This window comes from Microlunatus sp. GCM10028923, from assembly GCF_042666975.1.
In the GTDB taxonomy this organism is placed as follows: domain Bacteria; phylum Actinomycetota; class Actinomycetes; order Propionibacteriales; family Propionibacteriaceae; genus Microlunatus.
On record NZ_JBHTFF010000008.1, the window covers coordinates 1 to 341,715 of the forward strand.

The following is a 341,715-nucleotide window of genomic DNA, read 5'->3' on the forward strand; positions in this document are numbered from 1 at the left end:
GACCGTCAAACCAGACCGAATCCCGGACCAAAACACCCGACGCACCTCGCCCGGCACAGTCGGCCGACCAATACGAGCCATCCCACACCTCCACGAACAGGTGTTGCGATCAGCGCGTGATTGGAAGCCCCGATCCGCGGGTCTTAGCGTCCACTCGGCGTAGTCCGAACCTGCCCGGGCGGAGATCTTGCGGTCAACGGGGGCGCCGGCTCGGCGGGCCTCACTCGGAGATCGCGAATCGCCGGTCTTGGCAAGCCCGCCTCCGATCGATTCAGGGCATCACCGGCGCTGCGCATCCTCGATCTCGCGCCCATCGCGCCCACTCGCCCGCAACGCCCAACCTCGACGCGCATCATCTCTCCGCCCGGCCCGGCCACCTAGGGCTCAGCGTTGCCACCGAAGCGCCGGCCCGGCCACGTAGCGCTCGGCGTTACCGCTCACCCGTTCGGCATCGCCCAACCTTCGACCTTGCGGCCCGTGCCCGCGCCGCGGCCCCCACGTAGCGCTCGGCATCCCGCCCACCCGCAGACTTCGCCCACGTGACGGGATCCCCTGCCCCGCGGCGAGGACTGGCCTCGACCGCACCGCCGCCCCACCTGCCTGTGGCACTGGATTGCATCTCAACGACCCCATACCGCCGATTTCGGGCCCGGCACGGACGTCGCGATGCAATTCTGTGCCACTCGCGCTGACCACCGGTCTCGCCCACCGACAATCCGCTCCACGCCTGCGCCTTCAACCCCGGGCCTCGCGATGTTGCGACCCAGCTCGGCGCCGCGGCCTGAAGACACAGCCTTCGGAATTGCGGCTCACCCATGGTCGCGGCTCCGTTCGCCCGACTACGCAGATCCGACGGCATGCGCTTCTCCGCACAGGTCGCCGCCGAGCTGAACGTCAGCTCCCAGGCCGGCGACACCGTCCTCGATCACGCCTACTCCCCGAGCACCCCGTTCTGGGCGACCACCGTGCGAGCGGCACTGGATTGCATCTCAACGACCCCGCACCGCCGATATCGGGCCCCGGCACGGACGCGCGATGCAATTCTGTGCCACTCGCTCTGACCACCGGCCTCGCCCGCCGACAATCCTCTCCACGCCTGCGCCTTCAACCCCGGGCCTCGCGATCTTGCGACCCGCCTCAGCGCCGCGACCTGAAGACGTAATGTTCGGCCTTGCGCCCACCCATGGTCGCGGTTCCGCTCGCCCGTCTACACAGATCCGACGGCGTGCACTTCTCCGCACAGGTCGCCGATCGCTACCGAGCCGAACGTCGCGGAACCTCCTCGACTACAGCTGTTCCCCGAGGACTCAGCTCCGGGCGACCAACCCGCGAGTGGCACTGGATTGCATCGCAACGACCTCGCACCACCGATCTCGGGCCCGGCGCGGACGTTGCGATGCAATTCTGTGCCACTCGCACTATCCACCCGGCTCGCCCGACCCGCAGGACCCGCCGGCCCCAATGCCCTCGCCGATTCGCGACATGATCAACACGCCTGCTCAGGCGATCCCGCGGCAGCGTGCCGAGTTAGATCAGGTGCGGGAGGGGTCGGCGGGGAAGACGCCGAGCATCTTGACGTCGGTGGAGAAGAAGGCCAGCTCCTCCAGGGCTCGCTTCACGCCGATGTCGTCGGGATGCCCGTCGACCTCGGCCAGGAACTGGGTGGCGCCGCTGAAGGAGCCGTCCACCATGTAGCTCTCCAGCTTGGTCATGTTCACGCCGTTGGTCGCGAAGCCGCCGAGCGCCTTGTAGAGGGCGGCGGGCAGGTTGCGGACGTTGAAGATGAACGAGGTGACCACCGGGCCGTTGCCGGCCGGTGCCTTGATGAAGTCGCGGGAGAGTACGACGAACCGGGTGGTGTTGTGATCTTCGTCCTCGACGTCCTCGGCCAGGATCTCCAGGCCGTAGATCTCGGCGGCGAGCGGCGGAGAGATGGCGGCCTGGGTCGGGTCGGCGGCCTCGGCGACCTCGCGCGCGGCGCCGGCGGTGTCACCGGAGATGATCGGTCGCAGCCCCAGCCTGCGGATGATCTTGCGGCACTGGCCGAGGGCGTGGACGTGACTGTGCGCGGTGGTGATCGTATCCAGCGACGCTCCCGGTACCCCCATCAGGTGGAACCGGATCCGCAGGAAGTGCTCGCCGATGATGTGCAGTCCGGACTGCGGCAGGAAGTGGTGGATGTCGGCGACCCGACCGGCGATCGAATTGTCGATCGGGATCATGGCGAGGTCGATCTCGCCACTCTCGACGACCGCGAAGACGTCCTCGAAGGACGCGCAGGGCACGGCCTCCGAGTCGGGGTAGTGCTCCTTGCAGACCAGGTGCGAGTTCGCACCCGGCTCCCCCTGGTACGCGATTCGTGGGCGGGTCACCGCCGCATCTTAGTGTCCGGTCACTGCCTCCCGCTCAGGACGCGGTGCCGGTGAGATCGTCCGAGCGGCCGGCCTCGATCCGGGACCACTGGGAGGTCGGCCGTTCGCCGGTACGGAACTGCTGCCCCGCCTCCGCGAACGGCTGCGGCCAACCCGCCGGCGAGTCCTCCCAGCTCTCCTGGCGTCCGTACACCGTGAGATCGAGCAGGTGGTAGCTGTTCGCGCCGGCCTCGGTGCCGCGGCCGGTGGACCAGTAGGTCTGGAACACCCGGTCGCCGTCGCGCAGGTAGCTGGCGTAACCGCCGAAGCCCTGATCGCCGAGCAGCGCCTGCTCGGCGTCGCGGGCCGAGTACCAGGGCATGGTCCAGCCCATGAATTCCTTGTAGCGCGAGCTTTCCGGGTAGCTGCCCTGGCAGAAGGTCGCGTACGTGACGTCGCGGCTGTGCAGGTACGACAGCTCCAGGGCATGGCTGGTGAAGAAGGTGCAGCCCTCGCACTGTTCCGGGGCCGGGTGGCCGTGGTGCCACATGTGGAAGTAGACCAGCAACTGCCGGCGTCCCTCGAAGGTGTCGATCAAGGGCACCGGGCCGTTCTCGCCGATCAGTTCGATCCGCGGGTCGATCTCGATCATCGGCAGCCGGCGCCGGGCGGCGGCGATCGCGTCGCCCTCCCGGGTGTGCGCCTTCTCCCGGACCTGCAGGCGGTCCAGTTCGGCCTGCCAGGTGGCGCGGTCGACGATCTCGGGCAATGGGTGAGTGTTTTCGTCCATGAGGGATCGACTCGCCCGCCGCCCGAAACTCATCGGTCGGGATGGGTGCGAACACCGGGTCCGCGCCGACGCCCGGCCAGGAAGACCACACCCGCCGTCAGACTCAGCAGGCCGCAGCAACCGAGCGCCACGGTGGTTCCGAACCATTGCACCAGGGCGCCCGCGAGCAGGCCGGAGACCAGGGAGCCCGCAGTGGCCGCATTCGAGAACAGCGCCGTGGTGGCACCGACCGTGCCCTTGCCGAGCGACTGGAAGTACTGCAGGCCGGCGGTGCCGATCACCGCGATCGCACCGCCCCGGGCAAGCTGGGCCAACAGCAAGGCGGTGATCCCCTGGGCGACGACCGTGATCACGAAGTAGCCGGCGAACAACAGGAATCCGGACAAGATCAACATCGGTAGCGGGACCCGCGGCAGCAACCACACCAGCACCAACGCCGCGACGATCTCCACGACCGCGCAGGCGCTGAACAGCAGGCCGACTTCACCCTCGGGCCGGTGCAGATCCTCCGTGACGTAGAGCGGCAGGGCGATCGACCCGGCGAACATCGCGCAATGGACCAAGATCATGCTGGCTGTCGCGGTGCCGATCATCCGGCGGTTCGACGGCGCCGAGGAGGCCGTACGCGAGACCGCTCGGCCCGGCCTCGACTCCGACTCCGTCTCGGCGGAACGTTGGCCGACCTTCCCGGGCGACGGCACGGCGAGCAGGACAGCCGCCGTCAGCAGCAGCGCGATCGCCGATGCGCGGAACAGCCCGGTATACCCGCCGACCAGAAGCAGGGCCGCGGCGACGATCGGCCCGACCGCCCAGGCCAGAGACCAGCCCGACCGCAGGATCGGGGCGGCGCGCCGGCGTACCGAGTCGGCGAAGATCACCGCGGCCAGGGCGAACAGCTGTGGATAGCCGGCGCCGACCGCGCCGACCAGCGTCAATCCCACCAGCAACAAGGCGACGAAGTGCGGGACCTGTGGCATCAGGGCATACCCGACGGCACCGGCCACACAGGCGACGGCCAGAAACCCCCGCGTCGGCGCGCGATCGAACCGGCGGCCGAAGTAGGCACTGGCGGCGATGCCACCCAACGAGATCACCGAGGACAGCACCCCGACCTGGACCGGCATCAGCCCGGCCGGACCGGTAGCGAACAGGACCAGATAGCTGCCGGTCATCGAGTCCGCGAGACCCAGCAACGCGACCGCGGCAAGCATGGGCACCATCCCGCGCCACCCTGCTGCTCGTACCAACACTGTTCACACCGCTCAATCCGACCCGCGTGCACCCCGGGCCACTCGGGCCGCGTAGGCACGCTTCATCTTGAGGTGGTTGCCGCAGCCGGCCATGGAGCACCAACGGCGGGACTGGTTGCGCGAACTGTCGTAGTACGCCCAGCGGCAGGTGGTCCGGTCACACACCTTGAGCCTGGCCCAGGTGCGTTCTTCCTTGGCCTGCCGGATCGCCTCGAGCAGGCCGACCAGCGCGGGATCGAGGGCGCCGTCGCCGGCCGGCAGCATCCGGTAGCCGTCCGCGCCGAACTCCAGTCGGACCGGCAGCTCGGCCAGGATCTCGTTGCCGGCGGCGATCGCAGCCTCGTCCACCGCGTGCCCACCATGCCCGAGCAGGATCGACCGCAGCCCTTCCCGTACCGTCGTGGCCGCCGCGAGCTCGGCGGCACCGAGTCGTGTCCGCGCAGGCAGCAACCCGCGGCCGGCGAACCAGTCCCGCAGCGCGGCGGGCGTCGCCAACGTCTCGTCGTCGACCTGCGGCTCGTAGCTGTTGACGAAGTCGCGGATCAGCAGCACCGCGGCCGGCACCGACTCGGGAGAATCCACCACCACCTCCTGGTTCACACCACCATAACCGTTTGACTGGTGTGCCGTTCGTGAATCACACTACACCAGTAAAAGCCTTTCACTGGTGTAGGCAGGCAGGAGGACGGCATGACGACGCTCCGCGAGGTCGCCCGGCACGCCGGGGTGTCGACCAAGACCGCCTCCAACGCGATCAACGGGTACGCCCGCGTGAGCCCTCGACTGCGGCACCGCGTGCTCGCCGCGGTCGAGGAACTCGGTTACCGGCCGAACCAGATCGCCCGGGCGCTGCGCGGCGGCCGGGGCGACCTGCTGACGCTCGTCGTACCGGCGGGTGGCGACGAACGGGTGATCACCCTGGCCCGGAAGTTGATCATGGCTGCGGAGAGTGTCGGCTGCGAGATCGTCACCGATCACCGCGACGCCACGGACCGGAGCTGCCTGTTGATCTTGGCCACCGAGCCGGAACTCAGCAGGCCTTCTCCCACTCCGACTCGCAGGACTGCTTGACCGGCGCCTTGACCCGGGTCGCCGCGACCGGTGCCTGGTCGGTCCACGAGGCGAGGGTCACCCCCACCGCGTCCTCGATCGCGCGCACGCTGGAGAGCTGGTTGTTGCTGATCATGGAGAAGACCAGCTTGCGGCCGTCCTTGGTGGTCACGTAGCCGGACAGGGCCGAGACCCCGGTGAGCGTTCCGGTCTTGCCGCGCAGGTTGCCGGCGGCCGGGGTATCCAGCATCCGGGTACGCAGAGTGCCGCCGATCAGGCGTTCCGGTTTCCCCGCGATCGGCAGGCCGTCGTACCACTGCGGCCACCAGGGCTCCCGCTGCGCGGCGATCAGCACGTCGGTGATCGCGTCGGCGGTCAGGTTCGTCTTGCGGGTGAGGCCGGAGCCGTCCGAGATCCGGAGCCGGTCGACCTCCACGCCGACGACTTGGGCGTAGCTGGAGACGACGCCCAACCCGGCCGGCCAACTGCCGTCGGCCTCGGCGACCGCGCCCATCGTCTTGATCAACGTCTCGGCGTGGATGTTGTTCGAGAGCTTGAGGAACGGCGTCATCAGTTCGCCGACCGTCATCGACTTGTCCTCGGCCAGTCGCCGCGCCTTCGCCGGCGTGGTCGCGGCCGTGATCTTGCCGTCGACCTCGATCCCCTCGGCTTCGAGGGCCAGCCGGAACACGTCCGCCGCATAGAATTCCGGCTCCCAGACCGTGATCAAGGACTGATCGGTCCCGGCGTCCAGCGGCAGCGAGCCGGACACCCGGACGACGTTGCCGCCGTGCTCCCGCTCGACGTTCAGCGTGGACTCGGATCCGGCCGCACCGGTGGTCGCGGTGTTGACGATCTTGATCAGCCGGTTGGCCGGGACCAGCCCGACCCGGACCGGTGCTCCGGCCGAGGCACCGGGCCGGCTCTCGACGATCGCGGTCCCGGTGTCGTAGTCGTCGTTCGGGGCCAGGGTCAGTGCGGAGATCTGGGCGGCGTAGTAGGCCTGTTCGTCGTCCCAGGCCCAACTGTCGCCGAGCCGTACCTGATCGAAGTACGAGTCGTCGGCGACAAGATCACCGTCGACGTGGCGGACGCCGGCCGCCCGGAGCTGCTCGGCGAGCGCCTGGTAGTCGGCCTCGCGGGCCGTCGGGTCGCCGTACCCCTTGAGGTAAAGATCACCGCGCAGCGTTCCGCCGCGCAGCGGCGCGGTGGCCAGCACGTCGGTGTGGAAGCGGAAGTCCGGGCCGAGGACCTCCATCGCCGCGGTGGAGGTGAACAGCTTCGTGTTCGACGCGGGCAGCATCCGCTGTCCCCCGTTCCGGTCGTACAGGGTCTCGCCGGTCGCCGCGTCCCGGACCAGCAGCGCGACCTGCGACCCGTCGTAGACCGGATCGGCCAGCAACGCGTCCAGGCGTTCCGACAACGGCGTCCCCGGCTCGGCCGTCGACGGGCCGGCGGACTGGGTGATCACCAGTCCGACCATGATCACCGCAGCGATCGCGAGCAGGATCCCGCGCCCGGACACCCTCTGCCACACCATCACGAGCTCTCCTTCGAGTTCCGACGAACGTCTCCCGCGAGACTAGTGTCCGGCGCGGGCTCGAAGGTTCCCGACGCTCAGCGGCGACCCTGGATCGCCAGCGCCTCTTCGTACTCGTGCCGGATCGCGTCGCCGCCGGACTTGCGCCAGTCGGCGACGGCCTGGTCCCAGCTGGAGAGGTCGGCGCGGCCGAGCTGGATGTCCTTCGTGGTCGCGTCCATCCGCGAGTCCAAGATCTTTCCCTTGGTCGACTGGGTCGGCGAGTAGGTCCCGTACACCGGCTTCGTCGCGGCCGTCGGCAGGATGGCCTTGAGATGGTTGTACGCCACGTCGACCGCCTCGGGGTGGCCCGGGAAGTAGACCGGATAGCCGCCGTCAGCGAGGTACTGGATCGGGAACTCGCCCAGGCAGACCTCACTGCCGCCGGCCTCGGTCAGCACCGGATCCGTTCCGTTCAAGGTGTAGTGACGCTCGGGCAGGCCGAACTTGCGGAACAGGTATTCCTGGGTGCCGAACGGTGCCGCCATCCAGTTGAGCACCCGAAGCATCAGCTTGGTCCGCTCCGGTGAGCCGGGCTTGATCGTCGCGATCGAGTTGTTCGGCGAGCCGAGCAGGAACCGGCCGATCTTGCCGGCGCGGTCGCGGACCAGGGGCAGGGTGATCGCGAAGCCCTCGACCGTGTTGCGCCGATAGAAGCTCTGGATCGAGGAGTACGTGTCCTGGGTCATCACCGCCGAGCCCTGGCTGAACCAGACCTTCTGATTCTGCTTGGAGATCCCGTCGGGATGGATCAGCCCGTCGGCCTGCAGCTTGGCCGTGATGCCGAGCATCTCCTTGTGTTCTTCGGTTTCCCGGCTGTGCACCAGGCGGCCGTCGCGGACCTCCCAGTCGTTGGGCAGTCCGAGCATCGAGCTCAGGGCGGCGGTCGGCGGGACGGCGAAGGCCCAGCGGTTCTTCCGCTCGTCGGTGACCGCGACGGCGGCCTTGATCAACTCGTCCAGGTCGGGCGAGGTGAGGTCGACGCCGAACTGGTCCAGCAGATCCTGCCGGGCCAGCAACAGGTTGGACGACATCACCCCGCGCTGGATCGGCACGGCCCGGATGCCGCCGGAATAGACGCAGCCGCGCCAGGACTCCGTGGACAGGTTGGCCAGGAACGGATACTCGAGGATCGCGTCACCGGACAGGTGCTCGGTCAGATCCTGGGCCCGCGCCTCGAGGAACTGCGGCAGGTACGCGAACCCACCGTCGACGTTGAACATGTCGCCCAGCGTGTCGCCGGCCACCGCGGTGGCGAACTTGCTGCCCCAGTCGCTCGCCGACGTGATGCTCAACCGCAGCGGCGATCCGAGCCGTTTGTTGAGCTCCTGCCAGTACGGGTTGCGGTCGGCCGTCGGCGGGATCGGGTTGGACGTCTGCACGGTGCCGGTGATCTCGCTGCCGTCGCCCGGGACGCCCTGCGTCACCTGCACCGGGTCCGCCGGGAAGCGGTAGAAGCAGTCCGGCATCAGTTCGTGGGTGAGCGGCAGGTCCGGCTTCGGCCCGTCGAAACGCTGGAAGGTCGGCAACGCGACCGGACGGTTGAGAGCCGCGATGTCGGTCGACCTCGTCACGGTCGCGCAGCCGCTCAATCCGGCCAGACCGGCCGCCGCGGCGGCCGAGCCGCCGAGAAGAGCTCGTCTGCTGATCATGGTCATCCCTTCACCGCCCCGGTCAGCATGCCCTTGGCGAAGTGTCGCTGCAGGAACGGATAAACGATCAAGATCGGCACCAGGGAGATCACCAGGATCGCCATCTGGATCGACTCCTGGGGCGGCAGCTGGTCCGCCGCCGCTCCGCCGAGATCGCCACTGCTGAGCTCGGTGTTGTTGATCACGTACGTCCGCAGCACCAACTGCAGCGGCCACTTCGCGGTGTCACTGATGTAGAGCAGCGCGCTGAAGAAGGCGTTCCAGTAGCCGACCGCGTAGAACAGGCCGATCACCGCGAGCACCGCCCGGGACAGCGGCAGGATGATCGACCAGAAGATCCGGAAGTCACCGGCCCCGTCGATCCGGGCCGAGTCGACGACCTCGTCCGGGATGCCCATGAAGAACGAGCGCAGGATGATCACGTTGAAGCCGCTGATCGCGGTCGGCAGGATCAGCGCCCAGAGCGAGTCCAGCAGGCCGAACTGCTTCACCACCAGATAGTTCGGGATCAGCCCGGGGCTGAACAGCAGGCTGAACAGGACGATCATCAGGATCGGCCGCTGACCGAAGGAACCCGGCCGGCTGAGCGCGTACGCCAGCATGGTCGAGCCGGCCAGGCTGATCAGCGTGCCGCCGACGGTGATCAAGAAGCTGACCAGCAGCGCCTGCAGCACCACGCCGCCGTTGAAGATCGTCCGGTACGCGTCGAGGTGGACGCCGTCCGGCCACAGCACGAAGCCGCCGGAGTTGGTCACGTGCTCCTGGCTGGCGATGCTGGTGGAGATCACCCCGATGAACGGAATGATCACCAGCAGGCAGGCGAGCACCAGCACGATGCCCTTGATCACCCGGACCGGGACGCCCGGTGCGTCGAGCTGTCGGGGCCGGCGCTTCGATCGCGGCGGGGCGGGTGTGGTCTGTGTGGTCGTCATGACTTCTGGTACACCCCTGCCTCGCCGAACACGTGCGCGATCTTGTTGGCGCCGAGCACCAGCGCGACCCCGACCAGGCCCTTGACCAGGCCGACCGCGGCCGACACTCCCCACTGGCCGGCCAGGACGCCGTTGTTGTAGACGTACGTGTCCAACACCTCACTCGCCGGTCTGCCGACGAAACCCTGTTGCAGGACGATCTGCTCGAAGCCCACGGTCAGGGAGTCACCGAGCCGCAAGATCAACAGCAGGATGATCAGACCGCGGATCCCGGGCAGCGTGACGTGCCACAACTGGCGCCAGCGCGACGCCCCGTCGACCCGGGCCGCCTCGTACAGGGCGGGATCGATCTGAGTCAGCGCGGCCAGGAACAAGATCGTCCCCCACCCGGTGTCCTTCCAGATCACCTGGCTGGTGAGCAGGGCGATGAAGGTGTCCGGGTTGCCCAGGAAGTCGATCGTCTCCAGCCCCTGGGACCGGAAGATGTTGTTGATCAGGCCACTGCCGCCGAGGATCTGCTGGAAGATCGCGATCACGATCACCCAGGACAGGAAGTGCGGCAGGTAGAGCACCGACTGGACGATCCGCTTGATCCGCTCCGAGAGCAGGCTGTTCAGCAGCAGGGCCAGCGCGATCGGCGCCGGGAAGACGAACGCCACCTGGACCAGGGTGATCACGAGCGTGTTCCGCAGCGCATTGAGGAACTCGAGATCGCCGTTGAAGATCACCGAGAAGTTGTCCAGGCCCACCCACGGGCTGCGCCCGAGCGGGACGAACGGCAGGTACTCCTGGAACGCGATCAGATTGCCGAACAGCGGCAGGTAGTGGAAGGCCAGCAGCAGGCCGAGTCCCGGGATCGCCATCAACAGCAGGACCTTGTCCCGGCGGGCCCGCTCCCACCAGGAGAGCCGCCGCTCGGGCGAGCGTTTCGGTGTCGGGGAGGATCGGGCCACGGCTCCGGCGTCCCCGACCTCGATGGTGTCGGTTCCGCCGGATCCCGGGGGGATCGTCCGGTCGGTTCGGGCCACGCGCAGCTCCCCGCATCCTCGTCGACTACTTTTCCGCCGCACAGCCTGCAACACCGGTGCAACCTCTGGCAACCGTTTGCACCGAGTTTGTCAAACGTTTTGGAATTTCCTAGCCTGTTAGGGAGAACACCCCGGATACCGGTTTCACAGACTGGGTTCCCGGGGCATCGCCGCGTGGAGTCGCCGGCGTCACAGATTGAGCAGCGGACCCGCCAGCGGCAGCAGCCCGGAGCCGCGGAGCGGGGCCAACGGATCGGCCGCATCGACGGCGGTCCGGTAGCCGCCCGGCGGCAGGCCATACGCCTCCCGGAACCGGCGCGAGAAGTGGTACGGGTTCGTGTAGCCGACCAGCCGGGCGATCTCGGCGAGCCCGGCATTGCTGCGCTGCAGCGCGACGGCACCGCGGGCCAACCGGATCAGTTCGAAGGCGCGGGCCGGGCCGGTGCCGTAGCTGTCCCGGAAGACCCGGTGCAGGTGGCCGGCGGAGATCCTCACCGCCGCGGCCAGCTCCTCGATCGGCACGATCCGCATCCCGTCGGTGGCCCACACCTCCCGGACGTGATCGACGGCCGCGGCCACGGGGGCCGGCGGCGCCGGACCGGCGTCGGCCATCGGCCCGGTGACGTACAGGTCGACCAGCAGGGTGATCAACTCGTCGCTGCGCCGCTGCGCCGCCTCCGTGCCGAGCCCGGCCAGCTCGAGCAGGTAGTCGCAGATCCCGCCGAGGATCGGGGCGGCGAGCAGGTCCCGCACCATCGGCCACTGGCCGATCGGCGGCAGCGGCCCGGGGTCGGTGATCATGAAGTGGACGTACGCGTGCCGGGACATGCGATGCCGGTCCCAGTGCAGCGCGTCCCGGGTGCCGGGCGTGACGAGCACCAGCTGACCGGGCCGCAGCGGCGTACTGCCGGACTCGATCGAGCCGTCCGGCCGAGGTCGGGTCCAGATATGCCGGGCCGACCCTGCGAGCAGCCAGACGAACTCGTAGCTGATCAGGGTTCGGGGCCCGAACTGGTCTCCCGGCAGATAGTCGGCGACCAGCACGGCCGTCGCCGGCTCCAGCCCGATCGCTCCGGATGTCACGATCAGATATTAGTTCGTGGCAATCCGCCATTGGCCGGACGGGGTTGGTCCGGGCACCCTGTTGATCATGTCCACCTTGACCAACACCGCCTTGATCAGCACCCGCAGGCCGGAGCTGCGGCTGTTCGACACGGCGGATGCCGAGTTCGCCGCCCACTTCGCCGAGAACGGCTTCGCCCTGCTGGCCGACGGTCTGTCCCGCGACGAGGTCGCCGCGGTGAACGACGACACGCTGCGGCTCTGCCGGGGCGACTTCGGCGAGATCCTCGGCGGCTGGCGCGACAGCGACGACCCGAACAGCGCACCGCCCGAGTTCGCCGCGATGAGCGACGAGGACGTGCTGCGGGCGTTCCTCTGCATCCACTACCCGCACAAGGCGTCGCCGGCCGCCCTGGCCGCGCTCACCGCGCCGCGGATCGTGGACGCGCTGGTCTCGGTGATCGGGCCGAACGTCAAGGCGATGCAGTCGATGCTGTTCGTGAAGTCCGAGGGCAAGCCCGGCCAGGCCTGGCACCAGGACGAGTTCTTCATCCCGACCCGGGACCGTTCGCTGACCGCGGCCTGGATCGCCCTCGACGACGCCACGATCGAGAACGGCTGTCTCTGGGTGCTGCCCGGCTCGCACCGGCGCGGCGTGATCTACCCGTCCAAGGAGCAGAACGACCCGCGGTTCGACTGCACCGGCGAGGCCTACGCCTTCCCGTACTCCGACGAGGACGCGGTCCCGGTGGAGATCCCGGCCGGCACCGCGTTGATCTTCAACGGCTACCTGCTGCACCGGTCGCTGGAGAACTCGGGCAAGCACGGCTACCGGCGGGCGCTGGCGAACCACTACATGAGCGCCGAGTCGCTGCTGCCCTGGCGGCCGCCGGTCGCCGGCGAGAGCATGGCTACCGCCGACTTCCGCGACGTGCTGCTGGTGGCCGGCGAGGATCCGTACGCCTACAAGGGGATCACCGAGGTCAACCGGCCGCTGTCCCGCCCGGACAAGGAAGGCGGCTGCGACCGCTGGCCGTCGGCCAAGGAGTCGTCCGAGGAGTAGCCGGCCCAGCGGACCTGCCCCTGCGCCGGGCGGGAAGTTGATCTTGCCGACGTGCGCTCAGCCGAGCGCCTCGGCGAACTGGGCCACCGACGTGGCCGGCCGGCCGGTGACCCGGCTGACCGTGTCGGTGACGGGAATGATCAACCGGCCACTGCGCACCTGATCCAACGCCTCGATCAGGAAGGAGCAATAGTCGCGGGAGAAGCCGCGCTGCGCCATCAAGGCAATGAATTCCTCGTCGTCGGCGTCGGCGAACAGGACCGGGTGACCGAGCGCCGCCGTCAGTGCCTCGCACACCTCGGCGTGCGTGACCGCTGCCGGACCGGTCAGCGGCAGCCTGCCCTGCGGACCGTCCGGCGCCAGCGCAGCCAGCGCGACCTCGGCGATGTCCTGGACGGCGACGAACGGGATCCGCCCGTCGCCGGCCGGCAGCCGCAGTTCGCCATCGCGGACCATCCCGCCGAAGGACCCGACCGAGAAGTTCTCCAGGAACCAGGTCGGGCGGAGAATCGCCCAGTCGACCTCGAGCGCGGCCAGCGCCGCTTCCGCCGCGGCCAACGGGTCGTCGGCCGGCGCGCCCTCGGCGTCGAGCGACGAGAGCAGCACGATCCGCGGAACTCCGGCGGTCGCTGCGGCTCGGAGCAGGTCCGGGGTCCGTTCGGCCGCGCCGGGATGGTTGAACGGGATCAGCACGTACGCCGCGTCGCAGCCGGTGAAGCCAGGAACCCAGGTCGCCTCGTCGTCCCAGTCGAGCCGACACCAGGTGCCGAGGCCGGGCTCCCGCCGGGTCAGGCTGCGGACCTGCCAGCCGCGAGCCGCTGCTCCCTCGGCCACCCGTCGGCCGGTCTTGCCGGTGACGCCGGTGATACCAACCGTGTAGCTCACTGAGGTGCTCCTTCGTCAGTCGTTCGCAGGTCGTCGTGGCCGCGGATCCGGTCGAGGGTCCCGGACCAGTTCTGTTCCAGGGCGGCCGCGGCCACGTCGATCTCACCGGCGGCCAGCGCGGCAACGACCGAGTCGTGCTCCCGGCAGGACTTCTCGCCGGTCATCGAGCCACCGAAGTAGGCCACCTCGATCCGCCGGACCCGTACCTTCAGATCGAGCACGGTCGCGGTCAGTTCCTGATTGTCGGCCGCTTCCAGGATGACGCCGTGGAAGGTGTCGTCGGCCGCCGCGGCAGCGACCGGGTCGGCGTCGGCAAGCGCCCGCTCGAGGTCGCGGTTGGCGGCCCGAAGCCGATCCAGCCGGGCCTCGGTCCAGCTGGGCACCAGGCGGAGCGCCAGGCATTCCAGCGTCCAGATGATCGGGTAGATCCGCGTTGCCGCACCCATGTCGATCGGGGCGACCTTGGTCCACCGATTCGCCTCCGCGATCACCAGTCCCTCGTCCGCGAGCCGCCGCAACGCCTCGCGCACCGGCATCTTGCTGACCTCGAGTTGGTCGGCGATCTCGCCGTCTCGGAGCCGCTCGCCGGGCGGCAGGGTGCCGCCGATGATCGCGCCCTTCAGGACGTCGTACACCGCCTCCCGGAGCAGGTGGGCCGACCGGGACGGCGGTGTCGGTAGCTGGTCCAGAGACGGAAGTGAGGCCATTGACATACCAATATATTACTATACTGTTGTCCGGGTCGCAGCCATTCGCAGCCCGTCCCTCGGGGGAACGCCTGCCCGACTCAGCCAGGTGAACCATGCCTCATCGACGTCTCGCCACCCTCCTCGGCGCCTCGCTCCTGCTCAGCCTGTTCGCGTGCAGCGCCGGGACCACCTCCGGCCCCACGATCACCTTCATGTCCGGTGGCGGCGCCTACGGCGACGCACTCGGCGAGGCGTTCCTGGATCCGTACCAGCAGGAGTCGGGGGTCACCATCGTCGATGACCCGAACCTCAGCTACGCCAAGATCCAGACCCAGGTCGAGGCCAAGCAGGTCAGCACCGATGTCGTGCCGGCCGAGGGTTACTGGTCCGTGCAGCAGTGCGGCAAGCTGCTCCAACCACTGAACACCGAGCTGGTCGATCTCAGCGGAGTCGATCCCAAGCTGATCCAGGACGAATGCGGGGCCCCGCTGCTCACGTACTCGACGGCGATCTACTACAACACGAAGACCTACGGCGAGGACGGTCCGGACACCTGCGCCGCGTTCTTCGATACGAAGACCTATCCCGGGAAGCGTTCGGTGCGGTCTTCGGCACTACCCAACCCGCTGATCGAATGCGCACTGCTGGCGGACGGCGTCGCGCCGGACAAGCTCTATCCGATCGATCTGGACCGGGCGTTCGCCAAGATCGCGACGATCAAGGACGATCTGGTCTTCTGGGAGGCAGGTTCGGACTCGGAGACCCAGATGGCCAGCGGCGAGGTCGACCTGATCATGGCCTGGAACGGCCGCGCCTACGCGGCCGTTGCCGATCAGGATGCGCCCTTCGCCGGCGGAGGCGGGGAGTCGTTGTTGATCTACGACGCGCTGGTGGTGCCGGTCGGCGTGGCGAATCCGGACGAGGTGATGAAGTTGATCAACTTCATGATGAAGCCGGAGCACCAGGCCACCCTGACCACCCTGATCCCCTACTCGCCGTCGGTCGGGAACGCCGAGCTGTCCGACGTTCCGGAAGACCTGAAGCCGTTCCTGCCGCAGACGAATCCGGAGATGGCTGCCGGCTCGATCGTCCAAGATCAACAGTGGTGGGCCGAGAACGCGGACGCCGTCGCCGAGCGCTGGCAGTCCGAGCTGGTGGGATGACCGCGGCCGCGATCGCCGGCGGCGCGCCGACCCGCCGCCGCGGCACCGTCCTGCTGCTGCTCGCGGCGCCGGTCACCCTGCTGGTGCTGATCGTCGGATTCCCGTTGGTCGACCTGCTGCGGCAGAGTGTCGCCGGTCCGTCCGGCTGGAGCGTGTACGTCGAGCTGGCCCGGTCCGACGTCGTGCGGGCCGTCCTCGGCCGGACCCTGACCACGGCGGCCCTGGTCAGCCTGGTCTGTCTGCTCCTCGGCTATCCGTACGCCTACCTGATGACGCTTGCCGGCAAGGGACTGCGGGCCCTGCTGCTCGTGTTGATCTTGCTGCCGTTCTGGACCAGCTTCACCATCCGCACGCTGGCCTGGGTCGTCCTGCTCCAGGATCAGGGCTTGATCAACGACGCCCTGGCCGCGGTCGGACTGCCCCGGCTGCCGCTGATCCGCAACACCACGGGCGTGGTGATCGGGATGGCCCACGTCCTCCTCCCGTACGCGGTGCTGCCGCTCTACGCGGTCATGCAGCGGATCGACCGGCGGCTGGTCGACGCGGCGTCGAGCTGCGGGGCCTCCCGGCGCGCCGCCTGGTTCCAGGTCTATCTGCCGCTGTCACTGCCCGGCGTCGCCGCCGCCGCGGTGCTGGTGTTCATCCTGTCCCTCGGCTTCTTCATCACCCCGCAGCTCCTCGGCTCGTCGCGCAACGCCCTGCTGTCGCAGCTGATCTACACCAACGTCACCCGGCTGGGCGACACCACGACCGCAGCGGCGCTCGGCATGGTCCTGCTCGGCATCACTCTCGTCCTCATGATCATGTTCGGACTGCTGGCCCGGGTCCTCTCCCGCAGTGGCAGCCGGATCGGCGGTGTCCTGTGACCCGTACTCGGTGGCCGCTGCTCGTCTTCGGCCTGCTGGTCGGTCTGTGGCTCTTTCTGCCCACCCTGGTGATCGTCCCCGTCGCGTTCAATCCGCGGCGCAGCCTCGCCGTGTCCCTGTCCGACTGGTCACCGCAGTGGTTCCGGGAGTTCTTCACCGATCCGCGCTGGCTGCAGGCCTTGATCAACTCGCTGATCATCGCCGGTCAGGCGTCCGTGCTGGCGACGGTCCTCGGCACCGCGGCGGCGTTCGCCCTGCAGCGGCTGCGCGGACTGTCTCGACGCCTGGTCGACGGCCTGCTCACGGCCCCGGTGATCATTCCGGTCATCCTGCTCGGCATCGGTGTCTACTTCTCCTTCCTGCGTTGGGGTCTCGCCGGCACCACGGCCGGACTGGTGCTCGCCCACGCCGTGACCGCGATCCCGCTGGTCGCGCAGCCGGTTTCGGCCGCGCTCAGTCGGCACGACCGCAACCTGGACCGGGCCGCGGAAAGCCTCGGCGCGTCACTGCCCGCCCGGGTTGTCCAGGTGACGCTGCCGGTGATCGCCCCCGGGGTGCTCGCCGGTGCCTTGTTCGCGTTCGTCTGGTCGTTCGACGAGGTGGTGATGGCCGTCTTCCTGACCTCACCGCGACTCCAGACGCTCCCCGTACTGATGTTCAACTCCGTCACTCAGAACGTCGACCCGACGGTGGCAGCCGCGGCGGTGCTGGTCCTCACCGGCAGCACGCTCGTGGTCGCCCTGGCCCTCGCGGTGTCACGGAAAGGAGCCTCTCGTGGCTGAATCAACGACCGTCGCGCCCCCGGCCGGCGTCGAGCTCGGACTGACCGGAATCACCCGTCGCTTCGGTACGTTCACGGCGGTCGACGGCATCGACCTCCTGGTGCGTCCGGGCGAGTTCATGACCCTCCTCGGCCCCTCCGGGTCCGGCAAGACAACCACGCTGAACATGATCGCCGGCTTCCTGCAACCCGATCGCGGCACGATCGACTTCGACGGCCGCGATGTCAGCCGGATACCGGCCAACCGCCGCAACATCGGCATGGTGTTCCAGAACTACGCCCTCTTCCCGACCATGTCCGTCCGCGACAACGTCGGCTATCCGTTGCGGCAGCGCCGGATCCGCGGCGCCGCCCGCCGGACCGAGGTGGACGCCGCGTTGGCGATGGTCGAGTTGGAGCAGCTGGCCGAGCGCCGGCCCGCAGAGCTCAGCGGCGGGCAGCAGCAGCGCGTGGCGCTCGCCCGCGCCCTCGTTCACCGGCCGCCGCTGCTGCTGATGGACGAGCCGCTGGGCGCCCTCGACCGGAGGCTGCGGGACTCGCTGCAGACCGAGATCGCCCGGATCCACCGGCAGATCGGCACCACGGTGATCTACGTGACCCACGACCAGGATGAGGCGCTCTGTCTGTCCGACCGGATCGCGGTGTTCCGGAACGGACGGATCGATCAGGTCGGGACGCCGGACGACGTGTACGAGCGCCCGCGGACGTCGTTCGTCGCCGGGTTCGTTGGTGACTCCAACGTGTTCGACGGCCCGGTGACAGGCCGGAATTCGATCACTCTCGCGTGTGGCCGGGAGGTCCGGGCGACCAGCAGCCCCAGCGGGACCGGATCCGCGACCATGATCGTCCGACCAGAGCGGATGCGGGTCATCGACGCCGACGGGACGGCCCCGATCGCCGGAGCGAACGTGCTGGAGGCGACCGTCGCCGCCGAGCGTTACCTCGGTGCGACCAGGCTGGTCACCCTGGAACGCACCGGCGGCCGGCCGCTGCTGGTGCGGGAGAATGCGTGGGTCGATCCCGCCCGGCCCCGGGGCGCGCGGGTCCAGGTCTGCTGGTCGCCGGACGACGGTGTCTGGGTCGATGATCATCAGCCGGCCGACGCGGCGGCGGCGTGATGCGTACCTTGATCACCGGGGCCACCGGGGCGCCGCGACCGGACCAGGTGCCCGAGGGCGTACTGGAGTTGCATCGGGCGATCGCCGGCTATCGGAGCACCCCGCTGGTGTCACTGCCCGCGTTGGCCGACGCATGGGGCGCCGGTCAGCTGGTGGCGAAACTCGAGACCGATCGCTGGGGCCTGCCGTCGTTCAAGGTGGTCGGCACCACCTGGGCGGTCGTCGAGGCGTTGCGGAACCTGCTGCCGGCCGACTGGACTCCGGCCGCCGGGCTGGCCGGGCTGCGCGGACGGCTCCCCCGGGTGACGCTGATCGCCGCCAGCGAGGGCAACCACGGCGAGGCGCTGGCGTTCGTCGCCCGGCTGCTCGGATTGCCCTGCCGGATCTACGTCTCGGGCGAGGTCGCCGACGGTGTGGTGGCCAGGATCCGTGCCCAGCAAGCGGACATCGCACACGTCGCCGGAACCTATGACGACGCCGTTGCCGCCTCCTCGGCCGCTGCCTCAGCCGAAGCGATCCTGGTATCGGACACGTCCTGGCCGGGCTACGAGCGCATCCCGCGGGCGGTCGCCCACGGCTACTCCACGATCCTGCGCGAGGTTCAGACCCAGCTGGCTGAGACCACCCGTCCGGATCCGGACCTGGTCATCGTGCCGGTCGGAGTCGGCGCCCTCGCTTCGGCCGTCGTTGATCATTTCGCGGCCCGATCCGCCCCTCGGCCGCAGATCGTCGGCGTCGAACCCTGCGCCGCCGCATGCGTGACGGCCTCGCTCGCGGCCGACCGGCCGATCTCGGTGCCTGGTCCGCTGGCATCGTCCCTGTCCGGGCTCAATTGCGGCACCCCGTCGCTGATCGCCTGGCCGGCCCTGCGCGGCGGTCTCGCCGGCACCGTCACGCTCGACGACACCGAGGCCGGCCACGGGGCCAAGATCGCCGAACGAGAGGGCCTCCGGGTCGGGCCCTGCTCGGGCGGGGTCCTGGCCGCCGCTCACCTTCTGCTCGGCGGACCCGACGGTGCGGCCCACCGCACGCTACTCGGACTCGGCGAACGGCCGTCGGTGTTACTGATCCTCAGCGACGGCCGGCCCGATCCCGATCATCGAAAGGAGCCCGGCCGTGATTGATCATGCTGCCGGCAGTCTCGCCCCACCCGGCCTGGCCGGCGATCTCCCCGGCCGCCACGCCCGGCTGCGGGAAGGGCTCGCGGCTCGCGACCTGACCTGGCTGCTGGCCGTACGGGACGAGAGCGTCAGCTATCTCAGCGGGTACGTCAGCACGACGTTCCGGATGCACAGCCGGCCGGTGGTCGCCCTGCTCGGCCCCGACGCCCTGCACGTGATCGCCGCCGAGACCGAGGTGGACTCGGTCCGGCTGCGGGTGCCAGGGGTGGTGGCGCACTCGTACGTCGAGATGGATCCACCCGTCGACGGACTGCCGGACGGCCACCTGCAGTTCGCGCCGCACGCCGCCCGGGTGATCGCCGAGTTGATCAACGGCACGCCCGGCCGGGTCGGCGTCGACGGGCTCGACGCCGCCTGGCCGCCGGTCGGTCAGCTGACCCGGCTGATGCCGCGGCTGGCCGCCGAGACCGTCGACGCGTCGGAGCTGGTCTGGCAGTGCCGGACGTACAAGTCGGCCTGGGAGTTGGACCGGATGCAGCACTCGGCGGAGATCCTCCGGCAGGTGTTCGACGTGATGCCGGACCGGATCCGGCCCGGCATGACCGAACGGGAGATCTCCCGGGCCTTCTCGATCGCGCAACTCGAGTTCGGAGCCCACGAGGTCGGCCCGCACGGCTCGGTGGGGCGCATGCACCATGGGCTCTTCGGCGGCCCGACCGACGCGGTCTGGCAGCGGGACGACCTCCTCTACCTGGACGGGGCCCCGATCGTGGATGGCTACTGGGCCGACTTCTGCCGGACCTATGCTGCGCGGCCGGTGACGCCGACCGAGCGGGCCGGTTACGCGCGGGCCAGGGCCGGGCTGGAGGCTGCCGTACCCATGATCAAGGCGGGGGTCGCGGCATCGGGGGTCGGGGCGGCGATCCAGTCGGCCATGCGCACCGACCCGGCCGAGGTTGGGTTCGGCCGGTTCGGGCACGGAATCGGGCTGCACGTCCCGGAACCGCCGTCACTCCATCCGGACGACCCGACCGAGTTCGTCCTGGGCAGCACACTCTGCGTCGAGCCCACCGTCCAGCACGGCGGGATCAACTACGTGGTGGAGGAGACGTACCAGGTCACCGACGTCGGGCTGACCCCGATCTCCCCGGCGGCACCGCCAGGGATCATCCAGCTGTGAGCCGGGACGAGATCGCCGAACTCGTCGGCCGATTCGAGCCGAGGGTACGAGAGCTCCGGCGACAGCTGCACCGCCGGCCGGAGCTCGCCTTCGCCGAGCATGCCACCGCTGCGCTGATCGCGGCAGAGCTCAGCGACCTCGCCGTTGATCATCAGTCCGGGGTGGCCGGAACTGGCGTGGTCGCGCGGCTGGACGGGGACCGGCCGGGGCCGACACTGCTGCTCCGGGCCGACCTCGACGCGCTGCCGGTCCAGGAGGCCGACGACGGGCGGGCGGTGCGTTCCGAGGTGCCGGGGGTGATGCATGCCTGTGGCCACGACGGGCACGTCGCGGTGCTGCTCGGCGTCCTCCGGGTGCTGGCCACGACGTCCTGGCCGGGCCGCGTGATCGGGGTGTTCCAGCCCGCCGAGGAGACCGATGAGGGTGCCGCCGCGGTGATCGCGACCGGGCTCACCGCCGGTGCCGACGCAGCCCTCGGCCTACATCTCGACACCACCCTGCCGACGGGCGTGGTCGGTGTCAGCGCCGGGGTGCAATGGGCCCGCTGTGAACAGTTCCAGATTGAGGTCGGCGGCGAAGCCGGGCATGCCGGCTTCGGCACCGCGGTGGACGCGGTCGCGGTTGCCGCCGAGTGCGTACTGACCATCGAGCGGCTGGCCCGGGACTGGCCGCCCGGCGACCACGCCTCGGTCACCGTCGTCCGGGCCGCCGAGGCGCCCAATGTCACCCCGGAACGGGTGACCCTGCAGGGCACGTTGCGCACGCTGCGCCCGGATTCCTATGCGGGTCAGGCCGCTGCCGTCGAGCAGGAGTTCGCGGCGATCGGAACCCGGCGCGGGGCGACGATCGGCGTCAGCTGGGGGCCAAGTTGCCCGGCGCTGCGCTGCGACCCTGCGATCAGCGAGGAGGTCCGGGCAGCGGCGGCCGAGAGCACCCGGGTCGCCGAAGTCCGAGCGGGGATCCCGACCACCGGGTGCGACGACTTCGCGCGCTATCTCGAGGCCGCCCCTGGTTGCTACTTCCGCGTCGGCGCGGCACCGGCGACCGGTCCGGTGGCGCACCACCATCCGCGATTCGACCTCGCCGAGGAGTCACTGTCCGTGGCGGTGGAGGTACTGGCCCGGTCCGCGTTCCGGGTGCTGAACCGGCGGTCCGGATGACCGTCGTCCTGATCAGCACCGGCGGCACCATCGCCTCCCGGAGCGCTCCCGGAGGCGGGCACCGCCCCGCCGACGACGCGACCCAGTTGCTCGCCGGCCTGCAGCGCCCGGGGTTCACCGTCGAACAGGTCTCGCTCCTGCGGGCCAGTTCGTTCGCCCTCGGGCACGCCGAGCTGCGCACCGTGGTTGCCGCCGTCCGGGACGCGTTGGAGAACGCGACGGTGGCCGGTGTCGTGATCACCCACGGCACCGACACGCTCGAGGAGACCGCGGCTCTGCTCGCGGTGACCCACGACGACCCCCGTCCAGTCGTCCTGACCGGAGCCCAGCGAGCCGCCGACGACCCTGCGCCCGACGGCCCGGCCAATCTCGAGGCAGCCCTCGCTCTGGCCGCCGATCCGGGAGCCCGGGAACGCGGGGTGTTGGTGGCGATGGGCGGCCAGGTGTTGCCTGCCTGGGGGCTGGCGAAGGCCCACACGACGGCCCCGCACGCCTTCGCCTCAACGTTCACCGCGCCGCGGACGGCGTTCGCACCACCCCGGCTGCCGCCGCCGGACGAGGCCTTCGACACGGTTGACGTTCCGATGGTCTCGGCGCACGTCGGTGCTGACGGTTGGCTGATCGATGCCGCCGTCGAGCGTGGCGCGGCCGGGATCGTCCTGATCGGGACAGGACTCGGTAACGGGAACCCGGCACTCTGCGCCGCAGTCGCCCGAGCCGTCGGCCGCGATGTTCCGGTCGGCATCTCGAGCCGGGTCTGGCGTGGTCCCCTGAAGCCCGTGTACGGAAACGGCGGCGGCTTCGACCTGGTCGCCGCCGGCGGGATCCTGCTGCCCGGAGTGCCGGCGAGCCAGGCCCGGGTGGTGATCGGTCTCCTGCTGGCCGGGCAACGCCCCCAGGTCCGCCGCGACCGGCTCCGTGATCATGCTGCCCGCTGGCCCGTCGACCCCTGAGCCTCGCTGCCGGATCGAGCCGGCTCAGCCGGCCTGGGTGATCAACTCGTGCAGCAGTTCGCTGGTCTCGTCCGGGCGCTCGAGCCACGGCAGGTGACCGGCGTCGGCGATGATCCGCTTCCGGGACCGCCGGACCAGACCGGCCAGCTCGACCACGTTGGCGACCGGGCGCGGGTCCTGATCACCGTGCAGGAAGGTGACCGGGCAGCGCACGGCGCCGGCCCAGCGGACCAGGTCGGCCTCGTCGAACCGAACCTCCCGGTTGGCGGTGACGTTGATCGCGTTCTCCGACTCGGCCATCGCGCGGGCCAGGTCGTAGCCGTGATCATGGTCCGCGTAGTCGTGGGCCCAGCTGAGCCGGCGCCACTCGACCTCCTCGGCCCGGGTGCGGTCCTTGCCGGTGAGCTGGGCCAGTCGGTCGGCGTACGGTCGCCGGCGGCGCTCCCGTTCCGCCCGGTACGGGGTTCGCCAGTCCCCGGTGCCGAGCCCGGCCAGGTAGCCGACCGCCGCCGCCCGGGACGGGAACTCGGCCGCATAGGCGAGGGCGAGTGTCGCCCCGAACGAATGCCCGATCAAGATCAGCTCCGGTACGTCCCAGGCCTGCCGGAGCTGTTCCAGGTCGGCGATGTAGGTCGCCGTCGACTGATCGTCGGACGGGTCGGAGCGGCCGCAGCCGCGCTGGTCGTACCGGAAGATCGGGGCCAGCGTGTCGATCATGGACGCGACCGGCTCGAGGTAGTCCCAGAGCCCCGGACCGCCGTGCAGCAACACCACCGGCGGCCGGCCCGTCGCGGTGCCGGTCCGCCAGGTCGCCAGCTCCACTCCGTCCGACAGTCGCACCCGTTCCACGCCGGGCAGCCTACGGCACGGGATAGAGCACCGGATTGAGTTCGGTGTCGAACCGATCGCCCGGCTGCCGGCCCGGGGCGCACGTCTTCAGATCGGCCCGCTGCGCGTCGTTGGTCGGCTCGCCGATGATCATGTCGGCGTCCAGGTAGATGATCGTCATCACCCGGCGCGGCACCGTGGACGTGTTCGGCCCGGCCCGGTGGAACGTCCAGCCGAGGTGGTAGCTCACGTCGCCGAGAGCGAACGGGCTGTCGTCGACCGGGTAGCCCTGCCGCAGCATGTAGTCGGCGATCTTGGCCTCGGACTCGTCGCTGATCGGCAGGTCCCGGCCCATCCCGAACCGGTGACTGCCGACGGCGAAGGTCAGCGGCCCGAGCTCGGAAGGCGTGTCCTGCAACGGAATCCAGACCGTGATCGCCCGGTCGGTGGACAGCGGCCAGTAGTACTGGTCGGCGTGCCACGGCGTGATCCCGCCGCTCGGCTCCTTGTACAGGGCTTGATCATGATAGAGCCGTACCGACCGCACGCCCAGCAGCTCGGCGGCCAGCCGGGCCAGGTCGGGCGAACGGACGAACCGGTCGACCACCGGGCTCTGCTTCCACAGGTGTCCGACCTGGAGGAACGCCTTGCTGTACGTGTCACGCTCCTCCATCGGCAGGTGCTGCGTGTTCAGCTCGATCACCTTCTCGGTGATCACCTCGCCGAACGGAGCCAGCTGATCGGGATCGAGCACGCCACGCAGCTTGATGCAGCCCTGCCGTTCGAAGGCCAGCCGCTCGGCATCGGTGAGCCGGTAGGAACTCGTGACGGTTTCCGTCGTCGTGGTCATGCCCCTCAGCGTGCCTCCGGCGGGTGCGGCTGACCAGTACCCGGATTGCCCGATCCTGATACCCCGTTACCCGATTGCGTACGATCTCGGCATGCGCCAGCCGCTGTACGAGCGGACCGTGCCGGAGCCCGGTCAGTCCTGGCGGTGGTTCGAGGCCACCGGCCTGTACACGTACCTCTGGCACAACCACGCCGAACTCGAGCTGATCTTGATCACCGACGGCACCGGATCGATCTTCGTCGGCGACCGGGTGCTGCCCTACGCGCCCGGCGACCTGTTCCTGCTCGGCCCGCAACTCCCGCACGCCTATGTCTCGGAGACGCCGAGCCGGTCGCTGGTCTGTCAGTTCCCGGAGACCCTGATCGGGCCGGAGCTGCGGCACCGGCCCGAGTTCACCTGCCTGCGCCGCCTGCTCGGCGCCTCGGTCACCGGGCTGCACTATCCGCGCTGCGCGGAGCAGGACTGGCTCGGGCTGGCCGCGCCGAGCGCCGGCCGACGGACGATCAACCTGCTCGGGCTCCTGGTCGATCTGGCCGACCGGCCCGATCACCAGCGGATCGCCAGCTCCCGCTACCTGCCGGACCGCTCGGCCCGGTCCCGCGACCGGCTGGACCGGATCGTCGGCCACCTGACCGATCACCTGGCCGAGCCGATCACCCTGGCCGAGATCGCGGCGGTGGCCGCCCTGACGCCGACGGCGACCAGCCGGTTCTTCCGGAGGCAGACCGGGATGACGATCACCGCGTACCTCAACCGGGCCCGGATCGCCGACGCCTGTCACGCCCTCGCGGAGTCCGACGCCCCGATCGCGACCGTGGCCCGGCTGAGCGGCTTCGCCAACCTGGCCCACTTCAACCGCGAGTTCCGGCGCGGGCTCGGCCAGACCCCGAGCAGCTTCCGTACCGCGGCGCGCCGGATCGCCTAGCGTAAGGACTTTGGGGAAACCCTGGTCGGGTCAATACCACTTCACCTCGAGCAGCAGGTTGCCCTGCACGTAGAACTTGCTGCCACCGGGCGACGTGTCGGCGAAGCCGCAGCGGTAGTTCGGACCATGATCATCCAGCGTGTCCGGGTCGATCCGGCGGGTGGTGCCGCTGGTGGTGTAGATCGCGCCGTCGCCGGGATCCCAGGACATGTTGACCGCCCTCGGCTGGAAGCCCGTGATGGTGGGCCAGGGATAGTCGAAGTACTTCTTGGAGCGGAGCAAGCTGCCGTTCGCCGGATCGATCTCGAAGACGGTTCCGTACGACTGGCCGAACAGGCGACCCTGGCCGTCGAAGGTCAGCCCGGCCACGCCGTCCTCGTCGGCCAGCGGCGTCGACCGCCACTTCACCGCGCCGGTGGCCGCGTCCATGGCGAACACCTGGCCGCGGTGCTTCGACCCGTCGGCCGGGTTGCAGCAGCCGAGCGAGCCGCCGTAGAGGATCCCGTCCCGATAGGTCAGGGCCGAGATCTGGTTGGCGCCGCTGACCAGGCCGGAGTTCCAGGTCCGCCGCTCCCCCGTCTCCGGGTCGTAGAGCGTCACGGCTCCGTTGAGTTGGGTGTTCTTGGGCGAGGTGCCGACGGCGACGTACTTGCCGGCGCTGACCACGGTCCACGGCCGCTCCTGGCCCTCGGCCTTGAGATCGAACAGCTTCTTCGGGTTGGTGCCGTCGGCGAACGGCTTCGCGGGGTCGTACTCCCAGAGTTCGGCGTTGGCGTAGATGCCGAGATAGAGCTTGCCGTTGTGGGTGCCCATGCCCTCGATCTGGTGCGGGAACTTGTACTCCGTCCACTTGGTCGTCGCCGGGTCGTACGCGACGAAGCCGCCCTGGAAGTAGCCGCCGCCGTAGATCCGGCCGTCCGGCCCCTTGGCCAGCGAGCGCGGCGGCGTCGGCGTGCCGACCAGCCCGTCGATCGGGGACAGGACGCCGGTCTTGGCCACCGTGTCGTAGCGCCAGAGGTCGCCGGTGGCGCCGCCGCCGACGATGGTCTCGTGCCCGGTGACGGGATCAGGGAACCGGCCCAGGCCCTTGCCCGCGCCCAGGCCGCCCTTGTCCGCCTGCTCGTCGCCGCCCTTGTAGCCGGTGCCGGTCAGCGTGCCGGTCCGCGGGTCGAACAGCTTCAGCTCGCCGGAATCGATCAGGTAGACCCGGCCGCGGGCGTCGGCGGAGGTGATCGTCTGGCCGGCGTAGCCCGGGATCTCGTACGCCCAGGTCAGGGTGCGCAGGTTCAGCACCCAGCCGGTCGAGGCGGTGGTGCCGCCGGCGAACATCACGTACAGGAAGCCGGCCTCGTCCTCCATCTGGTACGCGTACTTGTCGGTCGGCATGCCCTTCGGCAGCGGGATCTCGACCCGCTTGCCGGACACCGGATCGACCTGCCAAAGCCCGGCGCTCTGGCCTAGGCCCGCGTAGATCTTGTCCTCCGCGTATTCGACGGACCGGACGTAGCCGAACTTCCCGCCGAAGTCGCCGTAGTCGCGATAGGTCCGGGTCTCGGCGTTCCAGGAGATCAACCGGCCGCCCGGCAGCGGCGGCGGCGCGAAGCCCTCGGTGGTGCCGATGTAGAAGTTGCCCTTGGCGTCGACGTCGCCCTCCCAGGTGAAGCTGGCGTGTTGCGTCGGCCGGCCAAGGTCCTCGATCTCGGTCGCGCCCCAGGGCAGCCGGTAGACGTGGCCATAGCCGTACGTCGAGGCGAAGACGTTCCCGTGCCGATCGACGGAGACGCCCCAGGCACCCTGGGCACCCTTGTCGGCCGGCACCTCGGTCGAGTCAGGATTCGGTACGTGCAGCGTGATCATCCGCAGCACCTTCGCGGAGAACGTGTCGATCTCCGCCAGGTAGGCCGGCGCCCCGCTGAACACCCGGTACGTCCGCACCGACCCGTCCGGCATCCGGGCGGTCTCGCCGCTCGCCGAGCTCGTCGAATAGAGCGGGATCTGCCCGCGGTTCCACCACTGTGGCGTGCTCGGCGGGATCTCCGCCGCCGCGACCGGCGGCCGGGCCAGGCCCGCCGCGACCATGATCAACAACACCGCACCGACGACCCAGCGACCCATTGCGTCCGCCCCCTCTATTGCGGCATCAATTTCGGACACCCGAACGAGGCTTTAACGCCCTGCCGCTAATTCTGTGCAATCTAGGGACCGGGCCATTCCACGTCAAGGGTTCGGGGTCTGGCCGACCGAGAGTGAATTCTCGCCGTGACTGACCGGCGGAATTTCACTGCGAATCGGTCAACGCCCGGGAAGGTGGACGAGCGGGGTCGAACCGAGCCCGGTGATCTCGCCGGTCTCCGCAACCCGCGCCATGGCACCGTCGGGAATGCCGATCATGGACCGGCCCGGGTATGCCCGCAGCCAGGCGCGGTGATCGAACTGGCCGAAGTGCGGCGCCACCAGTGTTCCGGGCAGCCAACCCCAGGTCCGCAACGGCCGCCCGAAGTCGATCATGCCCGCGCCGAGGACGGCCGCGCCGGCGCTGCAACCGGCGACGACGGGGCCAGCACGATGGACCCGGTGCAGGGCGGCGAGCGCCGGGGTCCCGCCGAGCATCGTGACCAGCCGAGTCGGCGACCCTCCGCCGACCAAGATCAACTCCGCCGTCGCCAACCGGCCCACCACGGCCGGGTCGAAGGCGTCCCGACGCGACCTCAGGCCCGAGTCCACCAGCACGACCGGAAACCCCGGCTGGGTGGCGAAATGGGCGACCAGGGTTTCAAGATCATGATGACTCGGATCCTCCTGGGCGGTGCGCAGCGCGACGGCGCGGATCGGGTCGTGGGCGCTGCCGGCCCGCGGCACCGCAGCGAGGATCGCGGCCTCGTGCGGAGCCGGAGACGTGCTGTAAAGGAAGAGCCTGCCGGAGCTGGTCATTCCTTCCACACCTCCGTCGGACCGACCCCGGCCGCGGTCGCTTCGATCAGGATCCGCAACAGGGGGCGCCGGTCGCCGCGGCGCCAAGCGAGGACGAGCTCCGACGGCGGCACGCCGGTGACCGGCCGGACCGCAATGGCCTCGTCGCCGCGGAACAGGGGCACGTTGCCGGCCGCGACCAGGCAGACGCCCAGTCCCGCGGCCAAGGCCTCGCGGGTCTCGTCGGTCGAGGCGATCTCGGCGCCGATCACCGGCGGCCGGCCGCCCCGGCTCTCCGCCGCGAGCCAGAAGTCGCGGTTCACGCCGGCCGCCGCGGGCAGCGCAAGGAAGGGCTCGTCGAGCAGGCTCTCGAAGGGAATCGGGTCCGTGCCCGCCAGCCGGTGGCCGGCCGGGAGCAGCACCAGGCGTTCCTCGGCCGCCACCGTGATCCAGTCATAGCGCTCCGGATCAGCCAGCGGCAGCCAGATGAACGCCGCGTCGCAGCGGTCCTCGGGCGGCCCGGTCAGCCCGCCCGCCGCGTCGGCCCAGCCGATCTGGCGCAGCTGCAACCGGGCCGCCGGCGCGGCATCGGCGAACCGGGCCCGGATCGCCGGCAGCAGGCCGCGGCCCAGGCCGGTGCTGATCCCGACCACCAGGGTGGCCGCAGTCTCGGTGGCGGAGGCGGCCAGTTCAGCCTCGGTTGCCGCCCAGGCCGCCAGCAGTTCCCGCGCCCTCGGCAGCAGCGCCGCGCCGGGTGCCGTCAGCCTGACCGTACGGCGGTCCCGCTCGAACAGTCGGACCCGCAGCTGGCCCTCCAGCGCGCGGATCTGCTTGGACAGCGCGGGCTGACTGACGAACAGGGCCTCGGCCGCCCGACCGAAGTGCAGGTGATCGGCAACCGCGACGAAGTAGCGCAGGTCACGCAGGTGCACGTCCATGCCCGATGGTTATCACAGCAGGTCTTGGACGCCGGCTTCGCGGTACGGAACGGTGGTGACCGACGCAGCAGAATGCGAAGGAGAACCATGACCACCACGACGCAGCGGGTCTGGCTGATCACCGGCGCCACCAGTGGCTTCGGCCGCGCGCTGACCGAGGCGGCGATCGCCGCCGGCGACATCGTGATCGGCGCAGCCCGCAGCCCGGAACGGCTCGACGACCTGGTCGCGGCCCACCAAGATCAACTCGAGGCGATCAAGCTCGACGTGACCGATCCCGCCGCGACCTCCCGGCTGGTCGACGACCTGGTCCGGCGCTACGGCCGGATCGACGTCCTGGTCAACAACGCCGGCCGGACCCAGATCGGCGCGGTCGAGGAGACGACCGACGCCGAACTGCGCTCCCTGTTCGAGCTGCACTTCTTCGGTCCGGCGGCACTGACCCGGGCCGTCCTGCCCCACTTCCGGGAGCGGCGGAGCGGGGCGATCGTCATGCTCAGCAGCATGGGCGGCCAGCTCTCGTTCGCCGGCTTCTCCGCCTACAGCGCGACGAAGTTCGCCATCGAGGGATTCGCCGAGGCGCTGGCCGACGAGGTGTCGCCGTACGGGATCAAGGTTCTGGTCGTCGAGCCGGGCGCCTTCCGTACCGGACTGTTCGGCAAGGGCGCGGCCCTGTTCAGCCGGCCGCTGGAGGCGTACCAGGCGTCGGTCGGTGAGACCCGGCGGATGGTGGAGGCCGGCGACGGAACCCAGGCCGGCGACCCGGCGAAGGCCGCCGCCGCGATCTTGACCGCCCTCGCCGCCGAACGGACCCCGCTCCGGTTGCCGCTCGGCGGGGACGCGGTCGACGCCATCCGCGGCCACCTGAACCAGGTCGGCGCCGAGCTGGACCAGTGGGAACCGTTGGCCCGGGACACCTCGTTCGAGGCCGAACAGGCCCGTTGAGAAACAGAAACGGCGCCCCTCCCCAGGTGGGGACGGGCGCCGTTTCGGTGCTGGCTGGAAGGTCAGCCGGCCTTGGTGAAGCCGGCAGCCTTGGCCGCCTCTTCGGTGTCGAACCAGACCTCAGCCTCGGTCTGGTCGTACCACTGCGAGGCCTCGGTGTGGTACTTCATCGAGTCCTCGTTGCCCTTGATCGTGAAGCCCGCCGGCGGCTCGGTGCCCCGGTACGTGCCCTCCGACGTGGACCCCTCGGCCGCGAGCTCGGCGTTCGTCGGCTCCGCGGTGTCCTCCGCGGTGTCGGCGGTCAGCTCGGCGTTGGTCGGCTCGGCGGTGTCCTCGGCCTCGGTCTCGACGACCTCCGGCTCCTCGGCCTTGGCCGGCTTGGCCGCAGCCTTCTTCGCGGTGGCCTTGCCGTTCGCGGCCTTCGACTCCTCGACCGACTCGGTGACCAGTTCGATCACGGCCATCGGGGCGTTGTCGCCCTTGCGCGGACCGACCTTGGTGATCCGGGTGTAGCCGCCGTCGCGCTCGGCGAACGTCGGCGCGATGTCGGCGAACAGGGTGTGCACGACACCCTTGTCCCGGATGGTCGAGAGCACCAGCCGGCGCGCGTGCAGGTCGCCGCGCTTGGCCTTGGTGATCAACTTCTCGGCGAGCGGCTGGACCCGCTTCGCCTTCGCCTCCGTGGTCACGATCCGGCCGTGCTCGAACAGCTGGCTGGCCAGGTTGGACAGGATCAGGCGCTCATGGGCCGGGCTGCCGCCGAGCCGGTTGCCCTTGGTGGGTGTTGGCATGGTTTCAGTTCTTCCTCGTCATGACTCTCGACTCAGTACTGCTCGGTCTCGCTGAAGTCGACCTCGTCCTCGGACTCGTCGTCGTCGTAGTTCCGGCCCACCGTCAGCGGATCGAAGCCCGGCGAGCTGTCCTTCAGGGACAGGCCCATCTCGTGCAGCTTCAGCTTGACCTCGTCGATCGACTTGGAGCCGAAGTTCCGGATGTCCAGCAGGTCCTGCTCGCTGCGGGACACCAGCTCGCTCACCGTGTGGATGCCTTCCCGCTTCAGGCAGTTGTACGAACGCACGGTGAGGTTCAGGTCCTCCACCGGCAGCGCCAGATCGGCGGCCAGCTGCTCGTCGATCGGCGACGGGCCGATCTCGATGCCCTCGGCCTCGAGGTTCAGCTCACGGGCCAGGCCGAACAACTCGACCAGGGTGCGGCCGGCCGAAGCCACCGCGTCCCGCGGGCGGATCGCCGTCTTGGTCTCGACGTCCAGGATCAGCCGGTCGAAGTCGGTCCGCTGCTCGACCCGGGTGGCCTCGACCTTGTAGGTGACCTTGAGCACCGGCGAGTAGATCGAGTCGACCGGGATCCGGCCGATCTCGGCGTCGGCGGTCTTGTTCTGCACCGCGGAGACGTAGCCGCGGCCACGCTCGACGACGAGCTCCATCTCCAGCCGGCCGTTCTCAGCCAGGGTGGCCAGGTGCAGGTCCGGGTTGTGCACCTCGACGCCGGCCGGCGGGGCGATGTCGGCCGCGGTGACCGCGCCCGGGCCCGCCTTGCGCAGGTACATGGTGACCGGCTCGTCCTCCTCGGAGGAGACGACCAGGCCCTTGAGGTTCAGGATGATCTCGGTGACGTCCTCGACGACGCCCTCGAGCGTGTCGAATTCGTGCTGGTTGCCGTCGATCTTGATGCTGGTGACGGCCGCCCCCGGGATCGAGGACAGCAGCGTGCGCCGCAGCGAGTTGCCAAGCGTGTAACCGAATCCGGGCTCCAGCGGCTCGATGACGAACCGGGAACGATAGTCGGAGACGGTCTCCTCCGACAGCGTCGGGCGCTGTGCGATCAACATGGTGTTTCGTCCTTCCCCGTACCGACCGCTATTTGACGGTACGGAAACCGCCGGCGCATCCAACGCCGGCGGGTTCCTGCTAGATCTCCAAGATCAACTACTACTTGGAGTAGAGCTCGACGATCAACTGTTCCTGAACGTCGATCACGATCTGCTCACGGGTGGGCAGCTGGTGGATCAGGATGCGCATCTTGTTCGGCAGCGCGTCCATCCAGCCGGGCACGTCCCGCTCGCCGTGGGTCTCGCGAGCGATCACCAGCGGCAACAGCTCGTGCGACTTCACCTTGACGTCGATCACGTCGTGCGGGCTGACCCGGTACGACGGGATGTCCACCTTCTGGCCGTTGACCAGGAAGTGGCCGTGCACGACCAGCTGGCGGGCCTGCCGGCGGGTCCGGGCGAAGCCGGCCCGGTACACGACGTTGTCCAGCCGCGACTCGAGGATCTGCAGCAGCGTGGTACCGGTCTTGCCGGACTGCTTGCTGGCCTCTTCGAAGTAACGGGCGAACTGCTTCTCCAGCACGCCGTACGAGAAGCGCGCCTTCTGCTTCTCGCGCAGCTGCAGCGCGTACTCGGTGTCCTTGGTGCGGCCGCGGCCGTGCACACCGGGCGGGTAGGGGCGGCGCTCGAACGCCTTGTCGCCACCGACCAGGTCAACACCCAGCCGACGCGACTTCTTGGTCATGGGACCGGTATAGCGAGCCATGATTCAGTCGTCCTTTCTGGGTCAGACCCGGCGCCGCTTGGGCGGGCGGCAGCCGTTGTGCGGAACAGGGGTGACATCAGCGATCGCGCCGACCTCGAGGCCGACGGCGCCGAGCGAACGGATCGCGGTCTCCCGGCCCGAGCCCGGGCCCTTGACGAAGACGTCGACCCGCTTCATGCCGTGCTCCATCGCGCGCCGACCGGCCGCCTCAGCGGCCATCTGCGCGGCGTACGGAGTGGACTTGCGGGAGCCCTTGAAGCCGACCGTCCCGGCCGAGGCCCACGCGATCACCGCGCCGGTCGGGTCCGTGATCGAGATGACGGTGTTGTTGAAGGTGCTCTTGATGTGGGCGTGGCCCGCGACCACGTTCTTCTTCTCTTTGCGCCGGACCTTCTTGGCGGCGCCGCGTCCTGCGATTGCCATGTGTGTGGTTCTCCTGGAGGTTTCTCACCAAGCACGCGGACGCGTTACTTGGCCTTCTTCTTACCGGCGACGGGCTTCCGGGCGCCCTTACGGCCCCGGGCGTTGGTACGGGTCCGCTGACCACGTACCGGCAGGCCGCTGCGGTGACGACGGCCCTGGTACGAGCCGATCTCCACCTTGCGCCGGATATCCGCCGAAACCTCCCGGCGAAGATCACCTTCGGTCTGGTAATTCGCTTCGATCCAGTCCCGCAGCGCGACCAGCTGGTCGTCGTTGAGTTGATGTACCCGAAGATCACCACTGATCTTCGTGGCCTCCAGGGTCTCGGCGGCGCGCGTCTTGCCGACGCCGAAGATGTAGGTCAGTGCGACCTCGAGCCGCTTGTCACGCGGCAGGTCGACACCAATCAGGCGTGCCATCAGGCGGTCTACCTCTCGGTTTCGATCCGGATCCCGTTTCCAGCGGAGATCGTCCGGACCGCGAAGGTGTCTGGCGTGACGCGTCCCCACTGGCTTCCGGAATCCCGGCTGCCGCAGGGCCTCGGCCTTCGTCCGAGGGTGGTCTCCGGAGTTTCAGGTTCCGGAGGTGCGGTCACACTTTTTCTTGAGTTGTTGCTGCGGGGACCTACGAGAGTCCCGAGCTCAGCCCTGACGCTGCTTGTGTCGGGGGTTCTCGCAAATCACCATCACGCGACCGTGCCGGCGAATCACCTTGCACTTGTCGCAGATCTTCTTAACGCTCGGCTGAACCTTCATCGAGCTGCTTTCTTGATCAGCCCATGGCAAGCCACAGGCATGTGGTGGATGGTTTGCGGTTATCCCGGGGGCGAGCCCCGGGAAGAGTTGACTACTTGTGCCGGTAGACGATGCGGCCCCGGTTCAGGTCGTACGCAGAGAGTTCGACGACGACGCGGTCGGTGGGGAGGATGCGGATGTAGTTCTGCCGCATCTTGCCGCTGATCGTGGCCAACACCTTGTGTCCATTGGACAGCTCCACGCGAAACATCGCGTTGGGCAGGGCCTCGACCACTGTGCCTTCCAGCTCGAGCGCGCCTTCCTTCTTCGCCATAAACTCTCTTACGATCGCCTGACAGGGAACAACGAACCACCGGCAAAGGTGGCCGACCCGAAACTTTACGCCAGTTCGCCCGTGGACCCAAATCACGGTACGCGGCGGGATCCGACTGCCACACTGAGTCTGTGCGTACGGTCGGCGTCGAAGAGGAGTTGCTGCTCGTCGATCCGGGATCGGGGGCACCCGTCGCGGTCGCCGGGAGCGTCCTCGCGCGCGCCGCCTCGCGGGCCGCCGGCCACCCGGACGGCGAGATCGAGGCCGAACTGCAGCAACAACAGATCGAGGTCGAGACCACCCCGACGACGTCGCTGGCCGACCTCGGCACCCAGGTCCGGGACTGGCGCCGGCGGGCCGACGAACTGGGCCGTGCCTCGGGCGCCCGGGCCGTCGCGCTGGCCACCTCGCCGCTGCCGGTCGATCCGCGGACCACCGTCAAGTCCCGCTATCAGGCGATGATCGGGCAGTTCGGCCTGACCACCCTGGAGCAGCTGACCTGCGGCTGCCACGTACACGTCGGCATCGAGTCCGACGACGAGGGCGCCGGGGTGATCAACCGGGTCCAGCCGTGGCTGCCGGTGCTGCTGGCCCTGTCGGCCAATTCGCCGTTCTGGGACGGCCGCGACAGCGGGTACGCCAGCTACCGGTCCCAGGCCGGGATGAGGTTCCCGACCACCGGGCCGACCCGCGCGTTCCGGTCCGGTGCGGACTATCGCGGCTACGTCGACGACCTGGTCGCCACCGGGGTCCCGCTCGACGGCGACATGATCTATTTCTACGCGCGGCTGTCCCGGCACTACCCGACCGTCGAGATCCGGATCGCCGACGTCTGCGCCCGTACCGTCGACACGGTGCTGATCGCCGGCCTGGTCCGGGCCCTGGTCGACACCGCGGCCGCGGCCTGGCGCGCGGGCGAGCCGGCACCCGCGACCGATCCCGAACGACTCCGGCTGGCGACCTGGCGGGCCGGCCGGTCCGGCCTCGCCGGCGACCTGATCGATCCGGTCAGCGGCCGGCCGCAGCCGGCGGCCCAGGTGATCGATCGCCTGCTTGAGCACGTCGACGCGGCGCTCGGCGCGAACGGAGACCGCGACACCGTCCACACCGAGGTGCGGCGGGTGCAGGCCGACGGCAACGGGGCGTCTCGTCAGCGCGCCGTGCTGGAACGTACCGGCGACCTCGCCGCCGTGGTCCGAGCCTCGGCCGAGCTCACCCAGACCTGAGCCGGGGCCGGGCCAACGGTCGACCGGGCCCGGTGTCGCAAACGTCCCCCGCTGTGAGCATTACGGCCCGATCTCGCCCGGTTCCGGCCAGAGCGAGGGACATCCGCGACAGCCAGGATCCGGCGCCGCCCCTCGAGCTTTTGCCTCCACCGCGACCGAGGTAGCCGAGCCCGCCCATTCGCAACCACACCCCGACCCCGCGCCACACCCCTCCAGTCACACACCGGCCCGCCCCACGACCCGACCCGTCCCGTCCGACGCCATTCCCCCGCCGACTGGGCACAACCGCAGCGACACGCCGCCAGAACGCCTGCTTTTGTGCCCGGTCGGCGGAGTTGGAGAGGGGCGGGGGCGGGTTAGAGGGAGGAGAGGCGGGACTCCAGGAAGGCGCGTTCGGGGTCGCTGGGGCCGAGGCGGAGGGCGTCGGCGTAGGCGGCGCGGGCCTCGTCGACGCGGCCCAGTTGGCGCAGCAGGTCGGCCCGGGCGGCGGGCAGGTAGTGGTAGCGGGACAGCTCGGGCTCGGCGGCCAGTTCCTCGATCAGTTCCAGGGCTACGCCGGGTCCGGCGGTGTGGGACAGCGCGACCGCGCGGTTGAGGGCGACGATGGGGCTGGGCCAGCGCCGGTACAGCCGGTCGTAGCCGGCGACCACCGCCGGCCAGTCGGTCTGCTCGGCGGTCGGCGCCGACGCGTGAACGCCGGCGATCGCAGCCTGCAACACGTACCGGCCCGGCGCCTGCGCGGCGGGCCATGCGGCGAGCCGGTCCAGCAGGGCGAGCCCTTCGGTGATCTTGGTCCGGTCCCAGCGGGTCCGGTCCTGGTCCGGCAGCAGCACGAGCCGGCCCGCCGGGTCGAGCCGCGCGTCACGGCGGGCGTCGGTGAGCAGCATCAGGGCCAGCAGGCCGGCGACCTCGGCCTCGTCCGGCAGCAGGGCGACCAGCACCCGGCCCAGGTCGATCGCGGGATCGATCAGTTCCGGCCGGACCGCCGCCGGCCCGGCCGTCGGGGCGTAGCCCTCGTTGAAGATCAGATAGAGCACGGTCAGCACGCCGGTCAGGCGTTCCGGGAGTTCGTCGTCGGCCGGCACCCGGTACGCGATCGACGCGGCCGTGATCTTCTTCTTGGCCCGGGTCAGCCGGGCCGCCATCGTCGCCTCCGGCACCAGGAACGCGTTCGCGATCTCGGTCGTGGTCAGCCCGCCGACCATCCGCAGGGTCAGCGCCACCCGGGCCGGCATCGCGAGCGCCGGGTGGCAGCAGGTGAAGATCAGCCGCAGCCGGTCGTCGTAGTCGAGCAGTCCGGCGGGCTCCCGTACCGGCTGATCATGGACGGTGGCCAGCAGCGGCAGTTTGCGGCGCAGGTTCTGATCCCGGCGGATGGTGTCGATCAGCTTGCGCCGGGCGGTCGCGACCAGCCAGCGGACCGGCTGCTCCGGCACCCCGTCCGCCGGCCAGGTCTCCAACGCGCGCAGGTACGCATCCGCGGCGGCCTGTTCGGCCAGGCCGAGGTCGCCCGCGGCCGACCGGGCGACCGCCGCGACGACGGTCGACCAGCCGGCCCGGTGCGCCTCCGCGACGGCCGCGCCGACTGCGTCGCCGTGATCAGCCGGGTCCCGATCACTCAGTCGGCATCACCGGACGTACTTCGACGTTGGGCTCCGGGCACAGCTTGGCCAGGCCCAGCGCGTGATCGAGATCGCGCGCCTCGATCAGGTAGAAGCCGCCCAGCTCCTCCTTGGTCTCCGCGAACGGGCCGTCGGTGACCAGCTGCTCGCCGCCGTCGCGGGTCCGGATCGTCGTCGCGGTGCTTCCGAGTTCCAGCGCCTCGCTGGAGATGATCTTGGCCCCGGACGCCAGGATCTGCTCGGTGAACTGGCCGTGCAGCGCCATCGCCGCGGCGATCTCCTCCTGCCCCTTGTCCTCCCAGCCGGTCGGATCTCCGTACAGCAACAACATGTAGCTCGGCATCTCGGTTCGCTCCCTTCTCTTCATCAGCAAGGGGGACGACCCCCTCGGGACCCCCCCGCTCCGCTCCGCGAACGGACAGGCGCCCCCTTGGCTCTGGACACACTCTCGCCCCTCGGACGAACGGGTGTCGACGGAATCGACACCTGGCGCGCGGCAAAATCCTGGCAACCGCTTCCCAAGTCTTTGCCAGCCCGCATAGGTTCGGATCATGGTGAAGATCGGCGTCCAAGCGATGATGCTCAAACAGCACGTAGCCGACCAGGGTGCGTACCAGATCTGGAAGCGGCTGGCCGATTCCGGTTTCTCCTCGGTCGAGGTCTCCCAGATCGCGCTGACCCCCGAGACCCGGGACGAGATCGTCCGCGCCAACGGCGAGTTCGGGATGGGCGTGGCCGCGATCTCCGGCGGAATCGGGCCGTCCGGTGGCGGCGGCAACGACTCGCTGGTCGAGTCGTTCGACAAGATCGTCGCCGACTGCAAGGCCCTGGGTACGGAGCGGGTACGGATCGGCATGATGCCGCTGACCGCGTTCGCCTCCGAGCAGACGCTGGTCGAGGCCGCCCACACCATGGACGAGTACGCCGGCCGGCTGGCCGACGAGGGAATCAAGCTCAGCTATCACAACCACCATTACGAGTTCGCCCGGATCGGCGAGCGGCACGTCCTGGACCTGATCCGGGCCGAGGCGCCGCGGCTGCTGTTCGAGATCGACGTGCACTGGGTGCACCGGGGCGGCATGGATCCGGTCCGGGTGATCAACAACTACGCCGGCGTCGCCGACCTGATCCACCTGAAGGACTACCGGATCGGGCTGCCGCCCGCCGAGGCGATCGAGGGCCTGGCCTCCGGCAACCGGGAAGCCTGGACGGAGTACGCCAACAACATCGTCCAGTTCGCCGAGGTCGGCTCCGGCAACCTCGACTTCCCCGGGATCATCGAGGCCGCCACGTCCGCCGGCGCCGCGCACCTGCTGATCGAGCAAGATCAACAGTACGGCCGCGACATCTTCGACTGCCTGGCCGACTCCCGCGCCCACCTGGTCAAGATCGGCTACGAGTCCCTGCTCTGAGTCAGCCGGCACTCTCGACCAGGGCGTCCCCGATCGGCGTCCGGCGGTACTGAACGCTGCGCCCGACCCGGGCCCGATCGACCAGCCCGGCGTCGCGCAGCACCGCGAGGTGATCACCGACCGCGCCCGTCGCCAGGCCGAGCGTGCGGGCGAGTTGGCTGGTCGACGACGGTTCGGCGAGGGCCGCCAGCAGGGCCGCCCGGCTGCGGCCGATCAGCCGGCCCAGTGAACCCGGAACCGCCTGCTCGGGCTCCGACCAGAGCACCCGGATGCCGCGCGCCGGATAGATGATCGTTCTCGGCCAGCCGGGCGCCTGATGGGCTGCGGCGCTCGGCCAGACGAACACCGACGGGATCAGCAGTACGCCCTCGCCGGGCGCATCGACGGCCTGGTCTGCGGCGGCGCCGTCGTCCACCCAGGCCAGCCCGGGATGCAGGTCCCGGGTCGCCGATCGCCAGCCGGACCGGGTGATCTGGTCCGCCCGATGGAAGACGTCGCGTTCGCAGACCGCGCGCAGCGCCGGCCAGTCCGCCGCCAGCAGCCGGCCCCAGGCCAGTTCGAGGGTTTCGGCGATCCGATGGGTGAACCCGGGGTCGGCGAGCAGCCGTTCGGTGTCCGGCGGCAGCGACCGGCCGAGCACCTGGCGCACCTCCCGCCGGACCTGATCGGGGTCCATCGCCCGGATCGCCTCAAGATCATCTCCGACCTGTTGATCAAGACCGCGCAGCGGCGCCGGCGCCAGGACCGACGGCCCGCTGCCGGCGGTCTGCAGGGAGAGGATCAGGTCGAGGTCGGTGTCCTGGCGGAGTTCCCGGAACGCGGGCACCAGCCGCTCCGCCCAACCGCGCGGCAGTCCGCTGCGCCGACCCGCGACGAGCTTGCGGAGCAGGGAGTTCAGCTCGAACAGCGGCGCGACCGCGAACCGCGCGCCGGCCAGGTCGGCGGGCCCGAGCCGCAGTCGGAGCATGACCTGACCTTACGCCCCTCCACGAAAGCATGGTGCGGCGCGACGGCCCGACCGAGGCTCATCCGGACTCGATCCGGAACGAGAGGTACGGCGATGCGCGCACGATGGAGCCTGTTGCTCAGCAACCGGGCGTTCGGCCTGACCTGGACCGGCCGAACCGTGTCCTGGTTCGGCAACGCGATCGCCCCGATCGCGCTCGCGTTCGCCGTCCTTGATCTTGGCGGATCGGCGGCGACGCTCGGCCTGGTCGTCGGCGCCCGCTCGATCACCCACGCGGTCCTGGTGCTGATCGGCGGCGCGCTGGCCGACCGGGCGGCCCGGAACCGGATCCTGGTCGGTTCGGCCTTCGTCGCCGCCGCCAGCCAGGGAGCGACCGCAGTCCTGGTGGCCGGCGAGTCCGCTCCGGTGCCGGCCCTGATGCTGCTCGGCGTGATCAACGGCGCCGCCGCGGCCCTGTCCGGCCCGGCCTCCGCCGTCCTGATCAAGCAACTCGTCGCCGACGACCAGCTCCGCGACGCGAACGCGGTCACCCAGCTGGGGATGCAGACCGCACTGCTCGTCGGCACCTCCGCCGGTGGCTTGCTGGTGGCGACCGTCAGTCCGGCCGCCGGGCTGGCGATCGACGCCGCCACCTTCCTGGTGGCGGGCCTCTGCTACCTCGGACTGCCGCGGATCATCGCGGCCCGAGCGGAGCGCCGGTCGCTGGTCGCTGATCTTCGGGACGGCTTCAGCTTCGTGGTCCGGAGCCCCTGGCTGCGCTCCTGCACGATGATCAACTTCGTGACGATGGCCGGCTTCGCCGGCGGCCTGCAGGTGCTGGCTCCGCTGGTCGCGGACCAGACCTTCGGCCGGGCCGGGTACGGACTGATCGGCACGGCGCAACTGATCGGCGGCCTGACCGGCACCGCCGCGGCAGTCCTGATCAAGGACCGGGTCCGGCTACCGATCGCGATCAGTTGGGAGGCGGGACTCGCCGCACCGCTGTTGGTCCTCGGAGCCGGTGCAGCCGGGCTGATCACCGGACCGCTGCTGCTGATCACGGCCGCGATCTCGATGTTCGGTGCCGGGGTCCTGATGAGCCTTGCCAGCACGTTCACTGGGCTGGCCGTGCAGCGCGGGGTGCCGGACGACCGGCTGGGCCGGGTGTCCTCGTACCTCACCGTCGCCGCGGTCGGCGGGATCCCGGCCGGCGAACTCGCGGTCGGCCCGTTGGCGGTCGGACTGGGCCTCGCCGGCGCCTATCCGGTGCTGGCGGCGGTCGTGCTGGGCTGCGTGGTGATCGCGGTGGTTCAGGCGGGCGCGGGGGCGGTCAGTCCGCCGCGCTCGAGGTAGAGCTCGACGCTCTCCTTGAGGGCCTTCAGGATGTACGGCGGGAACTCCATCCCCTGCCGGTGCGCCCAGAGCAGGCGCTGCTCGACCCGGCCGACCTCGCGGGCGTACCCGGCAAGATCATCGTCGAGGCCGAGGTCGACCACGACGCCGCCCATGTCGGCCTTGAAGCGGTCCATCGCGTTGGTGCCGACCAGGTTGTACGACTTCTCCCGCAGCACCCGGGTCAGGAACATCTGCCAAGGCTTCAACTCGTTGTCCTGCACCATTCGCTCGGCGGACATCCGGTAGAAGGCGAAGTGGCCCGGCTCCTGCTGCTTGATCGGCGTGATGATCGTTTCGGCGATCGCGTCCTCGCCCATCTCGCGCATCCCCGAGTTGATCTGGTTGTACGCCAGCACGGCCTGCCGCTCGGTGCTCGCACCGGTCAGGAAGTAGAGCAGCTTCGCCACTTCCTGGATCGGCTTCAGGTTGGCCAGCGCGCCGAGGATCTTGATCTTGAACGAGACGTCCAGATGCGGGTCGGCCGGCTTCCGGCCGAGGTCCTGCTGCAACCGGTCCAGGATCAGACCGTGCTGGATCTCCTGCGGTTGCCAGACATCCGCGTAGAACGTGCGGTTGGTGTCGTCGACGTCCGGCAGCAGCACCAGCAGCTCCAGGACGTTGCGATCGACCTCCAGCTCGACCCGGGCCAGGTAGTCGATCACGTGACCGTACTTGGAGGTCACGAGGTCGGGCCGCTTCACGGTCCGGTCGACCGAATCGAGGGAGATCGGTGGGTAGAGCTCGCCGAGTCGCTGAACGTGTTCAGCGATCTTCTGCTGGGTGACTTTCTGGCGAGGCACGGTTGGAGTCTAACTCTCAGAAATTAGGGCAACCAAAGCCCGGCCTGTGTCCTCGGACACAGGTCAGACGGCGATGATCAGGACCAGCAGGATCGCGATCAGGGCGACGACGCCGATCACCGCGCCGACCACGATCAGGGCGATCCGGTTGCTGGACCGCGCCTCGGTCAGTTCGCCCGGGCGACCCGACCCGGTGTCGACGATCGCCGGGCTGTCGTACGTCTGCAGCGGGGGCAGTCCCTCGACGACGGGGACCAGCTCACCGAGTTTCTGGGCCGCGAACAGCCGGTCCAGCCGGGACTGGTACTCCTCCTGGTTCAGCGCGCCGTCGGTGAACGCCGCGTTGAGCCGGCGGCTCAGTCGGTCCCGTTCGTCGTCGGAGACCGGTTCGGCCGGCTTGCTCCGGTACGGAGACGAGATGGGGAGTTCACTCACCCGGCCAGCCTACTCGCGAGCCGTCCCCCCAGGTCCAGGCTTAGACTCCGTCCATGCGGAAGGGGCCCGGGACGAACGGGCAGGGGGATGCGGGCAGCTCCCGGCCGCGTCCGACATTGCGCGACGTCGCCTTACGGGCGGGCGTCTCGGCCAAGACCGTCTCCAACGTGATCAACCGGACGGCGCCGGTCAGCGAGGAGACCCGGATCCGGGTGGACCGGGCGCTGGTGGAACTCGATTACGTACCGAATCTCTCCGCCCGCGGACTGCGGAACGGCCGCAGCGACCTGATCGCGGTCGCGCTGCCCGATATCGCGTCGGCGTACTCGGCCGAGATGGCGCACCACTTCATCACCCTGGCCGGCGAGGACGGGCTCGGCGTCCAGCTCGAGGAGACGTACGGCAAGGCGGACCGGGAGATCCAGTTGCTGTCCCGGGCCAAGGCACACCTCGTGGACGGGCTGATCCTCAACCCGGTCCGACTGGAGACCTCGGCGGTGCAACGCGGCATCGTGCTGCCGCCGGTGGTCCTGATCGGCGAGGTGCACCAGCCGATCGCCGACCACGTCTGGGTCGACAACGTCGGCGCCAGCCGCGACCTGGTGACGCTGTTGATCAACGAGGGCCACCGGCGGATCGCGGCCCTCGGCGCCACCGAGGCGGAGAGTGCCCGGCAGCGGCTGCAGGGGTTCCGGGAGGCGCACGCCGCGGCCGGGCTCTCGATCCCGCCCGAACTGGAGATTCCCTGCGTCAACTGGGACGGCACCGGCGGCCACCGGTCCGTCACCGCGTTCCTCGCCGAACACGAGCCGCCGGACGCGATCTACTGCATGACCGACTCGATGGCCATCGGCGCGATCAGCGCACTCACCGCGGCCGGGCTGCGGGTGCCGGACGACGTTTCGATCGCCGGGTACGACAACGTGTGGGAGGCCCGGTTCGCCCATCCGCCGCTGACCACCGTCGACTTCGACAAGCGCCGGCTGGCCCGGCTCGCGCTGGAGTTGTTGTCGGCGCGGATCGACGACACCGCGCGCCCGATCCAGAGCGTCACGGTGCCGTACTCGATCGTGCGCCGGGCCAGCATCCGTTCCCGGCACTGACCCGGCGCCCGGGCAATCAGGGCTCGGCGACGACCTCGGCCTCGGGTTCGACCGGAGTCCGTACCGGCCGGGTCAAGATCATCGAGACGACCGTGATCACCAGGCTCAGCCCGACGAAGATCGCGCCGGCCGTGAAGGCCCGGTCCATCCCGGTGATCAACTCCGGCACCGGTACGGCCGCGCCGGACCCGGAACTGATCCCGGAGATCGCGATCAGGCCGGCCAGCCCGAGAGCCACTCCCCCGGCCTGCTGAGCGGTCTGCATCAGCCCCGCCGCCGAACCCGAGTCGCGAGCCGGTACCCCGGCCAGGATCCGCGCCGAGAAGGGCATGAAGGACAGGCCGCCGCCGACACCGAGCAAGATCATCGGCAGCAGCACCCCGGTCCAGTAGTCGGTCTGGGCGTCCAGCCGGCTGAAGCTCAGGTGTCCGATGATCAACAGCACCGCGCCGGCGATCGAGACCGCGGCCGGGCCGAAGCGGTTGACCAGCCGCGGCGTCAGCCGGGACATCCCGAAGATGCCCAGGGTGAGCGGCAGGAAGGCCAGCCCGGACGCGAACGCCCCGTAGCCGTGCGCGACCTGCAGATACTGGACCAGGAAGAAGAAGGCCGCCATCTGCGGACCCACGATGAGCATGAAGCTGATCAAGGCCGTGATCCGCTGCGGGTCCTTCAGCAGCCGGAACGCGAACAGCGGATGGCTGGCCCGGCGTTCGATCAGGCCAAGCGAGGCCAGGCCGAGCACCGCCAGCGCGAACGCGGCGACGACCCGCAGCGACAGGCCCTCCTCGGGCAGCCAGACGAAGCCGGCCACCAGGGAGATCATGCCCACGCTGGCCGCCAGAGCGCCCGGCACGTCGAACGGCTCCCGGCGCCGCTCGGTGGTCGGCAGCAACCGCAGCCCGAGGACGAGCGCCGCGACGCCGATCGGGACGTTGATCAGGAACGACCAGCGCCAGGACGCCCAGGAGGTGAGCAGGCCGCCGAGCAGCAGACCGACCGAGCCGCCACCGGAGCTGACCGCGGTGAACAGGCCGAGCGCACGGTTGCGCGCCGGGCCCTCCGGCTGGGACCGGGTGAGCAGGGCCAGCGCGGCCGGGGCCGCGACCGCGGCACCGATCCCCTGGACGGCCCGGGAGCCGATCAGCCAGGCGCCGGACAGGGCGGCGCCGCCGAGGATCGAGCCGGCGATGAAGATCACCAGACCGATGACGAAGGTGCGGCGGTAGCCGAGCACGTCGCCGAGCCGGCCGCCGAGCAGCAGCAGACCGCCGAAGGCCAGCGTGTACGCATTCAGGACCCAGGACAGGTCGGCCGCCGTGAAGCCGAACGTGGTGTGGATGATCGGCAGCGCGACGTTGACGATGGTCGCGTCCAGCACGAGCATCAGCTGGACGGTGAGGATGACGGCGAGGGTGAGGCCGGGCCGCGACCGGCCGGACCCGGCCACCGAGCCCGCCTCGGATCCGCGTGCTGCCGGCGGTGCCGACGTGGAGACAGAAGACATGAGTTCCTTGCCCGTTGAGATGCTGGGAAGAGCGGTCTGCGGCGACCGATGGAAGAGGACTAGACTGAACTGGAGACGGACTCCGATTTCGGATCGGTCCGTAAGGGCTAGTTCCGGAGACTGCCTCCGGTTATATTACGGAGAGTGTCTCCGGTTTGCAAGAGGGATTGTTGACGTGACCCATCAGACCGCCGCCGACAAGCCGCGGAAGCTCCGCGCCGACGCGCAGCGCAACTACGACGCCCTGGTCGCGGTGGCCCGGGAGGCGTTCGGCGAGCGCGGTGCCGAGGCATCCCTGGACGACATCGCGAAGCGGGCCGGCGTCGGGCCGGGCACGCTCTACCGGCACTTCCCGACCCGGGATCACCTGTATCGCGCGGTGCTCGAGGACTGGCAGGAGGACGTCCGGGCCGACGGCGAGCGGCTGCTCCGGCTGGCCGAGGAGGATCCGGAGCGGGCCCTGCTCGAATGGGCCCACAACCACTACGAGCACAAGTCGTTCTTCCGCGGCCTGCATGCGCGCCTGGTCGCCGAACCCGACGAGGACGACCGGTCGGTGCTGTTCTCCTGCAAGACGGTGCTGGGCGAGGCAGCCGAGGGCATCCTCGACCGGGCCAAGGCGGCCGGGCTGGTCCGGCCCGAGATCACCTTCCGGATGGTGTCCCAGCTGCTCAGCGGCATCGGCATGGTCCACGAGCAGGTCCCCGGCGGCGTCGACATCGAGGCCCAACTGGACATCGTCCTGGCCGGCATCCGCCCCCGTACCTGAACCGACGCCGCCTGGCAATCCGCCATTGCCGACCACACGAGCACGATCCGGTTCTGACAAGCGCGAAGCCCCGCCTACCGGTCATTCCGGCCGGTTGCGGGGCTCACTTCCGCAGGCTACGGCCTGCAGCATCGCTGACAATTTACGCCGAGCGGCGAGACACGCGAAAAGTTCCGCCTGCGACGAGTTGGGCGGTCGTCGCAGGCGGAACGGTCAGGGTAACGGCGGGTTCCGGGGCCGGGCCGACGGCTCGGCCCCGGGACTCACCTCTTCATGATCAGCTCGACAGTGACTTCCGGCGCCGAGTGATCAACAGCGCGCCACCGATCACGGCCAGGGCGATACCGCCGCCCAGACCCCAACCGAGCAGGGCGCTCGAACCCGTCTCCGGCAGTTCACCGGAGGGGCTGTAGATGCCGGCGTCCAGGCACAGATCCTTCGGATCGTCCTTGGTGAGCTTCACCTCACCGGTCAGACCCGTGGACGGATCCGGGTTCGAATCCTCGCACCGGTCCCCGGCCGTCGGCTTGGTGATCACGTACCCGTCGGGCAGTTCGGTGAACTTCACCTGGTAGGTGCCGCACTCCACTCCCTCGAACAGGTACCGACCGTCACCGTCGGTCTCGGTGGTCTCGACCACCTCGCCGTCGGCGTTGATCAACTCCACCTTGGCGCCCGGCACCGGATCCTCGCCCTCGTCCTGCATACCGTCGGCGTCGTCGTCGTACCAGACGTAGTCGCCGATGGTGCAGGTCATCGGGGGCACCAGGCCGAGATCGACATTCGGATCGCCGTCCGGCAGCGGCCGGAGCGGCTCCGTGATCACGACCGACGGATCGTCCGAGGACGGCGTCGGATCGGAATCGGTCGAGTCGTCGTCACCGACATTCGGCTTGGTCACCCGGAACTCGTCCGGCACCTCGGTGAACTGGACCTGAATCGGCTCGTTGCACTCGACCTCGATCGAGTACTCGCCGTTCTCGTCGGTCTTGACCGGATCGACACCCTCGACCGGCTCACCGGTCTCCGGATCGATCACCGTCACCGTGACACCCTCGACGCCGGGCTCGCCCTCATCCTGAACGCCGTTGCCGTTGGTGTCCTCCCAGACCCGGTCACCCACGGTGCAGACCGGCTTGACGAGGCCGGCGTCGATGGTCGGGTTGACCACCTCGGCCTGGTACTCGTCGCCGTCGGTCGAGGCCGCGTTGTTCGGCTCTCCCTCACCCAGGGTGAAGGTCGGCGTCACGCCCTCGGCGTTCGGGTTCGAATCAGTCGCCTGACCGTCACCGGACTCCTGCGAGGTGAAGGTGTAGCCCTCCGGCAGATCGGAGAACTTGACCGTGTAGTCGCCACAGGCCTGCAGATCGAAGGCGTACAGACCTTGATCATCAGTGGTCGTGGTGGCCACGACCTTGCCGTCGGCGTTGATCAACTCGACCGTGACGCCCTTGACCGGCTTCTCGCCGTCGTCCTGGACACCGTTGTTGTTCGCGTCGATCCACACGTAGTCGCCCACGGCGCAGGTCGGCGCGATGATGCCCGCGTCGATGGTCGGGTTCTCGTTGTCGGCCGGATCCTCCGGATCCTCACCGACGGTCACCGGCTCGGTCTCACCGACGGTCGGATCGTCCGGCGTCGGCGTCGGGTTCGAATCCGTCGCCGGATCCTCGCCCTGGGTCGGTTCGGTGAACTCGCTGCCCTCCGGGATGTCGGAGAAGCGGACGACGTACTCACCGCACGGGATCGACGGGAACTCGTACTTGCCGTCCTCGTCGGTGGTCACCGGATCGATGCCCTCGACCGGCTCGCCGGTCTCCGGATCGATCAAGGTCACCGTGACACCCGGCACGCCGGGCTCACCCTCGTCCTGCACGCCGTCACCATCGGTGTCGTTCCACACGTAGTCACCGATCGAGCAGACCTCGACGATGCCGGCGTCGATGGTCGGGTTGACCACGTCGGCCTGGTACTCGTCGTCCTCGGTCGACGGCGCGTTGTTCGGCTCTCCCTCACCCAGGGTGAAGGTCGGCGTCACGCCCTCGGCGTTCGGGTTCGAATCAGTCGCCTGATCGTCACCGGTCTCCTGGGTGGTGAAGGTGTAGCCCTCCGGCAGGTCCGAGAACTTGACCGTGTAGTCGCCACAGACCTGCAGATCGAAGGCGTACAGACCTTGATCATCAGTCGTCGTGGTGGCCACGACCTCGCCCTCGGCGTTGATCAACTCGACGGTCACCTGGGCGACCGGCTCTTCGCCGTCGTCCTGCACACCGTTGTTGTTGCTGTCGTAGAAGACATAGTCACCGACCGCACAGGTCCCGTCCGGAACGATGATGCCCGCGTCGATCGTCGGGTCCTCGTTGTCGGCCGGATCCTCCGGGTCCTCGCCCACCACGACCGGCTCGGTCTCGGCGACCGTCGGGTCGTCGGGGTCCGGAGTCGGATCGGAGTCGGTGGTGTCGTCGTCCCCACCGTTCGGCGGCGTGTACGTGGTGCCCTCCGGAATGTCGGAGAAGCGGACGATGTACTCGCCACACGGGATCGACGGGAACTCGTACTGGCCCTCGTCGTTGGTGGTCACCGGATCGATGCCCTCGACCGGTTCACCGGTCTCCGGATCGATCAAGGTCACCGTGACGCCAGGGACACCCGGCTCGCCCTCGTCCTGCACCCCGTCGCCGTCCTCGTCGTTCCAGACGAAGTCACCGAGCGTGCAGAGCTCGTCGGCCGGTACGTAACCGACGTCGAAGCTGTGATCGGCACCGGCGGCCGGGGTGGTCGCCGCGATCGTCGCGAACTCGTCAGCCGGCTGGCCGTCCGAATCACGAAGATCAACATCGCCCTGATCGGCCTCGGTCAGGTCGTAACCCTCGGCCGTCGTACCGGCGGTGTCGAACGTCAGCGTGCACTCGGTCGACGACGGCAGGCCGCCCTCGACGTTGCTGTCGTTGAAGTAGTACTCGCCGTCGGCGTCGGTGTTGGTGGTGCCGGTGGCGCCACCCTCACACTCGGCATCGACCTTGACACCCTCGACCGGGTCCTCGCCCGGATCCTGGATGCCGTCCTGGTCGGTGTCGATCCAGACCCGGTTACCGATCTCCACCGGACCCTGCTCGGCCAGGGTGGTCAGGTCGCCCAGACCGTTGCCCTTGCCCATCGTGCCGACATCCTCGGAGGACGGCGTGCTGCCGTCAGCGAGACGTTCGTAGATCTTCAGGCCGGCGCTGAACGAGCCGTCGGAGATGCTGGACCGCTTCACCCCACCGGAGAAGACCGTGCTGGTCGGGTCGAAGACGGCCGAGCGGATGGACGTGAACCCTGGCACCAGAGCGCTACCGCCCATCCAGGTGTTCTGGTGGATCACCGAACTGGTCGGGTCACCAGACCCCTGCTGGTCGAAGACGCCGTCATAGAACTCGCCGCCACCCGGGCCGCGATTCGAGTTCGGCGCTGCGCCGGCCTGGCCGCCACAGGAGCCGTTGTCCTCGAGTGTCCAGCCGTCCGCTGCGTTTCCGCAGGCCTTCAGCAGGTCACCGCTGACGTGGGTGCCGAAGGTGTCGTCGCTGGCCTCATCCGGCGTTCCCGTGTTCCAGCCGACGAGATCGCCGGTCCGGTCTCGGAAGGTCATGCTGAGCGAGCCGGTTCGATCAACCGTGACGTCGGACAGGATCGGCTGCGGGTATTGAACCCGGCCGCCTCCGGTGGACCACACGTCATCGGTCCAAGGGTTCCAGGCCGCAGCCTGCGGGTGACCACCGTCGAAGATCGACGGCTGGTCGCTGTTGTTGGTGCAGCCGCCTTCGCCGGGTAGCTGACCACAGCCGCGCGAGAAGTCGAGCGAGAACTCCTGCACCGGAGCCTCGGAGAACTGCTCGGTCACCGTGTCATAGCTGTAGACATAGGAGCGCAGGGCGGCCGTGTCCGGGCCGGTGCAGGTGACACCGGCGTAAAGAGTGCCGCCGTCGATGCCCAGGCCGAAGGGCCTGGCCGCATCGGCGTCGCACGCCTGCTCGGCACCGGGCAGATCGGTCACGGAGCCGATCGATTCCGGCTCTCCAGCCACCGGCGCCGAGCCCAGCGGCGAGGTGATCGGGACCCGGTAGATCTGCCCGTCGCTCAGGTTCGTCACGTACAGAGCGGAGCCGTCGCCGGCGGCCACCAGGCCACCGAGACCAGTCGTGAAGACCTCTTCGTTGACCTCGGGGTCGTGGAACCAGTCGTAGCCGGCGTCGTCGTTGCTCGGCCGCGGATCACCGGCATTCGGGATGGAAGCGAAGATCTCTCCGTTGGCGTCACCGTCGATGTTGGTCAAGTAGATCGCCCCAGCACCGCCCGGGCCCAGCTTCGAATGCCGCTTGACCAGCGCGGACGTGAACACATAGCCGTTCACGTTGGTGGCATTGGGCAGGCTGGCGGTACCGAAGGTCGTGCCGATCTGCGCCTGGGTCGCCTCCACGGTCAGTGGCGGCTCCTCCGACTCCTGAGTGTTCTGCGGCGTCGAGACCAGCGCCGGCGAGTTCGGATCGGTCGGTTCGCCCGGAGCTGCGTCGCCATTGGTCTGGATTGCGCCGCGTTCCACCGGCGTGATGATCAACGCGTCGCCGCCGGCCGAGTAGTCGCCCGGTGCGTGGATGCCAAGATCAGCGGTGTCACCGGCGGAGACGAACTGCACCGAGGTCCCCGACGTCGAGCCGTCGACGCCGGACTGGGTCGAGGTGAACCCGGACGGTACGGCGAACTCCAGCCGTACGTCGGTGCTGTCGTCGCCGGTGTCGTAGCTCAGCGTGTACGTGCCGTCGGCGGCCGTGGTGGCCGTACCGACCTCGTCACCCGCGGCGTCATAGGCGGTCACCGCGACACCGGCGTAGCCGACATCAATGGCGGGATTCTCGGCTGAACCTTCAGTGTCGATCACACCGTTGAGGTTGTAGTCCCGGAACACGGTCCCGGACACCGAACCTTCTGCGGCGGACGCCGTTGCGGCGCCACTCATCCACATCCCGGCGCCGAGGGCGAGGCTCGTCAGACCGACCAGGAACTTGGCGGCCAGGGCCTTCCCCTGCCTGGACCGGGAGCCCGAACTCGACCGAGGTCGCGTCGGAGATCTGCCCAACATGTGGTCCCCTCTTCGTTGTGCGAATGGAAAACCCCGAGTGCACGGCGACAGCACGGCAAATGCCGAAGCCGCAGATTCACCCAAGCGCAAGGGGTTCCCGGGCAACCAGAGCTACGCGCCAGGAGTGCACTCGATGATCACGTCCTGCACTCCGGTGCAGCCGGTGCAGCGCAGTGCAGAGTTCCCGAATCCGGGCGCACGTCGGCGTGGCGAATTGCCAAGGGGTTTCATGATCGACTTCGGGACGCGGCGCTCCACGTCCAAGATCAGGAGGCGGAGCGGACCCAGCCGGGGCTGCTGACCGAGATCAGGCCGACGAGTTCGGCCCGGTTCGCCACACCGAGTCGGTGGTAGACGGACTTCAGCCGCGACGCGACGGTCCGCCGGGACAGATACATCCGCGCGGCGATCTGGTCGTAGGTGTGGCCGGACATCAGATGGCCGACCAGTTCCCGATCATCGTCGGTGATCTCCAGCAGTTGATCATGGAGACCGGCGGGCCGGCGTACCGGAGCGGTGCGGGAGATCCGCTCGATGTGGTCGACCCAGCCGTCCAGGCCGAGCGAACGCATCAGGTGGGTCGCTTGCCCGAGCACGGTCCGGCCCTCCTCGCCGCGGCCGGCGGAGAGCAGCCAACGGCCGAAGCTGATCAAGGTCCGCGCCCGGTCAAGATCACGGGGCCGCAGTCCGGTGGCGCCGAGCGCGACCCCGAACAGCCGCTCCGCGTCGCCCGGGTCGGCCAGCAGCGCGTCGATCCGGACCATGATCGGCAACGTCTGGTCCGTCCCGGCATCGAGCACCCGGTCCCGGTGTTCGTCGGCGGCCCGGGCGGCAAGGTCGGTCATCCCGGCCAGCTGGTAGGCCTCGACCAGGTCGGCCAGCGCCGCGGTCCCGCCGTGGTCGATCATCCGGCTCCGGGTGAGCGCCGACGCGAGGCTGTACGCGGCCTCGGTCCACCGCCCGGCGACCAGCAGGGCGTGGCCGAGGTCGGCCTCGACGGTGGCCCGGATCCGCTCCGGGGCGAACTGGGTCCGGGCCAGCAGCGCCTGCGGATCCTCGGTCAGGATGCCCAGCCCGGCTTCGGCCCTGATCCGGCTGCCGAGGGCAGCGACGGACCGCAGCGCCGGTTGCCGGCGGGCCACCTCGACCAGCAGCGGCAGAGCCCTCGAGTAGCGGCCGTCGGTCAGTTCCAGCCGGGCCAGCAGCAGGTCGAGAATGACCCGGGTCTGCGGCTGGGCCTGGGCCCGGTTCGCCCGCGCGGCATCGATCAGGCGGCGGCAGAGGGCCAGGTCGCCGACCGCCATCAGTTCCGTCGCCAGCCAGATCGGACCCAGTCCCGGCACGGTGCGGACGGCGTCGGCGAGCCGGTGCAGGGCCGACCGCAGAGACTCCGAGGCCGGCGCTTCGCGGTCCAACGCCCAGTCGGTCCGGACCGCGGCCAGGGCGGCCCGGTCCTCCGCCGTCCGCGCGGCCGCGGCCAGGGCGTCGATCGCCTCCGCGGCGCTGTCGGTGAGGTCGACCCGGACCAGGTGGTGGATCAGCAGCGGTGCCAGGCCGGACCGGACGCCGGCGTCGAGTTCGTTCCAGCGGGCGGTGTCCGGGGCCAGGTCGGCGCAGTCGACGTCCGCGACCTGGGCCGCGAACAACCCGATCAGCCGCAGCGCCAGGTCCTGGGCCGGCTCGGGCTGCCGGGCCAGTCCGCGGCGGACCGCGGCCAGCGCCCGCTCGACGTACCCGAGCGCCAGCTCCAGTTCCGCACGGCACAGCTCGACCACGGCCTCGGCCGGATCGGCGGCGACCGCCTGGACGATCCGGTGCGCCTCCTCGACCCGGCCTTCGGCGAGCAGTCCGCCGACCAGCCGGTCCGGCCGAGCCTCGGCGCTCCCGCCGGCCAGCCTGCGGTGATAGGCGGCCCAGGTCGGTTCGACGTCGGTGAAGGCGAAGCAGAGGTCGGCGTGCAGCCGGCGCCGCTGGCCGGCCGACAGCCTCGACCAGGCCAGCAGGGCGGTCACCGGGTGCGGCCGGACCCGATCTTCGTCGACCATGATCACGTCCCGGCGGAGCAGGGTGTCCACGGTCCCGGCACCGAAGGAGGTCTCGATCATGGTCCGCGGCAGTTGATCATGGAAGGCGAAGACGGCCAGCGCGGCCAGCTCCCGATCACCGAGCCCGGCCGACCGGTCGCCGAGGATCCGGGCGCAGCCGGCGCCGGTCGGCAATGGGAGCGGCATCGGTTCCAGCCCGGACAACGCCTCCGGCGGCACCTGGTCGGCCAGGTCGAGGACCAGGCCGGGGTTGCCCCGGGCGATCCGGTTCAGCGTCTGGACGGCCTGCCAGCAGACGTCGCCGTCGGCGTGGTCGAGCAGCAGTTCCCGGGCCTCGTCGTCGCTGAGCGCCTTGATCGACAGCGAGTCCAGCGCATCCACCGGTTCGCCCGGCCGGCCGTCGCTGGTGATCAGATAGCGCCAGTGGTCCCGCCGCAACCCTTCGCCGAGCAGCCGGGCCGACGCCTCGTCCAGCGCCTCCAGGTCGTCGATGGCGACCACGATCCCGGCCGAGCCGTGGCGGCGGGACAGTTCCTCGAGCCGGCGCAGCGCGGCCGGCACCTCGTCGGCGGTGCCGGCGGCGACCTCCTCCAGAAGTTGATCAAGTCGGTGCAGCAGCTCGCCGGAACCGTACAGCTGGCGGCCGGCCAGGGAACTGAACGGCGCTCCGTCCCGGCCCGCTCCGCGGATCATCACGGCGTCGCGTTCCGAGTCGGCCAGGGCCGAACGCAGCAGGCGGGACTTGCCCATCCCGCGGTCGCCGGTGATCAGCAGACCGCGCCTGCGGGACCCGAGGAAGTCTTCGATCGTGGCCAACTCGGGGCCCCGTACCACCAGAGCTCCCGTGATCAGTCGAGGCGCCATAGAACAGGGACATCCCTTCTCCCCCGAGCCACCAGCCACACGGACCGTCCGCACCACGGCCGGGAGAGGGAAGTCTCCGGCGCCCCAGTCACCGGCGTGCCCAACCGAGTGCCAGCCAAGCGCAGCCGGGCTGCGCGGTGCCAGATCAGGACCCGGAAAACGGCACTCCTGGCACTCTCGGCCGGCTCGTCACCCGGTCAGCCAGTCCGGCGGGTCGGAGCGGACCAGGGCCACGAGTTCGGACCGGCCGGCGACGCCGAGGTCCTGGTACAGCTCGTTCACCCGCCGGGCCGCGGTCCGCCGGGACACGAACAGCCGCTCGGCGAGTTCGCCGTAGGTGCCGCCGTCGGCGATCAGCGTGACCAGGGTGCGCTGGGTCCGGGACAGGGTCTGCGACCAGTGGCTCGGGACGGCCTGGCCGCGCAGCCGGTCCAGGTGAGCGAGCCAACCGGCGAAGGAGCCGGCCCGCAACAGCTCCGCGGCCTGGTCGTGCAGGGTCTCGGCCTCCCACGACCGGTCGGTCCGGGCCAGCCGGCTGCCGTACGCGATCATCGTCCGGGCCAGTTCGAGCTCCGGTACGTCCTCGCCGCAGGCATCGAGCGCGTCCCGGAACCGGGCGTCCGCGACCGCATCCTCGGCGACCAGGGCGTCGGCCCGGGCGAGCACCGCCCGGCCGGTGTCCGTTCCGGCGTCGTACAGCCGGGACCGGAACTGGACCAGCGACCGTCGCGCCGCGGACAGGTCGCCGGCGCCGACCTGGGCCTCGACCAGATCGGCCAGCACCGACGCCGGGCCCTGCCGGAGCAGCCGGCCGTGCCGCAGCGCCGCAGCCAGCCGGGCCGCGGCCGCCGCCGGCCGGCCCCGGATCAGCGTCGCCCGCCCGATGTCGGCGTCATAGCCGGACGACTCGGCGGCGGTGGTCCGGAGCAGCCGCGGATGCACCGGCAGTCCCGGCGAAGCCTCCAGGCCGAGGGCGGCGCCGATCACCTGGTCCAGCGCGGACACGGTGACCCACGGCCGGTCCGAGCTGATCTCGGTGCGCAGCTCGGTCAGCCGCTCGGCCGCCCGCAGGTGGGCGCCCTCGGCCAGCTCGACGCTGACCAGGGCGACCGCATGGGCGTTCCGGCTGATCGGGGACTGCCGGGCCGGATCGGCAAGGGCCAGATCGGCCAGCGTCCGCGCGGTCCGCGGATCGCCGAGCGCGAGCAGATCGGTCACCCCGGTGGCCGAGAACGACCACGGACCGGGCGCTCCCCGGTCGACCCAGCGCACCAGCAGCGCGTGCAGCCGCTCAGCCGCCCCCTCCTCGTCGGCGAGCACCGCCAGCCGGGTCCGGGTGAGCTCCAACAGCAGGCGGTACGGCTCCGGCAGCCCGGCCTGGTCCATCCCGTGCAGGATCGACCGGGCCTCGTCGGTCGCGCCGCGGTCTGCCAGCGAGTGCGCCGCCCGGATCGTCCGCAGCCGGATCCCCGGATCGTCGGGCTCACCGCCGTGGGACGGCCGCAGGTCGGCCAGCAGTCCGTCCCAGGTCCGGTCCCGGACCACCACGGCCTCGACCCCGACCGCGGCGAGCGAGCTCCGTACCGCGTGATCGGCGATGCCGTGCCGCCGCTCGATCAGCGGCGCGGCGAGGTCGGGGTAGCCGAGCTGCAGGGCCAGTTCGGCGAGCAGGACCACCAGCTCGCCGGTGTCGCCGCCGTGGCCGGACGCCCACCAGGTCGACGCCAGTCGGTAGCCGGCCTCGTACTGTCCGCGCCCGACCATGGCCTCGACCTCGTCCAGCACGGCCTTCGGGTCGGCGGCCGCCGGATCGGTCAGCTGACAGCCGTAGTAGAGCGCCTCGCCCGGGTCGAGCTCGAGCCAGCCGGCGTGGGCGACCCGGCAGAGTTCGGCGCGCTCCCCGTACCGGAGCAGTTGCCAGGCCAGAACGGCCGCGGCGGGCAGGGCAGGCGACCAGCCGGCGTCGGTCAGCGTGACCAGGCCGGCGTCGGCCAGTTCGGGCGGCTCCGGCCAGTCCGGCCGGTCGAACCGGAATTCCAGCGGCACGGCGTCGTGATGGGCGAACAGCGCCAGCGACCGGCGGTGCCGCGGGCCGAGCCCGTACAGCCCGGGGCCGAGCACCTCGGCCAGGTACGGATCCCGGCCGGCCGGGACGACCGGCGGCGGTGCGGCACCCTGCAGCGCGGCCCGGTCCAGCTCGGCGGCGAACCCGAACAGCAGGCCGGGCAGGCCACCGCTCAGCCGGTACAGCCAGTCGACCTGGCGCCGCGGCAGGTCGACCCCGGTGCGCCGGCGCAACGCCGTCCGCGCCTCGGCCGGGGTCCACGGCTCCAGCCGGACGGTCCGGGCCGGCCGCACCTCGTCCGCCGGCACCTCGTCGTCGGGCACGCCGGCGGCAGGTGCGGGCAGCAACGGATCGGCCTCGGCGGCGAGCACCCGCCACCCGGCGGCGCTGGCCCGGTCCAGGGTCCGCCGGACCAGCGACCGGGAGGCCGGGTCCAGGATCTGCAGATCGTCCATGATCAACAACGGGGTACGCCCGGTCCGTCGCTCGAACTCGTTCGGCGGCACTCCGGAGCGTCCCGGCCGGAGCGGCACGGCGGGCGCCAGAGCGGCCCGCAGCGGGTCCAGGACCGGGTCCGGGCCGAGCGCGCCGACCATCGCCCGGGCGGACTGATAGGGCTCGCGGCCGGGCCGGGCCGGCACCAGGACGGCATCGACCTCGTCGGCCAGCCGGCGGTGCACCGTTTCCAGGAAGGTGGTCCGGCCGACTCCCCGGGGGCCGGTGATCATGACGATCCCGGGCAGCGGTGACCGGAGGTGGGCCTCGACCTCCGCCGTCACCTCGTCGCGCTGGGACACCCTGGCACTCCGCTCGAACCGGAATTTCCGACTGGTCCCCCGTAGCGGGTGGCGCCGTCCCCACAGCGGCGGCCACCGAGCGGGCCACAGACTATCGCCGCCGGCCGGAGTGGCGACACCCCCTGCGGCTCAGTCGGTCAGCTGCGAGATCAGGTCGATCTTGGTCCCCGGCTCGCGGGACAGGTTGATCACCACCGGATCCGGATCGGCGGCGACCTTGGCGACCAGCCGGTGCAGCCGGCCCAGATCGTCGACCAGGTACGTCAGCCGGTCGCTGGGCCGGTGATCGCTGCCGGGCCCGGTGAAGCGGTCCACCCGGACGCCGTCGAGGTTGTCCTCACCGATCCACTGCGCGCCGTTCTGGCGCAGCAGCAGCGGGTTCTCCGGCCGGTCGTCGGCCAGGTTGAGCAACAACGCCAGGGCGACATCCAGCCCGGACCGCTCCGGGTCCATCGCCTCGACCTGCCACGGTCCGGACGGCGGCCGGGCCGGCAGCACGTCCCCGTTCACCTGCAGGGCCGCCTTCTGCCGCAACGTCCACTGCAGCAGGAAGTTCCGCGGCGGCCGGCCGTCGGTGAGGAAGTTGGCGTAGCCGAGATGATCACGGAAGTCGGCCCGGCCGGACAGGAAGAACCGCTGCCCGCGCACCGTCAGTTGCATCGTGAACGGGACGTAGTGCCGGTCGTAGTTGTTGAACCGGGCGACCGCGAACCGCTCGGCCTCGGCCATGGTCAGCATGCGCGGTTCGGCGGGCTTCGCGGCACAGCCGGCCGCGGCCAGCAGGACAGCACCGATCGAACCGGCCAGCACGGTCCGGCGCGGCAGTCGTACGCCGCGGTGGTCTCCCCCGAGACCAGCAGTGATCACCGAGGATTCGTCGTGGGGGTCAACACCGGCATCATGATGGTGCCAGACCCGCGTCGGCGCAAGCCCTGGTCAGGAGGCCGCGGCGGACTCCGGCGTCCACACTTCGGGCAGTCCGAAGGTCGCGAAGAGGTTGGTGTCGAAGTAGCAGACGACGTGACTGACGCCCGCCTCGGTGATCGACAGCTGGTGCAGCTGGAACGGGCGGTGGACGCCCTCGTCGTCGCGCATGTAGAGCCCGAACGCCGGCTGACCGTTGGCCCAGGTGGCCAGCATCCGCTGCGACTCCGGGCCGTCCGCCGGGCAGTGGTTCTTCATCAGGGCCCCGATGTCGGTGCGGCCCTGGTACCAACCGGCGAACGGCGGCATCTCCCAGACCGCGTCCTGGCTGAGCAGCGAAACGATCTTGGTCACGTCGTAGTTCTCGAACGCGGTGACGTAGTCCTTCAGCAGCGTCCGGCGCCGCTCGTCGTCGGGCAGCTCGGGCTCGGCCTCCGGATCGAGCTTGGCCATGTTGGCCCGGGCCCGCTGCAGCGTCGAGTTGACGCCGGCGGTGGTCAGCTCGAGCAGCTCGGCGACCTCGCTGGCCTGCCAGGCCAGCACGTCGCGCAAGATCAACACGGCCCGCTGCTGCGGGTTGAGGTGCTGCAGGGCGGCGACGAAGGCGAGCCGGACCGAGTCGCGGGAGACGACGTCGTCCGAGGGGTCGGCGGCGGCGCCGCGGCTCCAGACCAGGTCGTCCGGCACCGGCTCCAGCCACGGCACCTCGGTCCGCTGGTCCAGGGCCGCGTTCGGGTCCGCGCTGGGCTGGCCGAGCCCGGTCGGCAGCGGCCGGCGCTTCTTGCTCTCCAGCGCGGTCAGGCAGACATTGGTGGCGATCTGGTACATCCAGGTGCGCACCGAGGAACGGCCCTCGAAGCCCCGGAACGCCCGCCAGGCGCGGATGTAGGCCTCCTGCACCAGGTCCTCGGCGTCGTGCACCGAGCCCATCATCCGGTAGCAGTGCGCCATGATCTCCCGACGCAGCGGCTCGACCTGTTCCCGGAAGGTCTCGTCGAACGTTTCGGAGGCAATCGTGGTCATAGTCGAGAACGTACCTGCTGGCACCGACGATTTCCGGGCCGAGCCGAAGTCAGCTTAGACATGACATCCGTTGCGGAGGGCCCGCCGACCGACCGGTTGATCTTCATCAACCTTCCCGTGGCCGACCTGGCGCGTTCCCGCGCGTTCTACGCCGGCCTCGGCTTCGGCGTCGATCCACGGTTCAGCGACGACCGCAGCGCCTGCGTGGTGGTCTCACCGAGGATCTGCGTGATGCTGCTGGTCCGGGACCGGTTCGCCGAGTTCGTGGTCGGCGAGGTGGCCGACCCCGGGCGGACCACCCAGGTGCTGAACTGCCTGTCCGCGACCTGCCGCGACGAGGTGGACCGGATCGCGGTCCGGGCGGTCACCGGCGGCGGCCGTCCGTGGCGGGACAAGGTCGACCAGGACGGGGTGTACGGCCGCAGCTTCGCCGATCCGGACGGTCACGTCTGGGAGTTGCTGCACCTGTCCTGCGACTGATCCGCGACGAAGGTACGGATCGCGGCGGCCGCCCAGACCACCAGCGCCGGCCCGGCGAACCCGAGCAGCGCCTCCGTCGCCAGCTGGCTATCCTCGCCCGGACTCGAGGAAAAGGCTCCACTCCAGTGGCCGGTCCGGCGCCACCGTGGCCACTTGGCCGCGCTCGACCGCCGCGGCCAGCGAGTCGTAGTAGCCGGTGCACGGCTCCGGGGCGATCACGTCGGCCCGGGCGACGGCGTGCCGGTCGTACCAGAGCCCGAGGTACGGCAGCCGGGCCGGATCCCAGGACAGCCGCAGCCCGCGCCCGTCCGGCCGCTGCAACGCGACCGTGCCGACCGCGTCCGCCGGCGACAGATAGACCTTGCGGCCGGTGCCGGGCGGCACGGAGTCGATCATGGCCGCCGCCGCGGTCCAGCGCCGCTCCGTCCCCTGTTCCGGGTAGACGTCGATCACCCGCTCGATCCCGGCCGGCAATTCGATCATGGTCCCGGGCGGTGCCAGGAACTGCGGGTGGGCGGCCCAGAGGAACGGCAGTTCGCGATCCGCGGTCACCCGGTAGCGCAGCTCCAGCCCGGTCGCCGTCGACAGCACCGCCCGCCGGAATCCGTACGGCAGCGAGGATCCGGCCGCTTCCATGATCGTTCCGTCGCCCACCGACCAGGTCGCCGTCCAGAGGTCACCATGATCAGGAACCTCGGTGCCGTCGGCCAGCCGGCCGGCGTCGATGGTCGGCGCGCACTCGTCCCAGCCGCACATCTCGGCCGCCTCGAAGGCGTCCCCCGGCCGGGCCGGCGGCGGCAGCGGGTCGGGCGGGCCGAGCAGCCACTCCACGCCGTCGCCGTCGCGCAGGCTGACGATCTTGCCGCCCCGCCCGGGCACGATGATCATGGACAATCCGGGGCCGTTGATCATGGTCGCCGGCTCGTCGTACCACAGCGTCACGGGATCACTCCAGAGAGTCAGCTCGGGCCGACCTGCGTCGAGATGGCGTCGACGATCAGGGATTCAGGCCGGTGAAGTGGGCGGCGAAGGCGAGCAGGTCGGCGCTCTCCTCGGCGATCTTCGCGGTCGGCTTGCCCATCCCGTGGCCGGCGTTGGTCTCGATCCGGGTGAGGATCGGGGCGTCGCCGGCCTGGGCCTGCTGCAGAGTCGCGGTGAACTTGTGGCTGTGCAGCGGCACCACCCGGTCGTCATGATCACCGGTGATCACCAGTGTCGCCGGATAGCTGGTCCCGGGCCGCACGTTGTGCAGCGGCGAGTACGCCAGCGCGGTGGCGAAGTCGTCCGCATCGTCCGGGTTGCCGAAGTCGGAGACCCAGGCGGCGCCGACGGTGAACTTGTGGAACCGGAGCAGGTCCAGCACGCCGACCGCGGGCAGCGCAGCGGCGGCCAGGTCCGGCCGCTGGGTCAGCACCGCACCGACGAGCAGGCCGCCGTTGCTGCCGCCGTGCAGCGCCAGCCGGTCGCTGCTCGTCCTGCCGGTCTTGATCAGGTCCTCGCCGACGGCGATGAAGTCGTCGAACACGTTCTGCTTGGCGTCCAGGCGGCCGGCGTCGTACCAGTCGGTGCCGAACTCGCCACCGCCGCGCAGGTTCGCGATCGCCAGCGCGCCGCCGGCGGCCAGCCAGGCCGGCCAGATCGCCCGGTAGGACGCGAAGATCGGGATCTTGAAACCGCCGTAGCCGTAGAGCAGGGTCGGCCGCGGGCCGTCGGCCGCCGGCTCGGCGCCGGGCGTGATCAGGAAGTACGGCACCTCGGTGCCGTCCGCACTGACCGCACGGTGCCGGGCGACGGTGAACTCGGGCGGCGTCCAGGTCTCGCCGGTGTTGATCACCAGGCCGTCCAGCGCTTCGGTGCCGCCGGTCTCGGCGTCGATCGCGTACGCCCGGTTGGGCGAGACGACGGTGGACAGCCCGGCGAACGCCTCCCGCTCGCCGGCCTCGCCGTTGAGCGCGTTCAGGGCACCGCCGGCCAGGTCCAGCGGGCCGAGCTCGGCGCCGTCGAGGCCGAACCGGAGCACCACCGGCTGGGCGTCCTGGAGCACCTCGACCAGCAGCCCGTCGCCGGCCGCGACGACCGTGGACAGCGTCGTGTCGCGTTCCGGCACCACCTCGGTGAACGCCGGCAGCGCGTCCGGCTCCGGGGCGGTGATCGGGCACCGGACCACCCGGCCGCGCGGCGCGTCCAGGTCGGTGTGCAGCAGGATCTCGTCGCCGTCGACCCGGACGAAGGCGAACATCGCGTCCGGCCGGTCGATCAGCTTGATCGGCTCGCCGAGTCCGCTCACCCCGTCGGTGTCGGTGATCGGATAGGCCCAGAGCCGGTTCCGGTTCTCGGTGCCCTGCACCAGGTGCATGATCATCCACCGATGATCATGGGACGCCTCGACCCAGAACATCAGTTGATCATTGTCCGGGAACTCCAGGATCAGTTGATCTTGGTCCTGGGGCGCGCCGACCCGGTGCAGCTTCAGCTGGCCGCCGCCCTGGGCCGCGGTCTCGGTGCCGTCGGCCCGGCCACCGCCGGGGAAGTGCACGTACAGGTAGGAACGGTTGTCCGGCAACCATTCCGGCACACTGAACTTGGCCTGCTGCACGTCGTCCGCGAGGTCCTCGCCGGTGGCCAGGTCGCGGAGCAGGAACGTCCGCCAGTCACTGCCGCCCTCGCTGATCGAGAAGCCGATCGTGCCGCCGTCCGGGGACACCGTGTAGCCGGTCACGGCCGTGGTGCCGTCGGCGGCCAGCAGGTTCGGGTCCATGATCACCCGGCCGCCCTCGAGCAACTCGGGCAGTGAGTCGGCGACGAAGATCACGTCCTGGTTCTGGGCACCGTCGTTGCGGCCGACCAGGTAGTGGCCGCCGCGCTTCGCCGGGGTGCCGGCCCGCGGCCGTTCCAGGATCCGGCCCATCGCCCCGCGGAACCAGTCCCGGCCGGGCAGCCCGGACAGGAACGCCTCGGTGACCTCGTTCTGCCGGGACACCCAGTCGACCGTCTCGGCCGAGTCGGGATCCTCCAGCCAGCGATACGGATCGGCGATCGGCCGTCCGTGCAGGGTCTCGATCAGGTCATCGCGCCGCGTCGTCGGATAGTCCACGACGGAAGGCTAACCCGACGACTGATCGGTGCCCGGCCCGAGCCGGGCGAAGGCGGCCCGGGCCCGCTCGACGAACCGCCGGACCAGCTCCCGGTCCTTCCGGCCCGTGGCGTCCTCCAGCCCGGTGTGGGCGTCGACGGCCGCGGGCCCGACCTGGTCGATCGCGGCCGCGACGTTGTCGGGCGTCAGCCCGCCGGCCAGCATCACCGGGCGCGGCGAACTGCGGACCAGCTCGGCGCTGACCGCCCAGTCATGGACCAGCCCGGTCGCCCCCTCCGCACCGGTGGCCGGATTGAACGTGTCCGTGATGTACAGGTCGACCCACTCCGCGGTCTGCTCGACGGTCCGGGCCAGGGCGGCGTCGTTGTCGCCGCGGACGACAAGGCTCTTGAGCACGGTCAGTTCGGGATCGTTCCGCTTCAACGTACGGAGCTCGCCCGGCGCCACCTCCGCGTGCAGCTGCACGGTCCGGGTGCCGAGCTTGCGGCAGAACGCGCTGATCTCGCCGGCCTCCACCTCGTAGGTGATCAGCACGCCGCGCCCCGGTGGCCGGATCCCGGCCATCACCTCGGCCGCCTCGTCCTCCGAGAGATCCTCCTGATTCACCGGGAGGCGCAGCGGGAAACCCAGCCAGTCGACCCCGCAATCGACGAGCAACTCGGCCTCCGTGGCGTCGATCACGCCGGCGACCTGGATCAGTCCTGCCATCGCCACAGGGTACGTCTCACGGTCCGAGAAGCCGGTTTCCCCGCCGGCGACTCGCCTACTGTCGTGTCGAGCTATTCCCGTCCCGCCACTAGGAAATGCGAGCCATGACCTCGTCCCTCGAACTGCCCCGGCTGCGTACGGTGATCACGCCGGCGGCCACCTCCTGCGCCGCCCCGGTCCCCGAGCCGCAGCAGCCGGTCCGCCGGGTGCCGCTGGTGATCTTCGGCCTGCTCGCGGTCGGCGTCGCCGCGTACGTGACGGCGGTGCACGGCCTGCCGCAGGGGCTGCTGTTGATCATCGGGATCGGGCTCGGGTTCGCCCTGTTCCACTCCCGGTTCGGCTTCACGTCGGCCTGGCGGCAGCTGATCGCGGTCGGCAACGGCCAGGGCCTGCGGGCGCACGCCCTGCTGCTGGGTACGGCCGCGACGCTGGTGATGTTGATCGCCGCGAACGGCTGGACCCTGTTCGGCAGCACGCCGAGCGCCAACCCCGGCCAGATCGGGCTGCCGCTGTTCGTCGGTGCCGCGGTCTTCGCGATCGGCATGCAGCTCGGCGGGGCCTGCGCCTCGGGCACCCTGTTCGCGGTCGGCTCCGGCCAGACCTCGATCGTGATCACGCTGTTCGGCTTCATCGTCGGCTCGGTGATCTACACGGCCGGCTACCCGGCCTTCACCGGCTGGCCGCAGGTCCCCGGCGTCGCCCTCTCCGATCATGTCGGCTGGTTCGGCGCCTGGGCGATCACGATCGCGGCGCTGGTGATCATCGTCGTCGTCACCCGGCTGGTCCAGCGTCGCCGCAACCCGCCGCCCACCGATGTCGTACCGACGGCGCACGGGCTGAGCCGGATCGTCCGGGGCTCCTGGCCGATCCTGGCCGGCGCGGTGGTGCTCGGTGTGCTGGCCGGTGCGGTCTTCCTGGTCTCCGGCGGCACCTGGGGCGTCACCTACGCCTTCGGCCTGTGGGGCGCGAAGTTCCTGCAGCTGTTCGGTTTCCAGCCCGAGCTGTGGACCTTCTGGCAGCAGCCGGCCAACGCGAAGGCGCTCGCCGCGTCGGCCTGGCAGGACAAGACGACCCTGACCGACGTCGGCATCATGATCGGCGCCGGCATCGCCGCCGCCGCGGCCGGCGCCTGGAAGCTGCACACCCGGATCCCCTGGCGGACGGCCGTGGCCGCCCTGCTCGGCGGGATCCTGATGGGCATCGGCGCCCGGCTGGCCGGCGGCTGCAACATCGGCGCGTACCTCGGCGGGATCAGCCGCGGCAGCCTGCACGGCTGGCTCTGGGCCGTCTTCGCCCTCGGCGGCACCTGGGTCGGGCTCCGGCTCCGGCCGCTGTTCGGCCTGGGCAACCCGAAGCCGAACGACAGCATCTGCTGACGACGGTGCGCCGTACGCGTCCGGATGATCATCGGAGTTCCCGATACCGGTAGCTCCGGGCCCGGGCGCTGATCAGGGGCACGATCTTGTCCGCGAGGACGGCGACCCGGGCCCACGTCTCCGGGTCCGAGACCTGCAGCCGGAACCGCGAGTAGAAGAACAGCCAGTCGGCGGCGACCTCGACATCGAGATCGCTCGCATGATCGATCAGCAGCGCCATCACGTCGGGCGTGAAGACGTAGAACGCGTCGGCCCGGTGCTGCGGCCGGCAGTAGAGGGTGAAGGACTCGTCCATCACGCCGTCGAGGGTCTGGATCCGGTCCGCCGCGCCGAACTCGCCGAGATCACCGGGCTCCGTCTCGTCGATCCGCGAGTTCAGCAGCAGGTGCGGCAGCACGCCGGGCAGCGAGAACGCCAGGTACCGCCAGGTGTGCAGCTGCTGGTCCTCGCCGGCGCCGGTGAGGTAGCTGTGCGTCCCGCAGTCGAAGTACAAGCCGGAGGGCGACGCGATCCGATGCGTCGTGTCCCGGCCGAGGCCGGCCTTGAAGATGATGCCCGGGAAGTCCGCGGGCTGGCTCCGCGGCGCGTACTCGAGCTGGTTGGCGGCGGCGAACCGCTCGCACCGCAACAGTTCCCGCCAGGGCGCGAGGCCGATGGCACCGCCGTCGCGGAGCAGGACGATCCCGACGGCCACCACGAGCAGCAAGGCCGCGCCGCCGACCGCTACTGCCACTCCGAGCGGCGCTCCGAATCCCGCCGTCGCCACCTGCCCCGCCAGGATCGGGAGCAGGACGGCCGCACCGAACCAGGTGACGAACCGGCGCACGGGGACCCGGTCGGCCTCGCCCAGGGCGCCCGACTCCGCCAGCTGATGGCGAAACCGCCGAACCTCCACCGCGCCCACCGGCTCCCGCAACGGGCCCGTGTCGAAGGTCCTGGCCATGCCCACCATTTCCTTGATCAGCTTCGCGCCCGCGGATGTGGTTCTGCCAGCACCCTAGGAACCGACCGTCCGACCCGGCCACCGATCGACGGCGGCAAATGCCAATGTCCTCATTGCGTACGGCAATCCGTCGACGTAGCCGGCCTCGCCGGCCCTGACCACCGGCCGCCAGAAATTCTCGACGAATTTCGCGGATCGCCTGACGACCTTCTCCGGAGCACGTACAGTTGAAACTGCAAGGGGTGTGGAGTTGATCCGGCGTGACCCGCAGCGCGCCGCGATCCTCCACATCCCTTCTTCTTCGTCCCGGGCGTCAGGGCACCGGGAACTCGGCCGGCGGGCCCTCACCGGTGGCGCCGTCGACAGCCTCGCGCAACAGGTCGGCGTGGCCGGTGTGCCGGGCGTACTCCTCGATGGTGTCGCTGAACCTCCGCCGCAGGCTCATCCCGCCCTCGGCGGTGGTGTCCAGACCGGACGCCGCGAGGGCGCCGGCGACCGATTCGCGCGAGCGATGTACCGCCCGTACCCAGAGATCGCGGAGCGCCTCGGGGTCGTCCTGCTGCGCCGAATCCCAGGCCCAGGACTCCCAGGTGGAGTCGTGGTCGATGCCGCGGAACTCGGGCAGCAGGTCCGCGCCGGCCAGCCCGGCCTGGAACGCCCGCTCCTCGCAGAGCGCCAGGTGCTTGAGCAGGCCGCCGAGCGTGATCGCGGACGGGCCCAGCCGTAACCGCAGGCCGTCCGCGTCCACGCCCCAGCACTTCCAGGCGAACGTACGGCGGTTGCGCTCCAGGGTGATCAGCGCGGTCTGGAGTTCGTCACCGGCCAGGAAGATCGCGACGTCCCACGCCGGCGGTCGCCCGGGAACGAACCCCGGTGCGCTCGCCGGCGGTGGCGGTGAAGTCGAGTTGGTGTCCATGCCGGGCACGGTAGAACCGCACCCGGACGAACGACTTCCGGAATCTGCGCGCGATCAGCAGGCGGCCAGGGCCTCGGCCAGGCCGGGCTTCCAAGGAGCGACCGTCTCCAGCATCGCCACCACGGTCGCCGACTTCGAAGCCCAGCCGAAGTAGCGGCCCAGGGTCGCGCAGGCGGCGTCGTGCTCCTCCTGCGACCCGGCGGCCGTGGCGTCGGTGACCAGCACGCAGGAGAAGTCGCGCATGTAGCCGTCGCGCATCGTCGACTCGACGCAGACGTTCGTGTCCACCCCGGCGATGATCAGGGTCTCCCGGCCGAGCGCCCGGAGCCGCAACTCCAGGTCGGTGCCGACGAAGGCGCTGAACCGGTGCTTGGTCACCTCGAGGTCTTCCGGTCCCGGCTCCACCCCGAAGTACTCGGCGCCCCAGGTCCCGGTCACACAGAACGGGTTCCGGACGTCCCGCCGCCGGTAGGCCCAGGCCGGCGAGGTGGTGGTGTGGTCGTGCTCGGTCCGGACGAAGATCACCGGAGTCGAAGCCTGGTGGGCGGCGTCGATCAGCCGCTGTACGGCCGGCAGGATCGCCGTCCGCCGGGTGACGTCACCGCCGTTACGGACCTCGGCCCCCTGCCAGTGGCAGTAGTCGTTCTGCAGGTCCACCACGAGTAGTGCACTCTTCGACCAGTCCAGGTCGGTCGTCCAATCGGACATCATGGTCCGCCCTCCTCCCCGACGAGCCCGCTGCCGTCGTCAATGCCATCGTCAGCGGGTCCGGTGTCGTGGTGGTTAGGGCATGATTTCAGCCTGGTTAATCCGTGCGACGGACGACGCTGCAGGATGGTCGCGTGGCGTACCCCTCCGAAGTCCTCTACGAACCGATCGCCGGCGCCACCGTCGGGGTCTGGCGGGTCGACGTGCCCGGCGGTTCGATGGTGCTCAAGCGGATCCACTGCGGCTCCTCCGGCGACCAGCGCTGGCCGACCAGCGCGGACCCGGCGAGCAACTACTACTGGCGTCGCGAGGCCGACCTGCTCGCCCCCGACAGTGCGCTCCGGGCGGCGCTGGACGGGGTGCCAGGCGGGATCCGGCCGGTCCGCTGCCACGGCGTCTTCGACCGGCCGGACGACACGGTGGCGCTCTGGCTGGAACATCTCACCGGGGAGTACGGCGCTCGCTGGGCCCCGGCCCGCTACCGGACCGTCGCCGCCCAGCTCGGCCGCACCCAGGCCGCGCTCACCGAGTCCGCGCTGCTGGCGGCGCCCGAACTGTCCCGGACCTGGCTGCGGGAGCACGTCGCCCTGCACCGGGACGAGGAGGCCCTGGCCCGGCCCGAAATCTGGCAGCCGGCGCTGGCCGCCGGGCTGTTCGGACCGGACGTCCCGGACCGGATGAACGCCCTCTGGGCCGAGCTGCCGGCCTGGCTGGACCGGGTCGAGGCACTGCCCCGGACGCTGACCCACTTCGATTTCCATCCCGGCAACCTGTTCGACGCCGACGGCGAGTCGGTGGTGATCGACTGGGCGTACGCAGGCGTCGGGCCGGTCGGCCTCGACCCCGCCTGCCTGGCGCTCGAGGCGATCTACGACCACCACCTCGACCCGGACCTGCTGCCCGAGCTGTTCGACCTGGTCGTGGACGGTTACGCCACCGGCTACCGGCAGGCCGGCGGGCTGCTGGACGCGGCCGCGATCCGGCAGGCCATGATCATCACGGTCGCGGTCAAACTCGGCTGGACCGTACCCGCGCTGCTGGAGGCGGTCGCCGAGAACCGGGCCACCCTGAACGGGGCGCCGCTGGCCGAGGGCGCCCGGGCCTGGGCCGCCGCCGGAAATCTTCTGTTGAATCTCGTCGATGATGTCGACGAGCGGGGATCGGCACCGACGTCGCAGACGAAGAGGCCGCCAGCCGGCGCCGTGACCATCGAGGAGAAACCATGAAGTACCTCATCCTGATCCACTCCAACCCGCAGCCGTGGGGCCACCCGACGCCCAACTTCCTGCCCGAGTACCAGGAGCTGACCGCCGAGCAGCGGGACACCCTGAACGCCGACTTCGACCAGCTGCTGACCGAGCTGCACACCAACGGCGAACTGGTCAGCGGCCAGGCGCTCGGCGACCCGACCACCTCCCGGCTCTTCCGCTGGGCCGACGGCAAGCCGCTCGTCACCGACGGCCCGTACTCGGAGGCGAAGGAGCACCTGGCCGGGTTCTTCCTGATCGACGTCGAGACCCAGGCCCGCGCCGAGGAGATCACCAGCCGGTTCTCCGGGCCCGGCGAGACCGTCGAACTGCGGCCGCTGATGGGCCCGGGCGGCGACGACTGATCATGACCGGCGACGGCGGCATCGGTGACGTGTGGCGGCGCGAGTCGCCGCACGTCCTGGCCGCCCTGCTCCGTCGGTACGGGGACCTGGGCGACTGCGAGGACGCCGCGCAGGAGGCCGCCGAGGCCGCGGCCGCCCAGTGGCCCGTCGAGGGCGTACCGGACCGGCCGCGGGCCTGGCTGATCCGGGTCGCGTCCCGGCGCCTGATCGACCGGTTCCGGTCCGACCAGGCCCGGGCCGGCCGGGAGACCGCCGTCGGCACCGCAAGGCCGAGCGACGCCGACCTGGCTCCGGCCGCCGACGTACCGCCCGGCACCGACGCCGACGACACCCTCCGGTTGATCATGCTCTGCTGCCATCCGTGCCTGAGCCGGCCATCCCAGGTCGCGCTCACGCTGCAAGCAATGGCGGGCCTGTCCACCGAGCAGATCGCCGCCGCCTACCTGGTGCCGGCCCGCACCATGGCGCAGCGGCTGACCCGGGCCCGGGCGACCCTGCGCGAGGCCGGCGCCCGGTTCGAACTGCCCGGACCCGACGAGTGGCCGGAGCGGATCGCCGCCGTGCTCGACGTCTGCCACCTGATGTTCAACGAGGGCTACACCCGCAGCGGCGGCGACGCGTTGCTGGACATCACGCTGACCAGCGAGGCGATCCGGCTGACCCGGCAGCTCCGGGAGGCGCTTCCCGATCATGACGAGGTCGCCGGAGCACTCGCGCTGATGCTGCTCACCGAGGCCCGGGCCGGAGCGCGTACGGATGCCGCGGGCGATCTGATCCCGCTGGCCGACCAGGACCGCGGACTGTGGGACCGGGCATTGATCACCGAGGGCGTGGCGATCTTGGAGCGCGTGCTGCCGCGCGGCCCGGTCGGCCGCTACCAGCTGTCCGCCGCGATCGCCGCCGTGCACGCCGAGGCGCCGACGGCCGCCGACGTCGACTGGCTGGAGATCAGCCTGCTGTACGGGATGCTGGACCGGGTCGCACCGAGCCCGGCCGTCACGCTGAACCGGGCGGTCGCGGTCGGCGAGTCCCTCGGACCCGAACAGGGCCTGATGATCATCGACGAACTGCTGCGGGACAAGGCCATGCAGCGCCACCATCGCGCCCACGCCGTCCGCGCCCACCTGCTGGAGCGCGCCGGTGATCTTCCCGCAGCCGCCGAGGCCTACCGCCGGGCGGCTCAGCTGACCACCAGTCTCCCCGAACAGCGCTACCTCAACCAGCGCTACCTCGAGGCGACTCAAGGCACCGACTCCCCCGCGCCCTGAGCCCACCCGACAGGATCTATGCACACTCGCATGGATAGTCAGTTAGACTGATTCATTAGCAGTGCTAACTGATTTCCTGGGGAAGGATGACTTCGGTGTCGAAGATCGCCAAGTGGGAGGTGTTCGAGGCGACGCTGTCGACCTCGGCCGAGTATCAGAACCCGTTCCTCGAGGTGGACGTCCGGGCCGTGTTCGCCGGCGCGGGCGAGGAACACCGGGTGGACGGCTTCTACGACGGCGTCGAGGACGGCCGGCACGTCTGGCGGGTCCGGTTCGCGCCGACCGCGGAGGGCCGCTGGACGTACCGCACCGAAGCAGACGATCCGGAGTTGATCACCAGCGGCGAGTTCACCTGCACGCCGGCGATCTCCGGCGGTGCGCTACAGGTGAGCGGCACCTTCGGCAACTGGTTCCAGCGCCAGGACGGCAGTTTCCCGTTCATCGCCAACGACGGCTGGTATCCGCACGTCGCCAACCGCTCCCGCAAGGCCGACGTCGCGCCGACCACGACCTACCGGCCACCGCCCGGGAAGCGGGACGGCGAGCTGGCCTTCGAGGACGTCGACTTCCAACAGCCCAGCGAGACCGACTGGCTGACCTACCTGGACATCCTGGCCGAGCACAAGATCAATCTGATCATCGACATCGGCCAGCTGTACGCCCGCCAGTCGACGATCACGGACACCTCGTTCCGCTGGCCGTGGAAGGTGATCGACCCGGCCACGAACAAGATCGACAAGGACCGGTTCAACCTCGACTTCTACCAGCGCCATGATCGACAGCTCCGGTACGCGAAGGAGAAGGGGATTTTCTTCGCCCTGGAACTGCTCTACGACAACTCGGTGGTCCGGCCGCGGGAGTGGGACCACCATCCGGTCAACGTCGCCAACGGCGGCTGGCTGCAGGGCAACGAGGCCGGTGTCGGCTGGAACGCGATGTTCGACCTGGACAACGCGACCCACGTCGAGCACACCCGGCGCTACGTCCGCTACACCTGGGCCCGCTACGGCGCCTTCTGGAACGTGATCTGGTCGCTCGGCTCGGAGAACGGCAACCTGGCCAAGATCAACGACGAGCGGCTGCCGCAGGCCTTCATCGATCCGGCGATCCCCGCGGCCTGGTACTCCTACTGGGCCGACTACCTGAACCGGCGCGACCCGTACGGGCGGCTCAAGTCGTTCGGCGACGCGGGCCGGCAGGAGCTGATGGTGACGACGGCGTACAACAACTTCATCGTCACCCAGGACCCGCGCAATTACCCGAAAGATGATCAACGGGACTGGTACCGGGCCATGAACGCGTTCGGCGAACTGATGTGGAAGTTCGGCCGGCCGGTCGTGATCGGGGAGATGACCGCCGGCAACAACGGCCGCTACGACGCGGAACGACGGCTCTACTGGATCGCTCTCACCGCCGGTTACGCGATGGGACGCTGCGACCGGCACTACCCGACCGTGGTCGACGGGCAGCTGGGCGAGACGGTCAAGTTCGGCCTGGCCGGGGTGCCGCCGATCTATGCCGACATCCGGCGGCAGGCCGAGTTCGTGGAGTCACGGGGTGTCAGGTTCTGGCGGATGCGACCGAACGACCGCCTGGTCGACACCGCCGATGATCTTGTCTACTGCCTGGCCGCCGAGGACGAGGAGTACCTGCTCTACTTCCCCTGCGGCGGTACGGCCACGCTGACCACCCCGGCCGGCCGCGCCGAGTGGTTCAACCCGCGTACCGGCGATTCACACTCCACCGTCGAACTCTCCGGCGGAAGGCAGGAGTTCAGCGCCCCCGACGACGAGGACTGGGTGCTCCACGTGATCACGCAGCCGTAGCCACCGGGCCCAGGGCGCGGATCACTCGGTCGCCAACCGACCGAGGATCTCGGCCGCCTCGACCAGGACGGCGCGTTGATCGGCGGGGAGCTTGCGGATCCGCGAGGTGAGCCAGGCGTCGCGCTTGGCGATCGTCTCCCGGACCACCGCGGAGCCGGCGTCGGTGATCACGATGTTGGAGCGCCGGCGATCCTCGGCGTCGGCGTCGCGGCGCAGATAGCCCCGCTCCTGCAGGTAGTTGACGGTCCGGTTCATGGACGGCGCCGTGACCCGCTCCCGTTCGGCCAGCGCCGACAGGGTGTGCGGCCCGAACCGATTGAGGACGGCGAGCACCCCGAACTGGGTGTCGCTCAGTTCACCGTCGGACTTCTCCAGCCGGAGCCGCCTGGACAGCCGGAACACCGCCAGCCGGACCTCGGTCCCCTGCCTCGCGATCGACGCACTCATCCCGGGAGCATAGTGCCGCGCCGCCACTCCGAATCCCAACCCGCACGAGATTCCTGGGACGCGGTCGCCAGTCCCTTAGCCCAGCTAACCGCCGGTGGGCCGGAACCGTCCTTGACACAGCGAGCACCACCGCCATACCGTGAGAGGGCATGAAAATGCGTTGCCGCGTATATATTCATCCTCGCCGACGCACACCATTCAAGGAGGAACTGTGTCTTCAACGTTGATGGCGACGCGCCCGCGAAGAGTCGGACTCGCGGTCGCGACGGGGGCGGCGATCTTCTCGCTGGTCGCCTGTGGCGGCGGAGGAGGTACGGCGAGCGGCGGCGAGACGTTCGACTACCTGGCGGCCAACGAGGGCTCGCAGATCCGCGACGAGATCACCCGGCTGTCGGAGAAGGAGTGCGCCGCCCAGCAGGAGGCGATGCCGCTCAAGATCGAAACCCTGCCGCAGGGCGACGTGAACCAGCGGATCACCTTGCTGGCCAGCCAGGACGCGCTGCCGGAGATGTTCATCGGGTCCACCTCCGAGCTCAAGCCCGGCGGTGCCATCGGCGACGACGAGGTGACGCTCGACCTGGAGAAGAAGCTCACCGAGCTCGGTGTGATCGACGACGTGCTGCCGGCCGCCGCGTCCACGGTGAAGAACATCTACGGCGGCCGGTTCGCGTCGCTGCCGTACCAGTTCAACATCGAGGGAGTCTTCTACAACAAGAAGATGTTCGCCGACCTCGGCATCGAGGAGCCGAAGACCTGGGGCGATCTGATCACCGCGTCGGACAAGATCAAGGGCTCGGGCAAGCAGGCCATCGTGGTGTCCGGCGACCAGGCCTGGACGATCCTGCGCTGGGTCGGCAACTACCTGTTCCGCTCGCTCGGCCCGAACGCGATGAAGGACGTCGGCGAGGGCAAGGCGAAGCTCACCGATCCGCAGTACGTCGAGGGCATCGAGCAGGTCGCCGCACTGCAGAAGTATCTCGGCCCGGGCACCGCGACGATGGACATCCAGACCGCGACCAATCAGCTGCTCACCGGCGAGGCCGGCATGATGTACAACGGCAGCTGGATGCTGGCCAGCATCAACGATCCGGAGCTGAACAAGCTCGGCCCGGAGGCCTTCGGGTTCATGCCGTTCCCCGCGGTCGAGGGCGGCGCCGGCAGCATCGAGCAGTACCCGGCCAACACCGGCGCACCGACCGCGCTGTCGACCAAGCTCTACAACGACGAGGTCGGCGGCTGGCTCACCTGCATCGCGGAGAACTTCGGCTCCAGCGCGATGAACAACCAGGGCGTGATCTCCGGGTTCAGGACCAACCAGCCGGTCGAGGACGTACCGGCGCTGACCCAGGACGTCCAGAAGATCATCAGCAGCACCACCGAGACCCTGACCTGGTTCGAACAGCCGCTCGGCCAGCGCGCCGGCGCGGCGGCCGGCGAGAACGCGGTGCCGTTGGTCACCGGCGGCATGACGGCGGCCCAGTTCGCCGAGACCGTACAGGCTGCCGTGGACGAGGACCTGGCGAAGAAGCGCTGAAGATGAACTCTGTCCTCGCCGACAAGAAGACGGTGCTGATCCTGCTCGGACCGGCGCTGCTCTGCTACACCCTGGTCAAGCTGGTGCCGGTGGTCTGGTCGTTCGGATTGTCCTTCTTCGAGGGCAATATGCGCGGCTTCGACTTCGTCGGGCTGGGCAACTTCGCCGCCCTGTTCAGTGACGCCGAGCTCGGCGCCGCGATCTTGTTCAGCCTGAAGTACTCGGTGGTGATGACCGTCGGCCAGGTGCTGCTCGGCTACCTGCTGGCGCTGTTCTACGTCTTCATCCTCAGAAGATCATCCGCCTTCGTCCGGGCGATCATCTTCTTCCCCACCGTGTTGCCGACAGTCGCCGTCGCGCTGCTGTTCACCCGGCTGTTCGAGGTGGCGCCCCAGACCGGTCCGATCAACGCCGGCCTGAACCTGTTCGGGATGTCCTCGATCGACTGGCTCAGCCAGCCGGACACCTCGTTCCTGGTGATCGTGATCATGGAACTCTGGGGTTCGATGGGCTTCTTCGCGGTGCTGCTCTACGCCGGGCTGCTGGACATCCCGGAGGAGCTCCTCGAGTCGGCCCGGATCGACGGCGCGAACGGCCTGCAGCTGGTTCGGCGGATCATCCTGCCGCTGTCGGCGCCGGTGCTGCTGTCGGCCGTGATCTTCAGCTTCAACGGCACCCTGAAGGTGTTCGACTCGGTGTTCGCCCTGACCAACGGCGGTCCCGGGACGTCGACCCAGCCGCTGACGCTCTACATGTACAAGACGACCTTCAGCTTCCAGGACTACGGGTACGGCTCCACGCTGGCCGTGGTGCTGACCGTGATCTGCCTGGTCGTCACGCTGGTGATCTTCGGCCCGGCCCGCCGGGACCGGACGGAGGCCTGATCATGACCACCCTTGACCTCGACCGTCCGGCCGCCACGGTGGCGCCCCGCCGACCGCCGGCCCGGCGCCGCCGCCGGCTCACCGCCCGCCGACTCCGGACCGCGATCCCGGCCTGGATCGGGATCGCCGTCCTGATGATCATCGGCATCTACCCGGTGCTCTGGCTGTTCCTCAGCTCGTTCAAGACCCAGCGCGAGTTCATCCAGGAGTCGACGTTCGCGCTGCCGGAGTCGTTCAACGTCGACAACTACGTCCAGGCCTGGACCACCGGCAACATCGCCCGCAACTTCCTCAACTCGGCGATCGTCACCGCACCGTCGCTGACGCTGACCCTGCTGTTCGGCGTGGGCGCCGCGTTCGCGATCGAGATCATGCGCTGGCGCGGCCGCAACCTGACCCTGCTGCTGTTCGTGTCCGGCATCATGATCCCCGGCCAGATGATCTTGATCCCGCTCTTCATGGCGTACTTCAAACTCGGCATCAGCGGCACCTACTGGCCGATGATCATCACCTACACCGGGCTGGGCATGCCGCTCACCGTGTTCCTGATGGCCGCCTACTTCCGGGCGATCCCGCGCGAGGTCTTCGAGGCCGCGACCATCGACGGCGCCAGCATGCTCCGCTCGTTCTTCGCGATCGGGCTGCCGATGGTCCGCAACTCGCTGTTCACCATCGGCCTGGTGCAGTTCCTCCGGATCTGGAACGACCTGCTGATCGCCCTGACCTTCACCACCAACCCGGACCTCCGCCCGATCCAGGCCGGCCTGCTCAACTTCAGCGGCGAGTACGGCCAGGTCAACTACGGCCCGCTCTTCGCCGGCATCTGCATCAACGTCTTCGGCCTGCTGGTCCTGTTCGTGATCTTGAACCGCCAGATCATGAAGGGCCTGACCAGCGGAGCCCTGAAGGGCTAGCCGGCTGTCGCGGGCGCCAGGACCGACGCCGAGTGGACGCTTCGGGCAACTACCGGCGTTCGGAAGTGCCCTTTGCGTCCACTCAGCGGAACTCGGCTGACGGCCCGCGGCCGCGCGGGCTCAGCCGCGGTCGGCGAGGGCCTTGAAGATGCGCTCGGAGACCTCGTCGACGCTGCCCAGGCCGTTCACGGTGACCAGCAGGCCGCGTTCGGCGTAGCCCTCGAGGAGGGGGGCGGTCTCGTCGATGTACTTCTGCTGCCGGATCCGGATGGCTTCCGTGGAGTCGTCCGAGCGGCCCTCGATCTCGGCCCGCTTGGACAGCCGGGCGACGACCTCGTTCAGCTCGGCCTCGAGGGCCAGGACGGCGTCCAGGGCACGGCCGTGATCGGTCAGCATCTGGTCCAGCGCGGCCACCTGGGGCATCGTGCGCGGGTAGCCGTCCAGCAGGAAGCCGGGATCGACGTCGGGCTGCTCGAGCCGGTGCGCCACGATCTGGTTGGTCAACTCGTCGTCGACGTAGCCGCCGGAATCCAGGATCGGCTTCACCCTGAGGCCGAGCTCCGTCTCGGCCTGTACCTCGGCGCGGAAGGCGTCGCCGGTCGAGATCGCCGGGATCCCGTAGTGCTCGGCGATGCGTTTCGCCTGAGTCCCCTTGCCCGCGCCGGGCGGGCCCATGATCAACAGACGCATCAGCGTAGGAACCCTTCATAATTGCGTTGCTGGAGCTGGCTCTCGATCTGCTTCACCGTGTCCAGTCCAACGCCGACGATGATCAGAAGCGAGGTCCCACCGAACGGGAAGTTCTGGTTGGCCTCGAAGAGGATAAACGCCGCAGAAGGGATGAGGGCGATCAGGCCCAGATAGAGGGATCCGGGGAACATCAGCCGGGACAGGACATGCCGCAGGTAGTTCTCCGTCGGCTTGCCGGCCCGGATGCCCGGGATGAACCCGCCGTACTTCTTCATGTTGTCCGACACCTCTTCGGGATTGAAGGTGATGGACACGTAGAAGTAGGCGAAGAAGATGATCAGGAAGAAGAACGTCAGCAGATAGACCGGGTGGTCGCCACGGACGAAGTTGGCCGTGATCCACTCCGACTCCGGCGTATTGGGCCGGAACTGCGCGTACAGCGTCGGCAGGTAGAGCAGCGACGACGCGAAGATGACCGGGATGATGCCGGCCTGGTTGACCTTGATCGGGATGTACGTGGACGTACCGCCGAATACCCGGGTGCCGACCATCCGCTTCGCGTACTGCACCGGGATCCGGCGCTGCGACTGCTCGATGAAGACGACGCCCGCCATGATCACCAGGCCGATGGCGATGACGCCGAGGAACGTGGGCCAGCCCTTGGTCACCTGGAGGCCCCACAGGGCGGTCGGGATCACGGCAGCGACCTGGGTGAAGATCATCACCGACATGCCGTTGCCGACACCCCGCTCGGTGATCAGCTCGCCCATCCACATGATGATCGAGGTGCCCGCCGTCATGGTCAGGATCATCACGACGATCGGGAAGATGTAGCCGTCCGGATCGCTGGCCGGCGTCGAGTACAGAATGCCGGTACAGCCCGGGAACAGCTGGTCGTTCGCCGCCAGCGTGACGAAGGCGGTGGAGTTCAGCAGCGCCAGCACCAGGGTCAGGTACCGGGTGTACTGGGTGATCTTGGTCTGGCCGGCCTGGCCCTCCTTCTTCAGCGCCTCGAGCCGGGGAATGACCACCGTGAGCAGCTGCAGAATGATGCTGGCCGTGATGTACGGCATGATGCCGAGGGCGAAGATCGCCAGCTGGAGCAGTGCTCCACCGGAGAACAGGTTGATCAGCGAGTAGATGCCCGCCTGGTCGCCGCTCTGCGCCTGGTTGTTGCAGAACTCGACGCGGCCGACGTTGACGTTCGGCACCGGAATGATCGAACCCAACCGGAACAACGCCAGGATGCCCAGCGTGAAGAAGATCTTCTTCCGCAGATCCGGACTCCGGAATGCGTTCGCGAACGCTTTGAGCACTCCTCGCCCTCCCAATCTCTGTCCACCGCCGCCTGTTCAGCGCCGACTTCGCTGCCAACGGGCAACGGCACCGGACGACCCTATCAAGGGGTCGGCCGGCACCGAAGTCACACGTACAAGCGCCTACTACAGCTCGGTGACCGAGCCTCCGGCGGCCGCGATCTTGTCCTTCGCGGAGCCGGAGAACGCGTGCGCGCTCACCTGGATTGCGACCGAGATCTCACCGGTGCCGAGCACCTTGACCGGACGGTCCGGACGGACCGCACCGGCGGCGACGAGCTCGTCGACACCGATCGTGCCGCCCTCGGGGAACAGCGCGTTGAGCCGGTCCAGGTTGACCACCTGGTATTCGGTCCGGAACGGGTTCACGAACCCGCGCAGCTTCGGCATCTTGCGATGCAGCGGCAGGTTGCCGCCCTCGAAGCCCGGCCGGATGTTGTTGCGAGCCTTGGAGCCCTTGGTGCCGCGACCGGCGGTCTTGCCCTTCGAGCCCTCACCGCGGCCGACCCGCGTCTTGGCCGTCTTGGCGCCGGGAGCCGGACGCAGGTGGTGGATCCGCAGACCCGAACCACTCTGCACCTGGGCCTCCTCAGCTGCAGCCTTCTTGTCTGCAGTCTTTTCGGCCATGATCAGTCGACCTCCTCGACCTTGATCAGATGGGTCACCGTGGAGAGCATGCCCCGGATCTCCGGGCGGTCTTCCTTCACGGCGACATCACCGATGCGCTTCAGCCCCAGCGAACGGAGCGTGTCGCGCTGATTCTTCGCACGTCCGATGCCGGACTTCTCCTGCGTCACCTTGAGCCGCGGCATCACGCGTGCACCTCAGCCCGGGCCTTCAGGATGGCGGCCGGGGTCACGTGCTCGACCGACTTGCCGCGCCGCTTCGCCACCTGCTCCGGCTCCTCCAGCGACTGGAGGGCCTCGACGGTGGCGTGCACGACGTTGATCGCGTTGGCCGAGCCGAGCGACTTCGCCAGCACGTCGTGGACGCCGGCGCACTCCAGCACCGCGCGGGCCGAGCCACCGGCGATGACGCCGGTACCGGGCGAAGCCGGACGCAGCATGACCACGCCGGCCGCCTTCTCGCCCTGCACGGGGTGCGGGATGGTGCCCTGGATCCGCGGAACCTTGAAGAAGTGCTTCTTGGCGTTCTCGACACCCTTCGCGATCGCGGCGGGCACCTCCTTCGCCTTGCCGTAGCCGACCCCCACCGTGCCGTCGCCGTCGCCGACGACCACCAGTGCGGTGAAGCTGAACCGGCGACCGCCCTGGACGACCTTGGCGACCCGGTTGATCGCTACGACCTTCTCGATGTAATTGCTCTTGTCCTGCGCCTGGCCACGACGATCGTCCCGACCGCGACGCTCACCGCCACCGCCACCGCGGCGCTGCTGTGCACTCATCGCTCTTCCTTACTCTCGTCGTGTCCGACAGAAACCCAGACTGCCATCAGAAGCCCAGCCCGCCATCCCGGGCACCGTCGGCCAACGCCGCGATGCGCCCGTGATACTTGTGCCCGGCCCGGTCGAAGACGACCTGGGTCACGCCGGCGGCCTTGGCGCGGTCGGCGATGGCCTTGCCGACCTCCTTGGCCTTGTCGGACTTGTCGCCGTCGGCAACCCGCAGCGTCGACTCCATGGTCGAGGCCGACGCGAGCGTACGGCCTACCGTGTCGTCGATCACCTGTGCGGAGATGTGCCGGGCGGACTTCGTCACGACCAGCCGCGGCCGGGACGGGTCGCCGAAGATCTTCTTCCGCACGCGCAGCTGGCGCCGCAACCGGGAGGCGGTCTTGCTCGCCGTGTGCTTCCGGTGAGTCAGCGAAACAGCCATGTCACTTACCAGCCTTTCCAGCCTTGCGGCGGACGTGCTCGCCCGCGTACCGCACGCCCTTGCCCTTGTAGGGCTCCGGCTTGCGGATCTTACGAATGTTGGCTGCGACCTCGCCGACCCGCTGCTTGTCGATCCCCTGCACCGCGAACTTGGTCGCCGACTCGACGGTGAAGGTGATGCCCTCCGGCGCCTTCACGTGCACCGGGTGGCTGAACCCGAGCGCGAACTCGAGCTCGGCCGGGCCCTTGGAGATCACCCGGTAACCGACACCGACGATCTCGAGCTTCTTCTCATAGCCTTCGGTCACTCCGGTGACCATGTTGTTGACCAACGTCCGGGTCAGTCCGTGCAGCGACTTGCTCACTCGCTCGTCGTTCGGCCGGGACACCTCGAGCTGGCCGTCGTCGTTCCGTACGACCTTGATCGGCTCGGCGACCCGGTGCTGCAGCGAACCCTTCGGGCCCTTCACCTGCACCTGCTGGCCGTCGATGCTCACCTCGACGCCGGACGGAACAGTGATCGGCAGCTTGCCAATGCGTGACATGGCGATTCCTTCCTGATCTCGTCCGGTTACCAGACGTAGGCGAGGACTTCCCCGCCAACGCTCGCCCTGTGTGCCTGCCGGTCGGTCATCAGCCCGCCGGAGGTGGAAATGATGGCGATGCCCAGCCCGCCGAGCACCTTGGGCAGCCCGGTCGACTTGGCGTACACCCGCAGACCAGGCTTGGAGATCCGCCGCACGCCGGCGATGGACCGCTCCCGGTTCTGGCCGTACTTCAGGGTCAGGGTGAGCTTCTTGCCCACCTCGCCCTCCGCCGGGTCCTCGACCTCGTACGAGGCGATGTAGCCCTCACTGACCAGGATCTCCGCGATTCCCACCTTGATCTTGCTGTGCGGCATCGTCGCCGCGTCCAGGTAGGCCTGGTTGGCGTTGCGCAACCGGGTCAACATGTCCGCGATCGGATCTGTCATCGTCATAACGTCATCTTTTCTTTCTCAACGTGGTTTCCCGCGGCGACCGCCGGGGACCTTCGCTGTTGGTCAGTTGAGGGGTACGGCTTACCAGGACGACTTCGTGATGCCCGGCAGCTCGCCCTTGTGCGCCATCGAACGCAGGCACACCCGGCACAGCCCGAACTTGCGGAGCACGGCCTTGGGCCGGCCGCACTTCTGGCAGCGGGTGTATGCACGGACGCCGAACTTCGGCTTCCGGGCCTGCTTGACGCGCAGCGCGGTCTTCGCCATCAGGGTCTCCTTCAGTTCTGCCGGAACGGGAACCCGAGCTGCCGCAGCAGCGCCCGCCCCTCGTCGTCGGTCTTGGCCGAGGTCACGAAGGTGATGTCCATGCCGCGGACCCGGTCGATCTTGTCCTGGTCGATCTCGTGGAACATGACCTGCTCCGTGAGACCGAAGGTGTAGTTCCCGTTGCCGTCGAACTGCTTCGGCGACAGGCCGCGGAAGTCACGGATCCGGGGCAGCGCCAGGGTGAGCAGCCGGTCGGCGAACTCCCACATCCGGTCGCCACGCAGCGTCACGTGGACACCGATCGGCATGCCCTCGCGAAGCTTGAACTGGGCGATGGACTTGCGGGCCCGGGTCACCTGCGGCTTCTGGCCGGTGATGGTGGTCAGGTCGCGGGTCGCACCGTCGATCAGCTTCGAGTCACGGGCCGCCTCGCCGACGCCCATGTTCACCACGATCTTGAGCAGCCGGGGCAGCTGCATCGGGTTCGCGTAACCGAACTCCTCCTGCAGCGCCTTGGTGATCTCTTCGCGGTAGCGCAGCTTCAGCCGCGGGTTGGCGGCCTCGGTCGCGGTCGCGCTCATCAGATTTCCTCCCCGGTCTTCCGCGCGATGCGTACGCTGCGGTAGCCCTTGTATTCCTCGCCGTTCGGGCGACGCTTGGTCACCTCTTGGCGCTCGTACGCAACCCGGGTGACGACCTCGTCGCCATCGGCGTTCTTGACCAGCAGCTGCACGTTGGACGCGTGGATCGGAGCCTCCGAGGAGACGATCCCGCCCTTCGTGGTCTGCCGGCCCTGCGGCTGCGCGGACGTGTCGCGCAGGTGCCGCTTGACGATGTTCACGCCGGAGACGGTCACCCGCTGCCGGTTCGGGTCGACGGCGATGATCTCGCCGACGGCACCCTTGTCCTTGCCCGCGATGACCTTCACCCGGTCACCCTTGATGACGTGCAGCTTGGTCTGCGCGCGGGTCGTCGTCTTCTTCTCAGCCATTCTCAGATCACCTCAGGCGCGAGCGAGATGATGCGCATGAAGCGCTTCTCGCGGAGTTCGCGGCCGACCGGACCGAAGATGCGGGTGCCCCGCGGGTCTCCGTCGGCCTTCAAGATCACGGCGGCGTTCTCGTCGAACCGGATGTAGGAGCCGTCGGCCCGCCGCCGCTGCTTGACGGTACGGACGATGACCGCCTTGACGACCTCGCCCTTCTTCACGTTGCCACCCGGGATCGCGTCCTTCACCGTGGCGACGATGGTGTCCCCGATCCCGGCGTAGCGGCGACCGGATCCACCGAGAACCCGGATGCACAAGATCTCCTTGGCACCGGTGTTGTCGGCGACCTTAAGTCGCGACTCCTGCTGAATCATCCGTTCCTTCTTTCAGACATCCGCAACGCGGGACGAATCACTTGGCCTTTTCGAGGATGGCGACCAGCCGCCAGCGCTTCGTGGCGGACAGCGGGCGGGTCTCCATGATCCGCACGCGGTCGCCGACGCCGGCGCTGTTCTCCTCGTCATGAGCCTTCAGTCGGGCGGTCTGGCGGAGCACCTTGCCGTACAGCCGGTGCTTCACCCGATCCTCGACGGCGACGACGACGGTCTTGTCCATCTTGTCGCTGACGACGTACCCGTCGCGGACCTTGCGCCGGCCCCGCTCGGGAGCCTCGGCCGTGGTGTTCTCGGTGTTCACGTCACTCATCTCAGGCCTTCACCGTCTCCTCGGCCACGGCCGAATCGTCCTCGTCCACCAGGTCCGGGTCATCGACGATGCCGAGCACCCGCTCCTGCAGCACGGTGTAGACCCGTGCGATGTCCTTGCGGACCGCACGCAGCCGCCCGTGCGACTCCAGCTGTCCGGTCGCGGCCTGGAAGCGGAGCGTGAACAGCTCCTCCTTCAGCTCCTTGACCTTCTGATCGAGGTCACCGCGGCTCAGGCCGCGCAGCTCAGCTGCGGTGGTGGTCTTCGCCATCAGTTGTCACCACCCTCACGCTTGATGAAACGCGCCTTCATCGGCAGCTTGTGGATCGCCAGCCGCATGGCCTCGCGGGCCACATCCTCGGTCACGCCCGACAGCTCGAACATGACCCGGCCGGCCTTGACGTTCGCGATCCACCATTCCGGGGAACCCTTGCCGGAACCCATCCGGGTCTCGGCCGGCTTCTTGGTCAGCGGGCGGTCCGGGAAGATGTTGATCCACACCTTGCCGCCACGCTTCATGTGCCGGGTCATCGCGATACGCGCGGACTCGATCTGCCGGTTGGTGACGTAGTGGCCTTCCAGAGCCTGGATGCCGTAGTCGCCGAACGCCAGGGACGTGCCGCCCTTGGCCTGGCCGCCACGCTTCGGGTGGTGCTGCTTGCGGAACTTGGTCTTACGGGGCACCAGCATGGCTCACGCCTCCTGTCCTGCGGTGGTCGTCGCGGTCGCCGCGGCTTCGGCCGGTGCGGCGCTCGGGGCAGACTCGGTGGCGGCGTCGGACCGGCGACGGCCGCCCCGCTCGACGCGATCGGCGCGCGACGGACGGTCGCCACGACCGCGGCCCGGGCGGCGGTTGCCACCGGCTGCGGAACGAGCGGCCTTCTGCGCGGCGCGCTCGGCACGGGTGCCGGCCACGTCGCCCTTGTAGATCCAGACCTTCACGCCGATCCGGCCGAAGGTCGTCCGGGCCTCGAAGAACCCGTAGTCGATGTCGGCCCGCAGCGTGTGCAGGGGCACCTGGCCCTCGCGGTAGAACTCGGACCGGCTCATCTCGGCGCCGCCGAGACGACCCGAGCACTGGATCCGGATGCCCTTGGCGCCGGCCCGCATCGCGGACTGCTGCGCCTTGCGCATGGCCCGACGGAACGCGACCCGGGAGGCCAGCTGCTCCGCAACGCCCTGGGCGACCAGCTGCGCGTCGGTCTCGGTGTTCTTCACCTCGAGGATGTTCAGCTGCACCTGCTTGCCGGTCAGCTTCTCCAGCTGGCCACGGACCCGCTCCGCCTCGGCGCCGTTACGGCCGATGACGATGCCCGGCCGCGCGGTGTAGATGTCGACCCGGACCCGGTCCCGGGTCCGCTCGATCTCCACCGAGGAGATGCCGGCCCGCTCGAGGCCCTTGGTCAGCGCCTCGCGGATCTTGACGTCCTCGCCCACGTAGTCGGCGTACTGCTTGTCGGCGTACCACCGGCTCTTGTGGTCGGTCGAGATGCCCAGCCGGAAGCCGTGCGGATTGATCTTCTGACCCATGTCCTCAGGCCTCCTTGCTTTCCTTGGGCTCGACTACCACGGTGATGTGGCTGGACCGCTTGAGGATCCGGCTCGCGCTGCCCTTGGCGCGGGCCCGGATGCGTCGCATCGTCATGCCCTCGTCCACGAACGCCTGCGAGATGTAGAGGTCGTCACGGCGGAGGTTGTCGGTCTGCTCGGCGTTGGCGGCGGCGCTGGCCACCACCTTGTACACCGGCTCGCTCGCGGCCTGCGGGGCGAACTGCAGCGTGGCCAGGGCCTCGCTGACAGGCAGCCCGCGGACCAGGTCGACGACCCGGCGCACCTTGCTGGCCGAGATCCGGACCTGCTTCGCGATCGCGTACGAACCCGGGCGGTCACCGAGGAGGGTGGCGCGGCGGCTCGGCCGGGCCTTCTCTGCGTTGCTCATTGATTCCTTCTCCTCTTACCGCCGCCGGGACTTCCGGTCGTCCTTCTCGTGGCCCCGGAAGGTCCGGGTCGGCGCGAACTCGCCCAGCTTGTGACCCACCATCGAGTCGCTGACGAAGACCGGAACGTGCTTGCGTCCGTCATGCACAGCGATGGTGTGGCCGATCATGTCGGGCACGATCATCGAGCGCCGGGACCAGGTCCTGATCACGGTCTTGCTGCCCTTGGCGTTCTGAGCCTCGACCTTCTTGGCCAAGTGCTCGTCCACGAAGGGACCCTTCTTCAGGCTGCGTGGCATTGTTCACAAACTCCTGATCAGCGCTTCTTGCCGGTGCGACGACGGCGGACGATCTGGCGATTGCTCGCCTTGTTCTTGTTCCGGGTCCGGCCTTCCGGCTTGCCCCACGGGGAAACCGGGTGACGACCACCGGAGGTCTTGCCCTCGCCACCACCGTGCGGGTGGTCGACCGGGTTCATGGCGACACCACGGACCGACGGGCGCTTGCCCTTCCACCGGGAGCGACCCGCCTTGCTCCAGTTGATGTTGGACTGCTCGGCGTTGCCGACCTCGCCCACCGTGGCGCGGCAGCGGACATCCACCATCCGCATCTCGCCGGACGGCATCCGCAGCGTGGCGTTCTTGCCCTCGCGGGCGACCAGCTGGATGCTGGCGCCGGCGGACCGGCCCAGCTTGGCCCCGCCACCCGGCCGCAGTTCGACCGCGTGGATCGTGGTGCCGACCGGGATGTTGCGCAGCGGCAGGTTGTTGCCGGGCTTGATGTCGGCGCCTTCACCGGCCTCGACCGCAGCACCCTGGTTCAGGCCCAGCGGGGCGATGATGTAGCGCTTCTCGCCGTCGGCGTAGTGCAGCAGCGCGATCCGGGCGGTGCGGTTCGGGTCGTACTCGATGTGAGCGACCTTGGCCGGGACACCGTCCTTGTCGTACCGCCGGAAGTCGACCAGCCGGTAGGACTGCTTGTGGCCGCCGCCGATGTGCCGGGTGGTGATCCGGCCGGTGTTGTTCCGGCCTCCGGTCTTCGGGCTGGGCACGAGCAGCGACTTCTCCGGGGTGGAGCGAGTCAGCTCGACGAAGTCGGCGACGCTACCGCCACGGCGGCCGGGCGTCGTCGGCTTGTACTTGCGGATTCCCATGTCTCGTCTCGTCCTCTCGCTCAGACCGCGCTGGAGAAGATGTCGATGTGCTCACCGTCGGCGACGGTGACGATCGCGCGCTTGGTGTCCGGACGACGGCCCCAGCCGAAGCGGGTGCGGCGACGCTTTCCCTTGCGGTTGATCGTGTTCACGCCGATCACGTTGACCTTGAACACCGTCTCGACGGCGATCTTGATCTCCGTCTTGTTGGCGTCGGTCGCGACCTGGAACGTGTACTTGTTCTCGTCCAGCAGGCCGTAGCTCTTCTCGCTCACCACAGGAGCGAGCAGGATGTCGCGATGATCGCGGTACTTCACTGGGTTGCTCATTCGGACTTCTCCTTGGCTCCGGCATCGCCCTTGGTCGGAGCGAAGCCTGCGGCCTCAGCGGCCTCGACGCTGTTGAACCACACCTCGGCGATCGTGCGCTCGTAGTGCGACGACTCGGGCGTGTGGAACTTCTTGGAGTCCTCGTTGCCCTTGATGTCGTACCCGGCCGGCGGGTTCTCACCGACGTAGGACCCGTCACCGTACGGCTGGCTTTCGGCGGCCTCGGCGGCACCGGAGGTGCGGCCGACGTAGGCGGCCAGCGCGGCCGAGGTGAACACGACCGCGTCGTTGACCAGCACGTCGTAGGCGTTCAGCTGATCGACCGCGAGGGCGTGCACCGCCGGCGCGTTGCGCAGGCTCAGCCAGGACAGGTCGTCGTCGCGGTGCAGCACCACGAGGACCCGGTCGGACTCGGTGATCGCGGCCAGCGCGGCGAGGGCCGTCTTGGTGGACGGGGTCTCGCCGGTGACCAGCGAGCTGACCACGTGGACGCGGCCGCCGCGGGCCCGGTCGGAGAGCGCCCCGCGCAGGGCGGCGGCGATCATCTTCTTCGGGGTCCGCTGGGAGTAGTTACGCGGCTGCGGGCCGTGCACGACGCCGCCACCCGTGTACTGCGGAGCCCGGATCGAGCCCTGCCGGGCGCGGCCGGTGCCCTTCTGCCGGTACGGCTTCGCACCGCCACCGCGAACCTCGCCGCGACCCTTGGTCGCGTGGGTGCCCTGCCGGGCCGCCGCCAGCTGGGCGGTGACGACCTGGTGGATCAGCGGGATGTTGGCGGTGACGTCGAACAGCTCCGCGGGCAGCTCGGCCGAACCGGCCTTGGCGCCCGACGCGTCGAGCACGTCGATCGTCTTGGTCTCGTTCTGAACGGCGGTCATGCCGCACCACCTTCCTTGCCGGCCTTCTTGGCAGCGGTGCGCAGGACGACGAGGCCGCCCTTGGCGCCCGGAATCGCGCCCTCGATGAGGATCAGGCCGCGCTCGGTGTCGATCGAATGGACGGTGAGGTTCTGCACGGTGACCTGCTCGGCACCCATCCGGCCGGCCATCCGCAGGCCCTTGAACACACGACCGGGGGTCGCGCAGCCACCGATGGAGCCGGGGGCGCGGTGCTTGCGGTGCACACCGTGGCTGGCCCGGAGACCGTGGAAGCCGTGACGCTTCATGACACCGGCGGTGCCCTTGCCCTTGCTGACGCCGGTCACGTCCAGCACCTCGCCGCTGGCGAACACCTCGGCGGTCAGTTCCTGACCGAGGGTGTACTCGCCGGCGTCGGTGGTGCGGATCTCGACCAGGTGCTTGCGCGGGGTCACGCCGGCGCGGTCGAAGTGACCGGCGGACGGCTTGGTGACCTGCTTGGCCTTGACGGCGCCGAAGCCCATCTGGACGGCGGAGTAGCCGTCGGAGTCAGCGGTGCGGACCTGGGTGACGACACAGGGTCCGGCCTGGATCACGGTGACCGGTACGACACGGTTGTTCTCGTCCCAGAGCTGGGTCATGCCGAGCTTGGTGCCCAGCAGGCCCTTCACCTTGCGTTCTGCATTCATGGCGGTCATCGGTTGCAGTCCTTAGAGCTTGATCTCGATGTCGACACCGGCCGGGAGATCGAGGCGCATCAGCGAATCGACCGTCTTCGGGGTGGGATCGATGATGTCGATCAGCCGCTTGTGGGTGCGCATCTCGAAGTGCTCCCGGCTGTCCTTGTACTTGTGCGGAGAACGGATCACGCAGAACACGTTCTTCTCGGTCGGCAGCGGCACCGGGCCGGCAACCTTGGCCCCCGTACGGGTCACCGTGTCGACGATCTTGCGCGCCGAGGAGTCGATCACCTCGTGGTCATAGGCCTTGAGCCTGATGCGGATCTTCTGTCCCGCCACGTCATCGTCCTTACTGTCGTACTAACCGGCTTGGGTTCTGCCACCGTGCTCCGACCCCCGAGGTCGGGCGTGTCGTGCGCACCCGGCACAGCATGGCTAGGCCCTGCCTTGCCGGGATTGTCGACGCGCCGACCCAATCGGATCGGGCCTTGAGGTCTCGCGGTTCGGTGCTTACGCTCCCCCTGGCAGCGCAATACACCCCGGCGACCCCGTCGGAGCAACCCGACAATCTTGGCAGACACGACCATCGAGGGCAAATCCGGCCGGGAACCAGCACCGCCGACTCGAGAGTGCCGGGCCGCCGATAGTGTCAGTGGCCGTGTCCGGACTCCTGATCGCCACCCTCGCGATGACCTTGTGCGCCGTCGTCCTGCTCGTCGTGACGATCGTGCTGTTCGTCCGCACCCGGCAGTTCCTGTCGGAGGCGGTCCGAGTGCCGGGGCAGATCGTCGGGTCCGAAACCCGGACGTCCCGCAACCGCAGCTCCGGCCGCCGGACCCGACTCTACAGCCCGGTCTTCACCTTCCTCGGTCCCGACGGCCAGGAGCACCGGGTGACCTCGTCATGGAGGACCAGCACCCCGCCGACCCTCGGCGACGTGACGGTGCTGGTGCCGCCGGCCGATCCCGGCCGGGCCGTGATCGACCGGTTCGCGTCGCGCTGGACCGGACCGATCGTCGCCGGTTGCGTGACCCTGGCGTTCGTCGTCGCGGCCGTCGTCCTGATCGTGGTCTCCGCCGCCGGCTGAGCGGCGCCGACCGGGCTCAGTCGACCGCGACGGTGAGCAGGATCGCCGCGTCGGTGATCGCGCGCAGGCCGTGTCGTTGCCGCGGCACGGCGACCAGTTCGCCGGTCCGGACCGGCTGCCGCCGCTCGCCGACGCTCAACTCCACCTCCCCGCTGATCACCTGGAGGGACGCGGCCGGCGGCGCGAAGTGCTCGCCCAGTTCGGCGTCCTTGAGCAGGGCGGTCAACGTCGCTCGCTGGGCGGCGCCCGAGATCAAGGTACGAGACGCTCGTCGGGCCGTTGCCGACCCGGCCTGGGTCAGCAGTTCGGTGGCCAACCCGGTCAGGTCGGCCGGCTGGTGCTGCGCGACATGATCATTCACGGAATCCACCTCGCCGTGGTCGGAGTGGGTGCTGCCGGTTGATCTCTCCCCTCGACCATAAGTCTTCCGGGCCACCCACAGGTTTCCTAACCTTGGAAAGTATGTCGACGACGCCAGCCCGGACAGGACGAAGGACTCGATGACCACCACCCAGCTTTGGCAACCGCATGATCGCCCGGCCGGCGGGACGGACGAGGACGGTGCGGAACAGCACCGGCGGATCCCGGTCGACCTCGACGGTCCCGGCCCCGCCCTCGACCTCGAGGTCACCAGCCGGTCGGAGGTCGAGGCCGTGATCACTCCGGTCGGTCCCGGCGTGGCCGAGCTCCGGCTCACGCCGCGACGGACGACGGTGATCAGGGCCGCCTGGCAGCTGCCGGCCACCGACGTGGTCACCACCTGGACGCCGAGCGGTGGTCACCGCGGGCTGCCGGCGTTCTGGCACCGGCCGCGCACCTCGAGCCTGGAGAAGGGTGCGCCGGTCGCGTCGTTGATCGGCACCGGGGACCGCGCATTGTGCACGTTCGCGGTGGCGGAGGGCGTCCGCCCGGTACGGATCCGGACCGGCGTGGTCGAGGAGACCGGGGAGTTCGCCTGCTGGGTCGAGCAGACGGCCGCGCCGGACCGGCCGCTGCTGCTCCGGCTGGACCTGAGCGGCCGGCCGTTCGCCGACACGCTGGCCGGCGTCGCCGCCTGGTGGGCGGAGCACTATCCCGCCGAGCCCGCCCCGCTGGCGGCCCGGACGCCGGTCTACTCGACCTGGTACGCAATGCATCAGTACGTCAGCGCTGCAGACGTCGAGCGGCAGGCCGGGCCGGCGGCCGAGCTCGGCTGCACGATGATCATCGTCGACGACGGCTGGCACAGCACCGACCGCAATCGAGGGTACGGGTACGTCGGCGAATGGGACCCGTCACCGGCGGCGTTCCCGGACCTGACCGGCCACGTCGCCACCGTGCACGAGACCGGGCTCACCTACCTGCTCTGGTACGCGATCCCCTTCGTCGGCAGGAAGACGGAGCTGTGGTCCCGCGTCGAGCCGTACACCCTGGTGGTCCGCGAGGACCTGGACGCCGGCGTGCTGGACCCGCGTTATCCGGCGATCCGGACCTTGATCGTCGACCGGCTCAGCCGCGCGGTGACCGAGTGGGGCATGGACGGGCTCAAGATCGACTTCGTGGACCAGTTCGCGGTCGAGGACCCGCCGGCGGCCGGTCCGGAGGCGGACTGCGCGGACGTGACCGAGGGCGTCGACCGGTTGCTCGGCGAGCTTCATGATCGTTTCGAGGCGGCGGGGAAGCAGCCGTTGATCGAGTTGCGGCAGCCGTACGTGAGCCCGGGACTGTGGCGGCACGCGACCATGATCAGGGCCGGCGACTGCCCGCTCAGCGCCGTCCAGAACCGGCAGAGCACGGTCGACCTGCGCCTGATCGCGGGCCCGCTGGCGGTGCACGCCGACATGCTGATGTGGCATCCGGACGAGAAGCCGGAACAGGTCGCCGCGCAGTTGATCAACGTCCTGTTCTCGGTGCCGCAGATCTCGGTCGACCTGACCCGGCAGACCCCGGATCAGCTGGCCACGTTGAGATTCTGGCTGGACTTCGGCGTCGCGAACGCCGAGGTGCTGCAGCACGGCCGGCTCACCCCGGTCCGGCCGGATCTCGGCTATCCGCTGGTGATCGCCGACGGCGACCAGCTGCGGATCGTCGGCCGCTACGCGCCGTTCCCGATCACCGCTCCGGCCGACCGGACCCTGCTGGTCGCCAACGCCGACGCCTCGACCGCGGTGGCGCTGACCGCTGCCGCGCCGGTTGCCGCCACCGCCACGGTGCTGGACTGCGGCGGTCGTGAGGTCAGCCGGGCCGAGGTCCGGATCACGCCCGGCGGGACCATGATCGAGGTTCCGGTCGGCGGCCTGCTCCGGCTGGAACCGGTCAGCTGATCACGATCTTGTCGAGCTCCGGCGCCCGGGCCTGGTGGTTGTAGAACCGGATCGTGTTGATGCCGTTGATCAACGGCACCGGCACGATCGCGGTGCTCACCCGGTCCGGGGTCCCGATCATGATCAGTTCGATCGAGTCGGCTCCGTTGACACTGATCCGGTACGCCTGCGTGCCGTCGACGATCGCGTGCACGGTCAGCTGCCTGGTCGCGGTCTCGGTGGACAGGATCCCCTTCACGGTGGCGAAGTCGTAGACGTTGCCGCCGATGTTGATCAGCTTCCTGCCGCCGGAGCAGAGCCGGCAGTAGACCGGCTCGACAGCACCCTCGTAGAGGTTGCCGACCCGCTCCGCCTCGTACGCCCCGGGTGAGGTGTCGGGCGGCGGCAGCTGCACCGGAGGGGTCGCCGGTCCGTGCTGCCACGCCTTCAGGTCCTTGATCAACAGGTGGGTGTCCTGCAGTCCGGCGCTCTTGATGCTGCGGTAGATGCCCCACTTCGGCCGGTTGTACTGCTCCGCGGACCAGAAGAGGTCGACGTCGCCGACCCGCTGGTCGACCAGCGGCCGGTCGCGATCGTCGCGCAGCGTCCAGCGGACGTAGCCGTCGTCGGCGGACCGCCATTCGACCGTCGTGGTCACCCAGCGGTTCTGCAGGGGCGCCAGATCGTGGGTGGCGATCGGGTGGACCGCGTCGTCGCGGGTCCAGTAGCGCGCCTCGATCTTCGGCACCCCGTTCTTGATCGGCAGGCTGAGCTGGAGCAACGGAGTGCCGATGTCGGAGGTCTTCACCTGCCAGATGTGGCTGAACGAGCTCGTCGCGTCGAGGGTGTCCGGGATGAACATCCGCCAGCTGAGCCGCCAGAGCTCGTCCTTCCTGATCTCCAGCGGCACGCCTTCGCGGGTGCGCATTCCGCGGACCTCGTTGCGCATCCGGTCCGAGCCGTCCCGGTCGACCAGGTGCGCATCGAACCGGTACGCGTCATCGTCGACGTAGACGTGCGGGCTGCCTTCCGGGTGGGAGCCGCGCCGATCGTCCTCCAGTGCTTCGAACGCGCCGACCCCGTCGGTGTCGGGGCGCGGTTGCCAGCGCAGCTCCCAGCGGTCCGGGCCGGCGCCGTCCGGCTGGGCCGCCGCCGGAGACACCGTGACCGAGCCGGTCAGGACCAGGCCGAGCATGATCAACAGGGCGGTCGAGCATCGTGATCGTTTCATGATCGACTCCTCACCGGGTGATCCGGACGGTGCAGCCGCCGTTGGTCGCGACCGGCAGTTCGAGCGTCGCCCCAGCCTCGACCTCGGAGGTCTGCACGACGATCCGATCTCCGTCGGCGTCCAGATACGCCTCGGCGGCCCAGACGCCGTGATCAAGGAAGTCCAGCGGTACCGAGAGGGTGCGGGCCGGGCCGGAGCTGCCGGCACCGACGTACCAGTCGTCACCGTGCCGCCGGGCCAGCACCACATGATCGGCCGGATCGCCGGACAACAGCCGCGTCTCGTCCCAGACCACCGGCACCCGGCTGAGCAGGCGCATCGCCTCCGGCATCGACCGGTAGACGTCCATCGAGTCGGCGAAGTGCTGGAGGCCGGACTCGAAGATCACCGAGAGCGCCAGTTCGAAGCCCGTCGAGATGGTGCGGACGGCGCTGAAGGTGCAGGGCGTGAAGTCCATCGGACCCTGCACGTTCCTGGTGAACGCGAGGGCCAGATAGTGGGTCGGCGGGTAGAGCGGCTCCTTGCCCGGCTTCGGCTTGATCCACTCGGCGCCCTTGACCGCCTCGGCAGACAGGAACTGCGGCCAGGTGCGCTCGGTTCCGCGCGGGATGGTGCCGCCGTGGAACACCACCATCAGGCCGGTGCGGGCGGTCGCGGCCAGGATCTCGTCGAACCAGCGGATCCGTTCCTGTCCGTCGGACTCGGTGAAGTCGATCTTGACGCCGACGGCGCCCCAGTCCTTCCAGAGTTCCAGCTTCTCCCGGTGCTCCAGCTCGGTGTCCAGATGCTGCCAGTGCGACCACAGAAAGACACCGATCCCCCGCTCACGAGCGTACGCGATCACCTCCGGCGCCCAGTCCCGGTGCCAGCCCGAGTCGAGCAGTACGTACGGCCAGCCGACGGACACCGCGAAGTCGATCCAGGCCCGCTGCGCCTCGGGATCCCGGCAGGAGGGGCCGTCGGACCACCAGGACCAGGCCGCGACGCCCGGCACCACCCAGGACGGGTCGGCGATCCGGGACGCCGGTGCCAGGCTGGTCACCAGGTCACTGGCGACGATCGCGTCCAGGCCGCCGATGATCATGGTCCGCCAGGGCGTGGTCAGCGGACTGGCCGAGGTCACGTACGGTCCGGGCAGGTCCACCGCGAACCGCTCGCCGTCGTAGCTCAGCCGCGACCCGGCGTACCCGCCGTCCAGCCCCGACTCGGTGATCATGACCCAGAGTCCGTCCAGGCCGAACAGCGCCGGGTAGCCGTACCGGATCCGGTCGGCCGCGGCCACCGTGGTCTGGTGCTGGATCTCCTCGTAGTCGCACCGGCCGTTGTCGTACGGCAGCAGGACGGCTCGGGCCTCGGGCGCGATCCGGTAGCCGGACAGTTCCTCACAGACGGTCACCGGTCCGGTCCACGGCACCCGGTAGCGGTAGCCGATTCCTTGAGCGCTCACCTGGACCTGCAGCTCGAGCCGGTCGTCGCCCTTGGTGAAGGAGAGCGACCATTCGGTGGCGCGGTGGTGGTGATCACGCCGCTTGCCGATCATGGTCCGGTACGTCTCGTCGACGGCTCGCTCCGTGATCGTTTCGAACGCGAGCCCGGTCGCCAGGTCGGCGTGGGCGGTCCGCAGGCCGAGCGGCGACGGCGCGATCACCGGCTGCCCGGCGTGCCTGGCCTCGAACCGGAGTTCACCCGCCTCGGTCAGCTCGACGACGGCTTCCTGCGCGCCGTAGGTCAGTTTCCAGCTGGGCATCGGGTCTCCTCGATTGACGGAACGATCATGAACGGCTTCCGGCCACCGACTCGGTGCGGCCGGAGGCGGCGGAGGTGAGCAGGGCGTCGAGCAGGGCCACGCTGTGCCGGTTGTCGGCGGCCGGTGACGTCGGTGTGCCCCGGCCGTCCGCGGCGTCGAGGAATTCGCGCAGCACGCCGGCCCGATCTCCCGGTCCGGTCCGCTCCGGCACCGGCAGCCTGGTGATCATCCCGTCCGGAGCGGTGAGCGTCACGCACTGCGCGTCCGGCTCACCGTCGAAGGTGTCCTCGCCCCAGGTCAGCAGCGCGCCGTCGCCGCTGATCGTCCACCGACCGGGCCAGCCGGTCGTCGGCCCGGTGCCGTCGGTCGACAACCGGTAGTTGATCACCAGGCCCGACTCCAGCGTGATCAGCGCGTCCGCGCCGGTGGTCGGGTCGAGCCGGTCGGCGAGCGGCGTGTGCGGGACGCAGGTCACCGAACGCCCGTTGGCGTCGAAGAGGTGCCGGGCCAGGTCCAGATGGTGGATCGCCAGTTCGATCAGGGCGTGGCTGCGGACCCCGCCGTGATCACGGTGCCAGCGAACCGACACCGACCGGAGCCGGCCGAGCCGGCCGCTCCGGATCGACTCCCGGACCACCGGGACCGCCGCTCCCCAGCGGTAGTTCTGGTCGATCGCGAAGACCACGCCCCTGGCCTCGGCGAGCTCGGCCAGTTCGGCGGCCTGACCGGCGTCCACGGTCAGCGGCTTCTCCAGCAGCAGATGGCACCCGGCCGCCAGTGCCTCCTGCGCGACGGCGTAGTGCGCCGGCCAGGCCACCGGGGCCAGCACGATCCGGCAGTCCGGGTTGGCGGCCAGGGCTTCCGTCAGGGTGCCGTGCAGCGAGCTCTCGGCGACGCCGGTCAGATCACGGAAAGCCGTCCGTGCCTGCTCGGAGCGGTCCACCCAGCCGACCACCTCCACGTCACCGAGGGACGGGACGACCTTGGTCCCCCAGCTGACTCCCCACTGTCCCAGACCGACCTGGATGATCTTGTACGGGCCTGATACGTGCCCTGAGCCTGCCGAAGGGCCTTGGGTGATCATCGGGCCTGCCCTTCGACAGGCTCAGGGACCGATGGGGCGTCGCGCCACCAACCCTCGGGCGAATTCGGAACTCGGGCTTCGATGACTCGATGCGGTGTCGCGGGGGCGGCCCAGCGGGCGATGTTGCCGAGGGCCCGCCGGATGTCCGGATGGTCGTAGATCGGGTATTCCTCGTGTCCGGCGGCCAGGAAGAACACCCGGCCCCGGCCTCGCCGCCAGCCGCAACCGCTGCGCAACACCTCACCGCCGGAGTAACCGGTGATGAAGATCAGCTCGTCCGGAGCCGGCACGTCCAGCGGCTCGCCGTACATCTCGCCGGCCGGCAGCTCGATCGGATTCGGCAGCCCGTCGGCGATCTCGTGACCCGGTTCGACGGTCCAGATCAGTTCCCGGTCGCCGTGTCGCCAGCAGCTCATCCGGCAGCTGGTGCCGAGCAGCGCCTCGGCGATCCTGGCGTTGATCGCCGAGTGCAGCAGGACCAGGCCCATCCCGGCCAGCACGTGCCGACGGACCCGTTCGACGACCTCGTCGGCCACCCGGTCGTGCCGCAGGTGCGCCCACCAGAACAGGACGTCGGTGCCGGCCAGCACCTCCTCGGTGAGCCCGTGCTCCGGTTGATCAAGGGTCGCGGTACCGATGCCGGCATTCGCACCGAAGTACTCGGCCAGGCCGGCGGCCACGGAGGCGTGGATCCCGTCCGGATAGACGGCTGCGATCCTCGGGTCGGAGCGTTCCTGGTGGTACTCGTTCCATACGGTCAGTTGCATGCTGCTCCCAGGTCAGCGGCCACCGAGGCCGGTCAGGGTGATGCCGCGGATGAAGTACTTCTCTGCGGCCAGGAAGGTGATCAGGATCGGGATCAACGCGATCACCGATACCGCCATCATCAGGTGGTACTGGGTGTCGTACTGTCCGCGGAACATCGCGATGCCGAGCGGAATGGTGAACTTCTCGGTACTGCGCAGATAGATCAGCGGGTCCAGGTATTCCGGCCAAGTGCCGATGAACGAGAGCAGGGTGACCGTGGCGATCGCCGGCCGGGACAGCGGCAGCATGATCGACCAGAGGATCCGCACCTCGCCGGCCCCGTCCATCCGGGCCGAGTCGACCAGTTCCTCCGGGATCGTGGTGAAGAACTGGCGCAGCAGGAAGATCAACAACGCGGTGCCGAAGAAGTTGGGCAGCACCAGCGGCAGGTACGTGTCCACCCAGCCCAGCTTGGCGAACAGCAGGTACTTCGGCACCAGCGTGACCTGGGCCGGGATCATCATCGTCGCCAGCAGAGCCAGGAACATCGGCCCGCGCAGCCTGGCCCGGAGCCGGGCGAACGCGTACGCGGGCAGGATGCAGGAGACCAGGTTCCCGATCATGGACAACGCGGTGACCAGAATGCTGTTGACCAGGAACTGGTTGAACGGCATCGCGGTCCAGGCCCGCGGGTAGTTCTCCGGGTGCACCGTGTCCGGGAAGAACTCCGGCGGGGTACGGATCACGGCACTCTCCGACTTGAGCGACGTGGACACCATCCAGAGCAGCGGCAGCAGAAACGCCGCGCTGGTCAGAATCAGCACCAGGTACGCGCCTGCTCGCTCGACCCGTGCGATCCGCGCCCGGCTGCGGGCCCGCTCCCGTACCGGCGTCCAGGGCGCCTCAAGGCTGTGCGATGTCATCTCGACCCCCTTTACTTGTGCTCGTAGTGCACCCAGCGGCGGGCGAGCACGAACTGGATCGCGGTGAAGACCATGATCAGGAAGAACAGCGCCCAGGCGATCGTCGAGGCGTACCCCATCTCGAAGTACTGAAAGGCGTAGCGGAAGACGTACAGCCCGAGCACCAGGGTCGCGTTGTTGGGCCCGCCGTCGGTCATGAACAAGATCAGCGAGTACGCCTGCAGACTGCCGATGAAGCCGACAATCAGGTTGAAGAAGATGATCGGCGACATCATCGGCACCGTGACGTGGCGGAACCTGCTCCACCAGCCGGCCCCGTCCAGCTGGGCGACCTCGTACAGGTGATCCGGGATGCCCTGCAGCCCGGCCAGGAAGATCACCATCGCGTTGCCGGTGGTCCAGACGGACATGATGATCAAGCCTGGGATGGCCCAGTTCGGGTCCAACAGCCAGCCGGGACCGACCAGCCCGACGAGTCCGAGCAGCCGGTTCACCAGGCCGTAGTCGGGATGCAGCAGGTTGACCCAGAGCAGCGCGGTCGCGATCCCGGACAGCACCGACGGCAGGTAGATGATCGTCCGGAAGATCGACTGCCCGGCCACCCTGAGATTCAGCATCAGGGCCAGCACGAAGTTGAAGATCACGCCGCAGAGCGCCGAACCGGCTCCGAAGTAGGCCGTGTTGCGCACCGCGATGCCGAAGTTCGGATCGGCCAGCAGCTTGGTGTAGTTGGCCACGCCGACGAACTTCGGCGTCCCGAGCAGTTCCCAGTCGGTGAAGCTGATCACCAGCGAGGCGACGATCGGCCCGCCGCTGAAGAAGACGAATCCGATCAGCCACGGCAACGCGAACAGGTGGAACCGGCGGCTCTCGCGACGGGCCAGCCGGGACCGGCCGTGGCGCACCGAACGGCGCGGCGCCGAGCGGCGGCCAGGATCGGCGACCGCGACGGACATCAACCCTCCTGCAGGATCGGCGTCACGTCGGCGGTGATCTTGGCCAGGCCGTCGGCCAGCGGCATCGCCCCGGCCCGGACCTGGTCCCAGGTGACCTTGGCGGTGTCCTCGATCTTCTTCGTGTTGACCCCGCGGAGCACCCCGTCCGAGCCGGCGTAGCCGGTGATCGCCTCCCGGCCGGCCTTGGCCACCGCCGGCGGCAGCTTCAGGTCGGCCAGGTTCTGGTCGAACGTCGACAGCCGGGACGGCGGGGTCAGGTTGAAGTAGCGCTGCCCGGCCGTCGACATCAGGGCGTTCAGCACGATCCAGGAGGCCTCCGGGTTCTTGGCCTTGGTGCTCAGCCCGTAGGCACTGCCGACCTGCGGCGAGAACCGGCCGGCCGGGCCCTTCGGCATCTGGGTGAGACCCCAGTCGAACTTGTCCTTCCCCTCCAGGCGTTGCAGGGCGGGGATGATCCAGAGCCCGTTCACCGACATCGCTGCGTGGTTGGTCCGGAACGGGTCGGCGTCCTCCAGGGCCTGCATCTCGGCGATGCTCGGCACCGCCTGATGCTTCACCTGCAGGTCGACCCACGGCGTCAGGGCGTCCAGGGCAGCCTGTTCCTGTAGCTGGACGGTCTTCTCGTCCGGACTGAGGAACCGGGCACCGTACGGCAGCAGGTGGACCGGGGTCAGGTCGGCCTTCATCTGCGGCATCGCCGTGTAGCCGTACACCTTGTTGACGCCGCTGCCGGAGGTGAGCTCGACCGCGACCTCGAACAGCTTGTCCCAGGTCCAGCTCTCGTCCGGCTCGTCGAGCCCGGCGGCGGAGAACAGGTCCCGGTTGAAGAACAGCATCTTCGGCGCCGAGTCGGACGGGATTCCGTAGTGCTTCCCGTCGCGGACCCAGTAGCTGTAGGCGGCCTCGGTGAAGTCGTCCAGGCCGAAGTCGGGCGTCGCCGCGACGTACTCGTCGATCGGCGCCAGAACGTTGTTGCTGATCAGGTTCTGCGCCCACGAGTAATGGCAGTAGAGCAGGTCCGGCAGCGAGCCGCCGGCGGCCGCGGTCAGGTACTTGGTCAGGTAGTCGCCGAAGGACGTCACCTCGCGCTTGATCTGGATGTTCGGGTGCAGCTCGCGGAAGAAGTACGCGAACTGCTGGTGCCTGATCTCGGCGTCCTCGGAGGCGGTGATCGCCAGCGTCACGGTGGTCGGCTGGGTCGGCTCGGCGACGTCGGTCTTCGGCCAGTCCAGGCTCTTGAAGAACTTCTCGGCCTCCGCCAACGGATAGGCCGCATTCTCCGGCGGCGTCGGCAGCGGCTCGATGGTCTCGGCAGCACACGCTCCGAGCAGGGGCACGGCAGCGGTCAGACCGAGCAGGTGGCGCCGGGACAGGCCTGTGGCCAGGGGCGAGAACGGGGATTCGGGATGTCTCATCGTTGGGACCTCGGGCTTCGACAAAGGAAAGGGAGAGCGCTTACCCGTCTGGTGCTGTCCATGCTAAGAGCAATTAATGAACCTGGTCAAGTATTTGCCAGGTAGAGGCTCAGCGGTCAGCGAGCGAGTCGGGCCTGGAGGGCGATCACCGCGGCGGCTCGGGCCCAGGCGTCCAGTGGCCGGTGGACGAAGACGAGGTCGCTGTGGCCGGCGGAGCCGAAGGCCTGCTCGGCGTAGGACCGTCGTACCTCATCGTGGAAGGCCAGATAGCCGGCCAGGTCAGGATTGTCGGCGGCGACGACGATCCGCTCCGGGCCGGTCAGGTTGGCCAGCGTCGCGATCGCCCGGCCGACGGCAGCCGCGGCCCGGTCGAAGATCGGCTTCACGATCGGGTCGCCGGACTCGGCCAGCCGGACTGCGTTCGGGAAACCGAGGCTGGAACTGCCGGTCGCCCGCCGTACCTCCGCGGTCAGCACCTCCGAGGACGCCATCGCCTCGACACAGCCGCGCCCGCCGCATCGGCAGGGCGGCCCGTCGCCACCGACCGGAGTGTGGCCGAGTTCGCCCGCGACGCCGTACGCACCGCTGTGCAGCCGGTCCCCGAGCACCAGTCCACTGCCGATCCCCTGGCCGAGGGTGACGACCGCGAAGTCGGAGACTCCGGCCCCGGCCCCGTACCACTGCTCGCCGACGGTCAGCGCCTTCACGTCGTTCTCGATCGTGACCGTCATCCCGGTCGCTTCGCCGACCATGACGGCCAGGGGCACGTCGTGCCAGTCCAGGAACGGCGAATAGCCGACCAGCCCACGGCGCCGGTCGACATCGCCGGACACCGCGACGGCCAGGCTGCTGCTGCGTTCACGGAACGACGGTTCGGCCTGGCGGAGCCAGTCGACCATGGCCGCCAGTTGTTCGACCGTGCCGGCCGGGTCGCGCCGGTTCAGGTTCCAGGTCAGCCGGGCCCGCACGTCGGCCCGGAGATCGGCGAGGACGCCGATCAGGTGGTACTCGGTGAGCTTGATCCCGACGAAGAACTCGCGATCGGCCCGGATCTGCAGCGGGCTGGCCGGGCGGCCGGCGCCAGGACCGGTGCGCTCCCGGTCGGCCGTCTCGTCCAGGTAACCCGCCGCCAGCAGCGGCTTGGCCAGCTTCGTCACCGCGGCCTGGGACAGGCCGGTCCGGCGCGCGATCGCCACCCGGGAGATCGGGCCCTCGGCGAGGATCAACGAAAACACCCGTTCCGAGGCCGGGATGCTCACCGGCTCGGGGCTGCTCCCTGCACTCACCCGGCCGACTCTACGGTCCCGCGCAGCAGCAGGGCCGACAGACCGGCGAGGGCGACGCAACTGAGAACGATCACGCCGAGCGGTACGGCCGAGGTGCCGCCGGCCACTCCGGCCAGCGGCGCGGTGATCGCGGCGATCGCGTACCGGGTGAGGCCGAGCAGCGACGCCGCGGTGCCGGCGATCTCGGGATGGCCGGACAGGGCGAGCGCCGTCGCCGGCGGGCCGGTCACGCCGGCGCCGCCGGTCAGGGCCACGATGGAAACGATCATGATCGGCAGCGGCAGCCCGAGCAGCGCCGTGCCCAGGATCCCGGTGCCGCCCACGGCGGCCAGCCCCAGCCCGTACGGCAGCAGGGCCCGGGGGCCGTGCCGCGCACTCAGCCGGCCGGACAGGAAACCGCCGATCACCAGGGCGACCGAGCCGGCCGCGAAGACGTACGAGAACTGCTGCGGGGTCAGCCGGTAGCCGTCCTGCAGCACGAATGTCGCGCCGCCGAGGTACGCGAACAGGGTGCCGGTGATCAGCCCGACGATCAGCGCCGGCCCGACGAAACCGGGGTCGGTGATCAACCGGCGCAGCCCGGCCCGCAGCTCCCGGCCGCCGGCCGTCCGGCGTTCCGGCGGCAGCGACTCGGTGAAGCTGATCATGGCGGCGAGCCAGATCGCGCCGCCGAGCCCGGCCAGCACGGTGAAGATCCCGCGCCAGCCGGTGATCACGGACAGCAGGCCGCCGAGCAGCGGCCCGATGATCGCGGCCACGCCGGTCAGCACGGCCAGGTTGCCGTAGTAGCGGACCAGTCGCGGGCCCTCGAAATGATCACGCCCGGTCGCCTGCGCGATCACCATCCCGGTCGAGCCGGCCAGGCCCTGCAGCAGCCGGGCCATGATCAACACCTCGACCGTCGGGCTGATCGCGCAGAGCACCGAGGCGAGCACGTAGACGCCGACCCCGATCAACAGCGGACGGCGCCGGCCGAACCGGTCCGACAGCGGGCCGACCAGCAGCTGACCGGACGCCAGCCCGGCCACGCAGGCGGTGATCGTCACCTGGGCCAGCGAGGTCGAGGCGCCCAGTTCGCCACCGAGCGCGGGCAGCACCGGCAGGTAGAGGTCCATCGAGATCGGGCCGAACACGGTCAGCAGCCCGAGCACGATGATCAACGAGCGGCCGACCGGTGCCGCCGCAGCAGGCTCAGTAGTCGGTGCCGGCACTCAGGTCCTGCCAACGGTCGATCTCGGCCAGCTCGGCCTGCAGCACGCCGCGGATCGCGGTCAGCGCGTCGGTGCCGAGCAGCAGCAGGCCGGGCGGTTCGGGCGCCGCCACCGCGGTCATGATCGCCTGCGCTGCCTTCGCCGGATCGCCGGGCTGGTTCCCGTGCGCCGTGTCGTTCTCCTTGCGCCGGCGGCCTGCCGTGTCGGCGTAGTCGGCGATCGGTTCGTCGGACTGGGTCAGCGACCGGCCGGCGAAGTCGGTCCGGAAGCCGCCGGGTTCGACGACCATCGCGGTGATGCCGAGCGGGCCGACCTCGCCGCGCAGCGACCGGGTGATCCCCTCCAGCGCGGACTTGGCGGCCGAGTAGTAGCCGGAGCCGACCGGGGAGATCCGGGCGCCGATCGAGGACACGTTGACGATCGTGCCGCTGCGGCGGTCCCGCATCCCGGGCAGGACGGCCTTGATCAACGCGACGGGACCGTACACGTGGGTGGCGAACAGCCGCTCGACGTCGGCCTCGGCGGCCTCCTCGACGGCGGCCCGGAGTCCGTAGCCGGCGTTGTTGACCAGGACGTCGACGCCGCCGAACCGCTCCTCGGCCTGCCGTACCGCCTCGGCGACCTGGACCGGGTCGGTCACGTCGAGAGCCAGCGCCGTGTCGGGATGGGCCTCGGCCAGGTCGGCGACCGCCGCCCGGTCCCGTGCCGTGACGACGACCCGGTGGCCGGCCGCGAGCGTGGCCTCGGCGAGCGCGCGGCCGAGCCCGGTGGAGCAGCCGGTGATGAGCCAGGTGGACATGCGTGGTGTTCCCTTCGTCGGAATCCGTGACCCCAGTCAAGTCGGCTCCGCCCGGCCGGGGAAGCCCCTGCCGGTCCGGGTAACACCGGTACCCCTTTCGGAAACTCAGACGAAGACGTCGGCGACGTAGCGGCCGTGCTGCTGCTCGATCTCCGACATCCAGGCCTCCGCCTCGTCCCGGCTCGCCCGGGTCGCCTCGGCGTAGATCCGGACACAGGTGTCGTGCACCGCAGGCGCCATCCGGCGGCCGTCGCCGCAGACGAAGAAGGTCGCTCCCTGCTTGACCAGGTCGATCACGTCGGCGCGGTCGGCCCAGAGTCGATCTTGGACGAAGGTGACCCCGTCCCGCGGCTGTTCCGAGAAGGCCGGCCGGACGTCGACGACGCCCTGCTCGGCCAGCGCGGCGAGCTCGTCGCGGTAGAGATAGTCGGTGTCGGGATCGTCGCAGCCGAAGAACAGCAGGGCCGGCGCCGGGGTGACGCCACGCTCCTCCGCGGCCAGCGCGCGGTCCTGCAGGAAGCCGCGGAACGGCGCGATGCCACTACCGGCACAGGCCATGATCACCGGGACGGCGAGCGACTCCGGCGGATGGAACGCGACGTTGGACGGACGGACGACCACCGGCACCCGGGTGCCCGGCCTCGCCTGCGCCAGATAGGTGGACCCGGCACCGAGATAGGTGCCTTGGCCGGACCGGGCGGGAGCCTCCAGCACCGCGACGGTGAGGGTGACGTGATCGGCACTCCATCGCGGCGAGGAGGAGATCGAATACTGCCGCGGCGTCAGCGGCGCCAGCAGCTGCAGGAAGGACGCGAACGGCAGCTGGGTCGCCGGGTGCTCCGCGACGACGTCCAGCAGCGACAGCCGACGGCCCAGTACGGTCTCGCTGTACGCGTCGACGTCGGTGGCCAGCCGGCGGAGCCGGTCCCGCTCCGGCGGGCAGGGATTGGCGTCGGCGAGCTGGCCGAGCTGCTTGCGGGTGGCCGGGTTGGACAGCTCGACGTAGCTGGCCAGCAGCTCGCCGGCCGTGATCGGGGTGCCGGTCGGCAGGAACGTACGGCTGCCGTCGCCGAGCCGGAGCACGACCTGGGTGTCGTACCCGAGCCCGAATTGATCAAGGGCCCGATCCACCGCCGGGGCCGGGTTGAGCGGCAGCACGGCCAGGTAGTCGCCGGCCCGATACGTCATCCCCTCCGGCAGCGCGATCTCGATGTGCCGCTTCGACCGGGCGCCGGGCCGGCTCAGGTCGACCAGCTCCCGGTTGGCGACGATCGTGCCCAGCTGCAGTTGGTTCTGCCGGATCAACGGCTCCCGGACGGCCGGCCCGAACTCGACCTCGAGCGCCGGGGCCGCCGCCGGTTCCGTGCTGGCCACCTCGAACTCGCCGTCGATGGCGGGCCACAGCTCGGCGTACCAGTCCTCGAAGTCGCCGAAGAAGTCGCCGCCGGCGTTGGCCTCACCGCGGCCGGCCAGCCGGCGGGCGCCGCACCGCTCGAGCTGGCCGTCGATCAACTTGGGTACGGCCTGATAGGTCCGGGCCCAGTCGGTGTTGCCGCAGCCGAAGACCACGGTCCGGACGCCGTCCAGCGCCCCGTCCGGCAGCCCCTTGACCCAGTCGACGAAAGCGCGCGCGTTGTCCGGCGGCTGTCCCTCGTACGAGGAGCAGACGATGATCACCAGCCCCTCGGTCGGCAGATGCCCGGCCGCGGAGTCCAGCGGCTCGACCGTGGCCCGGTAGCCGCGCAGGTCGGCGTCGTTGCCGATCCGCTGCGCGAACGCCTCCGAGGTGCCGGCGTTGGAGCCGTAGAGGACGCGGATCGGGATGCCGTTCGACGCCGCGCGGGCGGCCGGCTTGGCCTCGGTCGCCGGACCGGTGCCCGCGGTGGCCGGCGCGATCACCGTGTCCCGCCGGCGGGCCGTGACGTTGAGCCCCTCCGGCTTGATCGTCAGCGTCTGTTTGATCTTCATCTCGTAGTCGGGATCGGCGGCGGTCAGGTCGAACCGCTGCAGCAGCATCGCCAGAAAGAGCGTGGCCTCCTGCATCGCGAAGGCCCGCCCGATGCAGGACCGCTGCCCGTTGCCGAACGGCTTCCAGGCATTCGACGCCCGGGCCTCGACCCGGTCGAACAGGAAGTTGTCCGGGTCGAACCGGTCCGGCTCCGGCCCCCAGACCGCCGGGTCGCGGTGCAACTGCGGCGCCACCACCAGCAGCGTGTCCTCCGGACCGACCTTGTATCGGCCGCCGATCTCGGTCTCCTGGTACGGCACCATGGCGAAGGCCGGCGCGGTCGGCCACAGCCGCAGTGACTCCTTCAGGATCCGGTCGATCAGGTCGAGCCGGGCCAGGTGCTCGTAGCGCGGCGCCTCCTGACCGAGCACCTCGTCCACCTGTTCGCGGGCCTGCCGGAGCACGTCGGGGTGGCGCAGCAGCTCGTACAGGGTGAAGGTGAGCAGGCCGCTGGTGGTCTCGTGGCCGGCGATCAGGAAGGTGACCAGCTGGTAGCGGATGTTCTCGTCCGACAGCGTCTCGCCGGTCTTCGGGTCGGTCGCGGTCAGCATCGTGTCGAGGATGTCCCGCTCCCCCGCCGGTGACTCGGGATGAGGATGCCGGCGCCGGTCGGCGATCAGCTGATCGGCGACCTCGTACATCAGCCGCTTGTCCTCGTCGTACTGATGCCGGCGGCGCAGCATCAGCCGGTTCTGCAGCGGCAACCGCTGGGCCCGGGCGCCGGCCTCGACCAGGGCCCGGACCATCGAGCCGACGAACGGGTGCTGGTTCTCGGAATAGAAGCTGTTGAAGCGGTACGAGAACGAGCACAGCGCGATCGTGTCCAGGGTCAGCCGGGTGGTGTTGTCGGCGACGTCGATCCGGTGCGCCGGGCCCTGCCGTTCCCACATCAGCAGCAGCTGCTCGGCCACGTCGACCATGCCGTCGAACATCGACCGGAGCGCCGTCGGGCCGAACGCGGGCATCAGGATCCGGTGGCCCTTCTGCCAGTTCTCCTCGTCGGTCCGGGCCGTGAAGAGGCCGTCGCCGGCGAAGTCGCGGACCTGGCGCAGCGGCGCGTGCAGCTGCTTGTCGAAGCGCTGCTCGTCGCACACCTCGTCGACCAGTTCCTGCGAGGTCAGCACCACCAGCCGGCCGCCCGGCAGGTCGAGCCGGAAGATCGGCCCGTACCGCTGGGCCAGGTCGACGAAGCCGAAGATCCCCCGCTCGGGGTCGAGGTCGGGCAGATTGCCCAGTCCGGGTCGAGGTCGCGGCTGCGGAATCGGGGTCTCGGTCATGACTGCCTCCCGGCGGGTGCTGCGCGGTGTCGTCCGTCGGGATCGAGCGTAGCGCAACTTGCACAGCAGTGTGCAAGTTAGCTAGGTTGGCCGTGACGGAGAGGACACCACTGATGGTGAGTTCGCGGACCGATGCGGCACCGCCCCGGCGGCAGGACGCCACGGACAACCGGCGCCGTATCCTCGACGTCGCCCGGAGGCTGCTGGCCCGGGATCCGCACGCCAGCATGGACGACCTGGCTGCCGCGGCGGGGCTGGCCCGGCGGACCGTGTACGGCCACTTCCGGCGCCGCGAGGACCTGGTCCAGGAGGTCGCCCGGGAAGCGGCCGCGGGGATCCACGCGATCCTGACCGAGAGCATCGCCGAGGACGCGACACCGCCCGCCGCCCTGGCCGCCTTCACGGCCCGGCTCTGGAACGCCGCCGACGAATACCGGGTCCTGCTCGCCGCCGCCCGCCTCAACCTCGGGCCGGGCGCGGTCCAGGATTCCCTCGATCCGGTCGACGCCACCGTCCGCGGGATCGTCGCCGCCGGCCAGGCCAGTGGGCACTTCGCCACCGACGTGCCGGCCGCCGCGCTCGCCCGGGTGCTGCGGGACCAGGCGATCAGCCTGCTCGACTCGATCAACGACGGGCTCTGGGACGGCGACGCCGACGCCGCCGTACGCCTCATGCTCCGCACGCTCGGCGTACCCGAGGGGAAGCTGCCCGCGGCGGACGGCTGAGCCGGCCCTACAAATTCGACGGGTACGGATCCGGACCGGCACCGACAGCAAGATCAAGACCGGCCATGATCAACACCGGGCCGGCCTCGGGAACGGCCGGCCCTTCCGGCGGGCTAGACGACGCCCTTCTTCAGCAGGTAGCAGGCGTACGAGATCGTCTCGCCGGTCTGGACGAAGAAGCGTGCCTCGGCCGCCTGGCGGTAGAACTCGAACCGCTCCACGCCCTGGACCGAGATCGCGGTCCCCTCCGCGGCGTCCGCGGCCTGCTGCAGGGCGGCGGCGGCCTCGTTGATCACGTCCGGCTGATCATCGATCTCCATCCGGCGGACCGGGTGATCGACGTAGGAGTCCAAGGGGAACACGCTGAACAGCGCCGCCGTGGCCGTCGCGGTCGTCGCGGCCCGCAGATCGATCACCGGCCGGTCGTACCGGTAGGCCGGGAAGTTGCGATCCACCAGGCCGAACACGTCGCCGTGCCCGAGCTGGTCGAGGTGCTTCAGCAGCCGCCCGGTCAGCAACGGATCGATGTTTTTCAGCATGTCCACTCCTCTACGAGATTCCGACGTTCGTTGATACGTTGACATACGTCAGACCGCCCCGGAGCCGCAGGTGGGAGTGATTCCGTGAGTCGACTGCTCGAGGTCACGTCGATCTCGAAGAGTTTCCCCGGTGTCCAGGCGCTGGCCGACGTGTCGTTCCGGCTCGACGCCGGCGAGGTGCTGGCCCTGGTCGGCGAGAACGGCGCCGGCAAGTCGACCCTGATGAAGATCCTGTCCGGCGGCTACACCGCCGACGCCGGGGCGATCATGCTCGACGGCCGGGCGGTCATGATCAACAACCCGCGGGCGGCGCAGCACCTGGGGATCAGCATCATTCATCAGGAGATGAATCTGATGCCGCATCTCACCGTGGCGCAGAACATCTACATCGGCCGGGAACCGCGGGCCGGCGGCATCTTCACCAGCGAGCGGAGACTGATCGCCGAGACCAGCCGGCTGCTGCACCGGACCGGGATCGTGCTCGATCCGCGGGCGCCGGTCGGATCGCTCACCGTCGCCCAGCAGCAGATGGTGGAGATCGCCAAGGCGATGTCGTTCCCGGCCACCCGGGTGCTGATCATGGACGAGCCGACCTCGGCCCTGTCCGACGCGGAGACCGACGTCCTGTTCGGCCTGATCCGGACCCTGGCCGACAGCGGCGTCGGGATCATCTACATCTCGCACCGGATGGAGGAACTCCGCCGGATCGCCGACCGGGTGACCATCCTCCGCGACGGCCGGCACGTCGCCGACCACCGGATGGACGAGGTCGACGATTCCATGATCATCTCGGAGATGGTCGGGCGGGAGATCACCGAGCGGGGACCGCGCGGCGCGGCTCGCGGCGGCGACGCGGGCGGGCCGGACGACGTCGGGGCGCCGCCGGCCGAGGACGAGATTGCGCTCGAGGTGATCGGGCTGTCCACCCCGCGGCTGCTCCGCGACGTGTCCTTCTCGATCCGGCGGGGCGAGATCCTCGGCTTCGCCGGGCTGGTCGGCGCGGGCCGCACCGAGACCGCGCGGGCGATCATCGGCGCCGACCGGCACAGCGGCGGCCGGATCCTGGTCCGCGGTCGGCCGGTCCGGATCAGCCACCCGGCCGACGCGGTCCGGCACGGCATCGGCTACCTGTCGGAGGACCGCAAGCAGTACGGACTGCTGCTGGAGCGGACCGTGAACTCCAACGTGCTGCTCGCCTCGCTGCGCGACTACACGAACGCCCTCGGCTTCGTCGCCGCCGGCAAGGGCCGGCGCACCTCGCGCCGCTACGTCGACCTGCTCCGGATCAAGACCCCGTCGATCGACACGGCGGCCCTCAACCTGTCCGGCGGCAACCAGCAGAAGATCGTGATCGCCAAGTGGCTGGCCCGCGACTGCGACGTGTTGATCTTCGACGAGCCGACCCGGGGCATCGACGTCGGGGCCAAGGAGGAGATCTACGGCCTGCTCAACGAGCTCGCCGGCCAGGGCAAGTCGATCATCGTCATCTCCTCCGAGCTGCCCGAGGTGCTGCGCCTGTCACACCGGATCGTGGTGATGGCCGGCGGCCGGATCACCGGTGTGCTGGACAGCGCCGAGGCCGACTCGGAGTCGATCATGGAGCTGGCCACCCGGTTCCACGGGCCGACCACGATCGAGGCCGTCGAACCCGTACCCACCGAAACCGCGCAGCCGAAGGAGGACTACCGGTGAGCACCCCTGTCGACGCCGACACCACCGCTCTCGAGGCCGGCCGGCGAACCCCCTTCCCCGGACTGCTCCGGCGCGGGCTGCAGCAGCTGCTGGCCTTCGGCACGCTGATCGTGCTGGTGATCTTCTTCTCGATCGCCAGCGGCAACTTCTTCACGGTCAGCAACGTCGTCGGCATCCTGCTGTCCACGGCGGTGATCGGGATCCTCGCCCTCGGCACCACGTTCGTGATCATCACCGGCGGGATCGACCTGTCCATCGGCACCGGAATGACGCTGTGCTCGGTGGTGACCGGGATCCTGATCGTCAACGCCGGGCTGCCGCTGCCGTTGGGCGTTCTGGGTGGCATCCTGACCGGCGCGCTGATGGGGTTCCTGAACGGGGTCAACATCACGGTGCTCCGGTTGCCGCCGTTCATCGCCACCCTGGCCATGATGCTGGTGGCCCAGGGCCTCGCGCTGGTCGTCTCGGGCGTCCGGCCGATCTACTTCAGCGGGGTGCCCGGGTTCCGCGAGATCGCGCTGGCGGTGGCCATCCCGGGCGTCGCGCTGCCGATGGCGGTGGTGATCCTGTTCGCGATGGCGGCGGTGGCCTGGGTGATCCTGAGCCAGACGATTCTCGGCCGCTACACGTACGCGATCGGGAGCAACGAGGAGGCCACCCGGCTGTCCGGCATCAACACCCGGGCCTGGAAGATCATGATCTACAGCCTGGCCGGACTGTTCACCGGCGTCGCCGGCGTGGTGATCGCGGCCCGGCTCAACTCGGCCCAGCCGCAGCTCGGTGTGGGCTACGAGCTGCAGGCGATCGCCGCCGTGATCATCGGCGGCACCTCGCTGCTCGGCGGCCGCGGGTCGATCGTCGGTACGCTGATCGGGGCGCTGATCATGTCGGTGCTGATCAACGGACTGCGGATCCTGGCCATCCAGCCGGAGTGGCAGAACGTCGTGGTCGGGCTGGTGATCCTGGTCGCCGTGTTCACCGACTCGCTCCGGCAGCGGCGCAGCAGCACGGGTTGACGAGAGTACGTACCAAACAAAGGAGTTGGCGATGAATCTGCGACGAACCATCGTGGCGGGGCTGGCCGTACTGCTGGCGTCGGTGGCCGGTTGCACCAGCGGGACGACCGTGACCGAGGGCGGCGATCCCGGCGCCGGCGGCGGCGACAAGAAGTCGATCGCCCTGATCTCGAAGGGCTTCCAGCACCAGTTCTGGCAGGCGGTGAAGCAGGGCGCGCAGGAGAAGGCGGACGAGCTCGGCTACCAGTTGACGTTCGAGGGTCCGGCGTCCGAGACCGAGGTCGACGCGCAACTGCAGATGTTCCAGGCGGCGATCGACCGCAAGCCGGGTGCGATCGGCTTCGCGGCGCTCGACCCGAAGGCGTGCATCCCGCTGATGGACCAGGCCAAGCAGGCGAACATCCCGGTGGTCGAGTTCGACGCCGGCTGCGATTCCGAGGTGCCGCTGAACATCTCCAAGACCGACAGCGAGGCCGCCGGGGCCCTGGCCGCCGACCACATGGCCGAGCTGATCGGCGGGGCGGGCAAGATCGGGATCGTCGCGCACAGCCAGGTCAACTCGACCGCGGTCGAGCGCCGGGACGGCTTCGTCAACCGGATGAAGGAGAAGTACGCCGAGATCGAGATCGTCGACACCCAGTACGGCGACGGTGATCATCTGAAGTCGTCCGACATCGCGAAGTCCATGATCGCCGCGCATCCCGACCTGAAGGGGCTGTACGGCACCAACGAGGGCTCGGCGATCGGCATCGTCAACGCCGTCGGCGAACTCAACCTGGAGCAGGGCAAACTCACCATCGTCGGCTTCGACTCCGGCAAGGCCCAGATCGACGCGATCAAGAGCGGCGTGATGGCCGGCGCGATCACCCAGGACCCGATCGGAATCGGCCGCTCCACGGTCGAGTCGGCGGTGCAGGCGATCGAGGGGAAGACCCCGGAGAAGGTGATCGACACCGGCTCCTACTGGTACGACAAGACCAACCTGGACGATCCCAAGATCGCCAAGGTGCTCTACCAGTAGTCGATCGGCGAGACGGGGTCAGGCTTCCGGCAGCGGCGGCTGGGCGCCCGGATGGGTGACGTTGCGGCTGGCCGCGGCACTCGCCGCGCGCATCGCCGTCGCCGGATCGTCGCCGAGACAGAGCCGGGCGGCCAGCGTGCCGCAGTACGCGTCGCCGGCGCCGGTCGTGTCGACCACCTCGACCCGTTCGGCCGGCGCGGTGAGCTCGCCCCAACGGGATCCCTCGGTGCCCAGGGTGATCAACAGCGAACGCGGCTCGGCGCCGGACTCGGCCAGCAGCCGAGCCTCGTGCTCGTTGGCGATCACCGGGTCGGCGAGGTCGAGCACATCGGCCGGCAACGCCGCATAGGGTGCCGTGTTGATGATCACCCGGGCCCCCTGACCGGCGGCCTTGCGGACCGCGGCGGCCACGACGTCGAGATCGAGTTCGAGCTGCACCATCAGGACGTCGCCGGGTCCGCAGTCGTCGAGCAGCGCAAGATCGTCCTCGCTGACCCGGGCGTTGGCGCCGGGCGCGACGACGATCATGTTCTCGCCCTCGTGATTGAGGTAGATGATCGCGGTCCCGGTCGGTGCGGTCGGATCGATCGCGAGCCGGCTGGTGTCGACGCCGTACCGGCCCAGCCGCTCGACGTACTCCCGGCCGTGCGGATCCTCGCCGACCCGGCCGATGAACCACGACGGAGCGCCGGCCCGGGCCGCGGCCACGGCCTGGTTCGCACCCTTGCCGCCGAAGCGGTACTCGATGTCGCCCGACATCACGGTCTCCCCCGGCCCGGGGTGACGGTCCATCGCCAGGTGCAGATCCTGGCTCAACGAACCGAAAACGATCACTCGCCCCATACCGGTCACCTCAGGAGAGGGTGAGGTCGAAGACCAGCGGCTTGGTGAACCCGAACGAGCCGCTCTTCGGCTGGATGGTCGAGACGGACGACCCGTAGTCGTCGGTCGCGAAGGTTCCCTGCGGCGCGTACGACACCTTGATCGACTTGGTCCCCTCCGGGATCTGGACCAGGACGTGCGGGGCATCGCTGTAGTTGGAATACACGGGCAGTCCTTCGATCACCTTGCCCGCCTTGCCGTCCGCCGTCACCTGGATCGTCTTCTCCACGTCGAACGTCGGGTCCTCGAAGGCGGTGGTGTGATCGCCCGCCTTCTGCGCGGTCGCGTTGTCCCAGTGCAGCTCGAGCCAGATCTGCCCCTCGGCCGCCCAACCGTTGTCGTTGTCGAACGAGGTCAGCACGGCCTTGGTGAAGGTCACCCCGTGCTGGAAGGCGAAGGACCCGTTGCTGGTCGTCTGGGTGGCGAACTGCTTGTTCACCCCGAACTCGGTCTTGGGCAGGTAGTAGGCGGGGGCCGTCTTCGAGGTGCGCTCGCCGGTCCGGACCGAGATCGTCTGGTCGACGCCCGAGACACCGACGACGAGCTCGGCGTCCTTGCCCTTCGGCACCGAGACGATGATCGTCTTGGTGTCCGCCTTCTCGGTGCCGTAGCCGCCGTCGAGCTCGAAGAAGCCCTTCAGGTCGGTCGTCTTGCCCTCGGCCCGGATCGAGAAGGCCGCCTCGGTGCCCTTCGCCAGGGTGCTGTGCTCGCGCGGTTCGATGGTGGCCGTGACAGCCAGGAACTCCTCGCCCTCGGCCGGCACGTAGAACGGGACCTCGCCCTCGGCGGGGAGCCGGTCGACCGGGCCGAACCGGGTCACCTCCAGCTGGTTCGCCGGGGCGATGATCACGCCGGCCTTGGGCGAACCGGCATTCACGATCTGGGCAGGGTCGCCGAGTGCGACGATGCCCGGCTCCGCCTTGGGCGCCTGCGGCTCCGGCACCTGATCGGCCGGGACCGGCTTCTTGCCGTCGGGCCGGTACAGCTCCACGCCTTCCGGCACCTCGACCCCGGTCGCCATCATCCCGATCGAGCCGGGATCGACGGTCACCTCCTTGTTGCCGACCGCCTGCGGCTGGAAGCCGACCTCGTCGAAGACGCCCGGCTTGCCCTGGTCCCGCAGGTGCCGGATCGGCCCGCACAGGGCCCGCGGCTGCAGCGTCCCGGAGTCCGGTTCGCGGAGCAGCCAGCAGTGCGTCTCCGACGCTTGCTGGGCGTGCTGGTCGGTGGCCGACCCGTCCCGCCACGCGGACTCGATCACGGTCAGGAACGGCACCTTGTTGTCCACCTCGGCACCGTTCACCCGAACGCTCGTGCCGCAGGCCGCCAGGGCTGAGAGCATCAGGGCCGAGACGATGAGTACGGCAGCCTTCGTCGCCGCCCGCCTGCGATTGACCACGTCAAACCCCCATCAGAAGGATGCAGCGAGAACCGAGAAACGAGAGCGTGCGGTTCGCTCGCCCCGAGGTACCTTAGCGGCACCCCCTCACTCCATCCACCCGGTCAGTCCAGCCACCCGGAGTCGGTGGCGATCCGGACCGCCTCGGCCCGGTTCCCGGCGCCGAGTTTGCCGATCGCCGCGGACAGGTGATTGCGGACGGTTCCCTCGGACAGATGGACCGCCTTGGCGATCGCGGTCGTCGAGCCGCCCTCCGCCGCAGCGGCCAGGACCTCGACCTCCCGCTCGGTCAACGGCGACGCACCGATCCGCAGGCTGTCCACGGCGAGCGTCGGATCCACCACCCGGAGCCCGCGCATCACCCGGCGGATCCCGTCCAGCAGCTGCTCGGCCGGCGCGTCCTTGATCATGAAGCCGACGGCGCCCGCCTCCATCGCCCGGCGTAGGTAACCCGGCCGGCCGAAGGTGGTCAGGATGATCACCTTGGTGTCGGGGAACGAGGCGGTGATCTTGGCCGTCGCGGCGATGCCGTCCTCGCCCCGGCCGTCCGGCCCGGGCATCTGCACGTCCATCAAGATCACGTCCGGCGGCCGGCGTTCCACGGCCTGCAGCACCTCGGCACTGTCGGCCGCCTGGCCGATCACCTCAAGATCGGACTCCAGCCCGAGCAGGGCCGTGAAGGCCTGCCGGATCAGCGCCTGGTCGTCGGCCACCAGGACTTTGATCATGAACCGACCTCGAGGTTCCCCCGTCGGGTCCGTTCGAACTCCCGGAACTCGGGCGAGCGCAGGTCCGCCACCAGCATCGTCCCACCGCCCGGCGCGGGCAGCAGATCGAGGGTCCCGCCGGCCTCCTTGAGCCGCTCGGTCAGGCCGGTCAGTCCGGAGCCGAAGCGACCTCCGCCGTGACCGACGCCGTCGTCGATCACCTGGACCCGGTCGGACTGCAGCACGATGGTGCACCGGGTGCCTTCGCTGTGCCGGACCACGTTGGTGACCGCCTCGCGGACGACGTACCCGAAGAGTTCACTGATCGGGTCCGGCAGCAGCGGTACGGCGATCGGCAGCTCGGGCCGGATCCCGGCGGCGCTGAGCACCGACCGGGAACTGGCCAGCTCGGTCGCCAGCCGTACCTCGCGGATGCCGGACACGGTGATCCGCAGGTCGGACAGCACCTGCCGGGCCAGTTGCTCCACCTCGGCGATCTGCGGTCCGGCGGCCGCCGGGTCGGCGGTCAGCAGCCGCCGGGCCAGCCCCGCCTTGATCGAGATCGCGGTCAGCGAGTGGCCGAGGATGTCGTGCAGGTCGCGGCTGATCCGTTCCCGTTCGGCGACCACCGCGAGCCCGGCCACCCGCTTCTCGGCGACCCGTAGCCGGCGGTCGATCCGCGAGTTCTCGATCCCCATCGCGATGGACAGGCCGATCACCAGCGACATCGCGGCGATGATCACCGAGACCCAGTCCCGGAACAGCGCGCCGGTGCCCAGGATCAACAGCACCAGCACCGGGATCGCGATCCGGGAGATCCGCCACGGCAGCTGGGTGGCCAGCAAGATCGCCAGATAGACGCCGAAGTAGACGAGCTGGAACTCGATGAACGGGATCATCGCCAGCAGCACGATGGTGAACACGACGAGGTAGATCACCCGGCCCCAGATCGGGGCGTCGCAGACCCACGGTGCCACCAGGTAGAGCACTCCGACCGCGGCGATCAGCAGGCCCATCCAGAACAGCGACGGGCCGCCCTGCTGCACCTGGCTGGACAGCGGCAATGCCAGGAAGGCCAGGCCCAGCAGATACATCCAGAGCCCGTTCTGCCAGGCCCTGCGCAGGGTCAGCGGCCGGGCTCGCTCGACGTCGGTTCGAGCCCCCGGGGCGGCCCGGGGATCCTCACCGATCCCGAACGGCCGCGCCCGTTTCCGCAACTTCGCCACCGAACTCCTCCAACCGTCGCCCGCCCACCCCACGAGGCTTTCAGCAGCCACAGGTCGACATCACCGTTTGCTGCTGGCGATGGCTCGACGATAGCCCAGCACGCCCATCAGGGTCAGCAGCCCTCCCCAGCCGGCGAGAACGGCGATCCCCGTCCAGGGGAACGCGGTGTCGGCGGGCAGGAACGGGAACTGGCCCAGTTGGCCGATCCAGTACGACGGCAGGGCCTGGCCGATCAGCTGGAGGGTGGGCGGCATGAACTCCATCGGCATCCACAATCCGCCGAGCAGGGCGAGCGCCATCAGCAGCAGCGTGGTCAGCCCGCCGACCGCCTCGGTCTTCACCCAGAGCCCGATCACCAGCCCGAGCACGATCATCGGGATCAGGGACAACCAGATCAGGCCGATCGAGGCCAGCCAGACGCCGAGCGGGGCCCGGACGCCGCCGATCAGGAAGCCGGCCAGGTCGACCACCAGCACCGACGGCAGCAGCAAGATCATCGTCACCGCGGCGCGGGCCCAGAGGAACGACTGCGGCGGCAAGGCGGTCAGCCCCAATTGCCGGAACCAGCCGGACTTCCGTTCCACGGCCAGGTAGGCGCCGCCGCTCATCGCCGCGCCGAGCGCGCCGTAGCTGCCCATCGACACCATGATCAGCGCCGAGTAGTTCACCCCGGCCTCCGACGGTGCCCCGCCGAACAGCTGCGAGAAGAGGATGTACATCATCAGCGGCAGGGTGAAGGTGAAGATCACGTACCCGACGTTCTTCGCCGTCAGGTACGTGCTGTGCCAGGTGTAGTGGAGCATCGGACGGAGGCCGGACCGTCGCGTCGCGGCGCCGGCCCGGGTCCTGCTCGCGGTGCTGGAGATCGTGCTCATGCCGAGACCTCCGTCCGGGTCAGGGCCAGGAACGCGTCCTCCAGGCTGGCGGCCGTGACCTCGATCTCGCGGGCCGCGGGCTCGCTGGCGAGTAGCGCCCGGAGGGCCAGGTCGGAGTCGTCGCAGGTGAGTTCCAGCCGGGCGCCGACCCGGGCCACCCGGACCACGCCGGGCAGGCCGGCGAGCACGTCCAGGTCCAGCGCGGGGTCGGCGGCGAGGCCGATGATCTTGCCGCTGACTCGCGACTTGATCACGTCGCCGGAACCGTCGGCGACCACCGAACCGGCGGCCAGCACCACGATCCGGTCGGCCGCCTGATCGGCCTCCTCCAGGTAGTGGGTGGCGAACAGGACGGTCCGGCCGTCGGCCGTGAAGTCCCGCATCGAGGTCCAGAACCGGCGCCGCAGCTCGACGTCCATCGCCACCGTCGGCTCGTCCAAGATCATCAGCTCGGGGTCGGGCAGCAGGGCGAGCGCGTACCGCACCCGCTGCGCCTGGCCGCCGGACAGCCGTTCGGTCCTGGTCTTCAGGAAGTCCGCCAGCTCGGCCCGTTCGATCACCTCGTCGAGCGGCAGCGGGTGTGCGTGCAGGCCGTGCATCAGCGCCAGCAGCTCACGTACGGTGCACTCGGTGAGCAGCGCGCCGGCCTGCAGCATGGCGCCGACCCGGCCGTCCCGGACCGCGATCAGCGGGTCACTGCCGAAGACCCGGACCCGGCCGGCGTCCGGCTGGATCAGGCCCAAGATCATTTCGTTCAGCGTCGACTTGCCGGCGCCGTTCGGCCCCAGCAGCGCGACGATCTCGCCCGGTTCGATCCGCAGGTCGACGTCGCGGACCGCGGTCACCGGGCCGTAGGACTTGCGGACCCCGGTCAGGGTCAGTGCAGGTTCGGCACGATCAGTGTTCACGGATCTCAGTGTGCTGGCGTACGGACGACTCGGCCCGGCCGCATTGTCAGCGGTTACCCATGACATCTGTCATTCCCGCCGGGCGACACGGGGTGTCCTATCGTGGGGGAGGTGAAACGTTCACCCGGCACCCGCCTCGCCCGCCTGATCGCAGCCGTCGGTCTGGCCCTCACCGGATTGCTGGCCTTCGCGCCGGCAGCCGCCGCGGAGGGGGACGGCTGGGCGATCACCAAGTACGCGATGGCGGTTCAGCTGGCCGAGGACGGCACCGCCAAGATCAGCCTCGACTTCGACTTCGACTTCGGCACCGAGGAAGGCCACGGTCCGTACCTCGTGTTGCCGTCCCGGCAGGCCATCGACGGCGACCCGGAGCACTGGCGCAGCTTCCCGATCGAGCTCGGCGCCGTCACCAGCAGCACCGGCGCCCCGACGGACACCGACACCGAGACCAAGAACGGCCTCCTCGCGGTCAAGATCGGCGACGAGAACAAGGAGGTCAAGGGTCTGCAGTCGTACCACGTCGAGTACACGATCCGCGGGCTGGTCAATCCCCGCGCCGGCGGCGGCTCCGGCCTGGACGAGCTGAACTGGAACGTGATCAGCAACTGGGAAGTGCCGCTGCGGAACGTGTCGATCATCGTCAACGGCCCGGCCGACCTCTCGGCCACCCAGTGTTTCGCCGGCGAGGCCGGCAGCCAGCAGCAGTGCCAGGCGTCCGGTTCCGGCGTCGGTGCCCAGTTCTCGGTGCCGGAGGTGCCGGAGGGCCAGGGCATGACCATCGTCGCCGGCTGGCCCGGCGGTACCTTCGTCGGCGCCGAGCCGATCCTGACCAAGCGGCTCCACCTCGGCAACACCTTCACCGCCAACCCGATCACCGTCGGCGCTGGCGCCCTGATCGCGGCCCTCGGCACCGGCGGGCTGGCCGCGATCGCCCGTCGCCGCGGCCGGGACGAGCGCTTCACCGGCCTGACCCCGGGCCTGGCGCCGACGGCCGGCGCGGACGGTGCGGCGACCACCGTCGGCGGCAGCAGCGGACCGGTCGCGGTCCGGTTCACGCCACCGGACGACGCCCGGCCGGGTGAGGTGGGCACGCTGATCGACGAGAAGGCGCAGCAGCGCGACGTCACGGCCACCGTGATCGACCTCGCCGTCCGCGGGCATCTGCGGATCGCCGAGGTGGACCCCGAGCCCGGCTCGAAGCTGCCCGGCGGCAAGGACTGGGAACTGACCCGGCTGGACGGATCCGACCAGTTCCGCGGGTACGAGTCCGCGGCGCTGAACGGGCTGTTCGACAAGGGCAACCCGATCCGGATGACCGAGGCGATGACCGGGCTGACCGCCGCCGCGGTGCCGGCCAAGCTGCTCACCGACGTGACCGACGAACGCGGCTGGTTCAAGGCCAACCCGGGCACCGTACGCGGCCTCTGGATCCTGGCCGGCTGCGCGCTCGTCGTGGTCGGCGCGATCGCCACCGCCGTGATGGCCGTGACGATGGGCTGGGGCATCATCGGCCTCGGCATCGTCCTGGCCGGCCTGGTGACCTTCGGCTTCGCCGGCCGGATGCCGGCCCGGACCGCCACCGGGACCGCGATGCTCGATCAGGCGAAGGGGTTCCGGCTCTACCTGGAGACGGCAGAGGCGGACCAGTTGAAGTTCGAGGAGGGCGAGGACCTGTTCTCCCGCTACCTCCCGTACGCGATCGTCTTCGGGGTCGCCGACCGGTGGGCCAGGATCTTCGCCGACCTGGCCGCCCGGGGTCACGACGTGCCGCAGCCGGACTGGTACGTCGGGCCGTACCTGGGGGCCGCGGCGTTCTACGGCTCCGGCGGTTTCAGCAGCAGCCTGGACGCCTTCTCCAGTGCGAGCAGTGCCGCCATGACGGCCGCGTCCGCGGGCTCCAGCGGCGGCAGCGGCTTCAGCGGTGGCAGCGTCGGCGGCGGGGTCGGTGGCGGCGGTGGCGGCGGCTGGTGAGCCGACTCGCTAGTCGGCCCGGAGCCGGTTGCGCAGGCTGATCAAGCGCTCCCGGAGCTGCGCCCGGTCGGCTGCCTCGCCGCCGAGTCGCGGATCGTAGTCCAGCAGGTTCACCTCGCGGGCCAGGTCCGCCGAGCCGCCGAGGTCGTCGATCTCGCGGATCAGTCCGTCCAGTTCTGAGCCGAAGACCGTGAACCCGTGCACCAGGATGTCGGTCAGGGGATGATCACCGGGCTTTCCGTTGGGCATCGCCACATCCTGCCTGAGCCGCGGCGCGTTCGGAATAACGGGTCGGCCCGTCGCGGTTGTCGAGCTACGTGAGCACTGTGACGCTTCCGGACGGGGTCCGCGATCTGATCACCGCCGGTCCGCTGGTCCACCTGACCACGATCAACCCGGACGGCAGTCCCCAGGTGTCCGTCGTCTGGGCCGGGCTGGACGGGGACGACCTGGTGACGGCCCATCTGGGCCGGATCCGCAAGCTGCGTAACCTGGAACGTGATCCGCGTGCCGTGCTGTCGTTCCTGGCGCCCGGCACGCCCGGTGAACTGGCCAGACCGTACGTGACGCTCAGGGCGCGGGCGACCGTCGTCGAGACCGACGACGCCTGGGACCTGCTGAACCGCTGGACCAAGGTGTACGTCGACCCGCAGCTCGAGTTCCCCGAGCCGCGGACGCGCGGGTACGTGGTCCGCTACGCCGTGGAGCGGGTCAGCGGCTACGGCCCCTGGGCGGAATGATCACCCGGGCACAGTCCGCAGTCGGCGCTCGGCGCGGCCACAAGATCTTCCCGTGGGCCGCGACCTCGGCTCGCCGAGTGGACGGAAAGGGCCGTGTCTGAGGGCTGAGCGGTCAAAGCGTCCACTCGGTGTGGGCCCGATCCGTGCGCCCGGTGCCGTACCGCAGGATCTTCGGTGCGGCGCCGCTACTCCTTCCGCTGACACCGCCGCTGCACCCGGCGGGAGGCGTTCCCGCGGGAACGTCTGGGGATCCCATGCTCACGACGGCTCCGACCGGGGCCGCGGTGGTCGCCCATCGGGGCGCGCAGGCTAGCGTCAGTGCCATGGCAGAGGGTAAGAAGCGCGAACGGGTGCTGCTCGCGATCGTCGGTGGCATCTTGGTGTGGGGCGGCTTCGGGCTGGCCGCGCTGCAGGTGATCGTCGCGATCGTGCTCACCGTGCAGCGCTCGCCGGTGGCCTGGCCGTGGCTGGCGGTCTCGGTCGCGATCACGACCCTCGTCGGGCTGCTCGGACTCTGGATCGTGCGCAGGTCCAACGTTCCGCTCGGCGACGCCATGAATCTCTGACCCGGAGCAGGGGGCCCGGTGTTGCGAGTCGAGCGCCGGGTTGTCCTCGGCGTACGCGCCACGCCGGCATCGGTCCACTCGGTCGCGGCCCCGCCCCGCCCGTCGCTGCGGGAGTGCCGGTCGACTCGTTCGGATCAACCAGCTCCGTCCTCGAGGACAGGTGCCGAGCAGGTGCCGTACGCCCTCCTCGGCGCGCGCCCGCGTCGAGGGCCGGACAGCAACCAGCCAGGGGTCTCGACCCTGCATGCCCGCGCGCGACGTTCCCGCGGGAACGTCAGACGCTGAGCGGCCCGGGGCGGCTTCGGAGCGGCGGCACCCAGGCCGGCCGTCGACCGACCGCGCCCAGCGTCGGACCGCCCCGTCGACCGAGCCCGACTCCCAGCGGTGGGCCTGGGCCGCGGCAACGCTCTGCTCGCGGATCGCGATTAGACTTACCGCCGCCAGCGGGGAGGGAATCCGGTGCAAGCCCGGAACTGCCCCGCAGCGGTGAGTGGGGACGGCGACCGCGCCGAACGCACTGGGCCGAGCCGTGAGGCCGGGCCCGGGAAGCGGCGGCCGCCGGCAGGCCGGGAACGGCCGGAACCCACGAGTCCGAAAACCTGCCGCTGGTGTCCGGGTCGCCGATCCGGACGTCCGGCGCCGCGAGGGACGGTCCGCCGGATCCCCATCCGGCCGCACCGCGGCCGAGGTCCGGAAGGCCTTGCAGAGTTGAGAATTCACGGCATCCGCGGGCGACTGCTCGCGTTGTTGATCACCGCGACGACGATCGCCCTGGCCGGCTGCGGTACGACAGCGCCCCCGGCCCAGACCTCGTCCTCGGCGCCCGCGGGCGTCGACAGCGCCGGCTGCGTTCAGAGCTTCGATCCCGGCGCCGACTACTACCCCGACAAGCAGAAGCTCGAATTCGCCGACAATTTCACGATCAGTTACCACGGGTCGTATCAGGTGGTCACGGTGAAGCAGCCGGTCTTCGGCGGCAAGCCGGAGAGCTACGTACTGGTCCGCTGCGGGGCGCCGAAGCCCGAGCTGACCGGTGAACTCACCAAGGCGCAGGTGATCACGACGCCGGTACAGAGCCTCTTCTCCGGCTCCACCACGCACCTGCCCGCGCTCGAGGCGCTCGGCCGGCTGGATGCGGTGACCGGAGTCGCCGCGAAGGCGTACATCTCCTCGGAGGCAGCCAAGAAGCGGGCGGCCGGCGCCGAGGTGACCGAGTACGCCGCCGCCGGGACGCCCGACGCCGAGGCGATCGTGGCCGCGAAGCCGGACGTGCTGATCACCGACGGCACCGACTCGCCGGCCTACGCGACGGTCCGGGACGCCGGGATCGGCGTGCTCGGCGGCGCCGAGTTCCTGGAGCACGATCCGCTCGGCCGGGCCGAGTGGATCAAGCTGTTCGCGGCGCTGACCGGCACCGAGGCCCAGGCCGGCCCGGTCTTCGACAAGATCCGCGACGACTACACCAAGACCCAGCAGCTGGTCGCCGACGCGGAGCCGGTCGAGCTGGTGCTCAGCCAGCCCTATCAGGGCGTCTGGTCGGTACCGGCCGGCGGCAGCTTCCAGGGGAAGATGATCAAGGACTCCGGCGGCAGCTGGCCCTGGCAGGACGATCCGTCGACCGGTTCGATCAACACCGACCTGGAGGCCGTCCTCGGCAAGTCGGGATCGGCCAAGACGTGGATCACCACCTCCAACTGGCGGACCAAGAAGGAGGCGACCGCCGAGGAGCCGCGGCTGGCCGAGTTCACCGCGTACAAGTCGGGCAAGCTCTGGGCGCCGAGCAAGCAGCTCAACGACGCGGGCGGCAACAACTACTTCGAGCTGGGCGCGTTGCGGCCGGACCTGACGCTGGCCGACCTCGTCGCGATCACCCACCCCGACCTGCTGCCCGACCACACCTTCACCTTCTACCAGCCCCTCTCCTGACCACCCAGCCGTGACCACCCCTCCCAACCCCGCCGACCCCGCCGACCCCGCCGACCCCGCCGACCCCGCCGACCGGGCACAAAAGCAGCCGTTTCGGCGGCGTGTCACTGCTGTTGTGCCCGGTCGGCGTGGTTGGGGGGTGCGGGGTTCGGGGATGTCGGGTTCCGGGATGTCGGGTTCCGGGATGTCGGGTTCCGGGATGTCGGGTTCCGGGATGTCGGGTTCCGCGGCGCCAGGTTCCGGGGCGCCGGGCTCCGGATCGCCAGGTCCCGGAACACCAGATTCCGAAGCACAGGGCTCCGGAGCACCAGGTCCCGGAACACCAGGTCCCGGAGCACCAGATTCCGAAGCACCAGGTCCCGGAACGCCAGGTGCCGGAACGCCAGGTCCCGAAACACCAGGTCCCGGAGCACCAGGTCCCGGATCGCCGGGTTCCGGGGTGGGGGGTCGGCCGGTACGGCTCGGGCTGGTGCTGGTCGGGTTGGCGGTGGTCGCGCTGGCGGTGGTCGCGGTCGCCTCGGCGGTCGGCACGGTGAACATCCCGGTGCCCTCGGTGCTGCGGTTCCTCTTCACGGGCGACGCCGGGGATCCTTCCTGGACGACGCTGCTGGACCGGGTCCGACTCCCCCGCGTCGGTACGGCAGCGACGGCGGGGGCCGGGCTCGCCGTCGCCGGGCTGGTCATGCAGACCCTGTTCGCGAACCCGCTCGCCGACCCGTACGTGCTCGGCATCTCGTCCGGGGCCAGCCTCGGCGTCGCCCTGATCACCCTCGGCGGCGGGACGGTCGGTGCCGGGTTCGTGGCGATCACCGGCGCCGGGCGGGGCGGCGTGGTCGTCGCGGCGGCGGCCGGCGCGCTCGCCGTACTGCTGGTGATCTTGCTGTTCGGCCGATGGATCTCCTCGGTGATCACGTTGTTGATCATCGGTGTGATGGTGTCGTCGGCGGTCGGCGCGGTCACCTCGCTGCTGCTGGCGTTCGCCGAGCCGGCCCGGCTGCAGCAGTTCATCTCCTGGGGTCTCGGCTCCTTCAGCGGCGTGCCGCGCGGCGACCTGGTGCTGCTCATGACCATCATCGGGGTCGCCGCGATCATCCTGTTCGCCGTGAGCCAGAGCCTGAACGCGATGCTGCTCGGCGAGCGGTACGCGCTGACGATGGGGGTCCGGGTCCGGCTGATCCGCTACACCGCGATCACGGCGACCGCGATCATCGCCGGCGCGGTCACCGCCTACTGCGGCCCGATCGCCTTCCTCGGCATCGCCGTGCCGCACCTGGCCCGGCTGTTGATCGGCACCTCGGACCACCGGATCCTGCTGCCGGCGACGCTGCTGCTCGGGGTGATCGTCGCGGTCGCCTGTTCCATGATCACCCAGCTGCCGCCCGGCGACCTGGTGCTGCCGGTGAACGTCGTGTCGGCGTTGGTCGGCGTGCCGGTGGTGCTGGTAGTCCTGGTCCGGTCGCGCCGGCTCGCGGCGGGAGCGGTCTGATGGACCCCCGGCTCAGCCTGACCGGCGTGGCGGTCGGCTACCGGCGGCACCGCCCCGGGACCGGCACCACGGTGATCGCCGACGGCATCGACGTCGACGCCGCCGCCGGCACCGTGACCGCGCTGCTCGGGCCGAACGGCGCCGGCAAGTCGACCCTGCTCCGCTCGATCGTCGGGCTGCAGCCACTGCTGGCCGGCCGGGCCACCCTGGACGGGCAGCCGATCGACCACCTGCCCCCTCCGGTACGGGCTCGCCGGCTCGCCGTGGTGCTGACCGACCGGGTGGACGCCGGACTGCTCACCGCCCGCGAGGTGGCACAGCTCGGCCGGCATCCGTACGCCCGGCTGACCGGCCGGCTGACCGCCCGGGAACGCGACCTGGTCGACGGCGTCCTGCACCGGCTGCACGCCCACCCGTGGGCCGACCGCCGGTTCGCCGAGCTGTCCGACGGTCAGCGACAGCGGGTGCTGCTGGCCCGCGCCCTGATCACCGAGCCGGAGTTGTTGATCTTGGACGAGCCGACCTCGTTCCTCGACGTGGGCGCCCGGGTCGAGTTGATGATCCTGCTCCGGGAACTGGCCGCCGAGCAGGGGCTGATCATCGTCGTCTCGACGCACGAGGTCGAGCTGGCTCTGCGGACCGCCGATGCGACGTGGTTGATCGACGACGGGACGGTCCGGTCCGGCACGCCGGAGGAGTTGATCACCTCCGGCGCGATCGCCGGGGTGTTCGAGACCCCGGCCGCACGGTTCGACCCGGAGACCCGGACCTTCGGGCCCGTCGCAGGGTTCAGCTCGCAGCCCGGTGCCGACCACCGGCGTCCAGAGCCCGGGAGATCGCCATGGCGGTAGACCGGACCACCGGCGCGAACTGCCGCGCCTGGGCCAGTTCGGTCGCGCCGGTGACCGAGATCGCGCCGACCACGGTCCGCCGGCGAGCGAACACCGGCGCCGCGACGCAGAACAGCCCGGGCCGCGATTCCTCGACGTCGTAGGCAATCCGGGACTCGCGGATCCGGGCCAGCTCGCGGCGCAGCTGGTCCGGCCGGGTGATCGTCCGCCCGGTCCGGGCCTCCAGCGGGCCGGACAGCACCGACTCCACCAGCGCCGGCGAGCTGAACGCGAGGATCGCCTTGCCCAGCCCGGTCGCGTGCATCGGGGCCCGGCCGCCGGGCCGGTAGTGGTTCACCCGGTGCGCCGCCGGCGAGATCTTCTCGATGTAGATGATCTCCGAACCCTTCGGTACCGCGACGTTGCAGGTCAGCCGGGTGATCTCGTTCAGCGTGTGCGCGTACGGAATCGTCAGCTCGCGCAGCTTGGCGTGGTCGGGCACCAGGTGGCCGAGCTCGAACAGCCGGACGCCGAGCCGCATCCCGCGCGGCCCCCGTTCCAGCGCACCCCAGCTCTCCAGGTCGCCGACCAGCCGATGCGTGGTCGACTTCGGGATGCCGGACCGCCGGGCCATCTCGCTGATGCTGAGCTCGACGTCGTGCTCGGAGAACAGGTCGAGCAGCGCCAGGCCGCGCAGCAGCGAGGACCGTGCCGACGGGTCGCCGGACTGATCAGCGGGACGCAACATGTCCGTTCCTCCGCCCGAGATGGTGATCCTGGTGGGGTCGAACGCCGGCGTGGCGCGCACTCAGGACCAGGTCGTAGTATCCGCCCGTTTTCCACGTTTCGCAATCGTTGCGCCACGTTTCGGAATCCGGTTACCGACAGTGCTCGCGTACGGGATTGTCGCCAAGAATGGCCAGCATGACGCTCTCCGTACTCTTCCTCGGCGGGACCGGCACGATCAGCAGCTGGTGTGCCCGGCGCGCGGTCGACGCCGGCATCGCGCTGACCGTACTCAACCGCGGCACCACCACCCGGCGTCCATTGCCCGACGGAGTCGAGGAACTCCGCGGCGACGCCCGCGACCCCGAATCGGTCCGCGCCGCGATCGGCGACCGCCGCTTCGACGTGGTGGTCGACTTCGTCGCGTTCCTGCCCGAGCACGTCGCCGCCGACATCGAGGTGTTCCGCGGCCGGACCGGCCAGTTCATCTTCATCAGCTCGGCGTCGGCGTACCAGAAGCCGGTCAGCCGGCTGCCGATCACCGAGTCGACGCCGCTGCACAACCCGTTCTGGAAGTACTCCCGGGACAAGATCGCCTGCGAGGACCTGCTGATCGAGGCCTACCGGAACGAAGGCTTCCCGGCCACCATCGTCCGCCCGTCGCACACCTACGACGACCTGCGCACGCCGCTGCTCGGCGGTCACGCGGACATCGACCGGATGCGGGCCGGCCGGCCGGTGCTGGTGCACGGCGACGGCACCTCGCTCTGGACGCTGACCCACAGCTCCGACTTCGCGGTCGCCTTCACCGGGCTGCTCGGCGACCGGCGCACCGTCGGCGACGCCTTCACGATCACCTCCGACGAGGCCCTCACCTGGGACCAGGTCTACCGCGCGATCGGCGCCGCCGCCGGGGCCGAACCGGACCTGGTGCACGTCTCGTCGGAGACGATCGCCCGCTACGCGCCCAGCCACGGGCCGGGCCTGCTCGGCGACAAGGCGCACTCGGTCGTCTTCGACAACTCCAAGATCAAGTCCGTGGTGCCGTGGTACGTCTGCCGGGTGCCCTATGCCGAAGGGGCCCGGCGGATCGTCGCCGCCTATGATGCCGATCCGTCACTGGCCACGCCGAACCAGGAGTTCGAGGACGTCTACGACACGCTGGTCGGGCTCGCCACCAGCGCGCCCTGACGTGTCCTGAGCCTGTCGAAGGGCCAGCAGAATCGGGCCTGCCCTTCGACAAGCTCAGGGAGCGTAGCGATCAGTCGAAGTGCAGCGAGTCGGTCCGCTCGCGCTTGATCTCGAAGAAGTACGGGAACGAGGCCAGCGTGACCGTCGCGTCCCAGAGCTTGCCGGCCTCCTCGCCGCGCGGGATCCGGGTGATCACCGGGCCGAAGAAGGCGACGCCGTTGACGTGGATCGTCGGCGTGCCGACGTCCTTGCCGACCTTGTCCATGCCCTCGTGGTGGCTGGTCCGGATCTCCTCGTCGTACTCGCTCGACTCGGCGGCCTCGGCCAGCTCGGGCGGCAGCCCCAGCTCATCCAGCGACTCCTTGATCACCACGGCGAAGTCCTTGTTGCCCTGGTTGTGGATCCGGGTGCCGTACGCGGTGTAGAGCGGGCTCAGGATCTCGTCGCCCTTCAGCCGCGCGGCCGCGATGGCGACCCGCTGCAGCGCCCAGCCGCGGGCCACGCCGGACCGGTAGTCGTCGGGGATGTCCTGCTTCTCGTTGAGGACGGCGAGGCTCATCACATGGAACTTGGTCTCGATGTCGCGGACCTTCTCCACCTCGAGGATCCAGCGGGACGTGATCCAGCAGAACGGGCAGAGCGGGTCGAACCAGAAGTCGGCGCGATCGCGCGCAGTGGTATCAGTCACGCATAGCGATAACCAGGTGCGGCCGCGGGCTATTCCCTCCGCCGCCTCCCGTTAGGCTCGCCGCGTGACTCCGAGCTCGACGTACCGGCTGCAGATCCGACCCGGCTTCACCCTGTCCGATGCGGCCGCGCTGACCGGCTATCTGGCCGAGCTCGGCGTCGGCGCGGTCTACCTGTCGCCGCTGCTGCGGGCGACCAGCGGCTCCGATCACGGGTACGACACCACGGACCCGACGGTGATCGACCCCGACCGCGGCGGCGACCAGGGCTGGCGGGAACTGCTCGCGGCGGCCCGTGAGCACGGGCTCGGAGTGGTGGTCGACATCGTGCCGAACCACCTCGGGATCGCCGTGCCGCACGAGAATCCGGCCTGGTGGGATGTGCTGACCCACGGCCGGGAGTCCCGCTACGCGGACTGGTTCGACGTGGACTGGTCGGCCGGGCCGATCATCCTGCCGGTGCTCGGCGACGAGGGTGCGCCGGAGCTCGTCGACGGCGAGCTGCGCTACTTCGAGCACCGGTTTCCGCTGGCGCCGGGGAGCTGGACCGACGGCGACGACGCCGCGACGGTTCATGATCGTCAGCACTACCGGCTGGTGCACTGGTCCCGCGGTGATCATGAACTGAACTACCGCCGGTTCTTCTCGATCACCACCCTGGCCGGGGTACGGGTCGAGGACGAGCAGGTCTTCGCGGCCACCCACGCCAAGATCGCCGACCTCGTCGCCGACGGCATCGACGGGCTGCGGATCGATCACCCGGACGGGCTCGCCGACCCTACCGGCTACCTGGACCGGCTGCGCCGGCTGGCGCCGGAGGCCTGGATCGTCGCCGAGAAGATCCTGGAGGCCGGCGAGGAGTTGCCGGCCGAGTGGCCGATCGCCGGCAGCACCGGGTACGACGCCCTGGCCGAGGTCGACCGGGTGCTCCGCGACCAGGCTCAGGACGGCCCGCTGACCGCGCTGTACCAGGAACTGACCGGCGACCGCGCCACCTTCCACGATCACGTCGAGCGGGGCAAGCGGATGGCCGCCGAGACCCTGTTCGAGGCCGAACGGCGGCGACTGGCCCGGCTCGCCCCGGAGGTCGAGCGGACCGGCGAGGCGCTGGCCGAGGTCGCCGTCGCCTACGAGGTCTACCGGTCCTACCTGCCGCTCGGCGCCGACCGGCTGGACCGGGCGCTGGCGGAGGCCGGCCGGCGCCGGCCGGACCTGGAGGAATCCCTGGCTGCGTTGGGACCTCGGCTCCGCGACCCGGCCGACTCCTTGGCGGTACGGCTGCAGCAGCTGGCCGGCGCCGTGATGGCGAAGGGCGTCGAGGACACCGCGTACTACCGCTACAGCCGGTTCGTCGGCGGCAACGAGGTGGGCGGCGATCCGGCCCGGGTCGGCGGCACGGTGGCGGAGTTCCACGCCGCGCAGCGACGGCGGCTGGACCGCAGCCCGGACGCGATGACCTCGCTGTCCACCCACGACACGAAGCGCGGCGAGGACGTCCGGGCCCGGCTCGCCGTCCTGCCCGAGCTCCATGATCATTGGGCCGGATTCGCGGCGGCCTTCCTGGACCGGACCGGGCTGCCCAACCGCCGGTTCGGCTATCTGCTGGCGCAGACGCTGGCCGGCACCGGCCCGATCGAACGGGACCGGCTGCTGGCGTACGCGGAGAAGGCGGCCCGGGAAGGGGCCGAGGAGACCGGCTGGACCCGGGTCGACGCCGAGTACGAGAAGGCGCTGCGGGCGGCCATCGAGCTGGCCTACGACGACCCCGACCTGCGCGCGGCCTGGGATCGCCTGGACGCGGTGATCACCGGCCCGGGCCGGTCCAACGCGCTGGCCGCGAAGCTGCTCCAGCTGACCGGGCCCGGCGTCCCGGATGTCTATCAGGGAACGGAACTGTGGACCGACTCGCTGGTCGACCCGGACAACCGTCGGCCGGTCGACTTCGACCACCGGACTCGGCTGCTGGCCGGACTTGATCAAGCTCCGCCGATCGACGACAGCGGTGCGGCGAAGCTCTGGGTGACCCGGACCGCACTCCGGTTGCGCCGGACGGCGCCGGAGCTGTTCACCGGGTACCGGCCGCTGCCGGCGACCGGCCCGGCGGCCGAGCACCTGATCGGCTTCGATCGCGGCGGTGCGATCACCCTGGCCACCCGGCTGCCCGTGGCACTCGCGGCGACCGGCTGGTCCGGCACCACCGTCGACCTGCCCGCCGGACTCAGCGACCAGCTCAGCGGCCGCGACGTCCCGGGCGGCCGGACCGAGCTGGCGACTCTGCTGGCCGACTACCCGGTCGCCCTGCTGACGCCGGCCGGCTGCTGACCCAGTCGGGTCCGGTTGATCATGATCCTTCGGCGCGGGCGGCTCGGAGCGCCTGCCACTCCTCGACCAGTGCCGGAGTCCGTTCGGCCACGAAGCTGAAGAAGTCGCGGGTCTCGGCCAGCCGCCGGCCGGCCGCCGTCTCCGCGCCGACCGCCCCGACACCGCGGTCGAACTCGGCGGCCAGCCGCGGGTAGACCGGGTTCCGGGAGATCACCGCCTCGTACCAGTGATCACTGCCGAGCGAGTACGAGTCCAGCCGGTCACCGGGATTGCGGGACTTGATCAGGAACCCGGCCTGGATCAGCGACCGCCCGGCGCCACTGATCGCGGCGGGGCTCACGGCCAAGGTCTCGGTCAGTTCCGGAACGGTCAGGCTGCCGGTCTCCGAGGACAGGACGGCACCCAGCACCCGGGCGGCCATCCGCTGCAGGCCCGATCCGGCCAGCACCAGGGCCAGCCCCTCGATGAATTCGGCCCGCGCCTCGACCATGATCCCTCCCGTCCCCGGGTCACTGTACCGGGCGTGATCAGCCGGTCCGGAGGTCCCGGTGCCGCAGCGCCTGCAGGCCGATCACGGCCAACGCCGCGGTGATCCCGGTCAGCACGATCAGCGGCAGGACCTGCAGCGCGGCGCCGGTGATGATCTTGCTCACGTACGCGAACGGGATCACCAGATTCGCCGCGGCGTAACGCAGTCCGAGGATCGGGCCGAGGCTCTCGCCGAACACGTTGACGAAGATCCAGGCCAGCCAGCCGCCGGCCACCGCGATCCGCGGGGCCAGTCCGACCAACGCGGTGATCACCCCGGCGAGCACCCAGATCGCCGGCACCTGCACCACCGCGGCCGCGAGCACCCGGCCGACCTGGGCCAGCCCGGTGCCGGAAGTGATCCCGTAGCTCAGCCCGGCGGCGAGCCCGCTGGCGACCATGATCGCCAGACTGCCGCCGAGCGCGATCAGGAGCTGCGACCCGGCCCAGGCGTGGCGGCCGATCGTGGTGGACAGGGCCACCTCGGCCAGCCCGCCGGCCTCCTCGGCGCGGAGTCGCGCCATCACCAGCACCGGGTAGAGCGCGACCGTACCCGCGATCGAGACCAAGATCATCCAGATGAACGTGTCCGCGATCGCCGCGTCGGGCCGAGCCGCGTAGCGCCCCAGGAACTCCCGGATCTGCGGCCCGCCGCGGTCGGCGATCTCCGGCATCCCGGCCGCGACTCCGGCCGTGGCCAGCGAGATCCCGGCACAGGCGGCGAGCCAGCCGAGCAGGAAGCCGCGCTGCAGCCGCCAGGCCAGACCGAGCGCGCCGGAGAGGCCCGGCGCAGCCGAGTCCGGACCCGGCCGCGGAGCGATCACCCCGGAGCCGAGATCGCGGCGGTCGGCTAGCCGGCCCGTGATCACGACCCCGACGGCGACGGCCGCGGCCGGCACCAGCAGGACCACCCAGTGTTCGCCGCCGTACGGCGCGACCAGGTGGCTCCACCCGGTGAAGGACAGCCAGCGCAGGCCGAGCAGTCCGCTGCCGTCGGCCACGAACCGGATCAGGTACGCCAGCCCGAGCGCGACCGCGGCCAGCACGGTGGCACCGCGGGCCCGTTCGGTCAGTTGGGCCGCGAGCACTCCGATCACCGCGGCCACCGCACCGGCCGCCGCCAGCGCCGCGGCGAACGCGAGGCTCCCGGCAATCCCGGTGCCGAGCACGATCAGGCCGATCCCGATCAGCCCGGCGGTGATGATCACGACGCCCAGTGCGATGATCAGCGCGGACAGCCAGGAGGCGTGTCGACCGACCTCGCTGGAACGGACCAGCTCGAGCCGGCCGGACTCCTCCTCCGCCCGGGTCTGCCGGATCACGATCATGATCGCGACCAGCGCCAGCAGGGTGTACAGGATGTCGCCGATCTTCCACACCACCAGGGCGCCGAGCGTGTCGCCGCCCAGCTGGCCGGTGAAGGCCGTCAGCGCGGTGTTGCCGCCGACCTCGCCGGCGAAGGCCTGCCGGTCCGCGGCGGTCGGGAACGTCCGGGCATACTGCAGGGCCGTACCGATGCCGAGCAAGATCAGGAACGCAACGACCCCGATCAGCGCCACCCGATTCCGGCGCAGCCCGAGCCGAACCGCGAAGCCCGTTCCCTGGAAGGGATTCCCGCCGCTCATCGGACCGCTCCGACCGGTTCCTCGACCTGGTAGTGCCGGAGGAACAGGTCCTCCAGGCTCGGCGGCCGGCTGACCAGGCTGCCCACCCCGGCCCGAGCCAGCAGGCCGAGCAGCTCGCTCAGCGCACTCGCACCGACCTGACAATTGATCATGGAACCGGTCAGCCGGACATCGTGCACGCCGGCCAGCCCGGACAGGTCGGGTACGGGCCCGGTCAGTTCGGCGGCGACCGAGGTGCGGGTCAGGTGGCGCAGGCTCGCGAGGGTGCCGGACTCCACCGTGCGGCCGGACCGGATGATCGTCACCCGGTCGCACAGCGCCTCGACCTCGGACAGGATGTGCGAGGACAGCAGCACGGTCCGGCCCGCGGCCCGTTCCTCCCGGATGCAGTCGGTGAAGACCGCCTCCATCAGCGGATCGAGCCCGGAGGTCGGCTCGTCCAGGATCAGCAGGTCCACCCGCGCCGCCAGCGCCGCGATCAGCGCCACCTTCTGCCGATTGCCCTTGGAATAGGTCCGGCACCGCTTCCGCGGGTCGAGGTCGTACCGCTCGATCAGTTCGGCGCGCCGGGCCGGCTCGAGCCCGCCCCGCAGCCGGCCGAGCAGGTCGATCACCTCACCGCCGGTGAGGTTCGGCCAGAGGGCCACGTCGCCGGGCACGTAGGCCAGCCGGCGGTGCAGTTCGGTCGCCTCCTGCCAGGGGTCGCCGCCGAACAGTCGGACCACTCCCCCGTCGGCCCGGATCAGGCCGAGCAGGATCCGGATGGCGGTGGACTTCCCGGCGCCGTTCGGGCCGAGGAAGCCGTGCACCTCGCCGGGCCCGACGCCGAGGTCGAGCCCGTCGAGGGCGAGGTTCGCGCCGTACGCCTTGCGCAGGCCGGCGATCTCGATGGTTTGAGTCACGATCTTCACTCTACGTCCGATTCACAGATTTGTGAAGATCGTGAATTGATCATGCTCTGGTGAACCAGGTCACCAACGCGCCGCTGTCGAACTCCTCCCGCCGAGTCGGCCGGAACAGGGTCGGGTCGAACTCCCCGGCGAACACCGGAATCCCGGACCCGGCGACGACCGGATAGCTCTTGATGATCAGTTCGTCGATCTCCGGCAACAGCGAGGCGGCCAGCTTCCCGCCACCACAGAGCCAGATGTCCAGGCCCGAGTCCTCGGCCTTCAGCCGGCGCACCAGCGACACCGGGTCGTCGACCACCTCGACGCTCGGGTCGTCGACCTGCAGCGTGCTGGAGACGACGTACTCCCGAAGATGGGCGTACGGGTGCGTCGACGGGATCGCCAGGGCCGGCTCGAACGTGCCCCGCCCCATCACCAGCGTGTCGAACGCCTTGTTCTCGGCGCCGTCGAAGCCGAGGGCCTGGCGGATATGGGTCGGCAGCGTCTCCGGGTAGCGCTCGTTGATCCAGTTCATCATCCGCTCCGACACCGGATAGAAGTCGACCTCCTGGCCCGGGCCTGCGATGTAGCCGTCGAGCGACACCCCGACGTAGTAGACGAGCTTTCGCATCCTGTGTCCTCTCCTTGAAGTACTTCAAGCATAGTACTACAGGCAGAGTGGTTATGACGCCGGGTGATGCGACGTGCGTCACGTCGATCGGGCCCCCGGCCGGACTGCCACACCGGTAGTGTCCGGGGTCCGGCCGTGGCCGGGATGCCACCGCTCCAGCACCCACGAGCGTGCGGCCGCCGGCCACGGTCTTTCCCCTCGGCGGTCAGGGAGAGGGAATCAGCCCCTCCGAGCGCACCGCCCAGTCCGCCGGGAAGCCCGGCGCGGAGCGCCCGGGTCCCTCGGCCCAGCCGGCCGCCATCAACGCGACCGCGGCCAGCAGGCCGCCGTTGCCCGGCAGATAGAGCGGCAGCGAATCGGTCTGCCGGTTGTGCCCGTTGGGCAGCGCCACGTTCTTGTGCCGGTCGGCCAGCAGGGCGTCGACGGCCGCCTCCGGCCGGCCGAGCCGCGCCGCGCACATCGCGATCACCGGGTAGTCCCAGCCCCAGGTGCTGGACCAGTCCCAGTCGCCGAGGACGTCGTCCAGGGTCGCCGCCATCACCGCGGAGTTGATCTTGGTCGTCTGCGGCAGCACGCCGAGGGCGCACAGCATGGACGGGTGATCGGTCCGGATCGTGTACGGATCCACGTCGATCGCCGGGTAGCGACCGTCCCGCGGCACCGGCGCAATGATCTTGTCGGAGACCTCCCGCCAGGCCGGGTCGGCAGTCCGGCCGAGCCGCTCCCGCCAGCGGCAGGCGAGGTCGAGGGCCCAGTGCCAGTAGACGAGTTCGTACGTCGGGTTCCACAGCCTGGCCCGGATCCCGCCGTAGCTCTCCTGGGCCGGGATCAGCGGCGGGCCGAGCTCGTACCCGCGACCGGTGGGCACCGCCAGGTCGGCCATCAGGTCGGCGCTGGCGAAGACGATGTCGGCGAACTCCTCGAGCACCGCGCGGGCCGCCCCCGGATCATGATCGACAACGGCCCGGTAGGCCAGCTCGGCCAGGAAGATCGGGTGCGGCTGCTGCCAGACCAGGAACGGGCCGATCGAGCTGGGCGCCTCGCGGGCGTCCGGTCCGACCTGCTTGGGCCAGCGGGCGCCGCGATAGCCCTGCTCGGCGGCCATCGCCCGGGCCGCCGGCAGGGCGCCGTGATACCAGCGCAGGCTTCGCAGCAGCAGTTCCGGCCGGCCCCAGAGCGCGAAGTGGGCGCTGTGCCACCAGTGCATCTCCAGATGGAACTTGCCGCGCCAGGAGTTGCAGATCAGCCCGGTCTCGGCCGGCGGGGTGGAGCCGGCGCTGAGCGCGGTCAGATACTGCGACAACACGGTCCGACGCTCCACCTCGGCCGCCCGCGGATCGTCGGTGCCGGACAGGTCGACGGCACCGCCGCCGGACCAGTAGCCGGACCACCAGCCGGCCGCCCGCCGCTGCACGTCCGTGAACTCCGGTAGCGGCTGCTCGGGCAGCCGATCGGGCCCGAACCACGCCCGGAGCTCGAACTCCCCCGCACCGCCCGGGGCCAGCCGGAACGCGTGCGGGCCGACCCGGCGCAGGCTCGCGCCGGGGCCGGCCGCCAGCCGGAGCTCGTAGCGGGTGCCGTCCACCTGGCGCCGGATCGTCCACCCGCCGGGGGTTGTGTCGATCTCCGTGTGGTGCCGCTCGGGTGCGGTCCAGTCGGCCGAGCGGTGCCAGTCCTCGCTGCCGTACGGGAAGTCGAGCCGGATCGCCAACAGGCCGGACTCGAGGGCCGGCGACGCGATCCGGAGCGCCACCAGATCCCGGTCCGGATCGGCCACGGTGATCACCCGGACCTGGTGACCGGCCAGGCCGAAGGCGCTGTGCAGGGCGCCGTTCCAGGCGTCCAGCCGCTGCTCGGGATGTTCCAGATCCGCCGGGCCGATCGCCTCGCCGGCCGGCCCGCGGTCGGTCCGGACGAAGCCGATCCGGCCGAGGTCCAGCCGGTGCGGGTTGGCCCGCAGCCAGAGATCACGATCATTGGTGCCCTGCTCGGTGCCGCCCTTGACGGCGCCGGTCTGGTCGACGTAGCGGACCGGGCCGCGCGGGCTCTCGTACGTGATCATGGAGTCGGTGATCGCGTACGGCTCCGCGGGCGGCAGGCTGTGCCAGCCCCACTGGCTCATCGTGCCGAGCAGGGTCCCGTCCACCGCCTCCGGATCCCGCGGCCCGACCGGATAGTGCTCGGGGAACGTCTGCAGGCCGGTCAGGTCGGCCGTGAAGCAGAACTCGCCGTTGCCGACCGTCAGCGCCGACCGCGGATCCGCCTCCCGCAACACCACCTCGTGCCGCCGCACCACCGCCTGCCGATCGATGCTGCCGTCCACCGTGCCCCCTCGGGTTTGAGAAATCGCTTTCTCGAGAGGTTATCCGGTCGCTTCACGAAGCTGGGAACCGGGCACGTTCCCGACCGAGTTCCCGCCGACTGGGCAGTCCTGCAGCGACACGCCGCCCAAAGCGCTGCTTTAGTGCCGAGTCGGCGAAATCGGGTGGGGGGTGGGGGGAATAGGAAGAGCCCCGGTCCGCTGTTGCGGACCGGGGCTCTGCCGGATGATCAGTTGATCACTTGATGATCTTCGTGACCCGGCCGGCGCCGACGGTGCGGCCACCCTCACGGATCGCGAACTTGAGCTCTTCCTCCATGGCGATCGGCTGGATCAGCTGAACCGTCATGTCGGTGTTGTCGCCCGGCATCACCATGTCGGTGCCCTCCGGGAGCTGAACGACGCCGGTGACGTCGGTCGTCCGGAAGTAGAACTGCGGGCGGTAGTTGTTGAAGAACGGCGTGTGACGGCCGCCCTCCTCCTTGCTCAGGATGTAGACGCGCGCCTCGAACTCCGTGTGCGGGGTCGTGGTGCCCGGCTTGATGATCACCATGCCGCGCTCGACGTCCTCGCGCTTGGTGCCACGGAGCAGCAGCCCGACGTTCTCGCCGGCCTGGCCCTCGTCGAGCAGCTTGCGGAACATCTCGACACCGGTGACCGTGGTGGTCTGCTTGGTGTCGCGGATGCCGATGATGTCGACGGTCTCGTTGACCTTGACGATCCCGCGCTCGATCCGGCCAGTCACCACGGTGCCACGACCGGTGATCGTGAAGACATCCTCGACGGGCATCAGGAACGGCTTGTCGACGTCACGCTCGGGCTGCGGGATGTAATCGTCCACGGCCTTCATCAGCTCGAGGATCGACCCGGCCCACTTCTCGTCGCCGTTCAGCGCCGGGAAGGCCGCGACCTTGACGATCGGAGCGTTGTCGCCGTCGAACTCCTGGGTGGACAGCAGCTCGCGAACCTCGAGCTCCACCAGCTCCAGGATCTCCTCGTCGTCGACCATGTCGCACTTGTTGAGCGCGACGACGATCGCCGGAACGCCGACCTGACGGGCGAGCAGCACGTGCTCGCGGGTCTGCGGCATCGGGCCGTCGGTCGCCGCGACCACGAGGATCGCGCCGTCCATCTGGGCCGCACCGGTGATCATGTTCTTGATGTAGTCGGCGTGACCCGGGCAGTCGACGTGTGCGTAGTGCCGCGCCTCGGTCTGGTACTCGATGTGGGTAATCGAGATGGTGATGCCCCGCTGCCGCTCTTCCGGCGCCTTGTCGATGTTCTCGAAAGCTTCGGTGTTCGGGTTGCCGACGGGATCGTGGTCGTGGAGCACCTTCGAGATCGCCGCGGTCAACGTGGTCTTGCCGTGGTCGATATGCCCGATGGTGCCGATGTTGACGTGCGGCTTAGTCCGCTCGAACTTGGCCTTTGCCACTTGGGCTCCTTCTGGGTTTGTCGCCACGCGGTAGCGGGGCGCATATTTCTATCGGTTCTGCTAGGTCGGACCCTGCTTGATCGGACACAGCCCGGCCTAAGTGTTGTGGTTGTCCTCGTTCAGGTCAAACCGTCAGGAATTCACTCGCCGCGGGACTTCTGAACGATCTCGTCGGAGATCGTCTTCGGCACCTCGGCGTAGGAGTGGAACTCCATCGTGTAGCTGGCCTGCCCGGAGGTCTTGGAGCGGAGATCGCCGACGTAGCCGAACATCTCCGAGAGCGGAACAAGAGCGTCGACGACCTTGTTCCCGTGCCGCTCCTCCATCTGCTGCACCTGGCCGCGACGGGCGTTCAGGTCGCCGATCACCGTACCGAGGTAATCCTCCGGCGTCGTCACCTCGACCGCCATCATCGGCTCCAGCAGCGCCGGATCGGCCCGGCGTGCGGCCTCCTTGAAGACCATCGAGCCGGCGATCTTGAACGCCAGTTCGGACGAGTCGACGTCGTGGTACGCACCGTCGGTCAGCGTGACCTTGATGTCCTCCACCGGGTAACCCGCCAGGACGCCGAACTGCATGGCCTCCTGAATGCCCTGATCCACCGACGGGATGTATTCCCGCGGGATCCGGCCACCGGTGATCCCGTTGACGAACTCGTAGCCCGAGCCGGCTTCCTGCGGTTCGAGGTCGACCAGCACCTTCGCGTACTGGCCCGAACCACCGGACTGCTTCTTGTGCAGGTATTCGACCTTCTCCACCTTGCGGCGCAGGGTCTCCCGGTAGGCCACCTGCGGCTTACCGATGTTGGCCTCGACCTTGAACTCGCGCTTCATCCGGTCGATCATCACCTCGAGGTGAAGCTCGCCCATGCCCGCGATGATCGTCTGGCCGGTCTCCTCGTCCGTGTGGACGCGGAAGGTCGGGTCCTCCTCGGCCAGCCGCTGGATCGCAACGCCCAGCTTCTCCTGGTCCGACTTGGTCTTCGGCTCGATGGCCTGCTCGATCACCGGCGCCGGGAAGTCCATCGACTCCAGCACCACCAGGTTGTTCGGGTCGCACAGCGTCTCGCCGGTGGTGGTGTCCTTCAGACCCATCACGGCGACGATCTGCCCGGCACCGACCGACGCGATCTCCTCACGCTTGTTCGCGTGCATCTGGTAGATCTTGCCGATCCGTTCCTTGCGCTGCTTCGTGCTGTTCGTGACCTGGGTGCCGGCCTCGAGCCGCCCGGAGTAGACCCGGACGTAGGTCAGCTTGCCGAGGTGCGGGTCGGCCGCGATCTTGAACGCCAGCGCGGCGAACGGGTCGCTGTCGCTCGGGTGACGCTCGATCTCCACCGACTCGTCGCCCGGCTTGAAGCCGATGATCGCCGGGATGTCCAGCGGCGCCGGCAGGTACGCGATGACCGCGTCCAGCAGCGGCTGCACACCCTTGTTCTTGAAGGCGGAGCCACAGAAGACGGCCGTGATCGCGCTGGACAGCACCGCGCGACGGACGGCGTGCTGCAGCTGCTCCGCGGTGGGCTCTTCGCCCTCCAGGTACTGCTCCATCAGCTCGTCGTCGTGCTCGGCGACCAGTTCGATCAGGTCGGCGTGCGCCTGATCGGCCAGTTCCTTCATGTCGGCCGGGATGTCCTCGACCTCGTAGTCCTCACCGATCGCGGTCTCGCCGCGCCAGGTGAGGGCCTTCATCTGGACCAGGTCCACGACGCCGATGAAGTCGGACTCGGCCCCGATCGGCAGCTGCATGACGGCCGGAATGGCGTTCAGCCGTTCCTTGATCGTCTTCACGCAGAAGTCGAAGCTGGCGCCGGTCCGGTCCAGCTTGTTGATGAAGCAGATCCGCGGCACGCCGTACCGGTCGGCCTGGCGCCACACCGTCTGGCTCTGCGGCTCGACACCGGCAACACCATCGAACACGGCGACCGCACCGTCGAGCACCCGGAGGTTGCGCTCCACCTCAATGGTGAAGTCGACGTGTCCCGGAGTGTCGATGATGTTGATCTGGTGGTCTTTCCAGTGACAGGTCGTCGCGGCGGACGTGATCGTGATGCCGCGCTCCTGTTCCTGCTCCATCCAGTCCATCGTGGCCGCGCCGTCGTGGACCTCACCGATCTTGTAGTTGATCCCGGTGTAGAACAAGATCCGCTCGGTGGTCGTGGTCTTGCCCGCATCGATATGGGCCATGATCCCGATGTTGCGGACCTTGCCCAGGTCAGTCTTGATCTCGACGGCCATGAGGACGCGTTCAACCTCTTCTTTGTACGAAAATTGCGGTGCCCCAGATGCCGGAACGGATCCGGCACCGGGGCGGTGGGGGTGCCGCTGTTACCAGCGGTAGTGGGCGAAGGCGCGGTTGGCCTCAGCCATCTTGTGCGTGTCCTCGCGACGCTTGACCGCAGCGCCAAGGCCGTTCGAGGCGTCCAGCAGCTCGTTCATCAGCCGCTCGGACATCGTCTTCTCACGACGCTGCCGGGAGAAGGAGATCAGCCAGCGCAGCGCCAGGGTCGTCGACCGACCCGGCTTCACGTCGACCGGCACCTGGTAGGTGGCGCCACCGACCCGGCGGCTCTTCACCTCGAGGGCGGGGCGGACGTTGTCCAGCGCGCGCTTCAGCGTCTGCACCGGATCGACACCGGTCTTGGCCCGGGTGCCCTCCAGGGCCGAGTACACGATGTTCTGCGCGATGGTCTTCTTGCCGTCGACGAGCACCTTGCTGACCAGCTGACTGACCAGCGGCGAGCCGTACACGGGGTCGACCATCACCGGGCGCCGCGGGGCGGGGCCATTGCGGGGCATTACTTCTCCTTCTTCGCGCCGTACCGGCTGCGAGCCTGCTTGCGGTTCTTGACACCCTGCGCGTCCAGTGAACCGCGGATGACCTTGTAGCGGACACCCGGCAGGTCACGCACGCGGCCGCCGCGGACGAGCACCATCGAGTGCTCCTGCAGGTTGTGGCCGACGCCGGGGATGTAGGCGGTGACCTCGACCCCCGAGGACAGCTTGACCCGGGCGACCTTGCGCAGAGCCGAGTTCGGCTTCTTCGGTGTGGTGGTGTACACACGCGTGCACACGCCGCGCCGCTGGGGCGAACCCTTGAGCGCAGGCGTCTTCGACTTGCTCACCTTGTCTGCGCGGCCCTTCCGGACCAACTGCTGAATTGTGGGCACCGCTGAATATCTCTTTCTGTCACCGGATCTGAGGGTGCGCCCTGCCAGGGAGACCCGGCCGGACAGCTGTGCGAACACGCAGGATCACGGGGATCAAAGCCGGGCACGCACCAAGATTCGGGCAAGCCCGAACACAGTGGACAAGGTTATCCGGTCAGTCCTCGCCGGTCAAAGCGCGCGATGTGGCGCCGTGACCAGGGGCTTTCCGAACTCCAGAATAGGCGCGCGGACCAACCCCGTCCGGCAGGCGCGACGGGGGTTCGGCGAGCCATCAGCCGAGGGAGAAGGTCTCGCCCCGGGAGGCCATCCCGTGCAGCTCCGAGCCCAGGTCGTCGAGCCCCGCGGCGAGCATCCCGGGCAGCAGTTCGGGCGCGTCGATCAGCGCCGCGAAGGCGTACGCGATCGTCACGTCGTGCTCCGGCCGGTGGATGACCTCGATCGGGTCGCCCGCACTCAGCTCGCCGGCCTCGAGGATCTTCAGGTACGTCCCCGGCCGCCGGGCCCGGACGAACTGCTTCAGCCAGCCGCGTTCGCCGGTCCAGCCGCGGAACGTCGAGCACGGGATCCGCGGCGAGGTCACCTGGACGACGACCCCGGTGCCGATCCGCCAGCGCTCCCCGATCCGGGCCTCGTTCACGTCGATCCCGCTGGTGGTCAGGTTCTCGCCGAAGTAGCCGTTGCCGAGTTCCCGGCCGAGCCGTTCCGACCATTCGGCCAGATCCTCCTGCTGGAACACATAGAGGGCCTGGTCGTCGCCGCCGTGGTTCTTCTGGTCGCCGATGAAGTCGCCGACCAGGCCGCTGCCCAGCCCGCCGTGCTTCGGCCCCGGTGCGCGGACCTGCACCGGCCCGTCCACCGGGCGCTTGTCGATCCCGGTCGACATCTCGTCCTTGTACGGATTCGGCGCCGCCCGCCCGACGTTGATCGACACCACGTTGCTCACCCGGCCGAGCCTACGGTCCGATCCCCCGCCGGTCCGAGGGGATTTCCCCGGGTACGGCAGCCAGTTCGACGATCACCCGGTCCAGGGCGGCGGCGGTCCGGGTCAGCTGGTCGGCCTCGGCGAGGATCCGGGCCCGCTCCGCACCGAGCCGACGGGCCAGGTACGGAGTCCGCAACGTCGGGTCGGTCAGGCACGGCAGCACGTCCAGGATCGTCCGGCTGCTCAGGCCCGCGTCCAGCAACCGGCGGATCAGGGCCACCCGGTCCACGGCGTCGGGGTCGAACACGCGCTGCCCGCTCGTGGTCCGGTCCGACTCGAGCAGCCCCTGGCTCTCGTAGTACCGGATCGATCGCACGCTCACCCCGGTCCGCATCGCCAGCTCACCGATTCGCATCGCCAACCTCCCCTTGACCCTGACATCGGCGTCAGGCTCTATCTTCCCGGCATGACCCACGATCCGATCACCGCCGGCCTGACCGAACTGCTCGACGCGACCCTGCCCGAGGCCGACCTGCTGGCGCGCACCGTACGGCTGGCCGAGGAGTACGGCGCCGCCGGCCAGCCGCCGTTCGTCGCCGCCGTGGTCCGGGACGGGCGGGTGATCGGGGTCGGCGCCAACCGGATCCTGATCGACGCCGATCCCGCGGCGCACGGCGAGGTGGAGGCGATCCGCGACGCCGGCCGGAGGGCCGGGCTGGCGGCGCTGACCGGGGCCGTCGTGATCTCCAGCTGCGAGCCGTGCGCGATCTGCCGGACCGTCGCGGCGGCGGCCGGCGTGACGGAGATCGTGTACGCGGCCGGGCGGGAGCTGGTGCCGGCCGAGATCGACGCGAACCCGGAACGGACCGGCGCGCTGATGGACGCCGTCGCCGAGCTGGTGCCCGGGATCGCCCGGGCCGGCCAGGCCGGCCTCCCGCCGGAGCAGCTGGCCGCACCGTTCGCGGCGTACCTGCGGGCGCTGGGATGACCGCGGTCAGGCTCGGGCTCAACCTGCCGAACTTCGGGCTCGAGGCCGAGCCAGCGGCGATGCTCGGCTGGGCCCGGTTCGCCGAGCAGGAGGGCTTCGACCTGGTCGTCGTCTCCGACCACGTCGCACCGACCCCCGAGGTGGCCGCGACCTATCCGGCGCCGTTCCACGATCCGTTCGTGCTGCTGGGCTGGCTGGCCGGGCAGACCTCGACCGTCCGGCTCGGCACCTCGGTCGTCGTGCTGCCGTACCGGCATCCGCTGCACACGGCGCGGATGAGCGCGATGCTGCACGACTACAGCGACGGCCGGTTCGTGCTCGGTGTCGGCACCGGCTGGGCCCGGACCGAGTTCGCCGCGCTCGGTCTCGACTCCGCGGTACGGGGACGAGCCACGGATGCGGCGCTCGACGTGATCACCCGGGCCTGGGCCGAGCCGCTGATCAGCGCCCATGCGGAGGGGCTCGACTTCACCGACGTCGCGACGGCTCCGAACCCGCCGGGCGGTGCGCTGCCGCTCTGGGTCGGCGGCCAGTCCCGGGCGGCGATCCGGCGCGCGGTTCGGTACGGCAGCGCCTGGCACCCGATCAATCCCGAGCTGGACTGGCTCCGCGACACCGGCCTGCCGGCGCTGGTCGCCGAGGCCGCCGCGACCGGGCGTGACGTGCCGTCGCTCGCCGTACGGATCAAGGCCAGGCTGCAACCGGACCCGGCGCCGGCCGATCGGCCGCTCGGCGTGGGCACGCTCGACCAGGTGGTCGGCGATGTCCGGGCGCTGGCCGAGCTGGGTGCCGCCGACGTCGTCCTGGACACCAACCCCGACCGGCCGCGGGAGCGCGACTTCGCCGCCGAGCAGCGCGACCTGAAGTTGATCTTGGACGCGCTCTGATCTTCCGGGCTCAGTCGGGCAGGGTGAGATCGACCTCGAGCCAGTCCGCGAGATCGGCCAGTTCGCGATAGACGTTGGCGGTCATCAGGCGGCCGAACCGGGCGTCCTGGTGGATCGCGTCAACCCGGAGCACGCCGAGCTTGCGGTCCGTGGTCGCGTCGATCTTGCCGACCAGCCGGTCGCCGTACAGGATCGGCATCGCCCAGTAGCCCCAGCGCCGCTTCACCGCCGGCTTGTACATCTCCAGCTGGTAGTCGAACTCGAACAGGTCGGCCATCCGCTTCCGGTCGAAGATCAACCGGTCCAGCGGTGACAGGATCGCGACCCGGCCGTGGAACTCGCCGCCGAGGTAGGCCGGGTCGACCCGCCAGTGGCCGCGTACGCCCTCGATCACGGCGGGTTCGCCGGCCTCGCCGACGTCGTCCGGTTCGATCATGGTCTGGCTGCTTCGGGCACGCGCGAGACCCAGCGCCCGCAGCCGCCGCTCGTCGCGGATCCGGCGGGCCTGCTCGGCCGGGATCGGCGGTTCGTCGGGATAGACGCGTTCCGCGAGATCCCACAGCCGGTCCCGGCCCCGGCGGCCGGCCGCGGCCACCTCGCCGCGCCGCACCAGCAGGTCGAGCATCATGGCCAGGTTGCGGTTGTCGTTCCAGCCGGACGACTGCCAGGGCACGACGCAGCTGTCCGGCAGCTCGTGCCTGGTCAGCGGGCCGTCCCGGCGCAGCTCGGCGAGCAGGACGTGCCGGAACCCGTCGTTGACCCGCAGCCATTCCACCTGCCGGGGCCAGGCCTCGGCGCCCGGCCACTCGGCCAGCTCGGCGCGGTAGAGGGCGAGGTCCTCGGGCGGCCGGAGCATCCCGTGCAGGTCGATCAGCGCCAGCTCGTCGACCGCCTCCGGCACCGCGGCCCGAGGGAAGGCCGAGCCGAGCCGGCTCCACACGACCAGCCCCGCGTTCGGCGCGACCGCCTTGGTCGGGTCGTCCTGGAGCAGGGTCAGGTGGCGTACGGTCCCGAGCAGCTCGTCCGGCCGGGTGCCGTCGGCCGCGGCGGCATCGAGCAGCTGGGCCCGGACCGCGATCCGGCGGGCGTCCTGCCGGGACAGCTCGTGCACGGTCACGGCGTCAGGCTAGCCCCGAGCGCGGAGCCCTCGTGGACATTCGCACAGGCAAGATGTTTGAATGAACAGGTGGAGAGTGCGAATCGGCAGGAGGTGATCCTGCGCAGCCTGCGGGACCGGGGGCGGGTCGCGGTGGACGACCTGGCGCAGGAACTGGACTGCTCGGCGATGACCGTACGGCGCGACCTGGACCGGCTGGCCGGGCTCGGCCTGCTCCGCCGGGTGCACGGCGGAGCCGTCACCGGGTCGACCGCCGAGGAGACGCCGTACCCGGTCCGGTCGAGCACCGCCGTCGACGCCAAGCGGCGGATCGCCGCGGCCGCGGCGGCCATGATCAGCGACGGCGAGACGGTCCTGATCGACGGCGGCACGACGGCACTCGAGGTGGCCCGGCGGCTTCATGATCATCGGCTGACCGTCACCCCGCTGAGCCTGCAGGTCGCGACCGAACTCGGCCGGGCCGGCGGGATCCGGTTGATCATGCCCGGCGGCGATGTCCGGCCGGTCGAGCAGTCCTTCGTCGGGCCGCTCACCGTGCATGCCCTGGACGTGCTGCGGTTCGACACGGCGGTGATCGGCTGCTGCGGGATCGACGCCGAGGACGGCCTGACCGGGCACGACCTGGACGAGTCGGCCGTGAAGGCGGCCGCGATCGCCGCGGCCCGGCGTACCGTCGTCGTCGCCGACGCGTCGAAGTGGGGCGCCGGTGCGTTCGCCCGGTTCCAGGACCTGTCCCGGGTCACCACCGTGATCACCGACGACGCGGCGCCGACCGACCAGACCGACCGGCTCGCCGCGCGCGGGATCGAGGTGCAGCGTGTCTAGCGCCGTCGCCGCCGTCGCGCCGCTGGTGGCGCGGAAGGCCCGCCGGGCCGACTCGATGATCTTCGCCCTGAACGCCCTGCTGTACGCGGCCTGGACCCCGCACATCCCCGCGATCAAGGACCGGCTGGGGCTGCACGAGGGCACCCTCGGGCTGGCTCTGCTCGGCGCACCGGTCGGCGCGCTGATCGCGGTGATCGTCACCGGGCCGGCCCTGGCCCGCTGGGGCAGCGTCAAGATCGTCCGGATCACCATGGTCGGTTTCGCGGCGGCCGCGCCGCTGGTCGGACTGGCCGACTCGCTGCCGGCCCTGTTCGGCGCGTTGGTGATCTTCGGCGCCTTCCAGGGGTCGATGGACGTGTCGATGAACACCCAGGCGGTGACCATCGAGCACCGGTACGGCCGGCCGATCATGTCAAGTTTCCATGCGATCTGGGCGATCGGGGCGGCCGTCGGTGCCGGCCTCGGCTCGCTGGCCTTGGCGGTCGACGCACCGCTGGCGCTGCAGCAGGCCGGCCTCGGGTTGATCATGGTGATCGGCATGATCGTGCTCGGCCGGTGGCTGTACGCCGACGATCACGTACCCGAGGCGGAGCCGGGCCGGGCCGACACCGGACGGCGGCTGAGCTGGCTCAGCCCGCGGCTGATCATGATCGCCGCGATCATGTTCGCGGCCCTGCTCTGCGAGGGCGCGGCCGCGGATTGGGCACCGCTCTATCTGCGTGATCATGTGCACGCGCCGGAGGAGCTGGCCGGGCTGGCCTACACCGCGTTCGCGCTGGCGATGTTCGTCGGCCGGGCCTTCGGCGACCGCTGGGTGGCCCGGTTCGGCGGGGCCCGGGTGGTCGCCGTGCTGGCCGCGATCGGCGGCGTCGGGCTGACGATCGGCCTGCTCTCCGGACAGTCGGCGGTGGTGCTCGGTGGGCTCGCCCTGTACGGCCTCGGGATCGCTTGCATCGTGCCGGTCTGCCTCAGCGCCGCCGCGGCCGAGGCCGGCCGGACCGGGTCCCCGGCCGGACCCGCGCTGGCGCTGGCCGACGGCACCGGCCGGACCGGCTTCCTGCTCGGGCCGACCCTGATCGGCGGCCTGGCCCACGTCACGTCGCTGCCGCTCGCCCTCGGCGTCCTGCCGGTGTTCTGCGTCGGGATCGTGATCGCGTCCCGCGTCCTCCGGCGCTGACCTGGCCCTATTCGCCGGTGGCGTCGTCGATCAGCTCGCGGACGACGTCGAGCTGGCCGGCATGGCGGGCGTACTCCTGGAGCAGGTGGAACAGGACCCAGGCCAGGGTCGGCGGCTCGTCTCCGTCCCGGCCCCGGGCCGACGGTTCCGCCAGCTCGTGCTCGGCGACCAGCCGCCGGCTCCGCTCCACCTCCTGCCAGAACGCGGTCCGGACGTCCTCGACGCTGGTCCCGTCCGGGACCGCCCAGCGGCCCGCCGCCAGGTCCCAGTCGCCGCGCGGCAGTTCGTCGCCGAGGCCGAGGAAGCCCCACTGAAGCCAGCGGCGTTCGACGAAGAGCAGATGGTGCAGCAGTTCCAGCAGGGACCAGCCGGACGGCAGCACCGCCCGGCGCAGGTCCTGCTCGGACAGCCCGTCGACCTTGGCCCAGACGGTGTCGCGGTAGTAGTCGAGATACTGCCGCACCAGGTCACCGGGGTCGGTCAGGTCGTTCGGCGGCTCGGTCCGTTCCTCGGTCATGCCGACAGCCTAGGACCCTTCGACAGGCTCAGGACGCGGCGGCGATCGAGTTCCGGCGGGCGTAGGCGTCGCGACAGGTCTCGGCGCAGAAGCCGTACGTCACTCCTTCATGATCAAGAGTGATCGCCCGCGGGCCGAGCCGGACCAGCATCCCGCAGATCGGGTCGACGACCCGGCCCTCGGGGATCTCCCGACCATGATCGAGATTGGCCCGGAACTCCTCGGTCAGGTGGTCCAGCACCTCGTCGGCGGTGCTGGGCCGGCCGCCGAGACCGATGCTGCCGTCGGCGATGCCGGTCAGGTTGATCCACAGCGATGCCGGGTCGCGCTGCCAGCCGTGCCGTCGGTCCAGTTCCCTGACCGCGCGGCGGATCCAGCCGATCACGTGCCGCGCCAGCTCCTCCCGCCAGGTATCCGGGACCGTGATCGTCAGCCAGAGGGGTGGCGCGGCGGGCGGCCGCCAGGGACCGTCGCCGGTGGTCCAGTCGTCAAGTTCGCGGAAGCCGAGATGGGTCATCGCCCGGGCCCGGCGCATCGTCTCCTCCGGTACGTCCTCGTCGCCGGTCGTCAGCAGCCCCGACACGATCGTCTCGGCCAGCGCGGCCCGGTCCGCCTCGGTCAGCCCGCCGCGCGGGCTGGTGATCTCGATCAGATTCATGATCAACTCCTCCCGGTCAGTGATGGGCGTCCGGGTCGAAGCCCTCGGGCGCCTGGTCCAGGAACGTGGTCACGGCGGCGACCCGCCCGTCCCCGGCGACGGTGATCACGTCGGTGCCGGCGGCGAACCGGTTGCCGCCGACGGTGAGCTCCCAGCGCAGCCGGGCCCGGTCGTGGTGCGTCTCCGGGTCCTCGAGGGCCCGGACGGCGACCGCGTCGAAGTGATCCCGGAACTGGTCCCGGAAGTCGATCAAGGCGGCCGGCCCGGTGAGCACGCCGACCGGGGCGGCGTACTCGACCTCGTCGGTGAGGGCCTGCTCCGCCGGAGCGGCGGCGTTCAGGAAGGCGAGATAGGTGGCGACGGATTCCCGTACTGCTTCGTTGGTGATCATGGATTCGATCCTGCGTCGCCGAGTGCGCCCGGTCGATTACCTCCGAGGTCATTGCGTACGGACTCAGGATCCGGGCACGCTGGCGCCATGACGGTGACCACAGAACCGGTCGGCACCCTGGTCCGGCGCTGGCGGGAGCGGCGGCGCCGGTCACAACTCGACGTCGCGATCGCGGCCGAACTGTCCACCCGGCACCTGAGCTACATCGAGACCGGCCGGTCCCGGCCGAGCCGGACCATGATCGAACGCCTCTGCGAGGAGCTCGAGGTGCCGCTCCGGGAACGGAACACGCTGCATCTCGCGGCCGGGTTCGCGCCGCCGCACGCCGAGCGGCCGTTCGATGATCTTGGCCAGGCCCGGTCGGCGGTCCGGGCCGTCCTCGCCGGGCACGAGCCCAATCCGGCGCTGGCGATCAACGTCCGGTGGGAGTTGCTGGACGCGAACCAGGCCATGCGGGCCTTCCTCGGTGAGCTTCCCGATCATCTGGCCGGTCCACCGCTGAACGTCCTCCGGGCGACCCTGCATCCGGACGGCCTGGCGCCGCGGATCCGGAACCTCGCCGAGTGGCACGCCCAGGTGCTGCGCCGGGTCCGGCGACAGTTGGAGCGCACCGCCGATCCCGGCCTGGCCGAGCTGTACGACGAGTTGGCCGGCTATCCGGTCCCGGACCAGCCGACGCCGGCCGAACCGGGCCCGGAAGTTGATCTTGTGCTGCCGCTGCGGATGATCACCGATCACGGCGAGCTGGCCCTGCTCTATGCCACCACGGTGTTCGGCTCGCCGCGCGACGTGACGCTGGACGAGATCGCGATCGAGACGTTCTTCCCGGCCGACCGGGCCACCGCCGACCTGCTCGCCGCCCTCTCCCGCGCGACGGGTTAGCGGAGCACCGGCAGGACGGGGGTCTCGGACCGGCCGCTGGCCGCCTCGATGAACGCCGCCGGGTCCGGAAGCTCCGCCAGCAGCCGGGCCGTCTCCGCCGCGGCCACGGCCGGTGCGTCGGGGTCCAGCCCCAGGGCGTGCTGGAGGTCGTACAGGTGAATGGTCGCCTCCATCAGCGCGATCCGCAGCGCCTCGGTGAGGGTGATTGACGCCGGGCCACCCAGCCATGGAAAGACGGTCTCGCCGGGCGTCTCGCGCATCCAGCCGAGCGCCTCCCGGGCGTCCTCGGTGAACGCCGCCACCAGCCGGTCCCGGCCGAGCGCGGTCGCCTGCTGCCGGGCTCCGTCGGCCACCGCGGCGGCGGTCGCCTCGACCTGCGGCGAGTCCGGCGCGTTGAAGCCGCGGAGCAGATCGGCCGCCGTCACCAGGTCCCCACGCGGGTCCTGGCCGGGCCGGTTCCGCAGCCCCAGCGGATAGCCGGCGTGGTGCGCGTACAGGGCGTTGACGTCCCAGCCGTCACAGCGGGTCGGCCGCCCCCAGTCCGCCTCGGTCAACCCGGCGCCGAGGTCGGCCCACCGATCCCAGCACGCCGCCAACGCCGTCACTCGTTCCGCATAGGTCACGTGATCAAGCCTAGGCTTGGCCTACGGAGGTGAGCGGAGATGCCCGGTTTGGTGCTGCCGCTGGCCGAGCTGGCCGACGACGCGTTGTCCCTGGCCGGCGGCAAGGCGATCAGTCTCGGCCGGCTGCTCCGGGCCGGCTTCCCGGTGCCGCCGGGCTGTTGTGTCAGCACCGAGGCGTACGCCCTCGCGGCCGACCATCCGTCCGTGCGGGCCGCCGTCGACCGGCTGCTCGCCGCGGACCCGGACCAGCGCCCGGCCAGGTCCGCCGAGGTGCGCGACGCCCTGACCACGGCCCCGATTCCGGACCGGGTCGCCGCCGAGGTCGCGGCCGGCTACGCCGGGCTCGGGCCGGACCGGGTCGTCGCGGTGCGGTCGTCGGCCACCGCCGAGGATCTCCCGTACGCAAGCTTCGCGGGACAGCAGGACACCTATCTCGGCATCGCCGGGACCGAGGCGGTGCTGGATGCGGTGCGGCGGTGCTGGGCCTCGCTGTGGACCGAACGCGCGGTCGCCTACCGGGACGCGGCCGGCATCGATCACCGGTCGGTCCGGCTGGCCGTGGTGGTGCAACGCCTGCTCGACGCCTCGGTGGCCGGCGTGATCTTCACGGCCGACCCGGTGACCGGCCACCGCGGTACGACGGTGATCGACGCCAGCCCCGGGCTCGGCGAGGCGGTGGTGTCCGGCGCGGTCAATCCGGACCATTTCGCCGTGGCCTCCGCGACCGGCCTGGTGCTGCAGCGAACGCCCGGGGACAAGCGGGTCCGGATCCGGCCCGCCGCAACCGGTGGCACCGAGCGGGTCGAGCTGCCCGCCGATCCGGAACCCTGCCTCGACGATGATCAACTCGCGGCGCTGACCGCGCTCGGCCGGCGGGTTCATGATCATGAGGGTGCCGCGCAGGATCTGGAGTTCGCGATCACCGCGGACGGCACGCTGTGGCTGACCCAGGCGCGGCCGATCACCACGCTCTATCCGTTGCCGGCCGACGCTCCCCCGCCGGAGTCGGCCGAGCCGCGGGTCTACTGGTCGATGAACGTGGCGCAGGGTGTCCTCGGGCCGCTGACGCCGATGGGGATCGCGGTGTTCCGGCTGATCGGGTCGGCCGCCGCCGCGTTGTTCGGCCGGCCGGTCGCCGATCCGTACGCGGGACCGACCGTGCTCAAGATCGCCGGCCAACGTCTCTATCTCGACGCGACGACGGCGATCCGGAGCCGGGTCGGCCGGTCCGTCGCGCCGCGGGTGATGGGAGCGATGGAGGCCCGGTCGGAGCCGTTGCTCCGTGGACTCTTCGACGACCCGCGGCTGTCCGTACGGCATCGGTCGCCGGCCCCGGTCCTGCACGCGGTCGGGCCGGTGCTGCGACGGCTGCACGCTCCGCTCCGGATCCTCGGCACGGTAGCCCGGCCGGCCGCCGCGCGGAAGCAGCTGGACCGGGTGGAGCGGGACAACCGGGCCGCCACCGACCTGCCGCCGGAGCTGGACGCCCGGCAGCGGCTGGCCCGGCTGGCGGACGTGATCATGGACCGGTTCGAGCCGACCCTGCCGGGCGCGATCGTCGGCGTGATGTTGCCGATGATCATGCTGCAGGGGCTGGCCCGCCGGCTGCTGCGCGGGGTGGCGTCGGTGGAGGAATGGCAGACCACGCTGCGCGGGCTGCCGGACAATCCGACCACCGAGATGGATCTGGCGCTGTGGCGGCTGGCCGAGGAGTTCGGCCGGGATCCGGAGCTGCGGCGGCTGTTCGCCGACACCTCGGCCACCGACCTCGCCCGGCGCTACGTCGAGCCCTGCGACGCGCCGCTGCCGGAGCCGGTCCGGGCCGGGCTGGCCCGCTTCCTGGAGACGTACGGGCACCGCGCGGTCGCCGAGATCGACGTCGGGGTGCCGCGCTGGGCCGAGCAGCCGGCCCACCTGATCAACGTCCTGACCGGCTACCTGCGGCTGGCCGATCGGGAGTTGGCGCCGGACGCCGTGTTCGGCCGGGCGGCCGCCGAGGCCGAGACCATGATCGACACGCTGGCCCGGCGGGCCGGACCGGTCCGCGGCGACCTGGTGCGGTTCCTGCTCCGCCGGATCCGCCGGCTGGCCGGGCTGCGGGAACGGCCCAAGTTCAACCTGGTGGTGCTGCTGGCCGGAATCCGCAGCCAATTGCGGCTGGTCGGCGAGGACCTGGTCCGGCAGCACCGGCTGGACGAGGCCGAGGACGTCTTCTTCGTCGATCTCCGGGAGGCCGGTACCGGCCTGGCCGGGCTGGACCTGCGGTCCCTGGTCCGGGACCGGCGGGCCGGGTACGAGACGGAGGCGCGGCGGCGGCACGTGCCGCGGCTGCTGCTCTCCGACGGCACCGAACCCGGCGTCGCGGCGGCCGAGACCGAGGGGACGCTGACCGGGAGTCCGGCGTCGCCGGGCACCGTGACGGCGCCGGCCCGGGTGGTGCTGGATCCGGCGACCGCCCGGCTGGAACCCGGCGAGATCCTGGTCGCGCCGTCCACCGACCCCGGCTGGACCCCGCTGTTCCTGACCGCGGGCGGGCTGGTGATGGAGATGGGCGGCGCGATGTCGCACGGCGCCGTCGTCGCGCGGGAGTACGGCATCCCGGCCGTCGTCGGGGTCGCCGACGCGACCACCCGGCTCGACACCGGCACCCGGGTCACCGTCGACGGGTCCGCCGGGACCGTGACGCCCCTAGAAGGGTGCTGAAGGCGCCCTTCTAGCGCAGCTCGGCGAGGAAGATCAACAAGCGTGACTTGGCGGCGAGGTCCTCGGGGCTGAGCCGGTCGGCGACCTCCAGCAGGGCGTCGATCCACCAGCCGAGCCGGAGCTGGTTGGAGACGATCATGGACCGCCGCAGCTGCTCCGGATCGCCCGGCCAGCCGGAGTTGATCAAGGCCTCCGTGTATGCCGTCGTGAGGACCTGCCAGGCCTCGGCCGGCTCGACCGATCCCTCCGGTTCGAAGGTGAGCGCCAGGTGCCCGGCGTCGTGCCCGACCGGCCCCGGACCGACGTACGCCCAGTCGATCACCGCGACCGCCCCGTTGCCCGCCACCCCGACGTTGCCGTTGTGGAAGTCGTGATTCGCCAGCAGGGAAGGGAATCCGGCCAGCCGGCAGGCGGCCTCGACCGGATCGGTGACGCGGGCCGCGACCAGGTCGCGCAGCTCCGGCGCGAGACCGCGCTCCAGCGCCGACGGCCAGCCCGGGTGGGCGAGGGTACGGGCGTTGTCCAGGTCCTGCCGCTCGACGTGCTTGACGATCCAGCCGCCGGAGAGCCACGGATGATCATGGTCGGCGTTCGCGACCTGCCAGGCCGCCAACCCGGCGGCGGCGCGCCGGCAGACGTCCAGCGAGCCCGGGATGCCGGTCAGCTCCTCCAGCCAGAGATCACGACGGCCGTCATGATCATCGATCTCCACCCGAGGGGTTCGGACCTGCTCGGTCCAGCCGGTCCGGGCCAGGTCGGACGCGTAGAACGCGGCTTCCTTTCCCCACCACTGCGGATCGGCCGGGTCGGCCCGGAGCCGCCAGACCGGAAACGTACCGAGATGCATCGGGCCGGTCCGCTTGACGATCACCGACGCCGGCCCCTCCCCGTGCCGGTCCGCGGCGACCCGCCACATCCCGCCGTTCGGATAGCCGAGGTCGCCGCCCAGCCGTTCCGCGGTCCAGGTCGTGCCGGCGGCCGCTCCGGTCAGCCGGGCCAGCGTGGCCGGTGGCGGCTCCGCCCGCAGCGCCCCGAACCTCGGCTGCTGTTCCGGTTCCATGATCACCGTGGACATCGACCCAGTAGACCAGATCAGCCGCGTGGATAGCTGGTGATCGCCGACGCCTTGACGCTGACCCAGACGCCGGATCCCGGCTCCAGGCCCAGCTCCGCGACGGCGCCGGGGGTGACCTCGGCGAGCAGCGCGCTGCCCGGTCCGGGTACGTCGGCGACCTCGACCCGGACCTCGTCGCCGTACGGTTCCAGGCCGGCGACGCGGCCGTACCAGAGGTTGCGCGGGGTGCCGGTCGGGCGTTCGGTGAACAGGGCGACCGCGTTCGGCGGGAAGGCCAGCTGCACCGGCCCGGCGCCCGGGTGGGCCAGGTGCACGGTGCCGGCGGGCTCGACCCGGACGGTCGTGTCGGCTGCCGTACCGGAGAGCAGGTTGAGGCCGACCAGCCGGGCCACGTAGTCGGTGGCCGGGTGCCGGGCGATCTCGGCCGGGGTGCCCGACTGCACCGACGTACCGGCCTCGATCACCACGACCCGGTCGGCCAGGACGGCGGCGTCGACCGGGTCATGGGTGACCAGGACGGTGACGCCGTCGAAGGCGGCCAGCCGGCGCCGGAGCAGGCCGCGGACCTCGAGCCGGGTCCGCGCGTCCAGCGCCGCCAGCGGCTCGTCGAGCAGCAGTAGGGCGGGCTCCCCGGCCAGCGCCCGGGCCAGCGCGACCCGCTGGGCCTGGCCGCCGGAGAGCCGCCGGGGCCGGACCGGGCCGAGGTCGGCCAGCCCGACCGACGCCAGCAGGTCAGCCGCCAGCGTCCGCGCCTCGACCGCGGACCGGCCCCGGCAGCGCGGCCCGAACGCCACGTTGTCCAGCGCCGACAGGTGCGGGAACAGCAGGTAGTCCTGGAACACCACCCCGATCGGGCGCCGATGCGCCGGCAGTTGCCGGTTCGGGTCGGCGATCCGCTGCCCGGCCAGCTCGATCCAGCCGTCGTCCATGATCAACAGTCCGGCGAGGGCGCGCAGGGCGGTGGACTTGCCGGCGCCGTTCGGCCCGAGCAGCGCCACCACCTCGCCGGGCTCGGCCCGGAGCGACAGGTCGAGCCGGAACGCCCCACGGGACACCCGCAGCTCGGCGTCCAGTCCGGCGTGGCCCGGCGGCGCGTCCACCGTGGCCGTCATGATCGCGCCACCCAGCGGCCCCGGAGCAGCACCAGGACGGCGATTGATACCGCGAGCAGCAGCACCGACAGCAGCAGGGCCGCATCCGGGTCGGTGTTCAGCGCCAGATAGACCGCGATCGGCAGCGTCTGGGTGCTGCCGGGCAGGTTGCCGGCGAACGTGATCGTCGCGCCGAACTCGCCGAGGGCACGAGCCCAGGCCAGTACGGCACCGGCCGCGACGCCGGGCCCGATCAACGGCAGCGTGATCCGCCGGAACACGGTCAGCGGGGCTGCGCCGAGGGTCGCGGCGGCCTCCTCGTAGCGGCGGTCGGAGGCTCGCAGCGAGCCCTCCACCGACAAGATCAGGTACGGCAGCGCGACGAAGACCTGGGCCAGGACGACCGCGTACGGGGTGAACGGGAAGGCGAAGCCGGTCGCCTCGTAGAGCGGCCGGCCGAGCAGCCCGGAGCGGCCGAGCACGGTGAACAGCGCGACCCCGCCGACCACCGGCGGCAACACCAGCGGCACCGTGATCAACGCCCGGACCAGGCCGGCGCCGGGCAGTCCCGGCCGGGCCAGCAGCCACGCGGCCGGAACCCCGAGCAGCACCGCGATCACCGTGGCCGCGGTCGCGGTGATCAAGGACAGCTGCAACGCCGCCAGGGCTTCCGGGCCGGTGATCAACTCCGGCAGCCGGCCCCACGGCGCCTTGATCACCAACCCGAGCAGAGGCAAGATCAACATCAGCAGAGCCAGTGCCGCCGGCACCGCCAGCAGCACCGGGACCCGGACCGTCGCGTCGCGGTCAGGACGGCGAGGCAAAGCCCGCCCTGCTCAGCACGGCCTGGCCGTCCGGGCCTCGGACGTGGGCCACGAAGGCCGCGGCCAGCTCCGGGTTCCGGGACTCGGCCAAGGCGCAGATCGGGTACGTGTTCACGGCCGACGCCGCCTCGTCGAAGGCGATCCCCTCGACGTCCGCCCCGGCCGCGATCACATCGGTGCGATAGACCAGCGCGGCGTCCACCTCGCCCAGCCGTACCTTCTGCAGGGCCGCCTTGACGTCCTCCTCCAACGTGTCCGGGGCGGGCTCCAGACCCGCCTTCCGGAACACCTGCTGCGCCGCCGCGCCACACGGCACCTCGGTCGCGCAGAGGGCGATCCGCCGGGCCGGGTCGGCGAAGTCGGCCAGCCCGGTGATCTTGGCCGGGTTGCCCGGCGGCACCGCGATCTGCAGCGTGTTGGTGACGAAGGGCTGCGGGTCGGTGGCCAGCCCGGCGTCGGCCACGGTCTGCATCGTCGACTCGTTGGCGGCCGCGAACACGTCGGCCGGCGCACCGGCGGTCACCTGCGTGGCCAGCGTGGCGCTGGAACCGAAGCTGAAGGTGATCTTGGTGCCCGGGTTGGCCGCCTCGAAGTCGTGGCCGATCGTGGTGAACGACTCGGTCAGCGACGCCGCCGCCAGCACCGTGAGCTCCCCGGCCGGCCCGGCCGCCGGCGAGGACGCCGCACCGGAGGGTGACCCGGCCGGAGCGCACCCGGCGACGGCCATGATCAACAGGACCGCGGCCGCGAGGCCGGCCTTCCTGATCATGGCTCGGGCACCTCGACGACGACGTTGGTCGCCTTGATCGACGCGGTGGCCAGCACCCCCGGCTCCAGCCCGAGCTCGGTGGCCGCCTCGGACGACATCAGCGACACCACCCGGAACGGGCCGCACTGCAGGTCGACCTGCGCCATCACCCCGTCCTTGACCACCTTGGTGACCAGTCCGGTGAAGCGGTTCCGGGCGCTCTCGGCGACCGCGGTCCCGAGCGCCGGAGCCGTCGCCAGTTGTTGGGTCAGCGCGGCCAGGTCGGCTCCGTCGATCACGGTCGGCCCGTTCCCGTTGTGGGCACCGAGCCGTCCGGTGTCGATCCAGCGACGGACTGTGTCGTCGCTGACCCCGAGCAGGGCGGCCGCTTGTGAGATCCGATACTTCGGCATGTATCGAGGATAAACTCCGCAGTTGCGGAATACCTAAGTCAGCCGGAATCCTCGTTCTCGTTCTCGTCGCGCCATTCGACCTCGCGCACGCCGGAGAGACCCGAGACCGCGTCGGAGCGGAACACGATGATGCCCGCGCCGAGGAACCCGATCCCGGAGAGCCGATCGCCATCGACAGGATCAGTGCGGCGCCGAGTTCGGGCGACAAATTGCCGGTGCGCCAGCCCTGGGGACGCCGAGAGTTCGTACGGCATTCTCGCCACGCGACTCGGCCGGAATCGCGACCCGGTTCACCTGTCGGGCGCGGTAGTGAAGAATAACGCCCGTGGGGGAGCCAGATCTGGGAACAGGCGGCCGGGTGATCGTGATCACCGGAGCGATGGCTGCAGGGAAATCGACGGTCGCAGAGTTGTTGGCCGGCCGGTTACCGTGCTCCGTCCACATCCGGGGCGACGTGTTCCGCAAGATGATGGTGAACGGCCGCGCTGACATGACGCCGCAGCCGACGTCGGCCGCGTTGGACCAGCTCCAGCTCCGGTACGAACTCGCCGCGCACACCGCCGACCGGTTCGCCGACCAGGGCTTCGACGCGATCGTCCAGGACGTCATCATCGGCCCCGACCTGGCCGGCTTCATCGACCAGATCCAGACCAAGCAGCGCTACCTGGTCGTCCTCTCGCCGACCGTCTCCGCCCTGGAGATCCGCGAGGCGCAGCGGGCCAAGGACGGCTACGGAAGCTTCTCGCCGAACCAGCTCGACGAACTGCTGCGCCGCGAGACCGCCCGGATCGGCTACTGGCTCGACTCCAGCGTGCAGACCCCGGACGAGACCGTCGACGACATCCTCACCAACCTCGACCAAGCCGCGGTCTGACGAAACCCCGCACGGAACACCGCCGACTGGGCACAAAAGCAGGCGTTTCTGCGGCGCGTCGCTGCGGAAGTGACGTGTCGGTACGGGGCACGGAGGCGGGGGATCGGGTGCGCGGACGAGCAGGGCCCGCGGGCGCGAAGGCCGGATGTGCGCGCGCAGAACCCGGCGGCACGAGTACCGCATCCCGAGCGAGCGCACCTACCGCCACGAGAACCGCATCTGCGAGCCAGTGCGCCCACCGGCACCAGAACCGCGTCACCCCAGAACCCATCCGCGAGCGAGCAGAACCACCGGGGCACGGGGATCACGCGTGCCACTTCCCGTCCGCTGCGGCCGCGGGCGATCAGCCGAGACGGACGCAAGCGGCGCTGGCGACGATGAAGCGAACCCAAGGGCGCGAGGATCGCGGGCGCGGCGAACCGAACTCACGGTGCGGCCGGGCGGCGTAGGCAACCGCGCCCTGCCGACGGGCCGCCGAGAGGTAGGAGAGTCCTGGCGAGAGGATCGGTAGCGACCGGCGAGCGGGAGCGTGTCGCAGTATCGACCAAAGCACCTGACCTGCAGGGATCACGGTCGAAAGGTCGAGACTCGTCCAAACGGAGAGCCTCGGCCAATGGGTACGCAGCCGCGGCGCCGGCGAATCAACCAATCCGCCGAGTGGACGCTATGACCGCCGATCCGCCGCCAGCACGGGTCAAAGCGTCCACTCGGCGAGGCCACGGCACTCCCGCACGATGATGATCCTGACGCTCGCACGACCCACTCTCTCTCCTTCGCCCACGGCCAACCGGAGCGCCTCGACGAGCAGGCAAGCCGCAAAGCGACCCGCCGATCGAACACTCCGGCCAAAGTGGACGACTCCACCGCGCATCCACCATCAGAAAGGGCCAAAGGATCCACCTCGCCGAGGCCACAGCATTCCCACACGAAGATGATCACGGCACTCGCACGACCCGCTCCACTCCTTCGCCCCACGGCAACCGGAGCACCCCCGACGAACAGACAAGCGACCAAAGCGATCGCCGACTGATCACTCCGCCGAGTGGACGCCTTGACCGCCGATCCGCCGTCGGGGAGGGTCAAAGGGTCCACTCGGCGAGGTCGCGGTCTCTCCGCGCGATGATCACGACGCCGCACCTTCCGCTCCCCCTCGGCCTACACGGATCCTCATAACCGGGTGGCTGTTCACACCGGCGCCTCGCTCCTCCGATCGATCACCTCCAACCCGTCAGCCGATCAGCGCCGGCGGCCGGCGTCCCGCCTGACGTCCCGAACCCGTACCGGGCCGCGCACGGGCCCGGGAGCACCAAGAAGCCGTCCCGCCCGCCGCGACCCGAGGGGATGTCCGGGGTCTCGGAGTTGCTGGTCGCGAACCTGGCCGGGCGGCCTTTCGCCGTTGAGCTTCACGAGCGCGTGGCCGTTCGACTCAGTCCGGACCTGGCAGGCGCCGCAGACCCGGAACCTCGCCCGCGCAGGTCCTGGATAATTCGCGCCCTGGTTGTCGGTGGTCTGGGACATGATGGGGCCGTGACCGTGACCTCGCCGGATTCCCCCTCGTTCTCGGAGCGTGGGCGTCCGGACGCGCGCCCGCTCGTGGGCCGGGAGCGCGAGCTGGCCCGGCTGCTGGAGCTGATCGGTCAGTCCACCGGCCGGCCCGGCGGGCTGGTGGTGCTGTCCGGCGACGCCGGGATCGGCAAGTCGCGGATCGTGGCGGCGGCGATCGGGGCGGCCGGTGAGAGTGGCTGGCGGGTCGGGCTCGGCCAGTGCATGGATCTGGGCCGCAGCCCGCTGCCGTACCTCCCGTTCGTCGAACTGTTCGGCCGGCTGGCCGGGACCGAGGAGGGTCGGCTGCTGCTGGAGCGGCATCCCGGGGTGCGGCCGCTGATCGCCCGTACGGTCGACGGCACGGCACCGGAGCCCGACCGCGGTGCCCTGTTCGAGTCGGTGCACGCGATCCTGACCGACCTGGCCGGCGCCCGGCCGCTGCTGCTGGTGATCGAGGACGTGCACTGGGCGGACTGGTCGAGCCTCGAGTTGATCAGCTTCCTGTTGACCCGGCCGTTCCCGGCGCCGGTGTCGATGATCGTCACCTACCGTTCGGACGACCTGCACCGAAGACATCCGCTGCGACCGGTCGCGACCGGCTGGATCCAGCTGCACACGGTGGAGCGGCTCGAGCTCGGTCCGCTGCCCGACGATGCGGTACGGGATCTGGCGACCAACCTCCGGTCCGGGATGTCCGACCTGGAGTTGGCCCGGGTGATCGACCGGGCCGAGGGCAACGCGTTCTTCACCGAGGAACTGGTCGCGGCGGGCACGGTTCCCGGCGGCGTACCGGACGATCTGGCCGACCTCTTGATCCTGCGCCTCGATCAGCTGGAGCCGGCGGCCCGGCAGGTGGTCCGGTCGGCGGCGGTGGCGGGCCGGCGGGTCAGTCACGAGGTGTTGCAGGCGGTCACGGAACTCGACCCGGCCGAGCTCGACCTGGCCCTGCGCAACGCGGTGGAGCGGTTCGTGCTGATCAGTGACCGCTCGGACACGTACGCGTTCCGGCACGCCCTGCTCGCCGAGGCCGTCTACCAGGACCTGCTGCCGGGCGAACGGGTCCGGCTGCACGCCCGCTACGTCGCCGCGCTGCGCGACCACCCGCGCGCGACCGCGGCCGACCTGGCCCGGCACGCCCGTTCGGCGCATGATCATCCGACGGCGATCACGGCCGGGCTGCGGGCGGCCGAGGAGTCGATGACGATGGGCGGGCCGGACGAGGCCGTCCACCACTACCTGGTTGTCCTCGAGCTGCTCGCCGATCCGCAGGTGGACCCGGCGATCGCCAATCCGGTCGACATCACGGTCCGGACGGCAACCGCCGCGGTGTCGGCCGGGATGCCGGAGCGGGCGGTCGCGCTGGTCCAGGATCAGCTGTCCCAGCTGCCCGCGGACGCCGACCCGCTGGTCCGGGCCCGGTTGCTGCAGTCGCTGGCCACCGCGGCCATGCTGACCGACCTGAACATCGACGCGCTCACCCTGACCACCGAGGCGATGACGCTGGTCCCGGCGGAGCCGGACAGCGAGCTGCGTTGCCGGGTGCTGCGGTCGCACGCGCAGGCGTTGGCGGACCGGTACCGGCACGACGAGTCGACCCGCTGGGCCGAGGAGGCGCTGGCGATGGCGGAGCGGCTCGGGCTGCCCGAGATCGCGACCGACGTGTCCGCCCTGCTGGCCAAGCTGCAGGACCGGATCGGCAACACCGAGGCGTCCCGGGCCGCGCTGCGGACGATCGTCGCCGACGCCCGGGCCCGCGGCGACGCGACCGAGCTGCGGGCGCTCTACCACCTGGCCGGGATCCATTACGAGCTGGGCGAGGTGGCCGAGGCGCTGGACCTCTACCGGGCCGGGGCGGACCGGGCCGCGGAGACCGGCCGCCGGTACGCGCCGTACGGGATCGACGCCCGGATCATCGCCGGCGTCGCCGCCTACACGCTGGGCCGCTGGGACCAGGTGCTGGAGATCGTCGACACGACCGGGGAACGGCCGCCGATGGTCGCCGACGCGGCCCTGGCCGCGATCGCGATGTACGTGGCCGCCGGCCGGGGTGAGCAGTCGGGGCTGGCGCTGCTCGGCCGGGCCGGCCGGGCCACCGGCACCGACGCCGTGGTGTCGCTGCACGCCGGCGGCGCCGCGATGGAGCTGTACGGGCAGACCGGCGACCTGGACCGGGCCTGGCACCAGTACCGGAAGCTGACCGACGAGATCGACGCCGCCTGGACCGACGTCCAGGCCAAGATCAGGTTGAGCGCGCTGATCCTCGGCATCGCCGCGGACCACGTCGACACCACCGCGGCCGACCGGCAGCGGTGGACCGACCGGGCCGACTGGCTGCTCGGACAGGTCGAGACGATCGTCCTCGACGCCGAGACGCGGCGACCGCTCGGGATCGAGAGCCGGGCCTGGGTGCACCGGTTCCGGGCCGAGCGGCTCCGGCTGGACCAGCGGTTGGGGCTGCCGGTCGATCCGGCCGCGCTGGTGCAGGCATGGCGGGCCGCGGTGACCGGGTTCGAGGACTTCCCGAGCGTTCCGGAACTGGCCCGGAGCCGGATCCGGCTGGCCGCCGCGCTGCGTCTGGCCGGCGCCGCCGAGGAGGCCGGGCAGGTGGCCGCCGAGGCCCGTGCCGTCGCGGAGCAACTCGACGCCCGGCCGATGCTCGCCGAACTGTCCGCGCTGGCCCCGGCCGACCGGCCCGGCGGCCCCGGCGTCCTCACGCCGCGCGAGCAGGAGGTGCTCGCGCTGGTCGCCGAGGGGCTGAGCAACCGGGAGGTTGGGCTCCGGCTCACGATCAGTACGAAGACGGCGAGCGTGCACGTCTCGAACATCCTGACCAAGCTCGGCGCCGGGACCCGGACCGAGGCGGCCGCACTGGCCCGCCGCCGCGGCCTGCTCGGCTGAGCCCGCGCTCCGGGGCCCCTTAGCGCGGCGAGGTCTGCTCGACGTCGTCGATCACGAAGTTGTCGTAGCTCGGCGCGGTGCCGGTGGTGGCGAACCGGTGGCCGGACAGCCCGGTGACCCCGCCGGTCGTCGGCGCGACGGTGCCGACCAGCTGGTCGGCGAGGTACACCTTCGCCTCCGTCAGCGTCGCCTCGACCCGGATCCGGTGCCACTGCTTCTGCGGCGCGGCGCCCGGGCTGGTGATCTTGGTCCAGACCCCGGTCGCCGCGTCGTAGGAGGCCAGCGCGCCGTCGGACTGGACGGCCAGTTGGTACGCGGGCACCACGGTCCCTTCGGCGGTACGGCCGAGCGTCACGAACTGCAGCGTGCGCGGATACCCCAGCGACGCGAACCGGAACGCGAGGTGCTGGGTGGCGGCCGGATCGCTGGTCCAGGTCGCCTGCGCGGTCGCGTCCTTCCAGGCGTCGGCCAGGCGCAGCGCATGCCCATCGCCGGAGGTGTCGAAGTCCACGACGGTGGCGCCGACGGCGTCGGTGTAGCCCCGCGGAACGGTGTCGACGGCCTCGTTCTCGAACGAGTTCGTCGTCGAGTACAGCTCGATCTCGTTGAGCAGCGCGCCGCCGGCGGTCGGGTCATTCACCGTGATCCGGACGTACTTCGCCGGCACCCGGTCCAGCGGGTAGTACCGCAGGGCGTAGCTGGTGACGGCTCCGGTGTCCACCACCTGGGTCCAGGCCCGGCCGTCCAGGCTGACCTCGACGGTGGCGGCCGACGCCTTCCCGCGGTGCAGGCTCAGTCCGGCCTTCGTGAGGTCGTACTCGCGGTCGAGGGTCAGGGTGTACGTGCCCTTGGCCTGGTCCCGGGCGAACGCGGACGACGCCCAGTCGGTGCTCCCGTCGAGCGGCCCGCGCGGTCCCAGCTCCGGCAGCTTGCTGTCCAGGGAGGTCATCGTCGTGTTGATCTTGATCGCGCCGGACTCGACCTTGCTGCGCAGATCGATCTTGCCGAACCCGGGCGCCAGGATGTCGATGAACGTCTTCCAGACCCGGTACTTGCCGTCGACGTGGAACCCGGAGTCGGTCGGCGGGCAGCCCCAGCTGGGCGCGCAGTTGTCGCCGACCTGCAGGATCCGGTTCGGGCCGACCACGGCGTGCGACCCGTTGCCGGACGATCCGTGCGACCGCTGGAAGGCACCGAGGTCCTGATCGGGGAAGTTCCGGTAGGTGACCTGCGCCTGCTCGAACGACCGGCCGGTGCCGTCGGGCGAGATGGCGACCCAGTTGTCCGGGCGGCCGAACGTCAGCGTCATCACGCCGTTCGGGAGCAGGTCGAGGACGGGCATCACCCCGGTGGTCGGGGCGGGCTCCCCGGACGCCGTCGTGATCATGATCGGCTCCGGAGCGCTCCAGGTCCGGCCCTCGTCGGTGGAGCGCGCCGTGTACAGCTGGCTGAGCGTCGATCCGACGTGGGACCGGGCGACGGCGACCAGGTCGCCGTTGCTCGCCCAGCTGACGCCGGTCTCGTTGAACGCCCGGTTGCCGTCGGCCGGGAAGATCGTCGACAGCCGCCGCCAGGTCTTCCCGTTGTCCTTGCTGATCGCGATCTCGGCCGAGCCGGCCGAGTCCTCGGCGTACTTCGTGTAGTACGGCAGCAGCAGCCGGCCCTGCGAGTCCTCGAGGATGTCGCGGTGGATCCGCAGGCCCCGGTTGAAGACCTTGGCATCGAAGGTCTTGTCGGTGCTGAACGCCGCGGTCTCCTCCTTCCAGGTCGCGCCAAGATCACTGGAGCGCCGCTGGATCAGCGTCGCCGTGTGGGTGTCGGCGGACTGGGGAATGAACTCGACGCCGAGGATGTCGCCGTCGCGCAGCTTGCTGTAGAAGCCCGAGATCGTGTCCGTGTAGCCGTACGGGAAGGTGTGGCCGTTGTCGGTCGACCGGGCCAGCAGCCGTTCGCTGTCGGCGGTCCCGACGTCCTCGTTGCTCTGCCAGCTCATCAGCACGGTGCGAACCTGATCACCGTCGGAGTCGACGCCGTCGAACGCGTCGGCGAGGTTGTTGCCCGCGATCACGCCGGGCGGCGGCTCGTACATCGGGACGACGGCCTGCTGGGCGATCAGATAGCCGTCCGGCGCCGCTCCGTCGCGGGGTTGCTCGCGCGGGTCGGGCGTCGAGACGGCGCTCGGGGCGCCGAGGACGAGGACCCCGACGCCGACCAGGGCGGTGAGCGCCCGGCGGAGCCGTGGCTGGGACCGCGGCGGGTTCGTTGATCGGACAGAGTGATGCTCGAGCATGGCTGACCCCCGGTATCGATGGCGACGGCTCCGGCGCAAGCAGATTCAAGACGAAATGCCGTTCCACGTCAACGCCCTGGTCCGGTGATCAGGTCCGGGGCCGCGGCAGAGCTAGGCGTCCGCGATGCGCGGGTACGGGCTTCGTTCGCGGGCCACCTCGGCCTGCACGAAGCGCTCCATCAGCCCGGCCCGGACCGAGGCGTAGCCCGGGTCGTCGAACCGGTTCCGGTGCTCCCCCGGATCGTCGACCAGGTCGAACAGCTCGCCGTACGGTTGATCACGATGGATCGTGATCTTGTACCGGTCCTCGACGTAGCTGCGCAGGTGCACCCGGGTCGGCTGGTGCCGGTTCTCCACGAAGACATGATCACGAACCGACTCGGCGGCACCGGTCCAGACCGGCCATTGATCAACTCCCTGCATCCGCAGCGGTACGTCGAGCCCGGCCGCGGCCAGGAACGTCGGCGCCAGGTCCACCAGGCTCTGCAGCCCGGCCACCCGCCGCCCGGCCGGGACGCCGGCAGCGCGGACGATCATCGGGATCCGGATCAGATCCTCGTAGTGGAAGGCGCCCTTGGCGATCAGTCCGTGCTGGCCGAGGAAGTGTCCATGATCAGTGGTGAAGACGATGATCGTGTTGTCGGCGAGACCGAGCCGGTCCAGCGCGGCGAGGATCCGGCCGACGCCGGCGTCGACGAAGCTGATCATGCCGTAGTAGATCGCGACGTTGCGACGCAACTCCTCCTCGGAGATCAGATGCGACTGGAATCCGTGGTTGGCGTACGGCGTCTCCCGCCAGGCCGAGAAGTCGGGGGACGCCTGCTGGGTCGCCCCGAACCAGGACGGCATCAGGTCGAGTTCGCCCGGCTCCAGCCGGCCGATGGTCACGTCGGCCGGATCGTGCAGCGAGGCCCACGGCTCCGGCACCAGGTACGGCGGGTGCGGATCCTGGAAGCTGGCCCAGGTGAAGAACGGCTTGCCCTCCCCTGCCGCGCGCTCGATCGCGGCGACCGATCGGTCGGCGACGAACGTCGTGTAGTGGAATTCCTCCGGCAGGTCCCAGCGATGCCGCCGGCCCTGCTGCCGCTGCTCGGACCGGAAGTAGTCCGGCCAGTTCGGCAGCCCGCGTTCCTCCATCCAGAGCCCGTAGTGCTGCCCGGCCCAGGCCTCGTCGGCATGGTTGCGGGCCAGCTCGACGTGATCGAAGCCGTAGTACGGGCCGTGGAAACCGCGCCAGAAATCAAGATCACGAAACCGTGGCGGGGCCTCCAGGGAGGTCTGCTCCGGCGTCGAGGCGAGCGGCTGGAAGTGTGCCTTGCCGATCAACGACGTCGCGTAGCCGGCGTTGCTCAGCAGGCCCGAGACGGTGGGCAGTTCCTCGTCCAGCTTGGTCCCGATGGTCCAGCAGCCGTGACTGGACGGGTACTGCCCGGTGATGATCGACGACCGGGACGGCGAGCAGAGCGGGTTCGGGCAGTAGGCCCGGTCGAACAGCGCCCCGTCGGCCGCCAACCGGTCGAGATGCGGCGTCGACAGCGCCGGCGTACGAACCCCCAGACAGGCGTGATGCTGTTGGTCGGTCGTGATCAACAAGAGGTTCGGACCAGCGGTGTCCGGGCTCATGCCTTCAGGAGCTTAGCCTGGCTCAGTAGGTCAGGTCGAGGGTGAGCAGGCCGGCGGTCCAGGCGACCCAGCCGAAGGCGAGCAGGGCGAGCATGATCATCAGGTTGCCGATCACGTTCCAGACTCCGCCCCGGTTGCGGATCGTCCCGATCACCTGCAGCAGGGCCGGAACGGCGGCCAGCGCCGGGACGACGGTCAGCACCTGCAGCGCCCGCAGCACCGGTTCCGGAGCCGGCACGAAGGACCCGATCAACGAGATCACGGCGAACCAGCCCAACACGGCCAGCGGTACGGCCAGCAGGCCGAGGTGGGTGATCGTCCGGAGCCGGCGCCGGGCGACCGACCACTCCGCCAGGCTGACGCCGTGGCGCCGGCGGATGATCGCGCCGATCGGCCAGGCCAGCAGCACCAGCAGCGCCCAGCCGATCGCGGCGACCGCGACCGGCAGCACGGCCTGCCGGTCCGGCGGCAGCGGCAACAGCACGTGCGCGGGGTCGTACCCGATCGCCGTCACCTGCCCGTCCACGACGTCCATCGCCAGCCGGAACTCGCCGCCGATCTCCTGCCACACCCAGCCGTCCTCGGTGGCCGTGACCTCCCGGAGCCGCAGTGGGTGCCCGCCGGTGGTGGCCACGATCGGCAGGCTGATCGTCCCGTCCCCGTTGTTGATCACCGGGATCGCGGAGATCACCGAGGCCGCCCGGAGGAAGCTGTTCTCGGCCCGCCGCGACAGCTGGTAGGTGCCGGCGACCCGGGCGGCGTGCTCGGCCGAGGTCGCGGTCGCCGCGGGCGTGGCGGCCGCCGGGCCCGGGTGGTAGCGCTCGACGAAGCCGGTCATCAGGGCGGTCCGCAGGGCGGCGGTCGAGTCCGCGGCTCGGCCGGTGCTGTTGATCGAGACGAAGATGCCGGTGCCCTGCTCGGGCAGCACGGCGAGCTGGCTGTGGAACGTCGCGGTGTCGCCGCCATGGGCGAGCACCCGGTGGCCCTGCAGCTCGTACAGGTAGAAGCCGATGCCCATCTGGTCGGCCAGCCCGAGGCCGCCGAGCGAGCCGGGGACGGCGGGCCGGCCCATGGTGGCCAGGCTCTCCGGACGGAGCAGCGCCGGTGAATTCCCGGCCGGGGTGCCGAGGAGGCCGAGCATGAACAGGCCCAGGTCGTGCCCGGTGGCCGACATCCCACCGGCCGGCGCCGGCCCGACCGTCTCGAAGCCGGCCGCCGGCGCGCCGACGACGGGATAGCCCTGCGACATCCGGCCGGCCAGGCCCTCCGGCAGCGGCTGTTCCAGGCTCGAACCGGTCATACCGAGCCGGTCCAGCACCCGCTCCCGGGCATAGTCGCGGTAGGTCATCCCGGTGACCCGCTGAACCACGTACGCGGCCAGCGCATTGGACCAGTTCGAATAGGCCGGCACGGTGCCCGGCCGGTAGAGCTGGTCGGGCTGGTCGACCGCCACCTCGGTCCGCAGGTCCGGCTCCGGCGTGCCGGGCGCGAGGAGCACGCCGCGGGCGCGATTCTCGTACCCGGCAGTGTGGCTGAGCAGGTGCCGCAGGGTCACCGGTTCGTCGAAGGCTCGCTCCAGTTCGAAGTCGAGGTACGTCTGCACGTCGGCGTCCAGGTCCAGCTTGCCGGCCTCGACCTGCTGCATCACGGAGACCGCGGTGATCAGCTTGGAGACGGACCCGATCCGGAACAGGGTGCCGGCCGGATCAACCGGGACCGGTGGCCGCTCGCCCTCGCCGAGGTCGGCGGCACCGTAGCCGCGCTCGGTCAGGATCCGGCCGTCGGAGACCACCGACACGGTCGCCCCGGCCAGGCCCTCGCGCTCCAGCGCGGACGGCAGCATGCCGTCCAGCCAGGCCTCGGCGTCGGCCTTGGTCAGCTCCGTGGTCACCCGTGGCGCGGTCGGCGGCGTGATCACCGGGCCGGTCGCCGTGGCGGCACAGCCGGTCAGGGTGACGGCCAGCAGCGCGAGCAGGACCGGAACCGCCGTGATCATGGAACGGCGTCGTCGAGCTGGTGCGGCGGTCACGGGTTCTCCTTGGCCGGCTTCGAGGGCGGCAGGACGAGGTCGAGGATCCGATCCCCTGCCTCGGCCAGACCGGTGGCCCGGACCCGGCTGGCGCGCAGCGTGCTGAGGCCGGCCTGGGCGACGATGTACAACTCGGCCCGGAGTCGCGACTCCTGCCGGTCGAGCTCCGGGTCGAGCCGCCGGAACGCGTCCGCGAGCAGTTCGCAGGACGTCTCGAACTGCTCCGCCAGGCGTTCCGCGACGACGGGGTTGCGGGACCCTTCGGCGGAGATCTCGACATTCAGGGCGACGTGCTCCACCGCCGCCGCTGCGGTCCGCCGCAGCGTCTGGCCGAGCAGGTCCCGCAGCTGGTCGAGGTCGGGATGCTCGCCGAGCACCTGCGCCGTGGCGCGGTCGTTGGCCCGCGTCGCCTCGGCGATGATCGCCTCTTTGTTCGGCAGGTACTGGTACAGGGACCCGACGCTCATCCCCGCCTCGGCCGCGATCTGCTGCATCGAGGTGCGATGGATCCCCTGCCGGGCGAACAGGTTCTTCGCCGCATGCACGATCCGGTCCTGCTGCCGCCGGCGGCGCGCCTGAACGGCCGGGCTGTCCTTGCCGGGTTGAGGCGCCACCAGATTCTCCCTCGATGATACGAATGAGGGTTCATTCATATCATGAGATCGAGCCTGTCGAGTACGGGAGTTGATTACGTCGGTCCGGCAATTCGGCGGCGACGATCAGTGGGGCCGGCCGTTGTTGATCATGAATAGGCCGAGGCCCTGCTCAGCGCCGGCCGGCCTCACTGACGGCGGCCAGGACGGAGTCGAGCAGGCCCGGGGCGAGCTCCTCCATCCGTTCCCGCTCCAGGCGGTTGTAGCGGTGATTACCCCGGTCGTACTGGGTGATCAGGCCACATTCCCGCAGCGTCGCGAAGTGGTACGAGGCGGTCGATCGCGGCACGCCACGGTTGAGCTCGCCGCACGGCAGATCCTCGCCGGCCTCGGCGAGTTTCATGATCATCGCCAGCCGGCCCTCGTCCGCCAGGGCGTGCAGAACCCGGCGCACCTGCTCGGCCCGAGCGTTCACCCACCACACCCCTGTTCCAGAAAACTCGAACATCGACTATCGTCGGACTGTTCCAGATTACTCGAACACCCCGGAGGTGGCACATGGCTGAGCTCGGCGTGGGAATCGTCGGCGCGAACCCCGACACCGGTTGGGCGTTCACCGCCCATGTGCCGGCCATCGCCGCCACCGAAGGGCTCCGCGTCACGGCGGTGGCGACCACCCGGGAGGCGACCGCGAAGCGCGCCGCCGCCGAACTCGGAACCGACGTCGGCTGGCACACCGACCCCGTTGCCCTGGTTCGCGATCCGAAGGTCGACATCGTCCTGATCTCGGTCAAGGTGCCGAAGCACCGCGAGTTGATCATGCCGGCGCTCGAGGCCGGCAAGCAGGTCCTGTCCGAATGGCCGCTCGGCGTCGACACGGCCGAGGCGACTGCGCTCGCCGAGGCCGCCGACCGGGCCGGTGTGCGCGGATTCATCGGCTTCCAGGGCCGCGGCGACCCCGTGATCAATCAGGCCCGGCGCCTGATCGGCGACGGGGCCCTCGGCGAGTTGCAGGCCCTGTCCGTCAGATCGTCGCGGAGCAAGGGATCCGCGATCTCGGCAGCGAACGCGTACACGCTCGACGTCAGTTCTGCCGCCGGCAACCTCGAGGTGCACGGCGGCCACCTGATCGACCTGCTCGGCCACCTGATCCCCGGGCTGGCGGTGATCAACGGCGAGACCGCGCTGCTGCGGCGGACGTACCGGATCGCCGGCACCGAGACCGAGGTGACGGCCACGTCGCCGGACGTCTTCACCGCCGCGGTACGGCTGGGCGACTCCGGCGGCGTCGGCGGCCTCACCGTCTGGGACGGCGACCCGGACGCCCGCACCGTGATCACCCTGCAGGGGCTCGACGGAAGACTGGACCTGCACACCGTCGACCCCGGCGGGGACCATCGGCTGCGACAACCTCAGATGGCGCCGTTCGCCGGCATGATCACCGTCGGCGGACGCACCACCGACCTGGCCCCGCCGCCGAACGACCTCCCGGTCGCCGCCCGCAACGTCGCCACCCTGTACGCCAACCTCGTCCGGGACCTGCGGGAGGGGACGACGACCGCGCCGACCTTCGCCGACGCCGTCGCCGTGCACCGCGAGCTCGACCTGATCCGCTGACCGCTGCGCGGGCGGGCCGACACCGTCACCGGCTCGGCGGTGAGGCGTCCACCAGCTCGCTGTCCCGTCCGGGCACCGTGCCGTCAGCTTCCTCCCGTGCCCGCCGCCAGGCCGTGCTCGGCGGGACGTCGTTGAGCAGCCAGTCGCCGACCAGCCGGGCCTTGTAGATCACGGGATTGTGGTTGGCCAGCGTGCGTGCGTTGCGCCAGTGCCGGTCCAGCCGGCGCTGCTCGCTGGTGCTCGACGCGCCGCCGACCTCGAACAGCCGGGTGGTCGCCCGCAGCACCAGATCGATCACCGCGACCTGCGCGTCGTAGGCGGCGACCTCGGCCCGGTCCACCAGTTGTTGATCATGCTCGTCGCGCCAGCCGGCGTCGGCCGCCGCGCCGGTGTGCGCCGCCGCGGCGATCACCGTGGACTCGGCCGCGAAGGCCAGCGCGGACAGCTCGCCGACCACCTGCTGCACCTGCGGATCGTCCTTCGGCAGCGTGGCCGCGGCCTGGGCGTAGGACCGGGTCCGGGGCCGGACGAAGCCGGTCGCGTCCCGCAGCACGGCCCGGCCGATGCCGGCCAGCGAGGCCAGCAGGACCAGCTGGAAGAAGGCCGTGACGTGGCTCGGTTCGCGATCGGACCACCGGTAGATCTGGGCCGGGTCGATCTCCACGTCGGTGAACCGGGTGGTGCCGCTGCCGGTCAGCCGCTGCCCGAAGCCGTCCCAGTCGTCAATCCGTTCCACCCCCGGCGCGTCGGTACGGACCACGACGGAGACCAGTTCCTCGGCCCGGACGCCACCGACGGAGGCCCAGTCGGCGAACAGGGTTCCGGTGCTGTAGTACTTGGTGCCGTTCAGCAGCCAGCGGTCGCCGTCGCGGGTCAGGGTGGTGTTCCGGTCGGCCAGCGAGGTGTTGCCGAGCTCGCTGGACGCGTTGCCGATCAACTCACCGCCGGCGATCCGCCGGGCCCACACCTCCCGCGCTTCATGATCGACATCGGACAGCCGGGACTCCGTGAAGGCGAAGTGGCCGCGGAGCAGCTGCGGCAGGTTGGAGTCCGCCTCGGCGAGCTCGATCAGCAGCCGGAACAGGTCCGTGATCGACGCGCCATGGCCACCCCACACCTTCGGCACCCGCAGCGCGCCGAAGCCGAGGTCCTTGAGCCAGCCGACCTCCTGATACGGCAGGTCGCGGCGCTGTTCCCGGTCCACGGCCCGCTCGGCGATCTTGCTGAACGTCGGCCGGAAGATCGCGGCCAGCTCCTCGTACCCGCTGTCTTCAGTGCCCTGAGCCGGTCGAACGGCTTGGGTGTCCGTACTCATCGAATGCCTTTCAGATCAGGGAGATCAGAGCACGCCGTGCCGCGGCGGCAGGGTGCCGTTGAGCGCGTACCGGCCGAGGTGCTGCAGCTTCCAGCGCTCGGGGTCGTGCAGGGTGTGCGTCCGGGCGTTGCGCCAGTGCCGGTCCAGATTGAGCGAGGCCAGGGCCGACCGGGTGCCGCCGGTCTCGAAGATCGCACTGGACAGCTCCAATGCAGCCCGGCCGGTGGCGACCTTGGCCGCCGCGACGGCCAGCGACGCCCGCCCGGTGGTCTCGTCGGTCGGGTCGGCCTTGGCGACGTCGACCGCGTGCGCGGCCGCGGCCAGCAGCGCATCGGCCGACCGCAGTTGAAGATCAAGTTCGCCGAACCGCTGGATCAGCAGCGGCTCCTCGGAAGCATGATCAACTCCGGACTCGAACCAGGGCCGGGTCTTCGTCCGTACGAATTCGGCGGCCTCGTCCAGCGCCGCCGCCGCGATGCCCGCGTCGATCGCGGCATGCAGCAGTTGGGCGACGGCGCCGTGGGTCTGCGGCCCGGTGAACGTGAGGTGGTGGGGCAGCACGCGGTCGCCCGGCACCAGGACGTCGCGGAGCCTGACGGTGCCGCTCGCGGTGGTCCGCTGGCCCAGGCCGTCCCAGTCGTCGATCACCTCGAGACCCTCCGCGTCGCGCGGCAGGAACGCGACATGGAGCTTGTCGTCCGGCTGCTTGGCCAGCACGGGGACCCAGTCGGCGAACAGGGCACCGGTGCTGTACTGCTTCTCACCGGTGAGCAGGAAGGAGCCGTCGGGCTGCGGGTCCAGCCGGGTCCGCAGGTCCTGCAGGTGCTTGGTCTTCGCCTCCGACTGCGCATTGCCCAGCCGGGCGCCGTTCAGCACCTCGGTGAAGATCAACTTCTGCAGCGCGTCGCCGCCGTGCCGGCGCAGGATGTTCAGGTAGACGAAGTGGCTCTGCGGGATCTGCGCGATATTGGGATCGCCGGCGGCGAGCGTCCGGACCACTTCGATCAGCGTCGGGGTGTCGACGTCGGCGCCGCCGTACTCCTCCGGCACGGTGATCGCCAACAGCCCGCTGGCCGACAGCTGGGCCAGCTCGACGTCCGGCAGCCGCCGCTCCCGGTCCCGCTCCGCCGCGCCCACGGCGAAGGCGCGGCGCAGTTCGTCGGCGGCCAGCAGCGCATGATCACGATCATGGACCACCCGGGCCGTCATCGGGGCACCGCCGGAGCCGGCGCGGCCGGCTGACCGGTCGTCGGCGCGAAGGGTACGGCGATCCGGCCGCCATCCGAGCCGGGCGCCGGATGGCGCCACAGGCCGCGCCGTTCCAAGATCGGCAACACGCCCTCGCCGAACCAGTAGGCCTCCTCCAGGTGCGGGTAGCCGGACAGGATGAACTCGTCCAGTCCGAGCCGGTGGTACTCCTCGATCCGGTCGGCGACCTCGGTGTGACTGCCGACCAACGCGGTGCCGGCGCCGCCGCGGACCAGACCGACCCCGGCCCACAGGTTCGGCGCGACCTCGAGCTCACGAAGGCCGGACCGCTCGCCGCCGTGCAGGTCCAGCATCCGCTGCTGACCCACGGAATCGCTGCGCCGCAGACCCTGCTGCACCCGGTCGACGGTCTCCTGATCAAGACCGTCCAGCAGCCGGCCCGCGACGGCCCAGGCCTCCTCGCTGGTGTCCCGGCTGATCACGTGCAGACGGATCCCGTACCGCAGGGCGCGCCGCTCCTGATCGGCCAGCGAGCGGATCCAGGCGATCTTCTCGGCCACCTGCGCGGGCGGTTCGCCCCAGGTCAGGTAGACGTCGGCCTGCCGGGCGGCGATCGGTCCGGCCGCAGCGGACGACCCACCGAAGTAGATCGGCGGCACCGGCTCCGGCAGCCGGGCCGCCTTGCCGCCGACGATCCGTTCATGATCACCCTCGAAGTCGACGGTCTCGCCCCGCCACAGGGAACGAACGATGTGCAGGAACTCCCCGGTCCGGGCGTAGCGCTCGTCCTTGGTCAGGAAGTCGCCGTAGGCGTGCTGCTCATGCTGCTCGCCGCCGGTGACCACGTTGAGCAGCAGCCGGCCGCCCGAATGCCACTGGTACGTGGTCGCCATCTGGGCCGCCAGTGCCGGCGCGATCAGCCCGGGCCGGAAAGCGACCAGGAACTTCAACCGCTCGGTCCGTTCGACCAGGAACGAGGTGGCCAGCCAGGCGTCCTCGCACCAGGCGCCGGTCGGCGTCAGCGCACCGACGAAGCCGAGCTGCTCGGCGGCCAGCGCGATCTGGGTCAGGTAGCCGACCGTCGCCGGCCGGGTGCCGCCCGCCGAGCCGGTGGTCAGCCCGTGCCCGCCGCCGACGATGTGCCGGGAGTCTCCGTAGGTCGGCAGGAACCAGTGGAAGGTCAACGTCATCAGCCTTGCTCCTTGATCATCTTCTGGTTGTCGATCACTGGCCGGCCAGCCAGGCGCCGGTCAGCACCGGTTGCGGATGTGAGGTGTCCACGGCGACGCCGCGCAGCTTCGTGCTGTAGGCCCACTGGGCGTTGGCCTCCCAGAGCGGCAGCGCCGGCACCAGCTCCACCAGCCGGTGCTGCGCCTGGTGGTAGAGCTTCTCGGCCGCCGGCCCGTCCGGAGTGCGCCGGGCCCGCTCCAGGAGTTGATCAAGCTTCGGGTCGGACAGGTAGGAGGCGTTCTGGCCGATCCGCTCGCCGGTGATCTCCGAGGAGTGGTAGCGGATGTAGAGCACGTCGGTGGTGTTGGTGTGCCAGTAGCCGCTGGTCAGGTCGTAGTCGCCCGAATAGCGGCGCTCGGTCACCTGGGCCTGCGGCAGCTGCTCGATCCGCAGCTCGATCCCGGCCGCCTTCACCTGGCCCTGGATCTGCACCAGTTGCGGGCTGGGCGTGGCACTCTCCGTGGTCGGCAGCGCGACGCTGAGTCGCTTGCCACCCTTGGTCCGGTAGCCGTCGGCGTCCCGTTCCGTCCAGCCGGCCTGATCCAGCAGCCGGTTGGCCAGGTCGGGGTCGTAGCGGAGGACGCCCTCCGCCGTCTTGTCGTAGTACTTCGAGTTCGAGGCCAGGTAGTTGTCCTTGACCGGAGAGAAGCCGAAGCCGACGGCCTGCGCGATCGCCGGCACATCCACCGCCGCCACGAACGCGCGCCGAACGCGAAGATCATCGAACGGGGCCCGGGACAGGTTGAACCAGACCGCGTTCGGGTGCCCGGTCCGGGTCAGGTTCTCGAACCGGAAGTCGGGGTTGCCCGCCAGCGCCTGCGCGTTCTGGGCCGGGACCAGGTCGGTCAGCTGGTACTGCCCGCTGATCAGGGCGTTGTAGCGGACCACCGGTTCGGGCACGATGTCGATCTCGATCCGGTCCAGGTAGGCCTCGCCGTCGTGCTCGAGCCAGTCCGGCGCCCAGTCGTAGCCGGTCCGCTTCGTGTAGACGATCTTGGAGTTGCGCTGGTAGCTCTCGACGACGAACGGACCGCTCGCGATCGGCTGGTCGCACAGGGTCTCCGGGCTTTCCTTGATCGCCTTCGGGGACAGCATGCCGAGCCAGGACTGAGCCAGCACATAGGTGAACGGCGTGTACGGATAGGCCAGCCGGACCTCCAGCGTCCGGTCGTCGATCACCGTCGCGTCGTCGTACGGGGCGATGTAGGCGGCGGCCAGCGGCGACTTCGTCCGCGGGTCCCGCATGTGCTCGAGGTTGATCTTGAAGGCCTCGGCGTCCCACGGCTCGCCGTCGGAGAAGGTGACGCCCTCGCGCAGGGTGAAGGTGTACGTCTTCCCGTCGTCGCTGATCTTCCAGGACTCGGCCAGGTAGGGCGCCGGGTTACCGTCGCGGTCCAGCGTCGTCACGGTGTCGTACGCGATCCGGCCGAGGAATTGGTTCAGGCCGGAGGAGATGGCGTGCCCGTCCAGGCAGAGCGGGTCGCCGGACATGGAGAACTTCAGGGTCCCGCCGGACTTCGGCGTGCCGTCCTCCGGCTGGGCGGAGGCACCGGTCCCGGTGCAGCCGGTGATCAAGGTCAGCACGACCAAGATCACCAACGCGACCAACCCGCGATACTGTGTTTTCACTGCGCGATCACCTTCTCGGTCGTGAAGCCGGCCTTCGCCTGGACGGCGGGATCCCGGTAGCGGGCGCCGGGGTGGGTCTCCGGCAGCCGGGCCCGGCCGGCGCCGAACAGCCGCTCCCGCAGGGTTTCGCCGTCCTGGTAGGACTCCCGGTAACGGCCGCGCCGCTGGAGTTCCGGGATCAGCAGGGTGGCGATGTCCTCGGCGGTGCCCGGGGTGAGGAACTGGCGCAGGTTGAAGCCGTGCACGCCGGACTTGTCGGTCCAGTCGATCAGCGCGTCGGCGACCTCCTTGGGCGTGCCGGCGACGAAGAACGCGCCGCGGCTGATCTTGCTCATCCGGTCGATCACCTCGCCGACGGTGGTCTCCGGGTCGTAGCGCCGGCTGATCCGTTCGAAGCCGGGATCCTTGCGGGCGATGATGTCGGCCAACCGCTCCGACCGGTCGTAGGCCGCCCAGTCCAGCCCGGCGCCCGCATGGGCCAGGTGGCCCTCGATGCTGCGCAGCTGCTCGTACTCGGCGACCTTGCGGGCCACCTCGTCGTCGTTGCGGCCGACGATCACCGCGGCGCCGGGGAAGAACCGGACCGCGTCCCGGCCGCGCCCGTACCCCTCAGCCTTGGCCTTGATGTCCTCGACGTTGTGCCGGAGATCTTCGACGGTACGGCCGCCGAGGAACACGGCCTCGGCATGCTTCGCGGCGAACGCCCGGCCGGCGTCCGACACGCCGGCCTGGAAGATCACCGGCGTCCGCTGTGGTGAGGGTTCGCTCAGGTGCGGGCCGGCGACCCGGTAATGATCACCGGCGTGGTTGATGTAGCGGACCTTCGCCGGGTCCGTGTAGACACGGTGGTCCCGGTCCAGCCGGACCGCGTCGTCGTCCCAGGATCCCTCCCAGAGCTTGTAGGTGACGTCGAGATACTCGTCGGCGATCCGGTAGCGGTAGTCGTGCTCGATCTCGTCGGCCAGGCCGAAGTTCCTGGCCGCGTTGGGCAGATAGGAGGTCACGACGTTCCAGCCGATCCGGCCGGCGGTCAGATGATCAACGGTGCTGAGCCGGCGGGCCCAGGCGAACGGCGGCTCGTACGAGGTCGAGAAGGTGACCGCGAAGCCGAGGTGCCTGGTCGCCGCGGCCATCGCCGGGACCACCAGCAGCGGATCGTTGTTGGGGATCTGCACGCCCTCGCGGAGCGCCGTCTCCGGCCCGCCGCGGTAGCCGTCGTAGGCGCCGATCACGTCGGCGATGAAGACCGCGTCGAACAGCCCGGCCTCCAGGATCTGGGCCAGCTCGGTCCAGAAGGAGAGCTCGTTGAACCGGTGCCGGTTGTTGTCCGGATGAGTCCACAGTCCGTGGGAGATGTGCCCGGGCGTGTTCATCTCGAACAGGTTGAGGTGGATCTGATCAGGCATGGAGCGGGGCTTCCTTCGGAGTCGTGTCGAGCCGCGGGATGGCGCTCAGGAGCAGCCGGGTGTACTCGGCCTGCGGTTCGGTGAAGATCGTTTCCACGTCGCCGTGCTCGACCACCGACCCGTCCTTGAGCACGACCACGCGGTCGGCGAGGTGGTGCACCACGCCGAGATCGTGGGAGATGAAGAGGTACGCGAGTCCGAGCTCGGACTGCAGGTCGACCAGCAGGTCGAGGACCTGGGCCTGCACCGAGACGTCGAGCGCCGACACCGGTTCGTCGCAGACGATCACGTCCGGCCGCGGGGCCAGCGCCCGGGCGATCGCCACCCGCTGCCGCTCGCCGCCGGACAGCTCGATCGGCCGGCGATCATGGAAGCCGGCGTCGAGCCCGACCTGGTCGAGCAGCTCGGCCACCCGGCGCCGCCGGTCTCGCCGGCCCGGCCCCCGGCCGATCGCCTCACCGATCACCCGGCCCACCGGATACCGCGGATCGAACGAGCTCAACGGATCCTGGTAGATCACGCCGAGCGAACGGTGGGTGCGCCGCCGGTCCAGCCGGCTCAGGTCCGACCAGCTCCGGCCCTTGATCAACACCTGACCCTGGTCCGGCCGTTCCAGGCCGAGCACGATCCGGGCCGCCGTCGTCTTGCCGGACCCGGACTCGCCGACCAGGCCGAGCGTCTCCCCCGGCGCCACGGTGAAGGAGACCCCGTCGACCGCGGTCCGGCGATCACCGTCCGGCCCGTCGAACGTCTTGATCACGTCCCGTACCTCGATCACCGGTCCGCTCTCCGCGCCCTGAGCCCGCCGCACCTCCGTTCCCTGAGCTTGTCGCACCTCCGTTCCCTGAGCTTGTCGAAGGGCCGGGCCCGATCTCGTGGTCTGCCCTTCGACAGGCTCAGGGAGCGATGCAGCCGCAAGGCGGGTGCCGCGGGTGTGGGCCGACGGGACGGCGGCCAGCAGAGCCTTCGTGTACGGATGCCGCGGATCCTGCAACACCGCCTCGACGGAACCGGTCTCGACGATCTCGCCGCTCCGCATCACGGCGACGCGGTCGGCGATCCGGGCGACGACGGCAAGATCATGACTGACCACGAGCATCGCCCGGCCGTCCTCCTTGAGCGTGCCGAACAGGTCGAGGATCTGCTTCTGGATGGTGGTGTCCAGGGCCGTGGTCGGCTCGTCGGCGATCAGGAAGTCCGGTCCGGCACCGAGCGCGGAGGCGATCAGAGCCCGCTGGCGCAGGCCACCGGACAGCTGGTGCGGGTACTGCTTCGCGCGGACCTCGGGCTCCGGCACACCGACGGAGGCGAGCAGTTCGATCACCCGGGCCTGCCGCTGGGACTTGGACAGGTCCGTGTGCAGGGCGAGTGGTTCGGCGATCTCCCGGCCGACCGGCCGCAGTCCGTCCAGCGACGCCAGCGCGTCCTGCAGGACGAAGCCGATCCGCGCGCCGCGGAGCCGGCGCCAGTCGCGACCCGAATAGCGGGTCAGGTCCTCGCCGCCGAACCGGAGCGCATCGGCGGTCACCCGCGAACCGGCCCCGGTCAACCCGACCAGGGTGCGTGCGGTGACGCTCTTGCCGGAACCGGACTCGCCGACCAGCGCCAGCGCCTCCCCGTCGGCAATCTCGAAGGACAGGTTGCGGACCACGGTCCGCAACCGGCGCCCGGCGCCGAAGGTCACCGAGAGGTTCGCCACCTGCACCGCGACGCCGGCCGCTGTTCCGGAGGTGCTCATCGCCCCGTCCTCCCCTCGGAACGGCGGCGCAGTTCGCGGCCGACCACGGTGATCGAGACGACGGTCAGGGTGAGCGTCACGGCCGGCACGACGACCAGCCAGGGCGCGTTGGAGATGAAGTTCCGGCCCACCGAGAGGGTCGCACCCCACTCCGGGCTCGGCGGCGCCGCACCGAGGCCGAGGAAGCTCAGTGACGCCCCGGCGCCGATCGCCGCGCCGACCCCGATCGTGGCCAAGATCAACACCGGCTTGATCGAGTTCGGCAGGATGTGCCGGACGATGACCCGCCACCGCGGCAGGCCCAGCGCGGTCGCCGCCTCCACATAGGTGGCCCGCCGGACCACGTGAGCCTGGGCCCGCACCATCCGTGCGTAGTACGGGATCCCGCCGATGCCGAGCGCCCAGATGGCGTTCTGGGTGCCGCCGCCGAGCAGGGTGATCACGACCAGAGCCAGCAGCAGTTCCGGCACCGCCAGCGCGACGTCGATGAACCGCATCACCGCCGCCTCGAAGATCCGGTGCGACAGTCCGGCGAGCAGCCCGAGCAGGGTGCCGCCGGCCACGGCGATCACGGTCGCCGAGATCCCGATCATGAGAGACAGCCGGGCGCCATGGATCATCCGGGACAGGACGTCCCGGCCGGACTCGTCCGTGCCGAGCAGATGATCACCGCCGGGCGCCAGGAAGCTGCGCGCCGGATCGACCGCCAGCGGGTCGTGCGGCGCCAGCAGGCCGGGTGCCAGGACCGCGGCCAGCAGCAGCGCCAGGAAGGCCACAGCGAGGGTGAGGCCGGGCCGCAGCTCCCGCCAGCGGGGCAGGTCGAAGCGACTCGCCGCTGTCACCGGCTCGGCGACGAGTTGATCATCCAGTTGCGCACTTGTGGTCATGCGGTCACCACTCTCGGATCGACGGCGGTGTAGGCGAGATCGACGATCAGGTTCACCACGACGTACACGCCGGCGGACAAGATCACGACACCGAGCACCAGCGGGATGTCCTTGGCGTACACGGCGTTCAACAGCAGGGTCCCGACACCCTGCCGGGCGAACAGGGTCTCGGTGATCACCGAGCCGCCGAGCAGGGCGGCGACCAGGAAGCCGGACATGGTGATCGTCGGGATGGCCGCGTGCCGCAGCGCATGCTTCACCCGGACCGCCGAGTCGCGCAGCCCGCGGGTGCGTGCGGTCAGGATGAACGGCTGCTCCAACACGTCCTCGAGTTCGTTGCGGAGTACCTGGGTGAGCGTCCCGATCACCGACAGGGCGAGCGTCGCGGCCGGCAGGATCAGCGCCGGCACCCCGTTGTTGCCGCCGATCGGGAACACCCGGAACGTGAACGCGAAGACGATCAACAACGCGAATCCGATGATGAAGGTCGGCGTCGAGGCGAGCACCACCTCCGTTCCCGAGGACAGCGACCGGATCCAGGGCCGCCGGTGCGCGGTGAGCAGCGCCAGCGCGACCGAGCTGATCACCGCCAGCACCCCGGCGGTGATCGCCAGCTGCGCCGTGGCACCGATCTGCTCGGTGATCGCGGCCAGCACCCCGATCCGCAGCTGATAGGACTGACCGAAGTCGCCGGTGGCGAGCCGGCCCAGGTAGCGCAGGTACTGCAAGATCACCGGATCGTTGAGGCCGTACTCGAGCCGGACCTGATCAAGGACCTCCTGGGTGGGCCGCGCGTCCGGGCCGCCCAGGATCGCCAGCGCCGGATCGCCCGCGGTCAGGTGCAGCGCGATGAAGGACAGCGTCGCCGCGCCCCAGAGCACCAGGATCGCCAGCGCGAGCCGGGTGCCGACCCGCCTGGCCACGCTGCCGATCATGGTGCGATCCAGGCGGTGGTGAAGACCGGGATCGGGTGCGAGGTGTCGATCGCGATGCCGTGCACCTTGCGGTGGTAGGCCCACTGGCTGTGGTTCTCGTACAGCGGCAGGCCGGGTACCAGCTCCAGCAGCCGGTGTTGCGCCTGCCCGTACAGTTCCGCCGCCTTCGGTCCGTCCGGCGTCTCCCGGGCCGCCAGCAGGATCCGGTCGAGTTGATCATCCTTCAGGTACGACGAGTTCTGACCGATCCGCTTCCCGGAGATCTCCGAGGAGTGGTAGCGGATGAACAGGATGTCCGGCGTGTTGGTGTGCCAGACGCCGCCGAGCAGGTCGTAGTCGCCCGAGTAGCGCCGCTCGGTGACCTGGGCCTGCGGCAGCTGGACGATCTGCAGGTCGATGCCGACCTTCTTCACCTCGCCCTGAACCTGGACCAGCTGCGGCGAAGGCGTGGACGCCTCCGCGGTCGGCGCGGCGACGGTCAGCCGACGGCCGTCCTTGGTCCGGAACCCGTCGGCGTCCCGCCCGGTCCAGCCGGCCGCGTCCAACAGGGCGTTGGCCCGATCCACGTCGTAGCCGAACGATCCCTCGCTGGTCTTGTCGTAGTACTTGGTCGGGGTGGCGAGGTAGTTGTCCTTCACCTGGAAGGTGCCGAAGCCGAGGCTCTGGGTGATCGCCGGTACGTTGACCGCGGCGACGAACGCCTGCCGGACCCGAAGATCATCGAACGGCGCCCGGGACAGGTTGAAGTGCAGGATCCACGGATTGCCGGTCCGGACCAGGTTCTCGTAGACGAGGTCGGGGTTGGCCTGGATCGCCGCGGCGTTCTGCGGCGGAGCGGCCTCGGTGAGGTCGTACTGCCCGCTGACCAGCGAGTTGAACCGCACCACCGGCTCGGCGACCACCTCGATCTCGATCCGGTCGATCAGGGCCGGGCCGTCGTGCTTCAGCCAGGACGGCGCCCAGTCGTAGTCGGGTCGCTTGACGTAGCTGATGCTCTGCTGCCGCTGATAGCTCTCCAGCACGTACGGTCCGGACGCGACCGGCTGATCACACAGCGTCTCCGGCGATTCCTTGATCGCCTTCGGTGACAGGATCGCCAGCCAGGACTGGGCCAGGTTGTCCAGGAACGGCGTGTACGCGTACGCGAGATCGACCTGGAGCGTGTACTCGTCGATCACGGTCGAGTCGACGTACGGGGCGATGTAGGCCGCGGCCAGCGGCGACTTGGTCTTCGGGTCCCGCATGTGCTCGAAGTTGATCTTGAGCGCCTCGGCGTTCCAGGCCGACCCGTCGGAGAACGTCACACCCTTGCGGAGCTTGAACGTGTACCGCTTGCCGTCGTTGCCGATCTTCCAGGACTCGGCCAGATAGGGAGCGACGTTGCCGTCCGGGTCGATCGTGGTCAGCGTGTCGTACAGGATCCGGCCGAGCAGCGCCTGCTGCGTCGCCGAGATCGCGTGCGCGTCCAGGCAGCCCGGCTCGGCCGAGATCGACATCCGCAGTGTTCCGCCGGCCACCGGGGATCCGTCGGACCTCGGACCGGCCGCTCCCGGCGCACCGGCACTCTGGGTGCACGCCGACACCAAGATCAACACCAGCCCGAGAACGACCGTCCCCCACGCTCCGCGTGCCCGTACCCCCACAACGCCTCCCCAAGATCATTCCCCGTCGGCGACGCTGCCGAGCTTCTTGCATTACCTATTATTCAGGTAGGGATTGTTCTTTTCGTTCGCGTCCCACTCCGCGAACACGGACGCGGGGCAGGCCTTGGCAGGGGCGGAAGGGAGGACGTCGCAGGCTTCGGCTGACCAGGCCGCACAGGCGTTCAAGACTGCGGGCGGGGTCGGCCCCTACCGTCCCAGGCATGGACGACAACGCACCGATCGGCTTCATCGGCCTCGGGATCATGGGACGGCCGATGGCCCTGAACCTGCTTCGCGCCGGCCACCCGCTGGTGGTCTGGAATCGATCACCGGAGCCCGCGACACAGCTGGCGGCGGAAGGAGCCACGGTCGCCTCGGACGTCGCCGAGGTGTTCTCCCGCTGCCGCATGATCATCCTGATGCTCGCCGACGAGCCGGCGGTGGACACCGTGCTGCGGCGCGGCACGACCGCGTTCGCCGCGCTGGTCCGGGACCGGATCGTGGTCCAGATGGGTACGTTCTCGCCCGGCTTCTCGAGCGCGCTGGCCGCCGAGGTGACCGCGGCCGGCGGGCAGTACGTGGAGGCGCCGGTCTCCGGCTCCCGGGGCCCCGCGACCGAGGGCACGCTGGTGGCGATGCTCGCCGGCGAACCGTCGGCGGTGGCCGGGGTGGCGCCGGTGATCGACGCGATGTGCGCCCAGCGCTTCGACTGCGGCCCGATACCGGGCGCGCTGAGCATGAAGCTGGCCGTGAACATCTTCTTGATCACGATGGTCACGGGGCTGGCCGAGTCCTTCCAGTTCGCCCTGCGCAACCAGCTCGACCCCGGCCTGCTCCGCGACATCCTGGACGCCGGCCCGATGGCCTCCGCGGTCTCCCGGGGCAAGGCGGCGCTGCTGGTCGCCGGCGACTTCCCTGCTCAGGCTGCGATCGCGGACGTCCTGAAGAACTGCGATCTCGTCCACGACGCGGCTGTCGCGTCGGGCGCGGCCGATCCCCTGCTGAGGGACTGCCGGGTGCTGTTCCGGGAGGCCGTCGCGCTCGGCCTCCCGGACCAGGACATGGCCGCGGTGATCAAGGCAATCGCGGCCCGCTCCGAGACCGGGGCGCTGTCCCGGTGATCGCCGCTAGTGGCCGGCCGTCACTCCGGTACGCCAGCGACCGGGCGTGATGCCTTGCACGGAACGGAAGGCGCGGGTCAGGTGCGCCTGGTCGCTGAACCCGGCCTGGGCGGCGGCGCCGGCCAGGCCGGCGCCGGACAAGATCAACTGCTGGGCCCGGCGAACCCGGCAGGCCAGCCGGTACCGGCTCGGGCTCACCCCGACGGCGGCCCGGAACTGGCGGGCGAGCGACCAGCGGCTCAGGCCGGAGAGCGACTCCAGCTCCGGTCCGGTGTGCGACCGTTCCGGCTCCTCCTGCAGGAGCGCCGCGACGCGGCCGACGGCGGGCTGATCGGGACGCGCCTCGGCCCGCGGCCGCCGGCCGTCGGAGAGCTCGGTCAGCAGCTGGGCCAGGTCGGCGATCAACTCGATCTCGCGCAGTTCCTCGATCGGCTCGTCGAGCCCGTCCAACAGCTCCACCGCCGACGCCGGCACCCGGTCCGGCCGGACCAGCGGATCGGCCACGAACGGCAGCCTGCCGGTCGGACCGGCCGCCAGCACCGCGGCCGGATCGAGGTAGAAGATCCGGTAGCCCAGGCCGCTGCCGTCACCGGGCATGCCGTCGTGAATCTCGTCGGGATGCAGCACGTGCCACTCGCCCGGCAGCCCGGTCCAGTGAGCACCGCGGTAGAAGAACCGCTGCACGCCGGAACGGGTCACCCCGATGGCGTAGCTCTCGTGGCGGTGCCGCGAGTAGGCCACCGAGTCCAGGGACACCGCCCACCGTTCCACGGCTCGTCCGCCCGCCCCGGCCCGGAACCGAAAGCCCGAGTCGGTCCTGCGCTCCGTACTCTCCACGCCCCCATCCCCGCCTCGCCGCCGATGATTCCGCGTCCGCCCTGGCGGGAAAGGGAAACGCCCCTCCCGGACAGGTCCGGAAGGGGCGTTCCTTGGGTTCGACGGAATCAGCGGTAGTCGCTGCCCAGGTCGTAGTCCTCGAGCGGGACCGCGGCACCGGAACCGGAGCCGAAGTCGTAGTCGAAGGGGTCGTACCCGACCATCGAGTACGCCTGAGCCTTCGCCTCCTCGGTCGGCTCGACCCGGATGTTGCGGTACCGGTCCAGGCCGGTGCCGGCCGGGATCAGCTTGCCCAGGATCACGTTCTCCTTCAGGCCGACCAGCGAGTCCGACCTGCCGTGGATCGCCGCGTCGGTGAGGACCTTGGTGGTCTCCTGGAAGGACGCCGCCGACAGCCACGAATCGGTGGCCAGCGACGCCTTGGTGATGCCCATCAGGACCGGGCGACCGGAGGCCGGGGTGCCGCCCTCGGCGACGACCTTCCGGTTCTCCGCCTCGTACATCAGGCGGTCGACCAGGTCACCGGCGAGCAGGTTCGCGTCGCCCGACTCGATCACCGTCACCCGGCGCAGCATCTGCCGGATGATGACCTCGATGTGCTTGTCGTGGATCGGCGCGCCCTGGGTCCGGTAGACCGACTGGACCTCGTCCACCAGGTGCTCCTGCACCTTGCGGACACCGAGGATCCGGAGCACGTCCTGCGGGTCGGCGGTGCCGGCGGTGAGCTGCTGCCCGACCGTGACCCGCTCCCCGTCCTCGACCAGCAACCGGGCCCGGCGGGTGACCGTGTACTCGGTCGGCTCCGAGCCGTCGTCCGGCGTGACGACGATCTTCTTGGACCGGTCCCCGTCGACGATCTCGACGCGGCCGGCGGCCTCGGCGATCGGCGCCTTGCCCTTCGGGACGCGGGCCTCGAACAGCTCCTGGACACGCGGCAGACCCTGCGTGATGTCGTCACCGGCCACACCACCGGTGTGGAAGGTACGCATCGTCAGCTGGGTGCCGGGCTCGCCGATGGACTGGGCCGCGACGATACCCACGGCCTCGCCGACGTCGACCAGCTTGCCGGCGGCCAGCGAGCGGCCGTAGCACATGGCACAGGTGCCGGTGATCGCCTCACAGGTGAGGACGCTGCGCACCTTGACCGTGCTCACCCCGGCCTCGACCAGCTTGGCGATGTTCACGTCGCCCAGGTCGGTGCCCGCGGCGAGCAGCACGTCGCCGTCCGGTCCGGTGACATCGGTCGCCAGGGTCCGGGCGTAGACAGCGGTCTCGGCGTGCTCGTCGACGACCAGCTTGCCGTCGATCTGCTCCGCGATGATCTTGTTCAGGCCGCGCTCGGTGCCGCAATCCTCCTCGCGGATGATCACGTCCTGGCTGACGTCCACCAGACGCCGGGTCAGGTAACCCGAGTCGGCGGTCCGCAGCGCGGTGTCGGCCTGGCCCTTACGACCACCGTGGGTGGAGATGAAGTACTCCAGCACGGACAGACCCTCGCGGAAGTTCGCCTTGATCGGCCGCGGGATGATCTCGCCCTTCGGGTTCACCACCAGGCCTCGCATGGCCGCGATCTGGCGCATCTGCACCATGTTTCCGCGGGCACCCGAGTCGACCATCATGAAGATCGGGTTGGTCTTGGTGAAGTTCTTCTCCATCGCCATGCCGACCTTGCTCAGAGCGTCGGTCCAGATCTCGATCAGTTCCTGGCGCCGCTCGTCCTCGGTGATCAGGCCGCGATCGTACTGCTTGTCGATCTTGGCGGCCCGCTCCTCGTACGCGGCGATGATCTCCGGCTTGTCCGGCGGGGTCTCGACGTCGCCGATGGACACGGTGACCCCGGACCGGGTGGCCCAGTGGAAGCCGAGATCCTTCAGCGCGTCCAGGCAGTTGGCCACCACGACGTTCGGGTAGCGCTCGGCGAGATCGTTGATGATCTGGCCCAGCTGCTTCTTGCCCACCTCGTAGTTGACGTACGGGTAGTCCGCCGGCAGCGCCTCGTTGAACAGGGCCCGGCCCAGCGTGGTCTCGAGCAGGATGGTGCCGTCGGCACGCAGCTCCTGACCGTCCTCCGGGGTGATCCCGGAGAGCCGGATCCGGATCGGGGCCTGCACGTGCAGGTTGCCGTGGTCGGAGGCCATCAGACCCTCGGCGATCGAGGAGATCACGCGGCCCGCGCCCACCGCCTCGTCCGCCTGCATGGTCAGGAAGTACATCCCGATGATCATGTCCTGGGTCGGCATGGTCACCGGCCGGCCGTCGGCCGGCTTCAGGATGTTGTTCGTCGACAGCATCAGGATCCGGGCCTCGGCCTGCGCCTCGGCGCCCAGCGGCAGGTGCACCGCCATCTGGTCACCGTCGAAGTCGGCGTTGAAGGCCGTACAGACCAACGGGTGGATCTGGATGGCCTTGCCCTCGATCAGCTGCGGCTCGAACGCCTGGATGCCCAGCCGGTGCAGGGTCGGTGCGCGGTTCAGCAGCACCGGGTGCTCGGCGATGACCTCTTCCAGGACGTCCCAGACGACCGGACGCTGCCGCTCCACCATCCGCTTGGCGGACTTGATGTTCTGGGCGTGGTTCAGGTCGTCCAGCCGCTTCATCACGAACGGCTTGAACAGCTCCAGCGCCATCGCCTTCGGCAGACCGCACTGGTGCAGCTTCAGCTGCGGGCCGACGACGATCACGGAACGACCCGAGTAGTCGACGCGCTTACCGAGCAGGTTCTGCCGGAACCGGCCCTGCTTGCCCTTGAGCATGTCGGAGATCGACTTCAGCGGCCGGTTGCCCGGGCCGGTGACCGGACGGCCGCGGCGGCCGTTGTCGAACAGCGAGTCGACGGCCTCCTGCAGCATCCGCTTCTCGTTGTTGACGATGATCTCCGGCGCACCAAGATCAAGAAGGCGCTTCAGCCGGTTGTTCCGGTTGATCACCCGGCGGTACAGGTCGTTCAGGTCGGAGGTGGCGAACCGGCCACCGTCGAGCTGGACCATCGGCCGCAGTTCCGGCGGGATCACCGGGACGCAGTCGAGCACCATGCCGGCCGGGCTGTTCTTCGTGGTGAGGAACGCCGAGACGACCTTGAGCCGCTTCAGGGCCCGGGTCTTGCGCTGCCCGCGGCCGTTCTGGATGGTGTCCTTCAGATTGAGCGCCTCGGCCTGCAGGTCGAAGGTCTCCAGCCGCTTCTTGATCGCCTGGGCGCCCATCGAGCCCGAGAAGTACTTGCCGAACCGGGTCTTCATCTCCCGGTAGAGCACCTCGTCGCCCTCGAGGTCCTGGACCTTGAGGTTCTTGAACCGGTCCCAGACGGCGTCCAGCCGGTCCAGCTCGCGCTGGGCGCGGTCACGCAGCTGCTTGACCTCGCGCTCGGCGCCCTCGCGGACCTTGCGCTTCGCGTCGGCCTTGGCGCCCTCGGCCTCCAGCGCGCCCATGTCCTCTTCGAGCTTGCGCATCCGGTTCTCGATGTCGGAGTCGCGGCGGCCCTCGAGCTGCTTGCGCTCGACGTCGATCTTGGCCTCGAGCGAGGACAGATCGCGGTGCCGGCCGTCGACGTCGACCTCGGTGATCATGTACGCGGCGAAGTAGATGACCTTCTCCAGGTCCTTCGGCGCGATGTCGAGCAGGTAGCCCAGCCGGGACGGGACACCCTTGAAGTACCAGATGTGGGTGACCGGAGCGGCCAGTTCGATGTGGCCCATCCGGTCCCGCCGGACGTTGGACCGGGTCACCTCGACGCCACAGCGCTCACAGATGATGCCCTTGAACCGAACCCGCTTGTACTTGCCGCAGTAGCACTCCCAGTCCCGGGTGGGACCGAAGATCTTCTCGCAGAACAGCCCGTCACGCTCCGGCTTGAGCGTGCGGTAGTTGATGGTCTCCGGCTTCTTGACCTCGCCGTGCGACCAGGTACGAATGTCGTCAGCGGTCGCCAGGCCGATCCGGATCTCATCAAAGAAGTTCACGTCGAGCACGTTGTTTATCTCTTCTCTTCTGTAGCTCGTTTACTTCGCCGTTGGTGCCGACCCGCACCGACCTGAGCCGGTACGGGTCGCGCAGGGATCAGACCTCTTCGACTCCGCTGAGGGACTCGCCCGGCCGACGCGAAAGGTCGATGCCGAACTCGTCGCTGGCCCGGTAGTTGTCCTCTTCCGAATCCCTCAGTTCGACCGTGCTGCCGTCACTGGACAGCACCTCGACGTTCAGGCAGAGCGACTTCATCTCCTTCACCAGAACCTTGAAGGACTCCGGGATACCCGGCTCGGGGATGTTCTCGCCCTTGACGATGGCCTCGTAAACCTTGACCCGGCCCGGCACGTCGTCGGACTTGATCGTCAGCAGCTCCTGCAGGGCCCACGCGGCGCCGTACGCCTCGAGCGCCCAGACCTCCATCTCGCCGAACCGCTGGCCACCGAACTGCGCCTTACCGCCGAGCGGCTGCTGGGTGATCATCGAGTACGGACCCGTGGACCGGGCGTGCAGCTTGTCGTCGACCATGTGGGTCAGCTTCAGGATGTACATGTAGCCGACACCCACCGGAGCCGGGTACGGCTCGCCGGTCCGGCCGTCGAACAGCTTCGCCTTGCCGTCGCCGTTCACGACGCGGACGCCGTCCCGGTTGGGCAGGGTGTTGCTGAGCAGACCGGTGATCTCCTCCTCGGTGGCGCCGTCGAACACCGGCGTCGCCAGCCGCGAGTTCGGCTCGACCCGCTCCAGCCCGACCTCGCGCAGCCGGTCGGCCCATTCGCCCTTGGCCTCGGAGATGTCCCAGCCGCTCTTGCCGATCCAGCCGAGATGGGTCTCCAGCACCTGGCCGATGTTCATCCGGCTCGGCACGCCGAGCGGGTTGAGCACGATGTCGACCGGGGTGCCGTCCTCCATGAACGGCATGTCCTCGACCGGGAGGATCTTGGAGATGACGCCCTTGTTGCCGTGCCGGCCACAGAGCTTGTCACCGTCGGAGATCTTCCGCTTCTGCGCCACGTACACGCGGACCAGCTGGTTCACGCCCGGCGACAGCTCGTCGTCGTTGTCCCGGTCGAAGACCCGGACGCCGATCACGGTGCCGGACTCGCCGTGCGGGACCCGCATCGAGGTGTCGCGGACCTCGCGCGCCTTCTCACCGAAGATCGCGCGGAGCAGCCGCTCCTCCGGGGTCAGCTCGGTCTCGCCCTTCGGGGTGACCTTGCCGACCAGCACGTCGCCGGCGCCGACCTCGGCACCGATCCGGATGATGCCCCGCTCGTCCAGGTCGGCCAGCTGATCTTCGCTGACATTCGGGATGTCGCGGGTGATCTCCTCGGCGCCGAGCTTGGTGTCCCGGGCGTCGACCTCGTGCTCCTCGATGTGGATCGAGGTGAGGACGTCGTCCTGGACCAGCCGCTGGCTGAGGATGATCGCGTCCTCGTAGTTGTGGCCCTCCCACGGCATGAACGCGACCAGCAGGTTCTTGCCGAGCGCCATCTCGCCCGCGTCGGTGCACGGACCGTCGGCCAGCGGCGTGCCCTTCTCGACCCGGTCGCCGGCCTTCACCAGCGGCCGCTGGTTGACGCTGCTGCCCTGGTTCGAACGGCGGAACTTCGACAGCCGGTACGTCTTGTACGTGCCGTCGTCGTACGCGATGTCGATCAGGTCGGCGGTCACCGAGGTGACGGCACCGGCCTGCCCGGCGACGGTCACGTCACCGGCGTCGACGGCGGCCCGGTACTCCATACCGGTGCCGACCAGCGGCGCCTCGGTACGGACCAGCGGAACCGCCTGCCGCTGCATGTTCGAGCCCATCAGCGCGCGGGACGCGTCGTCGTGCTCGAGGAACGGGATCAGCGCGGTCGCCACCGACACCATCTGGCGCGGCGAGACGTCCATGTAGTCCACCTCGTCGGCGTTGACCTCGTCGGTCTCGCCGTGCCGCTTGCGGACCAGCACCCGGGTCTCGGCGAAGGCACCCTCCGGCGTCAGCTTGGCGTTGGCCTGCGCGACGACGAACCGGTCCTCCTCGTCCGCGGTGAGGTAGTCGATCTGGTCGGTCACCTTGCCGCCGACGATCTTGCGGTACGGGGTCTCGACGAAGCCGAACGAGTTGACCCGGGCGAAGCTCGCCAGGGAGCCGATCAGGCCGATGTTCGGGCCTTCCGGCGTCTCGATCGGGCACATCCGGCCGTAGTGCGAGGTGTGCACGTCGCGGACGTCCATCTGGGCGCGGTCCCGGGAGATACCACCCGGGCCGAGCGCGTTCAGGCGCCGCTTGTGGGTCAGCCCGGCGATCGGGTTGATCTGGTCCATGAACTGGGACAGCTGCGAGGTGCCGAAGAACTCCTTCAGCGCCGCCGTCACCGGCCGGATGTTGATCAAGGTCTGCGGCGTGATCGCCTCGACGTCCTGAGTCGTCATCCGGTCCCGGACCACGCGCTCCATCCGGCCCAGGCCGGTGCGCAGCTGGTTCTGGATCAGCTCGCCCACGGTACGCAGCCGCCGGTTGCCGAAGTGGTCGATGTCGTCGGCCTCGACCACCAGGTCACCGCGCGGGCTGTCCAGGGTCTCCTTGCCCTCGTGCAGCGCGACGACGAAGCGGATCGCGGCGACGATGTCCTCGATCGACAGCACCTGGGCGTCGAACGGCTGCTCCAGGCCCAGCTTCTTGTTGATCTTGTAACGGCCGACCTTGGCGAGGTCGTACCGCTTCGGGTTGAAGTAGTAGTTCTCCAGCAGCGCCTGCGCGGCCTCACGGGTCGGCGGCTCGCCCGGGCGGAGCTTGCGGTAGATGTCGAGCAGGGCCTCGTCCTGGGTGGAGGTGTGGTCCTTCTCCAGGGTGAGCCGCATCGACTCGTACTCGCCGAACTCCTCGAGGATCTGGGCGTCGGTCCAGCCCAGCGCCTTGAGCAGCACCGTGACGTTCTGCTTGCGCTTGCGGTCCAGCCGGACCCCGACCATGTCGCGCTTGTCGATCTCGAACTCGAGCCAGGCGCCGCGGGACGGAATGACCTTGCAGGTGTAGATGTCCTTGTCCGACGTCTTGTCGGCGGTCGTCTCGAAGTAGACGCCCGGGGACCGGACCAGCTGCGACACCACGACCCGCTCGGTGCCGTTGATGATGAAGGTGCCCTTGTCGGTCATCAGCGGGAAGTCGCCGATGAAGACGGTCTGGCTCTTGATCTCGCCGGTCTCGTTGTTCATGAACTCCGCAGTCACGAACAGCGGAGCCGCGTACGTCACGTCGCGGTCCTTGCACTCGTCCACCGTGTTCTTCGGCGGTTCGAAGCGGTGGTCCCGGAACGACAGTGACATCGTCTGGGAGAAGTCCTCGATCGGGGAGATCTCCTCGAAGATCTCCTCCAGCCCCGATTTGGTGTTGACGTCGGTGCGTCCCTCGTCCAGCGCTTCCCCGACGCGCGACTGCCAGGCGTCGTTGCCGATCAGCCAGTCGAAGGACTCGATCTGCACGTCAAGCAGATCGGGGACCTCCATGGGCTCGGCGATCTTGGCGAAGGAAATGCGACCGGTGTTAGAGACAACGTGGTTCTTCTGGGCAGTGCGCGAGGCGGCCAAGAGATGGGTCCTTCCGAAAGACTCGCGGGTGCGGTGCTGAGTGAGTCGAGGTGCTATTCAGTTGAGGTCGTGCAGTGTCGATGGTGTTGAGGTTCAGGTCTCCGCGCACGCCGAATGGCCCGTGTCAAATTCAACGGGTCGTCGAGTATGCGGAGGGCAAGGAACCAGCATAACCACTCGGCCGCGGTTTGTAAACACCTGCGGGCAGCGCTGAGTAGCGCTGTCAAATCGAGCGCGTCCGCCAAGCATACCCCGGTTCGGTGCTCGCAGCGGAAGAACCGCCGCCCGCAAAACGAAATCATCCGACCAAGCACGGGCGCCCGGCGCGGTGCCGGAATCGGGTGCAACGAACTGACAGGCTGTCGCGTGGATACGTCATGCAGCCAATCGGCACGCAGGCATTCGGTGACGGGACCAGGACGGAGGTGCCGACGGTGGCTCGACGGCCGCGACCAGCGGAAGCCGACCCGACGCCGGACTTCTCCGAGTGGGTGGCGGCGAGCGGGCCGGCCCTGCTCGGCTTCGCCCACATGGTGACCGGCAGCGGCCACGACGCGGCGGACGCGGTCCAGGACGCGCTGGTCGCGGTCTGCCCGCGCTGGAACCGGCTCCGCGAGCCGGCTCCGGGAGGTCGGACGATCGGCGCGGACGCATACGCGCGGCGGGTCATCGTCAACCGGACGGTGTCCTGGTGGCGCAAGTTCACCCGCCGGGAGTACCTGATCGACGCGGCCGAACTGCCGCCGGTCGAGACGCCGGACCGGGCCGCGAGCGACCCGGCCGGGCCGGTCAGCGACTCCGTCGTGGCCCGGCAGCTGCTCGGCACGTTGCCGACCAAGCAGCGGGCCGCGGTGGTGCTCCGGTTCTACGACGACCTGCCGTTCGTCGAGATCGCCGAGATCCTGCACTGCACCGAGAGCACCGCGAGGTCGTACGTGCACCGCGCGCTGGCCGCCCTGCGCGGCCGCCTCGGTGAGCTGCCCGAACCGCCGCATCCCGTATCCCCCTCGGACGAGGTGACCCGATGAACGACTCCCCCCAGCACGACCCGAACTCCCCCGACGACGCGCGGGCCGCCGCAGCCTTCCGGGCTGCGATGACGGATCTGCGCACGCCCGGCGATCTCGATCCCGACGCGGCTCGCCGCCGGGCCGGCGCCCGCCGCACCGCCCGGCTCGCCCTCGGCGGGCTGGTCCTGGTCCTGATCGTCGCGGCCGGCGCCGTCGTGCTGCCGAACCTGTTCGGGACCGGCCGCGGGATCGAGCCGGCCGGGCAGCCCACCATCGCGCAGGTCCCGGAGAAGCTGCCGGGCGATCCGGCGCCGAGCGGCTGGCGGACCGAGCAGTACCGGGAGCTGGTGTTCCAGGTGCCGGCCGACTGGGGCTATGCCTATGAGCCCGGCCCGGCCTGGTGTGCCGGTTCGGACGGGAAGACGCCGCGGCCCGAGCACCGCAAGCCGTACGTGGCGCTCGGCCAGCCGGACGTGCTGCCGGCGATCGCCTGCCAGAAGATGCCCGATGCGTTGATCACCGAGCACGTGGCGGCGATCCAGCCGGCCGACAAGCGGGCCGACGGTCGGTTCGAGCTCGGCAACGGGTTCTGGGAGGTCACCAAGACCGTCGGCGCGGTGAAGCTGCGGGCGGTCAGCAAGGACGCCGAGCTGGCCCAGCGGATCGCCGACACCGCGCGGGAGGCCGGCGACGACGCGCCCTGCCGGCCGGAGCACCCGATCGCCAAGAACCTGGAAGCGCGGCCGCAGCAGGCCTCCGACGTCCGGACCTACGGGGTGGTGGACCGGATCGCCGTCTGTCAGTACGACAACGGTGAGGGCCGGACCGGGCTCCGCGCCGCGGCCGAGCTGACCGGGGACGACGCGCAGCGGCTGATCGACGGGATCGCCAAGGCCCCGGCGAACGACAGCGCCGCGTGCGACCCGCCGCCCCACCCGGAGGGCGGGCTGGACATCGCCGCCGTGCTCCGGGTGCAGAGCTCGACCGGACTGCACGAGATCGTGCTGCGCCAGCAGGGCTGCCCGTCCGGCGGCGACACGGTGCTCGGCGGGTTCGACGACGGGACCACCGTGCACGCCACGACGAAGGCGACCTGCTCGGCCGTGTTCGTACCGCCGGTGTCGATCCAGGCCGGCAGCGGCTCCGTCTTCGACCGTTGCGTCCCCGGCCGCTGATCGTCGTGGCAGGCTTCGATCATGAACGGCTCGACGAGGTGCCGTGACCGGCTGATCATGGTCGGTCGGCTGGTGATGATCATGATCATCACCGGGGTGCTGACCGGCTGCTCCGGGCTCGGTCAGCGCACCGCCGCGCCGCCGGACGACTGGCGGACCGAGCAGTACCGCGACGTCACCTTCCGGGTGCCCGCCGACTGGGCCTACGCCTACGAGCCCGGGCCGGACTGGTGCGGTCACGGCCTGCCGGATGACGGGCCCGGCCGACCGTACGTCTCGCTCGGCGAGCCGAGCGCGCGGCTCGAGATCGCCTGCCCCGCGCTGCCGGACAACCTGATCACCGAGCATGTCGCCGTACTCTCCACCTCGAGCTGGCCGACCACTCCGCCCTACGACCGCCCGGACGGCCGGACCGAGATCGGCAACGGGTTCTGGGAGGCGACCCGCACCGTCGCTTCGGTACGGCTGCGGGTGATCAGCCGGGACGCCACACTGGCCCAGCGGATCGCCGATTCGGCGGCGGCGGCCGGCGACACCGCGCCCTGCCGGCCCGATCATCCGGTGATCACCGACCACGCGTTCCGCCCGGAGCCGGCCGTGAAGCTCGGAACGGTCGACCGGATCACCCTGTGTCAGTACGACCTCGGAGGGGCAGCCAGGCCGGGCGGGGTCCGGGCCGCCGGAGTGCTGGCCGGCGCCGCCGGGCAGAAGTTGATCAAGGCCGTCGGCGACGCACCCGTCTGGGACGGCCCCCGCTGCCCGGCCGACGAGGACCGGCACTGGCCGGATCTCACGGTCGTGCTCCGGGTGCACACCGACGCCGGGCTGCGCGAGCTGATTCTGCGGCAGGGCGGCTGCTCCAACGGCGCCGGGCCGGTGATCGGCGGGTTCGACGACGGCCGGACGGTGCGGACGGCCACGGCCGAGACCTGCCGGGCGGTGCTGGTGGAGCCGCTGCGGATCGACAGCGGCAGTGGCTCCGTGTTCGCGCGCTGCGTCACGCGACGCTGAGTGCCGTGGCACGCTGTGGACATGACCGGCTCGCCGCAGCGCCGTGACCCGGGCCGCCGACGCCCGCTGATCCTGGTCGTCGCCCTGGCGTTGATCGTGGTCGTGGTCGCCCTCGGATTCGGTACGGACCGGCGGGCCGCGGCGTCACCGGACGACTGGCGGATCGAGCAGTATCGCGAGGTCACGTTCCAGGTGCCGGCCCATTGGGGCTATGGCTCTGAACCCGGCCCGGACTGGTGCGGCCGTAGGAAGGAGCAGCCCGGCCGGAAACCGCCTTACGTGATGCTCGGCAGCGCAACCCTCCGGCTCTCGATCCCCTGCCGCCCCATCCCCGACTCCTTGATCAGGGATCACGCCGCCGTGGCTTCGGCGGATCCGCGATCGTGGCCAGAACCCGACCCGCGGCCGGACGGGCTGTACCGGATCCAGGCCGGGTTCTGGGAGGCGATCCGTACCGTCGGGTCGGTGCGGCTGCGCGCGATCAGCCTCGATGTCGGGCTGGCCCAGCAGATCGTCGACTCGGCGGCCGTGGCCGACGACACCGCGCCCTGTCGGCCCGATCACCCGATCCTCACCAACCTCGAGGTCCGGCCGAGTCCGGCCGGCGACGTCACCCGGCTGGGGAGGGTCGACCGGATCACGCTGTGCCAGTACGAGTACGAAGGAGTCCGGGCCACCGGGGTCATCACCGGCGCCGAAGCGCAGCGCCTGATCGACGCCGTCGCCCGCGCCCCGGTCTGGAACGGCCCGGTCTGTCCGGCCGGTGAGGATCAGGGGGCGGAACTTGCCGTCGTGCTCAGGGTGCAGAGCGATGCCGGACAGCGGGAACTGATCCTGCGGCAGGGCAGCTGTGCCAGCCCCAGTCCCATCGTGACCGGCGGCTTCGACGACGGCCGGACGGTCCGGACCGCGACGTCCGAGACCTGCCGAGCCGTCCTGGTCCAAGGACTGATCCTCGGCAGCGGCAGCCTCGCCCTCTTCGAGCGCTGCTGGCTCTAGGAGCCTGGTGCCGAACACGCACTGAGCACCGCGCGACCGCAGGATCTCCTTCTGCCGGGAAGCAGGACTCGCCGAGTGGACGAAAACGGCGCCTCAGCGGCACTGGACCCGCCCAAATCGTCCACTCAGTGAAGGCCTGGTGGGTGCGCCCGACACGAAACCGCAAGATCTTCGGTTTGGACCTGACACGGGCGCTCAGACCATGAGCCGAAGCCCGGAGGTGAACTCTCTGGGTGTAGCCGCGCGAACGGAACCCGATCTCCGCGGACGTTCCCGCGGGAACGTGTTCGACGCCCGTCGCCTAGGAGCCGGTGAGGGCGTCCAGGCGGTCGGAGTCGAGCCGGTAGACCTCGATGGCGGTGCCGGCGAGGACGCGGGACCGGTCGGCCGGGGGCAGGGCGTCGATCAGGGGGCGGAGGCCCTGCCAGGTGCGCTGGTAGCCGCCGGCGGTGATCGAGACCGGCCAGTCGCCGCCGTACATCAGCCGGGCCGGGCCGAAGGCGGCGAGGGCCTGGTCGACGAACGGGCGGAGCGAGGTGGTGCTCCAGTCCTGCGGATCCCGTACCGGATAGAGGCCGGAGAGCTTCGCGAAGACGTTGGGGTACTCGGCGGCGCGGGTGATCAACTCCGTCCAGCGGCCATCCGCCGCAGGGCCGAACGGACCATGATCATCGATCGGCGGTTTGCTCAGATGGTCGATGATCAACCGCAGGTCGGGATGCCGCTCGGCCAGCGTGGACACGTGCTCCAGGTGCCGGGGCAGCACCGCCACGACGTCGTACGCCAGCCCGGCGCGGGCCAGCAGGCCGAGGCTCTCGATCACCTCGGGCATGATCAGAAAGTCCGGATCCTCGCGATCATGGATGAGGTTGCGGATGCCGACGATCAACGGGTCACCGGCCAGCCGCTCGATCCCGGCGGCGACCCGGTCCGGGTGCTCCAGCGGCAGGTAGCCGACCACCCCGACCACCTGATCATGATCACGTGCCGCCTCGAGCATGTAGTCGGTGTCCTCGGCGCTGTCCGCCGCCTGCACCAGGACGGTGCCGGCCACCCCGGCTTCCTCGAGCTCGGCGTTCGCGTCGGCCTGGGTGAACGTCCGGAAGATCGGACCCGCCTCGGGGCCCAGCCAGTCGTAGCGGACCCGGTCCAGATCCCAGATGTGCTGGTGCGCGTCGATGATCATGACGCGAATCCTAAGACGCCGGTTGCCGCCGCCTGCGAGCACTGCGAAACTATATAGGCGAACAGACTTCGACAATGTCGAACGGAGTGTCATGGTGGTCACGGGGGATTCGCAGGCTCGACCGTCGCGGGCGGTGCCCAGGCGCCGACTGCTGGCCGGCGGAGTCGCCGGCGCGGCCCTGGTCGCGCTGCCGGCGCTGCCGGGGACCGAGGCGGCGGCCGAGGATCGCGGCCGGGGTCGGCTCGCCGTGATTCCGCCGCTGCCGCCCGGGGCGCCGGACCGGCGGCTGTTCGCCCCGGCGGAGCAGCGGCTGGCGCCGTACCTGGTCACGCTGGCCGCCCTGGTCAACGAGATCGACGACTCCGACACCGCGCTGCGGGGCCGCTTCCAGGGCGGCTGGTGGCGGACGCCCGACGAGCCGTACAACGCGCGGGTCCAGGAGCACGTCCACACGCTGAGCTGGTTCTACGCCCGGCGGCGGCCGTGGAATCCGTACACCGGCAGCGTGCCGCTGCTGCACCGGCTGGACTGCGCGCTCGGCTACTACCTTTCGCTGCAGCACGACGACGGGTCCTGGCCGGAGCTGAGTGCCGAGGAGCGCTCCCGGGCCGCCACCGCGTTCGCGCTCGGCTATCTGAGCAAGACCGTCCGGGAGCTGCGGCCGCTCGGCGTGCTCGGTGCCCGGCTGCGGCAGGTGTCCGCCGCGCTGCGCCGGGCGATGGTCTGGTTCCTCGACCCGGGCAACGGTGGCGTCTGGCAGGACCGGTTCGTCGAGTTCGTCAATCAGCCGATGGCGGGCCTGGCCGGGGCCGGGTTGGCGCTGGAGCTCGACCCGGACCCGGATCTGCGCCGGCTCTGGCTGGATCGGATCGACTTCATCACTAGATACGGGCAGAGTCCGGCCGGTTTCTTCCACGAGCCGCGCGGGATGGACATCGGCTACAACCTCAACGTGACCCCGGCGGAGCTGGTCGAGATCCGTGCCGCCGTCCCCGCTCCCGGCCTGGTCACCGCGGCCGAGCGGTTCGCCGACTGGCTCGGCTACAACCTGGTCGCGGAGCCGGACGGCGCCGGCTTCATCGCGAACACGGCGGCGTCGGCCCGGACCACGACCTACTTCCTCGACGCCGTCACGCCGGACCGGCAGCAGCGCGACCTCGGCTCGCGGCTCTGCGCCGAGGTTCCGGGGCTGCGGCCGTACTTCCCGGCGGACGAGGAGCGGCAGCAGCAGCGGGCCGCCTGGCGTTCCGCCACCGAACCGGTGCCGGCGCTGGAGCGCGGCGACACCAACCCCCGGATCATCGTCAACGTCGACCTCGGCGAGACCTATCCGAGCCGCGCCGACCGGCAGGCCGCGATCGAACGGCTGCCGTACCTCCGATCGTCGCGCTGGACCGAGCTGCGGTACGGCGACGATGATCAACAGCAGTACCTGTTCGCCCGGCGGCCCGGCTACTACACGCTGGGGTTCTACGGCCGGCGCGCGACGACGCTGGTCCGGTCCGGGCTGGCCCTGCTCTGGCATCCGGCCGGCGGCACCTTCGTCCATTCCGGGCACAACGCCAACGACGACTGCTGGGGCACCTACCTGACCGGGCTCGGCGTCGACGCCAACGGCGACCTCGCCATCCGTTACTACGAAGGGGAGATCGCGGCCGACACCGAACTCGTCGGTGCCGCCGCCGTGGCCGGCGCCGACGAGCTCGTGCTCGCCTGGCGGACCGGCTCCGGCCGGGTCTCCGTGCAGGCCCGGCTCGGGCCGGACCGGCTGACCAAGATCATCGACGTCACCCAACCCGGTGCCGAGCAGGTCCCGCTGCTGCTCCGTGACGATGATCAACTGACCACGCCGGAGGGAGCCGTGCTCGGCGCCGACCCGGTCGACACGACGGCCTCCGGACTGCGGATCCGCCGCGGCTCGACCGAGTTGATCATCGACTGGACCGAGCCGAGGCCGATCCGGCTCGGGGCACCGAAACGCGGCTACTTCGCCGACGCCAGCCGCAGGCTGCGGGTGCTCTCCGTACTCCATGATCAACAACTGACGGTCGAGTACGACTTCGCACCGCCCGCGTGATCGAGATCTGGGAGATATCCTACAGATTCGGGCGAGGGTGATGGGCTACGCTGCGAGCCCGTCGCGCAATCGATCGACCGGAGGTGGGGATGGCTGACCCGGAGGGTGCGGGGATCTCGTTCCGCCGGCTGACGTCGCCGGCGCCGCTGCACCAGACGGTGCAGGAGGAGATCCGGAACTTCATCGTCGCCAACCGGCTCGGCCCGGGTGACCCGATCAAGCCCGAGGCGGAGCTGGCGCGGGAGTTCGGGGTCAGCCGGAACTCGGTCCGGGAGGCGGTCAAGGCGCTGGAGTCGACCGGCGTGCTGGAGACGCGGCGCGGCAGCGGGGTCTACGTCCGGGACTTCTCGTTCGCGCCGCTGCTGGACCATCTGCCGTACGGGCTGATGCACGGTGGCCGGGCGCTGCGGGAACTGGTGGCGCTGCGGAAGGCACTGGAGTCGGCCATGATCGGCGACGCGATGGCGGCGATGAAGCCGGAAACCGAGGCCGCGATGCGGGAGGTGCTGGCCGAGATGAGCCGGCTCGCCGAGGCGGGCCGGCCGTTCGCCGACCAGGACCGGGAGTTCCACCGGCTGCTGTTCCGCGACCTGGGCAACGCGATGCTGCTGCAGCTGTTCGACCTGTTCTGGATGGCGTACCACCGGGCTGCCCCGGCGATGCCCGGCCGCGAGCCGGCCGAGGTGTGCCAGAACCACGTGGCGATCCTGGACGCGGTCGTCGCGGGCGACCTGCGGCAGTCGCAGGAGGCGGTCCAGCGGCACTACACCGGCATCGAGGACCGCCTCCGCGACTGACCTCAGCCGCCGAAGGTGAGCCAGGTGTCTTCCAGCGGCTGCTGGCCGACGCCGGGCTTGGTCCAGTCGCAGACGCCGTCCGGGAAGAGCTGCGCCAGCCGGCCGCGCTCGGCGGGCGTGAACGGGACGGCATAGTCGGCCGGATCGACCGGCTTCAGCCGGCAGGTCACCACGTCGTCGGCGAACGGGGCACCGGCGACCAGCCGCGGCGTGGTGTGCACGGGATACAGTGCGCCGCACTCCCCCGCGTTGTCCGGGGTCAGCGGCTGGACGATCTTGCGCGGCTCGGCGTCGCGGCTCCAGCAGGTGTCGGTCAGCCCGGCCGGCTTGGTCCGGACGGCCTTCGTGTGCGCGGAGCCGGCCGCGGTGTCCCGGACGAGTCCGGTCAGCCAGCTGTCCATGCTGGTCAGGGCGTACTTCAGGGTCGGGCTGTTCAGGCTGAACCCGCCGTAGCGGTTGTCCTCGAGCAGGAACACCTGGTTGGCCGCATCGCCGTTGGCCGCCGTCAGCCGGGCCCGGGTGGCGCGCCCGTGGGTGGTCATGTGGATGTCGCCGTTCACGGCGTCCTCGGAGTACGCGCGGTAGTCGATGATCGGGGTGCCGGCCAGGCCCGCGCCACCGTTCAGGATCCGGCCGGTGCGGTAGCCGGCGGCCCGGGCGTTCGGGTCGGCCTTGGTGCGCCGCGGGGTCGGCTTCGCGTCCAGGTCCAGCCCGCCGATGCCCTCGTTGAGGTCGAGGAACTGGTCGACCGTGATCGTGCCGGCGTTCAGCGCCGCGAGCCCGTACTGGACGCCGACGTTGTCCAGCGGCCGGCGGGCGAAGCCGGTGTCCGGGTCGCGTCCGTACACGTTGACGGTGTGGTCGTAGACGTCGGCGCGGGCGCCGTCCGGGTTGGTCTCCGGGTGGTAGCGCAGGTCGGTGGGCAGTCCGTCCGGGAACTCGGCGACCGGGTCCAGCCGCTTCGCGCCGTCGCTGAGGTTCTTGATGCTGCCCCAGCTCAGGAAGCCGGCGACCCGGCGCTGCTGGTCCTGGCTGAAGGTGTCCGGCGCGACCTCGGTGAAGTAGCGGTGCAGCAGCCGGGAGTCGAACAGGGTGAAGTTCGTCGCGGACGTGACGTCGGGGAAGGACTGGCCGACGACGATGCCGTCCAGCAGGCCCGGATAGTTGTCGGCGATCTGATGGCTCTGGTACGAGCCGCCAGAGGATCCCCAGCCGATCGTGAACAGCGGGTCGCCGTACTGCTCGACGAAGCGTTCCTTGATCATCATCATCGTCTCGGCCGCGAGCAGGTCGTTGCAGTTGTTGCCGAAGACGTTCAGCGAGGCGGAGGCCACCGCGTAGCCGCGGCCGAGCATGGTCGGGTCCAGCACGCCGCCGGTGTTGGTGCCCTGGGTGTACCAGCCCCGTCGGCAGCCGCCGCCGAAGGTGTAGATCAGCCGGTCGTTCCAGCCCGGGCCGCGGTGGAAGGCCGACGGTGCGTCGGTGGCCGGGTCGTGCAGCATCGAGATCTGGTAGATCGCCCGGTTCAGCGTGCCGGTCTCGATCCTGATCAGGAACGGCACCTCCGCACCGGTGCTGGTCGTCGTCCAGGCAAGATCATCGGGCCGGACCGACGGGTCCGGCAGCGGCAGCGTCTTGCCCGCCGTGGACCGGTAGGCGTAGTCGACCCGGGTCCTGATCGAACAGTCGTCGTCCAGCGGGGCACCGAGGGTGCTGCCGTCGACAAGCTTGAACCGGTCCGTCGTGCAGAGGTACGGCGACTCGTGCGGGCCGCTGATCACCGGGCCGGCGGCGGGGTGGTTGGTCAAGATCAACTGCGCCCGCAGCGATCCGGCTTCCGCGACCAGCCGGTTGGTCCCGACCCGAAGTTGATCAAGCAGGCCGGTCAGCGTGTGCGCCTCCGGATCCGGCCGGAACGCGCCGGTGACGTCGGCACCGTCGAGGCTGAGCCGGACCCCGGCCAGCGGCTGCTCCTTCGGCACGGTCGCGGTGATCAACACGTCACCGGCGGTGACCAGGCCGGGCCGGGCCGAGACCGCCGTCAGCCGCAGGCCGTCGGCCGCGGCGGCGTCCGGAGCCTGCGGTACGGCGAGCAGGGCCGCGACGACGGCCAGGACGGTGACGAGCAGGGCGAGCGTGGACCGGGACGGGGTGCGGTGGCGGGACGACATCGCGGGACTCCTGACTCAACGGTGGGCGGAGTGGGCGGCGCACTCGGTGTGGTGGCCGGGTGACCTCCATGATCGACGGGACCGGCCGCCGGCGACAGTCTTGACAGTCCGTCCAGAGACACCCGGGCCGGACGTCAGCGGTCCCCGCCGCGCCGTGCCGCGGGCACGATGCTGTCCATCGGCAGCCGGGCCGTGAGGCCGCGGGGCAGGTCGGCGTCACCGGCCCGGAGCGCGCTCAGCTCGGCTGCGGTCAGGGCCCGGTCGTAGATCCGGAACTCGTCCAGGCTGCCGTGGAAGCGGTCGGCGCCGTCCAGCCGCTGGCCGAGGTAGATCGGGGTCGGATCGTCGCCGCTGACCGGGCCCTCGGCGCCGGCCGCCTCCGCGACCCGGTCCCCGTCGACGGACAGCGTGACGGTGCCGCCGCGCCGCTGCAGCACGACCTGGTGCCACCGGCCGTCCGCGTACGCGCTCGGGGAGCTGACCGTGGCCGAGCCCAAGGGAGTGGTCACGGTGCCGCGGAGCCGGTTCGCGCCGGGTTCCGCGCGCAGCCAGACCTCCGGTGCGCCGTTCAGTCCGTACGCCCAGAACAGGGCCTGGTTCCGGCTCGCGTCGTCGTACCGGAACCAGGTCGAGACGGTGAAGTCGTCGGGGCCGAGCACCGGTGTGGTCCGGTACGGCAGCTGGACCCGGCCGCGCTCGCCGTCGAAGGCGAACGCCCGCCCGAACCGGCCCTGGGTCAGGCCGACCCCGTCGAAGACCAGCGCCGACCGGCCCGGCAGCTCCGGGGTCGACGCAGGCGTCGGCAGGTCCCGCTCGTCGAGCCGGACGAACGCGATCTCCGAGCGGTAGTCGGTCGGGCCGCGCTCGTAGAGCATCCCGAGCCCGCCGTCGGGGAGCTCGACCAGGTCCGAATAGCCGCCGTAGCAGGCACACTCCTCGACGGACAGGCTGCGGTCGTTGCTGCCGTACACCTGGAGGCCCTCGTCGGTCGAGTCGCCCGGGGTGTCCACGCCCTGCCAGCTCAGGCCCTCGTCGAAGGTCGCCCGGAGGGTCGGCCGGATCCGCGGCCCCGTGTTCACCGACGGCGCCAGGGTGAGGATCCGGTTGAACGCGCCGCCGGTGTCGGTGGCGCCGTAGCGCAGCGCCGAGGACTGGATGTACGGCGCCTCGAAGCCGCGGACCAGTGTGAAGTCCCGGTGGTAGGTCGCGCCGCCGTCCTTGCTGATCGCGATCGCGCGGTGCGGCCGGACGTTCGGGTCGGCCTCCTCCTCGGGCGTCCCGCCGTGCCACTCCTGCCGGGCCCACACCATGACGTCGCCGTTGACCAGCTCGACCAGGCTGAGCTCCTGCGGAATCAGCTGCTTCTCCTTGGTGTAGTGGGCGTGGGCGCCGCGCTGCCAGGTGACCCCGGCGTCATCACTGAAGATCAACATCGCCCCGGAACCGGTGTCGTCGTTGTAGTTGATGCCCGCGATCAGCCGGCCCCGGTGATCACCACGGGTGAGCTGGACGGCGTGCACCGGACCGGTCGCGTAATGACCCCAGGCCGGGTCGTCCAGCTGCGGCTGCAGCCGCGGCGGCGTCCAGGTCGCCCCGTTGTCGTCGCTGTGCAGCACGTACGGGGTCCGCGGCGCGGTCCGCTGGTTGCCGCCCGGGATGGCCGGATCGACCGGGTTGTGCATGCCGAGCATGACGATCCGACCGTCCGGGGCGGCGTCGACCGCGGGCGCGCCGGGCAGCTTCCGGTAGACCACCGGGCCCGGGTTGCCGCGGGTCGCCGGGGCCGTCGGGTCGCCCGGCTCGCCGCGGACGACGGTCTGGATCGGCCCCCACTCCGTCGCCCCGGGCGGCAGCCGCCGGACCACGGTCTCGAGGTTCGACTTGTCGGCACAGGTGTGGAACCGGTGCTCGGCGAACGCCAGCAGGCTGCCGTCGGCGGCCCGGACGAGGGCCGGGATCCGGTAGCAGCCGGACGGCACGTTCGGGCTGGCGAACAGCACGGTGGTCCGCTCCGCGAACGGGTCGAGCAGGGGCTCCCTGGCTCTCGGTCGCTGGGGCATGATCATGGTTTCGCTCCTTCGGTCTCCGTGGTCCGGGACGGGACGAGACCGAGTCAGCGGGACGGGATGATCGAATCCAGCGCCAGCCGGACGGTCAGGCCGCGCAGCTCCACGGTCGGGGTGCGGTGCAGGCCGGCGAGCTCGGCCGGGCTCAGCGCCCGGTCGTAGATCCGGAACTCGTCCAGGCTGCCGTGGAAGCGGTCGCTGCCGTCGAGCTGCTGGCCGAGGTAGATCGGGGTCGGGTCGTCGCCGCTGACCGTGCCCGCCGCCCCGGCTGCCGTACCGACCCGGGCACCGTCGACGTACAGCTCGAGGGTGCCGCCCTGCCGGCGGAGTGCGACGTGGTGCCAGCGGTCGTCGGCGTAGCCGTCGGCGGCGGTGACCGTGGTCGTGCCGGCGGTGCTGGCCGCGGTGCCGACCAGCCGGTCGCTGCCCGGTTCCGCGGTCAGCGACACCTGGGGCTTGCCGTCGGTCCCGTACGCCCAGAAGAGCGTCTGGTTCCTGGTGCCGTCGCCGTACCGGATCCAGGTCGAGACGGTGAAGTCACCGGACGCCAGCACCGGGGTGTTCCGGTACGGCAGCTGGACCCGCCCCTGCCGGCCGTCGAAGGCCAGGGCCCGCCCGGTCACGCCGTCGGCCGTACTGACTCCGTCGAAGACGAGGGCGCGGCGGCCCGCCAGATCCGCGGTCGTGGAGGGAGTGTGCAGGTCCGCGTCGTCGAGGACGACGAAGGCGATCTCGGCCCGGTAGTCGGTGGTGCCGGCGCAGGTCCGGATGGACCAGCAGCCGGACTTCGTCCGTTCGTAGAGCAGCCCGATCCGGCCGTCGTCGAGCTCGACCAGATCGGAGTAGCCGCCGAAGCAGTGGCAGTCGGCGACGGTGACGCTGCGGTCGTTGGTGCCCCAGACCTGGACGCCCTCGTCGGTCGAGCGGGCCGGGGTGTCCACGGTCTGCCAACTGAGGCCCTCGTCGAACGACGAGCGGAGCGTCATCCGGCTGCGCGGGTCGGTGTTGACCGAGGCCGAGGAGGTGACGATCCGGTTGTACGGGTCGCCCTCGTCGGTGGCCCGCAGCCGCAGCACCGCCGACTGGACCGGCGGCGCCTCGAAGCCGCGGAGCAGGGTGAAGTCGCCGGCGTAGCTCTCCCCGGCGTCCTTGCTGATCGCGAACGCCCGGTGCGGCCGGACGTTGGGATCGGCCTCCTCCTCGTCGGTGCCGCCGCTCCAGTTCTGCCGGGCCCAGACGTACAGGTCGCCGTTGGCCTTCTCGACCAGGCTCATCTCCTGCGGGATCAGCTGGTCCGTCAGCGGATACTCGGCCCGCGCGCCCTGATGCCAGGTCACCCCGCCGTCGTCGCTGTAGACCAGCATCGCGCCGCGGACACCGGCCGGCACGTAGTTCACGCCGACCACCAGCCGCCCGGCGTGTTCGCCCCGGGTCAGCTGGATGGCGTGCACCGGTCCGGTCGCATAGTGACCCCAGGTCGGATCGTCCAGCTCGGGCAGGAAACGCGGCCGGCCCCAGGTCTCGCCGTGGTCGTCACTGAAGACGAGGTACGGGGTCCGCGGCGCGTTCGGGATCTCCGGGTCGAGCGGATTGTGAGTCCCGAGCAGCACGACCCGGCCGTCCGGGACATCGGTGCGGGGCGCGCCCGGCAGCTTCCGGTAGACCACGGGCGCCGCGTTGCCCCGGGTCGCCGGCGCCTGCGGGTCGTCGTCCTCGCCACGGACGACGGTCTGTTCCGGCAGCCACTCGGTGGCACCGGCCGGCAGTCGCCGGACCACCGTCTCGATGTCGGACTTGTCCTGGCAGCTGTCCATCCGGTGCTCGGCGAACGCCAGCAACGAACCGTCCGCGCCCTTCACGATGGCGGGGATCCGGTGGCAGCCGGTCGGCACGTTCGGGTCGTCGAACACCACGGTCGTCTGGTCCCGGAACGGATCCTCGGTGGACCCGGCGGCATCGGCCGTCGGCGGCTGGGTCGGGAGCAGGGTCGCGGCTGCGGCGAGCGCGGCGATCAGCACCGCCGCCAGTCGGCCGGTCCGTTTGATCAGCATCGTTGCTTCTCCTTGTTTTCTTGGGAAGTCGTCTTCCGTGCCCTGAGCCTGTCGAAGGGCGAGCCGGGTCATCACCCCTGCCCTTCGACAAGCTCAGGGAGCGTTCTTGCGTGGCCGGCCTTCGACGGCGGCCGCGAACTGTTCGCGGAGGTGGCGGCTCTCGGCGTCGGTGGCCGCGGTCCGGGTGGGGGCGTCGGGGTCCAGGTAGGTCGGCGGGGTCGCCTCGTGCAGGGCCCACCGCGCCCTGGCCTCCCGCAGCTCGGCGAGGGCGCCGGCGTGCGCCGGGTCGTCGGCCAGGTCGGCGAACTCGTACGGGTCGGTGGCGAGATCGAACAGGGACTCACCGGCGGCATCGGACCAGAGCAGCTTGTACCGGTCCGATCTGATCATGATCGCCGACTCCTGCCGGCGATCCTCCGCGAGGACGTAGTCGTGCCCGGCGCCGGGAATGCCGAGATCCCTTCCCAGCAACGGTTGCGCCGGCTCCGTGCCGCAGGCCGCCAGAACGGTCGGATCGAGATCGATCATGGACACCAGCCGATCGCTGACCTCGCCGGACCGCCCCGACCCGGGGTACTTGATCAACAACGGGACCTTGATCACTGGGTCGTACATCGGCCCGTCCTTGAGCAGCAGGTGGTGGAAGCCGAGATACTCGCCGTGATCGGCGGTGAAGATGATCAAGGTGTCGTCGTAGCGGCCACTGCGGTGCAGCTCGTCCAGCAGCAGCCCGACCTGATGATCAAGCTGGCTGATCGTGGCGTAGTAGTGCGCCATCACCCGGCGCAGGACCGGCTCGGTCAGCGGGCCGTAGTCGAAGTAGCGCCGCCGGTAGCGCTCGTCGCCCGGCGGGATCGCGTCGGCCCAGCCGGGCAGCACAGTCAGCGCATCAGGGTCATACGTCTCGGCCCAGCCGGCCGGCGGGTCGAACGGGTGGTGCGGCTTCACGAACGACACGTGCAGCAGCTCGCTCCGGCCCGGATCCCAGCCCGCCACGGCCCGCCGGGCCCGCTCGCCGATCCAGCTGGTCGAGTGCCACGCCTCGGGCAGGTCGGACGTCCCGCTGCCGTACGTCTCCCAGTAGGAGGCCGGCGCCCGGTCCCGGAACTCGCGCTCCTGGTCGACCAGATCGGTCACCGGCGTCAGCCCGGCCGCGGCCAGCTCCCGGTGGTAGTCGTCCTCGTAGCGACCCGGGCCGTCCTGCTCGGCCAGCTCCAGGCTGTCGTACCCGACGTCGAGGCGGGTCGGCGTGAAGTGCATCTTGCCGACCGCGGCCGTCCGGTAGCCGGCCCGGCGCAGCGCCCGCGGGAAGGTGTCGATCCCCGGCGCCAGCGTGCAGCGGTTGGTCCAGCCGCCGTGCTGGCGTACCTGCAGGCCGGACAGCAGCGAGTAGCGCGACGGCGTACAGACCGGAAACGTGCTGTACGCGTTGCGGTAGTGGACCCCGTCGGCGGCCAGCCGGTCCAGCGCCGGCGTCCGGACGTCGGGATGGCCGGCCTCGCCGAGACAGTCCGCCCGGAACTGGTCGGCCTGGATGATCAGCACGTCGGGGGTCATCAGCCGTCGACCCCGAACCCGAGCCGGGTCACCTCGGCCCGCAGCGCCGCCCGTTGCTCCGGCGTCACCGAAGCGAGCGGTGCGCGGACCGGCCCGCAGTCGACACCGAAGACCGAGCCGAGGGCCTTGAAGCCGGCCAGCTCACCGGCCGGCGCCGCGGCCGTGTCGATCACCTGCTGGGCCAGCAGCTGCAGCCTCCGCGCCTCGCCGAACTCACCGCGTCGCGCATGATCGATCAGCCGGCCGAACAGCGGCCCGGCGAAGTTGTACACCGACCCGATCGCCAGCCGGGCGCCCCACTGCCAGGCCGCCAAGATCAACTTCGCCACCCCGATGAACACCTCCTGGCCGCCCTCGCCGGCCAACTGCAGGCAGCGCTGCAGATCCACCATGTCGTTGTCGGCGAACTTCACGCCGGCGAAGGTCGGGATCCGTTCCCGGGCCATGATCAACACCTCGCTGGCCTTCAGGTTCACGCCGGTCACCGAGGGGATGTGGTAGTACGTGAACGGCAGCGACGGTGCGGCCTCGGCGATGGCCGCGCAGGCGTCCACCAGGGCGCCGACCGAGCCGGGCCGGTGGAAGTACGGGGCGACCGCGGAGATCGCCCTGGCCCCGATCCGCTCGGCGTGACCGGCCAGCCGGCGGGACTCGCTGAGGCTCGCGTGCCCGACGTGGATGATCACGTCGAGCCGGCCGTCCGCGACCTCGAGCCACCGTTCGGCCAGCGCCATCCGCTCGTCCGTCGTGAGAGCGGCCCCTTCACCTGCCGTACCGCCGATGTAGGCCGCCGGAGAACCCCAGGCCAGCAGGTCGTCGGCCTGCTTCGCGACGGTGTCGAGGTCGAGCCCGCCGTCCGCGTCGAACGGTGTGAAGACCGCGGTCAGCAGGGCCATGCCGTCGCCCTCGGTGGGATAGCGCAGGTCGATCACGGAGTTCTCCCTCGGGCTCACTTCTGCAAGATGTCCTACAGATTTACGACCGTAGGCGACGGCGTTCCCGACCGTCAAGGGCCTGTGTCAGCGCACCCAGCGGTCGGCGAAGTCGAGCCAGGCTGCCCAGTCGAACGGCAGCACGTCGTGCCGGCCGTCGCGCAGGTGATACCCGAGCGGTACGGCGTCGGGCTGCAGGATCGTTCCGGGCACCGGGAACTCGCCCGCGGTCGCCTCGGCACCACCCGGCCAGGCGGCCGAGGCCCCTTGCCAGGAAAGGAATTCCCCTTCCGGGTCGGCGCCGGGATCGTCGCTGGCGCTGGCCACGTACAGCGGTCGTGGCGCGACGAGGGCCAGCAGGTCGGCCTGGTCGGGAATGTCGCGGGGTGCTCCGTCGTGGATCCGTTGCCACGCGGCGGCGGTCTGCTGGAACAGCGGGGTGTACCAGTACGGACGGACCTCGGCCAGCAACTGCGGCGTCTCGCCCACGGCCCGCGACGAAGCCGCCCCGGTACAGCCGGAGTCATTGCTGATCACCGCGGCCCAGCGCGGGTCGCAGGCACCGGAGAACAGCGCCGTCTTGCCCAGTCTGGAGTGGCCGTGGGCGATCACCCGGGCCGGGTCGAGCTCGGGCACCATCCCGGCCTCGAGGGCGTCCAGGACCCGCGACATGGTCCAGGCCCAGATCCCGATCGCGCCCCACTCGGCCGGGCGGCGATCTTGGTACGGGGAGCCGCCGAGGGTCCGGTGCGGTCCGGTGGCGAACACATCGGGGGTGTCGGGTCCGAGTTGCCGGTAGCACCAGGTCACCGACGCGTACCCGCGTGCGGTGATCGCCGCGAAGTCGAACCGGTGGGCCTGGGCGCCGCGCTCGGCCCGCTCGGCGACGCCGTCGCGAGCGAGCGAGGTGCCGATCCCGTCACCGACGGAGGAATCGCTGCCGGCCTCCGAGAGATCGAGGACCGCCGGGTCGGTGGTGCTCGCGTGGTTACCGCTGAAGTTCATCCCGAGGAAGGCCGGTGCCGGAAGATCGGCGGAGGCGCCGCCGGGCAGGTGCACCAGCAGGGTGATCCGGGTCGGCGGCCCGGTCGGCGCCGACAGGTCGAGCCGAAGCTGGCGACGGCGGCCGCCGTCGGGGCTCGGGCCCTCCTCCAGCAACCGCCAGGCCAGCGTGATCTTGGACGCCAGCGCCGGCGGGTCGCCGTACATCCGGTCGGCGAAGAACTGGCGCACCGTGCTGGACTGGGTCACGGCTGATCACTGTAACGAGGCTTCGTGATCATGCCCCCTACTAGGAGCCGATCCGGTCGAAGGCGAGGCGGCGGCGGTAGTCCGAGGGCGAGATTCCGTAGACCTGGCGGAACCGACGGCTGGCGTAGTTCGGGTCGGGCCAGCCGACGGCGCGACCGATCACCGCGACCGTGTCGTCGCTGCCGAGCAGCAGGACGGCGAAGCGTTCGGCGCGGCTGCGGGTCAGCCAGCCGAGCGGCGTGCTGCCGACCTCGGTCCGGAACAGCCGGTGCAGCCTGGACGGCGAGACGGCCGCGGCCCGGGCCAGCTCGGCGACGGTCCAGGGGCGGGCCAGGTCGCCGGACATCGCGGTCAGCGCGAGCTGGACCGGCCGGGTGATCATGGCGGTGCCGGCCGACGCGATGCTCAGGCCGGCCAGCCGGCCGAGCACACAGCCGAGCAGGCTGCGCCGCACGATCGCCTCCTCCGGACCGGGTTCCGGGCGATCACGCCCCGGCCGGGCCAGCTGGTCCAGCCAGCCGGTCACCTCGGTCAGCCGGCCCGGCGCCAGCGCGTCCGTCGAGGCGCCGCCGTGCAGCAGCAGCCGGACCAGTGACGGATGGGCCAGGCTCCAGGCCAGGTCGGTCAGCAGCAGCCGCGGCCCGACGTAGACGTTGATCACGGTGCACCGCTCCGGCCGCAGGTACGCATGCCAGCTGCCCGGCCGGACCGCGACGACCTGACCGGGCATGATCATCCGGTCCCCGTCGGCCGTCCGGTGCACGGCCCGGCCGGCGACGACCAGGGCGAGCTCGATGAAGTCGTGGATGTGCGGATCGACCGGGTCCGGGATCGAGACCCGGTCGGCCAGGATCGGGTAGTCGGCCGCGGTGAACACGTTCGGTTCCCGCCGGAGCAGGGTCATGGCACGCCGTCCCTCCGCCGAGTGCAGGATCGTGCTAGGACGAGCCGAGTCTGTCCTGTCCTCGACCCGGCTGACAAGACCAGGATGGAGATCCACCGACTTCCCTGCAAGCAAAGGAGCTGGCCGCGATGACCACGACTGCGCCGGACACCGACCTGCTGGATACCGAGACCATCGCCGACTACCGCCGTGATGGTTTCGTCCGGATCAAGGGGGTGCTCACCCCGGAGGAGGTGGAGCGCTTCCGGGATGCGGCCCAGCAGCAGTACGAGACCGGCACCGCCCTGAACCGGGACGACCAGATCTTCAAGCAGGTGGTCAACGTCTGGACCACCGACGAGACCCTGCGCGACCTCACCCTGCATCCGAAGCTGGCCCGGCTGGCGACCGAACTGGCCGGCCTGCCGGTCCGGATCTGGCACGACCATTTGTTGATCAAGAAGCCGCACAACCAGGCACCGACCGAGTTCCATCAGGACGCGCCCTACTGGCCGCACGCGAACTGCCGGCACAGCCTCTCGGCCTGGGTCGCGCTGGTCGACGTACCGGTCGAACGGGGCTGCATGACGTTCATCCCGGAGCAGCACGAGCGGCGCGACATCCGCCCGATCGACCTGACCGACGCGCACGACCTGTTCGAGGCCGCGCCCGATCTGACCTGGCACCGGCGGGTCACCATCCCGTTGCAGGCCGGCGATGTCACGTTCCACAACGGCTACACGCCGCACACCGCGAACTCCAACGACACCGACGAGTTCCGGTACGCCCACGTCAACATCTACGCCGATCGTGAACTGACGTACGACGGCAAGCCACACGTGTGCACCGATCCGTTGAACCTCACGGTCGGGCAGAGGCTCCCCGATGATCATTTCCCGCCGGTCGGTTAGCGTGACCGGGTGACTCATGCCGAGCAACTCCGGAACCACTGGTACTGGCGGCCGGGCTGGCGGGTCGGCACCCGCGGCTACTACTGGCACCTCACCTGGGACGGGCACACCGAGCTGCACCGCCTGGTCGACGAGTACCAGGCGGTGCTGGCCCCGTTCGCCGGCCTGGATCCGATCCCGCGCCCCTGGCTGCACCTGACCCTGCAGGCGATCGGCTTCGCGGACGAGGTCCCTGATGATCAACTCGCGGAGCTGGCCGACCGCGCCCGCACCGCCCTCGCCGGGCTCGGGCCGATCCGGGTCCGGTTCGACCGGGTGCTGGTGTGGGGCGAGGCGGTGGTGCTGGCCCCGACGCCGGCGGAGCCGGTCGAAGAGCTGCGGGCGAGGCTGCGGGAGCTGACCGGCGCGGTCACCGGTGCGACGCCGGGGCGGGACGACTTCTCGCCGCACGTCAGCTTCGCCTACGTGAACGCCGACCAGCCGGCTGCCGAGGTGGTCGCCGCCGTGGAGAGCGTTCGGCCCGAACCGGCCGAGGCGATCATCGACGCCGTGACCTTGCTGGAACAGCACCGCGACAACGGAATGTACGAGTGGAAGGTGCAGAGCTCCGTTCCCCTCACCTGATCAGCCCAGGATGCAAGACGCCGTTAACCACGGCTTGACGGGTAGTTTCCTTCATGATCATCTTCTGGAGGGAATCGATTTCTCACGCTGCTCCTCAAGGAGGAGATCATGATCACCCATCAGGCCAAAGGTGTTTCCCGTCGGAGCCTGCTCGGTGTTGCAGGAACGGCCGCGCTCGGAATGGGATTGGCGGGCTGCGGCCAGACCGGTTCCGGCAGTCCGGGCGACGGGAATTCCGGCCCGGCCGTCGCGTTGCCGGTCTGGAAAGAACCGCAGGGTCTGCCGACGCCGGATTTCCCGGGGATCCCGGGCCGACTTTCCGCCGGCTATCTCTCGTATCCGAAGAATCCGCCGTCGATGGCCGAATCCGGACCGGCGTCCGGTGGCACCATCAGTGCCGCCTACCCGATCTCCGGTGGCACGCCGCCGCCGGTCGAACGCAACGTGTATTGGCAGGCGATCAACAAGGCGCTCAACACCGATTTCCGGGCCACCCTGATTCCCGCCGGCGACTACACGGCGAAGTTCTCGGTCCTGGTGGCGGGCGATGATCTTCCCGACCTGATCGCGGCGCCGAGCACGTACCCGAGACTGCCGCAGTTGCTGAATGCCAAATTCACCGACCTGACCGAATACGTCTCCGGCTCGGCCATCGAGGAGTATCCGAATCTCGCCTACGTGGCCACCGACGCCTGGCGCGGCGCGACGTTCGAGAACAGGATCTTCGCGATTCCGCAGTCGAAGGAGCCGATGCCGTCGGTGATGTTCGCGCGGAAGGATCTGCTGGCCGCGGCCGGCGCCTCGGCGGACTGCGCGTCGTTCCAGGAATTCCGGGAACTCGCGGTCGCACTGTCCCGGCCGGCGGAGAATCGCTGGGCCCTGGGCAGCGTTCCCGGCGTGGTGCAGTTCATTCTGTCGATGCTGGGCCGGCCCAATGCCTGGATCGAGGAAGGCGGAAAGTTCACCGCGCAACTCGAGACGCCGGAATATCGCCAGGCCGTGTCGGAAACCGCCTCGATGTGGGCGGACGGTCTGTTCCATCCCGATGCGATGGCGTCGGACACGGTGGGCCAGAAGCATTGGCTGGTCGCACAATCCATTGCGCTGCATTGGGACGCCATCGGCGCCTGGACCGACGACGTGTTCAAACAGGCCAAGCTGGCCGAGAATCTGACCTGCATCGTGCCGCCGGGATTCACCGGTGGTCCGGGCACGTCGGCCATCAGCAAACCCTGGTTCCGGCTGCTGCTGATGCCGAAGGCGGAACCCGACCGGGTGCGCGAACTGTTGCGCGTCCTGGATTATCTCTATGCCCCGTTCGGCTCGAAGGAATATCTGCTCAAGACCTTCGGCGTCGAGGGAGTCGATTTCACCTTCGACGGGTCGGAGCCCATTCCGACCGAGCAGGGAATCGCCGAGACGGCCCTGATGATGCGGTACGTGGGCACGCCGCCGGTGGTCACCTATCAACCGGGTCAGCCCGAGGTGACCAAGGCGCGCTACGACTACGGCAAGAGCGTCCAGGACTTGATCATCGACGACCCGACCGTCGGCCTGCTCTCCGAGACCGAGCAGAACAAGTCCCAGGAACTCACCTCCCTGGTGACCGACGCGGTGAACGCCATCGTGGCCGGCAAGAAGCCGCTGGACACCTTCGACGAGACGGTGCAGACCTGGCGCCGGACCGGCGGCGACGAGATCCGCCGCGAGTTCGAGGAATCCTTGCAGGGTTCGGATCGCTGACACTTCGCTGAAAGGGAACGGCACGGTGCCTCGCGACCGAACCGAGTTCGCATTTGGTCCCCAGCTCGACGGCCAGTACGACGTCGCCGACCAGTTGAGCCGGCACGTCCGGCGGCGCACGGCGGCGGCGCTGGCGGCCGGCCGGCAGGCCAAGGACGCGATCACCTCGGAAGATCAACTTCGGCAACGGCAGGACTGGCTGCGCGGCTTCGTCGCCGAGGCACTCGGGGACGAACCGGCATCGGACCGGCCGGTGCCGAGCGCGGTCGTACGGGGCACGCTGCCCCGCTCCGGGTACGAGATCGAGAAGCTGCTGCTGGACTGCGGCGACGACACGGTGCTGACCGCGAACCTGTACCGGCCGACCGGCCGAACCGGGCCGCTGCCGGCGGTGTTGTTCTGCTGTGGCCATGCGCCGGCCGGCAAGGCCGCGCCGGCGTACCACGGTGCCTGCGCGATCTTGGCCCGCCGCGGCTTCGTCGTCCTGGTCCACGACACGATCGGGCAGGGCGAACGCCTCGATCTGCTCGACGAGGCCGGCCGGGCGATCATCCCGGCCAACGTGCCGCAGCACAACCACCTCGGGGTCAAGGCCTGGTGGGCGGGCGAGACCCCGGCCCGCGTCTTCGTCACCGAGGCCCGGCGAGCGCTGGACTACCTGGCGGCCCGGCCCGAGGTCGACCCGGAGCGGATCGCGGCGCTCGGCAACAGCGGTGGCGGCACGATGGTCAGCTGGCTCGCCCTGACCGAGCCGAGGCTGGCCGCGGTCGGGATCAGCTGCTTCCTGACCGGGATCGAGGAGATCCAGGACTCCGGCCACGCGCAGGACCCGGAACAGGTGATCCCGGGTGGGGTGGCCGCCGGACTTGATCATGACGACGTGCTGCTGGCCATGGTGCCGCGGCCGACGCTCGTCCTGTCGAAGAACTCCGACTTCTTCCCCGTCGAGGGCACGGTCCGTACGGTCGACCGGGCCCGCCGGTGGTTCGGGCTGGCCGGAGCGGCCGACCGGTTGCGCCACGTACGCGACGACGGCACGCATGGCCTGAGCACCCGGCTGGCCGAGGCCGCCGCCGCGTTCTTCGGCGAGCACCTCGGCGCCGTGGCGACCGACGTCCCCGAACCCGAGCTCCCGGCCACGGAGAGCGACCTGCGCTGTACGGACTCCGGGCAGTCGGCCCTCGACGGCCGGCCGCTCCGCGTGCTCGACGCGATCGCCGACCGGTTCGCCCGGTCACCGGCGCCGACGCCGGAAGCGGCCGTCGCCTGGCTGGGGGCGCGGGTGTCGGCAGGCAGGCGCCCGGCCGCCGAGCTGTTCCCGCGCTGGTTCGACAGTCCGGCCGCCTGTGTCCGCAAGGCGATCTGGTGGTCCGAGGCCGACCTACTCAACGCGGCCGTGGTGTTCGCTACGACCGGGCCGGTGGAGAGCGTCGAGGTGCTGCTGCTCGATCGCGGCACCGACGACCTGCCGGATCACCTCAGCCGGTGCCGGACCCGGCAGCAGGCCGGCACCGCCGTGATCATTCCCGATCTCCGAGGCGTCGGCAGCGTCGCACCCCGACGCGACAACACGCACGGACTGGAGGCGCACTACGGGACGCTGTTCCGGATGACCAGCGACCTGATCGCGCTCGGCGACAGCCTGGCCGCGGGCCGGATCCAGGACGTGCTCCGGGTGCTGGACCTGATCACCGATCCCGCCGGCCTCGACCTGCCGCGGGCCGAGATCACCCTGGTCGGCCACGGCCACGGGGCCTTCCTGGCGGTCGCCGCCGCGGCCCTGGACGCGCGGATCGGTCACGTCACCTGCCTCACCCCGCCGTTCGATCCGAGGGCCGAGGTCGCCGAGCGCTTCCACGGCAGCGAGCGGGACGCGATGTTGATCATCCCCGGCCTGGCCCGGCACGCGCCGCCCGCCGCCCTGGCCGCAGCCCTGGGCGACCGGCTCCGGCTTCCATGATCAACTCCGGCGAGACAGAGGAGCGTCAGTGAACGTACGGGAGCATTTCGCGGACCGGGTCTACGGAAGGCCGCCGGCCGGCGCGACGGTGCGACCGTCGTGGTCCGTGCTGGAGGAAGGCGCTGCCCCGGAAGGCGCGACGCGACGCCAGCTCCGGCTCCACCTGACCGCGCCGAACGGTGATCAGGTACGCCTCACCCTGCTGGTCCACCTGCCGACCGGGGCCCGCCCCGACGCTGCCGTGCCGGCGTTCTGCGGGATGAACTTCCGCGGCAACCACGCCTGCACCGACGATCCCGCCGTGATCGATCCGACCACCGATCCCGAGGCCGGTGACCCGCTCCGGCGGGCCGACGAGGCGAGCCCACCGGACCGCGGCGAGCAGTCCCACCGGTGGCCGTTCGGGCTGGTCGCCGAGCGCGGTTGGGCGAGCGTCACCTGGTGCTATCTCCAGCTCGGGCCGGACGATCCGGAGCTGTTCGAGACCGGCCCGCACCTCCTGTTCTCGAACCACCGCCTGACCGAACGCGATCCAGGGGAATGGGGCGCGATCGGGATCTGGGCCTGGACGATGTCGCGGGTGCTCGACGCGCTGACCGCCGGCATGGTCCCGGAGATCGACGCCACCCGGGTGATCGCCCACGGCCATTCGCGCCTCGGCAAGACCGCGATCTGGGCCGGGGTCGAAGATCAACGGTTCGCCGCGGTGATCAGCAACGACTCCGGCTGCCTCGGCGCCGCCCTGACCCGGGAGGTCGGCGAGACACCGGCCGCGCTGGCCGAACGGTTCCCGCACTGGGTGGCGCCGGACTTCGCTACCGTGCTGCCGCGCTGGCGGGCCGTGTTCGATGGGGCCGATCCGGACCTGCCCGACCAGCCGGACCTGCTGGCCCTGATCGCGCCGCGGCCGCTATATGTGGCGAGTGCGTCCGAGGATGCTTGGGCGGACCCGGAGGCCGAGTTCCTGGCCTGGCAGCGGGCTTCCGCCGCCTGGCCGGGCGGAGCGGCGGCCACCGCCGGCGCCTTCCCCGGGCCGGGCGACCGGCGGGCCCCGGACGTCCCGCTCGGCTACCACCTGCGCGAGGGCGGCCACGACGTCTTCCCGTTCGAATGGCAGGCCTGGCTCGACTTCGCCGACCGCTGGGTCCGCTGATCGACCGAGGGCCGTAGGATCGGTCTCGCCCAGCGGTCCCGGAATTTCAGAAACCGGACCGTACGCCGAGCCGGAGGACGCCGCCATGATCACTGCCGCACCCCTGGCCGGCCGAGTCGTGTTGATCACCGGGGCGTCCCGCGGCATCGGTGCCGCGGTCGCAGCCGGCCTGGCGGCGCGCGGCGCGCGAGTGATCATCGGGTACGAGCCGCGCGCGGACCGGGCCACCGAGGCCGCGGCCGTCCAGACCAAGATCACCGAGGCCGGCGGGACGGCGATCACCCTGCCCGCCGACCTGTCCGATCCGGCCCAGGTCGCCGAACTGGTCCGCCGGTCCGGCGAGGCCTGGGACCGGCTCGACGTCGTGATCGCGAACGCGGCCGCGTCCGGCCGGGTCGACTGGCGCACCCTGTCGGTCGCCGACTGGGACCGGGTGCAGCAGGTGAACGTCCGCGGCACCTTCCTGCTGGCCCAGCAGAGCCACCCCTGGCTGCTCCGCGCGGCGGCACCGTCGTTCGTCGCGGTCACGTCGGTGATGGCCGAGACCGGCCAGCCGGGCGCGGTCCACTACACGGCCTCGAAGGCGGCGATCATCGGGCTGGTCCGGGCCCTGGCCCGCGAGCTGGGCCCGGACGGCATCCGGGTCAACGCGGTGATGCCGGGCGCGATCCGGACCGAGGACGAGCTCGACCAGTTCCCCGATCCGGCCACGATCGACCCCGAGATCCTTGCCGTACAGGCGGTTCCGCGGCGCGGGCTGGCCACCGACCTGGTCGGCGCGTTCGCCTTCCTGGCCGGGGACGACAGCGCGTTCGTGACCGGCCAGGTGATCAACGTCGACGGCGGCTGGGTGCTGCGGTGATCACCGGCGCCGGATGATCAGCGGGCCGTCCAGCCGCCGTCGACCGGGATGATCGCCCCGGTCACGTACGCCGACGCAGGCGAGGCCAGGAACACCAACGCGCCGCTGGCGTCGTGCCCGGCGGCCATCCGGCGCAGCGGCGTGCGCTGCGCGTAGGCCCGGGCGAAGTCGCCCTCCTCGCCGGTCGGGTTGTAGCCGCCCGGGCACAGGCAGTTGGCCCGGATCCCGTACGGTCCCAGCTCGCCGGCCAGGTAGCGGGTGAACCCGACCATGCCGCCCTTGTCGTAGCTGTAGAAGGCGTACGGGGCGACTCCGGTCCCCGGATAGAGGGTCTGGTCCGGACCGACCAGGCCGTAGATGGAGCCGATGTTGACGATCGACCCGGACCGCTGCTCGACCATGATCGCGGCCAGTTCCCGGGTGAGCAGGAACAGGCCGCGGGAGTTCACCGCCGAGGTCGCGTCCCAGTCGTCGGCGCTGGTGTCGAACAGCCCACCGCCGGCCCGCTGCACGGCGTTGTTGATCAGGACGTCGACCCGCCCGTGATCACGGCGCAGTTGTCCGGCGAAGGCGGTGATCGACTCCTCGTCGCCTTGGTCCAGCCGGGCTCCGACCACCCGGCGGCCCGGCCCGGAGAGCCGGGCCGCCGCAGCGTCGGCCGCCGCGCCGTCCCGGGAGGTCAGCACCACGGTGGCCCCGGCCGCGGCCAGTGCCTCCGCGAACCGGGAGCCGTACAGGCCGGTGCCGCCGGTGATCACGACCACCTGGCCGTCCAGCCGGAAGGCATCCATCGTGAACTCGTCCATGATCATTCCTCTCCAGGATCAGGAGTCGCAGTCGACCCAGCTGCGGTCGGCCGCGGAGGTCCGCAACGCGTCGGCCACGGACAGGGCGGCGATGCCGTCGGCCAGCGTGACCGCCGGCGCCTGTTCACCGCGGGCGACCGCGAGCAGGTGCTCGGCCTGCCGGCGCAGGGCGGCCTGGGCCGGCTCGGCGTGGTCGAGTTGATCATCGACAGCTCCGGTCCGGCGGACGGTGATCGTCCCGGCCCCGAGGTCGGCGGTGAGCGACCCGTCGGTGCCGATCACCGACAGCTGGCGCAGGCCGCGCCGGTCGACGTAGTCGACGTGCAACGCCCCGACCAGGCCGGATTCCAACTCCAGCAGGGCATCGACGAGGTTGGGCTGCTCGACGTGCGGCACCAGCCGGCTGGTCCGGGCGACCGCGAGCACCCGCGCCACCGGCCCGAAGAACCAGGCAAGGTAGTCCCACTCGTGCGAGTAGTCCCGGAACAGCCGGTCCGGCTCCGGCTGGGCGAAACGGTTGGCCGCCGCGGTGATCGTCCCGTACGCGCCGAGCAGCACCTGGAAGCCGGTCGGTTCGCCGATCGCTCCCTCGGCCAGCAGCGCGCCCACCCGGCGGACCACGGTCCGGTGCCGGAGCACGTACCCGACCAGGCTCCGCTCCCCCGCCGGGCCGAGCTCGGCGACGGCCTTCCGAGCCTCGGCAGCAGACGGGCCGAGCGGCTTCTCCACCAGCACCGCGGCACCGGTTCGGGCCGCCCGGGCCAGTTGATCAAGATGGTCACGGTCCGGTACGGCGACGATCACCGCGACCGGTTCGTGGTCGAGCAGTTCCTCGAACGTGCCGGCCAGCCGCAGCTCGCCGTCCAGCCCGGCCGCCGCGGTCCGCATCTCGGCCGACGCGTCGTACCCGACGATCGGCCCGGCCCCGGCCTCCCGGAGCGCACGCAGGTGCTGCCGGCCGATCGAACCCAGGCCGCTGATCGCGATCCACGGTTCCGCCATGATCACGTACTCACGCGGGGTTCAGGTCGGCGGCCCGCTTGAGCACGGCGGCGACGTGCCGGGTCACCTCCTCGTCGGCCTGCCGGAACGGCGCCGCCGCCGTGTTGTGCTCGATCACGCCCAGCTGCACCAGTGCTTCCTTCACCACAGCGAGGAACTGGGCGGTGAAGCTGCCGCCGGGGATCGGCCGCCAGTACAGGTCGAGCAGGGTGGCGATCTGGCCCTGCACCGCCGAGGCCCGGACCCAGTCGCCGTCCGCGGCATGATCACAGAGCGCGACGTGGTAGGCCGGGAACACGTTGGACAGCCCCGGCACACAGCCAGAACCGCCGCCGAGCAGGAACCCGTCGATGCACTCCTCCGAGCCGGTGAAGTGCGGCACCTCCCGACCAAGATCACCCAGCGCAAGATCACGGAGCGCCGCGCTGCGCAGCCGGGCGGCACCGAGGTTGCCGCTGGAGTCCTTCAGCCCGACGATGATCGACTCGCGGACCAGCCGGACCACCAGCTCGACGCCGAGCGACACCTTGACCCGGCTCGGCACCTCGTACGCGAGCACCGGAACCGCCGCCGCCGCGGCCACCGCCGTGAAGTGGCCGACCAGTTCGTCGGGCGAGTGCTCGAAGCCGAACGGCGCCGACACCAGCAGCGAATCCGCACCGAGGGCCGCGAAGTCCGCCGCGTCCCGGACCGCGTCCGAGGTGCCCAGCGCCGCCACCCCGGCCAGCACCGGGACCCGGCCGGCCGCGGCCTCGACCACCGCCCGCACCGCGTCCCGCCGCTGGTCGGCGGACAGGGCGGCGTTCTCGCCGGACGAGCCGAGCACCAGCAGGCCGGTCGCGCCCGCGTCGATCAGGAAGCGGCCGAACTCGGCGGTCGACGCGACGTCGACCTCACCGTCCGGCCGCAGCGGCGTGATCATGGGCGGGACCACGCCGCCGGTCGGTACGGCGCGCAGCGCTTCGGGGGCCAGCACGGGAGAGGTCATCGGTTTCCACCTAGGTTCGGGGTCTCGGGGGAGTGCTCGGGGCACACCGACACCAAGGGGGTGCCGGCGGTGATCTTGGCGGCACGGCGCAGGAAGACGACCCGGCCGTCGGCGGCGGCAAGCACCGGCGCCACGACCCGGTCGGCGAAGTCGATCACTCGGCCGATCCGGTCGCCGGCCCGGACCGGGTCCAGCAGGTCCACCTCGGCGAGGAAGTAGCCGTCCCGCTCGGCCGGGGTGAAGGTGTCGGTGTCGCCGGAGCCGTGCAGCCACAGTCGGAGCGGCAGCGCGGGCGGCACCGTCCCGGCCGGCAGCAGTCCCCACGCCTCGGCCACCCGCAGCACGCCCTCGCTGTACGCGGCGATCACCGGATCGGCGAGCACCCCGCCGGTCCGCGACTCGACGTACATCGCCGGGATCCCCAGCTCGGCGGCCGCGCTGAGCGTGCGGCCGGCTCCGACGGCCGGATGGGTCCAGAGCACCTCGAGCCCGAACGCCCGGGCCATCGCGGTCGAGCGCCGGGCGACCGGGCTGTCGTCACCGTACGCGCCGGCGAAGAACGGCAGATCCGCGTCCGGACTGGACGTGTGCAGGTCGATCAGCCCGTCGGCGCCCATGATCAACTCGGTCAGCACCAGGTGCGCCAGTCGCTCGGTCGGGCTGCCCGCCGGGTCGCCGGGGAAGGTCCGGGCCAGATCGCGACCGTCCGCCGGGCCGGTCCGGACGAATGCGGCGTGCGCCGCCTCGTGCAGCACCGGGACGACCTCGAGGCTGCCCGCGAGCAGCGGCCAGGGCTGCCGGGTCAGCCGGCCGGCGCCGACGATCCCGCCGATCTCGTTGCCGTGCACGCCGCCGACCACGAGCAGTCGCGGCCCGGGCCGGCCGGAGTCGAGCCGGTGCACGGTGACCCCGATCCCGGGCTCGGGCTCACCGATCCGTCGCGTCGTCCAGTCGATCATGGTCGTCCTCCGCCATCGTTGATCAAGGACGCCAACTCGTCGCCGATCCGGTCCGGCGTGATCACCGGCACCGTTGCGGCACTGGCCAGCCGGTCCAGCGCCGCGGTGTCCTTGTGACCGGCCCCGGTGGCGATCACCACGACGGGCTCGGCCCGGTCCAGCCGACCTGCCGCCAGATCGGCGATCACGCCGGCCAGCGCGGTGGCCCCGGCCGGCTCGACCAGCAGCCCGGCGTCGGCCAGGATCGCTTGTGCGGCGAGGATCTCGGCGTCGTCGGTGATCACGTCGTGGCCGCCGCTGTCCCGGACCGCGGCGACCGCGCCGGCCGCGTCGTAGAGGACCGCCATCTGCAATCCGGAGACCGCCGTCGTCACCGGATGATCAAGTCCCTCCGGATGGCCGGCCAGCGCCCGCCGCAGGGAGGCGCCGCCGCTCGGCTGCACGCCGACCAGCCGCGGCACCGCGCCGAGTTCGGCGAAGCCGCGGTGCAGCCCGGTCAGCAGGCCGCCGCCGCCCACCGGCGCGTAGACGACGGCCGGCTCGGGCAACTGCTCGGCGAGTTCGTACGCGATCGTCTGCACACCGGTCATCGCCTCCGCCGCATAGTGGAAGCCGGTCAGCAGCGGATAGCAGCCGAGCCGGTCCGAGACCTCGGCGATCCGGTCGGCGATCTGCCGAGTCGCCGCCGCGTCGTGACCGATCCCCGTCACCCGGCGGGCCACCCCACCGACCGCGACGATCTCGCGCAACTTCGGCGCGACGATGTCGGCCAGCGTGAACAGGATCGCCCGCGACCCGGCCGCGGCCGCATACGCCGCAGCCGCCGCACCGCCGTTCCCGGAGGACGTTCCGACCGCGCCGGCCAGACCACGTTCCTTGATCAACGTGTACGCCACCGAGGCGACCCGGGCCTTGAACGACCCGGTCGGGTTCCGGTCCTCCGCCTTGAGCCAGAGCCGGTCCAGCCCGATCCGGGCGGCCACGGTCCGGCTCAGGTCGACCAGCGGCGTGTCGCCCTCACCGAGAGAGACCGCCTGATCGGGCCGGCGGACCGGCAGCCGGTCGGCCCACCGCCACATCCCGCCGTTGATCATGAAGCGGTCCGTTCCGGCAGCCGGGCCGGCTCACCGGCATAGTGACAGGCCGCGGTCGTGCCGGAACTCGCGATCAGCTCCGGCAGCTCAGCGGCGCAGCGGTCCGTCGCCTGCCAGCAACGGGTCCGGAAGGCGCATCCGGACGGCAGGTCCAGCGGGTCGGGCAGGTCGCCCTGCAGCCGGATCCGGAGGTTGCGGCCGCGTTCGGCCGGGTCGGAGATCGGCACCGCCGACAACAGGGCCTGCGTGTACGGGTGCCGGGCCCGGTCGAACACCTCCGCCGTGCTGCCGTGCTCCACGATCCGGCCCAGGTACATCACCGCCACCCGGTGCGCCAGCTGCCGTACCACCGCGAGGTCGTGCGCGACGAAGAGGTACGACAGCCCGAGCTCGGACTGCAGCCGGCCGAGCAGGTTGACCACCTGGGCCTGCACCGACACGTCCAGCGCCGACACCGGCTCGTCCAAGATCAACAGGCTCGGCTCCAGGGCCAGCGCCCGGGCGATGCCGACCCGCTGCCGCTGGCCGCCGGAGAACTCGTGCGGATAGCGGGAGATCAGCTCCGGCCGCAGCCCGACCAGGCGCAGCAACTCCCTGACCCGGTCCCGCCGACTCGTCGCCGTGCCGACGCCGTGGATGATCAACGGCTCGGCGATGATCTCCCCCACGCTGAGCCGCGACGGCAGCGAGGCGTACGGATCCTGGAAGACGAACTGGAGATCACGGCGCAGCCGGCGCAGCGAACCGGCGTCCAGCGCGTGCACGTCCCGCCCGGCGAACCGCACAGTGCCGCCGGTCGGCCGCTGGAACCGCATGATCGTCTTGCCCACGGTGGACTTGCCGCACCCGGACTCGCCGACCAGGGCCAGCGTCTCGCCGCGGCCGATCGAGAACGAGACCCCGTTGACGGCGTGCACGAACCGGCGCGGCCGCCACGGCGCTTCGCGCTTCACCGGGTAGTGGACGACCAGGTCGGTGACCTCGAGCAGCGGTTCGGTCATCAGGCGCTCCGTCCCAGCTCGGCCGGCTCGGTCTCGGCCTCGAAGTGGCAGGCGGCGGCATGGCCACCGTCGATCATGATCAACTCGGGCCGGCTGAGACACGCGTCCCGTCCGGCCGAGCGGTCGCACCGCGGCCGGAACGCGCAGCCCTCCGGCAGCCGGGCCGGGTTCGGCGGCTGGCCGGGAATGGCCGGCAGCTCGGCCCCGGCGACCGCGGCCAGGGTCGGCCGCGAGCGCAGCAGACCACGGCTGTACGGGTGCCGCGGGTCGTGGAACAGCTGCGTCACCGTACCCTCCTCGACCACCCGCCCGGCATACATCACGACGGCGCGGTCGGCCACCTCCGCGATCACGCCGAGGTCGTGGGTGATCAACACGAGCGCGGTGCCGGTCTCCCGCTGCAGCTCCTGCAGCAGGTCGAGGATCTGCGCCTGCACGGTGACGTCCAGCGCGGTGGTCGGCTCGTCGGCCAGCAGTACGGCGGGCCGGTTCGCCATCGCCATCGCGATCATGGCCCGCTGCCGCATGCCGCCGGAGAACTCGTGCGGGAACTGGTCGGCCCGCCGCGCCGCCCGCGGGATCCCCACCTGGTCCAGCAGCTCGACGACCCGCGCCCGCCGGCCCCGGCGCCCCAGCCCGCGCGAGTGCCGGCGCAGGCTCTCGTCGATCTGCTGGGCGATCGTCATCACCGGGTTGAGCGCGGTCATCGGGTCCTGGAAGATCATCCCGATGCCGCCGCCGCGGACCTGCTGCAGCCGGCGTTCGGAGGCCTTGATCAACTCCAGGTCGCCGAACCGGACGGAGCCGGACACCACCCGCCCGTTGGCCGGCAACAGCCCGAGCAGGGAGAGCAGGGTGATGCTCTTGCCGGAGCCGGACTCGCCGACCACCCCGAGCGTCTCGCCCGCCGCCACCGCGAAGCCGACCCCGTTGACGGCCCGGACGGTCCCACCCGCGGTGTCGAACTCGGTGGTCAGGTCCTCGACCCGGAGCACCGGCTGTCCGGTCGTCTCGGCCGTCATCGCTGCCCCTGCCTGGGATCGACCGCGTTGCGCAGTCCCTCACCGACGAAGTTCACGGCCAGCACGGTGATCGCGATGGCGAGCCCCGGCGGCAGCCACATCCAGGGCATGCTCTCCAGGATCGCCAGCGACTGGGCCTGGTTCAGCATCGAGCCCCAGCTGGACGTCGGCGGCGGCACCCCGAGGCCGAGGAAGGACAGCGCGGCCTCGAGCATGATCACGGTGCCGACCATGCCGGTCGCGACCACGGTCGCCGGGCCGAGCACGGCCGGCACCACGTGGCGGCCGATGATCCGGCTGTTCCGGGCACCGAGGCCGGTGATCGCCAGGATCGAGTCCTGCTCCCGCAACGCCAGGGTCAGCCCGCGGACCACCCGGAACCCGCCGGTCCAGTCCATCAGCGCGATCACGATGATCATGGCCGGCAGGCTCGGCCCGATCAGCGCGGCCACGGTGATGATCACGATCAGGGTCGGGAACGCCTGCGCCACCTCGGCGATCCGGCACAGCACCGCGTCGGCCCAGCCGCGCAGGAAGCCGGCCAGCGCCCCGAGCAGGACGCCGACCACGGTCGCGGTCAGCGCGGCGGCGAGTCCGACCAGCAGCGACACCTGGCCGCCGACCAGCAGCCGGGCCAGCACGTCGCGGCCGGCCGAGTCGGTGCCGAGCCAGTGCTCGGCGGTGGGTGGCCGGCGGTACTGGGCCGGGTCGACCGCGTTCGGGTCGATCCCGTAGATCAACGGTCCGCCGAAGGAGATCACCACCATCGCCGCGAGCACCACCGCGCCGGGCAGGGCCAGCCGGTAGCGCAGGAACCGCTGCCAGGCGGCCCGGGCCGGCCGGACCGCCGGCGGCGCCAGCTCGTCGACGTCCTCGGTGCCGGATCGTACGGCTGCATCGCTCATGATCAACCCCACTCTCCTACAGCCGGATCCGCGGATCGATCAGTCCGTACGTGAGGTCGGCGACCAGGTTGCAGACCAGCACCAGCACCGCGGTCAGCAGCACGAACCCCATCAGCACCGGATAGTCCCGATTGGCGATCGCGTCGACGGCCATCCGGCCGGTGCCCGGCCAGGCGAACAGCTGCTCGATGATCACCGCGCCGCCGAACAGCCCGGGAATGCTCATCGCGACCACCGTGACCAGCGGGATCAGCGCGTTCCGCAACCCGTGCCGGAGCACCACCCGGGGCCGGGACAGGCCCTTGGACCGGGCGGTGATCAGATAGTCCTGATCAAGGACGTCGAGCATGCTGGACCGCGCCCAGCGGACGTAGCCGACCGCGCCGGCCAGCCCGAGGATCCCGGCCGGCAGCACCAGATGCCGGAACGCGTCGCCCCAGCCGCCGCCGGGGGTGTTGATCCCGGCGGTCGGCAGGACGCCGAGCCGCAGCCCGAACACGTAGATGCAGACCATGGCGACGAAGAAGCTCGGCACCGAGATCAGGATCAGGCTGAACAGCAGGATCAGGTAGTCGGTGGCCGTGTTCTTCCGCAACGCCGCGACGATACCGCCGGTGATCCCGATCAGCAGCGAGAGCGCCGTTCCGGCCAACATCAGGTAGGCGGTCGCGCCGAGCCGGCCGGCGATCAGCTCGCCGACCGAGCGACCGGAGGTGATCGAATAGCCGAGGTTGCCCTGCAGCACCTGGCCGGCCCAGGCCAGGTACTGCACCGGCAGCGGCTGATCGAGGCCGAGCTCCTGCCGCAGCGCGGCCATCGCGGCCTCCCGGTCCCCGGCGAAGTTCAGCGGATCGAAATACATGCTGACCGGGTCCCCCGGGATCGCCCGGGTCAGCGCGAACAGCGCGACGCTGATCCCGACCAGCGTGACTGCGCTGACTCCGAGCCGCCGGGCCACGAACAAGATCACGAGGCGAGGTCCCAGTGGTGCGCCGCAGCCAGCCCACCCAGCGCCGGGTCGAAGCCCTTGACCCGGCCCGTCGAACCCCACGGCTGATTGGCCACGAACAGCGGCATCGCCGGCTGGTCGGCGTTGAGGATCCGGGCTGCCGCCTGGTAGTGCTTGGCCCGTTCGTCCTGGTCCGTGGTCGCGATGCCGGCCTGCAGTTCCTTGTCCAGCTGGGGATTGCAGTACTTGGACAGGTTCAGGGCACCCTTGCAGGTGAACCGGACGTTGATCGTTCCCGGCTCGCCCGGGGCCAGCGCCAGCACGGTGATCAACAGGTCGAACTTCTCCTGCTCCACCAGCTTGGTCAGCTCGGCCGGCTGCAGCGGATGCAGCTTGGCGTTGATCCCGACCGCCTGCAGCTGGCCGGCGATGATGTTCATCACCGCGTCCCGGTCGGCCTGGCCGGGGACGATGTCGAGGTTCACCACGGTGTCGGACTTCCAGCCCGCCTCGGCCAGCAACTGCTTGGCCTTGGCCGGGTCGTAGTCGTAGTTGATCAGGTCGTCCGGCACCGCCCAGTCCGGCTGGTACAGCATCGACTGCGCGACCGTACCGTTGCCGGCCAGCACGTTGTCCACGATGGACTGCCGGTCGATCGCGTAGAGCACGGCCTGGCGGACCTTGGGATCGGCCAGCTTCCCGCTGTTCAACGCCGTGTACAGCGACATCACGGCCGTGCCCGGCGCCTTCTGGACGGTGATCTTGCCGGTCGCCTCGACCGAGGCCACGTCGGCCGACGCGAGCTGGGCGATGTCGATCTCCCCGGTCTCCAGCTGCGCGCGGGCGACGTCGCCGGCCAGGTACTGGGCGTACACATGATCAAGCGGGTGCGGCTCGTCGCTCTCCGGATTGGGGACGAACTCGAGCTGATCATCGGTCACCCAGCGCCCGAACACGTACGGCCCGATGCCGACCTTCGGCTCCCGGAATTCCTTGGCTCCCTTGAACTTCGCCCGGTCCAGCGACCCGTACACGTGCTTCGGCACCATCAGCAGCGGCACCAGGTTCGCCAGGAACGCGGCGTTCGGCTCGGCCAGTTCGATGATCACCGTGTGCTCGTCCGGTGCGGTGACGCCGGACAAACCCTTCGCCTTGCCGGCCTGGAACTCCGCGAAGCCGGCCACCGGCGCCAGCTGCCCGCTGAAGATCGACTTCGTCTTCGGGTCGGCGTAGCTCTCCAGGCTGAACAGCACGTCGGCCGACGTGAACGGAGTGCCGTCGCTCCACTTCGTGTCCTGCAAGGTCAGCGTGTACGTCTTCGCGTCCGCCGACGGCTCCCAGGATTTGGCCAGGCCGGGCACGAAGGTCGCCCGCTCGCTGCGGATCAGCGACCGGAAGTGCAGCGCCGAGATCTCACCGTCCGCGCCCTGCAAGGCATTGAACGGATCGAAGCTGGTCGGCGCCTGGTAGAGGTGATAGCGAAGATCACGACTGGCCGACGAGGAGCCGGCACCCGGTCCCGGGTCGGGCTCCGCTCCCGGCGGGGCGCAGGCGGTCAAGGCCAGCGCGGTCAGGGCCAGCGCGGTCGCCAGGCGGGCGGCGATGCCTTTGCCCCTGCGCGCGGTTCCGATCATGGAAGCTCCTTCGAGTACGGCCGCGCGGGCGAAGGCCACGGCAACCGGGTACGGCAACGAGCAGACAACGACGGCTCTCGTCGAGCCGGATCTCCGACGGTCCTGCGACGGCCGGCGGTGGCCGTCGCTTCCGTACCTAGGATTGTAGGATGTTGTACATGCTACGAGCCGGGTCAACCCCGGTCAAGAGATCGATGCGACGGAATCAGGAGTCGTAGTCGCCGCGGAGCATCGGCCCGAAGTGCTCCCGCATCGCCTCGGCCGCGGCCGCCCCATCGCCGGCCTCGAGGCCCTCGAGGATCGCCCGGTGATGCCGCGGCGCCAGGGCCAGATCGGGGCCCGGCGGCTGTTCCTGAGTGATCTCCCGGGTGCTGTCCCAGAGCGAGCGCAGGAACCCGATCAAGACCCAGTTGTCCAACGGACGATAGAGAATCTCGTGGAAGCGCCGGTCCGCGTCGTAGGCCCGTTGATCTTGCTCCGCGGCCGCCTCGATCTCCTCGATGCTCTCCCGCAGGTCGGCGAAGTCGGCCTCGGTGAGCCGGCCCGCGACCTCGGTGACCAGGCCGGCCTCGACCAGGCTGCGCACCTCGGCGATCCGGCGGATCACATGATCACCACCGTCCCGGCTGAGCAGCTTGCCCCAGAAGGCGAGCCCGTCGGCGAGCCGCGGCAGCGACACCTCGGCCAGGTACGCCCCGTACCCGTGCCGGATCTCCAGGATGCCGAGCGACTGCAGCGACCGCATCGCCTCCCGGATCGCGTTCCGGGAGACCCCGAGCGCCTCGCCGAACGCGGCCTCGGTCGGCAGTCGATCACCCGACTGGAAGCCGTGATCGATGATGTAGGCCTTGAGCAGGTCCTCGACCTTCGGCGGCGCGGGCCGTCGGTACGAACGCTCCTCTGCGGCTGCACCAGACACGGAACGACCCTAACACCATTGTCGGAGGTACCACGTCCCACAAAGTGGTCCTGATCATGGACACCGACGAAGCCGCACCCTTACCGTGTCGCAGATAAAGAAACGTTCATCCCACTAGATGAACCGTTCTCAGGAGCCTCGATGGCGACACCCACCGAACCGACGATCCTTCGTGATCATGGTTTCGCCGACCTCAGCCGGGGCACGCTCGGCAACGCCGGCCAGAATCTCTACGTCTCGCGGGCCGGTGTGCTGCAGCGGATCGCGTACGCGAGTCTGACCGGCAGCGGCTACGTCGACCTGCCGTTCGCCAACTCCCACGACGACGGGGTCAGCCTGCCGGCGTACCTCTATCTCGATCCGCTGAACTCCGGTGAGCGGCTGGAGCTGGACACCTTCGGGGCGTACGCGGGCGCGGCCGGGGATCTGACCGGCGACGGCTACGACGACCTGGTGATCGCCAACCAGTACGACGGCGCGACCAACGAGTTGTACGGGCAGGTCTACTTCGGCGGTCCGGACGGCTACCGGCGGAAGCGGATGCTGCAGCTGTGGGCGCCGTCCAGCAAGGACGTGGTGATCGGCACCTTCGCGCCCGGCGCGCGGCCATCGATCCTCTTCGTGTCCCGGGAACGGCTGCGCCGGTTCGACCAGGATGATCATGGCTTCGCCGCCCGCCGGTTCGATGATCTTGCGCTGCCGGACGGGATCGAGTCGATCACCGCGGGCGATCTGGACGGCGACGGCGTCGACGACCTCGTGGTCCGCTCCCCGGACGGCCGGGTCCGGATCCTCTGGGGCGGGCCGGGTGGCCTCGACCCGGACCGGAGCACCCTGCTGCCGGCCGACCTGACCGCCGGGCCGCCGATCGAGACCAGGATGGACACGGCCGCCATGGGCGCCGCGGCTGCCGGCGAAGGGCTCGGCGCGACCGGACTGTTCGTCGACCGGCCGCCGACCGCGAGCCGGCTCAAGATCATCTCGCTGGCCGGCCGGAACCAGCTCTTCCTGTGCCCCGACGCGACGACGTCGTTCGTCGCCTTCGATGCGGTACGGGAGCCGACGGTCACCCTGCGCCTGGACAGCGGGCCGGTGATCAGCGCGGCCGTCGGCGACGTCACCGGCGACGGCCGCCCCGATCTGGTGCTGGCGACCCGGCAGGTCGTGAACGGGAGCGAGTGGTCGCTGTTCCACGGTGGGACGGCGGACGAGGGCTTCGCGGCCGAGCCGATCATGATCGAGACCAGGTCCGCCAACGACGTCGTGATCGCCGACCTGGACGGGGACGGGCGCGGCGAGGTGATCGTCTGCCAGGACCAGCTGCCGGACTCGTACACGCACGAGTCGTTGATCTTCGCCGGCACCCCCGCCGGACCGGCGGCCGAGCCGCGCCGACTGCTCACCCACTGTGCCCTGGACGTCCTGATCATCCGCTGGCCGCCGGACGGGCGGCCGAAGCCGATCTTCGTCAACCACCTCAGCAACACCGTGCGCGGCAACGTCAACAGCGTGGTCTATCTCGGCGGTCCGGACGGCTACGCGGCGGACCGGAAGCTGGAGTTCCCCGGCTGGGCCGCCACCGAACTGAAGTTCGTCGACTTCACCGACTCCGGGGCGCCGGACGTCTACGTCGCCAACTCCAACGAGAACTGGCTGGACGTGAGCAACGGCTCGTTCGTCTACTACCGCCGCGGCGACGCGTTCCCGATCACCGACCGGGTGGAGCTGCCGACCGAGCACAACATGTCCGGCGTGGTCGCGGACCTCGACCGGAACGGCTACCTGGACCTGATCACCACCGGTTGGGGCCAGGACGAGATCGTGATCTTCCGCGGCGGCCCGGCCGGCTTCGGCGCGCCGGAGCGGATCAAGCTCACCATCGACGGCCGGACCTACGACCAGCCGCGCTATCTCAGCCTGGCCGACCTGAACCGGGACGGCTGGCTGGACCTGATCATTCCCGAGCTCGGCCGGCACGGCGGCGTGATCATCCTGTGGGGCGGGCCGGACGGCTTCAGCGCCGAACGGTCGACGGTGCTCGACTGCGGGACGGCGGTCTCGTCCCGGGTGGCGGACCTGGACGGCGACGGCTGGCTTGACCTGATCATCGGCGGCTTCAAGGGCGACGACCCGCGGGACGACTACCGCACCTTCGTGTACGTGTACTGGGGCGGGCCGGACGGCCTCGGCAACGACCGCCGGACCCAGCTGCCGGCCAACTTCCCGGTCGACGTCGGCGTCGCGGACCTGGACAACGACGGCCGGCTCGACCTGGTCGTCACCAACTACCACGGCCACCAGAACCGGGACCTGGACAGCTACATCTACTGGGGCGGCCCGGACGGCGACTTCCACCCGCACCGGATCACCCGGCTGTTCCACCACTCGGCCTGCGGCGTGCTGCTCGCGGACTTCGACGAGGACGGCTACGTCGACCTGGCGATCGCCAACCACAAGACCTACGGCAACCATCCGGGCGAGTCGTACGTGTGGCACAACGGGCCGGACGGCTTCTCGCCGGACCGCCGGACCACGCTGCCGACCGCCGGCCCGCACGGGCTGAGCCATCTCGACTTCGGCAACGTCTACGACCGCGGATCCAAGGAATACTTCGAATCCCGCGTCCTCGAGTTGGACCGACCCGGCACCTGCACCGGACTCGAGTGGACCGGCGACGTGCCGGCCAAGACCTGGGTGACCGCCTGGCTCCGCTCGGCCGGTTCGCCGGATGATCTTGCTCGGTCCCCCTGGATCCCGATTGGGCCGACGCCTTCGATCCCGGTGCAGCGCTTCGTCCAGTACCGGCTCGCGCTCGGCGCCACCAACAGCGTCGCCACCCCGCGGCTGACCGGAGTCGAGCTCATCGTCTCCGCGGCCGCGCCCTGACCCACACCCGACCCGCAGGAGTGATCATGGCCGCACCGGACAGGTGGCCGCGGGGGCGCCGGGCACGTAGATCCCGGAGCCGGGCACCAGGCAGTCGGCGATCATGGCGCTGATGGTCGGCCCGAAGACCGCGGAGATGATCATGGTCAGCACGGCCACCGGAATCCCGATGATGGCCGGCACGTTGACGTAGCCGGCGCGGTGCGACCTGATCACGGCGCCGACGCAGCAGGCCAGCCCGATCAGCGAGAAGACGAACGCCAGCACCAGGCCGACGATGCCCATCACCTGACCCGGATCCCGGTCCGGCCTGGCCGGCGGACCCGCGGCCATCCACGGTGGCGCGGGAGGCTGGGCGCCTGCCCAGGCCGGTCGTTCGGTCCAGGCCGGCGGCCCGGACTGCTGCGACCAGGAGCGTACGTTCGCCGGATCCGGCTGCTGCCACGGCTGAGTCTGGTGCCCGTACCGCGGCACGGGACCGTAGGTCACCCGTGGCGGGAGCGCAGAGGGCGCCTGCCATGGAACGTCTGGTTGGGACATCGTTGCTCCCGCGGTGACATCGTGCTGGTAGTCGAAGCGTCGCACGACGCTGTCGTCTCCGTGGCCCGTTCGGCAGAACCGTTACCGGCGGCTGGGTGGCGACAGCGGCAGGTCCAGCCAGGCCAGGCCGAGATCGCGGTGCAGATGATCTTGGCTGTCGCCACCGGGCCCGTCGTAGAGGAGGGCCAGCCGATCCCCGTACCTGATCACGGTCGGCATGCCGAGGCACCGGCTCGACCAGGAGCAGTTCGCGCCGTCCAGGACGACCGCCTTGTGCTCGGGATTCCATGATCGCGGATCACGGCTCCAGTAGACCCAGATCGCGTCGGTGAACTCGGCGCCCCGCTCGTCGATGCCGACATGGTTGGTGAACAGGAACCACGTGTCGAGGCCGGGTTCGTAGTGCAGGGTGGAATTCTCGATCTGTTCGGCCGGCGGCAGGATCGGCTCCGCGGACAGCTCCCAGCGGCCGCCGAGGTCACGGGTCCGGGCCAGTCCGAGGGTCCGGAGCGGCCGGTCACCGCCGGCCGAGGCGGAGAAGAACTGCAGGAACTCGCCGTCGAGTTCGATGATCGCGCCCGGGCTGGCGGTGTCGGCGTAGTAGGTCCCGGGCACCGGCCGGAACGGGATCAGCTCCGGCGTCTTCCGCCACGGACCGGCCAGCTGATCACTGGTCGCCGCGCAGGTCAGGTACGGGAACGCCGGGATCCGGCCCGGCGGCGGGGTGGCGTTGGGCGAACCCACGTAGAACATGTGCCAGCCGTCGTCGGCCCGGAACACCCACGGCGACGAGGCGGTGGCCGAGTCGTCGGCCCCGGGCGGGCCGAGGTCGAGCACCGGCCCGTGCTTGGTCCAGTGCACCAGATCGGTGCTGGTCGCCAGGCAGGCCAGCCAGCCGGTCGGCCCGGCGCCGTCGTAGAACAGATGGAACACTCCGTTCTCGACGGCGATCGACGCCTCCCGGGCGCCGAGGGCGTCCCAGGGATCGCCGTGTCGCAGCACCACTCCGTGATCATGGGCGGGCAGCCGCAGCCGGCAGCCCGGCCGGCCGTCCGGGTAGTTGATCATTGCGGCGCGCCGCGGCCGCCCGGTGCGGTCCAGCGCTCGCGGAGCAGGTGGGCGGCCGCCTTGGGATCGAGGGACCGGGTGAAGACGCCCTTCTTGTTGCCGTCCACGCGGTGGATGCCGGGGGCGGTCCGGAAGTCGGCGAAGTTCCAGACCTGTTCGCCGACGAAGCCGTCGATCCGGTCGAAGACGCGGTGATACATCCGGAGCAGGTCGGCCTGGTACTCCTCGGTCCACGGCACGTCCCAGACCGAGTGCAGCCCGGGCATCGCGTCCGCCCCGTACTCGGTCATCATGATCGGCTTGCCGTGCCGTTCCACCCAGCGGCGCAGATCGGCCTCCAGGTTGACCTCGGCCGACGCCAGGTCGCCGTTCGCCACATACCAACCGTGGTAGCGATTCAGGCAGATCACGTCGAACAGGTCGGCGATCTGATCTTGGTCCGGTCCGGCGAACATCACGTTGGCGTACGTGATCGGCCGGGTCGGATCGAGCTCGCGGGCGAGCGTGCTGAGCGGCTCGAAGTAGGCCCGGGCACCGTCCTCCTGGGAGGCCGGCTCGTTGGTCAGGCACCACATCACGACGCTGGGATGGTTCTTGTCCCGGGTGATCAACTCCCGGATCGCCTGCGCGTGCGCGGCCCTGGTCTCGTCGTTGATCGTCTCCGGCGAGAACGTCGGCAGCGGCGGCCGTCCGGTCAGACCGCCGCCCATGGCCAGGTTCAGGCCGACCGCGGCCGTCTCGTCGATCACGACGATCCCGTGCCGGTCGGCGAAGTCCAGCACCTCCTCCGCGTACGGGTAGTGCGAGGTGCGGAACGAGTTCGCCCCGATCCAGTCGAGCAGCTGGAAGTCGTGCACCAGGTAGGCGTCGTCGTGGCCCTTGCCGCGCACGGCCGAGTCCTCGTGCTTGCCGAATCCCGTGAAATAGAAGGGTTCCCCGTTGATCAGGAACTCGGTGCCGCGCACCTCGACGGTCCGGATCCCGACCGGCACCGGGTAGCTGTCGAGCACCTCCGTGCCGTCGACGAGGTCGACCAGCAGCGTGTACAGATAGCCGGCGCCGGGCCGCCACAGGGTCGCGTCGGGCACCCGCAGCTCGCCCCGCGCCCCGGCGCCCTCGGTGACCTGATCACCGGCCGCGTCGAGCAGCCGGACCCGGATCTCGGCCGAGCCCTCCGCCTCGACGGCGTAGCCGACGACGCCCTCGGCGCCCTCGACGGTCGTCGTGACCGTGATGTCGTCCAGGTGCACCGCCGGCACGCTGTGCAGCCAGACCGACCGCGGCAGGCCGGCGTAGTTGTAGAAATCGTGCAGGTAGGTCTGCCGGCGTCGGCCGTCGACGGTGGTGTCGACCCGGCCCGGCGGGATCGTCGTGTTGGACAGCTCGCCGCTGACCGCGATGCTGAGCCGGAACTCGGCACCCGGCCGGACCAGTTCGGTGATGTCCGCCTGGAACGGTGTGTAGCCGCCGGTGTGCTCGGCGACCAGGATGTCGTCGATGTAGACCCGGCCTGCGTGGGTCGCGGCGTCGAGCCGGACCAGCACCCGCTCGCCGGTCCAGCCGCGCGGCACCCGGACCGTCCGCTGGTACCAGACCCAGCCGACGTGATCACGGATCGCCGGATCGACGAACAGGTCGTTGTAGCTGGACGGCACCGCCGCCTCCAGTCGGCCGGCCAGCGGCCCCCGCCACGGCTCCGACCCGTCGGCGGGGTCGACGGCGAACCGCCACAGGCCGTCCAGCTTGATCGTCTCGCGGGTCGCGGTGTCCCGGGGCCTGAGCATCGTCGCGTCCTCCTCGTCGTGGGCGTCCAGGACACGGTACGTGACCGTCGATGATCACCACCATGTCCCGGCAGGAAGGACGAGACCGCCGGCGGCGGTCGTGGCCTGCCTACCATGCTGCGGAGATCCGAGACCCGGAGGCATCCGATGGCGCAGTCAGAGCAGACCACGGCCCGCGACACGACGGCATCGGCGGCGACCAAGATCACCAGGGTCGAGTTGATCATGTTCAGCTACCCGATGGTCGGCGTCGCCGGCGGCGTCGACCAGCCGGGCGTGACCAGCCACCGGAGCCGGATGGCCGTGTCGATCGAGACCGCCGACGGCGCGGTGGGCAGCTACGTCGGCGGCCAGGCGAACTCGATGGCGCAGGCGGCCGCGTGCGCCAAGGCGGTCCTCGGCCTGGACTGCTTCGCCCGGGAACTGGCGTACGAACGGATCCGGCGGCAGCTCCGCAAGGAGGACCGGATGGGTGCCGGGGTGATCGACATCGCCCTGTGGGACCTGGCCGGCCAGCGGCTCGGCGCCTCCGTCTCCGCCCTGCTCGGCGGCGGCCGGGACCGGTTGAAGGCCTACGCCAGCACCTGGTTCGGCGGCGACACCGGCGGACTGGCCAGTCCGGAGGCGTACGCCGACTTCGCCGAAGCCTGCTACGCCAAGGGCTACCGGGCCTTCAAGATCCACGGCTGGCAGGACGGCGGCATCGAACGCGACATCGCCGCCGTGCTGGAACTGGGCCGCCGGGTCGGCGACCGGATGGCGCTGATGCACGACTCCGGCTGCAGCTTCCGGACCTTCGCCGATGCGCTGGCGGTGGGCCGCGCCTGCGACGAGGCCGGCTTCTTCTGGTACGAGGATCCGTACAGCGACGGCGGGCTGGCCGCGCACTCGCACCGCCGGCTGCGTGAGTTGATCAAGACGCCGCTGCTGCTCGGCGAACACGTCCGGGGCCTGGAGTCGCTGGCCAATCTGGTGCTGGCCGACGGCACCGACTTCGTCCGCGCGGATCCGGACTTCGACATCGGGATCACCGGCACGATGAAGATCGCGCACTTCGCCGAGGCGCTCGGCCTCGATGTCGAACTGCACGCCCCGGGCCCGGCCCAGCGGCACTGCATGGCGGCGATCCGTAACTCCAACTACTACGAGCTGTCCATGGTCGGGCCGTCCGGCGCTCACTTCAGCGCCCCGGTCTACACCTGTGGTTATTCCGATCACCTGGACGACGTCGCACCGGACGGTACGTTCCCGGTGCCGACCGGGCCGGGCCTCGGCGTGAGCTACGACTGGGACTACATCCGCAGCCACGCCTCGGCCCAGCTGGTCGTCGAGTGATCACGACTGGGCGGAGCGGACCTCGCTGACGTACAGCGTGTTGCCGTCGGGATCATGGAAGTCGAACATCGGCGGCACCCCCGGCCAGGCCAGCAGCTCGTCCACCGCGACCCCCTGACCGGTCAGGTCGGCATGCAGCGCGGTCGCGTCCCCGCTGGTGAACCGGATCCCGGTGTCCACGCCGGCCGGCTTGCCCTCGCCCGCCGGGACCAGCGCCACCGTCGTCGCCGACCGCGGCAGCCCCACCTCGATCCAGCGGCCGCCGAGCTGCGGCATCGGGGTGTCGAGCAGCTTCTCGAAGCCGAGCACCTCGGTGTAGAACGCCAGCGCCCGGTCCTGGTCGGTGACCGGGATGCCCACGGTCCGTACGCTCTCCAGCCGCGCCTTCGACGATTCGTTCATGATCGTTTCCTCCTCGGTTTGGTTACCTACACCGTGATGACGACCCGACCACACCCCGATCGACAGGTTCGGGAAGATCTCCGAGAAAAGTTCTGAACTCAGTAGCCGCGACTGCCGTCGGCCAGCTCCCGGAGCAGGTCGAGGTGGCCGAGGTGGCGGGCCGTCTCCTGGGTCAGGTGGCCGAGGATCCAGCGCAGCGTGACGATCGGCAGGCCCTCCGGCGCATACCGCTCCGGGGTGTCCAGGGCATGATCGGCGGCGATCTCCCGGGACCGGGCGCACTGCGCGTCGTAGTCGTCCAGCAGCTCCGGCAGCGGACGAACCGGCCCGCCCCAGCCACCGGGCTCCGCCGGTATCGGCTCACCGAGGAACGACCGGACCAGCCAGTGCCGTTCCACCCCGGTCAGGTGGCCCACGATCCCGGCGACGGTCGTCGCGGGCGACGACGGGATCAGTGATCGACGGGCCGACGCCTCGTCGAGGCCTTCGCACTTCGCACGTACGGTGGCCCGCTGGAAGTCGAGCCACTGTTCCAGCACCTGACGGTCGTCGGGCTGCGGCACCGGAAACGTCCGGCCGGGCACGTCCATGCCGGTCAGTCAATCAGGCACGGCCTGTCAAGCGGGCACCGGCGCCCGGGGCGAGGTCAAGGTGGCCCGGACCGGGCGGCCGGGGATCAGCCGGTGCCCGTCGGTGAAGCCCTCCTCGCGCCCGGCCAGTTCGGTGATCAGCAGTGACCGCCAGCGGGCCAGCCGCTCGGCCTGATCCGCCCGGCCGGCGAGATCGAAGCACTCCTCCGGGTCGGCGATCAGGTCGAACAGCTGTTCGTGGCCGTCCCTGCTGTGCCAGACGTACTTCTCGCGGCCGTCGGTGAACCACTGGAAGGACTGGCCGAGCATCGTGTGCTCGCCGTGCAGCCGCGGCCGCCAGCCGACCTGCTCGCCGCGGGCGAGCGGCAGGAAGGAGCGGCCCTCCACCCCCTCCGGGATCGGCAGCCCGGCGCAGTCGAGCAGGGTGGGCATCACGTCGCGCAGTTCGATCAGTTGATCATCGACGACGCCGCCGGGAAGGCCGGGACCGCTGAGCAGCATCGGGATCCGCGCCGAACCCTCGTACGGGAAGCCCTTTCGGAACAACAGATGATCACCGAGCATCTCGCCGTGATCGGACACGAAGCAGACGTACGTGTCGTCGCGAACCCCGTAGTGGACGAGCTCCTCGAGGAGCCGGTTGAGCTGCTGATCGACGTGCGACATGTGGCCCCAGTAGCCGGCCCGGGCCCGGCGCAGATCGTCCGGCGCGATCCGGCCGTGGAAGGACCGCGCATCGTGCGGCATCGCCACCGGCGCGAACTGGTCGGCCCAGTCGCCGACCGGCGGGTCGGGCGCCGCGGCGTCGAGGTACTGGTCGAAGGCCCACGCCGGCGGGTCGTACGGCGGGTGCGGCGCGTTGAACGAGGCGAACAGGAAGAACGGCTTCGTAGGGTCGCGCCGGCGCAGGAAGTCGATCGACTGCTCGGCGACGAAGTTCGTCGGGTGAACCGACTCGGGCTTGTCCCACGGCCGGGCCACCCACGAGTTGCTGTCCAGTCCGTGATCATGGAACGTGGCGTCCCGGCCGAGCCGCTGCCGCAGCCACGGCAGGTAGTCGTCCACAAGATCGGGAGCGATCCCCCGCTGCCGGGCCGACCGGACGATGCCGAGCGGGCTGTGCAAGATCACGTTCTGGAAGCCCAGCTGGGAACGCTCCGGGAAGAAGTGCATCTTGCCGACCGCCTGGGTCTGATACCCGTGCCGGGTGAGTTCAGAGGCGAGCGTCACCGGGTAGGTCCACGGAACATGATCTTGGTAGCCGACCCGGCCGTGGGTCGCCGGGAGCTGCCCGGTCAGCAGCGAGGCCCGCGCCGGCGTGCAGGTCGGTGCGGCCGAGTAGGCCCGGGTGAACCGGGCGCCGGAGGCGGCCAGCGCGTCCAGGAAGGGCGTCCGGACCACCGGGTGCCCGGCCACGCCGAGCGAATCCCCGCGCCACTGGTCGACCATCACGAGCAGAACGTTCGGCCGATTCGTCGTCAGCCGGATCACCACCCCGGGAGTGATAAAGCGCATTGGTACGGTCGCGGACCATTGAAAACGGGCCGCCGGAACCTGTCAAGATCACCTGATCCGCAACCGTTAGTTGCGCATGGCCGGATCCCCGCGTACAGTCATCTGCAACCAAAGGTTGCGAGAACGAGGAGCGGTCCCATGACGTACGAAAGCATCGAGCGGGAGATCCGGATCGAGGCGTCACCCGAGGTCGTGTACCAGGTGATCAGCACGCCCGAGCATCTGCGGGAATGGTGGCCCGACGAGGCCGAGGTCTCCCCGACACCGGGCGCGGTCGGCTCGGTCACCTTCGGTGACCCGTCCGGCCCGGACGCCAAGATCGTTCCGCTCACGGTGGTCGAGGCCGATCCGCCGCGCCGGTTCGCGTTCCGATGGGTGCACGACGAGGGCGTACCGGCCGGTCCGGGCAACTCGTTCCTGGTCACCTTCGAGCTGGTCCCCGCCGACGGCGGAACCCTGCTGCGGTTCTCCGAGACCGGGTTCCAGGAGCAGGGCTGGGAACCGGACCTGGTCGAGGCGACCCACCTCGACCACGCCAACGGCTGGGACCACTTCCTGCCCCGGCTCGTCGCCTACGCTCCCCGGCTGGTCTCCCGGCCGTGAGCACCGCCATCGACGACGAGCTCTGGTCCGCCGTCGGCGACCCGACCCGGCGGCGCCTGCTGGACCTGCTGCTGGCCGACGGCGGCGGCACCGCGACCTCGCTGAGTGATCAACTTCCGGTGACCCGGCAGGCGGTCGCCAAGCACCTCGGCGTGCTGGACCGGGTCGGCCTGGTGCACGCGACCGCGGCCGGCCGGGAACGCCGCTACACCGTCGACGAGGCCCGGCTCGCCCGTGCCGTCGCCCAGCTCGCCAGCGTCGGCGACGCCTGGGACGCCCGGATGCAACGGATCAAGCGGATCGCCGAGGCGATCGAGCGCAGCAAGGACTGACCCCGAATCACCCCACGACGCCGCGGCAACCGCCGCGGCGCGGACCCCACGCGCCCGCAACCCGGGCGCACCCACCCACAGAAAGAGTGATCATCATGGTCGACATCCTGCATCGGGTCGGCGCCCTCGCCACCCCCGACAAGATCTTCGGCGCCCTCACCACGCTCGACGGCCTCGCCGGCTGGTGGACCAAGGACACCAAGGGAGATCCCGCGCCCGGCGGCGTGATCGAGTTCCGCTTCGAGGGCGCCCCGCCACCGGCCGGCTTCGACATCCGGGTCCTCGACGCCGAGCCGGGCCGCCGGGTCGGCTGGCAGGTCGTCGGCGGGCCCGACGAGTGGATCGACACCAAGATCAATTTCGACCTCGCCGAGGAGGACGGCTTCACGATCATCCTGTTCAGCCACACCGACTGGCGGGAGGCCGGTCCGTTCATGCATCACTGCAGTACGAAATGGGCGACGTTCCTGCTCAGTCTGAAACAGCTGGTGGAGACGGGCAGCGGCGAGCCCGCGCCGCACGACATCAAGATCAGCAACTGGCACTGACCGCCGCGCGCCCGCTCAGGGCCTGGCCAGCACCTCGCGACGCAAGGCCGTCAGGGCGAACGCGCGGACCGCGGTCAGCGGAGTGTCGGCGGCAGCCGTCGCGGCCCGGACCGCCGCCCGGCGAGGCTGGCCGTTCAGCCGCTCGACCACCGGCCCGAGCAGGCGTTCGTCGGTGCCCCAGGGTCCTCCCACGATGATCACCTCCGGATCGGTCAACGAGATGATCGTGACCAGGACACCGCAGACCGCCGCCACCACCGCGTCGGCCGACGCCGCCGGCTCAGCTCCAGCCCCGGCCCCGGCCAGCCGCCGGAGCAGTTCGGGGACATCGATCGCGGACGAGCCGGGCCGATGCAGGGCGAGCCGCTCGAACACCTCGGTGAAGGGCATCGCCCGGCCGTCCGGCCCGGCGGTGATCACGTGCGACACCTCGCCCGCGATGCCGGCACCGCCCCGCCGGACGGCACCGTCGCTGACGATCGCCCCACCGAGACCGGCCCCGAGGTAGAGATAGACGAAGTCGGCGGGGGCGCCGCCCTCGAGCTCGGCCCGAGCCGCCCAGTGCACGTCGTTGTCGACGGTGACCCGACCGGAGACGTACGGGGCGAGCACCGTCGGCGGATCAAGCTCGCCGACCAGGAAGGGCGAATCGGGCAGCTCGACCAGCCGGCCGGTCCCGCGATCGACGGGATCGGCCGCGCTGACGGCCGCGAGCCGGGCCGGGCCGGTGGTCCCGATCGCTCGTTCCGCGGCGCGAGCGAGGGCGGCGGCGACCGCCGCCGGCTCCGGATCGGCCGGGACCTCCTCGACGGCCCGGCCTACCGTCTCCCCGGAGACCTCGATCCGTTCGGCCACGATCGCGGCCGCGGTGACCTCGACAGCGAGCGCCGAGCCGAGACCGTCGGCGAGCGCGAAGTAGGACCCGGCCCGGCCCCGGCCGGTGGACCGCTCGCCGGTGTCCCGCAACAGGCCCTCGTCGGTCAGCCGCCGGACACTCTCGGCGATCGTCGGCTTGGAGATCCCGGTCCGGGCGGACAGCTCGGCCCGGGTCAGCCGGTCGGCCGCCACCAGCTCGTTGAGGACGTGCTCGTCGGTCAACGACCGGAGCAGGCCCAGCGACGGTTTGGCCAGGGTCACGGGCCGAGCCTAGAAGGCCCGCGCCAGTTTGGGAAGGACTCTTGCCCAAACCCTCGGCGCTGCCGTACCGTGATTTAAATAAGGAGTCCTACCTAAATCGAGGAGCGTGGGTCATGTCAGCCTCCACCCGCAACGAAGCGCCCGGCGTCCTGCCCCGGCTGCCGCACTGGGAGTCGCCACCGACCGACCTGAAGGCCGCGATCGCCGAGCTCAAGCCGGCCCTGCGAGCCCGGATCGAGGCCTCCGGCCGTACGGTCGAGGAGGTGTTCGCCGTCGTCGAGCGCCGGATCACGGAACGGGTCGAGGAGATCGAGGCGGCCGCCGGGCGCGGCGAGGAGATCTGGCCGGTGATCGACTACGCCGAGATCGAGGCCGGTACGGTGCCCGCCGAGGCGCTGGCCCGGCTGCACCGCCGCGGCTGTCTGGTGGTCCGCGGCCACTTCCCTCGCGAGCAGGCCCTGGCCTGGGATGCCGCCACCGTCGAGTACGTCGAGTCGAACCGGTTCTTCGAGAACTACCGCGGGCCCGGCGACGACTTCTTCGGCAGCGTCGGTTCCAAGCCCGAGATCTATCCGATCTACTGGTCACCGGCCCAGATGCAGGCGAGACAGAGCGACCGAATGGCGACCGTCCAGGCCTTTCTCAATGCCCAGTGGCGCAGCGAGTCCGAGGGTGTTCAGTGGTTCGACCCCGGCCGCGACTCGCTGTACCCCGACCGGATCCGGCGCCGGCCGCCGGGCACGAACTCCGGCGGGCTCGGGACCCATCTCGACCCGGGCACGCTCGACCTCTGGATGACCGAGGGCAACCAACGGGCGTTCCGGCACCTCTTCGACGGCTACGTCGAGGAGTACGACCCGTGGGACGCCGCCCACCGGACGTCCGGCCCGCAGTACCCGGGCAGCACCATGTGCTCCGCGTTCCGTACCTTCCAGGGCTGGACCGCGTTGTCCGACATGGACCATGATCAGGGCGTCCTGCACACGGTGCCGATTCCCGAGGCGATGGCGTACCTGATGTTGCGGCCGCTGCTGTCCGACGTACCGGCGGACGACCTGTGCGGCGTCACGACGGGCCAGGTCTTCCCCGCCCTGGAGCGCTGGCACGCATTGCTGCTGCGCGCGGTCAGCGGCATTCCCGATGTGCGCGCGGGTGATTCGGTGTGGTGGCACTGCGACCTCATCCACAGCGTCGCGCCGGTCACCGATCAACAGGGCTGGGGCAATGTCATGTACATCCCGGCGGCCCCGTGGTGCCCGCGCAATGAGCAGTACGCCGCCGAGGTGCGGGCCGCGTTCGACACCGGGGCGAGCCCGAGCGACTTCCCGGCGGAGCACTACGAACGGGACTGGTCCGGCCGGTTCACCCGGGACGACCTCAATCGGGTCGGCCGGCGCGGCATGGGACTCGAATAGCAGAAACAGCAACAGCGGGCGGCGAGCCCGGAGGCCCGCCGCCCGCTGTTCGCGGTTCAGCCGAAGATCACTTGTAAGAAACGGTGGCGCCGGCGGCCTCGAGGGCCTCCTTCGCCTTGTCCGCGGTCTCCTTGTTGACCTTCTCCAGGATCGGCTTCGGCGCGGCCTCGACCAGATCCTTGGCCTCCTTCAGGCCGAGGCTGGTGAGGGTCCGCACCTCCTTGATGACCTGGATCTTCTTGTCGCCGGCGGACTCGAGGATCACGTCGACCTCGTCGCTCGCGGCCTCTTCGTCACCGCCGCCACTACCGGCAGCGGCCGGGGCCGCAGCGGCAACGGCGACCGGCGCGGCGGCGGTCACGTTGAAGGTGTCCTCGAACTGCTTCACGAACTCGCTGAGCTCGATCAGGGTCAGCTCCTTGAACGCGTCCAGGAGCTCTTCGGTGCTGAGCTTCGCCATGTTGGCGGTCCTTCCTTACTTGTCTTCGGCAGCGGGCGCTGCGTCATCGGATTCAGTTGCAGCGGGTGCTGCCGCCAGTTCTTCGTTGCTGGGCTCCTGGTCGCCCTCGGCGACGGCCGGCGTGCCGGCTCCCGCAATGAGGGACGGGTCCTCGGTCGCCGCCTTCTCCAGCGCAGCGACGGCGCGCGCCGCCTGCGAGAGCGGTGCGGCGAAGAGGGACACGGCGTTCTGCAGGGCTCCCTGCATGGCACCGGCGAGCTTCGCGAGCAGGACCTCGCGAGACTCGAGGTCAGCAAGCTTCTTGACCTCGTCGACGCTGAGGAACTTGCCCTCGAGCACGCCACCCTTGATCACCAGAAGCGGGTTCGCCTTGGCGAAGTCACGCAGACCCTTGGCAACGGTGACCGGGTCACCGTTGACGAAGGCGATCGCGGTCGGGCCGGCGAGGTGTTCCTCGACGCCCTCGACACCGGCTTCCCGGGCCGCGATCTTGGTCAGCGTGTTCTTCGACACGGCGTAGGTAGCGTCATCACCGAGAGCGCGGCGCAATTGCTTCAGCTCCGCCACGGTGAGTCCGCGGTACTCGGTCAGCACGGCACCGGCGGAGTTGGTGAACTTGTCCTTCAACTCCGCGACCGCGGCTGCCTTGTCCGGCCTCGCCATCGTCTCCTCCACTTCGTCGTTCACGCCACGCGCTGTGGCGTTTCCGAAGACGACCGGCAGGTCCCGGACATGAAAAAGACCCCGGCGCGTTGGCGACACGGGGCTTGGGCCACGATTCAGGATCGGGACGTCGAGCTTCTCGTTTCACCTACGCGGGCCACCCGTCGGTACGGGTTCGTTAGCGATCCTGGGATCAACCAGCGGTCTTCGGCAGCGTTCAGATTACGCGAGCCACACGGGCCGGACCAAATCCGCCGGCCCGGGTCACCCGCGCGCCTCGCGAAACCGGGCCACCTTGGCCTGATTACCGCAGGTCTTCATGCTGCACCAGCGCCGCCGCCGCCCGCGCGAGGTGTCCAGGAAGTACCAGCCGCAGCGATCACAACTGCGGACCGGGCGCACCGGCGGGCTCAGGGCCAGGCCGACCGCTCGCAGGGCGATCGCCGCCCCGGCGCCGGTGACGGTGCGTGGGGTGACGGTCCCGTCCGCGGCCACCACCAGGTCACGGCCCGGGCCCGCCTGAGCCGACGCCAGCAGCCCGGCCAGGGCCTCGGCCGGGAGCTCGGCACCCGACCGCTGGGCCTCCAGCACCGCCCAGAGCCGGTCCCGGAGCAGCCGCGCGGCCGCGAGCTGTCCCGCGGCGCTGCGCCGCGCCGCGCCGTCGGCCGATGCGAGCAACCCGGCGTGGACGTACCAGCCGATCAGGGCCGCGCCGCTGTCGAGCAGGTCGGCACCCACCTCGGGGAGCCGCCGGAACACCGTGTTGGCGAAGTCCAGGGCAAGGTCACCCGCGATGAAATGATCATCGGTCCAGCGGACCGCCGTCTTCACCGGAGCACCCGTGCCTCGGCCCGGCCGAGGACCTCGTCGACGAACCCGGTGAGCAGCGGCGCCACCTCGGCGGCGTGCGTCTCCAGCAGGAAGTGACCGGCATCGAACAGGTGCGCGTCCAGCACCGGCAGGGCCCGGTGGTACGCCAGCACCTCGGCGATGTCGAAGTACGGATCGTGCCGGCCCCAGAGCACCAGCCCGGGCGGCTGCCAGGTCGCGTGATAGTCCGCGATCTCGGCGAAGCGGGCGACGTGCTGCCGGTAGTCGCAGAACAGCCGGAAGTGCAGGTCGACGAAGCCGGGGCGGGACAGCCGGTCCCAGTCCAGGTGCCACGACTCGGCCGGATGAAGCTCCCGCAGCTCCGGCCGCAGACCGCTGAGATAGGTGTCCCGGGTGCCCTCGAAGTTCAGCCACTCCGGCAGCGCCGCCCGGTTCGCCTCGCTGGGGTCGGCCCAGAACCGGCGGACCGAGGCCCAGGCCGCACCGAGCCCGGCCTCGTGGGCGTTGCCGTTCTGGATCACCAGGCCGAGCACGCGGTCCGGGTGCCGCAGCGCCAGCAGATAGCCGACCGGCGTGCTGAAGTCGGTCAGGTAGAGCAGGTACCGCTCGACGCCCAGGTCCTCGAGCAAGACGTCGACCATCGTGGCCAGCCGGTCGAAGGTGAATTCCTCCCGGGGCGGCGGATCCGAGAACCCGAATCCAGGCAGATCGGGCGCCACCGTGTAGGCGTACTCCCCCAGCACCCGCAGCACCTCGCGGAACGAATACGAGGAACTGGGAGATCCGTGCAGCAGCAGTACGGCCGTCGAACTCGGCCGGCCGGCCTCGCGATAGTGCAATCTCCGTCCGTCGAATTCGCGATCGAGGTGTCTCGTTTTGGCGGTACGCATCGTTGTGCCTCCTTTTCGGCTCGGATCCCACGACGTGCCGCTCCACGTAACCGTACTAGGCGCTTTTACTGGTTACCAGACTCTGCATGAGCACTTCAGCGGTTCAGTTCCCGGCGCTGATCACGGATTGATTTCTTTTATCTCGACTTGATAACGTCCCGGAAGTCGGCTGGGGAGGCCGGCGAATCGATCGCTCGGGGGCGATGTTGTCAGGCTGTTCCCGAACGCTCGATTCCGAGGCGTGAAGGGGAGCCAAGGAATGCGAAGAATCGCAAAGATTCTGGTCTCGGGGGTGGCGAGCCTCGCACTCGCCCTGACGATCGGGATCGGATCGGCCACGACGGCCGAAGCCGCCGGCAAGTGCACCACGGCCCTGAAGTCGTACGGGCACGTGCAGAAGGGCAGCAAGGGCAAGAGCGCCAAGGCCGCCGAGTGCCTGCTGAAGTCGGCCGGCTACAAGAGAATCAAGACCAACGGCAAGTTCTCCGCCGCCGAGGTCAAGGCGGTCAAGAAGTTCCAGGGCAAGGTCAAGCTGAAGAAGACCGGCCACGTGAACCGGGCCACCTGGGTCGCTCTGCTGGCGCGCGGCTCCAAGCCGACGCTGCGGTACGGCGACGAGAGCAAGTCCGTGAAGCGTCTGCAGTCCGCGCTGACCGCCTCCGGGCGCAAGGTGCCGGCGACCGGCTACTTCGGCCCGATCACCCGGGACGCCGTGAAGTCGGTGCAGCGTTCGCAGGGCTGGAAGGCCTCCGGCAAGGCGACCTCCGGTGTCTGGCGGGCGCTCCAGGCCGGCGCCGCGGTGAAGATCAAGACCAGCAAGCCGAAGAAGAAAAAGAAGTCCAGCTCGTCCAGCAGTGGCTCGAAGGGCGCGGTCGCGCTCGCGTACGCGAGGAAGCAGGTCGGCGACCGCTACTCCTACGGTGGCGACGGCCCCAGCAGCTGGGACTGCTCCGGGCTGACCCAGGCTGCCTGGCGCAAGGCCGGCATCAAGCTGCCGCACTCGGCCGGCGGCCAGTTCCGCAAGGGCAAGAAGATCAAGAAGTCGGACCTGAAGAAGGGCGACCTCGTCTTCTTCTACTCCGGCATCAGCCACGTCGGCATCTACGCCGGCAACGGCAAGGTGCTGCACGCCTCCCGGCCGGGGAAGCCGGTGGGCTACATCAAGATGAGCTACATGCCGTACCAGGGAGCTCGCCGCTACTGAGCGGACTGTTCCAGCGAACAAACGACCGGCCCGGGGAATCGACTTCCCCGGGCCGGTCCGCTATCTCTGCCGATCGATCCCAGGTAATGTCGAACAAACTGCGAGGAAGGGATCGATGATGGCCCAGACAGAGGTGCTCGTCGTCGGAGCAGGACCCACCGGACTGTTACTGGCCGGCGATCTCGCCAGTCAAGGCATCGACTGCACAGTCGTCGAAGAGCGACACGAGGAATCGAATCTGACCCGGGCCTTCGCGGTCCATGCGCGGACCCTGGAGCTGCTGGACGCCCGCGATCTCGCCGATCAACTCGTCGCCACCGGGGTCGAGGTGGATCAGTTGTCGATCTTGTTCGAGTCGCTGGTGGTCGATCTCTCGACCCTGCCGAGCCGCTTCCCGTTCCTCCTCGTCACCCCGCAGTACGAGACCGAACGGCTGCTGACCCGGCGCGCGGTACGGCTCGGCGCCACCATCCGGCGCGGGTTGCGGATGACCGGCCTGCACCAGGACGCCAACAGCGTCGAGGTGGACCTGCTGGACCGCAACGGGGTCACCACCAACCATCGGGCCCGGTGGCTGATCGGCGCCGACGGCGTCCACAGCACCGTGCGCGGCGCGCTGCGGCTGCCCTTCCCCGGCAAGAACGTCGTGTCATCGGTGATCCTGGCCGACGTCTGGCTGTCCGATCCGCCGGAGCAGGAGCTCAGCTTCGACCGCGGCTCGGCGGGCTTCTTCTTCGCGGTCCCGTTCGGCGACGGCTGGTACCGGGTGATCGCCTGGAACCGGGACCATCAGCTGCCCGAGGATGCGCCGGTCGAGCTGGAGGAGCTCCGCGACGTCCTGATCCGGGTCGGTGGCACCGACTTCGGGCTCACCGAGGCGCGTTGGCTGTCCCGCTTCCACAGCGACGAACGGCAGGTGCCGCGCTACCGGGTCGGCCGGGTCTTCCTCGCCGGCGACGCCGCCCATGTCCATTCGCCGGCCGGCGGCCTCGGCATGAATGTCGGCCTGCAGGACGCCGCCAACCTCGGCTGGCGACTGGCCGCGGCGATCAAGGGCCACGCGCCGTCGCGGCAGTTGGACGGCTATCACGCGGAACGGCATCCGGTCGGGAAGGCGGCGCTGCGGTCCAGCGGCGCGCTGCTCCGGCTCGCGATCGCCGAGACGCCGTTCTGGCAACGGGCCAACTGGGTGCTCGAGACGGCCAGCCGGATGGTCCACGTGCCGGACCGGGTCGTCCAGCAGATCTCCGGGATCGGGCTGCACTATCAACGGTCGTTCGGCGCCCACCGGCTGACCGGAGCCCGCTCCCCCGACGACTCACTGACCGTCGGCGGCGCCCCGACCCGGGTGTACGCCGCCCTCCGCAACGGCCGCTTCCTGCTGATCCTGCCACCCGAGTCCAGCCACGCCCCGATGGAGGCCTGGCGCGACCGGGTCACCCTCGGCACCGGCACCGAACGGGGCATGACCGCCAGACTGATCCGCCCGGACGGCTACATCGCCTGGGCCGGCGACCGCCCGGACGCCGGCGAGGTCCGCGCCGCCCTGGCCCGCTGGTGCGGCCCCGCCAAGCGCAAGTCCGCCGCCAAACGCAACGCCCACGTCTAACCCCCTCCCCCAACCCCGCCGACCGGGCACAAAAGCAGGCGTTTCGGCGGCGTGTCGCTGCTGTAGTGACCGGTCGGTGCGACGAGATGGGCCGGAGTTCGGCGGTACGGGGCACGGACCCGGCCGCATCACGGTTGGGCGAGACTGGAGCCATGGCAGCGATCCGGGTCCGCGTCACCGGGCGGGTCCAGGGTGTCGGCTTCCGGTACGGAACCGCCGACCGGGCCCGAGCGCTCGGCCTGACCGGCTCCGCGGTGAACCTGTCCGACGGCAGCGTGGACGTCGAGGCGTACGGCGACGAACCCGCGATCCAGCGTCTGCTCGAATGGCTCCGCGGCCCGGGAGCGCCCGGCCGGGTCCGTCAGGTCGAGGTCAGCCGACCGGTCGACGACTCCGTCGCACCGCCGACCTTCTCCATCGGCTGACCCTCCCGCGACGCTCCGCGCTCGCTAGCCGAGCTGGAGGCTGCGGGTGGCGGCCACGGCGAGCTGGTCGACGTAGTCGTTCAGCCGGTCGCCGGAGTGGCCCTTGACCCAGCGGAAGCCGATGTCGCCCCGAGTCCGTACCGCATCGATCAGGGGTTCCCAGAGATCCCGGTTGGCCACCGGCTTCTTGGCCGAGTTGACCCAGCCGCGGGCGAGCCAACCGGCCCACCACCGGTCCCGGAAGCAGTTCACGACGTACGTCGAGTCGCTGACCACGACCAACGGCCCGTCGAGCGTCGTCACCGCCTCGAGCGCGGCCTGGATCTCCATCCGCTGGTTGGTCGTCATCGGCTCCGCCCCGGACGCGCACAGCGACTCGTCGACCGCCCAGGCCCAGCCGCCCGGTCCCGGGTTCCCGGAGCACGCGCCGTCGGTGAAGACCTCGCGGGCATCGGTCGGTACGGGCATGTCGGCGGGGCGCGGTCCGCGCTGGCGAGTGGGCACGGGTCAACCCTGGCACATGTCGCGGACATTCCAGGCGCACCGGGGTCCCCGCGGGGAAGTTCGGGGGAGCGCAGCGGAGGAGAACTTGTCCGTGGGGTGGACGCGGCAACGCCCGGCGGCCGGGCACGAGGCTCGGTCCGCCGGGCGGCGTCGATGCTGGAGTCTGTCCGAGGGTTACTCGCCTTCGGGCTTGATCCGGTTCGGATCGATGGCGATGCCCGGACCCATCGTGGTGGACAGCGTGATCTTGCGGATGTAGCGACCCTTGGCGCTGCTCGGCTTGAGCCGCAGCACCTCGTCCAGAGCGGCGAAGTAGTTCTGGCTCAGCTGCTCGGGCGAGAAGGACGCCTTGCCGATGATGAAGTGGAGGTTCGAGTGCCGGTCGACCCGGAACTCGATCTTGCCACCCTTGATGTCGGTGACCGCCTTGGCGACGTCGACGGTGACCGTGCCGGTCTTCGGGTTCGGCATCAGGCCGCGCGGGCCGAGCACCCGGCCGAGCCGGCCGATCTTGCCCATCATGTCCGGCGTGGCGACGACGGCGTCGAAGTCCAGGTAGCCACCCTGCACCTTCTCGACCAGGTCGTCGGAGCCGACCTCGTCGGCGCCGGCGGCCAGTGCGGCCTCGGCCTTGTCCCCGGTGGCGAAGACGAGGACCCGTGCCGTCTTGCCCGTACCGTTGGGGAGGTTGACCGTGCCGCGGACCATCTGGTCCGCCTTGCGCGGATCGACGCCGAGCCGCATCGCGACGTCGACGGTCTCGTCGAACTTGACCGTCGTGGTCGCCTTGGCGAGCTTGATCGCGTCGTCCGGACCGTAGAGCTTGTCCTTGTCGATGGCCTTCGCCGAGCCGGCGTAGGCCTTGCTGCGCTTCATTCTGCTGGTTTCCTTCGATTCGTGATCATGATTGATCGACCAGTTCTGGTACGGACCGCGCAGGCCCTCCCAGACAATCTCTGACTGAGGGTCAGCCCTCGACCGTGACACCCATCGAACGGGCGGTGCCCTCGACGATCTTGGCCGCAGCCTCGACGTCGTTGGCGTTCAGGTCGGGCAGCTTGGTGGTGGCGATCTCGCGCACCTGAGCGGCCGTGATCTTGCCGACCTTCTCCTTGTGCGGGACGCCGGATCCCTTCTGGACGCCCGCAGCCTTCTTGATCAACTCCGCCGCCGGCGGGGTCTTCGTGATGAAGCTGAAGGTGCGGTCTTCGTAGATGGTGATCTCGGCCGGGATCACGTTGCCACGCATGGACTCCGTCGCGGCGTTGTACGCCTTGCAGAACTCCATGATGTTGATGCCGTGCGGGCCCAGCGCGGTGCCGACCGGCGGCGCCGGGGTGGCCGAACCGGCCTGCAGTGCGACCTTGACCAGCGCCGCGACTTTCTTCTTAGGAGGCATGACTTCTCGGGTCCTTCGTTGTACGTGCTTACGGTCCGGGCGGGCTTGCCCGGGGCTTCTGGGCTCAGACCTTCTGGATCTGAGCGAAGGTCAGGTCGACCGGCGTCTCCCGGCCGAGAATCTCGACCAGGGCCTTCAGCCGCTGGCTGTTGGCGTTGATCTCGGTGATCGTCGCGTGCACTCCCGCGAACGGGCCGTCGACCACCATGACCGAGTCGCCGACCTCGAAATCGGCCACCTCGACCTTCTTCTTCTTGCGGGCCGGCCCTTCCTTGGTCGCCGTGGCCGCTGCCACCACGGACGGGGCGAGCATCTTCTCCACCTCGTCCAGGCTGAGCGGAACCGGCTGGTTGGAGTGGCCGACGAAGCCGGTCACCGACGGCGTGTGCCGGACGGTCGACCAGGACTCGTCGGTCAGGTCCATCCGGACCAGGACGTAGCCGGGGAGAACGGTCCGCTTGACCTGCTTGCGCTGGCCGTTGCGGATCTCGGTCACCTCTTCGGTGGGTACGACCACCTCGAAGATGAAGTCCTCCATGTTGAGCGACGACACCCGGTTCTCGAGGTTCTGCAGCACCCGGTTCTCCATCCCGGAGTAGGTGTGCACCACGTACCAGTCGCCGATCTTGGACCGCAGTTCGGAACGGAAGGACTCCAGGGCGACGGACTCGGCGTCCGGGCCGCCTTCCTCGTCCTCGTCCTCTTCTTCTTCGGCTTCCTCTTCCTCGGTGTCACCGAAGTCGAGGTTCAGGCCGGCCTCGTCCTCGGCCGGAGCGCTGTCGTCGCCGCCGAAGTCGAGGTTGATCCCGACCTCGTCCTCCTCCTCGGAACGGCCGAAGTCCTCGCCGCCGAGGTCGATGGCGATGTCGTCGTTGTTCGGGGCCTGGTCGGTCTCCAGCGCGAGGCCGTAGTCCTCGTCGTTGTCCTGGCTGGGCTGCGCCGCATCGTCGGAGGGTCCGGACGCGTCGCTCTCCAGCGGCTCCGCGCCGGGCAGCGAGCCGGTCGGCTCGTCGTCCTCGGCGGAACGCGGCGCTGAAAAGTTCTCTGACACGTCGTTATCTCCGTTTTTGTCGTGGGGTTGTGTGCGTCGTAGGCCGGTCAGCTGAAGATCCGGAAGATCACCCAACCGAAGCCGAGGTCCAGCAGGCTGACGATGCCGATGATGATCAAGACGAACACCAACACGACGATGAAGTAGTTCAACAACTGCGGACCGGTGGGATAGACCACCTTCCGCAGCTCGGCGACCGACTCCTTGATCAGGGTGATCGGACCGGTGCGCCGCGGACGGTTGTCGCCCTTGTTCTGCTTCGGCGTCGCCTCGGTCTTCTTCTGCCGACCCTTGGACTCGCTGGACGCCGCACTCTCGGCCCGGCCGGCCTCGCTCTGCGTCTTACTGGAAGCGCCGACCGACACCAGTTCCTTCTCCTGGTCGGCATCGCCCGAGTCGTCGTCACCCGTCTCCGGATCGGAGTCGTCGGCCGAATCCTCAGCCTCAGCCGCCAACTCCTCGTCGGTGGGCTCCTCGGTCCGCTCGGACTCGGTGCCCGCCTGCGCTTCTTCCTCCGACTGACGCTCTGGGTCGCCGGCGGAAAGGTCCGGCTCGTCCGCCGGGCCCTTGTCCTTGTCGTCCGCCACGCTTTCCTCCGTCAGCTACTGATCGTTCCGCAGGGCAAGAGGGACTCGAACCCACAACCTTCGGTTTTGGAGACCGATGCTCTGCCAATTGAGCTATTGCCCTTCGGGGACCTCTCCGCTGCCTCGACACCGTCCGCCTGGCGTGACGGGCGTGCCGAACCAATGGCGATGCCACCAAGTGCAGGAGTATAGCCGCGCGATGCGACCGGAGTCGAACCGGCGGCCACCCCTCCCGGCTAGCCGGCCAACCGCTGCTCGGCGGCGGCCAGCAGGACGCAGGTCGCCAGACCGTCGATCGCCTGCTCCACGTCGTCCAGGGTCGGGAACGTCGGCGCGATCCGGATGTTGCGGTCCCGCGGATCCTTCCCGTACGGGAACGCGGAGCCGGCCCCGGTCATCACGATGCCGGCCTCCTTGGCCAGCTGCACCACCCGGGTCGCGGTGCCGTCGACCACGTCCAGGCTGATGAAGTAGCCGCCCTGCGGCTCGGTCCAGGTGGCCACGCCGTGTCCGTCCAGCCGGTCGTGCAGGATCTGCTCGGCCCGCTGGAACTTCGGCGCGATGATCGCCCGGTGCTTCGCCATCAGGTCCCGGACGCCGGCGGCGCTGCCGAGGTAGCGGGCGTGGGCCAGCTGGTTGATCTTGTTCGGGCCGATCGTGCGCTTGCCCAGCAGGCCCAGGTACCAGGCGATGTTGGCCGGCGACGACGCGAAGAAGGAGACCCCGGCGCCGGCGAAGGTGATCTTGGACGTGGAGGCGAAGATCAGCACCCGGTCCGGGTTGCCGGCCTCGGCGGCCAGGCCGAGCACGTCGAGCACCGGCACGTCGGTCTCGGTCAGGTGATGGAAGGCGTACGCGTTGTCCCAGAAGATCCGGAAGTCCGGGGCGGCCGTCTCCATCGAGACCAGCGCCCGGGTGACCTCCTCGGAGTAGATCGAACCGCTCGGGTTGGCGTAGGTCGGAACGGCCCAGATCCCCCGTACCGAAGGATCCTTGGCCAGCTCACGTACTTGATCAAGATCGGGTCCGTGCTCGCCGAGCTCGACGTTGATCATCTCGATGCCGTACTGCTCGCAGATCGAGAAGTGCCGGTCGTAGCCGGGCACCGGGCAGATGAACTTGATCTTCTCGCCGGCCCACGGCCCGGCCGACTCCGGGAAGCCCTTGAGCAGCGCGAAGGCGATCGTGTCGTGCATGATCGCCAGGCTGGCGTTGTCGCCGGCGATCAGCTGCTCGACCGGGACGCCGAGCAGTTCGGCGAAGATCGCGCGCAGCTCGGCGACGCCCTCGATCCCGCCGTAGTTGCGGCAGTCGACGCCCGCCGCGTCGCGGTAGTCCTCGCCCGGCAGCGTCAGCAACGCGTTGGACAGGTCGAGCTGCTCGGCCGACGGCTTACCGCGGGTGAGGTCGAGCTTGAGCCCGCGCGCCTTCAGTTCCGCATAGGCCGCCTGCTGTTCGGTGTGCAGCCGGGTGATGGCGTCGTGATCGAGCTCGGTAAGGGTCATGGCCGCGGTTCCATCTCATGGTTTCGTTGGGGGTGTAGATGCGTGCGCGATTCTATCGGCTCGGCACCACCCGTTTTGCGGCCCTGGCGCGGCCCGGCGCGACCCCCCGCACCAGGCCGCGCCGACCGACCGACGCGCTCCTCCCGAAGGAAGAAGTGCCACCGAAACACCGAGTCGTACTCATCACCCGGCCGGCACCCGCTCTCTACAGCGAGTAAGGGAAGGCTAACCTCGTTCACGGTTGCCGGTCAAGCCCGTCGGACGCCGGATGGATTGTCAGTGCCCTTTCGTACGGTGGCGCGATGGACTCAAGGTTGAGTGGACAGGTCGCGCTGGTCACCGGGGCCACCCGCGGAGCCGGCCGCGGCATCGCCGTCGAACTGGGCGCAGCGGGCGCCACCGTCTACTGCACCGGCAGGTCGAGCCGGGGCAAGCCGTCGCCGATGGGCCGGCCGGAGACGATCGAGGAGACCGCCGAGCTGGTCACCGCGGCCGGTGGCACCGGCATCGCGGTGCGGGTCGACCACAACCGGATCGAGGAGGTCGCGGGACTGTTCGACCGGATCGATCGGGAGCAGGACGGCCGGCTGGACGTGCTGGTGAACGACATCTGGGGCGGCGACCCGCTGCTCGGGCCGTTCGGCAGCCCGTTCTGGGAGCAGGACCTGCCGACCGGGCTGGAGATCCTGCACAACGCGGTGGACACCCACATCATCGCCAGCTGGCACGCGGCGCCGCGGATGATCACCCGTGGCGGCGGACTGATCGTCGAGATCACCGACGGACAGCCCGATCTCTACCATGATCATCTCTTCTACGACCTGCCGAAGAAGACGGCGATGCGACTGGCACTGGGGTATGCGGAGGAGCTCGGGCCGCACGGCGTCACCGGGGTCGCGATCTCGCCGGGCTGGCTGCGGTCGGAGGCGATGCTGGACCGGCACGGTGTCACCGAGGACAACTGGCAGGACTGGTACTGGGACGACCCGGAGCACCGGCCGGCGAACTGGCTCGCGTCACAGACACCCAGATACACCGGCCGTGCCGTCGCCGCCCTGGCCGCGGACCCCGACCCGTCCCGCTGGAACGGTCGCGCCGTGAAGACCGAGGACCTGGCCGGCGCGTACGGCTTCACCGACCTGAACGGAACCCAGCCCGGCCACGGACGCCTTGCCTGGGATCTCCTCAGCGACCGCCGACCGACCCGGGAGGACTATGCCCTCTGAGTCGGTGCTGGCCGGCTAGCGTCGCCGCTCGACGACCGCCGCGCTGTGCCGGCCGAGCCGTAGCGTGTCATCGCCCGGTACCGCGTCGCCGACCGTGAGCAGCGGTTCGCCGACCGGCCCGGTGGCCACGTCCGCCTCGCGATCGGAGAAGTTGATCACGATCAGCAGCCGGTCCCGTCGGAGCTGCAGGGTGCCGTGCTCGTCGTCGGCCTCGGCCAGCACCCGGTCCAGCCGCGGATCGGTGAACTCGGGACGGCTCCGGCGGAGCATGATCAACTCCCGGTAGCGGTTGAGCAGGGTGGCCTGCTCCGGCTGGTTCTGCTCCGACCAGTCGAGCTTGGACCGGTGGAAGGTCTCCGGGTCCTGCGGGTCGGGGACCAGGGCGACATCCCAGGCCATGGCGGCGAACTCGGCGATCCGGCCCTTCGCGACCGCCTCGGCGAGTTCGGGCTCGGGGTGACTGGTGAAGTACTGCCACGGAGTCCGGGCGCCCCATTCCTCGCCCATGAAGATCATCGGGGTGAAGGGCCCGAGCAGCGTGACCAGCGCCATCAGCTCCAGCTGCCGCTGGTCGAGCCGGCCGGACAGCCGGGCGCCGTCGGCCCGGTTGCCGATCTGATCATGGTTGTCCGAGCAGACCACCAGCCGCCAGGCCGGGGTCCGGTGCACGTCGAACGGCCGGCCGTGCCCGCGACCGCGGAACGACGACGGCGTCCCGTCGTGGAAGAAGCCGGCCGTGAACACCTTGGCCAGGGCGCTCGGCGAACCGAAGTCGGCGTAGTAGCCGGAGGTGTCCCCGGTCAGGTTCACGTACAGGGCGTGGTGGAAGTCGTCGCTCCACTGGCCGTCCAGGCCGAAGCCGCCGGCCTCGCGCGCGGTGATCAACCGGGGATCATTGAGATCAGACTCGGCGATCAGGCTGAGCGGCCGGCCGAGGTAGGCGCTCAGGGCATCCACCTCGATCGCCAGCTCCTGCAGCAGATGGGTCGCCCGGGTGTCCCGGAGCGCGTGCACGGCATCCAGCCGCAGCCCGTCCACGTGGTAGTCGCGCAGCCACATCAGGGCGTTGTCGATGATGTACCGGCGCACCTCGTCGGAGCCCGGCCCGTCCAGGTTGACCGACTCGCCCCAGCTGTTGGCCCGGCCCTGATCGAGGTAGGGGCCGTACCGCGGCAGGTAGTTCCCGCTCGGGCCGAGATGGTTGTACACGACGTCCTGGATCACGCCGAGGCCGCGCCGGTGGCAGGCGTCGACGAACCGTTGGTACGCCTCCGGGCCGCCGTAGTCCTCCTGCACGGTGAACCAGGCGACCCCGTCGTAGCCCCAGTTGTGGGTGCCGTTGAAGCCGTTCACCGGCATCAGCTCGACCAGGTCGATGCCGAGCTCGACCAGGTGATCGAGCCGCTCGATCGCGGCGTCCAGCGTGCCGGCCGCGGTGAAGGTGCCGACATGCAGTTCGTAGACGATGCCGCCGGCCAGCTGTCGGCCGGTCCAGGCCTGGTCCGCCCAGGGGTAGCGGCTCGGGTCGAAGCCCCGGGACGCCTGGTGCACGCCGTCTGGTTGCCGGCGCGACCGCGGGTCGGGCAGCGCGGTGTCCTCGTCGTCCAGCCGGAAGCCGTAGTCGTCGTCGTGGCCGACCGTGATCCCGGCCGGCGGCACCCACCAGCCGCCCGGGCCGGGCTCCATCGGGTGCTCGGCGTCGTTCAGGACCAGGCGGACCCGGTTCGGGTGCGGTGCCCAGACCGCTCCGGTCGGCGGAGTCGCCGACGCAGCCGTCACCGGAGCCGGGACCACTCCCGGCGCGACCGCGGGACTCACAGGGTGCATCCGACCAGCACCGGCTCGGGCACCAGCTCGATCCCGTACGTCGAGCGGACGCCGGCCCGCACCTCCCGGGCCAACTCGATCAGGTCCGCCGCGGTGGCGCCGCCGCGGTTGGTCAGCGCCAGCACATGCTTGGTGGACAGCGTGGCCGGCGGCCGGCCGTACCCCTTGCCGAAGCCGGCATGATCGATCAGCCAGGCGGCGCTGGTCTTGATCTTGTCGTCCGGCGCCGGGAACCGGGGCGCGTCGCCCGGCAGCAGGTCCGCCTGCTCGGCGGTCAGCACCGGGTTGGTGAAGAAGGACCCGGCGCTCCAGCTGTCATGATCATCGGGGTCCAGCACCATCCCCTTGCCGGCCCGGAGCCCGAGCACCGCCTCCCGGACCGCCGCCGCCGGCACCCGGTCCCCCGGCGCCACGTCCAGGGTCCGGGCCAGCTCGGCGTAGCGGATCGGGGCCGACAGGGAACCCTGCGGCAGTTGGAAGGTCACGGCCAGCACCAGGTAGCGCCCGGGCTCGGCCTTGAACCGCGAGTGCCGGTAGCCGAAGCCGCAGTCGGCGGCGGCGAACCGGGCCCGCTGTCCGGTGCTCCGGTCGATCGTCTCGACGCTGGCGATCACCTGGCTGACCTCGGCGCCGTAGGCACCGACGTTCTGGATCGGGGTGGCGCCGACCAGGCCCGGAATCCCGGCCAGGGCCTCGATGCCGGACCATTCCCGCTCGACGGCGGTGGCCACGAACGAATCCCAGTTCTCGCCGGCGGCGACCCGGACCACGGCGCCGCCGCAGCCGGCGTCGTCGACCACGACGCCGCGGGTGGCGATCTTGATCACCGTGCCGTCGAAGTCGTCATCGCCGATCAGCAGGTTGGAGCCGCCGCCGAGCACCAGGACCTCGGTGCCGGCCCGGTCCAGCCGGGTGATCGTCTCGACCAGCTCGGCCTCGCTGGTGGCCACGACGAGATCACGGGCCCGGCCGCCGACCCGGAACGTGGTGTGGTCGGCCAGGGAGGTGCTCACCGCATCGGCGGCCGTCAGATCAACGCCCAAGATCAACTTCCACCTTCGCTGCTCCGAGCACCTTGACGCCGTCGCAGACCGCGTCCAGCTGGATCGTCACCCGATCACCGTCGACGCCGGTGACCCGGCCGGAAACGATCATGGTCGCGCCGTCCGCGTCGTCCGGGACCACGATCGGGTTCGTGAACCGTACCCGGTAGTTGTCGATCTTGGCCGGGTCGCCGGCCCAGTCGGTGACCAGGCGCAGCGCGGCGCCCATCGTGAGCAGCCCGTGCGCGACCACGCCGGGCAGACCGATCGCGGTCGCGGACCGCTCGGAGAAGTGGATCGGGTTGAAGTCCGTGGACGCGCCGGCGTAGCGGACCAGGGTCTCCCGGGTGAACCGTACGGTCAGCGGTTCCAACTCGGTGCCGACCTCGACCGGAGTGATCATGCGGCCACCTTGTTGTGGACGAACACCGCGGTGCCGGTGCAGATGTGTTCACCCTCGACGGTCTCCACCCGGGCCGACGCCGTGATGAAGTCGGCCGTGTCCCGATTCCGTACCTGGTCGAGGGTCAGCGCCACGGTCACCTGGTCACCGGGCCGGAGCGGCCGCTGATAGCTGAACCGCTGCTCGGCGTGCACGATCCGGTGCAGCGCGATGCCGAGATCGGGATCGTCGAACATGGCCTGCCAGGCCGGCTGTACGACGACCGTGACGAAGGTCGGCGGTGCGATCGGGTCCGGTCCGGCATAGGCGGGATGAGCGTCTCCGAGCGCCGCGGCGAACTCGCCGATCTTGGCCGCGGACACCTCGTACGGCGCGGTCGGCGGATAGGTCCGGCCGGCGTGGTCGCTGGAGATGGGCACGCGCCACACGCTAACCGATCCTGGCTGGCGGGAGCGAAGCCGACCGCGCGATCATCGGGACTGGTGAATCGACCATAATGTGTCAGATGAGCATCGAGTCGGCGGCGGGCCCGGGCAACGCAGCGGCGGGCAGTGCGGCTGCGGAGCCGCCCAGAGCCTCCCAGACCGACGTCGTCCTGAACGGCATCAAGCAGATGATCACCACCGGCGAGCTGACGGCCGGTTCGCGGCTGCCGGTCGAGAAGGACCTCGCCGCCCACCTCGGGGTCTCCCGCGGATCGCTGCGGGAGGGCGTCCGCGCCCTGTGCATCATGGGCGTCCTGGAGACCAGGCAGGGTGACGGCACCTACGTGACCTCGCTCGACTCGTCCCTGCTGCTGGCGCCGATGAGCTTCATGGTCGACCTGCAGACGCCCGAACACCGGGCCGACGCCCATGCCGTACGGCGGATCCTGGAGACCGAGTCGGCGGGCCGGGCGGCGATCCGGATCGACGAGGCTGCGCTGGCCGAGGCCCGGTCGATCCTGGACGCGGTCGAGCCGCTGGTCGTCGGGTCCGGTGATCACCACGAGGCGTTCGTCGAGGCCGACATCCGGTTCCACAGCGTGATCGCGCGCAGTTCGGGCAATTCGACGCTGGCCGCCCTGATCGAGGCGCTGGCCAGCCGGACCGCCCGGGCGCGGGTCTGGATGGGCCTGCACAGCGAGGGGCAGATCAGCCGGGCGCACCGGGAGCACCGGGCGATCTGGCAGGCGCTCGAGCACCACGACCCGGACCGGGCCCGGCTGCAGATGGGCTATCACCTGCTCACCGTCGAGGACTTCGTCCACAGCCACCCGACCGCACCCGTCGACTGACCGCGCCCGTCGACCAACAGGGGACGTCATGATCGCCTGGCTGACCGCCTTCCTCGACGGTCCGGCCGAGACCTTCGGCGAGGTCGTCCGGTTCTGGCAGCGGGTCACCGGGTCCGGGTTGTCGGCCTACCGCGGCGATCGCGGGCAGTTCGCCACCCTGGTGCCGCCGGACGGCGACTCCTATCTGCGGGTCCAGCTGACCGAGACCACCGAGCCGGCCAACCACCTCGATCTGCACGTCGCCGACATCGGCCGGGCCGGCGACCGGGCGGTGGAACTCGGGGCGACGATCAGCTTCCGCGAGCCGGGCCTGACCGTCGCGACCTCGCCGGGCGGGTTCCCGTTCTGCCTGGTCACCCATCACGGCGAGCGGTTCCGGTCGCTGCCGTACGGGCGGCCGGGGTCGCTGGTCGACCAGCTGTGTCTCGACATCCCGGCCGAGCGGTACGACACCGAGGCCGCATTCTGGTCGGAGCTGACCGGCTGGGCCCACCGACCGGGGTCGAGGCCGGAGTTCGGCTACCTGGCCCGACCGGAGGAACTGCCGCTGCGGATCCTGCTGCAACGCACCGGCGACCCGGCCGACAGCCCGGTCCGGGCACATCTCGATCTGGCCTGTGCCGACCGCGAGGCGGAGGCGACCCGGCATCAGCAGCTCGGAGCCAGTCGGCTGGCCGACGGCCCGCACTGGATCACGCTGGCCGATCCGGCCGGCCGTCGCTACTGCGTCACGGCCCGCAATCCGCTGACCGGACGGCTGGCCCGCCGGGCCTAGGGCGTCAGCGCGCGGCCCAATAACGGGCGTGGACCACCGGCGCCAGCCGGGTGCCGAGCGGCGGCAGGATCCGGACGTCGTGGTCGGCCGCGGCGGTCTCGAGCTGGTTCAGCAACAGGCCCGGTGACACGAACAGGGGCAGCACGGTGAGCCGCTCGACCCGGCCCAGCTGCTCGTCGGCGCGCGGGTCACAGGTGGCGAAGGCGGCGAAGTCCCAGCTGGCCCGATGGCCGCCGAGCCGGGAGGCGAGGGCCATCACGGCGGCGTTGGCGTCGGGGTCCGACGAGCCGACGGCGTAGAGCAGCACGACCGATTCGGCATCGACCTCGGCATCGGTCAGGGCATCGACCAGGATGGCTTCGATGTCGCCGCCGGTGCCGAGGATGTCGGCGGTGACGAGCTCGAGCCCGGTGTCCTGCGCGGCCTTGCGTACGGTCTCGGGCAGGTCGACCCGGGCATGGAAGGCCTGGGTGAACAGCAGCGGCAGGACGACGGCGCGCCGATGACCGGCGGCCGCGAGGGCAGCAGTGACCGTACCCAGGTCGGGCTCGGTGAGATCAAGAAAGGCGGTGCTGATGTCGATCCGCTCGGGACCGGCCTCAGCGGCGACCGCGGCCGCCAGCTGATCCAACGCCGCGGACACACCGGGATGCCGGCTGCCGTGGGCAACCAGGATCAGCGGGACCGACGGAATGGGTGAACTCAGCGGGTCTCGCGGTGCGGCTGATGCGTCCGGCAGCGCGGGCAAAACTTCTTCAGCTCGAGCCGGTCCGGATCGTTCCGCTTGTTCTTCTTGGTCAGGTAGTTGCGCTCTTTGCACTCGGTGCAGGCGAGCGTGATCTTCGGCCGCACGTCGGAGCTCTTGGCCATGACATCCTCACTTTCGCCTGGTGCAGGCGCTTGCGTACTTACCAGTGGACCTTTGGGTAGCGGGGGCGGGATTCGAACCCGCGACCTCACGATTATGAGTCGTGCGCTCTCACCAACTGAGCTACCCCGCCACGGTGCTCACCCCACCACCGTACGGCAGCGAGATGACTCCCGAGCCCCCATGCGGAATCGAACCGCAGACCTTCTCCTTACCATGGAGACGCTCTGCCTACTGAGCTATAGGGGCAGGTCCTGCAACGGCGCCGATCACCCGGCGCCGACGCACAAAGATACACACCCACCGGCGTTCAGCGCGAATCCGATCCGACCGTCGCGGATTCAGGCCCGATACGCGCGCAGGAAGGCGTACACCCCGGCCTGGACCGAGGCCCGGACCACCCGATCGTCGCCGCGATCGGTGCCGAGCCGGGTGAGCTCCGGCATCTCGGCTCCGATCAGGGCGAAGAACTGTTTGGCCGCGAGCTGCGGGTCGTCGAGTTCGAGGTGCCCGGCGTTGGCCAGCATGGCCAGCCGGCCGGCCAGCGCCTCGATCATCGGCTCCGCGCCGCGGGACCGGACGATCGCGAACACCTCCGGATCCCGGTTGATCTCGGCGTACAGCTGGCGCTGCAGCGAGCTGGCACAGGTGCTGCGCTGGCATTCGACCAGCTGCTCCGCGACCTCGTGCAGGCTCTCCTCCCAGCCCGTCCCGACGTCGAGGGCGATCGCCGCCGCATAGGACTGCTCGTTGATCTGCCGCGCGCTCTCCGCCAGCGACTCCCGGAACAGCTGCTCCTTGTTGCCGAAGTGGCTGTACACGGTCGGCTTGGAGACGCCGGCCCGGGACGCGATCGCGTCGATGCTGGCCCGCGCGTAGCCCTCGTCCGCGAACAGCTCGGCGGCAGCGTCGAGGATCGCCTGTCGCTTGCCCAGGCCGCGCGTCGTCTGTGTCGGAGCCGCCGTTGCCATGACCTCACTGTACCGCATCGCGTGATTGACGTTACTACTCGGTTTAGTTTAGTTTCCTTGCCATGACAGTAGATTCCGTACGGGAGGCGCCGACCCGCCTCGACCGCACGACGACGCTGATCGTGGTCGCCCTCGCGGCCGCCGCCCTGATGGCCGTCCTCGACGGAACCGCCGTCGCCGCTTCGCTGACCACGCTCGGCACGACCTTCGACGCCGGTGTGGACACCGTCATCTGGGTCACCGTCGGCTACCTGATCAGCGCCGGCCTGGCCCAGCCGTTGGCCGGCTGGGCGGCCGACCGGTACGGCGGTCGCACGGTGTTCCTGATCGGGTTGGCCGGGTTCGTCGCCGGCTCGATCCTGGCCGGGTTCGCCTGGTCGATCGGTGCCCTGATCGCGTTCCGGGTGCTGCAGGGATTCGGTGGCGGGTTGCTGGAGCCGTCCGCACTGACGCTCACCGCCCGGAACGCACCGGCACCGCTGGTCGGCCGCGTGATGGGCACCTTGTCCATGATCATCAACGTCGCACCGATCCTCGGCCCGCTGTTCGGCTCCGCCCTGGACGCCGACCCGTGGTGGCGGATGATCTTCCTGATCAATGTGCCGCTCGGTCTGATCGTCTTCCTCGCGACCGTACGGCTGCTGCCGCGCGACCGCCCGGTCGAGAGCTCCCGCGGACCGATCGACCTGGTCGGGCTGATCTTGCTCCCGCTCGGCTTCGTCGCCCTGCTGCTCGCCCTGAACCGGGCCGGCGCCGGCACTCCGGCCTGGATCTCGGTCACGCTGGCCGCGGTCGGGGTGCTGCTGCTGGCCGGCTACGTCCGGCACTCCCGGACCACGGCCCGGACGCCAGTGCTCGACCTGCGACTGCTGCGGCACCGCGGCTTCGTCGGCAGCCTGATCGTGATGGCGACCGTCGGGTTCACCATGTTCTCCCAGGTGATCGGACTGCCCTTGTACGCGGAGCAATTGCACGGATTGCAGGGCATCGCCCGCGGGCTGTTCGTCTGCGCGCTCGGGATCGGGCTGATCGTCTCGATGTCCAACGGCGGCCGGATCAGCGACCGGACAGGGCCGCGGGTGCTGGCCCGGACCGGCGCAGCGGTGACCGTGGCCGGACTGGCCGCCTTCGCGATGATCAACGCGTTCGCTCCGGTGCCGGTGCTGCTCGGCCTCATGATCATCATCGGGCTGTCGTTCGGCTTCGTCGCGGCTCCGTCGTTCGCCAGCGTGTTCCGGGTGGTGCCGGCGGAGTCCACCGCCCAGGCGACCGCGACCCTGTTCATCGTGGTCCAGCTCGCCGCCTCGGTCGGCGTCACGGTGGTCGGCGTGATCACCGAGCTCGGCCCGATCGGCTATTCGCTGATCTACGCCCTGCTCGCCGCCGCCCAGCTGATCGCCCTGGTGGCGACCCGACTATTACCCGGGCGGCCCACCGGCTGATCATGACAGCATGACGGGTATGGACGAGTTCACCCTGACCAACCAGGCGTTCTGGGACGAGGTCGCGCCGCACCACGCCACGTCGGAGTTCTACGCGGTGGAACGCTTCGTGGCGCATCCGGACCGACTGGCCGAGCCGGAGCGCGGTGAGCTCGGCGAGGTCTCCGGACGCTCGCTCTGCCACCTGCAGTGTCACATCGGCCTGGACTCGCTGGCGCTGGCGTACCGCGGCGCCGAGGTGACCGGGGTCGACCTGTCCGAGGAGTCGCTCAAGATCGCCCGCGAACTCTCGGCCAGGACGGGGATCCCGGCCACCTTCGTCCAGTCCGACGTCCTCACCGCCGCCGAGACGCTGGGCTCCCGCTACGACATCGTGTTCACCACCCGCGGAGTCCTGATGTGGGTCAGCGATCTCGCGGCCTGGGCCCGGACCTGCGCCCGGCTGCTCCAACCGGGCGGGGTCTTCTACCTGCTCGACGTACATCCGCTGGCCATGGTGCTGGAGGAACACGATCCCGGCTTCCGCTTGACCGGAAGCTACTTCGGCGGTGCGCCGAACGTGGTCGAGGCCGACGCGTCGTACGCGGTCCGCGACGTGGGCCTGACGCACCGGAAGACCCACGAATGGGTCCATCCGGTCGGCGCCGTGGTGAGCGCGCTGGCCGAGGCCGGCATCATGATCGACTTCCTGCACGAACACCCGGCCGATGATCAGGTGCCGGGAGCGCTCGGCCTGCCGGCGCTCTATTCGATCCGCGGGCGGCTCGCCGGGTCTTGATCACGCTCGTGCCCGATCATGGTGGTGGCCATGATCCTCGGCACGGCGCCACGGTTCGGCGCGATGCAGTGGAAGGTGTCGCAGTGCACCAGGTACGCGTCGCCGGCGGCACCGGTCAGTTCGACGACGCGAAGGTCGACGTCACCGACGGTGCCGCCGTCGATCATGAACCGGCGGATCCGGTCCGGTGCCGGCTCGTCGAGGGCGGGCCGCCACAGTTCGCGCAACCAGCGGTCCCGGCCGAGCCGGTCCCGGAGCCGCCGCGGGTGCGGACCGTCCTCGGAGTCCCGGATCAGCGGACCCACCAGGCGGTGCGATCCGGTCAGCACCAACGTGCCGCCACCGCGCGGTGCCAGGTCGTCCAAGATCACGAACAGTTGCACGGCGCGCGGGTCCGGGGTTCCGGTGAGCGGCGTGAAGTCGTTGTGCCACACCTCCTGTGGCACCGTCCAGGGATCAGCCGAGGGCCCGGGGAAGGTGATCAGCAGGCGGCCCCAACGACGCGGTGGCGTCCACCGGCCGGCGCCGAGCAGGCCGTCGAAGGCGGCTCGGATCGCCGGGCTGCCGAGCTCGCGGAATTCCGGCCGACCGGTGACGGGCCGGAGTCCGGTCGGCCTGGTGACCGACCAGGTCTCCGGTCGGTCCGGTTGCATTCCGTGCTCCCGGCCGAGGTGTTCCCAGATCCGGTCCACCATCGCCCGGGTCGCCGGTCGCTCGATCGCCCCGGGCAGCCGGAGCAGGCCGGTCCGCCGGAACTCGTCACGTTGATCGCCGGTGATCATGCGGTCCCTCCTGTATGCGGTCTCCCTACCCGGAAAACACGAACGCACCCGGAGCCTGGGCCGCCGGACGGGCGTGCTGAAACCCGTCCGGGGCTCCTGGCTCCGGGTGCGTCCAAGACTGCGGCGCTGCCCGGGGCAGGTCTGTCCCCACGAGCGTAACTCCGGGCGAACCCGTTGCGCCAAAGGTTTTCGCCATGATCATCGAGGCGGGCTACCCTGACCGCGTGGAGGCACTTCCCGACCCGATGACGCTGGCCAGGTTCAGCCTGGCGCAGCAGCACCCGATCACGTCCGGCTGGGCCGACGATCAGGTACGGCTCGCCGGCCTCGCCGTCGAGCACGAGGACGATCTCATGCTCGCCACGGACCTGGAGGTCGCAACACTCCGCCGGGACCGGTTCGCCCCGGACCGCCCGATCGAGGTGATGTTGAACCGCTGGCTGCCGGCGACGCCCGACCTGATGGTGATGCTGAGCATGCGTTACGAGGGTGGCGACCCCCGGCTCCCATTCGTCGACGCCTCGGCGCTCAGCCGTGCGGTCACCGTCGATGATCTTGATCCGCTGACGAAGGCGGCGCGGCAGACCTTTGGGGATCTGAACCCGCTCTACCTCAGGATCTGGAGCGCCGAGGACCATGATCATTTCCCGGGCGCCGCGGGCGACAAGCGGTTCCTGGCGGCACCGCTTCGCCGGCTTCGCGATGCTGACGTACCGGACGGACTGCGGCTGCAGCCGGCGACCGCGCTGGACCACTACGCCGAGGCCGAGGCGGCCTATGCGGCCGTGGACGCCCGGTTCCCGCACCACCCGCGGCAGGCCAGGATCGCCGACCGGGACCGGCTGCAGGCGTTGATCAAGGCCGGACTCCTGTTCGACGTGGTCGCCGACGACGCCTGGATCGGCTACGTCGGCGTCGCAGCAGAGGGAAAGCTCGGTTTACCCGGCTACACCGTGCAGGAAATCGTCCTGAACGAAGCCGCCCGCGGCCGGCGCCGCGGCGGTGCGCTGAGCACCCTCCTGGCCCGGACGCTGCCCGGCGACGACCAGGTGCTGATCGGCACCATCCACGCCGACAACGTCGGCTCCCGGCGGGGTGCGCTGGCCGCCGGAAGAATCGACATCGGCGGCTGGTTCGACGTACCGCTCAGGTGAAGCGGGGCTGCACCACTCCGTCCATGGTCGCCGCGATCAGGCCCGGCACCGCGGACCGCTCCAGCCGGCCCGCCGAGACGTCGGCGGCGGCGCCCTTCATCAGGTAGTGCACGACGTTGGCCAGCCAGGACGCCGGAAGATCCTTCCGGAACACCCCCTCGGACTGACCGCGCTTGATCAACTCGATCAGGCGGCGTTCGGGCTCGGCGTGCATCTCGTGCACGCGGCCCGGCGGCAGCAGCGCCTGCGCCGCCACCAGCACCGAGCCGGCCTGTGCGGTGAGCAGCCAGCTCGACTCGACCAGCGCCGCGAGGACATCGCGCGGGTCGGCGGTCAACTCGATCCCGCGCAGCGCCTCCTCACCCCGCTCCAGTAGCCGGGTCAGGGCCGCTTCGACCAGCACCTCGCGAGACGGGAAGTGCCCGTAGAGGGTGACCCGTCCGACGCCCGCAGCCTTGGCGATCTCGGCCATGCTCGCCTCGGGATTCGTTCCCAGACAGGAAATCGCCGCCTCGAGGATCCGCTCCACGTTCTGCTGCGCATCCGCCCGGAGCGACCTGGTCCGCTGTGCCTGGGTACTCGCCATCGGATTCTCGCCTCACTAACTTGAACACTGGTGTTCGGGTTATGCTATCGTACGTAACCTGAACACCGATGTACGACTTAAGGAGTTCCGATGACTCAACTGGCCTCCGCCCCGGCCGGATCCGGGGCGCTTCCGCATCGCTGGCGGATCCTGTGGATGGTCGGCATCGCGCAACTGATGCTGATCCTCGACGTGACCGTGGTGGCGATCGCACTTCCCCACGTGGGTACCGATCTCGGGCTGGCCCGGGAGACCCTGACCTGGGTGGTCAGCGGCTACACCCTCGCGTTCGGCGGACTGCTGCTGCTCGGCGGCCGGGCCGCCGACCTGTTCGGCGCCAAGCGGCTCGTCCTGATCGGGCTCGGCCTGTTCGCGGCCGCGTCGCTGACCGCGGGACTCGCCGTCTCCGGTCCGATGCTGCTCGCCGGCCGGGTCGGCCAGGGCGTCGCCGCGGCGATCCTGTCACCCGCCGCGCTGTCCCTGGTCGTGACGATCTTCGACGGCGAGGAACGCAACAAGGCGCTCGGCATCTGGTCGGCCCTGGGCGGCAGCGGCGCCGCGCTCGGCGTCCTGCTCGGCGGCCTGCTCACCGCCGGACCCGGCTGGCCCTGGGTCTTCTTCATCAACGTGCCGGTCGGCGTGATCCTGCTCGTCCTGCTCCGCCAGCAGCTGCCGGCGCGGCCACGGCCGGCGACCCGTGGCCGACTCGACCTGATCGGTGCCGCCCTGGTCACCGTGGCCACCGGCGCGCTGATCTTCGCACTCATCCGGGCAGGTGATCACGGCTGGGTGACGCCGACCACGATCGGCCTGATCGTCGCGTCCGCCGTGCTCTACGTGATCTTCACGGTACGGCAGCTGCGCACCCCGAGCCCGCTGATGGACATCCGGCTGCTGGTCCGCCGGCCGGTGGCGACCGGCACCCTGCTGATCATGGTCGCGACGGCCCTGATGATCATGGTCTTCTTCCTGGGCACCTTCTACCTGCAGGACTACAGCGGCTTCAACCCCCTAATCACCGGCCTGCTCTTCCTGCCGGTCGCCCTGGCCACCATGGCCAGCGCCCAGCTCACCGGCCGGCTGCTCGGCCGGGCCGGAACCCGGACCCTCGGCCTGACCGGGCTGCTGGTCGCGGCTGCCGGCATGGCCCTGCCGGCGTTCGTACCCGGCACCGTCGCGCTGGTGATCGGAGTGGCGGTCGCCGCGGCCGGCACCGGGACCCTGTTCGTGGTCGCCTCGGCGACCGCGCTGGGCCAGGTCGAGCCGGAGCAGGCCGGCCTCGCCTCGGGCATCGTCAGCACGTTCCACGAGTTCGGAGCGTCGCTCGGCGCGGCGGTCGTGTCCAGCATGGCGGCGGCCAGCATCGCCGGCACCTCGGCCGACGGCTTCGGCCGCGGCTTCCTGACCGGGGCCATCGTGGCCGTGGTCGCGGCCGGCGCCTTCCTCCTGCTGACGCCGCGGAAGGTCGCTTGATCAAGCACCGCAGCGCGCCGGCACCTCACCCGAGGTGCCGGCGCAGCCGCGCGACAAGATCATCGAGATCGCCTTCCGGTGTGCCGGGCCACGGCGGCCACCACGGTGCGTCGTCCGGGGTGCCGCGATGCCGTACGAAGACGTGCTCGTGCAGGTGGGGCACCGCGAGCCCGGCCACGAAGGCATGGACGGCCAAGACGTCCAGCTCGGCCTCGAGCGCCCGCGCCAGGCGGCTCCGGGCGACGCCGATCGCACTGGCCTCCGCGTCGGTGAGCTCAGCCGGCGACGCCACGTGGCGACGTGGCTCGATGAAGACGTACCCCAAGGAGCCCGACGCCCGATGAGCCACATGGATCACCTCGTCCACGTAGATCACGGGACCCACCAGCTCACCCTCGCCCCGGTGCTTCCGGCAGATCGGACACTCCCTCATCCCACCCTCCTCTCCCTCGATCCTCCATGATCGCGACCCCGCGCGTCGCCCCACCGGATCCGCGACTCCTCCTCTCATCCGCGGCCACTGCAACAGTCGCGGACGCGAGGAACTGTCGCGGCTCGGATGACGCCGCCAGCGCAAGCCCGGAGCCGATCCAGGTCGAGGTGCCCGTCCGAAGTCCCGACGAATCCGCGAACGTTCCTTGCATCCGCGACCGCCGCAACGGTCGCGGATGCGAGGAATGGTCGCGGCTGATCCTGGAGATCGGAAGATCCCGCATGCGCAAGCCCGGAGGCGTTCCAGATCGACGGACCGGTGAAAGCCGTCCAGGTCCGCGAACCCTCCTAGCATCCGCATCCGCATCCGCACCCGCGACCGCTACGGCAGTCGCGGACGTGATCAACGGTTCCGGCCGAGCCTGGAGATCCGAAACTGCACCATGCGCAAGCCCGGAGACGATCCGGGCCCCGAGGCCCGCCCTAAACCCCATCCACGGGCGCGAACATTCCTCGCCTCCGCGACCGTTGCAACAGTCGCGGACGCGAGGAAGGGTCGCGGCTGAGGTCGAACCGGGGCGAGCGGAGGGACCGCCACTTCGCGGCGGGTCGCGCCCCGGAACTGGCCGGCTCAGGAAGCCCGAGGGTGGGCGGTTGCGGTCAGGTCGGCGTGCAGGTCGGCGCCGGACCAGGTCCGGCGGCCGCCGGACTCGGCGGCCCGGACCAGGTCGACCAGGCGCTGGTTGGCCGGCGCGTCCAGGCCGAGGTGACGGGCGAGGCGCACTACCTCGCCGTTCAGGTCGTCGACCTCGGTCGGCCGGCCGAGGTCAAGATCATCGAGCATCGACGAGCGCGCTGAGGGGTCGATCCTGATCATGGAACCGGCGAGGCGGCTGAACACCGGGTCCGGCGCGGCGATCAGGCGGGGCAGCCAGGACGGCGGCAGCGGGGTCAGTCGGGCGACCGGCTGACCGGCCCGGCGCAGCAGCCGGATCGCCTCCGCCATGGCCAGCGCCAGGCAGCGCCGGAACCGCCGATCGGACAGTTCGGTCCGCAAGGGCAGCCCGGACAGGGCGTTGATCGCGTTGTTGAGATTGAGCAGCAGCTTGGCCCACTGGACCGGCTTCAGGTCGGCGTGCTCGCGCAGGGCGAGGCCGGCCCGCCGGAACGCGTCGCGATGGGGCGCCAGAGCCGGGTCGGTCTGCACCTCGAGGCCGCCGGAGGTGGCGATGTGGAACCGGCCGTCGCCCCGGTGCACGACGTTGAACGGGACCATCCCGGCCAGCACGGTGCGACCGGGCAGCGCGGCCCGGAGTACGTCGGCCTGGCCCAGGCCGTTCTGGAAACTGATCACCACGGCGTCCGGGGCGAGGGTCGGGGCGAGTTCGGCGGCCGCGCCGGCCGTCGCCGCGGACTTCACCGTCACCAGCACCAGGTCCGTCCCGGAGGGTGCGCCCGGCTCTGTCGTCACCGGTACGTCAGCCGGCGCCGCCCGCCACGTTCCGCCCGCCAGATCGGTGATCACCAGCCCATGGTCCGCAACCTCGGCGGCGATCCGCGGCCGGCCGACCAGCGTCACCGGCACTCCGGCCGCGGCGAGCCGACCGCCGAGGGTGCAGCCGATGCTCCCCGCTCCGTACACGCACACGGTCATGGAGGCACCGTACGTCGATCGGGCACCATGGACGAAGACGCGGAACGCCGAAGGGAGTGGCTGATGGACCAGCCGGTCGGCTACTTCGACCTCAACATCGAGGAGGTGCTGGAGCACTGGCCGACGTCGTTCGCGATCCGGGAGCTGATCGCGAACGCCCTCGACGAGCAGGCGATCACCGGCACCGCGGATCCGGTGATCAGCAAGGACGGCGACGCCTGGCTGATCCGCGACTTCGGCCGCGGCGTCCGCTACCAGCACCTGACCCAGAACGAGAACCCCGAGAAGCGGCGCCACGACGACGTGATCGGCCAGTTCGGCATGGGCCTCAAGGACGCCCTCGCGGTCTTCCACCGGCGCGGGGTCGAGGTCATGATCAGCTCACCGTACGGCGATCTCAGCACGTCGCTCCGCGCCAAGGAAGGCTTCCCGGACATCCGGACGCTGCACGCCGGCGTCACCGCACCGGCCCGGCCCGACGAGCCGGGCACCATGATCAGCTTGCGCGGAGTGACCGATGACGAGGTTGCGGCCGCCCAGCGCTACTTCCTGCGCTACAGCGGCGACCAACTGCTGGAACAGACCCGCTACGGCCAGGTGCTGGCCCGGCCGGACGGGCAGCCGGCGAACCTCTACGTGAAGGGACTGCTGGTCGCCCAGGAGGAGAACTTCCTGTTCTCGTACAACATCACGAGCCTGACCAAGAGCCTGCGCCAGGCCCTGAACCGGGAGCGCAGCAACGTCGGCCGGGGCGCCTACACGGACCGGGTCCAGGCGATCCTCAAGCAGTGCACGTCGGCCGAGGTCGCCCGGCCGCTCGCCGGCGATCTGGAGAACTACCGCGCCGGCGGCATGCACGACGAGCTGGCCTGGACCGAGATCAAGCTGCACGCCTGCCGGGTGCTGGCGAGCCACGAGCAGGTCGTCTTCGTCACCGCCGGCCAGCTCGCCTTCGGCGGTCCGCAGATCGAGTACGCCCAGGAGGAGGGTTACCGGCTGGTGCTGGTCCCCGACGACCTGGCCGGCAAGATCAACAAGCTGCAGGACCTCGAGGGCCGGCCGATGCTCGACCTGGACGCGTACCGCGAGGTCTGGAACGACAGCTTCTCCTTCCAGTTCGTCGATCCCGCGGACCTGACGCCCGCCGAGTCCAGCGTGTACGGGCTCACGGAGTTGATCATCGACGCCGCCGGAGTCGAGCCGGCCCGGATCGGGGTCGACGAGATCCTGATCTCGGAGACGATGCGATTGTCCGACAGCGGGCGGACGATCTACGGGCTCTACGATCCGGCCGAGCGCCGCATCGTGATCCGCCGGGATCGGCTCGCCGCGCCGGCCGACTACTGCGGCGATCTGCTGCACGAACTGACCCACGCCGCCAGCGGCTACACCGACGGCACGCTCGACTTCGAGGACGCACTGACCGAACAGCTCGGACTGATCATGGCCGAGTTGATCAAGGCCGGGCGGACCGGCTAGCGGAGCTCGATCCAACTGCCGCCGGCAGCCAGCGAGCGGTCCGCGGCGGCATGTACCTCGACCAGTTCCCCGGCCTGCTGCGGCGTCTGATCGGGCGTCACCCCGGCGCAGAAGTCGAGATAGACGCCGAGGGTCCGGCGGTAGATGCCGGGGTAGTCGGTGACGGTCGCGGTCCGCCACTCGCCGCCGACCCGATACCCGGCGCTCCAGCCCAGGACGTCGCCGGCGTTCGCCCCGCTGTGGCAGTCGACCGTGATCCGGTGGCTCCCGTAGTCCAGGGTGACGTTGCGGTCCTCGGCCGTGCCGGTGTCGATCACCCGGCGGACCCCGAACCCGCCGACCCGGGTGGCTACGGCCAGCGTGTGGATCCCGTACCCCGCCCAGGCGCCGTAGCCGCGCGCGAAGCCGGACTCGATCGGCCCGCCGGACGGGGCGTCGGCCAGTTCGGCCGCGTACCGCAAGGCCGAACTGCTGAAGATCGGCGTGCCGTGCCGGTCGGCACGCTCGATGATCATCCGGGCGTCCACGACCCGGTCGGCCAGCAGCTTGTCGAACACCACCGGCTTGCCGGCCGGCAGCACCTGCTCCGCGAACCGGGCGTGAGCGTCGAGGTTGTCCGGCGCCAAGATCAGGATCGCGTCGGACCGGTCGACGACCTCGCCGACCGACTCGGCCCGCGCCACCTGGTTGCGGTCGCACCAGTCGTCTCCCGACGCCGGGTCCGACTCGTACGCGATCAGGTCGACCCCGCGGTCCGCGTACGTCGAGCGCAGCAGCTTCAGGAAGACGTCGGCGTGGTAGTTGGCCAGATGATGATCAACGAAGCCCAGCTTCATCGGGTCCCCCTCGTCCGGACGGCTCGAGCCGATCGGGTCACGACCGGAGCCTTTCGATCATGGACCCTACCGGCCCTGGCCGACCGGTGATCATCAGCCCATCGACTTCGAGCCGTCGATGGACTCGCGGATGATGTCGGCGTGGCCCGAGTGCTGGGTCGTCTCCGCGACGATGTGGACGAAGACCCGCCGGGCCGACCACTCGGTGTCGGTGAACCAGGGCGCCTTCGGCAGCTGCTGGATCGCGTCCAGCGACGGCAGCTCGCGGAGCAGCGCGTCGGTCCGCGCGGCGACCTCCTCGTAGGCGGCCAGCGCACCCGCCAGGGTCTCGGTCTCGGTCAGCCGGAAGCTGTCGGCGAACTCCGCGTAGTCCTCCTCGGTCCAGTCCGTGAAGTCCTTGTCGTTGGACTGCATCGACTCCGGGCCTTCGACGATGAAGGTCGCCCAGTTCTGCTCCACATGGGTGACGTGCTTGATCAGTCCGCCGATGGTCAGTTCGCTGGCGGTGCTGCGCGTCCGAGCCTGGTCGTCGGTCAGCTCCCGCGCGGTGAACCGGAGGAAGAACCGGGCCTTGGCCAGGGCGTCGAGGAGGTCCCGCTGCTCGCCGGACAGGATCGCGGTGGCGGTGGTGTCGATCGTTGCGGTCATGGTGTTTCCTTCCGAACTTCCCTCGGGCCGTTCCCTCCGGGCTCACCAACGACACTACGAACGATAGTTGCCACTTTCTGTCCTCAATTGCGAGAATCCTGGGGACATGGCCAACACGAGTTCGCGAACCCTCCGGCTGCTGTCGCTGCTGCAGACGCACCGCTATTGGTCCGGCGAGGAACTGGCGGACCGGCTCGACGTCTCGGTACGGACGCTGCGGCGCGACGTGGACCGGCTGCGTGATCTCGGCTACCCGGTGCAGGCCGATCGCGGCGTCGGCGGCGGCTACCAGCTCGCGCCCGGGGCGTCACTGCCGCCGCTGGTGCTGGACGACGAGGAGGCGGTCGCGCTCGCGGTCGGGCTGCATGCGGCCGCGCACGGTTCGCTGACCGGGATCGCCGAGGCGTCCGTACGCGTGCTGGCGAAGGTGATCCAGGTGATGCCGGGCCGGCTGCGCCGCCGGGTCGAGGCGGTCCGGTCGGCGACGGTCGCGCCGAGCTGGGGCGCGCCGGCCAGCACCGATCCGGAGACGCTGGTCGTGCTCGCTCAGGCCTGCCGCGACGACGAGCGGGTCACCTTCGGCTACCGCACCGCCGATGGCCGGTCGGGTGCGCGCCGGGTCGATCCGGCGCAGCTGGTCCAGATCGGCCGCAGCTGGTACCTCGTCGGGTACGACCTCGATCGCGGCGCCTGGCGCAGCTTCCGGCTGGACCGACTGCAACACCCCGAACGGACCGGCAAACGGTTCGCGCCACGGCAGGTGCCGGGCGGCGATGCAGCGGCCTTCGTCGAGGCGGGTCGACGCCGCGCCGGCCAGCACAAGATCACCGCCGAGCTGGCCGGCGACGCAGACACGATCCGCAAGATCATCGGCGAATGGGCCGACGCGACGCCGCTCGATGATCACCGTTGCCGGATCGTACTCAGCGCCGACTCCCTGGAGTGGGCCGCCTGCGCGCTCGGCCTGGCCGGGGCGGAGATTCTGAGCTGCAACTCCCCCGAGCTGCTCGCCGTACTCCGGAACTGGTCCGAGCGGTTCGCCGCGGTCCCGGCCTACCAGCCGGACGGAAACTGATCATCGATCCACGCCGTCACCGCCGACACGGTCATCGCCCGGCCCGGACCGGTGTCGCCGGGACCCGAGGTCTGATGATCAAGATCGGGAAGGTCGAGGCAGTCGCAGCCACAGCCGCGCAACACCGGCCCGAACTTGCGAAATCTGGGCCAGCCGGGGTCCGCCGTACCGACGTAGATCAACACCGGCTTGCCCAGGTCGCGCAGCTCGAGATGCCAGTCGAACCTGCGGCTGGCCCGCCAGAACTCCAGTGCAGCCTTGGGCAGCCGCGGCTCCCGTTCCAACCGGCGCATCGTGGCGTCGGTCGGGAACCCGATCAGCGAGGTGCCACCGACAATCAGCCCGCAGGCCCGGTCGTTGCCCCGCGCCGCCATCGCCGCCATGAAGGCCATCTGCGAGAAGCCCCACGCGACGAAGCGGTCCACCCCCTCGTGATCGAGGACGGCGAGCACCTGCCGGTCGATCGAGCCGAACGCGTACTCCTCCGGCCGGTCGCTGGCCCCGAACCCGACCGGCTGCACCTGCAGCACCCGGAACCGGTCGGTGAGCAACGCCACCGGGCCGAAGTCGAGCGGGCGGCGGTTGTTCTTGATCAGGACGATGGCCGGCCCGGCCCCGGCCGAGCGGTACGCGACCGTGGCGCCGTCGACCTCGAGCCGCCGCAGGCCGTCGTCCCTCGCGCTACCCACCTGAGGCAGGCTAGTTCCTGCCACTGACAAAGGAGCGGATCATCGGATGAGACTGCGCGAGGCCGTACGTGCCCTGATCGTCGACCCGGCCGACCGGGTGCTGCTGGTCCGGTTCTGGTGGGAAGGTGTCGATCCGGCGGACGGCTTCTGGGCCGTCCCGGGCGGCGGCATGGAGGGTGACGAGACCAGGCTCGCCGCGTTGCAGCGGGAGCTGCTGGAGGAGACCGGCCTGACCCTCGACGCGCTCGGGCCCGAGATCTGGACCAAGACGGCGATCTTCCCGATGAGCCGCTGGGACGGCCAGATCGATCATGTCCATCTGATCCGCACCGCGCCGTTCCAGCCGGTCCCGGGCCTGACCGCCGAGCAGCTCGCCGACGAGGGCGTCCACGAGATCCGGTGGTGGACCCCGGACGAGATCGCCGCGGCCGAGGTGACCTTCTCGCCGCGCGGTCTGCCCGGGTTGATCAAGGACCTGATCCGGACCGGGACGCCCGCGACCCCGATCCCGCTGTCGGGATTCTGACCGCGACCGGTCCGATTTCCGCTCGCCTGCGGGCGTGAGGACGCCGGCGATCGGGTAGAGGGAAACCGTGACGACGTCCGGACTTCGCTCGCGCGGGACCGAAGGCTACGAGGCCACGGGGCGGACCCTGCTGCCCGGAGTGGCCCTGATCGCGGTCACCTTCGGACTGGCCCGGTACGGCTACGGCCTGCTGTTGCCGGAGCTGCGGTCGGAGTTCGCCCTGAGTGAGGGGCTGGCCGGCCTGATCGCCTCCGCGACCTATGCCGCGTACCTGTTCGCGAACGTGGCCGTGGTCGTCCTGATGAAGCGGTACGGAGCCAGGGCCACCATCGGCCTGGCCGCGGCGCTCGCGGCCGGCGGCATGATGATCATGGCGGTCGCCGCGAATCCCGCGGTGCTGACCGTCGGCGTGCTGGTCGCGGGGGCGGCCTCCGGGCTCGCCCTGCCGCCGTACTCGGGCCTGGTCGCGACCCGGGTCGAGCCGCGCCGGCGGGACCGGGTGTGGCCGGCGATCAGTTCGGGTACCGGGTGGGGCGTCGCGCTGGCCGGCCCGGTCGCGATCGTGGCCGGCGACCGCTGGCGGCTGGTCTGGGCGACCTTCGTCGTGGTCGCGGTCGGCGTCGGAGTCGCCGCCGTCCTGCTGGCGCCACGCAAGGAGAGCGGCTCGGCCCGGATGCCGCAGTTGAGTCCGAGTTGGTTCGTCTGTCCGAAGTCTCGGCCGTTGCTGGTCTCGGCGGTCCTGCTGGGCCTGGGCAGCGCGGTCTGGTGGGCGTTCTGCGTCGACGCGCTGCGCGAAGCCGGCCATGATCCGGCCGCCGCCCGGATCGTCTATGCCGTCTGCGGCGCGGCCGGCATCCTGGCCACGGCCGGCGGCAGCGCGCTGGGCCGGTGGGGACTACGTCGCGGGTACCTGATCAGCTGCCTGCTGCTGGCCGGAGCGGTCGCCCTGCTCGGTCTCGCCCTCGGCCACCTGGCCACCGCCACGGCGGCCGCGATCCTCTTCGGCGTCTTCTACAACGGAACCCTGGCCGTCCAGGGGATCTGGAGCTCCCGGGTCTTCGCCGAGCATCCGGTCGCCGGTCTGGCGGCCGTCAACGTGGCCGTCACCCTCGGCACGCTGATCGGGCCGGCCCTGGCCGGTATCGGCGCCGACCGGTTCGGCTATGGTCCCGCACTCGTGGGCGCGGCCGTCGTCGTGGCACTGGCGGCCCCGTTCTGTCCGCCGAGTGCCCGCCGGCGGCGCAGGCTGGCCGAGCACCGCTGCCGGGCGGCGCCGGTCCGGCCATGATCATCCTTGGTCGATCATGATCAACTCGGTGGTTCAGCGAGGGCTGTGCACCAGGTAGCGCTCGTCCGTGATCGGGCCACCCCAGTAAGCCGGATCGTCCAGCCTGCGCAGCTCCAGGTCGCGGCCCTGCTCCCGTACCAACTGGGCACAGGCGTCGGCGGTCAGTCCGGCCCCGGTGGACCAGTTGCCCTCGATCAAGATCAACCGGCCCTCCGGGGCGAGCAGCCGGATCCAGTTCGCCAACGCCGTCGGCGGGTTGGGCATCGCCCACAGCACGTGCCGGGCGAGCACGACGTCGTACGCCCCGGGCGGCAGCGGCGGCTCCGACGCGTCCCCGACCAGGAATTCCGGTGCCGGGGTGAGCGATCCGATCTTGGACCGGGACCGCTTGATCATCTCCGGCGAGAAGTCGATTCCGGTGACCTGGTGTCCCGCTTCGGCCAGCAGGATCGCCAGACTGCCCGTACCGCAGCCGAGATCAGCGACGCGTTGCGGCTCCGGCCCGATCAGCGGCACCAGCAGTTCGCGCCAGGCGGCACGGACCTCGGGATCGCTCAGACCATGATCAGCAGCATCGTCGAACTTCGGAGCCTCGCGGTCCCACAGCACGCTCAGTTCATCCGTCATCCCGCCATGCTGTCGTACCGCACTGACAACCCGGCCGATCGGCGACAGATCAAGATTCCTGATGTTTGGCTCGGGATATTGGCATTGGACGTCATGCCGTCTGGGGCTCAGGATCGGAACTATCGACAGGTCATCCGAAAGGACCACTCCCATGTCCGCAGTACGCGTGCACAACTTCTCGATCTCCATCGACGGTTTCGCGACCGGCGCCGGCCAGGCCGTCGACGCACCCTTCGGCCACGCCGGCGAACGGCTGCACGAATGGATGTTCGCGACCCAGTCCTGGCAGGGCGCGGGCGGCAGCATCGGCGCCGACAACGCGTTCGCGGAACGGCACGGTCCCGGGATCGGGGCCGAGATCATGGGCGCCGGCAAGTTCGGTCCGCCCAACTGGCAGGACGATCCCGACTACCGGGGTGCCTGGGGTCCCAATCCGCCCTTCCACACGCCGACCTTCGTGCTCACCCATCGGCCGCGGCCGTCGATCGAGATGGAGGGCGGTACGACGTTCCACTTCCTCGACGCCTCACCTGCCGAGGCCCTCGAGCAGGCCCGGGCGGCGGCCGGCGGTCTGGACGTACGGATCGGCGGCGGCCCCACGGTCGTCCGTGACTTCGTCAACGCGGACCTCGTTGATCACCTGCACGTGGTCCAGGTGCCGATGCTGCTCGGCCGCGGCGTCCGGCTGTGGGACGGGCTGGAAGCCATCGAGGAGAAGTACGACATCGAAGCCGTCTCCACCCCGAGCCGGGTCACCCACCTGACCTTCACCCGGAAGCGCTGAAATCTCGATTGTGTCGAGGCGGTCGTCCTGGCAAAGTCCTTGATCATGTCCGGCATCGAGGATCTCGAGATCAGAACGTTCCGCCTCGACGACGTCGACGGCTGGGCCCGCACCGAGCTGCAACGCCGGCACCTGATCGACGCGCTGGAGAAGTCGGGCGACTACCTGGCTGCCGTACTGCCCACGGGGCGGATCGTCGGCAAGATCGGCATCCGGTACGACGAGCAGCCCGGCGCCGGCAGCCTGTTCCAGTTCGATGTCGTCGAAAGCCTGCGTGGGCAGGGAATCGGGACTCGGCTGGTCCACCGGGCCGAGCAGGTGATTCGTGATCATGGTTGCGACCGGGCCACACTCGGGGTCGAGGACACCAACGAAGCCGCCATCCGGTTGTACCGGCGTCTCGGCTATCAGGAGTTCGGCACCGAGGCCGCGGAGTGGGACCAGGAAGACGCCGACGGGACGATCTCTCGCTACCGATGCCTCTGCCTGCTGATGTGTCGCACCCTGTCCGACGACTCGACTCCGCCATGATGGTTCCATGATCTCGGCACCCGTCGACACCGTCGGCGATCAACGCGTCGTGGCCCGCTGGAGTCACGCCCTCGCGGCGGCCGTCGCGGCGGCGGGGCTGGTGATCCAGCTCGGTCTGCTGTTCTCCGGCGGCCGCGACGTGAACTCCGGCTCCGACAGCGGCAGGGTCCCGCTCGGGACCAGGCTGGTGCAGTTCTTCAGCTACTTCACCATCCAGAGCAACATCGTCGTCCTCGTCGTCGCCATTCTGGTCGCCCTGCGGCCCGCGCGGGACGGCCGGATCTGGCGGATCGTCCGGCTGGATTCCCTGCTCGGCATCGTGACGACCGGGATCGTGTACGCCGCGATCCTGGCGCCGCTGGTCCACCTCGAAGGGATCGCCTTCACCGCGACGTTCCTGTTGCACTACCTCAGCCCGTGGCTGTTCCTCGCCTGCTGGCTGGTCGCCGGGCCGCGGCCGCGGATCACCTGGGGTACGGTCGCCGGCGCCTTCGTCTGGCCGGTCGCCTGGATCGCGTACACCTTGATCCACGGGGCGATCACCAACTGGTATCCGTACCCGTTCCTCAACGTCGGCGAGCTCGGCTTCCCGACCGCACTCCGCAACATCCTCGCCATCCTGGTCGCCGCCGGCGTGCTCGCCGTGATCTTCCGCTTCCTCGACCGGCTGCCCGCGCTGAATCGCTGAGCCCACCGGGACCCGGCTCACGGTTTGCGGAACGCACCACGCCCGAGTTGATCAAGAAAAGAGCCGAGCCGACGGGACCAGGACACAAGATCGTCGAGCTCGCCGGCGAACGAGGTGATCAACTCCGCGGCCGTCCGGTACTGATCCGTAGCCGGCCCGAGGCCATGCGCGACGACCGCCTCGACGTTGCGGAGGATCCAGTCGAGCTCGGCCACCTCGATGCCGAGAGCCAGTTCGTCGGCCGGGTCGGCGGTGCCGCCGGCGGCGCGGTACGCCTCCGCGAACTCACCGAGCTGCCCTTCCGTACGTACGAAGGAGGCGGCCGCCGTCACCAGCTCGACGCCCGCGACGACCGGCCCGGCGTAGTCCCAGTCGGTGATGATCAACTGGCCGTCATGGTCCACGACCCCGTTCTTGGGATCGAAGTCGCGATGGCTGACCTGCATCGGCCGGCGTTGCTGACGAAGGACCTCGAGCTGGTCGGCCAGCCGCTGAACGAGCGGGGTGATCGCGGCCATCTCGTCGGCCCAGGGCACTCCGGCTGCCCGGCTGGCCACAACCCCGTGCTCCCAACGATCTTGGTCGGGTCCCTGAAGTTGGGACGTATCGCCACCCGGCACCTGCTTCGCATGGAGCCGACCCAGCACCCTCCCCGCCGAGGCCGCTAGTCCGTCGCTCCCGACGAGCTGCGAGGCCGGCGTTCCGGGCACCCAAGAGTGGCACCGCGCCGTCCGGACACCAGACCCGACCGGAAGGTCGGCGAGGATCTGCCCGTCGTGGCTCAGCACCGGCGCCGGCCCACCGATGCCCGACGCCAGCGCTTGTTGCTCGAAGCCGATCGCCGTGATCAGGACCTGGCGCCGGGCCGGCGACAGGTTGGGCGGAAACAACTTCACCGCGAAGTCGCCCCGCCCAGTGATCACCCGGAAGACCTCGTTCGACCAGGCCTCGGCCACCGGGACCGGCGGATCGAGCGGTTCGCCAAGGTCGAAGTGCTGCAGCGCGGACCGCAGATCAGGAGTCACCACGTGCCCATCCTGGTCCACGACGAGTCGCCACGCAGGTCAGATTTTGCTGGTGATCTTGGTTCGGAGTGGCGATGTCGACGATCCGGATGACCGACAGCGTGTCAGCGGTCAGCGGCCGTGCGCGCGGCAGTCTCCAGCCGGGCCACCCAGGCGTCCCAGTCCCAACCGTCTGAGTCGGGCAGCCCGGTCGCGTCGCGGCGGCCTCCGGCAGCGCCGTCGATCAGCTCGCGCACGATGTCGACCTGTCCCAGATGGCGCGAGGTCTCGCTGATCATCATGGCCAGGATCGCGCCCAGCGTCGTCTCTCGATCACCCTCGTTCCACCACGGAACCGATCCGGGGGAGTCCAGGTCCAGCGTCCGGATCGTCTCGTCCGCGTGCGCACTGGCGCGTCGGTAGAACCCATTGATGTACTCGGCGCTCTCATCCGGCGTCGCCCACATGTCGCCGCCCTCCCAGACCGTTCCGTCCTCGAAGCAGGCCAGCCGCTCCGGAGCCGGACGCCCGAAGACCTCCCCGAGGTAGCCGTACTCCTCGGCCGCGACGTGCTTCATCACTCCGAGCAGGTTCGTCCCGGTCCGCGTCATCGGTCTGCGCAGGTCGTACTCGCCCAGGCTCTCCAGCTTCCACAGGAACGCGTCACGGTTCCCTCGCAGCGCTGACCACAGAATCTCCTTCATGCGGCCAACCCTCGCAAGCACCACCGACAACCTGCCGACATGATCAAACGCGAAACGGCCTCCCCCAGGCGCAAGTCCTAGTGAGAGGCCGTTTCTACGGGTGTGGCAGGTGTTGGATTCGAACCAACGTAGGCGAAGCCGACGGATTTACAGTCCGCTCCCTTTGGCCACTCGGGCAACCTGCCGTGCTGACCAGGTCAGCGGTGAGAACAATAGCAACAGATTCGCCTGACGCCCAAAGCGGTTGTCCGCTGGTGGGCGGCGGGTAACCCGGGCGCCATCACTGCGTCGCTCTGAGCCCAGTGGTACGGCAGTCTGCCGCGTCCGGTTGCCGACCGGACCGCCCGACTTCGGGCTCGCGTCACGTGGACCTCACACACGGCTGACGTACTGGCGAGTGCCAGCACCGCCGCACCCGCAGGAGTGACCGTGTCAGCCACCGAATCCCCCGCTCCCCTGCCCACTTCCACCCCGCGCAGCCTCAGCCGGCGCGGACTGCTCGGCCTCGGCGGCGTCGCCGTCGTGGCCACTTCGAGTGTCGCCTGGACCAGCACCGCGGCCGCGAAGCCGCTTCCGGCCGACCCCTTCACGCTCGGCGTCGCGTCGGGCGAACCGGCGCCGGACGGCGTCGTGCTGTGGACCCGGCTGGCCGTCCAGCCGACCGCCGCGGACGGCCTGGGCGACATGCCGTCACGGCCGGTCGAGGTCGAGTGGGAGGTCGCGCTGGACCCGGACTTCCGCCGGATCGCCCAGCGTGGCCGGATCGACGCCCAGCCCGAGCGCGCGCACAGTGTGCACGTCGAGCTCCGCGGGCTCCAGCCCAGCCGCGAATACTGGTACCGCTTCCGCGCCGAGCGGTACGTGAGCATGACCGGCCGCACCAAGACGGCACCGCCGGCCGGGCATCACAACCGGGAGATGACGTTCGCCTTCGTCTCCTGCCAGAACCTGCCGGCCGGTTTCTTCAACGCCTACGAGCATCTGGCTGCCGAGCAACTTGATCTTGTGGCCCATCTCGGCGACTACATCTACGAGGGGGTCGGGGCGTCCGAGCTGCCCGGCCGGTCGCACCTGCCGGCGGCGGAGATCTTCAGCCTCGCCGACTATCGGGTACGGCACGCGCAGTACAAGACGGATCCGCAGTTGCAGGCCGCGCACGCCAGCGCGCCATGGGTCGCCGTACCCGATGATCATGAGGTCGAGAACAACTACGCCGACGCGATCAGCCAGATCGACACCGAGCCGGACCAGGACCCGGCCGTGTTCCTGGCCCGGCGGGCCGCCGCCTACCAGGCCTACTGGGAGCACCTGCCGTTCCGGCGCAGTGCGATGCCGAAGGGCCCGGACATGCAGTTGTACCGCAGGCTTCCGTACGGTTTCTTGATCGACTTCGACCTGATCGACACCCGGCAATATCGGGCCGACCAGGTGGAGCCGTGCCCCGGCGACTGCCCCGCCCGTTGGGATCCGACCCGGACGATCCTCGGTGATCGCCAGGAGGACTGGCTGATCTCCGCACTGTCCAAGACGCCGGCCACCTGGAAGATCATCGGGAACCAGTCGGTCACCTTCGACGCCGACGGCACCGAGGGCGACGGCGTCTCGTACGGGAGCGACAACTGGATGGGCTACGCCGGCGCCCGGCAGCGGCTCTACGAACGGATCGCCGATCGCGGCGTGAAGAACTTCGTGGTGATCACCGGCGACGCCCACCGCAGCGCCGCCGCCGACCTGAAGCTCGACTTCCGCGACCAGAACTCCTTCACCGTCGGCACCGAGTTCCTCGGCACGTCGATCAGCTCGGGCGGCGACGGCACCGACCTGGACAACCGGGCCCGGATCTGGATGGCCGAGAACCCGCACGTGAAGTTCGGCAACGTGCAGCGCGGCTATCAGCGGGTACGGGTGCGTCGCGACGCCCTGACCGTCGACTACCGGGTGGTGCCGCAGGTGACCACCGAAGGCGCCCCGATCTCCACCAGGGCAAGCCTTTCCGTCGAGGCGGGCCGCGGCGGGATCGCGGGCATCGAGGACGGCAAGCCGATCTCCTGATCACCGCAGAAGTCATCGTTCCCTGAGCCTGTCGAAGGGGCCACCTGGCTCGGCCCTTCGACAGGCTCAGGGCACGTCCGCGCGTGGCTCAGGGCACGCTCGGGGACCGTTGTGGGCTTCCCATCTCCCGACCCCCTCCTGTACTGTAAGCGCTTACAGTCTCACGAGGGGGTGAATCGACATGGCCGACCGCGGGCCGGAAGCGGCGACGATCTATTCCGTCGCGCAGCGCGCGGGGGTGTCGATCGCCACCGTGTCGCGGGTGCTCCGCGGCGTCGACACGGCCTCGGTGAAGACCCGGGACAAGGTGATGGCGGCGGCGGCCGAGCTGGACTACGCGCCGCAGAACTCGGCCCGCAGCCTGGCCAGCAAGCGCCATCGGGCCTATGCGGTGCTGATGAGCGACACCACCGGGCCGTACTACTCCGAGCTGCTGATGGGCTTCGAGGCCGTCGCGTCCACCGCGGACGAGAGCGTCATCGTGGTCACCTCGACCCCGGACCTCGACGCCGCCGCGATGCTGACCAACCTGCGGGGCCGGGTGGACGGCGTCATGATCGCGCCGAGCGCCGCCGACGAGGCGACCCAGGCCAAGATCATCAACGCGCTGCCGACCGTCCTGGTCGGCATGTTTCCGTTGCCCGGTTCGGATCTGGTGATCAGCGAGAGCACCACCCACGCGGCCGAACTGACCCGGCACCTGCTCGTCGATCATGGTCGCCGCGACCTGTTGTTCGTCGGGGAGCCGGACGGCGCCGCGGACGTCCGGGCCCGGTTCGACGGGTTCCAGGCCGCCCACGCCGAGCTCGGCGTACGGCCCAAGGCACCGCTGCTGACCCACGGCGCCAACGAGGCGATCGGCCTCGCGATGGTGGACAAGATCTTCCGCCGCCGGGCAGGAATCGACGCGCTGGTCTGCGCCAACGACGAACTGGCGCTGTCGATCATGTACGGACTCCGGCTCCGCGGTCTCAGCATCCCGGACGAGCTGGCCGTGGTCGGCTGGGACGACGTGCCCACCGCCCGGTACGTCGAGCCGGGACTCACCACCGTCCGGCAGCCGGTCCGCGAGATGGGCGCCCGCGCCGCGGAGGTGCTGCGCGACCGGCTCGCCGGGACCCCGGTCGGTGAGCCGCACCAGCTGCCCACCGAGTTGATCATCCGAGCCTCCTGCGGCTGTCCGCCGCGGAACTTCCTGTCCCTCGACAGCCCGCAGGAACAAGCCGGCACCGCCCGCCGGCCGCGCCAGACCCGACGCACCGCCGCGTCAGAACCGAAGAGGAAAAGATCATGAAACTGTCCCGCGTCGTCGCCGGAACCCTGACCGCCTTCGCCCTCACCCTGACCGGGTGCGCCAACATCGGCCGTGACCAACCGGCTCCCGGCGGCCCCGCCTCGCAGGGCAGCGAAGCCATGATCCCCGAGCTGATCCTGCCGACCGAGATCGCCGGCAACATCACCTCGGCGGCGCTCGCCAACTACAACCCGCTGGCGCCGAACAACATGACCGTCACCTGGATCTACCAGACGCTGATGTTCCGGAACACCTTCACCTGTGAGGCGGAGCCGCTGCTCGCCACCGGCTACGAGTGGACCGACCCGAAGACGCTGGTGATCACGCTCCGGGAGGGCGTGACGTGGAGCGACGGGACCCCGTTCACGGCCGACGACGTGGTCTGGAATCTCGAAGCCCGCAAGAAGTATCCGGCCGCCGACACCGCCGGCATCTGGAAGGACATCCTCGGCGCCCCGGCCACCGGCGTGACCGCCGACGGCAACAAGGTCACGGTGACGTTCGCCGGGCCCGCGCCGCTCAAGATCGACGAGATCATCGGCGGCAAGATGTACATCTTCCCCAAGCACATCTACGAGTCGGTCGGCGACATCACGAAGTACGTCGACAAGGAGCCGGTCGGCACCGGGCCCTTCACGGTGAACAACTTCAACGGCCGTTCGCTGGTGCTGGACCGCAACCCGAACTACTGGGGCGCCGCCGACATCAAGATCGAGAAGCTCCGGCTGGAGGGCAAGTTCGACGACACCAACGCGGCGGCGCTGAAACTCCGCGACGGCGGTCTTGATCTCTACAAGGGCGACATCCCGAACCCGGAGAAGTCGGTCAAGCTGGAGGGCAAGGTCGACTACTACTACGCCCCGGCCGGCACCACCGTCGTCGTGCCGAACGCCGAGGGCAAGGTGACCGGCGACCCGAAGTTCCGCGAGGCGCTGGCGTACGGGACCAACAAGGAGGAGGCCACCCAGAAGGCCACCTACGGCGTGATGGACCCGGCCAGCCAGACCATGCTGAAGCTGCCGATGCAGGAGGCGGACCTGCCGGAGAAGTACAAGGCCGACGGCGGCAAGATCGCGTACGACCCCGAGAAGGCCAAGCAGCTGCTCGACGCGGCCGGCTACAAGCTCGGCCCGGACGGCAAGCGGCTGGACAAGGACGGCAAGCCGCTGGCGCTGTCGTTCAGCGTGCAGGCCGGCTGGATCGACTACATCGCGCTGGTCGACACCGTGGTCCGCAACTGGAAGGCGCTCGGCATCGACATCAAGATGGTCGCCACCGACCCGCCCGCAGTCGACTCCAAGAAGAAGACCGGCGACTTCGACTTCCTGCTCGAATACATCCACGGCGGCTGCCAGCGCAATCGTGATCTTGGTTCCCGGATCGCCTCCAGCCAGATCGCCGACGGCAAGGAGGTCAAGCCGAACAACGCGCGCTACCGCAACCCCGAGGTCGACCAGCTGCTCAAGGACCTTGATCAGACCACCGACCCGGCCGTGCTGAAGTCCGGCGTGGAGAAGTTGATCGACGTCTACATGACCGACTTCCCCTACATCGCGTTGAACTACGCGCCGGGCCGGCTGGACTACCGGCTGGACAAGGCGACCGGCTGGCCGTCCGAGGAGAACCCGTACCCGACCGATCTGATCTTGGTCATCCCCAAGCTGCGGCCCAAGCAGTAATTCGGTTCCGGCCATGAAGTATTACCTGGCGAAGATCGGCTACTTCCTGCTCACCGTGTGGGCGGCAGTCACGCTGAACTTCTTCATCCCGAGGCTGCAGCCGGGCGACCCGGCCGAGCAGATGGTACGGAAGCTGCACGCGACCCAGGGCCAGGATCTCGACCCGGCCCAGGTCGAGGCGGTACGGGTGATGCTGGGGATCCCGAACACCAGCCTGGGGGAGCAGTATCTGGCCTATCTCGGCCAGCTCTCCCGCGGTGACTTCGGGATCTCGTTCACCTACTTCCCGATCCCGGTGATGACCGTGATCGGGGAGGCGCTGCCGTGGACGATCGGGTTGGTCGGCGTCACCCAGATCCTGGCGTTCGTCGTCGGGATCCTGCTGGGCGCCTTCGCCGCCTGGCGCCGGGACGGGGCGTTCGACTCGATCGTGTCGCTCGGCTCCACGTTCGTCGGCAACCTGCCCGGCTTCTGGATCGGCCTGTTGATCTTGAGCATCCTGGGCTTCCAACTCGGCTGGTTCCCGACCCAGGGCGGCTGGGGCTACACCGACCCCGGCTGGAACGGGCTGTTCATCGCCGACGTGATCGCGCACGCGTTTCTGCCGGCGCTGTCGCTGATGGTCACCGCCCCGATCGGGTTCATCCTCGGGATGCGCAACACGATGGTGCAGACGCTCGGCGAGGACTACATCCGGCTGGCCCAGGCCGCCGGACTGCCGGAACGCCGGATCGCCCTCGGCTACGGGGCCCGGAACGCACTGCTGCCCAGCGTGACCAGCTTCGCCCTGTCGCTCGGTGCGCTGATCGGCGGCACCGTGCTGATCGAGCAGATCTACGACTTCCCCGGGATGGGCCGGTTGATGGCGGACGCCGCGAACAACCGTGACTACCCGCTGATGCAGGGCGCGCTGCTGCTGATGATCTTGGCGGTGCTGGTGGCGAACCTGATCGCCGACCTGCTGTACGGAGTGCTGGATCCGCGGGCCAGGAGGGCCTCATGAGTGACACCACCGCGACCGCGGCCCGGGTGGCCAAGCCACCGGCCTGGTACCAGATCATCTGGAGCAACGGGAAGGCCCGGGTCGGGCTGATCCTGCTCGCGCTGTTCGTGATCATGGCGCTGGCGGCGCCGCTGATCTCGCCGTACGACCCGCAGGACGGATCCTTCGAGCAACTGCTGCAGCCGAGCCTGGCGCATCCGATGGGAACCACGTCGCAGGGCTACGACATCCTGTCCCAGTTTGTCCACGGCGCGAAGCTGTCGCTGCTGGTCGGGCTGCTCGGCGGCGGGTTCGCCACCGTGCTCGCCGTGGTGATCGGGCTGATCTCCGGCTACGCCGAGGGCACCGTTGTCGATCACGTGCTGTCGTTCGTGACCAACCTGGCCCTGGTCGTCCCGATCCTGCCGCTGATGATGGTGATCGTCGCCTACAGCGAGTCCCGCGGCCTGTGGCTGATGGTCTTCGTCGTCGGCGTCACCAGCTGGGCCGGGGCGGCGCGGTCGAAGCGGGCGCAGATCATCTCCTTGCGCAGCAGGGAATTCGTCACCGCCGCCAGGTTCTCCGGCGAGAAGACGCTGCCGATCGTGTTCCGGGAGATCATGCCGAACATGACGTCCTTGATCGTCTCCGGCTTCATCGGCGCGGCCACCGGCGCCATCGCCGCGGAGGCGGGACTGTCCTTCCTCGGCTTCGGCGATCCGCAGACCGTGAGCTGGGGGCAGATGCTCGCCTTCGCCCAGCAGGCCGGCGCCCTGGTCCAGGGCTTCTGGATCTGGCTGGTCGTGCCGGGCCTCGCGCTGGCCGTGTTGATCACCGCGCTGACGTTCGTCAACTTCGGTGTCGACCTGATCAGCAACCCGCACCTGAGGGAGAAGTGAGATGACGGCACTCTTGGAGGTGCAGGGCCTCACCGTCGAATACCGGCCCAAGCTCCATCCCCCGCTCACCGCGGTCGACGACGTGTCGTTCACGCTCGGCGAGGGCGAGTTCGTCGGTCTGATCGGCGAGTCCGGCTCCGGCAAGACCACGCTTGGGACGGCCGTGCTGCAGCTGTTGCAGCCGCCGGCGCACGTCCTGGGCGGGGCGATCCGGTTCGACGGCACGGACCTCACCGAGCTCACCCCGGAGGGCCTCCGCGCGGTGCGTTGGCGGGACCTGTCCACCGTGTTCCAGAGCAGCATGAACTCGCTGAACCCGGTGGTCCGGATCCAGACGATCTTCACCGACGTGATGCGGGCGCACACCGACTGGTCGTCTACCAAGATCAAGAACCGGTCGGTCGAGTTGCTGGAGATGGTGCAGATCGACCCGCGGTTCCTCGACTCGTACCCGCACGAGCTGTCCGGCGGCATGCGGCAGCGGGTCAACCTGGCGCTCGCGCTGGCCCTTGAGCCGCGGCTGGTCCTGCTGGACGAGCCGACCACCGGGCTCGACGTGCTGGTTCAGCGCCGGATCCTGGACAACATCCGTGATCTGCAACGCCAGCAGGGCTTCGCGGTGCTGTTCGTCTCGCACGACCTGGGTACGGTGCTGGAGACGTCCGACCGGATCATGATCATGTACGACGGCAAGATCGTCGAGACTGCGACCACCGTGGAGTTACTGGCCGGGCCGAAGCACCCGTACGCCAGGTCGCTGCTCGGCTCCTACCTGGAGACGTTCAACGAGACCCAGCACGATCCGCCGGCCTCGGAGCAGCGGAAGTCGATCATCGAGGTCACCGACGTGCGCCGCCAGTACGTCCGGCGGCAGGGGCTCCGGTCCACGCCCGTGGTCGCGGTCGACGACGTGTCGTTCAGCCTGGCCGCCGGCGAGGTGACGGCCCTGGTCGGCCAGAGCGGCAGCGGCAAGAGCACGCTGGCGAAGTTGATCACCGGCATCGAGAAGCCGAGCGCGGGCAGTGTCCGGTTCCACGGCGAGCACGAGGTCACCGAGGTGTCCCGGCTGCGCGGTGGTGCGCTGCGCGAGTTCCGGCGGGCCGTGCAGTACGTGTTCCAGGACCCGTACGCGGCCCTCAATCCGGCGCGCACCGTCGGCTATTACCTGACCCGGCCGATCCGGAACTTCGGCGGCGCCGATGGCACCAAACTGCGCGGCGCCGCCGTCACCGAGCGGGCCCTGGAACTGTTGCAGGCGGTCGGTCTGACGCCGCCGGAGCGCTACCTCGGCCGGTTCCCGTTCGAGCTCTCTGGCGGTCAACGACAGCGGGTGGTGATCGCCCGGGCCCTGGCCTCGAACCCGAAGCTGCTGATCGCCGACGAGCCGATCGCCAGCCTCGACGTCTCCATCCGGGCCGAGATCCTCGAACTGCTGAACAGCCTGGTCGAGACGCGCGGCGTCGGCATCCTCTACATCACCCACGATCTGCTCAGCGCCAAGATGCTGTCCGATCACGCGCTGGTGCTCAACGAGGGCAAGCTGGTCGAATCCGGCCCGGCCGCGGACGTGATCAACAACCCCAAGGACCCGTACACCAGGAAGCTGCTGGACGCGATCCCGCAGCCTTCCCACCGGAAGGACGTCAGTGCCGCATTCGAAGACCACGCCACGTTCGGAAGCTAGCCGTCTGGTCCTCGATGCCGGAGGCGGCATCACCGCCGAGGTGTACGGGCACGGCGGGCTGGGCTGGCTCAGCGCCGGCGACCTCAGGCTGAACCTCTACCCGGCCAGCGAGGTCGAGCCGGGCCAGCTGAACCTCTGGCTGCGGATCCATGCCGGTGACCGGACCGTTCCGTACCCGCTGCTCGGGCCGGGCACCGGCGCGACCGTCCGGCGCGGCGACCGTTCCATGATCATCACCGGAGCCGCCGGCGGGCTCGACTACCGGGTGACGTTCCGGCTGGTTCCGGACCGGCCGGCCTGGTCCTGGACGGTCGACCTGACCAATCCGACAGCCGAGGTGATCACCGCCGACGTGATCATGGCCCAGGACGCCGGCCTGGCCGGCCACGGCGAGGTGCGCGCCTCCGAGCTCTATGTCAGCCAGTACGTCGATCTGCAGCCGCTGCACCATCCCGAACACGGCTGGGCGTTGGCCGTGCGGCAGAACCAGCCGCGCGGCGGCCGGATCCCCTGGCTGCTGCTCGCCTGCACCGATCGCGCCACTGGCTACGCCACCGACGCCCTTCAGCTGTACGGCCTCGAGGGCCGGATCGACGGCCGGGTCCGCGGCCTGGAGCGTCGTGAGCTTCCCAGCACCCGGCTGCAGCACGAGCATGCGCTGGCCGTGCTGGGTTCGGCGCCGCACGCCATCGAGCCCGGTGCGACGCACACGGCGGGCTTCGTCGGGGTGTTCCGGGATGATCATCCGGACGCCTCGGCCGAGTCCGACCTGGAGGTTGTGGCGCCGCTGGTCACGGCCCTTCGACAGGCTCAGGGCGCAGAGGCCGGGGCGCTGGAGACGACGGCCACCGCGACGCTGTTCGCTCCGGCCCGGCCGGTCGTCGCGCGCGACCTGACCGAGGCGGAGCTCGCCGGGCGCTACGGCGACGATCGGCGACTGGCCGAGCACGATGATCAAGGCCGGCTGCTGTCCTTCTTCCTGGACGGGCCGCGGCACGTGGTTCTGGCGGCCAAGGAGCGCACCGTGCTCCGGCCGCACGGTCAGCTGCTGCGGACCGGTGACCGGCTGCTACCGGACCCGGCCGGGCTGACCGTCACCACCTGGATGAACGGCTCTCCCCTCTCCTATCTCACCCAGGCCCACGCCAGCAGCAACCGGCTGCTGTCCACCAACCGCGGCTACCTCGGCCAGCTCCGTGACCACGGGCTGCGGGTGTTCGTCGAGCTCGACGGGAGTTGGCGGTTGCTCGGCCTGCCGTCCGCGTACGAGCTGAGCCCGGACCGGTGTCGCTGGACGTACCTGGTGGCCGGGGCGGACGGCGACACGACGCTGGAGCTGATCACCGTCGCACCCGCCGATGATCATCGCGTGACCCTGACCGCGGAGCTGACCGGGCCGGCCCGCCGGTTCCTGATCACCGGCCGGCTGGCCACCGACGGCGACGACGGCCGCACCGGCACCCCGGCCGAGGTCGAACGGGCCGGGGCGATGATCACGATCCGTCCGCCGGCCGGGAGTGCGCTGGCCGAGCGCTACCCTGGCGGCGCCTTCACCGTGGCCCTCGGCGACACTCTCGCCGACGCCGAACTGGCCGACGACGGCGCCCTGCACGAGGACGGCCGGTCCCGCGGCGACCAGCACCTGACGGTGATCACGCCCGACCCGGTCGACCATTGGTCCCTGACGATCACCGCCGCGCTGCATCCGAACGCCACAACGTTCCCTGAGCCTGTCGACGGGCAGGCCGCACCGGGCCTGGTCCTTCGACAGGCTCAGGACACGGGATCGTTCTGGGCCGAGCTCGCTGGCCGCACCGCGATCGGCGGGAGCAGTGCCGACGGCGTGGATCGGCTGGACCACGCGCTGCCCTGGATGATCAAGGACGCCCTGGTGCACTACCTGTCGCCGCGCGGACTGGAGCAGTCCACCGGCGGCGCCTGGGGCACCCGCGACGTCACCCAGGGGCCGGCCGAACTGCTGCTGGCGCTCGGCGCCGACGCCGAGCTGCGCGAGCTGTTGATCATGCTGATGGCCGCCCAGAACCGGGCCGGCGACTGGCCGCAGGCCTTCGGCTTCTTCGAGGAGGACCGCGATTTCCGGCACTCGCCGCCGCACGGCGACGTGATCTTCTGGCCGGTGCTGGCGCTGGGCCGTTACCTGGAGACCACCGGCGACGCCTCCCTGCTTGACGCCGAGGTGCCCTGGTTCGATGATCAACAGCTCGGCACCGTACTCGATCATGCGCTGGCCGCCCTGGCGACCGCGGCCGGCCGGGTGTTGCCCGGCACCGTGCTCACCGCGTACGGGCACGGCGACTGGAACGACTCGCTGCAACCGGCCGATCCGGCGATGGCCGAGGAGCTGGTCAGTTCCTGGACCGTCACCCTGCATCACCAGACCCTGAGCGTCCTCGCGAACGGGCTGACCGTGGCGGGCCGGGCCGATCACGCCGAGCCGTTGCGACAGCAGGCCGAGGAGATCGCGACCGCGTTCCGGCACGAGTTGATCATCGACGAGACGCTGACCGGCTATGCCCGGTTCGTGAACGGGCGGCGGACCCAGCTGCTGGTCCATCCGCAGGACCGGGAGTCGGGCCTGACGTACAGCCTGCTGCCGATCATCCACGCCCTGATCGACGACCTGCTGGACCCGGCGCAGGCCGCCCAGCATGTCCGGTTGATCAAGGACCGGCTGCTGGCCCCGGACGGCGCCCGGCTGTTCGACGCGCCGCCCCGCTACGCCGGCGGGACCATGACCCACTTCCAGCGCGCCGAGACCGCGACGTTCGTCGGCCGCGAGATCGGGATCATGTACACCCACGCTCATCTGCGCTACGCCGAGGCGATGGCCCGCTGGGGCGACCCGGAGGCCGTCTGGGCCGCCCTGCAGCAGGTGATCAACATCGCGCCCACCGAGTGGATCCCCAACGCCCGGCCGCGGCAGGCCAACACCTACGCGTCCAGTTCGGACGCCGTGGTCGCCGACCGGGCCGAGTTCGCCGCCCGGTACGCCGACGTGATGGCCGGTCGGATCGAGGTGGAGGGCGGCTGGCGTACGTACTCCAGCGGAGCCGGGATCTTCGTCCGGCTGGTCCGCGAATCGCTGCTCGGGCTGCGCCGCCGGGCCGGCACGGTGGAGCTCGATCCCGTCCTGACCACCGAGCTGGACGGGCTGACCACCACCCTGCGGCTCGCCGATGATCACCGGCTGACCGTGATCTACCGGGTCGGCAAGATCGGCTACGGCCCGTCCGAGGTCCGGCTCGACGGCGCGCCGCTGCCGGCGACCAGGCTGACGAATCCGTACCGGACTGGAGGTCTGGCCGTCCGGAGCTCCGACCTGCCGACCGGCTCGACGATCGAGGTCATCCTCCCGTAGCGGTCCGAGTACTAAGCTCAGGCTGCGCAAGGACTCGATCGTTGGAGGTACGTCATGGCCGCGGACAGCTCGTTCGACATCGTCAGCAAGGTCGACCGGCAGGAGGTGGACAACGCCCTGAACCAGGCCGCTAAGGAGATCCGGCAGCGGTTCGACTTCAAGAACACCGACGCGAAGATCGAATGGTCGGGCGAGGTGATCGACATGGAGGCCGTCTCCGAGGAGCGGGTCAAGGCCGTACTCGACGTGTTCCAGTCGAAGCTGGTCCGGCGCGGCGTCAGCCTCAAGGCCCTGGACGCCGAGGAACCGCGATCCTCCGGCAAGCTCTACAAGATCACCGCGAGCGTCACCGAGGGGATCAGCCAGGAGAACGCCAAGAAGGTCTCCAAGATCATCCGCGACGAGGGCCCGAAGGGCATCAAGGCGCAGATCCAGGGCGACGAGCTGCGGGTCAGCGGCAAGAAGCGGGACGACCTGCAGGAAGTGCAGCGACTGCTCAAGGAGAAGGATCTCGACTTCGCGATCCAGTTCACGAACTACCGGTGACGGGTGCGCGGCAGACGATCAACGTCCGGACCTGGTCCAAGACGGTTCCGCCGTACGGCTTCCGGCCCGGCGACCTTGACCTGTACGTCCTGAAGGAACACGACGACATCCTCCGGGCGCTCGGCCGGGAGCGCAGCCCTGACCGGAGCGGCCGGCTGGGCGTGTTCCTCGGGCTGATCTGTCTGGTCGCCCTCGTCGGCGGTGTGAGCACGTTCGGCGGCACGATCCTGAGCACGGCGGGCGGCGTGACCCGTTCGGTCGGCGAGGCCGGCCCGCTCGACGACGATCTCGGGATCCCGATCACGGCCGGCTGCTTCGTGGTCGTGCTGGCCGGGGTGATCGGGATCGGCTACCGGTGGTGGAGCAGCCACCGCCACTCCACCGGCCTCGAGATCGGCTACCTGATCGCCGCCGTCGGCTGCGGCGGGATCGCGCTGTGGCAGCTCGGGACCGACCGCGGGGTCCCCGGCTTCGCTCCCGCATCGCTCCCGGTCTGGCTCACCGTGGCGGCGGCCGCCGTCCTGTTGGCCGCCGTACTGCTGTTCTCCCGGGGCCGCCGGGTGCCGGTGCCGCGGCACTTCCGGGCCATCGGCCCGCCGGACCCGGATCGGGCCGCCGGGCTGGTCGCCGGCCTCGAGCCACGGGTCCGGGAGAAGTTGCTCGACGAGCGGCGCCGCGCCATCGGGAGGCTGCGGGACCGTGACCTGCTCGACGACGCCGCGGCGGCGGACCTCGAGTCCACACCGCTGGGGACCTCGCCGCTGCGCGCGGAACCGCGATGAACCCGCCCGCGACCCCGGGCCCGCCCACCGACCTGGCCGCGCTCGACCGGGCCGTCGCCGAGTGCCGGCGCTGCCCGCGGCTGGTCGACTGGCGGGAGCAGGTTGCGAGGGAGAAGCGGGCCTCGTTCCGGGACCAGACGTACTGGGGCCGGGCGGTGCCCGGGTTCGGTCCGGCGGACGCGTCCCTGTTGATCGTCGGTCTGGCGCCCGCCGCGCACGGGGCGAACCGGACCGGCCGGATGTTCACCGGGGATCGCTCCGGTGAGGTGCTGTACGCGGCGATGCACGCGGTCGGGCTCGCTTCCCAGCCGACGGCCGTGCACGCCGACGACGGGCTGACCCTGCGCGGCACCCGGATCACGGCGCCGGTGCACTGCGCCCCGCCGGCCAACAAGCCGACCCCGGCCGAACGGGACAACTGCCGGCCGTGGCTGGTCCGCGAGCTCGAACTGCTCCGGCCGACCGTCCGGGCCGTGATGGTGCTCGGCGCGTTCGGATGGCAGGCGCTGCTCCCCGTCCTGCACCAGGCCGTCTGGCTGGTGCCGACGCCCCGGCCGCGGTTCGGGCACGGCGTCCGGGTCGACCTGGCGGCCCGGGACGGCGGGGCCCCGCTGGCTGTCTTCGGCTGCTATCACGTGTCGCAGCAGAACACGTTCACCGGCAAGCTCACCCCGGCCATGCTCGAAGAGGTGCTCCGTGCCGCAGCCACCGCCGCCGGGATCGGGGAAGTCCCCGCCGGATAGTCGCGGCGAGATCTTCCCCAGACCGTCTCCCCGGCGACGCCCGGTGCCGGTACCCTCCCACGGGTGTCGACTATTGCTGACTGGCTGACCCTGGTGGCAGCCCTGATCGCGGCGGGCGTCGTTGCCTGGCTCGCGTACGAAATCCGACGCAGCACCAAGATCGCCGAAGTCGCCGCCGCGAAGGCCGGCGAAGCGCTGAACCTCGCCCGGGTGGAACAGGCCACAAGCCGCAACCTGGTGGCGGAGGCGATCAAGACCCGCATCGACGCCCAGGCGCCGACGATCACCATCGTGCCGCACGACGAGATGCGTGTGGTCAACGACCTCGACCTGCCCGTCCGGTTCCCGCGGACCGATGAGAAGCCGCTGCACGTGGCCGTCGGTTTCTCGGTGATCAACGACGGCACCGCGACCGTCATCCTGCGTCGCCGGACCGTACCCGCCGCCGAGCACGGGACGACGGAGAGCGACGCGACCGTACTCACGCCGGGACAGCGGACGTTCGTCGCTGTCGAGGTGTCCCGCCCGCTCGACGAGTGGCGGGCCGTCGCCGATGCGAAGATCACCGGCGACGCCGACGACGAGGAGTTCCGGTCCGGCCACGGCTTCGACCGGGATGCGCGGGTGATCTTCTTCTGCGCCACCTCCGGCGACGACGGCGCGGCCGACGAGTACCCGTTCCGGCTGCTCGGCTCGCCGCTGCAGCCGATCACCGGCGACCCGGGGGCCTACCACTGCTGGGGCGCGAACCAGGTGATCAAGCGCGACCTGCGCCTGGTCGCCGATCCCCGGCGCCGGACCTACTATCTGTCCCGCCGCCGGGGCATCGAACTGCCGTCCGCGGAGTCCGTCGCCGGCTGACCACCGGCACCCGTCCCTCCCCACAAAACCGCCGACCGGGCACAAGCGCAGCGACACTCCGTCAAAACAGCTGCTTTTGTGCCCGGTCGGCGGTTCTTTTTTGGGGATTCGGGGTCAGCCCTTCAGGGCGCCGGCGGCGATGTTGGCGATGAAGTGGCGGGAGCCGATGATGAAGATTCCGATCAACGGGACGACGCTGATCAGGGCGCCGGCCATCACCATGCTGTAGTCGGTGATGTAGATCGAGTTCAGCGTCTGCAACGCCGTCTGCAGGGTCTGCTGCTTCGGATCCACCAGGATGATCAACGGCCAGACGTAGTCGTTCCAGGCGCCGATGAAGGTGAAGATGCCGAGGAAGGCCAGGCCGCCGCGGAGCATCGGCACACCGACGTGCCAATAGGTACGCCAGAAGCCGGCCCCGTCGATCCGCGAGGATTCGACGAGTTCGTCCGGAATCGAACTGGTGGCGAACTGCCGGAGCAGAAAGATGCCGAACGCGTTCGCGGCGCCGGGGATGATCAACGCCTCGAAGCGGCCGACCCAGCCGAGTTCCGACATCAGGACGAAGCTCGGCACCAGAGACAGGCTGCCCGGGATCAGGAACGTCGCGATCAAGATCACGAACAGTACGTTCTTGCCCGGGAAGTTGTACTTGGCGAAGGCGAACGCGGCCAGCGAGTCGAAGAACATCACCAGCACGGCGCAGGCGAGTGAGACGAACAGCGTGTTCGCCAGGGCGCTGAGCAGGTCGATGCTGGCCATCACCTTGCCGATGTTCTCCAGCAGGTGCGGGCCGAAGGTCAGCTTCGGCGGGTAGTCGAAGATCTCGGCCGTGGTGTTGGTCGACATCACGATCAGCCAGTAGAACGGGTACAGCGACAAGATCACGCCGATGATGATGCAGGCGTGGGTGACGATCCGGGCCACCAGGCTGCGGCGGACGGCCATCCGGTCCGCCCGCGCCTGGGTCGGATCACCCAGCTGCGGCGTCTGCAGAGTCGAGGTCATTTCGACGCCCCCTTCGTCGCACGGACGGGTTTGATCTTCATGCTGTCCCGCTCCCGGACCAGCCGCCAGTTGATGATCGCGAACACCGCGGCGATGATGAACAACGCCCAGGCGATCGCGGAGCCGTACCCGAAGTCGAACTGCACGAACGCCTGCGTGTACTGGTAGAGCACGATCGTCATGCCGGCCTCGTTCGGGCCGCCGTCGTTGCCCAGCAACACCTGCGGCTCGGTGAACAGGCTCAGGCCGCCCACGGTCGAGGTGATCACGGTGAACAGGATCACCGGCCGCAGCATCGGTACGGTGATCGAGGAGAAGATCCGCCAGGTGCTGGCGCCGTCCACCTTCGCCGCGTCGTACAGCTCGGTCGGGATGGCCTGCAGCCCGGCCAGGTAGATGATCGCGTTGTAACCGGTGAACCGCCAGATCACCATCACCGCGATCGTGATCTTGATCCCCCAGTCCGACGAAAGCCAGGGCACCTCTTCCAGGTTGAGCGCGGTCAGCGCCGAGTTCACCAGCCCGAACGAGTCGGAGAAGACGGAGCCGAAGACGATCGCCATCGCCACCATCGAGGTGACGTTCGGGATGAAGTAGGCGACCCGGTAGAAGCCCTTGAACCTGATGTTGGAATGCAGCAGGAAGGCGATCACCAGGGCCAGGAACAGCATCGGAATGGTCGAGATGAACCAGATGATGAAGGTGTTGCCGACCGCGTTCCAGAACCGCTCGTCACTGATCAGGTACTGGTATTGGGCGGCCCCGACGAACTTGATGTCCCCCATCCCGTCCCAGTCGGTGAAGGACAGGTAGATCGAGAACAAGATCGGGAACAGGCCGAAGATCAGGAACAGGATGTAGAACGGCGCGATCGCGATGTACTGCGGCAGGAACTTCTTGAGCGGGTTCGGCCGCTGTCGCGGTTCCGGCGCCGCCGCGGCCCGGGACGGTACGGCCTCCGTGGTCGTCGTCATCACAGCACCCCCCGCTTCGCCAGCACCTTGTCGGTCAGGTTGACGGCGTCGTCCCAGGCCTGCTCGGGATCCTTGCCGCCGGTCTCGATGTTGTCGATCTCCTTGCCGAAGAAGGTGACCTGGGACTCGTACGTACTGACGAAGGTGGTCGGCACCGACTTGGCCGCCTCGGCGAAGAAGGCCAGTCCGTCCTGATCACCGAAGAAGCCGGACTCGTCCTTCATCGACCCGGACGCGAACGAGGCCGGCGACGACGGGAACAGCTGGATCTCGTTGAAGGTCGCGGCCTGGTTCTCCGGGGTGGTGAGCCAGCGGATGAACGCGACGGCCGCCTCGGGATCCTTGCAGGAGGTCGGCACGGCGAGGAAGGAGCCGCCGCTGTTGCCCGGCTTGACCGGCTGGCTGGCGATCCGCCACTTGCCGGCGGTGTCCGGTGCCGTGTCCTTCAGGATCTCGCCCCACCACACGGCCTCGATGTTGCCGACGGTCTTGCCACTGACCCAGGCGGCGTTCTGATCACCGCTGGTGTTCGACGGGATCCCGGCCGAGACACCGGCCTTGATCGCCTTGACCGCGGTGTCCCACGCCTGCCGGACCACGCTGCCCTCGTTGGAGTACAGCGGCCGGTTCTGATCATCGAAATAACGCTCGGCGCTGGCGTTGATGAACTGGCTGAAGACCGACTTCCCCGCATTCACCATCGCCCGGTCGGAATTGGTGCGCAGCTTCGCGCCGACCTCGATCCATTCGTCCCAGGTGCGCATCGACGCGCTGACTTCCTCGGGTTCGCTGGGCAGCTTCGCCTCGGCGAACAGGTCGCTGCGGTAATAGAAACCGGTCGGGCCGGTGTCCATCGGCCAGAAGCAGAAGCGGCCGGTCGGCGTCGTGCCGAGCTTCCACTTCCAGGGATAGAAATCCTGCTCCACCTCCGCCGCGCCGAAGTCCCGCAGGTCGAGGAACTTCTCCTCGGCCGGGAAGTAGAGCGAGCAGTTGGAGTTGATCCCGGAGATGTCCGGGATGTAGCTGCCACCGGCGATGCTGGTGCGCAGTTTCGTGTCGAAGGTGCCGCCGATCGCGTCGGCCCGCAGCTTCTTGTCGGTGCCGGGGATCTGTTGCGCCGCCTGCTCCAGCAGGGTCGGATTGACCGAGCGCTTCCAGTACCACAACACCAATTCGCGGGGATCCGCGGAGATCGACGTCTGCCCACCGCATCCGGGTAACAACCCGGCCGCGACGGCCGCGCCACCCAGTCCGAGAAATCCTCGGCGGGACCATCGAGCCATTGCCACACTCCTCACCATTGAGAGTTCCCAGGGCAATGCCTGAGCATGATCGTGAACGATCACGATCGTCGTACGGTCGCTCGACTTCTGTCAACCCTTCGCGGTCCGGCGACGACCCGGAACGGGGACTGGAATGATGGTTGACCGGACCGGAGCAGCCGAGTTAGCGTGAAGCTGCTGTGAACGTTCACGGCCACCGGTCGTTCACCCAGACCTCACTGTTCGGAGCCGCACACTCATGGTCAATCCCATCCGCTGGGCCGTCCTCGGACCCGGAAACATCGCTCGTCGGTTCGCCACTCAACTTCCCACCAGCCAGTACGGCACGTTGGTCGCCGTGGGCAGCTCGGACGCCGAGCGGGCCCGTACCTTCGCCGAGGAGTTCGGCGCCGCCGAGTCTGGCGACTACGACTCGGTGCTGAACAACCCCGAGGTCGACGCCGTCTACGTCGCCACTGTGCACACCAGCCACGCCGAGCTCACCATCGCCGCCCTGCGGGCCGGCAAGCACGTGCTCTGCGAGAAGCCGATCGCGCCCAACCACGGGCAGGCGATGGCCATGGTCGACGCGGCCCGTGCCGCCGACCGGGTGCTGGTCGAGGCGTACATGTACCGCTTCCACCCGCAGACCCGGAAGGTGCTGGAGCTGGTCGGCGACGGCACCATCGGCGACCTGGTCCACATCGACGCCGCCTTCTCCTTCGCCACCGGGCGTTCCGAGGGCCGGCTGTTCGACCCGAACCTGGCCGGCGGCGGCATCCTCGACGTCGGCGGCTACCCGGTCTCCTACGCGCGGGCGATCGCCGGCGCCGCGGTCGGCAAGCCGTTCCTGGATCCCGCGTCGCTGACCGCGAAGGGCAGCCTCGACCTCGGCGTCGACGTCTGGAGCGTCGCCCAGCTGACCTTCCCCGGCGGCGTCACCGCGTCCGCCCGGACCGGCATCCGGGTCAGCGAGTCCTCCGTCACCGTGTACGGCTCCAAGGGCCTGATCACGATCACCGACCCGTGGACGCTGTCCGAGCAGCCCAAGATCACGATCACCGTGGCCGGCCAGGAACCGCAGGAGTTGATCTTCGAGGCGAAGCCGTACGCCCTCGAGGCGGACGGCCTGGCCGGGGCCGTCGGCACCGGCGAGACCGCCGAGATGAGCCTGGCCGACACGCTCGGCAACGCGCAGGCGCTGGACGCCTGGCGCCAGGCGATCGGTCTGCGCTACCCGTTCGAGACCGACGACGCGAACATCCCGACCGTGTCCGGCCTCCCGCTGCGTGTCGATGACAGCACCATGCGGTACGGGGAGATTGCCGGCATCGGCAAGCGGATCTCCCGGCTCGTCATGGGCTGCGACAACCAGCCGAACCTGTCCCACGCGTCGGCCCTGTTCGACAACTTCTACGAGCTCGGCGGGAACGCGTTCGACACCGCCTACATCTACGGCGGCGGCAACCACGAGAAGCTGCTCGGCCAGTGGATCCGCAACCGTGGCATCCGCGAGGACGTCGTGGTGATCACCAAGGGCGCGCACACGCCGCACTGCGATCCGGAGTCGATCACCCGGCAGCTGCTGGAATCGCTGGAGCGCCAGGGCACCGACTACACCGACCTCTACCTGATGCACCGGGACAACGAGGACATCCCGGTCGGCGAGTTCGTCGACGTGCTGGACGAGCACGTGAAGGCCGGCCGGATCAAGGTGTTCGGTGGTTCGAACTGGAGTACGGAACGGATCGACGAGGCGAACGCGTACGCCCGCCAGGCCGGCAAGCAGGGCTTCGAGGTGCTGAGCAACCACTTCGGGCTGGCCGAGGCCTACGACGTGCCGTGGAAGGGTTGCCGGCACGCCACCGATCCGGAGTCGAAGCGCTGGCTGACCGAGCGCCAGGTCCCGCTGTTCCCCTGGTCCTCCCAGGCCCGCGGCTTCTTCACCGGCCGGGCCCGGCCGGACGACCGGTCCGACGCCGAACTGGTGCGCTGCTACTACAGCGACGAGAACTTCGAACGGCTGCGCCGGGCGGAGAAGATCGGCGCCGAGTTCGGCGTGGCGGCGACCGCGATCGCGCTGGCGTTCGTGCTGCACCAGCCGTTCCCGACGTTCCCGCTGTTCGGCCCGCGGTCGATCACCGAGACCCGGTCCTCGATCGATGCGCTGAAGGTACGGCTGACGCCGGAGCAGGTCGCCTACCTCGACCTGGCGTCGGACTAATCCGGTACGCGGACGACCCGCGAATCGTTAGCCTCAGCCCATGACCGCCCGACCATCCTCGAAGGTCCCGGCTGCGCCGGCGCCGCGGGCGACGATCAACGACGTCGCCTCGGCCGCCGGCGTGTCCCGGCAGACGGTGACCCGGGCCATGAACGAGATGCCCGGGATCAACCCGGCCACCAAGGAACGGGTGCTGGCCGCCGCGAAGCGGCTCCGCTACCGGCCGTCCCGGTTCGGCCGCGGCCTGGTCAAGCCGGAGCCGCGGACCCTCGGCCTGGTCGTCGACGACCTGACGAATCCGTACTATCCCGAGCTGGCGTCGGCGGTGAACGGCGAGGCGGCCAAGCACGGCTGGAACGTCATCCTGGCCGAGAAGATCCACGCCACCGACCGGCGCGAACTCCTGATCGAGATCGCCGGCCAGGTCGACGCCGTGCTCGGCTACCTGAGCGAGTCCGAGGGTCTTGATCAACTCGGCGACCTGCCCTGCATCCAGTTCGACAGTCAGCCGGACAGCAAGGTCGGTGGGGTCGAGCTGGACTTCGCGCCGGCGATGGCCGAGCTCGTCGATCATCTGCTCGAGCGCGGAGTACGCCATCCGGTGCTGCTCGACATCTCCCCGCCGGGGCCGCTGTCCGGCCGCGGACAGTGCTTCGTCGACCTGATGCGCGAGCACGGGTTCGACCCGCCGGTCACTCAGGTGATCGACAACTCGATGGCGGCCGGTGCGGCCGGCTGTGCGGCGATTCTCCAAGATCATCCCGAGGCCGACGCGATCATGGCGTTCAACGACATCGCCGCCTGCGGCACCCTGAAGACCCTGCGCCGGGCCGGGATCGACGTACCCGGCCAGATCAAGGTGGCCGGCTTCGACGGGCTCGGCCTGGGCACCTACATCACGCCGGAACTGACCACCCTCGCCCTCGATGTGCAGGGCGTCGCCTCGGCCGCGGTCGGGCTCGCCCTCGGCATGGCGACCGGCGAAATCCCGCGCACCGGGCCGGAGGCCCGACGGCGGGTCGCCTACCGGCTGGTCATCCGCGAATCCAGTTGATCTTGGTCCGAACCATGATCAACGACGACGGCCGACAGGCCCGCCGTCGGAGGACCTGACGCGCCCGCCGGATTTGCGGTACTTTTCGGGTGAGGCTGACCGTGCGACGCGGGACACGAAAAGGAGGATGACCATGGGTTTGTTCGACGAACTGAAGGAAAAGGCCAGCGAGCTTGGCGAGAAGGTCCAGGAGGGCTTCGAAGCCGCCAAGGACAAGGCTGAGGATCTGGTCGACGACGTGAAGGACCGCTTCGACGGCGACGACGCTCCGGCGGATACCGTCGGCGACGGCGCGCAGTCTGCCGCGGACTCCGTCGGCGAGGGTGTGCAGGGCGTGGCCGACGCGGCCGATTCGCCCGCCGTGCAGGAGGCGGCCAACACCGTCGACGACGCGGCGCACAACGCTGCCGACGGTGTCGGTGACGCCGCCGACGCGGTCCAGGACAAGGCCGACGAGTTCCGCTCGGACAACGGCTGACCAAGATCACGTTGTAACCAACGGAGAGCGAAGGGCGTCACCCGGTCACGGGTGGCGCCCTTCGCCGCGTCCCGGCGTCCAGGATCCGAATATTCACCGTGCCGTCACGGCCGGGCAACGTTAGGGTCGCGAGCGTGACGGCCGTACGGGTGACGAACCTGGTCAAGGAGTTCCACCGGCCGAGCGGGGGTGGCTTCTTCCGATCGTTGTTCGGCGGCAGGGCCGCGGTCCGCGCGGTCGACGACATCTCGTTCGAGGTCGAGCCCGGCGAGGTGATCGGCTATCTGGGCCCGAACGGCGCCGGGAAGTCGACCACGATCAAGATGCTCACCGGCATCCTGGTGCCGACGTCCGGCGAGGTCCAGGTGTCCGGCGTCGTCCCGTACCGCGACCGGCGGCGGAACTCCCGCAACATCGGCGTCGTCTTCGGTCAGCGCACCCAGCTCTGGTACGACCTCCCGCTGCGGCACTCACTCGAGGCGATCCGGGACCTCTACCGGGTGCCGGCGGCGGACTACCGGCAGCGCCTGCGCACCTTCGACGACCTGCTCGGGATCGGCGAGTTCCTGCAGACCCCGGTCCGGTCGCTCTCCCTCGGGCAGCGGATGCGCGGCGACCTGGTCGCCGCGATGCTGTACCGGCCCGCGGTGCTCTATCTCGACGAACCGACGGTCGGGCTCGACGTCGTGGCCAAGGCGGCCCTGCGTACGTTCATCGCCGAGACGAATGCGGCCGACGAGACCACCATCATGCTGACCACCCACGACATGGACGACGTCGAACGGCTCTGCCGCCGGGTCATGATCATCGACAGCGGGCGGATCCTGTACGACGGCGGGCTGGCGGCGCTGAAGAAGCAGTACGTGCCGTACCGGGAACTGTTGATCACTCCCGCCGACCCGGCCGACGCGGCCCGGATCGACAGCCCGCTGGCGGTCCGCGCCGGCGAGCGGGACGGCGTGGTCACCCTTCGCTTCGATCCGGACCAGGTGGGAACTCCGGCGGTGATCGCCTCCGTCACCGCTGCGTTCGAGGTCCAGGAGCTGTCGATCGTCGACCCGGACCTCGAGGACGTGGTGCACCGTCTCTACGGTGAACGGCCCCAGCCGTGACCCGCCCGACGGCGGGCATGATCATCGCCCTGCTCCGGCTCGGCGCGGCCAACGCGCTCTTCTTCCGCGCCAATGTCATCGCCAGCGCGGTCGGCGCCGGGCTGCAGACGATCTTGCTGGTGACCGTGTGGCGGGTGGTCTATCTCGGCCGGGACCAGGTCGCCGGCGTGACCGCCGACCGGGCGGTCGCTTACGCCGTGCTGGCGCTGGCGCTGACCCACCTGGCGTTGCCGTTCCGGCTGTCCACCCTTGCGGAACGGGTCCGGCTGGGCACCATCGCCACCGACGTCATCCGGCCGGTCGGGATCGTCACGCAGAATCTGGCGACGACCCTCGGCGCGACCGCCGGAGCGCTGCCCGGGCTACTCGTGGTGATCTTGCTCGGCGCCGCCCTCGGCGGGATCCAGCCGCCGGCCGGACCGGTCCAGCTGGTGGCCTTCGTACCGAGCGCTCTGCTCGGCCTGGCGCTGGCCATGATCGCCAACCTGACCGTCTCGATGGTGAGCTTCTGGACCACGGACACCCGGGGTGCCTTCTACATCTACCGGACCGTCGCCGGCTTCAGCTCGGGCGCACTGGTCCCGCTCTGGTTCATGCCGGCGGCCCTGACCGGAGTCCTGCAGTGGTTGCCGTTCCCGCTGCTGATCTTCGCGCCGCTGCAGCTCTGGTTCGGCGACGACCGGCCGGTCGGCACCACCCTGCTCGCCCAGGTCGGCTGGCTGATCGTCCTGACCGGAATCCTGCTCCTGGTCCGGCGGCAGGCCTTGCGCAAGGTGGTGATCAACGGTGGTTGACCTGGTCCGACAGTTCCGGATCCTGATCCGGCTGGCGCTGTTGTCCGAGTTGGAGTACCGCGGCAACCTGCTTCAGTCGTTGATCGGCGGCGCCGCGTACCAGGCCGCCCAGCTGCTCTTCATCGGCGTCATCCTGAACGCCTTCGGCGCGATTGGTGGCTGGCAGCCGGCCGAGATCATCTTCCTGGTCGGCCTGCGGATGGCGGCGCACGCCGTCTACGCCTTCGGGTTCCGGCAGGTCATCGACGCCGACACCGTGGTGCACACGGGCGAGTTCGACCGGTTCCTGCTTCGGCCGGCGTCGCCGTTCCTGCAACTGCTGACGCGGCGGTTCAACCTGCAGCAGGTCGGGGACGTGATCATCGCCGCCGTCGTGCTCGGCTACGCGATCAGCCAGGCCGGGATCACGTGGACCCCGGCCACGGTCGCCTTCTGCGCGCTGTCCGTTGTCGGCGGCGGGCTGATCGAGGCCGCCCTGCAGACCCTGCGCGGTGCCCTGGCCTTCCGGCTCCGCAACACCGAGTCGCTGATCGGCATGATCGACAACCTGCTCGGCACCTACGGCAACTTCCCGCTGCACATCTTCGGGCTCGGCGGTGCCGTCTTCTTCACCATGATCGTTCCGCTCGCCTTCGTCGCCTGGGCACCGGCCGCCGTACTGCTCGGCCGGGCAGACCAGCTGTGGTTCCCGACCGCGCTCGGCTGGGCGTCGCCGCTGATCGGGCTGATCCTGTTCGGCCTGGCGATCGCAGCCTTCACGGCCGAGTCGCGGCACTATTCCAGTCCCGGAAGCTGATCCCGGTATGGCACACTCCGGCGCATGACCTGCCGCATCTCGCACACGTCGATCGACGCCCGCGACGCCTATGCCCAGTCGGTCTGGTGGGCCGACCTGCTCGGCTACACCGAGGATCCTGACGATCCCAACGCGCCCGACCACGACGAGTGCCTGATCATGTCGCCCGACCGTACGGTGCAGGTGCTGTTCATCGAGGTGCCGGAGGCGAAGTCGGTGAAGAACCGGATCCATTTCGATCTTCGGCCGACCGACCGCAGCCAGGCCGAGGAGATCAAACGGGTGCTCGCGCTCGGCGCCACCGAGGTGACCGATCTGCGCAAGCCGGACGGCACCGGTTGGATGGTGCTGGCCGACCCGGAGGGCAACGAGTTCTGCATCCTGCTCAGCGATGCCGAGCGCGAGGCCTATCTGGCCGCCCACGCGGGTTCCTGAGCGCATGCCGCTCGCCGGTCGTACGCTGGGCCGGTGAATCTGCTACCCCGCCCGACGTCGGTGAGCGTCGAATCCGGCACCTTCGTTCTTGATCACGACCTGCGGATCGCCGCACCGCCGGCCTGGGCCGCGATCGCCCGCCGGCTGCTCGGCCCCGGCACCGGGTTCGACCTGTTGCCGGCCGACGACGGGAAGCTGGCCATCGTCGAGGCCGACCTGCCGCCGGAGTCGTACCGGCTCGAGGTGCGGCCGGACAAGATCACGATCAGCGCGGCGGACGACCGCGGGGTGAACTGGGCGATCCAGACGCTGCGGCAGCTGCTGCCGGCCTCGGTGCTCCGGCCGGCGCCGACCGAGGCTGAGCTGGCGGTGGACTGCGTGACGATCGAGGACCGGCCGCGGTTCGGCTGGCGTGGCGTGATGCTCGACGTCGGCCGGCACTTCCGACCGCTGCCCGAGCTGTTCCGGTTCGTCGACCTGCTCGCGCTGCACAAGTACAACACCTTCCACCTGCACCTGACCGAGGACCAGGGCTGGCGGTTCGAGTCGACGAAGTATCCAAAGCTGCAGGAGCTCGCCAGTTGGCGGACCGAGACCCGGCGCCATCTCGATGATCATGGTGACGGTACGCCGCACGGCGGCTACTACACCCAAGATCAACTGCGCAGCCTGGTCCGGTACGCCGAGCAGCGCGGCATCACGATCGTGCCCGAGATCGAGTTCCCCGGGCACGTCCTCGCCCTGCTCGCCGCGTACCCGGAACTGGGCAACCATCCCGAGACCGGCTACCAGGCCGCGACCACCTTCGGCGTCTTCCCCGAGGTGCTCAACCTGACCGACGACGCGCTCGCGGTCGTCTTCGACCTCTACACGGAACTGCTGGAGATCTTCCCCAGCCGGTACGTCCACGTCGGCGGCGACGAATGCCCGCGGACGGAGTGGATCGGCAACCCGGCGGCGGAGCAGCTGGCCGCCGACCGCGGCCTGCCGAGTGCCGAGCACCTGCAGCGCTGGTTCACCGAGCAGCTCCGCGACTGGCTCGCCGAGCGCGGCCGGCAGCTGGTCGGCTGGGACGAGATCAACGACGAGGGTCTGCTGGACGGCGCCGTCACGATGGCCTGGCGGGACGCGAGCTACGGAGTCACCGCGGCCCGCGGCGGCGGCCAGGTGATCATGGCCCCGACCTCGCACACGTACTTCGACTACTACCCGAGCGAGGCGGAGACCGAGCAGTACGCCATCGGCGGCCTGGTCACCACCGAACGGGTGCACAGCCTCGAGCCGACCGACGGCATCCCGGCCGAACTCCATGATCGAATTCTGGGCACCCAGTGCCAGGTCTGGACCGAATACATGCCGACCCTGCAGCGCGTCGAGTACATGCTCTACCCCCGCGCCTGCGCCCACGCCGAGATCGCCTGGTCCGATCCCGAAGGCCGCAGCTGGGACGAGTTCTCCGAGCGACTGGCCGGACACCTGGAACGCCTGGACGCCCTCGGCGTGAACTACCGCCCCGAGTCCGGCCCGCTGCCCTGGCAGCAGGGCGGCACCGGCCACCTGCGCCGCCCGGACGCCCATCGCTCCTGATCGAAACTCTAGAAAGAACTCTTTCGAAAGAGTAGTCTCCACTCCGTGGAGCGATCAGCGGAGACCGAAGCGCTGCCCGAGGCCATCCAGCTGCCCTGGTGGCCGGGCAACTGGGAGTCCTGGACGCCCGGCGTGCTCGCAGCCAAGTTGCGGGACGTCGACTGTCGATGGTGCGTCGTCGGTGGCTGGGCCCTGGACCTGTTCACCGGCGTCGTCCATCGCGAGCACTCGGATCTGGAGATCATCGTGCCGCGAGGTTCCTTCGCCGTGATCAAGGACCGGCTCCCCGAGCTCACCTTCTATGTCACGGGAGCCGAGGGACAGTGGCCGCTGGCGACGGCCGGAGCTGCGTTCGACAAGTACCAGCAGACGTTCGGCCGCGATGAGACCACGGGCAAGTTCATCCTGGATGTCATGCGGGTCGCCGATTCCGGCGTCTGGGAGCTGGCCGGCCATCCGGAGATCACCCGGTCCTGGGACGAGACGATCGAGGTCACCGGCTCGGGGATCCCGTACCTGCGCCCCGAGCAGGTCCTGCTCTACAAGGCGCTCGGGATCGGGGACGACGATCCGCGGATCAAGGACGGAGCCGACTTCCTCTCCGTGCTGCCCCTGCTCGACCCGTCCGCCCGAGCTTGGCTCGAGCAGACGCTGCGGTCCCTGAACCCCGCCCACCCCTGGCTGCGCACCCTCGCCCTGCGCGCCGCTGCGGCACCCGGCTAACCCTGAAACAAGGCCACAGCGCCGCACAGCAGCAGGATGATCAACAACAAGGCCGAGGCGATGAGGGCGCCCCACAGCTTGAGCCGCTGACGACGGTCAGCGCCCGGCTTGCGGACGTCCTCGTCGATGAAACCCAACCGCAGGAGTTCTTCGTACGGATCGGCTTCGACGTTGATCCGCTGCTCGCGCTCGACCCCGTACTCGTCGTCGGTGACGTCCGACCAGCCGGCGGCATCCTCGGCGTTCAGCGGGATGATCAACAACAGACCCGGCCTCAGTGGGGTGTTCTCGTCCCGAAGCACGCCGCGATTCGCCTCGAGGATCAGCCGCCAGGCCGATCGATCACCGTAGTACCGGTCGGCCAGTGACCAGAGGTCGTCGGCCCTATCAACCCGATGCGTTGGCATGCGCGACCTCGTTCCACAGCTTGACCAGGCCGGATTCTAGTCCGGCCCGGGTTCGCGGCCGCCTCGGTGAAGGGCGAGGAGGCGGGTGTAGGCGCCGGAGGAGTCGGGGGCCTGGCCCAGGCCGTAGAGGGCGCCGGAGGCGGTGCAGGTGAGGCGATGAACGCCGTCGGCGATCAGCTCGGCAGCCGATCCGGCGGCGGGGTCGAAGGCGAACACCTGGTGCCGGCTGGAGGCGTAGAGCAGGCCGTCGGGGTGCTCGATCAGCTCGCCGTCCAGGGCGCCGGACTTCAGGGCCGGGTCGTAGAGCTCGACGGTACGGGTGATCGCCAGCGTGTCCGGGTCGAACCGGAAGGCGGTGCCGTCGGCGAGGCCCCAGTGATCACCGGAGGCGAGTTTGATCAAGGCGTTCACGCTGCGCGCGCCCGGGACCGGGACGACGTCGGTGATCACGGTCGCGGTCGCCGGATCGAACCGGAACAGGTGTGCCTCCCCGTCCCGCGGATCGGTCCCGGTGCCGCCGTCGACGCTGGAGCCGCCGAGCACCGGACGGCCCGGCTCGGCCAGCAGGGCCGAGATCGTCTGGTCCATGATCACGTTCCGGTGCACCCGGAACTCCTCGGTGCGCAGGTCGATCACCGTGATCGCGCCGCCGAACTCGGCGTAGCCGGGCGTCGTCCCCACGAACAAGCAATTGCCGTCGCTGGTCAGGGTCATCGGCCGGTTCTGATGATGATCTTCCTTGAGCCGGGCCAGCACCCGGGGCGGTTGCTCGGGTTTCGCCGGGTCCCAGACCTGCACGATCCCGTACGGATACGTACCGGAGTAGAGCAGTCCGTCCAGCCAGAGCCAACCCTCCACCTGCTCATACCGCGGCCCCTTGACCGCCACCCGGGTCGCCGGGTCGTAGCTGCCGAAGTCGCCCTGCTGGCCCGCGCTGAGGAAGATCAACTCCCGGTCCGGCGCCGCCACCAGGTGCAGCATGTGGGCCGGCACCGCCCGTACGTCGTAGTCGATCATGGACAGCCGCTCGCCGGCGAGGTCGTACCTGATCGCCTGCCCGGTGTGCTGCCCGGCCCAGGCGACCACGCCGGACCCGTCCGGCAGCAGCCCGAGCCCGATCGCCGCGCCGGGCAGTTCCGGGGCCTCCGGCTGCACCGGGACCGGCCCGTACGTCAGCGTCGCCAGGTCCAGCCACATCAAGCGCTGCCGGTCGCCCTCGGGAGCACTGAAATAGACCCGGCCGTCCAGAGCCTCGGAGACGCTGTGGCTGGACAGTCCGGCGGTCGCGACCTGCTCTCCGGTGCCGGCGTCCTGCAGCGCGAGCCGCTCCCCCGTCACCGCGTCGAGCACGACCAGCGCCGCGTAGTCAAGGGCGGCGAACACCTTGCCGTCGACGCAGCGCAGGTCGACGAACGGCCGGTCCGCCAGGTCCTCGGGCAGCATGACCTCCCGGTGCCGTCCGGTCGCGACGTCGATCGCGTGGAGCCGGGCGGCGCCCATGCCGGTCCCGACGAAGAGGGTTCCGGTCGCCGGGTCGAACGCCGTGGACCGGGCGTACTGGGTGTTCTCCGCGGCGAACCGGCCGAGGGTACGGAACGTCTCGGTCGCCGGATCGAACGCGAAGACGGACGCGGTCGGATACGTACCGCCGTAGACCGCGCCGTCCGGGCCGTGGCTCAGCCCCCACAGGTAGCCGTCGCCCTCGACCGGCTGGCCCAGGTCGGTCAGGTCGTCCCGTTCCGGCCGGTAGCGATAGAGGTGACCGTTGTAGTAGGAGCCCAGATAGACGGTGCCCGCATCGGTCACGGTGATCCCCCAGCCGCCGGTCGCGCCGGGCAGCGGGTGCACGGCCAGCCGCTCGCCGGTCGCCGCGTCCAGCACGTTGAGCCCGGCGTTGTCGCCCTGCAGCACCGCGTACGCCAGCAGCCGGCCGTCCGGCCCGGGCCCGAACCCGCCCTCGTGCACGAGCACCGTCCGCAGCGGCGAACCGAGATCCTCGACCGACCCGGCCATCGTCACTCCCCATGATCACGGACCCGAATGGCGACGACCTTAGCGGCCTCCCTCGGGCGGGTCGAGAGGTGGTTCACCGACCGCGCGGCCACCGGTGCGGCGGCGGACCAGCCACTGCACGAGCCACGCCACCGTGGCCAGCAGCAGCACCAGCAGGAAGATCACGATGCCGGCCACGACGGTGCCGGCCGAGGCCCCGACCAGCGCGTACGCGATCGCCGGCACGACGGTGCCGATCGCCCCGGCCCCGGTCACCTGCCACCAGCGGGCCGCGCCCGTCCCCGCCATCAGGGCGACGGTCTCGGCCAGGATCGGGACCGGCCGGGTGACGATCACCAGCCAGAGCCCGTAGCGGTCGAGCAGCCGGTTCGCCCGGGCCCGCTGCTCGGCGCTGGTCAGCCGTCCGACCAGCCGCCGGCTGCGCCGGCCGATCAGGTAGCCGGTCAGCGTCGCGCCGGTGCCACCGATCATGGACAGCGCGGCTCCGGCGACCGGACCGTACACGGCACCGTTCATGATCATGATCCCGCTGGACGGCACCGGCAGCAGGACGTCCGCGACCAGCAGCCCGACACCGGCCAGGCCGACGAGCCCGCGGCCCAGGCCCCGAATCGGCTGCGGATCGGTCAGCACCGGGATCCCGGACGCCTCGACGACGGCGAACAGGGCCAGGAAGATCACGATCATCCCGCCGATCATGATCAGGTACGGATGACGCATCGCCGCCCGCCGCACCACCCCCGTGATCATGATCGGCCGCCCAGCAGCGACCGGACCCGGTCCGGACCGGCCAGGTCGACGCGCAGCCGCGGCTCGGTTCCCGAACCGAAGGACACCGGCCGAAGACAGGCCACCGCCGCCGCGTACCCGGCGCCGACCTCGAGGTCGGCAATCGCGCCCGACCAACCAGGGCGGCCGGCCAGCCGGCGCAGTCGCGGTCGTTCGGTCACCGGACCGAGCACGACCTCGGCCATCGACCGGGTCAGCCCGTCGCCGGTCGCTTTCAGTACGGCCTCTTTCCGCGTCCACGCGACATAGAATTCGGGCGCGGACACATCGGAATTCTCCTCCGCCGAAAAGACCAGGTCAGCGAATTCGCCGATATCTCGAGTGATCATCTTCTCGACGTCGACCCCGACCCGGGAATTCTCGCTGATCGCCACCAGAACGCGGTTTCCCGAATGGGTCACCGAGACAGTCCCGGGGAGGCCGATCACCTTTGGCGCACCATGCGGCGCCCCGCACCGCAGGCACCGGCGATCCAGCTTGATCAACTTCGGGCCACCACCCATCAGGTCGCCGATCACGCATCTCAGCAAGGCGGTTCCGAGCACGAAGCGGTCCCGGTCCGAGGCCCGGCGCAACCCCGCGAGCCGCCCCTGTTCCACCTCGTCCAGCCAGGTCCGATGGACCGGCGACAGCCAGCCGAGTTCGGCCGCATAAACCGTGGTCTGCAGATCGTCCACAGCACTTTCTTCCGACAATGGCCCGGGCTCAGTCATCCTTGGTCGGAGAATGCCGGAAATGTAAGGGCCGAAAGTCCCCTTGACTGCGACCTGCGTGCTGAGTAGACCATGAGGGGGCGCCACGACGGATGCAAAGACGATCCGCGGGCCGTGTTTGGGGGGCACCAACGATGAGTCGGAAACGCATGATCCCACTACCGCTGACCGAGCGTTTCGCGCCGGCCGGAGCGGAAGCCGGCGAGGAGGTCGATCCGCAGGAACAGCTGTCGGTCACCGTCTACGTCCGGCCGCGTCCTGATCACCCTGATCTTCCCGAGCCGGACGATCCGGCCGGCCTGCCGACACCGGTGATGACCGACGAGGAGTTCGCGGCCGCGTACGGAGCGGATCAGGCCGACCTTGATCAGGTGATCCGGTTCGCCGAGGAGGCGGGGCTCACCGTCGTCGAGAGCAGCGCCCTGAAGCGCAGCGTGACCCTGGAGGGCGACGCCGCGACGATGCAGAGCGCGTTTGGCGTCCAGTTGCGGCGCTACCACCGCAGCGGCGAGACGTTCCGCGGCCGGGTCGGCCCGGTCAACGTGCCCGACGACGTGTTCGACGTCGTCGAGTCGGTGTTCGGTCTGGACGACCGCAAGGTCGGCGGGCCGCGGCTGCGGCGGAGCCGGCAGACCCCGGCCGGGATCGGGCTGCCGACCGCCCGGGCCGGCGGACTCCCGCCGAACACGTACCTTCCGCCCACGGTGGCGAACCTCTACCGCTTCCCGCCCGGCACCGACGGCACCGGCCAGTGCGTCGCGATCTTGAACTTCAACGAGGAGTTCAGCCACGGCGGCTATTCGGCCGCCGCGCTGAAGGTCTACTTCGAGCAGGTCCTGGGGCTGCCGGCGCCCGAGCTGACCGACATCGTCGTGCATGGTCAGGGCAACGACCCCGGCAGTGACGACGGCAGCGACCCGTTCGACACCAGCGGCGAGGTGATGCTGGACGTCCAGATGGTCGGCGGCTGCGCGCCCAAGGCCAAGATCATCATGTACTGGACCCGCTTCACCGAGCAGGGCTGGGTGGACGCGATCAACGCGATCATCACCGACACCGTGAACCGGCCGAGCGTGATCTCGATCAGCTACGGCAACCCGGAGGACGATCCGCGGAGTGCCTGGACCGCGAGCGCGATCGCCAAGGTCAACGAGGCGTTCCGGGCGGCGGCGGCCCGCGGGATCACGATCTGCTGCGCGTCCGGGGACGACGGGTCCCGGGATCAGGCCGGTGACGGTGCCGCGCACGCCGACTTCCCCGCCTCCAGCCCGTACGTGCTCGGCTGCGGCGGCACCGAGGTCACCGCACCGTACGGGACGATCCTGCGCGAGCTGGTCTGGAACAACGGACCCGGCAGCGCGACCGGCGGCGGGGTCAGCCGGTTCTTCCCGGTGCCGGCCTACCAGCGCCACGCCGGGGTCCCGCCGTCGGCGAACCCCGATCGCCGCAGCGGGCGCGGCATCCCGGACGTCGCCGGGATCGCCGACCCGGAGACCGGCGTCGTGATCATCACGCTGGACGGCCAGAGTCTCGCCGTGGTCGGCGGCACCAGCGCGACCTCGCCGATGTGGGCCTCCTTGATCACCAGACTCAACCAAGCCCTCGGCCGCAAGCTGGGGTTCGTCAATCCGCTGATCTACCGGTTCCTCCCCTACCCCGTGCTGCGCGACATCACGATCGGCAACAACGGTGCCTATCCGGCCGGTCCGGGCTGGGACGCCTGCACCGGGGTCGGCAGCCCCGACGGGGTCACCCTGCTGGCGGCACTGCAGTGGCTGTTCCGTTCCCTTCCGCAGCCGCAGGCTCAGCCCGAGGGCAACCGGCCGGAGGGACCGCCGCCGGTTGATTCGCCGACGAACCAGCCCACGCAGCCGGCGTCCGACGGGCCGTTCGGCGCCTATCGGGACAGCTACCTGAGCTGTCTGACCGAGGCGTTCGAGGCCTGGCGCCGGTTGGGGGCGACCGGACCGGAGTCCGGTTGGGAGTCCGCGCTGACCACCTACCGGCACGAGGTGAACGCCGCCTATCTCGACTACGTCGGCGCGGTCAAGGCGTTCTGGCGGGACCAGCCGGCGACGGAGTTGGACACCAACGCCTTGAACTACCTCGGTTCCAGCATGATCAACGTCGCGGCCGTCGCCGCGCCCGCGCTGTCCGCGCCTGGTCGGTCCTGATGGCCGCCGAGGACGTCACCGTGGCCTATGCCGCGTTCGTGGAGCGGGTCTCCGCCGCACTCGCCGATGATCAGGCCCGGAACCAGCTCGCCGTTGCCTTTCAGCAGTACGCGACGCTGGCCGATCAGGCCCTGGCACCGCTGGCCCGGCCCGCGTTCGAGAGCTATCGGGGGATGCTGCGCCGGCAGCTCAGCAGTGATCAGGTACGGCCTCGGGTCGACGAGGCGTTCGGGCGCTTCACCCGTGCCCTCGGCAGCGCGCTGGCCACTCCACCGACCGAGCCGGCGGAGCTGGCCGCGATCGCGGAGGCCATGCTCGGCGCCGCCTGGCTCGCGGCTGCTGCCGCCGCCGACGCCGAAGAAGCTCCGCAGGAGACGCCGGATCGACCACAGCACGATCCGCCGCCACAGCCGGAGCACCCGGGGGTGGATGCGGAGTTCATCGCCGCGGCGAGTGTCTGGGGACCGACGACGGTGCTGGAGTGATCAACTCCCGACCATGAGCGGGCTGGGTTCGAGGGGGAACATGCCGCCACAGAGGAAGCGGTTCGACGGGGGCCGGTCGGAACTGCTCGGCCAGTTGCTGGCCGCGGAAGGACTGCGCCCGGAGCTCGGCGTGCCGACGGCCCGGCACGACACCGGTCCGGCGCCGCTGTCGTTCGGGCAGCAGCGGATGTGGTTCCTTGATCAACTGCGGCCGGGGACCTCGGTCTACACGATCCAGGTCGCCCTGCGGCTCGGGTTCGCGCCGAATCCGGTGCTGCTGCAGGGTTGTGTGAACGACATCGTCGCCCGGCACGAGGTGCTGCGGACCGCGTTCCGGCTGGCCGGTGACGCGCCGGTGGCGGTGGTGCAGCCCCGGGTACGGATCCCGCTGACGATCATCGATCTGTCCGGCCTGCCGCCGGGCCGGATCGAGGCGGCGGCCACCGGAGCGGCCACCGAGCAGGCCAGGCAGCCGTTCGACCTGTCCGCCCCACCGCTGCTGCGGACGATGTTGATCAAGGTCGGGCCGGCCGACGCGGTGCTGTCGGTGTCCATCCACCACGCGATCGCCGACGGCTGGTCGATGCGGGTCTTCTTCGACGAGCTGGCCAGCCGCTACGCGGCGTCGGTGGCCGGGCGGCCGGTGGAGTTGCCCGCCCTGAGCCTGCAGTACGCCGACTACGCCCGGTGGCAGCGTGATCAACTCGCGGATGATCGGCTGGCCGCCGAGCTCGCGCACTGGACCGGGCGGCTGGCGGGCCTGCCGACGCTCGAACTCCCGCCGGACCTGCCGCGGCCGGCGGCGCAGCGCTTCACCGGCGCCACCCGGGCGTTCCAGCTCCCGCGCGAACTGACCGACCCGCTCCGAGTTCAGGCGGCCCGGGCCGGGGCGACGCCGTTCATGGCCCTGCTGACCGGCTTCGCGGCACTGCTCCAGCGCTACACCCAGCAGGACGATCTCGTCCTGGGCTCGCCGATCGCCGGCCGGACCCGGGCCGAGTTCGAGCCCATGATCGGCTTCTTCGTCAACACGCTGGTGCTGCGGCTCGACCTGAGCGGCGACCCCAGCTTCACCGACGCCCTGCTCCGGGTCCGGGACACCTGCGTCGACGCGTACGCCCACCAGGACGTGCCGTTCGAACGGCTGGTCGAGGCCTTGGCGCCGTCCCGCGACCTGGCCCGCAATCCGCTGTGCCAGGTGGCCTTCCAGCACTTCGCCAACGACGACCGCGGCGCCGGTCCGGACCAGCTCCAGATCGACCGCGGGACCTCGGTCTTCGACTGCCAGCTCAGCACCTGGGACGACCACCGCGACCCTGACCGGCCGCCGGCGATCGCCGGCCGGATCGAGTACAACACGGACCTGTACCGACCCGCGACGATCGACCGGTTCCTTGATCATTACCAGCGGCTGCTCGGCCGTGCCGTGGAGCGGCCGGAGCTGCCGCTGTCCCGGTTGGAGTTGATCACCGACGAAGGTCGGGAACGGCTTTCCGGCTGGTCCCGGCCGGAGCCCTGGCCGGCCGATCCGCCCGACCTGGTCCAGGAGATTCTCAGCCGCGCCGCCGAGCGACCCGAGGCCGTGGCCGTGCTGGCCGATGATCACCGGCCGTGGACGTACCGGGACCTGATCGAGGCGAGCACCCGGCTGGCCGGCGTGCTGTCCCGGCACGGCGTCCGGCCCGGCGGCATCGTCGCGGTCCGGGCGCACCGCACCCCGCGACTGGTCGGCGCCCTGCTGGCCCTGCTCCGGCTCGACGCGACCTACCTGCCGCTGGACCCGGACACGCCGCCGGACCGCCTCGCCGACCTGCTGGCGGAGGCGGCGCCGACACTGCTGCTGAGCACCGGCGACCTCCCGGAACCGGTGCTCCCGGCCGGCACCACGATGCTCCGGCTGGACCGGCTCGACCTTGATCAACAGGCGCCCGCCACGCTGCCGGGGACCGGCCGGCCCGGCGACCCGATCGCGTACCTGATCTTCACGTCGGGCTCCACCGGACGGCCGAAGGGCGTGCTCACCGGCCGCCGTGCACTGGCGAACCGGCTGCGCTGGATGCAGCAGGCGTACGGTCTCGGACCGGACGACCGGGTGCTGCACAAGACCTCGATCGGCTTCGACGTATCGCTGTGGGAACTGCTCTGGCCGCTCACCGCCGGCGCAACCGTGGTGCTGGCCGCCCCCGGCCGCCAGGCGGACCGGGACTACCTGGACGACCTGATCCGGCGGACCATGATCACGACCGCGCACTTCGTGCCGTCACTGCTGCAGGACTTCCTGCGTGGCCGGGACGCGCTCGACCTGCCGTCGCTGCGCCGGGTGATCTGCAGCGGCGAGGCGCTGCGACCGGACCTCGCCCGCCGGTTCCTCGAGCTCAGCGATGCCGAGTTGCACAACCTCTACGGGCCGACCGAGGCCGCCATCGACGTCACCGCGTGGACCTGCCGGCCGGGCGCCGACCGGGTTCCGATCGGCCGCCCGATCAGCGGGGCATCCTGCCAGGTGCTGGACCGGCACCTGGCCCCGACCCCGCCGGGAATACCGGGCCAGCTGGCGATCGGCGGGCTCGGGCTGGCCGCCGGCTACCTCGGCCGGCCGGACCTGACCGCCGAACGGTTCATCAGCCATCCGCTCGGCGGACCGCCGGACGGCCGGCTCTATCTCACCGGCGACCGGGCCCGCTGGGCCGACGACGGCACGCTGGACTACCTGGGCAGGCTCGATGACCAGGTCAAGGTCCGTGGGGTCCGGATCGAGCTGGGCGAGATCGACGCCGTGCTGGCCGAACTGACCGGCGCCGCAGCTGCCGCCGACGCCCGGCCGGGGCCCGACGGCCAGCCGGCCATCGTCGCCTACCTGGTCCCGGACCATGATCATCCGCTGCCCCGGCTGGCCGAGCTGCGGCGGCGGCTGGCGGCGCGGCTGCCGGACGCGTTCCTGCCGACGGCCCTGGTGCCGATCACCGAACTGCCGCTCAACCGCAGCGGCAAGCTGGACCGCCGGCTGCTGCCCGACCTGGCCCCGGCCCCGACCGGCCCGCCCGCGGAGGCGGGGCCGGAACCGGCCGTACCGCTGGGCCCGGCCGGGATCCGCATCCTCCAGCTGTGGCAGCAGATCCTGCGGTCACCGGAGCTCGGCCCGGACGACGACTTCTTCGATCACGGCGGCCATTCGCTGCTGGCCACCCAGCTGATCGCTCGGATCCGGGCCGAGCTGGGCGTCGAGATCGGCCTGCCCGACCTGTTCGCCGCACCGACCGTCACCGGCCTGGCCACGCTGGTCGAACGGTCCGCGCCGGCGGCGGCCGGCGACGAGCCCGAGCTGGTCCGGCGCACCCACTCCCGACCCAGCGAACTGCTGATCGGCCGAGCCGGAGGTGCCGGATCATGATCGATGTCTTCGACGCGCTGCCACGGACGGCGGACGACCGGACCCGGCGACGGCTGGCCGAGTTGATCGACGCCGCCGGCCGGGACGACCGGTGGGCGCCGCTGTCGTTCGCCCAGCAACGGATGTGGTTCCTTGATCAACTGCATCCCGGGACGCCGTTCTACAACATCCACGTCGCGGTCCGGCTGCCGTTCGCCGCCGACCCGGTGATCATGCAGCGCGCCGTCAACGAGATCGTCGCGCGGCACGAGGTGCTGCGGACCAGCTTCCGGCTGGCCGAGGGCAGCGCGATCCAGTTGATCAGCGACGAACTGCGGATCCCGCTCACCGTGATCGACCTGTCCGCGCTGACCGGCGACCGGCTCGAGACGGCGATCGCCGGAGCGGCGGGTGAGCAGGCCCGACAGCCGTTCGACCTGACCCGGGCACCGCTGCTGCGGACCCTGCTGCTGCGGACCGGGCCCGCCGCCTCGGTGTTCGCCCTGACGATCCACCACGCCGTCGCCGACGGATGGTCGACCCGGGTCTTCTTCGACGAGCTCGCCACCCTGTACGCCGCGTTCGCGGCCGGCCGCACGTCGCCGCTGCCACCGCTCCCGATCCAGTACGCCGACTACGCACTGTGGCAGCGGGAACACCTGTCCGGGGACCGGCTCGACCAGCAGCTGGCGTACTGGACCGAGCAGCTTGATCAACTTCCGACCCTGCAGCTGCCCACCGACCGGCCGCGACCGGACGTCCAGACCTTCACCGGCCGGACCATCGCGTTCACCCTGCCGACCGGGACGACCGATCGGCTCCGGCCGCTGGCCGCCCGCGCCGGCGCGACCCCGTTCATGGCTCTGCTGACCGGGTTTGCCGCGCTGCTGCACCGGATCACCCGGCAGACCGACCTGGTGCTCGGCAGCCCGATCGCCGGCCGGACCAGGGTCGAGCTCGAGCCCATGATCGGGTTCTTCGTGAACACCCTGGTGCTGCGGTTGGACTTCTCCGACGACCCGTCGTTCGGCGAGGCCCTGCAGCGGGTCCGGGACACCTGCCTGGCCGCGTACGCGCACCAGGACGTGCCGTTCGAGAAGCTCGTCGAGGTGCTCGCGCCGGACCGCGACCTCGGCCGCAACCCGCTCTGCCAGATCGCCTACCAGCACTTCGCCGACCCGGCCGCCGCCGAGCCCGGTGCCCCGGTCGGCGACAACGCGGCCGCCCTCCAGGTCGATCGCGGGACCGCAGTGTTCGACGCGGTGGTGACCACCTGGGACGAGCCGGCGACTGATCATGGTGCAGCTCGGGTGGCCGGCCGGGTCGAGTTCAACACCGACCTGTTCGACCGGGCGACGATCGACCGAATCGTCGACCAATTCACCGTGCTCCTGGACCGGGCCGGCGCGGACCCCGACCGGCCGTTGAGCACGCTGGAGTTGATCACGGACCGGGACCGGACGGAGCTGGCCGGCTGGTCGGCCGCGGCGGCCGGGGCGGCCGGGCCGGCCGTGGCACCGGACCTGCTCGACCTGTTCGCGGAGCAGGTCCGGCTCCGACCGGACGCCGCCGCGGTGTGCACCGACGGGGCGGCGTGCTGGACGTACCGGCGGCTGGACCAGGCCAGCGACCAGCTGGCCCGTCGGCTGCTCCGGCTCGGCGCCGGGCCGGGCGTGATCGTCGCCGTCCACACCGGCCGGACGGCCCATCAGATCTGTTCCCTGCTGGCGATCCTGAAGGCCGGGGCGACCTATCTGCCGCTGGACCCGGCCTACCCGCCCGACCGGCTGGCCGCCCTGACCGCCGATGCCGGTGTCGCGCAGCTGATCACCGACGGCCGGCTGCCGGTGCCGATCACCCCGGCCGGGACCACGATCCACGACCTTGATCAACTCGACCTGGACCGGGAACCGGACCGGCCGCTCGAGCCGGACGGCGACCCGGAGCAGCCGGCCTATCTGATCTACACCTCCGGCTCCACCGGAGCACCGAAGGGTGTCCTGGTGCCGCGGCGCGGCCTCGGCCGGGTCGTGCTGGAGCAGCGCCGACTATTCGGGATCGGGCCCGGCGACCGGGTGCTGCAGTTCGCCTCGCCGGGATTCGACGCGTCGATCTTCGAAATGATCATGGCCGTCGGCTCCGGCGCCACCCTCTGCCTCGGCCCACCGGAGACGCTCGATCCCGGCCCGCAGCTGAGCCGGTTCCTGGCCCGGCACCGGGTGACCGCGGTGACGCTGACCCCGACCGTGCTGGCCACCCTGGACCCGGACGCCGTACCGGAGCTGACCATGATCACCGTCGCGGGCGAGGCCTGCCCGGCGAGCCTGGTGGATCGCTGGGCCACCGGCGGCCGCCGGATGTTCAACCTGTACGGGCCGACGGAGACCACCATCTGGGCCACGGCCGCGGCCTGCGCGCCCGGCTCCGGGCGGCCCGCCATCGGCACGGCGATCGCCGGAACCCGTTGTCTGGTGGTGGATCCACGGGACGGCGAGGTACCGGTCGGCCACGTCGGCGAGCTGCTGGTCGGCGGCGAAGGCGTGGCGCTGGGCTATCTCGGCCGGCCGGACCTGACCGCCGAGCGGTTCGTCCCGGACCCGACCGGACGGCCCGGCCGGGTCTACCGCACCGGCGACCTGGTCCGGCGGCGGCCGGACGGCGGACTTGACTTCGTCGGCCGCGCGGACGACCAGGTGAAGGTCCGCGGGGTCCGGATCGAACCGGGTGAGATCGAGGCCGTCCTCCGTGATCATCGAGGGGTCCGGGACGCCGCCGTGACCACCGCGGCAGAGCCCGGCGGCGGCCACCGGCTCGTCGCCTATCTGGTCCCGGCTCCGGAACGGGACCAGCGGTCGGCGGCGGCCCAGATCGATCACTGGCGCACCCTGTACGACCACACCTACGGCGACGCGCCGCCCGCCGCCTCGGGCGACCTCGACGTGGTCGGCTGGAACAGCAGCTTCACCGGGGCCCCGCTGCCGGCCGCGGAGATGCGGGCCTGGGCGGACCACACCGCCGAGCGGATCCTCGCCGAGCGACCGCGGCGGGTCCTCGACGTCGGCTGTGGCACCGGGCTGCTGCTGACCAGGATCGCCCCGGCCACGGAACGCTACGTCGGCACCGACCTCTCCGAACGCGGCCTGGAGCGACTGCGGCAACAGCTGGCCGACAACCGCGACCGGTACCCGAACACGACCCTGCTGGCCTGCCCGGCGGACGATCCGGAGCCGTACCGGGCGGGCGACTTCGACGCAGTGATCATCAACTCCGTCGTGCAGTACTTCCCCGACGCGGACTATCTGATCAAGGTCCTGACGGCAGCTGCCGACGCCCTCGCCCCGGGTGGCGTGATCTTCGTCGGCGACGTCCGCAGCCTGCCGCTGCTGGAGCCGCTCAGCCTGCGGATCGAGGCCGGCCGGGCCCCGGCCGCCCTGCCGCTGACCACGCTGGCCGAACGGGCCCGGCGGCGCCGCGAGACCGAGGAGGAGCTGGTGATCGATCCGGCGCTGTTCCGGCAGTTCGCGGCCACCGCGCCCGGCATCAGCGACGTGGTGATCAGGCCCAAGCTCGGCGGGTACGACAACGAGCTGTCCCGCTATCGCTACGACGTCCTGCTCCGCTCCGGTTCCCCCGACGAGCCCGACCCGGCCTCCGCCCCTAGCGGCACCGCTGCGGACGCCGCCGAGCTCAGGTCGGTGCTGCGGCAGGCGACCGGCAGCCGGGTCGTGATCACCGGAGTGCCGAACGCCCGACTCGCCACCGACCGGTCCCTGGTCGACACGGTCCATGATCATCCGGCCGACGCCACGGTCGCCGACGCGCTGCGGACGGAGGACCGGGGCGGGATCGACCCCGACGACCTGGCCGGGATCGGCGCCGACCTCGGCTGGCGGATCGAGGCCCGGATCGACCGGACCGGCTGGCGGCTCGACCTGGTCGCCTGCCGTGGTGATGATCTTGGGCCCTTCGACAAGCTCAGGGAACGTTCGGGTGCGGCGGAGCTGGTGCCCTGGGACGAGCTGACCAACGATCCGTTGCGGGGCAGCCTGCAGCAGCGGTTGGTGCCGGAGCTGCGGCGCCGGCTCGAGGCCAGGCTGCCGGAGGTGATGCTGCCGTCCGCGTACGTCCTGTTGGACCGGCTGCCCCGCCGGCCGAGCGGCAAGCTCGACCCGGCGGCACTGCCGGCGCCGGACTCCGGCCGGCCCGAGGTCGCGACCGCCTATGCCGCGCCGCGGACCGGGGTGGAGCGGGCGTTGGCCGTGCTCTGGTGCGAGGTCCTGGCGCTGGAGACCGTCGGCGTCGACGACGACTTCTTCCAGCTCGGCGGCCACTCGTTGCTGGCCACCCAGCTGGTCGCCCGGCTCCGGGACGCGTTCGACGTCGAGCTGTCGCTGCAGCTGCTGTTCGAGCGACGCACGATCGCCGGCCTCGCCGTCGAGGTCGAGGCGGCGCTGCGGCAGCGGATCGCCGAACTCTCCGACGACGAGGTCTCGGCACTGCTGACCGACCCCGGGAGCACGCCATGACGACCTGGCCGGTGGCGTCCGGCAACGGGGTCGGCCCGCGCGGCGACCATGATCACGGAACCGGGTCCGACGCCCGGGCCCGGCTGCTGAGCCGGCTGCTCCGGGGCGAACGGCCGGGCGACCGGACCACCGACCGGACGATCCCGCACCGGCCGCCGGACGTCCCGGTGCCGCTCACGTTCCAGCAGGACCGGCTCTGGTTCCTTGATCAACTCGTGCCGGGCAGCACCGTGGCCAGCATCCAGGTGGCGGTCCGGCTCGGGATCGCGGCCGACCCGGTGATCCTGCACCGCTGCCTGAACGAACTGGTGGCCCGGCACGAGATGCTGCGCACCTGCCTGCGCCAGGTCGACGGCCGGCCGGTGCAGGTGGTCGCACCGCAGCTCCGGCTTCCGCTGACCGTGATCGACCTGACCGGGCTGCCGCCGGACCGGGCCGACGCGGCCGTCCTGACCGCCGCCGCCGAACAGGGCCGGCGGCCGTTCGACCTGACCACGGCGCCGCTGCTGCGGTGCCTGCTGCTCCGGCTCGATCCGGCGGAATCCGTGCTGGCCGTGACGATCCACCATGCGATCGCCGACGGCTGGTCGCTGCGGCTGTTCTTCGCCGAGCTGGCGACCCGCTATCCGGAGGTGGCGGCCGGTCGTCCCGACACCCGGTCCCGGCTGCCGATCCAGTACGGCGACTTCGCCGTCTGGCAACGTGATCAACTCTCCGGGCCGCGGCTCCGGGCCAGCCTCGACCACTGGACCACCGCCCTTGATCAACTTCCGGTGCTCGACCTGCCCACCGATCACCCGCGGCCGCCGGTGCAGACCTTCGCCGGGGCTGCCGTCTCGTTCACGGTGCCGGTGATGATCATGGACCGGGTACGCGAGCTGGCCGTCGCGGCCGGAGCCACGCCGTTCATGGCGCTGCTGACCTGCTTCGCGGCGTTGCTGCACCGCTACTCCGGGCAGGAGGACCTGGTGATCGGCAGCTACAGCGCCGGCCGGACCCGGGTCGAGCTGGAGTCCTTGATCGGGTTCTTCGTGAACACCCTGGTGCTGCGGGTCGACCTCTCCGGCGATCCCGGCTTCACCGAGGCGCTGGGCCGGGTCCGGGACGTCTGCCTGAGCGCCTTCACCCACGAGGACGTACCGTTCGAGAAGCTGGTCGAGGCCCTGGCCCCGGTCCGGGACCTGAGCCGCAACCCCCTCTGCCAGGTCGCGTTCCAGCTGGTCACCGGCCCGGCCGGGACCGAGGCGGCCGCCGATTCGGGGCTCGAGGTCGACCGCGGCACGGCGAACTTCGACCTGGTCTGCTCGATCCGGCAGTTCCCGGACGGCAGTGCCGGCGGTTCCCTGGAATACCTGACCGACCTGTTCGAACCGGCGACGATCGAGCAGTTCGCCACCCTGTTCACCGAGCTGATCGGCCAGGCCGTCGGCCACCCGGACCGGCCGCTGTCCCAGCTCCCGCTGCCGGGTCCCGATCCGGCCATGATCACCGGCCCCGAGGCGGACCACCCAGCGACGCCGCCGGCGGTGACCTTCGAGGAGCTGGTCGCGGCCCGGCCGGACGCACCGGCGTTGATCATGGCCGACGGAAGCCGGTGCAGCTACCGGGAGCTGCACGACCGGGTGATCATGATCGACACCGCGCTGCGGGCGCCCGGCGCCGGCCCGGGCCGGACGGTCGGCGTACTGCTGGACCGTTCACCGGACTGGTGGGCGGCGGCGATCGCGGTCGCCCGGGTCGGCGCCCGGTATCTGCCGCTGGACCCCGCCCTGCCGGACCAGCGGCTTCGGTTCATGATCGACGACTCCGCCGCCGCGATCATGATCACCGACGCAGCCGGTCGGCTCGCAACCGATCACGAGGCGCCCTGGACCACCCTCGACCTGACCGATCTCGAACCCAGTCCCGGGCCACCGGCACCGCCGGCCCCGTTCGCCGCCGACCAAGCGGCCTGGCTGCTCTACACCTCCGGCTCCACCGGGACGCCGAAGGGCGTGGCGGCGCCGCTCCGGCCGCTGCTGAACCGGCTGCACTGGTTCTGGCGCACGCTGCCCTGGGCCGACGGCGAGGTGCTCGCGGCCCGTACCCCGATCGGGTTCGTCGACTCACTCTGGGAGTTGTGGGGCGGCCTGCTCCAGGGCGTGCCGACCCTGATCGTCCCGCCGGCAATCCAGGCCGACCCGGACGAGTTGATCATGCTGCTCCGCCGGCAGCGCGCGACCCGGGTCTGGCTGGTGCCGTCGCTGCTGCGGGCGATCCTGGCCACCCATCCGGAGCTGGGCCGGGAGACCCCCGACCTGAGCTGGTACGTCAGCGGCGAACCGCTCCCGTACGAGCTCGCCCGGAGGTTCTTCGCCGGCGCCCCGGCGGCCGAGCTGTACAACCTCTACGGCACCACCGAGATCTGGGACGCCACCTGGCACCGCTGCCGGCCGGCCGACCGGAACGTCCCGATCGGCCGGCCGATCGACGGCACCACCTGCTTCGTGGTCGACCGGCACGGTGCCCAGACGCCGATCGGGATCCCGGGTGAACTGGTGGTCGCCGGCGCCGGGCTGGCCGACGGCTACCTGGACCGGCCCGAGCTGACCGGGCAACGCTTCGGGCCGCGTCCGGACGGTGCACCCGGCCTCGCGTACCGGACCGGTGACCGGGTCCGCTGGGCCGAACCGGGCCGGCTCGAGTTCTGCGCCCGGCTGGACGATCAGGTCAAGGTGCGCGGCGTCCGGGTCGAGCTGGGCGAGGTCGAGACCGCCCTGGCCGGCCTGCCCGGCGTGGTCGACGCCGCGGTCGCCGCGCACGCCGACCCGGCCGGGTTCACGGCGCTCACCGCCTATCTGGTCCCAGCCCAGGACGCCGGCCCCGAGCCGGCCACGATCGAGCAGGTCCGCCGGCTGTTGGCCGAGCAGTTGCCGGGCCCGGCGCTGCCGACCCGGCTGCTGCTCCTGGACGCGCTGCCACGCACGGCGAGCGGCAAGCTCGACCGGCGGGCCCTGCCGCCGCCCGACCCGGTGCAGGGTGGCTCCCGGACCGAGCCCGACGGCCCGGTGGAGGCGGTGGTGCAGGCGGTCTGGGCCGACATCCTGGGCGGCGGCCTCCCCGGGATCGAGGACAACTTCTTCAGTCTCGGCGGGCATTCGCTGTTGGCCACCCAGATCGTCTCCCGGCTGCGTACGGTGCTCGCCGCCGACCTGCCGCTGCGGACCTTCTTCGAGACGCCGACCATCGCCGGGCTGGCCCAGACCCTCGGCGCCGACCCAAGGGTCTACCGGGCCGCCGAGCTCGCCGTACGGCTGCTGTCGCTGACCGACGCCGAGGTCGCCGCCGAACTGGCCCGTTCCGGTGATCACGAACCCGACCCCGACCAGGAGACGCCATGACGTCGATCGAGCGCAGCGTCCCGACCGGACGGCCGCCGGACGCCCGGACCCTGTCGGTGCAGCTGGTCGCCGACGGCCTCGACTTCCCCACCGGGTTGGCCTTCCTGGCCGACGGCCGGCTCGCCGTGGCCGAGGCCGGGTTGCCGTTCGGCGGTGCCCGGCCCGGCGGCCGGATCCGGCTGATCGATCCCGGCGGCCACCCGACCACGCTGGCCGACGGGCTGCCGTGGCCGGTCACCGGGCTGACCCCGCTCGGCGACTCGTTGATCATCTCGGTGCCGGGCGCGCTGCTCCGGACCCGGCTGGACGGCACGGTCGAGCCGCTGCTGGAAGGTCTGCCGCGGGGCGGCAACTACCACACCAACCACGTCGCGGCCGGGCCCGACGGCTGGCTCTACTTCGGCCAGGGCGCGATGACGAACAGCGGAGTGGTCGGCCTGGACGGCGACGATCTCGGCTGGCTCCGCCGCCATGATCATCCGGCGGACGTACCCGGGCTGGACATCCGGTTGGCCGGCCTGACCTACCCGACGGCCGATCCCACGGATCCCCGGTCCATGATCAGCACCGCGGCCTTCAGCCGGTTCGGCGAGACCCGCCCGCCCGTCAGCCGGCTGCCCGGACGACTGCCCTGTACGGCGGCCGTACTGCGCTGTCGGCCGGACGGCACGGAGCTCGAACTGGTCGCTTGGGGCACCCGGAATCCGTACGGGCTGGCCTTCCTGCCCGACGGCCGGCTGCTGGCCGTCGACCAGGGCCCGGACGACCGGGGCAGCCGGCCGATCGGCAACGCCCCCGACCTGCTGTACGAGATCCGGCCCGGCGCCTGGTACGGCTGGCCGGACTTCGTCGGCGGCGATCCCGTCACCGCGCCCTGGCTGCGGCCGGAGCGCGGCGAGCCGCCCGGCTTCCTGCTCGACCACGCGACGCTGCCGCCACCGGAGCCCGCCCTGCTCAGGTTCCCACCACACGTCGCGGCGACCCGCCTGGCGGTCGGACCGGAACAATCCACGAGCTGGGCTGATCGCCTGCTGGTCACGCTGTTCGGCGACGAGCGCCCGCTCACCGCGCCGGCCGGACCGTCGGTCGGGCGCTGCCTGGCCGCCATCGACCTGAACCGCGGCACGATCAGCCCGTTGATCACCGATCCGCTGCTGCGGCCGATCGACGTCGGGTTCTCCCCGACCGACGGATCCCCTTATGTCGTTGACTTCGGGCGCTTCGAGATGGGGCCGGCCGGGGCAGTGGACGCGAGCCCCGGGACTGGCCGGATCTGGCGCGTCGTCGATCACACGGAAGGTGTCTCGGAATGAATGATGATCAAGGTGCGGCAGCGGAGCTGCTGCCCGGCGCGAGCGGCTGGGATCCCGGGACCACCCTCCGGGCGGAACCGGCCGACCCGGATCCCGGGCCCGATCAACTCGGCCGGGTCGGCCCGCTGATCATGATCACCGGGGCGGACCGGTTCGCACCGGTCATCCTCAAGATCACCGTCGACGCCGAGGCCCTGACCGGGATCGATCCCGGCACCGTCCGGGTGCTGCATCCGGGGGCCGGCGCCGGGCCGCCGGCGGTGATCGGCGCCTCCGGCTGCGTCGCCGATCTCGGCTACGTCTGGGCCACGGTCACCGAGCCCGGCGCCTACTTCGCCGCCGGACTGCCCTGGGATCCCGTCCTGCGGTCCGTGGCCGGCGCCGACGACGAACTCCCGGACTGGACCCGCACGGCGCTGCGGGACGCCGACCCGGAACGGATCGAGGCCTACCGGACCGCGGTGGTGGCCGACCTGGCCGCGACCTCGACCGACCCGAGGCTGCTCTCCGCGCTGACCCGGGTCCGCGGCGGCGGGTTCGGGCTCCGGCTGCCCGGCGACGGCGACCCGGCCGAGACGTTGCGCCGGGTCGCCGACGACGCCGACCGCCCCGAACCGTCGATCAGCCGGGTGCTGGCCCGGGACCGGCAGTCCGCCCGGCTGCGGATCGCCCGGGACCTGCCCGGCGTGCCGGCCACGGCGAACTGGTCGATGTTCCACCGCGATCCCGAGCACAGCGGCATCGTGCAGCACAGCCACATCGACTCGACCACGGTCGGCGCGCTGCAGCTGCGGTCCCGGCTGCCACTGGACGGCCCGATCGTCTCGGCGCCGGCGATCGTCGACAACACCGTCTACGTCGGGATCGGCAACAGCCGGCGCGCCTACGCCGGCCGCGGCGGCACCCTCTACGCCATCGACCTGATCCGCGGCGTCGTCCGGAACAGCTACACCTTCAACACGGCACCGCTGGGCGGCTCCCGGCAGGGCCTGGCCGGCATCGCCTGCACGCCGGCCGTCACCGCCGACCGGATCTACTTCTCCGGCCAGGACGGCCGGCTCTACTGCCTGGACCGGTTCACCCTGCGACCGGTCTGGATCACCGACATGCGGCACGCCGACCCGCTGCACCAGCAGCCGATCACGCACCAGGTCAACGCCGAGGGCTGGTGCTCGCCGCTGGTCGTCAACGGCCGGGTGTACGTCGGCTGGGGCGAGAGCGAGAGCGACGCGTACGGCTTCCTCTACTGCCTGGACGCGGCGTCCGGCGTGGTCGTCTGGCTGCTCTGCACCACCCTGTTCCCGGGCCTCACCGACAACCCGCCCAACGTCGTGCCGCGGTCCGCGGTCGGGATGCACCCGCTGCCGTCCCGGTTCCTGGCCGCCGACGACCCGGCCGACCGCGGCGGCTCGCCCTGGTCCAGCTGCGCGTACGACCCGGCGACGAACCGGATCGTCGTCGGCACCGGCAACGTGCTGCCGCAGGAGCCGCTGCCGCAGCCCAAGTACTCCCTCGGCGTGCTGTCGGTGGACGCCGACACCGGCGCGAATCCGCGGTTCTTCCAGCCCGTACCGGCCGACAACTACCGCCCCGACGACAGCGACGTCGACATGGCGGCCAGCCCGCTCGTGTTCAGCCGCGGGAACCGCCGGGTGGTGGCGATCGGCTCCAAGAACGGCTCCTTCTTCCTGCTCGACGCGGTGACCCTGGAGCCGCTGGCCCGCCGCCAGCTGCTGCCCCGCGCCGGCGGCAACGGCGGCTTCCCCGGCGACCGCGGCCGCCGGATCCCGGCGATCGACCCGCGGGTCCCCGAGGAGGGCGTGCTGCTCACCGAGAACTTCTACGGCACCTTCAGCTGCCCGGTCGTGCACGCCGGCCTGGGCCGGATCTACGTCGGCGTCGGCGGCTTCGCCTTCGGCGAGACCAGACCCGGGATCGACACGGCCACCACCCCGTTCATCCGGGCGATGGACTGGGAGGACCTCACCGACGCCTGGGCCACGGCCTCCGGCCCGGACCAGGTCCGGCGGTACGTGGTGCCCCGGCCACCGCTCTACCAAACCCCGGGCGAGGCCGGCTTCAGCTCGCCGGTGCTGGTCAACGACCTGGTCCTGCTGTCGACCTCCCGACCCGCCCTGTACGCGTTCGCCGCCGACACCGGGCTGCCGATCTGGCGGGCGCCCGGGCTGGGACCGGTGCTGCCGAACAGCTTCACCCTCGGCCCGGCCGTCTACGGCGACTTCATCGCCGTCGGCAGCGCGAACCTCGGCCTGCTCACGTACTCCCTGTGATCATGATCACCAACGAGACGATGATCACGGACGACACCCTGACCGAGGGTGCCGTGGACCTGCGCCAGCTGTTCGGCGCCGATCCCGCCCTGGACCACGACCTGCGGGACCGGATCGACCGGCTCGTGGTCTCCGCCCGTGCCGCGACCGCGGCCGCGTCGATCCCGCAGCACCTGCTGGCGGACCGGTTCGCCGGCCGGCTGCCCGAGACCGGCCTGCCGCCGAGGGCGTACGTCGACACCTTCCTGAACGCCGTCCTCGACCACGCCCTGCCGGTCGCCTCGCCGCGGTCGCTGGCGAACATGTCCTCGGTGCTGCCCGGAGCGATGCCGTACCTGGCGGCCCTGGTCACCGCGCTGAACCAGAACCTGGTGAAGTCCGAGGCCTCCCGCGCACTCAGCCTGTGCGAGACGCAGGTGCTGGCGATGCTGCACCGCCTGGTCTACCCGGGCGCCGGCCGGCTGCCGGCCGAGCCGGTCGGGGTGGTCACCACCGGCGGCACGCTGGCCAACCTGACCGCACTCTGGGCGGCCCGCAACACGGCCCTCGACGAAGGGGTCGAGGGCTGCAGCGTCCGCCGCTCCGGGCTCGCCGCCGCCCTGGCCGACCGCGGGCTGCGCGGGATGGCCGTGGTCGGGCCCGCCTCGATGCACTACTCCTTCGTCAAGGCCGCCGACCTGCTCGGCCTCGGCTCCGAGGGACTGATCCGGGTTCCGCTGGACGGGTCCGGCCGGATCCGGCTCGACGAGCTGGACGGTGCGCTGCGGCTCTGCCGTCGGCAGCGGCGGCTGGTGCTGGCGGTCGTCGGCGTCGCCGGCAGTACGGACTGCGGCGCGGTCGACCCGCTGCCCGAACTGGCCGACCGGGCCGCCGCAGCCGGTGCCGCGTTCCACGTCGACGCCGCCTGGGGCGGACCGGTCCTGATGTCGCAGCGGCACCGGGACCTGCTGGACGGCATCGAACGCGCGGACACGGTCACCCTGGACGGCCACAAGCAGCTCTACGCGCCGGTCGGGATCGGCCTGCTGCTGTTCCGCGATCCGACCCGGGCGGCCGCGATCCGGCACACCGCGGACTACGCGCTGCGCCAGGGCTCGGCCGATCTCGGCCGGCATTCCGTCGAGGGCTCCCGGCCCGGGTCGGCGATGCTGCTGCACGCGGCCCTGCACCTGCTCGGCCGGCAGGGCTACGAGGCGGCCGTGGACCGGACCATCGCCCTGGCCGCCATGCTGGCCGACCGGGTGCGCCGCCGGCCGGAGTTCGAGCTACTGCTGCCGCCGCGGCTCAACCTGGTGCTCTACCGCTACCTGCCGCCCGACCTGCGCGGGGTGCAGCCGGCCGACCGGACCCCGGCGGAGCAGCACCGGCTCGACCGGCTCAACGAACAGGTGCACAAGCTGCAGCGGGCCGCCGGGCACGCGCTGGTGTCGCGGACCGTCTGGCCGACGCCGCCGGAAGGACCGGGCCAGCCGGTGCTCCGGGCCGTGCTGGCGAACCCGCTGACCGGCCCGGCCGACCTCGACGCCGTCCTGGACGAGCAGGTACGGCTCGGTGACGCGCTCGGCCACCCGCGGTCCAGTTAGTGGATCGGAAGGAGGGCAATTCAGGGTCGCCTTATGATGGGTGACTGCGACCGTGGCCGCCCGCGTCCAGGACTCACCGGACACCGGCCGACGGTACGAGAAACGCCTAAGGAAGAAGGCATCCCGGGTGACAACCGTCCACACCCTCGACCGAGTGGTGATTCGTTTCGCCGGCGACTCCGGCGACGGCATGCAACTGACCGGCGACCGGTTCACCGCCGACGCTGCGGTGTTCGGCAACGACATCTCGACGCTGCCGAACTTCCCGGCCGAGATCCGCGCACCAGCCGGAACTCTGCCGGGCGTCTCCAGCTTCCAGTTGCACTTCGCGAACTACGACATCATGACGCCGGGCGACCGTCCGGACGTGCTGGTCGTGATGAACCCGGCGGCGCTGAAGGCCAACATCGCCGACCTGCCGCGCGGCGGGCTGATCATCGCCGACACCGCCGACTTCACCAAGCGCAACCTGGCCCGGGTCGGCTATGAGGCGAACCCGCTCGAGGACGGCAGCCTGGACGGCTACCAGCTGCACGCGCTGGACCTGACCCAGCTGGCCGTCGAGGCGGTCAAGGAGTTCGGGCTGAGCCGCAAGGACGCGTCGCGCGCGAAGAACATGTTCGCCCTCGGCCTGCTGTCCTGGCTCTACCACCGGCCGACCGAGGGCACGATCAAGTTCCTCACCGAGAAGTTCGCGTCCAAGCCGGACATCCGGGACGCCAACGTCACCGCCTTCAAGACCGGGTACGCGTTCGGCGAGACCACCGAGGTCTTCGCCGACACGTACAAGGTGGAACCGGCCCCGATGCCGGCCGGCCGGTACCGCCAGATCTCGGGCAACGTCGCGCTCGCGTACGGGCTGATCGCCGCGTCCAAGAAGAGCGGCCTGCCGCTGTTCCTCGGCGCCTACCCGATCACGCCCGCCTCCGACGTGCTGCACGAGCTGTCCAAGCACAAGCGGTTCGGCGTGACCACGTTCCAGGCCGAGGACGAGATCGCCGGGGTCGGTGCGGCGCTCGGCGCCAGCTTCGCCGGCCACCTCGGCGTGACCACCAGCTCCGGCCCGGGCATCGCGCTGAAGATGGAGGCGATCGGCCTCGCCGTGATGACCGAGCTGCCGCTGGTCGTCTGCGACATCCAGCGGGCCGGCCCGAGCACCGGCATGCCGACCAAGACCGAACAGGCCGACCTGCTGCAGGTGATGTTCGGCCGCAACGGCGAGGCGCCGGTCCCGGTGCTCGCCGCCCAGTCGCCGATGGACTGCTTCGACACCGCGATCGAGGCGACCCGGATCGCGATCAAGTACCGGACGCCGGTGATCTTGCTCTCGGACGGCTACATCGCCAACGGCGCCGAGCCGTGGCAGGTTCCTGATCTTGCGTCGATCCCGCCGATCGACCCCGGGTTCGCCACCGAGAAGAACGGCACGGACAAGGAAGGCGCCGAGGTCTACTACCCGTACCGTCGGGATCCGGAGACCCTGGCCCGGCCGTGGGCGATCCCCGGCACCGCCGGCCTGCAGCACCGGATCGGCGGCATCGAGAAAGCCAAGGACACCGGTGCGGTGTCCTACGACCCGGCCAACCACGACGAGATGGTACGGACCCGTCAGGCGAAGATCGACGGCATCGTCCAGGACATCCCGGACCTGGTCGTCGACGAGTCGGACGGCTCCGAGGGCGCCCGGGTGTTGATCTTGGGCTGGGGCTCGACGTACGGGCCGATCGTGGCCGCGGTGCGCCGGGTCCGCAAGACCGGCCGCAAGATCGCGTACACCCATCTGCGCCACCTCAACCCGTTCCCGGCGAACCTGGGCGAGATCCTGAAGTCGTACGACAAGGTGATCGTCCCGGAGATGAACCTCGGCCAGCTCGCCCTGCTGCTGCGGGCGAAGTACCTGGTCGACGTGCAGTCCTACTCCCGGGTCCGCGGCTTGCCGATCTCGCTCGGCGAGCTCGCTGTTGATCTTGAACAGGAAATCGACAAGTTGGAAGGAGCGAGCCGGTGACCGCGCTCGCGAACGGATCCCGCCCGTCGGAGACGCCCAAGCCCGAATACCCGGGTCTGGTCGGCGTCCCGCTGTCGCTGGAACCGCTGAAACGCAAGGATTTCACCTCCGATCAGGAGGTGCGCTGGTGCCCCGGTTGCGGCGACTATGCCGTGCTGGCGGCGTTCCAGGGCTTCATGCCGGAGCTGGGGATCGCCAAGGAGAACACGGTGATCATCTCCGGCATCGGCTGCTCGTCGCGCTTCCCGTACTACGTGGACAGCTACGGCATGCACTCGATCCACGGCCGGGCCCCGGCGATCGCGACCGGCGTCGCGACCTCGCGCCCCGACCTGGCCGTGTTCGTGATCACCGGCGACGGTGACGCGCTGTCGATCGGCGGCAACCACCTGATCCACGCCCTGCGCCGCAACGTCAACCTGACCATCCTGTTGTTCAACAACCGGATCTACGGGCTGACCAAGGGCCAGTACTCGCCGACCTCGGAGATCGGCAAGGTCACCAAGTCGACCCCGATGGGCTCGCTGGACAACCCGTTCAACCCGGTCTCGCTGGCGCTCGGCGCCGAGGCCACCTTCGTGGCCCGGACGATCGACTCCGACCGCAAGCACCTGACCGGCGTGCTCAAGGCGGCCGCCGCCCACCGCGGCACGTCGCTGGTGGAGATCTACCAGAACTGCCCGATCTTCAACGACGGCGCGTTCGACGAGCTGAACGGCCGGGACGCCTCGGCCGACGCGATCATCCCGCTGCGGCACGGCGAGCCGATCGTGTTCGGTGCCGACGACCGGCTCGGCGTGGTCCGCGACCCGGCGACCGGCGAGTTCGCGGTGGCCGACGTCGCCGAGGTCGGGCTGGACGCGATCGTCGTCCATGATCAACACCGGGCCGACGCCACGTACGCCTTCGGCCTGTCCCGGCTGACCGACTCCGGGGTGCTGCACCGGGCCCCGATCGGCGTGTTCCGCGACGTCGAGGCCCCGGTCTACGACGACCTGAGCCGCGAGCAGGTGACCCTGGCCGCCGAACGGGGCGGGTCCGAGGAGGATCTGCAGGCCATGATCGCCGGCGGCGACACCTGGAACGTGGAGTGACCTCGTTCCCTGAGCCTGTCGAAGGGTTCTTCGGCGGGCTCGGGACACGTACCCCTTGATCACGGACGAGGGCCGGGACGCCCGGCTCCGTCGCGGCACGTTCTACGGCCTCGGCGCGTACGGTCTCTGGGGCCTGTTCCCCGCGTTCTGGCCGCTGGTCGGCCGGGCCGGGTCGCTGGAACTCCTGGCCCACCGGGTGTTCTGGTCGTTCCTGGTCTCGGTCGTGCTCTGGTTGATCATGGTCCCGCGCGGCAGCCTGCGCCCGATGCTGGACCGCCGCAAGCTGCTCCTGCTGGCCGCCGCGGCGGCGGTGATCTCGGTCAACTGGGGCGTGTTCATCTGGGCGGCCACGCACGGCCACGTGGTGGAGACCGCGCTCGGCTACTACATCAACCCGATCCTCTCCATCCTGTTCGGCGTCGTCTTGCTGTCCGAGCGGCTGGCCCCGATCCAGTGGGTCTGCGTCGGGCTCGCGGCGGTCGCAGTGATCGTGCTCGGCTTCGACTACGGCCGGCCGCCCTGGGTGGCGCTGGTGCTCGCGGTCAGCTTCGCCCTGTACGGCCTGCTGAAGAAGAAGATCAACGCCGGCGCGGTGGAGACGCTCACCATCGAGTCCGCCTATCTGGTGCCGATCGCGCTCGGCTATCTGATCTTCCTCCAGGTCACCGGCGGGCTGACCTTCGGCCACCTCGGCTGGAGCCACACGCTGCTGCTGATCGCCAGCGGCCCGATCACCGCGCTGCCGCTGCTGTTGTTCGCGGCGGCGGCGACCCGGGTCCCGCTGAGCACGCTCGGCCTGCTGCAGTACCTCGCCCCGACCCTGCAGTTCCTGCTCGGCGTCACGTACTTCGGGGAGCAGATGTCGGTCGGCCGCTGGATCGGCTTCGGGCTGGTCTGGCTGGCGCTGATGCTGCTCACCACGTACGGATTGCTGCGCGCCCGCCGACGCCGCCGCGAGGTCCTGATCGGCACGCCGACCAGCCGGGATGCCACGCACCGTCGGTAAGGTTGCCCCCAGTGGGTCGCTGCAGGGGAGACCCGAAACCAACGGAGTGTCCAGACATGAGTGGTCAGTATCCGCCCGGGGGCCAGCCCGACCCCTACGGAAACTATCCCCAGGACGGGGCCGGCAGCGGTCCGGATGCCGGCGGTTACGGATCCTCGCCCGGCAGCGGCCAGCCACCCCACGGCCAGCAGCAGCCCGGCCAGGGCGGACCGCCGCCCGGCTACGGCCAGCAACAGCCCGGGTACGGCCAGCAGCCGCCGCCCGGTCAGCCGTCGCCCGGTCAACAGCAGCCCGGTCAACAGCCAGGCCAACAGCAGCCCGGTCAGCAGACCGGCTACGGGCAGCAGCAACCCGGCTACGGCCAGCAGCCGGGTTACGGCCAGCAACAGCCCGGTCAGCAGACCGGCTACGGTCAACAGCAGCCCGGCTACGGCGGCCAGACCGGCTACGGTCAGCAGCAGCCCGGCTACGGCCAGCAGCCCGGCTACGGCCAGCAGCCCGGTTACGCCGGCCAGCAGGGCGGCTACCAGCAGTCGCCCGGCGCCACGGCGGGCAGCCCCGGATCGCCGGGCGCCTACCCGGCCGGCCCGCACACGGCTTACGCAGCCCAGCAACCGCCGCCGCCACGGAAGTCGAACACCAAGATCCTGGTGATCGTCGGCGTGATCGTGCTGGCCCTGATCATCGGCGGCGTCGTCGGCGGTGTCCTCTTCTATCGCAGCGCGCAGGAAGCCGCGGCGGCCAAGCCGCCGGCCGCGGTCCGGGGCTTCCTCGAGGCCGTCGCCGCCGGCAAGGCCGAGGCGGCGCTGGCGTTCGGCGCGAATCCGCCGGCCGACAAGAGCCTGATCACCGACGCGGTGCTCAAGGAGTCCATGTCCCGGGCCCCGCTGACGGCGATCTCGGTGCCGGTGGGCAAGACCCCGCCGTCGGGCGACACGACCCTGGTCGACGCCACCTACATGCTGGGCGACGAGACGGTCACCCAGCAGTTCCCGCTGACCAAGGTCGGCGAGGACTGGAAGCTCACCAATCCGTACGCGACGGTCAGCCTGTCCGAGGTGAAGCTGGACAACCTGCCGATGTTGATCAACGGGGTGAAGTCCGCCGGGGACAACGCGATCCTGCTGCCGGGCTCGTACAAGCTGACCACCGGGCTGAAGGCGATCAGCTACGGCGAGGACGAGTTCGTGGTCAAGGGCGCCACCGGGCAGCCGACCATGCCGACCACGACCGCGACCCTGACCGAGGCCGGTACCAAGACCTTCATCTCGGCGGCGAAGGCGGAGCTGAAGAACTGCCTGGCCAAGCGCGAGGTGGCGCCGAAGGGCTGCCCGAACTTCGTCACCACCGGCCCCGGGCAGTCCATCGACCCGGACTCGGTCCGCTGGTCGTCGCCCTCCAACACCTGGGACACCTTCAAGGGTGGACTGGTGGACAGCGGCAACGGGAGCTACCTGGCCAAGGGCAAGCTCGGGCTCAAGTTCCTGTTCTCCGCGCGGGGCACCTACAGCGGCCAGCCGACCACCTTCAACAACAACTCGTGGTCGAATCAGTGGCGTTATTTCTACATCACGGCTGACCTTACGAAGGAGCCGATGAAGCTGGCCTGGGAGCGGACTTCGTGACCCTGCGGCAGCCCTCCCGGGGCCGTCGAGATGGGCACATCGCTCGGTAAGGTTGGTGCCCGAGCGGCGCATACCGCGCGCCTGACGAAGTGACGGAGTCCAGCATGAGTGGTCAGTACCCGCCTGGTGGCCAGCCCGGGCCGTACGGGGGCAATCCCCAGGGCGGTTCCGGTCAAGGCCAGGGGGCAGACGGGTTCGGGCAGGGACAGGGCGGCCAGCCGGGCTACGGTCAACAGCCGGGGTACGGACAGCAGCCGCCGCAGCAGGGTCAGCCGGGCTACGGCCAGCAGCCCGGCTACGGACAACAGCCCGGCTATGGCCAGCAACCGCCGCAGCAGGGCCAGCCCGGGTATGGGCAGCAGCCCGGCTACGGCCAGCAGCCCGGTTACGGGCAACAGCCGCCGCAGGGCCAGCCGGGCTACGGCGATCCGTCCGGCAGCAGCCCGCAGACGGCCAGCACCCAGTACCTTCCGGGACCGGGCGGCTATCAGCAGTCGCCGGGAGCGACCGCCGGCAGCCCCGGCACGCCGGGCTATCTGGCCGGTCCGGGCGGTCCTCCGCAGGGCCCGTACGGCGGGCCTCCGCAGCAGCCGCAGAAGAAGAACAACAACACCCGGATGCTGCTGATCGTCGGCGTCTGCGTGCTGGCGCTGATCGTGCTCGGCGTGGTCGGCGGCGTGGTCCTGTTCCGGTCCACCCAGGCCGGCGGCGGCACCGAGCCGACCCCGCCGGCGAAGACCCCGACCGGCACCGTGAAGGCTTACCTGGAGGCGCTGTCCGCGGGCAAGGCGGCCGACGCGATCGCGCTCAGTGCCGCGCCGCCGACCGACGCCACCTTCATCACCGACGCCGTACTGCAGGACTCCAACAGCCGCGCCCCGCTGACCGGGATCACGGTCGCCGAGGTCCCGGAGAACCCGGGTGGTTCGGCCACCGTTGACGCCAGTTTCATGATCGGCCAGGAGTCGGTGAGTCTCTCCTTCGGCGTCACCAAGCAGGGTGAGGACTGGAAGCTGGTCCGGGGCTTCGCGGAGGTCGACCTGTCCTCGGTGATGGTCGAGGGACTGCCGATGAAGATCAACGGGGTCGCGGTCAAGGCGGACAGCATCGGCCTGCTGCCGGGATCGTACGAGGTCACCACCGGGCTGAAGGCGATCGACTACGGCGAGGAGAACGTGTTCACGATCTCCGAACTGACCGACGACGTCGAGGCGCCGACCCTCTCGCCCACCCTGACCTCCGGTGGCAAGAAGGCGCTGCTCGCGGCCACCCAGAAGTCGCTGAAGGAGTGCCTGGCGAAGAAGGAACTGGCGCCGAAGAACTGCCCCAACCTGATCACGCCGAACTCCGATCAGAAGATCGCCCCGACGTCGATCAAGTGGTCGCTGCTGGAGGACACCTTCAAGACCTTCGAACCGACGCTGGACTCCACCAAGCCCACGGCGGCCAACGTCGATCTGAAGCTGCGCCTGAAGTTCTCCGGCACCGGCACCTACAAGGGCCAGTCGACCACCTTCAACAACGACAGCTGGTCCGACGAGCTGCGGGCCTACATCGTCACGGCGGATCTCACCAAGGAGCCGTACCCGATCACCTGGACGCGCAACTACTGATCACCGGTCCTGGCCTCGCGGCTCTGACATAACATGCATGGGTGACCGACACCGTACCCGTGCCCGCGATCGACTTCTCCGCCTTCGATCACGACGTACGCATCGCCGACGACCTGTTCCGCCACGTCAACGGCCGTTGGATCGCCGAGACGGAGATCGCCGACGACAAGCCGATGGCCGGTTCGTTCATCGCGTTGCGCGACGCCGCCGAGGCTGCCGTACGCGACATCATCACCGGGCTCACGGAGGGCGAGCCCGGCAGCAACGAGGCCAAGATCGCTGACCTGTACGCGAGCTTCATGGACGCCGACGCGGTCGAGGCCGCCGGCGCGACGCCGCTGGCCGGGCTGCTGGCCGAGGTCGACCAGACCGACACGGTGGAAGAGCTGGTGCACCTGATCGGCAGCTTCTACCGGCGCGGCATCTCCGGCCTGGTCGGGCTGGACGTCGAGTCCGACCCGGGCGACCCGAGCCGCTCGGTGATCTTCGTCGGCCAGTCCGGGCTCGGGCTGCCGGACGAGGAGTACTACCGGCTCGATGATCATGCCGAGATCCGGACCAAGTACCAGGCCCACATCGCGGCGTCGTTCGCGCTCGCCGAGGTGGACTACCCGGCGACCCAGGCCAAGCGGGTGCTCGACCTGGAGACCGAGATCGCGGCCGCGCACTGGGACAAGGTGAAGACCCGCGACCTGCGGCTGATGTACAACCTGATGACGCTGGCGGACTTCGAGCAGACGTACGAGGCACTGAACTGGCCCGAGTACGCGGCCGGCCTCGGCGTCGACCGGGAGACGATGGCCGAGCTGGTCGTGATGCAGCCGTCGTTCTTCTCCGAGATCGGCGCCCTGCTCACCCGCAACCGGCTCGACTCCTGGCGGGCCTGGGCCCGGTGGAAGATCATCTCCTCGCTGTCGCCGTACCTCTCCGGTGCGTTCGTCGACGAGCGGTTCTCCTTCTACGGAACGGTTCTGTCCGGCACCCCGAAGCTCAAGGAGCGGTGGAAGCGCGGCGTCGAGCTGGTCGAGGGCTCGCTCGGCGAGGCGGTCGGCCAGATCTACGTGGAGCGGCACTTCTCGCCGACCGCGAAGGAGCGGATGGACCGGCTGGTCGGGCATCTGATCGAGGCGTACCGGCAGTCGATCACCGAGCTGGACTGGATGACCAAGGACACCAAGAAGGAGGCCTTGGACAAGCTGGCGAAGTTCCGTCCGCACATCGGCTTCCCGTCGAAGTGGCGCGACTACTCGTCGCTGGAGATCGCGCGGGACGACCTGATCGGCAACGTCGGCCGCGCGGTCGACTTCGAGATCACCCGCAACCTCGCCAAGGTCGGCCAGCCGGTCGACCGCGAGGAGTGGATCATGACGCCGCAGACGGTCAACGCCTACTACCACCCGCTGCGCAACGAGATCGTCTTCCCAGCCGCGATCCTGCAGCCGCCGTTCTTCAACGAGCACGCCGACGACGCCGTCAACTACGGCGGCATCGGCGCGGTGATCGGTCACGAGATCGGGCACGGCTTCGATGATCAGGGTTCCACCTGCGACGGCGACGGCGCGCTGCGGAACTGGTGGACCGAGGACGACCGGGCCGCCTTCGAGCAGCGTACGGCCGCCCTGATCGAGCAGTACGACGGACTGGAGCCGGCCCAGACGCCGGGCCACAAGGTCAACGGCTCACTCACGATCGGCGAGAACATCGGCGACCTCGGCGGCCTGTCGATCGCGCTGAAGGCCTTCCGGCTGGCCACCCAGGATGCCGAGCCGGAGTCGGCCGACGACTACACCCCGGAGCAGCGGCTGTTCCTGAACTGGGGCGCGATCTGGCAGTCCAAGGCTCGCACCGAGACCGTCCTGCAGCGGCTCGCGGTCGACCCGCACGCCCCGAACGAGTTCCGCTGCAACCAGATCGTCCGCAACGTCGACGCCTTCTACGAGGCGTTCGACCTGCAGCCGACCGACGCCCTCTACCTCGACCCGGCCAAGCGCGTCAGCATCTGGTGACTCGTGGACGGGGCTGACCCGACCGGCTGGTCCGAGGTCGCGCGGGACTGGTCCCGACTGTGGGGTGATCATCCCCGGCCGGTCTGGACCAAGATCATCCGGGCCGCCGGCCTCGGCCCGGGCAGCACCGTCCTGGACGTCGGTTGCGGGTCCGGCGAGTGGCTCGCCCACCTCGCCGGGCTCGGCGCCGACCTCACCGGCGTCGACCCGGCCGCCGGCATGATCGAACTGGCCCGGGAACGCCTGCCGGACGCCGACCTCAGGGTCGGCAGCTTCGATGATCTTGGGGTCCCCGACGCCGCCTTCGACCTCGTCACGGCCGTGAACGCACTGCAGTTCGCGCCCGATCCCGAAGCCGGCTTGGCCGCGCTGCTCCGGGTCACCCGGCCCGGCGGCCACGTCGCGATCGCCAACTGGGCCGAGGACGCCCGGAACGACCTGTTCCGGATCGAGCAGGCGATCGCCGACGCCACCGGCGCCGCCTTCCAGCCCGGCGGCCCCCTCCGCGAACCCGGCGGCCTCGAGGCCCTGTTCGCCCGGGCCGGACTCACCCCGACCGACGCGGGCCTGGTCGCCCTCGACTGGCAGGTCACCGAGCCGGACCTGCTCCGCGGCACCCTGCTCGGCCACCCGACGGACGAGCAGGACGAGCTGACCCCCGTCGTCCTCCGAGCCGCCGCCCCGTTCCGTACCGGCGAGGGCTATCGCCTGACCAACCACTTCCGCTACGCCCTCACCACCCCAACCCCCACCCCAAAACCGCGCTGACCGGGCACAAAAGCAGGCGTTCTGACGGCGTGTCGCTGCGGAGGTGCCCACTCGATGCCGGGTGACCCGGCGAGACCGTCCGTCCGCTCCGGGCCGGCGGACCCATGGAACCGACGAGGCCGGGATCTCGGCTCAACCAAATGATCTTCCGGCGGGCCACGAACCCGAACTCGGCGAGCGGACGGAAAGACCGCCCTCGGGCGGGTGACGGACGGTCAACGCGTCCACTCGATGTGGGCCGGATCGACGCTGCGCGATTGCAGGATCGCAAGGTGGTTCGGTCCCGGGCCTGTCGGCGGCGGGAGGCGGGACCCACCCAACCTCGATCACTCGCGGTCCGGCGTCCCCGCGGGAACGTCTCCGGTCCGATCAATGCGCCGGAGGACCTGTCCCGAATCCGCGATCCGGCCCGGGTACGCCACCTCGAACCCGCCACGGTTCTGCCCGACGCGTTCCCGCGGGAACGGGTGCGGACCGGATCACGATCTTGAAAACGTCCGGCCGGCCGCGGGATCCGACGGCCAAAGCCGTGCGCGCCGCCTCGGATCGGGACCCGTCGGTAACGAACCGACCGCCCGACGCCGATTCGGCCTCCGAAACGTTCCCGCGGGACCGTCTCCGAGCGGAAACTCCTAGAACGACTCAGACTCTTCGACGTCCCGAATCCCTATCGTCCGCGGACACCTCGCGACGGCATTCCCGAGGGAGCGTCTTCCGCCTGGTCCGGTCCGGCTCCCATCCAGCCGGTCCCAGGTCCGACCCAGCAACCCGACCCACCACGACCGCCCGGCCGTAGGCGTTCCCGCGGGAGCGTCTCCCGTCCGGTCCGGTCCGGCTCCCATCGAACCGATCCCAGGTCCGACCCAGCAACCGACCCACCACGACCGTCCCGACCGTGGCGTTCCCGCGGGAACGTCCCCCGCCCGGTCCCGTCCGGCTCCCATCGAACCGATCCCAGGTCCGACCCAGCAACCGACCCACCACGACCGTCCCGACCGTGGCGTTCCCGCGGGAACGTCCCCCGCCCGGTCCCGTCCGGCTCCCATCCAGTCGATCCGAGGTCCGACCCAACAACCCGACCCACCACGACCGTCCCAACCGTGGCGTTCCGCGGGAACGTCCCCCGCCCGGTCCCGTCCGGCTCCCATCCAGCCGATCCGAG

Annotated in this window: 304 protein-coding genes, 4 tRNA genes, 2 pseudogenes and 1 riboswitch; of the genes and pseudogenes, 120 read left to right on the plus strand and 190 right to left on the minus strand. The window is 70.3% G+C overall.

All coding sequences use genetic code 11. The features are described 5' to 3' along the window. Positions 1–1,532: 1,532 nt before the first annotated feature. The 4 genes from ACFQU4_RS20050 to ACFQU4_RS20065 are packed head-to-tail and all read right to left on the minus strand — an operon-like array spanning position 1,533 to position 4,973. A complete protein-coding gene (locus ACFQU4_RS20050; RefSeq protein ID WP_377495174.1) occupies positions 1,533–2,372 on the minus strand; it encodes a prephenate dehydratase in 840 nt (279 codons plus the stop codon). Between the two features lie 34 nt (positions 2,373–2,406). After that, positions 2,407–3,120 carry a DUF899 family protein gene (locus tag ACFQU4_RS20055; protein ID WP_377495176.1) on the minus strand — a complete coding sequence of 238 codons (714 nt, stop codon included), beginning with the start codon at positions 3,118–3,120 and terminating at the stop codon, positions 2,407–2,409. Between the two features lie 50 nt (positions 3,121–3,170). Continuing rightward, positions 3,171–4,361 (minus strand): MFS transporter, encoded by a 1,191-nt coding sequence (locus ACFQU4_RS20060; RefSeq protein WP_377495179.1) that lies wholly within the window; start codon positions 4,359–4,361, stop codon positions 3,171–3,173. A gap of 42 nt (positions 4,362–4,403) precedes the next feature. Next, positions 4,404–4,973: a CGNR zinc finger domain-containing protein gene (locus ACFQU4_RS20065; protein WP_377495181.1), complete on the minus strand. Its 570-nt coding sequence runs from the start codon at positions 4,971–4,973 to the stop codon at positions 4,404–4,406. Between the two features lie 108 nt (positions 4,974–5,081). Between ACFQU4_RS20065 and ACFQU4_RS20070 the strand changes: the two genes are divergently transcribed. Continuing rightward, complete coding sequence (locus tag ACFQU4_RS20070) at positions 5,082–5,462, plus strand: LacI family DNA-binding transcriptional regulator (RefSeq protein WP_377495183.1); 381 nt, start codon at positions 5,082–5,084, stop codon at positions 5,460–5,462. Here ACFQU4_RS20070 and dacB read toward each other — a convergent pair. The 5 genes from dacB to ACFQU4_RS20095 form a co-directional block, all read right to left on the minus strand. Beyond that, positions 5,422–6,981: a D-alanyl-D-alanine carboxypeptidase/D-alanyl-D-alanine-endopeptidase gene (gene dacB / locus ACFQU4_RS20075; RefSeq protein ID WP_377495185.1), complete on the minus strand. Its 1,560-nt coding sequence runs from the start codon at positions 6,979–6,981 to the stop codon at positions 5,422–5,424. The genes ACFQU4_RS20070 and dacB overlap by 41 nt on opposite strands. 77 nt (positions 6,982–7,058) lie before the next feature. Continuing rightward, positions 7,059–8,672, minus strand: a complete 1,614-nt coding sequence (locus ACFQU4_RS20080; RefSeq protein ID WP_377495187.1) for a hypothetical protein — start codon at positions 8,670–8,672, stop codon at positions 7,059–7,061. Positions 8,673–8,674: 2 nt separating this feature from the next. Then, complete coding sequence (locus ACFQU4_RS20085) at positions 8,675–9,604, minus strand: carbohydrate ABC transporter permease (protein WP_377495189.1); 930 nt, start codon at positions 9,602–9,604, stop codon at positions 8,675–8,677. After that, positions 9,601–10,632: an ABC transporter permease gene (locus ACFQU4_RS20090; protein ID WP_377495191.1), complete on the minus strand. Its 1,032-nt coding sequence runs from the start codon at positions 10,630–10,632 to the stop codon at positions 9,601–9,603. The genes ACFQU4_RS20085 and ACFQU4_RS20090 overlap by 4 nt, the downstream gene beginning before the upstream one ends. 189 nt (positions 10,633–10,821) lie before the next feature. Beyond that, positions 10,822–11,715, minus strand: coding sequence for a helix-turn-helix transcriptional regulator (locus ACFQU4_RS20095; protein ID WP_377495193.1), 894 nt, complete (start codon positions 11,713–11,715; stop codon positions 10,822–10,824). 67 nt (positions 11,716–11,782) lie between these two features. Here ACFQU4_RS20095 and ACFQU4_RS20100 point away from each other — a divergent pair, with 67 nt between their 5' ends. Then, entirely contained in the window at positions 11,783–12,757 is a 975-nt protein-coding gene (locus ACFQU4_RS20100; protein ID WP_377495195.1) for a phytanoyl-CoA dioxygenase family protein, read from the plus strand. Positions 12,758–12,814: 57 nt separating this feature from the next. Here ACFQU4_RS20100 and ACFQU4_RS20105 read toward each other — a convergent pair whose 3' ends face one another. Both ACFQU4_RS20105 and ACFQU4_RS20110 read right to left on the minus strand, forming a co-directional pair. Continuing rightward, entirely contained in the window at positions 12,815–13,642 is an 828-nt protein-coding gene (locus ACFQU4_RS20105) for an NAD(P)H-binding protein (RefSeq protein WP_377495197.1), read from the minus strand. After that, positions 13,639–14,355, minus strand: a complete 717-nt coding sequence (locus ACFQU4_RS20110) for a GntR family transcriptional regulator (RefSeq protein ID WP_377495200.1) — start codon at positions 14,353–14,355, stop codon at positions 13,639–13,641. The genes ACFQU4_RS20105 and ACFQU4_RS20110 overlap by 4 nt, the downstream gene beginning before the upstream one ends. A gap of 89 nt (positions 14,356–14,444) precedes the next feature. Here ACFQU4_RS20110 and ACFQU4_RS20115 point away from each other — a divergent pair, with 89 nt between their 5' ends. The 8 genes from ACFQU4_RS20115 to ACFQU4_RS20150 are packed head-to-tail and all read left to right on the plus strand — an operon-like array spanning position 14,445 to position 22,673. Beyond that, positions 14,445–15,494, plus strand: a complete 1,050-nt coding sequence (locus tag ACFQU4_RS20115; protein ID WP_377495202.1) for an extracellular solute-binding protein — start codon at positions 14,445–14,447, stop codon at positions 15,492–15,494. After that, entirely contained in the window at positions 15,491–16,360 is an 870-nt protein-coding gene (locus ACFQU4_RS20120; RefSeq protein WP_377495204.1) for an ABC transporter permease, read from the plus strand. Before ACFQU4_RS20115 ends, ACFQU4_RS20120 begins: the two co-directional genes overlap by 4 nt. Then, positions 16,357–17,142 (plus strand): ABC transporter permease, encoded by a 786-nt coding sequence (locus tag ACFQU4_RS20125; RefSeq protein WP_377495206.1) that lies wholly within the window; start codon positions 16,357–16,359, stop codon positions 17,140–17,142. Before ACFQU4_RS20120 ends, ACFQU4_RS20125 begins: the two co-directional genes overlap by 4 nt. After that, complete coding sequence (locus tag ACFQU4_RS20130; protein WP_377495208.1) at positions 17,135–18,259, plus strand: ABC transporter ATP-binding protein; 1,125 nt, start codon at positions 17,135–17,137, stop codon at positions 18,257–18,259. The genes ACFQU4_RS20125 and ACFQU4_RS20130 overlap by 8 nt, the downstream gene beginning before the upstream one ends. Continuing rightward, the gene (locus ACFQU4_RS20135) at positions 18,259–19,383 is read left to right on the plus strand and encodes a pyridoxal-phosphate dependent enzyme (RefSeq protein ID WP_377495210.1); all 1,125 of its coding nucleotides are present in this window, start codon (positions 18,259–18,261) and stop codon (positions 19,381–19,383) included. The genes ACFQU4_RS20130 and ACFQU4_RS20135 overlap by 1 nt, the downstream gene beginning before the upstream one ends. Continuing rightward, positions 19,376–20,560 carry a M24 family metallopeptidase gene (locus ACFQU4_RS20140; RefSeq protein ID WP_377495212.1) on the plus strand — a complete coding sequence of 395 codons (1,185 nt, stop codon included), beginning with the start codon at positions 19,376–19,378 and terminating at the stop codon, positions 20,558–20,560. The genes ACFQU4_RS20135 and ACFQU4_RS20140 overlap by 8 nt, the downstream gene beginning before the upstream one ends. After that, positions 20,557–21,720, plus strand: a complete 1,164-nt coding sequence (locus ACFQU4_RS20145) for a M20 family metallopeptidase (protein ID WP_377495215.1) — start codon at positions 20,557–20,559, stop codon at positions 21,718–21,720. The genes ACFQU4_RS20140 and ACFQU4_RS20145 overlap by 4 nt, the downstream gene beginning before the upstream one ends. Further along, the gene (locus ACFQU4_RS20150; RefSeq protein ID WP_377495217.1) at positions 21,717–22,673 is read left to right on the plus strand and encodes an asparaginase; all 957 of its coding nucleotides are present in this window, start codon (positions 21,717–21,719) and stop codon (positions 22,671–22,673) included. Before ACFQU4_RS20145 ends, ACFQU4_RS20150 begins: the two co-directional genes overlap by 4 nt. A gap of 24 nt (positions 22,674–22,697) precedes the next feature. On the opposite strand, the gene ACFQU4_RS20155 is transcribed toward ACFQU4_RS20150, so the two are convergent. Together ACFQU4_RS20155 and ACFQU4_RS20160 are read right to left on the minus strand one after the other, a co-directional pair. Next, the gene (locus tag ACFQU4_RS20155) at positions 22,698–23,522 is read right to left on the minus strand and encodes an alpha/beta fold hydrolase (protein WP_377495219.1); all 825 of its coding nucleotides are present in this window, start codon (positions 23,520–23,522) and stop codon (positions 22,698–22,700) included. A 10-nt stretch (positions 23,523–23,532) separates the two neighbouring features. Continuing rightward, the gene (locus ACFQU4_RS20160; RefSeq protein WP_377495221.1) at positions 23,533–24,351 is read right to left on the minus strand and encodes a phytanoyl-CoA dioxygenase family protein; all 819 of its coding nucleotides are present in this window, start codon (positions 24,349–24,351) and stop codon (positions 23,533–23,535) included. Positions 24,352–24,442: 91 nt separating this feature from the next. On the opposite strand from ACFQU4_RS20160, the gene ACFQU4_RS20165 reads away from it, so the two are divergent. Further along, positions 24,443–25,276 (plus strand): helix-turn-helix domain-containing protein, encoded by an 834-nt coding sequence (locus ACFQU4_RS20165; RefSeq protein WP_377495224.1) that lies wholly within the window; start codon positions 24,443–24,445, stop codon positions 25,274–25,276. 30 nt (positions 25,277–25,306) lie between these two features. Here ACFQU4_RS20165 and ACFQU4_RS20170 read toward each other — a convergent pair whose 3' ends face one another. The 3 genes from ACFQU4_RS20170 to ACFQU4_RS20180 form a co-directional block, all read right to left on the minus strand. Continuing rightward, complete coding sequence (locus ACFQU4_RS20170) at positions 25,307–27,430, minus strand: PQQ-binding-like beta-propeller repeat protein (protein ID WP_377495226.1); 2,124 nt, start codon at positions 27,428–27,430, stop codon at positions 25,307–25,309. A gap of 138 nt (positions 27,431–27,568) precedes the next feature. Beyond that, positions 27,569–28,207 carry a Type 1 glutamine amidotransferase-like domain-containing protein gene (locus ACFQU4_RS20175; RefSeq protein ID WP_377495228.1) on the minus strand — a complete coding sequence of 213 codons (639 nt, stop codon included), beginning with the start codon at positions 28,205–28,207 and terminating at the stop codon, positions 27,569–27,571. Continuing rightward, positions 28,204–29,124 carry a LysR family transcriptional regulator gene (locus ACFQU4_RS20180; RefSeq protein WP_377495230.1) on the minus strand — a complete coding sequence of 307 codons (921 nt, stop codon included), beginning with the start codon at positions 29,122–29,124 and terminating at the stop codon, positions 28,204–28,206. Before ACFQU4_RS20180 ends, ACFQU4_RS20175 begins: the two co-directional genes overlap by 4 nt. A gap of 87 nt (positions 29,125–29,211) precedes the next feature. On the opposite strand from ACFQU4_RS20180, the gene ACFQU4_RS20185 reads away from it, so the two are divergent. Beyond that, entirely contained in the window at positions 29,212–30,069 is an 858-nt protein-coding gene (locus ACFQU4_RS20185; RefSeq protein ID WP_377495232.1) for an oxidoreductase, read from the plus strand. Positions 30,070–30,131: 62 nt separating this feature from the next. On the opposite strand, the pseudogene ACFQU4_RS20190 reads toward ACFQU4_RS20185, so the two are convergent. The 8 genes and pseudogenes from ACFQU4_RS20190 to infA form a co-directional block, all read right to left on the minus strand. Further along, positions 30,132–30,287, minus strand: a pseudogene (locus ACFQU4_RS20190) (50S ribosomal protein L17); the annotation flags it as partial. Positions 30,288–30,572: 285 nt separating this feature from the next. Continuing rightward, positions 30,573–30,860 (minus strand): annotated as a pseudogene (gene rplQ / locus ACFQU4_RS20195) (50S ribosomal protein L17); the annotation flags it as partial. A gap of 32 nt (positions 30,861–30,892) precedes the next feature. Continuing rightward, on the minus strand, positions 30,893–31,918 hold the full coding sequence (locus ACFQU4_RS20200; protein WP_377495234.1) for a DNA-directed RNA polymerase subunit alpha: 1,026 nt from the start codon (positions 31,916–31,918) through the stop codon (positions 30,893–30,895). A 100-nt stretch (positions 31,919–32,018) separates the two neighbouring features. Further along, on the minus strand, positions 32,019–32,624 hold the full coding sequence (gene rpsD, locus ACFQU4_RS20205) for a 30S ribosomal protein S4 (RefSeq protein WP_377495236.1): 606 nt from the start codon (positions 32,622–32,624) through the stop codon (positions 32,019–32,021). A 21-nt stretch (positions 32,625–32,645) separates the two neighbouring features. Next, positions 32,646–33,047 carry a 30S ribosomal protein S11 gene (gene rpsK / locus ACFQU4_RS20210; RefSeq protein WP_179751068.1) on the minus strand — a complete coding sequence of 134 codons (402 nt, stop codon included), beginning with the start codon at positions 33,045–33,047 and terminating at the stop codon, positions 32,646–32,648. A gap of 44 nt (positions 33,048–33,091) precedes the next feature. After that, positions 33,092–33,466 carry a 30S ribosomal protein S13 gene (gene rpsM / locus ACFQU4_RS20215; protein WP_179751070.1) on the minus strand — a complete coding sequence of 125 codons (375 nt, stop codon included), beginning with the start codon at positions 33,464–33,466 and terminating at the stop codon, positions 33,092–33,094. A gap of 222 nt (positions 33,467–33,688) precedes the next feature. Continuing rightward, positions 33,689–33,802, minus strand: coding sequence for a 50S ribosomal protein L36 (gene rpmJ / locus ACFQU4_RS20220; protein WP_020575560.1), 114 nt, complete (start codon positions 33,800–33,802; stop codon positions 33,689–33,691). 91 nt (positions 33,803–33,893) lie between these two features. Continuing rightward, positions 33,894–34,115 carry a translation initiation factor IF-1 gene (gene infA / locus ACFQU4_RS20225; RefSeq protein ID WP_152361856.1) on the minus strand — a complete coding sequence of 74 codons (222 nt, stop codon included), beginning with the start codon at positions 34,113–34,115 and terminating at the stop codon, positions 33,894–33,896. A gap of 131 nt (positions 34,116–34,246) precedes the next feature. On the opposite strand from infA, the gene ACFQU4_RS20230 reads away from it, so the two are divergent. Beyond that, positions 34,247–35,341, plus strand: a complete 1,095-nt coding sequence (locus tag ACFQU4_RS20230; protein ID WP_377495240.1) for a glutamate--cysteine ligase — start codon at positions 34,247–34,249, stop codon at positions 35,339–35,341. Between the two features lie 356 nt (positions 35,342–35,697). Here the strand turns inward: ACFQU4_RS20230 and ACFQU4_RS20235 are convergent, their stop codons facing one another. Together ACFQU4_RS20235 and ACFQU4_RS20240 are read right to left on the minus strand one after the other, a co-directional pair. Beyond that, complete coding sequence (locus ACFQU4_RS20235) at positions 35,698–36,801, minus strand: RNA polymerase sigma factor (RefSeq protein WP_377495242.1); 1,104 nt, start codon at positions 36,799–36,801, stop codon at positions 35,698–35,700. Positions 36,802–36,955: 154 nt separating this feature from the next. Further along, positions 36,956–37,306, minus strand: coding sequence for a YciI family protein (locus tag ACFQU4_RS20240; protein ID WP_377495244.1), 351 nt, complete (start codon positions 37,304–37,306; stop codon positions 36,956–36,958). A gap of 208 nt (positions 37,307–37,514) precedes the next feature. Between ACFQU4_RS20240 and ACFQU4_RS20245 the strand changes: the two genes are divergently transcribed. Continuing rightward, positions 37,515–38,375, plus strand: a complete 861-nt coding sequence (locus ACFQU4_RS20245; RefSeq protein WP_377495246.1) for a sugar phosphate isomerase/epimerase family protein — start codon at positions 37,515–37,517, stop codon at positions 38,373–38,375. 1 nt (position 38,376) lies between these two features. On the opposite strand, the gene ACFQU4_RS20250 is transcribed toward ACFQU4_RS20245, so the two are convergent. Continuing rightward, the gene (locus ACFQU4_RS20250) at positions 38,377–39,342 is read right to left on the minus strand and encodes a DUF5937 family protein (protein WP_377495247.1); all 966 of its coding nucleotides are present in this window, start codon (positions 39,340–39,342) and stop codon (positions 38,377–38,379) included. Positions 39,343–39,435: 93 nt separating this feature from the next. On the opposite strand from ACFQU4_RS20250, the gene ACFQU4_RS20255 reads away from it, so the two are divergent. After that, a complete protein-coding gene (locus ACFQU4_RS20255; protein WP_377495249.1) occupies positions 39,436–40,674 on the plus strand; it encodes an MFS transporter in 1,239 nt (412 codons plus the stop codon). On the opposite strand, the gene ACFQU4_RS20260 is transcribed toward ACFQU4_RS20255, so the two are convergent. Both ACFQU4_RS20260 and ACFQU4_RS20265 read right to left on the minus strand, forming a co-directional pair. Further along, the gene (locus tag ACFQU4_RS20260) at positions 40,632–41,516 is read right to left on the minus strand and encodes a GTP-binding protein LepA (protein ID WP_377495251.1); all 885 of its coding nucleotides are present in this window, start codon (positions 41,514–41,516) and stop codon (positions 40,632–40,634) included. The genes ACFQU4_RS20255 and ACFQU4_RS20260 overlap by 43 nt on opposite strands. Positions 41,517–41,579: 63 nt before the next feature. Next, positions 41,580–41,951, minus strand: a complete 372-nt coding sequence (locus ACFQU4_RS20265; RefSeq protein ID WP_377495253.1) for a DUF1707 domain-containing protein — start codon at positions 41,949–41,951, stop codon at positions 41,580–41,582. Positions 41,952–42,004: 53 nt separating this feature from the next. Here ACFQU4_RS20265 and ACFQU4_RS20270 point away from each other — a divergent pair, with 53 nt between their 5' ends. Then, the gene (locus ACFQU4_RS20270) at positions 42,005–43,054 is read left to right on the plus strand and encodes a LacI family DNA-binding transcriptional regulator (RefSeq protein ID WP_377495255.1); all 1,050 of its coding nucleotides are present in this window, start codon (positions 42,005–42,007) and stop codon (positions 43,052–43,054) included. Between the two features lie 16 nt (positions 43,055–43,070). Here the strand turns inward: ACFQU4_RS20270 and ACFQU4_RS20275 are convergent, their stop codons facing one another. Beyond that, positions 43,071–44,561 carry an MFS transporter gene (locus ACFQU4_RS20275; protein WP_377495257.1) on the minus strand — a complete coding sequence of 497 codons (1,491 nt, stop codon included), beginning with the start codon at positions 44,559–44,561 and terminating at the stop codon, positions 43,071–43,073. A 175-nt stretch (positions 44,562–44,736) separates the two neighbouring features. Between ACFQU4_RS20275 and ACFQU4_RS20280 the strand changes: the two genes are divergently transcribed. Next, the gene (locus ACFQU4_RS20280) at positions 44,737–45,330 is read left to right on the plus strand and encodes a TetR/AcrR family transcriptional regulator (protein ID WP_377495259.1); all 594 of its coding nucleotides are present in this window, start codon (positions 44,737–44,739) and stop codon (positions 45,328–45,330) included. 277 nt (positions 45,331–45,607) lie between these two features. Here the strand turns inward: ACFQU4_RS20280 and ACFQU4_RS20285 are convergent, their stop codons facing one another. The 5 genes from ACFQU4_RS20285 to ACFQU4_RS20305 form a co-directional block, all read right to left on the minus strand. Further along, positions 45,608–50,284 (minus strand): SdrD B-like domain-containing protein, encoded by a 4,677-nt coding sequence (locus tag ACFQU4_RS20285; RefSeq protein ID WP_377495261.1) that lies wholly within the window; start codon positions 50,282–50,284, stop codon positions 45,608–45,610. Between the two features lie 428 nt (positions 50,285–50,712). Next, positions 50,713–53,355, minus strand: coding sequence for an AAA family ATPase (locus ACFQU4_RS20290; protein WP_377495263.1), 2,643 nt, complete (start codon positions 53,353–53,355; stop codon positions 50,713–50,715). Positions 53,356–53,544: 189 nt separating this feature from the next. Continuing rightward, positions 53,545–56,217 (minus strand): AAA family ATPase, encoded by a 2,673-nt coding sequence (locus tag ACFQU4_RS20295; RefSeq protein ID WP_377495265.1) that lies wholly within the window; start codon positions 56,215–56,217, stop codon positions 53,545–53,547. Positions 56,218–56,346: 129 nt separating this feature from the next. After that, the gene (locus ACFQU4_RS20300; RefSeq protein ID WP_377495267.1) at positions 56,347–57,084 is read right to left on the minus strand and encodes a hypothetical protein; all 738 of its coding nucleotides are present in this window, start codon (positions 57,082–57,084) and stop codon (positions 56,347–56,349) included. Between the two features lie 69 nt (positions 57,085–57,153). Next, entirely contained in the window at positions 57,154–58,164 is a 1,011-nt protein-coding gene (locus ACFQU4_RS20305) for a sigma-70 family RNA polymerase sigma factor (RefSeq protein WP_377495269.1), read from the minus strand. Positions 58,165–58,224: 60 nt separating this feature from the next. On the opposite strand from ACFQU4_RS20305, the gene ACFQU4_RS20310 reads away from it, so the two are divergent. Then, positions 58,225–58,644: a VOC family protein gene (locus ACFQU4_RS20310; protein ID WP_377495271.1), complete on the plus strand. Its 420-nt coding sequence runs from the start codon at positions 58,225–58,227 to the stop codon at positions 58,642–58,644. Positions 58,645–58,731: 87 nt separating this feature from the next. Here ACFQU4_RS20310 and ACFQU4_RS20315 read toward each other — a convergent pair whose 3' ends face one another. From ACFQU4_RS20315 to ACFQU4_RS20325, 3 genes are read right to left on the minus strand one after another with little or no spacing between them, the layout of a single operon-like run. Then, positions 58,732–59,586 (minus strand): hypothetical protein, encoded by an 855-nt coding sequence (locus tag ACFQU4_RS20315; RefSeq protein WP_377495273.1) that lies wholly within the window; start codon positions 59,584–59,586, stop codon positions 58,732–58,734. A gap of 55 nt (positions 59,587–59,641) precedes the next feature. Further along, complete coding sequence (locus ACFQU4_RS20320; protein WP_377495275.1) at positions 59,642–61,738, minus strand: prolyl oligopeptidase family protein; 2,097 nt, start codon at positions 61,736–61,738, stop codon at positions 59,642–59,644. Between the two features lie 9 nt (positions 61,739–61,747). Continuing rightward, the gene (locus ACFQU4_RS20325) at positions 61,748–62,446 is read right to left on the minus strand and encodes a phosphoribosylanthranilate isomerase (RefSeq protein ID WP_377495277.1); all 699 of its coding nucleotides are present in this window, start codon (positions 62,444–62,446) and stop codon (positions 61,748–61,750) included. A gap of 104 nt (positions 62,447–62,550) precedes the next feature. On the opposite strand from ACFQU4_RS20325, the gene ACFQU4_RS20330 reads away from it, so the two are divergent. Continuing rightward, complete coding sequence (locus tag ACFQU4_RS20330) at positions 62,551–63,822, plus strand: YeeE/YedE family protein (RefSeq protein ID WP_377495279.1); 1,272 nt, start codon at positions 62,551–62,553, stop codon at positions 63,820–63,822. A gap of 28 nt (positions 63,823–63,850) precedes the next feature. Here ACFQU4_RS20330 and ACFQU4_RS20335 read toward each other — a convergent pair whose 3' ends face one another. The 3 genes from ACFQU4_RS20335 to ACFQU4_RS20345 form a co-directional block, all read right to left on the minus strand. Then, positions 63,851–64,765, minus strand: coding sequence for a hypothetical protein (locus tag ACFQU4_RS20335; RefSeq protein WP_377495281.1), 915 nt, complete (start codon positions 64,763–64,765; stop codon positions 63,851–63,853). 313 nt (positions 64,766–65,078) lie between these two features. Next, entirely contained in the window at positions 65,079–65,681 is a 603-nt protein-coding gene (locus ACFQU4_RS20340) for a DUF664 domain-containing protein (protein WP_377495283.1), read from the minus strand. 54 nt (positions 65,682–65,735) lie between these two features. Then, complete coding sequence (locus tag ACFQU4_RS20345; RefSeq protein ID WP_377495285.1) at positions 65,736–66,392, minus strand: cysteine hydrolase family protein; 657 nt, start codon at positions 66,390–66,392, stop codon at positions 65,736–65,738. A 131-nt stretch (positions 66,393–66,523) separates the two neighbouring features. Between ACFQU4_RS20345 and ACFQU4_RS20350 the strand changes: the two genes are divergently transcribed. From ACFQU4_RS20350 to ACFQU4_RS20365, 4 genes are all read left to right on the plus strand, one after another. Next, entirely contained in the window at positions 66,524–67,615 is a 1,092-nt protein-coding gene (locus ACFQU4_RS20350) for an aminoglycoside phosphotransferase family protein (protein ID WP_377495287.1), read from the plus strand. Continuing rightward, on the plus strand, positions 67,612–68,001 hold the full coding sequence (locus ACFQU4_RS20355; protein ID WP_377495289.1) for a YciI family protein: 390 nt from the start codon (positions 67,612–67,614) through the stop codon (positions 67,999–68,001). The genes ACFQU4_RS20350 and ACFQU4_RS20355 overlap by 4 nt, the downstream gene beginning before the upstream one ends. Positions 68,002–68,003: 2 nt before the next feature. After that, positions 68,004–69,269, plus strand: coding sequence for an RNA polymerase sigma factor (locus ACFQU4_RS20360; protein WP_377495291.1), 1,266 nt, complete (start codon positions 68,004–68,006; stop codon positions 69,267–69,269). 95 nt (positions 69,270–69,364) lie between these two features. Then, positions 69,365–71,095 carry a DUF5060 domain-containing protein gene (locus ACFQU4_RS20365; protein WP_377495293.1) on the plus strand — a complete coding sequence of 577 codons (1,731 nt, stop codon included), beginning with the start codon at positions 69,365–69,367 and terminating at the stop codon, positions 71,093–71,095. A gap of 21 nt (positions 71,096–71,116) precedes the next feature. Here ACFQU4_RS20365 and ACFQU4_RS20370 read toward each other — a convergent pair whose 3' ends face one another. Then, positions 71,117–71,542: a MarR family winged helix-turn-helix transcriptional regulator gene (locus ACFQU4_RS20370; RefSeq protein WP_377495295.1), complete on the minus strand. Its 426-nt coding sequence runs from the start codon at positions 71,540–71,542 to the stop codon at positions 71,117–71,119. A gap of 211 nt (positions 71,543–71,753) precedes the next feature. On the opposite strand from ACFQU4_RS20370, the gene ACFQU4_RS20375 reads away from it, so the two are divergent. The 3 genes from ACFQU4_RS20375 to ACFQU4_RS20385 are packed head-to-tail and all read left to right on the plus strand — an operon-like array spanning position 71,754 to position 74,874. Then, positions 71,754–73,076: an ABC transporter substrate-binding protein gene (locus tag ACFQU4_RS20375; RefSeq protein WP_377495297.1), complete on the plus strand. Its 1,323-nt coding sequence runs from the start codon at positions 71,754–71,756 to the stop codon at positions 73,074–73,076. A 2-nt stretch (positions 73,077–73,078) separates the two neighbouring features. Next, positions 73,079–73,960 carry a carbohydrate ABC transporter permease gene (locus tag ACFQU4_RS20380; RefSeq protein WP_377495299.1) on the plus strand — a complete coding sequence of 294 codons (882 nt, stop codon included), beginning with the start codon at positions 73,079–73,081 and terminating at the stop codon, positions 73,958–73,960. Positions 73,961–73,962: 2 nt separating this feature from the next. Then, positions 73,963–74,874, plus strand: coding sequence for a carbohydrate ABC transporter permease (locus ACFQU4_RS20385; RefSeq protein WP_377495301.1), 912 nt, complete (start codon positions 73,963–73,965; stop codon positions 74,872–74,874). 120 nt (positions 74,875–74,994) lie between these two features. Here the strand turns inward: ACFQU4_RS20385 and ACFQU4_RS20390 are convergent, their stop codons facing one another. The 23 genes from ACFQU4_RS20390 to rpsJ all read right to left on the minus strand — a co-directional run bounded on the left by ACFQU4_RS20390 (position 74,995) and on the right by rpsJ (position 86,948). Beyond that, positions 74,995–75,564, minus strand: a complete 570-nt coding sequence (locus ACFQU4_RS20390) for an adenylate kinase (protein ID WP_377495303.1) — start codon at positions 75,562–75,564, stop codon at positions 74,995–74,997. Continuing rightward, positions 75,564–76,880: a preprotein translocase subunit SecY gene (secY, locus tag ACFQU4_RS20395; protein ID WP_377495305.1), complete on the minus strand. Its 1,317-nt coding sequence runs from the start codon at positions 76,878–76,880 to the stop codon at positions 75,564–75,566. The genes ACFQU4_RS20390 and secY overlap by 1 nt, the downstream gene beginning before the upstream one ends. A 126-nt stretch (positions 76,881–77,006) precedes the next feature. After that, positions 77,007–77,507, minus strand: a complete 501-nt coding sequence (rplO, locus tag ACFQU4_RS20400) for a 50S ribosomal protein L15 (protein WP_377495307.1) — start codon at positions 77,505–77,507, stop codon at positions 77,007–77,009. Between the two features lie 2 nt (positions 77,508–77,509). Then, a complete protein-coding gene (gene rpmD / locus ACFQU4_RS20405) occupies positions 77,510–77,692 on the minus strand; it encodes a 50S ribosomal protein L30 (RefSeq protein ID WP_377495309.1) in 183 nt (60 codons plus the stop codon). Next, positions 77,692–78,285: a 30S ribosomal protein S5 gene (gene rpsE / locus ACFQU4_RS20410; RefSeq protein WP_377495311.1), complete on the minus strand. Its 594-nt coding sequence runs from the start codon at positions 78,283–78,285 to the stop codon at positions 77,692–77,694. Before rpsE ends, rpmD begins: the two co-directional genes overlap by 1 nt. A 46-nt stretch (positions 78,286–78,331) precedes the next feature. Continuing rightward, a complete protein-coding gene (gene rplR / locus ACFQU4_RS20415; protein WP_377495313.1) occupies positions 78,332–78,715 on the minus strand; it encodes a 50S ribosomal protein L18 in 384 nt (127 codons plus the stop codon). A gap of 1 nt (position 78,716) precedes the next feature. Next, positions 78,717–79,259 (minus strand): 50S ribosomal protein L6, encoded by a 543-nt coding sequence (gene rplF, locus ACFQU4_RS20420; protein WP_377495315.1) that lies wholly within the window; start codon positions 79,257–79,259, stop codon positions 78,717–78,719. Between the two features lie 26 nt (positions 79,260–79,285). Then, complete coding sequence (gene rpsH / locus ACFQU4_RS20425) at positions 79,286–79,693, minus strand: 30S ribosomal protein S8 (protein WP_377495317.1); 408 nt, start codon at positions 79,691–79,693, stop codon at positions 79,286–79,288. An 81-nt stretch (positions 79,694–79,774) separates the two neighbouring features. Further along, positions 79,775–79,960 (minus strand): type Z 30S ribosomal protein S14, encoded by a 186-nt coding sequence (locus ACFQU4_RS20430; RefSeq protein ID WP_179751141.1) that lies wholly within the window; start codon positions 79,958–79,960, stop codon positions 79,775–79,777. Between the two features lie 11 nt (positions 79,961–79,971). Beyond that, positions 79,972–80,541 carry a 50S ribosomal protein L5 gene (gene rplE / locus ACFQU4_RS20435; protein ID WP_377495319.1) on the minus strand — a complete coding sequence of 190 codons (570 nt, stop codon included), beginning with the start codon at positions 80,539–80,541 and terminating at the stop codon, positions 79,972–79,974. After that, positions 80,541–80,951 carry a 50S ribosomal protein L24 gene (gene rplX, locus ACFQU4_RS20440; protein ID WP_377495321.1) on the minus strand — a complete coding sequence of 137 codons (411 nt, stop codon included), beginning with the start codon at positions 80,949–80,951 and terminating at the stop codon, positions 80,541–80,543. Before rplX ends, rplE begins: the two co-directional genes overlap by 1 nt. Positions 80,952–80,953: 2 nt before the next feature. After that, positions 80,954–81,322, minus strand: coding sequence for a 50S ribosomal protein L14 (gene rplN, locus ACFQU4_RS20445; protein ID WP_152361902.1), 369 nt, complete (start codon positions 81,320–81,322; stop codon positions 80,954–80,956). A 37-nt stretch (positions 81,323–81,359) separates the two neighbouring features. Beyond that, positions 81,360–81,653, minus strand: a complete 294-nt coding sequence (rpsQ, locus tag ACFQU4_RS20450; RefSeq protein WP_377495323.1) for a 30S ribosomal protein S17 — start codon at positions 81,651–81,653, stop codon at positions 81,360–81,362. Between the two features lies 1 nt (position 81,654). Continuing rightward, on the minus strand, positions 81,655–81,924 hold the full coding sequence (gene rpmC / locus ACFQU4_RS20455; protein ID WP_377495325.1) for a 50S ribosomal protein L29: 270 nt from the start codon (positions 81,922–81,924) through the stop codon (positions 81,655–81,657). Continuing rightward, the gene (gene rplP, locus ACFQU4_RS20460) at positions 81,924–82,343 is read right to left on the minus strand and encodes a 50S ribosomal protein L16 (RefSeq protein WP_377495327.1); all 420 of its coding nucleotides are present in this window, start codon (positions 82,341–82,343) and stop codon (positions 81,924–81,926) included. Before rplP ends, rpmC begins: the two co-directional genes overlap by 1 nt. Before the next feature lie 3 nt (positions 82,344–82,346). Beyond that, the gene (gene rpsC / locus ACFQU4_RS20465; protein ID WP_377495329.1) at positions 82,347–83,183 is read right to left on the minus strand and encodes a 30S ribosomal protein S3; all 837 of its coding nucleotides are present in this window, start codon (positions 83,181–83,183) and stop codon (positions 82,347–82,349) included. A gap of 4 nt (positions 83,184–83,187) precedes the next feature. Further along, a complete protein-coding gene (rplV, locus tag ACFQU4_RS20470) occupies positions 83,188–83,592 on the minus strand; it encodes a 50S ribosomal protein L22 (RefSeq protein WP_377495331.1) in 405 nt (134 codons plus the stop codon). 15 nt (positions 83,593–83,607) lie between these two features. After that, complete coding sequence (gene rpsS, locus ACFQU4_RS20475; protein ID WP_377495333.1) at positions 83,608–83,889, minus strand: 30S ribosomal protein S19; 282 nt, start codon at positions 83,887–83,889, stop codon at positions 83,608–83,610. A 17-nt stretch (positions 83,890–83,906) separates the two neighbouring features. Beyond that, a complete protein-coding gene (gene rplB / locus ACFQU4_RS20480; RefSeq protein ID WP_377495335.1) occupies positions 83,907–84,743 on the minus strand; it encodes a 50S ribosomal protein L2 in 837 nt (278 codons plus the stop codon). Between the two features lie 20 nt (positions 84,744–84,763). After that, positions 84,764–85,072 (minus strand): 50S ribosomal protein L23, encoded by a 309-nt coding sequence (gene rplW, locus ACFQU4_RS20485; RefSeq protein WP_218871249.1) that lies wholly within the window; start codon positions 85,070–85,072, stop codon positions 84,764–84,766. Continuing rightward, positions 85,069–85,950 (minus strand): 50S ribosomal protein L4, encoded by an 882-nt coding sequence (gene rplD, locus ACFQU4_RS20490; RefSeq protein ID WP_377495338.1) that lies wholly within the window; start codon positions 85,948–85,950, stop codon positions 85,069–85,071. Before rplD ends, rplW begins: the two co-directional genes overlap by 4 nt. Then, positions 85,947–86,618 (minus strand): 50S ribosomal protein L3, encoded by a 672-nt coding sequence (rplC, locus tag ACFQU4_RS20495; RefSeq protein WP_377495777.1) that lies wholly within the window; start codon positions 86,616–86,618, stop codon positions 85,947–85,949. The genes rplD and rplC overlap by 4 nt, the downstream gene beginning before the upstream one ends. A 21-nt stretch (positions 86,619–86,639) precedes the next feature. After that, positions 86,640–86,948 carry a 30S ribosomal protein S10 gene (rpsJ, locus tag ACFQU4_RS20500; protein ID WP_012923688.1) on the minus strand — a complete coding sequence of 103 codons (309 nt, stop codon included), beginning with the start codon at positions 86,946–86,948 and terminating at the stop codon, positions 86,640–86,642. Between the two features lie 319 nt (positions 86,949–87,267). Between rpsJ and ACFQU4_RS20505 the strand changes: the two genes are divergently transcribed. Beyond that, positions 87,268–87,696: a DUF3592 domain-containing protein gene (locus ACFQU4_RS20505; protein ID WP_377495341.1), complete on the plus strand. Its 429-nt coding sequence runs from the start codon at positions 87,268–87,270 to the stop codon at positions 87,694–87,696. Between the two features lie 16 nt (positions 87,697–87,712). Here the strand turns inward: ACFQU4_RS20505 and ACFQU4_RS20510 are convergent, their stop codons facing one another. After that, positions 87,713–88,057, minus strand: coding sequence for a LuxR family transcriptional regulator (locus tag ACFQU4_RS20510; protein ID WP_377495343.1), 345 nt, complete (start codon positions 88,055–88,057; stop codon positions 87,713–87,715). A 139-nt stretch (positions 88,058–88,196) separates the two neighbouring features. Here ACFQU4_RS20510 and ACFQU4_RS20515 point away from each other — a divergent pair, with 139 nt between their 5' ends. Next, complete coding sequence (locus ACFQU4_RS20515) at positions 88,197–89,999, plus strand: glycoside hydrolase family 36 protein (protein WP_377495345.1); 1,803 nt, start codon at positions 88,197–88,199, stop codon at positions 89,997–89,999. Here ACFQU4_RS20515 and ACFQU4_RS20520 read toward each other — a convergent pair. The 11 genes from ACFQU4_RS20520 to ACFQU4_RS20570 form a co-directional block, all read right to left on the minus strand. After that, positions 89,992–91,209 carry a hypothetical protein gene (locus tag ACFQU4_RS20520; RefSeq protein WP_377495347.1) on the minus strand — a complete coding sequence of 406 codons (1,218 nt, stop codon included), beginning with the start codon at positions 91,207–91,209 and terminating at the stop codon, positions 89,992–89,994. The two genes, ACFQU4_RS20515 and ACFQU4_RS20520, sit on opposite strands and share 8 nt — an antisense overlap. 10 nt (positions 91,210–91,219) lie before the next feature. Beyond that, positions 91,220–92,956: a glycoside hydrolase family 97 catalytic domain-containing protein gene (locus ACFQU4_RS20525; protein WP_377495350.1), complete on the minus strand. Its 1,737-nt coding sequence runs from the start codon at positions 92,954–92,956 to the stop codon at positions 91,220–91,222. A gap of 25 nt (positions 92,957–92,981) precedes the next feature. Next, a complete protein-coding gene (locus ACFQU4_RS20530; RefSeq protein WP_377495352.1) occupies positions 92,982–94,040 on the minus strand; it encodes a Gfo/Idh/MocA family protein in 1,059 nt (352 codons plus the stop codon). After that, positions 94,037–94,807: a ThuA domain-containing protein gene (locus tag ACFQU4_RS20535; protein WP_377495354.1), complete on the minus strand. Its 771-nt coding sequence runs from the start codon at positions 94,805–94,807 to the stop codon at positions 94,037–94,039. The genes ACFQU4_RS20530 and ACFQU4_RS20535 overlap by 4 nt, the downstream gene beginning before the upstream one ends. A gap of 12 nt (positions 94,808–94,819) precedes the next feature. After that, positions 94,820–95,710, minus strand: a complete 891-nt coding sequence (locus tag ACFQU4_RS20540) for a carbohydrate ABC transporter permease (protein WP_377495356.1) — start codon at positions 95,708–95,710, stop codon at positions 94,820–94,822. Positions 95,711–95,721: 11 nt separating this feature from the next. Then, on the minus strand, positions 95,722–96,666 hold the full coding sequence (locus ACFQU4_RS20545) for a carbohydrate ABC transporter permease (protein ID WP_377495358.1): 945 nt from the start codon (positions 96,664–96,666) through the stop codon (positions 95,722–95,724). Continuing rightward, a complete protein-coding gene (locus ACFQU4_RS20550; RefSeq protein WP_377495360.1) occupies positions 96,666–98,081 on the minus strand; it encodes an ABC transporter substrate-binding protein in 1,416 nt (471 codons plus the stop codon). The genes ACFQU4_RS20545 and ACFQU4_RS20550 overlap by 1 nt, the downstream gene beginning before the upstream one ends. Before the next feature lie 116 nt (positions 98,082–98,197). Beyond that, on the minus strand, positions 98,198–99,367 hold the full coding sequence (locus tag ACFQU4_RS20555; RefSeq protein WP_377495362.1) for an ROK family protein: 1,170 nt from the start codon (positions 99,365–99,367) through the stop codon (positions 98,198–98,200). Further along, on the minus strand, positions 99,364–100,578 hold the full coding sequence (locus ACFQU4_RS20560) for a multidrug effflux MFS transporter (RefSeq protein ID WP_377495364.1): 1,215 nt from the start codon (positions 100,576–100,578) through the stop codon (positions 99,364–99,366). The genes ACFQU4_RS20555 and ACFQU4_RS20560 overlap by 4 nt, the downstream gene beginning before the upstream one ends. Then, positions 100,559–101,377 (minus strand): oxidoreductase, encoded by an 819-nt coding sequence (locus ACFQU4_RS20565; protein WP_377495366.1) that lies wholly within the window; start codon positions 101,375–101,377, stop codon positions 100,559–100,561. Before ACFQU4_RS20565 ends, ACFQU4_RS20560 begins: the two co-directional genes overlap by 20 nt. Before the next feature lie 105 nt (positions 101,378–101,482). Further along, positions 101,483–104,662 (minus strand): bifunctional cytochrome P450/NADPH--P450 reductase, encoded by a 3,180-nt coding sequence (locus ACFQU4_RS20570; RefSeq protein ID WP_377495368.1) that lies wholly within the window; start codon positions 104,660–104,662, stop codon positions 101,483–101,485. Positions 104,663–104,775: 113 nt separating this feature from the next. On the opposite strand from ACFQU4_RS20570, the gene ACFQU4_RS20575 reads away from it, so the two are divergent. Then, positions 104,776–105,387 (plus strand): TetR/AcrR family transcriptional regulator, encoded by a 612-nt coding sequence (locus ACFQU4_RS20575; RefSeq protein ID WP_377495370.1) that lies wholly within the window; start codon positions 104,776–104,778, stop codon positions 105,385–105,387. Between the two features lie 113 nt (positions 105,388–105,500). Here the strand turns inward: ACFQU4_RS20575 and ACFQU4_RS20580 are convergent, their stop codons facing one another. Then, positions 105,501–105,926, minus strand: a complete 426-nt coding sequence (locus ACFQU4_RS20580) for an RbsD/FucU family protein (RefSeq protein WP_377495373.1) — start codon at positions 105,924–105,926, stop codon at positions 105,501–105,503. A gap of 84 nt (positions 105,927–106,010) precedes the next feature. On the opposite strand from ACFQU4_RS20580, the gene ACFQU4_RS20585 reads away from it, so the two are divergent. From ACFQU4_RS20585 to ACFQU4_RS20595, 3 genes are read left to right on the plus strand one after another with little or no spacing between them, the layout of a single operon-like run. Further along, positions 106,011–107,618, plus strand: a complete 1,608-nt coding sequence (locus ACFQU4_RS20585; protein ID WP_377495375.1) for a sugar ABC transporter ATP-binding protein — start codon at positions 106,011–106,013, stop codon at positions 107,616–107,618. Then, complete coding sequence (locus ACFQU4_RS20590) at positions 107,615–108,634, plus strand: ABC transporter permease (RefSeq protein ID WP_377495377.1); 1,020 nt, start codon at positions 107,615–107,617, stop codon at positions 108,632–108,634. Before ACFQU4_RS20585 ends, ACFQU4_RS20590 begins: the two co-directional genes overlap by 4 nt. Positions 108,635–108,665: 31 nt before the next feature. Continuing rightward, the gene (locus tag ACFQU4_RS20595) at positions 108,666–109,655 is read left to right on the plus strand and encodes an ABC transporter substrate-binding protein (RefSeq protein WP_377495379.1); all 990 of its coding nucleotides are present in this window, start codon (positions 108,666–108,668) and stop codon (positions 109,653–109,655) included. Between the two features lie 18 nt (positions 109,656–109,673). Here ACFQU4_RS20595 and ACFQU4_RS20600 read toward each other — a convergent pair whose 3' ends face one another. The 6 genes from ACFQU4_RS20600 to ACFQU4_RS20625 form a co-directional block, all read right to left on the minus strand. After that, on the minus strand, positions 109,674–110,498 hold the full coding sequence (locus tag ACFQU4_RS20600) for a PfkB family carbohydrate kinase (protein ID WP_377495381.1): 825 nt from the start codon (positions 110,496–110,498) through the stop codon (positions 109,674–109,676). 10 nt (positions 110,499–110,508) lie between these two features. Continuing rightward, positions 110,509–111,936: a hypothetical protein gene (locus tag ACFQU4_RS20605; RefSeq protein ID WP_377495383.1), complete on the minus strand. Its 1,428-nt coding sequence runs from the start codon at positions 111,934–111,936 to the stop codon at positions 110,509–110,511. Positions 111,937–112,040: 104 nt separating this feature from the next. After that, positions 112,041–112,664, minus strand: a complete 624-nt coding sequence (locus tag ACFQU4_RS20610) for a DNA-binding response regulator (RefSeq protein ID WP_377495385.1) — start codon at positions 112,662–112,664, stop codon at positions 112,041–112,043. Continuing rightward, complete coding sequence (locus ACFQU4_RS20615) at positions 112,661–113,869, minus strand: sensor histidine kinase (RefSeq protein WP_377495388.1); 1,209 nt, start codon at positions 113,867–113,869, stop codon at positions 112,661–112,663. Before ACFQU4_RS20615 ends, ACFQU4_RS20610 begins: the two co-directional genes overlap by 4 nt. A 60-nt stretch (positions 113,870–113,929) precedes the next feature. Beyond that, positions 113,930–114,745 carry an ABC transporter permease gene (locus ACFQU4_RS20620; protein WP_377495390.1) on the minus strand — a complete coding sequence of 272 codons (816 nt, stop codon included), beginning with the start codon at positions 114,743–114,745 and terminating at the stop codon, positions 113,930–113,932. Further along, entirely contained in the window at positions 114,742–115,653 is a 912-nt protein-coding gene (locus ACFQU4_RS20625) for an ABC transporter ATP-binding protein (RefSeq protein ID WP_377495393.1), read from the minus strand. Before ACFQU4_RS20625 ends, ACFQU4_RS20620 begins: the two co-directional genes overlap by 4 nt. Positions 115,654–115,764: 111 nt before the next feature. On the opposite strand from ACFQU4_RS20625, the gene ACFQU4_RS20630 reads away from it, so the two are divergent. Continuing rightward, positions 115,765–117,624: a DUF2207 domain-containing protein gene (locus ACFQU4_RS20630; RefSeq protein ID WP_377495395.1), complete on the plus strand. Its 1,860-nt coding sequence runs from the start codon at positions 115,765–115,767 to the stop codon at positions 117,622–117,624. 9 nt (positions 117,625–117,633) lie between these two features. Here the strand turns inward: ACFQU4_RS20630 and ACFQU4_RS20635 are convergent, their stop codons facing one another. After that, on the minus strand, positions 117,634–117,873 hold the full coding sequence (locus tag ACFQU4_RS20635; protein ID WP_377495397.1) for a hypothetical protein: 240 nt from the start codon (positions 117,871–117,873) through the stop codon (positions 117,634–117,636). Between the two features lie 68 nt (positions 117,874–117,941). On the opposite strand from ACFQU4_RS20635, the gene ACFQU4_RS20640 reads away from it, so the two are divergent. From ACFQU4_RS20640 to ACFQU4_RS20660, 5 genes are all read left to right on the plus strand, one after another. Further along, the gene (locus ACFQU4_RS20640; protein ID WP_377495399.1) at positions 117,942–118,364 is read left to right on the plus strand and encodes a PPOX class F420-dependent oxidoreductase; all 423 of its coding nucleotides are present in this window, start codon (positions 117,942–117,944) and stop codon (positions 118,362–118,364) included. Positions 118,365–118,687: 323 nt separating this feature from the next. Beyond that, complete coding sequence (locus ACFQU4_RS20645; protein ID WP_377495401.1) at positions 118,688–118,930, plus strand: hypothetical protein; 243 nt, start codon at positions 118,688–118,690, stop codon at positions 118,928–118,930. Between the two features lie 418 nt (positions 118,931–119,348). Then, positions 119,349–119,552, plus strand: a riboswitch (cobalamin riboswitch). Between the two features lie 86 nt (positions 119,553–119,638). Further along, on the plus strand, positions 119,639–120,856 hold the full coding sequence (locus ACFQU4_RS20650; protein WP_377495403.1) for an ABC transporter substrate-binding protein: 1,218 nt from the start codon (positions 119,639–119,641) through the stop codon (positions 120,854–120,856). A gap of 439 nt (positions 120,857–121,295) precedes the next feature. After that, entirely contained in the window at positions 121,296–122,342 is a 1,047-nt protein-coding gene (locus ACFQU4_RS20655) for a FecCD family ABC transporter permease (protein ID WP_377495405.1), read from the plus strand. After that, positions 122,342–123,193, plus strand: coding sequence for an ABC transporter ATP-binding protein (locus ACFQU4_RS20660; protein WP_377495407.1), 852 nt, complete (start codon positions 122,342–122,344; stop codon positions 123,191–123,193). The genes ACFQU4_RS20655 and ACFQU4_RS20660 overlap by 1 nt, the downstream gene beginning before the upstream one ends. On the opposite strand, the gene ACFQU4_RS20665 is transcribed toward ACFQU4_RS20660, so the two are convergent. Continuing rightward, complete coding sequence (locus ACFQU4_RS20665; protein ID WP_377495409.1) at positions 123,132–123,920, minus strand: IclR family transcriptional regulator; 789 nt, start codon at positions 123,918–123,920, stop codon at positions 123,132–123,134. The two genes, ACFQU4_RS20660 and ACFQU4_RS20665, sit on opposite strands and share 62 nt — an antisense overlap. 176 nt (positions 123,921–124,096) lie before the next feature. Here ACFQU4_RS20665 and ACFQU4_RS20670 point away from each other — a divergent pair, with 176 nt between their 5' ends. After that, a complete protein-coding gene (locus tag ACFQU4_RS20670) occupies positions 124,097–125,089 on the plus strand; it encodes an SDR family oxidoreductase (RefSeq protein ID WP_377495411.1) in 993 nt (330 codons plus the stop codon). Between the two features lie 70 nt (positions 125,090–125,159). Here ACFQU4_RS20670 and ACFQU4_RS20675 read toward each other — a convergent pair whose 3' ends face one another. After that, on the minus strand, positions 125,160–125,777 hold the full coding sequence (locus tag ACFQU4_RS20675) for a DsbA family protein (RefSeq protein WP_377495413.1): 618 nt from the start codon (positions 125,775–125,777) through the stop codon (positions 125,160–125,162). A 64-nt stretch (positions 125,778–125,841) separates the two neighbouring features. Here ACFQU4_RS20675 and treY point away from each other — a divergent pair, with 64 nt between their 5' ends. Next, a complete protein-coding gene (gene treY / locus ACFQU4_RS20680) occupies positions 125,842–128,097 on the plus strand; it encodes a malto-oligosyltrehalose synthase (RefSeq protein WP_377495415.1) in 2,256 nt (751 codons plus the stop codon). 19 nt (positions 128,098–128,116) lie between these two features. On the opposite strand, the gene ACFQU4_RS20685 is transcribed toward treY, so the two are convergent. The 11 genes from ACFQU4_RS20685 to ACFQU4_RS20735 all read right to left on the minus strand — a co-directional run bounded on the left by ACFQU4_RS20685 (position 128,117) and on the right by ACFQU4_RS20735 (position 140,032). After that, positions 128,117–128,587, minus strand: a complete 471-nt coding sequence (locus ACFQU4_RS20685; protein ID WP_377495417.1) for a GbsR/MarR family transcriptional regulator — start codon at positions 128,585–128,587, stop codon at positions 128,117–128,119. 37 nt (positions 128,588–128,624) lie between these two features. Next, positions 128,625–130,250, minus strand: a complete 1,626-nt coding sequence (locus ACFQU4_RS20690) for an ABC transporter permease (protein ID WP_377495419.1) — start codon at positions 130,248–130,250, stop codon at positions 128,625–128,627. Further along, positions 130,247–131,152 carry an ATP-binding cassette domain-containing protein gene (locus ACFQU4_RS20695; RefSeq protein ID WP_377495421.1) on the minus strand — a complete coding sequence of 302 codons (906 nt, stop codon included), beginning with the start codon at positions 131,150–131,152 and terminating at the stop codon, positions 130,247–130,249. Before ACFQU4_RS20695 ends, ACFQU4_RS20690 begins: the two co-directional genes overlap by 4 nt. A 49-nt stretch (positions 131,153–131,201) precedes the next feature. Next, positions 131,202–131,771: a dihydrofolate reductase family protein gene (locus tag ACFQU4_RS20700; protein WP_377495423.1), complete on the minus strand. Its 570-nt coding sequence runs from the start codon at positions 131,769–131,771 to the stop codon at positions 131,202–131,204. Between the two features lie 205 nt (positions 131,772–131,976). Further along, positions 131,977–134,094 carry a hypothetical protein gene (locus ACFQU4_RS20705; RefSeq protein WP_377495425.1) on the minus strand — a complete coding sequence of 706 codons (2,118 nt, stop codon included), beginning with the start codon at positions 134,092–134,094 and terminating at the stop codon, positions 131,977–131,979. Positions 134,095–134,329: 235 nt separating this feature from the next. Beyond that, on the minus strand, positions 134,330–135,526 hold the full coding sequence (gene tuf / locus ACFQU4_RS20710; RefSeq protein WP_377495427.1) for an elongation factor Tu: 1,197 nt from the start codon (positions 135,524–135,526) through the stop codon (positions 134,330–134,332). Positions 135,527–135,666: 140 nt separating this feature from the next. Next, positions 135,667–137,763, minus strand: a complete 2,097-nt coding sequence (fusA, locus tag ACFQU4_RS20715; protein ID WP_377495430.1) for an elongation factor G — start codon at positions 137,761–137,763, stop codon at positions 135,667–135,669. 90 nt (positions 137,764–137,853) lie between these two features. Next, complete coding sequence (gene rpsG / locus ACFQU4_RS20720) at positions 137,854–138,324, minus strand: 30S ribosomal protein S7 (RefSeq protein WP_179751233.1); 471 nt, start codon at positions 138,322–138,324, stop codon at positions 137,854–137,856. Beyond that, on the minus strand, positions 138,324–138,695 hold the full coding sequence (gene rpsL / locus ACFQU4_RS20725; protein ID WP_152361955.1) for a 30S ribosomal protein S12: 372 nt from the start codon (positions 138,693–138,695) through the stop codon (positions 138,324–138,326). The genes rpsG and rpsL overlap by 1 nt, the downstream gene beginning before the upstream one ends. Positions 138,696–138,966: 271 nt before the next feature. Continuing rightward, complete coding sequence (locus tag ACFQU4_RS20730) at positions 138,967–139,638, minus strand: MOSC domain-containing protein (protein ID WP_377495432.1); 672 nt, start codon at positions 139,636–139,638, stop codon at positions 138,967–138,969. 10 nt (positions 139,639–139,648) lie between these two features. Further along, positions 139,649–140,032, minus strand: coding sequence for a MerR family transcriptional regulator (locus tag ACFQU4_RS20735; RefSeq protein WP_377495434.1), 384 nt, complete (start codon positions 140,030–140,032; stop codon positions 139,649–139,651). Between the two features lie 51 nt (positions 140,033–140,083). Here ACFQU4_RS20735 and ACFQU4_RS20740 point away from each other — a divergent pair, with 51 nt between their 5' ends. Both ACFQU4_RS20740 and ACFQU4_RS20745 read left to right on the plus strand, forming a co-directional pair. Continuing rightward, positions 140,084–140,605, plus strand: coding sequence for a deaminase (locus ACFQU4_RS20740; RefSeq protein WP_377495436.1), 522 nt, complete (start codon positions 140,084–140,086; stop codon positions 140,603–140,605). Continuing rightward, on the plus strand, positions 140,602–141,492 hold the full coding sequence (locus tag ACFQU4_RS20745) for a TIGR03619 family F420-dependent LLM class oxidoreductase (RefSeq protein ID WP_377495438.1): 891 nt from the start codon (positions 140,602–140,604) through the stop codon (positions 141,490–141,492). Before ACFQU4_RS20740 ends, ACFQU4_RS20745 begins: the two co-directional genes overlap by 4 nt. A 10-nt stretch (positions 141,493–141,502) precedes the next feature. Here the strand turns inward: ACFQU4_RS20745 and ACFQU4_RS20750 are convergent, their stop codons facing one another. After that, the gene (locus ACFQU4_RS20750; RefSeq protein ID WP_377495441.1) at positions 141,503–142,609 is read right to left on the minus strand and encodes a DNA glycosylase AlkZ-like family protein; all 1,107 of its coding nucleotides are present in this window, start codon (positions 142,607–142,609) and stop codon (positions 141,503–141,505) included. A 69-nt stretch (positions 142,610–142,678) separates the two neighbouring features. Between ACFQU4_RS20750 and ACFQU4_RS20755 the strand changes: the two genes are divergently transcribed. Next, positions 142,679–143,434, plus strand: coding sequence for a DeoR/GlpR family DNA-binding transcription regulator (locus ACFQU4_RS20755; protein ID WP_377495443.1), 756 nt, complete (start codon positions 142,679–142,681; stop codon positions 143,432–143,434). After that, positions 143,427–144,611, plus strand: coding sequence for an MFS transporter (locus tag ACFQU4_RS20760; protein ID WP_377495445.1), 1,185 nt, complete (start codon positions 143,427–143,429; stop codon positions 144,609–144,611). The genes ACFQU4_RS20755 and ACFQU4_RS20760 overlap by 8 nt, the downstream gene beginning before the upstream one ends. A gap of 7 nt (positions 144,612–144,618) precedes the next feature. Here ACFQU4_RS20760 and ACFQU4_RS20765 read toward each other — a convergent pair whose 3' ends face one another. Genes ACFQU4_RS20765 through ACFQU4_RS20775 form a run of 3 tightly spaced genes read right to left on the minus strand, consistent with a single transcriptional unit; the run spans position 144,619 to position 146,177 of the window. Next, positions 144,619–145,128 (minus strand): DUF664 domain-containing protein, encoded by a 510-nt coding sequence (locus tag ACFQU4_RS20765; protein ID WP_377495447.1) that lies wholly within the window; start codon positions 145,126–145,128, stop codon positions 144,619–144,621. Positions 145,129–145,156: 28 nt separating this feature from the next. Next, positions 145,157–145,786: a hypothetical protein gene (locus tag ACFQU4_RS20770; RefSeq protein WP_377495449.1), complete on the minus strand. Its 630-nt coding sequence runs from the start codon at positions 145,784–145,786 to the stop codon at positions 145,157–145,159. A 16-nt stretch (positions 145,787–145,802) separates the two neighbouring features. Beyond that, complete coding sequence (locus tag ACFQU4_RS20775) at positions 145,803–146,177, minus strand: isomerase (RefSeq protein WP_377495450.1); 375 nt, start codon at positions 146,175–146,177, stop codon at positions 145,803–145,805. An 87-nt stretch (positions 146,178–146,264) separates the two neighbouring features. Here ACFQU4_RS20775 and ACFQU4_RS20780 point away from each other — a divergent pair, with 87 nt between their 5' ends. Continuing rightward, positions 146,265–147,059 (plus strand): helix-turn-helix domain-containing protein, encoded by a 795-nt coding sequence (locus ACFQU4_RS20780; RefSeq protein ID WP_377495452.1) that lies wholly within the window; start codon positions 146,265–146,267, stop codon positions 147,057–147,059. Here ACFQU4_RS20780 and ACFQU4_RS20785 read toward each other — a convergent pair. Continuing rightward, a complete protein-coding gene (locus tag ACFQU4_RS20785; RefSeq protein WP_377495454.1) occupies positions 147,056–147,682 on the minus strand; it encodes a maleylpyruvate isomerase N-terminal domain-containing protein in 627 nt (208 codons plus the stop codon). The two genes, ACFQU4_RS20780 and ACFQU4_RS20785, sit on opposite strands and share 4 nt — an antisense overlap. Before the next feature lie 39 nt (positions 147,683–147,721). Here ACFQU4_RS20785 and ACFQU4_RS20790 point away from each other — a divergent pair, with 39 nt between their 5' ends. Continuing rightward, positions 147,722–150,385: a PEP/pyruvate-binding domain-containing protein gene (locus ACFQU4_RS20790; protein ID WP_377495456.1), complete on the plus strand. Its 2,664-nt coding sequence runs from the start codon at positions 147,722–147,724 to the stop codon at positions 150,383–150,385. A 10-nt stretch (positions 150,386–150,395) separates the two neighbouring features. Here the strand turns inward: ACFQU4_RS20790 and ACFQU4_RS20795 are convergent, their stop codons facing one another. The 6 genes from ACFQU4_RS20795 to ACFQU4_RS20820 are packed head-to-tail and all read right to left on the minus strand — an operon-like array spanning position 150,396 to position 154,790. Continuing rightward, positions 150,396–151,460, minus strand: coding sequence for a phosphotransferase (locus tag ACFQU4_RS20795; RefSeq protein ID WP_377495459.1), 1,065 nt, complete (start codon positions 151,458–151,460; stop codon positions 150,396–150,398). Positions 151,461–151,477: 17 nt separating this feature from the next. Then, positions 151,478–152,572 (minus strand): ABC transporter ATP-binding protein, encoded by a 1,095-nt coding sequence (locus tag ACFQU4_RS20800; RefSeq protein WP_377495461.1) that lies wholly within the window; start codon positions 152,570–152,572, stop codon positions 151,478–151,480. Next, positions 152,569–153,375 carry an ABC transporter permease gene (locus ACFQU4_RS20805; protein WP_377495463.1) on the minus strand — a complete coding sequence of 269 codons (807 nt, stop codon included), beginning with the start codon at positions 153,373–153,375 and terminating at the stop codon, positions 152,569–152,571. Before ACFQU4_RS20805 ends, ACFQU4_RS20800 begins: the two co-directional genes overlap by 4 nt. Continuing rightward, positions 153,359–154,144, minus strand: coding sequence for a molybdate ABC transporter substrate-binding protein (gene modA / locus ACFQU4_RS20810; protein ID WP_377495465.1), 786 nt, complete (start codon positions 154,142–154,144; stop codon positions 153,359–153,361). Before modA ends, ACFQU4_RS20805 begins: the two co-directional genes overlap by 17 nt. Further along, positions 154,141–154,536 carry a molybdopterin-binding protein gene (locus ACFQU4_RS20815; protein ID WP_377495468.1) on the minus strand — a complete coding sequence of 132 codons (396 nt, stop codon included), beginning with the start codon at positions 154,534–154,536 and terminating at the stop codon, positions 154,141–154,143. Before ACFQU4_RS20815 ends, modA begins: the two co-directional genes overlap by 4 nt. A 38-nt stretch (positions 154,537–154,574) precedes the next feature. Further along, positions 154,575–154,790 (minus strand): hypothetical protein, encoded by a 216-nt coding sequence (locus ACFQU4_RS20820; protein ID WP_377495470.1) that lies wholly within the window; start codon positions 154,788–154,790, stop codon positions 154,575–154,577. A 71-nt stretch (positions 154,791–154,861) separates the two neighbouring features. Between ACFQU4_RS20820 and ACFQU4_RS20825 the strand changes: the two genes are divergently transcribed. Next, on the plus strand, positions 154,862–155,410 hold the full coding sequence (locus tag ACFQU4_RS20825) for an AAA family ATPase (RefSeq protein ID WP_377495473.1): 549 nt from the start codon (positions 154,862–154,864) through the stop codon (positions 155,408–155,410). Positions 155,411–156,937: 1,527 nt separating this feature from the next. Further along, on the plus strand, positions 156,938–159,853 hold the full coding sequence (locus tag ACFQU4_RS20830) for an AAA family ATPase (protein WP_377495476.1): 2,916 nt from the start codon (positions 156,938–156,940) through the stop codon (positions 159,851–159,853). Positions 159,854–159,872: 19 nt separating this feature from the next. Here ACFQU4_RS20830 and ACFQU4_RS20835 read toward each other — a convergent pair whose 3' ends face one another. The 5 genes from ACFQU4_RS20835 to ACFQU4_RS20855 all read right to left on the minus strand — a co-directional run bounded on the left by ACFQU4_RS20835 (position 159,873) and on the right by ACFQU4_RS20855 (position 166,863). Next, on the minus strand, positions 159,873–162,143 hold the full coding sequence (locus ACFQU4_RS20835; RefSeq protein WP_377495478.1) for an exo-alpha-sialidase: 2,271 nt from the start codon (positions 162,141–162,143) through the stop codon (positions 159,873–159,875). 111 nt (positions 162,144–162,254) lie between these two features. Continuing rightward, positions 162,255–163,766, minus strand: a complete 1,512-nt coding sequence (locus ACFQU4_RS20840) for a sulfatase (protein ID WP_377495481.1) — start codon at positions 163,764–163,766, stop codon at positions 162,255–162,257. Between the two features lie 22 nt (positions 163,767–163,788). Then, positions 163,789–165,795 carry a serine hydrolase domain-containing protein gene (locus ACFQU4_RS20845; RefSeq protein WP_377495483.1) on the minus strand — a complete coding sequence of 669 codons (2,007 nt, stop codon included), beginning with the start codon at positions 165,793–165,795 and terminating at the stop codon, positions 163,789–163,791. Continuing rightward, positions 165,792–166,409 (minus strand): TetR/AcrR family transcriptional regulator, encoded by a 618-nt coding sequence (locus ACFQU4_RS20850; protein ID WP_377495485.1) that lies wholly within the window; start codon positions 166,407–166,409, stop codon positions 165,792–165,794. The genes ACFQU4_RS20845 and ACFQU4_RS20850 overlap by 4 nt, the downstream gene beginning before the upstream one ends. A 151-nt stretch (positions 166,410–166,560) precedes the next feature. Continuing rightward, positions 166,561–166,863, minus strand: coding sequence for an ArsR/SmtB family transcription factor (locus tag ACFQU4_RS20855; RefSeq protein ID WP_377495487.1), 303 nt, complete (start codon positions 166,861–166,863; stop codon positions 166,561–166,563). A gap of 83 nt (positions 166,864–166,946) precedes the next feature. On the opposite strand from ACFQU4_RS20855, the gene ACFQU4_RS20860 reads away from it, so the two are divergent. After that, complete coding sequence (locus ACFQU4_RS20860) at positions 166,947–168,005, plus strand: Gfo/Idh/MocA family protein (RefSeq protein WP_377495489.1); 1,059 nt, start codon at positions 166,947–166,949, stop codon at positions 168,003–168,005. A gap of 25 nt (positions 168,006–168,030) precedes the next feature. On the opposite strand, the gene ACFQU4_RS20865 is transcribed toward ACFQU4_RS20860, so the two are convergent. The 9 genes from ACFQU4_RS20865 to ACFQU4_RS20905 are packed head-to-tail and all read right to left on the minus strand — an operon-like array spanning position 168,031 to position 179,871. Then, positions 168,031–169,320, minus strand: coding sequence for an acyl-CoA dehydrogenase family protein (locus ACFQU4_RS20865; RefSeq protein WP_377495491.1), 1,290 nt, complete (start codon positions 169,318–169,320; stop codon positions 168,031–168,033). A 24-nt stretch (positions 169,321–169,344) separates the two neighbouring features. Further along, the gene (locus ACFQU4_RS20870) at positions 169,345–170,529 is read right to left on the minus strand and encodes an SfnB family sulfur acquisition oxidoreductase (protein WP_377495493.1); all 1,185 of its coding nucleotides are present in this window, start codon (positions 170,527–170,529) and stop codon (positions 169,345–169,347) included. Next, positions 170,526–171,719 carry an LLM class flavin-dependent oxidoreductase gene (locus tag ACFQU4_RS20875; RefSeq protein WP_377495495.1) on the minus strand — a complete coding sequence of 398 codons (1,194 nt, stop codon included), beginning with the start codon at positions 171,717–171,719 and terminating at the stop codon, positions 170,526–170,528. Before ACFQU4_RS20875 ends, ACFQU4_RS20870 begins: the two co-directional genes overlap by 4 nt. A 34-nt stretch (positions 171,720–171,753) precedes the next feature. Further along, a complete protein-coding gene (locus ACFQU4_RS20880; protein WP_377495497.1) occupies positions 171,754–173,388 on the minus strand; it encodes an ABC transporter substrate-binding protein in 1,635 nt (544 codons plus the stop codon). Continuing rightward, positions 173,385–174,794 (minus strand): LLM class flavin-dependent oxidoreductase, encoded by a 1,410-nt coding sequence (locus ACFQU4_RS20885; protein ID WP_377495499.1) that lies wholly within the window; start codon positions 174,792–174,794, stop codon positions 173,385–173,387. Before ACFQU4_RS20885 ends, ACFQU4_RS20880 begins: the two co-directional genes overlap by 4 nt. After that, entirely contained in the window at positions 174,787–176,532 is a 1,746-nt protein-coding gene (locus tag ACFQU4_RS20890; RefSeq protein ID WP_377495501.1) for a dipeptide ABC transporter ATP-binding protein, read from the minus strand. Before ACFQU4_RS20890 ends, ACFQU4_RS20885 begins: the two co-directional genes overlap by 8 nt. Further along, positions 176,529–177,419 carry an ABC transporter permease gene (locus ACFQU4_RS20895; protein WP_377495503.1) on the minus strand — a complete coding sequence of 297 codons (891 nt, stop codon included), beginning with the start codon at positions 177,417–177,419 and terminating at the stop codon, positions 176,529–176,531. Before ACFQU4_RS20895 ends, ACFQU4_RS20890 begins: the two co-directional genes overlap by 4 nt. Next, positions 177,416–178,354 (minus strand): ABC transporter permease, encoded by a 939-nt coding sequence (locus ACFQU4_RS20900; protein WP_377495505.1) that lies wholly within the window; start codon positions 178,352–178,354, stop codon positions 177,416–177,418. The genes ACFQU4_RS20895 and ACFQU4_RS20900 overlap by 4 nt, the downstream gene beginning before the upstream one ends. Then, a complete protein-coding gene (locus tag ACFQU4_RS20905) occupies positions 178,351–179,871 on the minus strand; it encodes an ABC transporter substrate-binding protein (protein WP_377495507.1) in 1,521 nt (506 codons plus the stop codon). Before ACFQU4_RS20905 ends, ACFQU4_RS20900 begins: the two co-directional genes overlap by 4 nt. A 347-nt stretch (positions 179,872–180,218) precedes the next feature. Between ACFQU4_RS20905 and ACFQU4_RS20910 the strand changes: the two genes are divergently transcribed. After that, positions 180,219–181,118 (plus strand): NAD(P)-dependent oxidoreductase, encoded by a 900-nt coding sequence (locus ACFQU4_RS20910; RefSeq protein ID WP_377495509.1) that lies wholly within the window; start codon positions 180,219–180,221, stop codon positions 181,116–181,118. Positions 181,119–181,124: 6 nt separating this feature from the next. Here ACFQU4_RS20910 and ACFQU4_RS20915 read toward each other — a convergent pair whose 3' ends face one another. The 3 genes from ACFQU4_RS20915 to rpoB form a co-directional block, all read right to left on the minus strand. Next, positions 181,125–181,889: a helix-turn-helix domain-containing protein gene (locus tag ACFQU4_RS20915; protein WP_377495511.1), complete on the minus strand. Its 765-nt coding sequence runs from the start codon at positions 181,887–181,889 to the stop codon at positions 181,125–181,127. Positions 181,890–182,062: 173 nt separating this feature from the next. Next, positions 182,063–185,920 carry a DNA-directed RNA polymerase subunit beta' gene (locus tag ACFQU4_RS20920; protein ID WP_377495513.1) on the minus strand — a complete coding sequence of 1,286 codons (3,858 nt, stop codon included), beginning with the start codon at positions 185,918–185,920 and terminating at the stop codon, positions 182,063–182,065. An 88-nt stretch (positions 185,921–186,008) separates the two neighbouring features. Then, on the minus strand, positions 186,009–189,491 hold the full coding sequence (rpoB, locus tag ACFQU4_RS20925; RefSeq protein ID WP_377495515.1) for a DNA-directed RNA polymerase subunit beta: 3,483 nt from the start codon (positions 189,489–189,491) through the stop codon (positions 186,009–186,011). A gap of 434 nt (positions 189,492–189,925) precedes the next feature. Between rpoB and ACFQU4_RS20930 the strand changes: the two genes are divergently transcribed. The 4 genes from ACFQU4_RS20930 to ACFQU4_RS20945 are packed head-to-tail and all read left to right on the plus strand — an operon-like array spanning position 189,926 to position 193,686. Then, a complete protein-coding gene (locus ACFQU4_RS20930) occupies positions 189,926–190,519 on the plus strand; it encodes a SigE family RNA polymerase sigma factor (protein WP_377495517.1) in 594 nt (197 codons plus the stop codon). Continuing rightward, on the plus strand, positions 190,516–191,676 hold the full coding sequence (locus ACFQU4_RS20935; RefSeq protein WP_377495519.1) for a hypothetical protein: 1,161 nt from the start codon (positions 190,516–190,518) through the stop codon (positions 191,674–191,676). The genes ACFQU4_RS20930 and ACFQU4_RS20935 overlap by 4 nt, the downstream gene beginning before the upstream one ends. Before the next feature lie 21 nt (positions 191,677–191,697). Beyond that, positions 191,698–192,687 (plus strand): SIMPL domain-containing protein, encoded by a 990-nt coding sequence (locus tag ACFQU4_RS20940; RefSeq protein WP_377495521.1) that lies wholly within the window; start codon positions 191,698–191,700, stop codon positions 192,685–192,687. Positions 192,688–192,708: 21 nt separating this feature from the next. Continuing rightward, complete coding sequence (locus ACFQU4_RS20945; RefSeq protein WP_377495523.1) at positions 192,709–193,686, plus strand: hypothetical protein; 978 nt, start codon at positions 192,709–192,711, stop codon at positions 193,684–193,686. A 301-nt stretch (positions 193,687–193,987) separates the two neighbouring features. Here the strand turns inward: ACFQU4_RS20945 and ACFQU4_RS20950 are convergent, their stop codons facing one another. After that, positions 193,988–194,872 carry an amidohydrolase family protein gene (locus tag ACFQU4_RS20950; protein ID WP_377495525.1) on the minus strand — a complete coding sequence of 295 codons (885 nt, stop codon included), beginning with the start codon at positions 194,870–194,872 and terminating at the stop codon, positions 193,988–193,990. Between the two features lie 133 nt (positions 194,873–195,005). Between ACFQU4_RS20950 and ACFQU4_RS20955 the strand changes: the two genes are divergently transcribed. Beyond that, complete coding sequence (locus ACFQU4_RS20955; RefSeq protein WP_377495527.1) at positions 195,006–196,949, plus strand: hypothetical protein; 1,944 nt, start codon at positions 195,006–195,008, stop codon at positions 196,947–196,949. 89 nt (positions 196,950–197,038) lie between these two features. After that, the gene (locus tag ACFQU4_RS20960) at positions 197,039–197,746 is read left to right on the plus strand and encodes a FadR/GntR family transcriptional regulator (protein ID WP_377495529.1); all 708 of its coding nucleotides are present in this window, start codon (positions 197,039–197,041) and stop codon (positions 197,744–197,746) included. Between the two features lie 2 nt (positions 197,747–197,748). Here ACFQU4_RS20960 and ACFQU4_RS20965 read toward each other — a convergent pair whose 3' ends face one another. The 7 genes from ACFQU4_RS20965 to ACFQU4_RS20995 form a co-directional block, all read right to left on the minus strand. Further along, positions 197,749–199,917 carry a DUF6351 family protein gene (locus tag ACFQU4_RS20965; protein ID WP_377495531.1) on the minus strand — a complete coding sequence of 723 codons (2,169 nt, stop codon included), beginning with the start codon at positions 199,915–199,917 and terminating at the stop codon, positions 197,749–197,751. Positions 199,918–200,051: 134 nt separating this feature from the next. Further along, complete coding sequence (locus tag ACFQU4_RS20970; RefSeq protein WP_377495533.1) at positions 200,052–201,983, minus strand: LamG-like jellyroll fold domain-containing protein; 1,932 nt, start codon at positions 201,981–201,983, stop codon at positions 200,052–200,054. Between the two features lie 47 nt (positions 201,984–202,030). After that, on the minus strand, positions 202,031–204,034 hold the full coding sequence (locus ACFQU4_RS20975; protein WP_377495535.1) for a LamG-like jellyroll fold domain-containing protein: 2,004 nt from the start codon (positions 204,032–204,034) through the stop codon (positions 202,031–202,033). A 93-nt stretch (positions 204,035–204,127) separates the two neighbouring features. Next, positions 204,128–205,591, minus strand: coding sequence for a sulfatase-like hydrolase/transferase (locus ACFQU4_RS20980; protein ID WP_377495538.1), 1,464 nt, complete (start codon positions 205,589–205,591; stop codon positions 204,128–204,130). Then, on the minus strand, positions 205,591–206,523 hold the full coding sequence (locus ACFQU4_RS20985; protein WP_377495540.1) for a dihydrodipicolinate synthase family protein: 933 nt from the start codon (positions 206,521–206,523) through the stop codon (positions 205,591–205,593). Before ACFQU4_RS20985 ends, ACFQU4_RS20980 begins: the two co-directional genes overlap by 1 nt. Before the next feature lie 87 nt (positions 206,524–206,610). Then, positions 206,611–207,774, minus strand: a complete 1,164-nt coding sequence (locus ACFQU4_RS20990; protein WP_377495542.1) for a hypothetical protein — start codon at positions 207,772–207,774, stop codon at positions 206,611–206,613. A gap of 40 nt (positions 207,775–207,814) precedes the next feature. Beyond that, complete coding sequence (locus ACFQU4_RS20995) at positions 207,815–208,678, minus strand: AraC family transcriptional regulator (protein ID WP_377495544.1); 864 nt, start codon at positions 208,676–208,678, stop codon at positions 207,815–207,817. A 128-nt stretch (positions 208,679–208,806) separates the two neighbouring features. On the opposite strand from ACFQU4_RS20995, the gene ACFQU4_RS21000 reads away from it, so the two are divergent. The 6 genes from ACFQU4_RS21000 to ACFQU4_RS21025 all read left to right on the plus strand — a co-directional run bounded on the left by ACFQU4_RS21000 (position 208,807) and on the right by ACFQU4_RS21025 (position 215,910). Continuing rightward, a complete protein-coding gene (locus ACFQU4_RS21000) occupies positions 208,807–209,568 on the plus strand; it encodes a phytanoyl-CoA dioxygenase family protein (RefSeq protein WP_377495546.1) in 762 nt (253 codons plus the stop codon). 9 nt (positions 209,569–209,577) lie between these two features. After that, complete coding sequence (locus tag ACFQU4_RS21005) at positions 209,578–210,192, plus strand: 2'-5' RNA ligase family protein (protein ID WP_377495548.1); 615 nt, start codon at positions 209,578–209,580, stop codon at positions 210,190–210,192. Between the two features lie 108 nt (positions 210,193–210,300). Then, positions 210,301–211,935: a hypothetical protein gene (locus tag ACFQU4_RS21010; RefSeq protein WP_377495550.1), complete on the plus strand. Its 1,635-nt coding sequence runs from the start codon at positions 210,301–210,303 to the stop codon at positions 211,933–211,935. Positions 211,936–211,960: 25 nt separating this feature from the next. Further along, on the plus strand, positions 211,961–213,895 hold the full coding sequence (locus ACFQU4_RS21015) for an alpha/beta hydrolase family protein (RefSeq protein ID WP_377495552.1): 1,935 nt from the start codon (positions 211,961–211,963) through the stop codon (positions 213,893–213,895). A gap of 28 nt (positions 213,896–213,923) precedes the next feature. Next, positions 213,924–215,048, plus strand: a complete 1,125-nt coding sequence (locus ACFQU4_RS21020) for an acetylxylan esterase (RefSeq protein ID WP_377495554.1) — start codon at positions 213,924–213,926, stop codon at positions 215,046–215,048. A gap of 85 nt (positions 215,049–215,133) precedes the next feature. Continuing rightward, positions 215,134–215,910, plus strand: a complete 777-nt coding sequence (locus tag ACFQU4_RS21025; RefSeq protein WP_377495556.1) for an SDR family NAD(P)-dependent oxidoreductase — start codon at positions 215,134–215,136, stop codon at positions 215,908–215,910. 17 nt (positions 215,911–215,927) lie between these two features. Here the strand turns inward: ACFQU4_RS21025 and ACFQU4_RS21030 are convergent, their stop codons facing one another. The 11 genes from ACFQU4_RS21030 to ACFQU4_RS21080 form a co-directional block, all read right to left on the minus strand. Further along, on the minus strand, positions 215,928–216,716 hold the full coding sequence (locus ACFQU4_RS21030) for an SDR family NAD(P)-dependent oxidoreductase (RefSeq protein ID WP_377495558.1): 789 nt from the start codon (positions 216,714–216,716) through the stop codon (positions 215,928–215,930). An 18-nt stretch (positions 216,717–216,734) separates the two neighbouring features. Continuing rightward, entirely contained in the window at positions 216,735–217,718 is a 984-nt protein-coding gene (locus ACFQU4_RS21035) for a Gfo/Idh/MocA family protein (RefSeq protein ID WP_377495779.1), read from the minus strand. A gap of 10 nt (positions 217,719–217,728) precedes the next feature. Then, complete coding sequence (locus ACFQU4_RS21040; RefSeq protein ID WP_377495560.1) at positions 217,729–218,706, minus strand: dihydrodipicolinate synthase family protein; 978 nt, start codon at positions 218,704–218,706, stop codon at positions 217,729–217,731. Then, positions 218,703–219,665, minus strand: a complete 963-nt coding sequence (locus tag ACFQU4_RS21045; RefSeq protein WP_377495562.1) for a succinylglutamate desuccinylase/aspartoacylase family protein — start codon at positions 219,663–219,665, stop codon at positions 218,703–218,705. Before ACFQU4_RS21045 ends, ACFQU4_RS21040 begins: the two co-directional genes overlap by 4 nt. After that, positions 219,662–220,759 carry a pyridoxal-phosphate dependent enzyme gene (locus ACFQU4_RS21050; protein ID WP_377495565.1) on the minus strand — a complete coding sequence of 366 codons (1,098 nt, stop codon included), beginning with the start codon at positions 220,757–220,759 and terminating at the stop codon, positions 219,662–219,664. Before ACFQU4_RS21050 ends, ACFQU4_RS21045 begins: the two co-directional genes overlap by 4 nt. Then, positions 220,756–221,760, minus strand: a complete 1,005-nt coding sequence (locus ACFQU4_RS21055) for an ABC transporter ATP-binding protein (RefSeq protein ID WP_377495567.1) — start codon at positions 221,758–221,760, stop codon at positions 220,756–220,758. Before ACFQU4_RS21055 ends, ACFQU4_RS21050 begins: the two co-directional genes overlap by 4 nt. After that, positions 221,760–222,782: an ABC transporter ATP-binding protein gene (locus tag ACFQU4_RS21060; RefSeq protein WP_377495569.1), complete on the minus strand. Its 1,023-nt coding sequence runs from the start codon at positions 222,780–222,782 to the stop codon at positions 221,760–221,762. The genes ACFQU4_RS21055 and ACFQU4_RS21060 overlap by 1 nt, the downstream gene beginning before the upstream one ends. After that, a complete protein-coding gene (locus ACFQU4_RS21065) occupies positions 222,779–223,687 on the minus strand; it encodes an ABC transporter permease (RefSeq protein ID WP_377495571.1) in 909 nt (302 codons plus the stop codon). The genes ACFQU4_RS21060 and ACFQU4_RS21065 overlap by 4 nt, the downstream gene beginning before the upstream one ends. 16 nt (positions 223,688–223,703) lie before the next feature. Then, a complete protein-coding gene (locus ACFQU4_RS21070; protein ID WP_377495573.1) occupies positions 223,704–224,657 on the minus strand; it encodes an ABC transporter permease in 954 nt (317 codons plus the stop codon). Further along, positions 224,654–226,270, minus strand: coding sequence for an ABC transporter substrate-binding protein (locus tag ACFQU4_RS21075; protein WP_377495575.1), 1,617 nt, complete (start codon positions 226,268–226,270; stop codon positions 224,654–224,656). The genes ACFQU4_RS21070 and ACFQU4_RS21075 overlap by 4 nt, the downstream gene beginning before the upstream one ends. A 205-nt stretch (positions 226,271–226,475) precedes the next feature. Continuing rightward, positions 226,476–227,189: a FadR/GntR family transcriptional regulator gene (locus ACFQU4_RS21080; protein WP_377495577.1), complete on the minus strand. Its 714-nt coding sequence runs from the start codon at positions 227,187–227,189 to the stop codon at positions 226,476–226,478. A 141-nt stretch (positions 227,190–227,330) separates the two neighbouring features. Between ACFQU4_RS21080 and ACFQU4_RS21085 the strand changes: the two genes are divergently transcribed. Then, positions 227,331–230,075, plus strand: coding sequence for an FG-GAP-like repeat-containing protein (locus ACFQU4_RS21085; RefSeq protein ID WP_377495579.1), 2,745 nt, complete (start codon positions 227,331–227,333; stop codon positions 230,073–230,075). Between the two features lie 24 nt (positions 230,076–230,099). Here ACFQU4_RS21085 and ACFQU4_RS21090 read toward each other — a convergent pair whose 3' ends face one another. The 3 genes from ACFQU4_RS21090 to uidA all read right to left on the minus strand — a co-directional run bounded on the left by ACFQU4_RS21090 (position 230,100) and on the right by uidA (position 233,467). Next, positions 230,100–230,564, minus strand: coding sequence for a hypothetical protein (locus ACFQU4_RS21090; RefSeq protein ID WP_377495582.1), 465 nt, complete (start codon positions 230,562–230,564; stop codon positions 230,100–230,102). A gap of 132 nt (positions 230,565–230,696) precedes the next feature. Then, entirely contained in the window at positions 230,697–231,683 is a 987-nt protein-coding gene (locus ACFQU4_RS21095) for a hypothetical protein (protein WP_377495584.1), read from the minus strand. Beyond that, positions 231,680–233,467: a beta-glucuronidase gene (gene uidA / locus ACFQU4_RS21100; protein ID WP_377495586.1), complete on the minus strand. Its 1,788-nt coding sequence runs from the start codon at positions 233,465–233,467 to the stop codon at positions 231,680–231,682. Before uidA ends, ACFQU4_RS21095 begins: the two co-directional genes overlap by 4 nt. Before the next feature lie 147 nt (positions 233,468–233,614). On the opposite strand from uidA, the gene ACFQU4_RS21105 reads away from it, so the two are divergent. Continuing rightward, the gene (locus tag ACFQU4_RS21105) at positions 233,615–234,802 is read left to right on the plus strand and encodes an enolase C-terminal domain-like protein (protein ID WP_377495587.1); all 1,188 of its coding nucleotides are present in this window, start codon (positions 233,615–233,617) and stop codon (positions 234,800–234,802) included. Here the strand turns inward: ACFQU4_RS21105 and ACFQU4_RS21110 are convergent, their stop codons facing one another. The 3 genes from ACFQU4_RS21110 to ACFQU4_RS21120 all read right to left on the minus strand — a co-directional run bounded on the left by ACFQU4_RS21110 (position 234,803) and on the right by ACFQU4_RS21120 (position 237,288). After that, positions 234,803–235,204: a VOC family protein gene (locus tag ACFQU4_RS21110; RefSeq protein ID WP_377495589.1), complete on the minus strand. Its 402-nt coding sequence runs from the start codon at positions 235,202–235,204 to the stop codon at positions 234,803–234,805. It lies immediately after the preceding gene. A 98-nt stretch (positions 235,205–235,302) separates the two neighbouring features. Beyond that, complete coding sequence (locus tag ACFQU4_RS21115; RefSeq protein ID WP_377495591.1) at positions 235,303–235,794, minus strand: DinB family protein; 492 nt, start codon at positions 235,792–235,794, stop codon at positions 235,303–235,305. A gap of 27 nt (positions 235,795–235,821) precedes the next feature. After that, complete coding sequence (locus ACFQU4_RS21120; protein WP_377495593.1) at positions 235,822–237,288, minus strand: arylsulfatase; 1,467 nt, start codon at positions 237,286–237,288, stop codon at positions 235,822–235,824. A 159-nt stretch (positions 237,289–237,447) separates the two neighbouring features. Here ACFQU4_RS21120 and ACFQU4_RS21125 point away from each other — a divergent pair, with 159 nt between their 5' ends. The 3 genes from ACFQU4_RS21125 (at position 237,448) to ACFQU4_RS21135 (ending at position 238,792) form a co-directional block, all read left to right on the plus strand. Continuing rightward, complete coding sequence (locus tag ACFQU4_RS21125) at positions 237,448–237,912, plus strand: SRPBCC domain-containing protein (protein ID WP_377495596.1); 465 nt, start codon at positions 237,448–237,450, stop codon at positions 237,910–237,912. Further along, on the plus strand, positions 237,909–238,244 hold the full coding sequence (locus ACFQU4_RS21130; protein ID WP_377495599.1) for an ArsR/SmtB family transcription factor: 336 nt from the start codon (positions 237,909–237,911) through the stop codon (positions 238,242–238,244). Before ACFQU4_RS21125 ends, ACFQU4_RS21130 begins: the two co-directional genes overlap by 4 nt. Before the next feature lie 95 nt (positions 238,245–238,339). Continuing rightward, a complete protein-coding gene (locus ACFQU4_RS21135; RefSeq protein ID WP_377495601.1) occupies positions 238,340–238,792 on the plus strand; it encodes an SRPBCC domain-containing protein in 453 nt (150 codons plus the stop codon). 15 nt (positions 238,793–238,807) lie between these two features. On the opposite strand, the gene ACFQU4_RS21140 is transcribed toward ACFQU4_RS21135, so the two are convergent. After that, positions 238,808–239,929 (minus strand): ROK family protein, encoded by a 1,122-nt coding sequence (locus ACFQU4_RS21140; RefSeq protein WP_377495603.1) that lies wholly within the window; start codon positions 239,927–239,929, stop codon positions 238,808–238,810. 113 nt (positions 239,930–240,042) lie between these two features. On the opposite strand from ACFQU4_RS21140, the gene ACFQU4_RS21145 reads away from it, so the two are divergent. Next, positions 240,043–241,344 carry a DUF1479 domain-containing protein gene (locus ACFQU4_RS21145; protein ID WP_377495605.1) on the plus strand — a complete coding sequence of 434 codons (1,302 nt, stop codon included), beginning with the start codon at positions 240,043–240,045 and terminating at the stop codon, positions 241,342–241,344. A 67-nt stretch (positions 241,345–241,411) separates the two neighbouring features. Here the strand turns inward: ACFQU4_RS21145 and rplL are convergent, their stop codons facing one another. From rplL to ACFQU4_RS21165, 4 genes are all read right to left on the minus strand, one after another. Beyond that, the gene (gene rplL / locus ACFQU4_RS21150; protein WP_377495607.1) at positions 241,412–241,804 is read right to left on the minus strand and encodes a 50S ribosomal protein L7/L12; all 393 of its coding nucleotides are present in this window, start codon (positions 241,802–241,804) and stop codon (positions 241,412–241,414) included. A gap of 15 nt (positions 241,805–241,819) precedes the next feature. Beyond that, positions 241,820–242,467 (minus strand): 50S ribosomal protein L10, encoded by a 648-nt coding sequence (rplJ, locus tag ACFQU4_RS21155; protein WP_377495781.1) that lies wholly within the window; start codon positions 242,465–242,467, stop codon positions 241,820–241,822. 264 nt (positions 242,468–242,731) lie between these two features. Further along, on the minus strand, positions 242,732–243,298 hold the full coding sequence (locus ACFQU4_RS21160) for a CGNR zinc finger domain-containing protein (RefSeq protein WP_377495609.1): 567 nt from the start codon (positions 243,296–243,298) through the stop codon (positions 242,732–242,734). After that, on the minus strand, positions 243,295–244,188 hold the full coding sequence (locus tag ACFQU4_RS21165; RefSeq protein ID WP_377495611.1) for an alpha/beta fold hydrolase: 894 nt from the start codon (positions 244,186–244,188) through the stop codon (positions 243,295–243,297). Before ACFQU4_RS21165 ends, ACFQU4_RS21160 begins: the two co-directional genes overlap by 4 nt. A 292-nt stretch (positions 244,189–244,480) precedes the next feature. Here ACFQU4_RS21165 and ACFQU4_RS21170 point away from each other — a divergent pair, with 292 nt between their 5' ends. The 3 genes from ACFQU4_RS21170 to ACFQU4_RS21180 all read left to right on the plus strand — a co-directional run bounded on the left by ACFQU4_RS21170 (position 244,481) and on the right by ACFQU4_RS21180 (position 247,426). Then, complete coding sequence (locus ACFQU4_RS21170) at positions 244,481–245,392, plus strand: NlpC/P60 family protein (RefSeq protein WP_377495613.1); 912 nt, start codon at positions 244,481–244,483, stop codon at positions 245,390–245,392. 115 nt (positions 245,393–245,507) lie between these two features. Next, positions 245,508–247,001 carry an FAD-dependent monooxygenase gene (locus ACFQU4_RS21175; protein WP_377495616.1) on the plus strand — a complete coding sequence of 498 codons (1,494 nt, stop codon included), beginning with the start codon at positions 245,508–245,510 and terminating at the stop codon, positions 246,999–247,001. 152 nt (positions 247,002–247,153) lie between these two features. Then, a complete protein-coding gene (locus ACFQU4_RS21180) occupies positions 247,154–247,426 on the plus strand; it encodes an acylphosphatase (RefSeq protein ID WP_377495618.1) in 273 nt (90 codons plus the stop codon). 24 nt (positions 247,427–247,450) lie between these two features. Here ACFQU4_RS21180 and ACFQU4_RS21185 read toward each other — a convergent pair whose 3' ends face one another. The 7 genes from ACFQU4_RS21185 to ACFQU4_RS21215 all read right to left on the minus strand — a co-directional run bounded on the left by ACFQU4_RS21185 (position 247,451) and on the right by ACFQU4_RS21215 (position 252,472). Further along, on the minus strand, positions 247,451–247,930 hold the full coding sequence (locus tag ACFQU4_RS21185) for a ribonuclease H (RefSeq protein ID WP_377495620.1): 480 nt from the start codon (positions 247,928–247,930) through the stop codon (positions 247,451–247,453). Positions 247,931–248,104: 174 nt separating this feature from the next. Continuing rightward, a complete protein-coding gene (rplA, locus tag ACFQU4_RS21190; RefSeq protein ID WP_377495622.1) occupies positions 248,105–248,806 on the minus strand; it encodes a 50S ribosomal protein L1 in 702 nt (233 codons plus the stop codon). Positions 248,807–248,897: 91 nt separating this feature from the next. Beyond that, a complete protein-coding gene (gene rplK, locus ACFQU4_RS21195) occupies positions 248,898–249,329 on the minus strand; it encodes a 50S ribosomal protein L11 (RefSeq protein ID WP_179751335.1) in 432 nt (143 codons plus the stop codon). 64 nt (positions 249,330–249,393) lie between these two features. Continuing rightward, positions 249,394–250,305 (minus strand): transcription termination/antitermination protein NusG, encoded by a 912-nt coding sequence (nusG, locus tag ACFQU4_RS21200; RefSeq protein WP_377495784.1) that lies wholly within the window; start codon positions 250,303–250,305, stop codon positions 249,394–249,396. Between the two features lie 122 nt (positions 250,306–250,427). Further along, on the minus strand, positions 250,428–250,967 hold the full coding sequence (gene secE, locus ACFQU4_RS21205; RefSeq protein ID WP_377495624.1) for a preprotein translocase subunit SecE: 540 nt from the start codon (positions 250,965–250,967) through the stop codon (positions 250,428–250,430). Between the two features lie 30 nt (positions 250,968–250,997). Beyond that, positions 250,998–251,070 (minus strand) — tRNA-Trp (locus tag ACFQU4_RS21210). 133 nt (positions 251,071–251,203) lie between these two features. Further along, a complete protein-coding gene (locus ACFQU4_RS21215) occupies positions 251,204–252,472 on the minus strand; it encodes an aminotransferase class I/II-fold pyridoxal phosphate-dependent enzyme (RefSeq protein WP_377495626.1) in 1,269 nt (422 codons plus the stop codon). Between the two features lie 302 nt (positions 252,473–252,774). Here ACFQU4_RS21215 and ACFQU4_RS21220 point away from each other — a divergent pair, with 302 nt between their 5' ends. Beyond that, complete coding sequence (locus tag ACFQU4_RS21220; protein WP_377495628.1) at positions 252,775–253,698, plus strand: SDR family oxidoreductase; 924 nt, start codon at positions 252,775–252,777, stop codon at positions 253,696–253,698. 15 nt (positions 253,699–253,713) lie between these two features. On the opposite strand, the gene treZ is transcribed toward ACFQU4_RS21220, so the two are convergent. Genes treZ through ACFQU4_RS21240 form a run of 4 tightly spaced genes read right to left on the minus strand, consistent with a single transcriptional unit; the run spans position 253,714 to position 257,390 of the window. Beyond that, a complete protein-coding gene (treZ, locus tag ACFQU4_RS21225) occupies positions 253,714–255,516 on the minus strand; it encodes a malto-oligosyltrehalose trehalohydrolase (RefSeq protein ID WP_377495630.1) in 1,803 nt (600 codons plus the stop codon). Then, positions 255,513–256,568 (minus strand): UDP-N-acetylmuramate dehydrogenase, encoded by a 1,056-nt coding sequence (locus tag ACFQU4_RS21230; RefSeq protein WP_377495632.1) that lies wholly within the window; start codon positions 256,566–256,568, stop codon positions 255,513–255,515. The genes treZ and ACFQU4_RS21230 overlap by 4 nt, the downstream gene beginning before the upstream one ends. Further along, a complete protein-coding gene (locus tag ACFQU4_RS21235; protein ID WP_377495634.1) occupies positions 256,558–256,971 on the minus strand; it encodes a MaoC/PaaZ C-terminal domain-containing protein in 414 nt (137 codons plus the stop codon). Before ACFQU4_RS21235 ends, ACFQU4_RS21230 begins: the two co-directional genes overlap by 11 nt. Then, positions 256,968–257,390 carry a MaoC family dehydratase N-terminal domain-containing protein gene (locus ACFQU4_RS21240; protein WP_377495636.1) on the minus strand — a complete coding sequence of 141 codons (423 nt, stop codon included), beginning with the start codon at positions 257,388–257,390 and terminating at the stop codon, positions 256,968–256,970. Before ACFQU4_RS21240 ends, ACFQU4_RS21235 begins: the two co-directional genes overlap by 4 nt. Positions 257,391–257,476: 86 nt before the next feature. Here ACFQU4_RS21240 and ACFQU4_RS21245 point away from each other — a divergent pair, with 86 nt between their 5' ends. After that, positions 257,477–258,247 (plus strand): FadR/GntR family transcriptional regulator, encoded by a 771-nt coding sequence (locus ACFQU4_RS21245; protein ID WP_377495638.1) that lies wholly within the window; start codon positions 257,477–257,479, stop codon positions 258,245–258,247. Between the two features lie 28 nt (positions 258,248–258,275). Beyond that, a complete protein-coding gene (locus tag ACFQU4_RS21250) occupies positions 258,276–259,022 on the plus strand; it encodes a VOC family protein (protein WP_377495640.1) in 747 nt (248 codons plus the stop codon). 4 nt (positions 259,023–259,026) lie between these two features. Here the strand turns inward: ACFQU4_RS21250 and ACFQU4_RS21255 are convergent, their stop codons facing one another. The 5 genes from ACFQU4_RS21255 to ACFQU4_RS21275 form a co-directional block, all read right to left on the minus strand. Then, complete coding sequence (locus ACFQU4_RS21255; protein WP_377495642.1) at positions 259,027–259,770, minus strand: sirohydrochlorin chelatase; 744 nt, start codon at positions 259,768–259,770, stop codon at positions 259,027–259,029. Next, positions 259,725–259,892 (minus strand): 50S ribosomal protein L33, encoded by a 168-nt coding sequence (gene rpmG / locus ACFQU4_RS21260; protein WP_152362059.1) that lies wholly within the window; start codon positions 259,890–259,892, stop codon positions 259,725–259,727. The genes ACFQU4_RS21255 and rpmG overlap by 46 nt, the downstream gene beginning before the upstream one ends. 57 nt (positions 259,893–259,949) lie before the next feature. Then, positions 259,950–260,023: transfer RNA gene (locus tag ACFQU4_RS21265), tRNA-Met, on the minus strand. 43 nt (positions 260,024–260,066) lie between these two features. Next, a tRNA-Thr gene (locus ACFQU4_RS21270) sits at positions 260,067–260,139 on the minus strand. A 92-nt stretch (positions 260,140–260,231) separates the two neighbouring features. Next, positions 260,232–260,861, minus strand: coding sequence for a TetR/AcrR family transcriptional regulator (locus ACFQU4_RS21275; RefSeq protein ID WP_377495644.1), 630 nt, complete (start codon positions 260,859–260,861; stop codon positions 260,232–260,234). 62 nt (positions 260,862–260,923) lie between these two features. Between ACFQU4_RS21275 and ACFQU4_RS21280 the strand changes: the two genes are divergently transcribed. Both ACFQU4_RS21280 and ACFQU4_RS21285 read left to right on the plus strand, forming a co-directional pair. Next, positions 260,924–262,303, plus strand: a complete 1,380-nt coding sequence (locus tag ACFQU4_RS21280; RefSeq protein ID WP_377495646.1) for a DHA2 family efflux MFS transporter permease subunit — start codon at positions 260,924–260,926, stop codon at positions 262,301–262,303. 19 nt (positions 262,304–262,322) lie between these two features. After that, the gene (locus ACFQU4_RS21285; RefSeq protein WP_377495648.1) at positions 262,323–263,081 is read left to right on the plus strand and encodes a class I SAM-dependent methyltransferase; all 759 of its coding nucleotides are present in this window, start codon (positions 262,323–262,325) and stop codon (positions 263,079–263,081) included. On the opposite strand, the gene ACFQU4_RS21290 is transcribed toward ACFQU4_RS21285, so the two are convergent. Next, complete coding sequence (locus ACFQU4_RS21290; protein WP_377495650.1) at positions 263,048–263,863, minus strand: phytanoyl-CoA dioxygenase family protein; 816 nt, start codon at positions 263,861–263,863, stop codon at positions 263,048–263,050. The genes ACFQU4_RS21285 and ACFQU4_RS21290 overlap by 34 nt on opposite strands. 194 nt (positions 263,864–264,057) lie before the next feature. Here ACFQU4_RS21290 and ACFQU4_RS21295 point away from each other — a divergent pair, with 194 nt between their 5' ends. Next, positions 264,058–265,017 (plus strand): hypothetical protein, encoded by a 960-nt coding sequence (locus ACFQU4_RS21295; RefSeq protein WP_377495653.1) that lies wholly within the window; start codon positions 264,058–264,060, stop codon positions 265,015–265,017. On the opposite strand, the gene ACFQU4_RS21300 is transcribed toward ACFQU4_RS21295, so the two are convergent. Continuing rightward, positions 265,010–265,603: a TetR/AcrR family transcriptional regulator gene (locus tag ACFQU4_RS21300; RefSeq protein ID WP_377495656.1), complete on the minus strand. Its 594-nt coding sequence runs from the start codon at positions 265,601–265,603 to the stop codon at positions 265,010–265,012. The genes ACFQU4_RS21295 and ACFQU4_RS21300 overlap by 8 nt on opposite strands. 90 nt (positions 265,604–265,693) lie before the next feature. Between ACFQU4_RS21300 and ACFQU4_RS21305 the strand changes: the two genes are divergently transcribed. Then, positions 265,694–267,076, plus strand: coding sequence for an MFS transporter (locus tag ACFQU4_RS21305; protein WP_377495659.1), 1,383 nt, complete (start codon positions 265,694–265,696; stop codon positions 267,074–267,076). 25 nt (positions 267,077–267,101) lie between these two features. Here the strand turns inward: ACFQU4_RS21305 and ACFQU4_RS21310 are convergent, their stop codons facing one another. Together ACFQU4_RS21310 and ACFQU4_RS21315 are read right to left on the minus strand one after the other, a co-directional pair. Then, positions 267,102–267,509 (minus strand): HIT family protein, encoded by a 408-nt coding sequence (locus tag ACFQU4_RS21310; RefSeq protein ID WP_377495661.1) that lies wholly within the window; start codon positions 267,507–267,509, stop codon positions 267,102–267,104. Positions 267,510–268,139: 630 nt separating this feature from the next. Next, positions 268,140–269,162 carry a 2-dehydropantoate 2-reductase gene (locus tag ACFQU4_RS21315; RefSeq protein ID WP_377495663.1) on the minus strand — a complete coding sequence of 341 codons (1,023 nt, stop codon included), beginning with the start codon at positions 269,160–269,162 and terminating at the stop codon, positions 268,140–268,142. A 63-nt stretch (positions 269,163–269,225) separates the two neighbouring features. On the opposite strand from ACFQU4_RS21315, the gene ACFQU4_RS21320 reads away from it, so the two are divergent. Then, positions 269,226–270,641 (plus strand): hypothetical protein, encoded by a 1,416-nt coding sequence (locus ACFQU4_RS21320; protein WP_377495665.1) that lies wholly within the window; start codon positions 269,226–269,228, stop codon positions 270,639–270,641. Here the strand turns inward: ACFQU4_RS21320 and ACFQU4_RS21325 are convergent. After that, the gene (locus tag ACFQU4_RS21325; RefSeq protein WP_377495667.1) at positions 270,638–271,477 is read right to left on the minus strand and encodes a Gfo/Idh/MocA family oxidoreductase; all 840 of its coding nucleotides are present in this window, start codon (positions 271,475–271,477) and stop codon (positions 270,638–270,640) included. The two genes, ACFQU4_RS21320 and ACFQU4_RS21325, sit on opposite strands and share 4 nt — an antisense overlap. Positions 271,478–271,570: 93 nt before the next feature. Next, positions 271,571–272,125: a DinB family protein gene (locus ACFQU4_RS21330; protein WP_377495669.1), complete on the minus strand. Its 555-nt coding sequence runs from the start codon at positions 272,123–272,125 to the stop codon at positions 271,571–271,573. Between the two features lie 106 nt (positions 272,126–272,231). Between ACFQU4_RS21330 and ACFQU4_RS21335 the strand changes: the two genes are divergently transcribed. Next, on the plus strand, positions 272,232–273,200 hold the full coding sequence (locus ACFQU4_RS21335) for a helix-turn-helix transcriptional regulator (protein ID WP_377495671.1): 969 nt from the start codon (positions 272,232–272,234) through the stop codon (positions 273,198–273,200). Here the strand turns inward: ACFQU4_RS21335 and ACFQU4_RS21340 are convergent. Next, complete coding sequence (locus ACFQU4_RS21340) at positions 273,179–273,889, minus strand: alpha/beta fold hydrolase (RefSeq protein ID WP_377495673.1); 711 nt, start codon at positions 273,887–273,889, stop codon at positions 273,179–273,181. The two genes, ACFQU4_RS21335 and ACFQU4_RS21340, sit on opposite strands and share 22 nt — an antisense overlap. Positions 273,890–273,935: 46 nt before the next feature. Here ACFQU4_RS21340 and ACFQU4_RS21345 point away from each other — a divergent pair, with 46 nt between their 5' ends. Continuing rightward, positions 273,936–274,415 carry an NUDIX hydrolase gene (locus ACFQU4_RS21345; protein ID WP_377495675.1) on the plus strand — a complete coding sequence of 160 codons (480 nt, stop codon included), beginning with the start codon at positions 273,936–273,938 and terminating at the stop codon, positions 274,413–274,415. 67 nt (positions 274,416–274,482) lie between these two features. After that, entirely contained in the window at positions 274,483–275,703 is a 1,221-nt protein-coding gene (locus ACFQU4_RS21350; RefSeq protein ID WP_377495677.1) for an MFS transporter, read from the plus strand. Positions 275,704–275,736: 33 nt separating this feature from the next. Here ACFQU4_RS21350 and ACFQU4_RS21355 read toward each other — a convergent pair whose 3' ends face one another. Beyond that, positions 275,737–276,330: a class I SAM-dependent methyltransferase gene (locus ACFQU4_RS21355; protein ID WP_377495679.1), complete on the minus strand. Its 594-nt coding sequence runs from the start codon at positions 276,328–276,330 to the stop codon at positions 275,737–275,739. Between the two features lie 151 nt (positions 276,331–276,481). Here ACFQU4_RS21355 and ACFQU4_RS21360 point away from each other — a divergent pair, with 151 nt between their 5' ends. Genes ACFQU4_RS21360 through ACFQU4_RS21370 form a run of 3 tightly spaced genes read left to right on the plus strand, consistent with a single transcriptional unit; the run spans position 276,482 to position 278,333 of the window. Continuing rightward, the gene (locus ACFQU4_RS21360; protein ID WP_377495681.1) at positions 276,482–277,114 is read left to right on the plus strand and encodes a dihydrofolate reductase family protein; all 633 of its coding nucleotides are present in this window, start codon (positions 276,482–276,484) and stop codon (positions 277,112–277,114) included. A 45-nt stretch (positions 277,115–277,159) separates the two neighbouring features. Then, a complete protein-coding gene (locus tag ACFQU4_RS21365; protein WP_377495683.1) occupies positions 277,160–277,645 on the plus strand; it encodes a GNAT family N-acetyltransferase in 486 nt (161 codons plus the stop codon). A gap of 7 nt (positions 277,646–277,652) precedes the next feature. Further along, positions 277,653–278,333 carry a Pr6Pr family membrane protein gene (locus ACFQU4_RS21370; RefSeq protein ID WP_377495685.1) on the plus strand — a complete coding sequence of 227 codons (681 nt, stop codon included), beginning with the start codon at positions 277,653–277,655 and terminating at the stop codon, positions 278,331–278,333. 17 nt (positions 278,334–278,350) lie between these two features. On the opposite strand, the gene ACFQU4_RS21375 is transcribed toward ACFQU4_RS21370, so the two are convergent. The 3 genes from ACFQU4_RS21375 to ACFQU4_RS21385 all read right to left on the minus strand — a co-directional run bounded on the left by ACFQU4_RS21375 (position 278,351) and on the right by ACFQU4_RS21385 (position 280,226). Further along, on the minus strand, positions 278,351–279,361 hold the full coding sequence (locus ACFQU4_RS21375; RefSeq protein ID WP_377495687.1) for a phosphotransferase enzyme family protein: 1,011 nt from the start codon (positions 279,359–279,361) through the stop codon (positions 278,351–278,353). A 101-nt stretch (positions 279,362–279,462) separates the two neighbouring features. Beyond that, positions 279,463–280,041 carry a DinB family protein gene (locus tag ACFQU4_RS21380; RefSeq protein ID WP_377495689.1) on the minus strand — a complete coding sequence of 193 codons (579 nt, stop codon included), beginning with the start codon at positions 280,039–280,041 and terminating at the stop codon, positions 279,463–279,465. A gap of 103 nt (positions 280,042–280,144) precedes the next feature. Further along, a tRNA-Tyr gene (locus ACFQU4_RS21385) sits at positions 280,145–280,226 on the minus strand. A 244-nt stretch (positions 280,227–280,470) separates the two neighbouring features. On the opposite strand from ACFQU4_RS21385, the gene ACFQU4_RS21390 reads away from it, so the two are divergent. The 11 genes from ACFQU4_RS21390 to ACFQU4_RS21440 all read left to right on the plus strand — a co-directional run bounded on the left by ACFQU4_RS21390 (position 280,471) and on the right by ACFQU4_RS21440 (position 294,942). Beyond that, positions 280,471–282,093 (plus strand): alkaline phosphatase D family protein, encoded by a 1,623-nt coding sequence (locus ACFQU4_RS21390; RefSeq protein WP_377495691.1) that lies wholly within the window; start codon positions 280,471–280,473, stop codon positions 282,091–282,093. A gap of 181 nt (positions 282,094–282,274) precedes the next feature. After that, on the plus strand, positions 282,275–283,387 hold the full coding sequence (locus tag ACFQU4_RS21395; RefSeq protein ID WP_377495693.1) for a LacI family DNA-binding transcriptional regulator: 1,113 nt from the start codon (positions 282,275–282,277) through the stop codon (positions 283,385–283,387). Beyond that, on the plus strand, positions 283,384–285,066 hold the full coding sequence (locus tag ACFQU4_RS21400) for an ABC transporter substrate-binding protein (protein WP_377495695.1): 1,683 nt from the start codon (positions 283,384–283,386) through the stop codon (positions 285,064–285,066). The genes ACFQU4_RS21395 and ACFQU4_RS21400 overlap by 4 nt, the downstream gene beginning before the upstream one ends. A gap of 13 nt (positions 285,067–285,079) precedes the next feature. After that, positions 285,080–286,069: an ABC transporter permease gene (locus ACFQU4_RS21405; RefSeq protein ID WP_377495697.1), complete on the plus strand. Its 990-nt coding sequence runs from the start codon at positions 285,080–285,082 to the stop codon at positions 286,067–286,069. After that, positions 286,066–286,947 carry an ABC transporter permease gene (locus tag ACFQU4_RS21410; protein ID WP_377495699.1) on the plus strand — a complete coding sequence of 294 codons (882 nt, stop codon included), beginning with the start codon at positions 286,066–286,068 and terminating at the stop codon, positions 286,945–286,947. The genes ACFQU4_RS21405 and ACFQU4_RS21410 overlap by 4 nt, the downstream gene beginning before the upstream one ends. A gap of 1 nt (position 286,948) precedes the next feature. Further along, on the plus strand, positions 286,949–288,631 hold the full coding sequence (locus ACFQU4_RS21415) for an ABC transporter ATP-binding protein (protein WP_377495701.1): 1,683 nt from the start codon (positions 286,949–286,951) through the stop codon (positions 288,629–288,631). Then, positions 288,594–292,010 (plus strand): GH36-type glycosyl hydrolase domain-containing protein, encoded by a 3,417-nt coding sequence (locus ACFQU4_RS21420; protein ID WP_377495704.1) that lies wholly within the window; start codon positions 288,594–288,596, stop codon positions 292,008–292,010. The genes ACFQU4_RS21415 and ACFQU4_RS21420 overlap by 38 nt, the downstream gene beginning before the upstream one ends. Before the next feature lie 54 nt (positions 292,011–292,064). After that, entirely contained in the window at positions 292,065–292,556 is a 492-nt protein-coding gene (locus tag ACFQU4_RS21425; RefSeq protein ID WP_377495706.1) for a YajQ family cyclic di-GMP-binding protein, read from the plus strand. Continuing rightward, positions 292,553–293,338: a hypothetical protein gene (locus ACFQU4_RS21430; RefSeq protein ID WP_377495708.1), complete on the plus strand. Its 786-nt coding sequence runs from the start codon at positions 292,553–292,555 to the stop codon at positions 293,336–293,338. The genes ACFQU4_RS21425 and ACFQU4_RS21430 overlap by 4 nt, the downstream gene beginning before the upstream one ends. Continuing rightward, positions 293,335–294,081 carry a uracil-DNA glycosylase gene (locus tag ACFQU4_RS21435; protein ID WP_377495710.1) on the plus strand — a complete coding sequence of 249 codons (747 nt, stop codon included), beginning with the start codon at positions 293,335–293,337 and terminating at the stop codon, positions 294,079–294,081. Before ACFQU4_RS21430 ends, ACFQU4_RS21435 begins: the two co-directional genes overlap by 4 nt. 63 nt (positions 294,082–294,144) lie before the next feature. After that, positions 294,145–294,942: a hypothetical protein gene (locus ACFQU4_RS21440; RefSeq protein WP_377495712.1), complete on the plus strand. Its 798-nt coding sequence runs from the start codon at positions 294,145–294,147 to the stop codon at positions 294,940–294,942. A 114-nt stretch (positions 294,943–295,056) separates the two neighbouring features. Here ACFQU4_RS21440 and ACFQU4_RS21445 read toward each other — a convergent pair whose 3' ends face one another. The 3 genes from ACFQU4_RS21445 to ACFQU4_RS21455 are packed head-to-tail and all read right to left on the minus strand — an operon-like array spanning position 295,057 to position 298,090. Then, on the minus strand, positions 295,057–295,890 hold the full coding sequence (locus ACFQU4_RS21445; protein WP_377495786.1) for a carbohydrate ABC transporter permease: 834 nt from the start codon (positions 295,888–295,890) through the stop codon (positions 295,057–295,059). A 56-nt stretch (positions 295,891–295,946) separates the two neighbouring features. Then, positions 295,947–296,924 carry a carbohydrate ABC transporter permease gene (locus ACFQU4_RS21450; protein ID WP_377495715.1) on the minus strand — a complete coding sequence of 326 codons (978 nt, stop codon included), beginning with the start codon at positions 296,922–296,924 and terminating at the stop codon, positions 295,947–295,949. Then, on the minus strand, positions 296,924–298,090 hold the full coding sequence (locus ACFQU4_RS21455; protein WP_377495717.1) for an extracellular solute-binding protein: 1,167 nt from the start codon (positions 298,088–298,090) through the stop codon (positions 296,924–296,926). The genes ACFQU4_RS21450 and ACFQU4_RS21455 overlap by 1 nt, the downstream gene beginning before the upstream one ends. A 355-nt stretch (positions 298,091–298,445) precedes the next feature. Here ACFQU4_RS21455 and ACFQU4_RS21460 point away from each other — a divergent pair, with 355 nt between their 5' ends. The 9 genes from ACFQU4_RS21460 to ACFQU4_RS21500 all read left to right on the plus strand — a co-directional run bounded on the left by ACFQU4_RS21460 (position 298,446) and on the right by ACFQU4_RS21500 (position 307,389). Further along, positions 298,446–300,410: an aldo/keto reductase gene (locus ACFQU4_RS21460; RefSeq protein ID WP_377495719.1), complete on the plus strand. Its 1,965-nt coding sequence runs from the start codon at positions 298,446–298,448 to the stop codon at positions 300,408–300,410. A 40-nt stretch (positions 300,411–300,450) separates the two neighbouring features. Further along, entirely contained in the window at positions 300,451–301,464 is a 1,014-nt protein-coding gene (locus ACFQU4_RS21465; protein WP_377495721.1) for a LacI family DNA-binding transcriptional regulator, read from the plus strand. 133 nt (positions 301,465–301,597) lie between these two features. Beyond that, on the plus strand, positions 301,598–301,942 hold the full coding sequence (locus ACFQU4_RS21470) for a hypothetical protein (RefSeq protein ID WP_377495723.1): 345 nt from the start codon (positions 301,598–301,600) through the stop codon (positions 301,940–301,942). Between the two features lie 134 nt (positions 301,943–302,076). Further along, positions 302,077–303,054 (plus strand): ATP-binding cassette domain-containing protein, encoded by a 978-nt coding sequence (locus ACFQU4_RS21475; protein ID WP_377495725.1) that lies wholly within the window; start codon positions 302,077–302,079, stop codon positions 303,052–303,054. Continuing rightward, positions 303,051–303,848, plus strand: coding sequence for an ABC transporter permease (locus tag ACFQU4_RS21480; protein ID WP_377495727.1), 798 nt, complete (start codon positions 303,051–303,053; stop codon positions 303,846–303,848). Before ACFQU4_RS21475 ends, ACFQU4_RS21480 begins: the two co-directional genes overlap by 4 nt. Next, complete coding sequence (locus ACFQU4_RS21485; protein WP_377495729.1) at positions 303,841–304,644, plus strand: ABC transporter permease; 804 nt, start codon at positions 303,841–303,843, stop codon at positions 304,642–304,644. The genes ACFQU4_RS21480 and ACFQU4_RS21485 overlap by 8 nt, the downstream gene beginning before the upstream one ends. Positions 304,645–304,668: 24 nt before the next feature. After that, a complete protein-coding gene (locus ACFQU4_RS21490; RefSeq protein WP_377495731.1) occupies positions 304,669–305,079 on the plus strand; it encodes a VOC family protein in 411 nt (136 codons plus the stop codon). 33 nt (positions 305,080–305,112) lie between these two features. Beyond that, complete coding sequence (locus tag ACFQU4_RS21495; RefSeq protein WP_377495733.1) at positions 305,113–306,666, plus strand: beta-N-acetylhexosaminidase; 1,554 nt, start codon at positions 305,113–305,115, stop codon at positions 306,664–306,666. 45 nt (positions 306,667–306,711) lie between these two features. Next, entirely contained in the window at positions 306,712–307,389 is a 678-nt protein-coding gene (locus ACFQU4_RS21500; protein WP_377495735.1) for a nucleotidyltransferase domain-containing protein, read from the plus strand. Here ACFQU4_RS21500 and ACFQU4_RS21505 read toward each other — a convergent pair. Genes ACFQU4_RS21505 through ACFQU4_RS21520 form a run of 4 tightly spaced genes read right to left on the minus strand, consistent with a single transcriptional unit; the run spans position 307,386 to position 311,398 of the window. Next, positions 307,386–307,796 carry a LysM peptidoglycan-binding domain-containing protein gene (locus ACFQU4_RS21505; RefSeq protein ID WP_377495737.1) on the minus strand — a complete coding sequence of 137 codons (411 nt, stop codon included), beginning with the start codon at positions 307,794–307,796 and terminating at the stop codon, positions 307,386–307,388. The two genes, ACFQU4_RS21500 and ACFQU4_RS21505, sit on opposite strands and share 4 nt — an antisense overlap. A gap of 36 nt (positions 307,797–307,832) precedes the next feature. Further along, positions 307,833–309,809: a hypothetical protein gene (locus ACFQU4_RS21510; RefSeq protein ID WP_377495740.1), complete on the minus strand. Its 1,977-nt coding sequence runs from the start codon at positions 309,807–309,809 to the stop codon at positions 307,833–307,835. Positions 309,810–309,848: 39 nt separating this feature from the next. Further along, on the minus strand, positions 309,849–310,559 hold the full coding sequence (locus ACFQU4_RS21515; protein WP_377495742.1) for a TVP38/TMEM64 family protein: 711 nt from the start codon (positions 310,557–310,559) through the stop codon (positions 309,849–309,851). Beyond that, a complete protein-coding gene (locus ACFQU4_RS21520) occupies positions 310,556–311,398 on the minus strand; it encodes a 4'-phosphopantetheinyl transferase family protein (RefSeq protein WP_377495744.1) in 843 nt (280 codons plus the stop codon). Before ACFQU4_RS21520 ends, ACFQU4_RS21515 begins: the two co-directional genes overlap by 4 nt. A gap of 47 nt (positions 311,399–311,445) precedes the next feature. Between ACFQU4_RS21520 and ACFQU4_RS21525 the strand changes: the two genes are divergently transcribed. The 15 genes from ACFQU4_RS21525 (at position 311,446) to ACFQU4_RS21595 (ending at position 340,553) form a co-directional block, all read left to right on the plus strand. Then, entirely contained in the window at positions 311,446–313,485 is a 2,040-nt protein-coding gene (locus ACFQU4_RS21525; RefSeq protein ID WP_377495746.1) for a protease pro-enzyme activation domain-containing protein, read from the plus strand. After that, on the plus strand, positions 313,485–313,970 hold the full coding sequence (locus tag ACFQU4_RS21530) for a hypothetical protein (RefSeq protein ID WP_377495748.1): 486 nt from the start codon (positions 313,485–313,487) through the stop codon (positions 313,968–313,970). Before ACFQU4_RS21525 ends, ACFQU4_RS21530 begins: the two co-directional genes overlap by 1 nt. Before the next feature lie 40 nt (positions 313,971–314,010). Then, on the plus strand, positions 314,011–317,361 hold the full coding sequence (locus ACFQU4_RS21535; RefSeq protein ID WP_377495751.1) for an amino acid adenylation domain-containing protein: 3,351 nt from the start codon (positions 314,011–314,013) through the stop codon (positions 317,359–317,361). Further along, positions 317,358–321,866, plus strand: coding sequence for an amino acid adenylation domain-containing protein (locus ACFQU4_RS21540; RefSeq protein WP_377495753.1), 4,509 nt, complete (start codon positions 317,358–317,360; stop codon positions 321,864–321,866). The genes ACFQU4_RS21535 and ACFQU4_RS21540 overlap by 4 nt, the downstream gene beginning before the upstream one ends. Further along, positions 321,863–325,246 carry an amino acid adenylation domain-containing protein gene (locus ACFQU4_RS21545; RefSeq protein ID WP_377495755.1) on the plus strand — a complete coding sequence of 1,128 codons (3,384 nt, stop codon included), beginning with the start codon at positions 321,863–321,865 and terminating at the stop codon, positions 325,244–325,246. Before ACFQU4_RS21540 ends, ACFQU4_RS21545 begins: the two co-directional genes overlap by 4 nt. Beyond that, positions 325,243–326,559 carry a PQQ-dependent sugar dehydrogenase gene (locus tag ACFQU4_RS21550; RefSeq protein WP_377495757.1) on the plus strand — a complete coding sequence of 439 codons (1,317 nt, stop codon included), beginning with the start codon at positions 325,243–325,245 and terminating at the stop codon, positions 326,557–326,559. Before ACFQU4_RS21545 ends, ACFQU4_RS21550 begins: the two co-directional genes overlap by 4 nt. Continuing rightward, positions 326,556–328,850 carry a PQQ-binding-like beta-propeller repeat protein gene (locus ACFQU4_RS21555; protein WP_377495760.1) on the plus strand — a complete coding sequence of 765 codons (2,295 nt, stop codon included), beginning with the start codon at positions 326,556–326,558 and terminating at the stop codon, positions 328,848–328,850. Before ACFQU4_RS21550 ends, ACFQU4_RS21555 begins: the two co-directional genes overlap by 4 nt. A 2-nt stretch (positions 328,851–328,852) precedes the next feature. Next, a complete protein-coding gene (locus ACFQU4_RS21560) occupies positions 328,853–330,433 on the plus strand; it encodes an aminotransferase class V-fold PLP-dependent enzyme (protein WP_377495762.1) in 1,581 nt (526 codons plus the stop codon). 127 nt (positions 330,434–330,560) lie between these two features. Next, complete coding sequence (locus ACFQU4_RS21565; RefSeq protein WP_377495764.1) at positions 330,561–332,441, plus strand: 2-oxoacid:acceptor oxidoreductase subunit alpha; 1,881 nt, start codon at positions 330,561–330,563, stop codon at positions 332,439–332,441. Further along, positions 332,438–333,535: a 2-oxoacid:ferredoxin oxidoreductase subunit beta gene (locus ACFQU4_RS21570; protein ID WP_377495765.1), complete on the plus strand. Its 1,098-nt coding sequence runs from the start codon at positions 332,438–332,440 to the stop codon at positions 333,533–333,535. The genes ACFQU4_RS21565 and ACFQU4_RS21570 overlap by 4 nt, the downstream gene beginning before the upstream one ends. A gap of 55 nt (positions 333,536–333,590) precedes the next feature. Then, the gene (gene rarD / locus ACFQU4_RS21575) at positions 333,591–334,541 is read left to right on the plus strand and encodes an EamA family transporter RarD (RefSeq protein WP_377495767.1); all 951 of its coding nucleotides are present in this window, start codon (positions 333,591–333,593) and stop codon (positions 334,539–334,541) included. A 56-nt stretch (positions 334,542–334,597) separates the two neighbouring features. After that, positions 334,598–336,166, plus strand: coding sequence for a hypothetical protein (locus tag ACFQU4_RS21580; protein WP_377495769.1), 1,569 nt, complete (start codon positions 334,598–334,600; stop codon positions 336,164–336,166). Positions 336,167–336,270: 104 nt separating this feature from the next. Beyond that, positions 336,271–337,779 carry a hypothetical protein gene (locus tag ACFQU4_RS21585; RefSeq protein ID WP_377495771.1) on the plus strand — a complete coding sequence of 503 codons (1,509 nt, stop codon included), beginning with the start codon at positions 336,271–336,273 and terminating at the stop codon, positions 337,777–337,779. A gap of 41 nt (positions 337,780–337,820) precedes the next feature. After that, complete coding sequence (locus tag ACFQU4_RS21590; RefSeq protein WP_377495773.1) at positions 337,821–339,785, plus strand: M13 family metallopeptidase; 1,965 nt, start codon at positions 337,821–337,823, stop codon at positions 339,783–339,785. Positions 339,786–339,788: 3 nt separating this feature from the next. Then, a complete protein-coding gene (locus tag ACFQU4_RS21595) occupies positions 339,789–340,553 on the plus strand; it encodes a class I SAM-dependent methyltransferase (RefSeq protein WP_377495775.1) in 765 nt (254 codons plus the stop codon). Positions 340,554–341,715: the final 1,162 nt, after the last annotated feature.

Coding starts and splice junctions, on each gene's coding strand:
- ACFQU4_RS20060 (WP_377495179.1), bottom strand. CDS start 4,361: ATGGTGCCCATGCTTGCCGCGGTCGCGTTGCTGGGTCTCGCGGACTCG.
- ACFQU4_RS20070 (WP_377495183.1), top strand. CDS start 5,082: ATGACGACGCTCCGCGAGGTCGCCCGGCACGCCGGGGTGTCGACCAAG.
- dacB (WP_377495185.1), bottom strand. CDS start 6,981: ATGGTGTGGCAGAGGGTGTCCGGGCGCGGGATCCTGCTCGCGATCGCT.
- ACFQU4_RS20080 (WP_377495187.1), bottom strand. CDS start 8,672: ATGATCAGCAGACGAGCTCTTCTCGGCGGCTCGGCCGCCGCGGCGGCC.
- ACFQU4_RS20085 (WP_377495189.1), bottom strand. CDS start 9,604: ATGACGACCACACAGACCACACCCGCCCCGCCGCGATCGAAGCGCCGG.
- ACFQU4_RS20100 (WP_377495195.1), top strand. CDS start 11,783: ATGTCCACCTTGACCAACACCGCCTTGATCAGCACCCGCAGGCCGGAG.
- ACFQU4_RS20110 (WP_377495200.1), bottom strand. CDS start 14,355: ATGTCAATGGCCTCACTTCCGTCTCTGGACCAGCTACCGACACCGCCG.
- ACFQU4_RS20115 (WP_377495202.1), top strand. CDS start 14,445: ATGCCTCATCGACGTCTCGCCACCCTCCTCGGCGCCTCGCTCCTGCTC.
- ACFQU4_RS20120 (WP_377495204.1), top strand. CDS start 15,491: ATGACCGCGGCCGCGATCGCCGGCGGCGCGCCGACCCGCCGCCGCGGC.
- ACFQU4_RS20135 (WP_377495210.1), top strand. CDS start 18,259: ATGCGTACCTTGATCACCGGGGCCACCGGGGCGCCGCGACCGGACCAG.
- ACFQU4_RS20150 (WP_377495217.1), top strand. CDS start 21,717: ATGACCGTCGTCCTGATCAGCACCGGCGGCACCATCGCCTCCCGGAGC.
- ACFQU4_RS20160 (WP_377495221.1), bottom strand. CDS start 24,351: ATGACCACGACGACGGAAACCGTCACGAGTTCCTACCGGCTCACCGAT.
- ACFQU4_RS20165 (WP_377495224.1), top strand. CDS start 24,443: ATGCGCCAGCCGCTGTACGAGCGGACCGTGCCGGAGCCCGGTCAGTCC.
- ACFQU4_RS20175 (WP_377495228.1), bottom strand. CDS start 28,207: ATGACCAGCTCCGGCAGGCTCTTCCTTTACAGCACGTCTCCGGCTCCG.
- ACFQU4_RS20180 (WP_377495230.1), bottom strand. CDS start 29,124: ATGGACGTGCACCTGCGTGACCTGCGCTACTTCGTCGCGGTTGCCGAT.
- ACFQU4_RS20185 (WP_377495232.1), top strand. CDS start 29,212: ATGACCACCACGACGCAGCGGGTCTGGCTGATCACCGGCGCCACCAGT.
- ACFQU4_RS20200 (WP_377495234.1), bottom strand. CDS start 31,918: ATGTTGATCGCACAGCGCCCGACGCTGTCGGAGGAGACCGTCTCCGAC.
- rpsD (WP_377495236.1), bottom strand. CDS start 32,624: ATGGCTCGCTATACCGGTCCCATGACCAAGAAGTCGCGTCGGCTGGGT.
- rpsK (WP_179751068.1), bottom strand. CDS start 33,047: ATGGCAATCGCAGGACGCGGCGCCGCCAAGAAGGTCCGGCGCAAAGAG.
- rpsM (WP_179751070.1), bottom strand. CDS start 33,466: ATGGCACGCCTGATTGGTGTCGACCTGCCGCGTGACAAGCGGCTCGAG.
- rpmJ (WP_020575560.1), bottom strand. CDS start 33,802: ATGAAGGTTCAGCCGAGCGTTAAGAAGATCTGCGACAAGTGCAAGGTG.
- infA (WP_152361856.1), bottom strand. CDS start 34,115: ATGGCGAAGAAGGAAGGCGCGCTCGAGCTGGAAGGCACAGTGGTCGAG.
- ACFQU4_RS20240 (WP_377495244.1), bottom strand. CDS start 37,306: ATGCCGAGCTACATGTTGTTGCTGTACGGAGATCCGACCGGCTGGGAG.
- ACFQU4_RS20245 (WP_377495246.1), top strand. CDS start 37,515: ATGGTGAAGATCGGCGTCCAAGCGATGATGCTCAAACAGCACGTAGCC.
- ACFQU4_RS20250 (WP_377495247.1), bottom strand. CDS start 39,342: ATGCTCCGACTGCGGCTCGGGCCCGCCGACCTGGCCGGCGCGCGGTTC.
- ACFQU4_RS20255 (WP_377495249.1), top strand. CDS start 39,436: ATGCGCGCACGATGGAGCCTGTTGCTCAGCAACCGGGCGTTCGGCCTG.
- ACFQU4_RS20270 (WP_377495255.1), top strand. CDS start 42,005: ATGCGGAAGGGGCCCGGGACGAACGGGCAGGGGGATGCGGGCAGCTCC.
- ACFQU4_RS20275 (WP_377495257.1), bottom strand. CDS start 44,561: ATGTCTTCTGTCTCCACGTCGGCACCGCCGGCAGCACGCGGATCCGAG.
- ACFQU4_RS20290 (WP_377495263.1), bottom strand. CDS start 53,355: ATGGCGCCTCGACTGATCACGGGAGCTCTGGTGGTACGGGGCCCCGAG.
- ACFQU4_RS20305 (WP_377495269.1), bottom strand. CDS start 58,164: ATGACCACGATTGCCTCCGAAACGTTCGACGAGACCTTCCGGGAACAG.
- ACFQU4_RS20310 (WP_377495271.1), top strand. CDS start 58,225: ATGACATCCGTTGCGGAGGGCCCGCCGACCGACCGGTTGATCTTCATC.
- ACFQU4_RS20325 (WP_377495277.1), bottom strand. CDS start 62,446: ATGGCAGGACTGATCCAGGTCGCCGGCGTGATCGACGCCACGGAGGCC.
- ACFQU4_RS20330 (WP_377495279.1), top strand. CDS start 62,551: ATGACCTCGTCCCTCGAACTGCCCCGGCTGCGTACGGTGATCACGCCG.
- ACFQU4_RS20335 (WP_377495281.1), bottom strand. CDS start 64,765: ATGGCCAGGACCTTCGACACGGGCCCGTTGCGGGAGCCGGTGGGCGCG.
- ACFQU4_RS20340 (WP_377495283.1), bottom strand. CDS start 65,681: ATGGACACCAACTCGACTTCACCGCCACCGCCGGCGAGCGCACCGGGG.
- ACFQU4_RS20345 (WP_377495285.1), bottom strand. CDS start 66,392: ATGATGTCCGATTGGACGACCGACCTGGACTGGTCGAAGAGTGCACTA.
- ACFQU4_RS20355 (WP_377495289.1), top strand. CDS start 67,612: ATGAAGTACCTCATCCTGATCCACTCCAACCCGCAGCCGTGGGGCCAC.
- ACFQU4_RS20360 (WP_377495291.1), top strand. CDS start 68,004: ATGACCGGCGACGGCGGCATCGGTGACGTGTGGCGGCGCGAGTCGCCG.
- ACFQU4_RS20370 (WP_377495295.1), bottom strand. CDS start 71,542: ATGAGTGCGTCGATCGCGAGGCAGGGGACCGAGGTCCGGCTGGCGGTG.
- ACFQU4_RS20380 (WP_377495299.1), top strand. CDS start 73,079: ATGAACTCTGTCCTCGCCGACAAGAAGACGGTGCTGATCCTGCTCGGA.
- ACFQU4_RS20385 (WP_377495301.1), top strand. CDS start 73,963: ATGACCACCCTTGACCTCGACCGTCCGGCCGCCACGGTGGCGCCCCGC.
- ACFQU4_RS20390 (WP_377495303.1), bottom strand. CDS start 75,564: ATGCGTCTGTTGATCATGGGCCCGCCCGGCGCGGGCAAGGGGACTCAG.
- rplO (WP_377495307.1), bottom strand. CDS start 77,507: ATGGCCGAAAAGACTGCAGACAAGAAGGCTGCAGCTGAGGAGGCCCAG.
- rpmD (WP_377495309.1), bottom strand. CDS start 77,692: ATGCCGCGGCTCAAGGTGACGCAGGAGAAGTCCGGCATCGGACGTGCG.
- rpsE (WP_377495311.1), bottom strand. CDS start 78,285: ATGAGTGCACAGCAGCGCCGCGGTGGCGGTGGCGGTGAGCGTCGCGGT.
- rplR (WP_377495313.1), bottom strand. CDS start 78,715: ATGGCTGTTTCGCTGACTCACCGGAAGCACACGGCGAGCAAGACCGCC.
- rplF (WP_377495315.1), bottom strand. CDS start 79,259: ATGTCACGCATTGGCAAGCTGCCGATCACTGTTCCGTCCGGCGTCGAG.
- rpsH (WP_377495317.1), bottom strand. CDS start 79,693: ATGACGATGACAGATCCGATCGCGGACATGTTGACCCGGTTGCGCAAC.
- ACFQU4_RS20430 (WP_179751141.1), bottom strand. CDS start 79,960: ATGGCGAAGACCGCGCTGCGCGTCAAGCAGGCCCGGAAGCCGAAGTTC.
- rplE (WP_377495319.1), bottom strand. CDS start 80,541: ATGAGCGCGACCGCGACCGAGGCCGCCAACCCGCGGCTGAAGCTGCGC.
- rplX (WP_377495321.1), bottom strand. CDS start 80,951: ATGGCTGAGAAGAAGACGACGACCCGCGCGCAGACCAAGCTGCACGTC.
- rplN (WP_152361902.1), bottom strand. CDS start 81,322: ATGATTCAGCAGGAGTCGCGACTTAAGGTCGCCGACAACACCGGTGCC.
- rpsQ (WP_377495323.1), bottom strand. CDS start 81,653: ATGAGTGACGTGAACACCGAGAACACCACGGCCGAGGCTCCCGAGCGG.
- rpmC (WP_377495325.1), bottom strand. CDS start 81,924: ATGGCGAAGACCACCACCGCAGCTGAGCTGCGCGGCCTGAGCCGCGGT.
- rplP (WP_377495327.1), bottom strand. CDS start 82,343: ATGCTGGTGCCCCGTAAGACCAAGTTCCGCAAGCAGCACCACCCGAAG.
- rpsC (WP_377495329.1), bottom strand. CDS start 83,183: ATGGGTCAGAAGATCAATCCGCACGGCTTCCGGCTGGGCATCTCGACC.
- rplV (WP_377495331.1), bottom strand. CDS start 83,592: ATGAGCAACGCAGAGAAGGCCCGGCCGAGCCGCCGCGCCACCCTCCTC.
- rpsS (WP_377495333.1), bottom strand. CDS start 83,889: ATGCCACGCAGCCTGAAGAAGGGTCCCTTCGTGGACGAGCACTTGGCC.
- rplB (WP_377495335.1), bottom strand. CDS start 84,743: ATGGGAATCCGCAAGTACAAGCCGACGACGCCCGGCCGCCGTGGCGGT.
- rplW (WP_218871249.1), bottom strand. CDS start 85,072: ATGAGCAACCCAGTGAAGTACCGCGATCATCGCGACATCCTGCTCGCT.
- rplD (WP_377495338.1), bottom strand. CDS start 85,950: ATGACCGCCGTTCAGAACGAGACCAAGACGATCGACGTGCTCGACGCG.
- rplC (WP_377495777.1), bottom strand. CDS start 86,618: ATGAATGCAGAACGCAAGGTGAAGGGCCTGCTGGGCACCAAGCTCGGC.
- ACFQU4_RS20515 (WP_377495345.1), top strand. CDS start 88,197: ATGACCACCACCCAGCTTTGGCAACCGCATGATCGCCCGGCCGGCGGG.
- ACFQU4_RS20520 (WP_377495347.1), bottom strand. CDS start 91,209: ATGAAACGATCACGATGCTCGACCGCCCTGTTGATCATGCTCGGCCTG.
- ACFQU4_RS20525 (WP_377495350.1), bottom strand. CDS start 92,956: ATGCCCAGCTGGAAACTGACCTACGGCGCGCAGGAAGCCGTCGTCGAG.
- ACFQU4_RS20530 (WP_377495352.1), bottom strand. CDS start 94,040: ATGATCACCCAAGGCCCTTCGGCAGGCTCAGGGCACGTATCAGGCCCG.
- ACFQU4_RS20535 (WP_377495354.1), bottom strand. CDS start 94,807: ATGCAACTGACCGTATGGAACGAGTACCACCAGGAACGCTCCGACCCG.
- ACFQU4_RS20540 (WP_377495356.1), bottom strand. CDS start 95,710: ATGACATCGCACAGCCTTGAGGCGCCCTGGACGCCGGTACGGGAGCGG.
- ACFQU4_RS20545 (WP_377495358.1), bottom strand. CDS start 96,666: ATGTCCGTCGCGGTCGCCGATCCTGGCCGCCGCTCGGCGCCGCGCCGT.
- ACFQU4_RS20550 (WP_377495360.1), bottom strand. CDS start 98,081: ATGAGACATCCCGAATCCCCGTTCTCGCCCCTGGCCACAGGCCTGTCC.
- ACFQU4_RS20565 (WP_377495366.1), bottom strand. CDS start 101,377: ATGTCCACCTGGCTCATCACCGGCTGCTCCACCGGGCTCGGCCGCGCG.
- ACFQU4_RS20570 (WP_377495368.1), bottom strand. CDS start 104,662: ATGACCGAGACCCCGATTCCGCAGCCGCGACCTCGACCCGGACTGGGC.
- ACFQU4_RS20575 (WP_377495370.1), top strand. CDS start 104,776: ATGGTGAGTTCGCGGACCGATGCGGCACCGCCCCGGCGGCAGGACGCC.
- ACFQU4_RS20580 (WP_377495373.1), bottom strand. CDS start 105,926: ATGCTGAAAAACATCGATCCGTTGCTGACCGGGCGGCTGCTGAAGCAC.
- ACFQU4_RS20595 (WP_377495379.1), top strand. CDS start 108,666: ATGAATCTGCGACGAACCATCGTGGCGGGGCTGGCCGTACTGCTGGCG.
- ACFQU4_RS20600 (WP_377495381.1), bottom strand. CDS start 110,498: ATGGGGCGAGTGATCGTTTTCGGTTCGTTGAGCCAGGATCTGCACCTG.
- ACFQU4_RS20610 (WP_377495385.1), bottom strand. CDS start 112,664: ATGATCAAAGTCCTGGTGGCCGACGACCAGGCGCTGATCCGGCAGGCC.
- ACFQU4_RS20620 (WP_377495390.1), bottom strand. CDS start 114,745: ATGAGCACGATCTCCAGCACCGCGAGCAGGACCCGGGCCGGCGCCGCG.
- ACFQU4_RS20635 (WP_377495397.1), bottom strand. CDS start 117,873: ATGCCCAACGGAAAGCCCGGTGATCATCCCCTGACCGACATCCTGGTG.
- ACFQU4_RS20645 (WP_377495401.1), top strand. CDS start 118,688: ATGGCAGAGGGTAAGAAGCGCGAACGGGTGCTGCTCGCGATCGTCGGT.
- ACFQU4_RS20660 (WP_377495407.1), top strand. CDS start 122,342: ATGGACCCCCGGCTCAGCCTGACCGGCGTGGCGGTCGGCTACCGGCGG.
- ACFQU4_RS20665 (WP_377495409.1), bottom strand. CDS start 123,920: ATGTTGCGTCCCGCTGATCAGTCCGGCGACCCGTCGGCACGGTCCTCG.
- ACFQU4_RS20670 (WP_377495411.1), top strand. CDS start 124,097: ATGACGCTCTCCGTACTCTTCCTCGGCGGGACCGGCACGATCAGCAGC.
- ACFQU4_RS20685 (WP_377495417.1), bottom strand. CDS start 128,587: ATGGTCGAGGCGCGGGCCGAATTCATCGAGGGGCTGGCCCTGGTGCTG.
- ACFQU4_RS20690 (WP_377495419.1), bottom strand. CDS start 130,250: ATGAGCGGCGGGAATCCCTTCCAGGGAACGGGCTTCGCGGTTCGGCTC.
- ACFQU4_RS20700 (WP_377495423.1), bottom strand. CDS start 131,771: ATGCGAAAGCTCGTCTACTACGTCGGGGTGTCGCTCGACGGCTACATC.
- fusA (WP_377495430.1), bottom strand. CDS start 137,763: ATGGCCGTCGAGATCAAGACTGACCTGGGCAAGGTCCGCAACATCGGG.
- rpsG (WP_179751233.1), bottom strand. CDS start 138,324: ATGCCCCGCAATGGCCCCGCCCCGCGGCGCCCGGTGATGGTCGACCCC.
- ACFQU4_RS20735 (WP_377495434.1), bottom strand. CDS start 140,032: ATGCGAATCGGTGAGCTGGCGATGCGGACCGGGGTGAGCGTGCGATCG.
- ACFQU4_RS20740 (WP_377495436.1), top strand. CDS start 140,084: ATGACCCACGATCCGATCACCGCCGGCCTGACCGAACTGCTCGACGCG.
- ACFQU4_RS20745 (WP_377495438.1), top strand. CDS start 140,602: ATGACCGCGGTCAGGCTCGGGCTCAACCTGCCGAACTTCGGGCTCGAG.
- ACFQU4_RS20765 (WP_377495447.1), bottom strand. CDS start 145,128: ATGACCGAGGAACGGACCGAGCCGCCGAACGACCTGACCGACCCCGGT.
- ACFQU4_RS20770 (WP_377495449.1), bottom strand. CDS start 145,786: ATGAATCTGATCGAGATCACCAGCCCGCGCGGCGGGCTGACCGAGGCG.
- ACFQU4_RS20775 (WP_377495450.1), bottom strand. CDS start 146,177: ATGATCACCAACGAAGCAGTACGGGAATCCGTCGCCACCTATCTCGCC.
- ACFQU4_RS20780 (WP_377495452.1), top strand. CDS start 146,265: ATGACGGTGACCACAGAACCGGTCGGCACCCTGGTCCGGCGCTGGCGG.
- ACFQU4_RS20790 (WP_377495456.1), top strand. CDS start 147,722: ATGCCCGGTTTGGTGCTGCCGCTGGCCGAGCTGGCCGACGACGCGTTG.
- ACFQU4_RS20795 (WP_377495459.1), bottom strand. CDS start 151,460: ATGTCCACGGTGATCATGGAACCGGAACAGCAGCCGAGGTTCGGGGCG.
- ACFQU4_RS20800 (WP_377495461.1), bottom strand. CDS start 152,572: ATGACGGCCACGGTGGACGCGCCGCCGGGCCACGCCGGACTGGACGCC.
- modA (WP_377495465.1), bottom strand. CDS start 154,144: ATGATCAGGAAGGCCGGCCTCGCGGCCGCGGTCCTGTTGATCATGGCC.
- ACFQU4_RS20815 (WP_377495468.1), bottom strand. CDS start 154,536: ATGCCGAAGTATCGGATCTCACAAGCGGCCGCCCTGCTCGGGGTCAGC.
- ACFQU4_RS20820 (WP_377495470.1), bottom strand. CDS start 154,790: ATGCCGTACGAACTCTCGGCGTCCCCAGGGCTGGCGCACCGGCAATTT.
- ACFQU4_RS20835 (WP_377495478.1), bottom strand. CDS start 162,143: ATGCTCGAGCATCACTCTGTCCGATCAACGAACCCGCCGCGGTCCCAG.
- ACFQU4_RS20840 (WP_377495481.1), bottom strand. CDS start 163,766: ATGAGCCCGGACACCGCTGGTCCGAACCTCTTGTTGATCACGACCGAC.
- ACFQU4_RS20860 (WP_377495489.1), top strand. CDS start 166,947: ATGGCTGAGCTCGGCGTGGGAATCGTCGGCGCGAACCCCGACACCGGT.
- ACFQU4_RS20865 (WP_377495491.1), bottom strand. CDS start 169,320: ATGAGTACGGACACCCAAGCCGTTCGACCGGCTCAGGGCACTGAAGAC.
- ACFQU4_RS20870 (WP_377495493.1), bottom strand. CDS start 170,529: ATGACGGCCCGGGTGGTCCATGATCGTGATCATGCGCTGCTGGCCGCC.
- ACFQU4_RS20875 (WP_377495495.1), bottom strand. CDS start 171,719: ATGACGTTGACCTTCCACTGGTTCCTGCCGACCTACGGAGACTCCCGG.
- ACFQU4_RS20885 (WP_377495499.1), bottom strand. CDS start 174,794: ATGCCTGATCAGATCCACCTCAACCTGTTCGAGATGAACACGCCCGGG.
- ACFQU4_RS20890 (WP_377495501.1), bottom strand. CDS start 176,532: ATGAGCACCTCCGGAACAGCGGCCGGCGTCGCGGTGCAGGTGGCGAAC.
- ACFQU4_RS20895 (WP_377495503.1), bottom strand. CDS start 177,419: ATGACCACAAGTGCGCAACTGGATGATCAACTCGTCGCCGAGCCGGTG.
- ACFQU4_RS20900 (WP_377495505.1), bottom strand. CDS start 178,354: ATGATCGGCAGCGTGGCCAGGCGGGTCGGCACCCGGCTCGCGCTGGCG.
- ACFQU4_RS20910 (WP_377495509.1), top strand. CDS start 180,219: ATGGACGACAACGCACCGATCGGCTTCATCGGCCTCGGGATCATGGGA.
- ACFQU4_RS20935 (WP_377495519.1), top strand. CDS start 190,516: ATGAACGACTCCCCCCAGCACGACCCGAACTCCCCCGACGACGCGCGG.
- ACFQU4_RS20940 (WP_377495521.1), top strand. CDS start 191,698: ATGAACGGCTCGACGAGGTGCCGTGACCGGCTGATCATGGTCGGTCGG.
- ACFQU4_RS20945 (WP_377495523.1), top strand. CDS start 192,709: ATGACCGGCTCGCCGCAGCGCCGTGACCCGGGCCGCCGACGCCCGCTG.
- ACFQU4_RS20950 (WP_377495525.1), bottom strand. CDS start 194,872: ATGATCATCGACGCGCACCAGCACATCTGGGATCTGGACCGGGTCCGC.
- ACFQU4_RS20960 (WP_377495529.1), top strand. CDS start 197,039: ATGGCTGACCCGGAGGGTGCGGGGATCTCGTTCCGCCGGCTGACGTCG.
- ACFQU4_RS20965 (WP_377495531.1), bottom strand. CDS start 199,917: ATGTCGTCCCGCCACCGCACCCCGTCCCGGTCCACGCTCGCCCTGCTC.
- ACFQU4_RS20970 (WP_377495533.1), bottom strand. CDS start 201,983: ATGATCATGCCCCAGCGACCGAGAGCCAGGGAGCCCCTGCTCGACCCG.
- ACFQU4_RS20975 (WP_377495535.1), bottom strand. CDS start 204,034: ATGCTGATCAAACGGACCGGCCGACTGGCGGCGGTGCTGATCGCCGCG.
- ACFQU4_RS20980 (WP_377495538.1), bottom strand. CDS start 205,591: ATGACCCCCGACGTGCTGATCATCCAGGCCGACCAGTTCCGGGCGGAC.
- ACFQU4_RS20995 (WP_377495544.1), bottom strand. CDS start 208,678: ATGACCCTGCTCCGGCGGGAACCGAACGTGTTCACCGCGGCCGACTAC.
- ACFQU4_RS21000 (WP_377495546.1), top strand. CDS start 208,807: ATGACCACGACTGCGCCGGACACCGACCTGCTGGATACCGAGACCATC.
- ACFQU4_RS21010 (WP_377495550.1), top strand. CDS start 210,301: ATGATCACCCATCAGGCCAAAGGTGTTTCCCGTCGGAGCCTGCTCGGT.
- ACFQU4_RS21025 (WP_377495556.1), top strand. CDS start 215,134: ATGATCACTGCCGCACCCCTGGCCGGCCGAGTCGTGTTGATCACCGGG.
- ACFQU4_RS21030 (WP_377495558.1), bottom strand. CDS start 216,716: ATGGACGAGTTCACGATGGATGCCTTCCGGCTGGACGGCCAGGTGGTC.
- ACFQU4_RS21035 (WP_377495779.1), bottom strand. CDS start 217,718: ATGGCGGAACCGTGGATCGCGATCAGCGGCCTGGGTTCGATCGGCCGG.
- ACFQU4_RS21040 (WP_377495560.1), bottom strand. CDS start 218,706: ATGACCTCTCCCGTGCTGGCCCCCGAAGCGCTGCGCGCCGTACCGACC.
- ACFQU4_RS21045 (WP_377495562.1), bottom strand. CDS start 219,665: ATGATCGACTGGACGACGCGACGGATCGGTGAGCCCGAGCCCGGGATC.
- ACFQU4_RS21050 (WP_377495565.1), bottom strand. CDS start 220,759: ATGATCAACGGCGGGATGTGGCGGTGGGCCGACCGGCTGCCGGTCCGC.
- ACFQU4_RS21055 (WP_377495567.1), bottom strand. CDS start 221,760: ATGACCGAACCGCTGCTCGAGGTCACCGACCTGGTCGTCCACTACCCG.
- ACFQU4_RS21060 (WP_377495569.1), bottom strand. CDS start 222,782: ATGACGGCCGAGACGACCGGACAGCCGGTGCTCCGGGTCGAGGACCTG.
- ACFQU4_RS21065 (WP_377495571.1), bottom strand. CDS start 223,687: ATGAGCGATGCAGCCGTACGATCCGGCACCGAGGACGTCGACGAGCTG.
- ACFQU4_RS21075 (WP_377495575.1), bottom strand. CDS start 226,270: ATGATCGGAACCGCGCGCAGGGGCAAAGGCATCGCCGCCCGCCTGGCG.
- ACFQU4_RS21085 (WP_377495579.1), top strand. CDS start 227,331: ATGGCGACACCCACCGAACCGACGATCCTTCGTGATCATGGTTTCGCC.
- ACFQU4_RS21095 (WP_377495584.1), bottom strand. CDS start 231,683: ATGATCAACTACCCGGACGGCCGGCCGGGCTGCCGGCTGCGGCTGCCC.
- uidA (WP_377495586.1), bottom strand. CDS start 233,467: ATGCTCAGGCCCCGGGACACCGCGACCCGCGAGACGATCAAGCTGGAC.
- ACFQU4_RS21105 (WP_377495587.1), top strand. CDS start 233,615: ATGGCGCAGTCAGAGCAGACCACGGCCCGCGACACGACGGCATCGGCG.
- ACFQU4_RS21110 (WP_377495589.1), bottom strand. CDS start 235,204: ATGAACGAATCGTCGAAGGCGCGGCTGGAGAGCGTACGGACCGTGGGC.
- ACFQU4_RS21115 (WP_377495591.1), bottom strand. CDS start 235,794: ATGGACGTGCCCGGCCGGACGTTTCCGGTGCCGCAGCCCGACGACCGT.
- ACFQU4_RS21125 (WP_377495596.1), top strand. CDS start 237,448: ATGACGTACGAAAGCATCGAGCGGGAGATCCGGATCGAGGCGTCACCC.
- ACFQU4_RS21135 (WP_377495601.1), top strand. CDS start 238,340: ATGGTCGACATCCTGCATCGGGTCGGCGCCCTCGCCACCCCCGACAAG.
- ACFQU4_RS21145 (WP_377495605.1), top strand. CDS start 240,043: ATGTCAGCCTCCACCCGCAACGAAGCGCCCGGCGTCCTGCCCCGGCTG.
- rplL (WP_377495607.1), bottom strand. CDS start 241,804: ATGGCGAAGCTCAGCACCGAAGAGCTCCTGGACGCGTTCAAGGAGCTG.
- rplJ (WP_377495781.1), bottom strand. CDS start 242,467: ATGGCGAGGCCGGACAAGGCAGCCGCGGTCGCGGAGTTGAAGGACAAG.
- ACFQU4_RS21165 (WP_377495611.1), bottom strand. CDS start 244,188: ATGCGTACCGCCAAAACGAGACACCTCGATCGCGAATTCGACGGACGG.
- ACFQU4_RS21175 (WP_377495616.1), top strand. CDS start 245,508: ATGATGGCCCAGACAGAGGTGCTCGTCGTCGGAGCAGGACCCACCGGA.
- ACFQU4_RS21180 (WP_377495618.1), top strand. CDS start 247,154: ATGGCAGCGATCCGGGTCCGCGTCACCGGGCGGGTCCAGGGTGTCGGC.
- rplA (WP_377495622.1), bottom strand. CDS start 248,806: ATGAAGCGCAGCAAGGCCTACGCCGGCTCGGCGAAGGCCATCGACAAG.
- rplK (WP_179751335.1), bottom strand. CDS start 249,329: ATGCCTCCTAAGAAGAAAGTCGCGGCGCTGGTCAAGGTCGCACTGCAG.
- ACFQU4_RS21215 (WP_377495626.1), bottom strand. CDS start 252,472: ATGACCCTTACCGAGCTCGATCACGACGCCATCACCCGGCTGCACACC.
- ACFQU4_RS21220 (WP_377495628.1), top strand. CDS start 252,775: ATGGACTCAAGGTTGAGTGGACAGGTCGCGCTGGTCACCGGGGCCACC.
- ACFQU4_RS21235 (WP_377495634.1), bottom strand. CDS start 256,971: ATGATCACTCCGGTCGAGGTCGGCACCGAGTTGGAACCGCTGACCGTA.
- ACFQU4_RS21245 (WP_377495638.1), top strand. CDS start 257,477: ATGAGCATCGAGTCGGCGGCGGGCCCGGGCAACGCAGCGGCGGGCAGT.
- ACFQU4_RS21250 (WP_377495640.1), top strand. CDS start 258,276: ATGATCGCCTGGCTGACCGCCTTCCTCGACGGTCCGGCCGAGACCTTC.
- rpmG (WP_152362059.1), bottom strand. CDS start 259,892: ATGGCCAAGAGCTCCGACGTGCGGCCGAAGATCACGCTCGCCTGCACC.
- ACFQU4_RS21275 (WP_377495644.1), bottom strand. CDS start 260,861: ATGGCAACGGCGGCTCCGACACAGACGACGCGCGGCCTGGGCAAGCGA.
- ACFQU4_RS21280 (WP_377495646.1), top strand. CDS start 260,924: ATGACAGTAGATTCCGTACGGGAGGCGCCGACCCGCCTCGACCGCACG.
- ACFQU4_RS21285 (WP_377495648.1), top strand. CDS start 262,323: ATGGACGAGTTCACCCTGACCAACCAGGCGTTCTGGGACGAGGTCGCG.
- ACFQU4_RS21290 (WP_377495650.1), bottom strand. CDS start 263,863: ATGATCACCGGCGATCAACGTGACGAGTTCCGGCGGACCGGCCTGCTC.
- ACFQU4_RS21295 (WP_377495653.1), top strand. CDS start 264,058: ATGATCATCGAGGCGGGCTACCCTGACCGCGTGGAGGCACTTCCCGAC.
- ACFQU4_RS21300 (WP_377495656.1), bottom strand. CDS start 265,603: ATGGCGAGTACCCAGGCACAGCGGACCAGGTCGCTCCGGGCGGATGCG.
- ACFQU4_RS21305 (WP_377495659.1), top strand. CDS start 265,694: ATGACTCAACTGGCCTCCGCCCCGGCCGGATCCGGGGCGCTTCCGCAT.
- ACFQU4_RS21310 (WP_377495661.1), bottom strand. CDS start 267,509: ATGAGGGAGTGTCCGATCTGCCGGAAGCACCGGGGCGAGGGTGAGCTG.
- ACFQU4_RS21315 (WP_377495663.1), bottom strand. CDS start 269,162: ATGACCGTGTGCGTGTACGGAGCGGGGAGCATCGGCTGCACCCTCGGC.
- ACFQU4_RS21320 (WP_377495665.1), top strand. CDS start 269,226: ATGGACCAGCCGGTCGGCTACTTCGACCTCAACATCGAGGAGGTGCTG.
- ACFQU4_RS21325 (WP_377495667.1), bottom strand. CDS start 271,477: ATGAAGCTGGGCTTCGTTGATCATCATCTGGCCAACTACCACGCCGAC.
- ACFQU4_RS21330 (WP_377495669.1), bottom strand. CDS start 272,125: ATGACCGCAACGATCGACACCACCGCCACCGCGATCCTGTCCGGCGAG.
- ACFQU4_RS21335 (WP_377495671.1), top strand. CDS start 272,232: ATGGCCAACACGAGTTCGCGAACCCTCCGGCTGCTGTCGCTGCTGCAG.
- ACFQU4_RS21345 (WP_377495675.1), top strand. CDS start 273,936: ATGAGACTGCGCGAGGCCGTACGTGCCCTGATCGTCGACCCGGCCGAC.
- ACFQU4_RS21355 (WP_377495679.1), bottom strand. CDS start 276,330: ATGACGGATGAACTGAGCGTGCTGTGGGACCGCGAGGCTCCGAAGTTC.
- ACFQU4_RS21360 (WP_377495681.1), top strand. CDS start 276,482: ATGTCCGCAGTACGCGTGCACAACTTCTCGATCTCCATCGACGGTTTC.
- ACFQU4_RS21365 (WP_377495683.1), top strand. CDS start 277,160: ATGTCCGGCATCGAGGATCTCGAGATCAGAACGTTCCGCCTCGACGAC.
- ACFQU4_RS21370 (WP_377495685.1), top strand. CDS start 277,653: ATGATCTCGGCACCCGTCGACACCGTCGGCGATCAACGCGTCGTGGCC.
- ACFQU4_RS21380 (WP_377495689.1), bottom strand. CDS start 280,041: ATGAAGGAGATTCTGTGGTCAGCGCTGCGAGGGAACCGTGACGCGTTC.
- ACFQU4_RS21395 (WP_377495693.1), top strand. CDS start 282,275: ATGGCCGACCGCGGGCCGGAAGCGGCGACGATCTATTCCGTCGCGCAG.
- ACFQU4_RS21400 (WP_377495695.1), top strand. CDS start 283,384: ATGAAACTGTCCCGCGTCGTCGCCGGAACCCTGACCGCCTTCGCCCTC.
- ACFQU4_RS21405 (WP_377495697.1), top strand. CDS start 285,080: ATGAAGTATTACCTGGCGAAGATCGGCTACTTCCTGCTCACCGTGTGG.
- ACFQU4_RS21410 (WP_377495699.1), top strand. CDS start 286,066: ATGAGTGACACCACCGCGACCGCGGCCCGGGTGGCCAAGCCACCGGCC.
- ACFQU4_RS21415 (WP_377495701.1), top strand. CDS start 286,949: ATGACGGCACTCTTGGAGGTGCAGGGCCTCACCGTCGAATACCGGCCC.
- ACFQU4_RS21425 (WP_377495706.1), top strand. CDS start 292,065: ATGGCCGCGGACAGCTCGTTCGACATCGTCAGCAAGGTCGACCGGCAG.
- ACFQU4_RS21435 (WP_377495710.1), top strand. CDS start 293,335: ATGAACCCGCCCGCGACCCCGGGCCCGCCCACCGACCTGGCCGCGCTC.
- ACFQU4_RS21445 (WP_377495786.1), bottom strand. CDS start 295,890: ATGGCCGTCCGCCGCAGCCTGGTGGCCCGGATCGTCACCCACGCCTGC.
- ACFQU4_RS21450 (WP_377495715.1), bottom strand. CDS start 296,924: ATGACGACGACCACGGAGGCCGTACCGTCCCGGGCCGCGGCGGCGCCG.
- ACFQU4_RS21460 (WP_377495719.1), top strand. CDS start 298,446: ATGGTCAATCCCATCCGCTGGGCCGTCCTCGGACCCGGAAACATCGCT.
- ACFQU4_RS21465 (WP_377495721.1), top strand. CDS start 300,451: ATGACCGCCCGACCATCCTCGAAGGTCCCGGCTGCGCCGGCGCCGCGG.
- ACFQU4_RS21470 (WP_377495723.1), top strand. CDS start 301,598: ATGGGTTTGTTCGACGAACTGAAGGAAAAGGCCAGCGAGCTTGGCGAG.
- ACFQU4_RS21490 (WP_377495731.1), top strand. CDS start 304,669: ATGACCTGCCGCATCTCGCACACGTCGATCGACGCCCGCGACGCCTAT.
- ACFQU4_RS21505 (WP_377495737.1), bottom strand. CDS start 307,796: ATGCCAACGCATCGGGTTGATAGGGCCGACGACCTCTGGTCACTGGCC.
- ACFQU4_RS21510 (WP_377495740.1), bottom strand. CDS start 309,809: ATGGCCGGGTCGGTCGAGGATCTCGGTTCGCCGCTGCGGACGGTGCTC.
- ACFQU4_RS21515 (WP_377495742.1), bottom strand. CDS start 310,559: ATGATCACGGGGGTGGTGCGGCGGGCGGCGATGCGTCATCCGTACCTG.
- ACFQU4_RS21525 (WP_377495746.1), top strand. CDS start 311,446: ATGAGTCGGAAACGCATGATCCCACTACCGCTGACCGAGCGTTTCGCG.
- ACFQU4_RS21530 (WP_377495748.1), top strand. CDS start 313,485: ATGGCCGCCGAGGACGTCACCGTGGCCTATGCCGCGTTCGTGGAGCGG.
- ACFQU4_RS21535 (WP_377495751.1), top strand. CDS start 314,011: ATGCCGCCACAGAGGAAGCGGTTCGACGGGGGCCGGTCGGAACTGCTC.
- ACFQU4_RS21540 (WP_377495753.1), top strand. CDS start 317,358: ATGATCGATGTCTTCGACGCGCTGCCACGGACGGCGGACGACCGGACC.
- ACFQU4_RS21545 (WP_377495755.1), top strand. CDS start 321,863: ATGACGACCTGGCCGGTGGCGTCCGGCAACGGGGTCGGCCCGCGCGGC.
- ACFQU4_RS21550 (WP_377495757.1), top strand. CDS start 325,243: ATGACGTCGATCGAGCGCAGCGTCCCGACCGGACGGCCGCCGGACGCC.
- ACFQU4_RS21555 (WP_377495760.1), top strand. CDS start 326,556: ATGAATGATGATCAAGGTGCGGCAGCGGAGCTGCTGCCCGGCGCGAGC.
- ACFQU4_RS21560 (WP_377495762.1), top strand. CDS start 328,853: ATGATCACCAACGAGACGATGATCACGGACGACACCCTGACCGAGGGT.
- ACFQU4_RS21580 (WP_377495769.1), top strand. CDS start 334,598: ATGAGTGGTCAGTATCCGCCCGGGGGCCAGCCCGACCCCTACGGAAAC.
- ACFQU4_RS21585 (WP_377495771.1), top strand. CDS start 336,271: ATGAGTGGTCAGTACCCGCCTGGTGGCCAGCCCGGGCCGTACGGGGGC.